The sequence below is a fragment of the Candidatus Nitrospira bockiana genome (assembly GCF_965152565.1).
In genome coordinates, this window is sequence record NZ_OZ224215.1 from 3608857 (window position 1) to 4058842 (window position 449986).

General features: G+C 63.5%; 459 protein-coding genes, 1 tRNA gene and 4 pseudogenes (2 of these 464 running past the window's edge). 154 read left to right on the top strand and 310 right to left on the bottom strand.

Features of this window, described 5'->3' with window-relative positions; genetic code table 11:
* The 6 genes from ACWHYV_RS17615 to ACWHYV_RS17640 all read right to left on the bottom strand — a co-directional run.
* Positions 1-86: the beginning of an aconitate hydratase gene (locus ACWHYV_RS17615; RefSeq protein ID WP_447977795.1), read on the bottom strand. 2161 nt of this gene lie to the left of the window's left edge; the window shows 86 of its 2247 coding nt (coding positions 1-86); it begins with the start codon at positions 84-86; its stop codon lies beyond the left edge, outside the window.
* 49 nt (positions 87-135) lie between these two features.
* Positions 136-1962 (bottom strand): citrate/2-methylcitrate synthase, encoded by a 1827-nt coding sequence (locus ACWHYV_RS17620; protein ID WP_447977796.1) that lies wholly within the window; start codon positions 1960-1962, stop codon positions 136-138.
* Between the two features lie 110 nt (positions 1963-2072).
* Positions 2073-3272, bottom strand: coding sequence for an ATP citrate lyase citrate-binding domain-containing protein (locus ACWHYV_RS17625; protein WP_447977797.1), 1200 nt, complete (start codon positions 3270-3272; stop codon positions 2073-2075).
* 237 nt (positions 3273-3509) lie between these two features.
* Positions 3510-4331, bottom strand: coding sequence for a bifunctional DNA-formamidopyrimidine glycosylase/DNA-(apurinic or apyrimidinic site) lyase (gene mutM, locus ACWHYV_RS17630; protein WP_447977798.1), 822 nt, complete (start codon positions 4329-4331; stop codon positions 3510-3512).
* Positions 4324-4818, bottom strand: coding sequence for a uracil-DNA glycosylase family protein (locus ACWHYV_RS17635; protein ID WP_447977799.1), 495 nt, complete (start codon positions 4816-4818; stop codon positions 4324-4326). The genes mutM and ACWHYV_RS17635 overlap by 8 nt, the downstream gene beginning before the upstream one ends.
* A gap of 163 nt (positions 4819-4981) precedes the next feature.
* The gene (locus ACWHYV_RS17640) at positions 4982-5428 is read right to left on the bottom strand and encodes a dual specificity protein phosphatase family protein (RefSeq protein ID WP_447977800.1); all 447 of its coding nucleotides are present in this window, start codon (positions 5426-5428) and stop codon (positions 4982-4984) included.
* 139 nt (positions 5429-5567) lie between these two features.
* On the opposite strand from ACWHYV_RS17640, the gene ACWHYV_RS17645 reads away from it, so the two are divergent.
* Positions 5568-5927 (top strand): hypothetical protein, encoded by a 360-nt coding sequence (locus ACWHYV_RS17645; RefSeq protein WP_447977801.1) that lies wholly within the window; start codon positions 5568-5570, stop codon positions 5925-5927.
* A gap of 33 nt (positions 5928-5960) precedes the next feature.
* Positions 5961-6137 (top strand): hypothetical protein, encoded by a 177-nt coding sequence (locus tag ACWHYV_RS17650; RefSeq protein ID WP_447977802.1) that lies wholly within the window; start codon positions 5961-5963, stop codon positions 6135-6137.
* On the opposite strand, the gene ACWHYV_RS17655 is transcribed toward ACWHYV_RS17650, so the two are convergent.
* Positions 6134-7324 carry a small ribosomal subunit Rsm22 family protein gene (locus ACWHYV_RS17655; RefSeq protein WP_447977803.1) on the bottom strand — a complete coding sequence of 397 codons (1191 nt, stop codon included), beginning with the start codon at positions 7322-7324 and terminating at the stop codon, positions 6134-6136. The genes ACWHYV_RS17650 and ACWHYV_RS17655 overlap by 4 nt on opposite strands.
* Before the next feature lie 52 nt (positions 7325-7376).
* On the opposite strand from ACWHYV_RS17655, the gene ACWHYV_RS17660 reads away from it, so the two are divergent.
* The gene (locus ACWHYV_RS17660; protein ID WP_447977804.1) at positions 7377-7625 is read left to right on the top strand and encodes a hypothetical protein; all 249 of its coding nucleotides are present in this window, start codon (positions 7377-7379) and stop codon (positions 7623-7625) included.
* An 87-nt stretch (positions 7626-7712) separates the two neighbouring features.
* Here ACWHYV_RS17660 and ACWHYV_RS17665 read toward each other — a convergent pair whose 3' ends face one another.
* The 5 genes from ACWHYV_RS17665 to ACWHYV_RS17685 all read right to left on the bottom strand — a co-directional run bounded on the left by ACWHYV_RS17665 (position 7713) and on the right by ACWHYV_RS17685 (position 11922).
* Positions 7713-9056, bottom strand: coding sequence for a transketolase C-terminal domain-containing protein (locus ACWHYV_RS17665; RefSeq protein ID WP_447977805.1), 1344 nt, complete (start codon positions 9054-9056; stop codon positions 7713-7715).
* Positions 9057-9084: 28 nt separating this feature from the next.
* The gene (locus ACWHYV_RS17670) at positions 9085-9849 is read right to left on the bottom strand and encodes a carbon monoxide dehydrogenase beta subunit family protein (protein WP_447977806.1); all 765 of its coding nucleotides are present in this window, start codon (positions 9847-9849) and stop codon (positions 9085-9087) included.
* A gap of 83 nt (positions 9850-9932) precedes the next feature.
* Entirely contained in the window at positions 9933-10256 is a 324-nt protein-coding gene (locus ACWHYV_RS17675) for a 4Fe-4S dicluster domain-containing protein (protein WP_447977807.1), read from the bottom strand.
* A 15-nt stretch (positions 10257-10271) separates the two neighbouring features.
* A complete protein-coding gene (locus tag ACWHYV_RS17680) occupies positions 10272-10979 on the bottom strand; it encodes a 2-oxoacid:acceptor oxidoreductase family protein (RefSeq protein ID WP_447977808.1) in 708 nt (235 codons plus the stop codon).
* 46 nt (positions 10980-11025) lie between these two features.
* The gene (locus tag ACWHYV_RS17685; RefSeq protein ID WP_447977809.1) at positions 11026-11922 is read right to left on the bottom strand and encodes a thiamine pyrophosphate-dependent enzyme; all 897 of its coding nucleotides are present in this window, start codon (positions 11920-11922) and stop codon (positions 11026-11028) included.
* A gap of 420 nt (positions 11923-12342) precedes the next feature.
* Here ACWHYV_RS17685 and ACWHYV_RS17690 point away from each other — a divergent pair, with 420 nt between their 5' ends.
* From ACWHYV_RS17690 to ACWHYV_RS17700, 3 genes are read left to right on the top strand one after another with little or no spacing between them, the layout of a single operon-like run.
* The gene (locus ACWHYV_RS17690; RefSeq protein ID WP_447977810.1) at positions 12343-12591 is read left to right on the top strand and encodes a methylenetetrahydrofolate reductase C-terminal domain-containing protein; all 249 of its coding nucleotides are present in this window, start codon (positions 12343-12345) and stop codon (positions 12589-12591) included.
* Entirely contained in the window at positions 12588-12989 is a 402-nt protein-coding gene (gene queF, locus ACWHYV_RS17695) for a preQ(1) synthase (protein ID WP_447977811.1), read from the top strand. Before ACWHYV_RS17690 ends, queF begins: the two co-directional genes overlap by 4 nt.
* Positions 12990-13029: 40 nt before the next feature.
* Complete coding sequence (locus ACWHYV_RS17700) at positions 13030-13848, top strand: symmetrical bis(5'-nucleosyl)-tetraphosphatase (protein WP_447977812.1); 819 nt, start codon at positions 13030-13032, stop codon at positions 13846-13848.
* A 128-nt stretch (positions 13849-13976) separates the two neighbouring features.
* Here the strand turns inward: ACWHYV_RS17700 and ACWHYV_RS17705 are convergent, their stop codons facing one another.
* The 5 genes from ACWHYV_RS17705 to folD all read right to left on the bottom strand — a co-directional run bounded on the left by ACWHYV_RS17705 (position 13977) and on the right by folD (position 17934).
* Positions 13977-14621, bottom strand: coding sequence for a DUF2238 domain-containing protein (locus ACWHYV_RS17705; RefSeq protein WP_447977813.1), 645 nt, complete (start codon positions 14619-14621; stop codon positions 13977-13979).
* Positions 14618-15277: a DUF2238 domain-containing protein gene (locus ACWHYV_RS17710; RefSeq protein WP_447977814.1), complete on the bottom strand. Its 660-nt coding sequence runs from the start codon at positions 15275-15277 to the stop codon at positions 14618-14620. Before ACWHYV_RS17710 ends, ACWHYV_RS17705 begins: the two co-directional genes overlap by 4 nt.
* A gap of 76 nt (positions 15278-15353) precedes the next feature.
* Positions 15354-16142 (bottom strand): 3-methyl-2-oxobutanoate hydroxymethyltransferase, encoded by a 789-nt coding sequence (panB, locus tag ACWHYV_RS17715; protein WP_447980746.1) that lies wholly within the window; start codon positions 16140-16142, stop codon positions 15354-15356.
* Positions 16143-16152: 10 nt separating this feature from the next.
* On the bottom strand, positions 16153-17043 hold the full coding sequence (locus ACWHYV_RS17720) for a methylenetetrahydrofolate reductase (protein WP_447977815.1): 891 nt from the start codon (positions 17041-17043) through the stop codon (positions 16153-16155).
* Between the two features lie 30 nt (positions 17044-17073).
* A complete protein-coding gene (gene folD, locus ACWHYV_RS17725; RefSeq protein WP_447977816.1) occupies positions 17074-17934 on the bottom strand; it encodes a bifunctional methylenetetrahydrofolate dehydrogenase/methenyltetrahydrofolate cyclohydrolase FolD in 861 nt (286 codons plus the stop codon).
* 392 nt (positions 17935-18326) lie between these two features.
* On the opposite strand from folD, the gene ACWHYV_RS17730 reads away from it, so the two are divergent.
* Positions 18327-19277, top strand: coding sequence for a hypothetical protein (locus ACWHYV_RS17730; protein WP_447977817.1), 951 nt, complete (start codon positions 18327-18329; stop codon positions 19275-19277).
* On the top strand, positions 19274-20002 hold the full coding sequence (locus ACWHYV_RS17735; RefSeq protein WP_447977818.1) for a hypothetical protein: 729 nt from the start codon (positions 19274-19276) through the stop codon (positions 20000-20002). The genes ACWHYV_RS17730 and ACWHYV_RS17735 overlap by 4 nt, the downstream gene beginning before the upstream one ends.
* A gap of 23 nt (positions 20003-20025) precedes the next feature.
* Here ACWHYV_RS17735 and ACWHYV_RS17740 read toward each other — a convergent pair whose 3' ends face one another.
* The 23 genes from ACWHYV_RS17740 to ACWHYV_RS17850 all read right to left on the bottom strand — a co-directional run bounded on the left by ACWHYV_RS17740 (position 20026) and on the right by ACWHYV_RS17850 (position 39496).
* On the bottom strand, positions 20026-20469 hold the full coding sequence (locus ACWHYV_RS17740) for a peptidylprolyl isomerase (RefSeq protein WP_447980747.1): 444 nt from the start codon (positions 20467-20469) through the stop codon (positions 20026-20028).
* 178 nt (positions 20470-20647) lie between these two features.
* On the bottom strand, positions 20648-21349 hold the full coding sequence (gene rnc, locus ACWHYV_RS17745; RefSeq protein ID WP_447977819.1) for a ribonuclease III: 702 nt from the start codon (positions 21347-21349) through the stop codon (positions 20648-20650).
* Between the two features lie 16 nt (positions 21350-21365).
* Positions 21366-22616, bottom strand: coding sequence for a beta-ketoacyl-ACP synthase II (gene fabF, locus ACWHYV_RS17750; protein ID WP_447977820.1), 1251 nt, complete (start codon positions 22614-22616; stop codon positions 21366-21368).
* Positions 22617-22628: 12 nt separating this feature from the next.
* Entirely contained in the window at positions 22629-22859 is a 231-nt protein-coding gene (acpP, locus tag ACWHYV_RS17755) for an acyl carrier protein (protein ID WP_447980748.1), read from the bottom strand.
* A 59-nt stretch (positions 22860-22918) separates the two neighbouring features.
* The gene (fabG, locus tag ACWHYV_RS17760; RefSeq protein WP_447977821.1) at positions 22919-23662 is read right to left on the bottom strand and encodes a 3-oxoacyl-[acyl-carrier-protein] reductase; all 744 of its coding nucleotides are present in this window, start codon (positions 23660-23662) and stop codon (positions 22919-22921) included.
* A gap of 66 nt (positions 23663-23728) precedes the next feature.
* The gene (fabD, locus tag ACWHYV_RS17765) at positions 23729-24667 is read right to left on the bottom strand and encodes an ACP S-malonyltransferase (protein ID WP_447977822.1); all 939 of its coding nucleotides are present in this window, start codon (positions 24665-24667) and stop codon (positions 23729-23731) included.
* A gap of 136 nt (positions 24668-24803) precedes the next feature.
* Positions 24804-25619, bottom strand: coding sequence for an enoyl-ACP reductase FabI (locus ACWHYV_RS17770; protein ID WP_447977823.1), 816 nt, complete (start codon positions 25617-25619; stop codon positions 24804-24806).
* 91 nt (positions 25620-25710) lie between these two features.
* Positions 25711-26685, bottom strand: a complete 975-nt coding sequence (locus tag ACWHYV_RS17775; RefSeq protein ID WP_447977824.1) for a beta-ketoacyl-ACP synthase III — start codon at positions 26683-26685, stop codon at positions 25711-25713.
* Positions 26682-27710: a phosphate acyltransferase PlsX gene (plsX, locus tag ACWHYV_RS17780; RefSeq protein ID WP_447977825.1), complete on the bottom strand. Its 1029-nt coding sequence runs from the start codon at positions 27708-27710 to the stop codon at positions 26682-26684. The genes ACWHYV_RS17775 and plsX overlap by 4 nt, the downstream gene beginning before the upstream one ends.
* A 36-nt stretch (positions 27711-27746) precedes the next feature.
* Positions 27747-27932 (bottom strand): 50S ribosomal protein L32, encoded by a 186-nt coding sequence (rpmF, locus tag ACWHYV_RS17785; RefSeq protein WP_447977826.1) that lies wholly within the window; start codon positions 27930-27932, stop codon positions 27747-27749.
* Positions 27933-27967: 35 nt separating this feature from the next.
* A complete protein-coding gene (locus tag ACWHYV_RS17790; RefSeq protein WP_447977827.1) occupies positions 27968-28552 on the bottom strand; it encodes a YceD family protein in 585 nt (194 codons plus the stop codon).
* 56 nt (positions 28553-28608) lie between these two features.
* Positions 28609-28851, bottom strand: coding sequence for a 30S ribosomal protein S18 (rpsR, locus tag ACWHYV_RS17795; protein ID WP_447977828.1), 243 nt, complete (start codon positions 28849-28851; stop codon positions 28609-28611).
* A 36-nt stretch (positions 28852-28887) separates the two neighbouring features.
* Positions 28888-29280 (bottom strand): single-stranded DNA-binding protein, encoded by a 393-nt coding sequence (locus ACWHYV_RS17800; protein WP_447977829.1) that lies wholly within the window; start codon positions 29278-29280, stop codon positions 28888-28890.
* Positions 29264-29596: a 30S ribosomal protein S6 gene (gene rpsF, locus ACWHYV_RS17805; protein ID WP_447977830.1), complete on the bottom strand. Its 333-nt coding sequence runs from the start codon at positions 29594-29596 to the stop codon at positions 29264-29266. The genes ACWHYV_RS17800 and rpsF overlap by 17 nt, the downstream gene beginning before the upstream one ends.
* 203 nt (positions 29597-29799) lie before the next feature.
* Entirely contained in the window at positions 29800-30891 is a 1092-nt protein-coding gene (gene ychF, locus ACWHYV_RS17810; protein ID WP_447977831.1) for a redox-regulated ATPase YchF, read from the bottom strand.
* Positions 30892-31473: an aminoacyl-tRNA hydrolase gene (pth, locus tag ACWHYV_RS17815; protein ID WP_447977832.1), complete on the bottom strand. Its 582-nt coding sequence runs from the start codon at positions 31471-31473 to the stop codon at positions 30892-30894. It lies immediately after the preceding gene.
* 2 nt (positions 31474-31475) lie between these two features.
* Positions 31476-32219 (bottom strand): 50S ribosomal protein L25, encoded by a 744-nt coding sequence (locus ACWHYV_RS17820; protein ID WP_447977833.1) that lies wholly within the window; start codon positions 32217-32219, stop codon positions 31476-31478.
* An 87-nt stretch (positions 32220-32306) separates the two neighbouring features.
* Positions 32307-33248, bottom strand: coding sequence for a ribose-phosphate diphosphokinase (locus ACWHYV_RS17825; RefSeq protein WP_447977834.1), 942 nt, complete (start codon positions 33246-33248; stop codon positions 32307-32309).
* Between the two features lie 114 nt (positions 33249-33362).
* Positions 33363-34286 (bottom strand): 4-(cytidine 5'-diphospho)-2-C-methyl-D-erythritol kinase, encoded by a 924-nt coding sequence (ispE, locus tag ACWHYV_RS17830; RefSeq protein ID WP_447977835.1) that lies wholly within the window; start codon positions 34284-34286, stop codon positions 33363-33365.
* Positions 34287-34311: 25 nt separating this feature from the next.
* Positions 34312-35706: a sigma-54-dependent transcriptional regulator gene (locus ACWHYV_RS17835; protein WP_447977836.1), complete on the bottom strand. Its 1395-nt coding sequence runs from the start codon at positions 35704-35706 to the stop codon at positions 34312-34314.
* Entirely contained in the window at positions 35691-37406 is a 1716-nt protein-coding gene (locus ACWHYV_RS17840) for a two-component system sensor histidine kinase NtrB (protein ID WP_447977837.1), read from the bottom strand. Before ACWHYV_RS17840 ends, ACWHYV_RS17835 begins: the two co-directional genes overlap by 16 nt.
* 111 nt (positions 37407-37517) lie before the next feature.
* On the bottom strand, positions 37518-38732 hold the full coding sequence (locus ACWHYV_RS17845) for a type II secretion system F family protein (protein WP_447977838.1): 1215 nt from the start codon (positions 38730-38732) through the stop codon (positions 37518-37520).
* Positions 38733-38959: 227 nt separating this feature from the next.
* Positions 38960-39496 carry a CDP-alcohol phosphatidyltransferase family protein gene (locus ACWHYV_RS17850; protein WP_447977839.1) on the bottom strand — a complete coding sequence of 179 codons (537 nt, stop codon included), beginning with the start codon at positions 39494-39496 and terminating at the stop codon, positions 38960-38962.
* A gap of 151 nt (positions 39497-39647) precedes the next feature.
* Between ACWHYV_RS17850 and ACWHYV_RS17855 the strand changes: the two genes are divergently transcribed.
* Entirely contained in the window at positions 39648-39962 is a 315-nt protein-coding gene (locus ACWHYV_RS17855; RefSeq protein WP_447977840.1) for a hypothetical protein, read from the top strand.
* Positions 39963-39986: 24 nt separating this feature from the next.
* On the opposite strand, the gene ACWHYV_RS17860 is transcribed toward ACWHYV_RS17855, so the two are convergent.
* From ACWHYV_RS17860 to asnS, 22 genes are all read right to left on the bottom strand, one after another.
* On the bottom strand, positions 39987-41105 hold the full coding sequence (locus ACWHYV_RS17860; RefSeq protein ID WP_447977841.1) for a serine hydrolase domain-containing protein: 1119 nt from the start codon (positions 41103-41105) through the stop codon (positions 39987-39989).
* Between the two features lie 49 nt (positions 41106-41154).
* Positions 41155-41664: a DivIVA domain-containing protein gene (locus tag ACWHYV_RS17865; protein ID WP_447977842.1), complete on the bottom strand. Its 510-nt coding sequence runs from the start codon at positions 41662-41664 to the stop codon at positions 41155-41157.
* Between the two features lie 13 nt (positions 41665-41677).
* Positions 41678-41974, bottom strand: a complete 297-nt coding sequence (locus ACWHYV_RS17870; RefSeq protein WP_447977843.1) for a YggT family protein — start codon at positions 41972-41974, stop codon at positions 41678-41680.
* Positions 41962-42789 carry a pyrroline-5-carboxylate reductase gene (gene proC, locus ACWHYV_RS17875; RefSeq protein ID WP_447977844.1) on the bottom strand — a complete coding sequence of 276 codons (828 nt, stop codon included), beginning with the start codon at positions 42787-42789 and terminating at the stop codon, positions 41962-41964. The genes ACWHYV_RS17870 and proC overlap by 13 nt, the downstream gene beginning before the upstream one ends.
* Positions 42786-43526 (bottom strand): YggS family pyridoxal phosphate-dependent enzyme, encoded by a 741-nt coding sequence (locus ACWHYV_RS17880; protein WP_447977845.1) that lies wholly within the window; start codon positions 43524-43526, stop codon positions 42786-42788. Before ACWHYV_RS17880 ends, proC begins: the two co-directional genes overlap by 4 nt.
* A gap of 36 nt (positions 43527-43562) precedes the next feature.
* Positions 43563-44342: a peptidoglycan editing factor PgeF gene (gene pgeF, locus ACWHYV_RS17885; RefSeq protein WP_447977846.1), complete on the bottom strand. Its 780-nt coding sequence runs from the start codon at positions 44340-44342 to the stop codon at positions 43563-43565.
* Between the two features lie 45 nt (positions 44343-44387).
* Positions 44388-45575, bottom strand: coding sequence for a cell division protein FtsZ (gene ftsZ / locus ACWHYV_RS17890; RefSeq protein WP_447977847.1), 1188 nt, complete (start codon positions 45573-45575; stop codon positions 44388-44390).
* A 40-nt stretch (positions 45576-45615) separates the two neighbouring features.
* Positions 45616-46857: a cell division protein FtsA gene (gene ftsA, locus ACWHYV_RS17895; RefSeq protein WP_447980749.1), complete on the bottom strand. Its 1242-nt coding sequence runs from the start codon at positions 46855-46857 to the stop codon at positions 45616-45618.
* Positions 46857-47621, bottom strand: coding sequence for a cell division protein FtsQ/DivIB (locus ACWHYV_RS17900; protein WP_447977848.1), 765 nt, complete (start codon positions 47619-47621; stop codon positions 46857-46859). The genes ftsA and ACWHYV_RS17900 overlap by 1 nt, the downstream gene beginning before the upstream one ends.
* Before the next feature lie 75 nt (positions 47622-47696).
* The gene (locus tag ACWHYV_RS17905; RefSeq protein ID WP_447977849.1) at positions 47697-48689 is read right to left on the bottom strand and encodes a D-alanine--D-alanine ligase; all 993 of its coding nucleotides are present in this window, start codon (positions 48687-48689) and stop codon (positions 47697-47699) included.
* Between the two features lies 1 nt (position 48690).
* Positions 48691-49626 carry a UDP-N-acetylmuramate dehydrogenase gene (gene murB / locus ACWHYV_RS17910; RefSeq protein ID WP_447977850.1) on the bottom strand — a complete coding sequence of 312 codons (936 nt, stop codon included), beginning with the start codon at positions 49624-49626 and terminating at the stop codon, positions 48691-48693.
* 14 nt (positions 49627-49640) lie between these two features.
* Entirely contained in the window at positions 49641-51020 is a 1380-nt protein-coding gene (murC, locus tag ACWHYV_RS17915) for a UDP-N-acetylmuramate--L-alanine ligase (protein ID WP_447977851.1), read from the bottom strand.
* A gap of 58 nt (positions 51021-51078) precedes the next feature.
* A complete protein-coding gene (gene murG / locus ACWHYV_RS17920) occupies positions 51079-52179 on the bottom strand; it encodes an undecaprenyldiphospho-muramoylpentapeptide beta-N-acetylglucosaminyltransferase (protein WP_447977852.1) in 1101 nt (366 codons plus the stop codon).
* Positions 52176-53375 (bottom strand): putative lipid II flippase FtsW, encoded by a 1200-nt coding sequence (gene ftsW / locus ACWHYV_RS17925; protein WP_447977853.1) that lies wholly within the window; start codon positions 53373-53375, stop codon positions 52176-52178. Before ftsW ends, murG begins: the two co-directional genes overlap by 4 nt.
* Before the next feature lie 121 nt (positions 53376-53496).
* Positions 53497-54864 carry a UDP-N-acetylmuramoyl-L-alanine--D-glutamate ligase gene (gene murD, locus ACWHYV_RS17930; protein ID WP_447977854.1) on the bottom strand — a complete coding sequence of 456 codons (1368 nt, stop codon included), beginning with the start codon at positions 54862-54864 and terminating at the stop codon, positions 53497-53499.
* Positions 54865-54869: 5 nt separating this feature from the next.
* Positions 54870-55946: a phospho-N-acetylmuramoyl-pentapeptide-transferase gene (mraY, locus tag ACWHYV_RS17935; protein ID WP_447977855.1), complete on the bottom strand. Its 1077-nt coding sequence runs from the start codon at positions 55944-55946 to the stop codon at positions 54870-54872.
* 1 nt (position 55947) lies between these two features.
* Complete coding sequence (locus tag ACWHYV_RS17940; RefSeq protein WP_447977856.1) at positions 55948-57399, bottom strand: UDP-N-acetylmuramoyl-tripeptide--D-alanyl-D-alanine ligase; 1452 nt, start codon at positions 57397-57399, stop codon at positions 55948-55950.
* A 50-nt stretch (positions 57400-57449) separates the two neighbouring features.
* Entirely contained in the window at positions 57450-58964 is a 1515-nt protein-coding gene (locus ACWHYV_RS17945; RefSeq protein ID WP_447977857.1) for a UDP-N-acetylmuramoyl-L-alanyl-D-glutamate--2,6-diaminopimelate ligase, read from the bottom strand.
* Positions 58949-60691, bottom strand: coding sequence for a peptidoglycan D,D-transpeptidase FtsI family protein (locus ACWHYV_RS17950; RefSeq protein ID WP_447977858.1), 1743 nt, complete (start codon positions 60689-60691; stop codon positions 58949-58951). The genes ACWHYV_RS17945 and ACWHYV_RS17950 overlap by 16 nt, the downstream gene beginning before the upstream one ends.
* Entirely contained in the window at positions 60688-61017 is a 330-nt protein-coding gene (ftsL, locus tag ACWHYV_RS17955; protein ID WP_447977859.1) for a cell division protein FtsL, read from the bottom strand. Before ftsL ends, ACWHYV_RS17950 begins: the two co-directional genes overlap by 4 nt.
* Positions 61014-61943: a 16S rRNA (cytosine(1402)-N(4))-methyltransferase RsmH gene (gene rsmH, locus ACWHYV_RS17960; RefSeq protein ID WP_447977860.1), complete on the bottom strand. Its 930-nt coding sequence runs from the start codon at positions 61941-61943 to the stop codon at positions 61014-61016. Before rsmH ends, ftsL begins: the two co-directional genes overlap by 4 nt.
* Positions 61944-62178: 235 nt before the next feature.
* Positions 62179-63474 carry an asparagine--tRNA ligase gene (asnS, locus tag ACWHYV_RS17965; RefSeq protein ID WP_447977861.1) on the bottom strand — a complete coding sequence of 432 codons (1296 nt, stop codon included), beginning with the start codon at positions 63472-63474 and terminating at the stop codon, positions 62179-62181.
* Positions 63475-63612: 138 nt separating this feature from the next.
* On the opposite strand from asnS, the gene ACWHYV_RS17970 reads away from it, so the two are divergent.
* A complete protein-coding gene (locus tag ACWHYV_RS17970) occupies positions 63613-64659 on the top strand; it encodes a hypothetical protein (protein ID WP_447977862.1) in 1047 nt (348 codons plus the stop codon).
* A 25-nt stretch (positions 64660-64684) separates the two neighbouring features.
* On the opposite strand, the gene ACWHYV_RS17975 is transcribed toward ACWHYV_RS17970, so the two are convergent.
* From ACWHYV_RS17975 to ACWHYV_RS18035, 13 genes are all read right to left on the bottom strand, one after another.
* Positions 64685-65707 (bottom strand): WD40/YVTN/BNR-like repeat-containing protein, encoded by a 1023-nt coding sequence (locus ACWHYV_RS17975; RefSeq protein WP_447977863.1) that lies wholly within the window; start codon positions 65705-65707, stop codon positions 64685-64687.
* 31 nt (positions 65708-65738) lie between these two features.
* Positions 65739-66194 (bottom strand): YajQ family cyclic di-GMP-binding protein, encoded by a 456-nt coding sequence (locus tag ACWHYV_RS17980; RefSeq protein WP_447980750.1) that lies wholly within the window; start codon positions 66192-66194, stop codon positions 65739-65741.
* Between the two features lie 54 nt (positions 66195-66248).
* Positions 66249-68240 carry a carbon starvation CstA family protein gene (locus tag ACWHYV_RS17985; RefSeq protein WP_447977864.1) on the bottom strand — a complete coding sequence of 664 codons (1992 nt, stop codon included), beginning with the start codon at positions 68238-68240 and terminating at the stop codon, positions 66249-66251.
* A 331-nt stretch (positions 68241-68571) separates the two neighbouring features.
* Positions 68572-68886 carry a TRL-like family protein gene (locus ACWHYV_RS17990; RefSeq protein ID WP_447977865.1) on the bottom strand — a complete coding sequence of 105 codons (315 nt, stop codon included), beginning with the start codon at positions 68884-68886 and terminating at the stop codon, positions 68572-68574.
* Positions 68887-69013: 127 nt separating this feature from the next.
* Positions 69014-70921: an Lnb N-terminal periplasmic domain-containing protein gene (locus tag ACWHYV_RS17995; protein WP_447977866.1), complete on the bottom strand. Its 1908-nt coding sequence runs from the start codon at positions 70919-70921 to the stop codon at positions 69014-69016.
* A gap of 45 nt (positions 70922-70966) precedes the next feature.
* Positions 70967-71482, bottom strand: coding sequence for a DUF3015 domain-containing protein (locus tag ACWHYV_RS18000; RefSeq protein WP_447977867.1), 516 nt, complete (start codon positions 71480-71482; stop codon positions 70967-70969).
* Positions 71483-71603: 121 nt separating this feature from the next.
* Positions 71604-72380, bottom strand: a complete 777-nt coding sequence (locus ACWHYV_RS18005) for an alpha/beta hydrolase (RefSeq protein WP_447977868.1) — start codon at positions 72378-72380, stop codon at positions 71604-71606.
* Positions 72377-73411: a flippase-like domain-containing protein gene (locus ACWHYV_RS18010; protein WP_447977869.1), complete on the bottom strand. Its 1035-nt coding sequence runs from the start codon at positions 73409-73411 to the stop codon at positions 72377-72379. Before ACWHYV_RS18010 ends, ACWHYV_RS18005 begins: the two co-directional genes overlap by 4 nt.
* Positions 73404-74756, bottom strand: a complete 1353-nt coding sequence (locus ACWHYV_RS18015) for a CDP-alcohol phosphatidyltransferase family protein (RefSeq protein ID WP_447977870.1) — start codon at positions 74754-74756, stop codon at positions 73404-73406. Before ACWHYV_RS18015 ends, ACWHYV_RS18010 begins: the two co-directional genes overlap by 8 nt.
* Positions 74757-74838: 82 nt before the next feature.
* Positions 74839-75477 (bottom strand): phosphocholine cytidylyltransferase family protein, encoded by a 639-nt coding sequence (locus ACWHYV_RS18020; RefSeq protein WP_447977871.1) that lies wholly within the window; start codon positions 75475-75477, stop codon positions 74839-74841.
* Positions 75474-76562 carry a pyridoxal-phosphate-dependent aminotransferase family protein gene (locus ACWHYV_RS18025; RefSeq protein WP_447977872.1) on the bottom strand — a complete coding sequence of 363 codons (1089 nt, stop codon included), beginning with the start codon at positions 76560-76562 and terminating at the stop codon, positions 75474-75476. The genes ACWHYV_RS18020 and ACWHYV_RS18025 overlap by 4 nt, the downstream gene beginning before the upstream one ends.
* An 84-nt stretch (positions 76563-76646) precedes the next feature.
* Positions 76647-77225, bottom strand: coding sequence for a thiamine pyrophosphate-dependent enzyme (locus ACWHYV_RS18030; protein WP_447977873.1), 579 nt, complete (start codon positions 77223-77225; stop codon positions 76647-76649).
* Positions 77222-77719 carry a thiamine pyrophosphate-binding protein gene (locus ACWHYV_RS18035; RefSeq protein ID WP_447977874.1) on the bottom strand — a complete coding sequence of 166 codons (498 nt, stop codon included), beginning with the start codon at positions 77717-77719 and terminating at the stop codon, positions 77222-77224. The genes ACWHYV_RS18030 and ACWHYV_RS18035 overlap by 4 nt, the downstream gene beginning before the upstream one ends.
* A 125-nt stretch (positions 77720-77844) precedes the next feature.
* Here ACWHYV_RS18035 and ACWHYV_RS18040 point away from each other — a divergent pair, with 125 nt between their 5' ends.
* From ACWHYV_RS18040 to ACWHYV_RS18055, 4 genes are all read left to right on the top strand, one after another.
* Positions 77845-78366: a hypothetical protein gene (locus ACWHYV_RS18040; protein WP_447977875.1), complete on the top strand. Its 522-nt coding sequence runs from the start codon at positions 77845-77847 to the stop codon at positions 78364-78366.
* A 22-nt stretch (positions 78367-78388) separates the two neighbouring features.
* Complete coding sequence (locus ACWHYV_RS18045) at positions 78389-78928, top strand: hypothetical protein (protein WP_447977876.1); 540 nt, start codon at positions 78389-78391, stop codon at positions 78926-78928.
* Positions 78929-78938: 10 nt separating this feature from the next.
* On the top strand, positions 78939-79433 hold the full coding sequence (locus ACWHYV_RS18050; RefSeq protein WP_447977877.1) for a hypothetical protein: 495 nt from the start codon (positions 78939-78941) through the stop codon (positions 79431-79433).
* Between the two features lie 95 nt (positions 79434-79528).
* Entirely contained in the window at positions 79529-81211 is a 1683-nt protein-coding gene (locus tag ACWHYV_RS18055) for an isocitrate lyase/phosphoenolpyruvate mutase family protein (protein ID WP_447977878.1), read from the top strand.
* A 1193-nt stretch (positions 81212-82404) separates the two neighbouring features.
* On the opposite strand, the gene ACWHYV_RS18060 is transcribed toward ACWHYV_RS18055, so the two are convergent.
* On the bottom strand, positions 82405-82644 hold the full coding sequence (locus ACWHYV_RS18060) for an addiction module protein (protein WP_447977879.1): 240 nt from the start codon (positions 82642-82644) through the stop codon (positions 82405-82407).
* 493 nt (positions 82645-83137) lie between these two features.
* On the opposite strand from ACWHYV_RS18060, the gene ACWHYV_RS18065 reads away from it, so the two are divergent.
* From ACWHYV_RS18065 to ACWHYV_RS18075, 3 genes are all read left to right on the top strand, one after another.
* Positions 83138-83785, top strand: coding sequence for a TetR/AcrR family transcriptional regulator (locus tag ACWHYV_RS18065; protein WP_447977880.1), 648 nt, complete (start codon positions 83138-83140; stop codon positions 83783-83785).
* Positions 83782-84960 (top strand): efflux RND transporter periplasmic adaptor subunit, encoded by a 1179-nt coding sequence (locus tag ACWHYV_RS18070; RefSeq protein WP_447977881.1) that lies wholly within the window; start codon positions 83782-83784, stop codon positions 84958-84960. Before ACWHYV_RS18065 ends, ACWHYV_RS18070 begins: the two co-directional genes overlap by 4 nt.
* 400 nt (positions 84961-85360) lie before the next feature.
* Positions 85361-88531 (top strand): efflux RND transporter permease subunit, encoded by a 3171-nt coding sequence (locus ACWHYV_RS18075; protein ID WP_447977882.1) that lies wholly within the window; start codon positions 85361-85363, stop codon positions 88529-88531.
* Position 88532: 1 nt separating this feature from the next.
* Here the strand turns inward: ACWHYV_RS18075 and ACWHYV_RS18080 are convergent, their stop codons facing one another.
* Together ACWHYV_RS18080 and speD are read right to left on the bottom strand one after the other, a co-directional pair.
* On the bottom strand, positions 88533-88865 hold the full coding sequence (locus tag ACWHYV_RS18080; RefSeq protein ID WP_447977883.1) for an SCP2 sterol-binding domain-containing protein: 333 nt from the start codon (positions 88863-88865) through the stop codon (positions 88533-88535).
* Between the two features lie 11 nt (positions 88866-88876).
* Positions 88877-89221 (bottom strand): annotated as a pseudogene (gene speD, locus ACWHYV_RS18085) (S-adenosylmethionine decarboxylase); the annotation flags it as partial.
* Between the two features lie 233 nt (positions 89222-89454).
* Between speD and ACWHYV_RS18090 the strand changes: the two are divergent.
* Both ACWHYV_RS18090 and ACWHYV_RS18095 read left to right on the top strand, forming a co-directional pair.
* Positions 89455-89634: a hypothetical protein gene (locus tag ACWHYV_RS18090; protein WP_447977884.1), complete on the top strand. Its 180-nt coding sequence runs from the start codon at positions 89455-89457 to the stop codon at positions 89632-89634.
* Positions 89635-89807: 173 nt separating this feature from the next.
* Positions 89808-90212, top strand: coding sequence for an IPT/TIG domain-containing protein (locus ACWHYV_RS18095; protein ID WP_447977885.1), 405 nt, complete (start codon positions 89808-89810; stop codon positions 90210-90212).
* 50 nt (positions 90213-90262) lie between these two features.
* Here ACWHYV_RS18095 and ACWHYV_RS18100 read toward each other — a convergent pair whose 3' ends face one another.
* The 10 genes from ACWHYV_RS18100 to ACWHYV_RS18145 all read right to left on the bottom strand — a co-directional run bounded on the left by ACWHYV_RS18100 (position 90263) and on the right by ACWHYV_RS18145 (position 95648).
* Positions 90263-91378, bottom strand: coding sequence for a DUF2914 domain-containing protein (locus tag ACWHYV_RS18100; RefSeq protein ID WP_447977886.1), 1116 nt, complete (start codon positions 91376-91378; stop codon positions 90263-90265).
* 66 nt (positions 91379-91444) lie between these two features.
* A complete protein-coding gene (locus ACWHYV_RS18105) occupies positions 91445-92500 on the bottom strand; it encodes a hypothetical protein (RefSeq protein ID WP_447977887.1) in 1056 nt (351 codons plus the stop codon).
* Positions 92501-92568: 68 nt separating this feature from the next.
* Positions 92569-93057 (bottom strand): hypothetical protein, encoded by a 489-nt coding sequence (locus ACWHYV_RS18110; protein WP_447977888.1) that lies wholly within the window; start codon positions 93055-93057, stop codon positions 92569-92571.
* Entirely contained in the window at positions 93054-93191 is a 138-nt protein-coding gene (locus tag ACWHYV_RS18115) for a hypothetical protein (RefSeq protein WP_447977889.1), read from the bottom strand. The genes ACWHYV_RS18110 and ACWHYV_RS18115 overlap by 4 nt, the downstream gene beginning before the upstream one ends.
* 40 nt (positions 93192-93231) lie before the next feature.
* Positions 93232-93606, bottom strand: coding sequence for a hypothetical protein (locus ACWHYV_RS18120; protein ID WP_447977890.1), 375 nt, complete (start codon positions 93604-93606; stop codon positions 93232-93234).
* 26 nt (positions 93607-93632) lie between these two features.
* On the bottom strand, positions 93633-94256 hold the full coding sequence (locus tag ACWHYV_RS18125; protein ID WP_447977891.1) for a hypothetical protein: 624 nt from the start codon (positions 94254-94256) through the stop codon (positions 93633-93635).
* A gap of 8 nt (positions 94257-94264) precedes the next feature.
* Positions 94265-94609: a PilZ domain-containing protein gene (locus tag ACWHYV_RS18130; protein WP_447977892.1), complete on the bottom strand. Its 345-nt coding sequence runs from the start codon at positions 94607-94609 to the stop codon at positions 94265-94267.
* A 43-nt stretch (positions 94610-94652) separates the two neighbouring features.
* Positions 94653-95012, bottom strand: coding sequence for a hypothetical protein (locus ACWHYV_RS18135; RefSeq protein ID WP_447977893.1), 360 nt, complete (start codon positions 95010-95012; stop codon positions 94653-94655).
* Between the two features lie 10 nt (positions 95013-95022).
* Positions 95023-95346: a hypothetical protein gene (locus ACWHYV_RS18140; protein ID WP_447977894.1), complete on the bottom strand. Its 324-nt coding sequence runs from the start codon at positions 95344-95346 to the stop codon at positions 95023-95025.
* 26 nt (positions 95347-95372) lie between these two features.
* Positions 95373-95648: a hypothetical protein gene (locus tag ACWHYV_RS18145; protein WP_447977895.1), complete on the bottom strand. Its 276-nt coding sequence runs from the start codon at positions 95646-95648 to the stop codon at positions 95373-95375.
* Positions 95649-95809: 161 nt separating this feature from the next.
* On the opposite strand from ACWHYV_RS18145, the gene ACWHYV_RS18150 reads away from it, so the two are divergent.
* The 9 genes from ACWHYV_RS18150 (at position 95810) to ACWHYV_RS18190 (ending at position 105034) form a co-directional block, all read left to right on the top strand.
* Positions 95810-96700 (top strand): polyprenyl synthetase family protein, encoded by an 891-nt coding sequence (locus ACWHYV_RS18150; RefSeq protein ID WP_447977896.1) that lies wholly within the window; start codon positions 95810-95812, stop codon positions 96698-96700.
* Positions 96701-96777: 77 nt separating this feature from the next.
* On the top strand, positions 96778-97764 hold the full coding sequence (hpnA, locus tag ACWHYV_RS18155; protein WP_447977897.1) for a hopanoid-associated sugar epimerase: 987 nt from the start codon (positions 96778-96780) through the stop codon (positions 97762-97764).
* Positions 97765-97831: 67 nt separating this feature from the next.
* Positions 97832-98659 carry a carotenoid biosynthesis protein gene (locus ACWHYV_RS18160; protein WP_447977898.1) on the top strand — a complete coding sequence of 276 codons (828 nt, stop codon included), beginning with the start codon at positions 97832-97834 and terminating at the stop codon, positions 98657-98659.
* Positions 98660-98797: 138 nt separating this feature from the next.
* The gene (locus ACWHYV_RS18165) at positions 98798-99913 is read left to right on the top strand and encodes a c-type cytochrome (protein WP_447977899.1); all 1116 of its coding nucleotides are present in this window, start codon (positions 98798-98800) and stop codon (positions 99911-99913) included.
* A 121-nt stretch (positions 99914-100034) separates the two neighbouring features.
* On the top strand, positions 100035-100430 hold the full coding sequence (locus tag ACWHYV_RS18170) for a phage holin family protein (RefSeq protein ID WP_447977900.1): 396 nt from the start codon (positions 100035-100037) through the stop codon (positions 100428-100430).
* A 43-nt stretch (positions 100431-100473) separates the two neighbouring features.
* A complete protein-coding gene (locus tag ACWHYV_RS18175) occupies positions 100474-102273 on the top strand; it encodes an ATP-binding protein (RefSeq protein WP_447977901.1) in 1800 nt (599 codons plus the stop codon).
* Between the two features lie 162 nt (positions 102274-102435).
* Positions 102436-102807: a hypothetical protein gene (locus tag ACWHYV_RS18180; protein WP_447977902.1), complete on the top strand. Its 372-nt coding sequence runs from the start codon at positions 102436-102438 to the stop codon at positions 102805-102807.
* Between the two features lie 179 nt (positions 102808-102986).
* Entirely contained in the window at positions 102987-104222 is a 1236-nt protein-coding gene (locus tag ACWHYV_RS18185) for an ornithine cyclodeaminase (protein WP_447977903.1), read from the top strand.
* Positions 104219-105034, top strand: a complete 816-nt coding sequence (locus ACWHYV_RS18190) for a dimethylarginine dimethylaminohydrolase family protein (RefSeq protein ID WP_447977904.1) — start codon at positions 104219-104221, stop codon at positions 105032-105034. Before ACWHYV_RS18185 ends, ACWHYV_RS18190 begins: the two co-directional genes overlap by 4 nt.
* 92 nt (positions 105035-105126) lie before the next feature.
* On the opposite strand, the gene ACWHYV_RS18195 is transcribed toward ACWHYV_RS18190, so the two are convergent.
* Together ACWHYV_RS18195 and ACWHYV_RS18200 are read right to left on the bottom strand one after the other, a co-directional pair.
* On the bottom strand, positions 105127-105486 hold the full coding sequence (locus ACWHYV_RS18195) for a zinc-ribbon domain-containing protein (RefSeq protein ID WP_447977905.1): 360 nt from the start codon (positions 105484-105486) through the stop codon (positions 105127-105129).
* A gap of 119 nt (positions 105487-105605) precedes the next feature.
* Positions 105606-106274 (bottom strand): outer membrane beta-barrel protein, encoded by a 669-nt coding sequence (locus ACWHYV_RS18200; protein WP_447977906.1) that lies wholly within the window; start codon positions 106272-106274, stop codon positions 105606-105608.
* A 182-nt stretch (positions 106275-106456) separates the two neighbouring features.
* Here ACWHYV_RS18200 and ACWHYV_RS18205 point away from each other — a divergent pair, with 182 nt between their 5' ends.
* Complete coding sequence (locus ACWHYV_RS18205; RefSeq protein WP_447977907.1) at positions 106457-107461, top strand: NAD(P)H-dependent glycerol-3-phosphate dehydrogenase; 1005 nt, start codon at positions 106457-106459, stop codon at positions 107459-107461.
* Between the two features lie 3 nt (positions 107462-107464).
* Positions 107465-108295, top strand: a complete 831-nt coding sequence (larB, locus tag ACWHYV_RS18210; protein WP_447977908.1) for a nickel pincer cofactor biosynthesis protein LarB — start codon at positions 107465-107467, stop codon at positions 108293-108295.
* 23 nt (positions 108296-108318) lie between these two features.
* Here the strand turns inward: larB and ACWHYV_RS18215 are convergent, their stop codons facing one another.
* Entirely contained in the window at positions 108319-108855 is a 537-nt protein-coding gene (locus ACWHYV_RS18215) for a hypothetical protein (RefSeq protein ID WP_447977909.1), read from the bottom strand.
* A gap of 228 nt (positions 108856-109083) precedes the next feature.
* Here ACWHYV_RS18215 and larC point away from each other — a divergent pair, with 228 nt between their 5' ends.
* From larC to ACWHYV_RS18255, 8 genes are all read left to right on the top strand, one after another.
* Complete coding sequence (gene larC / locus ACWHYV_RS18220) at positions 109084-110298, top strand: nickel pincer cofactor biosynthesis protein LarC (protein ID WP_447977910.1); 1215 nt, start codon at positions 109084-109086, stop codon at positions 110296-110298.
* Positions 110295-111293, top strand: a complete 999-nt coding sequence (locus tag ACWHYV_RS18225; protein WP_447977911.1) for a sodium:calcium antiporter — start codon at positions 110295-110297, stop codon at positions 111291-111293. The genes larC and ACWHYV_RS18225 overlap by 4 nt, the downstream gene beginning before the upstream one ends.
* Before the next feature lie 13 nt (positions 111294-111306).
* Entirely contained in the window at positions 111307-112389 is a 1083-nt protein-coding gene (gene pdxA / locus ACWHYV_RS18230; RefSeq protein WP_447977912.1) for a 4-hydroxythreonine-4-phosphate dehydrogenase PdxA, read from the top strand.
* 1 nt (position 112390) lies between these two features.
* Positions 112391-112690: a hypothetical protein gene (locus ACWHYV_RS18235; protein ID WP_447977913.1), complete on the top strand. Its 300-nt coding sequence runs from the start codon at positions 112391-112393 to the stop codon at positions 112688-112690.
* A gap of 3 nt (positions 112691-112693) precedes the next feature.
* Positions 112694-113500 (top strand): 16S rRNA (adenine(1518)-N(6)/adenine(1519)-N(6))-dimethyltransferase RsmA, encoded by an 807-nt coding sequence (gene rsmA / locus ACWHYV_RS18240; protein ID WP_447977914.1) that lies wholly within the window; start codon positions 112694-112696, stop codon positions 113498-113500.
* Between the two features lie 158 nt (positions 113501-113658).
* Positions 113659-116043 (top strand): DNA translocase FtsK, encoded by a 2385-nt coding sequence (locus ACWHYV_RS18245; protein WP_447977915.1) that lies wholly within the window; start codon positions 113659-113661, stop codon positions 116041-116043.
* A complete protein-coding gene (locus ACWHYV_RS18250; RefSeq protein WP_447977916.1) occupies positions 116040-116786 on the top strand; it encodes a LolA family protein in 747 nt (248 codons plus the stop codon). Before ACWHYV_RS18245 ends, ACWHYV_RS18250 begins: the two co-directional genes overlap by 4 nt.
* Positions 116787-116850: 64 nt before the next feature.
* Positions 116851-117597, top strand: a complete 747-nt coding sequence (locus ACWHYV_RS18255; protein ID WP_447977917.1) for a 2OG-Fe(II) oxygenase — start codon at positions 116851-116853, stop codon at positions 117595-117597.
* 239 nt (positions 117598-117836) lie between these two features.
* Here ACWHYV_RS18255 and ACWHYV_RS18260 read toward each other — a convergent pair whose 3' ends face one another.
* From ACWHYV_RS18260 to ACWHYV_RS18295, 8 genes are all read right to left on the bottom strand, one after another.
* Positions 117837-118274, bottom strand: coding sequence for a response regulator (locus ACWHYV_RS18260; RefSeq protein WP_447977918.1), 438 nt, complete (start codon positions 118272-118274; stop codon positions 117837-117839).
* Between the two features lie 14 nt (positions 118275-118288).
* The gene (locus tag ACWHYV_RS18265) at positions 118289-121024 is read right to left on the bottom strand and encodes a PAS domain S-box protein (RefSeq protein ID WP_447977919.1); all 2736 of its coding nucleotides are present in this window, start codon (positions 121022-121024) and stop codon (positions 118289-118291) included.
* Between the two features lie 252 nt (positions 121025-121276).
* The gene (locus ACWHYV_RS18270; protein WP_447977920.1) at positions 121277-123529 is read right to left on the bottom strand and encodes an ATP-binding protein; all 2253 of its coding nucleotides are present in this window, start codon (positions 123527-123529) and stop codon (positions 121277-121279) included.
* Positions 123529-124473 carry an ABC transporter substrate-binding protein gene (locus tag ACWHYV_RS18275; RefSeq protein WP_447977921.1) on the bottom strand — a complete coding sequence of 315 codons (945 nt, stop codon included), beginning with the start codon at positions 124471-124473 and terminating at the stop codon, positions 123529-123531. Before ACWHYV_RS18275 ends, ACWHYV_RS18270 begins: the two co-directional genes overlap by 1 nt.
* Positions 124474-124532: 59 nt before the next feature.
* A complete protein-coding gene (locus ACWHYV_RS18280; protein ID WP_447977922.1) occupies positions 124533-126632 on the bottom strand; it encodes a PAS domain S-box protein in 2100 nt (699 codons plus the stop codon).
* Positions 126633-127000: 368 nt separating this feature from the next.
* Positions 127001-127291, bottom strand: a complete 291-nt coding sequence (locus ACWHYV_RS18285; protein WP_447977923.1) for a hypothetical protein — start codon at positions 127289-127291, stop codon at positions 127001-127003.
* Between the two features lie 205 nt (positions 127292-127496).
* On the bottom strand, positions 127497-127676 hold the full coding sequence (locus ACWHYV_RS18290; protein ID WP_447977924.1) for a hypothetical protein: 180 nt from the start codon (positions 127674-127676) through the stop codon (positions 127497-127499).
* Positions 127677-127941: 265 nt separating this feature from the next.
* Positions 127942-128871 (bottom strand): nuclear transport factor 2 family protein, encoded by a 930-nt coding sequence (locus ACWHYV_RS18295; RefSeq protein ID WP_447977925.1) that lies wholly within the window; start codon positions 128869-128871, stop codon positions 127942-127944.
* A 330-nt stretch (positions 128872-129201) separates the two neighbouring features.
* Between ACWHYV_RS18295 and ACWHYV_RS18300 the strand changes: the two genes are divergently transcribed.
* Positions 129202-131085 (top strand): TonB-dependent receptor plug domain-containing protein, encoded by a 1884-nt coding sequence (locus ACWHYV_RS18300; protein WP_447977926.1) that lies wholly within the window; start codon positions 129202-129204, stop codon positions 131083-131085.
* 260 nt (positions 131086-131345) lie between these two features.
* On the opposite strand, the gene ACWHYV_RS18305 is transcribed toward ACWHYV_RS18300, so the two are convergent.
* A complete protein-coding gene (locus ACWHYV_RS18305) occupies positions 131346-131846 on the bottom strand; it encodes a hypothetical protein (RefSeq protein ID WP_447977927.1) in 501 nt (166 codons plus the stop codon).
* A 58-nt stretch (positions 131847-131904) separates the two neighbouring features.
* Here ACWHYV_RS18305 and ACWHYV_RS18310 point away from each other — a divergent pair.
* Positions 131905-133871 (top strand): annotated as a pseudogene (locus ACWHYV_RS18310) (S8 family serine peptidase).
* A 486-nt stretch (positions 133872-134357) separates the two neighbouring features.
* Here the strand turns inward: ACWHYV_RS18310 and ACWHYV_RS18315 are convergent.
* The 3 genes from ACWHYV_RS18315 to ACWHYV_RS18325 all read right to left on the bottom strand — a co-directional run bounded on the left by ACWHYV_RS18315 (position 134358) and on the right by ACWHYV_RS18325 (position 135467).
* Complete coding sequence (locus ACWHYV_RS18315; RefSeq protein WP_447977928.1) at positions 134358-134651, bottom strand: BrnA antitoxin family protein; 294 nt, start codon at positions 134649-134651, stop codon at positions 134358-134360.
* On the bottom strand, positions 134620-134913 hold the full coding sequence (locus tag ACWHYV_RS18320; RefSeq protein ID WP_447980751.1) for a BrnT family toxin: 294 nt from the start codon (positions 134911-134913) through the stop codon (positions 134620-134622). The genes ACWHYV_RS18315 and ACWHYV_RS18320 overlap by 32 nt, the downstream gene beginning before the upstream one ends.
* Before the next feature lie 107 nt (positions 134914-135020).
* Complete coding sequence (locus ACWHYV_RS18325; RefSeq protein ID WP_447977929.1) at positions 135021-135467, bottom strand: type II toxin-antitoxin system VapC family toxin; 447 nt, start codon at positions 135465-135467, stop codon at positions 135021-135023.
* A gap of 448 nt (positions 135468-135915) precedes the next feature.
* Here ACWHYV_RS18325 and ACWHYV_RS18330 point away from each other — a divergent pair, with 448 nt between their 5' ends.
* Complete coding sequence (locus tag ACWHYV_RS18330; protein ID WP_447977930.1) at positions 135916-137265, top strand: gamma-glutamyltransferase family protein; 1350 nt, start codon at positions 135916-135918, stop codon at positions 137263-137265.
* Positions 137266-137308: 43 nt separating this feature from the next.
* Here ACWHYV_RS18330 and ACWHYV_RS18335 read toward each other — a convergent pair whose 3' ends face one another.
* The 4 genes from ACWHYV_RS18335 to ACWHYV_RS18350 all read right to left on the bottom strand — a co-directional run bounded on the left by ACWHYV_RS18335 (position 137309) and on the right by ACWHYV_RS18350 (position 140651).
* The gene (locus tag ACWHYV_RS18335) at positions 137309-138331 is read right to left on the bottom strand and encodes a hypothetical protein (RefSeq protein WP_447977931.1); all 1023 of its coding nucleotides are present in this window, start codon (positions 138329-138331) and stop codon (positions 137309-137311) included.
* A gap of 22 nt (positions 138332-138353) precedes the next feature.
* A complete protein-coding gene (locus tag ACWHYV_RS18340) occupies positions 138354-139028 on the bottom strand; it encodes a hypothetical protein (protein ID WP_447977932.1) in 675 nt (224 codons plus the stop codon).
* A gap of 343 nt (positions 139029-139371) precedes the next feature.
* Complete coding sequence (locus tag ACWHYV_RS18345) at positions 139372-139983, bottom strand: hypothetical protein (protein WP_447977933.1); 612 nt, start codon at positions 139981-139983, stop codon at positions 139372-139374.
* 50 nt (positions 139984-140033) lie between these two features.
* A complete protein-coding gene (locus ACWHYV_RS18350) occupies positions 140034-140651 on the bottom strand; it encodes a TonB-dependent receptor domain-containing protein (RefSeq protein ID WP_447980752.1) in 618 nt (205 codons plus the stop codon).
* A gap of 103 nt (positions 140652-140754) precedes the next feature.
* Between ACWHYV_RS18350 and ACWHYV_RS18355 the strand changes: the two genes are divergently transcribed.
* Entirely contained in the window at positions 140755-142044 is a 1290-nt protein-coding gene (locus ACWHYV_RS18355) for an IS256 family transposase (protein ID WP_447976757.1), read from the top strand.
* Between the two features lie 5 nt (positions 142045-142049).
* On the opposite strand, the gene ACWHYV_RS18360 is transcribed toward ACWHYV_RS18355, so the two are convergent.
* A complete protein-coding gene (locus ACWHYV_RS18360) occupies positions 142050-143480 on the bottom strand; it encodes a TonB-dependent receptor plug domain-containing protein (RefSeq protein ID WP_447977934.1) in 1431 nt (476 codons plus the stop codon).
* 582 nt (positions 143481-144062) lie between these two features.
* Here ACWHYV_RS18360 and ACWHYV_RS18365 point away from each other — a divergent pair.
* Complete coding sequence (locus ACWHYV_RS18365) at positions 144063-144350, top strand: type II toxin-antitoxin system Phd/YefM family antitoxin (protein WP_447977935.1); 288 nt, start codon at positions 144063-144065, stop codon at positions 144348-144350.
* Positions 144351-144405: 55 nt separating this feature from the next.
* Here ACWHYV_RS18365 and ACWHYV_RS18370 read toward each other — a convergent pair whose 3' ends face one another.
* The 3 genes from ACWHYV_RS18370 to ACWHYV_RS18380 form a co-directional block, all read right to left on the bottom strand.
* A complete protein-coding gene (locus ACWHYV_RS18370; protein WP_447977936.1) occupies positions 144406-144585 on the bottom strand; it encodes a type II toxin-antitoxin system HicA family toxin in 180 nt (59 codons plus the stop codon).
* On the bottom strand, positions 144582-144785 hold the full coding sequence (locus ACWHYV_RS18375) for a hypothetical protein (RefSeq protein WP_447977937.1): 204 nt from the start codon (positions 144783-144785) through the stop codon (positions 144582-144584). Before ACWHYV_RS18375 ends, ACWHYV_RS18370 begins: the two co-directional genes overlap by 4 nt.
* Positions 144786-144904: 119 nt before the next feature.
* Complete coding sequence (locus tag ACWHYV_RS18380) at positions 144905-145024, bottom strand: ribbon-helix-helix protein, CopG family (RefSeq protein ID WP_447977938.1); 120 nt, start codon at positions 145022-145024, stop codon at positions 144905-144907.
* A gap of 176 nt (positions 145025-145200) precedes the next feature.
* Between ACWHYV_RS18380 and ACWHYV_RS18385 the strand changes: the two genes are divergently transcribed.
* Complete coding sequence (locus ACWHYV_RS18385) at positions 145201-145449, top strand: hypothetical protein (protein WP_447977939.1); 249 nt, start codon at positions 145201-145203, stop codon at positions 145447-145449.
* A 24-nt stretch (positions 145450-145473) separates the two neighbouring features.
* Here ACWHYV_RS18385 and ACWHYV_RS18390 read toward each other — a convergent pair whose 3' ends face one another.
* Complete coding sequence (locus ACWHYV_RS18390) at positions 145474-145623, bottom strand: hypothetical protein (RefSeq protein WP_447977940.1); 150 nt, start codon at positions 145621-145623, stop codon at positions 145474-145476.
* A 319-nt stretch (positions 145624-145942) separates the two neighbouring features.
* Here ACWHYV_RS18390 and ACWHYV_RS18395 point away from each other — a divergent pair, with 319 nt between their 5' ends.
* Together ACWHYV_RS18395 and ACWHYV_RS18400 are read left to right on the top strand one after the other, a co-directional pair.
* Complete coding sequence (locus tag ACWHYV_RS18395) at positions 145943-147001, top strand: hypothetical protein (RefSeq protein ID WP_447977941.1); 1059 nt, start codon at positions 145943-145945, stop codon at positions 146999-147001.
* A complete protein-coding gene (locus ACWHYV_RS18400; protein WP_447977942.1) occupies positions 146998-148071 on the top strand; it encodes a hypothetical protein in 1074 nt (357 codons plus the stop codon). The genes ACWHYV_RS18395 and ACWHYV_RS18400 overlap by 4 nt, the downstream gene beginning before the upstream one ends.
* A gap of 118 nt (positions 148072-148189) precedes the next feature.
* Here the strand turns inward: ACWHYV_RS18400 and ACWHYV_RS18405 are convergent, their stop codons facing one another.
* The 6 genes from ACWHYV_RS18405 to ubiE form a co-directional block, all read right to left on the bottom strand.
* A complete protein-coding gene (locus ACWHYV_RS18405; RefSeq protein WP_447977943.1) occupies positions 148190-148675 on the bottom strand; it encodes a hypothetical protein in 486 nt (161 codons plus the stop codon).
* 172 nt (positions 148676-148847) lie between these two features.
* A complete protein-coding gene (locus tag ACWHYV_RS18410; RefSeq protein WP_447977944.1) occupies positions 148848-150233 on the bottom strand; it encodes a radical SAM protein in 1386 nt (461 codons plus the stop codon).
* 114 nt (positions 150234-150347) lie between these two features.
* The gene (locus tag ACWHYV_RS18415; protein ID WP_447977945.1) at positions 150348-152435 is read right to left on the bottom strand and encodes a universal stress protein; all 2088 of its coding nucleotides are present in this window, start codon (positions 152433-152435) and stop codon (positions 150348-150350) included.
* A gap of 176 nt (positions 152436-152611) precedes the next feature.
* Positions 152612-154228 (bottom strand): B12-binding domain-containing radical SAM protein, encoded by a 1617-nt coding sequence (locus tag ACWHYV_RS18420; RefSeq protein WP_447977946.1) that lies wholly within the window; start codon positions 154226-154228, stop codon positions 152612-152614.
* Positions 154228-154695, bottom strand: a complete 468-nt coding sequence (locus ACWHYV_RS18425) for a four helix bundle protein (protein ID WP_447977947.1) — start codon at positions 154693-154695, stop codon at positions 154228-154230. Before ACWHYV_RS18425 ends, ACWHYV_RS18420 begins: the two co-directional genes overlap by 1 nt.
* A gap of 32 nt (positions 154696-154727) precedes the next feature.
* The gene (ubiE, locus tag ACWHYV_RS18430; protein ID WP_447977948.1) at positions 154728-155504 is read right to left on the bottom strand and encodes a bifunctional demethylmenaquinone methyltransferase/2-methoxy-6-polyprenyl-1,4-benzoquinol methylase UbiE; all 777 of its coding nucleotides are present in this window, start codon (positions 155502-155504) and stop codon (positions 154728-154730) included.
* A 138-nt stretch (positions 155505-155642) separates the two neighbouring features.
* Here ubiE and ACWHYV_RS18435 point away from each other — a divergent pair, with 138 nt between their 5' ends.
* From ACWHYV_RS18435 to ACWHYV_RS18460, 6 genes are all read left to right on the top strand, one after another.
* A complete protein-coding gene (locus ACWHYV_RS18435; protein ID WP_447977949.1) occupies positions 155643-155969 on the top strand; it encodes a carboxypeptidase-like regulatory domain-containing protein in 327 nt (108 codons plus the stop codon).
* 1 nt (position 155970) lies between these two features.
* Positions 155971-156870, top strand: coding sequence for a hypothetical protein (locus ACWHYV_RS18440; protein WP_447977950.1), 900 nt, complete (start codon positions 155971-155973; stop codon positions 156868-156870).
* Positions 156871-156988: 118 nt separating this feature from the next.
* Positions 156989-159499: an excinuclease ABC subunit UvrA gene (gene uvrA / locus ACWHYV_RS18445; RefSeq protein ID WP_447977951.1), complete on the top strand. Its 2511-nt coding sequence runs from the start codon at positions 156989-156991 to the stop codon at positions 159497-159499.
* A gap of 115 nt (positions 159500-159614) precedes the next feature.
* Positions 159615-159944 carry a DMT family protein gene (locus ACWHYV_RS18450; RefSeq protein WP_447977952.1) on the top strand — a complete coding sequence of 110 codons (330 nt, stop codon included), beginning with the start codon at positions 159615-159617 and terminating at the stop codon, positions 159942-159944.
* 407 nt (positions 159945-160351) lie between these two features.
* Positions 160352-160768 carry a DUF3015 family protein gene (locus tag ACWHYV_RS18455; protein ID WP_447977953.1) on the top strand — a complete coding sequence of 139 codons (417 nt, stop codon included), beginning with the start codon at positions 160352-160354 and terminating at the stop codon, positions 160766-160768.
* A gap of 171 nt (positions 160769-160939) precedes the next feature.
* Positions 160940-163396, top strand: a complete 2457-nt coding sequence (locus ACWHYV_RS18460) for an ATP-binding protein (RefSeq protein ID WP_447980753.1) — start codon at positions 160940-160942, stop codon at positions 163394-163396.
* 72 nt (positions 163397-163468) lie between these two features.
* On the opposite strand, the gene ACWHYV_RS18465 is transcribed toward ACWHYV_RS18460, so the two are convergent.
* Positions 163469-164539, bottom strand: a complete 1071-nt coding sequence (locus ACWHYV_RS18465; protein WP_447977954.1) for a cytochrome-c peroxidase — start codon at positions 164537-164539, stop codon at positions 163469-163471.
* Between the two features lie 573 nt (positions 164540-165112).
* Here ACWHYV_RS18465 and ACWHYV_RS18470 point away from each other — a divergent pair.
* From ACWHYV_RS18470 to ACWHYV_RS18490, 5 genes are read left to right on the top strand one after another with little or no spacing between them, the layout of a single operon-like run.
* Complete coding sequence (locus tag ACWHYV_RS18470; protein ID WP_447977955.1) at positions 165113-166333, top strand: hypothetical protein; 1221 nt, start codon at positions 165113-165115, stop codon at positions 166331-166333.
* Between the two features lie 58 nt (positions 166334-166391).
* Entirely contained in the window at positions 166392-167141 is a 750-nt protein-coding gene (locus tag ACWHYV_RS18475) for a hypothetical protein (RefSeq protein WP_447977956.1), read from the top strand.
* A gap of 44 nt (positions 167142-167185) precedes the next feature.
* Positions 167186-169969, top strand: coding sequence for a response regulator (locus tag ACWHYV_RS18480; RefSeq protein WP_447977957.1), 2784 nt, complete (start codon positions 167186-167188; stop codon positions 169967-169969).
* A complete protein-coding gene (locus tag ACWHYV_RS18485) occupies positions 169954-170334 on the top strand; it encodes a response regulator (protein WP_447977958.1) in 381 nt (126 codons plus the stop codon). Before ACWHYV_RS18480 ends, ACWHYV_RS18485 begins: the two co-directional genes overlap by 16 nt.
* Before the next feature lie 36 nt (positions 170335-170370).
* The gene (locus ACWHYV_RS18490; RefSeq protein ID WP_447977959.1) at positions 170371-171486 is read left to right on the top strand and encodes a response regulator; all 1116 of its coding nucleotides are present in this window, start codon (positions 170371-170373) and stop codon (positions 171484-171486) included.
* A gap of 31 nt (positions 171487-171517) precedes the next feature.
* Here ACWHYV_RS18490 and ACWHYV_RS18495 read toward each other — a convergent pair whose 3' ends face one another.
* The 15 genes from ACWHYV_RS18495 to nuoK form a co-directional block, all read right to left on the bottom strand.
* Positions 171518-172036, bottom strand: a complete 519-nt coding sequence (locus tag ACWHYV_RS18495; protein ID WP_447980754.1) for a TIGR00645 family protein — start codon at positions 172034-172036, stop codon at positions 171518-171520.
* Between the two features lie 165 nt (positions 172037-172201).
* A complete protein-coding gene (locus ACWHYV_RS18500) occupies positions 172202-172873 on the bottom strand; it encodes a TPM domain-containing protein (RefSeq protein ID WP_447977960.1) in 672 nt (223 codons plus the stop codon).
* Positions 172874-172961: 88 nt separating this feature from the next.
* Positions 172962-173849 carry a TPM domain-containing protein gene (locus tag ACWHYV_RS18505; protein WP_447977961.1) on the bottom strand — a complete coding sequence of 296 codons (888 nt, stop codon included), beginning with the start codon at positions 173847-173849 and terminating at the stop codon, positions 172962-172964.
* A gap of 39 nt (positions 173850-173888) precedes the next feature.
* Complete coding sequence (locus ACWHYV_RS18510) at positions 173889-174491, bottom strand: LemA family protein (protein WP_447977962.1); 603 nt, start codon at positions 174489-174491, stop codon at positions 173889-173891.
* 202 nt (positions 174492-174693) lie between these two features.
* Positions 174694-175077, bottom strand: a complete 384-nt coding sequence (locus ACWHYV_RS18515) for a response regulator (RefSeq protein WP_447977963.1) — start codon at positions 175075-175077, stop codon at positions 174694-174696.
* Positions 175078-175182: 105 nt separating this feature from the next.
* Positions 175183-176991, bottom strand: coding sequence for an excinuclease ABC subunit UvrC (gene uvrC, locus ACWHYV_RS18520; protein WP_447977964.1), 1809 nt, complete (start codon positions 176989-176991; stop codon positions 175183-175185).
* Between the two features lie 383 nt (positions 176992-177374).
* The gene (locus tag ACWHYV_RS18525) at positions 177375-177773 is read right to left on the bottom strand and encodes a VOC family protein (protein WP_447977965.1); all 399 of its coding nucleotides are present in this window, start codon (positions 177771-177773) and stop codon (positions 177375-177377) included.
* A 164-nt stretch (positions 177774-177937) separates the two neighbouring features.
* Positions 177938-178417: an N-acetyltransferase family protein gene (locus ACWHYV_RS18530; RefSeq protein WP_447977966.1), complete on the bottom strand. Its 480-nt coding sequence runs from the start codon at positions 178415-178417 to the stop codon at positions 177938-177940.
* Positions 178392-179120 carry a polysaccharide deacetylase family protein gene (locus ACWHYV_RS18535; protein ID WP_447977967.1) on the bottom strand — a complete coding sequence of 243 codons (729 nt, stop codon included), beginning with the start codon at positions 179118-179120 and terminating at the stop codon, positions 178392-178394. Before ACWHYV_RS18535 ends, ACWHYV_RS18530 begins: the two co-directional genes overlap by 26 nt.
* The gene (locus ACWHYV_RS18540; RefSeq protein ID WP_447977968.1) at positions 179121-180461 is read right to left on the bottom strand and encodes a hypothetical protein; all 1341 of its coding nucleotides are present in this window, start codon (positions 180459-180461) and stop codon (positions 179121-179123) included.
* Positions 180462-180599: 138 nt separating this feature from the next.
* Complete coding sequence (locus ACWHYV_RS18545) at positions 180600-181427, bottom strand: YihY/virulence factor BrkB family protein (protein ID WP_447977969.1); 828 nt, start codon at positions 181425-181427, stop codon at positions 180600-180602.
* A gap of 383 nt (positions 181428-181810) precedes the next feature.
* The gene (locus ACWHYV_RS18550) at positions 181811-183292 is read right to left on the bottom strand and encodes an NADH-quinone oxidoreductase subunit N (RefSeq protein WP_447977970.1); all 1482 of its coding nucleotides are present in this window, start codon (positions 183290-183292) and stop codon (positions 181811-181813) included.
* A complete protein-coding gene (locus ACWHYV_RS18555) occupies positions 183289-184830 on the bottom strand; it encodes an NADH-quinone oxidoreductase subunit M (RefSeq protein WP_447977971.1) in 1542 nt (513 codons plus the stop codon). Before ACWHYV_RS18555 ends, ACWHYV_RS18550 begins: the two co-directional genes overlap by 4 nt.
* A gap of 118 nt (positions 184831-184948) precedes the next feature.
* Complete coding sequence (gene nuoL, locus ACWHYV_RS18560; protein ID WP_447977972.1) at positions 184949-186832, bottom strand: NADH-quinone oxidoreductase subunit L; 1884 nt, start codon at positions 186830-186832, stop codon at positions 184949-184951.
* 112 nt (positions 186833-186944) lie between these two features.
* Complete coding sequence (gene nuoK, locus ACWHYV_RS18565; RefSeq protein WP_447977973.1) at positions 186945-187247, bottom strand: NADH-quinone oxidoreductase subunit NuoK; 303 nt, start codon at positions 187245-187247, stop codon at positions 186945-186947.
* Between the two features lie 84 nt (positions 187248-187331).
* Between nuoK and ACWHYV_RS18570 the strand changes: the two genes are divergently transcribed.
* On the top strand, positions 187332-188144 hold the full coding sequence (locus ACWHYV_RS18570; RefSeq protein WP_447976980.1) for an IS1595 family transposase: 813 nt from the start codon (positions 187332-187334) through the stop codon (positions 188142-188144).
* A gap of 124 nt (positions 188145-188268) precedes the next feature.
* Here the strand turns inward: ACWHYV_RS18570 and ACWHYV_RS18575 are convergent, their stop codons facing one another.
* The 11 genes from ACWHYV_RS18575 to hrpB all read right to left on the bottom strand — a co-directional run bounded on the left by ACWHYV_RS18575 (position 188269) and on the right by hrpB (position 202300).
* Positions 188269-188796 carry an NADH-quinone oxidoreductase subunit J gene (locus tag ACWHYV_RS18575; protein WP_447977974.1) on the bottom strand — a complete coding sequence of 176 codons (528 nt, stop codon included), beginning with the start codon at positions 188794-188796 and terminating at the stop codon, positions 188269-188271.
* A 102-nt stretch (positions 188797-188898) separates the two neighbouring features.
* Positions 188899-189441: an NADH-quinone oxidoreductase subunit NuoI gene (gene nuoI, locus ACWHYV_RS18580; RefSeq protein WP_447977975.1), complete on the bottom strand. Its 543-nt coding sequence runs from the start codon at positions 189439-189441 to the stop codon at positions 188899-188901.
* A 106-nt stretch (positions 189442-189547) separates the two neighbouring features.
* On the bottom strand, positions 189548-190606 hold the full coding sequence (gene nuoH / locus ACWHYV_RS18585) for an NADH-quinone oxidoreductase subunit NuoH (RefSeq protein WP_447977976.1): 1059 nt from the start codon (positions 190604-190606) through the stop codon (positions 189548-189550).
* A 68-nt stretch (positions 190607-190674) separates the two neighbouring features.
* Entirely contained in the window at positions 190675-193347 is a 2673-nt protein-coding gene (nuoG, locus tag ACWHYV_RS18590) for an NADH-quinone oxidoreductase subunit NuoG (protein WP_447977977.1), read from the bottom strand.
* A gap of 55 nt (positions 193348-193402) precedes the next feature.
* Complete coding sequence (gene nuoF, locus ACWHYV_RS18595; protein WP_447980755.1) at positions 193403-194704, bottom strand: NADH-quinone oxidoreductase subunit NuoF; 1302 nt, start codon at positions 194702-194704, stop codon at positions 193403-193405.
* 71 nt (positions 194705-194775) lie between these two features.
* Positions 194776-195303 carry an NADH-quinone oxidoreductase subunit NuoE family protein gene (locus ACWHYV_RS18600; RefSeq protein WP_447977978.1) on the bottom strand — a complete coding sequence of 176 codons (528 nt, stop codon included), beginning with the start codon at positions 195301-195303 and terminating at the stop codon, positions 194776-194778.
* 46 nt (positions 195304-195349) lie between these two features.
* Complete coding sequence (nuoD, locus tag ACWHYV_RS18605; RefSeq protein ID WP_447977979.1) at positions 195350-197110, bottom strand: NADH dehydrogenase (quinone) subunit D; 1761 nt, start codon at positions 197108-197110, stop codon at positions 195350-195352.
* A gap of 85 nt (positions 197111-197195) precedes the next feature.
* Complete coding sequence (locus ACWHYV_RS18610; protein WP_447977980.1) at positions 197196-197675, bottom strand: NADH-quinone oxidoreductase subunit B; 480 nt, start codon at positions 197673-197675, stop codon at positions 197196-197198.
* A 146-nt stretch (positions 197676-197821) separates the two neighbouring features.
* On the bottom strand, positions 197822-198193 hold the full coding sequence (locus tag ACWHYV_RS18615; RefSeq protein WP_447977981.1) for an NADH-quinone oxidoreductase subunit A: 372 nt from the start codon (positions 198191-198193) through the stop codon (positions 197822-197824).
* A gap of 104 nt (positions 198194-198297) precedes the next feature.
* Positions 198298-199587, bottom strand: a complete 1290-nt coding sequence (locus tag ACWHYV_RS18620) for a class I SAM-dependent methyltransferase (RefSeq protein ID WP_447977982.1) — start codon at positions 199585-199587, stop codon at positions 198298-198300.
* 175 nt (positions 199588-199762) lie between these two features.
* Entirely contained in the window at positions 199763-202300 is a 2538-nt protein-coding gene (gene hrpB, locus ACWHYV_RS18625) for an ATP-dependent helicase HrpB (protein WP_447977983.1), read from the bottom strand.
* 137 nt (positions 202301-202437) lie between these two features.
* Here hrpB and ACWHYV_RS18630 point away from each other — a divergent pair, with 137 nt between their 5' ends.
* The gene (locus tag ACWHYV_RS18630; protein WP_447977984.1) at positions 202438-203010 is read left to right on the top strand and encodes a hypothetical protein; all 573 of its coding nucleotides are present in this window, start codon (positions 202438-202440) and stop codon (positions 203008-203010) included.
* Positions 203011-203509: 499 nt separating this feature from the next.
* Here the strand turns inward: ACWHYV_RS18630 and ACWHYV_RS18635 are convergent, their stop codons facing one another.
* Positions 203510-204202: a tetratricopeptide repeat protein gene (locus tag ACWHYV_RS18635; RefSeq protein WP_447977985.1), complete on the bottom strand. Its 693-nt coding sequence runs from the start codon at positions 204200-204202 to the stop codon at positions 203510-203512.
* Positions 204203-204721: 519 nt separating this feature from the next.
* Between ACWHYV_RS18635 and ACWHYV_RS18640 the strand changes: the two genes are divergently transcribed.
* The 5 genes from ACWHYV_RS18640 to ACWHYV_RS18660 all read left to right on the top strand — a co-directional run bounded on the left by ACWHYV_RS18640 (position 204722) and on the right by ACWHYV_RS18660 (position 206530).
* A complete protein-coding gene (locus ACWHYV_RS18640) occupies positions 204722-204883 on the top strand; it encodes a BrnA antitoxin family protein (RefSeq protein ID WP_447977986.1) in 162 nt (53 codons plus the stop codon).
* Positions 204884-204997: 114 nt separating this feature from the next.
* Entirely contained in the window at positions 204998-205297 is a 300-nt protein-coding gene (locus ACWHYV_RS18645; protein WP_447977987.1) for a DUF433 domain-containing protein, read from the top strand.
* A 391-nt stretch (positions 205298-205688) separates the two neighbouring features.
* On the top strand, positions 205689-205967 hold the full coding sequence (locus ACWHYV_RS18650) for a DUF433 domain-containing protein (RefSeq protein WP_447977988.1): 279 nt from the start codon (positions 205689-205691) through the stop codon (positions 205965-205967).
* A gap of 20 nt (positions 205968-205987) precedes the next feature.
* Positions 205988-206317: a DUF5615 family PIN-like protein gene (locus tag ACWHYV_RS18655; protein WP_447977989.1), complete on the top strand. Its 330-nt coding sequence runs from the start codon at positions 205988-205990 to the stop codon at positions 206315-206317.
* Between the two features lie 39 nt (positions 206318-206356).
* Positions 206357-206530 (top strand): hypothetical protein, encoded by a 174-nt coding sequence (locus tag ACWHYV_RS18660; RefSeq protein ID WP_447977990.1) that lies wholly within the window; start codon positions 206357-206359, stop codon positions 206528-206530.
* A gap of 307 nt (positions 206531-206837) precedes the next feature.
* On the opposite strand, the gene ACWHYV_RS18665 is transcribed toward ACWHYV_RS18660, so the two are convergent.
* The 3 genes from ACWHYV_RS18665 to ACWHYV_RS18675 all read right to left on the bottom strand — a co-directional run bounded on the left by ACWHYV_RS18665 (position 206838) and on the right by ACWHYV_RS18675 (position 208058).
* Complete coding sequence (locus tag ACWHYV_RS18665; RefSeq protein WP_447980756.1) at positions 206838-206936, bottom strand: sunset domain-containing protein; 99 nt, start codon at positions 206934-206936, stop codon at positions 206838-206840.
* Between the two features lie 213 nt (positions 206937-207149).
* Complete coding sequence (locus tag ACWHYV_RS18670; protein ID WP_447977991.1) at positions 207150-207485, bottom strand: PilZ domain-containing protein; 336 nt, start codon at positions 207483-207485, stop codon at positions 207150-207152.
* 111 nt (positions 207486-207596) lie between these two features.
* Positions 207597-208058, bottom strand: a complete 462-nt coding sequence (locus ACWHYV_RS18675) for a hypothetical protein (protein ID WP_447977992.1) — start codon at positions 208056-208058, stop codon at positions 207597-207599.
* 465 nt (positions 208059-208523) lie between these two features.
* On the opposite strand from ACWHYV_RS18675, the gene ACWHYV_RS18680 reads away from it, so the two are divergent.
* Positions 208524-209804: a tetratricopeptide repeat protein gene (locus tag ACWHYV_RS18680; protein WP_447977993.1), complete on the top strand. Its 1281-nt coding sequence runs from the start codon at positions 208524-208526 to the stop codon at positions 209802-209804.
* 109 nt (positions 209805-209913) lie between these two features.
* On the opposite strand, the gene ACWHYV_RS18685 is transcribed toward ACWHYV_RS18680, so the two are convergent.
* Entirely contained in the window at positions 209914-210336 is a 423-nt protein-coding gene (locus ACWHYV_RS18685) for a CBS domain-containing protein (protein ID WP_447977994.1), read from the bottom strand.
* A gap of 134 nt (positions 210337-210470) precedes the next feature.
* Positions 210471-210806 carry a DUF2173 family protein gene (locus tag ACWHYV_RS18690; protein WP_447977995.1) on the bottom strand — a complete coding sequence of 112 codons (336 nt, stop codon included), beginning with the start codon at positions 210804-210806 and terminating at the stop codon, positions 210471-210473.
* Between the two features lie 227 nt (positions 210807-211033).
* On the opposite strand from ACWHYV_RS18690, the gene ACWHYV_RS18695 reads away from it, so the two are divergent.
* Positions 211034-214120 carry an aminotransferase class III-fold pyridoxal phosphate-dependent enzyme gene (locus ACWHYV_RS18695; RefSeq protein WP_447977996.1) on the top strand — a complete coding sequence of 1029 codons (3087 nt, stop codon included), beginning with the start codon at positions 211034-211036 and terminating at the stop codon, positions 214118-214120.
* Positions 214121-214156: 36 nt separating this feature from the next.
* Here the strand turns inward: ACWHYV_RS18695 and ACWHYV_RS18700 are convergent, their stop codons facing one another.
* Complete coding sequence (locus ACWHYV_RS18700; RefSeq protein WP_447977997.1) at positions 214157-214453, bottom strand: GYD domain-containing protein; 297 nt, start codon at positions 214451-214453, stop codon at positions 214157-214159.
* Positions 214454-214664: 211 nt separating this feature from the next.
* The gene (gene secA, locus ACWHYV_RS18705; RefSeq protein ID WP_447977998.1) at positions 214665-217373 is read right to left on the bottom strand and encodes a preprotein translocase subunit SecA; all 2709 of its coding nucleotides are present in this window, start codon (positions 217371-217373) and stop codon (positions 214665-214667) included.
* A gap of 158 nt (positions 217374-217531) precedes the next feature.
* On the opposite strand from secA, the gene ACWHYV_RS18710 reads away from it, so the two are divergent.
* From ACWHYV_RS18710 to ACWHYV_RS18735, 6 genes are all read left to right on the top strand, one after another.
* Positions 217532-217837: a hypothetical protein gene (locus ACWHYV_RS18710; protein ID WP_447977999.1), complete on the top strand. Its 306-nt coding sequence runs from the start codon at positions 217532-217534 to the stop codon at positions 217835-217837.
* A 156-nt stretch (positions 217838-217993) separates the two neighbouring features.
* Complete coding sequence (locus ACWHYV_RS18715; RefSeq protein ID WP_447978000.1) at positions 217994-218455, top strand: peroxiredoxin family protein; 462 nt, start codon at positions 217994-217996, stop codon at positions 218453-218455.
* 6 nt (positions 218456-218461) lie between these two features.
* Entirely contained in the window at positions 218462-218758 is a 297-nt protein-coding gene (locus tag ACWHYV_RS18720; protein ID WP_447978001.1) for a hypothetical protein, read from the top strand.
* 98 nt (positions 218759-218856) lie between these two features.
* Positions 218857-219900, top strand: a complete 1044-nt coding sequence (locus ACWHYV_RS18725; RefSeq protein WP_447978002.1) for a hypothetical protein — start codon at positions 218857-218859, stop codon at positions 219898-219900.
* Positions 219901-220132: 232 nt separating this feature from the next.
* A complete protein-coding gene (locus ACWHYV_RS18730; protein WP_447978003.1) occupies positions 220133-221221 on the top strand; it encodes a tetratricopeptide repeat protein in 1089 nt (362 codons plus the stop codon).
* Between the two features lie 212 nt (positions 221222-221433).
* The gene (locus tag ACWHYV_RS18735) at positions 221434-221802 is read left to right on the top strand and encodes a four helix bundle protein (RefSeq protein WP_447978004.1); all 369 of its coding nucleotides are present in this window, start codon (positions 221434-221436) and stop codon (positions 221800-221802) included.
* Positions 221803-222067: 265 nt separating this feature from the next.
* Here ACWHYV_RS18735 and ACWHYV_RS18740 read toward each other — a convergent pair whose 3' ends face one another.
* Positions 222068-222640 (bottom strand): Slp family lipoprotein, encoded by a 573-nt coding sequence (locus ACWHYV_RS18740; RefSeq protein WP_447978005.1) that lies wholly within the window; start codon positions 222638-222640, stop codon positions 222068-222070.
* Positions 222641-222698: 58 nt separating this feature from the next.
* Between ACWHYV_RS18740 and ACWHYV_RS18745 the strand changes: the two genes are divergently transcribed.
* The 22 genes and pseudogenes from ACWHYV_RS18745 to ACWHYV_RS18850 all read left to right on the top strand — a co-directional run bounded on the left by ACWHYV_RS18745 (position 222699) and on the right by ACWHYV_RS18850 (position 255000).
* Positions 222699-223358 carry a DsbA family protein gene (locus ACWHYV_RS18745; protein WP_447978006.1) on the top strand — a complete coding sequence of 220 codons (660 nt, stop codon included), beginning with the start codon at positions 222699-222701 and terminating at the stop codon, positions 223356-223358.
* A gap of 59 nt (positions 223359-223417) precedes the next feature.
* Complete coding sequence (locus ACWHYV_RS18750; protein WP_447978007.1) at positions 223418-223783, top strand: hypothetical protein; 366 nt, start codon at positions 223418-223420, stop codon at positions 223781-223783.
* 141 nt (positions 223784-223924) lie between these two features.
* The gene (locus ACWHYV_RS18755) at positions 223925-225187 is read left to right on the top strand and encodes a TolC family protein (RefSeq protein WP_447978008.1); all 1263 of its coding nucleotides are present in this window, start codon (positions 223925-223927) and stop codon (positions 225185-225187) included.
* Between the two features lie 24 nt (positions 225188-225211).
* Positions 225212-226858 (top strand): FixH family protein, encoded by a 1647-nt coding sequence (locus tag ACWHYV_RS18760; protein ID WP_447978009.1) that lies wholly within the window; start codon positions 225212-225214, stop codon positions 226856-226858.
* Positions 226859-226942: 84 nt separating this feature from the next.
* Positions 226943-230116 carry an efflux RND transporter permease subunit gene (locus ACWHYV_RS18765; RefSeq protein WP_447978010.1) on the top strand — a complete coding sequence of 1058 codons (3174 nt, stop codon included), beginning with the start codon at positions 226943-226945 and terminating at the stop codon, positions 230114-230116.
* A 123-nt stretch (positions 230117-230239) separates the two neighbouring features.
* Positions 230240-231628 carry a vitamin K epoxide reductase family protein gene (locus tag ACWHYV_RS18770; RefSeq protein WP_447978011.1) on the top strand — a complete coding sequence of 463 codons (1389 nt, stop codon included), beginning with the start codon at positions 230240-230242 and terminating at the stop codon, positions 231626-231628.
* Between the two features lie 1107 nt (positions 231629-232735).
* Positions 232736-233989 carry a TolC family protein gene (locus ACWHYV_RS18775; protein WP_447978012.1) on the top strand — a complete coding sequence of 418 codons (1254 nt, stop codon included), beginning with the start codon at positions 232736-232738 and terminating at the stop codon, positions 233987-233989.
* Entirely contained in the window at positions 233986-235170 is a 1185-nt protein-coding gene (locus ACWHYV_RS18780; RefSeq protein WP_447978013.1) for an efflux RND transporter periplasmic adaptor subunit, read from the top strand. The genes ACWHYV_RS18775 and ACWHYV_RS18780 overlap by 4 nt, the downstream gene beginning before the upstream one ends.
* A gap of 1 nt (position 235171) precedes the next feature.
* The gene (locus tag ACWHYV_RS18785; RefSeq protein ID WP_447978014.1) at positions 235172-238300 is read left to right on the top strand and encodes an efflux RND transporter permease subunit; all 3129 of its coding nucleotides are present in this window, start codon (positions 235172-235174) and stop codon (positions 238298-238300) included.
* A gap of 12 nt (positions 238301-238312) precedes the next feature.
* Positions 238313-238638: pseudogene (locus ACWHYV_RS18790) on the top strand (YnfA family protein).
* Between the two features lie 83 nt (positions 238639-238721).
* A complete protein-coding gene (locus ACWHYV_RS18795) occupies positions 238722-239324 on the top strand; it encodes a cation transporter (RefSeq protein ID WP_447978015.1) in 603 nt (200 codons plus the stop codon).
* On the top strand, positions 239321-239497 hold the full coding sequence (locus tag ACWHYV_RS18800; protein ID WP_447978016.1) for a hypothetical protein: 177 nt from the start codon (positions 239321-239323) through the stop codon (positions 239495-239497). The genes ACWHYV_RS18795 and ACWHYV_RS18800 overlap by 4 nt, the downstream gene beginning before the upstream one ends.
* A gap of 662 nt (positions 239498-240159) precedes the next feature.
* Entirely contained in the window at positions 240160-241449 is a 1290-nt protein-coding gene (locus tag ACWHYV_RS18805) for a TolC family protein (protein WP_447978017.1), read from the top strand.
* Positions 241446-242651 carry an efflux RND transporter periplasmic adaptor subunit gene (locus tag ACWHYV_RS18810; protein WP_447978018.1) on the top strand — a complete coding sequence of 402 codons (1206 nt, stop codon included), beginning with the start codon at positions 241446-241448 and terminating at the stop codon, positions 242649-242651. The genes ACWHYV_RS18805 and ACWHYV_RS18810 overlap by 4 nt, the downstream gene beginning before the upstream one ends.
* An 88-nt stretch (positions 242652-242739) precedes the next feature.
* Entirely contained in the window at positions 242740-245940 is a 3201-nt protein-coding gene (locus ACWHYV_RS18815) for an efflux RND transporter permease subunit (RefSeq protein ID WP_447978019.1), read from the top strand.
* A 102-nt stretch (positions 245941-246042) separates the two neighbouring features.
* Positions 246043-248793, top strand: a complete 2751-nt coding sequence (locus ACWHYV_RS18820; protein WP_447978020.1) for a cation-translocating P-type ATPase — start codon at positions 246043-246045, stop codon at positions 248791-248793.
* 101 nt (positions 248794-248894) lie between these two features.
* On the top strand, positions 248895-249350 hold the full coding sequence (locus ACWHYV_RS18825) for a hypothetical protein (RefSeq protein WP_447978021.1): 456 nt from the start codon (positions 248895-248897) through the stop codon (positions 249348-249350).
* A 210-nt stretch (positions 249351-249560) separates the two neighbouring features.
* On the top strand, positions 249561-249860 hold the full coding sequence (locus ACWHYV_RS18830) for a hypothetical protein (protein ID WP_447978022.1): 300 nt from the start codon (positions 249561-249563) through the stop codon (positions 249858-249860).
* A 22-nt stretch (positions 249861-249882) separates the two neighbouring features.
* On the top strand, positions 249883-251289 hold the full coding sequence (locus ACWHYV_RS18835) for a glycosyltransferase (RefSeq protein WP_447978023.1): 1407 nt from the start codon (positions 249883-249885) through the stop codon (positions 251287-251289).
* Between the two features lie 844 nt (positions 251290-252133).
* Positions 252134-252478, top strand: a complete 345-nt coding sequence (locus ACWHYV_RS18840; RefSeq protein ID WP_447978024.1) for a hypothetical protein — start codon at positions 252134-252136, stop codon at positions 252476-252478.
* A 409-nt stretch (positions 252479-252887) separates the two neighbouring features.
* On the top strand, positions 252888-253832 hold the full coding sequence (locus tag ACWHYV_RS18845; RefSeq protein ID WP_447976880.1) for an IS110 family transposase: 945 nt from the start codon (positions 252888-252890) through the stop codon (positions 253830-253832).
* Between the two features lie 223 nt (positions 253833-254055).
* Positions 254056-255000, top strand: coding sequence for an IS110 family transposase (locus tag ACWHYV_RS18850; protein ID WP_447976880.1), 945 nt, complete (start codon positions 254056-254058; stop codon positions 254998-255000).
* 22 nt (positions 255001-255022) lie between these two features.
* On the opposite strand, the gene ACWHYV_RS18855 is transcribed toward ACWHYV_RS18850, so the two are convergent.
* Positions 255023-255556, bottom strand: a complete 534-nt coding sequence (locus ACWHYV_RS18855) for a DUF2231 domain-containing protein (RefSeq protein WP_447978025.1) — start codon at positions 255554-255556, stop codon at positions 255023-255025.
* Positions 255557-255843: 287 nt separating this feature from the next.
* On the opposite strand from ACWHYV_RS18855, the gene ACWHYV_RS18860 reads away from it, so the two are divergent.
* Positions 255844-256752, top strand: a complete 909-nt coding sequence (locus tag ACWHYV_RS18860) for a DUF362 domain-containing protein (RefSeq protein ID WP_447978026.1) — start codon at positions 255844-255846, stop codon at positions 256750-256752.
* Here the strand turns inward: ACWHYV_RS18860 and ACWHYV_RS18865 are convergent.
* The 8 genes from ACWHYV_RS18865 to rfaE2 all read right to left on the bottom strand — a co-directional run bounded on the left by ACWHYV_RS18865 (position 256706) and on the right by rfaE2 (position 265421).
* The gene (locus tag ACWHYV_RS18865) at positions 256706-257305 is read right to left on the bottom strand and encodes a ChaB family protein (protein WP_447978027.1); all 600 of its coding nucleotides are present in this window, start codon (positions 257303-257305) and stop codon (positions 256706-256708) included. The genes ACWHYV_RS18860 and ACWHYV_RS18865 overlap by 47 nt on opposite strands.
* 65 nt (positions 257306-257370) lie before the next feature.
* Positions 257371-258483 (bottom strand): SRPBCC family protein, encoded by a 1113-nt coding sequence (locus ACWHYV_RS18870; protein ID WP_447978028.1) that lies wholly within the window; start codon positions 258481-258483, stop codon positions 257371-257373.
* 195 nt (positions 258484-258678) lie between these two features.
* A complete protein-coding gene (locus tag ACWHYV_RS18875; protein WP_447978029.1) occupies positions 258679-259791 on the bottom strand; it encodes a glycosyltransferase family 9 protein in 1113 nt (370 codons plus the stop codon).
* Positions 259788-260939 carry a glycosyltransferase family 9 protein gene (locus ACWHYV_RS18880; RefSeq protein ID WP_447978030.1) on the bottom strand — a complete coding sequence of 384 codons (1152 nt, stop codon included), beginning with the start codon at positions 260937-260939 and terminating at the stop codon, positions 259788-259790. Before ACWHYV_RS18880 ends, ACWHYV_RS18875 begins: the two co-directional genes overlap by 4 nt.
* 107 nt (positions 260940-261046) lie before the next feature.
* Complete coding sequence (locus ACWHYV_RS18885; RefSeq protein WP_447978031.1) at positions 261047-261940, bottom strand: glycosyltransferase family 2 protein; 894 nt, start codon at positions 261938-261940, stop codon at positions 261047-261049.
* A 98-nt stretch (positions 261941-262038) separates the two neighbouring features.
* Positions 262039-263046: a radical SAM protein gene (locus ACWHYV_RS18890; RefSeq protein ID WP_447978032.1), complete on the bottom strand. Its 1008-nt coding sequence runs from the start codon at positions 263044-263046 to the stop codon at positions 262039-262041.
* Positions 263046-263876 (bottom strand): glycosyltransferase family 2 protein, encoded by an 831-nt coding sequence (locus ACWHYV_RS18895; RefSeq protein ID WP_447978033.1) that lies wholly within the window; start codon positions 263874-263876, stop codon positions 263046-263048. Before ACWHYV_RS18895 ends, ACWHYV_RS18890 begins: the two co-directional genes overlap by 1 nt.
* Before the next feature lie 15 nt (positions 263877-263891).
* Complete coding sequence (gene rfaE2 / locus ACWHYV_RS18900; protein ID WP_447978034.1) at positions 263892-265421, bottom strand: D-glycero-beta-D-manno-heptose 1-phosphate adenylyltransferase; 1530 nt, start codon at positions 265419-265421, stop codon at positions 263892-263894.
* A 216-nt stretch (positions 265422-265637) separates the two neighbouring features.
* On the opposite strand from rfaE2, the gene ACWHYV_RS18905 reads away from it, so the two are divergent.
* The 4 genes from ACWHYV_RS18905 (at position 265638) to ACWHYV_RS18920 (ending at position 270225) form a co-directional block, all read left to right on the top strand.
* Positions 265638-267047 carry a Do family serine endopeptidase gene (locus tag ACWHYV_RS18905; protein WP_447978035.1) on the top strand — a complete coding sequence of 470 codons (1410 nt, stop codon included), beginning with the start codon at positions 265638-265640 and terminating at the stop codon, positions 267045-267047.
* A 117-nt stretch (positions 267048-267164) separates the two neighbouring features.
* Positions 267165-267581: a nickel-responsive transcriptional regulator NikR gene (gene nikR, locus ACWHYV_RS18910; protein WP_447978036.1), complete on the top strand. Its 417-nt coding sequence runs from the start codon at positions 267165-267167 to the stop codon at positions 267579-267581.
* Positions 267582-267587: 6 nt separating this feature from the next.
* Complete coding sequence (locus ACWHYV_RS18915; protein WP_447978037.1) at positions 267588-269615, top strand: TonB-dependent receptor; 2028 nt, start codon at positions 267588-267590, stop codon at positions 269613-269615.
* A gap of 7 nt (positions 269616-269622) precedes the next feature.
* Positions 269623-270225: a DNA-3-methyladenine glycosylase gene (locus ACWHYV_RS18920; protein ID WP_447978038.1), complete on the top strand. Its 603-nt coding sequence runs from the start codon at positions 269623-269625 to the stop codon at positions 270223-270225.
* 51 nt (positions 270226-270276) lie between these two features.
* On the opposite strand, the gene truD is transcribed toward ACWHYV_RS18920, so the two are convergent.
* Positions 270277-271341 carry a tRNA pseudouridine(13) synthase TruD gene (gene truD / locus ACWHYV_RS18925; RefSeq protein WP_447978039.1) on the bottom strand — a complete coding sequence of 355 codons (1065 nt, stop codon included), beginning with the start codon at positions 271339-271341 and terminating at the stop codon, positions 270277-270279.
* Between the two features lie 32 nt (positions 271342-271373).
* Between truD and ACWHYV_RS18930 the strand changes: the two genes are divergently transcribed.
* Positions 271374-271997 (top strand): hypothetical protein, encoded by a 624-nt coding sequence (locus ACWHYV_RS18930; RefSeq protein ID WP_447978040.1) that lies wholly within the window; start codon positions 271374-271376, stop codon positions 271995-271997.
* Positions 271994-272824, top strand: a complete 831-nt coding sequence (locus ACWHYV_RS18935; RefSeq protein ID WP_447978041.1) for a metallophosphoesterase — start codon at positions 271994-271996, stop codon at positions 272822-272824. Before ACWHYV_RS18930 ends, ACWHYV_RS18935 begins: the two co-directional genes overlap by 4 nt.
* A 7-nt stretch (positions 272825-272831) precedes the next feature.
* On the opposite strand, the gene ACWHYV_RS18940 is transcribed toward ACWHYV_RS18935, so the two are convergent.
* Positions 272832-273464, bottom strand: a complete 633-nt coding sequence (locus ACWHYV_RS18940) for a HEAT repeat domain-containing protein (RefSeq protein WP_447978042.1) — start codon at positions 273462-273464, stop codon at positions 272832-272834.
* An 83-nt stretch (positions 273465-273547) separates the two neighbouring features.
* On the opposite strand from ACWHYV_RS18940, the gene ACWHYV_RS18945 reads away from it, so the two are divergent.
* The gene (locus ACWHYV_RS18945; RefSeq protein ID WP_447978043.1) at positions 273548-274003 is read left to right on the top strand and encodes a MarR family winged helix-turn-helix transcriptional regulator; all 456 of its coding nucleotides are present in this window, start codon (positions 273548-273550) and stop codon (positions 274001-274003) included.
* 14 nt (positions 274004-274017) lie between these two features.
* Positions 274018-274797: an MBL fold metallo-hydrolase gene (locus ACWHYV_RS18950; protein WP_447978044.1), complete on the top strand. Its 780-nt coding sequence runs from the start codon at positions 274018-274020 to the stop codon at positions 274795-274797.
* A gap of 9 nt (positions 274798-274806) precedes the next feature.
* Here ACWHYV_RS18950 and ACWHYV_RS18955 read toward each other — a convergent pair whose 3' ends face one another.
* The 4 genes from ACWHYV_RS18955 to ACWHYV_RS18970 are packed head-to-tail and all read right to left on the bottom strand — an operon-like array spanning position 274807 to position 278118.
* Positions 274807-275661: a SirB1 family protein gene (locus tag ACWHYV_RS18955; RefSeq protein ID WP_447978045.1), complete on the bottom strand. Its 855-nt coding sequence runs from the start codon at positions 275659-275661 to the stop codon at positions 274807-274809.
* A gap of 32 nt (positions 275662-275693) precedes the next feature.
* Positions 275694-276473 carry an ABC transporter permease gene (locus tag ACWHYV_RS18960; protein WP_447978046.1) on the bottom strand — a complete coding sequence of 260 codons (780 nt, stop codon included), beginning with the start codon at positions 276471-276473 and terminating at the stop codon, positions 275694-275696.
* The gene (locus tag ACWHYV_RS18965) at positions 276470-277453 is read right to left on the bottom strand and encodes an ATP-binding cassette domain-containing protein (protein ID WP_447978047.1); all 984 of its coding nucleotides are present in this window, start codon (positions 277451-277453) and stop codon (positions 276470-276472) included. The genes ACWHYV_RS18960 and ACWHYV_RS18965 overlap by 4 nt, the downstream gene beginning before the upstream one ends.
* On the bottom strand, positions 277450-278118 hold the full coding sequence (locus ACWHYV_RS18970; protein WP_447978048.1) for an LON peptidase substrate-binding domain-containing protein: 669 nt from the start codon (positions 278116-278118) through the stop codon (positions 277450-277452). The genes ACWHYV_RS18965 and ACWHYV_RS18970 overlap by 4 nt, the downstream gene beginning before the upstream one ends.
* Positions 278119-278249: 131 nt before the next feature.
* Between ACWHYV_RS18970 and ACWHYV_RS18975 the strand changes: the two genes are divergently transcribed.
* The 3 genes from ACWHYV_RS18975 to ACWHYV_RS18985 all read left to right on the top strand — a co-directional run bounded on the left by ACWHYV_RS18975 (position 278250) and on the right by ACWHYV_RS18985 (position 281210).
* Complete coding sequence (locus tag ACWHYV_RS18975; protein ID WP_447978049.1) at positions 278250-279422, top strand: lipocalin-like domain-containing protein; 1173 nt, start codon at positions 278250-278252, stop codon at positions 279420-279422.
* Positions 279423-279484: 62 nt separating this feature from the next.
* Complete coding sequence (locus ACWHYV_RS18980; RefSeq protein WP_447978050.1) at positions 279485-280471, top strand: WD40/YVTN/BNR-like repeat-containing protein; 987 nt, start codon at positions 279485-279487, stop codon at positions 280469-280471.
* Positions 280472-280700: 229 nt separating this feature from the next.
* A complete protein-coding gene (locus tag ACWHYV_RS18985) occupies positions 280701-281210 on the top strand; it encodes an HTH domain-containing protein (protein WP_447978051.1) in 510 nt (169 codons plus the stop codon).
* Between the two features lie 421 nt (positions 281211-281631).
* Here ACWHYV_RS18985 and lpxC read toward each other — a convergent pair whose 3' ends face one another.
* On the bottom strand, positions 281632-282552 hold the full coding sequence (gene lpxC, locus ACWHYV_RS18990) for a UDP-3-O-acyl-N-acetylglucosamine deacetylase (protein WP_447978052.1): 921 nt from the start codon (positions 282550-282552) through the stop codon (positions 281632-281634).
* A gap of 304 nt (positions 282553-282856) precedes the next feature.
* Between lpxC and ACWHYV_RS18995 the strand changes: the two genes are divergently transcribed.
* From ACWHYV_RS18995 to ACWHYV_RS19005, 3 genes are all read left to right on the top strand, one after another.
* Positions 282857-283612, top strand: a complete 756-nt coding sequence (locus ACWHYV_RS18995; protein WP_447978053.1) for a glycosyltransferase family 2 protein — start codon at positions 282857-282859, stop codon at positions 283610-283612.
* Between the two features lie 86 nt (positions 283613-283698).
* Positions 283699-283956 carry a lipid-A-disaccharide synthase N-terminal domain-containing protein gene (locus ACWHYV_RS19000; RefSeq protein ID WP_447978054.1) on the top strand — a complete coding sequence of 86 codons (258 nt, stop codon included), beginning with the start codon at positions 283699-283701 and terminating at the stop codon, positions 283954-283956.
* The gene (locus tag ACWHYV_RS19005; RefSeq protein WP_447978055.1) at positions 283953-285644 is read left to right on the top strand and encodes an ArnT family glycosyltransferase; all 1692 of its coding nucleotides are present in this window, start codon (positions 283953-283955) and stop codon (positions 285642-285644) included. The genes ACWHYV_RS19000 and ACWHYV_RS19005 overlap by 4 nt, the downstream gene beginning before the upstream one ends.
* A gap of 136 nt (positions 285645-285780) precedes the next feature.
* On the opposite strand, the gene ACWHYV_RS19010 is transcribed toward ACWHYV_RS19005, so the two are convergent.
* The 68 genes from ACWHYV_RS19010 to ACWHYV_RS19345 all read right to left on the bottom strand — a co-directional run bounded on the left by ACWHYV_RS19010 (position 285781) and on the right by ACWHYV_RS19345 (position 337669).
* Complete coding sequence (locus ACWHYV_RS19010; protein WP_447978056.1) at positions 285781-286872, bottom strand: phosphatase PAP2 family protein; 1092 nt, start codon at positions 286870-286872, stop codon at positions 285781-285783.
* Positions 286872-287972, bottom strand: coding sequence for a TolB family protein (locus ACWHYV_RS19015; protein ID WP_447978057.1), 1101 nt, complete (start codon positions 287970-287972; stop codon positions 286872-286874). The genes ACWHYV_RS19010 and ACWHYV_RS19015 overlap by 1 nt, the downstream gene beginning before the upstream one ends.
* Positions 287969-290098 (bottom strand): M1 family metallopeptidase, encoded by a 2130-nt coding sequence (locus ACWHYV_RS19020; protein WP_447978058.1) that lies wholly within the window; start codon positions 290096-290098, stop codon positions 287969-287971. The genes ACWHYV_RS19015 and ACWHYV_RS19020 overlap by 4 nt, the downstream gene beginning before the upstream one ends.
* A gap of 36 nt (positions 290099-290134) precedes the next feature.
* The gene (ftsY, locus tag ACWHYV_RS19025) at positions 290135-291046 is read right to left on the bottom strand and encodes a signal recognition particle-docking protein FtsY (RefSeq protein WP_447978059.1); all 912 of its coding nucleotides are present in this window, start codon (positions 291044-291046) and stop codon (positions 290135-290137) included.
* Positions 291033-291548, bottom strand: coding sequence for an rRNA maturation RNase YbeY (gene ybeY, locus ACWHYV_RS19030; RefSeq protein ID WP_447978060.1), 516 nt, complete (start codon positions 291546-291548; stop codon positions 291033-291035). The genes ftsY and ybeY overlap by 14 nt, the downstream gene beginning before the upstream one ends.
* Positions 291548-292591 carry a PhoH family protein gene (locus ACWHYV_RS19035; protein ID WP_447978061.1) on the bottom strand — a complete coding sequence of 348 codons (1044 nt, stop codon included), beginning with the start codon at positions 292589-292591 and terminating at the stop codon, positions 291548-291550. The genes ybeY and ACWHYV_RS19035 overlap by 1 nt, the downstream gene beginning before the upstream one ends.
* A gap of 30 nt (positions 292592-292621) precedes the next feature.
* Positions 292622-293455 carry an Ig domain-containing protein gene (locus ACWHYV_RS19040; protein WP_447978062.1) on the bottom strand — a complete coding sequence of 278 codons (834 nt, stop codon included), beginning with the start codon at positions 293453-293455 and terminating at the stop codon, positions 292622-292624.
* A 268-nt stretch (positions 293456-293723) separates the two neighbouring features.
* Entirely contained in the window at positions 293724-297863 is a 4140-nt protein-coding gene (locus ACWHYV_RS19045) for a pilus assembly protein (RefSeq protein WP_447978063.1), read from the bottom strand.
* Between the two features lie 56 nt (positions 297864-297919).
* Positions 297920-298282 carry a hypothetical protein gene (locus tag ACWHYV_RS19050; protein ID WP_447978064.1) on the bottom strand — a complete coding sequence of 121 codons (363 nt, stop codon included), beginning with the start codon at positions 298280-298282 and terminating at the stop codon, positions 297920-297922.
* A gap of 21 nt (positions 298283-298303) precedes the next feature.
* On the bottom strand, positions 298304-298876 hold the full coding sequence (locus ACWHYV_RS19055; RefSeq protein WP_447978065.1) for a pilus assembly PilX family protein: 573 nt from the start codon (positions 298874-298876) through the stop codon (positions 298304-298306).
* Between the two features lie 11 nt (positions 298877-298887).
* Positions 298888-299961, bottom strand: coding sequence for a PilW family protein (locus ACWHYV_RS19060; protein WP_447978066.1), 1074 nt, complete (start codon positions 299959-299961; stop codon positions 298888-298890).
* Positions 299962-299979: 18 nt separating this feature from the next.
* A complete protein-coding gene (locus ACWHYV_RS19065; protein WP_447978067.1) occupies positions 299980-300486 on the bottom strand; it encodes a type IV pilus modification PilV family protein in 507 nt (168 codons plus the stop codon).
* A gap of 9 nt (positions 300487-300495) precedes the next feature.
* On the bottom strand, positions 300496-301014 hold the full coding sequence (locus ACWHYV_RS19070) for a GspH/FimT family pseudopilin (RefSeq protein ID WP_447978068.1): 519 nt from the start codon (positions 301012-301014) through the stop codon (positions 300496-300498).
* Between the two features lie 562 nt (positions 301015-301576).
* Positions 301577-301903, bottom strand: coding sequence for a hypothetical protein (locus ACWHYV_RS19075; RefSeq protein ID WP_447978069.1), 327 nt, complete (start codon positions 301901-301903; stop codon positions 301577-301579).
* Positions 301896-303044, bottom strand: a complete 1149-nt coding sequence (locus ACWHYV_RS19080) for a hypothetical protein (RefSeq protein ID WP_447978070.1) — start codon at positions 303042-303044, stop codon at positions 301896-301898. Before ACWHYV_RS19080 ends, ACWHYV_RS19075 begins: the two co-directional genes overlap by 8 nt.
* A gap of 8 nt (positions 303045-303052) precedes the next feature.
* Entirely contained in the window at positions 303053-303877 is an 825-nt protein-coding gene (locus ACWHYV_RS19085; protein WP_447978071.1) for a hypothetical protein, read from the bottom strand.
* Positions 303870-306047: a hypothetical protein gene (locus tag ACWHYV_RS19090; protein ID WP_447978072.1), complete on the bottom strand. Its 2178-nt coding sequence runs from the start codon at positions 306045-306047 to the stop codon at positions 303870-303872. Before ACWHYV_RS19090 ends, ACWHYV_RS19085 begins: the two co-directional genes overlap by 8 nt.
* Positions 306048-306060: 13 nt before the next feature.
* Positions 306061-306684, bottom strand: a complete 624-nt coding sequence (locus ACWHYV_RS19095; protein WP_447978073.1) for a hypothetical protein — start codon at positions 306682-306684, stop codon at positions 306061-306063.
* Positions 306681-308522, bottom strand: coding sequence for a hypothetical protein (locus ACWHYV_RS19100; protein ID WP_447978074.1), 1842 nt, complete (start codon positions 308520-308522; stop codon positions 306681-306683). The genes ACWHYV_RS19095 and ACWHYV_RS19100 overlap by 4 nt, the downstream gene beginning before the upstream one ends.
* A 5-nt stretch (positions 308523-308527) precedes the next feature.
* The gene (locus tag ACWHYV_RS19105; RefSeq protein ID WP_447978075.1) at positions 308528-308887 is read right to left on the bottom strand and encodes a hypothetical protein; all 360 of its coding nucleotides are present in this window, start codon (positions 308885-308887) and stop codon (positions 308528-308530) included.
* A 7-nt stretch (positions 308888-308894) separates the two neighbouring features.
* On the bottom strand, positions 308895-309275 hold the full coding sequence (locus tag ACWHYV_RS19110) for a hypothetical protein (RefSeq protein WP_447978076.1): 381 nt from the start codon (positions 309273-309275) through the stop codon (positions 308895-308897).
* 34 nt (positions 309276-309309) lie between these two features.
* Positions 309310-312126, bottom strand: coding sequence for a hypothetical protein (locus ACWHYV_RS19115; RefSeq protein WP_447978077.1), 2817 nt, complete (start codon positions 312124-312126; stop codon positions 309310-309312).
* Between the two features lie 8 nt (positions 312127-312134).
* Entirely contained in the window at positions 312135-312263 is a 129-nt protein-coding gene (locus tag ACWHYV_RS19120) for a hypothetical protein (protein ID WP_447978078.1), read from the bottom strand.
* 119 nt (positions 312264-312382) lie between these two features.
* The gene (locus ACWHYV_RS19125; protein ID WP_447978079.1) at positions 312383-312787 is read right to left on the bottom strand and encodes a hypothetical protein; all 405 of its coding nucleotides are present in this window, start codon (positions 312785-312787) and stop codon (positions 312383-312385) included.
* Positions 312788-312829: 42 nt separating this feature from the next.
* Positions 312830-313192: a hypothetical protein gene (locus ACWHYV_RS19130; protein WP_447978080.1), complete on the bottom strand. Its 363-nt coding sequence runs from the start codon at positions 313190-313192 to the stop codon at positions 312830-312832.
* Between the two features lie 61 nt (positions 313193-313253).
* Positions 313254-313679, bottom strand: coding sequence for a phage tail tube protein (locus ACWHYV_RS19135; RefSeq protein WP_447978081.1), 426 nt, complete (start codon positions 313677-313679; stop codon positions 313254-313256).
* 15 nt (positions 313680-313694) lie between these two features.
* Positions 313695-314183: a hypothetical protein gene (locus ACWHYV_RS19140; RefSeq protein ID WP_447978082.1), complete on the bottom strand. Its 489-nt coding sequence runs from the start codon at positions 314181-314183 to the stop codon at positions 313695-313697.
* A 2-nt stretch (positions 314184-314185) separates the two neighbouring features.
* Complete coding sequence (locus tag ACWHYV_RS19145; RefSeq protein WP_447978083.1) at positions 314186-314701, bottom strand: hypothetical protein; 516 nt, start codon at positions 314699-314701, stop codon at positions 314186-314188.
* Positions 314698-315387: a hypothetical protein gene (locus ACWHYV_RS19150; protein ID WP_447978084.1), complete on the bottom strand. Its 690-nt coding sequence runs from the start codon at positions 315385-315387 to the stop codon at positions 314698-314700. The genes ACWHYV_RS19145 and ACWHYV_RS19150 overlap by 4 nt, the downstream gene beginning before the upstream one ends.
* Before the next feature lie 70 nt (positions 315388-315457).
* Positions 315458-315910 carry a hypothetical protein gene (locus ACWHYV_RS19155; RefSeq protein WP_447978085.1) on the bottom strand — a complete coding sequence of 151 codons (453 nt, stop codon included), beginning with the start codon at positions 315908-315910 and terminating at the stop codon, positions 315458-315460.
* A gap of 98 nt (positions 315911-316008) precedes the next feature.
* On the bottom strand, positions 316009-318417 hold the full coding sequence (locus tag ACWHYV_RS19160) for a phage major capsid protein (RefSeq protein ID WP_447978086.1): 2409 nt from the start codon (positions 318415-318417) through the stop codon (positions 316009-316011).
* Positions 318418-318454: 37 nt separating this feature from the next.
* Entirely contained in the window at positions 318455-318760 is a 306-nt protein-coding gene (locus ACWHYV_RS19165; protein ID WP_447978087.1) for a hypothetical protein, read from the bottom strand.
* Positions 318761-318779: 19 nt separating this feature from the next.
* Positions 318780-319673 carry a hypothetical protein gene (locus ACWHYV_RS19170; protein ID WP_447978088.1) on the bottom strand — a complete coding sequence of 298 codons (894 nt, stop codon included), beginning with the start codon at positions 319671-319673 and terminating at the stop codon, positions 318780-318782.
* Positions 319670-320137, bottom strand: a complete 468-nt coding sequence (locus ACWHYV_RS19175) for a hypothetical protein (RefSeq protein WP_447978089.1) — start codon at positions 320135-320137, stop codon at positions 319670-319672. The genes ACWHYV_RS19170 and ACWHYV_RS19175 overlap by 4 nt, the downstream gene beginning before the upstream one ends.
* Complete coding sequence (locus ACWHYV_RS19180; RefSeq protein ID WP_447978090.1) at positions 320134-320574, bottom strand: hypothetical protein; 441 nt, start codon at positions 320572-320574, stop codon at positions 320134-320136. The genes ACWHYV_RS19175 and ACWHYV_RS19180 overlap by 4 nt, the downstream gene beginning before the upstream one ends.
* Position 320575: 1 nt before the next feature.
* On the bottom strand, positions 320576-322360 hold the full coding sequence (locus ACWHYV_RS19185; RefSeq protein WP_447978091.1) for a hypothetical protein: 1785 nt from the start codon (positions 322358-322360) through the stop codon (positions 320576-320578).
* The gene (locus ACWHYV_RS19190) at positions 322357-322881 is read right to left on the bottom strand and encodes a hypothetical protein (protein WP_447978092.1); all 525 of its coding nucleotides are present in this window, start codon (positions 322879-322881) and stop codon (positions 322357-322359) included. Before ACWHYV_RS19190 ends, ACWHYV_RS19185 begins: the two co-directional genes overlap by 4 nt.
* 2 nt (positions 322882-322883) lie before the next feature.
* Positions 322884-324434: a terminase large subunit domain-containing protein gene (locus ACWHYV_RS19195; RefSeq protein WP_447978093.1), complete on the bottom strand. Its 1551-nt coding sequence runs from the start codon at positions 324432-324434 to the stop codon at positions 322884-322886.
* 2 nt (positions 324435-324436) lie between these two features.
* Complete coding sequence (locus ACWHYV_RS19200; protein WP_447978094.1) at positions 324437-324988, bottom strand: phage protein Gp27 family protein; 552 nt, start codon at positions 324986-324988, stop codon at positions 324437-324439.
* Positions 324989-325032: 44 nt separating this feature from the next.
* Complete coding sequence (locus ACWHYV_RS19205) at positions 325033-325296, bottom strand: hypothetical protein (protein ID WP_447978095.1); 264 nt, start codon at positions 325294-325296, stop codon at positions 325033-325035.
* Complete coding sequence (locus ACWHYV_RS19210; RefSeq protein WP_447978096.1) at positions 325286-325681, bottom strand: hypothetical protein; 396 nt, start codon at positions 325679-325681, stop codon at positions 325286-325288. The genes ACWHYV_RS19205 and ACWHYV_RS19210 overlap by 11 nt, the downstream gene beginning before the upstream one ends.
* Complete coding sequence (locus ACWHYV_RS19215) at positions 325681-325812, bottom strand: hypothetical protein (protein ID WP_447978097.1); 132 nt, start codon at positions 325810-325812, stop codon at positions 325681-325683. Before ACWHYV_RS19215 ends, ACWHYV_RS19210 begins: the two co-directional genes overlap by 1 nt.
* The gene (locus tag ACWHYV_RS19220; protein WP_447978098.1) at positions 325796-326086 is read right to left on the bottom strand and encodes a hypothetical protein; all 291 of its coding nucleotides are present in this window, start codon (positions 326084-326086) and stop codon (positions 325796-325798) included. Before ACWHYV_RS19220 ends, ACWHYV_RS19215 begins: the two co-directional genes overlap by 17 nt.
* Positions 326086-326250 carry a hypothetical protein gene (locus ACWHYV_RS19225; RefSeq protein WP_447978099.1) on the bottom strand — a complete coding sequence of 55 codons (165 nt, stop codon included), beginning with the start codon at positions 326248-326250 and terminating at the stop codon, positions 326086-326088. The genes ACWHYV_RS19220 and ACWHYV_RS19225 overlap by 1 nt, the downstream gene beginning before the upstream one ends.
* On the bottom strand, positions 326247-326606 hold the full coding sequence (locus ACWHYV_RS19230) for a hypothetical protein (RefSeq protein WP_447978100.1): 360 nt from the start codon (positions 326604-326606) through the stop codon (positions 326247-326249). Before ACWHYV_RS19230 ends, ACWHYV_RS19225 begins: the two co-directional genes overlap by 4 nt.
* Entirely contained in the window at positions 326603-327133 is a 531-nt protein-coding gene (locus tag ACWHYV_RS19235; protein WP_447978101.1) for a hypothetical protein, read from the bottom strand. The genes ACWHYV_RS19230 and ACWHYV_RS19235 overlap by 4 nt, the downstream gene beginning before the upstream one ends.
* A 109-nt stretch (positions 327134-327242) precedes the next feature.
* Complete coding sequence (locus ACWHYV_RS19240) at positions 327243-327407, bottom strand: hypothetical protein (protein WP_447978102.1); 165 nt, start codon at positions 327405-327407, stop codon at positions 327243-327245.
* A 28-nt stretch (positions 327408-327435) separates the two neighbouring features.
* A complete protein-coding gene (locus tag ACWHYV_RS19245; protein WP_447978103.1) occupies positions 327436-327666 on the bottom strand; it encodes a hypothetical protein in 231 nt (76 codons plus the stop codon).
* A gap of 64 nt (positions 327667-327730) precedes the next feature.
* The gene (locus ACWHYV_RS19250; protein WP_447978104.1) at positions 327731-328288 is read right to left on the bottom strand and encodes a phage protein GemA/Gp16 family protein; all 558 of its coding nucleotides are present in this window, start codon (positions 328286-328288) and stop codon (positions 327731-327733) included.
* A 2-nt stretch (positions 328289-328290) separates the two neighbouring features.
* Positions 328291-328707: a hypothetical protein gene (locus ACWHYV_RS19255; protein WP_447978105.1), complete on the bottom strand. Its 417-nt coding sequence runs from the start codon at positions 328705-328707 to the stop codon at positions 328291-328293.
* Between the two features lie 16 nt (positions 328708-328723).
* Positions 328724-328912, bottom strand: coding sequence for a hypothetical protein (locus ACWHYV_RS19260; protein WP_447978106.1), 189 nt, complete (start codon positions 328910-328912; stop codon positions 328724-328726).
* Entirely contained in the window at positions 328909-330030 is a 1122-nt protein-coding gene (locus ACWHYV_RS19265) for a hypothetical protein (RefSeq protein ID WP_447978107.1), read from the bottom strand. Before ACWHYV_RS19265 ends, ACWHYV_RS19260 begins: the two co-directional genes overlap by 4 nt.
* Before the next feature lie 73 nt (positions 330031-330103).
* Positions 330104-330523: a homing endonuclease associated repeat-containing protein gene (locus ACWHYV_RS19270; protein WP_447978108.1), complete on the bottom strand. Its 420-nt coding sequence runs from the start codon at positions 330521-330523 to the stop codon at positions 330104-330106.
* Positions 330520-330744 carry a hypothetical protein gene (locus ACWHYV_RS19275; protein WP_447978109.1) on the bottom strand — a complete coding sequence of 75 codons (225 nt, stop codon included), beginning with the start codon at positions 330742-330744 and terminating at the stop codon, positions 330520-330522. Before ACWHYV_RS19275 ends, ACWHYV_RS19270 begins: the two co-directional genes overlap by 4 nt.
* A complete protein-coding gene (locus tag ACWHYV_RS19280) occupies positions 330741-331073 on the bottom strand; it encodes a hypothetical protein (protein WP_447978110.1) in 333 nt (110 codons plus the stop codon). The genes ACWHYV_RS19275 and ACWHYV_RS19280 overlap by 4 nt, the downstream gene beginning before the upstream one ends.
* Positions 331070-331435: a hypothetical protein gene (locus tag ACWHYV_RS19285; RefSeq protein ID WP_447978111.1), complete on the bottom strand. Its 366-nt coding sequence runs from the start codon at positions 331433-331435 to the stop codon at positions 331070-331072. Before ACWHYV_RS19285 ends, ACWHYV_RS19280 begins: the two co-directional genes overlap by 4 nt.
* Positions 331432-331566 carry a hypothetical protein gene (locus ACWHYV_RS19290; RefSeq protein WP_447978112.1) on the bottom strand — a complete coding sequence of 45 codons (135 nt, stop codon included), beginning with the start codon at positions 331564-331566 and terminating at the stop codon, positions 331432-331434. The genes ACWHYV_RS19285 and ACWHYV_RS19290 overlap by 4 nt, the downstream gene beginning before the upstream one ends.
* A gap of 86 nt (positions 331567-331652) precedes the next feature.
* A complete protein-coding gene (locus ACWHYV_RS19295) occupies positions 331653-332138 on the bottom strand; it encodes an ASCH domain-containing protein (RefSeq protein ID WP_447978113.1) in 486 nt (161 codons plus the stop codon).
* Positions 332135-332662, bottom strand: a complete 528-nt coding sequence (locus ACWHYV_RS19300) for a host-nuclease inhibitor Gam family protein (RefSeq protein ID WP_447978114.1) — start codon at positions 332660-332662, stop codon at positions 332135-332137. The genes ACWHYV_RS19295 and ACWHYV_RS19300 overlap by 4 nt, the downstream gene beginning before the upstream one ends.
* Entirely contained in the window at positions 332659-332922 is a 264-nt protein-coding gene (locus ACWHYV_RS19305) for a hypothetical protein (RefSeq protein WP_447978115.1), read from the bottom strand. The genes ACWHYV_RS19300 and ACWHYV_RS19305 overlap by 4 nt, the downstream gene beginning before the upstream one ends.
* Positions 332919-333128, bottom strand: coding sequence for a hypothetical protein (locus ACWHYV_RS19310; RefSeq protein WP_447978116.1), 210 nt, complete (start codon positions 333126-333128; stop codon positions 332919-332921). The genes ACWHYV_RS19305 and ACWHYV_RS19310 overlap by 4 nt, the downstream gene beginning before the upstream one ends.
* Entirely contained in the window at positions 333116-333238 is a 123-nt protein-coding gene (locus tag ACWHYV_RS19315) for a hypothetical protein (RefSeq protein WP_447978117.1), read from the bottom strand. The genes ACWHYV_RS19310 and ACWHYV_RS19315 overlap by 13 nt, the downstream gene beginning before the upstream one ends.
* A complete protein-coding gene (locus ACWHYV_RS19320; protein ID WP_447978118.1) occupies positions 333235-333408 on the bottom strand; it encodes a hypothetical protein in 174 nt (57 codons plus the stop codon). Before ACWHYV_RS19320 ends, ACWHYV_RS19315 begins: the two co-directional genes overlap by 4 nt.
* Positions 333405-333869 carry a hypothetical protein gene (locus tag ACWHYV_RS19325; RefSeq protein ID WP_447978119.1) on the bottom strand — a complete coding sequence of 155 codons (465 nt, stop codon included), beginning with the start codon at positions 333867-333869 and terminating at the stop codon, positions 333405-333407. Before ACWHYV_RS19325 ends, ACWHYV_RS19320 begins: the two co-directional genes overlap by 4 nt.
* Positions 333870-334799 (bottom strand): AAA family ATPase, encoded by a 930-nt coding sequence (locus ACWHYV_RS19330; RefSeq protein ID WP_447978120.1) that lies wholly within the window; start codon positions 334797-334799, stop codon positions 333870-333872. It lies immediately after the preceding gene.
* 7 nt (positions 334800-334806) lie between these two features.
* Positions 334807-336759 carry a Mu transposase C-terminal domain-containing protein gene (locus ACWHYV_RS19335; protein ID WP_447978121.1) on the bottom strand — a complete coding sequence of 651 codons (1953 nt, stop codon included), beginning with the start codon at positions 336757-336759 and terminating at the stop codon, positions 334807-334809.
* Between the two features lie 4 nt (positions 336760-336763).
* Positions 336764-337321, bottom strand: coding sequence for a phage regulatory CII family protein (locus ACWHYV_RS19340; protein WP_447978122.1), 558 nt, complete (start codon positions 337319-337321; stop codon positions 336764-336766).
* A gap of 174 nt (positions 337322-337495) precedes the next feature.
* Positions 337496-337669, bottom strand: a complete 174-nt coding sequence (locus ACWHYV_RS19345) for a hypothetical protein (protein ID WP_447978123.1) — start codon at positions 337667-337669, stop codon at positions 337496-337498.
* A 170-nt stretch (positions 337670-337839) separates the two neighbouring features.
* Here ACWHYV_RS19345 and ACWHYV_RS19350 point away from each other — a divergent pair, with 170 nt between their 5' ends.
* The 6 genes from ACWHYV_RS19350 (at position 337840) to ACWHYV_RS19375 (ending at position 340632) form a co-directional block, all read left to right on the top strand.
* The gene (locus ACWHYV_RS19350; protein ID WP_447978124.1) at positions 337840-338304 is read left to right on the top strand and encodes a helix-turn-helix domain-containing protein; all 465 of its coding nucleotides are present in this window, start codon (positions 337840-337842) and stop codon (positions 338302-338304) included.
* Between the two features lie 225 nt (positions 338305-338529).
* Entirely contained in the window at positions 338530-338982 is a 453-nt protein-coding gene (locus ACWHYV_RS19355; RefSeq protein ID WP_447978125.1) for a hypothetical protein, read from the top strand.
* Positions 338983-338995: 13 nt separating this feature from the next.
* Complete coding sequence (locus tag ACWHYV_RS19360; RefSeq protein ID WP_447978126.1) at positions 338996-339247, top strand: hypothetical protein; 252 nt, start codon at positions 338996-338998, stop codon at positions 339245-339247.
* Positions 339248-339268: 21 nt separating this feature from the next.
* A complete protein-coding gene (locus tag ACWHYV_RS19365) occupies positions 339269-339700 on the top strand; it encodes a thermonuclease family protein (RefSeq protein WP_447978127.1) in 432 nt (143 codons plus the stop codon).
* A gap of 50 nt (positions 339701-339750) precedes the next feature.
* Positions 339751-340134, top strand: coding sequence for a hypothetical protein (locus tag ACWHYV_RS19370; RefSeq protein ID WP_447978128.1), 384 nt, complete (start codon positions 339751-339753; stop codon positions 340132-340134).
* Between the two features lie 39 nt (positions 340135-340173).
* Positions 340174-340632, top strand: coding sequence for a hypothetical protein (locus ACWHYV_RS19375; protein WP_447978129.1), 459 nt, complete (start codon positions 340174-340176; stop codon positions 340630-340632).
* On the opposite strand, the gene ACWHYV_RS19380 is transcribed toward ACWHYV_RS19375, so the two are convergent.
* The gene (locus ACWHYV_RS19380) at positions 340607-340951 is read right to left on the bottom strand and encodes a hypothetical protein (RefSeq protein WP_447978130.1); all 345 of its coding nucleotides are present in this window, start codon (positions 340949-340951) and stop codon (positions 340607-340609) included. The genes ACWHYV_RS19375 and ACWHYV_RS19380 overlap by 26 nt on opposite strands.
* Positions 340952-341586: 635 nt before the next feature.
* Here ACWHYV_RS19380 and ACWHYV_RS19385 point away from each other — a divergent pair.
* The 7 genes from ACWHYV_RS19385 to ACWHYV_RS19415 all read left to right on the top strand — a co-directional run bounded on the left by ACWHYV_RS19385 (position 341587) and on the right by ACWHYV_RS19415 (position 344192).
* Positions 341587-341763: a hypothetical protein gene (locus tag ACWHYV_RS19385; protein ID WP_447978131.1), complete on the top strand. Its 177-nt coding sequence runs from the start codon at positions 341587-341589 to the stop codon at positions 341761-341763.
* 55 nt (positions 341764-341818) lie between these two features.
* The gene (locus tag ACWHYV_RS19390) at positions 341819-341968 is read left to right on the top strand and encodes a hypothetical protein (protein WP_447978132.1); all 150 of its coding nucleotides are present in this window, start codon (positions 341819-341821) and stop codon (positions 341966-341968) included.
* Positions 341969-342035: 67 nt separating this feature from the next.
* Positions 342036-342428, top strand: a complete 393-nt coding sequence (locus ACWHYV_RS19395; protein WP_447978133.1) for a hypothetical protein — start codon at positions 342036-342038, stop codon at positions 342426-342428.
* 247 nt (positions 342429-342675) lie between these two features.
* Positions 342676-343083: a hypothetical protein gene (locus ACWHYV_RS19400; RefSeq protein ID WP_447978134.1), complete on the top strand. Its 408-nt coding sequence runs from the start codon at positions 342676-342678 to the stop codon at positions 343081-343083.
* The gene (locus tag ACWHYV_RS19405; protein ID WP_447978135.1) at positions 343083-343274 is read left to right on the top strand and encodes a hypothetical protein; all 192 of its coding nucleotides are present in this window, start codon (positions 343083-343085) and stop codon (positions 343272-343274) included. Before ACWHYV_RS19400 ends, ACWHYV_RS19405 begins: the two co-directional genes overlap by 1 nt.
* Positions 343243-343983, top strand: coding sequence for a hypothetical protein (locus ACWHYV_RS19410; protein ID WP_447978136.1), 741 nt, complete (start codon positions 343243-343245; stop codon positions 343981-343983). The genes ACWHYV_RS19405 and ACWHYV_RS19410 overlap by 32 nt, the downstream gene beginning before the upstream one ends.
* A complete protein-coding gene (locus tag ACWHYV_RS19415) occupies positions 343980-344192 on the top strand; it encodes a helix-turn-helix domain-containing protein (protein ID WP_447978137.1) in 213 nt (70 codons plus the stop codon). Before ACWHYV_RS19410 ends, ACWHYV_RS19415 begins: the two co-directional genes overlap by 4 nt.
* 315 nt (positions 344193-344507) lie before the next feature.
* Here the strand turns inward: ACWHYV_RS19415 and ACWHYV_RS19420 are convergent, their stop codons facing one another.
* From ACWHYV_RS19420 to ACWHYV_RS19440, 5 genes are all read right to left on the bottom strand, one after another.
* Positions 344508-345992, bottom strand: coding sequence for a hypothetical protein (locus tag ACWHYV_RS19420; RefSeq protein WP_447978138.1), 1485 nt, complete (start codon positions 345990-345992; stop codon positions 344508-344510).
* On the bottom strand, positions 345982-346719 hold the full coding sequence (locus tag ACWHYV_RS19425) for a PilW family protein (RefSeq protein WP_447978139.1): 738 nt from the start codon (positions 346717-346719) through the stop codon (positions 345982-345984). The genes ACWHYV_RS19420 and ACWHYV_RS19425 overlap by 11 nt, the downstream gene beginning before the upstream one ends.
* The gene (locus ACWHYV_RS19430; protein WP_447978140.1) at positions 346716-347159 is read right to left on the bottom strand and encodes a type IV pilus modification PilV family protein; all 444 of its coding nucleotides are present in this window, start codon (positions 347157-347159) and stop codon (positions 346716-346718) included. Before ACWHYV_RS19430 ends, ACWHYV_RS19425 begins: the two co-directional genes overlap by 4 nt.
* Before the next feature lie 72 nt (positions 347160-347231).
* The gene (locus ACWHYV_RS19435; RefSeq protein WP_447978141.1) at positions 347232-347663 is read right to left on the bottom strand and encodes a GspH/FimT family pseudopilin; all 432 of its coding nucleotides are present in this window, start codon (positions 347661-347663) and stop codon (positions 347232-347234) included.
* A gap of 243 nt (positions 347664-347906) precedes the next feature.
* On the bottom strand, positions 347907-348674 hold the full coding sequence (locus tag ACWHYV_RS19440; protein WP_447978142.1) for a prepilin peptidase: 768 nt from the start codon (positions 348672-348674) through the stop codon (positions 347907-347909).
* A gap of 168 nt (positions 348675-348842) precedes the next feature.
* Here ACWHYV_RS19440 and ACWHYV_RS19445 point away from each other — a divergent pair, with 168 nt between their 5' ends.
* Positions 348843-349097: a response regulator transcription factor gene (locus ACWHYV_RS19445; RefSeq protein ID WP_447978143.1), complete on the top strand. Its 255-nt coding sequence runs from the start codon at positions 348843-348845 to the stop codon at positions 349095-349097.
* Here ACWHYV_RS19445 and rlmB read toward each other — a convergent pair.
* From rlmB to alaC, 12 genes are all read right to left on the bottom strand, one after another.
* Complete coding sequence (rlmB, locus tag ACWHYV_RS19450) at positions 349094-349861, bottom strand: 23S rRNA (guanosine(2251)-2'-O)-methyltransferase RlmB (protein WP_447978144.1); 768 nt, start codon at positions 349859-349861, stop codon at positions 349094-349096. The two genes, ACWHYV_RS19445 and rlmB, sit on opposite strands and share 4 nt — an antisense overlap.
* Positions 349836-351308 (bottom strand): cysteine--tRNA ligase, encoded by a 1473-nt coding sequence (cysS, locus tag ACWHYV_RS19455; RefSeq protein WP_447978145.1) that lies wholly within the window; start codon positions 351306-351308, stop codon positions 349836-349838. Before cysS ends, rlmB begins: the two co-directional genes overlap by 26 nt.
* A gap of 13 nt (positions 351309-351321) precedes the next feature.
* Entirely contained in the window at positions 351322-352188 is an 867-nt protein-coding gene (gene surE, locus ACWHYV_RS19460; protein ID WP_447978146.1) for a 5'/3'-nucleotidase SurE, read from the bottom strand.
* A 106-nt stretch (positions 352189-352294) separates the two neighbouring features.
* Positions 352295-352371: transfer RNA gene (locus ACWHYV_RS19465), tRNA-Pro, on the bottom strand.
* A gap of 36 nt (positions 352372-352407) precedes the next feature.
* A complete protein-coding gene (locus tag ACWHYV_RS19470; RefSeq protein ID WP_447978147.1) occupies positions 352408-352758 on the bottom strand; it encodes a MerR family transcriptional regulator in 351 nt (116 codons plus the stop codon).
* A 40-nt stretch (positions 352759-352798) separates the two neighbouring features.
* A complete protein-coding gene (locus ACWHYV_RS19475) occupies positions 352799-353074 on the bottom strand; it encodes an integration host factor subunit alpha (protein ID WP_447978148.1) in 276 nt (91 codons plus the stop codon).
* A 96-nt stretch (positions 353075-353170) separates the two neighbouring features.
* Positions 353171-354847 (bottom strand): citramalate synthase, encoded by a 1677-nt coding sequence (gene cimA / locus ACWHYV_RS19480; protein WP_447978149.1) that lies wholly within the window; start codon positions 354845-354847, stop codon positions 353171-353173.
* A 4-nt stretch (positions 354848-354851) separates the two neighbouring features.
* Positions 354852-356084: an aspartate kinase gene (locus tag ACWHYV_RS19485; protein WP_447978150.1), complete on the bottom strand. Its 1233-nt coding sequence runs from the start codon at positions 356082-356084 to the stop codon at positions 354852-354854.
* 4 nt (positions 356085-356088) lie between these two features.
* Positions 356089-357321, bottom strand: coding sequence for a cofactor-independent phosphoglycerate mutase (locus ACWHYV_RS19490; RefSeq protein WP_447978151.1), 1233 nt, complete (start codon positions 357319-357321; stop codon positions 356089-356091).
* A gap of 10 nt (positions 357322-357331) precedes the next feature.
* Positions 357332-358390, bottom strand: a complete 1059-nt coding sequence (gene thrC / locus ACWHYV_RS19495) for a threonine synthase (protein WP_447978152.1) — start codon at positions 358388-358390, stop codon at positions 357332-357334.
* Positions 358391-358441: 51 nt separating this feature from the next.
* On the bottom strand, positions 358442-359755 hold the full coding sequence (locus ACWHYV_RS19500) for a homoserine dehydrogenase (RefSeq protein ID WP_447978153.1): 1314 nt from the start codon (positions 359753-359755) through the stop codon (positions 358442-358444).
* Entirely contained in the window at positions 359752-360939 is a 1188-nt protein-coding gene (alaC, locus tag ACWHYV_RS19505) for an alanine transaminase (RefSeq protein ID WP_447978154.1), read from the bottom strand. The genes ACWHYV_RS19500 and alaC overlap by 4 nt, the downstream gene beginning before the upstream one ends.
* A gap of 14 nt (positions 360940-360953) precedes the next feature.
* Here alaC and ACWHYV_RS19510 point away from each other — a divergent pair, with 14 nt between their 5' ends.
* The 8 genes from ACWHYV_RS19510 to mutS are packed head-to-tail and all read left to right on the top strand — an operon-like array spanning position 360954 to position 368019.
* The gene (locus ACWHYV_RS19510) at positions 360954-361184 is read left to right on the top strand and encodes a hypothetical protein (RefSeq protein ID WP_447978155.1); all 231 of its coding nucleotides are present in this window, start codon (positions 360954-360956) and stop codon (positions 361182-361184) included.
* Between the two features lie 7 nt (positions 361185-361191).
* Positions 361192-361905: a pyridoxine 5'-phosphate synthase gene (locus ACWHYV_RS19515; protein WP_447978156.1), complete on the top strand. Its 714-nt coding sequence runs from the start codon at positions 361192-361194 to the stop codon at positions 361903-361905.
* 4 nt (positions 361906-361909) lie between these two features.
* On the top strand, positions 361910-362293 hold the full coding sequence (gene acpS, locus ACWHYV_RS19520; protein ID WP_447978157.1) for a holo-ACP synthase: 384 nt from the start codon (positions 361910-361912) through the stop codon (positions 362291-362293).
* A 44-nt stretch (positions 362294-362337) separates the two neighbouring features.
* Positions 362338-363897, top strand: a complete 1560-nt coding sequence (locus ACWHYV_RS19525; protein ID WP_447978158.1) for an NAD(P)H-hydrate dehydratase — start codon at positions 362338-362340, stop codon at positions 363895-363897.
* Complete coding sequence (tsaE, locus tag ACWHYV_RS19530; RefSeq protein WP_447978159.1) at positions 363875-364468, top strand: tRNA (adenosine(37)-N6)-threonylcarbamoyltransferase complex ATPase subunit type 1 TsaE; 594 nt, start codon at positions 363875-363877, stop codon at positions 364466-364468. Before ACWHYV_RS19525 ends, tsaE begins: the two co-directional genes overlap by 23 nt.
* The gene (locus ACWHYV_RS19535) at positions 364465-365079 is read left to right on the top strand and encodes an HIT family protein (RefSeq protein WP_447978160.1); all 615 of its coding nucleotides are present in this window, start codon (positions 364465-364467) and stop codon (positions 365077-365079) included. Before tsaE ends, ACWHYV_RS19535 begins: the two co-directional genes overlap by 4 nt.
* Positions 365076-365402 carry a LapA family protein gene (locus tag ACWHYV_RS19540; protein WP_447978161.1) on the top strand — a complete coding sequence of 109 codons (327 nt, stop codon included), beginning with the start codon at positions 365076-365078 and terminating at the stop codon, positions 365400-365402. The genes ACWHYV_RS19535 and ACWHYV_RS19540 overlap by 4 nt, the downstream gene beginning before the upstream one ends.
* Positions 365395-368019 carry a DNA mismatch repair protein MutS gene (mutS, locus tag ACWHYV_RS19545; RefSeq protein ID WP_447978162.1) on the top strand — a complete coding sequence of 875 codons (2625 nt, stop codon included), beginning with the start codon at positions 365395-365397 and terminating at the stop codon, positions 368017-368019. The genes ACWHYV_RS19540 and mutS overlap by 8 nt, the downstream gene beginning before the upstream one ends.
* Positions 368020-368184: 165 nt before the next feature.
* Here mutS and ACWHYV_RS19550 read toward each other — a convergent pair whose 3' ends face one another.
* The 15 genes from ACWHYV_RS19550 to ACWHYV_RS19620 form a co-directional block, all read right to left on the bottom strand.
* Positions 368185-368799: a hypothetical protein gene (locus ACWHYV_RS19550; protein ID WP_447978163.1), complete on the bottom strand. Its 615-nt coding sequence runs from the start codon at positions 368797-368799 to the stop codon at positions 368185-368187.
* A gap of 104 nt (positions 368800-368903) precedes the next feature.
* Entirely contained in the window at positions 368904-369413 is a 510-nt protein-coding gene (locus ACWHYV_RS19555) for a hypothetical protein (RefSeq protein ID WP_447978164.1), read from the bottom strand.
* A 270-nt stretch (positions 369414-369683) separates the two neighbouring features.
* A complete protein-coding gene (locus ACWHYV_RS19560) occupies positions 369684-370937 on the bottom strand; it encodes a M16 family metallopeptidase (protein ID WP_447978165.1) in 1254 nt (417 codons plus the stop codon).
* Between the two features lies 1 nt (position 370938).
* Positions 370939-373038, bottom strand: a complete 2100-nt coding sequence (gene pnp, locus ACWHYV_RS19565; protein WP_447978166.1) for a polyribonucleotide nucleotidyltransferase — start codon at positions 373036-373038, stop codon at positions 370939-370941.
* Between the two features lie 196 nt (positions 373039-373234).
* Positions 373235-373504, bottom strand: a complete 270-nt coding sequence (gene rpsO, locus ACWHYV_RS19570) for a 30S ribosomal protein S15 (RefSeq protein WP_447978167.1) — start codon at positions 373502-373504, stop codon at positions 373235-373237.
* A 20-nt stretch (positions 373505-373524) separates the two neighbouring features.
* A complete protein-coding gene (gene truB, locus ACWHYV_RS19575; RefSeq protein ID WP_447978168.1) occupies positions 373525-374511 on the bottom strand; it encodes a tRNA pseudouridine(55) synthase TruB in 987 nt (328 codons plus the stop codon).
* A gap of 2 nt (positions 374512-374513) precedes the next feature.
* Positions 374514-374921: a 30S ribosome-binding factor RbfA gene (rbfA, locus tag ACWHYV_RS19580; protein ID WP_447978169.1), complete on the bottom strand. Its 408-nt coding sequence runs from the start codon at positions 374919-374921 to the stop codon at positions 374514-374516.
* Between the two features lie 6 nt (positions 374922-374927).
* Positions 374928-375197, bottom strand: coding sequence for a DUF503 domain-containing protein (locus tag ACWHYV_RS19585; protein ID WP_447978170.1), 270 nt, complete (start codon positions 375195-375197; stop codon positions 374928-374930).
* A gap of 44 nt (positions 375198-375241) precedes the next feature.
* Positions 375242-377818, bottom strand: a complete 2577-nt coding sequence (gene infB, locus ACWHYV_RS19590; protein WP_447978171.1) for a translation initiation factor IF-2 — start codon at positions 377816-377818, stop codon at positions 375242-375244.
* Positions 377819-377878: 60 nt separating this feature from the next.
* Complete coding sequence (nusA, locus tag ACWHYV_RS19595) at positions 377879-379048, bottom strand: transcription termination factor NusA (RefSeq protein ID WP_447978172.1); 1170 nt, start codon at positions 379046-379048, stop codon at positions 377879-377881.
* A 33-nt stretch (positions 379049-379081) separates the two neighbouring features.
* A complete protein-coding gene (locus ACWHYV_RS19600; RefSeq protein WP_447978173.1) occupies positions 379082-379501 on the bottom strand; it encodes a ribosome maturation factor RimP in 420 nt (139 codons plus the stop codon).
* A gap of 133 nt (positions 379502-379634) precedes the next feature.
* Positions 379635-380495 carry a D-amino-acid transaminase gene (gene dat, locus ACWHYV_RS19605; RefSeq protein ID WP_447978174.1) on the bottom strand — a complete coding sequence of 287 codons (861 nt, stop codon included), beginning with the start codon at positions 380493-380495 and terminating at the stop codon, positions 379635-379637.
* Complete coding sequence (locus ACWHYV_RS19610) at positions 380488-380826, bottom strand: protease inhibitor I42 family protein (protein WP_447978175.1); 339 nt, start codon at positions 380824-380826, stop codon at positions 380488-380490. The genes dat and ACWHYV_RS19610 overlap by 8 nt, the downstream gene beginning before the upstream one ends.
* 35 nt (positions 380827-380861) lie before the next feature.
* A complete protein-coding gene (locus ACWHYV_RS19615; RefSeq protein ID WP_447978176.1) occupies positions 380862-381179 on the bottom strand; it encodes a Rieske (2Fe-2S) protein in 318 nt (105 codons plus the stop codon).
* 42 nt (positions 381180-381221) lie between these two features.
* Positions 381222-381698 carry a DUF192 domain-containing protein gene (locus tag ACWHYV_RS19620; RefSeq protein WP_447978177.1) on the bottom strand — a complete coding sequence of 159 codons (477 nt, stop codon included), beginning with the start codon at positions 381696-381698 and terminating at the stop codon, positions 381222-381224.
* Between the two features lie 211 nt (positions 381699-381909).
* On the opposite strand from ACWHYV_RS19620, the gene ACWHYV_RS19625 reads away from it, so the two are divergent.
* Positions 381910-382257, top strand: a complete 348-nt coding sequence (locus tag ACWHYV_RS19625) for a 4Fe-4S dicluster domain-containing protein (protein WP_447978178.1) — start codon at positions 381910-381912, stop codon at positions 382255-382257.
* A gap of 139 nt (positions 382258-382396) precedes the next feature.
* On the top strand, positions 382397-382732 hold the full coding sequence (locus ACWHYV_RS19630; protein WP_447978179.1) for a hypothetical protein: 336 nt from the start codon (positions 382397-382399) through the stop codon (positions 382730-382732).
* A 76-nt stretch (positions 382733-382808) separates the two neighbouring features.
* On the opposite strand, the gene ACWHYV_RS19635 is transcribed toward ACWHYV_RS19630, so the two are convergent.
* The 3 genes from ACWHYV_RS19635 to ACWHYV_RS19645 form a co-directional block, all read right to left on the bottom strand.
* A complete protein-coding gene (locus ACWHYV_RS19635; protein WP_447978180.1) occupies positions 382809-383288 on the bottom strand; it encodes a hypothetical protein in 480 nt (159 codons plus the stop codon).
* 199 nt (positions 383289-383487) lie between these two features.
* Positions 383488-385023 (bottom strand): fused MFS/spermidine synthase, encoded by a 1536-nt coding sequence (locus tag ACWHYV_RS19640; RefSeq protein WP_447978181.1) that lies wholly within the window; start codon positions 385021-385023, stop codon positions 383488-383490.
* A 264-nt stretch (positions 385024-385287) separates the two neighbouring features.
* Positions 385288-385698, bottom strand: a complete 411-nt coding sequence (locus tag ACWHYV_RS19645; protein WP_447978182.1) for a CBS domain-containing protein — start codon at positions 385696-385698, stop codon at positions 385288-385290.
* 156 nt (positions 385699-385854) lie between these two features.
* On the opposite strand from ACWHYV_RS19645, the gene ACWHYV_RS19650 reads away from it, so the two are divergent.
* Complete coding sequence (locus ACWHYV_RS19650; protein WP_447978183.1) at positions 385855-387174, top strand: UDP-glucose dehydrogenase family protein; 1320 nt, start codon at positions 385855-385857, stop codon at positions 387172-387174.
* 8 nt (positions 387175-387182) lie between these two features.
* On the opposite strand, the gene ACWHYV_RS19655 is transcribed toward ACWHYV_RS19650, so the two are convergent.
* From ACWHYV_RS19655 to ACWHYV_RS19670, 4 genes are read right to left on the bottom strand one after another with little or no spacing between them, the layout of a single operon-like run.
* Positions 387183-387899 carry a HEAT repeat domain-containing protein gene (locus tag ACWHYV_RS19655; protein ID WP_447978184.1) on the bottom strand — a complete coding sequence of 239 codons (717 nt, stop codon included), beginning with the start codon at positions 387897-387899 and terminating at the stop codon, positions 387183-387185.
* Between the two features lie 15 nt (positions 387900-387914).
* Positions 387915-388682, bottom strand: a complete 768-nt coding sequence (locus ACWHYV_RS19660; protein ID WP_447978185.1) for a HEAT repeat domain-containing protein — start codon at positions 388680-388682, stop codon at positions 387915-387917.
* On the bottom strand, positions 388675-389778 hold the full coding sequence (locus ACWHYV_RS19665; RefSeq protein ID WP_447978186.1) for a HEAT repeat domain-containing protein: 1104 nt from the start codon (positions 389776-389778) through the stop codon (positions 388675-388677). The genes ACWHYV_RS19660 and ACWHYV_RS19665 overlap by 8 nt, the downstream gene beginning before the upstream one ends.
* Before the next feature lies 1 nt (position 389779).
* Complete coding sequence (locus tag ACWHYV_RS19670; protein ID WP_447978187.1) at positions 389780-390862, bottom strand: HEAT repeat domain-containing protein; 1083 nt, start codon at positions 390860-390862, stop codon at positions 389780-389782.
* A 314-nt stretch (positions 390863-391176) separates the two neighbouring features.
* Here ACWHYV_RS19670 and ACWHYV_RS19675 point away from each other — a divergent pair, with 314 nt between their 5' ends.
* On the top strand, positions 391177-392370 hold the full coding sequence (locus ACWHYV_RS19675) for a hypothetical protein (RefSeq protein ID WP_447978188.1): 1194 nt from the start codon (positions 391177-391179) through the stop codon (positions 392368-392370).
* Between the two features lie 62 nt (positions 392371-392432).
* On the opposite strand, the gene ACWHYV_RS19680 is transcribed toward ACWHYV_RS19675, so the two are convergent.
* Genes ACWHYV_RS19680 through ACWHYV_RS19690 form a run of 3 tightly spaced genes read right to left on the bottom strand, consistent with a single transcriptional unit; the run spans position 392433 to position 395292 of the window.
* Entirely contained in the window at positions 392433-393797 is a 1365-nt protein-coding gene (locus ACWHYV_RS19680; RefSeq protein ID WP_447978189.1) for a HEAT repeat domain-containing protein, read from the bottom strand.
* 22 nt (positions 393798-393819) lie between these two features.
* Complete coding sequence (locus ACWHYV_RS19685) at positions 393820-394257, bottom strand: hypothetical protein (RefSeq protein WP_447978190.1); 438 nt, start codon at positions 394255-394257, stop codon at positions 393820-393822.
* Between the two features lie 9 nt (positions 394258-394266).
* Complete coding sequence (locus ACWHYV_RS19690; protein WP_447978191.1) at positions 394267-395292, bottom strand: alkaline phosphatase family protein; 1026 nt, start codon at positions 395290-395292, stop codon at positions 394267-394269.
* 240 nt (positions 395293-395532) lie between these two features.
* Here ACWHYV_RS19690 and ACWHYV_RS19695 point away from each other — a divergent pair, with 240 nt between their 5' ends.
* Positions 395533-396792: a hypothetical protein gene (locus ACWHYV_RS19695; RefSeq protein ID WP_447978192.1), complete on the top strand. Its 1260-nt coding sequence runs from the start codon at positions 395533-395535 to the stop codon at positions 396790-396792.
* A 14-nt stretch (positions 396793-396806) separates the two neighbouring features.
* Here ACWHYV_RS19695 and polA read toward each other — a convergent pair whose 3' ends face one another.
* Complete coding sequence (gene polA, locus ACWHYV_RS19700; protein WP_447978193.1) at positions 396807-399476, bottom strand: DNA polymerase I; 2670 nt, start codon at positions 399474-399476, stop codon at positions 396807-396809.
* Positions 399477-399492: 16 nt separating this feature from the next.
* The gene (locus tag ACWHYV_RS19705; RefSeq protein WP_447978194.1) at positions 399493-399903 is read right to left on the bottom strand and encodes a PGPGW domain-containing protein; all 411 of its coding nucleotides are present in this window, start codon (positions 399901-399903) and stop codon (positions 399493-399495) included.
* Between the two features lie 48 nt (positions 399904-399951).
* Between ACWHYV_RS19705 and hutH the strand changes: the two genes are divergently transcribed.
* The 4 genes from hutH (at position 399952) to ACWHYV_RS19725 (ending at position 404010) form a co-directional block, all read left to right on the top strand.
* On the top strand, positions 399952-401517 hold the full coding sequence (gene hutH, locus ACWHYV_RS19710) for a histidine ammonia-lyase (RefSeq protein ID WP_447978195.1): 1566 nt from the start codon (positions 399952-399954) through the stop codon (positions 401515-401517).
* Complete coding sequence (locus ACWHYV_RS19715) at positions 401514-401873, top strand: hypothetical protein (RefSeq protein WP_447978196.1); 360 nt, start codon at positions 401514-401516, stop codon at positions 401871-401873. The genes hutH and ACWHYV_RS19715 overlap by 4 nt, the downstream gene beginning before the upstream one ends.
* Before the next feature lies 1 nt (position 401874).
* The gene (gene hutU, locus ACWHYV_RS19720) at positions 401875-403518 is read left to right on the top strand and encodes a urocanate hydratase (RefSeq protein WP_447978197.1); all 1644 of its coding nucleotides are present in this window, start codon (positions 401875-401877) and stop codon (positions 403516-403518) included.
* A gap of 72 nt (positions 403519-403590) precedes the next feature.
* The gene (locus ACWHYV_RS19725; protein ID WP_447978198.1) at positions 403591-404010 is read left to right on the top strand and encodes a hypothetical protein; all 420 of its coding nucleotides are present in this window, start codon (positions 403591-403593) and stop codon (positions 404008-404010) included.
* Positions 404011-404105: 95 nt separating this feature from the next.
* Here the strand turns inward: ACWHYV_RS19725 and ACWHYV_RS19730 are convergent, their stop codons facing one another.
* From ACWHYV_RS19730 to ACWHYV_RS19765, 8 genes are all read right to left on the bottom strand, one after another.
* Positions 404106-404762 (bottom strand): endonuclease III domain-containing protein, encoded by a 657-nt coding sequence (locus ACWHYV_RS19730; RefSeq protein WP_447978199.1) that lies wholly within the window; start codon positions 404760-404762, stop codon positions 404106-404108.
* Positions 404763-404813: 51 nt separating this feature from the next.
* Entirely contained in the window at positions 404814-405008 is a 195-nt protein-coding gene (gene rpsU, locus ACWHYV_RS19735) for a 30S ribosomal protein S21 (RefSeq protein ID WP_447978200.1), read from the bottom strand.
* A 49-nt stretch (positions 405009-405057) separates the two neighbouring features.
* The gene (gene ftcD, locus ACWHYV_RS19740) at positions 405058-406581 is read right to left on the bottom strand and encodes a glutamate formimidoyltransferase (RefSeq protein ID WP_447978201.1); all 1524 of its coding nucleotides are present in this window, start codon (positions 406579-406581) and stop codon (positions 405058-405060) included.
* Positions 406581-407765, bottom strand: a complete 1185-nt coding sequence (gene hutI, locus ACWHYV_RS19745; RefSeq protein WP_447978202.1) for an imidazolonepropionase — start codon at positions 407763-407765, stop codon at positions 406581-406583. The genes ftcD and hutI overlap by 1 nt, the downstream gene beginning before the upstream one ends.
* A 234-nt stretch (positions 407766-407999) precedes the next feature.
* Positions 408000-408338 (bottom strand): hypothetical protein, encoded by a 339-nt coding sequence (locus ACWHYV_RS19750; protein WP_447978203.1) that lies wholly within the window; start codon positions 408336-408338, stop codon positions 408000-408002.
* Positions 408339-408396: 58 nt separating this feature from the next.
* The gene (locus ACWHYV_RS19755) at positions 408397-408750 is read right to left on the bottom strand and encodes a hypothetical protein (protein ID WP_447978204.1); all 354 of its coding nucleotides are present in this window, start codon (positions 408748-408750) and stop codon (positions 408397-408399) included.
* 406 nt (positions 408751-409156) lie between these two features.
* The gene (locus ACWHYV_RS19760; RefSeq protein ID WP_447978205.1) at positions 409157-409396 is read right to left on the bottom strand and encodes a sulfurtransferase TusA family protein; all 240 of its coding nucleotides are present in this window, start codon (positions 409394-409396) and stop codon (positions 409157-409159) included.
* Between the two features lie 47 nt (positions 409397-409443).
* Positions 409444-409986 (bottom strand): DsrE/DsrF/DrsH-like family protein, encoded by a 543-nt coding sequence (locus ACWHYV_RS19765; RefSeq protein ID WP_447978206.1) that lies wholly within the window; start codon positions 409984-409986, stop codon positions 409444-409446.
* Positions 409987-410130: 144 nt separating this feature from the next.
* Between ACWHYV_RS19765 and ACWHYV_RS19770 the strand changes: the two genes are divergently transcribed.
* The gene (locus ACWHYV_RS19770; RefSeq protein ID WP_447978207.1) at positions 410131-410790 is read left to right on the top strand and encodes a S16 family serine protease; all 660 of its coding nucleotides are present in this window, start codon (positions 410131-410133) and stop codon (positions 410788-410790) included.
* Here the strand turns inward: ACWHYV_RS19770 and ACWHYV_RS19775 are convergent.
* On the bottom strand, positions 410787-412799 hold the full coding sequence (locus ACWHYV_RS19775; protein WP_447978208.1) for a cation:proton antiporter domain-containing protein: 2013 nt from the start codon (positions 412797-412799) through the stop codon (positions 410787-410789). The two genes, ACWHYV_RS19770 and ACWHYV_RS19775, sit on opposite strands and share 4 nt — an antisense overlap.
* A gap of 115 nt (positions 412800-412914) precedes the next feature.
* Here ACWHYV_RS19775 and ACWHYV_RS19780 point away from each other — a divergent pair, with 115 nt between their 5' ends.
* On the top strand, positions 412915-413679 hold the full coding sequence (locus ACWHYV_RS19780) for an HAD family hydrolase (protein WP_447978209.1): 765 nt from the start codon (positions 412915-412917) through the stop codon (positions 413677-413679).
* On the opposite strand, the gene ACWHYV_RS19785 is transcribed toward ACWHYV_RS19780, so the two are convergent.
* Both ACWHYV_RS19785 and ACWHYV_RS19790 read right to left on the bottom strand, forming a co-directional pair.
* The gene (locus ACWHYV_RS19785; protein WP_447978210.1) at positions 413618-415237 is read right to left on the bottom strand and encodes an MBL fold metallo-hydrolase; all 1620 of its coding nucleotides are present in this window, start codon (positions 415235-415237) and stop codon (positions 413618-413620) included. The two genes, ACWHYV_RS19780 and ACWHYV_RS19785, sit on opposite strands and share 62 nt — an antisense overlap.
* Positions 415238-415651: a VOC family protein gene (locus ACWHYV_RS19790; protein WP_447978211.1), complete on the bottom strand. Its 414-nt coding sequence runs from the start codon at positions 415649-415651 to the stop codon at positions 415238-415240. It lies immediately after the preceding gene.
* A gap of 312 nt (positions 415652-415963) precedes the next feature.
* On the opposite strand from ACWHYV_RS19790, the gene ACWHYV_RS19795 reads away from it, so the two are divergent.
* The 6 genes from ACWHYV_RS19795 (at position 415964) to ACWHYV_RS19820 (ending at position 420394) form a co-directional block, all read left to right on the top strand.
* Positions 415964-416719 (top strand): hypothetical protein, encoded by a 756-nt coding sequence (locus ACWHYV_RS19795; RefSeq protein WP_447978212.1) that lies wholly within the window; start codon positions 415964-415966, stop codon positions 416717-416719.
* Between the two features lie 43 nt (positions 416720-416762).
* Positions 416763-417275 carry a hypothetical protein gene (locus ACWHYV_RS19800; protein ID WP_447978213.1) on the top strand — a complete coding sequence of 171 codons (513 nt, stop codon included), beginning with the start codon at positions 416763-416765 and terminating at the stop codon, positions 417273-417275.
* Between the two features lie 224 nt (positions 417276-417499).
* Entirely contained in the window at positions 417500-418336 is an 837-nt protein-coding gene (locus tag ACWHYV_RS19805) for a formylglycine-generating enzyme family protein (RefSeq protein ID WP_447978214.1), read from the top strand.
* Between the two features lie 146 nt (positions 418337-418482).
* A complete protein-coding gene (locus ACWHYV_RS19810) occupies positions 418483-419352 on the top strand; it encodes a uroporphyrinogen-III synthase (protein ID WP_447978215.1) in 870 nt (289 codons plus the stop codon).
* 134 nt (positions 419353-419486) lie between these two features.
* Entirely contained in the window at positions 419487-419885 is a 399-nt protein-coding gene (locus tag ACWHYV_RS19815; protein ID WP_447978216.1) for a TraR/DksA family transcriptional regulator, read from the top strand.
* 20 nt (positions 419886-419905) lie between these two features.
* On the top strand, positions 419906-420394 hold the full coding sequence (locus ACWHYV_RS19820) for a PA2169 family four-helix-bundle protein (protein ID WP_447978217.1): 489 nt from the start codon (positions 419906-419908) through the stop codon (positions 420392-420394).
* A gap of 7 nt (positions 420395-420401) precedes the next feature.
* Here ACWHYV_RS19820 and ACWHYV_RS19825 read toward each other — a convergent pair whose 3' ends face one another.
* Genes ACWHYV_RS19825 through ACWHYV_RS19835 form a run of 3 tightly spaced genes read right to left on the bottom strand, consistent with a single transcriptional unit; the run spans position 420402 to position 422481 of the window.
* Complete coding sequence (locus ACWHYV_RS19825) at positions 420402-421355, bottom strand: formylglycine-generating enzyme family protein (protein ID WP_447978218.1); 954 nt, start codon at positions 421353-421355, stop codon at positions 420402-420404.
* A gap of 16 nt (positions 421356-421371) precedes the next feature.
* Complete coding sequence (locus tag ACWHYV_RS19830; protein WP_447978219.1) at positions 421372-421959, bottom strand: hypothetical protein; 588 nt, start codon at positions 421957-421959, stop codon at positions 421372-421374.
* A 51-nt stretch (positions 421960-422010) separates the two neighbouring features.
* On the bottom strand, positions 422011-422481 hold the full coding sequence (locus ACWHYV_RS19835) for a DUF4149 domain-containing protein (protein WP_447978220.1): 471 nt from the start codon (positions 422479-422481) through the stop codon (positions 422011-422013).
* Between the two features lie 231 nt (positions 422482-422712).
* On the opposite strand from ACWHYV_RS19835, the gene ACWHYV_RS19840 reads away from it, so the two are divergent.
* Both ACWHYV_RS19840 and ACWHYV_RS19845 read left to right on the top strand, forming a co-directional pair.
* Positions 422713-423714 carry a zinc-dependent alcohol dehydrogenase family protein gene (locus ACWHYV_RS19840; RefSeq protein WP_447978221.1) on the top strand — a complete coding sequence of 334 codons (1002 nt, stop codon included), beginning with the start codon at positions 422713-422715 and terminating at the stop codon, positions 423712-423714.
* Between the two features lie 1393 nt (positions 423715-425107).
* Positions 425108-428299, top strand: a complete 3192-nt coding sequence (locus ACWHYV_RS19845; RefSeq protein WP_447978222.1) for a hypothetical protein — start codon at positions 425108-425110, stop codon at positions 428297-428299.
* Positions 428300-428793: 494 nt separating this feature from the next.
* On the opposite strand, the gene ACWHYV_RS19850 is transcribed toward ACWHYV_RS19845, so the two are convergent.
* The 5 genes and pseudogenes from ACWHYV_RS19850 to ACWHYV_RS19870 all read right to left on the bottom strand — a co-directional run bounded on the left by ACWHYV_RS19850 (position 428794) and on the right by ACWHYV_RS19870 (position 433138).
* On the bottom strand, positions 428794-429570 hold the full coding sequence (locus ACWHYV_RS19850) for a hypothetical protein (RefSeq protein WP_447978223.1): 777 nt from the start codon (positions 429568-429570) through the stop codon (positions 428794-428796).
* 194 nt (positions 429571-429764) lie between these two features.
* Positions 429765-430049 (bottom strand): annotated as a pseudogene (locus ACWHYV_RS19855) (integrase core domain-containing protein); the annotation flags it as partial.
* Between the two features lie 259 nt (positions 430050-430308).
* The gene (locus ACWHYV_RS19860) at positions 430309-431208 is read right to left on the bottom strand and encodes a HEPN domain-containing protein (protein ID WP_447978224.1); all 900 of its coding nucleotides are present in this window, start codon (positions 431206-431208) and stop codon (positions 430309-430311) included.
* Positions 431209-431629: 421 nt separating this feature from the next.
* Positions 431630-432295: a CPBP family glutamic-type intramembrane protease gene (locus ACWHYV_RS19865; RefSeq protein WP_447978225.1), complete on the bottom strand. Its 666-nt coding sequence runs from the start codon at positions 432293-432295 to the stop codon at positions 431630-431632.
* Between the two features lie 564 nt (positions 432296-432859).
* Positions 432860-433138, bottom strand: a complete 279-nt coding sequence (locus tag ACWHYV_RS19870; RefSeq protein ID WP_447978226.1) for a hypothetical protein — start codon at positions 433136-433138, stop codon at positions 432860-432862.
* Positions 433139-433656: 518 nt separating this feature from the next.
* Here ACWHYV_RS19870 and ACWHYV_RS19875 point away from each other — a divergent pair.
* Positions 433657-433926: a type II toxin-antitoxin system HicB family antitoxin gene (locus ACWHYV_RS19875; RefSeq protein WP_447978227.1), complete on the top strand. Its 270-nt coding sequence runs from the start codon at positions 433657-433659 to the stop codon at positions 433924-433926.
* A 190-nt stretch (positions 433927-434116) separates the two neighbouring features.
* Positions 434117-435364, top strand: coding sequence for an NnrS family protein (locus ACWHYV_RS19880; protein WP_447978228.1), 1248 nt, complete (start codon positions 434117-434119; stop codon positions 435362-435364).
* A gap of 22 nt (positions 435365-435386) precedes the next feature.
* Here the strand turns inward: ACWHYV_RS19880 and ACWHYV_RS19885 are convergent, their stop codons facing one another.
* On the bottom strand, positions 435387-435992 hold the full coding sequence (locus ACWHYV_RS19885) for a YceI family protein (RefSeq protein WP_447978229.1): 606 nt from the start codon (positions 435990-435992) through the stop codon (positions 435387-435389).
* 96 nt (positions 435993-436088) lie between these two features.
* Complete coding sequence (locus ACWHYV_RS19890) at positions 436089-437273, bottom strand: IS256 family transposase (RefSeq protein ID WP_447977236.1); 1185 nt, start codon at positions 437271-437273, stop codon at positions 436089-436091.
* A 146-nt stretch (positions 437274-437419) separates the two neighbouring features.
* On the opposite strand from ACWHYV_RS19890, the gene tdh reads away from it, so the two are divergent.
* Entirely contained in the window at positions 437420-438454 is a 1035-nt protein-coding gene (gene tdh / locus ACWHYV_RS19895) for an L-threonine 3-dehydrogenase (RefSeq protein WP_447978230.1), read from the top strand.
* A 248-nt stretch (positions 438455-438702) separates the two neighbouring features.
* Here tdh and ACWHYV_RS19900 read toward each other — a convergent pair whose 3' ends face one another.
* The 4 genes from ACWHYV_RS19900 to ACWHYV_RS19915 form a co-directional block, all read right to left on the bottom strand.
* Positions 438703-440115, bottom strand: coding sequence for an efflux transporter outer membrane subunit (locus ACWHYV_RS19900; RefSeq protein WP_447978231.1), 1413 nt, complete (start codon positions 440113-440115; stop codon positions 438703-438705).
* Entirely contained in the window at positions 440112-443294 is a 3183-nt protein-coding gene (locus tag ACWHYV_RS19905) for a multidrug efflux RND transporter permease subunit (protein WP_447978232.1), read from the bottom strand. Before ACWHYV_RS19905 ends, ACWHYV_RS19900 begins: the two co-directional genes overlap by 4 nt.
* Positions 443291-444490, bottom strand: a complete 1200-nt coding sequence (locus ACWHYV_RS19910; protein WP_447978233.1) for an efflux RND transporter periplasmic adaptor subunit — start codon at positions 444488-444490, stop codon at positions 443291-443293. Before ACWHYV_RS19910 ends, ACWHYV_RS19905 begins: the two co-directional genes overlap by 4 nt.
* Before the next feature lie 124 nt (positions 444491-444614).
* Complete coding sequence (locus ACWHYV_RS19915) at positions 444615-444983, bottom strand: hypothetical protein (protein ID WP_447978234.1); 369 nt, start codon at positions 444981-444983, stop codon at positions 444615-444617.
* A gap of 327 nt (positions 444984-445310) precedes the next feature.
* Here ACWHYV_RS19915 and ACWHYV_RS19920 point away from each other — a divergent pair, with 327 nt between their 5' ends.
* Positions 445311-446501, top strand: a complete 1191-nt coding sequence (locus ACWHYV_RS19920) for a glycine C-acetyltransferase (RefSeq protein ID WP_447978235.1) — start codon at positions 445311-445313, stop codon at positions 446499-446501.
* A gap of 112 nt (positions 446502-446613) precedes the next feature.
* Here the strand turns inward: ACWHYV_RS19920 and ACWHYV_RS19925 are convergent, their stop codons facing one another.
* Positions 446614-447459, bottom strand: coding sequence for a response regulator (locus ACWHYV_RS19925; RefSeq protein WP_447978236.1), 846 nt, complete (start codon positions 447457-447459; stop codon positions 446614-446616).
* 42 nt (positions 447460-447501) lie between these two features.
* On the bottom strand, positions 447502-449986 hold the 3' portion of the coding sequence (locus tag ACWHYV_RS19930) for a PAS domain S-box protein (protein ID WP_447978237.1). 212 nt of this gene lie beyond the right edge of the window; only the last 2485 of its 2697 coding nucleotides appear in the window; the start codon falls outside the window, past its right edge — the gene reads right to left on this strand; the stop codon is at positions 447502-447504.

The following is a 449986-nucleotide window of genomic DNA, read 5'->3' on the forward strand; positions in this document are numbered from 1 at the left end:
GTCAATCCACGGCCGAACTTCTTGCGGGCCTTGGCCAACTTTTCCGGCATCGACGCATACAGCTTCTTGATCAATTCGAGAGACATCAGCACACCCTATGTGAGTATGGACAATGGTGAATGGTCAATGATCGGCTCATCTGAGCGGCGGCACTTCACGGCGCTTCGGCGCCGCATAGTTGACCAGGTAATCGAACAATCGAATCAGGCGGCTGTCCTGGCGCTTCTGGTCCACCCAGTGTCCGATGAGGCCGATGGTGCGCGACAGGATGAAAAACCCGTTGAGGCTGTCCACGGGGAACCCGAGATCGACGAGCACCACGGCCATCGTCCCGTCCACGTTCAAGATCAGGTTGTCTTTCTTGGCGGACGTCACCTTCTCGACCTCGAGCGCAAAGTCCAAGTGCGGCGTCTTGATTCCGAGGCTCTTGACATATCCCACCAGCTCTTTCACGCGCTTGTCCGGATTTCGTACGCTCTTGACGCGATGGCCGATCCCCGGCACCGGGCCGACGTTCTTCTTCATGTAGGCCAGAAATTCGTCCACCGACATCTTGTTGCCAACGGCGTACTTGAACCAACGCCCGGCATCGGTAACCGCCCCTCCGAAGCGCGGTCCAATCATGATGAGGCCGGCCGCTACGGCCTGCGACATGCCGATACCCGCACAGGCCGCGATGATCGTGGTCAGAGCCCCGCTGACACAGGGGCCATGATCGGCCGAGAGCATCATGATGCGCTTGATAATCTCGGCTTCCTGCTTGGAGATCAGACGCTTGTCCCACAATAGGCCGATGACATGGGGGATATCGTACCCTTTGTTGATCAATTCGGACGCGGGATAGCCGTCGTAGAGCGGCTCATCGCCGCGATCGTCGCTGATCGTCGTCTTGATCAGCGGGACGACCGTCACCTCGCCGGCCCGCATCGCTTCATCGACGCTCTTCGGTAACTTTGGCACGTCCGCCGGGCTGAGTTCGGGAACGGGGACGACGAGCCCGGTCTTGACGAACTCTTCGTACGTGGCCTTGATCGCCGGGCCGAGCGCGCCAAACGTATCCGGGACGATCGCCCCGGCTTTCTTGAGCGCGTCCGATTTGGATCGTGCCGACCCCTCCCCTTTCAGGCCCTCTTTTGCGCCGGCATGACCGAATTTCATCCCCTTGGGGAGACTCTCTTGGCAAAAACCCGACACGACGGCGAGCAGCTTGATGCGGCGCTTCTTGGCTCCGTACCATTCAGCAGCCCGTTCCTCGAGGTCTCCACCCATCTCTCCGACGATGACCACCGCCTTGGTCTGCGGATCTTGCTCAAATTTCTCCAAATACGTCACATAGTCGGTGCCCGGGTAGGCGTCGCCGCCGATGCCGATCGCGGTCGTAATGCCGTCGGCAAACTGCGAGCAAATCCAGACGATTTCGTTCGAGAGTCCGCCGGATTTGGTGATGACTCCGAACGAGCCTTCGCGGTAGAGCTTGCACGCGACGAGATTGTCGAATGCGCCTCCGATCACGCCCAACCGGCAGGAGCCCGCGGAAATAATGCCGATCGACGACGGGCCGTTGAAAATCTTCCCCAGCTTGATCGCCTGCCGGCCGAGCAACTTCGCATCCTTCTCGGGCACGCCTTCCGTAATCATGGACACGAGCTGGATCTTCGGATCGTTCAAGGCCTCCAGCCCGGCGGCCAATGCACGGTCAGCCCCGATGTAGACGAGACTCGTGTTGATTTGCGGATGGTTGGCCGTCGCCTCGGCCACGCTCTTGTAGACCGGGATCGTCAAGAGCCCGCTTCCATACGGCACTTCATTCGTCTTCCCGGCGTCTGGCGGGTAGACGAAGGCATCGACGTTCAGCGGGCGCTTGATCATATAGCAGAACTCGGCCATGCGCCGGGCTGCATTCAAGCCGGCCGCACCACCCTGGATCACGACGTGGGTGTCTTTGTTGGCTAGGATGCTCATCGGGATCTCCCCTTCTTTACCGTAGTGCTGAATGCAGAGTGATGAGTGCAGAATACCGGAACCTTATCTCCAAAAGTCCTCGCTCATCATTCATCGCTCGTCACTCATCACTATTTTTGCTGGAGCGCCATGTCGACGATGTCGGTCAGCGGCGTGTGACGATCATACACGTGGATGTCGAAGCCCTCATCACGCAGGGCGCGCATGGCATCCAAGCCTTCCTTTTCGCGCGGACCGCCACGACGGACCCAGATTTTGACACCGTTCAGCTTGCCTTCGCTCTTCGCTTTGCGGAACCCATTGATGATTCCGCCGAACGTCTTCTTGACGTCCGTGAAGTTCGCAATGGCTCCGCCCACGATGATGTTCTTGATACCCGGGAGCGAGCAGACCTTTTCCGTCAGGACCTCAACTGCCCAATCCGGCGGATCGCCCGAGTATTCGGCGTAATTGGCGAGCTTCCCCCCACGCGCAACCACGGCATCGGAATAGTAGACGCTGGCGCCGCCGCCGGCCGGCAACATGGCGGTATCGCCTCCCGGGATCTCGATGAACTTCACGGATCCCTTGATCTTGGCGTCGACCGCCATCACCTCCAACTCATTTTTGGTATAAGCCCGGCCGAATTCGGCCGCGAAGGGAAAGTTCCAATCGGGATGACGGAATTTGGCGTCGGCGTCGAGAAGCGTGACGGCGTCCAAGGCGACCAGCTCACCGTCGCCCTCTCGAGCGACAACCGGATTGACCTCGAGATACTGAGCATCTTCATTGTCAAAGCACGCGAACATCTTTCCAGCGAACTCCGCCACCTTCTTGGCCAGCTCCCCGGAAAACCCGGCTTCCTTGACCAGCTTTTCAAGGGCCTCTGGAGCCGGTTTGGACCCGATTTCGACCGGCAGTTTCTTGACGCGATCCCAATTCGACTCCACCTCGATGCCGCCGCAGTTCGCTACCAAGACCTCGGCCCCCTCGCGCGTCGATTTGACCGCGACATAGTACTCGTCCTTGTGCGGAATCATCTCGGAGACGATGACCTGCGAGACCGTGATGCTGCCGACTTGGCGGCCGAGCATTTCTTTCGCCGCGGTCACAGCCCCGTTCAAGTCGAGCCCGACCTTGACCAGCCCGAGCTTAAAACGGGACCCGAGCGCCTCGTGCGCTTTCACGACCAGCTTGGCCTTCTTCAGCCAGTCGTTCACCTCGCCGAGCTTCTGCAACTCATCGGCAGACGTGATCACGACGTAATTGGGGACGGCAATTCCCCATTTCTTCATGAGCCCCATCCCGGGGCCCTCAAGCACTTTCGCCATGTGGACTGCTCCTTACGGTGAGTGTCGTGGCCGGAAAAGAGCTGCTAACCTAGCGGATTTTCAAATGCGACTCAATGCTCCAAAGGGACTAACAGTAAGCAGCCCAGAAGTCCTACTCGGGTGGACAACAGTGGCCCGACACAGAGCGCGCTTTGGGCGGTACTTTGAAGTGTAAGAAAACTTGAGTCGGGCAGTCAATTGAAAAACAAGGGGAAGTTTCGGTGCTCGAAAGGTGGATCAACGCTGACAGAAAGGGCAATAGAACGAGCTCCGCTCGCTCACCACGCGACGGATGGTCTTGCCGCAGGCGTTTGGACACGGCTGTCCTTCCTTGTCGTACACCAAATGTTGCCTGGCATACCGGCCCTCGGTCCCGTCCGGGGCTCTGAAATCCCGCACGCTCGAGCCTCCATCCTGGATCGCAGAAGTCAGGACTTCCTGCATGACGCGATACAGCCGCTCGATGCGATCGCGCCGTAAGCCGCGGGCAAGCCGGTGCGGGTGCAGCGAGGCCCTGAACAGAATTTCGTTCGCATAGATGTTCCCGATGCCGGCGAGACGCTGTTGATGCATGAGCAAGGCCTTGAGCCGCCCCCTCCTTCCTTTGACGAGGGCATGAAACTGCTCGAAAGACAGGCGGAGGGGGTCGTATCCGAAGCGGCGGGCGAGAAACGCCTCGAGTCCCTCCTGGTCCAGCAGATGGATCCGACCGAACCGCCGTGGATTCCAGTAGCGTAACGCGTCCTCGCGCCCTCCTTCGAGCGTAAGGATGACGTGGGTGTGTCTTTGGAGACGTGCCGGCGGCGCAAAGAGTAATAAGCCCGTCATCCCGAGCTCGGCGACGAGAAAACGCGGTTCATCTCCTCGTGAGCAACTCAGCACCACACTCTTACCGTGCCGTTCGATCGCGGTGATCCGAGCCCCGCGGTAGCATTCGACCGTCTGGAGTCCCTGCCGGACGATATCGGGCCGGCCGATCCAACAATCCTTGATGCTGGCACCGAGAATCCGCTGCCGGAGTTGGCGAACCACGACTTCCGCTTCAGGTAACTCAGGCATGGGCGTCTCGCGCCTCGCGGAGAAGGATCAGCCGACGAAAAATCCTGGCGACGGCCGTCTCGAACGCTCGCAGGGATGGATAGCTCCGGCGGATAGTCACAAGGTTTCGTGGCGAGGGGTGAGGCAAGGGGATGACGGTGGGAAGCTGTTCCTCTTGTCCGTAGGTCACCTCGATTGCCTGGGACACCTGCTTTGCAGCCGTCTTGCCAATCGTGACGATCACGGAAGGACGGAGCACCTCGAGCTCACGCACCAAGTGCCCGAAGCACGCGGTGATCTCACATGGCCGAGGAGATCGGTTCGTCGTGGAAGCGGGCACCGAGGGATGACATTTCACCGCGTCGGTCATATAGAACACATCTTCGAGGTCCCGATAGCGTGGATGCTCGAGTCGATCGAGCGCGCGTCGCAGGAGCAGGCCGGCAGGGCCGGTCCATCGCCGTCCGTTCGCCCAACTTCGATACCCGGGTGCTTCCCCAACGAGCATCAGCCCTGTGTGATGAGCCCCCGAGACCCGATGCGAGAATTGGCGCCATGGGTCCAACGACGGACACGTACGGCAGGAATGAATATCGTTCTGTACCAGATGGAGGAGCCTTGGCGCACGAGACGAGCGGGGCCCGGGAGAGCACGCGTCGCGCACCGGGGGGTCAAGACGAGGGGTGAGCCTCGGACTGCGGCCCGCGAGGACCGGACGCTCGGAGGAGTTTGACGGTCTCAACGGACCATTCCAGATTGGGGAGTGGGCAGGCGCCGGGCCGCCGGGCCGTTACCAGTTGAACCGCCCTAGTATACGGCATTCGCTCGACGCAGCATAGGTACGCAATGACCGCCGAGACGGAGCGCCCCATCCCCGCTCGACAGCAAACGAGGACGGGACCGTGTTCGGACTGTCTCTCGAGCCAGTCCACGGCTTGCCTCAGCAAGCGGGGCTCGGCTTCGCTGAATTCCTTCAATGGGATCTTGGCGTAGGGGATGGCGGGGGGCGGCGTGACCGTTTGCTCATCAGCCACGAGCAGCAGTGCGCGCACGAACGGAGGCAGGTTCTTGGCGTCGTAGATATTGCCGACCATGAGCGTCTCGGTGATGGGATGCATCGGATAAGTATAACACCCTGAATCGATCGAGCGAGCGCGAAGCGCGCCTACGCCCCGGCGCCTGCACGGCGAGGCGTGAGGAACGTTGAAGACGCGCGCGCCCGAGCGTTATACTGACGGCGGACGAAAGGGAGTGTCAATGGAACGCATGACGGTCGAGCAGGTGGAATCACGATTGCGCGATGTCCGTTGCGCCGTCTGTAAGGCCAATCAGTTCGGCATCGATCGGCGCACCATGCAGCCGGACGGCGAATGGAAGGGCGTCTGTCTCAAATGCCGCTACTCATTCCCCGTTCACACCGACATGGAGTTCTACCAGCGAACTCAACCGGATATTCCCTACCTGCTGAACACGATTCCCTGTCCGAAATGTCACGCCCAAGGGGTTTCGCTCGACTTTCGGATCGTCTTGTCCGTCCGGGACGCCTTCTATTTCGTGGCCTGCCGGAGCTGCGGGCATCCTTTTACCGAAAAATCATCCTTGGAATCGTTCGAATAGCGCTCGACCCAAGAAAGGATGTATACTGGACTCATGGAGCCATCCGCCGAGAACCGCGGCCAACAAGGCGGTCCGGAGAAGAACCGCAAAGAACTTCCGCTCGTCTCCGTCCCCGACGACCGAGAGCTGCTGGCGCAGGAGATGGCCGAACTCTTCGAGGAAGACAAGGTCACCCACCAGCACGGGAGCTCCGAGCCCGAAGCCGATTAGTCCACCGGCCGGACGATCCCGACGGCCGTTGTGCTGCCGATGCGGCCCGCACGCTGAGTGTCCCCCGTCGCTTTCCATTCGACCTCCCCAAGACGCACGATCGCGCCCCGATGCCAGGCATCCATGACGTGATTTTCCGGGGATCGCGCACGATTGAGCCGTCCCACATCCGATCGCCCCTGTTCATTGCACAGCCAAGCGCGTTGGTCGCCCTTCAACACCCGAAGCTCGCTTACGACCCGGTACAGGTCTGGAGCGCGAGGGACAACGGTGAGACCGTCTTTGCGCAACGCCAGATATGAAAACTTGAGCGCATCTTTGATGAACCCGACTTCTCGATCGATGGCCGCAATCCAGGGAGGAGGGAGCCATGGACGTTCCTCATGGCACCAGTCCTCCTCACGGGTCAGCGCAGGACAGGGACGCTCATGGAGACAAGGACTGTAGACGTTCACTCTCGCAACGGCCAAGACGGCGTTCCTGAGGCCATGAAGGTGCCGGGCCGCGTCACGCAGCGCCGGCTCGACGATCAGGAGAGTTCCTCGATCATCCAAGTGCAGGAGCAGGCGTTGAAGCAAGGCGAGCTGACTTGCCACGGGATCATGCGCCAGGCTCGCACATTCGTTGAGCGTGTTGGCCAGTACGATCAAGTCGAAGCGCTCGCTTGCGATTGCCGGTATCCACGCTGGTTTCCTCACGTCGGCCTGCAAGCTGGTCAACCGAGCATCGGGAAGCGGAACCAAGCGGCGGTATTCGTCCCATAACCTTTCTGCTTCGTCCAGTGCTCGAAGACTTCGGTCGACCGCCTGCACATGAACGCCGGTTCCCCCACCGCCGGGCGCACTCTGGAGCCAATCAAGGACGGCCAATGGGGTCGTGCCAGGCCCGCTCCCCAGATCGAGGACCTTCAATGGCCTCTCCGGGTCACGGCGGGGCAACTCCGACAGCAGCACCTGTATTTTGGCGGCGTTGACTGGAAGAAAGTAGGCGACGTAGGCGGTACGGAGACGCGTCTCTGCAAGGTAATCCTCGATCAGGCCTGCCCGGCCCTTCGTGAAGAGCACGGACAGCTCCGACACCCCTCGGCATAGGGCGGCGAACTCACGCCGGTCCTTCCGGCACCGCTCCCAACCGATTCGCTCGCGGATAACCCGTTGGAGTACGGGGGATAGCGTCATCACTGCCATGTTGACCAGCCCAAAGGCCGTGGTGTATTGTCGCCGCTAGAGGGGTTCATCGATGACCGATGCCATCTTGCAGGCGTATCTGGAAGTCGAGCGTGCCATGCAGAAGTACAACGAGGTGCTCGAGGCTCAAGTGAAGACCTTGCGCGCATCGGAAGGAGCGGATGCGTCCAAACTGGAACGGATGTCCCACGGCGCCCGGGCGATGAGGGACAGCAGCATGATCTATCTTTCCTACGCCAAATTCATCGCCTATGGAATGCCGGAAAGTGAAGAATTGGTCCAAGAGGACTTGCAAGGGTAGCAGGACCAGCGGCTGATTCATGCGCCGAAAAGCAAAGAGCCCGATCCCCCGGGGGATCGGGCTCTTGCCGTTCTAAGGGATGTTGTCTCAAATGCTGCGCATGAAATGCGCCACTTCTTCGGGGTTCACATCCGTCCCCATGATCTGCGACATGGCGACGTTGGTGGACTTCTTGCCGGTCAATCCGGACTCCACTTCGTCCACGATCAACTCCACCGGCATCGACTGCCCGCCATAGACGCGCGGCCCGCCGATGATCTTGGCCTTGGAGTAACCGTAAATCGCGGCGGCCACGTCCTTCGCCAACCAGCCCACATAATTGAACTCCGGAATGACGATCAACTTGGCTTTGGCGCAGAGCTGACGGAGTTCCTGCGTCGGGAACGGCCGGAGTGACCGGATCTTGATCAACCCGACCTTGATGCCTTTGTCGGCGCAAATGCGGATGGCTTCACGCGATTGCGCGACCGCGCTCCCGGAGGCCACGAGGATGGCATCGGCATCCTCGGTATTCTCCGCCGTGCACAGGCCGCCCATGTACTTGTTGATGTACTTTCGAGACCGCTCGACGGCCGCCCAGACTTCCTGTTGCCACACCGCGTGAATGTTGTAAGCCATGAAGTTCGACTTCTGGACCGGAGCGTCACGAGACAGGCGGGCCGGCGGGTTTTCGGCATCGAGGACCGGCACGGCCCCCCGCCAAGCTTCCCGGGGAGGCAGCTTCATCCCGCGGTCCTGCATATGGACATATCCGCGTGCGTGCGTGACGAAGAACCCATCACACGCCACCCCGACCGGCAAGGTCACGTCGTTCTTTTCGCTGATGATGAACCCCTTCATGATGAAGTCGAACATGTCCTGCTGGTTCTCGGCATGGAAGAGAATCAGGCCGCAGTTCAAGAGGTAGGAGATCTCGATGTTGTCAGGCTGAATCGCCAGCGGGGCATTGACCACCCGACAGGTGAACATGATGACGGCCGGAAGACGGTGTCCAGGCCAGGAGGCGATCGGTTCGATACCGCGCAGTGTTCCGGGGCCCGCCGTGGCGGTGAAGCACCGAACACCCGCACGGGACGCGCCAGCGATCGCGGACATCACGCCGTATTCCTCCTCGCCGCGGTAATACTCCTTCACATACCCTTCCCCGTAGAGCACGCCGATCAACTGCATCGTCTCGCTTTGCGGCGTAATAGGATACGCGACCGCAAAATCGACGTTCGAACGACGCACGGCTTCCTTGGCAGCCTCGCTGCCCGTGATGAACTCACGCGTCCGGGACGCCTCCAGAAACATGTATTCGGGAGAGACGACCCTCTGTTTCTTGGCCTCGGCGTGAGGGTCTTTCTTCGCTTCTGCCTTGGGGGCAGCGACGCTGGTGATGGGATCACCCTGCGGATTGGTTTTGACTTCAGTTTCGAGAGATTCGCTCATAGTTCCACCCCTCTGGCTCGAAGATGGGCTAGCCTTCGCTCTGCATGTGTTCGGCGCGGTGCCCGAAGGCTGCGGCGCTGGCGAGCCCGGATGACGTCGGCATGAAATCAAGCGGGTTGGTGTGGGTCTTCCCGCCGTGCACCCGCGATTGCGTCCCTGTGAAACGGACGTTCTCGCCGCTCTCCGGCAGCTTGATCCCCATTTCCTCACGCACGCGCTTGACCACTTGGGCGACCTTGCGCAGCTTCGCCGCATCGCAGTCACGGATCGTCAACATGGCGTCTTCGTGCCCCTGCTCGGCGCACAAGGCGCTCGTGCAACAATTCGTTCCCGCACGAATCATTTTGAGCGTGAGATTGGCGTAGTGGCAGTGGACGCCCACGAAGATACACGCTTCGATCTTGTTCCCCCAGATCGTCAAGTTCGGGTGGTTGGGATTGATCACTTCCTCGGGATCGATCTTCGGGTACTTGGGACGATAGTCGGGCATCGGAATGATCAACACATCGGGGATCTGCGCCGCAATCTCGAGGACCGCTTTGGCCTTGTCCACTGCATGTTCGTTCCAGGCCCATAAGACCAAGGGACCGGGGAAAATCGTCGCGTTGGGGTTGGTCAACATCACCCGCGCAACCTCTTCCATGACCTTTTCTTCGTTCGGCTCGAGCAGGCCATACGCCAACCCCTGGCCGGGCTCCGGCAAGGCCACGCCTAATTGAGCGGCCGACGGTGGATGGAACCCCGCGGGACCGGGGACAATGATGCGTTCTTTCGTCTGCTGCGTCGTCTGCACGCGTAACGTCCTTTCTTCTCAGCGTTCTCTTCTCAGCGCTTGAGAGCGAGCGATCGACCCTAGGTTTGGGAGCACATGGTCGCCTACCCGACGGTGGGGCTGGTCAGGAGCGCCGTCGTCGTCTTCTCCCCGTATCTCACATTGTCGGTCAGCGCGGCTTTGGGAAGTTGGTCGATCATGATCATCTTGATCGCATGGTGCTTGGCCATGTTGTCGCAGACCCACACACACTGCGCACAGCCCTTACACCGATCAACTGCCACGTAGGCTGCCCCGTACTTGTATCCCTTGTCCTTGCCCGCCTCATTGTTGTAGAGGATCGTGTTGGCTTCCGGACAGAACTGCGTACAGAGCTTACAACTGGTCTGCGCACAAATATCGACGTCAATATCGGCTACAAGGTACATTGACCCCTCTTGTGGTTAGGCCGTGGCCGCAGCAGCGGGCTTTGCCGCCTGATCCACGCCCCATCCGTTGGACGCGGCGTAGTCCCACCCGGCTTTGATGACCGCAACGTTCTTTTCGATCAGTTCCTGCTTCTTTTTGAACTTCCGCTCGACGACGCTGTCCAACGCTGCGGTGCCGCCGGAGACGACAAACCCTTTGCCCAGGAATCGATCCTTGACCGCCTGCGACAAGGCCTCCATGTTGGTAAGGCCCGTGATGCAGCCGATGGCGCCCATGAGCGCCATGTTGGTCGCGAGATCCATGCCCGAGATCTCAAGCGAGAGTTTCGTGGCTGGGAAGTAGTAAAGCTTGGCGCGCCGCTCGTCGAGCTCGCGCTGATTGTCCTTGTGGAGCTTCATTGGACCGTCGGAATTGATCAGCGCGATCCCGTCCTCCTTCAGGCCGAAGTAGAACGGCATCGTGTACGACTTCCCATGGGTGATGACCTGCGGGTGGAAGATGATGATGATATGTGGAAAGGTGATCTCGCCGATCTCATAGATCGGTTCGTCGGAGACCCGGACGTAGCTCTCCACCGGAGCCATCCGCTTCTCGGACCCATAGAACGGCACGATCGTGCTCTCACCGCCCGCGTTGATGACCGCGGTGCTCAGGATGTGCGAGGCCGTCACGACGCCCTGCCCGCCGACCCCCGCCATTCGAATATTGAACCGTTTTGCCATCGCCGACTCCTTACATGAGACTGTTCTTGGTTCCCTTGAGCGGCCCTCAGCGCTGAGGGATGGCGGCCGCGACGGCCGGCTTCGGCAGAAACTCCTTGTACCCGTACCGCTCGCTCAGATACTGCTTGGCCTCATCGGTGATGAACTCCGTGAACGCGTAGCGGTCGTTTTCTACGTTCTTTGCATCCTCCATGACCTTATCGGTCGGAATGGCATACTCGATGTTGCAGGAGGTGTAGGCTTGGATGTACGTGGGACCAACTTCTCGGGCGATGAGCACGGCCTTCTTGATCACGTTCTCGACCCGGCGGGGATTGTTCGGCACGACCGTGGCGACGTACGCGCAGCCTGCCACTTTCGCCATCTCGACCATGTTCATCTTCTCGAACTTCTTCCCAAGGGGGGCCATCTTGAGGACGGCACCACGGTTGGTCATGCCGCTTTCCTGACCGCCCGTGTTGCCATAGACCTCGTTGTCCAGCATGATCGTGGTAAAGCGCTCTTTCCGGAACCAGGAGTGCAGCACGCAGGAGAACCCGATATCCGCCAATCCTCCATCTCCGGCCATCACGACGACGTCTTTCGGCTTGTCTCCAAACCGCAGACGCAGGCCTCGAGAAAGGCCGCTCGCGACGCCGTTCGTGTCGCCGTAATTGCCATAGACGAAGGGTATCGCCGCCTGCGACAGAGCAAGGCGCCCGCACCCGGCCGTGCCTACCGTAATCGTATCTTCCGGATTGGGGAAGGAGATCATGGCGAGACGGATGAACAGGGTCATGGCACAACCCGCGCACATCGGGTGCTCTTCAAGGATTTCTTTGAAGCTGCCCATCTGCGAGACGGTCACTTTCTTTCCGAAAGGCCCGTGCTCGACCATGTCACGGTACTCTTTCGGCATGAACTTTTCGAATCCGTTCGAAAACTTGACGTAATCGAGACTCATCTCGCGCCCTCCCTTTCTCGCCCGGCTGCCCCCTTCATTCAGGGCTGAACCGGCCTCCAGAAAGAATCACAACTGGTTCAGATCCAAAGCGATTTTGAGTGATGGATCCTAGCAAAGCCCCAAAAACAATGTCAACGAAAAAGTCTTTGGCCGAGGGTGGTTTCGGCCATGGCAAATCCTATAACCAGCGTGATTCCAATGCAACTCAACAGAAGGCCCACGGGGGACGAAAGAAGGCCTACCACCACCCAGCCGGATAGGCCGATGGTCCTAACCCCGCTCTTTCCGTGAAAACGAGGCGACCAGACACCTTCGATCCCGACACTGTCCGGCTGCCCGCTCAATTGCTTGCTTGCCTTGCCTGCCGTTGGGCAAACGTCTCATTGCCGAGGCGAACAGCACTGGTATACAGTACGGCGCATGCCATTGAGGGTTCTGATCCCAGGAGAAGAAGCGGGGGACGAGTACTGCGGCGGGGTGCACAATCGCCCCCCGGCGCCGGATGGCTCTCCCAAGTCGGAATGCCCCAAGTTCATGAGCCATGGCCCGTGCGGCGGAGTCCGGAAAGGGGGCTTCTGCGAGGTCTACCCGGATATGAAATGCCCCTGGGTCACGCTCTACTTCGAGCTTGAGAAAATTGGACAACTGGACTGGATGAAGCAGGTATGAGCAGAAGACGAACGACCAAGCTCGGCTACAACGACGAGCACGCACGCAGCGGTCTCACAACAGGGCTACCGGAGATCGAAACCTGGCCGAATCAGTACAAAGGGTACGAGATCACGATCGAGATCCCGGAATATACCGCCATCTGCCCCAAGACCCAACTCCCCGACTTCGGGACCATTCGGATCCGCTACATGCCGGACCAGGCCTGTGTGGAACTCAAGTCCCTCAAGCTGTATATCCACGCCTATCGCAATGTGGGCATCTTCTATGAGAATGCGGTCAATCGCATCCTCCAGGATCTCGTGAAAGCCTGCCACCCGGTATGGGCCAGCGTCACGGGAGAGTTTACCGCCCGGGGCGGACTCCGGAGCGTCATCGAAGCGAAGTACCCCTCGTAACCGGCCTTCGAGCGAACTCCCTCCGGCGGATCCTTTTCTCATGGCCACCTATGCAATCGGCGACGTCCAGGGCTGCTGGACGGCCCTGGAACGGCTCATTGCGCATATTGGGTTCACTCCGGATCGAGATCGTCTCTGGTTCGTGGGCGATCTTGTCAACCGCGGCCCGCAATCGCACTCCGTGCTCCGTTTCGTCAAAGACTTGGGAGCTGCCGCGATCACCGTCCTCGGCAATCATGACCTGCACCTCCTCGCCGTCGCCTCCGGGGCTGTACCTCCACGAGGCAAGGACACGTTCACTGATATCTTGGAGGCTCCTGATCGGAACGAGCTGATCGCCTGGCTGGGACACCGGCCGCTGCTGCATCGTGAAATCCGCGACCGGCGGGACTGGTTGCTCGTGCATGCCGGGCTCGTCCCTCAGTGGACCGCTCGCCAAGTCGAAGGCTATGCGCGGGAAATCGAGCGGGCCCTGCGATCCGATGAGCAGTCGGCGCTGCTTCGACTCATCTATGACGATGGCGCGCCCACCGCATGGTCCGAGGATCTTAGTGGTCTCACGCGTCTTGCCTTTGTCGCCAGGGCGCTGACCCGCCTCCGCGTCTGCAGCCTGACAGGGGAGATGAACCTCAGCTTCAAGCGGACGCTTGACGACATTCCGCCCGGCTTCGTCCCTTGGTTTCAGGTTCCCGGGAGGAGAAGCGCCGACGCGACGATCGTCTTCGGCCACTGGGCGGCCTTGGGCCTCTATGTGCATGACGACGTCATCGGCCTCGATAGCGGATGCGTATGGGGACGCTCGCTGACGGCCCTCCGCCTCGAAGACCGTAAAGTCTTTCAGGTGTCCTGCGACAAGTAGCCGGAAGCTGATCTCGCCGATCATCTCCGATCACCTCGGCAGACCGCTCCATTTGGAAGTCTGGCCCAAAGTCTTCTGCTCGAGGGCCGGACCAGACTGCAGATGTGGGCGCCGCGGTTGGAAGTGGGTCAGGGTGTGCGGGTGATCCTGGGAATGGCGTAGGTCAACGCAATCGTGATCACCGCACCGATGATCGCCATGGTCATATCTTTCTGCGCATCCCATTCGTCGCCTTGAGTGCCCAGATAGGCGGTGCCCAGTTCAGGATTGACCACTTGGGCCACCCAGGCCTCCAGCACCTCGAACAACCCGCTCAGCGACGTCACGGCCAGGCCGGCGATCAAGAGAGCCCAGCCGGGTGTGACCTTGGCAAGGCGCACGAAGACTTCATAGACCGGGTAGGCCAAGAGAAGCCCGAAGGCGAAATGCACCAGGCGATCGAAGTGATTACGATCGAGATCGAAGACCTCTTTCAACCAGAAGCCGAAGGGGACCTTGGCATAGGTATAGTGGGCTCCAATGGCGTGCAAGATCATGAACACGGTGAGCAGGAGGTAGGAGAGATCGGAAAAGGCGAAGCGCCGATACGTCGCGACAAGCGTGACGACGAGGCCGATCGCGAGCAGGTTTTCGAGCAACCAGTCCTCACGGTCGACCGGGGAGATTGCAAGGGCCACCCACAGGACCGCATAGACCGCGAGCAACCCCTGGAGCAACCGGTCGCGGCGGAAAGTCCGGTGTGCGGCGGCGGTCCTCGCCGTGGTCAATGTCATGAGGACTGTTGCAGCGAGTCGACGCGCTCGGGTACGAGATCGGCTCTCACCGTCCGTTCCGCCACCTTTCGAGCGAGCACGATCACGGCGACGCACAGAATGGCGCCGTACATGGCCGCGGCCATGTCGCGCTGTGCATCCCAGATATCGCCCTGCGAGCCCAGGAAGGTCAGGCCGAGTTCGGGTTTCGAGGCCTGGGCAAACCAGCCTTCCAAGATCTCCCAGACGCCGCTCAACCCCAAGATCGTCATGACAGGGAGGTAGTAGACCAGCCATCCGCGGACACCGGCCACGAGACGGAAGAACTCCTCAAAGGGATAGGTCAGAAGGAACCCGAACGAGAAGTGCACCAGACGATCGAAATGGTTCCGGCTGAAGTGGAGCGCCTGCTGAAGCCAGCCGCCGAACGGCACTTGCGCGTAGGTGTAGTGAACGCCCACCGTGTGCAGGGTCAGAAACAGCGTGATCAAGATATAGGAAGCGTTCGACAACGGGAGAAGCCGGTGAGAGACGGTCAAGACCACGACGAAGACAACGGGCAACACGTTGGCGGCCACCCAAAATTGACGATCGGCGGGGGTGATCGCCATGGCGATCGAGAACACCACGTACCAGATGAGCAGCGAAGCGAGGAACAGCCTCCTGCGGGTCTTCACGCCTCCCTCCCTCGATTAGGTTGTTGAACAGGTCGTTCTGTGACCAACCGGACCGGTTCGGCGATCCCAACGGAACTTACTGGTAGCTTTCGGCGTCGGATGGAAACTTCCCGTGCTCGACTTCTTCATGATAGCGACGCAACGCCTGCAAGGCATCGGCTTTGAGGTGGGCGTACGGCTTGACGAACTTCGGCACGAATTCATCGAACAGGCCCAACAGATCGTACAGGACCAGCACCTGGCCGTCACAGTGAGGGCCGGCGCCGATCCCGATCGTAGGGATCGTCAGCGCCTGTGTGACCGTCCGGGCAAGCGATGCCGGAACGGCTTCGAGGACGAGGGCGAACGCGCCGGCCGCCTCGAGGCCCCTGGCCTCCTCGATCAGCAGCTCGGCTTTCTCACGCTCCTTCCCCTGAACCTTGTACCCGCCGAAGCGGTTCACCGATTGTGGGGTCATCCCCAGATGCCCCATCACGGGGATGCCGGCTCGTGTCATCGCTTCCACCCGGTCGAACGCGGCCGCCCCGCCTTCCAGCTTCACCGCTGCCGCTCCAGCCTGCACCAGGCGACCGGCATTGCGCACCGCCTCCTCCACGCTGACTTGATAGGAGAGGAACGGCATGTCGGCGATCACGAGCATCTTGCGTGCGGCGCCGACGACGAGCTTCGTATGGTAGAGCATGTCCTCCATCGTCACCGCCAGGGTATCTTTCTTTCCCTGCACGACGACGCCGAGGGAATCACCGACGAGGACCGTTTCGATCCCCGCCTCTTCGACGATACGGGTGAACAGGGCGTCATAGGCCGTCACGACGACGAGCTTCTTCCCCTTGCGCTTGCGCTGTAGAAACTCGGGGACCGTCATCATTGGCGCGCTACCCCAATTCGGCTCGAGTCAGAATCTCCGGGAGCCGATCGATGGCCTTGATCGCCATGATATGGACGCCGTCGCAATGCGGCCGCACGGCTCGAATCGTGCGGACGGCGATCTCGACGCCGACATCGAGCGCATGCCTCTCGCCGGCCCGGCGCAACTCCTCGATCATCTCGGCCGGGACGGAAACGCCGGGGATGTTGGCATTCATGAACTCCGCCATCTTCGCCGACCTCAACAACAGGACGCCGGCGAGGACCTTGACCTTGAAGGGCCGTACCGCAGACATGAACGAAGCGAACCGCTCGGGGTGATAGATGGCCTGGGTCTGAAAAAATTGTGCGCCGGCCTTCACCTTCGTCTCAAATTTCGCCAGCATCGGCCCCAGCGGATCGGCTTCGGGAGTCACGGCGGCACCGATCATAAAGTCCGTGGCGCCGTCGAGCTTGTTGCCGGCCAGGTCCCGTCCGTTGTTCAATCCCTGGACCATTTGCATCACCTCGACGGAATCCAGATCGTAGACCGGCTTGGCGTCCTTGTGATCGCCGACGGTGGGGTAATCGCCGGTCAAGCACAGGATGTTGCGAATCCCGAGGAGGTGGGCCCCGAGCAAGTCCGATTGCATGCCGAGGCGATTCCGGTCGCGACACGTGATCTGCATGACGGGGTCATGCCCCATCTCGTAGAGCAGACGGCACAAAGACAACGAGCTCGCGCGCATGACGGCGGCCGTGTTGTCCGTCACATTGACGCCGCTCACCCGTCCAACCAGTGTTTTGGCACTGTCGAGGATGCCCGAGACGTTCGTGCCCTTCGGCGGGTTGTACTCGATCGTCACGGCGAACTCGTTCCGATCCAGAACCTCTTTGAGGCGCCGCGCCCCCCTGCTCATTCGTGCCGTCCCTTCTCAGGCCACGCCGGCTCAGGCCACGCCGGCCGTGCGCTTCGCGGATTCAAGTGTGTTGTCGAGGAGCATCGCGATCGTCATCGGGCCGACGCCCCCGGGGACCGGGGAGATCCACCCCGCCCGTTCACTGACCGGGCCGAAATCGACGTCGCCGACGAAGGTCCCGTCGTCCAGACGGTTGACGCCCACGTCGATGACGACGGCGCCGGGCTTCACCATGTCGGCGGTGACGAATCGCGCTTTGCCGATCGCGACGACGAGGAGATCCGCTTCCCGGCAGACGGCGGGCAGATCCTTGGTTTTGGAATGGCACACGGTCACCGTCGCGTGCCGGTGCAGGAGCAGAAGGGCCGCCGGCTTGCCGACGATGTTGCTGCGCCCGACGACGACCGCCCGCTTTCCCTCGATGGACACGCCGGTCGATTCGATCATCTTGATCACGCCCTTCGGCGTGCAGGGCACGAACGTCGGGTTGCCCTCGACGAGACGCCCGATGTTGCAGGGATGAAAGCCGTCTGCATCTTTGGCAGGAGTCACTGCATCGAGAATCACCTTGCTGTCGATCTGTTTGGGCAACGGGAGCTGTACCAGGATGCCGTGCACCTTGGGGTCACGGTTGACCTTGTCGATCAGCGCGAGCAACTCCGCCTGGGTGGTCGTCGCCGGCAACTTGTGCTCGTCCACATAGATGCCGGCCGCATCGCAGGCCTTCTGTTTGTTCTTGACGTAGAGCTTGGAGGCCGGGTCGTCGCCCACGAGAATCGCGGCCAGCCCGGGACGCACGCCGGTCTTGGCCACCAACTCCGCGACCTCCTTCCCGATCCGTTCCCGGATCGTCTGCGCGAGTGCTTTGCCGTCAATCAGTCGTGCGGCCACGATTCCCTCCCTTTCGGTTTCCTGACCACGCCTTTTATCCGCTTATCCGCTTGCTCGACAGATGAACCTGCCGCCGAACCCTGGCGCTGCCGCACCTCGAATGACTCGTACGCAGCTCACCACAGATGCGGTTGTCGGCTCGGACGGGGTCTCATGGCGGAGGCATCATGAAGAAACTCGTGAACAATACCAGGCCGTCGAAAACGCCGTCAAGGCGAGCCGTTCCTTGACACCCTTGAAACCCGTCCAGTACGATGCGGCACGATTGCGACGCGAGCCACTCCTCCTCCGGCTCTCGCTCCGGCCGCTCGCTTCGTTTCCTATCCATGCACGCACTTCCTATGCATGTACTGAACCGGCCTCGCGCCGACAGCAGTCCTCTCCGAGCCTGGATGTTGGTCGGCCTCGCGTGGTTGGCCTCCGCGATGCCTTCGGTGGGATGGACCGCCCAGGTCCAAGGCCTCAAGACGCCACAAAGCTTCGTCGCGGACCCGTCCGGTCAGTTCTACTTCATCTCGAATCTCAACGGCGAGCCGGACGCCAAAGACAACAACGGCTTCATCACCCGCCTGGATCAGAGCGGCAAGGTCACGGACCTGCATTTCGTGCAGGGCGGGCAGGGCACCACCGTGCTGCATGCCCCCAAGGGCATGGCGATCGTCGATCGTCTGCTCTACGTCGTCGATCTCGACACGCTACGCGGGTTCGACAAGGAGACCGGAGCCGCGGTGATCACGGTCTCATTCGCCTCGGTCGCCGCACCCGGACGTCCCGTGGCTTTGTGGGACGTCGCCTATGACGGAAACGGCACCCTCTACGTGTCCGATACCGACGGCAACTGCATCTACCGGGTAGAGATCAACAAGCAACACGGCATCTCCCTGTTGACCAGGGATGCGGCCCTCGCCGGGCCGGCGGGCATCGCGTGGAACGCAAGAACCGGAAAACTCGTCGCGGTCAGTTGGCACAAGGGGAAGATCGTCGAGATCACACCGAGCGGCCACGTCTCCGATCTCGTCTCCAATTCATTTCTCACCGCTCGGTTCCACAACCTAAGCGGCGTGGACTTCGACGACTGGGGAAGCATGTATGTCTCGGACTTCACGGCCGGGAAGGTATGGCGGATTCGCCCGGACATGAAGTTCGAAGTCATCGCCGAATTTCTTCCCACCCCGGCGGATCTGGGCATCGACCGCAAGAACCATTTGATCCTCGTCCCGTATCACTATGCGGATGCCGCGGAGATCAACGGCCTGGAGCGGCCCTCGACCGGGGAGGCCAAGAAGAAACGCAGCTTCTCGGATTACGGTTTCAGCCCGCCAAAAAAAGGGCCAGGTCAGTGAGTACGTGCAGCTATTGTCATGAACGGAAGGGAAAACGTCCCTGCCCCGCCCTCGCCGGGCATATCTGCAGTTCCTGCTGTGGTGAGCATCGGCTGGCGCGCATCGCCTGTCCCTCCGACTGTGTATACCTGGACAGCAGCAGCACGTACCAGCAGAAACGGGCGGCGGAGCGATTTGCCGTCGAGCGGCGCGCCTTCTACAAGACGCTGTTCGACCTCGGCGGTGAAGCGGCGGCGATTCTCTTCAACCTGGTGGAGATCACCGCTTATCGCTATTTCCATGGGCGCAGGGACGCGACGGACGGTGAACTCCTCGCCGGGCTCCAATCGCTCCGCCGCATGCTGAGCCCGTTGCACATCCCGGCCGGCCCGCCGGGAGCCTTGGCCGATCATCTGAAAGCCGAGTACGATGCCTTTGCGGCCCAGCAGGCGCAGCAGCGTCAACAAGGGCGACCGGGGCTCGAGCAGCAGGAAGCGACCGAGGTGCTGGACAAAACCCTCGCATTCGTGATCCAGGTGTCCGGCGGCGGGCTCCAATCGAATCGTTTTCTGACGGGGCTGATCGGCTATATCAAGACGTACCATCCGGACTTGGCGGAGCAACTCACGAAGCAAGCTCAGGAGGGCGGCCGGATCGTGCTCCCGGGCGACGTCCCATCGGGCTTTTCCACCGCCCTTTCACCGCAGCCGCGCCAGCACGGCCCGCACTGTACCCACCACCATTGACCGGATTCCGGTTCTTCCCGGCGTCACTCGACGATCGTCACCGTCATCTCCGTGCGATCCACCGGATTATCCCTGGCGTCCCGCGGCTGGTTGACGATCTTGTCCGCCACTCCCATGCCTTTGACGACCTGACCAAAGGCCGTGTACTTCCCGTCGAGGAAATGCGAGTCCTCGACCACGATGAAGAATTGGGAGCCTGCACTGTCCGGATCACTCGATCGCGCCATCGACACGATGCCCCGCTTGTGCGGGATGTCGTTGAACTCGGCCTTGACGCTATGCCCGGGGCCGCCCATTCCGTACAGCTCCTTCTTGTTCGGGTCCTTGGTGTTCGGATCCCCGCCCTGGATCATGAATCCAGGAATCACTCGGTGAAAGATCGTCCCGTTGTAGAACCCTTCCTTCGCAAGCTTGATGAAATTTTCCACGTGCTTGGGGGCCTTGTCCGGGAAGAACTTGATCTCCATCTCTCCGAACTTTGTCTTGATGACGGCTCTCGGCCCCTTTTCGGCCGTCGGCCCCGACGGGGTTTTGTCGGCCGTGATCGCCGCCCCGGCCCCCGCAAGCATCGTGGCCAGCAGGACTCCCAACACCGTTTTGACAGTCTTGCGTTCCATCACCCCTCCTCTTCGGATCCGACCATGCTCAATTGGTCTGCGCCAAGGCCTGCCTGGCCGCCATCTGTTCTGCTTCCTTCTTGCTTCGGCCGACGCCGACGCCGAGCACGTCCCCGTTGACGACCAGGTGTACCTCGAACGTTTTCTGATGATCCGGCCCGACCTCTTTCACCAGCCGATAGTGCGGCAGCGTGTCGTACCGCTTCTGACACCATTCCTGGAATCGCGTCTTGTAATCCTGCAGCAGTGCAGGCCCCCCGTGCGATTGAAGCTCCTGGAACTCCTGCTCGAGGACACGGAGGATGAACCGGCGCGCGGCTTCGAGACCTCCATCGAGGTAGACGGCGGCGACGAGCGCTTCCAAGGCGTTGGCGAGCAACGAAGGCTTTTCACGTCCTTGCGTCAGCTCCTCGCCGCGCCCCAGGCGCAACAAGGCCCCGAGGTCCAGCCGGCGGGCGGCACCGGCCAGCAGGGGTTCGCTGACGAGCCGGGCCTTGAATTTGGACAGCTCCCCTTCCGTGGAGTCGGGAAACATTTCCACCAAGCGCTCGCTGACAACGAGCGTCAGGGCCGCATCGCCGAGGAATTCGAGCCGCTCGTTGTGTTTGCCCTGCTTCGGCTTCACCTCGTTGACGTGTGATTTGTGGGTCAGCGCTTCATCGAGCAGGGCGGGGTCGCGAAACACGTAGCCGACAACCTGCTGAGCGACTTCCGTCGAGGGGTGAGACATCCGACCGCCTGGCCTGTCAGGCGGCAAGTTTTCTGAACAGAAGGCAGGCATTGACGCCGCCGAAGCCGAAAGAGTTGGACAGGGCGACATCGATCGAGGCCTCCCGCGCGCGTGCCGGGACGTAGTCCAAGTCGCACTCGGGATCGGGATGATCCAAATTGATCGTCGGCGGCAGCACGCCCCGCTGGATCGCCAGGACACTGAAGGCCGCTTCGATGCCTCCGGCCGCACCCAAGAGGTGGCCGGTCATCGATTTCGTGGAACTCACCGGGATGCGAGAGGCGTGCTCGCCAAAGACGCGTTTGATCGCCTGGGTCTCGATCTTATCGGCGAACGTCGACGTCCCATGCGCATTGATGTACCCCACTTCACCCGTGGAGATGCCGGCGTCCTTGATCGCCAAACGCATGCAGCGGACGGCGCCCTCGCCGTCATCGGGGGGCGCGGTGATATGGTGCGCGTCCGCCGTCATGCCGTAGCCGATGATCTCCGCGTAGATCCGCGCACCCCGGCGCTTGGCGGTTTCGAGTTCTTCGAGAACCAGCACCCCGGCTCCCTCGCCGAGCACGAACCCATCCCGATCCCGGTCGAACGGCCGGCTTGCGCGGGTCGGCTCATCATTGCGTCTCGAGAGGGCGCGTGCCGCACCGAAGCCGGCGACACCCAGCGGCGTGATCGCCGCCTCCGCCCCTCCGGCCACCATGGCGTCGGCGTCGCCGCGTTGGATCAGACGAAAGGCATCCCCGATACAGTGGTTGCCGGTGGCACACGCCGTCACCGCGCAGGAGTTCGGGCCGCGCGCGCCGAGTCGTATGGCCACCTGACCGGAAGCCAGGTTGATGATCACCATCGGGATGAAGAATGGAGAAACCCGGTCCGGCCCCTTCTCTTGCAAGACCTTGTGGTAGTGCTCGATCGAGGACAGGCCGCCGATGCCTGATCCGATGTAGACGCCGACGCGCTCGGCGTTCTCCGGGCTGACCTTGAGCCCGGCATCATCCACCGCCAACTGGCTTGCGCCGACGGCATAGTGGATGAACAGGTCCATCTTCTTGATCTCTTTCTTCTCGATGAACGCCGCCGGATCGAAATCCTTCACTTCCCCCGCGATCTGCGTGGAATAGTCGGTGGGATCGAATCTCGTGATGCGAGTGATGCCCGATTCGCCCGCACAGAGCGCTTTCCAGGTCTTCTCGAGCCCCGTTCCCAGCGGGGTGACGAGGCCGATCCCCGTCACGACCACCCGTCTGTCTGCACGATCTCCCATGGCCGTCCGGCGCTACACTTTCTCTTTGATGTACTCCATCGCCTTCCCGACGGTCAGGATCTTTTCGGCATCCTCGTCGGGAATCTCGATGTCGAACTCCTCTTCGAACGCCATCACGAGCTCGACCGTGTCCAGCGAGTCGGCACCCAGATCATCGACGAACGACGCCTCGGGCACCACTTCCTCCTCATCGACGCCGAGTTGCTCGGCGATGATTTTCTTCACGCGATCTTCAATCGCCATCGGTTTCTTCACCTCCTCCATACATCCTCCTCCTGTCGGTGGTTCCGCGTGAGACGGGATCACGCCATCAACATGCCCCCATTCACATGGATGACTTGCCCGGTGATATAGCTCGCTTCGTCGGACACGAGAAAACGCACGGCCGCCGCCACGTCCGAAGCCTGCCCGAGGCGGCCCAATGGAATCTGCTTTTGCAGGGTTTCTTTGACGTCGGCCGGGAGCCCCTGCGTCATCGCCGTGTCGATGAATCCCGGCGCGACGGCGTTGACGGTCACCTGCCGGCTCGCATACTCACGGGCGACGGTTTTCGTGAAGCCGATCACGGCGGCCTTCGACGCGGCGTAATTCGCCTGGCCGGCGTTCCCCATGACGCCGACGATCGAGGCGATGTTGACGATGCGGCCGTAGCGCTGCTTCGTCATCGGTTGCATCACGGCCTTGGTGCAATGAAAGGTCCCGTTGAGATTGACCTGAAGCACGAGGTTCCAATCTTCTTCCTTCATGCGCACCAGAAGACCGTCCCGCGTGATCCCGGCGTTGTTCACCAGAATGTCGATCTTGCCCCAGGCCTTGAGAACCTTGTCGGTCATTTCTTTCACATCGGCCCATTCGGCGACGTTCACCTTGACGTTCATAGCCCGCCGGCCCAGGGCTTCGATGGCTTCGACGGCTTCCTGCGCACGGCCGGCGTCCATGTCCGCTACGACGACATCCGCCCCCGCCCGGGCCAACGTTTCCGCTATGCTCCGGCCGATTCCCTGCGCTGCTCCCGTGACGATCGCCACTCGGCCTTCCAACGACATGAGGACTCCTGGTCTTTTCCGTACCGGCAGCGCCGGCGGCTTCTGGCTGGAGCTGCTCCCGGCCCGTTAGGTCTCGAGGCTCTTAATCGTTGTCTCCAATGAAGCGGGATCCTGGACGTTGAGCGTGCGCGCGTCCGGAGCGATGCGCTTGATCAGTCCCGTCAGCACGGTCCCCGGTCCCACCTCGATAAAGGTTCGGATCCCCATGCCGCTCATGGTCAAAATCGACTCTTCCCACCGCACGGGAGACGGAAGTTGCCGAATCAGTGACGCTTTGACGTCGAAGGCTCGGGTGAGCGGGGTCGCATCGGCATTGTTGACGACCGGCACCGAGAGATCCGACCACTCGCACGCCTCGACATCCTGCGCCAATCGATCGGCGGCCACCTGCATCAGCGGAGTATGGACTGGAACGCTGACCGGCAACGGTACGGCCTTTCGACATCCCTTGGCCTTGGCGATTTCGATTGCGCGCTCGACCGCCGCCTTCTCCCCCGCGATGACGATCTGTCCGGGACAATTGAAGTTGGCCGCCGCCACGATCCCCACCGCTGATGCCGCCCGGCACGCTTCTCTGGCTTGCTCTGCGGAAAGCCCCAGCAATGCGGCCACGGACCCGCTGCCGGGTGGGACCGCTTCGGCCATGTACCGGCCTCGTTTCTGCACGAGCGACACGGCTGCGCGGAACGACAGCCCCTTTGCCGCCACCAACGCTGAATACTCCCCGAGGCTGTGCCCGGCAACGGCGCGCGGGCGAACACCCGCCGGGTCGAGGGCACGGAGCGCAGCAACACTGACAGTGAGCAGAGCGGGCTGGGTATATTCCGTCAGATTCAGACGTTCAGCCGGACCGGCGAAGCAGAGGCTGGCGACGTCGTAACCGAGAACCGCCGACGCCTCTTCATACACCTTCCTGACTTCGGGCACGGCGTCGTAAAAGGCCCGCCCCATCCCGACCGATTGGGAGCCTTGGCCGGGAAAGACCAATCCTATGTCCGACGTCATACCGCGCTAGATATGAGGGAAACAGCGTTTAATGTCAACGGGAAAAAGCTTCGGCATCACACTCACTCCGCGCCGCGAACGCTCCATTGCACTGCGGCGGCAAACAGCCGGTTCGTCGACATCCCGACGGCGCGAGTCAATCGACGACGAACTCGCCGCCGTCCACACACAAGACGTTGCCGGTGACCCACTGCGCTTTCGGGTGGCTCAACAGCCCGATCGCTTCCGCCACATCCTTGGGCGTCGTCAAGCGACCCGACGGGTTCTTCCGCTGAGCCAACTGGATCATCTCTTCCGAGCCCGGAATCTTGCGGAGCGCGGGCGTGTCGGTCACCCCGGCCATGATCGCGTTGGCCGTAATCCCGAGCGGCGCCAATTCGAGCGTGAGCTGTCGGACGTTGGATTCCAGCGCCGCCTTGGCGGCGGACACCGCTCCATAGGACGGCCAGACCCGCGCCCCTCCGGCGCTCGTCATCGCGAAAATGCGTCCGCCCCGTCCCATCAACTGCCGCGCCACCAGATCTTGCACCCAGTACACGAGACTGTTCGCCATGACGTCCAAGGTCATGTCCATATGGGCCTTGGTAATCGCGTCGGCAGGGGACTTGGCAATGAACGGTTTGAGCGTCCCGAACGCCAATGAATGGAGCAGCACGCGGACCATCGGCTTGGGATTGGCCTGGCGCAGGTGCGTTTCGATGTCGTTCAGGATCTCTTGCCGTTTCTCCGGATCGGCGGCGTTGGCGTTGAAGAACACCGCATCCCGCCCCTTGCTGCGGATCTCCCCGACGATCCGCTCGACGTTCGGGAGGGTCGCCTTGCGGTCGAGGTGCACGCCGAAGATGTCCATACCGAGCGAGGCCAATTCCAACGCGGTGGCCTCCCCGAACCCGCTCGAGGCGCCGAGGATCAGCGCCCAGTCGCCCGCCAGTGTCTTGAGCTCACTCGTCATAGCTCCCCCTACATGATCGCGCCGCGGTTCTCGGCACGGCGCCTCGTCATCCAGCCAAAGGACGCCTCAGGCACGGACCGCGCGGCACTCGTCACCAACGGACCAGGGCCGACGCCCAGGTCAACCCACCGCCGAACGCACCCATCATCACCAGGTTGCCGTCCTTGACGCGCCCAGTTCTGACCGCCTCGTCCAGAGCCAGCGGGATCGAGGCCGCCGAGGTGTTGCCGTACCGGTCGATGTTCATGAAGACCTTCTCAAGAGGAAGGCCGAGTCGTTCGGCGACGGCCCGAATGATCCGGACGTTCGCTTGGTGTGGAACGTACAGGTCCACCTCTTCGATGGAGACGCCGTTGGCGGTCAGGGTTTCGCGCGCGATGTCCTCGAGAGATTTGATCGCGACCTTGTACGTTTCGTTTCCTTTCATCTTCAGGTACTGCGCCCCCTCCGACAGCATTTTCTCGGACGGCGGCGTCCTGGAACCGCCCCCGGGTACGCAGATGAGATCGGCCAAACACCCGTCGGAGCGCAAGTGAGTGGACAGGACGCCGCGATCGGTATCCGATGGCGCGAGGACGACTGCCCCGGCGCCGTCGCCGAACAAGATGCAGGTGGCGCGATCGGACCAATCGGTGATGGCGGACATGACTTCAGCGCCTATGACGAGGGCGTGGCGGGTGCCGGTCCGCACGTAGGCATCGGCGATCGACAGGGCATAGACGAACCCGCAGCAGGCCGCCGACACGTCGCAGGCGGCGGCTTTGACGGCCCCCAGCTCGGCTTGGATCACACAGGCCGTCGCCGGCAGTGGTTGATCGCCGGTACACGTAGCGACGAGGATCAAATCCAGGTCGGCGGGGGCGATGCCGGCGGCTTTGAGCGCCTGTTCGGCGGCTCGCCTGCCGAGATCCGAGCATGGTTGACCGGGCGCCGCGATGCGCCGCTCCCGGATGCCGGTCCGCTCCATGATCCACGCGTCCGAAGTGGCGACCAGCCGCTCCAGATCGGCGTTTGTCAAGACCTTGTCGGGCACATAGGCCCCGGTACCGATGATTCGGCTTCTCATTCGGCGGATGGCACCTGGCTGCCGCGCTGCCGGGCCAGGCTCTCTTCGATGTCGCGCTGGATGGCTTCCTTGACCCGCCCTTCGGCCAATCCCTTGGCCCGGGCAATCGCGTTCTTGATCGCCTTGGCCGAGGAGCGGCCGTGACAGATCATGCAGATCCCGTTGACGCCCAAGAGCGGAGCGCCGCCGAATTCCGCGTAGTCGATGCGGCGGCGCAACCTGCTCAGCGGCCCCGCCAGGAACACGTACGCCAGCCGTCCCAGACGGGAGCCGGCGATCTCTTTCATCAAGAGCTTCTTGATGGTGTCGGCCACGCCTTCCGAAATCTTCAACGCCACGTTGCCGATAAAGCCATCGCAGACAATCACATCGGCCGCACCGCTGTAGACGTCCCGTCCCTCCACGTTGCCGACGAAATTGATAGGGCTGACCTTGAGCAGAGAGAAGGCCTGCTTGGTCACTTCGTTGCCCTTGCTGTCTTCCTCTCCGATGCTCAACAACCCGACGCGGGGGTTGGCCTTGCCGAAGAGGTGCTTCCCGTATTCGTTTCCCATCAGCGCGAATTGGAGCAAGTGCTCGGCTTGGCAATCGACATTGGCCCCGACGTCCAACATGATGGCCGTCCCCGTCACCGTTGGAAGCGTGGCGGCAATGGCCGGACGCTCGACGCCCTTCATGACCCCGAGCAGAAAAAAGGCCGCGACCATGCTGGCGCCCGTATTGCCGGCGCTGACCACGGCGTGGACCTCTCGGGCCTTCACCAATTCAGTGGCCACCCAAATCGACGAGTCCCGCTTCTTTCTGGCGATTTGGGCCGGCGACTCGTGCATCCCGACGACCTGCGGGGCGTGGCGGATATCGATGCCGTGCGTCGATCGGCCGGTTTTCTTGAGAAGGTCTCGAAGCTGGGGCTCGTCGCCGACCAGGACGACTTCGACGCCGAGCTCGGCAACGGCTTGGCAGGCTCCTTCGATATTCGGGGCGGGGCCGTGGTCCCCTCCCATGGCATCGACGGCAATTTTCATCGGAGGTAGAGACGCCCGGGGCTGGAACGAAAGCGATCAGGCTTCTTCGACCGCGATCACGTCCATGCCCTTGTAGGTGCCGCAATTCAGGCAGGTATAGTGTGGCAACTTGGGCTCGTGGCATTGTGGGCAGGTCGAGAAACTGGGCGGCGTGATCCGCATCTTCTGGGTCCGCCGCTTGTCGCGCCGGGCGCGTGAATGCTTGTGTTTCGGATTTGGCATGGCTTCCTCGCGTGCTCGCCGCCGTGCGGCGTGGTTCAATGAGAGCGTTGGGATCCCTTCCAGCGTTCCTGCAAGATTGAAAACGGACTGTTCTGACGCGCTTCGCTGCACCCGCATTCCCCTTCATTGCGATCCCGCCCGCAGACGGGGCACAGGCCCCGACACCCCTGCTGGCAAAGCGGCTGCATCGGCATGGCAAGGATGATGTGTTCGCGAAGCATCTCGGCGAGATCGAGCCGATCACCGCTCAGGGTGTACAACTCCTCGTCCTGCTCGGGCATTTCTTCCGTCCCCGGGAACGCCCGCTCCGGACCGGGTTTTCTCCCGAGGCGCCCCTTGACCGGCAACTCGGGCAGCAGATACTGGGCGGTGAAGGGCACATCGAAGTCTCGATCGTACTCCTTCAGGCACCGCACGCACTCCTCGATGAATGTGCCCGCGATGCGCCCTTGTACGTGGACATGCCGGCCGGACGGTTGGAGTGACCCGTTCAGCGCCACGGGGCCCCGAACACGTGCGTCCTCGGGAGTCAGATCCAGATCCTCGGGCGGGACCGCGGCTTCGAGAGTCAGACCTTCTTCCGGAATTTCGTTGAGCTGAAAGCTTGTTGTTGAGGACATCGTCTTCGTCGCCACTGTGCCGCCGAACGCCTCTTCCCAACCTCCGGACATTCGAATTACCGTTCTTCTGCAAAGGCAAGTAAGGCAATCGTCCGTGCCCGCTTGATCGCCGTCGTGAGTTCCCGTTGGTGGGGCATACAATTCCCGGAGATCCGGCGCGGCACGATCCGGCCCCGTTCCGTCAGGAAGTTCTTGAGCAATCCCACGTCCTTGAAGTCAATCGGCGTCTTGTCATAGCAGAACCGGCACACCCGCCTCCGCTGAAACAGCCGGCCGCCCCCTCCACCTGCACGATCCACGTTATCCCTCCCTCATTCGAACCATCATACCAAATCCTAGATCGGCTCTTCGTATTCGTAATGCGGTTCCTCGGCTGCGACGGGATCCCCCCCGCCATCCTGGCGCTTGGGCAGGAAGGTGACCGTCTGCGCCACCACCTCATGCTTGCTGCGCTTTTGGCCGTCCTCGGTTTCCCAGCGACGTTGCTGCAGTCGACCGTCCACGATCACCCCGTTACCCTTGCTCAAGTATTGACCGCAATGCTCGGCCTGCTTCCCAAAGACGACGACATCGATGTAGCAAACTTCTTCTTTCAGATCGTCCGCTTGCCGGAATCGGCGATTGACGGCGAGACCGAAACTGGTCACGGGCGTCCCGTTGGGCGTGTATCGGACCTCGGGATTCTTCGTCAAGTTGCCGATGAGAATGACCTTATTGAACCCGGTCATGGCCCGACCCTTCTGCGGACGGCATGGGGGCCGACGGCTTGAGCCGCACGGTCAGGAACTTGATGACCGAATCCTCGAGCCGATAGGAGCGCTCCAACTCCGCAATGACATCCCCTTTGGCTTCGAAGTTCAGGTACACGAAGGTGCCTTTCCGCTCGCGCTTCACTTCGTAGGCCAGCTTTTTTCTTCCCCAGTTCTCCACCTTGACGACCGAGCCGGACCTTTCCACGATCCCTTTCATTTTCTCGATGAGCTTCGCGGTGTCGTCGTCGGAAAGCGACGGGCGGACGATGAAGATCGACTCGTAGGGCTGCATGCAGGACCTCCTCGTGGACTAAGGCCCCAGAACAGGTCTGGAGCGAGGCATACGGGTCACGGACCGTACCATAGGCCCCTCGCGACTGTCAAACGAGAGCGACACCGGGCCGTCCCGGCACCAGCGGACGCGATGAGGCACGGCCACACCAGCCGGCGACCTCAAAGCCCACAGGGCCGCGCCCGTAGACCTTGTCGGTTCCGTTACACATTGAATCGAAAGTAAACGACGTCGCCGTCCTTGACGACGTACTCCTTGCCCTCCAAGCGATACAGTCCCTTCTCCCGGATTGCGGCGACGGTTCCGTACGTCATCAGATCGCTGTACGTGTAGACCTCGGCCCGGATGAACCCGCGCTCCATGTCGGAATGGATCTTGCCCGCCGCCGCGGGCGCCTTCGTCCCTTGCCGGACGGGCCATGCACGCGCTTCCTCCTCCCCGGCGGTGAAGAAGGTGATCAGGCCGAGCAGCTCATAGGCGGCCTTCGTAAGACGGACGAGCCCCGATTCCTGCATCCCGAGCTCATCGAGATACGCCTGGCGCTCCTCCGGCGGCAATGCAGAGAGCTCGGCTTCGAACTGCCCGCAGATGACGACGATCCGGGCCCCCTTCTTGTCCGCCAACTGCCGGACCGGCTCTACAAGCGGATCGTCCGGCCGCATACCTTCGGAAATATTTGCGACGAACAAAACCGGCTTGGCGCACAGCAGTTGAAGCTCTTGCAACAGCGCCTGCTCATCGGGGCTGAACGGCTGGCCTCTGAGCCATTCCCCTTTGTCCAGCAGCACGGCGAGCTTCTGCACGAAAGCCAGCTCTTTGCCGGCGGCCGCTTCACCGGCCCGCACCCGCTTGTCCAGTCGCTGCTTCCGCCGCTCGAGCGTTTCAAGATCGGCGAGCATGAGCTCGGTTTCGATGGTCTCGATGTCCTTGACCGGATCGACGCCGCCCCCGACATGGACGACGTCCGGATCTTGGAAGCACCGCACGACATGCAAGAGGGCATCAACCTCACGGATCTGGGCGAGGAATTGATTGCCGAGGCCTTCGCCCTGGCTGGCGCCCTCCACGAGCCCGGCTATGTCCCGCACCTCGAGCGTGCTGGGCGTCACTTTCTTCGAATGAAAGACCGCGGCCAACGTAGCCAGCCTGGGGTCGGGGACGGGAGCGATCCCGACATTGGTCTCGACCGTCGAAAACGGATAATTGGCAGCGACCGCTCCCGCCCCGACGAGGGCGTTGAAGACCGTCGTCTTTCCAACGTTGGGAAGCCCGATCATGCCGCAGCACAAGCCCATTTACGACCCCGCATCCTGACGTACCCGGACGTTAAAGCGATTCATGGCTGTCTCGATACCTTCCTGGACCGCACACGCCAATGCATCCACGGCCTGCTCGAGCGCCGCTTCGATCACCGACACTTCTTCGGCGCGGAACGGGGCCAGCACGTAGTCAGCGGTATCCTCGCCGGGAGCCGGCCGGCCGACCCCCACACGCAAACGGAAAAACTCGCCGGTGCCCAGCGCCTCGCACACCGAGCGGATGCCGTTATGGCCTCCGGATCCACCCGTGCGCTTGAACCGAAGACGGCCCACGGGCAGGTCGACATCGTCGTGGACCACGATGAGATCGCGGGGAGAGAGACCCAATTCCTCGAGGAGTCGGGAGACGACAGGACCGTTGAGGTTCATCCATGCGAGCGGGTGAGCCAGCACGACCGGTACAGATCCGAGGCTGCCGTCGCCCCGCCGCACGGCTCGCAGCACGCGCATCGGAATGCCCCACCGAGCCGCCGCATGTTCGACCGCCATCACCCCGATGTTGTGTCGGGTCGCGGCATAGGCCTCGCCGGGATTGCCGAGGCCGACAATCAGACGCAAGGCTACTTCTTCTTCTCCTCCTTCGCTTCCTTCTTTTCAGGTTTGGCCGCCGCGGCTTCTTTTTTCTCGGCCTTGGCTTCCCCGGCCGGCGCGGCCGCCGCGCCTTCCTCTTCCGCCTTGCCTTTGGCGATCACTTCGGGTTCCTTGCCCTCCTCGACGGCAGCGCCGCTGGTGAGGAGCGCTTCCAGCTTCGCCTCGGACATCGGGGCCGCCACGCTCACGACCATCTGGTCGCCTTCGTCCAGGAACCGCAAGCCCTCGCGCGGCGCAAGCTCACGTACGTGAACTCCGTGGCCGATCCCCAATTGCGACGCGTCCACCTCGATTTGGTCCGGCAGGGCCGACGGCAAACATTCGATGTGCAATTCGCGCAGATTGTGATGCAACACTCCTCCCTCTTTGACACCGACCGGGACGCCGCCGACCAGCGCAACGGGTACTTTGACGCGGATGGGTTTGGTCATCGAGACCTCGAACAGATCCGCATGAAGCAGGTCGCCCGTGACCGGATCGACTTGATATTCCCGGAGCAGCGCCGTACGCACCGCGTTGCGCGCCGTCCCGGTGATCGTCAACGACACCAAGGCGGTCCCGGCATGGGATCGAAGGATCTTGCGGATCGCATCGGGGTCCAAGGTGAGGAGGAGGCATTCTTCTTGGCCATACAGGACGCCCGGGATCTTTCCCTTTCGCCGTAACTGCCGGGCCGCCCCCTTGCCGGCCTGCTCTCTCACTTCCGCTGTCATCTCAAACTTCATAACATTCCCCTCTCGACGCTAGAGCCTCAGTTGATCCACTTTGTTTCAGGTCCGGGCGGTGAGCCGCCGGGCGACTCAGGCAAAGAGCGAACTGACGGATTCTTCCTCATGGATCCGGGTAATGGCTTCCCCGAGAAGCGGGGCGACCGACAGGACGCGTAATTTCGGGCACCGCTGCTCCTTCCCGTTCAGCGGAATCGTATTCGTCACGACCACTTCATCCAGGCAAGACGACTGCAGGCGATCCAGGGCGGGCCCGCTCAAAACCGGGTGGGTGCATCCCGCCCAGACCCGCCGTGCGCCCTTGTTGGCGCACGCCTGCGCCCCCTGCACGATGGTCCCGGCGGTATCGATCATGTCATCGAGAAGCAGGGCGCTTTTGCCCTCCACATCGCCGATGATGTTCATGATCTGTGCCTGGTTCGGTCCCTCGCGCCGCTTGTCGATGATGGCCAAGCTCGCCTGCAGCCGCTTGGCAAACGCTCGCGCCCGCTCCACGCCGCCGGCATCGGGGGACACGACCACCAAGTCCTCGGTGCCCACCTTGCTGATGTAATCGAGCAGCACCGGCGTCGCATAAAGGTGATCGACGGGGATATTGAAGAACCCTTGGATCTGCCCCGCATGCAGATCCATGGTGAGGACCCGATCCGCGCCGGCGGTCGTGATCAGATCAGCCACCAGTTTTGCGGAGATCGGCACGCGGGGCTGATCCTTTCGGTCCTGCCGGGCATACCCGAAATACGGGAGCACGGCGGTAATGCGATACGCGGACGACCGTTTCAGCGCGTCGATCATGATCAGCAGTTCCATGATCGAATCGTTCACCGGCGGGCAGCAGGATTGAACGACGAACACGTCCGCGCCCCGGACGTTTTCCTCGATCTTGATGCGCGCCTCGCCGTCGCTGAACGACGAGACCGTCGCCTGCCCCAGATTGATCCCGAGGTAGGCGCAGATTTCCTTCGCCAACGCGGGGTTTGCGTTGCCTGAAAACAGCCGAAGTGCCTTTTCCATGGGATCCCTCCGACAACACGCCTGATTGCCGGACTCCTGAGACCGAATGCGGATCTTGGAGGTCGGACGCCCTGCACGAAAGCAGGATACGGTATCGAAAACGAAAGGAGGTTGTCAACCGACTTGGAGGGGTCCGGACGGGACGACACCGCGACAGGCAAGTGCTGTCGTGCCGGCTGGACCGGCCGCGGCCCACCAGCCATACGCCCGATGAATCCGCTCCCTGGCATCGACCGCATCCGCCTCTGCACCAAAGATCCCGAAGACGCTCGCCCCGCTCCCGGACAGGAGCGCGGCCTGCGCGCCATGACCGAGAAGGACCTGCTTCATGCGCTCAAGGACACGGTGTGTCGGCGAGAGCGCCTGCTCGAAATCATTCTCCATGAGAGGAATCACTTCGTCCCAAGAGGTCTCCGCTTTGTTCATGAGGCTCATGACGCCCTTGGCGATCGGGGGCACGAAACTCCGGCTGCTCGCGAGGCGGTCGTACGCCCAGCGGGTCTCGATGGGAAAGCCCGGGTTCAAGAGGACGATCCAGCGGGTCCCGGTGATCCGCATGGAGCGCACTTCCTCCCCGCGGCCACGTACCTGTGCGGTCGGGGCAAAGAAGAAAAACGGCACGTCGCTCCCCAGGACCTGCCCGATTTCGGCCATCTCCGCGGCGGACCATTTCAGGTCCAGGAGTCGATTCAGTGCGAAAATCGTCGCCGCGGCATCGCTGCTGCCTCCACCGAGACCGGCGGAGACCGGAATGCGCTTGACGACACGGATATGCAGCCCGGTTCGGAGTTGGGCCCGCTCGAGGACGAGTCCCGCGGCCCGTACGATCAGATTGCGCCCGTCCGTCGGAAGACCCGGGACATCGCACTCGAGTACGACGCCCGTACGTTCCGGGTGGAGTTCGATGTACAACTCATCCTCCACTCCGACCGTCTGCAGGAGCGACCACAGATTGTGATAGCCGTCGGCGCGGCGATCGAGGACCCTCAGGATGAGGTTGACTTTGGCGGGAGCGTCGATGCGCAGGGCTTTGACCATGGTTCTCGTGTCCGAATCAGGTCCATCAGTCGTCCGTTCCCCCTTTGATCTCGTACTTCTCCAGGCGATAGCGGAAGGAACGGGTGTTGAGTTGGAGGAGGCGGGCCGCTTTCTTCTTGACCCACCGGCTTCGCTCCAGGGCTTTGAGGAGGAGGTCTTTTTCAATGGTATTGATCAACTTCTCCAAATCGAGCCCCTCGGGGGGGAGTTCCGTCGGGTAGCCTTGCACGGTGGATGCTGCGGGTGAGGCGGGGCGATGCAACCACCCCTGGATGTCGGCCTCATCGATCGTGGGCGTCGTCGAGAATGCCACCACCCGTTCGATGAGGTTCTCCAACTCTCGCACGTTGCCTTTCCACTCGTGCGCGACCAAGACTCGCATGGCTTCGGGGGACAAGGTGGGCACCGGCTTACCGTTGGCTTTCGCAAACTGGTCGAGAAAGTGTTTCGCGAGGAGCGGGATGTCTCCCGGGCGCATGCGGAGGGGCGGCAGCGTAATCGGAATGACGTCGAGACGGTAGTAGAGATCTTCGCGGAAACTGCCGTCCGCCACGGCGCGCGCGAGGTCGCGGTTCGTGGCGGCGATGACGCGGACATCCACCTTCACGTCCCGCGTGCCTCCCACCCGTCGGAACTCCCGCTCCTGCAGCACACGGAGCAGCTTGACCTGCATCGTCGGCGTCATCTCACCGATCTCGTCGAGAAAGATGCTCCCACCGTCCGCCACTTCGAACAACCCCGCCTTGTTCGCGATCGCCCCCGTGAAGGCTCCTTTCATGTGTCCGAACAGCTCGCTTTCGAGCAGAGGCTCCGGCAGAGCGCTACAGTTCACCGTGACGAATGGAAAGCGACTGCGCGCGCTGTTGTAATGGATCGCGCGGGCGACCAACTCCTTGCCGGTTCCGCTTTCGCCGCAGATCAACACGTTGCTCTTGCTGTCCGCGACCTTTTGAATGACTTCCAACACCTTCTGCATGGGTTCGCTCTGCCCGATGATGCTGGAGAGCGAGGACTGGCTCGCGATTTCCCGTTTGAGCAGCGTGTTTTCGGTCGAGAGTCGCCGCTTCTCCAAGGCGTTCCGGACGATCAATTGCACCTCGTCCACTTGGAACGGCTTGCTCAAGTAGTCATAGGCGCCCAGCTTCATCGCCTCGACCGCCGAATCGGTCGACGCAAATGCCGTGATCAACAAGACGACGGTGTCGGGCGACACTTCTTTCACGCTCTTGAGTACTTCCAACCCGCCGATCTTCGGCATCTTCAAGTCGGTAATGACGAGATCGAAAATCTCCTTGCCGACCTGAACGATGGCCTCGCTGCCGTCCGAGGCCACGGTCACGTCATAGCCCGCCCGCTTGAGCATGATGCTCAAGACGTCCCGCATACTGCGCTCATCGTCGACGATCAGGATCTTTTCCACGGTTCCCTGCCCTCATGCCATAAGCGCAAGCCGGAATCCGCCGACACCGGCAAGCAGACGATGAATTGAGACCCCTTGCCTTCTTGGCTCTCAACCCGAATCCAGCCGCCGTGGAGATCGACGATGCGATGCACCGCGGCAAGCCCCAACCCCGATCCCCGTTTCTTGGTGGTGAAGAAGGGAAGAAAGATCTTGTCGAGGCGCTCTTTCTTGATTCCTTCCCCCGTATCCTGAAATGAAATTTCGATCACCTCGCCGCTGCGTCCCGCGGAGCCGACCCGCCGGCGGCGGGTCGAAATGGTCAGTTGCCCCCCGGCCGGCATGGCCTCGAACGCATTGGTCGCCAGGTTCCAGAACACCTGCTTGATCTGATCAGGATCGATCTGCGCCGTCATCGAACCGGGTCCGGGATACGTGACGATGACGATGTTCATATGAGATTGAGCCTCGTGACGGATGAGGTCCAGCGTGTCGGCGAGGACGCCGTTGACGTCGCATTCTTTTAAGTTCAACGCCGGCGGACGGGCATACAGCAGGAACTCGGTGATAATCGAGTCCAACCGGGCCGTCTCGCGGATCGCGATGTCCATCAAATGGCGGTTGGCTTCGTCCAGGCTGAGATCCTTTTGGAGCATCTGCATCGAGCCCGCCAAGGCCGCCAGCGGATTTCGAATCTCATGGGCCATACCGGCCGACATCTCGCCCAGCGTCGCGAGCCATTCCCGCCGCCGCATCTGCTCTTCGAGGTCGCGGATTTGAGTCAGGTCCTGAAAGACCCCGACCAGCCCCGTTCGGATGCCGTTCTCGGTCAGCGGCGCGAGGGTCATTCCAATGATCATGCGCGTGTTGTCGGCTCGGCGCCCTTCGCCTTCGAAGCGAAACGGCGCGACGACCGTGGACGTATCGGCATCGAAGAGGTTCGCCTGCTCCCAATTGAACACTTCCCACCACGGCTTGCCCAGTACGGTCTCGGCCGAGTACTGCGTGATATCCCGCGCCGCCCGATTGAAGGACGTGATTCGACCCGTCTCATCGGTCGTAAACAGACCGCTGCTCAGGCTCTCGACGACGTTCTCATGGAAGGCTTGGAGTCGGCTGAGCCCCTGCTCCTTCTCGACGAGCGACTGGCCGGCCCGCTTCAACTGATCGGCCAGCGCGCCGCTCAGGAGGCCGACCACGATGACGGCCAGACTGTGGACGCCGAAGGTATAGATGGTCGCGGGCGGCGACAGCCGCGTGGCCGGCACCATATCATATCCGCCCGACAATTGGAGGTTCGTGACGACTCCGAAGAGAATCACCGAGACCCCGGCCGCCATGAGACCGCCCTGGCGCCTGAGAATCAGGTTGGCCAGCGTGACCGTGATGATGTAGAAGACCGAAAAGGGGCTTTCGATGCCTCCCGTCTTCGCGACCAAGTACGTTTCGAGCAGCAGATCGACGACGACCTGCAGATAGGCGAACTGAGGAAGGAGCGCCGGGCGGAGCAGGTAGCGCAGCGCCAGGGCGTACGCGACCGTGAGGGCGTACGTGATCGCGATGAGCGGAAAGAAGGTCAGCACCGGCTGGCTCTTTCCGATCTGGAACATCGTGGAGAGCCCGAGCAGCAGCGTCACGACGACGACGCGGAAGCCCATCAGCCAGTAGAGGCGGATGCGAAGGTCCTCCATCGCCTGACCGTTGGGCGTCACGTCCGTCATCAGGCCCTCCGGTCTCCGTTGGAATCGAGGCGAAGGCCCCAGAAACGACAAAGAGGCTTGAAACAAGCCTCTTTGGGGAAGCAAGACGCGCGGACGGTATGTGGGCGGGTCTTACCCAATGACCGAAGCCATCTTGAAGATCGGCAAGTACATCGCGATGACGATGAACCCGATGACCGTCCCCAGGAAGACCATCATCATCGGTTCGAGCAAGGACGTCAGCGACGCGACCGCCTGATCGACCTCGTCGTCATAGAAATCGGCGATCTTCCCGAGCATGGCGTCCAGCGCCCCGGTCGACTCACCGACGGAAATCATGTGGGTGACCATCTTGGGAAATACATCGTTCTTCGAAAGTGGGTCGGCCAGCGTCCGTCCGGCACTGATGCTCTGACGCGCATCGAGAATCGCCGCCTCGACGATCTTGTTGCCCGCCGTCTTCGCCGTGATCATGAGGCCGTCCATGATCGGCACCCCGCTGGTGATCAACGTGCCCAACGTCCGGGTGAACTTCGCCACGGAAGCCTTCCGGATGAGGTCGCCGAACACGGGCAGCCTCAGCAACAGACGGTCGATGACGAGCCGTCCGTTCGGGGTGCGGTAATAACGCTTGACGGCGAAAATGATCCCGATCAACCCGGCGATCATATAAATGATGTACGCCTGCATGAATTCGCTCAAGTTGATGACGAATTGGGTCGGCCCCGGCAAGCCGACTTTTCCGCCCGACATGTCTTCGAACATCTTCGCGAAGATCGGAATGACCCAAATCATCAGCACGGTGATGACGATGACCGCGACCCCGATGATCGCCGCCGGGTAGACCATCGCCGATTTGATGGCCCCCTTGAGTTTCATCGCCTTCTCGATGTGCTTGGCCAGCCGGAGCAAGATCGCGTCCAACAACCCGCCGACCTCGCCGGCGTGCACCATGTTCACATAGAGATCGTCGAACACCTTCGGGTGCTTCTTGAGGGCATCGGCGAGCGTCGAGCCCCCTTCCACGTCGATCTTGATCTCCCCGACGCTCTTCCCAAGAGTCTTGTTTTCCGACTGGGTCGACAGGATGTCCAGGCATTGGATCAACGGTAACCCGGCATTGATCATGGTCGAGAACTGGCGGGTGAAGACGACGAGATCCTTGTCCTTGATGCCGCCCGAGCCGAACTTTCCCAGGCCGCCGAAAGCGCCTTTCTCTTGTAGGCTGGTGACGGCCAGGTTCACCTTGCGGAGTTGCTCGATCGCTTCATCGCGCGTCTTGGCGATGACCTCGCCTTTCTTGACCACTCCCTGCCGGGTCTTGCCGACGTATGCGAAAGTCGCCATGCCAGTTCCCTTCGAGGTTAGAGTCGCGGCATCCTTACTTCATTCTGAAAACTCTCACACGGTCGGGGCTATGCAGACACGAGCAGGGGTTCAATGGCATCCTTGCCAAGCAAAGGCGAAGCCGCGATATTTCAACAATCTTCTCAGGGGTTACAGCAGGAGTGACGTTTGGAAGTCTACTGGAGGATGCGTAAGTTGTCAACCGACCGGTCCGTCGCGTCCTGAGATCACGCTTCCCGAGCGTTGAGATGGCTGACGCCGCGGTACAGGTAGTGAAACCCCGAGAGCAGGGTGAACGCGACCATCACGTAGAGGAGCGGCTGTATCCAGTGCAGATCCACCTGCCGCGGGGTCAGCGCGATGACGAGGATCAAATAGAGCAACTGGAACACCGTCGTGCCCTTGCCGAGCATCGTCGGAGACATGTCCAGCGGCAGCTCGGTCACCCGACTGAGGAGGGCTCCGGTCAGGAGAATGACGTCCCGGCTCACGACCAGGATGACGACCCACAAGGGCACCAAATGAAGGACGGAAAGGGTGACGAACCCCGAGGTCAACAGCAGCTTGTCGGCCAGCGGATCGAGGTAGGCGCCGAGCTTGGTTCGCTGATTGGCGACACGTGCGATCGTGCCATCCAAGCCATCGGTGATGCCGGCCACTAACAAGACGCCCAAGGCGGCGTCATACCGCTCGTAAATCAGGAATTCGATGAAAACCGGAATGAGAAGGATGCGGAGGATCGTGAGACTATTTGGAACATTCATGGGGGCGGGGCGGGGTCCGGTACACCATTCGAGGCCCTCACCGGCAGGTCCAGTCAGATTATAGGAAGCCCGATGAGCTTGTCAACAGCGGTTGCAGCGACGCTCGCGGCCTTCTATAATACGTCCTTTGCAGTGTCTTGATGGAGGATACGTGAGCACACTCCCCTTGTCGTTGAAGCAGAAGGACGGGATCGTCGAACGGCACCAACTCGAAGGCAATGACCCGAGCGACCGCTATTTCAACCGTGCGATCTTAGTCAGCCGCGTGCCGCAAGGCTATCTCGGCAAAGTCACGTACGAGGCGTTGACCGTTGAAGGCGCGACGCAACCGACGATTGCCGGCGCCGTCGCGAGCGTCGTCGACAAGCTTCGATCACTCGGGTTCCGGCGCATGCGGACGCGCCCGAACTTCAAAGGCAAACGGTACCTCGCGGAAAAAGAAAGCTGGATCGAATACGCGGATTGACCCGAGCCCGTCGCCCTCCCTGCTTCACATCCCTCCCCCAATCACCGTCTCATAGATCAAATCGTGGATCAGCGGGCGAAACTGCTGGATCTTCGCGTTGGCCCGCGTCGGATGGACCCGGTTCGAAAGCAGGACGACTTCCAACCTTGGGAGCGGATCGATCCACAGTGACGTCCCCGTGAACCCAAGGTGACCGAAAGAGTGCGCCGAGAAGTATCGGCCGGACGACGACGGCGGCGTGGGGGTATCCCATCCGAGCGCCCAACTGGATCCCGGGACATCGGCCCGGCGGGTGACGAAGTGGCGAGCCCACGTCGGCGACAGAAAGCCAGCCTCCCCGTGATAGGCCGACAGCCAGGCCCCGGCGACCGTGAGAACAGCCCGAGCCCCGCCGAACAGGCCCGCATGTCCTGCGACGCCGCCCAGCGCGTACGCGTTGTCGTCGTGCACCGTCCCTTGGAGCATCCCTCCTCTCCACGCGCTGTCCTCGGTCGGCGCGATGGCCCTGAGCTTCGTCGATCCGTCTTGTGCCGGCGGTCCGAATCCCAACGGAGCGGCGCCCAGCGGCCCGAAGATTCGATCCCGGCAAAACTCTGAAAGCCTGCAGCCGGAGACGCGCTCGACGACGGCGCCCAGCAGAATGAACCCGAGATCACTGTAGACGCTCTGCGTCCCGGGTGGATACGCCAAAGGGGCCGAAGCGATCGCGTCGACCATGAACCGCCGAGCCGCCTCGCTCCCCAAGAACCCCGGTTCGGCTCGGTCCCGCGCGGCGATCGCCTCGTACAACGGTTGCCATCCCGGTAAGCCTGCGCTGTGACTCAAGAGGCGAGTCAGGGAAACCGCGCCGACGGGCCTTTCGATGAGCTCCGGCAGATAACGGTGGAGCGGGTCGTCCAATGAGGCGCTTCCGTCCTGGACCAGGCGCAGGACGGCGGTGGCGGTGGCCAGCGGTTTGGTGAGCGAGGCGAGATCGTAGACGGTCTCGAGCGTGACCGGTTCGTGAGTCCGTGAGCTCGTCACCCCGACCGCCCGGGCGACGACCAGACGCCCCCGACATCGCGCAAGGAGAACCGCGCCTGGAAACACGCCGTCCGCCACCGCCCCTTCCAAGGCTTGAGCGATCGGACCGATCTGAGCCATGTCCATGAACCGACGGCGAGAGGATCCGGCGAAGGGACGGGGCGGTCCGTCAGCGATCGCCGCCCGTGGCCAGGTTGTCGGCGGCACGCGAGATCGAGTTCTCCTGTTCGACCTCCTCCTCTTCCACCTCCAACATCCGTTCGAAGGTCCGCAGGGTCGAGCGGAGGCGCTCGATGCCCAGCAGCCGCTGCTTGCGCAAGTCGGCGATGTCGCGTTGAAGGCTCGCCAATTCCTGCCGGGCCTCGCGCAACAACTCTCCGGCCTTGAGCTCGGCCTCCTTCACCAGGAGCGCCGCATCCCGTTGGGCGATCTGCTTCATGTCGTCCGCCATGGCTTGCGTGGACACGAGCGTGTGCGTGAGGGTCGTCTCGGCCTTCTTCAGCGCGGTGACCTGCTCCTCCGCCGCCGACAGCTTTTCACGCAGCGCGGCATTCTCGTGGTTCAAGGACTCGACCGTGGCCGCCAAATCTTCGAGGAACAGCTTGACTTCCTGACGGTCGTAACCGCGCAGGCGAACCCGGAACGTCATCTGTTGAATGTCGAGGGGGGTCAGTCTCATGGTCACCTCGTGGTCAATGCATGCGAAAGGCGAGATCCTTGAGCGATTGTACCAGCGCCAGCTGCAGAAAAATAATGATGAGCAACGCGATGATCGGCGACAGGTCGATGCCCATGGCAAACCCCAACCGGCGCCGGATCGGATAGAGGACCGGTTCCGTGACCCGTTGCAGAAACTGTACGATCGGATTCCAAGGATCGGGATTGACCCAGGAGATCAAGGCCCGCGCGATGATGATCCACATGTAGAACCAAAGGAGATAGTCGAGCACGACGGCGATCGCCTGCAACACGTTGCCTATGACAAACATGACCGTCCCATCTCTTGTGAGCGTTGTGTCGCGGCGGCGACCGCGCCGATGAGGGTCGCCCGCAATCCGCCTTGTTCGAGCACGTGCAGCCCCGCGATCGTCGTTCCTCCCGGCGACGCAACCCGGTCTTTGAGCCGGCCCGGGTGCTCCCCCGTCTCCAAGACCATCCGCGCGGCGCCATACGCCGTTTGCGCCGCCAGGACCTCGGCGGTGGCCCGCGGTAATCCTGCTTTGACTCCTCCGTCCGCCAAGGCTTCGAGCGCCAGAAAGACGTAGGCGGGTCCGCTTCCGCTCAGCCCCGTCACGGCGTCCATCTGCGATTCGTCTACTCGCGTGACGCGCCCCACGGCGCGCAGCAACGCGGTCACACGATCCTCGTCGACCTGGGTCACCCGCTCGCCGCAGGCCATCGCCGACATGCCTTCGCGCACCAACACCGCGGCGTTCGGCATCACGCGAACGAGACGAACATCGGCCGGTAAGCGGGCCGCCAATCGTCGAATCGGAACGCCGGCGGCGAGCGAGACGATCAGCTTTCCCGCGACGACGGGGCTGAGCTCATCGAGGACGTCATCCAAGACCTGGGGCTTGACGGCGAGCAAGACCAGATCCGCCCATGCGGCCGCCTCCCGGTTCACCTCGGTCACCCGGATGCCGAACCGCTGGTCCAGATGGGCGCGTCGCGCCGCGCTCGGATCGGTGGCCCAAAAGAACTCGGCGGTCGCCGCTCCGGCAGCCAAGAGGCCGCCGATCAGCGCCTCGGCCATCTGCCCGCCTCCGATCACGGCGGTCCGTTGGCTCACTGGGCTCGTCATTCCCCGAGCCGTCCCGGCCGGGCTCCAAAGATCGCCGTCCCGATCCGTACCATCGTCGCGCCCTCCTCGATCGCTATCTCGAAATCGTGGCTCATCCCCATCGACAGCTCATCCATCTGGATACCGGGAAACGCCCTCCCGCGGGCCGCCTCGGCCAGAACCCGCAGCGTTCGAAAGTACGGCCGCGCCTCCTCGGCGGTGCTCGTCGCCGGCGGGATTGCCATCAACCCTTTGACCACCAGATGCGGCAGTCGGCTGAGGTCCGCCAACACCTCCATCACCCGCTCGGGTGCGACGCCGCCCTTGCTCGCCTCCCCCGCAAGGTTCACCTCGAGGAGGACGGCCTGGGACACACCCGCCTCACCCGCCCGGCGACTGATGGCCTCTGCCACATCGACTGCTTCGACCGATTGGATCACCGCGAACCGGCCGACCACCCCTTTGATCTTGCGGCGCTGGAGCCGGCCGATGAAGTGCCAGGTCACGCCCCGATGGGCGAGCGCATCGAGCTTCGGGATCGCCTCTTGGAGCCGGTTCTCGCCGAGATCGGTGATCCCCGCCTCCAGTGCGGCGACGATGCTCTCGATCGGGACTGTTTTCGTGGCGGCGATGAGTCGCACCGCCTCCGGTGACCGGCCCGACCGCACCGCCGCTTCCCGAATCCGCTCACGAACTTCACGGACTCGCTGTCCGATCCCTTCTCGATCAGTGGCCTGCACGCGGACGACGGTCCCCACCTCAGGCCGGCATTGTACAAGAAGCGCCGCGCGGTGTCAGTGGTCCCGCAATCGAGTGCCTGCACACACCCTGGCTCTTGCGCGTACGGGGCGCCGGGCCGTCCCGCGCGGCAGCATGATCCCACTGACCATCGTCTCTTTGACGACCCCTTCCCGGCGGTAGGAATAGAACAACGACGGGCGACAGATGGTACACAGACCGACCATCCAAACGTGGGCGTCCTCCACGCCCTCCCCCTGGACCTGGCGCCGGATCAACTCCTTCAGGTTCAGCAGACCGCGTCCTGGTCCGGTCTCCGAGATCAGCAGCCGCCAGTAGGGATAGGCTCGGGACAGCGGCCCGAGAACAGCCTTATCGACCTCATAGCAGCAGGGGCCGGCGGAGGGGCCGATGGCGATACGCAAGGAGTGGCATTCGGAGCCGAACCGACTGCGCATCGTCTGGATCGTCTTGGAGACGATGCCCGCGAGCGTCCCACGCCAACCCGCGTGGACGGCGGCCACAACGCCCCGGCCCGGGTCATGGATGAGCACGGGGACGCAATCCGCGGTTCGCACCGTCAGCAAGACACCAGGTTGGTTCGTCACCAGCGCATCCCCGGTCCCGGGGAGCACCCCGGCGGAATTGATCGGTCGCTCGACGAGCAAGACGTCGGTGCCGTGGACCTGCTTCGCGGCGACGACCGCGACGGGGTCCAGTTCGCTCCCCTGGCTCACCGCACCGGCAACCGGCAGGCGCTGGTGGCGCGTCCCGAAGAAGTGGCCCACCCGATACGGCCCTCGGAAGGCCGGAATCGTGATCAATCCGGTCGCCATGGCGCCCCGTGCGCGGGGCCGGCCTGGCGGCCGGCCCCATCTCCATCAATCGGCATGTTTCCGCAGGAACGTCGGAACGTCCCATTCATCTTCCAAGGCCAGTCCCAGCCGTTCTTGCGCCTCGTGCTGCCCGTTCACCCGCCGGAGAAACGCCGGCCGCTCGAGATTTTGGGCCGACGGTTCGGTCCCGAGTCGCGCGGCCGCCAGCGCCGGCTGCGGCGCGCGGACGTGCTTGGGCCGTTCAGCGGCCGGCGCAGCCGGCGCCGAGACCGGCTCGTCGCGCTCGAATCCCGTCGCGACCACGGTGATGATCAGCTCGTCCTCGAGCTCGGGATTGATCACCTGTCCGACGATGATGTTGGCCTCCGCATCCGCCGCCTCCTTGATGATCGAGGAGGCTTCGTCGACCTCGTGCAGTGAAAGCGTGTTGCCGCCGGTAATGTTCAGGAGCACGCCGCGCGCCCCCTGCACGGTCCCCTCTTCGAGCAAAGGGCTCGAGATGGCCTTCTGGGCCGCCTCCAACGCACGATTCGGACCCCGCGCGACCCCCATCCCCATGACCGCCCGGCCGGTGTACGTCATCACGGTCCTGACGTCGGCGAAATCCACGTTCACGTGCCCCGTCGTGGTGATGATGTCCGCGATGCCCTGGATCGCCTGGCGCAGGACGTCGTCGGCGACCTTAAAGGCCTCCAGCAGCGGTGTCGCCTTGTCGACCAGCCCGAGGAGGCGCTGGTTCGGAATCACGAGGAGCGTGTCGACGTTCTTGCGCAGCTCCTGCAAGCCGTCTTCCGCGTGCATCAACCGCCGCTTCCCTTCGTACTGAAACGGCTTGGTCACGACCCCCACCGTCAAGGCGCCGAGATCCCGGGCGATGCTCGCGACGATCGGCGCGGCGCCGGTTCCCGTGCCACCGCCCATGCCGGCCGTGACGAAGACCATTTCGGCGCCTTCGAGGGAATCGCGCAGCCGGTCCTTGCTCTCGATCGCCGCCTCCCTGCCGACCTCGGGCTTGGCGCCCGCGCCGAGACCCCGCGTCCGCTCCGGACCGAGCTGGACCTTGAAGGAAGCCAGCGAGCGGCCCAAGGCCTGCACGTCGGTGTTCGCCGCGATGAACTCGACTCGGCTCAGCCCGGAGCCGATCATCGTATTGACGGCGTTACAGCCGGCGCCGCCGACCCCGATGACCTTGATCCGGACCGGCATGATCTCGTCATCCTGAAATGAAAACATCGCGTCCCTCCCTTCCTCAACGCTGGGCGTGCCCAGCCGATTAAAAGAACTCGAGCATCCAGCCCCGCATACGATCGAAGACGCGGCCGAACCGCTTCCCGCTGCGCGCGCCCACGGTCTCCAGCTCGTCGGTATGCCGGCAGGCGTGGAGAATGAGCCCGACGCCGGTGGCATACATGGGATTGCTGACGATGTCGCGGAGGCCGCCGACTCCCGACGGGACGCCCCGCCGGACCGGCAAGTCGAGCACGCGCTCGGCGGCATCCGGCATCCCTTCGAGCATCGAGGTCCCGCCCGTGATCACGACGCCGGCCGCCAGCATCCCTTCGTAGCCCGCGCGCACGATCTCCCGCCGCACGAGATCGAACATCTCCTCGACGCGCGGCTGTACGATTTCCGCGATCATCTTTCTCGGCATCTCACGGGGCGGCCGGTCCCCGACGCTCGGCACCTCGACCTGTTCGTCCTCCTTGAGGAGGTCGACGAGGGCCAGCCCGTGCTTGATCTTGACCTTTTCGGCCTCGGCCTGCGGGGTCCGCAGGCCGATCGCGAGATCCGTGCTCAAATGCTGCCCGCCGATCGGCAGGACCGCCGTGTGGCGGATGCTGCCTTCGGAGAAGATCGCGAGGTCCGTCGTGCCGCCCCCCAGATCCACCATCGCGACGCCGAGCTCGCGCTCCTCGGGGCTCAGGACCGCCTCGCTCGAGGCCAGCGGCTGGAGGACGATGTCGACGACATCCAGTCCGGCGCGATTGACGCTCTTGATGATGTTCTGTGCCGACGTCACCGCGCCCGTGATGATGTGAACGTCCACTTCGAGTCGGGTCCCGCTCATGCCCAGCGGCTCTCGGATGCCGTCCTGGTCGTCGACCATGAACTCCCGCGGCAGGACGTGAAGAATCCGGCGGTCGTGCGGCAGGACGGCCACCGTCCGGGCCGTTTCGATCGCCCGCTCGATGTCCGCGCGGGTCACCTCCTGCTTCTTCAGCGCCACGACTCCGCGGGCGTTCTCCCCGCTGATGTGGCTGCCGGCGATGCCGGTGTAGACCGAATTGATCTGCACGGCGGCCATCAGTTCGGCTTCCTCCACGGCCTTCTTGATCGACTCGACCGTGCTCTCGATATTGACGACGACGCCTTTGCGCAATCCTCGCGAGGGGCTCGATCCGACCCCGATGATGTTGATCGCCCGCTCCTCCGTCATCTCCGCCACGATCGCGCAAATCTTGGTGGTCCCGATGTCCAATCCCACGACGATGTGATCTCGCTTGGCCACCGCGATTACCCCCTTTCTCGCACGATCACTTTGCCCGGATAGCGGAGATCGATCTCGCTCTGGCCGTCCGACCGCCCATGGCCCGCGGCGCCGGCCACATGGGGCTCGAGCTTGCGGTAGAGGTTCCACTTCTCCTCGAACTCGGCGGTCCCGAACTGCAGCCGCAAGCCCTGCACGTACGCCACGACGTTGTCCGGGTTGCTCACGTCCACCTCGGGGCGCCCGTCGAACGTCCGGCTCAAGAGCGCAGCCAGCTCAATGCCTTTTCGAGCCGCCGTGAGCCACTCGGCGTCGCCGTTCGTCACGCGCTTGGGGTTGATGCCGAAGAGGACCGGAAGCGCCGGTTCGTTCGACTCGGACAGCAGGGTCAGCGGCCGGCCTTCTTCGTCCAACAGCACGCTGCCCGACGGCGAGCGGAGGACGGCGGCCGGGCGCCGCTCGACGACCTGGACGGCGAGCGTATGGGGCAAGACGCGGCTCACGGTCGCCTCCTTGACCCACGGATGAGCCGCGAGCCGCGCCGCCAACCGCGTCGTATCGACCGAGACGAGCGAGGCGCCCGGTTCCAGCTTCAATCGATCGATGAGCTCCGTTCGCGTCACCTGGTCGTTGCCCGTCACCGACACCGTCTTGATCTCCACCATGCGGGCGAGGGCAGGACCGGCGTGACGAGAGGCGAGATGGCCGCCCCACACGACCCCGCCGATCGCGACCGCGCCGGCGAGGAGCGTGCTCGCGGTCTTGATCCGCCCCCACCACCGGCGCCGCACCCGCGCGCGCGCCCTTGACCGGTACGTTCGCCCGCGGGCCCGCGGGGCGACGCCGCGCTGTGCGACGCCACCGCATCATCGTTCCAACGCCTTCATGCGCTCCGCCCGCGAAAGCGCGGACGCCAGGATCCGTTCCGTGAGCGTGTCGTAGTCCATGCCGGCGCGCGCCGCGGCCATCGGCAACAGACTCGTCTCAGTCATCCCCGGCGTCGTATTGATCTCCAAGACATACGGTTTTCCCCGCGGCGTAATCCGAAAGTCCACGCGCGCCGCGCCCTCGCATCCGATCAGCTCGTAGCTCCGGCGCGCCCAGTCGGCCAGGCGTCTGACGAGCGGGCTGGCCAGCGGGGCGGGGCAGCGATACTCAGTCTGCCCTTTTTGATATTTCGCGGAAAAGTCGTAGAAGCCGCCGGGGGCCAGGATTTCCACGGCCGGGAGCACGGTTCCCGACAGGACCGAGACCGTCACCTCACGGCCCGGGATATAGGTTTCGACGATCGCGTCGGTGTCGTGCTCGAGCGCGCGCTCCAATGCCTCCATCCACTGCGACGGTTTCCTCACGATCGTCACCCCGATCGTCGATCCCTGCGACGCCGGCTTGACGACGAGCGGCAAGGCCAGGTGCGCGGGAACCCGCTTGGGCAGGGGACGGTCCCGCACGACGACGAGCCCTCCGGGAACCGGGATATGGGCCCATTGCAGCAGCGTCTTGGTCACGCCCTTGTGCATCGCGATGGCGCTCGCCCGGATCCCGGAGCCCGTATAAGGAATCCCGAGCGTCTCCAGAAGCCCCTGGATCGCCCCGTCTTCGCCGCCGGGACCGTGCAGGGCGAGAAAGACGAGCTCGACTTTGTGCTCATGGAGCTGCTCGACCACCCGTTCGTCGGCGTCGAGCGCGACTGCGTCGTACCCCTTCCGGAGCAGGGCCTGGTGAACCGCGCGTCCCGTCCGGAGCGAGATGTCGCGCTCCGCCGAGCGCCCCCCCATCAGTACACCAATGCGCGCGTGCGTCAGCGGCCCGCTCGCCGAGGCGGGTTCCGCCCCTCGCCCTGTGGTCCTCACCCGCATGCTAGTCTTCCCCCACGACCTTAAGCTCGAGCTCGAGCCCGATCCCCGTCTTCTCTCGAACTCTCCGGGTGACCGTCTCGATCAACGTCAGGACGTCCGCCGCCCGCGCCTGGCCGAGGTTGACGATGAAGTTGCCGTGCTTCGGCGAGACCTGCGCGTCCCCGACCCGCAGCCCTTTCAAGCCGGCCGCCTCGATCAGGCGGCCGGCCGGTTCCGGCCCGGGATTCTTGAAGGCGCACCCGGCATTGGGCACCGTGAGCGGCTGGGTCTCCTTCCGATAGCGGAGGTAGTCTTTGACGACCGTCCTGATCGTCTCTTTCACGCCCGGAGCCAGTTGCAGCGACACGCCGACGATGACGCCGTGCGGCAACCGCGCGCGCCGGTATCCGAAGGGAATCGACTCCGCAGGAATGTCTCGAAGGCCGCCTTTCTCATCCACCAGGCGCACGGCCTTCACCACGTCCTTCATCTCCCCCAAGCGGGTCCCGGCGTTCATCACGACGCACCCGGCCACGGTGCCCGGAATGCCGGCCGACCATTCGAGCCCGGTGAGTGAGCGGCTCATCGCATGCTGGAGCAGGGCCGGCATCGTCACCCCGCCTTCGGCATAGAGAACGGATCCCGGCTCGTCCCGAATGGCCTTGAGCCGTGCCAGGCTGACCACGACGCCTCGGATGCCGCCATCACGGATCAGCAGATTGGTGCCGCCCAGCACGAACACCGCCACCTCGGCCGCGCCGGCCTGCCGCATCAATCGCACGACGTCGTGGACCCCGTCGGGAACCACCAACACGTCCGCCGGCCCCCCGATCCGGAACGACGTGTACTCCTTGAGCGGAGCGTGAAAACGGACCTCGCCGGCGAGACCCGCCACGGCCGCCCGCAGGGCCGCATCGCGCTCGGCCTTCCCGCCGACCGTCCGTGGTACTCGCGGCATCGCCAGCGCCTCCATTACAACCGCTCCAACAACTCCGGACCGACCTTCCAGATGTCTCCGGCCCCCAGCGTCAACACCATATCGCCCGGCTGCAGCATCGGACGTACGCGCTCGGCCACCTGATCTTTCCGCTCGATATAGGTCACCGACGGATGACCCGTCGCCCGGATCCGGTCGGCCAGCTTCTCGGCCGACACGCCCGGGATCTCCCGTTCACCCGCGGGATAGATGTCGGTCACGACCAGCAGGTCGGCGTCCCGAAAGGCGCCGGCGAACTCATCGAGCAGATCGCGCGTCCGTGTATAGCGGTGCGGCTGGAAGAGGACGACGAGCCGTCGCTGCCACCCTTGCTTCGCGGCCGCCAACGTCGCCTTGATCTCCGTCGGGTGATGGCCGTAGTCGTCCACGACCATCACGCCGCCTCGTTCACCCCGGCGTTGGAAGCGGCGCTCCACGCCCGTGAATCCCGCGAGCCCCTTGCGAATGAGATCCACGGGGACGTCCAGCTCGAGCCCGATGGCCATCGCCGCCAACGCGTTCGAGACGTTGTGGACGCCGGGCACCTGCAACCGAAAGGGGCCGAGATGGCGGTCCCGGAAGAACGCCCGGAACTCGGACTCCCCCGGCTTCATGACGATGTCCACCGCGCGAAAGTCCGGCCCACCGCCCCCGGCCTGCTCGCGGAGCCCGAAGGTCTGATAGCGCTTGACCACCTTCGGGAGCAAGGCGCGAAGCCGATCGTCATCGAGACAGAGGACGGCCAGGCCGTAAAAGGGGACGCGATTGATGAATTCCAAGAAGGCGTCCTCCAGCCGCTCCATCGTGCCGTAATGATCCAAATGCTCCCGATCGATGTTCGTCACGGCGACGATCGACGGCGACAGCTTGAGAAACGAGCCGTCGCTCTCGTCCGCCTCGGCCACGAGCAGGTCGCCGCGGCCCAATCGGGCGTGGCTCCCGAGGGCGTTGACTTTCCCGCCGATGACGATGGTCGGGTCCAAGCCCCCCTGGGCGAGAATGGTCGCGACCATCGACGTGGTCGTCGTCTTCCCATGCGCGCCCGCAATCGCCACCCCGTACTTGAGCCGCATCAGTTCCGCGAGCATCTCGGCCCGGGGGATCACGGGGATGGGCTTGGCGCGCGCAGCCACGACCTCCGGGTTGCTCGGGGCGACGGCTGATGAGATCACCACGACCTGCGCTTCCCCGACATGCGACTCGTGATGGCCGATGAAGATCTTCCCGCCGAGCTCCTCCAGCCGGCGGGTCGTCTCCGAGGCGTGGAGATCGGACCCGGTCACCTTATAGCCCAACGTCAGCAGGACCTCGGCGATCCCGCTCATTCCCGACCCCCCGATTCCTACGAGATGGATGTGTTGGATTTTTCGAAACATAATGACGGCGGGTGCTAGAGGCCCAAGGGAACGCCGTTCCCTTGCCTCCTGTCGGCCCCTAGCCCCGCCCCTCCCTTAGCATGGTCAAACATTCTTCGACGATCGCTTCCGCCGCATCGACTTTCGCCAAGCTCCGGCTGCGTTCGCCCATCATCGCAAGCCGTCCGGGCTCGTCGATGAGCGCGGCGATCACCCGGGCCAACCGGGCGCCGGTCAACTCCGACTGTGGAATCACCACGGCCGCACCGGCTCGCTCCAGCACCTCGGCGTTGCGCGCTTGGTGCTGATAGATGGCATGGGGCAACGGGACCAGGATCGACGGCTTCCCGCAGGCCGTCAGCTCGGCGAGCGTCATCGCCCCCGAGCGGGCGACGACCAGATCGGCCGCCCGCAGCGCCGTCGGCATATCGAACAGGAACGGGACCACGGTCGCGTCGACCCCGGACGCGTCGTACGCCGCCTTGATCGGCTCGTGGTCCGCCTCGCCCGTCTGGTGCGTAATCCGAAGCCGGCGCATCGCCGCCTGCTCCTGGCTCATGACCCGGACCGCATCCAGCATGGCCAGATTGATCGCGTGCGCCCCGCGGCTGCCTCCGAAAACCAAGAGTCGGCGCCGCGCCGGGTCCTCCGCATGGGGTTCCGCAACGGCGTCGAGAAAGGCTCGGCGGATCGGCGTCCCGACGGCCCTGACTTTCGAGGGGGCAAAGTGGCCGGCCGCGGTCTCGAATGCCAGAAAGACCCGTTGGGCGAGGGGTCCGAGCAGCTTGTTCGCCATGCCCGGGTAGGCGTTCGGCTCGAGGATGACGCGCGGAATCCTCAAGAGCGCGGCCGCCAGCAGGACGGGCGGGCTCGTATAGCCGCCGATGCCGATGACGAGGTCCGCCCGGACCGCGCGCAGCAGGCGCCATGACTGGGCCAGCCCCTTGGGAAGCGCGAGCAGCGCGGCCCCCGCCTGGCGGAGCCCCAACCCCATGACCGGGCGGGCATCGATCAGATCCAGCGGCAACCCTTCGTGGGACAGAACCTTGGCTTCGATGCCCCGGCTCGTCCCTACGAACCGGACCACCGCACGCGGGTCGCGGCGCAGAAACTCGCGTGCAAGGGCGACGCCCGGGTAGAGGTGCCCTCCCGTGCCCCCGGCCGCGATGACGATCGTCATGCCGCTTTGGTCCCGCCATAACGCATCAAGGAGCGACCGGGCTGGCGGTCGCGTGAAATGCTCAAGAGGATGCCGACGGCCAGTAGGTTCATCACGAGCGACGAGCCGCCGTAGCTGACGAGCGGGAGCGTGAGTCCCTTGGTCGGCAGCAGGCCGGTCGCAACACCCGCGTTGATGAGCGCCTGCACGCCCATGAGCAGGGTGATCCCGAGCGCCAAGTGCCGCCCGAACGGCTCGCGCGCGCGGCCCGCAATCTGGAATCCCTTGAGGACGAGGACGGTGAACAGCAGCATGATCGCCGAGGTGCCGATCAAGCCGAGCTCTTCCCCCACCAACGCCAGTACGAAATCCGTGTGCGCTTCCGGCAGAAAAAACAGCTTCTGCCTCCCTTCACCGAGCCCCACCCCAAACGGGCCGCCGCTGCCGAACGCCAGGAAGGACTGGTTCACCTGGAAGCCCGACCCCGTGGGATCCTTCATCGGATCGAGGAAGGTCATCAGCCGTTGCCATCGATAGGGCGATTTCCAAATGAGCACGGCCGTCGCGGCGATCAGCACCGGCACGACCGCGAACAGATGCGCCAGCCGTGCGCCGCCGAGGAAGAGCAGGCCGAGCGTCACGATACCGACCACGACGACGGTGCCGAGATCGGGTTGGAGCAACACGAGCGCGCTCAGCACCCCGACCACGACCAACGGCGGGAGATAGCCGCGCGCCAACTCCTTGATCCGTTCGCCCTTCTTGCTGAGATAGGCGGCCAGGTACAGAACCACCACGAGCTTGACCATCTCGGCGGGCTGAATCGACACCGCGCCCAGGCGAAGCCATCGGCGGGCGCCCTTCGCCGCGGTGCCGATGCCGGGGATCAGCACGAGGACCAAGAGCAGGGCCGTGACACCCAGAATGGGCAAGGCGGCGCGCCGCCAGATCGTATAATCGAGCCGGCTCGCCATCTGCAGCAGCAGCAAGCCCACCATCAGCCAGGCGAGTTGCCGCTTCAGGAAGAAGATCGGGTCCTGGAACCGGCTGCCCGCCACGACGCCGCTGGCGCTGAAGACCATCACGAGACCGATCAGCGCCAGAACCAAGGCGACGATCAGCACGGTGCCGTCGGCGCTGGGTCGCTTGATCGAGCGTTCCCCGCCGAACGACCACGGAAGGACCAAGCTGCCGGCTTCGTTCCCTTTTCGCGCCATGCGGTCGATCCACGGCATCGGGGAGGAGGTGCAGGGGGACGGCCACGTCGCAAGCATTGTGTATCCGATTCCCTCTACACCCGCGTCCCGGTACCCGTTCCGCCTCTCCTTGTCGCCGCCCTCACGGAAGGGCCTGCACCAACGCCTTGTACTGCCGGCCGCGATCCTGGTAATCGGCGAACATGTCGAAGCTCGCGCAGGCGGGCGAGAGCAGGACGATGTCCCCGGGCCCCGCCTCGGCCGCCGCGCACGTGACGGCCTCCTTCAACGATCCCGCCAGGCTGATCGGCTCGAACCCGTCGAGCGCCGCACGGATCCGAGGCGCCGCTTCCCCGATCAGGATGAGCCGCTTCACCCGTCGCCTGATCGGCTCGCGCAGCCGGGTGAATTCCGCCCCCTTGTCCTTCCCGCCCGCGATCAGCACGATCGGCTTGGCCAGACTCTCGAGCGCCTTCAGGGTGGCATCGACGTTCGTGCCCTTCGAATCGTTGATGAACTCGACCCCGTGCCGCTCCCGCACGAACTCCAAGGCGTGCTCGAGCCCGGGGAAGGTCGCCAACACCCGCCGCATGACGGCGGGAGGACACCCGCAGAGGGCCGCGGCCACCGTGGCCGCCATGGCATTTTCCACGTTGTGCGATCCCGGGATCCGAATCTCGTCCACACGACAGACCGCCTCGCGGGCGCCGTGGAGCGCGAGCATCAGCCGATCGCCCTCGACATAGCCGCCGGCCTCGACCGGCTGGGTGCGGCTGAAGCGCAGCACCCGCCCACGAGCCCGCTGGGCAAAAGCCGCCACCCGGTCGTCGTCCGCGTTGAGCACGGCGTAATCGTCCGGCGTCTGGTTCTCCAGGATCCTCGCCTTGGCCGCGACATAGGGCTCGAGCGCCGGGTACCGGTCCAGATGGTCGGGCGTGATGTTCAAGACCGCGGCGACCGTCGGGCGAAACCGCTCGATCGTCTCGAGCTGAAAACTCGACACCTCGGCGACGACGTACTCGTACGCGGACGGATCTTGCCACGTCGCGAGCGCGGCTTCGCTCAACGGCGTGCCCAGGTTCCCGCCGACGAACGCCCGTTTCCCGCTCTCCTTCAGCAGCAGCCCGATCAACGTCACGGTCGTGCTCTTTCCGTTCGTCCCGGTCACGGCAAGGACCGGGGCCTTGAGACAACGGAACGCCAATTCCAATTCGCCGATCACCCGGATGCCGCGGGCCCGTACGCGATTCAACGCCTCCCACTCGGTCGGCACCCCGGGACTGATGACGACGAGGTCGGCGGTCTCCAGGGCCGACTCGTAGCCCGGGCCGACCGTGATGCGGACGGACGCGCGGTCCAATCGGGACAACGCCCCGGAAAGGGCCTGCTCATCCTTCCCGTCTGCGACCGTGACACGGGCGCCGAGCGCCTGGAGCAGGTGCGCGGCGGCGACGCCGCTTCGCGCCAACCCGACGACCGTCACCCGCTTGCCTCTGACCTCCGCGTCCATGCCGCTCATCGCAGTTTCAGGGTGCTCAAGCTCAGCAGCGCCAGCAGGATCGCGATGATCCAGAGCCGGACGACGACCTTCGGCTCCTCCCAGCCTTTCATCTCGAAATGGTGGTGGATCGGCGCCATCAAAAAAATCCGTTTCCCACGCGACTTGAAGGAGACGACCTGGAAGATCACCGAGATCGCTTCGATCACGAAGACGCCGCCGACGAGCAGCAACAGCAGTTCGTGCTTGCTGATGACGGCGACCGTGCCGAGGGCGGCCCCCAGCGGGAGCGAGCCGACGTCGCCCATGAAGACCGACGCCGGGTAGCTGTTGAACCACAAGAAGCCGAGGCTCGCGCCGAAGATGGCGGCGGTGAATACCGCCAACTCTCCGGCGCCTTCGATGTGCGGGATCAGCAGGTACTCGGACGTGATGCGGTTCCCGACGACGTAGGCCACGATCGTATAGGCCAGCGAGGCGATCATGACCGGTCCGACCGCCAGGCCGTCGAGCCCGTCGGTCAGGTTGACGGCGTTCGACGCCCCCACGATCACCAAGACCGCGAACGGGATATAGAGCCAGCCGAGGTCGGGGGTGAAGTTCTTGAAGAACGGGACGCTCAGCTTCGTGGAGTAGCCCGGCAGGAAGTAGAAGAAGAGACCGATGGCCAGTGCGACGAGGCCCTGTGCGAGGATCTTCTGGGACGGGCTCAACCCCTTGGAGCGCCGGCCGATGAATTTCAGGTAGTCGTCGGCGAACCCGACGAGCCCGAAGCCGACCGTCGCCAGCACCGCCAGCCAGACGTACCGGTTCGTGACGTCGGCCCAGAGCAGCGTCGCCAGCACGACCGCGAAGAGGATCAGCAGCCCGCCCATCGTCGGGGTCCCGCTTTTCGCCTGGTGGCGGCTCGGCCCGTCGTCCCGCACATTTTGTCCGAGCTTGATTTCCTGCAACTTCCGGATCAGGGGCGGCGCGAGGACAAAGGCCAGAAGGAAGGCCGTCACCGCCGCGTAGATGATGCGGAAGCTCAGATAGCGAAAGACGTTCAGAAACGAGAACTCGGTATGGAGCGGATAGAGAAAGAGATAGAGCATCTCAGGTCTTCGCCGTCGTTTGTTTCCCGCCCTGGTCGACGGCGGTCAGGCCTGCGCGCAGGTCGTCGATCACGTGCTCCATTCGCATCCCGCGTGAGCCTTTCACGAGCACGACGTCTCCCGGCTGCACGATGGCGCGCAGCATCCTCGCACCCGTCCGCGCGTCGTCCGCCTCCCGCACCCGGGACTCGGGCATGCCCGCCCGACGCGCCCCTTCCGCGATACCCCGCCCCAGTGCTCCGCAGGCCAGCAGGAAATCGATGTGCTTGCCGGCGGTATACGCGCCCACCTCCTCGTGGAAGGCGGGGGACCGCGCCCCCAATTCCAACATGTCGCCGAGCACCGCCACGCGTCGCCCCGTCCCGGGTATCGCGGCGAGCAGATCGAGCGCCGCCATCATCGACGCGGGATTCGCGTTGTAACAATCGTTGATCACCGTCATGCCGTTTACCGACTCCACCTGCGACCGCATGCTCGCCGGCTTGAACCGGGCCAAGCCCCGCGCGATCGCCCCCCCGCTGAGACCGCAGAGCGTGCCGACCGCAGCGGCGGCCAGCGCATTGGAGATGTTGTGCGCACCGTACACCGACAGCGCGACGCGGGCCGGCGGGAGCTGGCCCGGCACCTGGAGCCGAAAGGAGGTTCCGGCCGCGTCGGAACGGATCTCGTCCGCCCGAACCTCCGCCTGCGGGACGGTCCCGAAGGACAGGAGGCGGCAGCGGGCCCGGGACGCCAAATAGTCGTGGTAGCGGTCGTCCGCATTGAGCACGGCGGCATCCTCCGGGCCCAACCACTCCAGCAGCTCCGCTTTCGCCTCGGCCGAGACGTCCATCGTGCCGAAGAATTCCAAGTGATCGGGACCGACGTTCGTGACGAGGCCGATGGTCGGCCGCGCGATCTGTGCGAGCCGGGTCGTTTGCCCCTTCTGATCCACTCCCATTTCGATGACGGCCGCCTCATGCGACGCGGTCAACCGCAGGACCGTGTGAGGCACGCCGATCCGATTGTTCAGGTTGCCCTCGGTGACCAAGACCGCCCAACGCTCTTCCAGCACCCGGGCGACCATCTCTTTCGTCGTGGTCTTCCCGTTGCTGCCCGTCACGGCGACGACCGGGATGTCGAAACGCCTTCGGTGGAAGGTCGCGAGTCGTTGGTAGGCCAGAACCGTGTCGGGCACCGACAGGACGAGGGCGTCCCGACGGTCCCGGAGCCCCGCCGATGGCTGATAGGCGGTGTCGACCAGGGCCGCAACGGCGCCCGCCCGGACCGCCGGTTCGACGAACTGGTGGCCGTCGAATCGCTCACCGCGGAAGGCCACGAACAGGTCGCCCGGCCGGATGTCGCGGGAGTCGGTCGAGACCCGGTGGACCTCGCCGCGCCGGGCCCGGAGTTCGCCGATCAGCGGGCGCGCGCCGGTGATGTCGAGGATCTCGGCGAGGCTGAACAGCGCCACATCAGGCTCCACTCTCGTTCGTCCGGCGGCCCCTGTCCGAAGCGGCGGGATCATCGGCCTCGTTGCTCGATGGCCTCCCGGGCGACCTCCCGATCGTCGAAATGGTACTTGGTCGTGCCGATGATCTGATAGTCCTCATGCCCCTTCCCTGCAATGATCACCATATCGCCGGGTTTCGCTTCCTGGATGGCGGCCCGGATCGCCTGGCGGCGGTCGGGAATCATCTCGTACTGCACGCGCCCGGGCTGAAGCGCTTGATGGACGCCCACCTCCACTTCCTTCAGGATCGCCAGGGGATCTTCGGTTCTCGGGTTGTCGCTCGTCAGAATGACGACGTCGCTGCGCTCCGTCGCCGCACGCCCCATCTTGGGGCGCTTGCCGCGGTCCCGGTCCCCGCCGCATCCGAACACGGTGATGATGCGCCCGCGTTTCAACGCCTGCGCGGCGGACAGCAGCCGGATCAACGCATCCTCGGTATGGGCGTAATCGACGACGACGGTGAAATCCTGCCCTGCCTCGACCCGCTCGAAGCGGCCGGGAACGTTGCCCACGCGCTCGATGCCCACGGAGACCTGCTCGGGCGAGAGCCCTTCGTTCAACCCCACCCCGATCGCCGCCAATACGTTGTAGACGTTGTGCTCGCCGACCAACCGGCTGTGCACCTCGAATCGTCCCATCGGGGTCGCCACGGTCAACGCCGTGCCGTCGACCGAGAGGTGCACTCGCTCGGCCCGGATGTCCGACTCCGCCTTGATCGAGTAGGTCCACACGGGCACGCGGCACGCGGCACGGATCCGTGGCGCCCACGGATCATCGGCGTTGAGCACGGCGCGCTTCCCTCTCTTTCGGCCCGCTTCGTCGAGTCCCGTGAACAGCGCCAGCTTCGCCTGGAAGTACGCCTCCATCGTCCGGTGAAAGTCGAGATGGTCCTGCGTCAGATTGGTAAAGATCGCCACATCGTACTCGCAGCCCTTCGTCCGGTCGAGGGCCAGCGCATGGGACGAGACTTCCATGACGGCGGCATCGAGGCGGGCCTCCGCCATCCTCGCAAGGAGCTCTTGAAGCTCGACGGCCCCCGGCGTCGTGTGCGAGGCGGACAAGCGTTCCACGCCGATTTCGTAGGCGACGGTCCCGATGAGGCCGACCCGCCGCCCGGCGGATTCGAGCACCGCCTTCGCCAGGTACGTGGTCGTCGTCTTTCCATTCGTCCCCGTCACCCCGACCATCCGCAGCCGGGTGGAAGGATCACCCAGGCACCGCGCGGCCAGCGGTCCCAGAGCCGCCCGGGGCTCGAGCACGGCGACGCCCGGGACGCCCAGCCGTCCCAGGAATGACGGATCCTGCACCACGACGGCGGCCGCACCCGACTCGAGCGCCTGGCCGAGGAAGCTGTGCCCGTCCATCCGTTCGCCTTTGACCGCAACGAACAGGGTGCCTCGCTTCACCTTCCTCGAATCGTCCGTGACGGAGGTCGGCACGACGGAGAGATCCCCGTGGCGCGCGGTCACCGCGCCCTGCCGCTCCAACGGCTCGAGAAGGTCGGCCAACGTCAACGCGTGGCCCATGGTGCCTCCGCCTCTGCCGGGGTCCAAGCGACCTTCACCGGCTCCTGCGGCGAGACCCCGAGATAGGGGAGCGCCTGCTCGGCAATCCGTCGAAAGACCGGCGCGGAGACGACCCCGCCCCACGCCTCGGTTTTCGGCTCGTCGATCACGACCACGATCGCCAGCCGAGGCTCATCGGCGGGGACGAAGCCGACGAACGACCCGACGAAGGAGGTCGATGAATAGGCCCCCGTCCGCGGGTCGATCTTTTGCGCCGTCCCCGTCTTGCCGGCGACCCGATACCCGGGCACCGCCGCCTTGCTCCCCGTCCCATGGGTGACCACCCCTTCGAGGATGCCGGTCAATACGCGGGCCGTTCGTTCGGAGATGACGCGCCGGCGCACGGTCGGCTGGGTCTCGGCGACGAGATGCCCCTTCGGATCCCGGATCTCGGCGACGACGTAGGGTTTCATCAGCGAGCCGCCGTTCGCGACCGCGGAGACGGCCGTGACGAGCTGAAGCGGCGTCACGCCGATTTCCTGCCCCATCGCAATCGACGCGAGAGAGCGCCGTCCCCACTCCCGGGGTTCCTTCACGAGCCCGCTCACCTCGCCCGGCAGGTCCACCTGGGTGCGCTCGCCGAATCCGAAGGCCCTGACATAGCGATACAGGCGATCGGGGTCAAGCGCCATGGCGATCTTCGCGGCCCCGATGTTGCTCGACCGCTGGATCACTTCCGCAAAGGTCATCCAGGCCGATTTTTCATGGTCATGGATGATCGTGCGTGCGACCTCGAACCGCCCGTTCTCGCCGTAGAGCAGCGTCTCGGGCGTCATGACGCGCTCTTGGAGCGCGGCCGCCGCCACGATCACCTTCATCGTCGAGCCCGGTTCGTAGGCATCGGTGATGATACGGTTGCGCCAGCGGTCCGCCGTCGCGGCGGCGACGGCGTTCGGGTCGAATTTCGGGCTCAACGCCATGGCGAGCACGGCGCCCGTGGCCGGCTCCATGACGACGGCCATGCCGGCCTTGGCCCGCGTCAGCGTGACCGCCTCATCGAGCTCCTTCTCAGCCACGTATTGGATGAACTCGTCGATCGTGAGGACCAGGTTGTGCCCGGGCGCCGGCGTCCGCTCGTGGATGCCCTTCGGAAAGACCGTCCGGCCGAAGGCGTCGCGCTCGAGCACGATCAAGTGCTTTTCGCCCGAGAGGTGCGCGTCGTACTTTCGCTCCAAGCCCTCCAGCCCCTGCCCGTCCATGCCGGCAAATCCCAGCACGTGCGCGAGCAGCGAGCCGTTCGGGTAGAACCGCCGCCCTTCGAGGACGACGCCGATGCCGCCCAATGAGAGGGCTTCCAGCTTCCGGCCCTGTTCGGGGTCGAGCTTCCGTGCGATCCAGACGAAGCTCCGGTCCTGGCGTAACTTCCGCTCGATCTCCTCCGCCTTGACGTGCAGCACGGTCGCAAGATCACGAGCCACGCCGACCGGATTGTCGAGCGAGGTGGGGATGCCGAACACCGAGGGGACGTCCATGTTGACCGCGAGCACCTTTCCGCGGCGGTCGTAAATCGTCCCGCGCGCCCCTTCCACCGTCACCGTCTTTTCATGTTGCCGATCGGCCTTCACCGTCAGCTCGGCGGCGTCCAAGACTTGAAGGTAGAAGAGGCGCAGGAGGATCGCCGCGAATCCGACCAGCAACACGAAGGCGACGACGACGCGCCGGCCGCGATAGCCTTCTGAGTCGCTCACCGCACCGCCCGCGTCGAGTCGTTCTTCGCGATCCGGATTTCCACGGGCGGCTGGCCCTTGAGGGGAACGTCCGGCTCCAACCGAACCAAACGGATCTGCCCTTGCTGTGGCGGCACCATGCCGAGCTTTTCGGTCGCCGCCTTGGCGATGCGATCGGGAGCGGTCAGGGTGGAGAGCTTGACGCGCAGCTCATCGCGCTCCCGCTCCAGCGCCGACTTTTTCACCTTCAGCTGCTCGATCCGATACCCCAGCTGGACGATTTCCACACGCTCCCATACGTACAGGAGCAGCAAAGACAGCACCGCGAGCGCGGCGACCACTCTCATGCGCACCTCCCCAGAGGCAATCGCTCGGCAATCCTCAACTTGGCGCTGCGCGAGCGCGGGTTGGCCGCCCGCTCGGACGCCGATGCGACGATCGGTTTTTTCGTCACGAGTCGCACCCGGGCCTCATCGCCCTGCGACCACGCGCGAAGACACTGCTTTGCCACACGGTCTTCCAGGGAATGAAAGGAGATGATGCACAGGCGTCCACCCGGAACCAGCGACTCGATCGCGTCCCGGAAGGCGTGCTGCAAGATCTCGATCTCGCGATTCACCGCGATGCGAAGCGCCTGGAACGTCCTGGTCGCAAAGTGAATGCGGCCGCGCCGGTATACCGGCGGCACGGCCTCCCGGATGGCATCGACCAAGTCGAACGTCCTGGTTAACGGACGGTGGGCGCGGGTACGGACGATGGAACGGGCGATGCGACGAGCGTACCGCTCTTCGCCGTAACGATAGATGAGATCGGCGAGCTCGGTTTCGGACAGGGTGTTGAGCAGATCCGCCGCGGTCCCCGGCTGGCGCCGATCCATCCGCATGTCGAGCGGTCCATCGACCATGAAACTGAAGCCCCTCACCGGGTCGTTCAACTGCGCGGACGACACGCCGAGATCGAAGACGACCCCGTCGACACGAGCGACGCCCGCAGCCTGCAGATGCCGCTTCAGGTCGGCGAAGCTTCCCTGGATCAGTCTCACTTGTCTTGCAAACTCCTCGAGACGAACCTTCGCCGCAGCGAGCGCCTCCTCATCGCGGTCGAGCCCGATGGCGAAGCCGTCGGGGCCGACCGCATGCAGGATCTGCAGCAAGAGACCGCCCTGCCCGACCGTGCAATCAAGGTACGTCCCACTTGGTCGGCACTTGAGCCCAGCGAGCACCTCCTCGACGAGAACAGGGATGTGCTCGTATTCATTATCTTTTTCGTGCATTCCACTGCCACCCACTTTCCCCCACTTTCTGGCAGAAGTATACAGGCTTGAATCACGTTGTCAACTAAAAACTTTGTTTTTTAAGGAGATAAAACAACCAATTCCGGAGGTGGTCGTACACGGGGGTCGGACGACGCAAGAACGGCCGGAGAGCCCGGTGACCACATGCCGGATTTGCTTGGCTACGTAAGGAGAACAGGGGTGTCCGCCGACTTCAACCGGCATCCACCGGGGGTCAGGGATAGAGCCGATAGAGCATTCTGGGGAAAGGGATCGTTTCTCGTACGTGGTCCAACCCGCAGATCCAGGCGACGGCTCGCTCGATCCCCATTCCAAACCCGGCGTGGGGGACCGAGCCGTATCGCCGAAGGTCCAGATACCATCGGAACGCGGACTCCGGGAGCTTGTGCTCATGGATGCGCGCGAGGAGCTTGTCGTACTCGTGAATGCGTTGCCCGCCGCCGATGATCTCGCCGTAGCCTTCAGGGGCGAGAACGTCCATGCAGAGGGCCAAGTCCGGACGAACCGGATCGTTCTGCATGTAGAACGCCTTCATGGCCGCGGGATACCGGTGAACGATGACCGGGCGGTCGAACTCCTGCGAGAGCAGGGTTTCTTCGTCGCCGCCGAAGTCCTCACCCAGTTGAATCGGATTGCCCTTCTGTTGCAGACGCGCGACCGCTTCTTCGTAGGTGATACGTGGGAACGGCTTCTGAATCCGCTCCAGCTTCGAGAGATCGCGTTCCAGCAGCATCAACTCCGCGCGCCGCACGGCCAACACCCGCTGGACGATGGACGACAAAAATTCTTCGGCAAGCTCCATGATGTCCGGCAGCTCGGCGAAGGCCACCTCGGGCTCCACCATCCAGAACTCCATCAGGTGGCGGCGCGTCTTGGACTTCTCGGCCCGAAATGTCGGCCCGAAGCAATAGACTTTCCCGAGCGCCGCGGCGGTGGCCTCGCTGTAGAGCTGGCCGCTCTGCGTCAAGTACGCCTTCTCATCGAAGTAGTCGGTCTGGAACAACGTCGTCGTCCCTTCACAGGCATTCGGCGTGAAGATCGGGGCATCGACGAGCACGAAGCCCCGGTCATCGAAGAAGCTTCGGCACGCGCGAATGATCTCGTGCCGGATACGGAGGATGGCCGTCTGCCGGCTGGACCGAAGCCAGAGATGCCGGTGTTCCATCAAGAACCCGGTGGTGTGCTCCTTGGGCTGGATGGGAAACGGATCGGCGATCTGCAGCGGCTCGATCGAGGTCACGTCGAGCTCGAAGCCGCCGTGCGCGCGGGCGTCTTGCCGAACGGTGCCGGAGACGATCAGCGAAGATTCTTGCGTGAGCGCGCTGGACCGTGCAAACTGCTCCTCTCCGACCGTCGCTTTGTTGACGACCGCCTGGATATCGCCGGTGCCGTCCCGCACGATCAAAAATTGCAGCTTGCCGCTCGACCGCTTGTTTCGGAGCCAACCGCGAATCGTCACGCCTTGGCCGACGTGGCGATGAATGTCTTCGATGTATACGGGTCCGCTCATGTCCTCCTCGAGGAACCGCCTGATTTTCGCAGGCTTTTGAACCTATCCGATTCACGACACCGTTTCAAGAGGAAGGCGGGCTTCTTTGACAATTGGCGGATCGGCGATCACACTGTTTCTATCAACCCGGGAGTGCCTATGAGCCGGTATGGATTCGTCGTGCTCGTCCTCGGTGGCCTCGCCAGCCTCGGCATGCCGTCCCTTCCGAGCGACGCCAAGGAATTCGACCCAAACAACCCCTTGAATCCGCCGCCCCCGGTCTATTGGTGCGCGGAGCGCATGCCCGATCGCCAGATCACCACCTCGCCGGAACCCGGCTGTCGGCCGCTCGTGGAGGAAGAGCCGCCGAAAGCGAACGCTAAGAAAAGGGAGCCGCGGGACCCGATCAAGATCCAGGAGATCCAGAACGAAGCCTCACGATTTGCCGCCAAGTACCGGGCATTCCTGGAGTGCTGCGCCGCCCGCATCGACGCCTACGACGACCTCGAGGAATTGGAAGACGAGGCCGTCCATATTTTGAAATCGGTCCAGCAGAAAGGCATCTTCAACAGCGCCGGATTCGGCATCGGATCAGGAGCCGACGGCCTCGGCGGCGGAGCGGGCCAAAGCCCGAAGCTCGGCACCTTTGCCCGGCAATGGACGCTCAGCGAGATCGTCGGGACGGTGGCGCGCGCACGAGACGACTTGCGCCGCTTGAAGAAGCGTCTGGAGGAATTGGCCGAGGCCAAGGACCGCCTCGAGACGCTCGATTACGAGACGGCTGCGCGCGAGCGGCGGAGGATTCAGGAGGATGAAGAGGCCATCGCGCGCGAATTCAAGGCCAAACAGCCGCCCCCGTCCGCGCGGACGGGGATGGAGATTCAAAACACCACGTTGCCGACGCGAATCGGCGGCGACATCGAAAGCACGACGCTCGGCAGCTCGTTCGGGGCGGATATCAACCGCACCGTCTCACCCTATAGCGACGTGCGCGAAGACCTGCGCCCCAGACGAGGGGAGCAGATCCAAGATACGAACCTTCCCACCCGGTTCGGTCCGGCACTCGGCGGCGGCAACACTCCCGAAAGCAACCTTCCGGCTTCGACCGGCTTCGAAATCGGAACCGAGAAAGGGCCGACGGGGCCCTCGAGCAACCCGGTGCGCGTTGGCCCGCACATCGGTGATTCCACGCTGAACAATCCATAAGATCCCACGGCCGGTCCCGCCCGGTTCAGTGAAGCGGCGGCAAGCGGACCCACTGTTCGCCGCCGTTCGGGCTCCGATAGAGTCCGCTGCCGTTCGTGCCGACGTACCACAGCCCCGAGTCGAGCGGACTCTGCGCGAGCGAGCGAACGTTGAGCGTCGCCAACCCCTGGTTCATGGCCTTCCAACTATCGCCCCCGTCATCACTCCGATGGACGCCTTCCCGGCTGGCCACATAGAGGCGATTGGGGACGGCCCGGTCCAGGACCATGGCGCTGAGCATCTGATCGGGCAGTGAGGGGCCGATGCGATGCCAGGCTTCACCGGCATCGGTGGACTTGTAGATGCCGCTCAGCGTCGCCGCATAGATGGTATCGGGCGCGTGGGGATCGACGTGGATCACGGTGACGCCGAGCGCGCGGCTCGACTGCAGCACCTCGGGCGAGACCAGGCCGGTGTTCACCTTTTTCCAATGCTGGGCGCCATCGACGGACTTGTAGACCCCGCCGCTCGTCCCCGCATACATGACGTTGGGCCGGCTGGGATCGAGCGCGAGCGTGACCACCATCAGGACCTCCTTCATCCCCTCCATCCGCTTCTGCCACTGCTCCCCGCCGTTTCGCGACTCGAACACGCCCATGGTCGTCGCCACGAACAGGTGATTGTTGTCCGCGGGATCGAAGACGAACTGGTTGACGACCGACGTGATCGTCACGTCGTCGAGCCCCGCGCGCAACGACACCCACCGCTGCCCCCCGTCGTAGCTCTTGTAGACGGCGTCGCCCTTCGTCCCGGCATAGACGGTCGCGGGATACATCGGATCAATGGCCAGCGCGATGACGCGGGAATGACTCATGCCCTTCGACAGATTCTCCCACGTGGCGCCGCCGTCGCGGGTCTTGTAGATGTAGTCGTTCGTCGCGACGTAGATGATGTCGGGGTTTTTGGGGTGCAGCGCGATGACGACGATCGGGTCGCTCCCGCCGCACCCTCCGATGACGAGGGCGGACAGCAGAAGAAGGAGAGCCGGACCGGCTGTGAGGGAATTCATGGACGCCTGCGTCCGGAGCCGACGCCGTGCATCAGCGGTAATTGATGAACTGGAGATCGAGGCCGAAGTCCTTCTGCTTCAGCACGGCGATGGCCGCTTGCAGGTCGTCCTTGCTGCGGCTGGAGACCCGGACCTGATCGCCTTGAATCTGCGTCTGGACCTTCAGCTTCGCGTCCCGGACCTCTTTGGTGATCGCCTTGGCCTTGTCGTCCGGGATGCCGCTCTGGATCGTGAGGACCTGCCGCACCGTGCCGCCCAAGGCTTCTTCGACCTTCCCGAAGACGAGGGCCTTCACCGAGACGCCCCGCTTGACGCACTTGGCCTTGAGGATCTCGAGGACGGCGTTCAACTTGTACTCGTCGTCCGAGACGACCACGAGCTGGGCTTCCTTTTCCTTCAGCGTCAACTCGGTCTTCGACCCCTTGAAGTCGAACCGTTGGCGGATCTCTTTCAGCGTGTGCTCGACCGCGTTCTTCACTTCCTGCATGTCGACGCGCGAGACGACGTCGAATGAATATTGCTCAGGCACGAGCCCACCTCCTCAACAGCAGCCCCCCGTCGGGAGCTGGAAATCATCGCGCACGGTCAGGCGTCCCTTCACCGCCGACCCTCCGCCCGTCATCACGACCTCGCTGCTCGTAAACGGCTGCTTCAGCACGACGTAGCCATACCACCGGCTCATACTGTCCACGAGCACGATGACCGCGAGCACGGCGACCACGGCGACGAGCGCGGCATCGAGGTAGAGGGCGACGGCTTGCGGACCGGTCGCCGTGCCCCCGGCTTTCGAGAGGAACATCCAGAACATTTCATACGAGCCGACCAGTGTGATGGCGCCGACGAACGTCATCGGAAGAGCCGTCAGCCAGGCGTACTTGATCTTCCAGGCCTTGATCAGCACGGTGGTCGCAATACAGAGCGCCAGCGTGCCGAGCAATTGGTTCGCCGCACCGAACATCGGCCACACCGTGGAGATGCTCCCGGTTCCGATGAGGTACCCCCACGCCCCGACGACCAGGGCGGTGCTGGCGATGACCCCCGGCCACCAGGTGATGATGCGCAACGGGGCGTACAAATGGCCGCCCATTTCTTGGATCAAGTATCGGGCGACCCGGGTTCCCGTGTCGATCGTGGTCAGGATGAACAAGGCTTCGAAGACCAAGGCAAACTGATACCAGTAGGCCATCAGCCCGCCCATCCCAGGCAGCCCGGAAAAGATCGAGGCCATGCCCACCGCCAAAGAGACGGCTCCGCCCGGGCGCCCGGCCACGTCCACTTCGACCAGCCGGGAGAGATCTTCGATCTTCGACACCGGAAACCCCATTTCGGCGAGCGCCCGGGGAGGCAGCATCGTATTGATGGATAAATAATCGCCGGGCGCCAGCACGCATGCCGCGATCAAGGCCATCACGCCTACAAAGCTTTCGAGCAGCATCGCCATGTAGCCTATGGGTGCTTGGCTTTCGCGCTCGATCATTTTCGGCGTCGTGCCGGAGGAGACCAGCGAATGGAAACCGGAAATCGCGCCGCAGGCGATCGTGATGAACAAGAAGGGAAAGAGCGTGCCGGGAATGATGGGACCCGACCCGGAAACGAAGCTCGTCACCCGCGGCATCTCCAACGTCGGCGCCAGCGCGATCACGCCGAGCCCGAGGAAGACCACCACCCCGAGCTTCATGAACGTCGAGAGGTACCCGCGAGGGACCAGCAGCATCCACCCCGGCAAGACCGAGGCGAGAAAACCATAACCGCCGAGCGCCCACACCAGCGTCATCCGTTCGTATTCGAACCACGGAGCCCAAGCAGATTGTGAAACGACGCGGCCCAGAACAACCGCCGCTAGCAGCAAGAGCACGCCGAGGATCGAGACTTCACCGACGCGGCCGGGACGGAACCACTGGAGATACCCCCCCATCAGAAAGCCAATGGGAATCGTCATCGCAATCGTGAAGGTCCCCCAGGCATTGCGGTAGAGCGCATTCACGACCGCGAATCCCAAACCGGCCAAGGCTACGACCACGATGAACAGGACGGCCACGGCCGTCGCGGTCCCGGTCACGACCCCCAGCTCGTCACGGGCGATCTCCGGGAGCGAGCGGCCGTTGCGGCGCATCGAAGCCACCAGGATGATGAAATCCTGCACGGCACCCGCCAAGACCGCGCCGATGACCAACCACAAGAATCCCGGGAGATACCCGAACTGCGCCGCCAATACCGGGCCGAGCAAGGGACCGGCGCCCGCGATCGCTGCAAAATGATGGCCGAACAGCACATACTTGTTGACCGGGTAGAAATTCATCCCATCATGAAGCCGATGGGCCGGCGTGGTACGCTCATCATTGAGCTCAAGGACGCGTCTGGCGAGAAACCGGCCGTAGAAGCGCAGCCCCAGGGCGTAGAAACAAGCGGCCGCGACCACAAGCCAGAGCCCGTTGACCTTTTCGTGGGGATTGACAATACCCGCCACAAACCCGAACGCGACGGCGCACAGGATCGCGACAGACGCCCAGGCGAGCTTCATGAAGAGCGACATGAGCCGGTATCGTAACAAGGCAAGGCAGGGATGTAAACGGAGCAGCCGGCGGCGGCACAAGCAACGACGCGGGACTCATTCAGTCCCGGCGTTTCCTCGCTGCCAAAAGATCAACACGGCGGAGATTCCGGATAGAAGGAGCCGCGGTTCAGCATGATTTGAGCTTCTCAATTGAGACCAGGTTGCGATCCGGCGCATAAGGACGGCGATACGTCCCATTCCTATGCGCACGTTCGTCTTGGCCGCCAAATGAGATCCAAGGGACGAAAGGGGAAGCAGGGAAGGACTCAGAGGAAAGGGCCTCCGAGCGGAGGCCCTTCTCGTCAAGAGATTACTTACCTTTGACGATCGTGCACCAGTCGCCGATGATTCCCAGTATGCTTTTCGCCGAGTGGTCGATGGAGGCCACCTCCGTAATTCCGCCGTTCGCCTTGGCCGCCGCCACACTCGCATCGCCGGTCGCAACGAGGCCGAGAATGGTCTGCGCGCATGCTTTGCCTTCCTTCGTTGCATCGACGTTTCTCGTCGCGAAATCGCCATATTTCGTCTCATTGTAGAACACCCCCAGCAACGGCGAAGCGACGGGCTGACACGCGGTCAGCGTCAGCAGTCCAACGGATGCCACTGCGAGTGACAGTCGTTTCATAGGTCGTCTCCTCTTTGATGATAGAAGGGGTTAAAAGCTAAGGACATCGACGGACTATAAAGACGGCGCCCCCACCTGTCAATCCAATACGCGCTTACATAATCTTTCTGTGCATTATTCAGAGGTGTCAGAAATAAGCATGGACGAGGAACAGGACTTCGTTGTCGTGGTGGTCGCGATGATTGAATTCAGCACGAAGCGCGAAGTTTCGCTGAATGGTATAGCGCTGTCCGAATGACACCCGCCAGTCGTCGGTCCGTTCCCCGAGCGGGAATTTCAGATAGGTCGTTGACAGCAACAGCTTCCAACGCTCGGTGAGGGCGGCGGTCACGCCGAGCGTTCCGCCTCCGCCCACACGATAGTGTTCGTTGTATGCGCCGCTATACGCCGATTCGATTTCCACAAAGGCAAAAAACACTTCCCGGCCGATCAGATGGGCTTCGACGGCCGCACCGATGCCTCCATTGGCGATACCCGCGCTGCAATAGCGGCAGTCGTTATGATGAATGCTCTGCATGCCCACATTGATCTTCCACGACGGGGATTTGAAGAGTGTGTCCATCGGCGACAACGACAGAATGTTCGCCGCGGTAAACCGCTCCAACCGCACCTGTCCGCTGCGTTCGTAATGCCGAAGCGCCGCGCCCAGCAACTCGATCTGGGCGTCGCGCTGGTAGCCTCGCTCGGGGTCGAGGAGATCGTGATACCCGGCCCGCAGGTTGAGCTCCTCGAACAACTCGTCGTTTCGCCACCCGAACCCGACCCCTGCTCGCGAGGTCCGATGGCCCTGCTCCGGAGGGTCCGTGAACGGCAGGATCTTGAAGTCCTCCGAGCGCACCCGGCGCTCGCTTCTCGCCGCCAGGATCGCCCGATTCTTCTCTTTGTATTCGGACGCCCGGCCCTCGTCGCTGACGCTCCGGTACCGCATGTAATCCGAGGCCAAGTCGAGCACGAAGGCTTGCCGTTCGATGGGCAGCCCCTGAAACGCGCTCGACTTCACCGCCTCCACGTCCGACGTGATCGCCAACAGGCGCTCCCGCTCTTCATCGGACAGCCGCTCGCGCTTCCGTTTGATCTGCGTGCTCCGGGAGGGACGATAGACGATGTCGCCCACGAGGCCGGGCTGCTGCGTCAGCAGCCGAACGGTGTCGGCGGGGACCGTCCAGAAGAGGAAGTGGTCCGTCAGGTGCCAGTCCGGATTGGCCACTTCGATCAAGGACAGCAGATGGTAGGAGCAGTTCTCCTTGAAGAAGAAGTAGTCGAAATAGGCGTTCCCCAGCTCCCATGCGTGCATGAGCAGCCGCCGGATCTGCTCCTCGCTCAGGTTCAGCCGGTATTCCCAGATGTCGCGGTTTTCGATGTCCCGATACTCTTGCACCTTCAGATAGTAGGGGATCGTGGAAAAGTAGCCCTTGTAGCCCCCGAACACGCCTTTGATCGCAAACGACACCCCCTCGTTCTCGGGAACGTCCGCGGCATAGTTGATCGTGTAGGCCAGGATGCGCGTCTGCTCCGTCTGCCCTTTCTGATCCACGCGGATGAGCGTGTGCCCGAACATCGAGGACGGGTTGTTCATGTATGCGGAGGGGAAAATGAGCGTGATGGATTGCGGGTTCAGCTCGGCGTACCAGTTGTGAAAGCGCTCGCACGGGATCGGCGGCAGGCGGCGCTCGTCCCAGCCCAACTGCTCCTTGAGCCAGGTGTATCGCGCGATGAACGCGCACTGCGCCGGTTGTTTGGAGCGGCCGACGGGATCGGCCGAAAAGAACTTCGCCAACGTCGCGTTGAGCTCCGCCTGAGGGTTGGTCTTCCCCTCGGGCGCGAGGAAGAAGCCCGGGTCGTCCGCCTCGCTCGTGTATCCGCCCCAGAGGTTCTTGCGATAGTGAAGCAGCAGGTGCCAATAGCGTTGGTCGGCCAACCGCGCGTCCGCGGCGCGGCGGATCAGGTCGGCGAGGTAGGCGGGATCCGGCTGGTCTGCGGCGATCGAGGCTGCGGGCCACGCGAGCAGGAAGGCAACGGCGAAGGCAAGAAGCAAGGGGAAGAGAAACCAGGCCCCCGGCCGGGCCGGGGGCCTGTCGAATCAGCGATTCAACGAGACCTTCGCGAGAACCGGGTGCGCGGCCACCGCATCGTGCAGCGCCTTCAACATCGCCACCGGAGTCGCCTCTCCGGACTGCACCAACGAGATGTAACGCTCCTGCGCCATCCCGAAGAATTCCGCCTGGTGCTCCGCAGGGATCCCCATCAGCGTCGCCAGCGACGCGAGGTGCTCGCCCTGGCCCTGTGCCATTTCCTGGGACAGGTTCTCGAAGTTCAAGGCCGCGAAGACGTTCTGCTTCTCGCTGGCCATGATCGTGCCGTCATTCGTGCAGCCAGAGGTCCCCGTGCTGATGCCGAACGTCTGGCTCCCGAACGTGCCGTTCGTCGTGGCCATCATGACCTGAGGTGCGATCTGCTTCTGCCCCTTGTAATCAGACCACGCCAACTTGCCCAGACCGCAACCCGGTCCGGTATCCGGATTTGCCGCCAAGGCGAGCCCGGCTTGCAGGCAGCCGAACGCTGCTGCGATCGACAGCACGATCACTTTTCTCGTCATCTCTTCCCTCCTGTTAGGTGAAATGCACTGCACTGTCAGCCATCGGTCTGGCTGAGTGGCCGCAGTATAGCACAGCTCATGCATGACACATAGGGTAGATACTGGCCTGTAAGCCTCCGGCTCACAGGTTCGTCACCGCCCAGATGAAGCGCTTCAGCCGGCTGAAATAGGCCGCGCCGCCCACCAGGTACGTATTGTTGTGGTCCGCGCCCTCGACGACATAGAACGACTTCGGCGGATGGGCCGCATCGAACACCTGTTGGCCGAGACGAAGCGGGATGATGTCGTCGCGATCACCGTGCACCATCAGCAGCGGAACACGGACATGCTTGAGCCGGTCGATGAGCGGAAACCGCGACTGGAGCAACCAGTGCGCCGGAAGGCCCATGAGCTGATTGCGGGCGACGGCGGCGACCGATGGGAACGCCGATTCCAGGATGAGGCCGGCCGCAGGTCGTTCGGCCACCAGCGCGCCGGCGACCGCGGCTCCGAGCGAGCGCCCGAAGACCACGAGGCGGGCGGGATCCACGGACCGTCGATCCGTCACATGAGCGTAGGCGGCGCGCGCGTCCTGGTAAAACCCGGTCTCGGACGGCGTCCCGCGACTCCGCCCGTAGCCGCGATAGTCGAACAGCAAGACGGTGAGCCCGAGCTCGTGCAGCCGTGCCAGGTTGTCGAGCCGATTGATCATGTTCCCGGCATTGCCGTGGCACCAGAGCAGCGCAGGCGCCCGCTCCCCCGCCGCCACGTACCAACCATGGATCTGGGTGCCGTCCTCCGAGGTCAGCCAGACGTCCTCCAGCGGCAACCCCGAGATCCGAGCCCAGTCCCGCTCGATCCACGGGCTCGGATGGTAGATGAACATTTGATCGAACACGTTCGCCGCCGAGCGTCTCATCGAGGCGCCTGCTCCATGGGTGGCTCATCCGACACGGACCGGCGGAAGCCGCCGAGCGCGGCGAGGCAGCCGAGCCCGCCCGCGATCCACACCAACTCTCGGATCCGCCGCAGGATCGCGAACGTGATGCCCGCCACGTCGGAATAGCCGTAGGCCATGAGCACCAGCAGGTTCCCGCCCTCTTGGGCCCCGAGGCTTCCCGGAATGAAAAAGGCGCCGCCCTTGACGACCACCGCCAGGGCCCCGATCGAGACGGAGGTGAGAAAGTCCGCCGGCCGCTCCCCCAACGCGTTCAGGATCACGTAGACCTCGAGCGCCTCGGTGAGCCACCCCAGAAAAAACAGTCCCACCGACACACGGAAGCTCCGCTGGTCCCGCTGGTAGAATCCGCTGATCGCGCGATCCAACACACGCAGCTTGTCTTCACGGGACTCGAGAAACGAGATGCGCAGACGGAGGCGCCGCAGGACGCCCAGCAGGCCGGTGAAAAAGCCTCGTCGCTGCACGACCACGAGCAGCACGGCGCCGAGCACGAGCATGACGACGGTGAACGCGATCGGACCGGCCTGATGGTATCCGCCGGCCGAGTCGCCGGCCTCGGTGCGGCCCATCGTCCAGAAGGCCAGGCCCAGGCCGGTCACGATGAACAGCACCTCGGCGACCGTCATCGTCGTCTTCGCCGTAATCACCGACGCCATCCCCTCGACGACCGGAACGCCATGGCGCGTGAGCAGGTAAGCCTTCAACGGCTCGCCCCCCAGATATGCGGTCGGCGTCGTCATGTTGACGACTTCCCCGGCCGTGCGAATGGCGAAGAGCCGAAGGAAAGACAGCCGTGCGGCATAGCCGCCGAGCGTCACACGCCAGCCGGCCGCTTCCAACAGATACATCAGCAGGGACGGGAGGAGGACGAGGACGAGCGCGAGCGGACCCAAGCCCCTGACGACGTCGAGGATCCGGATGGGGCCGATATGCCAAACGAGACCGATGAAGGTCAGGAAGCCGAGGGCGAGGAGGACGACCCTAAGCACGGAGCGTCGGAGCTCGCTGGACCCAGGCCGTCATCATCCAGAAGGCATTGGACCCGATCGCCGCGAGCCACAAGAAGAGCGGCAGTTGATCGATGAGGGCGAACACCAGCACGACCACCGAAAAATCCCGGCTGGCCATGTTCTTCAGAATGAACTCGCCGCGGGCCGCCTGGACCGGTGACGCCCACCCCTGGCGGTCCCGGCGGGCCTTGATCCGGATGACGAACCAAAGCGACAGGCCATTCCCCAGGATCGCGGCGAGGCCAAGGAGGGGCCACAACCATCCTCCGCCGCCGGCATAGCCGGCCCAAGCCAGGCCGGCAAAAATCGCCATGTGGACAAGGTTGTCCCCAACGAGGTCCAACTGCTCCCCGAACTTCGATTCGCTGAACGTGAGCCGGGCGACATCCCCGTCGCAACAATCGATCACGGCCGAGAGCTGGAAGCAGACGGCGCCGATGAGCCCCGCGGTATAGCCGCCGAGAGCGAAGCAGCCGGCCGCGAGCCCGCCGACCGCGAGCGAGAGCAGTGTGACGGCGTTCGGGGACCAGCCGCCCTTCACGAAGAGCCCCGTGAGAAGGTTGGCGGCCCTTCGGTTGAAATAGGTGTCGACCAGGCCTTCAGACGAGCCTTTCGGCGACCGGAGCAAGAGGCGCTCCACCCGGGCGACGTCGGAGCGGGACCGGACGGGGGTGTACCAGGCCGAGGACCCGGGCGCTGCGGCGACCGTCGCCAGCCGTCCTTCGGCACGGGCGTGCTCGGCCATCGCGCGAATCGGCGCGTCCGGGTGAGTCGCCACCGCGGCCTGCCACACCGGCGAGCCGATGAACCGAGCGGGGACGGCAAGCAGATCTGCGGCGACCGGCGGGCGTGTCGGGATCTCATCGGGATGGGCGACGACAAGGAGCTGGCCGGCCTCCGCGCCACGCTTGAGCTGCTCGATCAGCCCCGTGCTGAACACCCCCTGCACGCCGGCGATCAGACACGGCCCTTCGATCTCGTGCGCCAGCGTTTCCCACGTCTTGGGGTCATGGAGCGGAAATTCCCGCACGGGCATCCAGCGGACGAGAGCCGTGATGCGGCGATCGCCGAAAATGACGTCCTTGAGCGCGGCCTCCTGGGCGCCGGCCAGTATCAGCACGTCGGACACCCCCGCTCGCTGAAGGGTCAGAATCGCTCGCTGGATCAACGTCAGCCCGCTCACCACGGTGAGTGGGCCGGCCGCGTCCGATGAGGCGGGTTCGTCCGCAAAGAACCGGCCGGTCGGGAGGATGACGGCGGTTCGGAGCGTCCGCACACCAAGGGCGGGCGGGGCTGCGTGCGGGTCGGAAGCAAACGGGGTCATTCGTCCAGCCGGGGCAAGACGTCGCGCTCCGCGCGGCGCACGTCTTCTTCAAAGTCGATCTCGGTCCACGGAAGGCCTCCGATCAGCTCGTACCCGACCTGAACGGCTTCAAAAAACTCGCGGAGGGCGTCTTCGTACTCCATCTCCAAGCTCCCACGATCGACGTGCCGTTTGAGAGAGGCGACGAGCGACGGACAGTCCGCCCCCGCACTTTCAGGAACCCCACCCCTTCCCCGGCGAGATCGTACCGGTCCGGCATGCGCTTCGACAACCCGACCACCCGGCCGCCTTGGACCACCGCCATGCACTCTTCGCCCTGCTGCTTGACCGTCTCGTCGATCAGCAGCGCCGTCGGGGCCGATGAGCCGACCAGCCGGCGAAGAATTTCGCGGTGGAACAGGACGTCGGCGTCCATGATCAGGACGTCGTCCGCCAGCTCTGCACGGGCCTGCCACAGGGACGTGAGGCTGCCCCGCTGATACTGCTCGTTCATCAGGTAACGCACCCGCGTCCCATGGAGCCCGCTGCCCGCGGCCGCCCGGATCATCTCGTGCTTGTACCCCACGACGACGACCGCCTCTCGGATGCCGACGCCCGCCAGCGACTCGAGATACCGGTTCAGGAGCGTGCGCCCCCCGAGCTCGATGAGGCACTTGGGATGATGCTGGGTGATCGGCCACAGGCGCTTGCCGACGCCCGCCGCGAGGATGATCGCTTTCATGGCCGCACGGCGTGGAGCACGTCGGCGAAGGCCGAGAGAAATCCTTCGAAGTCCTGTTGCGACAGGGCCCCCATGTTCGCGATCCGGAAGATTTTGGCCTCCAGTTGGCCTTGGCCTGCATAAATGACGTACCCCCGGGCCTTGAGGCCGTCGTGCAGCGCCGCATAGCCGACGCCGTCCGGGAGATAATAGGCGGTGATCGTGTTCGACTGAACGGCCGGAGGCAGCACCGGCTTGAGGCCCAACGCCTGCAGGCGTTGCCGAATCAGCGCGGCCGCCTTGCGGTACCGGGCGATCCGATTGGCGACGCCCTCTTCGAGCAATTCGTTCAGAGCCTCGTCGAGGGCGTAGTAGAGCTGCACCGCCGGCGTAAACGGAATCGTCCCTCGCTCTTGCTCGTCATAGTAATGGGGCAGGTGCAGGTACCAGGAGCGTTTCGGGTAGGCGCGCATGCGTTCCATGAAGCCCCTCCGAATGAGGAGGAAGGAGACCCCCGGAAAGCCTTGAAGACATTTTCCGGCCGTGGCCGCGACCATGTAGATCTTCGATCCCGCGATATCCAGGGCTTCACCGCCCAGCGCACTCACCGCATCCAGCACGAACACGCGGTTCTGGCTGTCCACGACCTCCGCGATTTCCTTGACCGGGTTGATCAACCCCGTGGTCGTCTCATGGTGCACCATCCCGACGACGTGCACTTCCTGATGCTGCCGCAGTGCCAGCCGCAAGGTTTCAGGGTCGGGCCGGGTGAGCCAGTCCATCTTCAACTCGGGAATGGCCAGGCGATGCAAACTCAGCATCGCGGACATCCGCTCCCCGTAGACCCCGTTGTTCAAGATCAACCCGCGCTTCGCGTGCGGAACCGACGACACGAGCGCCGACTCGACCGCGGCGGTGCCGGAGCCCGTGAGCACGATCGCGGTGTACTCGGCTTCGGCGCCCGGCACGAAGGCTTTCAAGAGCTTGTCCCGGATGCCGCCCAGGAGCTCGGAGAATTCCGACTCCCGGTGACAGATGTCGGGACGCAAGAGCGCCTTCCGCACGCGCTCGGACACATTGACGGGACCGGGATTGAGGAGAATCATTGCCACTCCGTCGAGCCGTCAGCTTTCAGCTATCAGCCGTCAGCACAGCTCGTTTCTCGGAACCTGATCGCTGACCGCTGACAGCTATTCAATGGCTTTCACGAACCGGCGGGTGATCTCCGGCGGGTCCAACGGGACGCGGTCCACATCCTCGACCTGCTCGGTCACCTTCACCAGCAGAAAACTGGGACCGTCCTTCTTCAGCATGTCCTTGAACTCATAGACCAGGTCCTCGCGCTCGATGACCCGCTCGACGTGCACGTAGCCGGCCGCCTTCGCGACCTGATCCAGACGCACCACCCGCGAGATCGTGGGCTGGTTCCCCGTGCTGCCGTACACCTCGTTGTCGAACACGACGTGGATCAGGTTCTTCGGTTTCATGGCGCCGATGGAGGCCAGCGTCCCCATGCCCATCAACACGTTCCCGTCTCCATCGAAGACGATGATCCGTTTGTCCGGCTTCGCGAGCGCCACGCCCAACCCGATCGCCGCGGCCACCCCCATCGACCCGATCATGTAGAAGGTCATCGGCCGGTCGGCGAGCTTGAACGCCTCGCGGGATGGGAAGCCGTTGCAGACGATGAGCGGCTGGTCCGTCAGCAACTCGAGCAGCGCGCTCATCGCGCGCGCCCGGCTTTGAATCGTCCCCTCCTCCGGTCTCATGGCTGGATACCCTTGACGATCCCCTTCTTCAACAGCAAGGCGACGGGGACGCGTTGCTTCATGAAGGTCTGCGCCGTCCACTTCAGATCGTCCACGATCGAGGATTCGGACAGCGTCCGGTACGGCAGACGGATGGCCTCGAGCAACTGCGGCATGCTCTCGCCCATCACCAGATGCTCCGGCGCATCCTTGCCTTGGAAGCCCCGCCACGAGATCAACAGCAGGCAGGGCTGCTGGTAGATCATGTTCAGCGAAATGAGCGTGTTCAGTGACGTCCCGAGGCCGGAGTTCTGCATGAGCACCGCGGGAATCTTCCCCGCCATGAAGGCACCGGCCGCCATCGCGAGCGCCTCGTCCTCGCGCACGGCCGGGGTGTACAGCCGCCGTTCCATCAGGCTGGCGATGATGCCGCCGAGGATGGAATCGGGAACACCGGTGAAGAAATTGAACCCGATGTCTTGAAGCGCCTGAACGAAATCGTCGCTGTCGATCATGATGAGAATGCGGCCGCCAAGCCCGGCGAAAACGGTGCGGCATTATAGCGGCTGAAACCGGCAGGCACAAGACGCGCCGTTGCCGCGAGCGCGTAATCATGCTAGGCTCAGAGCCTCCGGACACTATGCGTTCCCGAGCCGTCCCCCGCCGACTCGCCGCGCTCTTCGCCGTGATGAGCAGCGTGCTGCTCGTTGGCCTTCCCGCGCTCGGCGTCGAGCTCCTCAACGACCCCGGCGGTTTCAACGGGCTGCCGTGGGAGGCGCCCCTGGCCGGCCGGCCGGACCTCCGGCTCGTCGGCACCGCCGATCACATCGAGACCTACGCGCCGACACAGGAACAGATCACGATCGGAGAGGTCCCGATGGACCAGGTCCGATTGCTCGCGGTGGATGGAAAGTTCGCGCGGGTGACCGCGCGGTACCATGGGCGCGAGACCCACGCGCGCCTGCTCGCCTACCTGCAGCGTCGCTACGGGCCGCTGGACCAGATCCCCGGGCAGATGCTCCGCGGACTCAACCAACAGTACAATTGGCGCGGCGGCGAGACGGAGATCAATCTGACCTATCAGGCTTCCACCGAACGAGGCTACCTGTTCATCGACAGCCGGGCTCTCGCGCCGCGCTTTCAGGACAACCCGATGGAATAGGAGCCGGGATATGGAGGGTGGCATGACGGTTTCTTCCGGAGCTCGGATTCCCGCTCGTCTCACGCGGCTGCTCGCATATCTCCTGTTCGCCCTGCTCCCCGCTCTCGCCATGGCGTCGACCCCGATGGTCAACGACCCGAACGGCTTTGCCGGCATCACGTGGGGAAGCGCGCTTCGGGAGGCGGACGGCTTCAGTCTGGTCGATTCCGGTGAACGGGTGAAGGGGTACACGCGTACACAGGAGCCGCCGGCGCTGGGCGAGATCAAGGTGGAGTCCCTGCAGTTTTACACCGTGGACGGCAAATTCGCCCGCGTCACCGTGCGCTACCACGGCAAGGCGGTCCATGATCAGATCCTGGCCTATCTGCAGTCTCGCTACGGCCCGATCGACCGGACGCCGGGCCAAATGGCGCGCGGGCTCAATCAACAGTACAACTGGCGGGGCGCGGATACCGAGATCAACGTGACCTACCAGGCGCAGGGCGACCGCGGGTTCGTCTTTTTCGAGAGCCGGACCTTCGCGCCGCTCTTCAACGACATGCTCCCCGAGCACGGGTATTGAGGGCCGCGCCGTGGGAATCGGACTCCGTCTGCTGATCGGGCTCGTGCTGGCGCTCGTTCCGCGTGGTGCGGTCTGGGCGGTCCCGATGACTCACGACCCCGGGGGCTTCGAGGGGATCCCCTGGGGAGCGAGCTTTTCCGAGACCCCCGAGTTCGTATTGGTGGAGTCCTCGCCTCGCATCAAGGGCTACGAGCTGCGACAGGGCCCGCCCCCGCTCGGCACCGCCCGCGTGACGTCCATGCGGTTCCTCACCGTCGACGGCAAGTTCGCTCGGGTCGTCATCCGCTATCAAGGGCAGGACGCGCACGACCGCATCGTCGCCTACTTCGAGCGCACGTTCGGCCCACTCGACCGGACGCCCGGCCAGCTCGCCGACGTGCACGTGCATCAACTCAACTGGCGAGGTCCGCACACCGAGATCAACCTGACCTATGAGCAGCGGACCGAGCGCGGCACGATCTTTTTCGAGCAGTACGCGCTGGCGGACGCCTTTCAAGAAGGCTGAGCCACAAAGTCCTTGCCTCCGCTCCTCAGGCGCCCGAGCCCGCCCGCGATCTTCGTCGTTGACATTGAACGGCGTCTTGCGCATCATGGCGCCCCATGCGTCACCCAGCGACCACACTTCGAGCCCTGCTCGAGCGCCCCGGGATCATCAAAGCCGTCGGCGCGCATGATGCCCTGAGCGCAAAGCTGATCCAGCAGGCCGGCTTCGACGCCATCTGGGCCAGCGGGTTCGCCATTTCCGCCTCGCTCAAATGCATCCCAGACGCAAGCTTCATCACCTCGACCGAGCAGCTCGAAATCGAGCGCAACATGGCCGAGGCCGTGTCGATCCCGATCATCGCCGACTGCGATACCGGCTACGGCAACGCGCTCAACGTCATGCGGACGGTGAACGACCGCGAGCGCGCCGGCGTGGCGGCGATCTGCATCGAGGACAACGTGTACCCCAAGCGATGCAGCTTCTATGCGGGTGTGCGGCGGGAGCTGATTCCGATCGAGGAGCACTGCGGAAAGATCCGGGCCGCCAAGGCCGCGCAAACGATTCCCGAGTTCGTCGTCATCGCCCGCACGGAGGCCCTCATCGCCGGCTGGGGACAGGACGAGGCCTTACAGCGGGCGGAAGCCTACGCCGAGGCGGGGGCCGATGCGGTCCTCATCCACTCCAAGTCATCGACGTTCGATGAGCTCAAGGCGGTGGCCAAGGCCTGGTCGGGCCGCGCGCCGCTCGTCGTCGTCCCGACCATCTTCGACGGCGTGACGGCCGCGGAGCTGGAGGAGGCGGGCTTCAAGATCGTCATCTATGCCAACCAGTTGGTCCGCGCGAGCATCCGGGCCATGAAGGACGCGCTGACCGTCATCAAACAGGACACCCGGCCCGGCTCGGTGAACGATCGCATCGTGAAGCTCAAGGAAGTCTACGAGATCGTCGGCGTCCCGCAGATGGAGGAGGACGAGCGGCGGTTCCTCCCCATGGGAGGCGAAAAGATCACCGCGCTCATCGCCGCGGCCGGATTCGAAAAACACCTCCTGCCGTTGATCGAGGACAAACCCAAGTGCCTCCTGGACATCAAGGGCAAGACGATCCTCGAGCGCCAGGTCGCCGCGCTGAACGACTGCAACATCAAGGACATCGCCCTCGTGCGCGGCTACAAGAAAGACGCGATCACGCTTCCGAACATCCGCTACTACGACAACGACCGGTATGAAGAGACCGGGGAAGTGTTCTCGCTCTTTTGCGCCGAGAACGAGCTGAACGGACGGACGCTGATCCTCTACGGCGACATCGTGTTCGAGACGGCCGTGCTCGAAAAGCTGCTCAAGAGCCCCGCCGACATCACCCTCGTGGTGGACCTGGCCTGGTCGGAGTACCAGCAGCACGGCAGCCCGGTGCCTCACATCAAGCCCGACCTCGTCACGCTCAAGGACCCGCCGGGCAAGAGCCATGTCCTGCGATACGTGACGCCCGACGAGCAGAACGCGGTGCTGAAAATCGGGCAGCACGTCCCACACGAGCAGGCGCACGGGGAATTCATCGGCCTGGCCATGCTCTCGGAGCGGGGGACGGAGATCTTCAAGCAGGTCTATCGCGCCGCGCTCGAGACATACCAATCGAAAGGCTTCCACGAAGCCGGCAGCCTCACGAAAGCCTCCCTGACCGACCTCCTCCAAGAGATCATCGACACCGGCCACGCCGTCCACTGCATCCCCATCTACAAGGGTTGGATGGAAGTCGACTCGTTCGAGGAATACCAGCAGGCCTGGGCGAAGATCAGGCAGTAATTTTTCTCTACTCTCACCGAAAGAATCACCGTCACATCAAAGATTCTATGGGAACGTCTGCGCCGTGTGTGAAGACAGATTCTTAACAGATTTCAGTCCTCACGGGGTAACTGCGTAGTCTTTTCAAGGGCCCCGAATTCGTCAGCGATGAGCTATGCGAATTCATAACATACACATATGGGAATTAGGAGGATTACTGGCTCGCGGATCGCATGGTTCATCAGAATACGGGAGGATATTTCAACCTCTGACCAACCCGAAAGAAACCCTTGAGCTCGAATCTTCTCTTGGTAGATTCCCAACTTAACTCGTTCAGACCGTCCAGGGTCGCAGAACCTGTGCTGCACCCGCAAAGACTCGGCCACCCGCATTGGAACTGAACCCACACATTGGCTTTCTGCCAAGGCGTCGGCACTCATTTCTTCGGCCACAGCGCGAATTTCGTAGTTCGGCACAGATTCGCTAAGAAACCCTTCAACTCCTCACTAGCCGCATGATTAACGCCCTCGGTTCCCATCTGAATCGAATGGCTTGTCCCAACAACGATAACCAAGGCTCCATGGTTCTCGGGCATCTAACGTTTCGGCTCAGCGGCGCGGGGAATAACCGGTCGGAAATAAGGCGACTTCTCATCCGCGCACTCGCTACAGCAGATAAGTTACGCGAGTGCTTCTACAAGAGTACTCTGCTCTTTCTAGTATTTTAGTGTAGGAAGTCTACCTGGCGGGGCACTCCTTCAATGCCTAGTACTGGTAACCCCGCACTCCTAGGCTTGTAGTTCACCCGCTCTCAGTCGAATGGACGATCTTGGTTTATACAACGCTCAAATCCTCCGCGGGCGGGGTGGGGTCGGCTCGGAGCGTGATCAGAGCCGCGGCGGCATGAGATGGTTGCTGCCCGGAGCGGGCGCCGCGGCGGCGCTGGCGGATCCTGTCTGAAGCTGCCTTTGTGCGCCAGCACGAAAGGCAGCGAGTTGATCCGCCAAGCGGAGGTCCGGCCGCCGCCGGGACCCTGGGGCTGCCAGCGGAGAGCCGGCCGCACCCTGCCGCCTCGGTGTGGCTCGGTAGCTCTCTTTGATCTTCACCACCTGATGGCCTAGGGCCGTCTCGGTACGTGATCAGTGCGCTGGTGGCTGAAGATGATGGATCCTGGAGCGGGCGCCGTTTCGGCGCTGAAGGATACTGTACGTCAGATCAACGATCTCGCAACTTGCGTTCGATGTCCGTGCGGACGTCGGGCCAGGGCCGACCAGAGGAGAGATTCGCGTGGTACGCCTCCAGGCGCTCACGGATGATCCGGCGGTGCCATTCAGGCACGGGAACACGCTCAGGAGTGGCGGCGATTCGGTCCCAGAGGGACTGCACGAAATCGATTTGCTCGTCAACCGAAAGATCGTCGAATCCTGGCGGGGGGGTGGAGACTCTCTTAGACATCACAGGCTCCTAACGTCATGTAGGATAACGTAACACAGAGTTCAAAAGAAGGAGCATCCGGACTCACGATCGACCTGCACACTATCCAACCTGGGCCTCTCTCCTTAATAGGGTCAGCCTTGGCTCCGTCTACATCGGTTATCTTCAATCACGTGGGCGGGGTTCGGCCGGCCTCGGAACGTGGTCAGGGCCTCGGTGGCCTGAGAGGGTTGGTGCCCGGAGCGGGCGCCGTTTCGGCGCTGGCGGATCCTGTCTGAAGCTGCCTTTGGGCGCCAGCACGAAAGGCAGCGAGTTGATCCGCCAAGCGGACGTCCGGCCGCCGCCGGGGCTCTCCTGGCTGCCAGCGGAGAGCCGGCCCCACCCCGCCGCCTCCTTTCTCTCTTCATCAGCCAACGTTCACAACCCAGCTCAGAGGCCATCACCAGGGCGCTTTGTGCCCGGTGCCTGCTTGTGGTACAGTCACGTGAGTAATCACTCACTTACTTCGGTCGACATGAACAAGGTCCGACAGAACGGCGGGCGGCTCGCCAGGCAGGAGCGGGAGGCCCATATCATTTCCGCGGCAGCGGCGCTATTCGCCGCGAACGGGTTCAAGGGGACGACCACCCGGGAGATCGCCAGGACCGCCCACATCAGCGAAGCCCTCCTGTTCAAGTATTTCCCGACCAAGCGAGCGCTCTACGCCGCGATCCTCGCCGAGAAGGCCCCGATCTCGGAGCTCTTGGAAGTGGTGGACGAGGCGGCCAAGAAGCGGGACGACATCCGCGTTTTCACGCTCATTGCGAACTACCGGATCCATCGGGGCTCCGATCCGACTCTCATGCGCTTGCTCCTGTTCAGCGCCTTGGAAGGTCACGAGCTGTCGGACATGTTCTTTCGAAGTCAGCATCGCATGTTCTACGATTACCTCTCGAACTATATCGGGCAACGGATCAAAGAACGGGCCTTCCGCCCGGTGGACCCTCTGCTGGTCGCCCGCGCCTTCATGGGAATGGTCGCCCACCACCGCCTGCTCCATGAAATCTTCCGAGTTCAAGCACACTGCTCCCCTGAAGAATCGGTCGAGACCTACGTCACCCTGTTCCTCGACGGCATTCGCAGGCGCTCACGAGGCGCCAAGTCGAAGGAGCGCACTCAGTGAGCCGCTTCAAGCAATACCTGGCCCTCACGACCGTGGTGGTCCTCGTGCTCGTCGTGGTGGGCCTCGTCGTCTTTCGCCTGACGAGCAGCGGTGCCAGGACGGACGCGCGCAAGCCGCGCGTCATCACCGTCGGGACCGTCCAACCCGTCCGCGCCGACCTGGACATTTCCTTGTCCTACACGGCCGATATCCAGCCGTTCCAGCAAGTGACCATCTTTTCGCGCGTCGACGGGTACATCGCCAAGATCCATGTCGACAAAGGCGACTTCGTGAAGACCAACCAGCTGCTCGTCGAGATCGATCACACGGACTATGTCCACGCGGTCAACCGTGCAAGAGCCAACCTCGCCGAGGTGCGCGCCGATGTGCTGCGGCAGGAGGCGAACATCCGCAGCGCCAAGCTGCAGCTCGACCGGATGCGGGCGCTCATCAAGGATCAGTTCATCTCGCAGCAGGACCTGGACAACGCCGAGATCGCCTACGACATGGCGGTCGCGCAGTTGGAATCCCTGCGGGCTCAGGTGAAGCAGATGGAGGTGGCCCTCCAACAGGCCGAGACCAATCTGTCCTATTCTTATATCCGTGCCCCGTTCAACGGGTACGTGGCGGAGCGGAACCTGGACCCCGGGGCCTTCGTCAACGGCTCCACCGGCAGCACGTCCACGTTCTCACGCGGCATTCTCAATCTCCATGAGATCGATACGGTGCGGACGCTCATCGAAGTCGTCGAGAAGGACGTGCCGCTGGTGAAGATCGGGCAGAAGGCGGAGATCCGGGCGGAAGCGTACCCCGATCGCGTGTTCGAAGGCGAGGTCACGCGGGTCGTGCAGGCGCTGAACCGGGCGACCCGGACCATGACCGTGGAAGTCGACCTGCCGAACAAGGATCACGCGCTGAAGGGCGGCATGTTCGCGCGGGTCGATCTGAAGGTGGGCAGGCACGAGCAGGCCGTCCACATCCCGGTCGATGCCCTGACCCAGCTCGACGAGCTGCAGTACATCTATATCGTGAAGGACGGCAAGGCGGTTCAGGTCCCGGTCGAAGTCGGCATCCGCGTCGGCAACCAAATCGAGATCACCAGGGGACTGCACGGCGACGAGCAGGTGATCGTGTCCGGAAAAGACCTCGTGACGACCGGGACGCCGGTGGAAGTAAGGCCGCTCCCGCAGTCCTAGGGCAGTGCTGAGTGCTGAGTGCTGAGTGCTGAGTGCTGAGTGCTGAGTGCTGAGTGCTGAGTGAACAATTAAAGACATGGCATGTCAAGTACAGGGTGCGGAGAGTGAGAAGACAACCGACTAAACCATACCGGCCGGCGATCGGCACAAATGCTCCGCCTCGATTGTCCGTTCACCTTGCCCGCTCACCACTGAGCACTGGTCACCGGGCACTTTTCTCAGCGCCCTACTCAGCACTCAGCACTCAGCACTCAGCACTTTTCGCACTCAGCACTCCGCGGGCATTACAGGCGCGACCGTCCGATCTTGTTCTTCACTCAGGACTCAGCACTCGGCACCCTGCACTTATTCAATTATGTGGCTGACGCTTCTCGCGCTCCGAAACAGGATCGGCATCCTGATGCTCTCGCTGGCGATGGTGGTGCTCGGTCTGACTTCGCTCCAGCGACTTCCGGTCGATCTGTTTCCGAATATCCAGGTCCCGGTCGCCTTCGTCGGCGTGGTGTACAAGGGTGCCCCGCCCATCGACATCGAGCAGAGCGTCATCTATCCCATTGAGAAGGCGGTGAGCTCGGCGTCGAACGTCGAGCACGTCGAGTCGTTCTCGAAACTGGGCATCGGGGCCGTCCAGATCTGGTTCAATTGGGGCGCCGACATCAACGTCGGCCAGATGGAGGTGATGCAGCGCGTCACCCAGATCCTCAATCAGCTCCCGCCGGGCATCCTGCAGCCGTTCATCGTCAAGTTCGACGTCTCGAATATCCCCGTGGCGGTCGTCACCGTCTCGGGCGGCAACCTGGATGAGCGGGCCTTGTACGACCTCGCCTTCAACACGATCGCGCCGCAAATCGAGCAGTTGCCGAATGTCGCGGCGGCGACGGTGGAGGGCGGCAAGATCCGGCAGATCAACATCAACCTCGACCCCGGGCTGCTCAATGCCCGCGGCCTGTCAATCCTGGACGTCGTCAGCGCGGTGAAGGCCTCGAACCTGATCCTCCCGTCCGGGGACCTGAAAGCCGGCAACCTCGACTACAACGTCTTCACCAACAACCAGTTCAAGACGGTGGACCCGATCAAGGACGTCGTGGTCAAGGTGGACCAGGCGGGCAACCCCGTCCGTGTCCGGGACCTCGGCTACGTCGCCGACTCCTCGGACATCCAGACCAATATCGTCCGGACCGACGGGCAGCGGTCGGTGTACCTGCGGGTCAACAAGCAGCCGACGGCCAATACCGTCCAGGTCGTGGACGCGCTCAAGGCCGCGCTGCCGAAGATGATCGGCATCCCGGCCGGCGTCAAGCTCGGCGTCTCCTTCGATCAGTCCATCTATATCCGGCAGTCGATCGGCAATTTGATGGAACAGGCCCTGCACGGCTCGCTGCTCGCCGCGGCGATCATCCTCGTCTTCCTTCGCAACCTGACCAGCACGCTGATCATCTCGGTGGCCATCCCGCTGTCGATCGTCGTCACGTTCATCATGCTCTACTTCACGGGACAGACCCTGAACGTGTTCACGCTCGGCGGTCTGGCCTTGGGAGTCGGCCGGCTGGTGGACGATTCGATCGTCGAATTGGAGAACATCCAGCGCCATTTGAATACCGGTCAGCCGCGCTGGCAGGCGGTGCTCGAGGCGGCGCGGGAGGTGGCCATGCCGATCTTCGCCTCGACGGTCACGACGGTCGTCGTCTTTCTGCCGATCTTTTTCGTCGTGGGCATCGCCAAGCTGCTCTTCATTCCCCTGGTGCTGACGATCGCGATTGCGCTCTTCACCTCGTTCTTCGTCTCCCGCACCGTGACCCCCGCGCTCTGCTACAAATTTCTGCGCCCGGAGCACGACCGGACCCGCCGGATGCCGGAATGGTACCGCCGCCTCATGGAATGGAGCCGAGCGCGCTACGAGGGGCTGGACGCGGCTTACCAAGACGCGCTCTCGTGGGTGTTGACCCACCGACGGGTGTTGATCGTCTCCATCGTCGTCTTCTTCCTGGCCTCGCTCGCCCTCCTGCCGCTGATCGGCACCGAATTCATCCCGGTCAGCGACGAGAGTCAATTCCGCATCGTGGTGCGCGCCCCGGTCGGCCAGCGGCTGGAGAAGACCGAGCAGCAGGTGGCGGAGATCGAGCGCGTGCTGCGGGCCACGATCCCGCCCGACGAGCTCGAGACGATCGTCTCGAGCACGGGGGTGCTGCAACAAGGCCGCTCGTCCTTGTTCAACCCGAACACCGGACCGCACACCTCGTTGGTCCAGGTCTACCTCAAGCCGCCCAACCAGCGGCGGCGCAATCAGATCGAGATCATGAACGAGGTCCGGCCCAAGGTGCTCAAGCTGTTCCCCGGCGTCGCCATGTTCTTCGACCCCGGCGGGCTCGTGAAGCGCGTCACGAGCTTCGGCTCCCAGAAGGCGGTGGACGTCGAGATTTACGGCTACGACCTGGAAAAGGCCCGCGGCGTCATCCGCCAGGTCGAAACCATCATGCATCAGGTGCCGGGGCTGGCAGACATCGAAGTCAGTCGGGAAGAAAACTATCCCGAGCTGGACATCGACGTGGATCGTGAGAAGGCGGCGCTCCTCGGCGTGAGTGAGCAGGACGTGGCCAACGCCGTCCTCTATTCCTTGAACGGCAACGGGCAGACCGATCCCATCATCTTCACCGATCCGACCAACGGGAACGAGTACTACATCAGCGCCTGGCTGGACGAGCGGCACCGGAAGGATCTGGCGGACCTGGAGAACATCCTGCTGCGCACGAAGAACGGCGAGCCGGTCTTGCTCAAGAACATCGCCTCGATCCGGTTCAACGCCGGACCGGTCCGGATCGAGCGGAAGTACTTCCAGCGCGTCGTCCACATCACCGCGAATCCGATCGGGCGCGACCTGGGCGCCATTGCAGGCGACCTGGAAGCCCGGTTTGCCGACCTGCAGCTCCCCCAGGGGTTCAGCATCCGACTGGCCGGACAGATCCAACAGCAGCGCGAGACGTTCGAAGGGCTCTTGTTCGCCAGCATCCTCGCCGTCGTGCTCGTGTACATGGTGATGGCGGCTCAGTTCAAGTCGCTCATCGATCCGTTCATCATCATGTTCTCGGTCCCGCTCGGCTTCCCGGGAGTGATCCTGATGCTCTTCATCACCAACACCACGCTGTCGACCACCTCGTTCATGGGCGTGATCATGATGCTCGGCATCGTCGTCTCGAACGGCGTCTTGTTGGTCGATTACACGAACGTGCTGCGGCGACGGGGCACGGCGCTGAGGGAGGCGGTCGTCCTGGCCGCGCGGACGCGCTTGCGGCCGATCCTGATGACCTCGTTGGCCACGGTCTTCGGTCTGCTGCCGATGGCGATCGGATTCGGCACCGGCGGAGAAACGAACGCTCCATTGGCCCGCGCCGTGATCGGCGGCTTGAGCGTCTCGACCCTCCTGACGCTTTTCCTGATCCCGACGCTCTACTTGATGTTGGAGGAACGCTTCCCGCGCCCGCCGGACCCCGATGCTCGGCGGCTCGAAGAGGCTGAAGAGAACGGGAAGGCCCGGATCGTCCCGAAGCCGGTCGGTGAGCCGGTCCGGGCGTGAATCAATGGACCGTGGGGAACAAGGACTTGAGCTGCATGGCGAGCCCCAGGTCGCCGGAAACCCGAACCCGCCCGGAGAGGAACACCGAATAGCCGTCCAGCCGCCCGCTCAGAATTCCTAGACAATCTTCCGCCGACATGGAAAACGTGACGTTGGGATTCGGGTGGGCGCCCGGCTCCACCGAACACGCGGCCCCCTCGATCAGGACGTGATACTGTCCGCCTTGGGGGCCGCTGAGGTCGAACTGGTAGACGGCGCTGAGCCCTTCCGCGGCTTCCGCGTCGAACTTCTCGGGCAAGCGGCGGAAGAATTCTTGGACCGATGCTGGTTTCATCCGAACGAAAGTCAGTAGCGGAGGCCGACCGACCGGATGCTGCGGCGGGCGCCGAAGAACTCCTTGGAGAACGCCTCGACGATCGCCGGGTCGTAGCCCTTGCAACTGAAGATGTCGAGATAGGCCCGATTGGTGTCGTTTGCGAAATGGCCGCTGATCAACGACGTCTCGATGAGCTGGATCATCGAGTAGCCTGCAACCCGCCCCTCGCCGAAGTGCACGATCTGGCACTCGCCGTACCGCTTCATGCCGATGAGCTGACACAGCGCAATGACGTACGCTTCGATCTGATTCCGGTCACGGATGGTCTCGGGATGGCAATCTTGAAGGTCGACCGATGTGGAGAGGCCCCAGGCTTTTCCCTCTCCGACCAAATCCTCCGCCGCGTCGGTCGGAGAAGGCGTCGGGGCTAACGATGGTAAGATGCTGCTCTCGGCGCTTGCGGGTACGCTCATGCTTCGCGTTCCTCCAGGTTAGGGGTTGGGGTGCCGACAATTGGGTGCGCACTATATAGCAGTACCTATCGACTGTCTAGAGACTTTGTGAGGGTTTCTTGACTTCTTTCGGAAGCCTCGGAGACAATCCTGCCATGACGACCCCGACGGCACCGGATCCTGCCTCCTCCGCGATCGATCTCCCCGATCGGCTGTGCACGTGGTGCAAGATTCCGATGGCGAAGCGCCTCGTCGCCGGCGGACAGTTCATCCATTATACCTGCCCGAAGTGCACCTTCCAGCACACGACGAAGAACCCCGCTCACACTTCCTAGCCGCGAGTCCGCATCCCTCTACAAGCCTCCTCGGCGCCCGCGAGGCCGGAAATTTGCGCCCGGGTTCCAAAAATGTACAGGCCGTGCGCGTGATGCGCCGCGGGACCCGCAATTCGGGACATCCTCTATACTTGATGCGTCGGGGCGCACCCGACCCAGAAAGGAGGTCTTCCATGGACCAGAGGATCGATCAGCGGAGCGGGCTGCGTGCCGGTGCCGTGGCGGGAGTGATGCTCTTGGTATTCGCGGCGATGGCCGCGGAGGCGGCCTCGAAGTCGGCGCCGCCCGCCAGCGTCGCCAATGCCCCCACTTGTGACCCCTCGGCGCACCCGAAGATCACGAAAGTGACCCCGGACACCGTGAAACCCGGCGAGAAGGTGACGATCAAGGGCCGGAACTTCGGCACCAAGCAGTGCTTCAATCACGTGTCGTTCGGCTCCTCGAACGCGACGTTCACCTACGTCAACGACACGACCTTGGAGGCCACCGTGCCGGCGATGAAGTCGGGGCTCACCCCGGTCAACGTCATGACGCAGGGAGGGACCTCCCAGTTCGTCGTGCTCATCCAGGGCAAATAGCGGTCGCGGCTCGGCTGCCCGGCGGCAGCCGAGCCACCGTCCGAGCGGCGTCAGTAGACGATCGTTCGGCTTGCTCCCTCCGCACCCGTCCCCTCCTCGACTCGGAACCCGATTCGCCCGATGATCCGTCCGTCCTCCGTTTCGACGTCGACTCGCCAGTCCCCCGGCTGCACGCGCTGCTTCACCGTATACCCCCGGTAGCCTGCCTCCCGGCCGCCGGAGATCTGGATGGCGATGCGATCGGTCGTCGCAAAGACCGCGGTCCCCTTTCCCGCCGGGCGCTCCGGCCGATACTGCCATCGGTGGTACACGGTCGTCTTCAAGTCGACAGGAGCGAAGACCGCGGTAAAGCAGTAGGCCGGGCCTTCACCGTAAAAAGGGTTCTCAGACCGCTTCAGCGGCTCGTACCATCGACCGGCTTGGAACGTCAGCCGATAGCCCGCCTCATCCTTGGTGACCTCGCGGTAAATGCCGCCGAACTTCATCGACAGCGGCACCGGGGGGATCCAATTCAGGACGTAAAAGCCGATCAGCAGGGCCACCACCGCTCCCGCCGGCGCCGCCGCCCGCGCCGTGTCCCACCGCGAGTATCCGGGGATGCCGTGGTAGACCAGTCCGGCCACCCGCCAGGTCCACAGCGCCGCCAGCCCCGTGCCGACGAGAAAGACGAACGCATTCATCAGGCCCGTGACGACCGGCAGGAAGAACGTGAAGAAACTGACGCTGACGACCGCGTAGAGGGCCAGGAGCAGGGTGAGGTTCGAGAGGCGATCACGGAGAAACTCATTGGCCACGAGGAGCACGACCAGCAGGCCGAAGAAGACGGCCGTCGCGGTGAAGGAGGCGCTCCGGGAATAAAAAATCGTATAGGCGCTGAAGAGGCCTCCCAGCAGGAATTGGATGGCCATGGGATAGAAGGATTCGGTCCGGCCGACGACCTGCGCCAGCGCCGGACGACCGGCCAGGGAGGCCGACAGCGGCTGCCCCAGATCCGCCCGGCCCTTCACCACGATCAACAGACCGAGGAGGGCCAGATAGAGCAACAAGATCAGATTGTCGAGCAGCCGGTCGATGCGGGTGAGGGTGAGCGTGTCATAGGTGACGCCGGCAAAGAAGAAGACGACGGGCAGGAAGGGCTTGGCCAGCGCAGTTCGCCAGCGTGCCACGACCGGCATCATCGGCACGGAACGACGATCAGGCCGCGGCCGGCGCGAGTCCGGCGCAGCATCGGGTCATGGGAAAGGTGGGAGCGGTGCATACACCATGGGAAGTCCCAAGAGGCTCTCGAGCCACCCGTCCATCTCCTCGTCGGGAAGCGGCGCCCGGTTCAGCCTGGCCTCGATCTGGAATGTCCCGTCGGCTCCGACGATGCCGATGATCGCCGATGCGTCCTCGGCTGCGGGCAAGAACGTCTGCGTCGGGAACTCGCACAGCGTGGCATAGAGGCGCCCCGTCGGCGCGATCGCAGCCAAGACGTCCGGGAGCTCGTCCAGCGGGCAATGGGCCGAACAGCGATAGGCGCTCCTGAATTCCGGGTCGATCGCCTGAAACTCCATGAGCGCCTCTTCGGTGAAGCCGGTCAGATAGGCGCGGACGGTCGTCGGCTCCGGATGCGTCGCCGCCAACCGGCTCGCAGGAACGAGAAACTCGAAGGCGTCGGACGAATTGTACTCGAACTGGCACGGCCCGAAGGCATCCGGCCACGAGCACAAGAGCGCCACGCCCGGCTCCGCCTCGACGAGGACTTGCCGGCGGTCCTCTCTCACCGTGAGCGGGAGGTCGAGGAGGTCGATCGCCTCACGAAACGCCAGTTCCCGATCCGCCACCCATCGAGCCCGCTCCCCGTCGCGCCGCGTTTCGCCGGGCGTCACTACTTCCGTCGTATGGAGTCGGACCCGGACGAAGGCATGGGTATGCCGAAAGCCGAGCCACAGCATCGCGCGAGGGAGGATCGTGGCGAGCGGCGTGCGGATGCTCCAGGGGTGACTGACGGAGCAATAGGTCGCGGCTGATCGATGGCGCCGATACAACGTGTGGAAGGCGCCGGCGAGGAGAAAGAAATCCCCCTGCCAGCCGTCTCGGATCTGGACGAGCGTGACGTCCTCGATCGGCCACGGGTCGAGCTCATCGATCTGGTCCGGCGCCTCGACGAACCACTCCTCGATATAACAGATGATGTCCTTGGCGGGCGCCGCGGGGCTGAGCCCCAGCTCCGCAAGATGCTCCCCGACGGCCAACACTTGATGAAAATCGAGCGCCTGCCGTGATTCCCATCGCCGCTCGCGCATTCACGACGCCTCCCCGGGCGGCCGATCGATGGAGCGTGCCCGCGTCACGTCCGGGTCCCTCCGCCGGGTCACCGCACCCGCCAGGTGCGGTGCTCGACCTTGGTATCCGCCATCAGTCGATCGAGGCTTTCCTTCATCATGGTATTGAGGGCGGCTTGGACGTCTCGGTCATTGAACACCACCACCTTCTCCCTCCGCGCGCCCTGGAGCGTCATCCGCTCCGGGTCGCCGTTCGGATGGGCCACCTTCAGCGAGACGAGCATCTTGGTCTCGATGATGGTGGACCCGGGACGACTGACGGCGTCGGCGGCGAACTCCTGAACCCGCCCGCGAATCGTCACATCAGCCGGCGGCTCCTGGCCGGACTGCTCCACGGTCCGAACGTCCACGTCCCAACCTTTTTGTTTCAGGTAGTCGGCCATGAACTCGGCGACCACCTGGCCGGGATTGTCGCCCCAGACCTTGTACAGGGTCTCTCCTCCACCCGCATGGACCCGTTTCCCGATCGTGCCCTTCTTTGCGCGCCCGTCTTCGAATGGGACGATGACGGCCTTCAATCGATCCGTTGGGGCCGCCGCGTCGCCCGGAGACAACCGGACCGCCCGGGGTACAGCATGACGGTGTCCCCCGTCCCGCACACCCCCAGCAGCAGGGCAAGCCCCACGGCAATCCAGACCCGTCGATCGCGCACGATTCCTCCTTGGCAAGGGATCACGAACTCGGTCGGCCTCCTACGTGCGGACCTCGACCGGTTTATCGGCCGGCCACCACCGTACCCGGGACTGGCATTGGGAGACGGCGGCCAGCAGCACCGCCACGACGAGGATCAACAAGACGGCCCTCGTGCTGCCGGGGAGCGCCGAGTCGGACAGGGGCGGTACGTCCCGCCGGCAGAAGCGACAGACGACGGCCGATGGCTGAATCGGTTCCGCGCAATACGGACACCGCCGCCGCCTCGCCGGAAGCACGAACAGCAAGAGCCCTGCGAGCGGCGTGAGCAGCAGCGCCAGGAAGAACCAGGCGATCGCCGAGCGTCCGAACTCCCGCCGGGCCAGGACGCCCACGGCCACGGCGAGCAGAGTGTATAAGCCGAACCCGATCTCCATGTCCTCCGCCGCTCATTCCTCACGGCTCACGCCCGGACGACGGGCAACAGGGCGCGAAAGGCCTGCACGCCGGCGTCCACCACCCGCCCCTCGGCGACGAGCGGATCGTCATGCGCTACGAACCGTCCCAGCTTGAAGAACGAGCGCCCCGAAAGCACGGCCGAGACCTGCGACTTCCGGTCGTGGGTCAAGGGCAGCGTGTAGCCTTCTCCCGTGTTCCATTCCCAGGGACTCGGCCCGAGTGAAAGCGTCAGGTCCTGGCCAGCCACCGCATGATACCGATTGATCAGATTCTGCTTGTACTCGAGGAGCCGGTCGCCTTCCAGGATCCATGCGAAGGTGAAATGGTGCCCCCACCAGAAGAGTGTCCGAAAAGTGAACTTCTGACCGCCGTCGAAGTGCTTGGGGAAATCCAGATACTGGTAGGGGAAGTCCTCGAGGTGCTCGCCTTTGACGAACTGGTGTTTGGCCGGGTCGAATCCCGGCGGCGCGAGAAGATCCACGCCGCTGAGCTCGGCTTGCAGACGTCGATGGAGCTGCTCCAGGAGGCCCCGGACTTTTTTCATGATCCGCGCCTTGGCCGGAAAGAACTGCTCGTCGCGGATGAGGCGGAGCTCCTCGGGCGTGAACATGGTCGCGGCGTCCGACATCCGACTGCTCACGTCGTGCCGGGCGGTGGCCCGGACGGGCGGCTCTCCAGCTTTTTGACCACGGCACACAACCGTTTCCACTCGGCATCGGCCATGTCCAGGAACTCCACCCCGAACTCCGCTCGTTGCGCCCACCGGATCGCGGCCCGTGCGATGCGAAGTGGGCCGCCGGGCTCGTCGCAGCGGACATCGAGTTGGACTTCCGCGCCGACCTGAACCGCCGCGTCGCTGCGCACGCGGCAGCCCCGCACCGACAGATCCACCACTTCCCCCTCCCCCTGGAGACGATTGACCGAGGAGAATGAGCTGGAGAAGCGGACCGGGAAACGTGGATCTCTGCGTTGTTCTTTCACCCCGTCACCCGCCCGGCGCCGCCCGCCGCGCTCAGTCGCATCCTCACCGCTGATGCGTCTCGAACACGGCGACGCGCATCGTGAAGAGGCGCCGGCACTCGGCGCACCGGAATTCCGCCGTGTCCTGCATGACGTCCAGAGCCGATACCCCGAGCGCGGCCCGGTGCGCGTCGGCGCATGCGCTCAACCGCGAGACCGCCGCCTCCCCGGTTTCTTCCACCGGCTCGTTCTGGCCCGGCAGCCGGGTCGCGAGCGACCGAAGGGTCAGGCGGTGCGACAGTTGGCAGGAGCTACAGGATAGCAGCAGGTGCTCGGGAGGCGCCAGCTTCTTGACGCTCAAGCACAGTGGATGGATGGAAAAACACTGCTGGACGAACGCGCCGCTGTTGAAGATCGGCGACATGCCGAGAGCGTCACGCGGCGAGACGGGCGAGCGCAACCAACGCCAAGCCGCCGATGGCGTAGGGAACCACGCACGAATAGGTCAGCGTCCTGAGCCGGTCCTGGAGGGAACCGTCGGGCTCACGCGCCGCCTGCTCTTTGTAGATGAATTCATAGCCCAGGACGACGAGCGTCAGCGTGAGCGCCATGACGCGGCTCGTCCTCGGCCAGGTGTAGATCCCGCTGAGCAGGAAATCCACGGTGAAGAAGCCGCTGACGAACAGGAGAGTCGGCGCGATGACGAACCGGACGAGACCGAAGAGCCGGCCGTGCCAGACAAGCGACGCCTTGTCCACCGGCCGCTCCGACATCCCCTGATGGATCACGGCGCCACCGCAGCCCGGACGTCCCCCGACGCGACGCCCGACGTCTGTCCTTCACAGACCTTGCACACGCGTGGTCGTTTCTTGAGGAAGGACACGGAGCCGCTCGCGAGGCAGCTATAGTGCACGAATTCATTGCACACCGTGCACCGAGCCCACCCGCCGCGGAACAGCGTCACGTTTCGGTAGAGGCCCTTCTTACACACCTTGCACGTCCGGGGCTCGATCCCCAACAGCATCGGCTCCCATTCGCCGCCAGCCTTCCGAATGCTCATAGGGCGCGAGTATACTGAAGCGACCGCCCAAATAACAAGCACGGCCCCGCTCACACCATGTACGGCGCCGACTCGCTCCGTGGTTTGACACTTCGTCGACCCCTTTGTTACTCTCCTGCGCCGTTACGGACCTCTTGGCACCCGGGTGGAGCAGCGCGAGCGTGGACATCAGCGGATACCTCGAAGAGCAGCGCGAGCGGGTCGATCGTTTCCTCGAACGGATCATTCCGGACAAGACCGTCGAGCCGGCCGCCCTGCATGACGCCATGCGGTACAGCCTCTTTGCCGGCGGCAAGCGGGTGCGCCCAATCCTTGCCATTGCCGCCGCCGAATCGATCGGACGACCGCCCGCGGCCCTGCTTCCCGTCGCCTCCTCGCTGGAATTGATCCACACCTATTCGCTGATCCACGACGACCTTCCCGCCATGGACGACGACGACTATCGCCGGGGCAAGCTGACGAATCACAAGGTGTACGGCGAAGCCATGGCGATTCTCGCGGGAGACGCCCTGCTGACGCTGGCGTTCGAGATCTGCAGCCGCGCGGATCTGATGGACGGCCTCGATGCCTCCCGCCAGGTCCGGGTCATCCATGAGTTGGCCGTCGGCTCCGGGCACCTCGGAATGGTCGGAGGTCAGGTCCTCGACATCCAGGCGGAGAACAAGGACATCGATCTGGCCTCTCTCCAAACCATCCATGCCCGCAAGACCGGCATGTTGATCCGGGCGGCCGTCCGAATGGGGGCGATCGTCGGTTCGGCGACGGCCGACCAGTTGGACCGGTTGACGGGCTTTGCCGAAGACATCGGCCTGGCGTTCCAGATCGCCGACGACGTGCTGAACGTAACCGGCACGCGCGAGCAACTTGGCAAGAACGCCATGACCGACGCGCAACGAGGGAAGAAGACGTACCCCACCTTCTATGGCGTGGACGGCGCCCGCAAGCTCGCCGACGAATGCGTGTCCCGCGCGATCGCCCGATTGGGTCCGTTCGATGCCAAGGCCGACCCCCTGCGGGAGCTCGCACGGTACATCACGTCCAGGAAGAATTAATGATGAGTGCAGAGTGATGAATGATGAATGGAGGAAGTTCTCCCTCACTCATCACGCTGCACTCATCACTCTCTTCTATGAAGGTCCTCGTCACAGGAGCCACGGGGTTCGTCGGCGCCGCGGTGGCCCGGGCGCTCGTGAAATCGGGCGTGGACGTGCGGGTGCTGGCCAGACCGCAGAGCGATCTCACCAACCTCGAGGGCCTGCCCGTCGAGCGCGTATCCGGCGACCTGCGTGACGCCGAGTCGCTGCGCCGGGCGCTGTCCGGCTGCCGGCAGCTCTACCATGTCGCCGCTCATTACGCGCTGTGGGCGCAAGATCCCGCCGTCTTTTACGACATCAACGTGACCGGCACCCGAACGCTCCTGACGGTGGCCCGAGACCATGGGGTCGAACGGATCGTCTATACAAGCACGATCGGGGCGATCGGCTTACCGGCCTCAGGCGGCGTCGGGACCGAGGACACGCCGGTCTCGCTGTCGCAGATGGCCGGGCATTACAAGCGCTCGAAGTACCTGGCCGAGCAGGAGGTGCTGAAGCTCGCGCGCGAAGGGCTGCCCGTGGTGATCGTGAACCCGTCGGCGCCGGTCGGGGAAGGCGACGTCAAACCGACGCCGACCGGTCAAATGATCGTCGATTTCATGAAGGGCCGGATGTGGGCCTACATCGATACCGGCATGAACCTCATCGACGTGGACGACGTGGCGGCCGGCCATCTGCTCGCCATGGAACGCGGGCGCCTCGGCGAACGGTACATTTTGGGCCATGAGAACCTCTCGCTCCAGGAGATCTTCCAGATCCTCAGCCGGCTCACCGGGATCGCCGCGCCTCGGGTGAAGCTTCCCCGTCAGGTGGTCCTGCCGCTGGCCTACGCCAACCAATGGATCGCCGATCGGCTGACACATCGGCCTCCCCGTATTCCGTTGGAAGGCGTCCGGATGGCCAAGTACCGCATGCATTACGACTGCAGCAAGGCGGCCCGTGAGCTCGGTCTTCTCCGGACCCCCGCGGCGACCGCGCTGGAAAAGGCGGTACGCTGGTTCCGGGACCATGGCTATGCCTGACCGTCGCAATGCGATGCGGATGAGCTGAGGCTGGAGACGTCACCGGATCCCGCTGCGCCCTCTGTCTATGGATCTGCCCGTCTTGCTCGTCAAAACCATCGTCCTTCGCCCGTACGTGTTCGTGTTTCTCGCCGTCTTCCTCGTCCTGTCCGGACAGTTGCTCGGCCGGCCGCGGACGTTGATCTTCTTTGCAATCGGCTGGGTCACGGCCTTCGCGTGCGAATTCTCCTCCACGCGAACCGGCTTCCCGTTCGGCTGGTATTACTACACCGGCTCGACGGTCGGGGAAGAGCTGTACATTTCCAACGTCCCGTTCATGGACTCCCTGTCGTTCACCTTTCTGCTGTATGCGAGCTACTGCCTCGCCTTGCTCTTTCTGCTGCCCGCCGCTCCACCGCAGCCCGGGAAGCGGGTGCTCCGGCTGCGTTTCGACCGCGACGCCCGCACGTCCACGCCGGTCCTCCTCGTCACCGCCCTGTTCTATGTCTTCATCGACGTCGTGATCGATCCCGTGGCGCTGCGGGGCGACCGTTGGTTCCTCGGGCAGATCTACGGCTATCCCTCTCCGGGCGTCTACTTCGGGGTGCCGCTCGCGAACTTTCTCGGCTGGGCCGTCGTCGGCCTGATCGCGCTCTCGGGATATTTCGTGGCGGACCGGCTCCTTCCCGCCCTCCCCTGGGAGACACGGCATCTGACGCAGACGACCGGGAAGGTCCTCTGGGGATGCGGCTTGTATTATGGGGTGCTGCTCTTCAATTTGGCCGTCACCTTCAGCATCGGCGAGCCCTTGCTGGGGACGGCCGGCATCTTCATCTATCTTCCGATCACGGCGTTCGTGCTGCTGCGGCTCGCGGATCGGTTTCCGCCCTCGCCGACGCCCGGAATCTCGCAGTAGAGCCGGCACGCGATGCGGAGACCGTCGCGCCCGCCGAGCGATACCTGAACGGACCCGGCCGCCTTGTGCGCGTTCGTCATTGGCGCCCCGTACGTGAGAACGGTATACTGACTCAGTCGTTCACCTGCGGAGGACCGTATGGCCGAACAGCCGAGCGTCAGGAAGAACGTGCTCAAGAAAGGCATTGCTGGTCTCGTCATCGGGGGGGCGCTCGTCGGCGCGGCGGCGGCCCTGTCGTTCCCGCCGGTGTTCCAGGCCATGTTCTTCATCTATGCCATGCTGGGCGCCGTCGTGTTCATCCTGCTCGATTTACCTTCGATGCATCCCATGAGCGGGGTGAAGGCGATCGTCGGGTTGATCGTCTTTTACGTGATCGTCTCCACCCTGTATATCGGCGGAGCCTCATTGCTGCCGCAGTTCGATCCGGAGGATGAGAAGGGCAAGATCGAGAAACTCCTGCGCCCCAAGCGGGAGAAGGCGTTGCATGAGCAACAGGCGATCGACGAATCGCTCCGCCAGGCGAAAGCCCTCGAGGCCAAGATCCAAACGTTGACCGCCCGGCTCAACCAACTCGCCCCCGAGCCGGCCGCCTCCCGCGCCGGATCGGTCGTGCCGGCGGCGAGTCCCGCCTCGGGCTCCGATCTGATCACGCGCGGCCGCGAGGTCTACGAGCTGCACGAGTGCTACAACTGCCACAAGATCGGCGGGCAGGGCAGCGTGAAGAAACGCGGGCCCGTCCTGGACAACATCGGCAACCTGCTCACGATCGAAGACATCAAGAAAAAGATCTTCGACACCGCCTACCTGTACGCCGAAGGGTTCGAGAAAGAGCACAAGAAAGGTTTGATGCCGGACAAGTACAAGGAGTTGATGACCGAAGAGGAGCTGAATGCGCTCGCCGCCTACCTGAGCACGCTGAAGGACCCGTCCGTGGAAACGCCGAAACCGATCTTCGTGAAGACCAAGGTCGAGCACGGCTTCACCGTCTATGGGTATGTCCGCGACGGCAACGGAAAACCGGTGGGGGGCGTCGAGGTCCAGGCCAAGCCCCTGAAAGAGCACGGGCACGGGGGCAGTACCAAGACGAACGCCGAAGGCTACTACGAGATCTTCCTCCATCTGCACAACGAAGACGCGGGAACGAAGATCCAGGTCTCGGCCAAGGACGCGTCGAAGGAGATCGTGGCCAATTATGATCCGAACGACAAGGTGACCAAGCGGCAAGCGTCGGTGGATCTCTCGGTGGCATCGTGAGGGAAGTCAGAGTAATTGAGCAAGTGGTAATTGAGTAACTGAGGGATGATCCGAGGTGCCAAGGACTTTTCTCAACAATTACTGACTTACTCACTTCCCAATTACTTCTTGGTACTCCCCCATGCGCGGCCTTCTCATACGCTTCAGCGTCACCGGCCTGGCGGTCTTTCTGGCCAGCCAGATCGTCTCGGGCATCCAGGTGGACACGCTCAGTGCAGGACTCGCCGCCGTTCTGCTCCTCGCCCTCCTGAACGCCGTGGTCCGTCCCCTGCTCTACCTCTTGTCCCTCCCCTTCATCGTGCTCACGCTGGGGCTCTTCATGGTCGTCATCAACGCGCTCTTGCTCAAGCTGGTGGCCTGGCTGGTCGACGGTTTCCACGTCGCCGGGTTCTGGCCTGCCTTTTGGGGCGCGCTGCTGATCAGCGTCGTGAGCAGCGTGTTGAACCTGTGGGTGTCCGAACAGGGACGATGGGAAATCGTCGCCGAGCCGCGCCGGCCGCCCCGGGTCATCAATTGATCTGGTGCCCGTCGATTGCTAGAATGCCGCCCGAGGAGGCCCTATGCCGACGACAGCCGATGCGCTCGCCATCAAACAGACCACGCTTCAGCGGACCCTGACGTCGGCGTTGAACGAGCTGGGGCTCGATCCGGCCCTCGTTGCCATTCAGACGGCCGATAAGGGCGCCTTCGCCGTGCAGGTGATGCGCGGATTCACCCCGCGCGACGCGCAGGCGGTCCTGCGGGCATTGTCGTCCGAGGACTTGACCGCGTTGCTGCAGGAGACGCCCCCGCGGAGCGCCGAAAACGGCGACGTCAAGGCGCTGCGCTTGAAGATCATCACCCCGTCGGCCAAATCGCTGCTGGCGGTGCCGCTCCGATATCGGCAGCGCACGTACGGCATCGTCGTGATGGCCAGGAAAGAGTCGGCCGCCTTTTCCAAGAAAGAGAAGGCGCTGTTGGATGCGACGGCGACCGACATCACGAAGGCGCTCGAGCGCGCCTCGCTGTTCGATCAGAGCGTCATCTGGAGCCGGCCCCTCGTCTCCCATGAGCCCGTTCCCGCTCAGACGCTGGACGCGTTTGTTCCCACGTCCTACGCGACGCCTGAGATGCAGGAGCGCATCGCGGGGCTGCTCAACGAGAGCGCCGCGACGATCCCCTTCGACCGCGCCTGGGTCACCCAGTACGACCCGATTGCCGGCGTGGTGGAAGTCCTGGGGATTTCCAGCGACGGTAAAGGCGACAAGAAGGATTTAAAGCCCGGGCAGCGCCTTGCGCTGGAATCCTCCGCGTCGGGCTGGGCCGTGCGCCATCGGAAGCCGCGCGTCGACCACGATCTGGCCTCGACCCAAGGCCGATTTCAGGATCACAAGCACCTCTACAAGGATGGGTTCTTGTCGGCGATGGTCATTCCGTTCTTCGTGCGCGGTCAAGTGGGCGGGACCCTCACGCTCGCCTCGAAGTCGCCCATGCAGTACAGCCTGCAGGACGTGCGGACGTTGGAGCCGGTGGTCGGGAAGATCGTCGAGCTGATCCAGTCCGTCTCGTCCGCCGCACTGCACGCCGCTTCCGAGGGAGCGTCCGGCGACCCGCAGCACCCGGTGTCGGCTCCCGTGCCGTCCGAGCCGATGATTCGAAAACAGGAGCGGCAAGCGGCCCTCGGGGAGTTCAGCGCTTTCTTGGCGACCGAGGTGCGGGAGCCGCTCGCGTCGATCCATGCCCAACTCGAGGAAGTCACCTCGCCGGGGATTCTCGATTTCGACTCCCAAACCCGGGTGGAGAACGCGCTGCGCGATCTGATCCGGGTGGAGGCGATTCTTCACGAGATCCTCGATTTCGCCAAACCGCTGGAGCTGAACCGGCGGCTGCACCGCATCACCGAGATCATCGAAACCGCCTTGAACGTGGTCGCCACGGACTTGGAAGTCAATCGCATCGTCGTCACCAAAGAGTATGCGGGCTATCTGAACCCGGTGCGGTGCGACGAGGCGAAGCTGCAGCAGGTCTTCTTGAGCATCTTCAAGAACGCCTTGGAAGCCATGAGCCCCGGAGGGCATCTGGAAATCGAGGTGACCCAACCGAAGGGGAGCCGTCAGGTCCAGATCACGATCAAGAACGACGGCGTCCCGATCCCGACGGAACACGTGGGGAAGGTGTTCGAGCCGTTTTTCACCACCAAACGGGCCGGCACCGGCCTCGGGTTGGCGACGGTCAAGAAGATCGTCGAGGAGCACCAGGGCCATATCTCGATCGCGAGCGGCCCGGGCCAAGGCACCGCCGTCATCATCAGGCTCCCCGCCCAGCAACGACCGCCTTATCGCGGCCGAGCCCGCGGTCGTCGCCCGCCGCGAAGGCGTTGATTTACCGAGCGGGACAGGTTGATCTGCCGACCAAGCCTCCCGTGGCGAGACGCCCGTATGACTCTTGACAGAGATGGGGAAGGCCGTTAAGATGCCGCCTTGTTCGACCTTATCCGAGGCCTTGTCATTCGTATTCACCCTCTTCTTCAAAGGAGCGGATCTATGAAGACACTCTTGAGTATGGCGGCTGGCGTCGGTGTCGTCTTCTCACTGTCGTTGGTCTTTGCCAACCCGGCGTTGCTTCCGAAGCATCCCGGGTATCCGGGAGCCAACGCGCAGAGCCCGGTCAATGGACAGTCGACGTCCAATGATCCGGGGCAGACCAACCTGGGCGGAGAGAAGGCGCTTGTGGAAGCGGCTGAGAAGTCCGGCCGTCACACGGTGCAGAGCCTGAAGCCGGAAACCGGCCGGGATGCGATCGTGAACGAGAACGGCGCCGGTCGCGTGCCGAAACACCCCGGCTACTACGACTACAAGATCGAGCCGCCGGTGAACTCGGCGACCAAAATCACGGGCGAACGCAAGATCAACTAGCTCGATCCGCTCTCGATCAAGGGGAGACTGCACGGCAGTCTCCCCTTTTTTTATTTTCCCACTGTGTGTTCCCGCCACACGCCGCGATCCTCTCTCCTCTTCGAGCAACAGAGTCGACCGGGTGGTATCATGAGGAGGGCTTGCGGCATTCTTATCGAAGCAGCTCATTCGAGGACGCCATGCATCCCGCACAAGAAACCGTCATCCTCCAAGGTCACATCATCGATTCGCTGATCCTCGCCAAGGTCCTGGACACGATCCTGATGATGGGCGGCGCGTTCGACCTGAGCGACGTCCAGATCGGGACTACGCGGGAGCAGCCGTCGCGGGCCACGATCACGGTACGCGCGGGTTCTCCCGGGCTGCTCGACGAGATCCTCCACGCCATCCAGTCGCACGGCGCGGTCGTCGCCCGCGAGACCAACTGCACGCTCGAGCCGGCCCCGGCGGACGGCATCCTGCCCGATGCGTTTTATCCGACTACGCACCTGCCCACACAGGTCCGCCTCCGCGACCGCTGGATCGACGTGCAGTCCATTGAAATGGATCTCGCGATTCGCGTGGATCCGGATCGACTGACGGCAGCCGCGATCCCGATGGCCGACGTGCGCCGCGGAGACCGGATCGTCACGGGCCGCGAGGGGGTGCGCGTGCTTCCGCTCGCACGACCGCAGGAGCGGGACGTCTTCGGGTTCATGGAGGCCCAAGTCTCCTCGGAGCGCCCCCACACACCGATCATTCAGGACGTCGCACGCCGCATGCGCGCCATCCAAGAGGCCGGCGGGAGCGCCGGGAAGGTGCTGTTGGCGGGTGGTCCGGCCATCGTCCACTCGGGCGGCCGGGACGCTTTGACCTGGCTCATCGAGTCCGGGTTCATCCACGTCTTGTTCTGCGGGAACGCGCTCGCGGCGCACGACATGGAAGCGCACCTGTTCGGCACGTCCCTGGGTTACGGCCTGGCGGCAGGCCGAGCCGTCCCGCACGGTCACGAGCACCATTTGAAGACGATCAATCGGATTCGGGCCATCGGCAGCATCGAACGGGCCGTCGAAACCGGCGTCATCACCCAAGGGATCATGGCGGCCTGTGTGCGGCGGGGGGTTCGGACGGTGCTGGCGGGGACGATTCGCGACGACGGCCCGCTCCCGGGCGTCATCACGGACAGCGTGCAGGCGCAAGCGGCGATGCGTGCCGCGTTGCCCGACGTCAAACTGGCCTTGCTCGTCGCCTCGACGCTTCATGCCGTGGCGACCGGCAACCTGCTTCCGGCCACCGTGCCGACGGTCTGCGTCGACGTGAACCCCGCCGTCCCGACGAAGCTGGCGGACCGCGGCAGTTTTCAGGCGGTCGGACTCGTCATGGACGCCGCGTCGTTCTTACGCGAGCTCGCACGCGAGCTGGGGTGGAAGGCATGAAGCGATTCCTCGTCTGCCCTCCGGATTACTTCAGCATCGAGTACGAGATCAACCCGTGGATGCACCGGTCGATCGCCGCGAATCGGGAACGGGCCCGCGAGCAATGGACCGGCTTGGTTCACGAGCTGGAGGCCGTCATTGGGGCACGGCTGGAACGGATGGAGCCGGTTCCCGGCCTGCCCGATATGGTGTTCACCGCCAACGCCGGCGTCGTTCACGGGGAAGTCGCCGTGCCAAGCCGCTTCAGGCACCGGGAGCGGCAAGGCGAGGAACCGCATTTCGAGCGCTGGTTCCGTGAGCACGGCTACGAAGTCGTCCCGTTGGAAGCCGGCCTGTATTTCGAAGGGGCCGGAGATTTGCTGGGGTTTCCCGATGTATGGTTCGGCGGCTATCGCCAGCGAAGCGACGTTCGGGCCTACCTGGCGCTGAGCGAGGTCTTCAGTCGAGAGATCATTCCCGTGGAGTTGGTTGATTCGCGCTTCTATCACCTCGATACCTGCTTCTGTCCGTTGTCGGGCGGCGAGCTCCTCTACTATCCACCGGCCTTCGACCCTTACGCACAAACGGTCATCGCCGATCGCATCGGCAAAGACCGCCGGATCGCCGTGGCCGAAGCCGATGCGCTCACGTTCGCGTGTAACGCCGTGTGTGTGGGCCGCCACGTCATCCTGCCCGAAGGCTGCCGCGACACCATGCAGCGCTTGATCGAGCGCGAGTACATCCCCCATCCGCTCCCCTTGGACGAATTCAAAAAAGCCGGTGGATCCGCCAAGTGCCTGACGCTGGCGCTCGACAGCTCCCCCGAAGCGTAGCCCCCGGCTCATTGCCTCTCTTCTCCATTTCCTATCCCGTACGACGATCCAATCCCCCTACCACCTACCCCCATACCCCTTATCCCATATCCCTACTCCTTACCGCTCCTGAATAACCATGAGAGATACAGACCGGTGACGGCGATCGTGAACAGCTCGACGGTCAAGAGCAGCCGGCTGACCACTCCAACATCGCCGCTCGACGTCACCGGCGGATTCAGGATGAAGTGAAACCCCAAGAACTCGGGAGGCTGGTGGGGAGGCGTCTCCCACGGGGGGACGATCAACCCGAGCACGAGCAGCGCCGCCATGCCGTAGAGAATCGGCAGGTTCAGCTCCTCGCGTGCCGTGGACGGGCGGAGCGTGCTCTCGGGATGAACCGGCAGGCCGCAGCGGGTGCAAAAACGGCTGCTCTCGGGCAATGGCTGTCCGCAGGATCGGCAGGCAGACATGGGATCCGCTAGCGCGACAGGTCAAGGGCGATCGTAACGCAGGGAGAGGGAAAGCGGAAGCCCCAGGGAGGAACGGGACGTTGGGGAGGAGCCGGACGGCTTCCTAGCCGGCAGTTCTTTTAGAAGTGATAGCCGATGCCGACCGCGACATGGATCGGATTGTACGTGTTCGTGGATCCATTCAACCCTGCGCTCGGATCGAACTTGATTTGGACCCGCTGATACTTGGCCTCTCCGAAGACCGCGATGTTTTCGGTCACCATCCAGCGCAGCCCCGCCAGCGCATTGAGACCAAAATCGGTCCCGCTGACGCTCCGGTCGAGTGTGCCGCTTCGAACATGCGATCGCGAGAAGAACGATCCCACGCCGACCCCGACATAAGGCTGGAGGATTTCACCCGGGTAGCGGGCGACGAGGTTGGCCGCGACGGTGAGGACGCTGATCCGCGGAGGACCTGAATTCGTCCCCGTGGTCGTCGTCCCGTCCGGCTTGGTGGTCGTCACCGTTTGCTGCTTGACGTTCGGCGTCGTATTGAACACCTCGGCCTCGACCCCCAACCAGGGGAGCGTCTCGAAGTAGTGCCCGAGCTTCAATCCATACATGAATGAGTTCTGAAGCTTTAGATCCGACAGCTTATCGCCGTTGGAGACCTCGACGTCCCTGAAGCTCCCCGGAAAGGTCACCCCCGCCTGGCCGGCGATGTAGGTCTCGGCCCCGGCGCGTCCGGCAGCCGCGCCCGCTGCAACCAAGACCCCTAGTGTCAGTGCAACGAGTCGTGTGTGCCTCAAGGTCGCCTCCAGGTTGGGAGTGTTGCCTGATCGAGTGCTCTTCAGTGTAGCGGACGCGCAGCCATTGTCCAGTGCCGAGCGGACCCCGGACGGCGTGCCGTGCGCTTTGACAGCCCGGAGAGGGGCCCCTATAATCCGACCGCTTTCGAACGGCGCACAGGATGCAAGATCGGCGGGGTGGAATGCAAGTACTTTCCGTTATCGGCGCAGGCGCATGGGGCACGACGTTGGCCCGCCACCTGGCGGAGCCATCTCATCCCGTCCGCCTCTGGGCGTACGAGCCGGAGGTCGCCAGGGCCATCAATGACACACGTGAGAATACGTTGTTCCTGCCCGGGGTTCGGCTCCCGACCTCGCTCACGGCGACCCACGCGCTCGAAGAGGCGGTGGCGGGCAGCGACGTCGTCGTGTTCGCCGTTCCGTCGCACGCGGCCCGGTCGGTGCTCATCGGGCTCGCCCCGCTCCTGTCGAAGACGGTCCCGATCGTCAGCGCGACGAAAGGGATCGAAGAGGGAAGCCTGAAGCTCATGACCCAGGTGATGGAAGAAGTGCTCCCGTCCCGTGTCCATCGGGCGCTCACCGTGCTGTCCGGGCCGAGCTTCGCGGCCGAGGTGTGCCGGGGCAAACCGACCGCCACGGTCTTGGCCGGCGAGGACGACGGGCTGGTACGGCGACTCCAGAACGTCTTTATGACGCCGGCCTTTCGCGTCTACTCGGGCCGCGATGTGCTGGGCGTCCAACTCGGCGGCGCGCTCAAGAACGTCATGGCTCTGGCCGCCGGCGTCGTCGACGGCCTGGAGCTCGGCCACAATGCGCGTGCCGCGCTGATCACCCGGGGGCTTGCGGAGATGATCCGTCTGGGAACGGCGATGGGCGCCGACCCGCGGACGTTCTACGGGTTGTCGGGGGTCGGCGATCTCGTCCTCACCTGCACCGGTCCCCTCAGCCGCAACTACACCGTCGGCGTGAAGCTGGGACGCGGGGAGTCGCTCACGGATATCTTGAAGGGCACGCAGACGGTGGCCGAGGGGATCCACACGTCGAGGGCGGCCGCGGGGCTGGCGGATCGGCACGGCGTCGAGATGCCGATCGTCCACGAGGTGCACGCCGTGTTGTTCGAGGGCAAATCGCCGCACCACGCCGTGGGGCATCTGATGGAGCGCGCCGCCAAGGAAGAAGGCGGTTGAGAGATGAACCGGGCGCGCCTCAGGAAATTGCTCGACGACGTCAAGCACGGGGCCCTCAGCACCGAGGACGCGCTGGAGCGGCTCCGCTCCCTCCCCTACGAAGACCTCGGGTTCGCGTCCGTCGATCATCACCGCACGATTCGGCAAGGGTTCCCCGAAGTGATCTTTTGTGAAGGAAAGACCCGAGACCAAGTGACGGCCATCGCCCGCCGCCTGCTGACCAGCGGCGCCCCGTTACTGGCGACCCGGGTCGATCCGAATGCCGCACGGGCGCTGCTCCGACTGGACCGCCGCGCCGTGTACCATGAATCCGCGCGCATCGTCACGATCGAGCGGGGAACACGGCCGCGGGTCGGCGACATCCTCGTCGTGACGGCCGGGACCTCGGACATTCCGGTGGCGGAGGAAGCGCGCATCACCGCCGAGGTCATGGGCAGCCGGGTCGAGACGCTGTACGACGTCGGGGTGGCGGGGATTCACCGCGTGGTCAGCCGACACGAACGGCTGTTGCGCGCCCGCGTCGTGGTCGTCGTCGCCGGCATGGAGGGGGCCCTCCCCAGCGTGATCGGAGGCCTGGTGGACAGCCCCGTGATCGCCGTGCCGACCAGCCGGGGGTATGGCGCGAGCTTCGGCGGGTTGGCGGCCTTGCTCACGATGCTGAACTCGTGCGCCGCGGGCGTGGGGGTCATGAACATCGATAACGGCTTCGGGGCCGGCTGTCTCGCGCACCGGATCAACGTGATGGGAGAGGCGCCCGCCCGCCCGAAGGACGTCGGGACGCTGGGGCGAAGGCGGAAGGGGCAGCGGAAGGACGGCAAGGATGCCGGTGGATGAGGGGACCGACTCCTAAGCGGCCGCTATTTGATCACGACCGTTCCACGCTTGGGCCAAGAAACCATGTGCGTCCGAGGGCCCGCTTCGCTCATCGCCAGCAGCTTGGCTCTGATCTCGTAGGTGTACGCGCCGCTCGCCGCCGGTTGTCTCGCCTGATCGAGCCCATCCCACGTCAAGGTGACCTCGACCCGCGGCTTGGCCTCGTCCTGTCCGCGGGGGGCGGTGGACACCCCCTCGGTATCCGGCTCGATGGGTTGCCGGCTCGAGAGGAAGCGCATCGACCGCTTGGAGGGCGAGCTGATCAACGACGAGACTTCCAAGAGGACCTCGGGTCCGAGATCACGAGGCAGCTCGATCTCGATGGTAAAGTCGAGCGTTCCGTCGCCCGCGGTGTAGGAGGCCGGCGAGAGTGAGACGGAGACGATGCGAAGCTCGGGCGGGACGGCCGGCGCGGCCCGGCGCTTGGCGGCAAGAGGGGCGGCCTCGAAAACGGGAACGACGACGAGCGCGAGACCAAGAAGAAGGAGGGCCAGGCGAATCAGCGCGCGCGGTCGAAACATACACCGCCCTGCGGGAAGACCCGCGACTCCCGCAAGTCCCCGGCAGACGGCCGCTCGACGACACGGGCTGGGTAGAGAGCCATGACGAGATTGTGCATCGAGGCTGAACAAACGGCCTGGTGGATATCACAGCGCCCCGGCACTGTCAATTGAGATCGTGCTCACACCCGAGCCTTTTGGTCGGCCTGATGGTTTTGTTAAGATGACCGGCCGGTTTTCAGGCACGCTATGGCACATCTTCACTTCGATTGTTTTTCCGGCATCAGCGGCGATATGACGCTGGGGGCGCTGGTGGACGCGGGCCTGCCGCTCAAGTCGCTCGCGCACGCGCTCAAGGATCTCCGGCTCGACGGCTACCGGCTGCGGGCGAAGTCCGTGACCCGGGGAGGTCTCGAGGCCACGAAGGTCGATGTCCAGATCGACCGTGGATTGGCACGCCCCCTGTCACTCTCCCGAATCGAACGACTGATTCGCGAGAGCGGCCTCCCGCAGAGGGTCAAAGACCAGGGTCACCGCGTGTTTCGCCGGCTGGCCGAGGCGGAAGGGCTGGCGCACCGCGTCCGGCCGGCCGACGTCGTCTTCCATGAAGTCGGCGTCATCGATTCCCTCGTCGACGTCATCGGGTCGCTGCTGGGATGCCACCTGCTCGGCGTCACGCGGGTCACCGCTTCCCCGGTGAATTTGGGAAGCGGATTGATCGACTCGTCTCATGGCACGCTGCCGGCGCCCGGCCCCGCCGTGGCCGCCTTGTCCCGCGGCCTCCCGGTGTACAGCGCCGGCCCGGCTCGCGAGCTGACCACGCCGACCGGCCTGGCCCTGCTGGCCACCTTGACCGCCGAGTTCGGCCCCCTGCCGCTGATGCGGCCCCAGGCGATCGGCTACGGCGCCGGCTCCGCGGATCCCGCCGGTTGGCCGAATGTGCTCCGCGTGTTTCTCGCCGCGGACCCGCCCGTTGAAAGCGGCGAGCGGGACACGATCGTCAGGATCGAGACGAACATCGACGATCTCACCCCTCAGGTCTATGAGACCGTCATGGAGCGGCTCTTCGCGGTGGGCGCCGTCGACGTGACGCTGACCGCCGTGATCATGAAGCACGGTCGTCCCGGGATCGTCTTGACTGCGCTGGCGCCGCCGCCCAAATCCGGCGCCGTCGTGGAGGCCCTGCTCCGCGAGACGAGCACGATCGGGGTGCGGGTGCAGGAGATCGCGCGGTGGGTGCTCCCGCGACGCAGTGAGACCGTGCGGACGCCCTCGGGGCCGGTGAGGATGAAAGTCGTGGAGCTGGGTCAGGGGCGCACGAAAGCCTCCCCCGAATACGTGGATTGCAGGCGCATCGCAGAGCAGACCGGACGACCGGTGCGTGAGATCCTCGAAGAGGCGGCGCTGGCGTGGGCGCGGCTCGGGCGCGACGGGAAACGAAGCGGGAGCAAGCCCCGAGCATGACGGTCCTCCTCTATGTGCTGATGTTCGGCGCCTCCGTCGTGATCACGCTCGGCGGCTGTGCGCTTTTCACGAACGGGATCGAATGGCTGGGCAAACGACTCAAGGTCCCGGAAGGCGCGGTCGGCAGCATCTTCGCCGCGGTCGGGACGACGCTGCCGGAAACCTCGATCCCCATCATCGCGATCTTCTTCGGCACCGGCCGAGAGCGGACCGAGGTCGGCCTCGGCGCCATTCTCGGGGCGCCGTTCATGTTGAGCACGCTGGTCTTGCCGATCTTGGCCGGCCTACTCCTGCTCTACGGGCGCATGGGGAAACGCGCGCCGACGTTCAAGCTGAACTACCGCGAGGTGCGGGTCGATCTGGCGTTCTTTCTGGTCGCCTACGGGCTGGCGATGGCGTGCGTCTTCGTGCCCGTCACCGTCTTCCGATACGCGGTCGCCGTCGTGCTCGTGCTGATGTACCTCATCTACATGAAGACCAAGTTCTCGGCCGAGCATGGTGACGCCCTGGACCTCGAGCCGCTGTACCTGGCCCGCCGATCGGCGCGTCCATCGTATACCCTGATCGCCCTGCAAGGCGTGCTCGGCCTGCTCGGTCTCGTCGGCGGCGCTCATCTCTTCGTGACCGCCGCGAAATCGATGGCGGGCGAGCTCAATGTGTCCCCGCTGCTGCTGGCGCTGCTGATCGCCCCGCTCGCGACCGAGCTGCCGGAGATGTCCAACAGCTTTCTCTGGCTGTACCAGAAAAAGGACACGCTCGCGGTCGGGAATGTCACCGGAGCCATGGTGTTTCAGGGCACGTTTCCCGTCTCGGTCGGGCTGGTTGGAACCAACTGGGACTTGACGCCGTCAGCCCTCGCCGCCATGAGCCTGGCGTTGCTCGCGGTCGGATTGAGCTTCGTTCAGTTGCTCGGCAGCGGCCATTGGCGGCCGTGGCTCTTGGGCGGCACCTCCGTCCTTTATCTGGCGTTTACCCTCTATCTCTATGGCTCGTGAGCCGGGGGCCATCATGTCGAAAGACCGTCCAGCGCATCGACGGGCAGCCGGTTCACACGGCGGTCCGTCGCGCAACCGCGGGCAGAAGCCCATCCTCGCCTTCACGATGGGTGACCCCGCGGGGATCGGCCCTGAGGTGACGGCGAAGGCGTTCGCGTTGCCCGTACTTCGCCGCCTATGCCGGCCGCTCGTGATCGGCTCCCTCCCGGTCATACGACAGACCATCGCCGGCCTTCGCCTTCCGCTCACGGCCGTCCCTGTCTCGGGGCACGAGTCGCCGCTCGGACGACCAGGGATCATGCCGGTGCTCGATCCGCTCGAGCGTCCGCTCGGGTCATTTCGGATGGGTGCCGTGTCGGCCAAGACCGGTGCGGCGGCCGTGGCCTTCATTCGGAAGGCGGTCGAGCTGGCGGAGACCGGATGCGTGGACGCCGTCGTCACCGGTCCGATCAACAAGGAAGCGATCAATCGGGCCGGGTACTCGTACCCCGGCCATACGGAGCTGTTGGCGGACCTGACGAAGAGCCGGGACGTGGGGATGATGATCGTCGGCGGACCGCTCAAGATCCTGTTCGTCACGACCCATGTGGCGCTTCGCGCGCTGCCGGACGCGCTCGACGCCGACCGCATCACCCGCTCGATCCGGCTCGCCGACCGGGCCATGCGCGAATTCTATGGTCTCGCGGCCCCTCGGATCGGCGTGGCGGCCTTGAATCCGCACGCCGGTGAAGGCGGGCTGTTCGGCGAGGAGGAGCGCCGTCATATCGGGCCCGCCGTCGCGCGGGCGCGGCGTGCGGGCATCGACGCCTGCGGCCCGTTGCCCGCCGATACCCTGTTCGGCAAGGCGGCGCGCGGCGGGTACGATGCCGTCGTCGCCATGTACCATGACCAAGGGTTGATCCCGTTGAAGATGGTCGCCTTCGGGAGCTGTGTCAACGTCACCGTCGGCCTTCCGCTCATTCGCACCTCGGTCGATCATGGAACCGGCTTCGACATCGTCGGCAAGGGGATCGCCGATTGCAGCAGCTTGATCGAAGCCGCGACGCTCGCGGCGCGGTTGGCTAAGACGCGGGGGGCGGGCGGGAGGAAGGAGTAAGATGCCGGAGCCGGTGAGCGCCGCGGAGATCATCCGCCGGCAAGTCGAGGAAGTGGACAAGATCTATCGGCAGGCCACCGAAGACCTGAACACGGTCCGCGCCGGGGAACACGTGAAAAGCTGGAAGCAGCGCACGGCCGTCCTGCTCGCGCAGCACGTCGGGCAGCCCGAGGCCCGGCAGTTTTCCGCCCTCTCTCCCGGCCGGTCCTTCACCAACGACCTGCTGGAAGAGCTGTCCGACGAGATCGAGGTGTACCGGAGCTTTCTACAGGCCCTCCTCAAACGGCACGCGGGCAGTTGAGCGATGCCCTCCTCCGCACCTTTGCCCCACAAACGCCTGGGGCAGCACTTCCTGATCGATCACAACATCGTACGAAAAATCCTGGCGACGGCGGCGATCGGGCCCGAGGAGACGGTGCTGGAGATCGGCCCGGGCCGCGGGATCTTGACCGAGTCGCTTTGCCGGGAGGCGAAACGCGTGATCGCGGTCGAGGTCGATGCGCGCTTGGTCGTCTATCTTCGGGAGACGTTGACCCATTGTCCCAACCTGGAGTTGCGGGAAGCCGATGCCTTGACGTTCCCCTACGACACCCTGCCGCCACGCACCGTGATCGTCGCCAACCTGCCCTACAACATCTCGAGCCCGCTCTTGTTCGCGTTCTTCGAGGCTCGGGATCGCCTGGACCGCATGGTCCTGATGCTCCAAGTCGAGGTCGCGCGTCGGCTGGTCGCCTCACCGGGATCCGAGGAGTACGGGATCCTCTCCGTGCTGGCCCGCTACTGGACGGAGCCCTCGATCGTCTTTTCCGTCTCCCCGCATTGCTTCAGACCGAAACCCGAGGTCGGCTCCGCCGTCGTCCGCTTGATCGTGCGACGTACGCCGCCTCTGGCCGTCAGCGATGAGGCGCTCTTCATCCGGGTCGTTCGGGCCGCGTTCGCGCACCGCCGAAAAACCCTCGTCAATTCCCTGCGCGACGAAGGCTTCGATCCGCATCAGGTGACGCAGGCGCTGGAGCGCGCGCACATCACCTCCTCTCGCCGCGCCGAAACCCTTTCCTTGGAGGACTTCGGCGGCCTCGCCAACGCGCTCGCGCAGACCGCCGGCCGGTAGCCATCGATCTGCAAGCCAGCGGGCTCCCCGGCGTCCGTGCCCGCTCGACGCCGCGCGTTGCGCGGGCGGCATGCGCGGTCCGCACACGAGGGACGGGGGCGTCGCTTCCTCGCCGCGTCTTTTGAATTCGAGGTCTCCCTGTGCTACCATCGCGCCCCATGGGTGTGTCCACCACGGCGAAGCGTGACGCTCGCGGTGTGTCCCGGCAGTCTTCGCATGTGCCGCACGAGGTCCTGGGCGTCGTCCTCATCACACTGAGTCTGTTGATCCTCCTCAGCCTGCTGTCCTTCGCGCCCACCGACGCCTTCTTGTTTTCCGGCGCCTCGGCCGGTCCCTCGTCGCCGCCGCCGACACGCAATCTGATCGGCAGCGCCGGCGCCTCCTTGGCCTGGGGGTTGTTCTCGCTGATCGGCACCGCCGCCTATCTCCTTCCGGTTCTGCTGGCCGCCATCGGGCTCCGGTCGTTCACGCACCATGCCGTCGCCATGACGGTTCGGACGGGCCTCGCAGCGACGGCGGCGCTGGTGTTCTTCAGCGGGTTGCTCGACCTGGAGACCACCGGGGTGCCGACGATCGCGAGCGGCCTGGTCCAGAAAGGCATGGCCGGCGGGCTCGTGGGCGAGCTCCTCGCCGATGTCTTGAAGACCTACTTCGCCAGCACCGGGGCGCATATCCTCGTCTTGTCCGGCCTGGTCGTGTCGTTGCTTTTCACGGTTCCCGTCTCCCTGGCCGTCGTCGCCCGCCGCCTGCCCGAGTGGTGGGCATCGGCGACCGAATCCGTCGCCGCGCTCCTGCCGGCGCGTGTCGAGCGGGCCGAGAAGCCCAAGCGCGTGAAGCCCAAACCGGTCAAGATCAATCGACCGGCCGAGCTCGACGACGAGGTCGAGGATCTCTCGACCGCGTCGGCGATCATCGATCCCGCCTCCTCGAAGCCCGCGGAGCGCACGGAACCGGCGGCCGATTCCCCGCACATCGTTCCACCGGAGCCTTCTTCGTCCGGCTATGTCCTGCCGGACCCACGGCTGCTGCTGAGCGACCTGCCCGATTCGGCGGAACGGATGACCGATGAGGCGCTCAAGGCACAGGCCGAGGTCCTCACCCGGGCGCTCTTGAGCTTCGGGATCGACGGCAAGGTCACGGAGATCCACCCCGGCCCGGTCGTCACCATGTACGAGTTCGAGCCCGCCCCCGGCGTCAAGGTCGCCCGCATCGTCAACCTCAGCGACGACCTGGCGCTGGCGCTCAAGGCCACCAGCCTGCGGATCGTCGCCCCGCTTCCCGGCAAATCGGTCGTGGGCGTCGAGGTGCCGAACCGCGAGCGGGAGACGGTGTCGCTCAAAGAAGTCCTCTTGAGCGACGCCTACACCCATGCGCGATCGAAGCTCACGCTGGCCCTGGGAAAAGACATCTTCGGAACGCCCGTCGTCGCCGATCTCAAGACCATGCCGCACCTCCTCGTCGCCGGGGCGACCGGGGCGGGGAAGAGCGTCGGGCTCAATACCATGCTTTTGAGCCTCCTCTTCAAGGCGAAGCCGGACGAGGTCAAGCTGCTCCTGATCGATCCCAAGATGCTCGAGTTGCAGACCTATGACGGCATCCCTCACCTGCTTCGCCCCGTGATCACCGACCCGAAATCGGCCAACCGCGGCCTGGGGTGGGTGGTGCAAGAAATGGAACGACGGTACAAGCTGCTGGCCGAGGCCGGTGTCCGGAACATCGACGGCTACAATCGACGCGTGGCCGACGCACAAGGCGTGGGACGCGGCGCCCGGCAGGAGTCGGTGCAGACCGAGCTCCCCATCGAGTTTCTCAGCGAAGAGGCCCGTCTGTCGGCGGGAGAAACGACGGCGGAGCAGGCTGAGGCCGTGTCCACGCCGCCCTCTCCGCTGCCGTACATCGTCGTCATGATCGATGAGCTGGCGGATCTCATGATGGTGGCGCCGAAGGAGGTGGAGGACAAGATCGCCCGACTGGCCCAGATGGCGCGCGCGGCCGGCATCCACCTGGTCCTCGCGACGCAGCGGCCTTCCGTCGATGTCCTCACCGGCTTGATCAAAGCGAACTTTCCCGCGCGGATCTCGTTTCAAGTGTCGTCGAAAACCGATTCCCGGACGATCCTCGATGCCAACGGAGCCGAGGCGCTCTTGGGCCGAGGCGATATGTTGTACCTGGCCTCCGGAACCGGCCGCCTCACTCGCCTCCATGGCTCGTTCGTCCCGGACGACGACGTCAGGACGGTGGTCGAGTACGTCAAGAAGCAGGCGACCCCGCAGTACAACGAGGCGCTCCAATCGTTGCGCCAGGACGAGGCGGCGGCCGAGGAGCAGGCCCGGGACGAAGTCTACGAGCAGGCGAAGGACCTGGTGCTGTCGACCGGCCAAGCGTCGGCCTCGCTCATCCAGCGCCGGCTGAGGGTCGGCTATCCGCGGGCCGCCCGCCTGATCGAACGGATGGAAGAAGACGGGATCGTGAGCGCTCCCGCACGCGACGGCAGGCGCGAGGTCATCGGACGGCGAGGACCGGTGGGAGCGGAAGAAGCATGACCATCCGCTCGTCGGGCCACGTCCGCGCGGTGTGGCCGTTGCTCCCCCTCTTCTTCGTGCTCATGGCTTCCTGGATGGCTCCCGTCGGGCTCGCGGCTGAGGAGGGGAAGGAGGAGAAGGCCGGCCGGGAGGTGCGGGACGTCATCAAAAAGCTGCAGGCCCGCTACGAGCAGACGAAGGACCTGCAGGCGGACTTCGAGCAGACGACGCGCATCGAGGGGTTTGCGACGCCGCTGAAGTCGAGCGGGCGGATGTTCATCAAGAAACCCGGCTTGCTCCGGTGGGATTACCGGGACCCCAACGTGGAAGAGATCTACGTCAACCGGAACGACGTGATGATGTACGTGCCGGAGCACAAGCAGGTGCTGGTCGGGAAGTTGACGCAGATGGCGGCCTCGCAGGCGCCCCTCCAGCTTCTTCAAGGGGTGGCGAAAATCGACGAAGAGTTCGAGATCGAGACGCCGCGCAGCGGCGAACGTGGGGAGGGCGGCTTACCGTTGGTGGTGCTCGCTCCGAAAGCTCACGACGCCGACGCGACCCGGACGGTCATGCGGATCGTGCTGGAGGTGCAGCCGAAGACCTACTTCATCAAGAGCGTGACGATCCATGAGGTCAGCGGCAATATTTCGACCTTCCGGTTCTCGAATCTCAAGCCGAACACGGGACTCAAGACCGCCCTGTTCGAATTCACCCCGCCGCCCGGTGTGGAGGTCGTCAAGGCGCCCTCCCTGAGCCCGCCGTGAAGCCGTGCAACGGTAACCGTTAATCGTTAATCGTTAACCGGGAATCCTAACGAGGGACGAAGAGATGATTGTAGCTGGCACTGAGGAGCTGACGGACGCCATTCAGCAGTCCATTGCCCGCCTCGATTTTGAGCAGGTCCGGGGCGACTACTGGGAACAGAACGAGTTCGTGTGCGTGCCTCGGTTCCTTCCGCCGTCCGTCGTGCTCGAGCACTTCGTGCCGAGTGTGGAGGCCCTGAAGCCGCAACTGAACCGGAATTACATCCCGGGGCACAAGAAAGGCGGCTCGGTCAGCTATTTCACCCTCCGCAAGGAGCATGCGCCCTTCCTCGCTCTGTATCGCTCGCCGGCCTTCATGGACTTCGTCAGCCGCCTCGTCGGCGCCCCTCTCATGCCGTGCCCGGACACCGACCCGCATGCCTGTGCGCTGTACTACTATACCGAGCCGGGGGACCACATCGGCTTCCACTACGACACGTCCTACTACAAAGGGGCGCGCTACACCATCCTTCTTGGGCTCGTCGATCGTTCCCCCTCGTGCAAGCTCGTCTGCCAGCTCTACAAGGACGATCCCTCGCGGCCGACGCGGCAGCTCGAACTGGCGACCAAGCCGGGGACCATGGTGATCTTCAATGGGGACAAGCTCTGGCACGCGGTGACCCCGCTCGGTGACGGGGAGGAACGGGTCGTCCTGACCCTCGAATACGTCACGAACCAGGAGATGGGCGCGTTCAAGCGGCTGTACTCGAACCTGAAGGACGCGTTCGGCTATTTCGGGCTGAAAACCCTCTTGAGTAGGGATAGGGGATAGGTGGTAAGGGGGTAGGTGATTCAATAGGGATAAGTGATAATGGGTAAGGGTTAGGTACGCGAGCAGGGACCAGTGACAAGGGGTAAAGGGGGTAAGTAAAGGCCAGCCGCCCCTTACCCATGCTTTAGTGTCCCATGCCCCTCCTTATACCTTACCCCTACCCCATATCCCTCTATCCCTACTACCCCTACTACCCCATACCCCTACTACCCCATACCCCTACTACCCCATATCCCTACTCACGTGGTGAATTGGTCTTTCATCAGCACGTGCTGATCCACTGATTTCCTGATCACGGACAGCAACTCGTCTTTGGACACCGGCTTCACGAGATAGTCCCGCACGCCTTGCCGCATGAGCGAAACGGCCAACTCGACGTCCGGATAGCCGGTCATGACCACCACCGGCACGCTGGGATACTCGCTTCGGAAGTACATGATGGCTTCTTTGCCGCCGATCTTCGGCATGCGAATATCGCACAGAATCGTGTCGACCATGAGCGGGTTGTCGCCCGAGTTCAACGCTTGGATGGCCTCCTCGCCGTTTTCGGCTTCGACCACCTCAAACCCTTCTTTGACCAAGATGATCGAGATCGGCTTGCGGACCAGCGCTTCATCATCGACGACCAGGACGCGGCCCAGTCTCACGCCGGCAGCCGGATGCGTCTGTACCGTCATGGGCCATTCCTCCTTTATGTCGATTCAATCGGGAACTGAACGGTAAACGTGCTTCCTCGACCTTCCTCGCTCTCCACCGTGATGCGTCCACTGTACTTCGCAATGATCTTGTAGACGATACTGAGCCCCAACCCGGTGCCCTTGCCCGGTTCTTTCGTCGTCACGAACGGATCGAAGATCTTGCCGATCATCGCCTTGGGGATGCCGCATCCGGTATCCGAGATCGCGACGGTGACGACGCCGTCGCTCACGCCCGTGCTGAGCGTCAGGCGCCCCGACCCCGTCATCGCTTCCACCGCATTGCTGATGAGATTGACGAAGACCTGATCGATTTCGGTTCGCCGGGCGCGGAACTTGGGAATCGGCTCGAACGCCGTGCACACCTCCACGTGGCCGAACTGCGGACACCGCTGGACGAGCCGGACCGCTTCCATCAGCCGCTCACCCACGTCGATTTCCATTTCACCGTCGCGCGACGCCGGTCGCGCATAGCAGGCAAAGTTCCGCACGACCATGCCGACGTGCTCCGAATACCGAACGATGTCCCGCGCGTATTCGCGGACCTTTTCAGGATCCTCTTCGTTGAGGATGATTTCCGCCATCCCGAGGATTCCCTGTACCGGATTGTTGATTTCGTGCGCCATCCCGGAGACGAGCGTGCCGAGGCTGGCGAGCTTTTCAGCCTGGATGAGCTGGTCCTGCAGCAGCTTCTGCTCGGTCACGTCCCACATCACGACACCCGCCTGTTGGCGATTGTTGCCGCGCAGCGTCACCGGGAACAGCCGGTATCGATACGCACGGCGGCGCACCGCCATCTCGCGTTCGGCCACCGCCTTGCCGGCCGTGATCATGCCGTCCAGGTCGGCCAGCAGGCGCAGCCATTGCGCGTCCGACAGGTGCCACAAGTCCTGGAGACGGCTCCCGATCAGGGTGCCGTCTTCGGGCGGAAAATGCTGTCCGGCCAGAGGATTGGCATAGAGTACACGCTGCTGGTGATCGACGATGAGGATCAGGCAGGGGAGCGACACCATGATCGCATCCAACTTGTCATACGCCGCGTGGAGCGCCTGCTCGGCTTCACGGCGCTCGACGAATTGCCCGATCTGGCTTCCCACCGACGCCAGGATCCGCAGCAAGGTCTCGTCCGGCTGGCGAACGTCCCGCACGAAGCACTCCAACACCCCGAGCACCTTCCCGTGCAGACTGATCGGAAAGGCCAGCGCTCCGTGGAGGCCGGCGGGCGCGGCAAACGGCGCCCGCGGGAAATTCGGATCCGCGGCGACGTCCGCGATCCACGCGGGCTGGCCGCGGTGCCAGACGCGCCCAGGAAGCCCGACACCCATCGCGAAGATGGTCTCCCGCGTGGCCGCTTCGAACGCCTGCGCGTTCACGCCGGGCGCGCGCCAGATCTCCAGGCATCGCAGCCCACGGCCGCTTTCGTCCACGGTCCAGAGCACGCCCAGATCCCAGCCCAACCCTTCGCCGATGGCCTGGAGGATCTTGGGCGCCGCCTCCGCGAGGCTTCCCGCCTCGGCGAGCACCCGCGTGACCGCGTACTGGGCGGCCTGCTGCTGGTCCGCGATCTTGTCGGCCGTAATGCATTCCGCAATGCCGGCGATGCGGGTCAACGTGCCGCTCTCGTCCCGGATCGGAAAGGCGCGGTCGCGGACCCACCGGACCGTGCCGTCCGGGCGCACGATGCGGTACTCCTCCTGGTACTCGCCCGACGCCTGCCTGGGAATGGCCTGCTCGACCCGCCGCCGGTCGTCCGGATGAATCGCGTCGAGCCAGGAATTCGGACGGGCATAGAGACTTTCGCACGACTGTCCCCAGATCTCCTCATACGCCGGGCTGATATAGATCATTTCGGTGTGCTGCGCATCGGTCAGCCAAAAGACCTCCTTGATGTTTTCGGCCAATTGGCGAAACCGCTCTTCACTTCGCCGCAAGGCGGCTTCCGCCCGCTTTCGATCAGTGATATCCCTGATGATGCCGCCGAAAAACGTCTGTGAGGAGGTTTTCCACATGGCGAGCGACAGCTCGAGCGGGAATTCGGTCCCGTCCTTGCGGAGGCCGTACAATTCAAGGGTGTGCCCGAGCATCGAGGACGCGGGGTTCGATTGCACCCTCCTCATGCCGGCCTCGTGCGCCTCCCGATACCGGGCCGGCATGATGGTCGTCAGCGGACGGCCGAGGATCTCCTCTTCGGTGTACAGGAACATCCGTTCCGCGCTCTTGTTCCAGGAGACGATCTGCCCGTCGCCGCGCGAGATGATGACGGCGTCGGACGTGGATTGCACGACCGATCGGAATCGCTCCTCGCTTTCACTCAGCTCGTGCTCGACCCGGTGCGCTTTGACCGACAAGGCCCGCACCTCACAGGCTCGGCGAACGACGGCCTTCAGCGCGAGCGGGTTGTACGGCTTCAGCACGGAGGCGAAGGCCCCTTTGGTCAGGGGCCCGATGGTGTTCTGTTCACTCACGTGACCGGTCAGGATGATCACCGGGAGCTCCGGATCGGCGTCCCGGATCGCCTTGAGCACCGAATGTCCGTCCAGATCCGGTAATCCGATGTCGAGCAGGACGGCTCCGTAATGTTGCTGTCCCGCCTGATGGACGCCGGCTGTCCCGGTCGCGACCGCGTCCACGCGATACCCGTCGTGCTCCAGCATGTCTGTGAGCGCATCACGAATGTCCTGATCGTCGTCGACGATCAGGATGTTCCGCACCGCCGCGACCGTCTGAGCCATACGCCTCTCCACGCTGCTGCCACGGCCTGGTGATTCCACCCGGTCGACCCCGGGATCACCCTGCCGACTCACTAGGCCGAAAGTCGCAACGCTCGTGCCATCAGCACTGGGACCAGCAGGGGATGTCTACTCCGCAACCCATTGATTCTGCTTCATCAAAAAAACCCCTAAGACCATCAAGTGCGAAACGCCGAGCCACGGAGAATGAACCCGTATCGGATTGCATACGAACAATTATCCGCTCGGATACATTCAGGACTCGCCGAGAACGTCGCGCTCGGTGGCGATCGGAATCGTAAAGAAGAACTTCGAGCCTTGGCCGGGTGTGCTTTCCACCCAGATCTTTCCGCCCTGGAGCTCGACCAGGCTCTTGGTAATCGCGAGGCCGAGGCCCGCGCCACGCTGCTCGACGAGCACGTGTTCTCCACGATAGAACCGCTCGAAGATCTTCGGCTGCTCATGGAGAGGGATGCCGCACCCGGTGTCGGCGACACAGAACAGGACGAATCCATTCTCGGCCCGTGTCTCGAGCGTGATCTCCCCTCCCTGCGGTGTAAACTTGACGGCGTTCTGAATGAGATTCGTCAGGATCTGGTGCAGCTTGTCCCGGTCACCGAGCATGACCACCGGCGGTCCGGAGTGGCGGGTCTCTAGGATCACGGCCTTCGCCTGCGCGACCGGGTGCAGGGACTCGCTGATGTCGACCACGAGGTCGGCCACGGGGATCCGAGTGAGCGACAGCTCCACCCGGCCGGCTTCGATCCGGGACAGATCCAAGAGATCGTTGATCATGCGCGTGAGCCGCTCCACGTTGAACTTGACCCGGCCCAGATAGTAGGCCTGCCGGTCGGTGAGCGCCCCCGTGAGCCCATCGAGCATGTTCTCTACGTAGCCTTTGATCGACGTCATCGGGGTCCGTAATTCATGAGAGACGATCGAGACAAAGGCCGACTTCAGCCGGTCCAGCTCTTGGAGCTGCTCGTTGGCCGCCTGCAACTCCCGAGTCCGGTCCTGCACGCGCTGCTCGAGCGTCTGGGTGAGGTTCTCGAGATCCTGGTAGGCCTGGGCATTGTCGATGGCGACCGCGATCTGACTGGCGATCGTCACGAGCAGGTCGAGGTCCTCCGGCCGGCACGGCTCCTCTCCGCGGTCGGCTCCGATGAACCCCAGAATGCGCTGGCTGCTCTTCAGCGGGGCCGCGACGAAGCACCGCACGCCCTCCTGTCTCGCCAGCTCCAGGATCGGAGGATGGATCCGCGGGGCGGCGGCTTCAAGGTCCTCGATGAACAGCGCGCGCCCTTGCAGGAGCAATTGCGCGTGCAGGCTGCCGTCGTCCACCACCGGGATCTCGACGCGCGCCATCGTCTCGTTGGCCTTGGACGACGCCCCGGCCACCCGGGCGCCGAACGCGACGCCGCGGTGCGGGTCGTACAGCATCAACAGCATTCTCCGGTACCCGAGGTTCTCCACGAGGAGCCGCAACACCGTCTCGATCAGCTTGTCGGTGTCGAGGGTGGAAATGATCGCGGCTCCGGCCCGGTTCAGCGTCTGCAACTGCATCAACTGGCTCGTAATCGCTCGATCGCGCTCCTTCAGGACCTGGGTCATCTGGTTGAACAGGACCGTCAGCTCGCCGACCTCGTCGCGCGTCCTCGGCTGCTCCGAGGCGTCGAGGTCCCCCTCCGCCACCCGTTTGGCGACGGCCGCCAGCCGCTTGAGCGGGGTGATGATCCGATCGGCGAGCACGACGGTGCCCGCGATCCCGATCAGAATGATGAGGCTGGTGATCAGCATCACGTTGCGAACGACGCGGTCGAGGGTCTGCTGCATCCGGGCTCCGGTCAGGCCGATCTGGGCGACGCTCAGGACCTTCGGCGGCCCCGACTCTTTCAGCTCTCCACGGGGGGTTCGCTCCAATTGCTCGAGGGAGAACGGCAGCGGCATCGCCGGGGCCGTCTGCGCGGTCCGCCGGAGGATGGGCACCGCAAAGTCGTAGACGGTCTCCGTCCGCTCGCCGCCGACGGCGACGAAGGGCGTGATGATCGGCTCGGCCGATCCGGCCTTGAAGGCGGCCTCCGCGAGCGCCGGGGCAGGGTACAGCGCCGTCTCGTTCGCCCGCACCAGCGGCCGATCGTCGGCCACGACGCCTCGGGTGGCCCGGGCCAGCACCTGTCCGTCCGCCCCCGTAATCACGGCGTACACCACCTCCTCATCGGCCATGACGCCGTCGATGTACTGCTCGAGATCGACGCGGTCCTCGGTGATCACCGCGTAGCGACTGTTGTGCGCGAGATTCCTGACCAAGATCGAGCCCGTCTCGATGAGGGCCGTCCGCATCATCTCCTCCTGTTGCCGGATGAAATACCAGCTCAGCCCGGAACAGACGAAGACGACGATCAGGCTGATGAAGAGCACGAGCTTCGTGCGGAGACTGATGAATCCCGCGCTGCGGGGCCCCGCCCTCCATCCGAACACCGTCTTGTTCGAGACGTCCTTGCGCAGCATCAGTACACCTCATCGGCACGGGCGACCAGCTCTTGCGGCACGGTCAACCCGAGATACTTCGCCGTCTTGAGATTCACGGCCAGCCGGATCCGGTCCGGCGGCACGGTGTTCGCGGCGGCGAACGCATTGTGTGAGGCGGAGAGGAACTTTTTCGCCATGACCGCCGCCTGCCGGCCGATGTCTTCGGGACTGATCGACAGCCCGGCCAAGGCGCCGTTCCGGACGAATTCCGACGAAAAGCCCACCACGGGCACGTTGCGGTCCAAGGTCGTGTTGAGGACGAACCGGAGCGACTCCTCCGTCAAGACCGTGCTGTCGGGCACGAGCCAGAGGACGTCGACCTTGGCGAGCAGCCCGCGAAGTGCGGAGGGGAGGTCCTTTTCGGACCGGATCTGGCGTTCGACCAGCTCGAAGCCCAAGCGGCCCGCGGTCTTTCTGGCTTCCTCGACGACCGTCCCCGTCTTGTCGGGGTCATAGAGGACGCCGACGCGCTTGAGCTTCGGCAACAACTGATGCATGGCGGTGAACTGGCGCTCGACGGGCACCTGCAGGCTGATGCCGGTGAGGTTCGGCGCCCGCAGGTCGTACTTCTCGGGGTCCAGCACCATGCAGTAGATGACCGGCACATCGACGATCTCCAGCTTCGCCGCCAGCGCGGCCTTCAGGCCGACCGCGACGACCAGCGCGGCATCCGACGCGCGGACTTTTCGCGCGAGCTTCCGCCCGCGAGCGACGTCGCCTTGCAGGTCGTATTCGGTAAAGACCGCGTCGCCGAGTTCGGCTTTGAGGCTGGACACGGCCAGGTTGTAGGCCGCGATATCGGAGGATTTGAGGATGGCGATCTCGGCGGCCGTCGCCGAGGCGGGGGGAAACAGGGCTAGGAACACGACGGCCAGGAGCCACCCGAACAGGGCAGCCGCTCGCTGAAGCACCGCGCCGGACATGCGTGCTGCGGGAGGCTCCTGCACCACTCCGGCCTCACTGCCAAGTCGTCATATCGAGGTCAGCCGCGCATAGAGACGTGGCCCATCGGTTTCAATTCGGTGATGTCTTGGGCGATGCCGGCGATGCGATAGACCGCTCCCGATGGATCCCGGATCGGGAACGCCCGATCGCGGATCCAGCGGACCGTCCCATCGGGTCGGACGATCCGGTATTCCTCCACGTACTGTCCGGCGATCTGCTTGGTCACCGCCGCCTCCCGCACCCGCTCGCGATCATCCGGATGGATCGCCTCCAACCAGGACAGAGGCGAGGCGTACAGGCTGGCGCAGGATCGGCCCCACAGATCTTCATAGCCCGGGCTGACGTACAACATCCTCCTCTTGTCGGTATCGCTCATCCAGAACACGTCCCGGATGTGCTCGGTGACTTGCCGGAAGCGCTCCTCGCTTTCGCGAAGCGCCGCTTCGGTCCGCTTGCGCTCCGTAATGTCCTTGAAGACGACTACGGCGCCGACCAGGTCGCCGTGCTCGCGCATCGGCGTGCTCACGTACTCGACCGGGAAGGACGTGCCGTCCTTCCTCCAGAAGACTTCGGAATCGACCGCACGGATGCTGCCGTCCCGCAGCGCGGCATAGATCGGACACTCCTCGGCAGGGTACGACGTGCCGTCGGCGCGGGAATGGTGGACCACCCCGTGCATCGACCGGCCCATGAGCTCGGCCGGCGTCCACTGGAGCATCTGCGCCGCGGCCTGGTTGATGAACGTCGTCTGACCGCGCCGATCGAGGCCATAGATGCCTTCTCCGGCCGAGTCGAGGATCAGCTCATTATAGCGGCTCAACCGTCGGAACGACTCCTGGGTCTGGAGCCGGTCGATGCCGAGCGCCATGGCGTCGGCGGCGGAGGCCAGGCTGGTCAGCGCCATCTCCGTCAGCTGCCGGCGAGCGAACAGGGCGACGACGCCCATGAGGCGGTTCTCGACGACGAGGGGGTAGCCGGCGAAGGCGATGATCCCCTCCCGACGCGCCCACTCCGGATCGCTCACCGAGGGATCATCGGCGAAATCGTTGGTCAAGTACGGGCGCCGGCCCAGCGCAATCCGGCCGATCTTGAGGGCTCCCAAGGGAATACGACCGTGTGGTCCATCCAGGTGGGTAGAGAGCCCGGCGCTCGCCCGGAGCTCCAGCACACGCTCGCTCTCGTTGAAGAGCCAGATCCGGGCGAGGGCGGCCTCCAGATGGCGCACGATCGCCTCGGTACACCCTCGCAGCATGTCGTCGAGCGTCCCGCTCTTGCTCACCACACTGCTGACCTCGGCCACGAAGGTCGCCAGCCGCAGGTGCTCGGCCTGGATCGTTTCGGCCTGCTTTCGCTCCGTGATGTCCCGGATGATGCCGCAATAGAACTGTTCCCGGTCGGCCTGCCATGCGGCCAGCGACAGCTCGATCGGCACTTCCGTGCCGTCTTTCCGCAACCCCGTCAGTTCGACCGTCTTTCCCAAGATCCTTGCGCGGCCCGTCGTCCGCAGCCGCTCGATCCCGCGCTCGTGCTCTTCGCGATAGCGCGCCGGCATGATCGTCGTCAGCGGCTGCCCCAACACCTCCTGCTCGCGATACTGGAACAAGCGCTCCGCCGCGGGGTTCCAAAACACGATGTGCCCCGTGTGATCCGCCAACACGATCGCGTCGCTGGCGGACTGGACCACCGAACGAAAACGGTGCTCGCTGGCCGAGAGCGCACTTTCGATCGTCTCGACCTTGGCGGTCAAGGCCTTGACCCCGATCGCCCGCCCCAACGTCCCTTTCAGTTGCTCGCGATTGTACGGTTTCGTCAGCAGAGCGAACGCGCCGTGGCTCAAGACGCCGGCGGTACGTTCCGAGGCGGTGAACGCCGTCAAGATGATGACGGGAAGTTTCGCATCGTGCTCTTGCAGCTTCTTCAACACCAGCAGGCCGTCCATATCGGGCAAGCCGAGATCGAGGATCACCGCTCCGTACTGTTGCCGCTTGCACCGTTCGACCGCGTCGTTCCCTGTCCCCGCCAGGTCGACGTGATAGCCCTCGTGCTCGAGAAAGTCCCGCAACGCCTGAGAGATGTCGGGATCGTCGTCCACGACGAGGATGTCCGTGCTCGTCTCGATGGCTTCTCTCCTCTTCATCGCGGCCTCCTGTGTCCGGACCGCCGGGATCGCCCGCTCCCCTCCCGTCTCGGCTTGCCTCCGTCATCCGGTCCAGCCATGAGGACGACGAGAGCCCCGGGTAGGCCGTCTCCTGATCTCTCCCTCCAGGTCGCCCAGGCGGCAGTCCGCCTCGGTCCCTCGGCAGGGCCACAAAAGAAGACCCTCCGCCACGCGTGACCGGTCAGCCGACCGGTTAGCCTGCGAGGGTCTTCGGGTGGCGGGGCGTCGGGGTGAGAACCGAAATCCGCTGGCCCTCCCATCGCCTTCTTCTTATGAGATAGTACGTATGGTCGGGCTGGCGAGAGCGCGGCGTCCGACGAGGGGCTCAGGACGTCGCGCCCTTCGACCTAGCGGTTGACATCCGCCCGCTCCCGTCCTTCGACGGCATTGAGAGGCGGACGGGCCAGCGTGTTCAGGTCCGCGCCGGTCTCCCGTGTGCGTTTGGGCCTGCCGCCCTTCAATTCCGCCAATCGTCGCGGGAATGGGCCGGCGTTGCTCGCTTCGCGACGTTCAAGCGAGTCCCGCAACGCGGCCTCGATCAGACCCGCCAACGTCAGCCCTTCGGTCCAGTACACCGCGTTGCGAGATCGCTCCAAGAGATCCACCGGGAGGTAGATCGTGAGACGTTTCCGAGCCACGCCTCTTCGTCTTGCCGGGATCGCCGGCTCGACCTCGGACAGGCTCGTACCCGATCCTTGAGGTTGCCCCTGCCAGCCGCTCTGATGAGGGGCGTGTCCATAGCCACCGGCGGGTGCCGGACGCGGGGCCTGCCTTCTCGATTCATGAATAGGAGATGGGATGTGGGTGTTCAAGACGCTCCCTCCTGTGCTGGTCGATCGGCCTTCAGGCAGCCGATCGCTGCTGACACCGTTCGGGGTTCTCCGCCTGTGCTCCGGTTCCGTCCTCGGTCTCGTCGGCCGATTCATGGTCTTTTTCGGCGTCCTGAATGACCGCCATGGCTACGACCCACAGCATGCCCACCATGCCGATCAACACGCCCCACGTGACAAGTGCCCAATCCATCAACCCCTCCTTTGTCGTGATGGCCCGACTGGATGCACAACGGAGCAAGGGAAATGCCGCCCGCGTTTTAGAGGCGGTCTCGAGACAAGGCGTTGATTGTTTGGGAGAAAGCCAGACTGTGATCCGGAGGCCCAGAGAAGCGGTCGCCTCGTGCCGACTTTCCCGTATCGGTTTGAATACTCCTGCTTATCTTGTCCGATACAGTGAGGAAACTCGACAGAGGCGCCGCCGGCGGGAAGACGCCGAAGGGAGGCCGGGAGCGCGGTCAGCGGGCATGGTTCGATGCCGGCGGCGACAGCCGCTTGAGGCGATACTCACCCCCCCATCGGCGAGGCGGAATGTTCCGTCGCCGGCCGACCCGCGTGTACCACCACGTACCCTGGGCGGTCTGACCATCGGGAGAGAACACCACTTCGAAGCCGCCCTCGCGATCGTTCCCTGCTTGATGCCAGGTGCCTTCCCAGACCCCGTCGTCGAGTCGACGGGTGGTGATCCTGCCCTCTTGCCAGGTATAGGTCCCATGGCCTGATGCATCCAACGCCGCACGATACGACTTGTCTTCTTCGTGGATCTCCCATTCTCCGCTGAGATCCACGGGGACCAGCGAACGAACGCCCCCATCCGATGGTCCGAGTGCCGGATCGACGAGGCGGACCGTCTGCGGCGGAGCCTCGAGGGATTCATGAATGTGGAGGAGAACCCAGCGTCCGTGCCGGCGTTCAAGGATGCCCGATTCACGGAGCGGCAGCACGGTTTTCACCTGATCCGGGCCCGTGCCCTCGTAGCGGACGTACTCGAGCTCGACCGTGTACCAGGCGAGATCTCGGCGCTCCCAGGTCTCGAGGCGCTTGATCAAAATCTCGATCCGCGTCGTCGCTTCGAATTCCTGTTGCATCTCCTGCGCAAGCTCCGGCCATCCGGTGTATTTCCTGCCGCCGATGGAATAGGCGACCAGCCCCGGATCGACCGATCCCTCGAGGGCGGCCATGTTTCGGTCGGCGTTCGCTTGCAGCATCATCCGGACGGCGCGCTCCGGTGAATCGGCATTCAACGCATGGGTGGCCGGCCCGAATGCACAGCCCGGCATCCCGATGGTGAGGAACGCCGCCGCCATCAGTCGCGTGGCGCCGGCCAACTCTCTGATTCTGCTCGTTCTGGTCCTGCTGCTCTTTCTGGTCTTGCTCTCCTTGGCCATCGTCCTTCCTTCTTCTCTCTTTCGCCTTTGGCCCGGACCACGAGTCGTCTCTCACGGTCGCGGCGCCCCACCGTATCACAAACCCGACCGGAACGCATCGCAGGCGAGACGACCCGGCCCGCCGCACGCGACTACTACCTTGGTCCGATTGACGCTTCGCCCGACGCTTTGCGATTCTCACGCCCTCCTAACCATCCGCTTAGCGTCCCTATGCAGTCAGCGAGAACGAAACGTCGCTCCCCCCTTCGGTGCGTGCTCTGCCTCGTCCTCTGCCTGGCGGGCGCCGCGGCAGGGGCGGTTCCTTCAGCAGCCACCGAGGTCTCCGCAGGCATGGCCGAAGAGCTCCGCTTCTTGGCGGAAGAGACCGTCGTATCCGCCATTCGGCACGAACAGCCGATCTCGCAGGCCCCGTCCAACGTCTACGTCATCACGGATGAGGACATCCGCAACTCGGGCGCCACCGACATTCCGACGATCCTGCGGCGCATCCCGGGGATGGAGGTGATGCAGATGACGGGAGCGGACTTCAACGTCGGCATCCGCGGCGACAATCAATTGCTGGCGAACAAGCTCCTGGTCCTCGTGGACGGCCGCTCCGTGTACATCGACGCCCAGTCGTTCGTCTTTTGGAAGGGCCTGCCGGTGACGTTGCCGGAAATCAAACGCATCGAGGTCGTCAAGGGCCCGGCGGCGGCCATCTACGGGTTCAATGCCTTCGACGGCGTCGTCAACATCATCACGAAACCACCCGAGGAAATGAACGGCAGCACGGTCCAAGTCGGGGGTGGAGAGCTGGGCACCCTGACGACCGCCGGCATTCAGGCCGGAAGGACGGGCAGGCTGGGGTACCGGCTGTCCATCGGGGAAGATCAAAACCAGCAGTGGCGACATCGCGACGCGCTCGCCTTTCGCGCGTATCGGGTGAACGGCCACACGGAGTACGACCTGAGCGGGGACGCGCGGGTGGTGGTCTCGGCCGGCCTCGTGGACATGAACCGGTTCGACGGCCCGATCCAGCGCGCGATCAGTCTCTCATCCGACGTCAGGCTGCCCTATGCCAACATCGCCTATGAGCGCCCGAACGCGTTCGTGCGCGCCTGGTGGAATCAATTCGACGCCTCCAGTTTGACGGTGACCGACCCTCGACTGGCCGGCCTCCTCACGACCACCGACCCCACCGGCGATCGCATCCTGACCTTTCTCGGCAACACCTACAACCTCGAAGGCCAGCAGACCCTCGCGATCACCGCGTCGCACCGGGTGATCTATGGGGCGAACTATCGCCGCAACACCTTCAGCGGCGACGCCGTGACGGGATCACAGGGCGAAAATCGGTTGGGGCTGTACGTGCAGGATGAATGGCGGGCCACCGAGACGGTGACCGTCGTCGCGGGCGTCCGGTGGGATCTCGACACGTTCATTCACCAGACGTTCAGCCCGCGGGGCACCCTCCTCTACACGCCGGTGCCGGGCCACACCTTTCGCCTGAGCGTCTCCGTGGCCTATCGACCGCCGACCCTCTTCGAGACCTATGAACGCCTCCGCACGACGGTGCCGCCTCTGGGCGCCACCATCGCGATTCAGGGCTCACGCAACCTCGAGCCCGAGGAAATCGTCTCGTATCAAGCCGGCTATCAGGGCTGGTTCCTGAAGCATCGACTGCGGCTCCGGGCCGATCTCTTCTTCAATCACATTTCCCAATTGATCGACCTGCATCCGGTCGCGCCGTCGCTCCTCAAGAACGTGAACGGCGGGAGCGCCGATATCTACGGTGGCGAAGCTGGAGTGGAAGTCCTGATCACCGACTGGCTCAGAGGCTTTGCCAATTATGCCTATCAGGAGCTCGGGCAGACGCTGACAGGGCTGGCACGGCGAGGCGCGCCCACGCACAAGCTCAATGCCGGGCTCCACGGAGAGTGGGACAACGGGCTGAGCGCGCAGGCGCTCGTGCACTATTATGGGGTCGCCACCTATCCCTTGATCGACTTCTTTCCCCAATTCGCCGCCGCCGGCCTGATCCCGACGAGCTCGGTGCCCGACCCGCGCGTCGGCAGCTACACGCTCCTCAACCTCCGTGCCGGCTATTGGCTCTGGCGCGACAAGGCCGAGCTGGCCGTCTCCGTCTTCAACGCGCTCAACGACCGGCATCGCGAACACCCGCTCGGGGACGTGATCGGCAGCCGCGTGATGGGGTGGTTGACGATCAAATTGTGACGCGGGAATTTCCTCATTCCCAAACGGCTCTGGCTGGACGTCAAGGCGTTGAAACGGCGGTCGCGCTTGGAGTTCGATCTGACCTTGTCGTGAAATATTGAAGGCTACTGGTATCAAGATAGATAAAGGGAGTGTTGTTTTGGATACACTCTCTACCCGCCCTTAGCCCTGCCGCATCAATATCTCTCCAAAGATCAGTGGATTTCATTTGAGAAGATCTAGGGCATTAGAATTGCTGCCTTTGGTAAACGCCGTTGGCCTTACCGTATCTTGCGCTCCGAAAGCATTTGCGGTTCAACGCTGACGATGTCGGGCAAGACTTCGAGCGCCGGTATTCGCGTCAATGAGGCGGCGATTCCCTGCTCGATCGCGCGGACCCAGGCGGCCTGAGGCGCATACGGAAGGATTTCCGTCACCTCATATCCGGCACGAGTTAAGGCCCGACGGCGCTGCTGGACGTCCACGTTCTCTCGAAACCGGACGAAAACAAGCCCCGTGGGTACGGACGGAGGCCCATGTGGCTCGATCGCGTAGACCGGCGTCATGTCGGCCGCAGCAGTGGCGACGGAGGGATCAAGATGTCCTCGGCACACATGGATCTTGCCGTCATCCAGAGAAAACACGACTGATGGCCTCAAGCTAGGATCAAGCGTCCCATGAACCGCGAACCAGCCGGGCATCCTGACGTACCAGAGGTCGGGTTTTTCGGTGCCGGCTCGAAGGCGAGTGGGGAATGCTGAAAGCGGATCGGCCTTGGCCATGTCGAATTCTAGGCCCAACCAAGCAATCATGCCAAGTCGCAGGACAGGAGGACAGCCTATGGTCACGTACCAATACGGGGGCAAGACAGGAAGGCGCTATACGCTCGGTGTCAACGAGAACCTCCTCGTGGTCCGAACGCGAAGCCGGCGATCGGTCGGTGCGGCATTGATCTCATCGAAAGCTCGCCGCATATTCGATGGGCTCGAGCAAGTCGCGCGGTTTCATCATGCAGGGGTCGAAATCTTTCGCTACCGCGACCCGGTAAACACTTCTGAGGCTCGACGCACGCGTGCCACACTGACGACCGAACCTGACACGGAATTTGCCGGCCGCGTGCTGGCTGATCCGAAATCCGGAACACCCGTTCTGTACACCGAGAACTTTTTTGTCAAATTCGAGGATGATCTGGCCACGAGCGCATGCAAGAAACTGCTCAAGACCTATGGCCTCAAGGTCAAACAGGAGCTGGAGTACGCGAGGAACGCGTACTTCATCGGCGCGCCTGAGGGCACCGGACAGAAGGTGTTCGCGATTGCCGAGCGCCTGCTTCGTGAGAAAGAGGTGGAGCTGTGCCATCCGGAGCTCGTGCGGCAAGTCCAGTGGCGAGGAGCCTTCCCTCCCCAGTGGCATCTCATGAAAACGACCGTTGCCGGCCAGGTTATCGACGCGCACGTCGATGTGGCGGCGGCGTGGACCTTGAGCCAAGGGGAGGGCGTCACGATCGCGATCATCGATGATGGTGTGGATGTCGACCATGAGGAGTTCGCCAGCAGCGGGAAAGTCATCGCGCCCCGCGACGTCACCCGCGGGGTTGACGATGCACGACCGGGGAGCGGCGACAATCACGGGACGGCCTGTGCCGGCGTCGCCTGTGCCAACGGATTTCATGGCGGCTCCGGGGTGGCGCCGAAAGCCAAGCTCATGCCCATCCGGTTGGCTTCTTCGTTGGGATCCCAACGAGAAGCCGAGGCCTTTGTCTGGGCAGCCCGGCATGGGGCCGATGTGATCTCCTGTAGTTGGGGCCCACGAGACGGCGACTGGTGGAATCCCAATGATCCCGTTCACGATGAAGTCGTCCCCCTGCCCGATTCGACGAGGTTGGCCATCGACTGGGCCATCACCAACGGCCGTAACGGCAAGGGCTGCGTGATCACCTGGGCGGCCGGCAACGGCAACGAGAGTGTGGACAATGATGGCTATGCAAGCTACGGCAAAGTCATCGCCGTCGCCGCATGCAATGCCAAAAGCAAGAAAAGCGTGTACAGCGATTTCGGGAAGGCCGTCTGGTGTGCCTTTCCCAGTAACGATTTCGTGACGCCGCCGGTGCCAGGGATCTGGACGACGGACCGGTCAGGGGTGGCGGGGTACAATCCCGGCCAGGGGACCAGGGGGATGCCGCGGGGAACTACGTCAACGATTTCGGCGGCACCTCGAGCGCCTGCCCGGGAGCAGCCGGAGTGGCGGCGCTGATCGTCGCAAGGAATCCGGCGCTGCGATGGGATGAGGTCAAGGACCTCATGAAACGCGCCTGCGACAAGATCGATAAAACCGGCGGCAACTATGACGCCGATGGTCACAGCAAGCTCTACGGGTATGGGCGAATCAATGCGAAGACCGCCGTCACCCTCGCCGCCCCGACCGTCGTCGCGCCTGCAGTGATCCACACCTCCGTGAAGCTGGTTCCGATTCGGGACCTCAAAACATCCCGGATCTCAGTGGCAGTGCCGGAGAAGGAGCTCGTGAAGTCGATCAAGATCAGCGTCGACATCGAGCATACCTATATCGGCGATCTCGTGGTCCGAGTCAAGCCGCCGGCAACGACGGGAGTCACAACGGTCGTCCTTCATAATCGGGCCGGCGGCGGCAAGAACAATTTGCGGCAGACCTACGACATGATCAACACGCCCGAGCTGAAAGCGCTGGCCGGCAAGAACTCACAGGGCAGATGGACGCTCATCGTGCAAGATAAGGAGAAGCTGGACACGGGGCGGATTCTGAAGTTTTCGGTCGAGCTCAGTTTCTGAGTGCTGTGAGCTTCGTTACAGGGCGAGGGATTGAGCGGCTGCTACAGGTGGGCCTAGTTCAAGTGCAGGCACCGACTCCGGCGGATAACTCTCAGGATCAGATGGTCATAGCGGTACGGATCGTACTGACCCGAGCCCATCAACGATCGTGATCGGCGTTAAGGTTTGAGATCGAAACGAGCGCAGTGCCTGGGCTGCACGACTGAGAAATCCCGGCGATCTGTGGATTCCTTTAACCCTAACGCGTGGTCTCCATACTTGGCCCATGACCTGTCCGGTACGGCGAAGATCTTCTTTCTTGAGAAATACCACCTTCAGCTCCTCACGATGGATCGACTGGAGGAATTAAATCTCCGTCTCAGAACCCAATGAGCGCGATGAGACAACAGACTCCGGCAGGACGGTAATCGGTACCAGCTAAGGTGCGATTGTCCCAGATGCCTCATTCGTACCTCCTTTACAAAACTCAGCAGGCACCGCCCCTTGTCATCGCCCCCCCTTCACGATCATCTCCCGAAACTCCTCTTCCACCCTGTCGGCCAGAAAGGACTTGAGTAACGTTTGATACGGTACGTCCCGTTTGTTTGCCAGCATCTTCAAATGCTCGAGCAGCGACTTCGGTAGTCGCAATGAAATGGTTTCCGTAGAAGGTTTCAAGTTCGGGAACAGTCTTCGCCTGGCTTGTGAATAGTCGATGTACTCGGTCGAATCATGGCGGGACCAAAACTGCGCTTCTTCTGCTTCATCCTTAAACGTCGGCATCTTTTTCAGTTTCTTCATGATAGATTCTCCGTTCTTTCCTACTCATGTCCCTCGCCGAGATCACACGAATCCGATCGTTCCGGATGGTAAATACAAGAAACAGCAACCGGCCAGCATCAGTGTGAGCTAAGACATAATATCTTGCTTCCTCGGCCGAATGGGCGGCATCGTCAGCAACGACAAGAGGACGATTGAAGAAGACCTGCTCGCATTCCCCCGCCCTGACCTGATGGCTATCCCAATTCTTGGCCGCCCTACACCCTGCCCGTCGCCTCTGGATCGGCCCCCATCGGGGGACTCAGCAACAAGGCGATTGACAAGAAATCGGAAAAGGCACCTCCCATGAAGAGGGAGAGGAAGACCAGAGACGGTGCATCGTCATCGGCGTTACGGCTTGAGCTCGAACCGAGCGCAGTGCTTCGGCCGCACGATCGAGAAATCCCGTCGATCCGTGGTCAAGACTGTCCTGATCTTCAGCCGTTCGGCGACGGCGACGATGGTCGCGTCCACAAAGCCCAATGCGCTATCCGCGTACTTGGTCATGACTTCCATGGTACGGCGAAGATCTTCTTTCTTGAGAAATTCCACCTGCAGTTCCTCGCGGCGGATGGATTCAAGGAATGGGATTTCCGCCTCAGCACCCAAATGAGTCGAGATGAGATAGCAGACCTCCGGCAGGACGGTAATCGGCACAACCAGTGTGGACCGGGTGGTGTTCAGGAAAGCGAGGACGCGATTATGCCACCCGTCATCTCGGTCCATCATCGCATAGAGTGGACCCGTGTCCACCAGGAGGGCCGTCACGCCTTGCGCCTTCGACGTGGCCCGGTCCACAGCAGCTCTTCAGCCCGTTCCGCAACGTCTTTTCTTCCACTCCGACCGAGGCCTACAAATGAAGGCAAAGCAGCCCGCTTGTGCCGACGCCCGACAAATTCTTCAAGCGCCCGGCGAGTGACAGCAGCCAGAGTAGAGCGTTCGCTATGAGCGATCTCCTGTAAGGCCTTGAGCAATGATTCATCGGCAAAGATCGTGGTCCGCTTCATGGCATACCCCCATGTATGCGAAGTATGCTATCGACGTATGCTGAGCTTGTCAATGGAAGGCGGGCTGCCCTAATCTCCTTCAGGCCCAGGAGATCACAGCACACCCCCCGGCTGAGAGTTTGTCCATGGCCCTATTCTATCCACTAAGAGCCTCGAGTATTCTAGGGGCTCCCGTGTGATGACTCGGTTCCTCTGGAAGGCAAGCGCGCAGACGGAAGTGAAGATGGAGATCTCCACCCATGAAGGGATCACCGCATCAAGACGCCCGATCTCAGGGCCGATCCATGGTCATCTCGCAATACGGAATCGTGGCGGCCGATTCTCCATTGGCGGGACAAGCCGGCGTCAGGATGTTGGAGCAAGGCGGAACGGCGGTCGATGCCGCCGTCGCGGCCAACGCGGTGATGGGCGTGGTGGCCCCCATGCTCAACGGGATCGGCGGCGATCTCTGCTGCCTCGTCTATGACGCCGTGACGGAGACTATTCACGGTCTCAATGCGACCGGACCAACACCGGCAGGACTGACGATCGCGCATCTGCAACGGAACGGATTCTCACGGATGCCCGAAGCCGGCATCCATACCGTGACGGTGCCGGGTGCCGTAGAGGGATGGGACCAGTTGCTCCGCCGATTCGGGACCAAACCGCTGGCTGCGGTCCTGTCGCCGGCTATTCGTGTCGCCGAGGAGGGATCCCCGGTCACCGAGGTCATTGCCGCACTGTGGCAACTCGCCGGCGGGTCGCTCCAGGACCATCATGCCCGGGAGGCGTTGCTCGTTCATGGATATACTCCCCGTGTGGGAGAGGTCTTCTCCAACCCGGACCTCGCCTGGTCGTATCGACAGCTCGCCGAATATGGCCGAAATGCCTTCTACCAGGGAACGCTCGCCCAACGGATCCTAGACCTTGTCCGCCGCTGTGATGGCGTGATGAACGAGGAGGACCTTGCCTCCTATCACGGTGAGTGGACCCAGCCGCTGGCCACCATGTACCGGGGCTGGACGGTTCACGAGATGCCGCCCAATACCCAAGGCATCGCCGCGCTCGAAATGCTCAACATTATGGAAGCGTCCCCATTGAGCGAGTACGGCCCTCAGTCCCCGGAGACGTTGCACGTGATGATCGAAGCCAAGAAGTTGGCCTATGCCGATTTGATCGCCTCTATCGGCGATTCAGATCAGAGCCGCATGAAGGTCGGAGAGCTGCTTTCGAAGGAGTACGCGCGCGAGCGCGCCGCGACGATCGACCTGACCCGCGCCAGAGCCGAAGGATCCGGTGAAGCCATCGCGCCGGGAGGCACCACCTATGTCGCAGCGGTGGATCGAACAGGCAATTTGGTCTCGCTCATCCAAAGCAATTACTATAGCCACACGTTCGGCTCCGGACTCGTGCCACGCGGCACGGGATTCGCCTTGCACAACCGGGGAGCGCTCTTCAGCCTAGATCCAGCTTCGCCGAATGGGTTGGCCGGACGCAAACGCCCGCTCCATCCTAGGGTCGCGCGCACGGAGAGGTCGAGACGGCGCATACCATGTCCCTTGACTCTGGCGAGTTTAACGGCTTCAAATGCTTGTGCTTCTCATTGTTGACATAGCGAACAGATCGACTAATGCGTGCAGCTCTCATAGCCATTTAATGACGACGATCAGCATGAATTTCTGCTGAAATATCAGAACTAAGTGAACAATCCTCCCGAGCAAGAAACAACAGGAAGTTCGCCATGCCATACCGAGCCTGGGTGTCCTGAAGTGGCGTGTGATACACCATCGTAACCTCATATTGATCCTCGGTGTTAACAGGAAATCCTTTCACGCTTGAATAAATTTGACTGGGAGGGAAGCCGATGAGTCGTCCGTCTGCTTGAGCAAGAGGCATTGTCCGTATAAGTGTCTGCCGGGCACTTTTGTTTTCGAGAGTCATCAGCACGACATCATCATGCGCGTGTGGATAGGCATACTTGACACATCCACTTGCCTCAAACTTTAAAGGAGCGGATCGTATGAAGAGTCCCGTCTTGAGCGTAATCCCATCTATTGTTTCATCCTTCGGTCTAAGGTGAAATTTTGTATAACAGCCAAAGTTGACACCCACGTGATAGGCCAGCAAGGGCCGAAGGGCTGTAGCGTCCCGAGCTAAATCCATTGTAAACGCTACTATGACATCTCTGATAGCTGGCGCATCATGGTAGAAATCCACAATCGCTAGTACCTTTTGCCCCTTTTCCAATTTTACTCCGTACCCTTCGGGAAATCGCGCTTCCGTCATTTCAAAGCCGGTACCTGCAAAAAAGTTTAGCTCTCCCGGGCAAGCCAAACTAGGATCATCGAGTTTACTCATCAAGATATGATGAACGTACGGACCTGAAAGCACAACCCCGTCCTTCCCAATCACACGAGCTTTATAACCCGTTATGAACATGTCGCGTGGCACCTCAAACACGCGCTTTGGTATCTCCTTTGCCAAGTCTTCGTGGTGCCTTGTCGGCAAATCAACTGGTCCAAACGTAATAGTTAGTGAAGCACTATCAACTTTAATGCTGCTTGGCACCATTGACGCCAGCTCCGGCGGCGGCTCTGTTGGAACGTTGTTAGCTCTCGCCGAACCCAGCTGAGCGAGCACTAATACTGGCAATATCAGTCCGAGACTCTTCATCATAGTCAACTCCTGGTGCACTAGCTCATTTGCATGGCCCTTGAGTCATATAGAGCACGTATATTGCCATACCATATCGGTCACCGATGTCCTGCAAGGGTCGGTGGTACAGCATCATCATCTCATACTGGTCCTTAACGTTCACAGGGAAGCCTCGGGCGTCGGAATAGACTTGAGCGGGCTTGAAGCCGAGGATACTTCCGGTCTGCGTGGCGTCCGGCATCGTCCGCAATTCGGTTCGCTTCGCCGAGGTGTTCTCTAATGCCATGAGCACCAAGTAATCGTGTCCATGAGGATAGGCAAACCTCACGCAGCCATCCATTTCAAAACGGATTGGCACCGACCGTACTTGAAGACCCGGGTGAATAGCGATACCCTCATCAGTATCATCACCATGTCTACTCGAAGCCCCAAGATAGCAACCTTCGTTCACACTAATTTGGTATGCCTCTAGCGGTACCAGCGGCTCGTTCTCTGCTGCCAACTCGAGAGTGAAGCTTGCCATCACACCATTTGCTTGCGAAGCCGAGTGATAAAAGGCAGCAATTGCGAGGATCCGCGTGCCGGCTTTTAGCTTTAGCCCATACCCTTTTGGAAATCTCGCCTCGACCATTTCGAGCCCGCCGCCCGCAATTAAATCTGGCGCGTCAGGACACGCAATCTTTTTCTTACTCAGGTTCAATAACGCAATATGGTGCAAATAGTGCCTCGGTAGTGGCCTACCCTCGGTATCGTATACAAATGAGCTGAAGGCAACGACGGACATGTCCTCTGGGATCACAAAGACCCGAGACGCGGAGTTCTCAATACTATGGGTCTGCTCGCCATTCGACACAGTAATAGGGCCGAAAGCGACTGTAAACTGATTACCAGACCTCGTGACACTCACCTTCTGGTCCTTCCCTAAAGGGGGAGGAGATATGCCGCTTACATATATTGGACACACCACTATAATAGACAGCGACAAGACGATATGTACGATGGCTGGTTTCCAGTTCACGGTCTCAGCTTCTCGCATTCCACGCACATTCGTATTAGCGGTACTATTTCTTTTTTGCTTTCTCTCCTCCTATAACATCGGTCCGTATGAAGCTCCCATTAGCGATCTTGCATATACCCGTCTCACAATTAAAGAATACCGATGCTCGAATTTCTGCAACATCCCGTCTTGGCTTCGGTGGAAGCTTTTCGGTATATTGAAAATAATAATCGGCGAGGAGTGCTGCTGTTCGTCCGTCTGAACTTACGGTGATATGGCGGAAACATGGCGATACTGCGTTCTTTATCACTCGGTAGTCCTCGAAAAGCACCTTCCATTCAAGCTCGTTGTTGTAATCCTTCATGCCGATGAACACACCGTTGCGAACGTTTGGATGCCTGTCGGGATCTTTTACATATCCCTCGAATCTATAAAGAATCGCATCGCCTTGAGCATGATCATATATGAACTGAGCGTTCTGGTTATTGTAGGCGTCCACAAGTTGCATAAAGAGGTCTGCTAATCCAAGTTCAGGCCCCGCTGTCGGCTTTTTACACTCGCCCTGTTGCAGGGTAACAGGTGGTCTCGTAAGGTCTTGCTCTTGAGCCGACGCCGAACTATTCGCACTTACCATACACGCCCAAGCAAGCATAAGTAACAATAGCTTTCTTGACATGGCTGTTCTCCTTTATGGTTTACAGTACCTTCCTTCCATCGTCGCAGCAGTTACAATCTCAACGTAAGCCATCCCATTACACGGCTTCCAATAGTGTCTCCAAGTGGATGCTCCTTGTGCCTATCATTAAGTGCGTTAAAGGCAGAGAATGCTACTTCGGCTTTGTCATTCCAAAAGAGGTAACCTATCCTGAGATTCAACAATGTATAACTTCCAACGCGGCTAGCAGGGACTACGACATTGAATGGTGGACCGGAGAAATCACTGAATGCTGAGGTGATAGGGTAGGTTGCCGCGCCATAGTGATGGATCCATGCCTCTCCGTTCAACCCATTGGGCAAGTCCGCCCGGAGACCTGCATTGGCCTTGTACTGTGGCGCTCCCCGTCGTGCGTCGTCGGTAAAGGTCTGGCTAATCTCTTGATAGGAATAATTTGCAAAGCCGGTCAACCAGGAAGTTATTAGGACTTCAACGCTCGCCTCTCCTCCATAGATCTCTGCAAACCCCGGGTCATTGCTGAATCGGGCCCCCGCGGACTTGATCAACTCTTCGATATGGTTGAAGAAGAGGTCTGCTCTAAGCCGCAATCGATGCCGCAAGTACCAACCTTGGTATCCTAGCTCGTAGGATACGATCTTCTCGGGCTCAAGAAGATTATTGCCCCTAATGAGCTATAGTCGGAAGTTGTGGAACGGGGTGAGAGAGGTGGCGTACCTTTCCGGGTGAACACGAACCCACACACCGGCTGGCAGGCCGGGGAAAGGCACGCCGATGATGACGATAGTCCGAACGACCACGGGAGCACAAGAGCAGGAGCCGGAGGTGGCCACGGCGCTGGATGCCTTGGCCCGCGAGGGCGCCCGCCGCATGATCCTGGCGGCGTTGGAAGTCGAAGTGGAGGAATACCGGCGGCAGCACCACGAGGCGCGCGACAGCCGCGGCCATGCGTTGGTGGTCCGCAATGGGCAGGCCCAGCCTCGGCGCGTGACGGTGGGCGCGGGGACGGTCACGATTCGAGCGCCGCGGGTGAATGATCAACGCGTGCTGCATGGGACCCGACAAAAGTTCACCAGTGCGATTCTCCCGCCGTACCTGCGTCGCTCGCCGCAGGTCAGCGCGGTCCTGCCGCTGCTCTATCTCCATGGGCTCTCCACCGGGGATTTCCGGGAGGCGCTTCCGGTGCTGCTCGGCGCCGATGCGGCGGGGCTCTCGCCCAGCGCGATCACACGCCTGACGGCGACCTGGCGGACCGACTATGACCAGTGGCGTGAGCGCCCCCTGGCGGATCGCGACTTCATCTATATCTGGGTAGACGGGGTGCATTTCACCATTCGGCTGGAAGATGATCGCTTGGCGGCCTTAGTCGTGGTGGGCGTCCGCCCCGATGGGACGAAAGAGGTGATCGCGATCGAGGACGGCTATCGCGAGAGCACCGAGAGTTGGCTCACCGTGCTGCGAGACCTCAAACGCCGGGGGATGCGGGCCCCCGCGTTGGCCATCGGGGACGGGGCACTGGGGTTCTGGGCCGCCGTGCGCGAGGTCTGGCCCGAGACACGGGAGCAGCGGTGCTGGGTCCATCGCATCGCCAATGTGTTGGACAAGCTCCCCACCCGGCTGCAGCCCCAGGCCAAGCGCGCCTTGCACGACATGATGTATGCGGACACCCGGGCCGCCTGCGAGCAGGCGATCGACCGGTTCGCCCAGGATTATGCGGCGAAGTATCCGAAAGCCGTGAACTCCCTGACCACCGATGTCGCTCGGCTCCTGACCCATTTCGAGTTCCCGGCGGCCCACTGGAAACATATTCGGACGACCAACCCGATTGAATCGACGTTCGCTACGGTGAAGCTCCGGACGCGTGTCACCAAGGGGGCTGGCTCGCGGACCGCGGGCCTGACAATGGCGTTCAAGCTGCTGGAGGCGGCGCAGCAATCGTGGCGCCGGCTCGATGCCCATGAGCTGCTGCCGTTGGTCCGGGCGGGGCGTGTGTTCAAGGATGGGCAGCAAGTCGAGCGAGAGGAAGAACAGTCAGAGAAGAACACAGGAAAGGTCGCCGCCTAATCACCTCAATCCACAACATTTGACAATATCTCGCCCCTAATCGGGATAGGGCACTGACCCGGTATACCGGGCGGACACGGTGTACCGAATATTGTCGGGGTCGATCGTATGTCGAAATGCGTCTCGTTTAGTGTCGGGGGGCGGTAGGCCACGGATACAGCTGCACGAAACGTGTGATTTTCGAGAGGCGTATACAGAATGGCAGCGCGGGGACTAAAGGTTGGATTAATAAAGGTGTCTAGATCATATCGTGCGCCCAATACTACTGTAAGAGGGGTGACCGGGCGCCATTCATTTTGGACGTACAAACCGAGTCTGTCCTCTCGGCTAAACCGATCAGTGAAGTTGTCGGAAAGCGTGTTGTGCCGGTAGTTAGCACCGTAGGACAGCCTATCCGAGGCTCCTAGCTGGACGGTATGTTGGGCCTCGATGTCATATGTATTCCCAATGGCAGAACGGATCGAACTGCCCGCTCGATCGTGAATACGGATGTTGCTCGTTCCACCTGGCCCAAAGCTAGCCAGCAGGGGATTGGTAATATTATCGGAGTTGAATCTGAGCTCACGCCAGAAGGCCCGGATAAAGAAGTTCGAACGTGCGTACTCTGCTCGGGCGTACTTGTCGGTGAACGGAGTACTAGCTGTCGTCGTTTCGATAACAGGCCCATCGAATCGATTTACATCGACGATGCCGCCCGAGATTGTAATCTTTGAGTCTGAAAGATAGTATTCTGTTTGCGCGTTAAACTTGTGGTCCCGGAAAGCAAGCGCATCCCGATTTCGCCACTGCTGATTCTGATCTCTTCCAACTGACAAACGATAGCCCACATTACCATGCTTGCCTGCCTGGATGGCGGCACTCGTAATTGTGCCAAACTCCCCGCCACCAAACTGGAGAGTTGTTCCTCTCATCTCTTCTGGAGATTTAGTGATAATGTTTACGACACCATCAAATGCGTTGAATCCATAGAGGGCCGAGGCTGGTCCCTTGAGGACTTCAATCCGTTTAATCTCAGGGAGGGTAATCGGAATTGCCTTCCAAAAATACCCGCCTTGTAGGTCAAAGTAGACGGAACGACCGTCAATCAGAACAAGGAGTTTATTGGCATTTTGTTGATTGTCTCCTCGGACGCTGACGTTGTATTCCGCACCCGTCATCTGCATGACTTCCATTCCCGGTATGCGACGGAGGACCGTGGGAATATCTGTTGCGCCGGAATGGCGTATGTCCTCGTCGGTAATGACGTATACATTCGACGGTGCCTGAGAAATGGGTTGCTCGTTGCGAGCCGCGATGCTGACGTTTTCCTCTCTTAGAAATTTCAGCTCTTCCGCAACGGACGGAGCCGCCGACGGTGTCTGGGCAAAAGCGTTTGAAGACACGCTTAGCATGAGACCAAGCAAAATATTAGACAGGACCTGAATGCTTGCTTTCATGCCCGGCTTACTTCGTTTGGGAGGTACCGCCGCCATGCACATGCGGGCACGTCCGGCCAGCCATATTACGACTGAGCGGAAATAAATCGCTGACGGTGGGGACAGGAAGGCAAAGGATGTACCATTTCGTTGTGGCGCAAGGAGGGAATAGGGCTTGTACCAAGGATTGTACGATTGGATGGCCCTCTTCTCTGACTTAGAGAGCCTTGGTTCTTTTGGCTCTATGTCGCGCCCGTATTTCCCTACGACCGCGATATTTCGTACTAATACCAGGTTTCATTGGTTTGCTTTGCCTCTGCAATCTTGAACGCTCTCCTTCCTTCATCATCTTCGATTTGTTCTCCATTCACCAGCATCCTTCCTGTTAGAAACTTCGCCTCGCCGTATCCAATTCGTTAAACAATTGGATACAGGGTGTATCTTCCTCGATAACGCGCTCCTTCACCGTACTGGTGGTGCGCCTGCCGATGTATTTTCTTTTCGCTGCTCTTGTTCACTTCCAACGACTAACCATAAGGAACACGTTTTGCTTCGCATGCAATTCCTCGTGTACGGATTCTTGTACATGGGGCAAGGCTGCTGATGAGGAAGACGATACCGGTCTCGGAAGCACGCCAGACGCTCCCCCAGCTCGTCACGAGCATCGGGAAGCTCATGGACCGGGTCATCATCACGCGGAAAGGGAAACCGGCCGCGGTGCTGATGGGCGTGGAAGAATATGAGAGCTGGGTGGAGACGTTGGATCTCGTCGCGGAGAAGGAAGCGTTAGCGGGCATTCGCGAAGGGCTGGCGAACCTGAAAGAGGGCCGCAGCCGATCGTTCGAGCAGGTCTTTGGAGAACCCCTGCGTGGCTCGCGTAAGAAAGGTTAGGTGTACTGTGGGCGTACTGTGAGTAAAGATGTGCTTTGCCGAAATCCCAAACTCCTCAACTGTGCTTCTGAGCCTGGCGTATGATGCTTTTGGCAAGTCCTTCATTAATGATTCCATGTCGCGGCACGCGGATGCGAAACCCTCTCCGGGTTACAAACACATCATGCGATCTGCCGTGTTCCAGAAATACGCACGCTATTGCCTTCAACTTACGCTCCAATTCGCTTCGCTTCATCCAGCCTTACGCATCTTTCGCTTGCCTTTCAACTCTTCACGTATCCCGGCTGCAATGTTTTCTTGGAGCCGCCTCAGCGTCCGCTCTTGACCAAAGATCGCCACGCCTTCGAGGCCCTTCAGTTCACCACAATACCAGTCACCTTCTTTCCACCAGACAAGGGTCAATCCGGGGAGTAGGTGTTTTTTATATTTCGTCACGGCGTCACCTTTTTCTGGCCTTCAAGCGCCAAGTGCTTTTCTCATCTGAGATAGAGAGAGTAGCTCATCCGCTGGGTCAACTCGACGCCGGAAGGCAATCTGATAATCGTCGTACTCTTCTAAGTAGAGCTCCAGGGCTCTTTCTTAATGAAGTAACTCTTGGAGCGCTCGGCTTCTTTGGACAATCGCCGGAGCTTCTCGTGCAATCGTTGATCCAGACGGACCGTTAAGACTGCCATGGCTCACCCCCAGCGCCTTCTCGCATACGGTATGCAATACAGGAGTATGCAGTCAAGCATACCCAATGCGATTGAGGAGAAGATAAAGGAAGCGCGAACGGCCATTCGCGAAGGGCTGGCGAACCTGAAAGAGGGCCGCAGCCGATCGTTCGAGCAGGTCTTTGGAGAACCCCTACGTGGCTCGCGTACGAGACGTTAGGCTATCCGCACGAGCCGTCGGAGCGGTCGAGGAAGCCGACGAGCGAGCCCGCTATCACCTGAAGGAAGCGATTCGTCACCTGGCCGCCTCGCCCTTGCTGGGCAAGGCACTGAAGATTCCGCCGCCCGGGCTACGGTGCTACGAGGTGGGCCGGTATTGCCTGCTACATCGCGTCATCGGTCAGGTCTTGTATATCATCTCGATCTATCAGCGCTACAAGCACTAGCCTTGCTGCCATCCAGTCGTCCTTCTACGCGGCTTTCTTCATCTCGCGGTCAGTGGACGTCTGTGTCCGAGCACTCGAGCGAGCGATTGATCCGCTCTCCATCGTGACGCTGCCGATTGCCAACGCCAACATGCCGAACAGCGTGAACGCCGTCATGATGATTCCCCAGGCCATGGTGTCCTCCTTGTGGTTCGTCCGCCGGCATCCTTGCCGGCCGTCTGCCTCATGCAATGAGCAACGGCCGTACCATAGATGAGAGCGCTGGCTCGCGGTCGAAAACGTTTGAGGCTATCACTGGTTGCGCCGAGAGATTCCACGTGACCCGGCACTTACTCTTTTCTCCGGTGATTGCGTCCATATCAAAACAGATACAGGCCGTATCCTTTTCCAAGCCGTCCTTCTGCGGCACTCAGCCACGCCTTCTTCGGCATTGGGCTTGCGGCGGTTCCGCGTAAGTGGTAATCGTGTCGCGGCCATTTCAGGAGACGCGATCATGCCCAAACACATCCTCTTCCTCATTCACGGGATCGGGCTTCATGAGCCGGTGTGGGGAGAAGAGCTGGACGGCCCGATTAAGACGTTGGAGGCGATCAGCGCGGAGTATGGGTACTTCAAGAAGCCCGGGCAGGCGCTCCATGACAAGGTCGAGTTCGTCACGGTCCATTACGACGAGGTGTTCCAGGAGATCATTGCGAAATGGCGCCAGGACGCCTCGGCGATCGCGCAGTTCGACCAGGACAGGGTGCTGCAAGGCTCGTTGGACTGGCTCGTGAACGCCTCGGACGAAACCTTCTGGTGGTCGCATGTCGCCGATCTTGCGATGTACCGCTTCTTTCCCCTCTATCGCCAACGGGTCCGATCGCACGTCATCCTCCAGCTCGCGCAGCGCATCGAGCAGGAAATGAACCACGAAGGATCGGCCACCTGCTCCGTGCTCGCGCACAGCATGGGGACCGCCGTGGCGCATGACTGCCTGCATCTCCTCGGGACGGTGCGGTGGGGCAAGAAGGCGAATCCGCTGAACCCCGCCCACTGGCGCTTTCAACACCTGTTCATGATGGCGAACACGAGCCGGCTGCTCCAGACGGAGGACGCCGAGATGAAAAAGGCGTACGAGTCGATCGTGCGGCCGGGTCCGGTGGAAGACGCCTCGTCCTACCTGGCGACGTACTGGAACATCCGGCATGAAGCGGACCCCGTCCCGTTCCCGAAAATGTTCGACCCCGTCGGCTGGAAGGACTACACCTCGATCCTCATCCAGCACTTCTACGAGGTGAACGTTCACAACCTCAGCCACTACCTCCGCCACCCCCGCGTCCATATCCCGCTCTTCAACAAGGTGGTCAGCCGCAAAGTGGTCTCCAAGGAGGAAGAGATCCATGCCGTCGATCAGTTTCCCCAGTTCGGGGGCGAGCTTGCGGTCGTGCAAAAGGCCAAGGACTTGGCCTCGAAGCTGTCCGCCCTCAAGTCGTCGTTGGGTGAGGACCCCGGGCCAAAGGAATGGCTCGGCACCTTGATGGAGTTCTATCGGGCGATGGAGGCGGCGCGATGAGGCGGGTCTCGAGCGGCGCCGTCCGGCTCACGCTGGTTCTGCTCCTGTGGGTGGCTCCGGCCTTTGCCCTGGACCCTGAGAACTGGAGCGCAATTCGGCGTGCCGACGACCCGCGGGCGTACGAGCAGGTCCGGCAGCGATTCCAGCAGCCGCTGGCGAACCAGGAATATCCCACCGTCTTTGCGCACCTGCAGCGAGAGCTCGAAGAGGCTTCGGTGTGGTCGCCCCAGGAAGTCGCCTTTCGTCACCTGCTCCAGGCCTTCACGACCCTGAACGAGCGATTCGCCACGTTCGATACGGATCTCGCGACGGTCGACCTGGACAAGGCGGTCGATGAGTTTCTCCGCCGGGTGCCCACCGGCCTGTTTCAATTCCCATGTCCGGACAGCCGCTGTTTCAAAGGTCTCGCAATCGAGGTCACCTACGATCAACTCGAAGCCCTGCCCGACGAGAAAGCCGCGGACTTCCTCTATCGCCTCGAAACCGTCAATCGCCTGTTGGCGGACTTCAAAGCGCCCGCGCTCAAGTCCACGCTCAAGGCCATCCGCGACGCCGCCAAGCGATGGGAGCTGTTCCTTCGCGAGGGTCGCTCCCAATACCCCTGGGAAGCGGCGGTCAACGGCTGGGCGATCGGCGCGGAGGACATTCAATTTCCGCCGTCCCGGCAATGGATCCTGCTCCATCCCGAGCTCGGCGTCGAGATCAGCACCCACGCGGTCAAAGACCTGCAGGCGAAACAATCCCTCCTGATCGATATCGTCGGCCACACCTGGTACCGCTGGCGGGACAGCAGCGACCCGAGCAAGGGCCTGGACTACTGGGGGCTGGCCGCGGTGGCCTCGCTCCGCGACGACATGCGGCCCGGGATCGGCGTCACCGCGCACTACGGCCGCTTCATCCACGTCGGCGTGGTGTGGCGGGACGAAAACCGGGACGGGCGCCTGTTCAACCAGTCGCCGTTCTTCGTCATGGGCATCGATCTGTTCCGGTTCGCGGAATACAAGGTGCCGCAATACAAGAAGCGTCTGGAAGAGCTCAAGGAGCGGGGGCGGCGGGTGCTGTCCCCATGACCGAGGGCCGCTGTGCCGCTCTTCGCCTAGAAGACCGATGGACGCAATCGGCGCTGCAATACATGGGACGGCTGAGCGCGCTGGCTTGGGTGAGGATCGAGAGACGAGTCTGAGGAGGCTAGAAGTGCAGGTACTTGAGGGCCGCCGCGCACAGCACGATGAGGATCCCCATCCAGAAGGCGACGCGCTGAAAGGGGACGGCCTCGATCTCCTCCTCGGGCGTCTCCTCGCCCGTCGCTTCGTTCTTGAAGATGAAGGTGTAGAGGAAGAGCGTGATGATGCCGAGCACGAGCGTGAGCTTGATGAACAGGATCGTCAGATACTTGGGGTTCTGCCCGATGCCGTTCCCCGTCTGCGACAGCATGATCTGGCCGATGTAGTGCAGGTTGATGCCGCCGGTGATCAGGATCACGATCATCAGGATGCCGACGATCTTGCGGTAGCGAACGGAGAAGGCTTCGATGATCGGCTTGAGCTGCTCTCGCGGGACGACCTGCTGGAGCGCGGGCGTGACCGCCATGACGAAGAAGGCCAACCCGCCGATCCAGATCACGGCGGACATGAGATGGAACCAATGGTTGATGATGGGGAAGAGTTGAGCCATCGGGTGAAGCCGTTAATCGTTACCCTAGCGGCAGGAGCTTCTGAAGTAATTCAGTAAGTTAGGAACTAAGTAATTTTCCAAGCACGTCAATGACTCACTTACCTACTTACTCATTCCCTTCTGAAGGCGAGTAACGAATAACGAACAACGAATAACAATTAACGATTCACTATCACCGCTCGAACTTGAAGACCGGCGCCTCGTTGCCGAACCGCTTCTTTCTCAGCTCTTCCATCAGCTCGACGGTGATGATCTCGATCCCGTGCTCGCGGGCGTGGCGCTCCACGCCTTTCTTGACCATTGCACGGAGAAAATACGGAATGCGGCTGAGCCGCAGTTGCGCGGCCTCGTCCCAGACGGCCTCGGTCTCCTCCGGCGTATTGAAGGCCACTTTCACCTTCTCGCCGCCCTTCGGGGTGTAGAGGCACCACTGGTCCTCGTCCAACCAGTCCCCGTGATCGACGTAGGGGCGGGCGCGGCACCCGCCGCAAATCTCGCTGTACTCGCACTCCCCGCACTTGCCCTTTAGATGCGGGTACCGGAACGAGTCGAAGATATCCGAGCGCTCCCAGAGATCGACGAAGCTCTTTTCGCGGATATTGCCGGCCGAGAGCGGCATGTACGGGCACGGGGTCAGCTCACCGTTCGGCGTCACCCGGGCATAATTGGTGCCGGCCAGGCAGCCGCCTCCCATGTACCCCTGCGCCTTGGTGATCGGCGAGTTCGGATCCTTTTCATAGGCGAGTCGCTTGAAGTGGGGGGCGCACCGGGCCCGGACGAGCATGTCCTTGTACTTGTCCTGGCAGGCCACGAGATAGCCGAGCACCTCTTCGTACTGGGCCGGCGTGATGTCCGTCAGCTCCTCGCCCCGCCCGGTGCACACCATGAAGAAGACGTTGAGGACCCGGGCTCCGAGACCATGCGCCCAGTCGATCACGGCGGGGAGCTCTTGGTAATTCATCGGCTGCGCACTGAAGTGGACTTGGAACTGAAGACCGTTCCGCTTGCAGGCCTCGATGCCCTGCACCGCCCCCTCCCAGGCGCCGGGCAACCCGCGGAACGCGTCGTGCTTGTGAGGGTCCAGCGAATCGACGCTGATCCCGACTCCCATGACGCCGATCTCGACCAGCTCCTTGGCCATCCGGTCGTCGATGAGCATCCCGTTCGTGCCGAACACGACCATAAAGCCGAGTTGCACCGCGTGGCGGGCGATGTCGAGGATGTCGGGGCGGGTCAACGGCTCGCCGCCGGTGATGACGAGCAGGCAGCCTTTGTTGACCACGGCGATCTGGTCGATCAGGCGGGTGCACTCCTCGGTCGTCAATTCGTCCGAGCCGCCGCCGGCCTTCGTCGTCGCGTCCAGATAGCAATGCGCGCACTTGAGGTTGCATCGCTTGGTGAGGTTCAACGCGATCAGGTAGGGCTTGAAGTCGTCGACGGTCCGGCCATCCCCCGGCGCCGCGCCGCCGGGCGAGACGAACTGCGTCACCTGCCGGCCCAGCGAGTGAAGCGCGTTCCCGAATTGGGAGAAATCGAAGACAGGCAGGGAGCGACCCATTACAAGACCAAGCGCTGAGTGCTGAGTGCTGAGTGCTGAGTGGCGTGAGCGATCATGAACCAGTGACCTATTCCTTGTCCCGTATCACACTACCCCTTTATCACACTATCCCTACTATTTCCCTGTCAGCGAGGCGATCATCTGCTTCAGGTTCCCGGTCTTCATCGCCTCTTCCATGTAGCCCTTGGCCTGCTCGATGCCCTCGTTGGCGACGTCCAGGGTGATCACCGTGGTCCCGATCTTTTCCGCGTGCTTTTGGATCAACGCCTTGGTGCAGTCCCGCATGAAGCCGGCCGGCGCCCGCTCCAACCGCTGAATGGCTTCCGACGTCCACGTGAACGGAGAGGTCTCGGCGGTTGATTGCGCCGTGGCCTCGGGCTCGTGCCCGTGGCCGTTGCCGTTCCCGCCTTTCGTCGCGCCCTCGAGCTTGGCCTCGGCCTCGGCGCTGGTCCCCGCCCCTTTGTTGGCGAAGATCGGCGTGTAGTCCTCGGCTGCGGCTTCCTTGATCATGGGGGCGGCATACTCGAGCGTGATGGTCGTCATGCCGAGCTTGCGGGCCGATTTCTCGATCTTGGCTTTGGCGCGGCGCCGTTGGAAGCCGGCCGGGACGGCCCTGATCGCTTCCTTGGCGTCCTTCGTCCACTGCATCGGCACATCATCGTAGGCGACGTCCGTCTCGAGCCCGCCTTCCGCCTTCGCCGCCGCCTCGAAGATGGTCTTGTCGACCTGCTTGAACCGGTTGCCCTCGGCGCCGCACACCGGGCACTTCACGGGCGTGTCGCCCTTCCCGATGTACCCGCAGCCGTCGCAGACGAAATAGTTCTGCGTCATCCGATCCAGGTACGCTTGCGTCCCCTGGCTCACCTTCGGCTTCTCCTCGACGATCTCGGTCATCATGCCGCTGAGCGTCGAGCCCATCAGATCCTTGGCCACCGCGTCGTCGGCCTGCATCTTGTCGCGGTCGATACCCGCCGCCTCCAGGCTCCCGCCGAGCGCGCGCATCGCATCCATCGCGCCCTTGGGGAGGATGTGGCCGACCGCTGAATCCACAACCGAGTTGCTGATGATGGTGTGGCCCTTCTCGATGGCATACCGGTGAATGGCCGTCTTCGCCACGCCCCGGGCAAACACGGGGATTTTCTCCATCCGCCGGAGCGCTTCCTCGGTCCAGGCGATCGTGTACTCGGCCTGGGTATCGATCGGCGGCACGTATTTCCGATTGGAGATGAGGACGTTACAGGGAGCGCTGCGGAGCAGGTTCTCGGTGTTGCTGCCGATGTCCATATCCTCGTCGCTATGGACGCCGATCCGGCCGACGATCAGAAGCCACGGATTTTCCTTCCGCACGTACTGAATGATCTTCTCGAAGGCCTTGCCGTCGAGCAGCGTGGTCTTGATGTCCGTATGTTCGGCCTGCGCGATCTCCCGGGAGATGTCGAGGTGGGACTGGTAGATTTTCGCGAGCCCGCTGTCGATGATCTCTTCGTGCAGCTTCTCCTGCTCCTTGAAACGAAAGACTTTTCCGGCCTCTTCGTTCAAGACCCCGGAAATACTGTGGAAGGCGGCATAGTGAAAGTAGGGATCGAAGGCGGAAATCGCTTCGACCGGTTTGTTCAAGGCCTTCCCGAGCGTCAGGCCGGTCATCAAGCCCCCGAACGAGTACGGGCTGCCATCCACGGCCACGACGATCTTCCCCTCGCCCATCGGTTTCGTGTCCTTGACGATGAACATGTCGGACGACCGGACGCGCCGCACGACCCGCTCGGTGTTGCTGCCGATGACGCTGTCCTTCACGGCCCCCACCCCCAGGGCCCCCATGATGACGAGGTCGTAGGCGTTCGTATTGATGTCTTCGGTCAGGACCTTCCAGTTGCGGCCTTCCAGCGAGCGGCGCTCCAGGGGCAAGTTCGCTTCCGTGCACTTCTTGTCGACGTAGTCCAGATAGGAATCCGTGATGATCTGAAGCCCGCGGGTGATCAACGAGTCATGGATTTGCCGCTGGCGATCCAACTCCTTCTCGTCGTGATATTCCTCGGGAAGGCCGGCCTCCATCTGCTTGAACCGCTTATCGTGCATCTTGGCCGCGTACACGTGGCTCCCGACGATCTTGGAGCCGAATGTCTTCGCCAAGCCGACTCCCAGCTCCACGGCCATGTTGGAATGGTCCGAGTTATCGACTGGGATATAAATCGTCCTATACATCAGACGCCTCCTTCACGACGGACACCCGCGTCGGGGATCCATAAGGGTCCCGTGAGCCACGGGCTTCGAAGATCGGGCATATTATCCCACCACTTGGACAAATGCAAGTAATATGAATGTGATCGAAGCGTTTGAGGGGATGAAAAGCCGGGCCCGCGGGCTTGCCGGTCCGCGTTCTACGGCGGGGTCCCGAGGGCGTTCGCGTTTCGAGCACTCGTCGACGGCGTGCGGCCCTGCCGACTCCGGAGAATCTCCTCGAGCGTCAAGAGCGCGGTTCTTCCCGAGTTCCCTTGCAGGCCACGCGCGAGGTTTTGATCCGCATACTTCCCCGTTTGAGACAGGGACCCCGACCATGGGCGTGGATCCTGGCTCCCGTGCCTCCCATGCCAGGCGGCCAGGCAGGCCTTCGCAATGAGCTTGTTGAGCGGCGCCGGGTTGTACAGGAGCTTGCGGATGCTGGTCGGCGTCAACATCAAGGGATTGTAGCCGGCGGTCAAATACCCTTCCTCCAGCAACCGGTGCTCGAGATCGGTGTTCGGCTGGATCCCCAGGAAGAACATGAGCGGGAAGACCCGCTCCTCTCCCAGGATCGAGGCCACGATCTTGTAGGACTCCACGCTCTGCAACAGGGTCTCCTCGGTCTCATGGGGCGAGTTCAGCGAGTAGTTGAGGATCACCTTGCCGCGGAACCCCGCCTCCGCCAGATAGCGGCAGCCGTCATACAGCCGTTCGAGCTTGAAGCCCATATGGAGGTCGTTCAGGACCGCCTGAGACCCGGAGGTGATCGCCACCTCCAAGTCCCCCACCCCGGACCGGACCATGAGCTTGGCGAGCTCGGGCGTGATCAGCGAGGTGCGGATATAACCGGACCATTCGATCTCGAGGCCGTCCTTGATGATCCGTTCGAGGATCTCCGTGCACTGCGGGTAGGCCTCCTTCCCGGTGATGAACTGCGCATCGGTGAACCAGAAGCGACGGGCGCCCCACTGGCGGTAATGCTGGGCGATGTCCTGGACGACCATCGCGGGAGGCCGGTACCGCACCCGCTTCCCCTCGATGTAGGGGTATAGGCAGAAGGCGCAGTCGTACGGACAGCCGCGCTTGCTCTGCACCCCGATGCACTCCCCGACGTACTCGGTGTACTGAGGAAAGATCCCGGTCAGGTAGGGAAGATCGACCGTGAGTGAATCGAGCAGCGCCGGGGTGTACTTGTCCCCCTTGGAGACCACGCCCTGCTCGCGCACGATGTACCGCTCGTCGTCCAGCGGCTTCCCCTCGACCACCTTCAGGATCGCGTCCTCCCCCTCCCCCAGGATGCCGATCGTCCCCTCCGGCAGTTTTTCGATCAACTGGTCGGCAAAAGCCGTGAATGCGCCGCCCCCGATCATGAGCTGGGCCCGCGGGCACTCCTTCCGGATGAGCCAGGGATAGGAGAGATTGGCGCGAATGTCCCGGTAGTACCGATAGAGATGCGAAAGCCCCTGGAACGAGGCCACGACGCGCTTCAGGGGGTTGCTCGCAAAGTAGAAGTTGAAGGCGTGCTCCAACGAGGCGTCGCCTTCGTGCGGTGAAAAAATCTGGATGTCGCGCCAGGAGAAGCAGACGAGATCGGGGCGAAACGCCGACGCCGTCTCCTGCAGCACCCGACTGCGCTGCGCCTGAGGATAGAGCGAGAGATCGAGGATCCGCTGCCGCACATCCGGCCGGCGCCGGTGAACGAAATCGGCCAGATAGGTCACCCCGATCGGGTAGACCTTCTTACACGGCAAGAACACGTAGAGGATGGACGTCATCAGTGCTGAGTCCTGAGTGCTGAGTGCTGAGTTGTAAATGCTGGGGCGTGAGCAGAAGAAACAGCGTCCTGCGAGTTGGAAGAAGATGAAGATACTGGTTTCGTTCGACTTTTAAGAGATGCTCGCAAGCCTATGATCCGCCCTACTTCTTCAGCCTGGGCAAGTAACTCAGCGAACTTCTTCTGATTCAAATGTCCTGCATCAAGAGCAACGTACAGATGCGAGCGGACCTCGGCACATGATCCCTTGGCAACAGAAAGAAATTGATGAAATTCTGCGGGGCGGCTTCGCTCGAAGCCTTCCGCAACATTGGACATGATCGAAACGGCCGCGCGTTGAATTTGTGCTGAAAGCGAAAAATCCTTTATAAACGTGCCGTGCGTTGTCACCTCATAGACTGATCTCGCTAGGCTTCTGGCTTTCTGCCACGCGACCAAATCTTCGAAGCGCTCAATTCTTTTCATCATATTACTCAGCACTCAGAACTCAGCACTCAGCACTATTTTGTAGCGACGTGGATCGCGACGATGCCGCCGCTCAGGTTCCGGTACTCCACCTGGCGGAAGCCGGCGTCACGCAGCAACTGGCACAAGCGCTCCTGATCGGGGAACGTGCGGATCGACGCCGGCAGGTATTCATAGACCCCGGTGCTGTCGTGCGCCACCTTCGTGCCGATCCAGGGCAAGAGCCGAAAGGAGTACCAGTCGTACAGGGCCCGGAGCCATCGGGAGACCGGACGCGAGAACTCGAGGCAGACGAACCGGCCGCCCGGCTTGAGGACCCGGTGAATCTCCGCCAAGGCCGCAGGCAGATTTCCGACGTTTCGCATGCAGAATCCCGCCGTGGCGGCATCGAAGCTGCCCTCGCGGAAGGACAACCACTCGCCGTTCCCCCGCAGGCACGTGACCGCGCCTCCCCGCCCCCGGGCCTGCACCTTCCGGCGCCCTTCGCGCAGCATCGCCGCATTGAGATCGACCGCCACCACATGCCCCTGCTCCCCGAGGCGCGGCGCAAGCAAGAGCGCCAGATCAGCCGTGCCGGCCCCGATATCCACCGCTCGGCCCGCCACGGTCGGCGGCACATGGGCGACGGCGAGGCGCTTCCAGCGGTGATGGAGCCCGAAGCTCAGGAGCGTGTTGTTCAGGTCGTAGCGCCGGGCGATCGCCGTGAACATCCGCTGCACGGCCTGCTCGCGGGCGCGTCCCGACCATTGGGAGACGACACGCGCCGAGGCCGGCGGCGAAGAGAGATCCGGAACCGTATTCCGCTTCAACATTCGATGGACCTAGCATCCGCTTCGCGGCTTTGTCAAGGTAAAGAGCGGGCCGCGGCGGCGGCCGACTCGGCCTGGAACGCGCTTGTCTTCTCAGATCGTCCTCCCTACAATGCGCTGCCCTGTGGAAGGAGGTCCGTCATGACACGTGGGGCATTCGCGTTCCTGGTCTGGCTCCTCCCCGCCCTGGCCGTCGCCGGAGAAATCCGAGGGACGATCACCGACGGCGGGAAACCGATCGGGGCCGGCGTCGGCATCGACGTGCAGTGCGGGGAGCAGCGCTACTCGACCACGACCGACAAATACGGCGCCTATCGCCTGTTCGTCCCCGAGAAGGGCAAGTGCCAACTCAGCGTGGCCTATCAGAACCAAACGCCGTCACGCGAGATCGTCTCCTTCGACGATTCCGCCCGGTACGACATGGTGCTGGACAAGGACGGCGGGCAGTACGTGCTGCGGAGGAAATAGCGTGGCCGAGAAGGGACGGGACGCCTGGGACAAAGCCGCGATCATCCTCCAGTCGTTGGGCGGCTTCGTCACCGCGGCCGTCGTCGCCACCTTGGGCATCGTCGGCTCGCACTATCTCAACGAAAAGCAGGCGATCGACACGAACGTGCGGCTGTACACCGAGCTGATGAGCAAGCGGGAGGAGTCCGAGAGCGCGCTCCGCAAGGACATGTTCGCCTCGATCATCGACACCTTCCTCAAGCCGCAGGCGCAGTCGCTCGACACGCGGGTCCTCAATCTGGAGCTGCTCGCCTACAATTTTCACGAATCGCTGAACTTGAAACCGCTGTTCGTGAACATCGATCACCACGTCCGGGCCTCGCACGAGAAGGCGACCCCCGACTACCTGGCCCGGCTGAACCGCGTCGCCCGCGAGATCACCCGCAAGCAGATGGTCGTCTTGGAGGGGGCCGGACAGAAATTCGACCGCAAGTTCACGCTGGCCAACGTCCCGACGTCGAGGAGCGGACTCCCCGTGGAGCTCGAGGAGTCCACCCTCACCGTCGAAGGCATCGAGCGCGAGTTCCGCGTCTTCGTCATGGAGGTGAATCCCGAGACGCAGGAATTGCGGTTGCGGCTCGACGTCATCACCCCCGATCAGCCCCTGGCGACCTTCACGCTCAACAGCGTGGAGTTCTGGGTCGGCTTCTACGATTTCCCGATGATCGATCATACCCGCTTGTCGCACGACCAACGCGTGGCCGTCACGCTCGACCATTTCGAATCGGGGTTCGCGAACCTCACCGTCGTCTACTTCCCGGGGTCGTACGCCAGCCTCAAAGAAAAGCCGTACTATCAAGAAGTGGTGAAAGAGCTCCTGAAGGCGACCGGGGAGAACCTCAGGGCGCGGACCGCCCGCTGACCGCAGGTGCCGGTCTCCTCTCCGTGCATGCTATAATCTCGCACCCGTTGCCGGACGGCGGAGCGACGAGCGGCGCTGGACCGGCCATCATTACGATCCCCACGGTCTCCTACAGGCTATGAGTCACCAGATCGTCATTCGGGGCGCACGCGAGCACAACCTCAAGAACCTCGATGTGACGATTCCCCGCGACAAGCTGGTCGTCATCACGGGCCTGAGCGGGTCCGGGAAGTCGTCTCTGGCCTTCGACACGATCTATGCCGAGGGGCAGCGGCGCTACGTCGAATCGCTGAGCGCGTACGCCCGGCAGTTTCTGGAGCAGATGGGGAAACCGGACGTCGATTCGATCGAGGGCCTCTCCCCGGCGATCTCCATCGAGCAGAAGAGCACGAGCCACAACCCGCGCTCGACCGTCGGCACCGTCACCGAGATTTACGACTACCTGCGCCTGCTGTTCGCACGCGTGGGCCATCCGTTCTGCTTCACCTGCGGCGATGAAATCGCGGCCCAAACCGTGCAGCAGATGGTCGATGCGATCCAGACGCTGCCGGAGAACACGAAGTTCCAGATCCTCGCGCCGATCGTGCGCGGCCGAAAGGGCGAATACAAGAAAGAGCTCCTCGACATGCGCCGGGCGGGGTACGTGCGCGCGCGGATCGACGGCCGCGTGGTCGATCTGAGCGACGACATCGTCCTGGACAAGCAGAAGAAGCACACGATCGAGGTGGTCGTCGATCGCCTCGTCATGAAGCCGGGGGAGACGCTCAGCCGGCGGCTGGCGGACTCGGTCGAGACCGCGCTGAAGCTGACCGACGGGTTGGTGGGCGTGCTGACGGAGAGCGACCAGGTCCGCCTCTACAGCGAGAAGCTGGCCTGCATCCGCTGCGGCGTGAGCTACCCGGAAATCACGCCGCGCATCTTCTCGTTCAACAGTCCGCACGGGGCGTGCCCCGCGTGCGACGGCATCGGGTACGCCGTCCGACCGGGCTGCCCGGAAGAGGACGATTTCACGCTGTTGGAACGCTGCGCCGTCTGCAAGGGGGCGCGCCTCAAGCCCGAGAGCCTGTCGGTGAGGATCGCCCGCCATTCGATCGCCGACGTCACCCAGCTCTCGGTCCGGGCCGCCGCCGACTTTTTCGAGTCGTTGAAATTCACCGAGCGGGAGGCCTTCATCGCGCAACGGATCTTGAAGGAGATCCGCGAGCGCTTGGGCTTCCTGGTCAACGTGGGCCTGGACTATCTGACCCTGGACCGGCCGGCCGCCACCTTGTCGGGCGGCGAAGGTCAGCGGATCCGCCTGGCCACCCAGATCGGCTCCGGCCTGGTCGGCGTGCTCTACATCCTCGACGAGCCGTCCATCGGCCTCCATCAGCGGGACAACCGGCGGCTGCTTCAGACGCTGCTTCGCTTGCGGGACATGGGCAATACCGTGGTCGTCGTCGAGCACGATGCCGAGACGATGCTCGCGGCGGACCACATCCTCGACATGGGACCGGGCGCCGGCGCGCACGGCGGCGCCATCATCGCCCAAGGCACGCCGGCCGAGGTCATGGCGGATCCGGCCTCGCTGACCGGACGCTACTTGCGAGGCGCGGCGGCGGTGAGGCTCCCGGCCCGCCACCGGCCGCCCAAAGGCTTTCTCACGGTCGTCGGCGCCCGGAAGCACAATCTGAAGAACGTGACGGCCAAGATCCCGCTCGGGCTGTTCACCTGCGTGACCGGCGTGTCGGGATCCGGCAAGAGCACGCTCGTGCTGGAAGTCCTGTTTCACTCGTTGTCGCAGCTCCTCTACGAGAAGAAGCCCAAGATCGACGGTTGCAAGGCGTTGGCCGGAGTCGAGGCGCTCGACAAGGTCATCGACATCGATCAGTCTCCGATCGGGCGCACGCCGCGCTCGAACCCTGCGACCTACACGGGTCTGTTCACCTTCATCCGCGACCTGTTCACCAACCTGCCCGAGTCCCGCGTGCGGGGCTACAAGGCCGGACGCTACAGCTTCAACGTCAAGGGCGGGCGCTGTGAAGCCTGCGAAGGCGACGGCCTCATCAAGATCGAGATGCACTTCCTGCCCGACATCTACGTGACCTGCGAGGTCTGCAAGGGGCAGCGGTACAACCGCGAGACGCTCGACATCCGGTACAAGGACAAGAACATCGCCGACATCCTGAACATGACGGTCGACGAGGCGATGGAGTTCTTCGAGCACATCCCCTTCATCCGGCGAAAGCTCGAAACCCTGCACGACGTCGGATTGCACTACATCAAGTTGGGCCAGTCCGCCACCACGCTCTCCGGCGGCGAGGCCCAACGCGTCAAGCTCTCCCGCGAATTGTCCAAGCGCCCGACCGGCCGCACCTTCTACATCCTGGACGAGCCGACGACCGGGCTCCACTTCGCCGACATCCAACGCTTGCTCGACGTGCTGAATCGCTTGGTGGAAGCCGGCAACACGGTCCTGGTGATCGAGCACAACCTCGACGTGATCAAGAACGCCGACTGGATCATCGACCTCGGGCCGGAAGGCGGCGACCGCGGCGGCCAGATCGTGGCCGAAGGCGCGCCGGCCGACGTGGCGCGGGTGGCGCGGTCGTATACGGGACAGGTGCTCCGGGAAGCCGGCGTTCGTTAGGTCCGTTGCGTCCGTTAGGTCTGTTTTGTCCGTTAGGTCCGTTTTCGATGAACGGACTCAACGGACCTAACCGACTCAACCGACCCAACGCTCTTCTCTTCACTCAGGAGGACGCATGGCGACGATTGCCTTGCTCACGATCTCGAACATCTTCATGACGATCGCGTGGTACGGCCATTTGAAGTTCAAGGGCTCGCCGCTCTGGAAGGTCATCGTCGTGAGCTGGGCGATCGCCTTCGTCGAATATTGCTTCCAGGTCCCGGCCAACCGGATCGGGCACTATCAATTCACGGCGGCCCAGCTCAAGACCATGCAGGAAGTGATCACCCTCGTCGTCTTCAGCGTCTTCTCCGTCGTCTACCTCCAGGAAGACCTGAAATGGAACTATCTCGTGGGATTCGGCCTCATGGTCCTCGCCGTGTTCGTGATCTTTTCCGATTGGTGACCCGCGCCTGACGGCTTGGGCGTCGGACGCACGCCGACATGGCCGGCCTGTTGCTACTGATCGTATTCACCCCATTTCTCTCCCACAATAAAGCTCGAGAAGTTCCAACCAATCGTTCAATGGTGCTCCATGTCCAAGAAGTGTGCGCATCCATCCTGTACCTGTCAGGCCGAGCCCGGAAAAGAGTTCTGCAGCGATACCTGCCGGAATGAGACGGCTCTCGCCGGGCGCTGCCGTTGCGAGCACCCCGGCTGCAAGGGCCGCTGACGGCGGGCTTGGGAGGCCTGCGGCACGGCGCGCGCTCGTGGTCCGAGGCGACCCGTCTGCCGTTGGACGACATGACGAGGAGGACGACGACTGATGGTCGTGAGGCTGGGGACCAGCCGATGACAAGGAGGAGATCTCACATGCAGACATCACGAAGGCTCGCGTGGAGCCGCATCCTCATCCTGGCAGGGGTGGCATTGACCGCGTCGGCCTGTAATACGACGAAGGCCACCGTGGATACGATGGTCCGATTTTTCTCGAGCACGACCCCGCAGTCCGTGTTGACCGTCGACGGCCTGGTGGACGAGCGCTACAAGGTCGCCATGTTCGCGGGCCTGGAATACGACAACCTCCAGGCGGATGCCGCGCGAGGCGGCGGCGAATACCTCGATTCCTTCGGCACGCTGCTTCGCGTCCCGTCCGGCTCGTTGGAGGAGTTCGGCGACCTGGCGCAGCACCAGTATGCGAGCTGGTTCACGGCGCCGGACGACGCCCCTCGAGCGCGGGCCGAACGGCTGATGACGGCGGCGGAGCCCTGGATCGCACGCCAGCGATGACCGAGCGCAGCCGGGATCCCCGGCTGCGTGTCACCTTCACCCTGGACCACGCGTTGTCCCGCCTTCAGGACGTGGCGCTCCTTTCCTGACGCCCCCCGCCTTGCAGTCCACTCGCGTGCACCCTAGAATGCGCGTGGCCGGTGCCCGCCCCGGTCGACGATCATGAAGGGCATGGACGACTTCGAAAAGCTCGGCGTCTTCTACCTGGGACGGCCGTACGATCTCGCGAAGAAGAAGGCGAAGGCCGGCTGGCTGCTGTACGATTCGAAAGACCTCGTCACGCACGCCGTGTGCGTCGGCATGACGGGGAGCGGCAAGACCGGCCTGTGCGTGGGGCTCCTCGAGGAAGCGGCGATCGACGGGATCCCGGCCATCATCATCGATCCCAAGGGAGACCTCGGCAATCTGCTGCTCACGTTCCCCGAGCTCCGGCCGGACGACTTTCTCCCGTGGATCAACGAGGACGAAGCCCGGAAGAAAGGGCTGCCGCCGCCCGAGTACGCCGCCCAACAAGCCGATCTGTGGAAGAAGGGCTTGGCGGCCTGGGGCCAGAGCGGGGAACGAATCACGCGGCTCCGAGAGTCGGCCGAGTTCGTGATCTACACGCCGGGAAGCCAGGCGGGGATCCCCGTCTCGATCCTCAAGTCCTTTGCCGCGCCGTCACCCGAGCTGCTCGCCGACGCCGAGTTGTTGCGCGAGCGTGTCAGCACGACCGTCACGAGCCTGCTCGGTCTCCTCGGCCGCGAGGCCGACCCGATCAAGAGCCGGGAGCACATCCTGCTGTCCACGATCGTGGCGCACGCCTGGGAGCACGGGCGGGACCTCGATCTCCCGGCGCTCATTCAGCACATCCAGCAGCCGCCGGTGACCCGCGTGGGGGTGCTGGACCTCGAGTCCTTCTTTCCGTCGAACGACCGCTTTGCCTTGGCCCTCGAGCTGAACAATCTGCTCGCGGCTCCGGGCTTCGGGGCCTGGATGGAGGGCGAGGCGTTGGACATCGGCCGGCTGCTCTACACCGCCCAGGGGAAGCCCCGCATGGCGATCTTCTCGATCGCCCATTTGAGCGACAGCGAGCGGATGTTCTTCGTCGCGCTCCTGCTCAATCAGATGCTCGGCTGGGTCCGCACCCAGTCCGGCACCACGTCGCTGCGCGCGATCCTGTACATGGACGAAATCTTCGGCTACTTCCCGCCCGTCGCCAACCCTCCGTCCAAAGGCCCGCTGTTGACCTTGCTCAAGCAGGCGCGCGCCTTCGGCGTCGGGGTGGTCCTGGCGACGCAGAATCCGGTCGATCTCGACTACAAAGGACTCGCGAACACGGGGACCTGGTTCATCGGCCGGCTGCAAACCGAGCGGGACAAGGCGCGGGTGTTGGACGGCTTGGAGGGCGCGGCCGCGGGAGGCGGCACGACGTTCGACCGGCAGCGGATGGAGCGGATCTTGGCGGGGCTGGGTCGCCGCGTCTTCCTGTTGCACAACATCCATGAGGACGCCCCGGAGATCTTCGAGACCCGGTGGACGCTCTCCTATCTCCGGGGGCCGCTCACACGATCGCAGATCAAGGATCTCATGCGGGGAGCTCCTCGCCCGACACCTGCCGGAGCGGACACGGCGGCGGGCGATCGAGCCGGACCTGTGCAGGTCGGCGCCGAGCTGGAATCCGCCGCTCCGGCCGGCTCGCGCCCCGTCCTGCCCCCCGACGTGCCCCAACATTTCATCCCGCTTCGCGGAACTCGCCCCGGGGGCGCGCGACTCGTCTACCGGCCGGCCGTCCTCGGCCTCGCGCATGTCCGGTTCACTGATCCGAAGAAGGGTGTCGACGTGAGCGAGGAGGAGGCCTACCTCACGCCGATCCAAGCCTCCCCGGCCCCGGTTGCATGGGAATCCGCCGAGCCGATAGACCTCACGCTTTCCGAGCTGGAAACGGCCCCCACTGCGGGCGCGGCGTTCGCCGAGCTGCCGCCGGAGGCAGCCAAGGGCAAAGCCTATGACACGTGGACCAAGGAGCTCGCGGGATGGCTGTACCGCACGCGGACGATGGCGCTCTGGAAGAGTACGGCGCTCGGCCTCGTGTCGAGGCCCGGCGAATCGGAACGGGACTTCCGTATCCGCTTGCAGCAGGCGGCTCACGAGCAGCGCGACGAAGCCGCCGAGCGGTTGCGACGGAAGTACGCGCCGAAGATCGCCTCGCTCCAGGATCGTCTCCGTCGCGCGGAGCAGGCGGTCGTCCGGGAGACGGAGCAGCAGCGGCAAAGTCAACTGCAGGCGGCCCTGTCCGTCGGAGCGACCCTGCTCGGAGCGTTCCTCGGCCGAAAGACGATCAGCTCGACCACGATCGGGAAGGCGCAGACGGCGATCCGCGGGGCGGGCCGGGTCATGAAGGATGCAAAGGACGTGGACCTCGCGCGGGAGAACGTGGAGGCGCTCCAGCGGCAACTCGCCGAGTTGGAGGCTCAATTCAAGGCCGAGATGGACACGTTGACGGCCGGTCTCGACCCGCTGACCGAGCCACTGGAGACGGTCGCCGTCCGGCCGACCAAGAGCCAGATCACCGTTCGCCTCGTCACGCTCGCCTGGACGCCCTATTGGCTCGACGAACACGGCCGGGCGAGCCCGGCCTGGCGCTGAGCGCGCCCGACACCCCGCGCACCGCCCGCCGAGACCGGATCGCCGAAGGCCCCAGGTGAGCGAAGGCCTCCTTCAAGGGAGCACCGGCATCTCGATCTTCAGCGGTTCCCCGGTCAACGCCTCCAGGAACGCGACGAGCTCCGCCTTTTCCTCAGCGGTCAGACCAAGCGGCTGCATCAAGGGACTGAGATGGGGATTCGGGCCTCCTCCTTGGTCCAGGAAGTCGACCACTTCCTCCAAGGTGAGAAACACGCCGTCGTGCATGTAGGGCGCGGTCTCGAGCACGCTTCGTAAGGTCGGCGTCTTGAAGGCTCCCTTGTCCCGCTCCTCGCCCGTCACATAGTACCGGCCCAGATCCTCTTGTTGGCGCCCCACCTGAGGCACACCGAGATTGTGGAACTGGTTATCGGTAAAGTTCGGACCATTGTGGCACAAGATACAGCGTGCCTTGCCCTTGAACAGCTCGAGCCCTCGGATGGCCGCCTCATCCATGGCCTTGGCATCACCTGCCAGATAGCGATCGAAAGCAGAATTCTTCGAGATGAGGGTACGTTCGAAGGCGGCGATTGCTTCGGCAATCCTGGGCAAGCTTACCTCCGCCCCGAACACCTCCTGGAACTGCCGTTGATACCCGGTGATCCGCTGGAGCTTGGCCGACAGGTGCTCGGCGGTTTCGGCCATTTCGATCGGATTCTGGATGGGGCCGAGCGCCTGCTCCTCCAACGAGCGGGCACGGCCATCCCAGAACTGCCAGGGATTGAAAGCGGCGTTCAGGATCGTCGGCGCTTGACGGCCTCCCACGAGATCATCCACGCCGGCCGATGTGGGATGTGGATCCGCAAACCCGGAACCGGGGATGTGGCAATAGGCGCAGGAGACCCGATCGTTCCTGGAGAGGCGGCCGTCGAAATACAGTTGCTTCCCCAACGCGATCTTGGCGCTCGACCGTTCGTCGTTGACAGCGCCGGGCACCGACGACGGTAAGGGCCCGATGTCAGGGACTGCGATCCCATCGAGGATGACGAGCGGGCTCCCCGCCGACGACGAGATTCGAGTCGGAGGACGGCCTGAGCCGTACAGCCCATCCCCCACGGTCACGGCTATCCCGGCGAAGAGCGCAAGAAGGAACACGGAGGGCCGCATGACTCGACCCTGATTCACAGCCTAGCCCTCACGGAGTCAGTGGATGACTCCGTTTGCGCGACGCAGCAAGAGTAAAGCCAGATGCCACTTGACGTCCCCTCGGGCCCCTTTGGGGATCACCTCGACAGCGCCATGCTCCCCAAGGCTTGAAGAATCTTCCCGTTCCGGGCATCCCTCCGGCGTACTGGTTCCTTTCGCCTTCCCGCCTCTCGGGAGTGGCTCACTGTCCCGGATACCCATCCAGGTCTCCGGATATGTATCGGATGCAGTACAAGGAGTTATCGCTTTTGATACAGGGAACGGTCTCCGTTCAGACTCTCAGGTGCTCTCCATCGACCTCCTGCCAAAGAGTGAAGGCGATGTCGCGGACTTATACATGCATTCTCGAGAACGAGCGTGGTGAAGGGGATGGCACAGTTGATGCCTCGAACGTCCCTCGAAACGGGTGCTCACCCCAGCCCCACTGGGCAGAGAGCATGGAGCGAGACCGTGGTCCTGAACCCGGTCGGCGTTGCGTCACGACGTCCGGCACACTGGGGGCCATCCAAGACAAGGGGCGCTGCGTGCCTCGCCTTGGCAGTCCTGGTCCTCGCGGTCGCCCTGCTCACCGCGGCCAGGGAATCACAAGCTATTCCAGCCTTTGCGCGCAAATACAACGCGGATTGCGCCATGTGCCACTACCCGGTAGTTCCCAGGCTGAACAACTTCGGGCAGCAGTTCCGGCGTGCAGGCTACCGAACCCCGGCCGAGTTCAACAAGGGGCAGGATCTGACGAATGTCGGTCACTTCCTTTCCGCCCGGGTGCGCGCCCAATTGGGCTACGAGAACAACAAGGGCTCAGTCGAGCGCAGCGAATTCAGGTTTCCCGACGTCTCGTTGTTCTATGCGGGGGCCCTTTCACGGAACTTCTCGGCGTGGATCCACGTGTTTGCCAGTAACAGCACGAGCGTCGACGTTCATGGTCACGTTCAGGGCATTTACGGGACCGCCGAGCAATTCGTGAGCGCGCGAATCGGACAAATGCACATGCTTCAACAGGAAGGCGTGGGAGGGTTCGACCGGTCCACCGGCATCACGTTGCCTCCCACGCAGACGCTCGCGCTCACGCGCACGAGCGCGCTGACGAACGGGCAAGCGGTCGCGTTCAACTTCGATCAGAGGCAGAAGGGAGTCGAGCTCGCGTACGTGCGTGGAGCAGGCAGGCTTCTGGTCCAGATTTCCAACGGCCTCAATCAAACCGGGAGCGGCACCGCCAACGTCGGGGACATCGACCCGCAAAAAGACTACATGTTGGCGTACGATCACCTGCTCGACGAGATCGCCTCGGGGTTCACCGTGTTCTATTACCACGGCACCACCCATGGCGGCGTGACTCCCCTTGGAACGACGGGCGCGCCCGCCTCCATCGGTCAGCAGTTCAATTTTTCACGCTACGGGATGAATCTGAGCAAGTGGTTCCCGGTGGGCGGTTATGGGTTTGTTGAGCTCCAGGGCGGCTATATCAGGAGCCACGACAACAATCCCGGCCTGGTGGCGCCGGATGTCCAAGGCAACGCCTTCTACATCGAGTCCCAGCAGTACGTGATGGGGCCGGAGGTCACCTTGTACGAGCGCTATTCCTGGATCGACCTCGATGCGGCGCGGAAGAACAGCGCACGGAAGGATTACACCGTCGGCGCGGTCACGCCGGTTCAGACCTGGCTGCGGGTCACCGTCGAATACACCTACACGGACAACCGATTCACCGGACTGACGGGGCATCTCGCCCTCCTCGAATTCCAAGGAAACTGGTGAGTCCGGAGGGCTGGGAAGGCGCCCGCGGAACGGGAACCATTCCACCTATGAGGGATTCATGCAAAGGGGAACACCACGAGCCATGATGATCGTGCTGATGGTGATCGGTGGATTACTTGGCCCCCTCGGTCCCGCCGATGCCTATGACGAAGATGCGGCCGTCGCCGGCGCGGCGGTGAACGGGGTGGTGACGTTTTCCGGAGCCATCCCGAAACCCGAGCTTCTGCCGGTCCATCGGGACAGCAAGTTTTGCGGCGACACGGTCGCCGTCGAGACGCTGCACATCGACCGTCTCTCGCGAGGCCTCGCGGGCGTCGTGGTCAGCCTGGAGGGGATCCAGCGGGGCAAACCGCTCGTTCCGGAAAACGTCGTGATCGTCTTTGAAAACCACACCTGCCGCTTCGTTCCGCGGGTCAGTGCGGCGGTGATCGGAAGCCAAATGGAGATCAGGAACATCGATCCCATCCTGCACAATACGCATATCCGCCAGGGGGACCGATTCGGGCCGACCGTGATCAACGTGGCGCAGCCCGCCGGATCCAAGGTGATCCGGAAGCCTCTCCGGGTCGCGGGGCTCCTCGATATCCGCTGTGACGCCCATACCTTCATGAGGGCGTCGATGCATGTGTTCGAACACCCCTACTTCGCGGTGACCGACGGCATGGGACGGTTCGAAATGACCCACGTGCCGCCCGGAACGTACCGGCTCCGTCTGTGGCACGACACGGTGGGGACCCGAATGAAAACGGTCACCGTGCCGTCGAGCGGGCTGCTCACCGTGGATGCCGACTTGAATTCCGACGAGTGACGCAGCAGAGCCGTCCCCTGAAACCCGTTGGCCGAGGAGACGCCGTGGCCTTCGCCGATCGACCGTTCCTGGCGCCGCTGCTGGAGAGATGGCGTGCGAGCGTTCGCCTTCGTCATACCGTGAGCGTCTCCGTCATCGTCCTCTTGATCATGGGACTAGGCTCCGCGGTCATGCTGCATCAGCACGGCGCGACCATCCGAAAGGCCGCCGAGGCCCGCGGCCTGGCCTTCAGCCGCACCTTCGCGCTGATGGGTGCGGCGGCGGTCATCGACAATCTGTTCCGGATCCAGGAAGCGATGGGGCGCTATCTCCAGGATCCCGATCTCCTGCAGATCGACGTCATCGATCCCGACAACATGATCATCGCCGCGAAATCCCCCGACCGGATCGGCACGGTCCTCACCCCTGCGGACTGGCTCGTGCCGATGCAAAGCCGGGCCGAGCTCGTTCATTACACCGTCGATGCCGCCGGCCAGCCGATCCTGATCATCGTGGAGCCCCTGTTGGACAATGATCGGATCGCGGCGTGGGTCCGTATTATCTTTTCCCTGTCTCAGGTCCGTCATGAAGAAGTGCAGGCCTTTCGGCGGATGACGGTCGTGACGTTGGCCTTGATCGCCGCCGGGATACTGGGAATCGGGGTGGCGCAACGCCAAGCGTCGCGGGTGTTTCGCGGGATGATCGCTCAACTGCAAGCCACGCTGGCCACGCTCACGGTGTCCGAGGGGAAGGAGCGCGCGGACGCGAAGGCGGCCGGACTGCCCAAGCCCTCGCGTGCCTATCAAGGCGAATTCGAATATTTGACGGAGGTGGTGTCGCACATCACCGGATTGCTCAAGACCCAATCGGAAGCCCTGCGCGAATCCGAGCTGAAGTTCCGTTCCGTGGCGCAATCAGCCAATGATGCCATCGTGTCAGGCGACACGAATGGATGCATCATCGCATGGAACCATGGCGCCGAAATCATGTTCGGGTATCGCGAGGAGGACGTGGTGGGCAAGCCGCTGACGCTCTTGATGCCGGAACGTTATCGGGAGCGGCACGCACAGGGACTGAAGCGGCTCGCCGCCACCGGGGAGTCGCGGATCATCGGGAAGACGCTTGAGCTCGCGGGTCTCAGATGCGACGGCTCGGAGTTTCCCTTGGAGCTGTCCCTGGCCACCTGGAAGACCGGCCAAGGGACGTTCTATACGGGCATCATCAGGGACATCACCGACCGCAAGCGTGCAGAGGAGGCGTTGCGGGCCTTGACGGCGTCGCTCGAGCAGAAGGTCGCAGAGCGAACCGCGGAGTTGGAGCGAGCGCGGGATCAGGCCCTCATCGCGACGCGCCACAAGTCCGAGTTCCTCGCCAACATGTCCCACGAGCTGCGCACGCCGCTGAACGCCGTCATCGGATTTTCCGAGGTCCTCATCGAGAGAATGTTCGGGGATGTGAACGAGAAGCAGGAGGAATATCTGCAAGACATCCTCTCGTCGGGGCGACACTTGCTCGCCTTGATCAACGACATCCTCGACCTCGCAAAAGTCGAGTCCGGCCGCCTCGAGCTGGAGATCAGCACCTTTCGCCTGCCGGCAACGCTGGAGAACACCGTCACGCTCGTCCGTGAACGAGCGCGGCGCCATGGCATTCACGTCACACTCGAGATCGACGAGCGGTTGGACGACTTCACGGCCGATGAACGAAAGGTCAAACAGGTGATCCTCAACCTCCTGTCGAATGCCATCAAGTTCACCCCCGATGGAGGAGCCATTGCCCTCAAGGCGAGCTCCCGAGACGAGCGGCTGGAAATATCGGTGACCGATACCGGCATCGGCATCGCCCCCGAAGAGCACGAGCGGATTTTTGGCGAGTTTCACCAAGCCGGCGGCGCCCAGGCACGAGCGCGTGAAGGGACGGGGCTGGGACTCGCACTGGCGAAGAAATTCGTGGAGCTGCACGGCGGGAGGATCTGGGTGGACAGCGAGGTGGGGCGGGGCAGCACGTTTACCTTCACGCTGCCGTTTCGGTCGCCGCGTGAACCAAGAGCCGCGGACTCCGTCGGCACGCTCGCTGCCGATCATGATCGTCCGCTCGTGTTGGTCGTCGAAGACGAACGGGCTGCAGCCAAACTCCTCTCGATCTACTTGGTCGAGGCGGGCTTCACCGTCGAGGTGGCCGAAGACGGAGACGTCGCGTTCCAGAAAGCCGAGGCGCTTCGCCCCGCCATCATCACCCTCGACATCTTGATCCCCAAGGTGGAAGGCTGGGACCTACTGGTGCGTTTGAAGGCGAACCCGCAGACGGCCGCGATCCCGGTCGTGATCGTCTCGATCGTCGATGAGCGGGGCAAGGGGTTCGCCTTGGGTGCGGCCGATTATCTCGCCAAGCCGGTGACCCGCGACGAGTTGATCGGCGCCATCCGTCGCGTGACGCAGCGGCTGCAACCGGCTCCGCACCGGATCGCCGTCCTGGCCATAGACGACGACCCGATGCTGCTCGAGCTGACGGAAGCCGTCCTGCAGCCAGAGGGCTTTGCGGTGCTCAAGGCGACAACCGGCCCGGAAGGCGTGGCACTGGCCCGCACCGCACGTCCGGATCTCGTTGTGCTGGATCTCTTGATGCCGGGCATGGATGGATTCCAAGTGGTCGACGAATTGAAGGCCGACCCTCGGACGACCGACATCCCGATTCTGGTCTTGACGAACAAGTCCTTGTCTCCGGAGGACAAGAACCGCCTGAACGGCCGGATCAGCGACCTGCGACACAAGAGCGAGTTCAGGCGGGCGGATTTCGTGGCTCACCTTCGTTCACTCTTGCAGTCAAGGTCCGTATGTCCCAAGAGCTGATCCTCATCATCGAGGATAACGAAAAGAATCTGAAGTTGGTGCGGGACATCCTCCAGTTCATGGGGTACCGGACCGTTGAGGCCGCGACGGCGGAGGAGGGGCTCACGATCGCCCGAGCCCGCCGCCCCGCGCTCATCCTCATGGACGTCCAGCTTCCTGGGATGGACGGCATTACGGCTCTCCGGCATCTGCGGTCCGACCCGACGACGGAAGGCATTCCCGTGATGGCGGTGACGGCGTCCGCGACGAGCTTGGATCGGGAGCACATCTTGGAAGCAGGATTCGACGGGTACGAGACCAAACCGATCAGGCTGAAGGAATTCACCGAAGGGGTTAGGAAGATTCTCGATTCCCGTCCAGTCTGACCCGCTGAAGCCCCTGCCAGCAAGCAACGAGGACGCATGAATGCAAAGAAAACCATCTTGGTGGTCGACGACACGCCGGCGAACGTCAAGTTATTGGTGGACGTGCTTGGATTCCATGACTACGGCGTCCTGACGGCGAGCTCCGGTGGAGAGGCCTTAGCGCAGGTGGCCAAGGAGTCGCCGGATCTGATCCTGCTGGATGTCGTCATGCCCGGGATGAGCGGGTACGACGTCTGCCGGAAGATCCGCGAGAACCCGCGGACGGCGATGCTTCCCGTCATTATGGTCACGGCCTTGGATCCGAGCCAGGAACGGATCAATGGAATTGAAGCGGGGGCCGACGATTTCCTCACGAAGCCGATCAACAAGGCCGAGCTGCTCGCACGGGTCCGTTCTCTTTTGAGGATCAAGGAACTGCACGATACGGTCGAATCGCAGGCGGCTCAGCTCGCCGAGTGGAACAGGACGTTGGAGCGACGGGTACAGGAGCAAGTGGCGCAGCTCGACAGGCTGGGACGACTCAAGCGCTTCTTTTCACCCCAGCTCGCCGAGCTGATCGTGACGGGGGGCGCTCAGGATCCTCTGCACAGCCACCGGCGGGAAGTCACGGTCGTCTTCCTTGACCTCAGGGGCTTTACCTCGTTTGCCGAAACCGCCGAGCCCGAGGAGGTGATGTCGGTCCTCCGGGAATACCACGCCGAAATGGGACGTCTGATCGTCGAGCATGAGGGGACGCTGGAGCGGTTTGCCGGCGACGGCATGATGATCTTTTTCAATGATCCGGTCGAGGTGGACAACCCCGAAGAGCGGGCGGTCCGGATGGCCATCGCGATGCGCGATGCAGTCAGACGATTACGGGAGCGGTGGAAGAAGCGCGGGTATGAGCTCGATGCCGGAGCGGGCATCGCAACGGGATACGCGACCATCGGGGCGATCGGCTTCGAAGGACGGTGGGATTATGGCGTGATCGGCACGGTGACGAATCTTGCCGCCCGCCTCTGCGGCGAGGCTCAACACTGTCAGATTCTCGTCTCACAGCGGTTCCTCAATAAAGTGGAGGACTTGATCCACGCCGAACAGCTCGGGGAGCTCATGCTGAAAGGGTTCGTCCGTCCCATCACGACCTATAACGTGCTGAGCCTGAAGACCTGACCGATGGCACCATACGGTTTTTTCAACGTGGCTAGTGGCGCCCGTGGCGATCTTTCTGCATGATCTTGTCGGTCCAGGCGAGCAGGATCGCGGAGCCCAGGAAGGTCATGTGGATAAAGATTTGCCACTTGATCTGCTCGGGAGAGACGTTCGCGACGTTGACGAAGGCCTTCAGCAGATGGATGCTCGAGATGCCGATCAACGAGGCGGCGAGCTTGACCTTGATCGTGCCGGGATCGACGTGACTGAGCCAGTCCGGTCGGTCTCGATGGCCGTCCAGGTCGAGCTTGCTCACGAACGTCGCATAGCCGCCGATGACCACCATCGTCAAGAGATTCGCGACCATCGTGATGTCGATCAACGAGAGGACGCCCAGCATGAAGATGGTTTCGCTCAGCTCGCGGATGCTGTGGACCATCTCCCAGAGCTCGACGAGGAACTTGTAGGCGTAGAGGCATTCGGCGACGATCAGCCCTCCGTAGAGGGGCGCTTGGATCCATCGGCTCGCGAAGACGATGACCTCGAAGCCCTGCTCGATCCGGGTCCCCATCCCGTTGACCGAGCGCGTAGACACCAGCCCCATCCTGGGCGATTCCGTCAGATCCGACATACACCCTCCTCCCTACTCCTTCATGGAACATCGCCCGCGCGACCGGCGGCCGAATCAAGCGCGCTATCCTAGGGGACCACCGGGGCGCTGTCAAATGGAGATCGTCTATCGACCCTGGATGAGGTCATTGGGGAGCTCGTTGGGGTTGTCGCCGGCGCGGGGGGGAAAATGCGTGGCGAGCAGGTCGCCGCATCGGGTCACGGCGGCGCAGAGAGCCTCGCCGGGACGACCGGCCCGGATGCGGGCGATCATGTCCGTGACGATCTCGTTCCACGTCCCCGGCGGCACGCGTTGATCGATGGCCCGATCGGGCAGGATGTGGACGCGCCGCTCGAGCAGGGACACGAGGATCAAGACCCCCGTCGCCTCACGGGTCTTGTGCAGGCCGTGCTCGTGAAAAGCCCGCTCGGCCCGCAGTCGAACCTTGGTGGCCATCCGCTCCTCAGAGGTCAGCAGTCGAATGGCGATGGGAAACCGCCCGCACCAGTGCCCGAGCACGTAGGCGGCCATGACGCCGAGGACGATGCCGCCCGGATGCCGCTCGAGCCAGGCGGCCCACGGCACCAGGAACGGCAGCGCGAGCAACAGCGTCAGGACGACCAAGGCCAGCACGAGCCCTCCCAGGTGCTGGGCCTCACGATAGCGCGCGGAGGCGGAAACGACCATGGGCACGATTTCGCCCCGTGTCCGACGCTCCGCCGCCTCGACCGCCGCCTTGATCGCCGCCAGGTCCTGGTCGGAGAACAGGGCGCCGGCGGGGCCGGACTGCCTACGCATTCACTCCCTCCTCCACCGCGAAATGACGGTGCCGCTTCGCCGCCCCGATCTGCCCCTCGTTTGCCCGATCGTACGCCCCTCGCTCGTGTCACCAGCGGCCGGACGCACCGCCGCCGCCGAAATCTCCGCCGCCCCCGCTGAAGGAATCGGATGGGGTGTAGCCGCCGCCGAACCCGCCGCCCCAGCCATACGGGTCCAGATCGCCGGGACGCCATCGTCGCCCCGGACGCGACGGAGGCCCGCCGCCGGCCATCAGCATCGCGAAGACGATCGCCCCGATCACACCCAGGACCGACGCGAGGACGGCGACCGCGAGCCCCGCCGGCAGCGCGAGGAAAAAGGAGATGACCGAGCTGAGGAGCGCCCCGAGGCCCTTCAGGTGACCGTGAAGGATCGGGCCGCCGATGAAGGCGCCGATGAAGACTGCCATGAGCAGGATGGGCCACACGTCGTCCGTGGCGGCCGGGTGGGGCCGGCCCGACTCCTCGGGCGTCGCCCCTCGCTCCAGGACATCGAGGATGGCCCGCACTCCGGCCGTCACCCCTCCGCTGAGGTCCTTGGCTTGGAAATGCGGGACGATCGCATGCCGGATGATTCGGCTGCTGACGGCGTCCGTCAAGACGCCCTCCAGGCCGTACCCCACCTCGATCCGCAATCGCCGGTCGCCGGTCACGATCAGCAAGAGGACCCCGTTGTCCTTGCCTTGCTGCCCGAGCCGCCAGCTCGTCGCGACCCGATGGGAATACTCTTCGAGCGACTCACCCTCCAGGGAGGGCACGATCAAGACGGCGATTTGATTGCCTGTCTTTCGCTCGTGCTCGGCCAACTCCTCGCTGAGGCGCTGCACGGTCTCGGCCGAGAGCACCCGGGCGTGGTCGACCACCCGGCCGGTCAAGGGCGGCACGTCGAGCCCGGAAGCAGGGACCGAGGTCAGGACCAGGCAGGCACACACCCAGCCGGCCATGACGAGAGCCAAGCTACGTTCCGTCTTCGGGCTGGTCAATGCCGTCCAGGCCTAGAATTTCACCGCCGGCGGGGTCGCCACCGCCTTTTCGTCCGGCACCGTGAAATTGGGCTTGACCTCGGCGTGCAGCAGAAATTTCGCCGTCAGGTTGGTGGGAAAGAAGCGGACCAGCTTGTTGTACTCGGCGACCTTGTCGATGTAGCGCTTGCGAGCGACGGCGATGCGGTTCTCGGTTCCTTCGAGCTGGCTCTGCAAGTCCCGAAAGCTCTCGCTGGCCTTCAGGTCCGGGTAGTTTTCGGCCACGGCGAGCAGGCGCGCCAACGACGAGGACAATTGCGCCTGGGCCTCTTGAAATTTTCGAAAGGCCTCCGGATCGTTGATCAGCTCGGGGGTCGCCTTGATGCCCGCAACCTGGCTGCGTGCCTGCGTGACGGCCTCCAGCGTCTCGCGCTCGTGCGCGGCATAGCCCTTGACCGTCTCGACCAGATTCGGGATCAAATCGGCCCGCCGCTGGTACTGGTTCAGCACCTCGCTCCACGCCGCGTTCGATTCTTCGTCGAGCGCTTGGATGTCGTTGTACCCGCAGCCTGTCAGCATCAAGAGCGTAGTCATGAGCACCAGCCCCGATCGCCATGGTCGTCGACGTCGCCTCATCGCACCTCCCCGCATCCGTTTCCAATCTTGGAGACCGCCGGCGGTGTCGGTCCTGTCCGCCGTGCCTGCCAGTCCATGACCATGAGATACGCCATCGGGCGGGTACTTGCAAGCGGAGGCAGGAGGCCGGTCGTCGTCGGTGCGCCGTCCAGGTTCCGCCGGATCGATTGGGAAGAGCCGAACGAAGGAGCCTCCGGTGAGGCTATGGCGACGGAGGAGCCACCGGCTGCGGCTTGCTGAGTCGATCCAACGCCGCCGTGAGCAGGGTCAACGAGGTGCCCTTGTAGAAAACGTCGGTCACGCCGATGGCCCGGGCCTCGGCTTCCAGATCCTTCAACCCGGCGCCGGTCAGGATCAGCACGATGGCGGTCGGATCAGCCGCTCGGATCCGCTTCAGCACCTCGATGCCGTTGACCCCCGGCATGCCGAGATCGAGCACCGTCAGCTTCGGCCGGCACTCGAGGAACTTTTCGATTCCCCGCTCGCCGTCGGTCGCGACGACGACCTCGTGCCCGCGGCCGCGCAGCACCTCGCGCAGCAGCGTGCAGATCAGACGATCATCGTCGATGACGAGAACGGTCGCCATGGTCTCCCGGATTCCGCTTCAGCCTGTGCTCGGAGCCGGCATGAGTACGTGGACCTACTCAAAAAATATCACCGAGGGTGGGACGGGTCAAATACGACGGGTAGGTCAACCGGGCAAGGCTTTTCGCAGTTCTCCCACCGTCTTCGCATCGAGTCCCGCCGCCCGGAGATCCTCGTCGGTCGCCCCGGCGATGTTCTCGAGGCTGCCGAACGTCTTCAGCAATCGATTCCGCCGGATCTCGCCGATCCCGATGACGGCGTCCAAGGCGGAGCTCACCACGGCCTTCCCGCGGAGCTTCCGATGATAGATGATGGCGAAGCGATGCGCCTCGTCGCGGATCCGCTGGAGCAAGAGCGTCGCCGGCAAGGAGGGGCGAAGGACAATGGGATTCTTGCGACCCGGGAGGAAAATCCGCTCGTCCTTTTCTCCCCGCGCCTTGGCCAAACCGATCACCGGCAGTTCGCTCCGGCCGACCTGCCGCAACCCCTCCACCGCCGCCGCCAATTGGCCCAAGCCGCCGTCGATCACGATGAGGTCCGGGAGCGGGAGGTCCGGCGCGTCGCCGTAGCGGCGACGCACCACCTCCTGCATGCTCGCGAAGTCGTTCGCGCCGGCGACGGTCTTGATCCGGAATTTCCGATAGTCGGCCTTCTTGGCCTGCCCGTCCTCCCACACCACCATCGACGCGACCGATTGGTCGCCCATCGTATTGGAAATGTCGAACGCTTCCAGGCGGCGAGGCGGGCGCTCCAGTCGCAGGAGTCGTTTCAGCTCCTCGGCCGCCTGCCGGTCGACCTCCTGGTCGCGGAGGTGGTCGGCCGCGGCCGCGGCGGCGTTTTCTTCCGCGAGCCGAAGCAACTGATGCTTGGCCCCGCGCTCGGGCGCGATGAGCTTCACCGGCTCGCCCTTCTTCTCCGAGAGCCACCGCTCGATCAGCCCGCCGTCTTCCAATTCCACCGGCACGAGCAGCTCCTTCGGCGGTTGGACCTCCTTGTTGTAAAACTGCTCGATGGCCGAACGGACCAGCTCCTCATCGGCCGTATCCGCCGCCTCCGGCCAGAAGAAGTCCTTGCGCCCGATGAGCAGCCCGCCCCGCACGAACAACATCTGCAGGTCCACGGCCTTGCCTTGCCTCGCCAGCCCGACGACGTCTTGATCCACGAAACTGGTCTGCGCGACCCGCTGTCGCTCCAGGGTCCGCTCGATCTTGAAGAGACGGTCCCGCAGGCGCGCCGCCTCCTCGAAATCCTCCCGCTCGGCGGCCGCCAGCATCTCGGCCCGGAGCCCCTCGAGCAGCTCGGTGTCCCGCCCTTCGAGGAACAGGCGGACCTGTTTGACGATCCGGTGATACTCCTCCTTGGTCTGATTGCCGATGCACGGGGCCATGCAGCGCTTGATCTCCAACTCGATGCAGGCCCGCTCCGCCTTGCCGTCGATCTCGATCTCACACGTGGCGAGCGGGAACACCTTGCGGATCACCTTCAACGTCTCGCGCATGGCGCCGGTGGGGACGTACGGCCCGTAGTAGAGCGCGCCGTCTTTCTGCACCCGGCGGACGATCGAGAGTCTGGGAAAATCCTCTTTGATCGGCAGGCGCAGGTAGGGGTACTGCTTGTCATCGCGCAGGACGACGTTGAACCGCGGCCGGTGGCGCTTGATCAAGTTGCTCTCGAGGATGAGCGCCTCGAGGTCCGATCTCGTGACGATCGTCTCGATGTCGGTCACCTGCCCCACCATGACGTTGGTCTTCGGCGTCTGCTCGCCGCCCTTTTGGAAGTACGACCGGACGCGGTCGGCCAGGACGCGGGCCTTCCCAATGTAAATGACGTCACCCCGTGCATTCTTCATCAGATACACGCCGGGCTGCTCGGGGAGATGGTCGAGCTTGGACTGGAGCTCGGCAGACATGGGCATGGGCATCAACGATCGGCGATCGGCTTCAGCCGTCGGCTTGTCAGAACTCCCGTGAACCGAGGAGAGTGAATTGTACGGTGTCAGAACGGAGCGCGGCAAGCGGCTGGACAGGGAGCGCCTTGACTCTCCACGCTCGGGCTCTTCCCGGTCGCGGAGGGCGATCGCGGGGCTTCTAGCCCGCATCATTCATGAGGGTTCGTCACGAAACCGTTGAGCCGCTAGGCGAGACGGGCAAGCACAGCCACGAAGGAGGAAGGCGTACTTGAAACAGTATGTTGACCGCCTGAGTGGCGAGCACGCCCGCCTGCACGCGGCAAGGTCGCGCAGGCTTGTCGCAGCGGCGTATCGACGGTTGCAGTAGAAGCCCTCATGAATGATGCGGGCTAGACCCACGCGGCCCCCGGCGGCCGTTCGATCAGCTCGATCTCATAGCCGTCGGGCGCGTCGATGAAGATGAAGCGGCTGCCCGAGGAGGTCTGAGTGGGACCATCGGTGATCTTCACGCCTCGAGCGGTGAGATCACGGATCGCCGCGTCGAGATTCTCGACCTGAAAGGCGAGATGGACGAGGTCCTCCTGCACCTTCACCGGACCGCTGGGAGGAAAGCTGGCCAGCTCGATCAGCTCTTCGCTGTTCGGAACCTTGAGGAAGGCAAGCTGAGAGCCCCGCGGCGAGGTCTTTCGCTCCGCCACCTCGAGGCCGAGGACGTCCGTATAGAACCGGATCGTCTCATCCATGTCACTCACCCGCATCCGGGTGTGAAGGAGTTTGGTCACGCGCATGGTTCGGTCGACTCCAGATGATGAGCTTTCAGCGAACAGCAGTCAGGATTTGTGTCCTATCATCGGTTGAATCCACATTGCCGATTCACAGACGTCGGATAAGCTGACTCAACCAAGACACACGAGCGCTGATCGCTGAACGCTGACGGCTGAGAGCTATCTTATCACCCCGATCGGGCGGAACCGATCGTCTTTCGCAGAAGAATTTCCGACGAGCCGGGCATCAGGAGGTCGGGCATGGGACCGATCTCCCGATAGCCGTGGCGTTGATAGAAGCGGCGGGCGCCGGTGTTGAAGTCGGACACGCAGGCGAAGAGGTTCTTCGCGCGGGTGAACACGATCTGCTCGACGTGGCCGAGCAGCCGGTTGCCCAGGCCTTGGCCTTGCCTCCCGGGCGCGATCGCCAGCAGCTCCAGATAGTCGCCGAAAAGGAACTGCCGGCGAACGAGCGCCAGGCCCGCCACCCGCCCGTCGACTTCGATGACGTAGCCGTCGCGCCCGACCGGGAACGGCTCGAACAGGCGCTCCCAGTGGGCGGCGGTGTACCCCAGCCGCTTCCAAGGATCCGAGTCGGCGAGCAGGTCCACCACCGGCTTATAGTCGGCCGGGCGATACGGTCTAACGTGGGGGGTGGCCGGCATCATGGGCTGGATCGGCGGGGCACTGATCGAGCAACGTCGTCACGGTGACCGGTCGATACCCTTGCCGCTGGATGAGGTCTTCGTACAGGTCGTCCACGACGTCCCGGGTATACCGCCCCTTGCCGTTCGCGTGCATGACAATGATGCTCCCGTTTCGCACGCGCGACTCGACGCGCTGGACGATCTGGACGCGGGACAGATGCGGATCGGGGTCGCCCGACACAATGTTCCAGAGAATGAACCGGAGGCCGAGCGCCTCGGCGACGGCTTCGGTGACCCCGTTGAACTCCCCGTACGGCGGCCTAAACAGCACCGCCGCATGGCCGTACCGGGCGCGGAGCACGGTCACGGCGTCTTTGATTTCCTGCTCCTGCCGCGCCTGATCCAGCTCCGGGAGGTGGGCATGGACCTGACCGTGCGTGCCGACCTCGAAAAACGGCACACGGAGGAGCGCGCGGACCTCTTCATCATGCTTGGCGATCCACCGGCCGGAGAGGAAGAACGTCGCCGGAATGTGTCGCTCGACGAGCGTCTCGATCAGTTGCCGATCGTAGCCCGTTCCTTCGCGCACCGGGCACAGATCGAAGGTCAAGGCGATGGCCTTGCACGCCTTCGGCCCTTCACGGACGACCCCGCCCGCAGAGGCGAAGGCGGGGCACGACAGCATCAAGCCCAACAGGAGCGCCGAGCGCCAGGCCGCGGTCATCTACTTCTCGAGCCTCGCCATCGAGAGGTTTTGGGAAATCGCCACCCGCACGAGATAGATCGCGAGCAGGAAGCCATAGACGACGCAGAAGAAATTAAACGCCGCCTGATAAAAATCTGCAAGCACGGCCGGGAGAGACAGCGCAAACAGGAGGCTCGCGATCAGGGTGGCCACGGTCAGGCGCTGGCCGAAATCATGGGCCGGCTCCCGTCGGGCCGACCGCAGCGTCTGCGCATAGCGTTCCGCACGAGCCAGGCACGCACGACGCGCCTCCTCGTCCGAAGGACCCCACCGGTGGAGGAGAACGAGGCCGCCGAGAATGACGACCCATGGCGCCGACCAGAGCGGCCAATAGTCGAGGCCCGCATGCGTGTCCGCGAGGAGCAAGCCCAGAAAGGCCGGGGCATACAGCGCTCCCAACAGGAGCGGCGCGGCCGCCGTGTCCCGGAGTCGCTGCTTGCCTTGGCCGTGTAGGAGCTCGCGCTCGAACAAGGGAAAGCCGTATTTGATCACCGTCAGCGCGATCGCCACGCTGATCGTCTTGTCAGGGACGTACCGGAGCGAGGTCTGGATCCAATTCAGCACGCCCCACCCGACCGTGTCACCCCACGCCGTACCGACGATCGCGCTCAGCCGCTCCTGAAATCCCGCCTGCCACGCCATGATCATCGTTTCGAGGGCTCGGGCCACGCCCGGGTCGAGCGCAAACACCGCGGGTGCGGCCAAGGCGGCTTGAATGCACACACCGGGGACCGCCATGACGAGGGCCCCCAGCAGCCCGAACGTGAGCAGATACCCCGCATGGGCGAGCGCCGACGAACGCGGCGTCTTGAGGTATTTCCGAAAGGCCGTCCGGCGGGCCATGACGCCCCAAAACAACCCGCCCGCCATGTTGACCAGCACCCAGGGGTAAATGAGGACATCGGCGCCGGACGCGGGAAACAACAGCCAGTTGACGGCTGAGCTCGACAGCAACGCCACCAAGGCGCCCCACCAGGGCCCGAGCAACAATGCCGAGAACGCGGTTCCGATCATATCGAGGTACAGGATGCTCTGCAATCGCAGGCTCAGCAGCAGCCCGAGATAATTGAGCAGGACCCCCGTCGCGATGATCACGCTGAGCTCGTGCAACAGCAGGTACGAGGACAGGTTGAGGAGCTTCCAGGCCGGCTGAGGGCGCCGGGGAAGCGGCTCAGGCGATGGGTCGCGGCGCGCGGCTCCCTGATCTTCGTCGTTCTGACGCAGTCGATCCCTGAGATTCAGCACCCGCTCGGTAATCGTGAGGAGCGCCGCCACGAACCCTGCCACCGTGCCCGCGAGGAGAATCGCATCCTTGTCCATGGGGTCCCTCGTTGCCGTTCTATGAATGATGACTGAAGATGATGAGGCCGGATCAAGTTTAGCGTGGATTCGCCAACCCCGCCACCAACCGGCCTCCCGGCCCGCCCCGATCCCCTTGAAACGGCGGCATGGCCGGAGCTAGCCCGCGCGTCGATCCCGGCTGGACAGACGTTGAACGATCGCCGCCCCGAAGAGGAACAGCATCGCCGAATAATAGATCCACAGGAGGAACAGCACCACGAACAACAATGAGCCGTACATCCGCGTATAGATGGGGAGCGTCGTGACGTAATGACTGAAGAGATGCTTGGCCAGCTCCCAGAGGACCGCGAGGACGGCCGCACCCGTCGCCGCATGGCGCCACGCCGGCCGTTTGTGCGGCAGGAAGCGATACAGTCCGGTCACGGCGAGCAGGACGAGCCCGAACGGTAACACATAGGATAAGAGGAACCGATAGGCGACCACCGCCGCGAGATCCACCCGGGCGACGGCCGGAGCGTAGAGCACGATCAGCCCCAGGACCTGCGTGACCAGGTACGAGACGGCGAGCAGCACTCCGACCAGCCCCAACAGCATCGCCGACACCACGGTGGACAGGAGCGGGTGGCGCTTGCGCGGGGATCCAAAGACGACATGGATGGCATAGTCGACCTGGTAGAACACCTGCAGCCCGAACCATAAGGCGCTCAGCATCATGAGCCACCGTGCCGTGTCGAGCGCCGCGACCCGCTTGATCTCCTCGGCAAGGTCCGGGCCCAGGGCCGGGAGAAAGCCGCGCAGGAAGCTCACCACCGCCTCATACCCGGCCTCGTGACGGAGCACGAGGCCGACGACGGAAAGCAGCACGAGGATCATCGGCAGGAAGGACAGGAGCGAGAAGAAGGCGATGGAAGCGGCCAGCGTGGAGCAGCCCAGGCGGCGGAAGTCCGCCGCCGCCCCCGTGAGCACTCTGAAGAAGCCGATCACCGGGAGACGGTCACGCCGCGGTGCATAACTAGCACATTTTAAGAAGCTATTTGACGACCCGGAGAGCCGGAATTTCGGCAGAGAGGGTCGGGGGCAGAATGGCGCGCAGGATGTTCAAAAGGCCATCCATAGCACCCACCCGCCCCAGGCGCGCCAAGACGCGCCCCTTCCCGGCCGCGGCCGCAGCGAGGTGCACGTCGTCACGAATAAGTGACGACACGTTTGTGCACGCCGGCGAGATGGTGAGCCGGCAGTGTCTTGGCCGAGGCGTCTCCTTTTCACCCGCCCACCCCGAGCTGCCAGGACAGCTCGTTTCCCGGGGGCGGTACGTTGAGGTCCTGAGCGACGCGAGAACAAAGCTGGGGGCCTTTTTCAACATCCTCCTAACGGATGGGAAGAACGGACTGGGTGGCCATGGATACCAAGGCGTTCGGGAACAGCCCCAACAGCACCACGCCGGTCAGCGCGCAGGCGAGGACCACCGTCAACGCCGGGGACGCCGCGAACCGCGGCAGGATCGGCTCTTCCCCGGCCGGCTCGCGCATGTACATGACCATGACGACCCGGAGATAGAAGTAGGCCGAAACGGCGCTCAGGACCACGGCCACGACCGCAAGCCAGGCGAGCCCTGCCTTGACGGCGGCGAGGAACAGATAGAACTTGCCGATGAAGCCCGCCGTCGGCGGGATGCCGGCCAGGGACACCATGAACACCAGCATCAGCAGCGCCGCAACCGGTTGGCGTTTGGCCAACCCGGCGAAGTCCTCGATCTGATCCCCTTCGACCCCGCCCTTGCGCAGCATGGCGACGACCGCAAAGGCCCCCAGCGTCATGAAGGCGTACACGGCCAGGTACAACATGACGCTCGAGAGACCCAGCGACCGGACGGCGCTCTCCGCATCGAGCTGTCCGGCGACGACGACCCCGATCAAGGCGTAGCCGGCATGCGCGATGCTGGAATAGGCCAGCATGCGCTTGATGTTGGTCTGGACGATCGCGACCAGGTTGCCGAGAATCAGCGTGGCGATGCAGAGGACCAGGAAGAGGACCTGCCAGTTCGCCTTCACCCCGCTGAGCCCGTCCAGGAACACCCGCAGGAAGGCGCCGAAGCTCGCCGCCTTCGACGCCACGGCCATGAACGCCGTCACCGACGTGGGTGAGCCTTCGTAGACGTCGGGCGTCCACATGTGGAACGGCACGACCGCAATTTTGAACCCGAACCCGACGACCAGCAGGATCATGGCCAACAGCAACATCGGGTCGTCGATCCCGACCGTGTTCACGGCCAAGGCGATGTCCGAGAGGCGCGTGCTGCCGGCGAGGCCGAAGAGCAAGGAAATGCCGTACAGCAAGACGCCGGAGGAGAAGGCCCCCAGGACGAAGTATTTGGCGGAGGCCTCGAGCGACCGGGCTTCGAAGCGCTTGAAGCCGGCGAGCACGTACAACGACAGGGACATCAGCTCGGTGCCAAGGTAGATCGTCAGCAGGTCGGCTGCGGAGACCATGATCATCATGCCGGAGAGGGACAACAGCATGAACCCGTAGTACTCCGCCAAGTGGATCCGCTCCGCCTTCAAGTATGAGAGCGACAGCAGGATCGTGAGCCCGGTGACCACGTACAAGAGAAGCTTCCAAAAGGCGGCGTAGGGATCGAGGATCACCAGCCCGCTGAACGCGGTCGTGGTCGTGTCCATGTGCGAGGCCGTGAAGCCCAGGCAGACGGCGAGCGCCGACAGGCTGAGCCAGGCGAGCGCCCCCTTCTGCTCGCGGGGCAGGATCGGATCGAGCGCGAGGACGAGGCATGCCGCGCCGACCACGACCAGCTCGGGCAACAGGGCGACGAGATCGGCCAGTGGAATCGTCATCGGATGCCCCTGGGCTGCGCATGCGCGGTCGCCTGCGAGGCCGTCGAACGTGGCGAGAGGGTGCTCTGAGCGCCTCCCTCGAACGCCGGTTGTTCGCTCTCCACACGGCCGACGAGCTGGGCGACGGTCCGATGCATCGGCTCGAGCACCGGGGCGGGATAGAACCCGATCCAGAAGACGAGCGCGACCAGCGGGGCCAACGTCGCCATTTCCCGCAAGTTGAGATCGACCAAATGTCCGGCGGCTGCCTTCGCCGGCACGCCGAAGACTACCCGCTGCACCATCCAGAGCAGGTACGCGGCGGCCAGGATGATGCCGAGTGAGGCGATCACGGCCGCGAACCGGCTCCAGACGAAGGTGCCGATGAGGACGAGGAATTCACCGACGAAGCTGTTGGTGCCCGGCAATCCCAGCGAGGACAGCGCAAAAATCACCAGGCAGGTGGCATAGCGGGGCATCGGGGCGGCCAAGCCGGTGTTGTCGGCGATCAGCCGGCTATGGGTTCGTTCGTAGATCGCCCCCACGCAGAGGAAGAGCGCTCCCGTCGTGATCCCGTGGTTGACCATCTGCAGGATCGCGCCTTCGACCGCCTGTTCGTTGAGCACGAAGATCCCCAGCGTGACGAAACCCATGTGGCTCACGCTCGAATAGGCGATGAGCTTCTTGAGGTCGGATTGCGCCAAGGCCATGTAGGCGCCGTAGATGATCGCGACCAGCGACAACACGATCATCACGGGCGTGAACTCCAGCGTGGCATCCGGCAGCATGGGGAGGGTGAATCTGAGGAACGCATAGGTGCCCATCTTCAGCAGGACGCTCGCGAGGATCACGCTGCCCGCGGTCGGCGCCTCGACGTGCGCGTCCGGCAGCCACGTGTGGAACGGAAACATGGGGACCTTGACCGCGAAGGCGACGAAGAACGCCCAGAACACCCACTGCTGCACCGTTTGGGAGTATTCCACCCGGCTGAGCAGGAGAATGTCGAACGTTTGCCCGCCTTGGAAGTACAGCACGATGATCGCGACCAAGAGCAGCAGGCTTCCGGCAAGCGTATAGAGGAAGAACTTGATCGCGGCGTAGAGGCGATTCGGGCCTCCCCACACCCCGATCAAGAGATACATGGGGATCAGCATCGCCTCCCAGAAGATGTAGAAGAGGACGAAATCGAGCGCGGCGAACACGCCCACCATGGCGGTCTCCATGATGAGCAGACTGACGAAGAACTCCCGGATGCGGGTGGTGATCGCGCTCCAAGACGCCAGCACGCAGAACGGCAGCAGGAACGTGGTCATGAGGACGAGCGGCAAGCTGATCCCGTCCAGGCCGACGCTATAGGTGATAGGCGGGAAGCGGATCCATTCGACCCGTTGCGTGAACTGCATGTCGGCGGAAGACGGGTCGAATTGCAGCCACAGGGGCAACGACACGAGGAACGTCAGGACCGTCGTCGTCAGTGCGGTGGCCCGCACCGCCCCCTCACGGACGAGGAACAGGGCGACCACCCCGACGAGCGGCAGAAAGATCACAAGGCTCAGCATGGCTATTTGAATGGAAAGTAATTCAATACCTTAGTCGAAGTAATTCAGTAACTTGAGTAACTGAGTAATTAGATGCCGTCCTCAAATTACCAATTCCTTCCTTACTCAATTCCTGTTCCTAGAAGAGGAGGTACGCCGTCAACATCAGGACCGCGCCGAGCGTCATGCCGAGCGCGTAATGCTGCGTCTGCCCGCTCTGGAGCAGGCGCATGAACCATCCCCACCATGCAAAGCCGCGGGCGAGCCCGTTCACCGCGCCGTCGATCACCGCCACGTCCACCCGTCGCCACAGGCCGTCGGCCGCGCGGACGGTCGGCTGCACCACGGTCCGGTCGTACGCCTCGTCCACGTACCATTTGTTGAGCGAGAGGCGATAGGCCGACTGCCAGCGTTGCGACCAGCGGGCGGCCAGGCCCGGCGATCGCACATAGACGAGATACGCAAGCCCGATTCCGGCCAGCCCGGCGGCCGTGGCCGCGATCATGATGATCCCCGCCCCGTCGTGATGCCCCGTGCCGCCGAACACCGGTGCCAGGAACCCGGGGATCCCCAGATACCCGGTCACGATGCTCAGGACCGCGAGCACCAGGAGCGGTACGGTGATGGTCTTGGACGGCTCGTGGACGTGCGGCGCATGATGCGGGTCTACGTGCGAGCGCCCCCAGAAGGCGACGAAGATGAGGCGGAAGCTGTAAAAGGCCGTCAGGAAGGCGGTGACCAACCCGAGCACCGCGAGCGCCTGCCCGAGGGGCCCGGATGACCACGCGGACGCCAAGATGTCGTCCTTGCTGAAAAATCCGCTCGTGAGCGGAAAGCCGGAGAGCGCGAGGCAGCCGATCAGGAAGGTCCAGTACGTGACCGGCAACCGGTCCTTGAGTCCCCCCATGCGCCGGATATCCTGCTCGTGGTGCAGGGCGATGATCACGGACCCGGCGGCCAGGAACAGGAGCGCCTTGAACGCCCCGTGGGTCAGCAGATGATACATCCCCGCCGCGTACGCGCCGAGCCCGCAGGCCATCACCATGTAGCCGAGCTGACTCACCGTGGAGTAAGCGACGATGCGCTTGATGTCGGTCTGGGTGAGGGCGATCGTCGCCCCCAGCACCATCGTCACGGCCCCGACGACGGCCACGACGTCCATGGCAACGGGCGACAAGTTGTAGAGCGGCGAGAGTCGCGCGACCAGGAAGACGCCGGCCGTCACCATCGTGGCCGCATGGATGAGGGCCGAGATCGGGGTCGGGCCCTCCATCGCATCCGGCAACCACACGTGCAAGGGCACCTGGGCGGACTTGCCGACCGCCCCCATGAACAGCAACAGACCGATCACGGTCAGCGTCGAGACCTCCCACGTCCCGCCCAAGGGGGCGAGCAGGTTGAGCGTGGCGTGCGCGAAGTCCCCGGCCTGCGCAAAGATCAGGCGGTAGTCCAGCGAGCCGAACGTCAGCCAGACGAGCAACACGCCCAGCAGAAAGCCGAAGTCGCCGACGCGATTGACGAGGAACGCCTTGGTCGCCGCCTGTGCCGCCGAGGGGCGGTCGTACCAGTGACCGATCAGCAAGTAGGAGCAGAGTCCCACGGCCTCCCAGAAGACGAACAACTGGAGAAGGTTGTCCGCCATCACCAGCATCAGCATCGAGAAGGTGAACAAAGCGATGTAGGCGAAGAACCGCGCATACCCCCGTTCACCGTGCATATAGCCGATGGTGTAGATGTGCACGAGGGAGCTCACGATGGTGACGAGCAACAACATCGCGGCGGTCAGCCGATCGATGCTGAGCCCCAGGCTGATCTTCAAATCTCCCGACGACAACCAGGTATAGAGGGGCACGGCGATCCGGTCGCCCTCGGCCACCTGCAGGAAGGCCACGCCCGACAGCGCGAGCGAGCCGAGGACCGCGGGCACGGCGATCAGGTGCGCGCGATCCTTGATCCAATGCCCGAAGAGGCCCGCGACCAGGAAGGCGGCAAAGGGGAGCAGCGGGATGAGCAGGTACATCATAAAATGAGCGAGTGCTGATTGATGAACGCAGAGTGATGAATTACTCTCTGGTGCGTCCTCGTTTCATTCCTCCATTCATCACTCATCACTCATCATTCATCACTGGGTTGTGTCACCATTTGAGGAGCTGGAACTCGTCGACGTTGATGCTGGCGCGGCTGCGGTACAGGGCGATGATGATGGCCAGGCCCACCGCCACCTCGGCCGCCGCCACCGTCAAAGCAAAGAACACGAAGACCTGGCCGGCCACGTTGTCGAGATAGTGCGAGAAGGCGACGAAGTTGATGTTGGTCGCATTGAGCATCAGCTCGACCGACAGCAGGATGATGATGATGTTCCGCCGGATCAGGACGCCGACCACCCCGGTGAGGAACACGATCGCGCTCAGGATCACGTAATAGCTGAGGGGAACCATCGTTCGTTATGTGTTAATCGTTCTTCGTTAATCGTTAGGTGATTACTAATTTCTGGGCCAGGCCTAAAATGGAGGCCTTGGCCCATGACACAGACGGCGCTGTCGGTTCGGCTCGTCGACGAACGATTGAGACGACATCAGTGTGTGCGGTGCGGGACACCGCATCGGCAGTATCGTCCGGGGGCGCGCACCCGCTGCCTCGCTTGCCGGTGGCGGTATCGACCCGATCGGGTCGCCCGTGAGCTGCAGATCTTGCAGCTCTTCTGCTTGGAGATCTCGGCGCTGCGGACGGCGCGAGAACTGCGCATGAGTCCCTTGCCGATCTGGCAGCGCTTTATGGCCTACCGCCGCTGGATGGCCACGATGGCCGAGACGGAAGCCCGGCCGCTGACCGGGGAACTGGAATGCGATGAGAGCTATTTCGGCGGCCGTCGCCGCGGAGGGCGGCGGGGGCGCGCCCGTGGCCCAAAAGTCATTGTCTTCGGCATCTTGGAACGGCAGGGCCGGGTCAGCACCGTCGTCGTCCCCCAGGCCGATGCAGCGACGCTGATGCGGGAAATCGAACGTCGAGCGCTCAAAGGTGCCGTCTTCTACACGGATCGCTTTAGCAGCTATAAATCCCTGCGGCGCTACGGCAAACACCTGCCGGTCGACCATGGGCAGACCTATGTGCAGCGGGGGCGTCATTACCTTCGCCACATCAACGGCATTGAAGGGTTCTGGAGCTACGCCAAGGAACGCTTGCGCAAGTATCATGGCGTCAGCCGCTTGCACTTCCCGCTCTATCTGAAGGAAATGGAATTTCGGTTCAATCATCGCCGGGATGATCTGTTCGAGTTGCTTGGGACTCACTTGTTGAAGGTCTTGTTCGAGTATCCGATTGGCTATTCCACCTAAGGAAAAAGAGGCCTTGGCCCAAGATTTAGCAATCACCAATGGTTGATCGTCATTCGCAAGAAGGAAAAGGAATTAGGTCACCTTCTCTCGTCTCTGCTGTCCTTCATCGTTTAACAAATAACGATCAACGCTGCACGTCCCCAAAGAGATCCCGCTTCGCCAGCAGGATCGCGCCGATCATGGCGACCAGGAGGATCAACGACGCGACTTCGAACGGGAAGACGTAGGTGGTGTAGAGGACGTCACCGATCTGCTCCGTATTGCCCAGCGGTTGATCGCTCCGGGAAGCCGCGGCAATGGCCGTCTCCGGCGCACCGGAGGCCACATGCCCCTGGATCATCAGCAGGACGACCTCGGTGAGGATCGTCACGCCGAGCAGCGCCGCAATGGGCAATTGGGCATGGTACCGCTCTTCCTGTTTGACGTTCAGCAGCATGACGACGAACAGATAGAGCACGAGAATCGCGCCGGCGTAGACGATGATCTGCACCGCCGCCACGAACTCGGCGTGGAGCGTCACGTACAGCCCCGCCACGTGGAAAAACATAATGAGAAGTGAGAGCGCGCTGTAGACGGGATTGCGCAGCACGACCACGAGCATGGAGGTCAGCACGATGATGCCCGAGAAGTAGAAGAAGAAGGCGGTCGCCACGGCTAGCTCGAGACCTTCATGGAGACCGTGTCGACGTGCGAGCGGCGGTGCGGGAGACCGAGACGGCGGGACAGCCACGTGACCGGGAATCGACCCATCGAGCTAGCTCGCCTTCTGCGGGAGGTGCTTGTAGGCCACATTGAAGAACGCGACGTTCGGGTGCTGCAGCTCGAGCCGCTTTTCCCGGACCGGAAATGCGCGGTCCCCGATCGCGAGCAACTGCTGCTTGTTGAGGTGGAGCTGGCGTTTGTCGTAGACGGCCCACTCGTACTCGCGCGTCATCCCGAGCGCATCCACGGGGCAGGCTTGGACGCAGAGTCCGCAGAACAGGCAGCGCGTCATGTCCATGTAATACTCTTTGGCGTACCGTTTGGTCGGCTCGCCGGGAACCTCGGCGCTGACGACCCGGATGACCCGGGACGGACAGGCCGCTTCACACAAATCGCACCCGACGCACTTCTCGGTCCCGTCGTCATAGCGCAGTAAGGCCAGCATCCCGCGATAGCTGTCCGGGAGCGTCCGCTTCTCGTGCGGATACTGCAGGGTGATCGGCTTGTAGCGCAGCAGGTGCATGAGGGTGGCCTTCATCCCCACCAGGATTTCATAAAAGATGATGGTCTTGAGCCAGGCTTTGAGCTTCGTCATGTGTGATTCCGTTAGGTCCGTTGAGTCTGTTCAGTCCGTTCGGTCCGTGAGGCTTGGAATTCAACGGACGAAACTGACATAACGGACCGAACCGACTCAACGCCCTTCATCTCGGAAACAGATACGCGGCGATCGAGGTGAACAGGATGTTCCCGAGCGCGATCGGCAGCATGACCTTCCAGCCGAACCGCATCAACTGGTCGTACCGGAGACGCGGCAGAGTCGCGCGCAACCAGAAAAACAGGAACAGGAAGAAATACACCTTGAGCGTGAACCAGACGATGCCCTCGATCCACGCCAGGTTCTCGGGGAGCAGCGTCCCGGGATACGGCGCGTTCCATCCGCCGAGGAACAGGATCGCCGCGATGCACGACACGAGGATCATGTTGGCGTATTCGGCGATGAAGAAGAACGCGAAGCGCATGCCGCTGTATTCGGTGAAGAAGCCGGCCACCAACTCGCTCTCGGCCTCCGGAAGGTCGAACGGCAACCGGTTCGTTTCGGCGACCGAGGAGATGACGTAGACGACGAACGCGATCAACTGCGGGGCCGGAAAGGCGAAGGCGAACCAGTGCCAGAACCCGCCGGCCTGGGCCTCGGTGATCTTGACGAGGCTCAGTGAGCCGGCCAGCAGCAGCACACCGACGATCGCCAAACCCACGTTCAGCTCGTAACTGATGACCTGCGCCGCCGAGCGCAGCCCCCCCAGCAGCGAGTATTTGCTGTTCGAAGCCCACCCGCCGAGGATGATGCCGTAGGCCCCGATCGAGGTGAACGCGAGGATATACAGGATGCCGATATTGATATCGCTGATGACGAAAGGCTTGAACTCCACCCCGAACAGCTCCACCGTCCGATTCGGGCCGAAGGGGATGACGGCGAACCCGATCAGCGCGGGGACAAGGGCGAGGATCGGGGCGAGGCTGAACAGGAACTTGTTGGCGCCGGCCGGGACGATGTCCTCCTTGAAGAAGAGCTTCAGCCCATCGGCGATCGGCTGGAGCACCCCATACGGTCCGACCTCCATCGGCCCCATCCGGTCCTGCATCCACCCCAGCACCTTGCGCTCGGCCAGGGTCAGGATCATTACGGTCAACATCACGATCCCCATCACGACGCCGATCTGCGCCAGCGACAGGGCCGCCTTCACTCCCAGTTCCGCCATACGTGCCTCGTTTCCTGCCTCATGCCGAGAGGCGATGCGCCTTCAGAACGAACGCTCCGACGTCGTCGCTATGCACGCTCCAACCTGACCTCGGTGAATCGGGCATAGGGGACGCCCGTCTTCGGATCGACGCTCACCCGCATGAGTCGTCGGGCTTCTTCATCAAAGTGCTCGGGGAACGTCACCAGCCCCCGGGGGAGGCGGTCCGATAGTGTAGCCGTTGTCACCATCTCTCCACAATCGCTGATCACCCGCACCCGGTCCCCATCGCCCACCTGGAGTTGAGCGGCATCCGACGGATGTATCGACAGGCGGCCGGTCTCCTGGACCCGGAGCAAGCCCTTGGCGCGGGTGGACAGCTTTCCGGAATGGAACAGGCTCTGCTGGACGAGCAACGCGAACCGTCTCTCCGCCGGCCTTGCCGGGAGCCGGTACCGTTCGGTCACGTCGTCCAGGTAACCGCTCGCAAGGTAGCGCTCGACCGAGTCCGCGGCCGGCCTTGGCGGGGTGGGGACGGGACCCAAGAGAGCATAGCCGGGGATCACCGACCGGATCTCCTTGAAGATCTCCCTCGCATCGCCGTACTCGAGCGGATAGCCGATCAGCACGGAGAGCGCGGAGAGGATCTCCCAGTCCGGCCGGCTCTCTCCGACCGGATCGATCGCCTTCCGAACCTGCTGCACCAGCCCTTCGGTGTTTGTGAACGTGCCGTCCTTCTCGGCATAGGAGCACGCGGGCAGCACGACGTGCGCCTTGGCCGCGGTCTCCGTCAGGAACAACTCCTGGCACACGAGCAAGTCCAATTGGGCGAGCGCCTCGCTCACCCCCAGCGACGGCGGCAAGGACGCCACCGGATTGTCGCCGGCGACGAACAGCACCTTGACCGCACCGGTCCGGGCTTCTTCCAGGATCTCGAGCAAGGTCTTGCCGGGGCCTGACGGCAACTCTTCCTTCCACACCGCGGCCAGCCGTTCGCGGGCCTGGCGATCATGGAGCTCGACGGGGCCCGGCAGGAACTCGGCGACGGCTCCCATCTCCACCGCCCCCTGATCGTTGTTCTCCTCCGCCAACGGCCCAAGCCCGCAACCCGGACGGCCGTGTTGCCCCGTGAGCAACAGCAGATCCAGGAGATTCGCCACCACCCCGCCGGCGCCCGGCACACGCAAGGCCCCCTGCCCGACCAGGATGACGAGACGCTTCGCCTGCGCCAAGGCTCGAGCGGCGGGCGTGAACGCGTCGCGAGCGGTCCCCGTACTGGATTCAACGGCCTCCCAGGAGAGCGCCTGGACGGCCTCCCCGACCGCCTTCGCGTAACCCGGCGCCCGCTTGTGGAGGTCGGCGTCCACCAGCCCCTGCTCGATCGTCGCCTTGAGGAGACCCAGGACGACCGCGGGGAACCGATCGGGATGCACGCCGAAATGGTGAGTCGAGAGGTTGACGATGTTGCTGATCTTGCCGACGGCCGGCACGAGCGACTCCACCGTCACCAAGGTCGCCCCGCGCTTCTTGACCGCCTCCTTCACCTTCAGGCCGGTGATCGGGTTCGTCTCGGTGAGATTCGTGCCGACGAGCAGCACGGCCTCCGCCGCCAGCACGTCTTCGAAGGTCACCGTCCAACGGTGCGTCCCCTGGATCCGGCGCAACGCCTGCACGCCGTTGATCTGGCCGTAGCGGGCGCTGCTGTCGATCTTGTTCGTCCCGATCGCCAGCCGGAGGAACTTCTGGAACACGTAGAGGTCTTCGTTGGTGCAGCGTGAGCCGATCAGGCCCGCAAACGCCTGGGCGCCGTGCGTGAGCTTGAGCGTCATGCACCGGTCCGCCACGTACTCGAGCGCCTCCTCCCACGTCGCCTCGACGAGGCGTCCCTCGCGGCGAACCAGCGGCCGCGTCAGCCGATCGGGATGCGTGCTGACGTGGTAGCCGAAGAAGCCGCGCGGGCAGAGGTCCCCGTTGTTTCGTCCCGCCCCTTGCGAGGAGTTGACTTCGATGAGCTCGTTGCCCTTCGTTTGGATGGTGATCCGGCACCCGTCCCCGCAGTAGGTGCAGATCGTGTCCGCCCGCTTCAACATCCACGGTCGAAACTCGTACATCGAGAGCCGGCTGGTGATCGCCCCGACCGGACAGATCTGCACGCACCCGCCGCAGAACTCGCACTCCAACTCGTGCGCGCCGAAGTGCTTGATCTCGGTCATCGTCCCCCGGCCGACCGGCGCGAGCGCTTTCACGTCCATCACCTCGTCGCAGTAGCGGACACAGCGCAGGCACTGGACGCACCGGTTCATCTCCTTCTCGATCAGCGGGCTGAAATACTCTTTCTGAAAGACGCGCTTGATCTCGATGAACCGGCTCGTGGTGGGGGTGTACTGATGCGAGAAGTCCTGCAGGTCGCAACGCCCGCCCTGATCGCACACCGGGCAGTCGAGCGGGTGGTTCGCCAGAATGAACTCCAGCACCGACTTGTGAGCTTGATTCACGATCGGCGTCGCGGTCCGCACGACCATGCCGTCGGCCACGGGCGTGCTGCAGGACGTCTGGAGCTTCGGGATCTTCTCGATCTCGACCAGACACATCCGGCAGTTGGCATCCGACTTGAGCTTGGGGTGATAGCAGAAATGCGGGATCATCACCCCCGCCTGGCGGGCCGCCTCGATCACGAGCGTCCCTTTCGGCACGGCGATCACGTGGCCGTCGATCGTGACCTTGACGGTGTCGCTGTCGCCCTTCATATCAGTTGATGCCATGAATCGTAAGTAATTCAGTAAATAAGTAATGAAGTAATTACTTCACAGCTCCTCGTTACTGAATCACGGTCAACGTCCGCAGCTCTCCCGCCCCGGCCGCCTGGGCCTGATCGATCAGCGCCTCGTATTCGTGCCGCCAGTACTTGAGCGTGCTCATGATCGGCGCCACCTCGGCGTCGCCGAACGCACAGACCGTCCGGCCGGCAATGTTCTGACACAGGTCCACCAGGGTTTCAAGGTCGGCCTTCCGACCGCCCCCCGCGACGATCCGCCGCATCGTCTGCACCAGCCACGAGCTCCCTTCGCGGCACGGGCTGCACTTGCCGCAGGACTCATGATAGAAAAACTCCATGAGGCGGAGGGCCGCCCACGGCATGCTCGTGCCCTCTTCCATCACCGTGACGCCCCCGGAGCCGAGCATCGACCCGGCCTGCGCGACCGATTCGAAGTCCAGCTTCACGTCCAAGTGCTCGGCGGTGAAGAAGGCCGCGGAGGCGCCTCCGGGGATGATGGCCTTGAGCGGCTTGTCCGACCGCATCCCACCGGCATGCTCGTAGATGAGCGTTCGAAACGTGATGCCCATGGGGACTTCGTAGTTGCCCGGTCGTTTCACGTGGCCGCTCACGCAGAAGATGCGGGTGCCGGTGCTCTTCGGCGGCGATCCGATCGCCGCGAACCATTCGGCGCCCCGATTGATGATGTGCGGCAGATTCGCCAGCGTCTCGACGTTGTTGATGACGGTCGGCTTCTGATACAGCCCGTGCGTGGCCGGGAACGGCGGCTTGACCCTGGGGAGCCCGCGCTTGCCCTCCAAGGATTCGAGCAGGGCCGTCTCCTCTCCACAGATGTAGGCTCCCGCCCCGCGGTGAACCCACACGTTGACCGTGAGCCCGGAGCCGAGAATGTTGTCGCCCACGTAGCCCGCCGCCCGGGCCTCGGCGATCGCCCGCTCGAGAATCCGCGCGCCCAGGACGAACTCGCCTCGTATATAGATGTAGGCGGTGTGCGCCCCGATTGCATAGCAGGCGATGACGATGCCTTCCAGGATTTGATGCGGGTCGCGTTCGATCAACTGCCGATCCTTGAACGTCCCCGGCTCGCTCTCGTCGGCGTTGCAACACAGATACTTGGGCCCCGGATGATCTTTGGGGATGAAGCTCCATTTCACCCCCGTTGGGAACCCGGCCCCGCCGCGACCGCGGAGGCCCGACTTCTTGACCGTCTCGATCACTTCCGCCGGCGCCACCTGTCCGACCACCTTCTTGAGCGCGGTGTACCCCCCGGTCCGCTCGTAGTCGGCGAGCGAGCCGGTGTACCCCGGCTGGAGCATGTTCTTGGTCAGGATTTTCATAAAGATGTTATTCGTTGTTCGTTAGACGTTCTTCGCGACTTCTCCTCGTCATCTCTGTCACGTTTAACGAATAACAATTATCGCCCAACCTCTTCGACCGGCAACATGAACGGGCCGCTCTTGAGGGGGGAGGTGCCGTCCCGCTTCAAGTCAGCCAGGATCCGATCGAGCCGGGCCTCGGTGATCCGCTCGTAATAGTCGTCGTTGATCTGCATCATCGGCCCGGTCCCGCAGGAAGCCAAACATTCTACGGTGCTGAGGGTGAAGAGTGAGTCAGGCGTCGTCTGGCCCGGGCCGATGCCGAGACGGACCTTCAACCAGCCCAGCAGCTCATCCGACCCGACCAAGGCGCACATGAGCGACTTGCACACCTGAATGTGGAACTTCCCCGGCGGCTTGAGCTGGAGCATCGTATAGAACGTGACGACTTCGTACACCTGCGGGGGCGTGAGCCCGAGGATCCCCGCAATCTCTTTCATCGCCGCCTCGCTCACGTATCCCTCCTCCTGTTGCGCGAGATAGAGCAGCGGCAACAAGGCGGACCGCTTCACGGGATAGCGGTTGAGGATTTGCTCGATTTCGTCTTTGTATTTCTCTTTCAGCATTTGGCTGCTGCCGGTTTCGTTAAACGTTAACCGTTAAACGGCGTCCTCACCGATCACATTCCCCCATGACGATGTCATAGGTTCCGAAGATCGTGATGATGTCCGAGATCAAGTAGCCCCGCGCCATATGGTCGAAGGCGCCCATGTGGACGAACGACGGGGCGCGGATCTTCAGTCGATAGGGTCGTGGGCTGCCGTCGCTGATGATGAAGAATCCCAGCTCCCCCTTCGGCGCCTCGGTCGCACAGTACGTCTCGCCCTTCGGCGGCTTGAACCCTTGGGTGAAGATGATGAAATGGTGGATCAAGCTCTCCATGTCCCGCATGACCTTGGCCTTCGGCGGAGGGATCACCTGCGGGACATCGGCCACGATCGGTCCGCCTGGCATCTGGTCGAGGCACTGCTTGATGATGCGCGCGCTCTGGCGCATCTCCTCCATGCGGACCCAATAGCGATCGTACGTGTCGCCGTTCTTCCCGACCGGCACCTCCCAATCGACCTTGTCGTAGGCGCCGTACGGCTCCAGCTTCCGAACGTCGTAGTCCACGCCCGACCCGCGGAGCACCGGTCCGGTCAGTCCGAAGTTGATGGCGTCCTCGGCCGAGATCACCGCCACGTCTTTCGTCCGTGCCAGCCAGATGCGGTTGGTCAGAAGCAGCTCGTTGTACTCGTCGATGCGAGCCGGGAAGGCGTCGAGGAAGGGCTTGAGCTGGGCCACCAGGTCCGGCGTGAAATCGGCGTCCACGCCGCCGATCCGGTAGTAATTCAAAGTGAGCCGGGCGCCGCACAATTTCTCGAACATGTCGAGCAGCACCTCCCGCTCACGGAAGGTCCAGAAGAAGACCGTCATCGCGCCGATGTCGAGCGCCTGCGTCCCCAGCCAGAACAGGTGGCCGATGATCCGCTGCATCTCCGCCACGATCGTCCGGATGTACTCCGCCCGCTCGGGCACGGCGACGTTCAACAGCTTCTCGACCGCACGCACGTAGGCGTAGTTGTTCGTCATGGAACAGACGTAGTCGAGCCGATCGGTGTGCGGAATGATCTGCATGTAGTTCAGGCCCTCGGCCAGCTTCTCGACCCCGCGATGCAGGTAGCCGAGATCCGGCGTGGCCTTGGAGATGCGCTCGCCGTCCAGATCGAGCACGACGCGAAGCACCCCATGGGTGCTGGGGTGTTGCGGTCCCATGTTCAGCAGCAGCTCTTCCTTGCGATGTCCCGCCGGCTGCGATGACGCGCCATTCTCGGAGAGGAAGGGCTTGCGCTTGTCCGCCGGGACCTCCCCCTCGGTCTGCTCCGTCGGGAGCTCGGTCAGATCGGGGATGAAATCGAAGCGGCTCCGCCAGCCCCGGCCCTCGGCCGGGAAGTCCTTCCGCAGCGGGTAGCCTTCGTCGTAATCCTCGGGCAGCAGGATCCGCCGCAGATCGGGGTGCCCGGAGAAACGGATGCCCATGAGGTCGTAGACCTCGCGTTCCATGAAGTTCGCACCCTTCCAGATCCCGGTCAGGGACGGTACCGTGGGGGCGTCTTCCGTCACGCGCGTCTTGATGCGAATGCGCCGGCGATGGGGCAAGGACAACACGTGGTAGATGACCTCGAACCGTTCCGGATCGTCGGGGTAGTCCGCCGAACAGACGTCGGTGATGTGGTCGAACGCCATGCCCGGGTCGTCGTGCAGGAACGTGGCGATCTCGACGAGCCGCTCCGGGAGCACGCGGATCGACACTTCCCTCCGCACGTGATCGTGGTGCACGCCCGGGATCGCGTCCGGGAAACGGCTCTTGAGCGTGTCGAGCAACTGGTCCATGTCGGATGTTGGCTCCGTGACGTCCGTTTGGTCGGTTGTGTCCGTGACGGACCGAATCGACCACATCGACACGACGGACTAACCGTTACTTTACAAAGACCTTTTCACGCTGGATGCGTTCCTGGAGCTTGAGCAGACCGTCGAGCAGGGCCTCGGGGCGCGGCGGGCAGCCGGGGATGTAGACATCCACGGGGACGATCTGATCGACCCCTTGCACCACACTGTAACTGTTGTAGTGGTTGCCCGAGGTCGCACACGAGCCCATCGAGATGACGTAGCGCGGCTCGGGCATCTGGTCGTAGATGCGCCGGATCACCTCGGCCATCTTCCGCGTCACCGTGCCGGCGACGATCATCAAATCCGCCTGCCTGGGGGACGCTCGGAACACCCCGGCGCCGAATCGGTCGATGTCGTATCGCGACGACACGGTGGCGATCATTTCGATCGCACAGCACGCCAGCCCGAAGGTCATCGGCCACAACGCCGACTTCCGGGCCCAATTCACCAGCGCGTCCAGGTTCGTCGTGACAATGTTGGCTTCAAGCTGGCGTTCGAACATACCCATGTGAAGACCGTTATTGGTTACTCGTTATTCGTTACTCGTTAACCGAAAGAGAACTGGGGAGCTCGTGAATCGTGAATCGCCAGAGTCCCATTTCTTCTTCACGATGAACAAATAACAAATAACAATTAACGATTAACGAAACGAACTCAGTCCCACTCCAACGCCCCTTTCTTCCAGGCATACCAAAAGCCGACCAGCAGGATCGCAATGAACACGACCATCTCGACCAGCCCGACCAAGCCCAAGGACTGAAAGCGGACCGCCCACGGGAACAGGAAGACGAATTCGATGTCGAAGATCACGAACAGCATCGCGATGATGTAATACCGCATCGGAAACTGGACCCGCGCATCCGAGAAGAGCGGGCTTCCGCTCTCGTACGGGGCGAGCTTCGCCCGATACGGCCGGCTGGGTCGGACCACCCACCCGGCCAGGAGCGACACGGCGCCGAACCCGATCGCGATGACGATGAAGAGCAGGATCGGAATGTAGTTCAGCGGAGCGGCTTCAGTGGACATGTTACTCGTTGCGTCGCGATGTCTGTGGGATCTGGGATGTCCGTTTAGTCAGTTGAGTCCGTTTTCGTCAGTTGAGTCGGGGTTGGGAGATGCCCAGGATCCTATCACCGGCTTACGGACTCTACAGACCGAACGGACTCGGCGGAACCTGTCGGTCTGAGCGCGCTCTCGAAAAACGGCTTGTACCGAAGCCCGTCGAGGTTCGGCGCGTCGACGCCCTTGCGTTGAATCAAGATCTTGAACGTCTTGCCCATCCGGTCCGGCCGGAATAATTGCACCACCGACTGGAACGCCGCCGTTCCCGGCTCCAAGCGCTCGACGACCTGTTCGATCCCCAGCCCCATCAGAAAGCTCATCTGATTCGTGAAGCCGGTCACGGACAGGCCCGCCGCTTCGCCCACCTCCGCCAGCGCGGAGAAATCGACGTGCGCCGTCATGTCTTGCAGGCCGACCCGTCGATAGGGGTCATCGGACGCCATCTGATGGTAATAGCAGATGAGGGTGCCTTGGCCTCGTTCCCGGCTGTAGAGGTCGGCGGCGGAGTGCCCATAGTCCACGGTGATCACGAAGCCGCGGCGCAGGACTCGCGCCACCGCCTCGATCCAGTCGACCGCGTGGAGATTGATCTCCGCACAGGCGCCTTCACCAAGCACGATCCCCTGAGAGGTCAACCGAGCCAGGTATCGCTCGAGCCGGGGCGTCGACAGCGGCTGGAGCCGCTCGCGGAACGCGCCGTCGGCATAGTCGACGTAGGCTTCCTTCGGCTCGCCGCTCACGATTCGGACTCGGTGGACCGGCAGGGCATCGACCAACTCGTTTGAAAACAGCACACCGACCACGCTGTCGCTGCCGAGCTCGCCGAGGCTCCCTAGCCAGGTCACACGGCCGGCCTCCCCATGCCAGGGTGCCAACAGTCGGTGCTGGGACCGTTGCATCGCCGGGCTACGCTCGACGATCACATAGCGCAGCCGCTCGAACAGCCCGCGTTGCGAGGTCTGGCACGCCGCCAGGAAGTCTCGGGCGAAGGAGCCCTTCCCGGCCCCCATTTCCACCAGCGTGAACGGAGCAGGCCTGGCCAACAGCTCATCGATCTGCGCCACCTGCGTAAGCAGACATTGCGCCCAGACCGGCGAGACGTCGCTGCTGGTGTAGTAGTCGCCCCCCCACCCGATCCGGTCCTCCCCGAACGACAGATCGGCACCCTCTTCGGCATCGCCCTTGGGCTCGAGGCGCATGTAATAACCGAGCGTCGGATGATAGAGCGCGAGCTCCATGAAACGAGCGAACGGGATGGGGCCGTGGCTTTGGATCTCGGCGGCGATCTCCGCGACGAGCCGGGGCTCGCCAAGACTCTCCGGCACCCGTTCGTTCGCCACCGACCCGCGATTGACCACGTTTTTCCTACTCCAGACACAAAAGAAACCTACATTAGCGTTCCGGACGAGACCAAGTCAAGACAGCGGGTTGGCGAAAGACGAGGAAAAAGCGAGACTTAGAGGAGAGTACCGAACGCCGAGGCCGACCGCTGGACCGGGAGGACGGACGATCGGAGGACCGCTCCGGTATTGATCATGAGCGTCGGCTCTTGGCCTTCCTCGTCGGGTTCGCCTCCAGGGGATCCTCGGGCCAATGGTGCTTGGGGTAGCGGCCGCGCAGGTCCTTGCGAACGTCATGGTAAGCCTTGGCCCAGAAGCTCGTGAGGTCTTGAGTGACTTGTACCGGGCGGCCCGCGGGGGAGAGCAAATGGATCATCACCGGGACCTTCCCGTTGGCGACCCTCGGCGTGTCGGTGCAGCCGAACATCTCCTGGAGACGAACCGACAGAACCGGCTGCTCCTGCCCCTCGTACTCCAGGCGGCGGCGTGACCCGCTCGGGACGGTCACATGGCTCGGCGCCAGGCGATCGAGCGCCTGTTGTTGCTCCCATGTGAGCAACGCGTGGAGGGGCGCCGACAGGTCGAGTCGCTGGACTTGATCGAGACGCGTCACCCCTGTGAGGAACGGCGCCAGCCATTGATCCAGACCACTGAGCAGGGTCGCATCAGAGACATCCGGCCACGTCGTTCCGGGCCCTTCCATGCGCCGGAGGAATTCGACGCGCGCCTGCCATTGACGCAATTCTCTCGTCCACGGCAGGCTCGCGATCCCTGCTTGGCGGATGCCGTCCAGCAGCGCGGCCGTCACCTCCGCCGGATCCGGCCGGGCAAGCGGCTGGTCCCGCAGGATGAGCGCCCCCAATCGCTCCTGCCTTCTGGTCAGGACCATCTTGGTCTCGCGATCCCACGCGACGAATTCTTCGGTCCGGATGTGATCCGCAAAGAACTCTTCGAGGTCTTGCTGATCGACCGGCGCGGCGAGATCGATCCGCGCCCATTCCGGGCTGTCCTCGAGCTCTGCGACGACCAAGAACGGCTCATCGGAAAGCGCGTGATGCCCCTGCAATCGCGCGCCCCTCCCGTTCGCCAGCCGATAGCGCCCATCGCCGCCCGGCTGCCGTTGCGCGATCCGGTCGGGGTAGGCAAAGGCCAGCACGAGGCCGAGCCGATCGAGACCGATCGGCCGGTGCTCGGATTGCGTCGCTCGACCTTGGATCGGCGCGACGCGCTCGACCAGCCTCCGCACGTGCCGGGCCGCTTGCTCCGCTCGTCGGAGTGCCACCCGGTCGAGGGTCAGCTCCGCCTCGGCGCTCGCCTTGCGCCGTAGGGTCTCCATCCTGAGACGAAAATCTGGGTTGGGCCGACCGGTCTCGCTCCGCAGCACATCACGCTCTTCCAGTAAGGCGGCGACCTCGCAGGCCGTCTCTCCTGCTCCCAGTTCCACTGCACGGAGAACCATGTGGGCGAGGCGGGGGTGTAAGGGGAGCTCGGCCATCTGCTCGCCGTGCCGCGTGACCTTGCCTTGCCGATCGACGGCGCCGAGGCGGGTGAGCAGGTCCATGGCCTGGGCGACCGCGCCGGGTGGTGGGGTGTCCAGCCACCGCAACTCCCCCGGATCCCGCACTCCCCAAACGGCGAGATCGAGCATGAGGGGCGCCAGGTCCGCCTCGAGGATCTCCGGCGTCCTGCGTCGCAGCAGGGTCTTCTGCTCCCCGGCGCTCCAGAGCCGATAACAGACCCCGGGCTCCACCCTCCCCGCCCGACCGCATCGCTGCTCGGCCGAGTCCTGAGTCACCCTCATGGTCTCCAGCCGGGTCAAGCCCGATCGTGGATCGAATCGCGGCACGCGTCGCAATCCGGAGTCGATGACGATGCGCACGCCTTCGATGGTCAGGCTGGTCTCCGCGATGGAACTGGCCAGGACGACTTTTCGTTGCCCCGTTGGTGCCGGCATGATCGCGCGGTCCTGCGCCTGCTGCGGCAGATCGCCATGGAGCACCGCCACCACGACATCCGCGGGTAGTCTTGACTCGCGCAACCGCCGTTCCACGCGTCGTATCTCCCCCATACCGGGGAGAAAGACGAGCACGCTGCCGCTCTCTTGAGCGAGCACACGCCGGACCATCTCGGCGACTGCCTGGTCAACGGGAATGGTGAGGGGTTGCTTCAAATAGTGCGTCTCGATCGGAAACTGGCGGCCCTCGCTGGCCACCACGGGTGCGCCGCCGAGCAGATCGGAAGCCGGCCCGACGTCCAAGGTCGCGGACATGACGAGGATCCGGAGATCGGGCCGGAACACCCGCTGCGAGTCGAGCGCCAGCGCGAGAGCCAGATCGGCGTGCAAGGAGCGTTCGTGAAACTCGTCGAAGATGACCAGACCGTAACTCCCGAGCGAGGGATCGTGCTGCAACAGCCGGGTGAGGATGCCTTCGGTGACGACTTCGACCCGGGTGTTCACACCAACCTTGGTGTCGAACCGAGTCCGATAACCGACCGTCTCCCCGACCGTCTCGCCCAAGACCGAGGCCATCCACGACGCCGCCGCGCGTGCCGCCAACCGTCTCGGCTGGAGCATGACGATCCGCCGCCGATCCAGCCAGGGCTCCTCGAGAAGCACGAGCGGCACGACGGTCGTCTTCCCGGCGCCCGGCGGAGCGGTCAGGACCGCGTTTGTCCGATGCAAGACCGCACGGAGCTCGCGAAGGACTGCGTGAATGGAAAGCGCGGGCATGCCGCAGTGTACACAGAGGCCGGCTTCCTGGGATAGGGCCTGGAGCGCCGATCAGCCTCAGCGGAGGCATTGCACCTCGTCGCCGGTGCCGCTAGGCTGTTCTCTCGGCTCCTGCTCCGATGACTTCGGAGGGCTCGATGGCCGTGTCGCCCATATTGATGATCCCGGCGCTGCTGCTCGTGTTGCCGGGAGCGCTCCTTGGCGTGCCGAACGCTCCGACGGCTGCTGAAGGGGCGGGGAACGCGCCGCCCGCGCTGGTTCAGATCATCCGGGCTGCCGACTGGAAGGGAGCGGTCCAGGTCGGAGATGAAGGGTGTAACGCGTCCATGGGAGAGTACAGCTTGTGGGTCTATGCGAGGGCGACGCAGTGCGGCGTCGCGCCCGACCAAGCCGACCGAGTGGTGGTCATCCGTCAGCCGTTGCCGGGCGTCGCACCCATCCGGGCCGCCTTGACCTTGCCCGGCGGCCGCTACGTCGTCTGGGTCTACGGCGCCGGACAACCCGGTCATCCTTGGTTGCGGCTCTGCGCGAAGATCTGCGTATTGGGTGAGCTGCCTGCGACGCCCGGCTGGGTCTCCCTCGGCCCCATCGAGACCCGCGACAACCAACTGCTCCTCCTCCGGTCCTGGCAACAGCCCGAAGGCCATCGGCTGGAAGTGCAAGCGGTCGTGCTTTCGGCCGACGATGCAAAGCCGGACTGGATTCCGTAACAGGATGTTGAAAAAAGCCTCCAGCTTTGTTCTCGCGTCGCTCAGGGCCTCAACGTACCGCCCCCGGGAAGAGAGCTGTCTCGGCAGCTCGGGGTGGGGGTGAGCTCGGGGAAAGAGCTGTCTTGGCAGCTCGGGGGTGGGCGGGTGAACTCGGGGAAAGAGCTGTCTTGGCAGCTCGGGGTGGGCGGGTGAAAAGGAGACGCCTCGGCCAAGACACCGCCGGCTCACCATCCGGGCCGGCGTGACAAACGTGTCGTCACTTATTCGTGACGCCGTGCACTCTGCCAGGCCGCGCCGAAGGGGCGCGTCCGCGTCTTGGCGCGCCTGGGGCGGGTGGGTGCTGCGGCGTGGTCTTTTGAACATCCTGCCGACCATTCTTGGTCTCACACCTGCTCCCCATGTTCCGGATTTCTGGTCCTCAAAATAGTTTTTTAACCGGCTAAGCGTCCGTCAGTCGTGGCGAAGCCGACCCGCGAGACGCCGACGATTTCCGCGCCCGCTATTCCCGGCCAAACAGGGTATCCAGGATCCGTCTGGCGGCCTGAGCCACCTGCTCGGGGCGGCCTCGGAGGGACAAGACGGTCTCCAAGAGATGGTGGGCATCGGCGTTGTCGGGCTTGAGATCGATCGCGTGACGCAACGCCTCGGCAGCGCCGTCCGGATCGCCTTGCGCCATGTGGACCAAGGCAAGATCCGCATACGCCTCGGCGTCGTCGGTCTTCAACGCCGTTGCGCGATGCAAAACCGCGGCGGCCCCCGCCCAGTCTCCGGTCGCCATCAGCGCCCGACCCAACCAATAGGACGTCTGCGCGTCCTCGCCCTGCAGCCGGATGGCCGTGCGGAGCGCTTCGACGGCCTGCGTCCAGTCATGGTGGTCCATGAAGACCACGCCGAGCCCTCGGTAGGCCTCCGCCAGCTCCGGCTTCAGCTGGATGGCGCGCTGATACTCCTCCATCGCGCCGGTCAGGTCCCCCCGGCGGGCTAATTCCTCGCCGAGCCGGAGGTGAGATTCGGCGTCATCACCGCTGAACTCGGGAGAAGCGCGCAGCGTGGCACGTATCCGAGCGAGCTCGGCTTCGAGGCCGGCCTCCGTCGGTCCTTCGCGGGATCGATCTCCAGCAAGCCGCTGCTCGGCAAACCCAACGGGCGTGAGCATAAAGACCGCGAGGAGAAAGCCAGCGATCACTGCCATGCGTGCAGAAATTCGGCTGTTCACGTCCCACGATGCTACGCCGCAGCCGGCAGGCGGGCAAGAGAGAAGGGGTGAAGTCATGAAAGTGGCCCGCTACCTGTGCCTTCCAGAAAGCATGGACCACAGGAAGAGAGCCGATGAGGCAGATCCAGCGATCAAGACCGTATGCCAGCCTGAGATCGGAAGCTCTTTCTTCGCTGGTTAAGCTTGAGGTTGCGGACCATTCAGTATAGACATAACTGTGTTCGAATGGGACGAACGGAAGGCTGCTCTGAATGAAGCGAAGCACGGCATCTCATTTGAAGCCAGTACCGCATTTCTTGGATCCACATGGATTGGACGGCGAAGATATCATGCACTCGTCCCACGAACCCCATCGCTTGAGGTGAGCGAAAGCGGCATCGGGGCGAATTCTTGTCATTGCCTACACAGTAAAGAGGCATGCCAATGAGGAAATCACGAGGCTTATCAGTGCTAGACCGGCGAGCCGGAAAGAAAAGAGGAAATACGAAGCGAAAGATGCGAAGGGTCGGCAGACCGCGCCTGGGAGATCGACCAAGAAAATTGATCGCAATCCGACTCGATCAGCAGGTGCTGGACTGGCTGAAGGCCACTGCCGCCAAACGTCAGCAGCCGTACCAGTCGCTCATTAACGAGATTCTGATGAAGAAGGTCGTATAAGCATGATTCCTTTGTGCCATAGTGAAACAGTGATAGATTTCTACGAAGGAAAGAGATGTCCTGATGGCATACGATGGCATATAATGCTTTCACTTACTTCCGCGAAGGGTCACCATGGAGAGCATGACAACACCGCATATCGCAATGTCCCCAGAAGTCGCAGGCGGTAAACCTCGGATTGCCGGGCACCGCATTACCGTGCAAAACATTGTCATTTGGCATGAGCGGATAGGTCTGAGCGCTGATGAAATCGCCTCCAATTATGGTTTGTCCTTGGCAGACGTGTATGCCGCCCTGGCCTACTACTACGATCACCGGCAGGAAATTGATGACGCCATCCTTGCCGACGAATCCTATGTCGCCCAACTTCGGGACCGTATCCCGTCTAAGCTGAGCAGAAAGATCGGTGGCTGACCGGCTACCGGATGGAGAGACGGCACACAACGCTTTTTTTGACAGGTCAGTCATACCATGAAGATCAAGTACTTTCAGGACACAGACACGCTCTAGAATTTCTCTGATCTCACGCCTAGCCTTTCCCTCCCTGCCAAGCGCATATGCCGAGCAAACCGTATGACAGGGAGCAGTCGCCAGACGTTCTGAAGGAGTGTCGAGCCAAGCGGCGTGGGAGAAAGCCGGTCCCGTAGTTTCCCTCCTACGGGACTGACTCTTTAGTTGTCACTTCGCCCTTGTCTGCTTCTGCCCACCATGGTGTTGGATGGCAAGACTGATACTATTCTTCTATGCTTCCAGCAAAGACAGTGACCAGATTGCCCCGATGAGAGAAATCCGATAGACTGGTCGCATGTCGGCGACCACTCACCCTTATATCGTCAGTGATCAGGAAGTCTGTGGAGGCAGCCCGCGCCTTGCGGGCACGCGCATCACTGTGCGAACGGTGGTGATTGCGACCTTGCTTCACGGGCTGACACCCGAGGAACTTCTGCAGCACTACCCCCATCTGCCCCTCGCGGCGATCTACGATGCGCTCTCGTATTATTACGATCATCGGGAGGCGATCGACCGTGAGATCGCCGAGCACGAGGCGCTCGACCCCGGCTTCCACGCCAAGACAGCACGGTGAGGCTTTACCTCGACGAATCCGTGTCAGTCGCTCTGGCGACCGTTCTGTGCCAACACGGCTTGGATTGTCTCACCGCTTGCCAAGCGGGAAACTTGGGAGCGACGGACGAATTCCAGCTCTCCTTTGCCGTCCGTGAACGCCGCGCCGTATTCACGCATGACACCCGGGACTTCTTGCGACTGGCTGACGCCTGGAATGCAGCCCGTCGGACTCACGCCGGCATCCTGCTGGCGCACCAACTCCCGCTGCGAGAACTGATTCTCCGCTTCCGCGCCTTTCTGCTCCGCTACCCTACGACCGACTTCTCGAATCAGGTGCTGTGGTTGCCACCACCGCTTGAGAACAAGTAGCGCCTCCCAGCTTGCTGGAGTGGGGATTCACTCACAAGAATGCTCGCTTGGAAGAGCGGTGGCCTCTACTACTCCCACACCCGGCAATTTCGCCACCTCATTCGTCAAGCCATGTTGGCCGGATCGTATGACGGCGAGCAGTTGCTCGACGCTCTGGAGGAGTGTCCAGGCAAGCAGCGCGGGATGAAGCGGGTGACGGAGCTCGTGGGCTAGGAGTTTATCCGAGTAATCGCCATCCTGCCGCGTGCTGCAACAAACGATCCCGGTCACCTCCACCGCTCTGAGCCTGAAAATCCTCACCGTATTCATCCTCCGTCCTGAGATGCTTTGGTCCCATCCTTGGATTCAACAAACAAAAACGTAACGGCGCGGTGGACGACTTGTAATTTGGCAAATGGTTAGCAAGATGGGGCCTGGCATGACTATCGACTTTCACCTGCACGCGAGTCACAAGCCCCTTGTGAACAAGAAAAGGTTCCGGGAATCTTTCCCCAGCCTCCCCCGGAGGGGAAATGCAATCTCACACCTTTGACCTCCTGCATCCATCCCGGATAGCATCTTGTTCCGTCGCATAGCAGCGTTCCGCCCTTGTCTTGCCGTAGTAGCGTTGGCCGGGCATGTGGTAGATGCAGTGCTCCCCGCTATACGTCGTGAAGTTGCCTTTGATCGGATGAGACGGCGGGCAGGTTCCCTTACCTGGCGAACTGACACCCGGACGGTCGGTTTCCCTCGGCTGAGAGAAGGCCAGCGTGAAATCTCCTAGCTGGACGATCCCCACAGTCAGAAGCAAAGGCACGGCCTTGCGGGAGCGTCGCAGCACAGGTCCAGCCGATCACGACGCTTTTCGGGCGCGGTTCTCAGCCGCACGGTCGAGCGCGCCGATGAAGTGCCGCAGTCGCTCCTTGTCCTTGAGCGGCAGGCGTAGGAATTCGCACCCGAACGTCATGCCGTTCGTCCACCGGACCGACGCGTCAGCTTTGAGCGGCGCCTCCTGGTCGGGGAGCTGAATGTGGAGGACCAGGGCGGCGCCGCCTTGAACTCGGTCCTCGCTGGTCACGCTGCAGCCGCCTTGGGAGAGCTCGGACACAAGCCCCGAACCGATTGTCTGATTGCCTGAAAAGCTGATGGGAAGCTGAATGGCGAAACGTGGGGACCGCCGCTGTTCCATGGAAGGCCTCCCCTTTTCAAGGAGCGGTAAGAACAGAATACAGGATCACACTCGCGGTCAAGGGAGCATCCGGGACGCCGGGGTGGATATCATCTGCCGGTCGCCTGCGCCTCATGCCGCCTGCCGAGCGGCGGCGGTGACGTCGGGCAGCGGCTCCTGGTAGAGCCAAGCGCCTACTTCGGTGGCGATGAGGATTTCAACCAACCCGATCAGCGTGGCGATCGTCACCAATCGCGTGGGGAACAAGCCCATCGGCATCCACGTAAGCGCCGGCAAGCAGTAGCCGAGCAACCACACCGCGACACCGGCATAGAGCGCGGTCAGGGGTCCAGCCCCATACCGGGGACGAATGGACGCATACGTCCACATGGCCAGGACCCCGTAGCCGAGTCCGAGGACGATGTAAAAGATGCTGCCGGCCGGCGTCTCTTGAACGGGCTTACCGAGCGCTTGCATGGCCTGGCGCCAATCCGACCCGAGCATCACCCCGTTCACCAGCCACTGGACCACATCGATGATCAGTCCCGCGACGAGACCGCCGAGGAGCAGGCGATTCCACTCGATCTGTTTCATGGCGACCCCCTTGGTGAGATTGCAGAGCTGCCATCGCACGGTCTACCGATCGAACGTCAAGGTACGGTCCTAGACTCCGGATACAGCATCGTAGCTCCGTTCGGAGCCTTGATCAAATCGAAAATCGCTTCCGCGCGCGGCGTTGACGGCCGCCGGTCCAGGCAGCGTGATACCTGGTATTTCCTTCCCCGACGGTCCACGAACCGGCGATTCCCTCTTGGATTTCCCGCCGCTAGTCAGTACAATCAGACTGCTCTTTGTTCGTAACAAGGGAGGACGTTCATGGTCGCTCCCTGTGGGTTCTCCTCCCCTACGTTTTTCACCCGCTTCTTGCGGTTGCGCGTTCCCCTGAGCCGCCCTCCTGAGCCTCGAGAGTGCTCCGCACTGGCAGACCCACGACCGCGGCTGCGGCAGCGGCCCTTTTACTGTCCGGCGACCGCCCTTATCGCAGGATCGATCGCCTTGATGGCCTGGACTCCGACGCCGACCGGGGCCGCCAGTTTCTTCCCGAATCTCTCGGACGTGCACCTCGAGGCCGGGAAGGGCTTGCTGAATCGCGGAGAGGTGGTCGAAGCCATCGGGGAGTTCCGGGCTGCGATTCGGCTCTTTCCGGACAACGCCGAAGCCCATTACAACCTGGGGTATGCCCTCGGCCGGCTGGGCGACGTGGACGGGGCGATCGCCGCCTATCTGGGGGCGGTTCATTTGAAGCCCAACGATCCCGCCTACGCGGACGTCTATACCAACCTGGCCTATGCGCTCTCCCAGAAGGGAGACATGGAGGGCGCGATCGCGGCGTGGAAAGAAGTGATCCGGCTGCACCCGGAGGATTCCGAGGCCGGCATCAACCTGGAGCTTGCACTGAAGAGGCGCGGCGATCTGGACCGGCTCGTCGCTGCCTGGCGCGAGGCCATCCGCCTCCAGCCCGGCGACCCGCTTGCCTACGCCGGCCTGGCCAGCACACTGGCCCAGAAGAGAGACCTCGACGGAGAGATTGCTGCGTGGCGCGAAGCCATTCGGCTCCAACCCGATGATCCTCGTGCTCACCTGAGCTTGGGCGTCGCCCTTGGCCAAAAGGGAGACCTCGACGGCGAAATCGCCGAATACCGGGAGGCCCTTCGCCTGAAGCCCGACGATCCGGATTTGGTGGATGCGTCGTTCAATCTCGCGTATGCGCTGGCGCAGAAGGGCGAGATGGAGGACGCGATTGCGATGTGGCGGAAGGCGATCCGTCTCAACCCAGCGGCCGGTTCCGAACACAAACGACTGGGACTGGCCCGGATTGAGCAAGGAACCGTGGAACGAACGATCAGGACCTGGCGGAACAAAGTGCGCCAGAACCCGGACGATGCCACGGCCTACTTCAGATTAGGGATTGCACTCGGTCAAAACGGTGACGTGGCCGAAGAAATGGCGGCCTACCGGGAGGCGATCGCCCGTCGGCCGAACGATCCGAGTTTTGTCGGCCCCTACTATCAGCTCGGGCAGATCTTGACCCAGCAAGGGGACTTTCAAGGCGCGATCGACGTCTATCGAACGCTCGCGCGACTCAAGCCCGATGACCCGCACGTCAAGCGCCGGTTGGGGGATGCGCATCGGCTTCTGGGCTTGATGCTCCTGGAGAGAGGCGACCGCCACCGCGCGATCGAGCAATTGGGCATGACCTTGCGACTGGATCCGACCAACGAAGAAGCCAAGCGCGCCTTGTCCGCGGCACTCCTGATCGAGCAGGTGCAGCGGCGATAGCCCCACGACCCGCCTCGCGTCCGGCCCAGCGCTCCCACCGTCACACGCTTTTCGAACACACTCGGTGCTTGCCGTTACGCCCGGGCAGCTCGGAGCTCTTCCGACGCCCTTACGAAGCGATGTAGCGTTCGAGGTGTCCGATCAACTCCTCCTTCTCGTCGAGCAACAGGGCGACCATGTCGCGGAGCGAGACGATCCCGAAGAACTCCGCTCCGTCGAAGACCAACAGATGACGGCAGCGATGCTCTTTCATCAGGTTCAAGCAGTGTCCCGGGGAATCCTGCGGCCTGACCCTGACGGGGTCTGTCGTCATGACGTCTTTGATCGGGGTCTTCGCGGGGTCTTTCCCTTTTCCGACCACCCGCATCATCAACTCCCGCTCGGTAAAGATCCCGGTGACCCGGGCGGCGCTCGTCACGACCACCGACCCGATGAATTCGTCGGTCATCAAGACGGCGGCCTCCAGCACGGAGCGGTTCTCGTCGATGGTCACCACCCTGCGGACGAGCTTCTCACCGATGGTCCGACTCATGCTCCCTCCGTCTGGCCCTCGCGCTGCGTTTCAGTGGGCGGACCCATCGAGCGGTGCGCAGGCGCATGGGGCCAATCAGCGCGTCTGCCCTGATGATCCGGTCCGCTCGGGAGCGCATCACGGCCGGCCGTCGTTCACGCCTCGGCCAGCACTTTGAACAGTTGGTTGAAATCCGCCTTGCTGATCTCCACGAAGACGCCCTTGGTGCCTCCCACGCAGACCGCCATCTCACCACCGCCATACGCCCAAAACTTCGGGGGCAGCCAGCTCATGTTCGTGTACATGTGGGAATACGCCTTGGCCAGCGTATTGAACATAATGCTGACGGTGCCGCAAAACTGCGCCGTCATTCCCGCCTGGTCCTTCGGCATTCCCACTGACGATCGGTAGTCCACCAGGTCTCCGGACGCCGTAAACTCTCCCGCCGCCACCACTCCTCGGATTTTCATCAATTCGTCGAGGGTCACCATGGCCGCCTCCTTTCCTGATCCTTCGGTTGGACCTCGGTTCCATTGGACCCATCGCTCCACGCTGGAGACCCGCCTATCTTACTCTCGTCGACGGCGGCCTTTCATCTCAGACGACCTCGGGCGGTCGCTCCTGCTGGCCCTCCGACTCATACTGCTCTTGCCGCGTCTTGGATTCGCGGCTGAAATCGGTGTAGAGTCTCACGACGTTCCTCATCCCGGGCCCGACCATGACGCGTTCTGCCGACCCCCTGATCCCATCAGTTCCCGTCTTCTCGGTAGACGACGCGCACACGTTCGCTCGCGATCTGTTTGGCGTGAGCGCCGTCGCCCGGCCGTTACCCAGCGAGCGCGATCAGAACTTCCTGCTCGAAACCAAGGCCGGGCCGGAATTCGTGCTCAAGATCGCGAATGGAGCCGAGTTGCGCGAGGTCCTGGAGGCGCAGAACGCAGCGCTCGCGCACCTCGCCGTGACCGCGCCGGCACTCGCCTGCCCGCGACCGTGTCCCAGCCTGTCCGGGCAGACGATCCTGAGCGTTCGAGGAGCACACGGGGCGACACACTTCGTTCGATTGCTGAGCTATGTCCCCGGACACCTGCTGGTGGAGACGGCGCCGCATCCTCCGGAGCTGCTTCAGAGCCTCGGGAGCTTCTTCGGCCGGCTCGATCAGGCCCTGAGCTCCTTTGCTCATCCCGCTCTCAGGCGCGACCTCCTGTGGGACCTGGCACGCGCCGCGGCGACGGTGGCCGAGCATCTCGCGTCGATTCCGGATCCCTCCCGGCGCACACTGATCCAACGGTTCTTGGACCGGTTCCGGGAGCAGGTCGTGCCGGCGCTCCCGACATTGCGCACCAGCGTGATTCACAATGACGGCAACGACTACAACGTGCTCGTGACCGGGATCGAAGGCGGCGGCCGCGTCACGGGCGTGGTGGACTTCGGGGATTTGATCGAATCGTGCACCGTGTTCGAGCCGGCGATCTGCGCCGCCTACGCGATCCTCGGCAAGACGGACCCGGTGTTCTCGGCCGCGCAAGTGATCGCGGGGTATCATGCCGCCTCTCCGCTCCTCGAAGACGAGCTGGCGTGGCTCTACGATCTGATCGCCCTGCGGCTCTGCACCAGCGTCACGCTGTCGGCGTTCCGCAAGGACCGCGTTCCGGACAACCGCTACCTCACGGTGTCCGAAGCACCGGCGTGGGCCGCGCTGGACCGACTCGCCGGAGTCAGCCCCCGGTTCTTCCATTACGCCATGCGCGATGCCTGTGGGTGGCCGGCCTGTCCGCAAACCGCCGCCGTCATTCAGTGGCTCGAGGCGAATGCCGAACAGGTCGAGCCGGTCATCGGCCCGGATCTCCGCAAAGGCGACCATACGGTCATCGACTTGAGCGCGGGCGGCGCCGATTTCGCCGAGATCGGCGATCTCACCGACATTCGCCGGTGGACCGACGCCATCTTCGAGCGGATGCACGCGGCAGGGACGCAGGTCGGCGTGGGCCGCTACGGTGAGGCCCGGCGAAGCTACACGGCGGCCGCCTACCGGCCGGCGGGGACCGAGGTGGACGGGTGGCGGACGGTGCATCTGGGCATCGATCTTTTCCTGGCCCCGGGCGCGCCGGTGTATGCGCCGCTCGAGGGCACCGTTCACAGCCTCGCCGACAATGCCGAGCCCCAAGACTACGGTCCGACGGTCATCTTGCGGCATGATCTATCGGGGGCCGGCGAGTGCTTTACGCTCTACGGTCACCTGAGCCCAGAGTCCCTCGAGCGTCTGTCTCCGGGTCAGTCGATCGCGAAGGGTGCCAAGATCGGCACGATCGGTCACCCGCCGGGGAACGGCGACTGGCCGCCGCACGTCCACTTTCAACTGATTACCGATCTGCTGGATCAGACGGGCAATTTCCCGGGGGTCTGCGCGCCGCGTGACCGGCGATTGTGGCAAAGCCTGTGCCCCGATCCCAATCTCATCCTGCACATCCCGGGGCTCCCTTCACCCCACGGGGGCCGGAGCCCTGAAGCGATCGTCAGCGCGCGGCGCCGGCACCTCGGCGCCAACGTGAGCGTGAGCTACGCGCGCCCGCTCAAGATCGTGCGGGGATGGAAACAGTATCTCTACGATCACCTCGGCCGTGAATACCTCGATGGGACGAACAACGTGGCGCACGTCGGCCACGGCCACCCTGCGGTGGTGCGGGCGGCCGCACGCCAGATGGCGCTGCTGAACACGAACACGCGTTACCTGCACGACCTGCTCGTCGACTATGCCGAGCGACTCTCCGCCACGCTGCCGGACCCGTTGCGCGTCTGCTACTTCGTCTGCTCCGGGAGCGAGGCCAACGAGCTGGCCTTGCGGTTGGCTCGTGCGCACACGCGGGCGACCGATGTGCTCGTGGTGGAAGGCGCCTACCACGGCCAGACGACCTCGTTGATCGAGATCAGCCCGTACAAGTTCGCCGGTCCCGGCGGGGCCGGGGCCCCGGCCCATGTGCACACGGTGCCGATGCCGGACGTCTATCGAGGGCCGTACAAGGGGCCGGAGGCCGGCCGGCGGTACGCGGCGCATGTGCGGGCCGCGGTCGAGCGGGTCAAGCGAGGGAACCGCCGCGTGGCCGCCTTCTTTTGTGAATCCTTGCTGAGCTGTGCGGGCCAGATCGTGCTCCCGCCCGGTTATCTCGAGGAAGCCTATCAGCACGTCCGGAAGGCCGGAGGCGTCTGCGTCGCCGATGAGATCCAGGTCGGCTTCGGACGAGTCGGCTCGCGGTTCTGGGGCTTCGAGCTCCAAGGGGTGGTGCCGGACATCGTGACGATGGGAAAACCGATGGGCAACGGTCATCCCCTCGGCGCGGTCGTGACGACCCCGGAGATCGCCGCCTCGTTCGCGAACGGCATGGAATACTTCAATACGTTCGGCGGTAATCCGGTGTCCTGTGCGGTCGGACTCGCCGTCTTGGATGTACTTGAGAACGAAGGGTTACAGGAGCAGGCTCGAACGGTCGGGCGGTACCTGAAGGACGAGCTCACGGGGTTGATGGCGAAGCACGCCCTGATCGGCGACGTCCGCGGCGAAGGGCTCTTCCTGGGTCTCGAATTCGTCCGCCACCGAGACACGCAGGAGCCGGCCGGTCTCGAAGCGGCCTACATCGCCGAGCGGCTCAGGGATCTCGGTGTGCTGACCGGGATCGATGGCCCGCTCCGTAACGTCCTCAAGATCAAACCGCCCCTGGTCTTCACGACCGCCGACGCCGACCGGCTGGTCTCCTGCCTGGATCGCGTGCTCGGCGAACCGCGCCTCATGCGGCTCCGCACGCCGTCTTAGCCCCGCGTCTCAAGGGTACGGGGCCCTGCCCCGCCGTCACACTTCTTTCGCCAACTGCACGTACCGCTGGTACGGCAGGAGCGTCCACGTTTCCGCGGAGAGCGCGCCGAGCGAGAGGCTGATCATCGCCACCTTGGCCGCCTCTTCCTCGTTCGCCGCCTCGTAGAGATCCAGGAAATCGTGCGGCCCCAGCACCACGTAATGGGACAGCCACTTCACGTCGGGACATTTCACCTTGACCCTGTGCATCCACTGCTTCCCGTGCTCTTCCCGAAATTTCGGATCACGCGCCTCGTCGGGGGCCAGTTTGGTGAGCAACGCAAAGGTCGGCATGGCGTCCTCCTCCCACTTTTGAGCCGGCATCGAACCGGAAGGTCCTCCAGGGCTGACCCTGATGCTACGCCACCCCTCAGCCAATGCCAAGGAGCGATGCTGAACGACGGCTGTGAAGGCAAGGAGAGGTGCGTGCAGAACGAGGGGAGCGTGGAGTCGGCGAGGTCAACGAACCGGCCGGGTGATCAGGCCGCCTCCGACCCGACGGCGCTTACTTTCCGTGGCACTTCTTGTATTTCTTGCCGCTGCCGCAGGGGCAGGGATCGTTGCGGCCGACCTTGTCCTGCTCGCGGTGCACCGGTTTGGCGCTCACCGGCTCGTCCCCGCGGTTGAGCGTGAGGCGGGGAACGGGGGCCACCGGTTCGGGGGCCGGAGGCGGCGCGTCGCCGCGGACGGCCTGGACGTGGAACAAGCGGTCCAGCGCGTCGCCCTTGATGCGGCCCATCATGGCGGCGAACATGTCGAAGCCTTCGCGCTTGTATTCGATCAGCGGGTCTTTCTGGCCGTAGCCGCGCAGCCCGATCCCGTCGCGGAGGTGATCCATGGCGAGCAAGTGCTCTTTCCAGTGATGGTCGATCACCTGGAGCAGGACGATCTTCTCCAGATACCGCAGCAACTCGGTGCCGAGCTCCTGTTCCTTGCGCCGGTAGGCGTTGAGGGTCTGCTCGCGAAGCTCCTCTTTCAGCGCTTCCCGGCCCAACTCCTTGAGATGCGCGGGCCCCATCCCGTCGACGTGGACGAGGTTGACGCCGAACTGCCCGTTGATCGCCTCAGCCAAGCCCTCCACGTCCCATTCTTCCGGATACTGATTCTCCGGACAGTAGACGTCGACCATCGACTCGGTCACCTCGGTGATCATGTCGTGCACCTCCTCGCTGAGATCGTCGCCCGCGAGGATCGCGCGCCGGTGCTGATAGATCACCTCGCGCTGCTTGTTCATGACGTCGTCGTATTCGAGGAGCTGCTTGCGGATGTCGAAGTTGTGCGCCTCGACCTTCTTTTGGGCGTTCTCGATGGCGCGCGTCACCATCCCGTGCTCGATCGGGACGCCTTCTTCCATCCCCAGCTTCAGCATCAGGTTGGAAATGCGCTCCGACGCGAAGATGCGCAGCAGATCGTCTTCCAGCGACAGATAGAAGCGCGAGGACCCCGGATCGCCCTGCCGGCCCGCGCGGCCGCGCAACTGGTTGTCGATGCGGCGGCTCTCGTGCCGTTCGGTGCCGATGATGTGCAGGCCGCCCAAGGCGAGGACCTCCTGCTTGTCGGCGTCGCAGTCGGCCTTGATGTCGTCGAAGATCTTTTTCTTCTGCTCGTCGCTCAGGTTCTCGTCGCGATAGAGCACCTGCTTGAACAGGAAATCGGGGTTGCCGCCGAGCAGGATGTCGGTGCCGCGGCCCGCCATGTTCGTGGCGATCGTGACCGCCCCCTTGCGCCCCGCTTGCGCGATGACCTCAGCTTCCTTCTCGTGGTACTTGGCGTTCAAGACGTTGTGCTTGATGCCGTGCCGCTTCAGGTGGGTGGAGAGCCGCTCCGACTTCTCGATCGAGATGGTGCCGACCAGCACCGGCTGACCGCGTTCGTAGCAGGCCGCGATCTCCTCGCCGATCGCGTTGAACTTTTCCTTCTCCGTCCGGTACACGACGTCCGGGTAGTCCTTCCGGATCATCGGGCGGTTCGGCGGGATGACGTTGACGTCGAGGTTGTAGATCTTCGCGAACTCGCCCGCTTCCGTATCGGCGGTGCCCGTCATGCCGGCGAGCTTCTTGTACATGCGGAAGTAGTTCTGGAACGTGATGGACGCGAGCGTCTGGTTCTCGTTCGCGATCTTCACCCCTTCCTTCGCCTCAACCGCCTGGTGCAGCCCGTCGCTCCACCGCCGTCCGGGCATCAACCGCCCGGTGAACTCATCGACGATGATGACCTCGCCGTCCTTCACGACGTAGTCCACGTCCCGCTTGTAGATGGCGTGCGCTTGGAGCGCCTTGACCACGTGGTGGACCAGGTCGATGTGCTGGAGGTCGTAGAGATTGTCCACCCCGAGGAGCTTTTCGACGCGGGCGTTGCCTTCTTCGGTCAACGCGACGGTCTTCGTCTTCTCCTCGATCGTGAAATCACGCTCCACCTTCAGTTGCGGGATGATCGCGTTGATCCGGTAATAGAGGTCGGTGGACTGCTCGGTCGGCCCGGAGATGATCAGCGGCGTCCGCGCTTCGTCGATGAGGATGCTGTCCACCTCATCCACGATCGCGTAGTTCAGCTCGCGCTGGACGCACTGGCTCAGGCTCGTGACGATCAGGTTGTCGCGGAGGTAATCGAACCCGAACTCGTTGTTGGTTCCGTAGGTGATGTCGGCGCGATAGGCCTCCTGGCGGGTGCAGGGGCGCAGGTGCTGGAGACGCTTGTCGGAGGCTTCGTAATAGGGGTCGTACAGGAACGAGGCGTCGTGCTGGATGATCCCGACCGACATGCCCAACGCGTGATAGAGGGGGCCCATCCACTGGGCGTCGCGCTTGGCCAAATAGTCGTTGACGGTGACGAGGTGCGCGCCCTTGCCCGAGAGCGCGTTCAGGTACATGGGCAGCGTCGCGACCAGCGTCTTCCCTTCACCGGTCTTCATCTCGGCGATCCGGCCCTTGTGCAGGATCATCCCGCCCATCAACTGCACGTCGAAGTGCCGCATGTTGAGGACGCGCTTGGAGACCTCGCGGCAGATCGCAAAGGCTTCGGGGAGGAGGTCGTCGAGCGTCTCGCCGCCTTCATGGCGCTTGCGCAACTCGGCGGACTTCCCCGTCAGCGCCGCATCGGAGAGCGACGCCACGGACGGCTCGAGCGCGTTGACCTGCGCCACGACCGGACGTAACTTGCTGATCTCTCGATCGTTTTTACTGCCGAAGATGAGGTTGAGGAGTTTGCCGATCATGAACAGACTGTCGGAGGCCCGCTCGCGGAACCGGCCGGCCCCCGGGAACCAGGGTCAGTATACCGTAATTCCTATCTGAATCCCATAGAGGAGAGAGCACGATCCCCTCAGGCCCGCCGGCTTGACTTGGGGAATCGCCCCTGACTAGTATCGCGTCCATGCGTCGGTGGACGTTTCAGGGCATCGCCGCGATGCTGGCCATGTGCCTGCTCGTGCTCAGCGGCATCCTCTATCCGCAGACCGTGGCGCATGCGGCGCACCACGCGCACCACCAGACCGCGACGCACGGCACGGTCCTGTGCACCTGGATGTGCGCGGCCGGCCAGAGCGTGGAAACCGCCGACCTCGTGCTTCCCGCACAGCTCACGGTGGTGACCGTGGCCCCGCCGCGCCCTCGACACAGTCCCGACGAATCGTCCCCTGCCACGCCGACGACACGCGGCCCGCCCGGCTCCTCGCTCTGACCCCAGCGCCCCGTGCACGCCGAGGGCATGACGCCGCGGTCGTGCCGCTTCTCGAGCAACCGTCCACGAGCGAGGGAATCGACCATGGTACGCCGAGCCATCTTCTCCACTGCCGTCCTTGTGACTCTTTTGTTGTCATCCGCCTCCGTCTGGAGCATGGGCCAGCGAGTGCCCGTCGTCGGGACGCCGGCCGCCGACTTTCAGCTCCCCGACCTCACCGGGCGACTGCGCAGCCTGAGCGAATTCAAAGGGAAGGTCGTGCTGTTGAACTTCTGGGCGACCTGGTGCAAGCCATGCACGACCGAGATGCCGGCCATGCAGGCGGGCTACGATCAGCTCCAGGACAAGCTTGTGGTGCTCGCGATCAACGAGCTGGAAGACGTCGAAAAGGTTCGCGAGCACATCCGCACGTACGGCCATACCTTTCCAGTCCTGCTCGATCGGGACAATCGCGTGGCGAACCAGTACGGGGTGTTCGGGCTGCCGGTCAGCGTCTTCATCGATCAGCACGGCGTCGTGCAGGAGTACATCAAAGGCGGCCTCTTGACGGAAGAGAAGATCCACCAGGTCGTCAAACGGCTCGACGACCCGTCCTCACGCTCTGCCGCGCTCCGCTGACGGGCCATGTACGCCGTTCGCCGCGTCCTGGCGCCGGCCCTCGCCGCGTGCCTGCTGCTGGTCGGTGCCCTGGTGTATCCGCTGGCGGTGCCCCATGCCGCGCACCATGCACACCACCACGCGGCGACTCACTCGACCGCCCTGTGCGCCTGGCTCTGCGCCGCGGGACAGGCCCTCCATGCCGCCGAGCCGATCCTCTCCGGGCTTCCGGCCCTCGCGCCGCCGCGCGCCGCGGCCGGCGATCGCTCGACTCCGCTCCTCCCTCCCTTCCTGCTTCCGTCCCGAGCCCCTCCGGTCGTGTGACCCGCACCCGGCCCCACGAAGAGAGACGCGGCGGCGGAGCGTACGCTCCGATGTCCGCCGCAAGCGCTTGGCACGACCGACTCAGGAGGAGTGTGCACATGATCGGAGTCCACCGACGGCTTCATCCGTTCTTCTTGGTGCTTCTGTGCTCTGTCGTTCTGTTGATCGGACGGGGTCTGCGCCCGCCGGCCGCTCACGCGGCCTGCGGCGCCGTGACCTGCTTTCTCGTCATCCCCTCCCAGCAAGTGGTCGCCCCGCAGGGGCTCCTCACCATCAACGGCATTTACGCCTACACCCCCATGGTCCGTCAGGACGGGACCTCGGCGATCATCCCGGAAGTCGATGTCTCAAACCGCCGCATCCTCCGCAATCACCACCGGGAGCTCAACACGGTGACGCAAACCTTCACCCTCGACCTCAACTACGGCCTGACCGATCGGTTGGGGCTGCAGTTGACGATTCCCTACCACATCCGCCGGCACGATCACTTCCACGTCCACGGCGGCCGCGATGCGGAGCTGCTCCAATTCCGGGACCGCGGCATCGGCGACATCCGGGTGACCGCGAAGTACAACTGGATGACCAGTCTGCGCAGCATGATCGTCAGCGGCGTGGCCGTGGAGCTGCCGACCGGCGACACGAACGAGGTGGAGAGCAGCGGCGAGATCACCGAGCCGCCGATCCAGCTCGGCCGCGGCCAAGCCGGCCTGATCGGCCACGTGTACCAAACGTACGAGCTGATCCCGCATCGGCTGAATCAATTCGCCTTTGCGAGCTACCGCCATACGTTCCGGAACAACTTCGGCTATCAGTACGGGGACGAATACCTGCTGAACGTCGGGCTCAATCTCGTGACGGTGCCTTGGCTGATCCTCACGAATCAGCTCAATTACCGGTACATGACCCACGACAACTTCAGCGGGCGCTTTTCGGCGACCGACCCCATCACGAACCTCGACGTCCCCAACACGGGCCATACCTTCCTGGCCTATACACCGGGCTTCCTCGTCAGCTTGGGGGAGACGTGGCAGATGTATTTCTACTCACAGATCCCCATCGCGCGTGATGGGAACGGGAACCTCGTCCAAGGCGTGAGCTACACGTTCGGCATCACGAAGTTCATGTCGTTCGGAAGGTCCTGAGATCCGATACGCCCGCGCGGCATGCCCCTCCCGGGGCATGCCGCGCACCTTCGCCACCGGGCCTCGGCTGAGCGCGAGGCGCTCCGGCGGTTTCCCCGTCGGACCGGTGACCCGGGACGACGACGTACCGGCAGACGAGCCAACGGAGTGGCCGGCCGCGCTCCGTTGCTTTCGCCGCCCGCTGGCTTTATAGTCCGGGAGCGTTCTCGTTCAGATTCAAACGGGTCCAGCTATGTGCGATCGTCGGCCGGCGTTCGAGCGCTTCGTCCACATCCTCGCCATCACACTCGTCTTCTCGCCCTTTTTGATCGCGATCGCCCCCGCGCACGACGCCGGGGCCGCTCCTTCGTCCGATGCCGCGTCGCGGGCCTATCAGCAGGGCGCCTCGTCCTTCCGTGACGGCGAGTACGAGAAGGCGCTGGAGTCGCTGAAAAAGGCCATCGCCCTCGATCCGCAATCGGCAGAGGCGCATCACCTGCTCGGCCTCGTCTATTTCGAGGGCCGCAAGCAGGCGGCCGAGGCGGTCGACCTGCTCAAGAAAGCCATTCGCCTGAAACCGACCCATGCCCGGGCCTACTACGATCTCGGCCGCATCTATGACAGTCAGGATAAATCGGCCGACGCGGAGGAGGCCTTCGAGAAGGCGTTGGCGCTGGCGCCCGACCTGAGCGAGGCACAGCTCGCGCTGGCGAAGCTCTACGATCACGACAATCGCGGCGCGAAAGCGGCCGAGGCCTACCTGGCCTTCCTCAAGCTCAAGCCGGGCCATCCGGACGCCCTCTACTCCTTGAGCCGGCTGTACGAGCGCCAGGGCGACGCGCGGCTCGCCCGCCATACCCTGCTGCAGCTCACCCAGCTTCACCCCGACCATGCGGATGCGTGGTATCTGCTCGGGCAACTCGATGAGCGGGAGAATCATGTCTCCCAAGCGATTGCCGCCTACATCGAAGCCATCACCGTGAAACCGGATCTGGTCGACGCCCACTTCAACCTGGGCTTCCTCTATCGGAGCATCGGAAAGCCCGAGGACGCCGCGCGCCAGTTCCGGGAAGTGATCCGCTACAAACCCGAGTACGCGGAGGCCCACATGAATCTCGGCATGGTCTACACCGGCTTGGGCCGGTTCGACGAGGCCGAGAGCGCCTATGAGCAAGCCCTCGCGCTCAAACCAAAGCTCGCCGAAGCCCATTACAACCTCGGCGTCTTCTACGAGCTCCACCGCAAAGACACGATCAAGGCCCTCGTGCACTACCGCAAGTACCTGGAGCTGGGCGGGAAAGACGAGCGAGTCGAGCGGATCGTGAACCAAGGACGAAGGTGAAGAGAATGATGAGTGCTGAATGATGAATGATGAATGGAGGACCAAGACGAGGAGAGAGTGCTGAGTGCTGAATGATGAAGAGCTGAGGTTCCTCGTCTCTCTTCCTCTCTTCATGATCCACAATTCATCACTCATCATTCATCACTCAGCACTCTAGGAAGGAATGAATCGAGGGGCATAAGCAGGACTGGTGGCGGAATAATGGATCGCGAATGAAGAGTCGGGCGACTCTAGCCGACAATGGATTGCAGAGACGGACAAAGGCCTTCGCCTTGCAAATCATCCGGCTCTTCTCGGTCCTGCCGAAGTCGCCCGAAGCTCAGGTACTTGGGAAGCAGATCCTTCGTAGCGGCACATCGGTCGGGGCTTACTATCGAGAGGCGATGAGGGCGCGATCGCGGCTTGAATTCATCAGTAAAATTCAAGGAGGGCTACAAGAGCTTGAAGAGACAATGTATTGGCTGGAACTTTTAGCCGAAGCTGCTCCTTGTTCTGCCCCACATCTACCTGCTCTTCAGCAGGAAGCCGACCAACTCATGGCGATGCTGGTCGCATCCGCCAAAACGGCAAAGCAACACTGACACTCATCGCTTCTTTTCCCCGTATAGGCCCTCTTCGATTGAACCTTCATCGCTCATCACTCTCCTCGCTTGTTCCGCCCTCCCGGATCACTCATCACTCTTCACTCATCCCTATCTTCTTGAGCCTTCATTCATTGCTCGCCAATTCATCATTCATCCCTCTCTCCTCTTCGTCATTCCCCCATTCATCACTCAGCACTCATCATTCATCACGCTCTTCCTGCCCTCCATTCATCGCTCATCATTCATCACTCATCACTTTCAGCTACCACCAATAGGGGTAATACGGGTACGGCCCCCAGGGGCCCCAGCGGCGCCAGCCCCAGTACGGGCCCCAATACGGGCTGTAATAGGGGCCGTAGTAGGGATACGGCCTGGCCAGCCGGCGGTCTTCGTCCCATACGGTGAGGCTCTTCAGGTCGAGCGTGGGGTAGGTGTACTCGGTTTCGTCCAGCGGCTGGACGGTGGAGCCGGTGATTTCACCCGTGATCGTCACCCGCGTGCCGCCCGGCAGTTTGGCCGGATCCAGGAATTCGCGTTGAAAGGCGAGGAAGCGCCCTTCGGACTGCGTGCGGTCCAGGACGGGAGCCTGACGATCGTCAAGCGGAAGCTGGAGGACCTCGACCCGGGTCCCGCTCTTCAAGCGCTTGGCGGACAGCACCTCACCGCCGAGCACGACGGTCCGCCCGAGATATTGCTCCGGGTCCTCTTTGATCTGCGCGAACGTGAGCTGTCGATCGATCTGCCGCTCGAGCTCAGGTGGAACGACCTGACGGGCCGCGCAGGCCGTCGTCACGCCGCACAGCGCGAACAATATCGCTATTCCCGTCCGCGACATAGTATGATTATACCGTTTTGACGCGTACGAAATCCGACAGAACCAAGAGGAGTGAGAGATGAACGTTCGCTCGAGTCGTCGCCTTCCCACCCTCCGCGTCGCCGCCGGTCTCATGGTGCTCCTCGTCGGCGCCCTGTCGTCCATGCCGGCGGTCGCCGCCACCGCTCCCCCGCAGCTCCAAGGCAAGTATACGGTGCTCTCGGAGCCCTCGACCCACACTCCCGGCAAGGTCAAGCTGATCGAGTTTGCCGACTTCTACTGCCCGCACTGTCATAAGTTCGACGAGCAGGCGATCCCGATCATCGAGAAAGAATTCGGGGACCGGGTCGAGGTGACGCTGGTCGGGTTCCCGGTGATCCCCGGGAAATTGCCGACGGCGTTCGACATGTACGAGCAGGCCAAAATAATGGGCAAGGGCCGGGAAATGAAGCGGGTGCTGTTCCGGACGATCCACAAGGACGGCCTCCATATCCTGGACAAGGTGATCCGGGAGTCGCTCATCAAGGAAGTGGGGCTCGACCCGGTCGCCTTCGAAGCCGGCATGGCCAGCGGAAAGCCGGCCCGGGCCGTCGAGGACGGTCGGAAATGGGGGCTTCGGGTGAAGGTGGATCACACGCCGACAGTCATCCTGGACGGGAACATCAAGCTCGAGTCCATCGACCCGGACAACGTCAAAACGGTGATCCGCAGCATCCTCGAGGCGGACGCCAAACGGTAAGCGGTGCTCCGCGGCGGAAATTGACAGGCCGCGAAGCGAGGAGTACGGTAGCAGCCGGTATGATGCCCCTGTCCACACGCCTCCGGACGATCTTGATCGGTACCTGGCTCGTGCTGTTCATCGCCCTCACCTTCAACGCGTACGCCTGCCTCGTTCCGATCTTCTTTCCGATGGCACCGGGGTCGAACTGTGCGGATACTCAGCAAGAGATGCAATGGCAGTTCTGCGACACCTTCAAAACGCTCGGCTTCAATGGTGTATCCACCGACACGCCACGCGCTGACGTGACCCACCTGCAAGCCGCCGAACCCGTCGTGGTCGCGGCTCCGGCATCCCTTGGGGCCCACGTAAGAGTCAACTCTTTTCGAGCGGCTTCCCCTCCCGTCGAAGATCAGCTTCTCAAGACCGCCGTCCTCCGCATCTGATCCTGTCCCGGCACTCGTCACCATACTGACCGATTCCCGACGGGGACCTGCCGTTTCTCGGCGGCGGGCCGCCTCTCTGTTCCGTTGATGCCCGTCGACCCGCCGGCGCGACAGCAGGGACAGAGATCGAAGGAGGCCGATATGCAGCATGTCACACTGTGGAGCATTTCTCTCATGTGTGCGGCACTGACCTTTGTCGCCACGCTTGCGAACGCTGAACCTGGGCCCGCGCCCCCACTCGCCCTTGCGGAGTTGATCGGGGAAGCGGTGGCGAGGAACCCGGAATTGCAAGCGTTGCGCCAACAATGGGAGGCGGCGACGAGCCGGGTCCCGCAGGCGCAGACGTTGCCGGACCCCACCTTCTGGATCCAGCTTTGGAATGTCCCGCAGCCGTTCGAGATCACACGGACCCAGAACACCATCTTCACGCTGGCTCAGAGGTTTCCATTCCCCGGCAAGCTGGCCTTGAAGGGCGAAGTGGCCGCACGCGGGGCCGGCATGGCCGAGCAAGCCTGGCACGCCAAGGAACGGGAGGTGATTGCGCGCGTCAAACAGGCATACTTCGACCTCTTTCTTGCCGACAAGGACATCCAACTTCATCACGAGCAGATCGACCTGCTCCGGCAGTTGTTCGAAAGCGCCAACGCCAAGTTCCGGACGGGGAAAGGGACGCAAGTCGACGTCCTGAAGGCCCAGGTCGAGTTGTCCAACCTCCATCAACGGCTCCCGGTGCTCGAGCAGCGACGGGAAACGGTCGGAGCCAGGCTCAACACACTCTTGGACCGTGATCCTCAATCCCCGTTCGGGAGCCCGCAAGAGCCGAGGCGGAAGGAGCTCGAGCAGTCGCTGGAAGAGCTGGAGCGGATGGCGATGGCGGCACGGCCCGAGCTGAAGTCGGCTGAGCTCGCCGTTCAACGGAATCAGCACGCCCGTGCGTTCGCCAAGCGCCAGTACTATCCGGACTTCGAGCTGGCCTTCCAGCGTTTTCAGAATTTTCAGGCAACCGACGGATTCGGGGCCATCGCGCAAGTGAGCATCCCGTTCTCGTTCTGGACCAAGCGGAAATACGACGCCGGCGTGCAGGAGGCGACGGCGGCGGTGGAGGCCGCTCGCGCCGAGTACCGCACCTGGCAAAACGTCACACGCTTTCAGATCAAGGACCTGGTGGCACAAGTCCGGGCGCAGCAACGGGTGGCCGAGCTGTACCGGACGACGATTCTGCCGCAGGCCGAGCAGAATTTGGAGGCGGCGCGCGCGGGGTATCGCACCGGACGAAACGATTTTCTCCATGTGATCGAGGCGGAACGCGCTCTCCTGGAGTTCCGGCTGGCCTACTACCGGGCCCTCGTCGACCGGGAGCACCAGGTCGCAGCGCTCGAGCAGGTCGTCGGAGCGCCATTGTGACGGGAGGAAGGAGGGATGGCGACGATGCTCACTCGAACACGTACGCGATGGCTCGCAACGGGAGTCGCGGCGCTTCTTCTGCTGACCGGAGCCTGGTTGCTGGTCACACGCGAGAGCCCCGAGCGACCCGCGCCGGATACGGCGACCGAACGCGGCCTCTCTGACCAAGGCACACCAGGGACCGGCACACAGGAACACGGCACGATGGGGTCGGCGGCGTCGCACGCGTATGCGACCCTGACACCGGCCAAACAGCAGTTGATCGGTGTGACGACGGCCGCAGTCGAAGAGCGGCCGTTGGAGACGACCGTGCGCGCGGTCGGTCGCGTCGAGTACGACGAGCAGCGGATCACGCACGTCAACCTTCGGATTTCGGGATGGATCGATGAGCTCCTGGTCGACTACACGGGGCAATGGGTACGCAAAGGCCAGCCCCTCTTCACCTTGTACAGCCCGGATCTGGTCGCCACGCAGGACGAGTTTCTGCTGGCGCTGCGAAGCCGCGAGAAGGTCAGGGCCAGTCCCATCCCCGAGGTGCGTGAACAGGCGGAGGCGCTGCTCGACGCCACGCGCGACCGCCTCCGGCTGTGGACGTTGACGGATCAGCAAATCGAGGCGATTGTCCGGCGGGGCAAGGCCAAGACCACTCTCACCATTTCCTCGCCCGTCACCGGCTATGTGATCGACAAGCAAGTCTTCAAGGGGATGTTCGTTCAGCCGGAGACGCGGTTGTACTCCATCGCCGACCTCGATCGGGTGTGGATGAACGCCGAAGTTTATGAATTCGAAGTGCCGTTCGTGAGGGTGGGCCAAACGGCGTCCGCGACGTTTGCGGCGTATCCGGGCGAAGTCTTTCAGGGCCGAATCTCGTACGTCTATCCCTACCTCAACCAAGAGGCCCGGACCGTCAAGGTGCGGCTCGACATGCCCAATCCAACGCTGCGGCTGAAACCCGAGATGTACGGCACCGTCCAGATCAAGGTGGACCGCGGGGTGCGTTTGGCTTTGCCCGAAAGCGCCCTCATGGATTCGGGGACTCGTCAGCTCGTGTTCATCGTTCGCGGAGAAGGCCTCTTCGAACCCCGGGAGGTCGCGGTCGGGCCGAAAATCGGCGCCTACTACGAAGTCCAGGAGGGGCTGGCGCCCGGCGACCGGGTCGTCACCTCCGGCACTTTCCTGATCGACTCGGAAAGCAGGCTCATGGCCGCCAGCAGCATGATGGGATCACTCGGCATGGCCGGGATCAAGATGGAGCAGGCGCAGATGGGCAAGATGCCCATGGGCGACATGCCCATGGGGGGAGCGCGACCCCAGGCAGGCACGCCCGTGGCCGAGACACCGCAAGAAAAGCAAGCGGGCGGGGTCACGATCGCTCTTGCGACGGAGCCCGCTCCGCCGCGTCTCGGCGAGAACCTCGTTCGTGTGACCGTCAAAGGCGAAGGCGATGCCCCGCTGTCCGATGCCACGGTTCGGCTCACGTATACGATGCCGATGCCGGGCATGATGCCGGCCACCGTCCCGATGAAAGCCGGGCAGGACGGCCGTTACGAGACGCAGATCAATCTCGGCATGGCCGGCCAATGGGATCTCACGGTCATCGTGCAGCGTCCCGGTCAGGCCGCCGTGAAAGGGACCTTTTCCGTGACAGCCGGAGGGCCGAAGGCCAAGTAACTGAGTAATTGAGTCATGAAATACTTGGCGAGCTGAATTACTCACTTACTAAGTTACTCAGTTACTTCATGCTCTAAGGAACCCATGATCGAACGGATCATCGCATGGAGCGCCAAGAACGGCTTTCTCGTCATCCTGGTCCTCGTGTTCGTAACCGGCTGGGGCCTCTGGGCCGTCTACCACACGCCCCTGGACGCGATTCCGGATCTCTCCGATGTCCAGGTCATTGTCTTCACCGAGTGGCAGGGGCGGAGCCCGGACCTCGTGGAAGACCAGATCACGTATCCCATCATCACCTCGCTGCTGGGCGCTCCGCGCGTCAAGTCGGTCCGTGGGCAATCCTTTCTTGGCCTCTCGTTCGTCTACGTCGTGTTCGAAGACGGCACGGACATGTACTGGGCCCGCAGCCGGGTCCTCGAGTACCTGCAGTCCGCTTTGGGGAAGCTGCCGGAAGGCATCACGCCGACGATCGGGCCGGATGCGACCGGGGTGGGCTGGGTGTACCAGTACGCCGTGGTCGATCGGTCGGGACGTTACGACCTCGCCGCCTTGCGCAGCTTTCAGGACTGGTATCTGCGGTACTGGCTCTGGAGCGTGCCCGGGGTGGCGGAGGTGGCGTCGGTCGGAGGCTTCGTCAAGCAATACCAGGTCAACGTCGATCCGACCAAGCTCCTCGGGTACCACATTCCCTTGAAGACGGTCATCGAGGCCATTCGGCGCAGCAACAACGACGTCGGGGGCCGCGTCGTCGAGATGAGCGAGCGGGAGTACATGGTTCGCGGATTGGGCTACATCCGCACGCTGGATGACATCCGGCAGGTCGCCATTGGCGCCGACCGGGAAGGGACCCCCATCCTGGTACAGGACATCGCGCATGTAACCTTGGGCCCCGATATCCGGCGCGGCGCGGCCGAGCTGGACGGCCAAGGGGAGGTGGTCGGGGGCATCGTCGTCATGCGCTACGGCGAACACGCGCTCGCCGTGATCGACCGTGTCAAACAGAAGCTCGAGGAGCTCAAAGGCTCGATCCCGCAGGGCATGGAAATCCTGCCCGTCTACGACCGCTCAGATCTGATCCTACGCGCGGTTGCGACGCTCAAGGAGAAGCTGATCGAGGTGAGCCTGGTCGTCGGCCTGGTCAGCCTGGTCTTTCTGTTCCACCTCCGGTCGGCATTGGTCGCGATCCTCACCTTGCCGGTCGCGATCCTGCTCTCGTTTCTCGCGATGTACTACCTCGGGATCACCTCGAATATCATGTCACTGGCCGGTATCGCGATCGCCATCGGTGCGATGGTCGATGCGGCGATCGTCATGATCGAGAACGCGCACAAACGGCTGGAGCTATGGCAGGAGCATCAGAGGACGGGAACGGGCCAACGGGAGTCTCGGACGGCCGTGATCATCCGAGCTGCGCAGGAGGTGGGCAAGCCGCTGTTCTTCTCGCTCCTCATCATCACCGTCTCCTTCCTGCCCGTCTTCAGCCTCGAGGCCCAAGAAGGCCGGCTGTTCAAGCCGCTGGCCTGGACCAAGACGGCCTCGATGTTCTTCGCGGCAGCGGTCTCGATCACGGTGGTCCCGCTGCTGATGGTCTGGCTGCTCCGTGGGAACATCCGACCCGAGACGGGCAATCCCCTCAATCGCTGGCTCATCCGCCTGTATCGGCCGGTCGTGTCCGGCGCCATACGGGCGCGCTGGCTGGTCATCCTCCTGGCCGGGCTCGCGGTGGCCGGGGCGGTCCCTCTCTATCAGAAGCTCGGATCGGAATTCATGCCGCCGCTCAACGAAGGCAGCATCCTGTATATGCCCACCGCGCTCCCGGGCATCTCGATCACGCAAGCCACACAGATCCTCCAGCGGCAGGATCAGCTCATCAAGCAGTTCCCCGAGGTGGATCACGTCTTTGGGAAGATCGGCCGAGCCCGAACGCCGACCGACCCGGCCCATCTCAGCATGGCGGAGACCGTCGTGACGCTGAAGCCCGAAGAGCAATGGCGGCCGGGCGTCACCTGGGATTCGCTGATCGCGGAGCTGGATGAGACCCTGAAATTTCCCGGCATGCCGAACATCTGGTGGATGCCGATCCAGACGCGGACCGAAATGCTGGCGACCGGGATCCGCAGCAATCTCGGGATCAAAATTCTCGGGCCCGACCTGGGCGAGATCGAGCGAATCGGCTTAGAGATCGAGCGTCTCCTGTCCGGGCTGCCGGGCACCCGCAGCGCCTACGCGGAGCGGGTCACCGGCGGCTACTATCTGGACGTGCGGGTGAACCGCGAGCAGGTCGCGCGGTATGGGCTGACGGTGGAAGATGTCGAGGACATCGTGGAGACCGCGATCGGCGGAAAGAACATCACCCAGACCGTCGAGGGTCGGGAACGCTACCCGATCAACGTGCGATACGCGCGGGAGCTCCGGGACGACGTCGAATCGTTACGGCGGGTCTTGGTGGCGACACCGCGCGGGGCCCAGATCCCGCTGGTACAGTTGGCCGAGATCTCCATGAAGACCGGCCCTCCGATGATCCGCGACGAGCAAGGCTCGCTGGCGGCGATCGTCTTCGTGGATGTCGCAGGGCGCGACCTGGGCGGCTATGTCGCGGAGGCCAAACGACTGGTCGCCGAACGGGTCACGGTCAAGCCGGGCTATCGCGTGGTCTGGGGCGGGCAGTACCGGTACATGGAACGGGCCGAGGGTCGCCTCATGATCGCCGTCCCCGTCACCGTCTTCCTGATCTTCGTCCTGCTCTATCTCACCTTCCGTTCGGTGGCCCGCACCCTCATCGTGCTCCTCTCGGTGCCCTTTGCCGTGGTCGGCGCGATCGTCTTCCTCTCTCTCCTCGACTACCATCTCAGCGTCGCCGTCTGGGTCGGGATCATCGCGCTCGCGGGGGTGGCGGCCGAGACCGGCGTGGTCATGATCGTCTTTCTCGATGAGGCCTATGACCGTCGGCGGCGCGAGGGCCGCCTGCGATCGATGGCCGATCTCCGCAACGCGGTCATCGAAGGCGCGGCGCAGCGCGTCCGCCCCAAGATGATGACGACGGCCGCGATCCTCCTTGGGCTCTTGCCGATCATGTGGGGCCACGGCGCCGGAGGGGATGTCATGCGGCGGATCGCCGCCCCGATGATCGGCGGCATGATCTCGTCCGCCATCCTGACCTTGCTGGTCATCCCCTCCATTTATTTTGTCTGGCGCAGCCGAACCCTCCTTCATGCGGCCGACAACACCACGGGCGAGCACCCCACCGAGCGACCTTGACCAGAAGCAGGACGACACCGGACCGCAATCCCCACCGATACTGCGCTCCACCCCCAACGCAAGACACTGAGCAGAAGCCGAGCCTCTGACATCGGAAGAGCCTTCAGTGAGGAGCGCATCGCGATGCCACACTCTCACCCGCAGGCAGCACACCGGACGATGGAAGAAGCCCACGAAGGCATGTCGGCTTCCGAGCATGACCGGATGCTCCTGGAGAATCACAAGCGATTCCTGTGGGCCTATTACACGAATCTTGTGTTGGGCGTCTGGCTGCTCACCAGTCCGGCAACCTTCGGCTATCAGTCGGGAGGTCTGACCTGGAGCGATCTCGTCAGTGGAGCCCTGGTGCTCGTCTTCGGCACCTTCGCATTGTTCCGTCGAGCCTGGGCAGGATGGGCGGTCTGCTTCACCGGGATCTGGCTCTTGTTTGCACCGCTCATCTTCTGGGCCCCATCAGCCGCCGCCTATCTCAACGAGACCGTAGTCGGCAGTCTCCTGATCGCCCTGTCCGTACTGATTCCCGGGATGCCGGGGATGGGATGGATGGAGATGCCCGGACCTGAGACGCCGCCCGGCTGGACCTACAATCCCTCCTCTTGGCTTCAGCGAGGGCCGATCATCGCCCTGGCGCTCGTGGGGTTCTTCATCGCCCGGTATTTGGCGGCCTACCAGTTGGGCCACATCCCGACCGCCTGGGACCCCTTCTTTGGCGACAGCACCCAGAAGGTGCTGACCTCGAAAGTTTCGAAAGCCTGGCCGATCTCCGATGCGGGCCTGGGAGCCCTCTCCTACCTGTTGGAAGCGCTCTCCGGCTTCATGGGCGATGGCCGTCGCTGGCGGACGATGCCTTGGATGGTCTTGATGTTTGCGCTGCTCGTCGTGCCGCTCGGCGCCACCAGCATCGTACTGGTCATTCTGCAACCCGTCTCGATCGGCATGTGGTGCACGCTGTGTCTGCTCGCGGCAGCCGCCATGCTCATCATGGTGCCGCTGGCCGTCGACGAAGTGATTGCGATGGGACAGTTCATGGTGCAGAGCCGACGAGCAGGCAAGCCGCTTTGGCGGACCTTCTGGATGGGCGGCAGCCTCGACGGTGGAGGACCCGACACCCGGTCGCCGGATTTTGGCGCACCGGCATGCGCAGTCGTGCCCGCGATGCTGTGGGGTGTGACGCTGCCCTGGACGTTACTGCTGACCACCGCGCTGGGCGTCTGGCTCATGATGGCACCCTCCGTCTTGGGAACCGGTGCCGCGCTCGCGGACTCCGACCATCTCGTTGGCGCTCTGGTCGTGACCTTCGGCGTGATCGCGTGGGCGGAAGTCACTCGATCGGCTCGATGGCTCAATGCCTTGCTCGGCCTCTGGCTTCTCACCGCGCCCTGGCTCTTGGGCGGAGGGACCTCTCTCGCCACGCTCAATGATCTCCTCGTCGGCCTCCTGCTCGTGCTCACCAGCCTGCCCCGCGGCACCGTGCGAGAGCGGTATGCCGGCTGGACTCGGTATATTGTGTAAAAGGAGGAGGAGCTCTGGTCCCAACTGATGCGTGCATCCGTCGACCAGAAGTGTGACTCGAAGGATTGGATTAACGAGGTTGAAAATGAACTTCCCCAGGTTATGGGGGCCGCCACGAACGTGATCTATCTCCTGTTGCTGTGGGCCACCGCGGGGACGACGTCAATAATGCGCTCATGGATCTGTCGATGTCCTAATTGCTGCGGCAGGTGTGAGACTCTCGGGCTCGGCATGGCCGGACATTCTCAGTGGTCTCGCCTTGGCACTGGCTTCTGTCGATCAGCCCTATTCGTCTTCTGGGATGCCTTCGGAGAGTTGCAGGCGGTCAAGTAACGTACGATTTGGGCGCGTCCCTTTCCCTTCAAGGAAGGCAACCAACGACCGGCCGGTAACAAGTTGACCTGTTTGAGACGGCATGTCTTGCTCGGGAACCCATCCACAGTCTGTGCATAATGGTTTTATGTGCCTCCTGGCCTGTGCTAGGGTTATGGTTGTGACGTCTGTCATACGTTCCAAGAGTTCGCAGCGGACGGCGTTAGTGCTGTGGGTGTCTTTGTGGATGCTCATGGTGCCGTGGGTCCACGTGCATCCCGAGGTGGAGCACTCTCACGGCGAACCGGGTCACGAGCATCACGCCGTCATGCATACTGTGTTCTCGGGAACTCTGGAGTGTGAGTCTCGCACTCATCCGCAGGCGAATACTTCTCCGAATAGCACTCACCCCCATGCTCCAGCTATTGGTGACCGGGTACAACCGCATACCCACGCCGAACTTGATTACATCCTGGCCGCCTCCTCGACTACCCCCCAGCTCGGCAAAGCCATCCTCAGTCTCTTTGCCCTTATTGAAGGAGGATTCTTCCCGATTCCGATCGTCATTCCGGACCATGCCTCGGAGGTGGTCCGCAGGCCGGCGATGCGCTTTCTTTCGACGGCCATACCCCTTCGGGCTCCACCCCTCGCACTTTCCTGATTTCCAGATCGACTGATGTTTGTTCTGTGAAGTAGGCCCATGATCGCCGGCTGCGTCCGGTTCTCAATGGCCGCAGCCCACAGTTGAATCCGCTGGGCTGTGGTCCTGCTTCACAAGAAGGAAGGAGGAATCCCATGGCTATTCTGTCAATGGTCGTCGTGTGTGTCACGATGCCGGCCTTGGTTCTGCTCTCGACCGATGCGCTGGCAGCAGAGTTGTCAGCAGTCTCCTATGATCTCCAGGCCGTCATTGCACTGGCTCTTGAGCGCAGTCCCATTATCAGCGCAGCGCAGGCGTCCATCGAACAAAGCCGCGGACATCACGTGGCGGCGGGAGCCTATCTCAATCCCACCATTACGGGCTCGGCAGGCCGCGGCGCGATTCGAGATCCGAGCACGGGAATATCGATCGTCGAGCGAACCATTACCGTCGAGCAGCCGCTCGAATGGCCGGCCAAGCGGGCCGCGCGCCAACGGGTCGCGGAAGCGGGGGTCGCCGGTGCGAGCGCGGGGCTCGAGGAGGCCAGACTGAATCTGAGGGCCGACGTCAAGGTGGCCTTCTATCAACTGTTATTGGCGCAGCGCGATGCCGAGATGGCGCTGAAGAACCTAGCGGCGGTCGAGGAGCTGTTCGGCATTGTGAAAGCCAGGATCGCCGCCGGCGAGGCGACGCGCTTTGAGGCGCTCAAAGCTCAGGTTGAAGTACAAAAGGCCTGGAAAGAAGTGTCGCGCACCCAGAACACGCTACTCACGGCCCGCGTGCGCCTGAATCGTTTGACAGCGGACGGACTCCCGAGGCAATTCACCATTCAGGGGGATTTCGAGCTGCTTACCGAGGACCTGGATCTGGACCGGCTCACGGCACTCGCGCTCGAGCGGCATCCGTCCCTCCGCCGGTTGGCCAAGCTCGTGGAGCAGGCGGAGCAGGCTATCGTACTCGAACGGGAATCACGCATTCCCACCGTCGCCGTATCGGGCACCTACCACCGTGAAGCGGGAGACGAGGCGGTGATTGCGGGACTCAGTGTGCCGATCCCGCTTTGGTACCGGCGCCAAGGAGAGATCCAGGCAGCGTCGGCGGCGAAACACCGAGCCGACGCCGAGCGCGCGCGCGTCGAGAACGAATTGGTGACCGCCGTGACCGAGTACGCACAGGAAGCTCGAACAGCCAGGGAGCAAATCGACGTATTTGAGAAGGGCTTGCTGAGACAGGCTGAAGAGGCGCTGGAAATTGCGCGTGTCAGCTTCAAACACGGAGCCGCCAGCCTCTTAGAGCTGTTGGATGCGCAGCGGGTGTATCGGCAAACGCTGTTGGAATACGCGCAAGCCCGATCGGCGCATTCGATTGCTTTGGCGCGCCTCGACCGGTGGACGGGAGGGATCCGATGACGGCCGGAAGAGCCCGGCCTGCCTGCATAGTTGCCTGGCTGCTGTTGGTACTTGGAGCGGCGGGATGCGGGGAACGAAGCACCGAACCGCCGTCAAAGCGTACGGCCGACGAGAAAGCAAACACGGAGAGCCGGCAGACGATCCAGCCGCCTCCGGTTGTCCAAAGCCGGCTGCGTGTTGAGCCGGTGACGGTGAAAGTCATCCCCGACACGGTCACGGCGCCCGGCGAGGTCGCGCTCGATCTCAAGCAGGTGGCCAAGATCACCTCACGGATCGAGGGGCAGGTCGAGCAGATCCATGTCCAACTGGGAGACCGGGTGAAGAAAGGCGACCCGCTGGCGGCGATCGTCAGCCTGCAGCTCGATCAACTCATCGAAGAGTACCTGGTCGGCAAGGTGCAGGCCGACGTGGCTGAGAACGCGTTCCGTCGAACGGAAAAACTCCGGGCGGACGACATCGTGCCGGAGCGGAAGCTGATCGAAGACAAAGGCCGGTACCTGGAAGCGAAGGCGCGGTACCAGCATATCCGGGAGAAGCTTGTGAACATGGGGCTGTCGGTCACGGAATTGAGCGAGCTCGAACGGAGCCGTCATGATGAGAGCCACCGATATACGTTGCGATCTCCGATCGCCGGAACGGTGGTGTCCCAGAATGCCGTGCGCGGACAGGGGGTGGCGCCTGGGAACGAACTCTTTGAAGTCGTGGACACCAGCCGGGTGTGGGTCTTCGCCAACCTTCCGATTGAACTCGCCCGCAAATTCAAAGAGGGAGATCAGGGCCGGATCATGCCCAAAGGCGGGGAGCCGGTCACTGCAGCACTGACGTATATTGCGCCAGTCGCCGAGGAGAAAACGCGCACGGTGAAGGTCCGGTTTGATGTCCCGAACGCTGCCGTCCGTCTCAAACCCAACGAATTCGTAGAAGTCACGCTGTCGGTCGATGGTCCTCAGGCCCTGGCTGTGCCGGCTTCGGCTGTCACCATGGTGGAGAAGACACGCGGCGTATTCGTGCAGCGTCCGGACGGCTTTGTGTTCACCCCTATTGAAACCGGCCGAGAAGCGGGCGAGTGGATCGAGGTCATCAAAGGACTTCAGGCGGGTGAGCAGGTCGTCACCGACGGCGTCCTCGATCTGAAGAACGTCCTGCTGAAGGAACACATCGAATCGGGAGCGGGGAGCTGAGATGGCGACATTGCTGACCCTCTCGCTGCGATATCGATTCTTTACCCTGGTGGCGATCGTCTTGGTCATCGCCGGGGGGCTGTGGTCGCTCAAGAGGCTGCCAATTGATGCGGTACCGGACCTGACCCCAATCCAAGTCCAGGTCCTCACACGCGCACCGGCGTTGGGCCCCGTTGAAGTCGAGCAGTTGGTCACCTTTCCGATTGAAGCGGCCCTGACTGGTCTGCCCGGCTTGCGCGAGCTGCGGTCGGTCTCGCGGTACGGCTTGTCCGCCGTGACGGCCATTTTCGAAGACCGCGTCGACATTTACCGCGCAAGGCAATTGGTCAGTGAACGGCTGAGCCGGGCAATCGAACGGATTCCCCACGAATACGGCCGCCCGATGCTCGGCCCGCTGGCGACGGGCCTGGGAGAAGTGTACATGTTCACGTTGAAGAGCGAGCGGCTCAGTGCGATGGAGCTACGGACCATGCTCGAATGGGACATCGGCATGCGCCTCCGATCAGTGCCGGGTGTGGTCGAAGTCAATATCTGGGGTGGTGAAGCGCAGCAGTATCAGGTGATCGTCGATCCTGCCAAGCTCCTCGCCTATCGGCTCTCCCTTGCACAGGTCTTCGAGGCGCTTGCGCGCAACAACGCGCTCGCCGGAGGCGGCTACATCGAGCACCAGCGCGAGCAGCTCCTCATTCGGGGAGAAGCGCTGGCCACGACTCCCCACAGCATCGCCAAAATCATCGTCGAACACGGGCCGGGAGGGGTCCCGATTCTGATCGGTGATCTGGCGGAGGTCAAGGCAGCGCCGGCCCTGCGTATCGGAGCAGCGACAGCAGAGGGAACGGGCGAGACCGTGATCGGGCTGGTCCAAATGCTGGCGGGGGAGAACGCCCACCAGGTGGTCGAGCGCGTCAAAGCGCGCGTGCAGGAGATTCAAACCAGTCTCCCGGCCGGCGTGAGAATCGAGCCGTACTATGACCGGACCGTATTCGTCTCGAAGGTCATCAGGACCGTCAGGAACAATCTCATGGAGGGCGGGTTGCTCGTCGTGGCCGTCCTGTTTTTGTTCTTGGGGAACCTCCGTGCGGGCTTGATCGTGGCCTCGGCGATCCCGCTCTCGATGCTCATCGCGTTCATCGGCATGGCACAGGCCGGGCTTTCCGGCAATCTCATGAGCCTCGGCGCCATTGACTTCGGGCTCCTGGTCGACGGGTCTGTCGTCGTGATCGACAACATTCTGCGGCGGTTCTCGACGGTGTCGCCTCGGACATCGGAAGAACGCCTCGCCGAAATTCGGGCGGCGGCTGGCGAAGTGCTGCGCCCGGTCAGCTTCGCCGTTGGCATCATCATCTTGGTGTACCTGCCGATCCTGGTGCTGACCGGCATTGAAGGGAAGCTGTTCCGCCCCATGGCACTGACCGTCATTCTGGCGCTCACCGGCTCTCTCCTGATTGCCGTCACCGTCGCCCCGGTTCTCGCTTCGTGGTTCCTGTACCCGAACTCGGAGAAGAAAGAAACCCGCCTGGCCGGCTTCTTAAGACGCGTCTATGCTACCGCTCTTCGCTGGACAATCAAGCGTCCGAGGTGGGTCGTCGTTCCGGCTCTGGTGCTGTTTGGGCTGAGCCTCGGGATCGGCTGGAGCCTCGGGCTGGAATTCGTCCCCAGACTGGACGAGGGTGATCTTGCGATTCAGGTCTGGCGCCTGCCCAGTGTCTCGTTGAGCGAATCGGTCGCGACTTCGCTAGAGATCGAGAAAGTCCTGAGGACGTTTCCTGAAGTCATCACGGTCGTCACGCGAACCGGCAGTCCCGAAATCGCCACCGACGTGATGGGCATCGAGCTTTCGGACGTCTTCGTGATGCTCAGACCCAAGAAGGAATGGTCGAGCGCGAGGACACGAGAAGCCTTGATCGAGAAGATGAAAGCGGCCATTGAAGCCTCGGTACCCGGCGTAGGCCTTGGGTTCACCCAGCCAATTGAGATGCGCTTCAACGAATTGATCGCCGGGTCGCGTTCCGATCTAGCCGTCAAGATTTTCGGCGAGGATCTGGATCTGCTCAAGCAAACGGCGGAAGCCACGGGGCGGGCGATCGAGAAGGTCCCCGGCGCCGCCGATGTCAAGGTCGAGCAGATTGCCGGGCTGCCGATACTCCGGGTGATCGTCGATCGAGACCAAATCGCCCGCTACGGTTTGACGGCCGACGATGTGCTGGCCGTCGTCGAGACGGCGCGCGCCGGACGCGTGGTTGGGACGGTGATCCAAGGCGTGCGGCGCTTCGAGTTGGTCGTCCGCCTACAAGCTGGAATCACGATCGATCCTCGCACGTTGGGAGCTGTGCTCCTTCCGACTCCTGAGGGGGAACTCGTGCCCCTGTCCCGGATTGCCGGTATTACCCTAGACAGCGGACCGGCTCAAGTCAGCCGGCAGGACGTGCAGCGGCGGATCATGGTGGAATGCAATATCCGGGGGCGGGATCTCGGGAGCTTCGTTGCGGAGGCCCAGCGCATGGTCGCTGAGCAGGTCGCACTGCCGTCTGGCTACTATGTGGTCTGGGGCGGTCAGTTCGAGCATTTGCAGGAGGCCGTGCGCCGATTGGCCGTCGTGGTACCGATCACCCTGCTGCTGATTGTGAGCCTCTTGTCGGTCATCTTCGGCGCCACACGCCCAGCCCTGCTGATTTTTTTGAACGTGCCACTCGCCTTATCCGGTGGCATGCTTGCGCTCTGGGTTCGAGGCCTCCCGCTCAGCATTTCAGCCGCCATCGGATTTATCGCACTGTTCGGCATCGCCGTCCTGAACGGCGTGGTGTTAGTGAGTCATATCCGGCAGCTTCAGGCGAGCGGCATGCCGACCGATCAGGCCGTGATGCAGGGCGCGATGGATCGACTACGGCCGGTCGTTATGACCGCGTTGGTGGCTAGCCTGGGGTTTGTGCCGATGGCCCTCGCCACGACGATGGGCGCAGAGGTGCAACGGCCGCTCGCGACGGTGGTGATCGGTGGGCTCATCACATCCACGGCGTTGACCCTGCTGATCATCCCAGCCCTCTATTCCAGAAGTCATCGTCGCGGCCAAACCGTCTCTGTAACCACGGAATGCCCGAGACCGGAACGGCAAGCGGTCTGGCAGGATTAGAAAGAGGTATTCATGTCAATATCTGTTTCTCTCGGACTGTTTGTCCTTTCCGGCCTATGTGAAATCAGCGGCGGCTATCTCGTGTGGCTGTCGCTGCGAGAAGGCCGGCACTGGAGCTATGCCTTGCTAGGAGCCGCAATTCTGATCCTGTACGGAATCATTCCCACCCTTCAGCCCGCGCACTTCGGACGCGTCTACGCAGCCTACGGCGGGATGTTCATCGTGCTTTCGCTGCTTTGGGGGTGGGCGTGGATGGGATCAGGCCGGACCGTCTCGATGTTGTTGGAGCCATGATCAGTCTCATCGGCATGGCGGTCATCATGTACAGTCCTCGGTGACTATCTGAGGCCCGAACTGAGCCGATGAAAAAGTGGGAAATTATGGAGTTCTAGGAAGAGACAATGAACAACCGGGGCTTGGCATGATGGGGACGGTGGGGCACGCGATCGCGACCGTCGCGGTTCTGAACCTCAGCTACTTCGGAATAGAGTTCGCCATCGCTATGGCGATCGGATCGGTCTCCTTGTTTGCCGACAGCATCGATTTCCTCGAAGACACAGCGATCAACTTCTTGATCCTACTGGCGTTCCGATGGACTGCGCGAAACAAGGCACGTGTCGGAATGGCTTTGGCGGCCATTCTGCTCGTCCCCGGCCTAGCCACGCTGTGGACCGCATGGGAGAAATTGAACATCCCGTTGCCGCCGGAACCGCTGCCACTCTCATTGGCGGGCGCAGGGGCGCTCACGGTAAACCTGTCCTGTGCATGGATGCTGACGCCCTACCGCCACCACAGTGGCAGCCTAACCCGGGCGGCGTTCCTCTCGGCCCGGAACGATGCCCTAGCTAATCTGGCGATTATCGCAGCGGGGCTCCTTACGGCCTACACGCTCTCGGCATGGCCCGACCTGATTGTGGGGCTGGGGATTGCCGCCATGAACGCCGACGCGGCGAGGGAAGTTTATATGACGGCGCGGAATGAGAGCATGCTGGCAGATCAGAAGCTTCAAACTGATTCAACATGATGAGCGAATTTTTACGAGTGCTCGCCTTGGCCGCGTTGCCGGCGCTCGGCAATTTCGCTGGTGGTCTCCTCGCCGAGCGGTACGCCATCTCAGAGCGGGCACTCAGCTTGGCCTTGCATGGCGCCGCGGGCGTCGTGATGGCTGTCGTCGCAGTCGAGCTGATGCCCGGCTGAATGCTTGGTTGGGCTGGTGGTGGGCGGATCCGCTCGCCGCCCTCATTATGGTTCCGATTATCGCCAATGAAGGCCAAGAAACCTTGCGAGGCAAGACCTGCTGCGAAGATCACTGATCTGCAAACCGGAAAGCCGTCTTGGACCCACATGATTCGGCAGTCGCCACCACACGTTGGCTTCGCTTGCCATTGTCTTCGAATGGCGGTATCCTGCGTCAGGATGTCTCGCCTTTCGGTCCAACGATTCTCGCTCACGCTCATCGTGGCGCTCTTCCTGTGCCAGGTCCTCGGTGCCTTCTGCCCCATGGTGGTTCCCGCGACGTTCGCGGGGGACACCGCTCTTCACCAACTGCATACGGGCCACCCCCATGCCACCCACGGCATGCTTCGAGAAGGCACGTGCCCTGATTCATTGATCACCCCCCTCAAGGCTTCCGACATGCCCCTCGACGCGTCTGTTTCAGCCGACGTCGACACCTCGGAAGAGATCCCGTTCACCTCAGAGCGCGCACGTCATCACGCGCGCCATCCTCATGAGTCATCCCCCCTTCCTCTCTATACGCTCCTCTCGACCTTTCGCATCTGATACCCTACCCGCGCTTCGTTCCGTTCTCGACCGGTCCCGACCCGTTCCCACAGAGCCCTTCTTGAAGAGAGGTTGGTATGCGTGGCTACCGACTATTCCAGACCGCCCTCGTGCTTGGTGTTGGTCTCTCGTGTCTCCATGGGCCGGCGTCCCAACGGGCGTTGGCCGACGAGCCGAGATTATCGTTGCAGGGCCTGATCGAGGAGGTCACCCAGCGGAACCCGGACATCAAAGCCGCGCGTCAACGTTGGGAGGCGGCGAAAGCGGTCGTGCCCCAAGTCCGCGCCCTGCCGGACCCGCAACTCCTCGCCGGTTACCAGCGGATGCCGATGACCGATCCGCTGCAGGGACCGATGTACGGCGTCGGGCAGGAGATCCCATTTCCGGGGAAGCTGCGGCTGCGGGGGGAAATCGCGCAGCGCCAGGCCGAGCAGCTCGAGCAGGCCTATCTCGCCACCCGGCTCGGGGTCATCGCCCGGCTGAAGCAGACCTACTACGACCTGCATTTCGTCCACAAGAGCACCGAGGTCGTGGAGCGCAATAAGGTCCTGCTGCAACAGTTCGAGAAGACGGCCAAGGCGCGGTACAGCGTCGGGCAGGCGGCGCAGCAGGACGTGTTCCGGGCGCAGGTGGAGATTTCGCGAGTCCTCGACCGGCTGGCGGTGTTGGACCAACAGATGGAGAGTCTCCATGCCGAGATCAACCGCCTGCTCAATCGGCCGCCGGCCGACCCGCTCGGAACCCCCGAGGAGGTCCAGATGACCCTGCTGACGCTTCCATTGCCCGAGCTGAACCGGCGAGCCGAGGACCTCTCCCCGGCCCTCGCCGCCGCCGGGAAAGGCGTCGAACGAGGGGAACAGGCGGTCTCGCTCGCACGGCAGCAGTACTTCCCCGACTTCGACGTAACCGCGCTCGGCCTCCGCAACGATCGCATCAACGACAACGGGTATCAGCTCATGCTCGGGATCCGTATTCCGCTGTACTACCAGAGCAAGCAGCGGCAGGGCGTGAGGGAGGCGGCATCCGGCTTGGCCAGCGCACGCGAAGAGTTCTCGGCCGCTCGACAGGAGACGCTGTTCCGGGTCAAGGACGCGTTCGTGCAGGCGCAGCGCGCCGAGCGGCTCGTCACGATCCTGCGGGACGCCATCATCCCCCAAGCGACGCTCGCCCTGCGCTCGGCGCAGGCGGGGTATGCGGTCGGCAAGGTGGACTTCCTCACGTTGCTGAACAGCTTGCTGACCTTGCAGGACAGCGAGCTGGAGCTGCACGGGGAGATGGTGGCGCATGAGAAAGCGCTCGCGCGGTTGGAGGAGGTGACCGGAGGCCCCCTGCTCGGAGCCGAGGCGAGGAGGACCGAGACTCGATGAGCCGTGCCTGGCTGGCCTCACTGATCCTGCTCGGGCTCGTCGTGGCGGCCGTCGCCGTGTGGACGACCGCCCGCCCACCGCTCGTGCCGCCCGCCGATTCCGGTCAGGAGGCGGTGCACAGGACGCCGGACACCGCGGGGCACGAGACCCACGACGTGAAGCCGGCATCCGAGCCGGATGCCAACACCGTGACGATCCCCGCGGACCGCCTGCAAGCGATCGGGGTCACGTTCCAGAAGGCCGAGGTGCGCACGATGGAGCGGCTCATCCGCACGGTAGGGCGGGTGGAGGTCGACGAGCGGCGCCTGGCGCGGGTCAATCTGAAGTTCGAGGGATGGATCGAGGACCTGCGCGTGAGCGCCGTGGGCGATCACGTCAAGAAGGACGCGATCCTCTTCACGATCTACAGTCCCGACCTCGTCGCCACGCAGGAGGAGTACTTACTGGCCCTGCAGAGCGTGCGGCAGTTCGGGGCGAGCGAGTTTCCCGAAGTGGCGCGCGGCGCAAAGGATTTGCTCGAGGCGACGCGACGCCGGTTCGAGCTGTGGGACGTGCCCGACTACCATATTCGTGAGCTGGAGCACACCGGGAAGGTCCTGCGCACCCTTCCCGTCCATGCGCCGCTGACCGGCACCGTCATCCGGATGCAGGCCCGCGCCGGGACGTACGTCACGCCCGGGACCGAGCTGTATCTGATTGCCGACCTGTCCCGTTTGTGGATCCTGGCGGATATCTATGAATACGAGTTGCCGTACATCAAGGTCGGGCAGGGCGCGACCGTCACCTTGTCCTACGATCCGACGTTCAGGCAGCATGCGCACGTCGGATTCATCTATCCCACGCTCGATCCAAAAACCCGCACCGCCAAGGTGCGGTTCGAGTTGGAGAACCTCGGCGAACGGCTCAAGCCCGACATGTATGCCAATGTGGAGCTGGCGGTGCCGCTGGGCAGGCGGCTGGCCGTTCCCAGGGACGCGGTCCTGGAAACGGGCCAGCGACGCCTCATCTTCATCCATCACGGCAGCGGCACGCTCGAGTGGCGCAACGTCACGCTCGGCGTCCAGGCCGATGACTGGGTCGAGGTCTTGCAAGGGGTCCGAGAAGGAGAACACATCGTCACCTCGGCCAATTTCTTGATCGACAGCGAGAGCCGATTGAAGTCCGCCGTCGAAGGCATGGCCGGCATGCCGGGGATGAAGTGAAGATGTTAGGTCGGTTGAGTCGGTTCGGTCCGTTAGTCCTTGCAACGGACAAAACGGACCCAACTGACTGAACGGACAAACGCCCACCATGGTCAACGCCATCATCGAGTTCAGCGCCCGCAACCGATTCCTCGTGCTCCTGCTCGTGTTCGGCGCGGCCTCCGTCGGGCTGTGGACCCTGCGACAGACGCCGGTCGACGCCCTGCCCGATATTTCCGATACGCAGGTCATCGTCTACACCCCGTGGCCCGGTCGATCGCCGGATCTAGTCGAAGACCAAATCACGTACCCCGTCGTCACCGCCCTGTTGTCCGCCCCCAAGGTGACGGTCGTCCGCGGCTTCTCCGACTTCGGCTACTCCTACGTCTACGTCCTCTTCGAGGACGGCACGGACATCTACTGGGCGCGCTCGCGGGTCCTCGAATACCTCAGTCAGCTTGCCGGACGGCTGCCGGATGGGGTGGCGCCGCAGCTCGGGCCTGATGCCACCGGCGTCGGCTGGGTCTTCCAGTACGCCCTGATCGATGAGTCCGGCCGCCACGACCTGGCGTCGCTTCGGACCTTCCAGGACTGGTACCTGCGGTACTGGTTGCGAAGCGTCGAAGGGGTGGCGGAGGTCGCGAGCGTCGGCGGCTTCGTCCGGCAGTATCAGGTGAACCTCGATCCCACCAAAGTCCTGGCCTACCGCCTGTCGATTCCCGCGATCGTCGAGAAGATCCGCCAGAGCAACAACGACGTGGGCGGCCGCGTGGTGGAGTTCTCCGGCATCGAGTACATGGTGCGGGGGCGCGGGTACATCAAGCGAGCGGACGACATCGAGAAGGTGGCCGTGGGCGTGAACGAGAACGGCACGCCGATCTTGCTGCGCGACGTCGCCACCGTCCGGCTCGGGCCGGATATGCGGCGCGGGTTGGCGGAGTTGGACGGGCGGGGGGAGGTGGTCGGCGGCATCGTGATCATGCGCTTCGGCGAAAACGCCCTCACGGTCATCGAGCGGGTGAAGGCCAAGCTGAAGGCGCTGGAGCCGTCGCTGCCGCCGGGGGTAAAAGTCCTCTCGACCTATGATCGCAGCGACCTCATCCGCGAGTCCATTGCGACGGCCAATGAAAATCTTGCCGAGGAGCTGATCGTGACGGCCGTCCTCATCGTGGCCTTCCTCCTCCATGTCCGGTCAGCCGTCTTGCCGATCCTGACCCTCCCGCTCGCGATCCTCATCGCCTTCATCGCGATCTACGTGATGGACATCGGGCTCAACATCATGTCGTTGGGCGGCATCATCGTCGCAATCGGCGACATGGTGGACGCCGCGATCGTCATGGTGGACAACGCCCACAAGCGGCTGGAGGAATGGGAGCAGCACGGCCGGGCGGGCGATCGCACCCAGGTCCTGATCGATTCGGCGAAGGAAGTCGGCCCCGCCATGTTCAGCTCGCTGCTCGTGATTGCGGTGTCCTTTCTCCCGATCTTCGTGCTCGAGGCGCAGGAAGGCCGGATGTTCAAACCGCTCGCCTTCACCAACTTCCTCGGGATCGTCGCCTGCGCGGTGCTCGCGATCACATTGATCCCGGCCCTGCTGCCGACCTTCATGCGGGGCCGGATTTTTCCGGAGCAACGACATCCCGTGACGCGCGTCCTGCAGCGGCTCTACGCGCCGGTGCTGGCGCTCACGCTCCGCCACCGGATAGCCGCCGTGCTGCTGGCCCTGGCCCTGATGCTCAGCACCATCCCGATCTATCTCAAGATGGGCTCCGAGTTCATGCCGCCGCTCTACGAAGGCACGATCCTCTACATGCCGACCACGCTGCCCGGTCTGTCGGTGACCGAGGCGAGCCGGCTGTTGCAGGTCATGGACCGGAAGCTCCGGGCCTTTCCGGAGGTCGAGCGGGTCTTCGGGAAAGCCGGGCGCGCCGATACCTCCACCGATTCGGCTCCGTTCAGCATGATGGAGGTCGTGGTGGAATTGAAGCCGCGGGAGCAATGGCGGCCCGGCCTGAGCTATGAGGCGCTGGTGGACGACATGGACCGCGAGCTCAAGTTCCCCGGAGTTACGAATGCGTGGACCATGCCCATCAAAGCGCGTATCGATATGCTGACGACGGGCATCCGGACTCCCGTCGGCATCAAGATCTTTGGGCCGGACCTCACCCAGATCGAGTCGATCGGCAAGCACATCGAAATGGTGGCGATGCAGGTGACCGGTACGAGGACCGCCTATGCCGAACGGGTCTCGGGGGGCTATTTCCTGGATTTCGAGATCAACCGGGAGCAGATCGCCCGTTATGGCTTGCAAGTGATGGACGTGGGTCGGGTCATCGAATCGGCGATCGGCGGCGAGAACATCGCGACGACGATTGAAGGCCGGGAGCGGTATCCGATCAACGTCCGTTACCTGCGGGAGCTGAGGGACGAGCCGGAGAAATTGGCGCGCGTCCTCGTCGATACACCGACCGGGGCGCAGGTGCCGCTGGCCCAGCTTGCGACGCTGCGGTTCGTCAACGGCCCGCCCATGATCCGCGATGAAGACGGCATGCTGTCCGGCTACGTCTACATCGATATGGCGGGACGCGACGTCGGAAGCTACGTCAACGACCTGAAGCAAGCCGTCCAGCAACAGGTCACGCTCCCGCCCGGCTACACGATCGCGTGGTCCGGACAGTACGAATTCATGCAGCGGGCCTGGGAGCGGCTCAAGCTCGTCGTCCCGGTGACCCTCCTCATTATTTTCATCCTCTTCTACTTTACCTTCCGATCGGTGGCCGAAACCGGCATGGTGATGCTGGGATTACCGCTCTCGCTGATCGGGGCCCTGTGGTATCTGTCAATCCTCGAATACAACATGAGCATCGCCGTGTGGGTCGGCGTCATCACGGTCATCGGCACGGCCGCCGAGACGTCCGCCGTCATGCTCGCCTATCTCGATGAGGCCTGTGCGCGACGCAAGCGAGCCGGGGGACTCCAGAGGCTCGACGACCTGATTGCCACGGTGCATCGAGGGGCGGTGGAGCGCATCCGGCCGATGGCCATGATCGGGTTCGTGGACGTGATCGGCCTGCTCCCCGTCATGTGGGCGACGGGAACCGGAGCCGACGTGATGAAGCGGATCGCCGCCCCGCAGGTCGGCGGGGTCTTTTCGGTCATGATCCTGACGTTGCTCGTGATGCCCCCTATTTACACCATGTGGCGCTGGCGAGTGGAGAGGAAGGCTCTCAACGATGCCCAAGCCGGCCGAGACGGCGCCCCACGCGAACAGAAACCGGCCGTGGAAGCGGAACCGGCGATACCGAAATGAATCGATCGAGGCACGGGAGATCGTGAGTCTGTCTGTCCACCAATGCGCGAAATCCTCGGCACGTGCAAGAGGCGCCTGCCGGGCGGTCACGAAGGCCACACGTTGAATCAAGCACCTGATCCAACAGAACCGGAGAGGGCGCGACTTCCATGGCATGCCCAGCCAGGGGAGACGCTCGCCCGCGAGCTGGGCGCCGATGTCGAGACCGGATTGAGCGAAGAGGAGGCCCGCCGCCGGCTGATCGAGCACGGCCCCAACGAGCTGCCGGCCGCGCCGCCCGCATCGCCGCTCGCCCTGTTCCTCGAGCAGTTTTCCAGCGTCATCATCTGGGTGCTGATCGGGGCCGCCGCGGTCTCGGGGCTGCTGGGCGAATGGATCGATGCGGGCGCGATCTTGGCCATCGTGGTCCTCAACGCCGTCTTGGGCTTCGTGCAGGAGTTCCGGGCGGAGCGGTCGCTCGAGGCGCTGAAGAAGATGGCCGTCGTGATGGCGCACGTCGTGCGCGCCGGCGAGCTCCGGGCCGTGCCGGCGCGGGAACTGGTCCCGGGCGATCTCATCCAAATCGAGGCCGGGGACCGGATTGCGGCTGATGCACGGGTGATCTACGCCACGGCGTTTCAGACGCAAGAAGCGGCCCTGACCGGCGAATCGACGCCGGTGTCCAAGTCGATCGAGCCCATCCTCCAACCGGACATCCCTCTTGGGGATCGCCGCAACATGGTCTATTCGGGGACCATCGCCGTGTCCGGCCGGGCCCGGGCCATTGTCATCGGCACCGGGCTGCACACCGAGCTCGGCAAGATCGCCGCGCTGATTCAGACGGCGGCGCAGCGTGCGCGGATGGACACACCGCTCCAGCGCCGACTGGAGCAGCTCGGACACACGCTGCTCTGGCTCTCGTTGGGCATCGTGACCGTGGTCTTCCTCCTCGGCGCATTTCGGGGGGTCCCGCTCGGGAGCATGTTCCTGACCGCGGTCAGTCTCGCCGTCGCCGCGATTCCCGAAGGGCTGCCGGCCGTCGTCACGATCACGCTGGCGCTGGGTGTGACCCGCATGGTCCATCGCCACGCGCTCATTCGTCGGCTCCCGGCCGTGGAGACCCTGGGGTCGACGACCGTGATCTGCTCGGACAAGACCGGCACGCTGACCAAGAACGAGATGACCGTCACGGCGTTGTACCAGGACGGGGAGGTGGTCGAGGTGTCCGGCGAAGGCTATGCGCCCGTGGGAGAGTTTTCGTCGGGTGGACGTCGTCTCGCGCCCGACGAGCGACCGGGGCTGACGGCCCTCCTGCACGCCGCGGTCCTGTGTAACGGAGCCGCACTCCGGCAGGAGGGCGAGAAGTGGTCGGTGGTGGGAGATCCCACGGAGGGCGCGCTGCTGGTCGCCGCCCAGAAGGCGGGGGTTGTGAAGACCGCGCTGGAACGGGAAGCGCCTCTCCTCGGCGAAGCGCCGTTCGATCCGGAGCGGAAGAAAATGACCATCGTCCGGCGGACTACCGCCGGCCCGGTGGCGTTCGTCAAAGGGGCGCCCGATGTGCTGCTGCGCAATTGCGCAACGGAGATGACGCGGGATGGCACCGTGAGGCCGCTCACGAAAGGGCAACGGGAAGCCATCCTGGCCGCGAACGGGCGCTTCGCGGCCCAAGCCCTCCGCGTGCTCGGCGTGGCGATGCGGAGGCTGGAGCATGAGCCGGCCCGCTACGGCGCCGAGGAGCTCGAGCGCGACCTGACCTTTCTTGGCCTGATGGCCATGAAAGACCCCATCCGGCCCGAAGCGAAGGCCGCCGTGGAGGCCTGTCGGACGGCCGGCATCCGAACCATCATGATCACCGGCGACCACAAGGACACCGCCGTCGCCATCGCGCGCGAGCTCGGTCTGCTGGACGATGGGGCGGAAGGGATCTCTGGAGCCGAGCTGAATGCGCTCTCGGATGAGGAGCTGGTCAAGCGCGTCCCGCGCATCGGGGTCTATGCGCGGGTCTCAGCCGAGCACAAGCTCCGGGTCGTGCGGGCCTGGAAGCGCCACGGGGCGGTCGTGGCGATGACCGGGGACGGAGTCAACGATGCGCCGGCCGTCAAGGAGGCCGACATCGGCGTAGCCATGGGCATCACCGGGACCGATGTGACCAAAGAGGCCTCCGACATGGTGGTAACCGACGATAATTTCGCCTCGATCTCGGCGGCCGTCGAAGAGGGCCGCGCGATCTTTCAGAACATCCGCAAGGCGGTGCATTACCTGCTTTCCTGTAACATCAGCGAGATCCTGGTGATGCTGTTCGCGACGCTGATGGCCCTGCCGCTGCCGTTGCTGCCGGTCCAGATCCTCTGGATCAATCTGGTGACGGACAGCCTGCCGGCTCTGGCGTTGGCCATGGATCCCAAGGCGCCGGACCTGATGCGGCATCCCCCACGTCCGGTCAACAGCCGCCTGCTCGACCGTGACCGGATCTTCCTGATGTTCGTGCAGGGCCTGTTTCTCGCCGTCGTCACGATCCTCGGTTTCGTCTACTGCCTCTACAGCATGGACAATGACCTCGGCCGGGCGCGGACAGCGGCGTTCACCGTGCTCGTCATCGCGCAGTTGGCCCACGCGTTCAATATCCGGAGCGACCGGGAGTCTTTGTTCACGATCGGACCGTTCACCAACCGCTACCTGGTCGGCGCGACCGCGCTCGCCGCCGGTCTGCAGGTGGCGATCATTCTGTTCCCGCCGGCCCATGAAATCTTCAAGGTCGCGCCCTTCGATTTTGAACACTGGCTGCTGTTCTTCGGCTTGGCCGCCGTGCTGCCGGTGGTGGCAATGGAGCTATGGAAGGCCGCGCGGCGAGCGGCGAGCAACGAAGCCGGCTAACGGTCGGTTCAAGCGTCGTGTTTGACGTCCTTGCGCGCTTCATTGAGGTGCTTGAATGCGGTTCAGCGTATCCGTATGGTGGACCGGAGAGGACGCCAGTGATGCCTTCGACACCGACGGGGCCGACGGCCAGCCCAGCGCCCATCGCCTTCCTGTTCGACGTGGACAATACGCTGCTGGACAATGACCGGGTCACCGCTGATCCCCAGCGGCATCTGGCCCACAGCGTCGGACCCGAACGGCAGCAACGGTACTGGGTTCTGTTCGAGGAGCTGCGGCGTGAGCTGGGAGATGCCGACTACCTCGGCGCACTCCAGCGGTACCGTCTCGAGAATCCTCGAGATCCCGACCTGTTGGAAGTGTCGCACTTCTTCGTGAACTATCCCTTCGCCAATCGCCTGTTCCCGAGCTCGCTCGACGCCATCGAGCATTGCAGTCAGTGGGGACCGACCGCCCTCTTCTCGGACGGCGACGTCGTCTTCCAGCCGCTCTGTCATGGCCGCCTGGGGTGCGCGAGTCACGACCATTTTTCCGCGTCAGGGGCACTACGCGCATGATCAGGCGCTCCTGGCACGATATCAGGTCCCGGACATGACGCTCGACCGAATCGGAGATCTGCTCCGGTACGATCGCGAGGCGTTCGGCCGGGGCTCGCCGACGGGTAGACAATCGCACTCAAGCCCACCGAAGAGACACCTTACACCGAGCGGCTGAAGCGAGGCGTTCGAGGTGTTGAGGGAAGCCAGACCAGGGACAAGGGAAGAAGCATGACGAACGACGAGAAAGCAAAGCTCATCAGGCCGTGGATCGATCCAGAGGAACGCGTGACCGTCCAGTTCCGCAACGAATCGAGTCTCAACGCCGAAGTGACCGGCGTCACGGACCAGGTGGTGGATCTCCTCCTCGATACCCGAATGGTCCATATGCGGCAGTCAGTGGCCGTCCCGTTGAGCCGGGTACGGGTCTCAGAGGATCTCAGTCACTACACCCGCGACCCGGACCGTCCCTTGAAGCGTCGTCGCTTGATGCTCGTGATCGACGAGGATCGCCCGCCCATCACCTATTAGCCGACGGCAGAGAGACGCCAGCATGCTTCAGACAGTCGACGTGGGGGAGCGGTCCATCGAGGCCTACCGGGGAGTGGCCCCGGACGTCACGCTGGATGACCTCGTTCGGGTGGCGGAGCCTCTCCGAGGCGTTCGGATTCTCCACCTGAACGCGACGCCGTACGGCGGCGGGGTCTCGGAGCTGTTGCGGTCGGCGATTCCGCTCTTGAACGATTTGGGTCTGGTGGCGGACTGGAAGATTATTCAGGGCGATGAGCGTTTCTTCGTGGTCACCAAGGCCCTGCACAATGGCTTGCAGGGCGCCCACGTCCGGCTGACCAGCGAGCAGCAGGCGATTTACCTCGCCCAGAGCGAGCAGAACGCGCGGATGCTCGAGGAGGAGTATGACGTCATCGTGGTCAACGATCCTCAGCCGGCGGCCATCTTGCCGCTGCACGGCCAGGGCAATGCACGTTGGCTCTGGCGGTGTCACATCGACACGTCGAGGCCAAATCCCGAGGTGTGGCAGTTTCTTCGACCCTATCTCACGGACTATGACGCGGCGGTCTTCACCATGGCGGAGTTTGTGCCGCCCGACTTTCCGGTCCCCCGCGTCGAGATCATCCCGCCCGCCATCGATCCCTTGAGCCCCAAGAACCTGCGTCTGGCCGACGAGACGGCTCGGCAAATCCTCGATTGGATCGGCATTCGGCTCAGTCGTCCGCTCATCACTCAGGTGGCCCGGTTCGACCCCTGGAAGGACCCACTCGGCGTCATCGAGGCCTATAAGCTCGCCCGGCGAGAAGTTGCGGGGCTTCAGCTCGCGCTGGTCGGCTCGATGGCGCTGGACGACCCGGAAGGGTGGGAAGTGTACCGCCGGCTCGAAGCCGAAGCGCAAGCTGATCCCCTAGTCCACGTCTTCACGAACCTCACCGGGGTGGGCAACATCGAGGTGAATGCCTTTCAACGACTCTCGAGCGTCGTGGTCCAGAAATCGATCCGCGAAGGCTTTGGCTTGGTCGTCTCCGAAGCCCTCTGGAAAGGAACCCCTGTGGTCGCTGGACAGGCCGGCGGGATCCCCCTCCAGATGGCCGACGGGGTGGGAGGCATCCTCGTGGACACCGTGGAGGGCTGCGCCGCCGGCATCATCCGCCTCCTACAACAGCCGGCTGAGGCTCGGGAGTTGGGCGAACGGGGACGCGAACGGGTTCGCGGGCATTTCCTGCTACCCCGCCTCCTGCTCAACGAACTGACGTTGATCCATCAGCTCATCGGAACACGACCCGCCGCGCAAGTCCGGCCGCCAGACCGGGACCCCGTTTGTGGCATGGCGCTCAAGCCGGAGGCCGAGGCTGTGACGGCGATCTACCGCGGTCATCCCTATCGGTTTTGCTCCGACGCTTGCCGAGCGCGCTTCTTCGAGAACCCGGACCGCTATCTCTCTCGCTGAGTCCATGCGATGTCAGTCATCAGACAGGACCCGACGACCAAGGAATGGGTGATCGTCGCCGGCTAGCGGGCGCACCGGCCTCATGGCGTGCCGGCGACGGCCGAGCCGCGGGCAAAGGACCGTTACGATCCCACCTGCCCGTTCTGCCCCGGAAATGAGCATCGGACACCTGCCGAAGCGCTCAGGATCGTGGGGTCCTGAGGGCTGGGCCGTCCGCGTCTTCCCCAACAAGTACGCGGCCCTGAACAATGACGGGAGCACCGAGCGCCGCGAGCTGGGGCCACTGTTCCGAGAAATGGACGGTGTCGCTGCTTGCCGTGGGCAAATGAATTCCCGAGCTGATGAGGTACGCCTCTCGATGGCGTTGAAAGAAGTCGATGTTATAGCTGAACAGCGTGGTGTGGCGTTGGCCGCGGAGATGCGTGACCTCCGTCCGCTGTTCGATCATGGGCGGGGGGAAGATGCTGCTCGAGTGGGGATCGACGGAACAGGCCGACACAACAAGGGGGGCGATGAGGGGCCACAGCCGACGCGATGACATGAGTCATGGCCGGAGACTACCACGGGCGTCGCGACCCGTCAGTCGGGTGGCCCTCAAGCATACGATCAGGAACGGCCTCGAAACATTGTACGTATGATCAGCGCCCGCGTGTCCCTTTTTGGAACCCTCCTCGATCTGCCCTTTGCCCCCTTCTGGTACTCAACAGGGTGTCGTCCGGCTCGGCTCTGCAAAAAGTCAAATGACCTGTCCTGCCTTGCTGTGGCACTGACTTTGCTGACCCCAGGCACATCGGCTTTCTACTGATGTCCCGATCGGTCGGGTCGGTCCAAGGCGAGGAAGATCATGCTCATCACACGCTCATCTCTCGTGCTCATGACCATCATCCTAGCGCTGGCCCTCCAAGGCTGTACGGCGACTTCACCTCAGCGCATGCTCGATCAGCAGGACCATGCGGGGCTTGCGAACTATTACTCCCAGCAGGCCCAAGACTTCAGGGAGAAGGCCGAACGCTGGGACTTCATGGCTGAGTTTTACGAGACACACCCTCCGCCGCATGGGAAAGTGGACGTGCCTCAGCATGCACGCCACTGCCGGGAAATCGCTCAAAGCTACCGAAAGGCCGCGGACGAGGCAGAAGCCTTGGCAATGGAACACCGGCGCCTCCGACCCCATGGCGTCGTCAACTGAACCACGACGTCAAGCCCTGCTCCAGACCGCTCCAGGCCTCTAGAGCGCCTCGTTCCCTCATCCTTAAACTTCCAAGGGAGGCTCGCCCTCTTCACCTTAGCCTCAACCTCCTCCCTCCCCCGTCCGCCTTCTCTCCCTCAACCTTAGCCTCAACCTCAACCTTCCCCTTTTCCCCAGGGGCTCGTCTTCTTCATCCTCAACCTTAACCTTGTATCTTTCACCTGATCTTTTACTATGACGCGAGCATGAACCCCGGACGTGATAGGCCGATGAACCTTCGGTCCCGTAGACCGTGGTTGAGCGTGGTCGTCACGTCCTTGCCTCCCCAAGCTCGTACAGTTGCCTGGGCCGTGAGCCCGCATCGTGGCAAGGCCGAGCGAGTCGGAGGCCTTCACGAGGAGGAGCACCCATGACTGACACGCCTCGCTTTGTTGGCATTGACGTCTCCAAGGAGCAGCTTGACTGCGCCGAGCGGCCGTCGGGGGCGCGGCAGGTGGTGCCGTACACCGAGGCCGGTCTCAAGGCGTTGGTGGAGCAGTTCCAAGCCGCGCGTCCGGTCGCCATCGTGGTCGAGGCGACGGGGCGCCTCGAACTGCCGCTGGTGAGCGCCCTGGCGGCTGCGGGGCTGCCGGTCTGCGTCGTCAATCCGCGGCAGGTGCGCGATTTTGCCAAAGCCACCGGGCGGTTGGCCAAGACCGATGCGCTGGACGCCGCCGTCCTGGCGCAGTTTGCCGAAGCGGTCCGGCCGGCGCCCCGGCCGATCGCCGATCAGGCCACCCAGGAGCTGCGGGCGCTGCTGACCCGCCGGCGGCAGCTCCTGGACATGCGGACCGCCGAGCAGAACCGCCTGGGGACGGCGCCCCGGCGTGTGCAGCGCCAACTCGAGGCCCATCTCGCCTGGCTGGACCGCCACCTTGCCCAGGTCGATGAGGAGCTCTCGCAGTTGATCCAGTCGCTGCCGCTGTGGCGCGCAAAGGAGGATCTGCTGCGCAGCGTGCCGGGCGTTGGCCCGGTGATGAGCCGCACGCTCCTGGCGGAACTCCCGGAACTCGGCACCCTGAGCCACAAACACCTGGCGGCCTTGGTCGGGGTGGCGCCGCTCAACCGCGACAGCGGCACGCTGCGCGGCCGGCGCACCTGCTGGGGCGGCCGTGCCCCCGTGCGGCAGGTCCTCTATATGGCGACGCTGGTCGCGGTGAAGTGGAATCCGGTGATCAAGGCGTTCTATGGCCGACTCCGGGCCGTCGGCAAGGCGCCCAAGGTCGCCCTGGTCGCCTGCATGCACAAGCTCCTGACCATTCTCAACGCGATGGTCAAACATCAATCACCGTGGCGAGTCAGCTCGCCCGCTTGACAATCAAGACAGTTGCTCAACCTTGTATCTTTCACCTGATCTTTTACTATGACGCGAGCATGAACCCCGGACGTGATAGGCCGATGAACCTTCGGTCCCGTAGACCGTGGTTGAGCGTGGTCGTCACGTCCTTGCCTCCCCAAGCTCGTACAGTTGCCTGGGCCGTGAGCCCGCATCGTGGCAAGGCCGAGCGAGTCGGAGGCCTTCACGAGGAGGAGCACCCATGACTGACACGCCTCGCTTTGTTGGCATTGACGTCTCCAAGGAGCAGCTTGACTGCGCCGAGCGGCCGTCGGGGGCGCGGCAGGTGGTGCCGTACACCGAGGCCGGTCTCAAGGCGTTGGTGGAGCAGTTCCAAGCCGCGCGTCCGGTCGCCATCGTGGTCGAGGCGACGGGGCGCCTCGAACTGCCGCTGGTGAGCGCCCTGGCGGCTGCGGGGCTGCCGGTCTGCGTCGTCAATCCGCGGCAGGTGCGCGATTTTGCCAAAGCCACCGGGCGGTTGGCCAAGACCGATGCGCTGGACGCCGCCGTCCTGGCGCAGTTTGCCGAAGCGGTCCGGCCGGCGCCCCGGCCGATCGCCGATCAGGCCACCCAGGAGCTGCGGGCGCTGCTGACCCGCCGGCGGCAGCTCCTGGACATGCGGACCGCCGAGCAGAACCGCCTGGGGACGGCGCCCCGGCGTGTGCAGCGCCAACTCGAGGCCCATCTCGCCTGGCTGGACCGCCACCTTGCCCAGGTCGATGAGGAGCTCTCGCAGTTGATCCAGTCGCTGCCGCTGTGGCGCGCAAAGGAGGATCTGCTGCGCAGCGTGCCGGGCGTTGGCCCGGTGATGAGCCGCACGCTCCTGGCGGAACTCCCGGAACTCGGCACCCTGAGCCACAAACACCTGGCGGCCTTGGTCGGGGTGGCGCCGCTCAACCGCGACAGCGGCACGCTGCGCGGCCGGCGCACCTGCTGGGGCGGCCGTGCCCCCGTGCGGCAGGTCCTCTATATGGCGACGCTGGTCGCGGTGAAGTGGAATCCGGTGATCAAGGCGTTCTATGGCCGACTCCGGGCCGTCGGCAAGGCGCCCAAGGTCGCCCTGGTCGCCTGCATGCACAAGCTCCTGACCATTCTCAACGCGATGGTCAAACATCAATCACCGTGGCGAGTCAGCTCGCCCGCTTGACAATCAAGACAGTTGCTCAACCTCAATCTTCTCCTTTCCTCTGTCCCGCCTTCTCCAGTCCCAAGAGCATCTGCTCGAGCTTTTCATCGCCGGGCGGCTTGATCTCCGGGACATCGGTGGGGCCGCCGGCCGCTTTGACGCGCATGCCGTGTTCGTAGACCAAGTGCCCGCCGTACCATGCGGACACGAACAGGCCCGCGTTGCCGACCAGCGACAGAACGATCGGGAGCCCGCCGGGCGCCCGGCGGTTCCGACGCAGGAGCAGGTTGACGGCGGTCAGGCTGAGCAAGGCGACGTTGAGGATTCCGTGCAACCGACCGATCTTCTTCGTCTCGCTGTCTTCGGGAATGGTCATGAAGTCGGCTGCTCCCGCCGCCCCGGCGGCAAGGCCTCCCACCAAACCTCCCATCATCGCGTAGTAGGCGGCATCCGCGTACGAACGGTCGCGCGTCGCCAGGTGCATGACGTCCATGAGCAGACTGAACGGCAAGAGCCCGGCCGGCATGACGATCATCTGGGGATGCAACGGATGTCCCGTGAATGTGATCCGCGGCATACGAACCTCCTCGGTTTCTCGAAAGCCTGGCCCGTATCGTAGCGTGCGGGGTGGCGGCGGCCCTATCGGCGGGAGCCTCGCCGCCCCGTAGACCACTGAGCGTCAGGGAAAGCGCGTATGGCTTCCGACTTCCTCCCTGACGGACAGGCTCATGATCGGCAGGCTGGTATCGCTCCACGCCCGACTGCGGTACAGATTGGATGAGGCCGAGGGAGTAACCCAGCAGTTCCAGAGAGCAAGAGACGGCATGCGGCTGGGCCGTGGGACCTGTACCCGAGGATGACGAGATGGCTCGCGTCGCGATTGCGCGGCATGACGACATCACCAGGGCCATCCGGGAGGCGCTCGGCCACCTGGACCTCGAGCCCCTGCTGCGGGGAAAGCTGGTCGCGGTCAAGCCGAACGAAACGTGGGCATCGCCGAGCGATGCCACGGGAGTCACCCAACCCGACACGCTGCGCGCGGTCCTGCAAGCCGTGCGGCGACATGGCCCGCGCGCCGTCGTCGTGACCGGAGGCGCAGGCGCGGCGGAGACCGCCGAGGTCTTCCGGTCTGCCGGCTTGATGGAGGTCGTCGAGCAGGAGGGCGCCGAGTTCTTCGACCACAACCGTCCCCCGTTCGTGCCGGTCGAGTTGGACTACGGGCGAGATCGGGAAGTGCGGGGCCCGCAAGAGACCGTGATGGTCAACCCGCGGGTGCTCGAGTACGAGGCGCTCGTCGCGGTCAACCAGCTCAAGCTCCATGAAACCGCAACCGTGACGCTCGCGCTCAAGAACATCGCGATGTCCTTCCCGGCCGCGGATTACTACGGCCACCCGCGCAGCCGGCAGCGCCACCAGCACCATTTCTTCGACGACATGCATTCCTTCATCGCGGCGATGGCGAAACGTTTTCCGATTCACCTGGCCGTAACGGTGGGACATCCGGCGATGATCGGGACCGGACCGCTCGGCGGCCATGTCGTAGAAACGGGGTTAGTGATCGCGAGCTGCGATGCGCTGGCGGCGGATGTGGTGGGCGCCCGACTCTTGGGGTTCACGTCGCAGGCGGTCCGGCACTTGTGGGAAGCGGCCCGGCTGAGGATCGGAGACGCGGACCTCGATCGCATGGAATTTCCAGGACTGAGCCTCCGGCAAGCGATCGAGGCCTTTACCGCGGCCGCCTATGGCGAGCGCTTGACGTTCGAGCACGAGTAGCCCGCGCCGCTTCCTTCCGAGCTTCTTTGGCTTTCACACGCGCTTCGGCTTCCGTTTTTGCGATCTTGCCGCGTGCCGTCGGCGCCGGCTTCGCCGTCGACGACGGCCGTGTGGTGGGCCCGCGGGCCGCCTGCGGGTCCGACGGACCCCGCTCGGCCTTCTTGACCCAGTGGTCTCCTTCCTTCTTGTAGGAGTGCTTAAGGGAGGCGTACGCCACCCGGTGCGCCCGGGCCCCCTCGCCATACGTCTCGACGGCGCTGTCGTGGGTCTTCGTCCAAATCTCTTGGGCGTGTTTGTCCGATCGCCGGATCGTCTCCGGGATCTCGGTCCGTTCTCGTTTGCCGCGCGGCATCAACACCTCGCTGGTCGCGGTGAGGGTCTCAACGAAGAGCGGCTCGCGGGCCGCGGCGCGTTCCACACCCGCCGTCCCCCCGGCGCCGGCGTTCACGGCGCGGGGCCTGACCCACCGCCGCGGCTCCTCAACGCCCCCGGGCCGGCCGTTTGCCACGGGCGACACCGGGCTCTCGCGGCTCTTGGCGGTCGGAATGCTCATCCTCCCCGGGCCTCGTCGCCGGATCGCTCGCCGGCTCCGGCTCTTCCGGGGTCCCAATGGGCTTGTCAGAGTCTTGCCGCGGGTGCGACATTCCGCTCTCGTTCCAGGCTGTAGCCTTGCGTCTCGATCAGGTCCTTGAATCGGCGGAGGTCTTCTTCGAGCAACCGTTCGGGGTCCTGCCCCATGATCGAGGCGATCATCGAGCCCAATCGCCCGCCGGGCGGGGCATACTGCATGGTCACCGTCACGTCGGTGCTGCGACCATCACCCGCCGGCTCAAACCGTACCGACCCCGCGTTGTCGACATCGGATCCCCGCAACGACCGCCAGCCGATCAACTCATGCTCGATCTCATTGATGATCTCCGCATCCCATTCCAGCTTCGGCCCGCCGATCGGCAAGGCCTTGATGACCCAGTGGGACAGCCGGTCGTTGAGCACCTGAACCGAGTCGAGGTGGCTCATGATGCGGGGCAGGTTTTCCAGGTTGCGCCAAAACCGGTAGAGCTCCTCACGGGGGCGGTCGATCCGGATCCGCTTTTGAACCTTGACCGACTGGCCCGTCCGCACCTTGCGCCGGCCGAGCGCGTTCGTATCGGCGCCGATCGCATCGTACAGCATGCAGTACCCGCTGACGCCGCGATGCAACAGCGCAGCCCCGACGACGGCCAGGAGGCCGCCGGCCCACGAGCGGCGGAACACCCCGGCGGTGAGAAGCCCGGCGCCGAGGACACCCGACACGACCCGCTCGGTCTCACCCACGTTCTGGTCGGCCTGCTCTTCGCTCCATCCGAGGTCCTGTTTGTTCGTTCGATACCGTTCCCTGCCTGTCATGGATTCCATATGGCCCTCCGCGTTCATCGACTCGACTCCACCGCGCGAGCCGGCGCCTTTCCCTGCCGACGGTCCAGGCTCACGCCGGGACGCCTCCGACTCCGGAGGGAGCTCAAGGGCTTCCGACTCTCCATGGTCCTCGTAGCCGGCGGCCCCGCGAATACCTTGGCCCCACTCGGCTTGGCCCCTGACCACCGCGTCGCCGGGTGGAGGCGGGCCCGACGCCGGGTAGACTCCCGAGCCGCCGACGTCATCGGGACGCGGTCTCCCTTGCCCAGACGGCGCGCCTTGCGGCGAGCGGGTCCCCCGTTCGGTCCTGAGCTCGTCATCTCGTCGATTCGGCATCACGCTCCTCCTGGTTCCTGCTACTCTACGCACCCCGCGCCCACCTCGGCATCAGTCGGAGCTTCCAGGCGTTGTCGCTCAGACGCCCGGGGGCAGCGAGGGCGGGCGGCCTACGCAACCCCTTCCCGGCCGTCTGCTTGCCGTTGCTCCCCGGCGGCATCGGACACGGCCTCGCTCCGGCAGTACCCCGGATCGTCACGCCGCGCTGAACGTCAGACCGTCGATGGACGCGCTCGTGGGATCGCGCTCGGGTGATGCTTCCCGGGCCGTCTGTTCGAACAGCTTCCGAGCCGCTTCCGCCACCTCGTCGGTCGGCACATCGGCCACGAAGGATTCCCGGTGCGGGCACCGGCCCTCCATGCAATTCGTGCCGCAGACGGGACAGCACAGACACCACGACACGGCGGGCCGATGGCGCCGGCGAGTCAAGGGTCCGCCGTTGATGAGGTTCCCGCACCAAAAGATTCCGACCGTCGCCGCACCGAGTGCGGCGGCCAGATGCAGCGGGCCCGAGTCGTTGCCGACGAAGACGCGACAGCGTGCCAAGGCACCGATGAGCCCGTGCAGGGTTAGACGGCCGCCGAGGTCCAGGGCGGGAGAAGTCATGGAGGCGAGGACCTGCTCGATGACCGGCTTTTCTTGCTCGAGTCCAATGATCGCCACCGCGGCACCCGCCGCCGCCAACACGTCCCCCACCCTCGCAAACTTCTCCGCCGGCCACCGCCGGCGCCCGTCCGTGGCCCCCGGGTGGAGCACCGCCAGCGGCGTTCGGCGCGGAAGGACCCGGTCCGCTTCCCGATCATCGGTCTCGGTCACCGCGACGCGAGGCTCGAGCCTGACCGGCCGCACGCCGAGCAAGGACACCACTTCGAGGTAGCGCAGCACTTCCGGTTGGAAATACACGTACGGAATCCAGCGATCGAGCGGCACGGCATCGGGAGTCTTCATGCCGACCGTGAGCCGAGCCCTCAGCCGGCGAATGAAGGGATTGGAATGGCGGCCGCCCCCATGGAGCTGGAGCGCGACGTCGATCTGCTCATCGGCCATCGCGGCAAAGAACGCCCGCACGGCGCGCCGGTCTGTCTCGGGCTCGTCACGAACGCCGCGGAACGGCGGCACCACGACGACGCGATCGACGGGGGACGGCCGGCCGGAGAACAAGGCGGCGTGCAACGGCGCTCCCAGCCAGATGATCTCGGCCGCCGGGAAGGCGACACGGAGCGACTCGACGGCGGGCAGGGAGAAGATCAGGTCGCCCAGCCCGTTTGCACGAAGGATCGCAATTTTCTTCACGTCGGAGCCGGTCATAGGCCCTGAGTGTGTGTGGTCGTGTGTGCGGAACGCCTGCTTGGTCCCGATGGCCGGCCCCGCCCGCCATCCGGGTGACCAGTCCCGTCGCTGGCTCGCATCACCGCTTCGGCCTCAGCGACGACCTCGTCTGCCGACACGGCGAGGAGGCACACGTTCCCGATCGGGCAGCGCGCGTCTGGGACGAGGTGAGCGAGGGTGCGGTGCGGGCCGCCATTGAGCGGGCCCCAGTCCACCGGGTCCGTCGAACCGAAGATCGTCACCGACGGCGTCCCGAGCGCATAGGCGATGTGGGCAGGACCGGAATCATTGGTCAGCAGCACATGCAGGCGGGCGATGACCCCGCCGAGCACGCCAAGCGATGTCCGCCCGATCAGGTTCCGGCACGCTCCCCGGACGCTCTGATTGAGACGTTCCCCGACCGCTCGTTCCCGTTCGCCGCCGAGCAGCACGATCGTCCCGCCGTGACGTCGCTGAAGCTCGCTCCCCGCTTCGGCAAATCGCTCGGCGGGCCAGCGCTTCGCGTCGTCCCAGGTCCCGGCGTGCAGTCCGATGAACGGCGGATCGGCGTCGGTGAGAAGCCGATCGGCCGCCAGAGCCTCGTCGAGGCCGAGGGGAAAGTCGAGCGTCAGGTCTTGCGACGGGGCCCCGAGGAACGCCATGAAGGCCAGAAGCCGTCGGGCCTGATGGACGCCCGACGGCATCGGAAAGGCCGCATCCAACCGGCCGGGCGGATCGCCGGGGCGAATCAGCCCGGCGGTCATTCGTGCGCCGAGCATCAAGGTCACGGGATTGGCATAGACGCCGGTGCCGTGCATCTGAATCGCCAGGTCGAAGCGCCGGTCCTGCATTCGCGCAAAAAACGCGAGTGCGTCCGCGGCCCGGAACCACTGCTCCGCGATCCCCGGATAGCCCGGGAAGGATTCGACTCGATCCATGAGAGCAGAACGCCGGGCGAGCTCCGCCACCCATGGGAGCGCAATCACCGTGATCTCCGCCGCCGGGAGCGCCGCCCGCAGCGCGCGAAGCGCGGGCGTGGCGCAGAGATAGTCGCCGAGGCGGGAGGCGCGGAAGACCGCGACCCGGGTCGCCGCGACTGGGAGCCGGTTGAGCAATCCGGGCTCCGATGCGTGCACACGCGTGGCCATGCTGGCTTCCTCAGTCACGCCACCCTAAAACACCGGACCCGAGTGCGGAAATCAGAGGCCGCCGACCGGAGGTGTAGTGCCGGCATCCACCACCGGGGAGGAGCGGCTTACGAAACTGCTTGGTCCGTGGACCGCGGATGGTGATCGGTCGGTGAGAAGAGGGGGGCTTCGCGGCCTCCGGCATAGCGGGCAATCATCTCCGGCAGCAGGTCGAGCGCGTGGCCATCGACAGTTCCCCGCTCGTTCAAGACGGTCGACGGCACTTCCGTGTGGTAGGTGCCCGAAGGCATGATCGCGCACCCACCCCACCGGCGCAGGAGGAGGTTCTGCACGAGGACCTCTTCACCCGAGTGATAGCGGGGCAAGCGGGGCCAGAACGCAAACCCGCCGACCTCGAGGAGCTTACGGCGATCGTAGAGCACGCAGGACGCCACCCACGCGACCTTGTAGAGGCGGCGCTCGCCCGGCTTCAACCGCCGCCCGGCATGGAACTGATTGGCGGCGCGGTGGAGGTGCCGGCGCTCCCATCGATCCGAGCCGGGGTCGACCTCTTCGGGCGTGACCGGACCGTCCCAGAATTCGACGTGCTGCTGATGCGGCCGGACATCCTCCCGGTAGGACAGCCCGGCCGGGAAGGCGCCGACGAACCCGCACCCCTCGGACCCGAGCGTCGCCAAAAGATGATCCACCACCCACGGCTCCATGAAGACATCATTGTCCAGGTACAGGACGGCGTCCGCCGACGCCTGCTCGAGCAGGAAGGCCCGCTGCTCGGCGATCCCTCGCGACGGCACCCGGTAATGCCATTCCACGCGGCCACCGCGCGACTCGATCACGCGCCCGAGCGTTTGGACGACCGGTTCCTCCCAGACGGGCCGTGCGCTTTGATCCGAGACCACGACGCGAAGATCGGCCCGCGACTGCCCGGCGAGCCCGGACAGGGTCATGATCAGCGAGGAGAGGCGATTGTAGGTGGGAAGCAGGACATCGACGGTGGCCATGTTGGGAAGTGCTGAGTGCTGAGTGCTGAGTGCTGAGACTTCGGATCGGAAACGGCAGAGGCTCCGTTCACTCAGCACTCAGCACTCAGCACTGAGGACTAAAAAGTTCCTTTATAGACCGAGCAGGACCGGCAGACCTCAGGAGGATCATCCGAGTCCAGGCGGCGGCGGAAGTCCTCGTAGGCCTCACCGGTCCAGACCGGCTCGATGCCCCGTTCGGCGACGTCGCCCAACTGGATCCGATCCGGGGTCGAGACCATGCAGCACGGCAACGCGAGGCCTTGATAGCTCACGTACAGCCCGCGCCAGGGCCAGTCGCAGCGCCGAGGGCCGGGGGTCCCGGGCGGATGCAAGCGCGCTCTCGTCCGGGGCAGGCGCAGCCGGACCCCGAGCCGGGCGGCCACCTCCGACGCCTCGTTGAAATACCGTTCGATCCGTCCTTCGTCTTCGTCGAGGAGCGTTTCGCGCTGCACGAGCTCGCGCATCCCCGCATAGCGAGCAGGCAGGGTGGATTCTCCGAAATCGTGGCAGAGGTGCTGAACGAAGAGCTCGTCGACCGACCACTCCCAGGCAAGCCGGACGAGCGCGGGGAGCTCCTGGAGGTTCCGGCGCATCACCACCATCACGAGGCCGATCGCGGGACTGGAGGCCTCCAGCCGGCCGCGGGCCTCCACCAGGGCGGTGAGGTTCCTGACGACGCGGCGGAAGCTCGCACCCACCCGGATGCCTTCATACGTCTCGGCGGTGGCCCCGTCGATCGAGACCCGGATGGAGGCGAGCCCGCTCGTCACGCACCGCTCCGCCCATCCCGGGCGCAGCAGCGTCAGGTTGGTGTTGGTCGTCACCCGGATGCCCTTCGCGGCCGCATAGGCCACGAGATCAAAAAAGCGGGGGTGCATCAAGGGCTCGCCCAATCCCTGGAGATGAAGCTCCTGGAGCCCGGTGCACTGATCCATCAGCCGGGTGAACCGCTCATACGGCATGACGGCGGGACTGCCGTCGGGCGGACCGTCCTCGCGGAACTGCACGGAGCACATCCGGCACCGGAGGTTGCACTGGCCGACCGGCTCGATCTGAATGAATCGGGGAGCGTCGACGGTAGGCATCACCTGACCACAGGCTCGTGGATCAGGTGGCGCAGGACCTTCGGCGCGTCCACCCGGCGATCCACGATCGTCGTCGGCAACTGCTGATGATAGACTCCGGAAGGGATCAGTCCGCACCCCCCGTACTTGGCCATGACCCTGAGCTGCGCCAAGACGTCCTCGCCACAGTGCTCCTCCGGGAGGTCCCGCCAAAACGAGAACCCGCCGGCCTCGCGAAGCTTCGCGGTCTCGTAGAGCACGCAGCCCCCCACCCATGCGACGCGGTACGTCCGCTGTGTCTCGGGCGTCAGCCTCAACCGCTGCTGGAGGTGGAAGAGGTTCGCCGCGTTGTGCAAGACGTGCCGATTCCATTCCCGGCTGCCCGGGGTCACGGATTCCGGACGGACGGGGCCGTCCCAGAATTCGATCCCCTGCTCGTGCGGGCGAACGTCGTGCAGCAGGCTCAGGCCGATCACCGCCGCACCGACGAAGCCGCACTGCTCCTGCTGCACGGCCCGCCACAGACGTCCGAGCACATCGGGCTCCACGATGACGTCGTCGTCGAGAAACAAGGCATACGGTGCGGTCGCACAGTCGAGCAGGAACTGGCGCTGCTCGGCCATCCCGCGGCGCGGCAGATGGCTGTGCAGCTCGATGTCGTGTCCATGGACCCCGAGAGCACGGAGCACCGCCTGGAGCTCACCAGTCATCGTGATCGACGTCTGGTCGCTTTGGTCCGAGATGACGACGCGGAAGTCGCGGAAGGTTTGACCGAACAGGCTGGTGAGGGTGACGGCCAGCGCGTGAGGACGCCGGTACGTGGGGATCAGGACATCGATCGCAGCCGCCATGCTCTCCCTATCAGCTCAGCCCACGGGCGGGGGGCCGGCGACCTGTGTCTTCATCACGCCCCTGGTCCGGGCCGGGATGCGACCGTCCGCCGCCGCCCGTATCCGTTCGATGATCCCGGTCGTCGATTGGTCCTCGACGTAGGGCAGGAACCGAATGGACCCGCCGAGCGCCTCGACGACGGGAGCTTCGGGCAGCGTCTCCCTCGTGTAGTCGCCCCCTTTCACGTAGACGTCGGGGCGCAAGGCCTCGAGCAGGCTCGTCGGCGTATCGTCGTCGAAGGCGATCAAGTGATCGATGGAGCTGAGCGCCGCCAACACCTGCAGGCGGTCTTCCAACGGGTTGATCGGACGGCGCGGGCCCTTGAGGCGCTGCACGCTCCCGTCGGAATTGACGCCGACGATGAGGACGTCGCCCAGGGCTTTGGCATGGTTGAGATAGGTGATATGACCGCTGTGAAGAAGGTCGAAGCAGCCGTTCGTAAAGACGATTCGCCGCCCCTGCTCCCGGTACCACAGTACCCGCGCCGTCAGCCGGCGCAGATCCGACACCTTCCCCTCGGGCGCGATGTAGTCACGCACCTCGTCCGCGGCGCAGACGGCCGTGCCGTCCTTCGCGACGACGACCGCCGCGGCCGCCGACGCCAACTCCGCGGCCGCCGGTGTGTGCGCGCCGATCGCCAGCGCCATCGTCAAGGCGGCGACGAAGGTATCGCCGGCGCCGGCGGCACGGGCGTGGCGGGCCGGTCGGGCATAGGTCCGGTACACGGGGCGATCCCGCTCGAAGAGCAGCGCCCCGTCGGTATCGAGCGTCACCGCCGCGATCTGGGCGCCGGTCAGCTCCAGGATGCGCGGCCCGGCCTCGTGCAGGACGTCGGCGCGCGCGCCCGTCGGCGGCTTGCTTCGGCCCAGCAAGTCGAGGGCTTCCGCATAATTCGGCTTGACCGCGGTCGCCCCGACTTTGCGAAAGCGGCGCAGTTGGCTTCGGGAATCGACCACGAGGACCCGCGGAAGACTGCGCTGGAGATCCGCGAGCGCGCTGATCATCAACGGCGACCAGACGCCAGCCCCATAGTCGGAGACGATGATCGCGTCGTGCTCGGCGAACAGATCCACCAGCCGGCCGACCAGCCATTGTTCCGCCCGATGATCGAGCGGCCCTTCGGTGCCCTCGTCGAAGCGGACGAGAATCTGGGAGTCGGCGACCACGCGCTGCTTGGTGACGGTCCGGCGGGCGGCGTGCTTGAGCAGGCCGGTGACCGCCACGCGGTGACCCCGCAAGACATCGCACAGCACGTCGCCCTCCCGATCATCCCCCACGACCGACAGGATCGTCGCCTGGGCGCCCAAGCTCGCCACGTTCGCCGCCGTATTGGCGGCCCCGCCCGGGGCATATCTTCGGTGCGCGATGGAGACGATCGGAACCGGCGCTTCTCGGCAGAGTCGCCCCGTGCCGCCTTCCAGATACCCGTCCAGGATCGCATCCCCCACGACGAGGACCCGGACGCTGAGAAAGGCATCGATCAGTTGCGCCAGATGTGTATTCACGCCCTAGCCCGTTTCTGTTCCTTGTAGACCCGCCCAGGCAGTTTCCCCTATCGGGGCCGGGCTTATTCGGCTGTAAAGAAGCAACGCCCGGACTATCAGCGCCGTCCGTACACCGAACCCCGGGGGGCCGGACGACCACGAGCCAGATTTCGATTTACTCCGACCGGGGCCCCTTGTAGTATCACGGCCCGTACAGTCGCGTAGTCCGGAGGGCGGATGCAGGAGATATGTCGGCGGGGGCTGCTGGCCTTGCTGTTCGTCTGCGCCCCGACTCTGACCGGGGCGGTCGAGCCTCCCGCGCCGCCCGCCTCCCCGCCTGCACACGTTGATCTCCAGGCGCAGATCAAGGCGACGGCGGCGAAGGTCATCCCCGCGGTGGTGAACATCGCGTCCACCGTCCTGATTCGCGACCAAACCCCGTTCGACGAGGGCCCGCTGTTCGGGACCTTGCCTCAGCCGCCCCCGCTCCGGCAGTACGGGCAGGGATCGGGCGTCATCGTCTCGCCGGACGGCTACATCGTCACCAACAACCACGTCGTGGCGGAGGCGGCCGAGGTCGACGTCCTCCTGGCGGACCGCCGGCAGTTCAAGGGACGGGTGATCGCCACCGACCCCAAGACCGATGTGGCGATCGTCAAGATCGATGCGACCGGCCTCCCGACGATCCCCTGGGGCGACTCGAGCAAATTGGGAGTCGGCGACTTCGTGCTCGCGATCGGCAATCCCTTGGGGTTGAACCAAACGGTGACGTTCGGGATCGTGAGCGCCGTGGGGCGGGCGGACGTCGGCATCGCCGACTATGAGGACTTCATCCAGACGGACGCGCCGATCAACCCCGGGAACTCCGGCGGCGCGCTCGTGAACATCAAGGGTGAATTGATCGGGATCAACACGGCCATCGCGAGCCCGACCGGGTCCAGCATCGGCGTCGGCTTTGCCATCCCGAGCGTGATGGCCCGGACGGCGATGCAAAGCCTGCTGAAGACGGGTCGGGTGGTCCGCGGGTTTCTCGGCGCTTCCACGCAGGACGTGACCCCGCTGCTCGCCAAACTGTTCAAGCTTCCCGACGTCAAAGGCGCGATCATCACGGAACTGATGCCGAAGGGGTCCGCGGAGAAGGCCGGGCTCAAACGCGGCGACGTCGTCGTGCGCTTCGACGGCAAGGAGATCGTCGACCCCGGTCGATTGCAGAATCTCATCGGGAGCGCGCCCATCGGGAGCAAGCACCGGCTGGACGTCGTCCGTGACGGCAAACTCGAGCAGGTGGAGCTGACGATCCAAGAAGCGCCGCGAGAACGGATCCGCCGGGCGCCGCCCGCCCCGCGCGTGGAGTCGGCCGCCAACCCGCTGAGCGGCGTGCTGGTCGATGAGATGCGGCCGATGGTGGCCCGCCAGCTCGGCTTGGTCGGCGTCAACGGGGTGATCGTCACGGCGGTCGAGGAGAACAGCGCGGCGGAAGCCGCCGGGCTCCTGCAAGGGGACGTGATCGTCGAGGTGAACCGCCAGCCGACGCCGAGCCTGCTCGCCTATCAGCGCCTGGTCGAGCCGCTCCGGTCCAAAGACCCGACCCTGCTCCTGATCAACCGTCAGGGCACGTTTTTCTACGTGCCGATCGAAGCCGAATAGCGCGCAGACAGAAGGCCCCACTCCGCCCGCGCGGCGCCCCACGCGGCTGAAATCCGTTGACGCCCGGCCTTGGCGGTGTTACTGTTTTTCACTTCGTGTTACCGTCACGTGGCGTCGATGAAGAAGCTCGTCCGCTTCGGGGTCTCGCTCGACCATCACCTGCTGGATGATTTCGATCGGCATATCGCGCGCAAGAAGTATTCGACCCGATCGGAAGCCCTGCGCGACCTCATCCGCGACACGCTCGTCGGCAAGGAGTGGGACGAGGACAAGGAAACCGTCGGGACGATCACGATCGTCTACGATCACCACGTGCGCGCGCTGACCGACACGCTGACCGCCATCCAGCACCGCCATCACAAGCACATCCTGTCCGGGATGCACGTCCATCTGGACCACGCCCATTGCCTGGAAGTCCTGGTCGTGCGGGGCAAGGGGTCCGACATCCGGAAGCTCGCGGACATCTTGATCGGCACGAAGGGCGTCAAGCACGGCAGGCTGGCGATGACGACGACTGGCAAACGCCTGAGTTGATCCCTCGTGACCGGCCGCCTGCTCGTGTACGCCCTGCTCGCGCTCTCCGCCCCTCGCCTTCTGTCGGCCCACGAACCCGATGAGGAGCTCACCCTGCCGCAGGTGGAGGTGAGCATCGGCCGGCCGGGTTCCGCCTCCTCCCAGCAGTTCATCCCGGACCGGGAGATCCTCCTGCAGCCGCAAGGCCGGCCGGCCTACCTGTTGCGGCTCATTCCCGGCTTCGTGAGCGTGGAGCATTCGGGCGGGGCCGGCAAGGCCGACCAGTATTTCCTGCGGGGCTTCGACGCGGACCATGGGACGGACATCGCGTTCTTCGTGGACGGCATGCCGATCAATCTTCGGAGCCACGCGCACGGGCAGGGCTACACGGATTTGAACTTCATCATTCCCGAGACGATCCAAGGGGTGGACGTGCACAAGGGCACGTACGACCCGCGGTTCGGCGACTTCGCCACCGCCGGCGCCGTGACCTTCATCACCCGCGACCGGCTCGCGGAGGGGATCCTGCAGTCGGCGGGCGGGCAATTCGACACGCAGCGCCATCTCTTGATGCTGTCCCCGACGCGCGACCGCCTGCGGACCTTCTTCGCGGCGGAGGGCTATTACACGAACGGGCCCTTCGAGCACGACAACCGGTACGCACGGTTCAATGGCCTCGCCAAGGCGACGATGAATCCGACGCCCCGCTCCGAGTTGAGTCTCACCGGCACGTTTCACACCGCCCGGTGGAACGCCTCGGGGGAAATTCCGCTCCGTGCGGTCACCGGAGGCCTCATCGATCGGTTCGGCGCGATCGATCCCTCGGAAGGCGGCAGGACCACCCGAGCCACCGGCCGTCTCAACTATCACTACGACACGCCGTCGGGCGGCACGGCGTTCGCCAACCTCTATGCGCAATCGTATCGGTTCGATCTGTTCACCAACTTCACGTTCTTCCTCGACGACCCGGTGCACGGCGACGGGATCCAGCAGTCGGATCGGCGGCTCCTGTACGGCGGCGACCTGGGGTGGCGGCAGGCCGGTGAGCTCTGGGGAATGGCCGGGGCGGCGACGCTCGCCCTTGAGACGCGGGTGGATGACATCCACGCCCGGCTCGGGACACAGGTCAGGCGCTCGCCGCTCGGCACGATCACCGATACGGACATCCTCGAGGCTTCTTACGCGCCCTATGTGAAAGCCGAGATCCAGCCCCTGGAGTGGCTGCGGCTTGCCGGCGGGCTTCGGGCGGCGTTCTTTACGTTCGATGTCCGCAACCGGTGCCCATCCTGTCCGCTGACGCCCGCGGGCCGGACGGACAGCGCGATCCTCACGCCGAAGCTCAATGTGATCCTCGGCCCCTGGCGCCGGACGGAGCTCTTCTTCAATTACGGCGAGGGCTATCACAGCAACGATGCGCGGGCTGCGGTTTCGGGGGGTGCGGCCCTCGCACGCGGGCGCGGCTATGAGCTGGGCCTGCGGACACGACCCTGGGCGCAGGCGGAGCTGACCGCGACGCTGTGGGCGCTCGACTTGAGCTCGGAACTGGTGTTCGTGGGCGATGCCGGAACGACCGCGGCGAGGGGAGCGACCCGGCGCTATGGAGTGGAGGTCGGAACCCGTGCGCAGGTCTTCGGGCCGCTGTTCTTCACCGGGAGCGTCACCTGGACCCACGCGGAGTTCCGTACCGGCGAGGCGATTCCACTAGCGCCGGAGGTCACCGCCTACGGCTCCGTGTTGCTGCGGTGGCCGGAAGGGCTCTCGTCCCAACTTCAGATCCTCTACCTCGGCGTCCGCCCGCTCACGGAGGACCGGAGCGTGCGTGCCCCTTCCTGGGTCGACATCGATCTCATCCAGCGGTACGTCCTGCCCGTCAAGCTGTCCCGCGGCCGCTTGGAAGCGTTCCTGAGCATCGTGAACCTGCTCGACACCAAGTGGGAGCAGGCGACGTTCTTTTTCCAATCCCGGTTGCGGCAGGAAGCGGCGCCGGTCGAGGATATCCACTTCGTGCCCGGCACGCCCCGCATGGTGATGGGCGGCGTGGCATGGTATTTTTAGCGACGAGATGGCGCGCCGCACCCCGGCAAGGATCCTGGACCGTGCCTACTTCGATCGGCCGACGCTCGAGGTCGCCAGAGGCCTGCTCGGGCACTATCTCATCCGCGACACGAAAGAAGGGACACGGGTGGGGCGGATCTACGAGGTGGAAGCCTACGTGGGTCCGGACGACAAGGCCTGTCACGCCTCCAAGGGCCGCACCGCACGGACCGATGTGCTGTTCGGACCGCCTGGGCTCGCCTATGTCTACCTCATCTACGGCATGTACCATTGTCTCAACGTCGTCACCGAGCGGGAGGGCTTTCCGGCGGCGGTGCTGATCCGCGCGGTTGAGCAGCGCCTTTCCCCGCCCGTCCTCATCGACGGACCCGGCCGCCTGTGCCGCGCTTTCCAGATCGACCGCACGCTGAATCGCTGGGATCTGACCCTGGGCCGGGCGCTCTGGATCGAGGACCGGGGTGAGCGGGTCCACGACACCGACATCCTGGCCGCCCCACGGATCGGCGTGGACTACGCCGGCGAATGGGCGGCGAAGCCATGGCGGTTTCGTCTGAAGTCGGCCGCGATCCCGGCCGAGCGGGCTCATCCGGGCAGAAGGACCCGAAGGTAACAGGCCCTTGTGCCGGAGGAAGGAAGGGCGAGCCCGGTCCGGCTCGGCCGCTTACCGGCGCTTGCCGTCGATTTCTTCGGTCTTCATCAATTCCCGCAACACGTTAGTCGCATACCCGCCCGGCGGCAGCGTAAAGCTCACGCGCAGCACTCGTGCTTCGAGCGACCAGTGCAGATCGTCCGCCTTGAGGCGCAGCGCTCGGCGCTCGCCCCGGAAGCCGCAGCGTGCCGCCGCCTCGCGCAGCGATTCGGGCGTCTCGCCGCAGGCTTGGACCACGGCTCGTTCGATGTCGCCGGGCTCCCCGGACGCCCACGGTGCGCGGGAGCCGAACAAAAGGGCCGTCGGGCTGATTTCGAACGCGTCCGCCCGCGGCTGCTCCTTGTCGCCGTCCTCGACGTGAAAACAGGCGCCGTTGGCGTGCTTGATCGCCCAATCGCCGGTCAGCATGCGATCCAACCGGGTGAGCCGCGCCGCCAGCATCTGATTGAAGAGGAACGATTGGTACGCGTGGAGGAACCAGAGCCGCTCCCGCCGCGGCATCCGGTTCCGCCGCGTGGGATCCCGCAGGAGGGCGGCCCCCGTTTCGTAGTTCACGCCGTGCCGGCCTTGCCGCTGCGGCCCGAAGTAATTCGGCACACCGCGGCGGCCGAGCTCGGCCAGAATGAGCGGGGTCACGGAGGCCGCATCCCGGCTGACTTCATGGAGCGTCAGACGGAAACGGTTGCCCGCATGGTGACCGGTCCGCAGCCGATTCCGGTGGCGTCCCAGGACCTCGACGGCGAGGATGCGCGGATCACGGGTCGCCCGCGCAACGATGTCTGGCTCGATCCCCTGCACCGACACCATTTGGGTGGTCACCGCCCGGGCATCCTTCAGCCCGGCCACCCCGATGCACCGGGCCTTCACCCCGAACACCGAGGCCAGATGGGCGACCATCTGCGGCGTGCCCAGGCCCCGCTTTTTCACTCGCAAATACAGGTGCTCGCCTTGACCGCACGGAAGATACAGCGGCTGCTCTTCGACCTCGAAATCCTCCGGCTCGGCTCTCGCCGTCCCCCCGATACCCGGAATCTCATCGGTCAAATATGGAAGGCGGCTCTCCCCGCGCTCCGTCATCTCGCGCCTCCCGATCGTGTTATACTGACGGCGTGCGTGCCCATCGGCCCTTCTCCATCGTCTTCGGCATCGGTCTCGTCCTCGGTCTGCTGCCGTCCGTCACCCAGGCGGACGTGGACGTGTTCGGGGCATTCACGACCCATATCCAACGGCAGATCCGCCTCGACAAGCAAGCCTTCGTGACCGCGCAAGTCTGCACCCAATGGTTTTACAAAGAGCTGTACCGGAAACCGGAGCGGCCTCAGGCCGGGACGGTCGCACTCGTGCCTCGGAAGGCCGCGGGCGTCCTCAAGGATGTCTCCGAATGCCGGACGCGCTACCCGGAAGGCCTCGACAGCGCACGGCAGGACTCCACCAAGACCCAATCGACCCTCTCGCTCAGCCTGACGTTCTACGAGCTGGCGCTCGTCGGCGATCGGGACGACGACGGCCGCTACAACGACGTCGAGCTGCGGGATGTCTTCGAGTCGTTCGGCCTGCCCTTCAACGAGGTCCTTCCGCCCTCGGCGCACGTCGCGATGTTGACCCGCCAGTTCGACGGGATCCAGGAGCACGGCGGCTTGGAAGCGGTCATGACGGGCATGGGGCTGTTGTACGATCGCGGCTATCGGCTGAGCCAATCGGACCGGGCCGCCATCGCGAACGTCACAGAATGATTCGGCACCTTCGCCCCCGGCTCCTCAAGACCCGTTTCAGGGTCGCCCACCGATCGTCGCTCCTCGTCCACCATCTGTTCACCCGTTTCCCGCGGTTGGAGCTCGGGCATTCCGAGGTGGAGGTGACGCGCATCGAATGCCGGCATCGGCCGCTGGCGGGGCGGCGCGCCGTCCAGATCACCGACCTCCACCTCGACCGATATCAGCCGCGGCACGATGTGCTGCTGGCCGCGATCGCCAACCTCGCGCCGGACTGGGTGTTCGTCACCGGCGACCTCTTGACGGTGGCGTCCGGCGTCCCGCACCTCTTCCGGTTTCTCACGGCGCTCCGCCGGATCGCCCCGGTCTATCTCACGCTCGGGAACCACGACCATTACAGCGGCGTGTCCCTGCACCGTTACCGCGACCTCGCCAAACGGCACGATCTCCACCTCCTCGTCAATGATAGGATCCATGTCCCGTGCGGGAGCGGCGAGTTGGCGATCGTCGGTCTCGACGATCCGTCGCTGCATCGGGCCGACCTCGCCTGCTTGCCGCCGGCTCGCGCCGGCCGGTTCACCTTGCTGTTGGCCCATGCACCGAGCGTGCTCGACCTGTTGGACCATTCCCACGTCGTGGATCTGATCCTGTGCGGCCACAGCCACGGAGGACAGTGGCGCCTCCCCTCCCGGCGCTCGGTCTATCTTCCGTACGGCTGTAAGGGACGGGCCAGCGGCTACTACTACCAAAACGGGCATTGCCTCTACGTGAACCGGGGGATCGGCTGGTCGGTCCTGCCCATGCGCTGGAACTGCCCGCCGGAAATCGTCCTGGTGGAGTGGCGCTGACCCCGCATCATGTGATCCGTTCCAGTGCTTCCCGGGCCCGGCTCCGCACCGTCTGATCCCAATCCTCTTTCACCATGAAGGCCAGCTTCTCTTTGGCTTCCACGGCCTGAAGCCGGCCCAAGCCGAGCGCCGCACAGGATCGGACATAGGCATGATCATCGTCGAGGGCCTTGAGGAGGAGCGGGATCACCCGTTTGTCCTGGAGCACGCCCAAATAACTCGCCGCCATCGCTCGGATCCGATGCTGTTTGTCCCCAACCGCCGTCTTCAAGGTCGCCGTCAAGACCTCCACGAGCGCGGGCGCCACCGGCTCCAGTCCTTCGAGGCGGTAGCGGTTCACTTCGATCAAGGCAAACGCCAAGTCGCGCCGCTTCTCGGCGTGGGTTTCCTGTAGGAATCGCGCCATCAGCCTGGCTCGTCGCCGACGCCGTTCACGCCGGGCTCGGATCTTTCGGACGACCACGGAGACGACCGTCGCGGCCGCGAGCCCCGCGGCGGCGAGCGGCACGGCCTGCTCGATGATGAGGTCTTGGGTCTCCGGCGCCAGCCGCTTCCAGATCCACACGGCCGCAACGACGGCGCCGATGAGCGTGAGCACGGCGGTGAGGCTGGCTTGTCCTCTTTCGCGCGCGGGCGTCATGATCGTGCATCTTAGCCCGCTCACCCCGTCGATTCCTACTCTCGCCGATTGACTCCCCATTCTAATTAGGACATATACACGTCATGGTCGACATTCCGGATTTCAAGGACGATCCCTACTTGAAGGTGCTCCGGCCGCTGGTGGAAGCTTACTTGGCCTTCGCCCGCGCGGATAACCGGCACATCCGGGCCATGCACCTGACCCCCTCCCAGTTCGACGTCATTGCGACGCTCGGCGATACCGACGGCATGACCTGCTCGGAGCTCTCCGAGGCGACCTTGGTGACGAAGGGCACGCTGACCGGGGTGTTGGATCGCTTGGAGGGCAAGGGCCTGATCCAACGGGACGCGGTGGCCGAGGATCGGCGCCGGACGAAGATTCGGCTGACCGAGAGAGGCCGGGCGGTGTTCGAAAAGACGTTCTCGGCGCACGCCGCCTTCCTGCGCCCGTTCTTCGAACGCGCGCTGACCCAGAAAGAAGCCGATTTGGCGCGAACGTTCCTCCTCCGGCTTCGGGACAGCTTCCAGCGCATGCCGTGACCGAGCGCACGCCCATGGAGAAGCGCGCTCCGCGCTCGCTGATGCGTCTCACGGTTCTCGGCTCCGGCACCAACCTGCATCCGTCCCGAGCCGGCGCGGGGTACCTGGTCGAGACCGATCATGCCTTCCTGTTGGACCTCGGCCCACGGTCGCTGACCAACCTGATCGCCACCCCGGTCGATCGCCATGCCGTGCAGTATCTTTTGTTCTCGCACTTCCATGCCGACCACTTCTCCGACTTCATTACCTACTTCTTCGACGAGGTCTACTACTCGCGGCACGTCGGCCGGCGGCCGGACGTGACGATCATCGGCCCTCGCGGCACCCGCGCGCTCTTCCGGACGATCCTTTCGACGTTCCCGAGTTTCAACCGGGCGGCCTTTCGGGTCCGGATGCGGGAGGTGGCCGACCGGCCCTTTCGGATCGGAGAGACGACCATCACCCCTCGCACCGTCACCCACAGCGCCTCGCTGCATTGCGTCGGCTATCGGCTGGAATATCGAGGCCGCGTGCTCGCCTACTCGGGCGACGCGCAGTACTGCCGGAATCTCGTCGCGCTCTGCGACGGCGCGAACGCGGCCGTCGTCGACTGTTCGTATCCGGTTCAAGCGGCGGGGCCAGGGCACCTGCATGCGGAAGACTGCGGACGCATCGCGCACGAGGCCGGCGTCGGGCGACTCGTCCTCTCGCATTTCTATCCGGTGGCCGAACGCTACGACGTGAAAGCTCAGGCAGGTGAACGCTTTTCAGGCAGGATTACCAAAGCACGGGACTTGCTGCGGATCACGCTCTGACTCTCGCGGCTACTCGCATTCCCCTTTCTTCCCTCCCAGGATTTCCATGAATCGGTTGAGCCGCCCGACCTTGACCGGGTCGTCCAGCTTGCTGTAGATCGCCACGAGGTTCTTGAGCATGCGGATGAGAATCGCCCGATTCGAGCTCTTGCAGAGATATTTGTCTTCGAAGCCGTAGCCGGCCTGGATGAGGAACCGGGCACAGTCACGCTCGGCCAGCAGCGCACCGCCGTTGAAACAGTCGATGAAGATCTTGTATCGCTCGGACTCGAACTTGACGAGGAAATGGCCCGGCATCCCGACGCCGTGCAAGGGCAGCCCCAACCGCCGCCCGATGAGCAGGTACACGGTCGAGAGGCTGATCGGAATCCCCGTCCGCCGATCGATGACGCGGTTCAGATAGCTGTTCTCGACCTCATAGTAGTTCTTGGTGTTGCCTTTGAAGCCCTGTTCGGCGAACAGGTAGCGGTTGAGCGTCTTCACCGCCTCCTCACCCGACACGCGACGGCCCAATCGATCGCGCACCTCGGTCGCCATGTCCTCGAGCTTGGCCGTATACTCGGGCACGTCGAGGTTCGGAAACGCATAGCGCGCGATCAGAAACGCCCCCTTCTCCAGATCGATGTACTCGTCCGGCAGCGCGCTCACCTGGCGAAACTCCTCTTCGAGCCGCCCCCCGCGAATTTCGTCCAGGATGCCTTCGATCCGGCGGGACATTTCCGGCTGTTCGATCTCGGCTTCCATCAGCAAGGGGATGGCGCCGTCGCCGATCTCCACGAGTTTCCCGCTGATCGTCCGCGCGATGCGGTCGTCTTGATCGGAGAGGAGACGGATCAAGGCTCTAATCTGACTTTCATTGACCATCAGATCCTCTTACGCGGCGCCCCGGCGGGCGCTCAGCCGAGCGCCCGGCGAAACGCCCGGGTGCTGCCGTACAGGCACAGCGCGTCGAACACGAGCATGATGATCACGACCATCCCGACCTTGGGGAGCGCGTCGGCCCAGCCCGACAGAATCAACGGACGCACCGCGTCGATGGCCCAGGTCATCGGATTGAACAAGGCGAGGAGTTGCATCCACCCGGGCATCGCCGACAAGGGGACCAAGGCCGAGCTCAAAAAGATCATGGGCAGCGAGAGAAATCCGAGCATCGAGAAAAAATCTCCGTGGCTCTTCACGGAGAAGGCCATCGCCATGGAGATCGCGGTGAGGCCGACACCGAAGAGGATCCCGATGAGGAGGATCACGGCGATGCCGCCGAGGCCGGTCGCCGGATGCACGCCGAAGAGGGAGGCGACGCCGAGGATGACGAGGACCTGGAGCGACGTGACGGCCATCACGAAGATGAACCGGCTCAAGATGACCGAGGACCGCCGGATCGGGGTCGACATCAAGCGCTCGAGGAAGCCGTTTTCCTTGTCGAAGAGGAGGTCGACGCCGCCCGCCAATCCATTGTTCAGGACGGTCATCACGACGACCCCCGCCGCGAGGAAGCTGATGTAGTTCGGCGCCTGCATGACCTGCGTGTCGGCCGCCCGCTGAAACAGGTTGCCGAAGAAGATGAGCCAGAAGAGCATGGGCTGCAGGAGTGTAAACAGGAGGCTGAACCGCTCCCGGCTCAACCGCCGCACCCAGCGCATCGTCAGCGCGGTGATTTCTTGAACGGATTCCCTCACGAGACACCGTCTTCCTGGGGCGGCTCTTCTCTGAACGGCCGGCCGGTGTAGGCCATGAAGACGTCGTCGAGGCGGGGCCGATGGTACTCGATCGCTTCCAGTCGACATCCGACGCGATTGGCGACTTCCAGCACGGCCGGGAGGGCCTTCTCGGAGGATTCGACGCGCACTTCGACTCTGGGAGGCTTGACGGTGACCGCACGCACGGACGGTAACGCGGTGAGCGACTCGGCCAAGGGCGCCAGACGCTCCTCATGTCCCGACCCAACGGTCAAGGACACGCTGTCCCCGCCGAGCCCCGCCTTCAATTCGGCCGGCGACCCGAGCGCTTTGATGCGCCCGCCGTCGATGAGGGCGATCCGGTCGCACAATTGATCGGCCTCATCCAGATAGTTGGTCGTCATCACGATCGTCATGCCCTCGGACTTCAAACGGCGGATATAGTCCCAGATACGCAAGCGACTCTGGACGTCCAACCCCAGGGTCGGCTCGTCCAAGAACATGACCCGAGGGTTCGGCAGCAGGCCGCACGCGATGTCCAGCTTGCGCTTCATGCCGCCGGAATAGTTTTTCGCCGGCTGATCGGCTCGATCTTCCAGATCCACCAGCTTCAGCAGCGCATCGATCCGGCGCTGCGCCTCCTCCTTGGGAAGATGATACAAATCCGCCAGCAACAGCAGGTGCTCGCGTCCCGTCAAAAAACGATCCAGCGCCCGTTCTTGGGGCACATAGCCGATCACCCTGCGGACTCGGTCCGGGTCGGCGATGATGTCGATCCCCATCACCCGCGCCGTCCCGGCGGTCGGCCGGAGCAACGTGATCAGCATGCGCAAGGTCGTGCTCTTCCCCGCCCCGTTCGGGCCCAGAAGACCGAACACCTCCCCACCGTAGACCTGGAAAGACAGGTTGTCCACCGCGCGGCGATCACCGAACGTCTTGGTCAGTCCCGACACATCGATGGCGACGGCGCGGTCGTTCATCCCCATCCCCGGTGGTCATCGCGTTCATACAGCTTGAACTGCAGCAGATCGCCGAGCCGCCGTGCCCGCTGAGGCACGCTGTCGGCTTCCAGCAGGAGTTGCTTTTCGAGGGGAGTGAGGTCGAGAAACGTGCAGAGGCTGTTGACGAGGAGGTCGTCCTGCGCGGCGGCATCCAGGAACCTGCGCCACACGTGTTCCGTCTGACGGCGAGCCGCGTACTCCCGAAGGGTGCTCATCAACCCTACCCGCAGGTGCGGCTCCAGTCGTTCGGCCGGCTCGGGCAGTAGCGTGATCCGAGCCTGGCGGTAGCTCTTGTGCGCGACCTCTTCGCAGATCCGATACCGATGCAGCCCCTGCAAGACGATATTGGAGCGCCCATCGGGTAAGGGTTGCACGCTCGCCAATCTCCCCACGCACCCGATCTCGTACACGGGCGGGTTCCCCTCGTAATCCGGCTCCCATCCTTCCTTGAGCAGGACCATCCCGATGCACCGTCCTTCATGACTCGCATCCGCGACCATCTCTCGATAGCGCGGCTCGAAGACATGGAGTGGAAGAAAGGTCTTGGGGAAGAAGACGACATTGGGCAGGGGGAACAGCGGGATGGAGTCCGGAACCTGCAGGAGTGAGGACTCATCGGCGGACCGGCTCGGCTCCAAAGACATGCCTCACGATAGCCGATGCATGACGATCCTGTCAACGGCGACGCCGCTCGCCCGAGGGACACGAAAACGGAGAAACGCCTTGTCAATATTGGCGATTGCGCATTGCGCCTCTGCGTGTTATAAGCCACGCCATGAGGAGACTCTTGGACGGCGTTCGCAGGCGCGTCGATGCTCCTGTCCGGGCCTCTCTTCTCCCCGCCTGCTGGGCGATCCTCGCCTGTCTCTGCACGGCACCCGTGTGGGCGGACGATCGGGCCGCGGTGGTGTTTCGCCAAGCCGAGTCAGGCTACCGGTTCGAATTCCCCCGCGATCACGGCTCACACGACGAGTTCCGGACCGAATGGTGGTATTACACGGGTCATCTCACGACCGAGGACGGCCGGCGCCTCGGCTACGAGCTCACGTTTTTTCGACAGGGTCTCGAGGACGCCCGCGCGCACGCCAACCCGTCTCGGTGGGCCGTGCGCCATCTCTACCTCGCCCATGCGGCCGTCAGCGATCTGGCGCGGACTCGGTTTCACTATGCCGAGAAAGTGAGCCGAGCCGGACTCGGCAAGGCCGGCGCGGAAAGCGGCGCGCTTCATGTTTGGATCGACGATTGGAGTCTCGCAGCCGTGCGCCCGGATCACCGCGAACACCATCTGAAGGCGATCGCCGAGACCTTCGCCTTTGATCTCGTGCTCACCGCCCAGAAGGACCCGGTGGTGCACGGGGAATCAGGGATCAGCCGTAAAGGGCGACAGCCCGGGCAAGCCTCCCATTACTATTCCTTCACCAGGCTGGCCACGTCGGGGACTCTTTCCCTCGAGGGCCGCACCTTCCGGGTGCACGGGACCAGTTGGATGGACCATGAATTCGGATCGGGGAAATTGGGCGACGATCAGGTGGGATGGGACTGGTTCAGCATGCAATTCGAGAACGGCTCAGAGCTCATGCTGTATCGCCTGCGCCGCAGCGACGGCGCCGCCGACCCGGCTTCATCCGGCACGTTCGTGCGGTCCGACGGCACCACGCACGCGCTCTCGCTGTCCGACGTGCTGATCACGGTCATCGACTACTGGACGAGTCCGGTGAGCGGCGCCCGCTACCCGAGCGGCTGGCGAATCTCGATTCCATCCTTGGCGCTCTCGGTGTCCGTCACGCCGAAGATGTCGGCGCAAGAGCTGAGGACGACGCGCAGCACTCGCGTGACCTACTGGGAAGGCGCCGTGTCGATCCGCGGACAGCTCCACGGGCAGCCGCTGACCGGTGAGGGGTACGTGGAGCTCACCGGCTACGCAGAGGTTTTCGCGCCGCCATCGTGACGCCCCAACGAGGACCAGACGGCTTTTCATGGACCCGAAGAGCGATCCCGGGCGTCCTTTTGGTGTGCCTTCTTCCCCTGTCCGGGTGCGGCGGACAAAGCGAGGCCATCGTCTCGATCGCCGCTCACCCCACGAACCCGCGCATCCTCTACGTCGCCACGAATGACTCGGTCTACAAGACACGGGACGGCGGAGACACGTGGGAGCGCATGGCTACCGACTTGAGCACCTATCGGGTGCTCTCGCTGGCCCTCGACCCGCAGCATCCCGCGACCGTCTATGCCGGCACGATGTTCGACGCCGTCTACAAGAGCCCGGACGGCGGCCAACGGTGGATCGCTCATAACGCCGGATTGAAAGAGCACGTCTCGGTCGTGAATCAATTCGTGTTCGACCCGCGCGACCCGGAGACCATCTACGCGGCGACGACGGTCGGGGTCTTCCGCAGCACCGACGGCGGGCGGCTCTGGGAAGAGCGCATGGCAGGGATGAAAGAGGTCCACATCGTCGTGACGATCGCCATCGATCCCATGCGCCCTTCGATTCTCTACGCGGGAACGACGGGGGGCGCCTACCGGAGCACCGACGCCGGAGCCAGTTGGAAAAAGATCAATACCGGTCTGATCCCTCCGGAGATTCTCGATGCCTCCCTGTCGCTTGGAGTCAACATGCTCACCATCGACCCCGAGCACCCGGATACCGTGTACGCGGGGACGACTAAAGGGCTGTTCAAGACGACCGATATGGGCAATTCGTGGAGTCGAATCGGCGAGATGCTCCCGGATCAGTACATCAGCACAGTGGTGATCGATCCCCGGGCTCCGCAGACACTCTATGTCGCCGGCCGGGCCGGGGTCTTCAAGAGCTCCGATGGCGGGCGGAACTGGCAGGCGGTCAACCGGGGGCTGACGACGACAAACATCCGCACCCTTATTATTAGTCCCTTGGATTCGCACGTGCTTTATGCCGGGACCAACGGCAGCGGCCTCTATCGAAGCACGGATGGGGGGGAGCAGTGGACACCGCTCCCTCTGGTCGCCAAGACCTGACTGCTCCTTCCGCTCCCACACACGCTTGCTTGACCTGCTTCCCGCTCGTGCTTTTACGAGTTCCTCAATGCCTACAGTCTGTTCGCTTAGCTTTCACGATCTCATGCAAGCGACTGCACTTTTGGGCGAAAAGCATGTGCATGAACCGGACGATTATTTTTATATTTTTTGATTGACACAGTTTCAAAGCCATGCTACAAAGCAAGCATGTTCACAAGAGGTCTTGCTTGTGGAAGAGCTAAGAGACATTCTTGTCGGTCTTGAACAACGCATCAGCGCGTACAGGACTCGCTTGCAGGAACTTGAGAAGAAACGTAGTCGCCTCGAAGAAGAAATCGCCACCATCAAGAAATACCTCGAATTGGCCGAAACGCTCTACCGCGTGGAGGCCGACAAGGCGAAGCTCGCCAGCCTTTCCAGCCAAATCATCACCGACGACAAAGGGGTCCGCCCGCTTCCTGTCATGGACGTGACCGATCAGTCTCGAGAAATTTTGCTCGGGCGCAGCAAATATGTGGGAATGAGCGTCCCGGAAGCTGCCTATCAAATCCTGCGGGAGGCCAAGCACTCCATGCATGCCAAGGAGCTGTTCCAACGCTTGGTCGAAGGCGGTATCCAGATCAAGGGGAAAACTCCGCTCACCTCTGTCGCGACGAGCTTGAAACGGGACAAGCGATTCAGGAAGGTGGGTCCCAATACGTTTGAAGCGCTCGAAGAACCCCTGACAGAAGCGGTGTAGCGTGCAACGTCATTCGCTTTTCTAGCCCGGGAAAGGAGGTGAGTTCACTTGGCGACGAAGAAGGCAGCAAAGAAGAAAAAGAAGTAAGCCCGCCTATAGGACGCCGGGGGTAAGGCCACTTACCCCCGGCGTTTTTCTCTCCGGCAGAACTTTCAGATCTCTTTCCCAGATTCCTCTAGCTCAATCCCTCGCACGAGGGTGCGGAGGGTTGGTTCGTCCGCCAATGGACCATAAGCCTCCACATCGGCGTGCATGTCATACGATGCGCGGCGTCTCAGCTCGGCCGAATACGGGACTCACCGAATCCAAGCCCCAGCGGGCGACGAGCAGCGACATGAGAAATCGTCAGGGCGGAGACGGGAGAGGTTCTTGCGACCGAGAGCCTTCGAAAGACTGTAGCGAAATCGATCGACTGGGGCAATCAGCAGTAGGAAGCCGGCTGTGCAGTATAAAGGGCGCGCGCCGCCTTTGGAGGGGCAGCCGGCTCTGGGCTGTTCATCAGCACCCACTTGTCCCGTTGCGCAAGGATCGCTGCGACGAGCTTGGTATGGAGCGCGTGCCCAGCCCGGTCGGCAATGACGTGCCCCACGACCGGCAGGCCGAGGAACGCGAGGTCGCCGATCAAGTCCAGCACCTTGTGACGCACGAATTCGTCGTGGAACCGTAGCCCTGATTCGTTCAACACCCCGTTCTCGGACAGCACCACCGTGTTGTCCAGCGAGCCACCCTTCCCCAGTCCACGCGCCCAGAGCTGCTTCACTTCTTTCATGAAGCCGAAGGTACGCGCCCCGGCCACGGCATCCTGAAACCGTGCAGGGGAGGAGTCGTACACATATGTCTGCCGTTGGATGAGCGGGTGGTCGTATTCGATCGAGTAGGTGATGCGGCAGGTCGGGGACGGCTCGACGACAATGCGCTTGTGCCCTTCGATCACTTGAATCGGCTGGGTGATCTTGATGAAGGCCTGCGGGACCCCCTGCGGCACAACGCCCGCCGCCTGGATGAGGTTCACGAAGGGCTGTGCGCTGCCATCCATCACCGGGACCTCCCCGGCGTCCAACTCGATGACCACGTTATCCACGCCCAGCCCGGCAAGGGCGGCCAAGATGTGCTCGACGGTTTTCACGACGACGCCCTCGGAGCTGATCGTGGTGCAGAGCTCCGCGGGCACGAGGTTGGCGACATTGGCGCGAAGCGCCACCTGCTTCTTGCCGGTGCTCGCAATGAAAATGATCCCGGTGTTCGGCGCGGCAGGTACCAGTTTGAGGGAAACGGGAACACCGGTGTGAAGCCCGACGCCTGAACAGGTGAGCGACCTTGCTATCGTGTGTTGTTGCCGCATAAGAGGTCGGACGTTAGGAAAGCAACCGCCATGCCATGATGGTGGCAAGACGACATTAATGTAAGCCATTGACATACGTGAAATATTTTTGATGTCTTCCCTATGCACGCTTCAGCGACCATGTTGTAAAAACAAAACACTGTTGTGTTTTGAGTTCCCTCGGAATGCTGATGCCTTCGCATTTTTCCCGCATCTCGTGTGGGTGCGTACGGCTCGACTCGGATAAGCACGAACGGCCGACGTTTGACCGTGTCAGAGTGTTTCAGTAGAATGGGCAAACGCCTCGAGGAGTTGTGCCTCTGTCATGACAGTATCACCCCGTCCGTGGGTTTCGGTCGTCATCCCCGTCAAAGACGAACGAGACAACCTCCCGACGCTCACCGAACAACTCTTGAAGGTTCTCGGCAGCGTGCCCACTTCTCGGAGCGGTTCGTTCGAAATCCTCTACATCGACGACGGCAGCACGGACGGCAGCGGCGAGGTTCTGGATAATCTCGCGTCACAGCACCGAGAAGTCAAGGTGATTCACTTCGATCGAAACTACGGCCAAACGTCCGCGTTCGACGCGGGATTTCGAGCCGCCTCGGGTGATCTCATCGTCACCATGGACGGTGACCTCCAATTCGATCCGGTCGACATTTTGACGCTGCTCCCGCTTGCGACCCAATACGATTTGGTGTGCGGCTGGCGCAAGGATCGCCATGACAATATCATCCGGAAGATTTCGTCGCGCATTGCAAATTGGGTCCGGAGTCGGATCACCGGCGACCGTGTCCACGACACCGGATGCTCGCTCAAGGTGTTTCGCCGTCCGGTGATCCAGCGGATGACGCTGTTCGAGGGAATGCACCGCTTCTTCCCCGCGCTGGCCTTGATGCACGGGTTCACCGTCACCGAGGTTCCCGTCCGCCATTATCCCCGGGCGCATGGTCTCTCGAAATACGGCGTCGGCAACCGTTTGTTCAAGGGCTTGTACGACCTGGTGGCGGTACGATGGATGCAGGCTCGCTGTCTTCGCTATCGCTGCCGGGACATCGGCTCCGATCCTCCTCGCGCCTGAGATCGCGCCCGCAACCGATGGCCTCGCTCTCGTCAACCGAAACTCTGTGGATCGCGATCGGCTTTCTCGGCCAGGGCGTTTTCTTCATGCGCTGGGTCGTTCAGTGGCTCGCGTCCGAACGAAGCGCGGAAAGCCGGGTGCCGATCGGATTTTGGTACATGAGCCTGATCGGCGGGCTCATCACCCTCGCCTACGCGCTGTATCGTCGCGACCCGGTGTTCATCGCGGGTCAAAGCGTCGGGACCTTTGTCTATCTTCGCAACCTCATGCTCATCCATCGACGCGCTTCCGCCCCCACCGCCGTCGAGCCCCCGTCCCCTGAAGCGGCCGCAGGTGATCGTTGAGAAGGTGGGGCCCGCCGCTCGCCCTGCTGGCGCTGGCCGCCTGCTTGTTGTTCCTGGATCTGGGGACACTCGGACTGACCGACCGGGACGAAGGAAGCAATGCCGAGGCCGCCCGTGAGATGGTCGAAACCGGCAACTGGCTCTATCCCACGCTCAACGGCGTCCCTCGCTTCGCCAAACCCATTTTCATTTACTGGCTGACGGGCGGCGCGTACGTTCTCTTCGGCGTCAGCGAATTCACCGCTCGGCTTCCCTCGGCCGTATTCGCCGTCGGCCTCATCTTGCTGCAATACGGGTTCCTCACTCGCCTGTGTGGCGCGCTCGTCGGGCTCTTCGGCGCGCTGATGCTGCTGCTCAACATCGAAATGATCGCCATCGGCCGCATGGCCTTGACCGACAGCGTCCTGATCTTTTTTACGACGCTGTCGCTGTACGGATTGTGGTTGGGGATCCATGGGGAGGGACGTGCGCGGCACTTCGTCTGGCTGTTCTACCTCGGCATGGCGCTCGGAACCCTCACGAAAGGTCCGGTCGGCGTGCTCGTCCCGCTGCTGGGAGCCGTTCCCTACCTCTTCATCGCCGGGCGATGGCGCCAGTTCTGGCAGAACGGGTACCCGCTCGCCGGGCTCGCGCTCTTCGTGCTGCTGACCGTCCCCTGGTACGCGATGATGTTGGTCATCCACGGCACCCGCTATATCGACTCGGCGCAGGCGGATACGGTCGGCCGCTTCTTCAACATCATTGGAGGCCATGGGGGAACGTTATTCTTCTATGTCCCGGTCTTGCTGTTCGGGTTCTTTCCCTGGAGCGGCTTCCTTCCGGCCGCGATCTGGCAAGCCGTCAAAAGCTGGCGGACAGGGCTCCGCGAACGCGAGCTGGAATGGTTTGCCGCTTGCTGGCTGATCGCGGTCTTCGTGTTTTTCTCGCTGTCGGCCACGCGGCTCCCTCACTATATCGGCCCCCTCTTTCCAGCAGCCGCTCTGCTCACCGCCATCTATTGGAACCGCAGCCTGGCCGAACCTCGGACGCCCGGCCTACGCCTGTCATTCCGCCTGTTGATGCTGCTCGGTTATCTCTTGGGATTCACGCTGATCTCCGCGTCCTTCCTGTACTCCACGTTTCTTGACAAGATCACCCGGGAGTTCCCGGCCGCCGCCCAGGCCGATCCCGGGGCGGGGCCGATGGTAGCCGGGTTGCTCCTCATCATCGGCGTCGGCGTGGTCGCGTACTTCGGATTGTCCGAAGACCGACGTGCGGGGGCGTTTTGGGCTGCCGGGGCGACGCTGTTTCTCGTCATACTGATCGCGCTTGAAGTCACGCTGCCCCGCTTCAGCAGGTATTTCATCGATCCTCCGCACGAGCTCGCCTACATCGCCGGGTTGAACCTACAGCCGGAGGAGCAATTGATCGTCTATGGTCCTCCCAAACCTTCGGTCCTCTTCTATGCCCGACGCCGTGCGATCATGGTCAAGCCCGGTGAAGAGGAACAGATGAAGCCGCACCTGGCCGGCCCACACCGCACGATGATTCTCTTACCCTCCCGGCTCAAATCGCGGCTCCCGCCCGAGGCATCCGGCTTCTCTACGATCTTGGATCGCTTCGGCTATAGTCTGCTGTCAAGCGAACCAATGCTGAGGTTGCCCGAACAGCCGAAGCCCGCGATTCCTCCAAACCCGCACGGCTTCTGATCCGCGGGCTTGGCGGATCGTTCCCCTCATTCACATACCGCCACACACCGCGCAGGTAGTCCGCCGCCACTGCGGTAAGGGACAAACGAGGCCGGAGCCCCGCGTGGGACCAAAGAAGGCGCTGATGATGTCGGGCTTACGGAAGCGACAGGATCGGCAGCGCGCCCTTGAGACCGTAGATGGCCAGCAGCGCCAAGACCAGGCCCACCGTCAGCGGCAGCTCGTGCAGCAAGGCTCGGTAACGAGCCGCTCGATCGTCGTCGGTTGCGCTTTTTGCGCCGTCGAGACTGACGGATACCCCTCGCTCCAGCCACTTCGCGACCGACAGGATGCCGGTGAGCGCCACCACGAGCCAGGACCCGCTGGCGACCGCAAGGCCGAGGATGATGAGCAGGTTGGAGAAAAGAACCCGGTGTGCCGGGTATCCACAAGCCGACCCGGCCAGGCGAGCCTGGATCCGGATGCCCAGCCCGACGGCAGCCGTCCCGACACCGACGACGAGCATCAGGCGGATGACCGCCTTCTCGGCCGGAAAAGAGGCAGCCAGCCACACCGCACCGAATACCAAGACGAGCGGAGGCGCCAGACCAACCAGCGCGCGCCCGATGGACCGGCGCCAGTCACGGAGCGGCTCGGCTACGGTCCACCCGATGACCGTGCCCAGGCAGACGCCGGCCACGACGTCCGTGGGGAAATGCGAGCCGCGGACCACACGGCTGAGCGCGACGAAGCCGGCCATGAGGTAAGCCGGCCATGAGAGCTCGGGATAGCGTCGTGCGATCACGGCGGCCACGGCGAACGAGGCGGTCGTATGGCCGGACGGGAACGAATCCAAGCCGGCCTCGAGAGAGGGGGCCCACGGGAATCCGTTATCGGCGTGCAGGAGCCGCGGCCGCGGGCGGCCGATGCCGTGCTTCAACAGCTGTGTGAGCAACGCGGCCGCTCCATGCGCGAGGAGCGTTTGCATCCCAAGGGCCTGAAGCGCTCGTCGCTTGGTGACGCCGCCGGCGGCGAGCATCAAGACGCTGAAGGCGACCAGAACCGCTCCGCTTCCCAGTCGAGTACCCAGGTCGCCGAGGCGTTCGAGCCAGTCGAGGTGGATCGATCGCACGAATCGTGCAGAGGGGAGATCGAGCTGAAAGAAGCCCCACAAGACAATGCCGATGGCAAGGAACGACAGGAGCGCCGGGAAGATCAGGCGTCGAGACCGGCACTCGCCGGACGGCATTACGGCACCCAATCAGCAAGAAACACGTTGAACTCTCCGGGAGCCTTGGCGTTCCGGTCGGAGATCCACACCAATTGCTTCCCGTCGGGTGAGAACATGGGAAAGCTGTTGAAATGCCCCTCGGTGGTCACCCGCTCACCGCCGCTCCCGTCGTCCCGAACGAGATAGAGATGGAAGCTCGGACGCCCCCCCGGCGTGCGATCGTGCTCATTGGACGAGTAGATGATGCGCCGGCCGTCGGGATGAAAAAACGGGGCGAAGTTGGACGCACCGTTCCGCGTCACTTGGCGCTTGCCACTGCCGTCCGCATTCATCACGAAGATTTCCAGTTGGCTCGGCTCCACCAAATTTTGCTTCAGGAGCGACTGATAGGCTTCGAGGTCGTCGTTGTTGGTGGGGTGCGAGGCCCGATACACGATCCGACGGCTGTCAGCGGAGAAGAAAGGGCCCCCATCATACCCGGGTTCGTCCGTGAGCCGGCGGACGTGCGTGCCGTCGAGATTCATCGCGTAGATATCGAGATCTCCGTCGCGGACCGAGGTGAAGACAATGGTCTTGCCGTCGGGTGAGATCGTGGCCTCGGCATCGTACCCCGGCGTCGCCGTCAGCCGCTGTATTTCCTGCCCGTCGAGCCGGACTGAAAAAATATCGTAGTCGTCCAGGGCCCAGCGATAGCGACCGTCCCGCTTCGCCTTCGGGGGACAGTTCGGTCCTTTCAGATGCGTCGAGGAGAACAAGACTCGCCGGTCCCCCGGAAAAAAGTAGCCGCATGTCGTGGCACCGGTTCCGGTACTGACCAGGCGGATCGTGCTGGTCTCCAGATCCATCACGTACATTTGATAGCAATCGAAGGCGGGAACCGGACCCGTTTGACTTTCCGCGAAGCTGCCGCTCGTCCAGTTGTTGGTCGATTGAAAGATCAACTTCGTCCCGCTGAAAGAAAAATAGGCTTCGGCATTCTGACGACCGAACGTGAGCTGCCGGATATTGGTCAGGTGCGGTTCCGAAGAGGCCCCCGGCTTCTGGGACGATGAAAGTCCCAAGAACGGGAGACCGAGAGCGAGCGTCGTCAGGAGCATGAGGACACGCATGAGCATCATTCGATCATCCTTGTGAGTGGATCAGCGGGTGGAAAATCGCCGCGTGCCACGACCCGACCGTCGTCGAAAATCACGTAGCTCTGCCACCCATAAAAAAACAAGAGCCGGGCGACCTTGGCGGTGGCGTCCGGTGAGGCGCCATAAAACACGCTCACGACCTGGTCCGGGCTCTCGGGCCGCCGGCAGGACACCAGCGCGGCCATCTTCGGACTCCGGTACGTCTGCCCGGCGATACGCACCCCCTCGTCGCGAAATTCCACCTGCTCCCCGCACCAGTGATCCGCGGTCGCCACGAACGAGTTGGTCCCTGGACCGCCGAGGACGAGGACCGACGCCTTTCCAAGCGCCTCCCCCCCATACGTGGCGGTCCGGTGCGGAGCCTCGGACATCACTCTCTCCGCCAGCTCGAGATAGGGAGCCCGCGCCGCGCCCTCGCCCCCATCGGGCAGCACGAGCACTCGGCGAGCATCCGTCACGAACAAATTCAGCATCGGGACAAGATGGCGACGCTCGATACGGCGGAAGGTGTCAAAGTCGGGATCGAGACTGACGGCGATCGGTCGAGCCGGTACAGAGACGATCATGTCGTGTTCGGTGGAGTCGAGGCGAAGCCAGGTGGTCCATGCCTCTCCTCCGCTCAGATCGACGCGCAATTTCATGGAGACCGTATAGGGAGGCATAGCCTGTGAGATCCTGAGACGCACCGCAGGCCCCTTTGAATCGAGGGGCTCGGCGTGGGTCAGCTCCACCCGGGGCGCGCCCGCTCGCTCGACCCACTGCGAGAAAAACCAGCGCAGATCTTTACCGGCCGCAGTCGAAAAGGCCGCTTCGAGATCGCGCCATTGGGCATATCGGCCTCCATAGTCGCCGACGAACCCTCGTAGGGCAGGCCAGAACACCTCGTCGCCTAGTTCGGTTCTCAGCATATGAAAGACCATGGCGGCCTTCTGATACCCGATCGCATTGTCCTTTTGATCCGTCTTGTGGGTGAACCGAGCGACCGGATAGTCCTGATCGGGATCCACGTAGACGGCATACCCGACCACCATCAAGCGTCGCTGTTCACGGCTCTGCTCGGATGTTCCCGTTAATTCTTCATAATAGTAATTCGCCAGATAGGTGGTCAGGCCTTCGACCCAGTTTCCGTCCTCGGTCCTGTTGAACACCCAATTCCCGATCCAAGAATGGACGATCTCATGCCCCAAGGCATACGCCTGTACATAGTGGCGCTTGATGACCCCGCTGCCCAGGAGCGTGAACGAGGGCATCCCCAACCCGCTTGCGAAAAAATTCTCGACGACGGCGAACTTGGGATAGGGGTAGGGTCCGAGGAGTTTCGTGTACGTCGCCAGATATCGAATGGAGGCATCCAGATACTCGGACGCGAGCGCGGCATCTTCGGGAAACAGGTACGCGGCGACGCCGATCCCGTTCCATTGTCGCTGGGCGACGACGAAGCGATTCGCGACCAGCGTCAACGCCTCCGTCTTCTCGGCGACCTCCCACTCGGTCGGCGCGATGCCCGCCTGGCCCTTCGTCTCCACACGCCGGCCGTGTGTCACGGAGTGCCATCCATCGGGGAGCGTCACACGAACCCAAAAGGTCGAAAGGGACCCGCTCAGCTCAGGGTACCAGTGCGTTTCTCCGCTCAGGTACACGCCCTCCGGGCCGATGTGTCCCGCGGTTTCACTCGGGGTCACAAAACGTAACTGCCGAGCCTCACGCGGCGGGTCATTGATCTCCCCTTCGTACTCGACGGCGACCCGGACGACCTCTCCCGCCGTGAGGTGCGGTTGGAAACCAAGGAGAACGGCCTGGGCGTCCCCATTCGGATCCTGCTCTCGTATGACATGGACCGTCCCCGCCTGCTTCCTTGATTCGAGCACCGCGCGGCGAACGCGAAGGGCTTCATTGAGCCGAAGCGAGATGCGCGGAAGATCGCCCCCACTCACTTTCAGAGTCAAAGAATCTCGTGCTTGCAGCACATGGCGATCAGGAACCAGTGTGACGGTCAGGTCATGATGGAGCAGCTCGACCGACGGCGCATGTGGGGACGGGACCGCCCCATGCACGGGAAGAGCCGCGACCAACTGAAGGAGGAGGACAAGGGCGGGAAAGAGGATCATCGTCGACTGAAACCGGCAGGCCGACCGACCGCAAGGTTACCGCTGCTCGAAGAGCGCATCGACAAACTCCTTGGCCTTGAAATCCTGCAGATCGTCCACGCCCTCTCCCACGCCGATCAGCCGCACGGGAATCTTCAGCTCCTCGGCAATGGCCACGACGATCCCCCCGCGCGCGGTCCCGTCGAGCTTCGTGAGGGCAATCCCGGTTACACCCACGGCCTCATGGAACTGTTTGGCTTGCGCGAGTGCATTTTGCCCCACCGTGGCGTCCAACGTCAGGAGGACCTCGTGCGGAGCGCCTGGCAGTTCTCGGGACAAGACGCGTTTGATCTTCCGCAGCTCATCCATCAAATTCGATTTGGTATGCAGCCGTCCCGCCGTGTCGATGAGCACGACGTCGACGCCGCGCGCTCTCGCAGCGGCCAGACCATCGTAGACGACGGCCGCGGGATCCGCCCCGTGACGATGGCGAATCACATCGACGCCGACTCGTCCGGCCCATGTTTCCAACTGCTCTATCGCGGCGGCTCGAAAGGTGTCGCCTGCCACGAGGAGCGGTGTCCGCCCGGCCGCTTTTTCCCGTTGAGCGAGCTTCGCCAGCGTGGTCGTCTTCCCGACTCCATTGACCCCGACGGCGAGCAACACGAACGGCCGCGGTCCCCGTTCGATCAGCCGGCTCAGGGGTTCCCCCTCGGCGGCCTGCAGCCTCTCCAGAATCGTGCTCTTCACCAGCGAGAGCACATCGTTCTGGTCGACGCCGCGGCCCTGTTTGAGACGTTCGATCAATCGCTCGACGGTCCGGATACCGAGATCCGCCGAAACGAGCGAGGCTTCGAGCTCCTCGAGGACCTGCGGATCGGCTCCGCGGCCGATCAGTCGATTCATCGAGTCACGAACCGCGTCCCGGGTCTTGGCGAGGCCGGCGCTTAAGCGGTCAAACCATCCCATGGAAGCCCTCCGATTTCCGCCGGCCGGCATCGATGTTCCGGCGTGCCTGGGCAAGGTGAAGCAGGGCTGGAACCGGTTGGAGGCGCGCGAGGATCGCCGCCTCCTTGGTGTGCATCCGCCTGGCTTCCGCCGCACTTCGCTCGTGATCGTATCCAAGGAGGTGCAAGAGACCGTGCACGAGCAGGGCGGCCACTTCCTGACTCGGACTATGGGCCTGCTGATACGCCTGTCTGATCGCCTGAGGAATCGAAATGACGACGTCGCCCAGAAGCGAAGTGGAAGGCCCGGGCGCCTCCCGAAGGGCAAACGCCAGGACATCGGTCGTCGCGTCGATCCGCCGATACTGAGAATTCAGGGCCCGCATCCGCCGATCGCCGATGCACTCAATGCTCACGGTCGCAGCCGGATGACCTGTCAGGCGAAGAATCCGTTGGGTCAAGCGCTCGAGGGATGGCATGAGGATGCGCGTGCGGCGCAGCCGGCTCCGTACCAACACGGGCATCAGTGCGGCTGGCCTTCGTCAGACCATGAGGGCTGGGGCGGTTTGCGCAGCAGACGGCGCTTCGAACGGTCCGGCATGGCCTTCAACTCGGCTGTGCGGGATGCTCCATGCCGATCATAGGCTTTGATGATTTCCTGGACGAGTCGGTGCCGCACGACGTCCTTTTCATCGAAGTACACGAACTTGATGCCCGGGATTTCCTGGAGAATCTCCTTGATCTCCACGAGCCCGGACACTCGATCGGCGGGAAGATCGACTTGAGTAATGTCCCCGGTGACGACCGCCTTCGAGTTGAAGCCCAGTCGGGTCAAGAACATCTTCATTTGCTCGGCGGTCGCGTTCTGGGCTTCGTCCAGAATGACGAATGAGTCGTTGAGCGTTCGCCCCCGCATGAAGGCCAGAGGGGCAATTTCAATTTCGCCTCGTTCGATGAGTCGATTCGCCCGTTCCACTTCCATCATGTCGTACAGCGCGTCGTAGAGCGGCCGGAGATAGGGGTTGACCTTCGCGTACATATCGCCGGGGAGGAAGCCGAGCTTTTCTCCGGCTTCGACCGCGGGGCGTGCGAGGATGATCCGGCTCACCTGCTTTCTCGTGAGCGCCGCCACCGCCATCGCCATCGCCAAGTACGTTTTCCCGGTACCGGCGGGGCCGATCCCGATGACAATATCGTATTTGTCGATCGCCTCGATGTAGGTTTTCTGAGCGGCCGACTTGGGCGCAACGAGACGCTTCTTGGTGCTGATCGGAACGCTGCTGAGGAGAAGATCTTTGAGGGGAGTGCGACTATTGGCGCGAGAGGCCTTCAGGGCCAGCGTGACGTCCTCAGCCCTGAGCTCATAACCTTCGGACGTGAGCCCCGCCAGCTCATGGAGGACCCCCTCGGCACTTCGAACAGCTTCGGACGATCCTTCCAGCGCCACTTCGTCGCCGCGGGCCGAGATGCGCACTCCCAGTTCGTCCTCGATCAGCTTCAAGTGCAGATCTTGGCGGCCGAACAGGCTTGCAGTGTTGGTGCCTTCTCGGAGCTTCAGCTTGCGCACGCCCGGTAGAGTATGCCTCCTGGTTGAGGCTCATTCTAACAGAGCAGGAACGCGACTGACAAGGCGAGCGCGGAGTTGGAGCGTCCTGAAGGATCCCATGCGAGAAGAGACGAGGGGTGCGGTCAGGGAGAGGTCGAACTCTTGAAAGCCCCGTCCACCGATTGGATCTTTGGCCGCGACTCGGACCCGGTACACGCCGGCCGACCTTCCACCCAGCGGCCATTCGATGCGCCCGGTTGCCTCATCGATCTTCATTCCTGGCGGGGAGGCTTCAAGAGCATAGCTGACCGGATCGCCGTCGGCATCCTCGGCTTTCACCTCATAGATGAATCGGGCCAGCTCGACCTTGCTCGGGGGTGCAGACATGATTCGGGGTGGGCTGTTCTGAATCAGCAGCGGCTCCGAAAAACGCGATCGTCCCCTGCCCCACTCATCGTATGGCGTCACCTCCACCACGAATACATCACCGCGCATGGCTCCGTCGACTGGAAGAACCTCCTCCTCCCGGTCCGGCAACTCGCTGTTGTTCTTGAACCATCGGTAGCGATAGCGCACAGGGTCACCATCGAGATCCACGGCCGTCGCTTCGAGGCTCAGACGATCCCCGACCCTCGGTTCGGATGGCTTGACGACAAGCTCGGCCACCTCGGGCGGCGTGTTGCCGATGATGGTCTCGGCCGACGCCGCTGAGCCTTCAGCATGGCCGTCATACGGGACGACCGCAACCGAGACCCGGTCGCCTTTGTGCAACAGGTGAGGATCGAACGTCGATCGCGATTCGCCGTGGACGATCCGCCCGTTGACTCGCCACTGATACCGAACGGTCACCACATCGCCCTCGGGATCATCGGTCACCGTTTTCACGGATGCGACTCGATTCAGGACGAGGGGAGCAGGAATGATCTGTATGGATCGTATGGAAGGAGGGCGGTTGGTGGAGGAAGCGGCCGGTGCCGTCTGCTGGCTGTCGACGGACTCACGGGAACAGCCGACCAGGAGGAAGGTTGGGAACAACACGGCGCACGCCAGCAGCACCCGCTCGGATCGACACCCTATGGATGTCGATACACGATCTGGGGCATGAGAAGGCGCACGGAACAATCCTCTCATGCCCGACGATCGCTTCATGCGCTCACAGTCGGTGGTCGTTCCAAGAAATATAACGGCTCCACACCGCCTGGGTTCTTACGCAGTTCTTCGTGATCATCCCCGTGCTCGACTGTCCGACGATGGAGACGCTGCCTTGGCATCCCTCTCCACCGCTCGTTCCGGAGGCATCGGATCCTTGGGCTCCGATATGCACGCCCAATTGTCCCGTCTGCCCGTCGCCAAGCGAGATATTGGACTTCACCTGATCTTTCAACCCGGCCGAGCTCGTGCCGATCACATCTTGGTTGTATGCGGTGCCCGTGAGATAGAAGAGCGCATACAAGTATCCCTTTCCAAGGGAGAGACAGAGATCGTCATCGGGGACGAACGACGGGAAGAAGACGATGCCCCCGACGACGGTCGGCTTTGCCAACACTCGCTCGCGAGGCGGTACGGCAGGGCTCTGGATCGGATAGAGCAGCTTCGTGACCCAGCCCCGCTTGCTCGCCACGATGCTTTGGACGGATGTGTTGCTGGTACCGGTCAATTCAGTGGCCGTGATGCCGCCGCTGGTCAGCCCCGTCACGCTGTTGTCCGTGAAGACCTGAGCGGTCGTCACGTCGACGAGATCATTGTCCAGGCAACTGGTCGCCGTTGATTGCACGCACCCGGTCTGCACCGAGTCCTTGATGCCATAGAAATACTGCTGTTCACTGAGGCTCTTGTCCGAGGAATCATAGAACCGACCGGTGCCGAAGAAGACCCACACGTTATTGCTGTCGTCCTTCGTCACCGTCGGTGCCCCGGTAATCGGCCCGACCTCGGTTCCGCTTCCAAAGGTGCTGATGAGCTTGGTCGGCGTGCGGTTTCCACCGGCGATGCCCCAGGTATTCCCCGAACACGGGCTACCGGGACACGGCGTCGTCAAGCGATACATCTCGCCCCTCCACGGCGTCGATCCGTCATTGATCAAACTTCCGCCATACGCGACGTCGACGCGATAGTCGAGGTTGGTATCGACCGTGATCCAATCTCCCAGCATTGCCTGAAACGTCGGATCCAGCTGCGTCGAGACGTCGAAGACCTTTTTCGTTGGAGCGGGTGTCGTGAGCAGATCGTAAGCGAAGAGCCGAGACCCTTGTTTGATGGTATCGACTTTATAGTTCGTCGGGCCGGACCCGAAGAGGATAAACCACTTCGCATCAGTCGTGTCGACTTTGCAGTTCGGTGTATTGCACGGGGGCTTGAGGCGGGCGACCGACGGGTAACTCGTGCTGAAACCGAGATTGGCGTCCGTAAAGCTCCACAACAGTTTCGGCCCACCCGTCGCCTCGGGATCGGTGATATCCAAGACGAAGTACGCGCTGTAAAACTCGCGGGTATCGGTGGCGTCGATGTTGTCGCCGTCGTAGTTGAAGTCTCCCGTCACCTTCATCGCCTTGACGGCGTTGTTCGCATTCTTACAGTCCGCCGCCCCGCAACTGCCGCCGAATCGGAAGCCGGCGATCAGGATCGTTCCCCACCCGTCTGGATGCGACACACCGTTCTGACCCGTGATACAGGGAGACGGGGCACTGCCGCCGCCCGAATCACAGAAGATCCGAACGTCGGTGACCTTGGGCTTCAGATCCACGTAGTAGACGTGACTGTAAGTTTCGCTTGCCAACCAACGGAGGTGCGGCAGGAGCTCCATGGGAATGAACGCCCACAGTTCGTCTCCAAGCGGCGGGGTGTTCGACACGGGATTGGTCGAGCGCTGCGTACTGAAGAAGCCATGCTCTTTCTTGCCGCCCGTCGTCGTGTCGTCCCCTCGGGTATAGAACCCTCCATTGAAGGCGTGCAGCATGCCGTCATTCGCCCCGACATAGACGACCTGTCGTCGATCGCGGTACATCTGGTAGAACTTTTGGTAGCTGGGGTCCCCATAGATCACGTCGTACCGCTCCCGGGGCGCGGCGACCGCCGTAGGGCTGGAGTGAACAGGGTCCCCGAATTTCCAGACCTTCTTCGACGCCGTGCCGGGGACCGTCAGCGTACGGTCCCGCAGCACCAGGTTGCCCGCCCCGTCCTTGACGTCTTCCCCGCGAATCCAGGTGATGAGATTGGTCGCATTGAAAATATCGGTGGACGTGGAGACGGTCGCTGAGGCCAGGTACGGCTGCAGCAGATTGGCGTTCGCGGTCGTAAACGGAATCTCTTCGTTCGCGTCAACAATCCCGTCCGCATCCCTGTCGATCCACGTATAGATGTTCCGGGTGGACGCGTCCTTCAGGGCCAACTGCTTTCCGGCCTCCCAAAGGGGTGTGATCGAATTCAGATCGATGTTCGGCGTCATCGCTTGCGGTTTGTCCGGCTTGCCGTCACCGTCGCTGTCGATCGTGAGGTCGGCTTTCCCGTCGCCGTCCGTATCGCGGTAGCGCTCGACGTTGACGATCCCCGTCGCGCTGTCATAGACCATCTTGATGATCAGATCGTCTTCGTAGATCAGCTTCTGGTCGAGCACCGTGTCTTCGCGAAGATTGCCGAATTTGTCGATCCAGAGCCCCTGCAGATACCCGGGCCACAGAATCGTGTTCAACCCTTCCGTGATCTGTGGGAAGAAATACGCCTGGTACAGGGCACCTTCACCGGTGGAGGAGCTCGCGAGCACCGAGGCCGATGTACCGGACGCGCTGCGCTGGAGGATGCTGTTGATCGTCGCCAATAACTTGTCTTTCAAGTCGTCGGCGCTCGAAGATTCAAAGTAGGTATCAGGAATGCCATCCGGGCCTTTGGCTCCCGTGTAGTTGTTGACCTTGTCGTATTCCTGTTCCAGATCCGGAATGCTGTTGCCGTTGACGTCCTCGAACCCCCCGGCTTTGGCCGCATCCTTGAGGATATTCGAACCGGTTCCGAAGGCATAAAAGGTATACACGGTGAGATTCTGGATTTGGGTATCCGTCGGGGGGCCCGGAATAGGAACACCCGAGATGTTCAAGATCGGCAGGTTGCCGCTAGCCGGACGCAGGTCGGTCGTATGTGCATAGTAGGCGACATCGTCGAGATAGTGGGTCCCGTTATCCTGGCAAGGATCGCTGTTGACACCGCCATGGTACGCAGAGCAGACATCATCATGACCGCTGACGTGCGGAAGCTTCGAATGGGCAAGGTCTTGCAAGCCGGCGGGAATATTCTGGTCCTTGGTCGGCTGCCCGTCTGTAAAGATAATGACGAAGCTCTTACAGCAGGGCACATACTTGCCTGGGTTGCTGGCCCACGGCGATTTGAAATAGTACGGATCGTTGTTCTGATTAGGTGTATAGTCCGTGCCTCCATAGGCGGGACTGACCTGCGCAAAGTAGCGTGTCGCCTCGTACAAGGACTCCGCGAGCGGCGTCCAGGTATTTGCGCTTGTATTCTCGATGGCATTCACCATCGCGGTCATGTTGTCCCCAACATAGGCCAGCACTTTGCCGCCATCAGGGAAGTTTGGACCGGACTTGAATTCCATTAGCCCGAAGCGGGCCTTTCCTCCAATAGCCTGAATGATGCCCGTGGGCTCATATGACACGTCAACTGTTAGGGTGTAAGAACTGCTCCCGGAGCATCCGCTGTCCTTTACGACTAATTTGTCCCCGCTGCGATCGAAACATTTAGTGCCCGTCAAAGGAGACACACTATTGGCCGACATCGTGATCGAGCCGACGAATTCACTATTCTCCAGTGAAAGCTTCCCTCCCGGGTAGCAGTTCCCGTTGATACTGCGGGGCGCGCACTTGCCTCCCATCATCACCGCTTTCGCTATCTCGAGACGTGTCATGGTGATGTAGTTGAGAAAGCTGCCGTCCCATTGGCCATTACTCCCACAGCTCCCGCCGGTCGTCGGGCGATCGATCCCGACAGTAAATCTGCTGGATCCGTACGTATAGCACTTGGTTGGATCGAAGTAGCCGCCATACCCGCCTGGCTTGCCAGCATCGTAGGCTTCCCCATTCGCATGATAAGCCGACGTCTCCATGCTCCCCGAATTATCCATGACGAGAAGAATGTTCGGCGGGACGACAGCGGGAAGGAAGGCCGGCATCGCGGTGTAATCGCCGTTGCTGGGCGGCGTAACGACGGCGTCGGCTGATACCGTGTAGATCAGAATCCCGCCGGAGAGCAACAGGACCAGAGCCATCCTGACTGTCTGCTGGCGTCTCATGGTTCGTTCCTCCTCATCCATTCCGCGAATCGCGAAGGGACCACGCCTGGGCGCTCCTACTTGGGCAGAATCAAAACGAGTTGATCGATTCGCCCCATCCTCAAGTGATACAGGACCTCGGAGCCTGGCTCGATTTCTTTCAGGGCACGTGGCCGCGCGCGGTCATCCTGAATCGCGACGTCCTCTCGCAATTCATATTTCTTATGGTTGACGGCAATGAAATCCTTGCCCACGGCCGTCACCTCGCCTTTCACAAAACCCGCTAGTTGAGCCGGATTGAGTGCCTCTGCCTGTGCGACCAGCGCAAAAAACGGGCAGGTAGCCGCGATGAGCCCTGTGAGGAGCGTCGCGACAAGGGTCCATTTCATTGCAGCCACTGCCTTCAGCACACGACGCCTTGGCACAGACTGACTTCTCATGTTCGCACTCCTTTACGGCTCTCAGATCTTCCGCTGACAACTTTCACCGGTCGCGGCACAGGCATAGACGGCCGTGACCCGGCTCGTGGTGGTGCCCGCATTGGCCGAGCAGTCAATGCGGTAGATGATGTCGACGCCGCCTCCTCCGGGTCCGGCATCATAGCCGGAAGCGAATTCGAGGGCTCCGCCCGAACGCGCCTGGGCATAGAGCCGATCGATATCTCCGGTCACCTGAAAGGAGCCGATCGCCATCGAGAGATTGGGGTTCGGATCGCCGGCCGTATCCGCGTTGTTATCGGATTGCCCCATGATCTCCTGTTCGGTCTGGAGCTGGGCGGCGTCCGGGACCGGCCCGCCTTGGCTCACACGGAACGTATCGGGCACCCGGGCCTGGTCGATCGTTTGTTGAATCACATTCGCCGCCGTGCCGATACAGGACTCGGCCGCGGTCGCCGCCGCCTCACCGGTGCGCTGAAATCCCGCCATCCGGTTTTCCAAGCCCGTGACGCTCAAGGCCGCGATGCCGATCACCGCCATGATCACCATGATCAGCATGACCGTGACGAGCGCGACGCCGGCTTCTGACCTCCCCATCCGCTTCTCCTTCAGAGCCCGATGTTTCGGACCTCGACGGTCCTCGTCACGAGTCGGCGTCGGAACTGTTGATACGTGGCGGCGTCATACCCTGCATCCGCCGAGGGATCGTGGTCGTCGACCACCAGGGCCGCCGTGCTGTTGGTCGCCGAGCGGTTACCTTCCCCAAATCCCTGTTCGAGCTGAGCCTCCCGAGCCACGACATTCACGCGCACCAAACGGATCGTGCTCGCCACCATAGGGGCCGCGGTCCAGGTATTGTTGAAGACGAAATCGTTGGCATCGAAGATGCCGTTGATCCCTCCCTGATCATCCACGATGCTGTCAGGCACGCCCGCATTCACGGCGATATTGCAGCCATCGCAGGCATACGCAAACTGTAGATCTTCGACCCCCTCGGCAATCGAGACGCAGGCGCTGCCCGGCCCGTTGCAGTCCAGTCTTCCGCCGACGAGCTGAGCGACGCCACGAACCAAGCAGGGGGTATTCCCACCGCAGACGGCGGCGTTGGCGTCCCCTGCCCGGATCACCTGATAGGTGACGCATTGCAGCCGATGGACCGGCGTATCGACCGGAAACGTCACCGGTGCTCCCAAGGTCGTCCCTAGGTTGACCACGTTGCCGGCCATGCCGGTGATCGTGGTCGACGTCACGCCGCCGATCGAGATGACGTCGTTGAACGCGAGTCCCGTCGACGACTTGACCGTGATGGCGGCGAACGGACCGATCGCGGGATCTTGCAACTCCCAGGAACCGGCCGAAGCCGTGGGCACCACCATGGAGATCCAATCGGGTCCGGTATCGTTTGCGGCCGGATTGTTCTCTCCGGGTACGATGGCGGTGGCACAGTTCCCCACGGCTCCGGTCATTCCGTAACCGGCCATCTTGATGTCATGCGCGAGAAGCTCCATCGCCACCCGCGCGCTCTGCTGCGTCTGTACGGTGAGGTCGTTCGCGCGCGTAGCTTTCAGGCTGCCCGTGAGAGCGGTGAAGGCCGCCGCGACGACCAGGGTGCCGACGATCAGCCCGATCAGGAGCTCGACGAGCGTGAAGCCGTCTTGTCTGCCGACTCTCGCGAGGATCATGGAGGCGGTTCTCTCGTGCTATTCGCGGGCGACCACCGCGGTCAGTGTCACGTTGCGCTGACGTAGGATCGAGGAGCTCGCTTGTGAGCTCTGCCAGCTGACCTGGACAACCACTTGATTCTGATTCAGCGGGGGGTTCGTCGGGCCAATGGGAGTGACCTGGACCCGGCCTTGAGGATTGCTGAGTCGGGCGCCCTGCAGACGCGCGAGCCACTGATCGAAGTCTCCCCCGGCCATCCCGTCAGCCGGCCTCGTGCCGGCCACCAGCGTGTCAATATTGTTGTAGAGCGAGGCGTTGCGGCGGTTGAACTGGATGCGCTCCATCATGTCCGCCGAGAGGTTGGTGGCCAAGGTGAGCTCATTGGCGTCCACGTTCCGGCCCAACGAGATGCCCTGCATGCCGGCCAGGGCGAGCAGACCGATCGCCAGCACGACGGCGGCAAACATTCCTTCGAGAAGGGTGAAACCCTCGTCGCCGGTGTGAGAACGATTCGCGTGGCGTCTCGGCTGATACGACGTGTCCACCGACTCTCCTTATCCGCACGTGCTCGCGGCGCACCACCGGACCTTGCCGCCGGGCGTCACGGCGATCGAATAGGTGATGCCGTCCGTATTCGTCAACGTGATGACCTGCGTGCCCGCCGGCCCGCCGGATCGAAGGCCCAGTGAATTGAATTGGACCGTGGTGCCGGGAGGATTGAACGCCACCGTGATGCCGTTTCGAAAGGGACGCGGCGGAATGACGGTTGCAAAGCTTGCCCCATTCTCGCCGCACGAGGTCGTCTCCGGAGGACAGGGGATAGGACCGACGGTCATGGTCACCAGGGCATTGCGATTCATCGCCGCCATTCGGAGCATATTCAGGTCGGCCGCCAGATCCGTGGTCGCCGCACGTAGCTGATAGAAGCGGTTCCATTGCACATAACTCGGGATCCCAAGGGCGACGACAATGGAGAGGATCGACACGGCGACCATGATTTCCAGCAACGACATGCCCGACTCACGAGCCAGCCGGACGGTCGGTCGCAGTTGTCGAAACCAATACAGATACATAGCGCCTGGAAGTGTAGCACGCGGTATGCCGCCACCCTCCGCACCGCGGCAGACCCCGATAAGGTCTTGTTATTAGGCCTGAGGCAGGTCAGCGGTCGAATAGGCAGGATGAGCCGGTCCGGTCAAACAAGGGGTATGGGGGACAATTTTCGTCAGCTCGAGTCGAATGCCTCAATATTCCTCCCTCCAGGTACCCGGGGCGAGATTGTAGCGCGTCAAATAACTTCCGAAAAACTGTCAGATGATTTCCGAAAAATCCACAGGCTTGGCGTGCTTGCAAGCATCCAGAAACACGAAGAGGGTGGAAAGCTAAGCTGCTTTCCGCCCTCGGTTGGGGCGCCGGCCTGAAGCACTGCCAGCCGGTCTGTGTCGCCCCGCTCGGCTCCCCCACGCCGTTGTGGGGTTCTCTCAACGAACGCTCGCCTGGAACCGCCCGGTCAACCGCAGATCGTGGATCAGCGGACGATGCACGCCTTTGTGCATCGTTTTACGAGCTGTTCAACGGCGAGTCTGTAGGCCGTTCACAAGCCCTTCAAAGCCATATGATCGGGTACTAGGATCTTCACCTCATCGCCCTTGACCATGTAGAGGCCTCATTGGCTCTGGTCGTCACATCATTCAGCGAGGCGACGCAATAGCAAAGCGTGCCGTCCTCGAGCGCCGTGAGGTCGTGGCGTTTCATCTTGGCAATCGTGACCACGTGCGGCGCCCGAAACTCATAGGCCTCACCCTCGACCGTCACCCGCACCGAGCCGTGGGCCACAAGGGTCTTATGGTCGTGGGAGTGCAAGTGCCCGGCATGGACATCGCCCGCGCGGAGAAAGTGGAGTTGGCGAATCCAGAGACCGGCGCTCTCATCGCAATGGAGCTGGATCACAGGTTCAGCCATTATTTTCTCCGAGTCTCGTCGACGGTAAGCCTCCTTGCACCGTCAGCGCCGCCTTTTCCGCCAGCGCCGCCTTTTCGGCCGGCGTCAGCAGGTCCAAAGTTCTTGACTGCATGTTGATCTTGCAGTTTCGGCGTACCCAGGTCGCGGGCGCGGGGTCGTCCGCGTAGAGTTGCAGCGCCCGATACGGTCGGTGCGCAGGCTTGAGCCCCTTCGCATCGATGATGGCGTCCGCGGCGGCCAAGGCGGACTGCTCGTTCACAAAGCCATCGAGATCCTGCGCCTTGAGTTTCAGGCTCACGCACCCGATCACCTGAACGCCTGGGATGTCCCCGGGGGTCGGGTCATCGGAGGTCCAGGCGGCCTGGATCATGCCGTCCTGGTCGTGCGCCACCCAGATTGTTGGATCGTCGGACGCCGTGATGTACCGCCAGCGCGTGATCGACTCAAAGGAGCCGCCTCCGTTGCCCCACGGCTCGAGGTAAATGCGTCCAACCGTATTGCCAGGGTCTGGCGTGCCCGGCATCGGGCGCAGAATGCCCTTTTCGCCTCCACCGTAAATCCCGCTGTGCTGACCGGTGAACGACGGGAAGAAGGTGTGATCATTCAACGTGAGCGAGATCGGCGAGACATAGCTCGTCGCGCCCGTCGCCGTCTTCAGCTCTGGATACCCGACACTGGGCTTGATGATCATCGCCTGGTTGATAAAGGCGAAGGTGCGGACGTCGGTCGTGCTGGTGACCGCGGTCCCGGAGCAGACGGCCGTGAAGAGCTTCACGGAATCGGCCGGCGCCGCGCCGGTCGTGTTGTGTTCGAACTTGGCGCCGGTGACGTTGCCGTTCCCATCCTTCACGAGCTTGAGCCAGACATGATTGGTCGCCGAGGCGGTGAGCGTGAGGGCGGTCGCCGCCGGCACGCTGACCCAATAGCCCAGGGCGCCAACCTTGATCAGCGCCTTCCCGGCGGCCACCGAGAGGGTCAGATCCGGGTCGCTCCCGGGCACGGTGAAGCCCTCGAGCACGAAGCTCTGCGCCACCAGGGCGCCCAACCAGGCGGTGAGCAGCGCCTCCGTAGCCGTGCGCCCACCGCCGACGTCGAGCGACGTCGGAAACACCACTTCTCCTGCAATGTCCACTTCAGCCATGAAGTTCCTCAGCTCGCCGTGAAGCTCACGGTCTCCACATAGGTAATGGTGTTCGTGTTCGCCTTGGCCTTCGCACTGTGCACGACCCGCGAGAAGAGCACCCCGCCGCCGGCCGCGGTCATCGCGCCCGCCTCCGTCAGAGTGCTCCCGTTCGCGGTCACGCTCGGGAGATAGGCCGTGAGCGTCAGCACCCCGCCCACCCGGGTCATCGTCACGATCGCGACGCGCGCGACTTCCGCGTGCAGCGCCGTCTGGCTCGCCTGCACGGCCAGCGTGCCCGTGCCGACAGCCACGTGGGACAGCCGGGCCGTCGAATCGCCCTTCAGGAGATCGCAGAGGTGATTGAGCCCCGCGGTGAGCAGCTGCGGCGAGCTGAAGTGGACGGTCCAAACGAAGGTGATCGTGAGCGACGAGGTCTTGGCAATCCCGGCGAAGGTCACGCGCGAGAAGAGCGCGCCGCTCCCCGCGGCCGCAAACACCCCCGCCTCGCTCAAGGTCTGACTGTTCGCGGCCGTCGAGGGCAGGAAATAGGTGATCGTGAGCGTCCCGCCCGCCCGCGTCATCTTCGTGATCGCCGCCCGGAAGACTTCGGACTGCAGCCCGGTGTCCGTCGGCTGCACCGCGTTCGTGCCGATGCCCACTGCAAAGTCGGTGAGCTTGGCCGTCGTGTCGCCCTTCAAGAGATCGCAGAGGTGATTGAGGCCGCCGGTCGGCACGCGGTTCTTCGCCCGCCGGCGGAGCACCAGCCGCCGCGTCGTCGCGTCACAGACGAGGATCGACACGTTTTGCCAGACCTTCACGCGGCGTTGAACGGGGAAGAGAGCGCTACGCACCGCACACCTCGGCAAAGCCCACTTGCGCCGCCCCGACTTGGAAGCAGACGAACGTGTTCTGGGTCACCGTCCAAGCGTCAATACACGTGACCGTCTCCGGGAAAGTCCGCAGCAGCCGCACCACCTCGTTCTCGCGCGGCGTCTCGATCTTCCCTCGATCGGCCAGCTTCTTGAAAAACTCCACCCAGCCGCCCAGATCCTCGCCGTCCACCGCCGTCACGCTGTAGCGGATGCGCTGGCCGGAGAGATCCGTCGCGCTCACCTCCGTGATCAGCCAGTCGCCGCTCACGTTGTATTCCGGCAGCGTGATCGTTTGGATCTGCCCGGCCGCAAGCCCGCTGCTGTCCGTCTCATACGTGACCGTGCTCGGGATCACGCCGTACTTGCGCAAGAGCGCCTGCACCTTGTCCAACGCCGCCTGCCCGTCGAGTTTCTGATCGTCCTCGATCGATTCATACAGGCCCGTCCCACCCTCCACGCCGGCCCTCGCCGCGACCTCGTCGTCGTTCTGCCCGGTGACGATCACCGGGAACAGGCCCTTGAACTCCACGCGCAACGTGTCGCCCGCCGTCAGCACCGGCCCGCTCGTATCCTGCGAGACATCTTCCGAGCCCTCTTGCCAGTACCAATCCTTGGCCGTGTCCACGCTCCGGATGCCGACCGTCTTCACCACGCCGTTGACCTTGATGGTCGGCACTTCGGCGATCGGGAGCGACACCCCGAAGGTCCGTGTCTTCCCGTCGCCGGCGAACTCTTCGGTGAGCGTGTCCGAGATGTCTTCCCCCCCGCGTACCCATTGCACGTTGCGATACTGCTCGCGGGTCGTTTCCTCAGAGAGCGAGCCGGCCAGGAACGACCCGTTGTCGCTCGCGAGATCGAACGCCGCCCGGTTGGTCTCCCGCGGAAAGAAGTGCACGCGCTTTTCCCCGTCGATGTACCAGCTATAGCCGACGAGCTCGGCCAGCTCCTGGAAGATCTCGGAGGCGGTGAGGTACGGGGCAAGGTACTTGGGGATCGTCGGGGCCGACTCCACGAACGCGGCCGCTTTGACGCCCTCGGCCGCCAGCAGTTGCTGGACGACGTCCTTGACGATCGCATCGGCCGACTGCTCGACGTACTCTTTCGCGAGCAGCCGCCGATCGGCGAGCTGGTGCCAGTCCACCGCTTCGCAGCGGTAGTAGACGATCGCCCCGCCGGCCGGTCGTTCCTTGGTCACTCGATCAAGGGTCCCGGCGAACAGCACGATCTGCGGCTCTGTCCCGAATTGCACTTCCCGGATCGTGCCGCCCGGTGCGGCGGCATCCGTCTTGGACAGTCGCCAATAGCGGTGTGCGCCGACGGCCGGCCAGTTGATGGACGAGAGCTCGGCATCGATGCCGCTGTTCCACCCGCTGACGGCGGTGGTCCATACGGAGTCATCGTCGGAGTACTGCACGCTCCAGGTGGCCGTATAGCTCCCGGTGGCCCAGATCCGGCAGGCGCGAAACGCCCGCGTGACGCCGGCGCCCAGGTCCAGCTTGAGATAGGCGCCCACGCCGGCGGTCTCCAGCGAGAAGGCGAGCCCGCCCACGTTCCCGTTGTTCACCTCCGCCGCGCTGAACCCGCTCAAGCCCAGGTGCGACCAGAGCGCCGGATCGCTCCAGATCTCGACGCCATGGAGGATCTCGACCACCTGCCCCGGCTGGGGATTCAGCGCGCCCATCTGGTCCTGCAGCGTGAACTCGCAGGTGTTGCGTTGGTTGAGCAGATCGCGGACCGAGAGCGTGTTGACCTTGAGGTAGGGGTAGCGATCGACGTGCTGAATGCGGAGGATCAGCCGCGTGCCGCTGATAACCGCGGGCGGCGGGGGCGCCTGCGAGACCGGCTTGGCCGGGATCCCGCGCCAGATCGTCTCGAACCAGTGCCCCCAGTAGCGGGTGTGATGGTGCGAAACGAGGACGGTGCCGCCACCCGGCCCGCTCGGGCCCGTCGTCACCGGCGCCACCGCCTGGCCGCGCCAGATCGTCTCGAACCCGTGGCCGAAGTAGCGCGTGTGGTGATGCGAGACCAGGATCGTCCCGCCGGCCGGCCCGCTCGGCCCGGTGGTCACCGTCGCCGGTGGCGCGCCGCGCGCGACGCGGCCGTACTCGGCCTCAAAGATCCGCGCGCGGGAATGCCAGGTGAGGATCATTGCTCAGCTCTGCTCACGGGCTCGTTTTGATCGTGATCAAGGTCGGATCGGCCCCGGTCGCGGTGAAGCGGAACGTCACGACATCGCCGTTCAAGTCCGCGGCCGAGAGATTGATCTTGTACGTGCCGTTTCCCACCTCGGCCACGGCATTGGTGCACGCGGCAAAGGCCGCGCCGTCGATCGAACGCTGCGCGGTCACGACGAGACCCGTCTTCGGGGTCACGTGGTCGGTGGCGTCGTACATGACGAACTCGAAGTTGTTCAGCCCCGTGTTCTTCTTCACGCCCTGCGCGATGTTGTTGGGGTTCACCGTCCAGAACGCGGCCGCGTCGCCAGCTGTCACCAGGCGGAGCTGAAGATCCTCCCACTCCTTGGGGTTCGTCTGGTCGACGAACCGCACGACGACGACCTTCGCCTGCGTCTCCGCGGCCGAGAGCTGAAGGCGCACGCTCGGGCCGCCGGCCGGCGTCACCGTCGGGAGGGTCGTGATGTTCGCCGCCGCCCCGCCGTCCTTCTCCACCTTCACGTCGCCCGCGGCAAGCGTGGGGTTGCTCTGATAATCCACCGCGCCGCGGGCGATCAGCGTGAGCCCGTCGATCGTCACGGCCTGGCCATACGGAATGATCCCGTCAATCATCGTCGCCTCCTGGATAATCTCAAACTGTTGACCATAGGAACGCCTTGAGCCGCCCCGATCCAGCTCCCCTGTCCAGCATCCGACGCAGTCCGGAGCTTGCTATTTCGCGGCACGAACCCTGCCTTCACATAGTTCACCAGCCCCGCGACCGAATAGGCGGGGTTGTAGCCGGAACGGTTATTCCGCTTCTTCAGCTCGGCCATCGCATTGGCAGCTGTTCCAGGACCGCCGAGCGACGCATCCCACTTCGCAATATCGCGGCTGTCGTCAACAAATTGGGGATTCACAGCCAACCCACCGACTGAATTGGGGAGGGAAGCCGAGGAAAAGACGAAATTGTGATGGCCGGTGACCGTTTGGTTTGACCCGTTCAACGTGCAAGTCCCGGTCTGCAGATTAAATAGGTTGTTATGGTGAATATTGCCGCTCTGGACAACGTCCGTTGTCCGGACGCCGACGTGCCCCGTTTCCACATAGGTCAACATCTGGTTGCCGTTGGTATGAACCCCCTGGACCGCCCGCGCCCAATACGTGTTGTCCCGCCATTCAGGGCACATATCGAGGTGCCCGGCATAATTTTCACCAAAGGTGGTTCCAAGGCGGCTGGAATGCACGGTGTTGTGGTAAGCCCGAACCGTGAGTCCTGAGCCGCCGAGATTCGCGAAGAGTTGACCGCTGGACTTATCGCCCGAGGCATCGGCGTTGGGGAGGACGAGATTGTTCAGCGCCGTAAACGACCCGCCGGCGCCACCAGTCAGCAGCATTTCCCCATTGTCATCGGTGCCAAGATATTCAAAGATGCCACCGTCCGAAATCACCGCGGCGTTGTTCGCTTGCGACAGCCCATGCGGACTGGCGGGAATTCCAGCGCCGGCCAGCATGTAGTAATCCTTGGCCGTGCCGTTGGGGAAGTTCCCGATGATTGAAGAGGTATCGACGTTCTGGTAGGCCAGGATCCGTTCGAACTGAGTGATGGTTCCCCCGCCCAGGCTGCCGGTCCACTTCGCCCAGAACTGGCAGTCATAAAAGGTCCAGCCGTTCGGCTCGTGATGCTGAACCTCCTTGTCGAAAACGCACCCAGTGCACGAGCGTGTGCCGGTCGGCGTGCCCGTCTGAATCCAGCGATAGACAAAGGTGTCGCGAGAATTGAGCCACGTCGAGTCACGGAATTCGACGTTCCCGGCGGTGGAGCTAAACGTCCCGACATAGAACGAGCCGCACCCGTTGAAGATACAGTTAATGAAGCGCAACTCAGGTGGCCCGGTATTCGTGCGGATATCGAGATTGTTTTGAATCATCCGGTTGCCGGAGGGGTTGTAGACGTCCGTCAAATCGGTATAGGTCAGGGTCAGTTTGCCGCCCTCAATAAAGCCACCGGCATCGAAGTAGCCGGGCGCACCGCCAGCCTCATACGTGATCGTGCAGATGTTCCCCACCGTCCCATTGGCGACGACCTTCGAGCTGTTTTGGTTGTGCGCGGTGCCGATCTTGATTCGATAATTCGTGGTGCCAGGTGAGCCGGCCGCCGTACTGTCGAACCGATAGCCGGCTCCGGCGTTGAGCGTCAGCACAGCATTCGCGAGTGCAAGGTCTCCACGGACCTTGAGGATGATGCCGGCGGCAATCGTGAGCGAGCCCGCCGTCCCATTGACGGTCACCACATCGGTCCCCGCGACCGGCGACGTGCCCACCGTCTGATTCGCAGTGACCGTCACCGCGTGGTTGATCGTCGCCGTATCCCCCGGCCCGGGATAGTCCACCCCCTGAACATTGCCGGCGTTGCCCCAGGTCGCGCCCTGGTTCCAATTCCCATTTGCCGCTGTCGTAAAGGCAGCCATGCGTGCTACTCCTCGATCCGGATCCCGACCTGAATTTCAAGCACGCGCCCGCGGAAGAGGCGTCGAATCGTCGGCCCCTCGAGGCGCTCCACGGGCGGCGCCTGCACGGCCCCTCGGACCGCCGGAGCCTGCCGGTAGTAGCAGCCTCGACAGAGCCCGCCCCGATACGCGCGCGAGTGTTTCCCGCATCCGGCACACACGGCGATGACGGCCGGGACCTGCGCCGCCTCCAGGGTCCCCGCCTTCGCCTGCCATTTCAGCTTCTCAGGCAGCGAGCGCCAGCAGTACTGGCAGAAGCCATGCAGGTAGGGCTTGCACTTCTGACAGCGCCGGCAGCGGTCGTTCGTGCTGGGCACCTGGTTCATCCTGCGCTCACTGCCCAAACTTAAAGGGGGCGGTCGGTGTCTGAATCGTCACCGTCGATTCTGGGATACCGCTGACCCTGACATTCGACAGGGCGTTGGCGGCCTTGAAGCACGGCGAGAACTTGAGATCCATCTGCTCCGTCGTCGTGACGCCCGTCGCGCGCGCCGCCCACGTCCGCTGATACGTGCACTCGTCTTTGCTGCCGAACGCGCCCCAGAGGTTTTGCTTGTCGGGCCCGGCGCTATAAAAGAACCACTCGCCCCCGTCGGGGACCACGGTCGGATAGGCGGATGGGAGCGTGAGCCCTGCGCTGCTGGTTTGCGCCAGCAGCGACACGGGGACCAGGGCCACCAGCACCAGCAGACACGCGCACAGATAGGTCTTCATCGTCTTTCCTCCTTGTCTAGGTGTCTGAACCATGTCATGCGAGTTTCAGTTGCAGCCGCGTCACCTTGGGCAGCTCCTCGATCACGGCGCGGGCGAGCTCGCGCCGATCGGCCTGGAAGATGATCGTCGTCGGGCCGCGGCTTCCACGGCCCACGATCCCGTCTAGGCGATCGAGCGGGATCATGGCTTCAGGCCCAGCCTCGGCCACCATGCCGAGCAGGGGCTTCATCGCGACGCCACCGTCGGCGAAGAATGCGAAGTCGGGGAGGAAGCTCGCATTGAGCCCGGGGATCGTCCACATATCGGGCGCCCCCATCGCCGCCCCGCTCCCGAAGATCGGGCCGATGGCCGAGGAGTACTGGGTGGGATCGGCAAAGGCCGTCCCGAATCCCGAGCCGCCGAACGAGCTGAGAAAATTCGTCAAGCCACCACCGGCCCCGAAGAAGTTGCTCCCGCCCAGCAGCCCGCCGAGCGAGAACAGCGACGAGCCGGCGCCCAGCACAGACCCAAGCCCGCTCCCACTCCCACCACTCGCCCCGCCGCCGAGCGTGATTGCGGAGGTCTTCTCGGCGACGCCGGCCAGCCCTGCCTCCGCGGCCGTCATCGCGGCAGAGGTCTTGAGCGTGAATTGTGCCGAGGCGGCGAGGATCTTCGCGCCCACGCCCTGGCCGCCGGGGATCGCCATCGCCGCCGCGCCGGCCGCGGAGAGGAACGCCGTCACCGCGCCGCTCAGAATCCCCAGCATGGAGAGCATCGCTTGCCCGATGCCCTGCATGCCGACCATCGTCGTGTTCATCTCCGTGAGCTGGAACTGCGTCTCGGCCGCGACCATCCCGCTCCGCGCCGTCTCCTCGGCTACCGTCGCGGACGTCTTGGCTGTCTCCATCGCTTGATGGCCGCTGAGCAGCGTGGCGCTGTTCGTCTCCTCGCTCAGGAGATGCGCGGCGGAGCGCACGCCCATCTGGATGAACGTGTTGATCGCCGCCTGGAGCAGGCTCGCGAGCGCGCCCTGCCAGACCGTCTCGAACGATTTGCCGTAGACGGCCCACTGGGCCACCGAGGAGGAGAACTGCGTGGTGATGTTGCCCCACACGAACACGGCCGAGTCCTGAATGGCCTTGAGCTGCTGATCCCAGAACGTGGGGAACTCGCGATGAATCGCGATCCGCTTGGCCGCGAACTCGCGCTCGATGATGAGCTGCTCCGTGAACTTGTCCTGGCCCGACAGCCCCATCCGCTCGATCGCCGCCAGGCGCTGCTTCTCTTCGAGATCGATGAGCCGCAGCGACTCCTGCACCACGCTCTCGTTGCTCTTGAAGATCGAGTCGTTCGACTGGAAGACCGCCTTCTCGTATTCGACTTGTGCCCGCTGTAACCGCACGAGGTACTCCTCATGCGTCTTGTCTTCTCGCTCGCTGAAGGTCCGCTCGGTAATCGCGTTCTGGGATTGAGCCCGGCCGAGCTGCGTCGGCAGAAAATTCTCGTCGGTGATCCGGAAGGGCTCGCGATAGCCGCTCTCGCGGAGTTCCTCCATCGCGACCAGCACCTCGAGCTGGCTGTCGTAGATGCCATGGAGCTCCTGCTGGTCGGCGATCTGCTCCTTGTTCGCGAGCAGGCGATCGGCCCACAGCGCGTTCTCCTGCTGCTGAGTCTCGAAGCGGCGCTTGGTGATGCCCTCGTCCAGAAGCGACATCGACTCTCGCATCTTTTCTTCAGCGGAGACCTGATGCAGCGTATCGGCGACGATCTTGAACCCCTTCTGCCCCTCCGCATTCGAAAAGAGCTTCAGTTCGAGCTCGCGCTCGCGGAACGCGACGAGATCCTTGATGAGCTGCGCCTGCCCCTTCTCGACCTCCGCCTCCTCAGGCGTCCGAAAGAGCTTGTCCGCCTCGAGCTGCTCCAAGGTCTCCGCCGGAATCTCTTCTGGCTTCGGCACGCTGACGCCGGGGAGCTTCACTTCCGGGAACCCGCCCGGCGTGAGTTTCAGCACCGTCGTGACGAACGACTCCCAGGCCTTTTCGTCACCGGTCAGCGCGCGGGCGAAGTGGTTGGCGGAGGCGACCGCCTCGGTAAAGAAATTCGTCACGCTCGTGACCGCGGGCGCGAGCAGCGCGCCGACCTGGTGCACGAAGCCGTCGGAGGCTTCCTTCAGCCGGTCGAACGCATCGTCGGCTTCTTTCAGGCTCGTCACCGCCCGCTGGCTCAGGATGGTCCCGAGCCGCTCCGACTCCTCGCGCGCCCGGTCCAACGCAGCCGCCCCGTCGTTGAACACGGGGATGAGCTGGCTCCCCGCGCGGCCCAACAACTGCGTCATCAACGCCGTTTTCTCGAAGCCATCGGGGAGGACCGCCACCCGATCGGCGATCATCCGCAGGACGTCGTCCGTCGACTCGGTCCCGGTGATGGCGAGGCCCAACTCCTCGAACGCCTGCGCGGCCTCGCTGGTCGGGTTCCGGGCCTGCTGCATGTTGTCGCCGAGCGTTTTGATCCCGAGGGCAAACGTCTCGGTGCTGACGTTGTGCTGCGCGAGGACGGCGCCATACTGCTGGAACGTGTCGATCGAGATGCCGGTCCGCTGCGAGAGCTGGTCCAACCGCTCGGCAAACTCTGCCGATTCTTTCACCGCGCTGATCGCCCCGGCGACGAAGGCGGTGCTGAAGACGCCGCTCACGAGGGTGATCATGCCCTTGAGCGTGGTGGCGGCCCCGATCACGCTCTCCAACTTCGCGGTGATCCCCTCACTCGCCGCGCCCGCATCCTTCGGGAGCTGCTTGAACTCCACCCCGAGCTGGGCCAGCTTCTGCTTGATGTCGGCGATGTCGCCGGTGATTTTGATCTGCGCTTCAGACATGGGTCCCGTTACGGCGACGGCGGAATCCGCGCCGCCATGGCCTCGACGATCGCGAGCTGCTCTTGCCAGGTCTGCCTGGGCTGTTCACCGGCGTCCGGCATGAAGTCCTGCTCCGTGAGATCCTTGGCTCCATTCACAGCCGCCACCGTCCAGCAGAGTCGCGCGGTGCGCGCGTCCTCGCGCCGTGTCGCCTGCCGCCAGCGCTCCAGCAGGGCGTACAGCTCGACCGGCGTGAGGCTCCAGAAGTCGTCATCATTCAGCCCGAGGTCGTAGCGTCCGACGGCCCAGAGGGCGACCCAGTCGATGCCGTCGGACTCGTCGCCAAAGGGTCGGCCTGGGCGCCCTCCTGCGTGCGCGCGCCCATGTGCGCCTCGAACGCCTGGCGAATCGCGTCGAGGGCGACCTGCAGGCCGGTCTGATTGAGGAGGTCCGTCACCTGCTCGAGGGTGAGCTTCGCCTCATCGTGCAACAGGCCGGCCCAGGTGATCATGACGATCTCGGCGACGCCAATCTCCCGCGACTGAAACAGCTGCACGAGCGAGACGCGCTTGAGCCCCCAGAAGCGCGCGAGCTCGCGCTCCGCCGTCATGATCGCCTTCAGGTCGAGGAGAAACTTTCGGGGCTTGCCGAGGTGGATCTCAATAGGGTGCACCGGTCGCATGGGTCTCCTTCACCGCCGGCAGGGGCCGGCCAACTGACTCAGTTACGGGATGCGCAGCACCTTGCACTTGAGCCCGGCGCCGCCGGCGTCGAGATAGATCGAGCCGGCCGCATCCTGCGCCCAGCCGATGATGCTGCCGAACCAGAAGAACGCGAACAGCCCCGCGCCCAGGCTGTAGTTGGTGATGTCCGACTTCCGGTTCTGCGGGTCGTTCGAGCTGGTGAGCGTGAACGTGATCGCGCCCGCCGTCGGGTTCTGGATCAGCAAGAGATCGCGGCCGTTCCCGACGAACACGTTGCCGTTCGCGTTGTCCACGTTCTCCAATGCAATGTTCAGGTCCCCGGCGTTCACCGTGCCGGGATACGGGCCCTTCGGGGTGGCGGGCGTCAAAGCCGTGCGTGGCATCGTCTAGTCCTCCTCTCGTTACCGTCGACTCGTGTGATTGACTCGACTCTGCGACTGGCGCTTAGGTGATCGTGACCGGTCCGGTCACCTTGATCGTCAGCTCCCGACTGATCACGCCCTTCACCGGCGCCTTGAACGGGAACTTCGTCACGTAGCCGGCGAAGCTCGCCGTCTTGGCGGGAGTCGTCGGGAACACCATCTGCCAGTTCCGCTTGACCCGGTTGGTCTGATCGGTCTGAATGCCTTGATGCGAGACATCGGCCGGGTCCCAGAGCACGTCCGCCTTCACTTCGCCGCCGTCCATCAGGAGCGGCAGCCACTCCTTGAAGATGCCGGCGGCCGCCGAGCTGTGCGTCGTGACGTCTTCGAGGTCCATGCTCATGTCCGGGCCCTGGATGTCCTTCACGTTGCCGACCGTCGTGAAGGTTTCCGGCCCGCCGCCGTCCCCGCGTTTGAGTAGTGTGCCGAATGCTGCTGTCCCTCCCATCGTCGCCTCCCTTGGTTAAGTACACGGATACGGAGTCACCTCATGGATGCCGAGGCGGAGCTCCGCGTAGTGGCACAGCACGCCGCCCAGCGTGAGGAGCTCCATCTTCTCGACCTGGAGCCCCGCGGCCCCGGCGATCGGGCCCTCCTGCGGCGACGTCGAGATCCGGTCGGTGTTCAGGAGCGGATGCTCGCGCACCGCCTGCCGCACGGCCTCAACGATCGTCCACGCCTGTTTCTCCGTCGCCTCGCTGTCGACGAGCGAGTAGACGAAGCGCAGGAGAAACTCATAGACCGTGAGCAGCGCGTCCTGCGTATAGTGGAACTCGCGCAGCGAGACGGGCTTGAAGATCCACGCGCGCAGGTGCGTCTCGCCGCCGGGCTTGAACAGCGCGTTCAGGCTGGCCGGGTCATTCGTCCAGCGTTCATAGTCATGGACCAGCGAGCCGGGATCGGCCTGCTGGAGCACGGTCTTGAGCTGCTCGCGTATCGTCGCCAGAGGCATCGTTACTCCGTCGTGATCAGCCGGGTGCTGGCGCGCCCGAGCCGGTCCTTGAAGATCCGTTCAATGAGCGGGAACGCCGCCTTCGCGCCCTCCTCAAACATCCGGGCGCCCGGCGGCGAGCGCCGCCACAGGCGCGTGCCGCGCAGCGCGATGGACTGGGCGATCGCAAACGCCACCCCGGTGGCCGTCTCGCCCTGTTTGAGCGTGACGAAGCGCGCCACCCACGGGAGCAGGGCCTGCACGGGCGGCATCGCCCCCGGCCGCCGGCCGAACTCCACGGGCGCCGCATAGGGCAGCGACGAAGCGGTGATCGATTCGAACAGCGAGGGGGACTCCTTCAGCTCCGAGAAGAGTGAGCCGCGCAGGCCGCTCCCGGTGCCGCCCAGGCCTTGCGGCGTCCGCTCGCGCACGGCCTTCTCGATGAGCGGGCCGGCCTCGGCCAGGGCCGCGCGAACGCCGTCCCGGATCACGTCGGGGTTCAGCCGCGGCGGCTTCGTGAACTGGAGCTCGATCTTCATCGGTACCGGTTCGGGTGGGTCAATTTGTCGCGGCCCAGGCTGTCCGTCTGATCGACGTCGATGAAGTGGCTCGCCGCCTTGGCGTCGGACTCGCGATCGAGCCCCAGGTGGTCCCGCCAGCGCGCCTCCAGCTCGTCGGCCCGCTTGCTGTACTCGGCCGCCTTGCTCTTGTAGTCGACCGTGTCCGCGGCGAGGGTGGCATCGACCGTGCCGGAATAGATCGCCGCGAGCGCGCGCAGGCCGATCGCCGCGGCGAGATCCGCCACCGCCTCCTCGTCGTGCGCCGGGATCGTCGAACCATTCGCATCGACCACGTGCAGCTTCGTGAACGTGACGCGGAGCGTCTTGCCCGTCGCCGGCGTGGTGTCGAGCAACCGGAGCTTCGTGCCGGCCGTCGTCTGATAGAACTGCCACTCGTCGTCCTCGAGGAGCGACGGCTTCCGCTGATCGGCGGGATACTCCAGCGCCCGGATCGTGGAGAACTCCGCCACCCAGCCGGACGGGAGCGCAAAGTCATAGGTGGCACCGTCGCCGGCGTAATCCTGCACGGCGAGCACCGGGCGGATCGTCGCGTAGCGCTTCACCGCCTGGAAGATCGCATCGTCCTTCTGCGCGACCGTGAAGCGGGCGGCGGCGTCCCGCACCCGGTTGTCGAACAGCGTCTCAAACGTGGCCAGCGTGCTCATGCAGCTCCTTTCAAGCGTTCAGCCAACAGCACTCGGCGAGTCGGCCGAGTGCTGAAAGCTGAAGGCTCGATCACTGGCGCTTACAGCCGACCAGGACCGTGATGTCATTCCAGGTGGGCGACGTCCCGCCGATCGTCAAATCCACGGTGATCGTCGCCTCGTCCGCCACGCTGGTATTCGCGAGCGTCCCTTCGGTGACGGTCCCCGCGGTCACGGCCATCGTCGACACGGTGTTCGCGCCGTTCTTGAGCACGACGGACAGGGTCGGGGACGTGCCGCCCGAGGCGCGTGCCGTGGCTTGCGCATGGTTGATCTCGCACGGGTACGGCATGGTCCATTTCGCCACCGCGGTGGTCGAGGCGGTGTACTGCCCCGAGAGGTGCAAGGGCAGCAGGTAGTACCCGGCGCTGGCGCTCGAGGGATTGACGGTCGCGGCGGGGGCCAGCGCGGGCATCAGCGCCAGCGCGAGGACGAGGGTCACGGTGATCAGAGAGAGCCGGGTCCAGGACTTCATCGGGTTCATGGGGCCTCCTTTCAACGTCATGCTATGTGTCGTCTGCTGCTGAGCGAGGTGTGCGCGCCCGCGTGAATCCGGATCCGGATTCACGCGGGTCAGCGCGTCTACGCCACGACGGCCTTGCGCCCGCCGCGGAAGTCCAGAATGTCGGCGCCGAACTCGAAGCGGATCTTGTATTGCACCTTGTCGGCGAGGAACATCTGGCCGACGGTCGGCTGATCGGCGAGAAACACCTCCGGCGTCTCCTGGCCGTTCAGGAACGCGGCCTCGATGAGGTCGACCTCCTGCGGGTCGCGCGTCAGGTACCAGTCGTTCGCATCGGTGAAGAGCGGGTTCACAAGGATCCGCTCCGGCTTCTCCGGATCGCCGAACATCCCATAGGCCGGGTTGTCGCCCTCGTTCGCCGCGCCCGGAATGCCGGGGCTCTGGTTGATCTGCTTCGCGGTCCCCGCGAGCGTCGTCGGCACCGACAGCAGGAGCCGCGCGTCCCAGTACGCGCCGCCCAGCTTCTCGCCGGAGCCCGGCTCGGTCATGTCCATGAGCTGCTGCGCCGCCGCCATCAGCTCGGTGATGCCCGCCGCATTGGCGGTCAACGCCGTGGACCCGAGGTTCCCGTGCGACGCGTGGAAGATCGCGAGACTGTCCACATCGTAGGTGGCGTTGCTGATGAGCAGGTTCCAGATGAAGCGCGCGAACGTGCGCCGCGCAGCCCGGCCTTCCCGCTGCGGCAACCGGATCACCGCGCCGAGATCATCGTTGATGATCGTCTTGCGCGTGACGGTCATGAGCCGCCCGCGGGTGCTCACCGCGTAGCTCACCTGCTCTTCGCCGAGGGTGGCGGCCTCGGGATAGTCGGCCGTCTCCGGATCGACGACCGGCAGATCCGCGGCGTACTTCAACCGCTGCGCTTCGAGCGTGCGGAAGTCCGTCGCCCGGCGCCGCAGCGAGATGATCCGATCCTCGCCGTAGTTCACTGCGGCGTAATCCTTCATCAGCCGGCGGTAGAGCGAGTTGCCCAGGATCGTGGGCCACGCGGCCGCGTTCTGGGACTGCGCGATCCGGACGAAGCCCGGCTGCTCGTAGCCCGGCTCGCCAATGCCGTTGCGCCAGTACGACTGCACGGCCTGGCTCATGCGCTCGGCGTACTGCTCGCGCCCGGCTGGCGGCCGCCCGGCGAGATCGACATCGCCGGTGATCTTCACGTAGGCCTGCCGGAGCGAGCGGAAGGCCGGGGCATCCGACTTCGAGTCGGCGCCCAACAGCTTGTCCATGCTCGCCTGCAGGCGCTCCGCTTCGCCCTCGACGAGCGTGTCGTGGGCGTAGCCCAAGCCCTGCACGCGCCCGCTCTGGCTCAGCGCGGCGAGGATATCGCGCTCCTCGGCGATCGCCTGCTTCACGTGCGCGAGGTCCCCCGGCACGTCCATGAAGCGCTTCCGCAGGCTCGCCTGCATCACCTCGGGGAGCTTGCTCTCGGCCAAGAGCTCGCGCACCTGCCCGTTCCACATCGTCACCTGCGCCTGGCGGATGACGGCGCGGTCCGCCTCGCTCAGGGCAGCCGCCTGCTGCGTCTGCGCCGGCGTCCCGCCGCTCGCCGGCGCCGGCACCGCCTCATCGAGGAGTGTCAGGAGCTGCTCCTCGGTCACCGCGGCCGGGTCAGTCTTCGCATACAGGTCCGGCCGCTTGGCCTGTAGGATGGCGAGCAACTTCTCTTTCATGCGCTCCTCCTCTGATGTGGCGCCCGCCTGCACGGCGTTGAGCGCCCGTTGAAAGCCGCCTGGCGTGCCGGGATTCCACACCACGTCCACGGTCACGGGCGGCAGGATTTTGGTGAACCACTGGACCGGCAGGGATTGCCCGGCCTGCTGAATCGTCTTCGTGATCGCCTGCCCCGGCGCATCGACGGAGAGGCCGTAGAGATCCGGCCGCTCGGCGTGCGAGTCGAGCAGGTTGTGGCGCAACCAGTCGGCGGTCTGGAGCAGATGCAGCCGGCCGACCACGCCGCGCCCCTCGACATAGCGCGCCTGATCGATCCACCCGACGATCTGCTTCGCCGACTTGTCCCGGGTCCGCGAATGCTGGCTGTCGTCGAGACAGAAGACCCGCGCGCCCTCGAACAGCGGCGCCGCTTGCTGGAGCGTGTCGGCGGGGAAGTACTGGCCGTTCGCGCCGAGGCCGGGCTTGATGATCAGTACCTCCCACTCCCAGCCGTCCTTATCCTTGGCTTGCAGCAGGCGGATGTCCCCGGTTCCAGTAGCCTGACGCGCCGGCACGTACTCCACCATGACGGCCGTCGGCTCCCCGAGCGTGACCGCGTGCTCGGCCAGCGTGTACGGGTACTGCCAGAGCTTCCCCTCCTGGTCGCGCACGATCACGCGATCGGCAAAGAGCTGCTCGATGAGCAAACCCGGGTAGCCGCTCTCCGGGAACTTGGCCTTGAGCGCTTCGCACACCTTGGCGCGCAGCTCCTCCAGCGGCATCGTGTTCGGGATCTCGGCTTGCGTGGTCTTCGGCATCCGCCTCCTCCTTCCCTCGTCGTCAACAATCGTGCGATCAGGCCGCCGGCGGCACGGGCGGTGCGGACGGGTTCGCCGGCGACGTCGGGGACTTCATCGTCGACTCGCCGCCACGGCCCGAGACCCGATGCTTCATCCCGTCTTTGCTGACGATGATCAGCGCGTCGCCGTCGCGGCGGACCTTCAGCACGTCCTCTTCGGTCATCTCCCGGAGCACGGGCACATAGCGGACGCTCTCCTTGCCCTGCTCGTCCTCGCCCCGCTGCTCTTGGTTGGTCCGGAACTTCAACCCCTTGATCGCGGCCCTGACCTGTTCCAGTTTCACGTTCGTCCCGAGTTCCATCGCATCCTCCTTGGTTGGGTTATGCCGCCTGCTGCTCCACTGCCTCGCGGCCCGTCGCCGGGCCGATGAACTCCCGCACGTCGCCGTACAACGGGCGCCACAGCACCACATCACACGTGCAGCCGGCGGTCTCGCTGATGTCGGCGTTCGGATCGCGGGGATAGTCCAGCTCCTCGCCCGTGATCGGATTGAGGAACGCCTCGTCCTGGTCGCGCACCTGTCCGTGCATCGCGACGTGGTCGGGCCTCGGCTTAATGGGGTGCCCGTCGTGCTTCCAGACCTTCTTGAGCTCCGGGGCATACTTGGCCGCCTGTTGCCGCCGGAGCTCCTGGGCCGTCGCGTAGGCCATGCCCACTTCCTGCTGATAGATGAACGTCGCGCGCGCGCCGATCGAGCCGAAGAGCCCCTGCGGCTTCCCCGATCCCGCGCCGAACGTGAGATGCCGCCCGATCTGCTCGATCACCTCGTGGCGAGGCCGGCCGGACAAGAGCCCGGTCGCGATCGTGCGGTCGATGCGGTCCTTCGCGCTCTGCGTCAGGCCCCCAATCCGCTGGGACGTCTTCGCGGTCAGCGTCTGGAGCAGCGACGTCGGCAGCTCGGGGAAGCGTGCGCCGACGCCCATGACGGCCATCGTCGCGTTCGTGGCCGCCGCGCCCAGCTCCCAGAACGTCGCCTGAGCGCTCGTGAGATCGCGCAGCGCGAGATCGCGCCACTGGTCGAGATGCCGATCGATCGCCGCCGTCATGCGTGGCAGGTAGAACCGGTCCCAGTCGGTATCGGCGATCTCCGCGACCACCTCGCGGCGGGCCGCCTCGAGCAGCGCCAGCATCCGCCGCACGCCCTTGTCCACCTCGCCGCGCCGCAGCTTGCGCTGCAGCTCCTGGATCTTCCTGGCGTCGTCGCGTTCGCTCACCGGTCCACCAGCTCCTGGTCCTCGATCAGCCGCACGAGCGTCAGCAGCTCGTCGGCATCGTCGGCCAAGGAGACCGCCGGCGCGTCGGCTTGCTCGGCCGCGAGTACGCGCACCAGCTCGGCCTCGAGGACGATCCGCTGCGCCAGCCGCACGTCCTGCCATGCCGGCATCGGAGCGGCGTCGACCGGGGTCTCCACGCGTTGAAGAACCGGCGCGGCGGGCTCCACCGTGGACTCGGCGATCGCCGTGAGGCGTGCGAGTCCCGCGCGGATGGACAGCCGCCCGGCGGCCACCCTGACGACTGCGGGGCTCGTGAGCCGGGTGCGCCGGAGCCGCCGACGACTTCGCCCGCCGCCCTGCGCCGGCTGGGCCTCAGCGGCCGCGACCGCACGGCCGCCCCAGCGCGCGAAGATCGCCGTCCCATCGAGCCAGGCGGCACGCAGCGAGGACAGGATCCAGATCATGCCGCCACTCCTTCCAGCACGAGCACCCCGCCGGCCTCGGCCTCGGCCCACTCCAACCGGACACCCCCGGATTGATCGACGAGCGGGTAGAACGCGACGAGCGGGTTGAGCGCATCGACCCCCACGTCCTGATAGAGCACGGCCCCGGCGATCGGCTCGCCCGCGCCGAGTCGCCACTCGACCGGATCGGCGAGCAAGACGAGCCGACCGACGCGATCACGGACCAAGGACACATTCGACAGCGGCTGCCGCTGATAGCCAGGTCGCTGGAGCTCGTGCGCCGCCGGCGCCGCATCGGTCGCATCGTCCACCACGGCGTGGGTCGCCTCGGGCCGGTAGGTGTCGCGGACGAGCAGCAGACGCCAGTCGAAGCGCGTCGGCTGGGCGAAGAGCTGCACGAGCACATCGAGCCGGGCGGAATAGATGAGGGTCTGCATCTCAGCCCGCCTCCTGCACGGTGGTGGCTTCGATCGCGGTGGCCCGGCCTTGTGCGTCGCGGATGATCGCGTAGTGCCGGCGCGTGGCCGGCGCCGGCTCCCGCTTGGTCTCGACATTGACTTGAATGGGCAGCGGCGCCGGCGCCGGTGGAGTCGGCGCGGCCGCCGTGGCCGGCGCGGCCTGCCTCGCCTCGACGGACACGAGCCGGCGCTCGACGCTCCGCAGGATCGCGTGCACTTCCTCGAGGAGCGCCGCCTGCTCGGCCGGCGTCTCCTCCGGCGGCTCGCGCCGCTCGGGGTCGGGTGGCGCCTCGCGCCCGCTCGGGCGGTCGAGATAATCCTGTGCGGCGTCCCGGAAGGTTTCGTCCTGCGCCAGCACGGCCAACTCCTTGTCGCTCATCTCCTTGAGCTCCACGCCCAGCGCCTTCACCACGACAGTGAGGATCGTGCGGGCCTCGGCCTTTGTGATCAGGGTGTCGCGCAGCATGACCGACACCGCCGCGGCCGCCTGCTGCACGATGCTGCCGACCTTGCTCAAGTCCGCGCGGACCATCTCGGGGAAGATCACCGCGACGGTCTCGTTCGCGGCCTGGGCGAGCGCCCCCATCTGCTTCGCCATGCGGATCTGGTAGCGCACGGTCTGGAGCACCATCGCCTTCACGAACTTCTGGCGACTCTGAAAGCGCTTGAAGGTGGGCTCGTCCATCTCGCCTGCGGTCGCGCGGTTCACATCGCCGCCGCCGCCGTACCAGTGCTCGGGATAGCCCGCGAGCGCCTGATGCTTGAACAGCCGCGCGTCCACCGACGCGTCGGACGCTTTGAGATCGGGCGCCTTCGGCTCCAACGTCACCTTCTCGTTGTGTGCGTGGACGCCGCCCGGCTTCGGGAGCTGGAAGCCTTTCATGAACGCGGTGATCTGCTCCTGCGTGAAGCCTTGGAGCGTGAGATCGAAGACGATGCGGTTGGCGAGGTCGGCGCGTTCCAGGCGCTGGAAGAGGAACTGCTCGTAGCCGTCGAGCCAGTCGGCCTTCGCCATGAGATCGGAGATCCCGCGCGAGCCGTTGCTGACCTTGTTGATCGCGAAGTAGAAGCACTCGCCGTCCGTGAACTGGGCGCGCAGCCGCTGGGCGGCCGGCATCAGCTCCTCTTCGGTCAGGTCGAGGATCACCCGGTAGCGGCGCTCCGGGATGTTGAACAGCCCCTCTTGCTTCCGCGTGATGACCCCAATGGCCTGCTCCGCGTTGTCCGGATCGAGCACGACCGTGTCGATCAAGCAGGGATCGAGGTAGCCGAGGCGCACGCGCCCGGTCCCTGGCGCGACGAACGCGGGCCAGCACTGCTCCCCATAGATCGCAAGCTCCCGGACCTTGTTCTCCAGCTTGAGGTCCCACTGGTTCACCGGATCGCTCCAGAACGCCTCCACGACGGCCTGCGTCGCCTCGTCCTCCGCCTTGAGCGTCACGCCTTCCCCGAGGAGGTAGTCCTTCATCATCTCGATGGACCACTGCGCCATCGGGTTCGTGAGGTAGAGGAAGTACGCCACCTGCTGCATGCGCTCCTGCGTCATCACCGGCAGGTCGCGCGGATTGTCCTGCCCGGCCCCCGTCAGTCGCCGGAAGCCGTAGAGCGACGGGTCCTGGAGGGCCGCGAAGGGCGAGAGGGTCTGCTCCGCGCGCGCGGGCTCTTCGCGGGTGAGAGCCGCCTGCACCGCCTGCTGCACCCGGGCGGCGAGCACGTCACCGAAGACGCGCGTGACGATCCGCTCTTTGAGCGAGCCCCAGGTCATGCGGCGGCCGTCCTCGCTTCGATCACGCCCAGCATGGCTTCGAGCTTCAACCGCCGTTCAGGGTCGGTTGTCTGCTCGATCATTACCCGGATCTCGTCCGGGGACTTGAACGGGGACGGCCGGCCTTGGGCAATCGTCTGGTCGCAGATCCGCCGGGCGGCCCGCGCGGCCTGGAGGACCGGGCTCTCGGTGAGCCCGAGCCGCTCGGCCGCCTGGGCGAGCAGGGCCGGGCGTTCGGCGGCGGGGATCAGATTCAGCGCGATGGTCTGAGAGACACGGCGGTCGAAGACGGGCGCGTTGGAGCGACGGGGCTTCGCGCCCTTCGCCTTCTTCTTTAATAAGGCCGCGCCCTGAAGACGTTGACCGTTCTTCCACGCGGTCCGGCACGCGTCCTTGCAGAACCTCGCCTTGACGCCGTTTCGGTTCTTCGGTTGAAACTCGGTCCGGCACTGCTCGCAAATGAACCGGGTACCCGGTTCTAGCTGCCTCTCAGAGCGTCGATGACCCGTCGCCTTGACCATTCCTACCCCCTCCCCGTTGGAGTCCAAATCCTGGACCGTTCCTGCCGCCACCGATTCATGCCCCCGCCGACCAGCACCCGACCCCGGTCCTCGCGCACGTCCCGGACCGTCGGCTCCTGGGTCGCCACAGCCGCCGGCGGGCCGGACGCGGAGGCGGCATGGAGCGCCAGGGCCAGCGCCCAGAACTTGTCCGCATGCCCGGTCTTATCCGTCCGCTCGGCGTCGAACCGAAAGTGCCCCGTGCCCGTCCCGTACTTCCGGACGCTGTGCAGGGAATTCCGGATTGCCACCTCGGCCGGAATCCGCACGAGCGTGTCTTCCATCTTCTGCTTGCAGCCGGTCGCGAGTAGTTCCTTGTTCGCGGTCGTGAAGTCGATGCCCTCGACCTTGGTCGCGCCGAACCGCTCGATCGCTTCTTCGGTCAGTTGGAGTCCGAGGCCGCTCTGATCCAGACACGCGCGCCGGAGCATCGGATGGGCGAGGAGGGAGAAGAGCACCGCGCGTTGGATGAAGAACGGCGTGCGCTTCATCGTGATCACCACCACCGTCTCCTGGGTGCCGTCCTTGTCCCGGTTCAGCCAGATCTCGGAGAGGTCCCGTTTGCGGCCGATGTCCATCCCCAGGTAGAGCGCCTCGGCATTAATGACGGTGGGATCGAGCAGCTCCACGGCGGGAGGCATCAGCTTCGTCGCGAGGTAGAGCTGATACAGCTCGATCGCCTTCTCGAAGAGCACCGGCGCCCACAGGCACTCGCCGCTCATCTCGGGGGTCCCGCCGGTCTTGAACGCGAGGCCGGCCGTCGCCGCGAGCTCGGGATCTTCACAGCTCGCGATCAGCTCGTAGGAGAGAAAGGCCGTCGCTTCGTCGATGTAGAGGACGAGGTATTCCTGATCGAACGCGTCGTCGTCGCCCATCGCCGCCCGGAGATCCTCGGGCGTCGTGAGCCGGCCCTCTTCGTCGCGCAGCTCCAGGCCGCCGGCCACCGCGTCGAAGATGTCGAGCTTGGAGGTGTGGTAGCGCGGGTCGTCCTTGGCCTTCTTCGACCAATCGGTATCGAGGTCGTAGAACTTGTTCTGCTTGCCTTGCGGGGTGGACGTGATCCGGAGCTGGTAGCCGCGCGTGATGATCGGGAAGAGCGCGGTCCAGATCTTCCGGCTGTCCTTGTGGAAGGCGAACTCGTCCAGGTAGACGTTCGCGGAGAAGCCGCGGGCCGTGTCCGGGTTGGCCGGCAGGCCCATGATCCAGGAGCCATTCGGCAGATCGATCCGCAGGGATTTGTACTTCCCGTGCTCACCCTCCCAGGTATCCTCCAGCGGCGTCGCGGCGGCGCCGTAGGCTTTGCAGTGGAGGGCGGTCTGCTCGATGTTGGCCTTGGATTGCCGCTCGCCGCGGGAGAGAATCACCCAGCCCGTCCGACGGCCATGGGCATCATCCGCGATCTCGCGGGTCTCCTCGAACGTCTTCCCGCTCTGGCGGCACCACCGCTTGAGCCGAAAGCGGGCTTTCACCCGCGCCGACGCCTGCTGGTATTTCGTAAGCTGAATGATCGCCATGGCTATGCCGCGGGCGCGAGGCCGTAGATCTCCTCGCGGATCTTCCTCAACGTCTCTTCGTCCAGATTCTTGGCCCGCCCCAGGGCCTCGACCTTCTCGGCCGTGGTCGTGATCTTCTGCTTGAGCAGGTCCAGGCGCTCGCGCTGGAGCTGCAAGGCGTCCGTGTTCTGGTTCAGCCGCACGGCCTTCACGAGCAGATGGCCCAGCTCCACCATGTCGGCCCGGTCGAACGTCGCATCCGCTTCCGCCATCCGCCGGAGCAGCTTCGACCAGAAGAGCCCCATAGCCGCGTCCTTGAAATTCGCGTCGGGTTTCGCGCCGAGGACGCCCATGATGGCCTCGACCTCGTGTTGCACCTGCTGGAGGCGCGCGCGTGCGTCCGACCACCGCTGACGATACCGAGAGAGCGCGGAGTCGGAGATGCGCTGGCCGGTCTGCTCTTCGATCGCCTTGCTGATCTGCTCATACGTCGCATTGGCTTCGAAGAGCTGATCGACCAGGTCCTGGACGCCCAGGTCCTCGACGCGGCTGCGCGTTTTTCGTGTGGCTCCCATCACACCCACCCAACCCCAGGCGCGCCGAGACGCGCCCTTTCCCGTTAGTGCTCGTACCTCGGCAGCCCGAGATCCTCGCGGAGCGCGGCAATCTCACTCAGCAGCTGTTCGTACCTGGCGTTTGCCGTGCCCAGATCCTCGAGGGCGACGCGCAACGCCGTGACGTTGAGGTCCTCGATCCGGCGGTGCGGGTCAGTCTCACGCCGGATTTCGTCTTTCAGCCGGTGGATCTTGATGGCCAGCAGGCGGGCTTGCTGTTCCTTTTCCTGCAACCGGCCGAGGTTGAGGAGTCGCTCTTCACTTGCCATGGGTCCGCTCCATCGCTTCGAGCTTCTCGACGAGCCGCGTCTGCACCTGAATGTTCAGGATCATCGTGTCCTTCGTGTCCGTTGCGAGCTGCCGGTAGGCCTCGTTGATGGCCCTGAACGCCTCCAGATGCGCCCGCTGCGTGTCGTCGTAGCGCTTGATCAAGTCCTCCAAGGCCGTCTGCCGCTTGAACCCGTGGAACCAGATCACGAAGACGATGCCGCCGAGGCCGAGATTGCTGATCAACGTCATGAGCTGCGCGAACGTCAGCCCGAAGATCGACGGCTCACCGTTGATCGGGGCCGGCGGCGGGAGCTCCTGCGCCAGCCCGTTGATGAAGCTGCCGAGCGTCAGCGCGGCACACAGCAGCATCGCCATCCAGGTCATCAGTGTCCCTCCTCGCACCGCTCCACCCGCAGCCGCAGGGTGCGCTCCAACTCGTACCGCTCCTTGAGCCAGCTCGCCGTCACGCGGTACCCGCCATCCGCCAGCGCCGTGATCTCACGATCCGCGGTCAACACCGGCCTCCGTGTCTCGCAGCCGCTCGCGAGCGTTACCACCGCGAGGATCAAGCCCACGGTCGCGAACGCCCAGCCGACGTTCGGTGTCGAACAGCTCCGTGAGCACCTCGGCGTCGCCGGTGCTGATCGCCGTCTCGGCTCGGGCCAGATCTCGGTCATACGCGCTCTCCTGCTGCGCGCGGCGTCGGGCCGGGCGCGTCCCGTTCCAGGTCTCGATGAGGGCGGCCAGCAGCGGCACGAGCGCGCCGAGGACCGCGAGAATTTCCACCATCAGCTCTGGCCGAGCTTCTCCAGCTTGTGGCCGATGCCGACGAGGCCCAAGCCGGTGGTGACAAACCCCATGGCGACGTCGGCATCATGGACACCACCGAGCAGCCCGCCCACGCCCCACGCGATTGCGCCCACTGCCGCCACCCAGGTTTTCCATCCCTTCATCGGTTGCTCCTTTCACAGCGCTCTTCACACACGAAGAGCGGAGAGATGTGGACCGCATAGACAAACGTTCCGTCGTCCTCTTCGACGAGAAAGAGCCACACGTGATCGCGTCCCGCCAGCTCATCGAGCGCGCCGTCCGAGAGCGCGGAGCGGGACGACCAGGCGACCACGTGCAGCTCCGTCCCATCCGCCACGCCGTCGCCGTCCCGATCGAGCCCGAGCTCGCAGAGACCGTTCTCCAGGACGTCCCAGGAGACGAGTGCTGAGGGCTGCGTGCTGAGCGCTGAGTCGAAGCCCAGCACGGGCCCGACAGACGCGATGACGAGCGCGAGGCTGAGCACGGCCAATCGGATCATGCCGCCTCCTGGGTTGTGGGCTTCGGCCACCGGGTGCGATGGAGCTCCAGGTGGGCCAGGTCGCGCATCTTCCACGCGCCGCCCCAGACGAGCCCGATCCGGGATTGGGCGATCCCGCCGACGATCTCCCACGGGGCCTCGGGATAGAGGACCCGCGGGCCGCGTTTGATCACGAAGTGGACGGCGACACCGAGGCAGTGGGGGCCGGAGTACGGGAGCGCATGCGTGATGATGCGACCCGGCGCCCGCATCTCCGGGAGCGCATTCAGGCCGAAGATCTCGGCGATCGCGCGGAACATCATCTCCCGTGTCCGCTGGTCGGCGTCCACCGCGTCCAGCTCGGCCGCGATTTCGGAGGGCGTGCGGCCCTGGCAGAAGTAGCGAGCCTGCGTCAGATCATCGCGGCGACCCTCGGTAATGACCACCGAGAGCCCGGCCTTGCCGAGCTGCGAGTGTTCCGCGCAGCAGTGCAGCAGCCGCGTCACCTTGTCCTTCAGCTCGGGATGGAGGCCGTCGTGCCAGTTCATGTCGTGCGCAATAAAAAAGCCCGGTCAAAGAGGCCATCAACGCCTCTTCAACCGGGCTTCGGTGGTCCGATCACCCGTGAAGATATGCTCGATCAGGACGCGCGGCGCGTTACTTGTCGCTCGCGCGGGCCGCCTTCCGCTTGCGGATCAGCAGCTCAACGTCGCTCACTCTATGATCGGTCACTTTGACTGTCAACGTACCGTGACCGTGCTTCTTGATGCGATCCAGCTCGGCCAAGACTTCCTCGTCGGACCAGTCCTCGACCTTGGTCAAGCGCGCCCCTCGAAGAAACCCGTCGCGTTCATTCCTGCTCCTGCGCCTGAGTATCCGGCAACTGGAGCGTCACGCCCGCCTGCGCGAGACACTCAATCGCGACACCGGGAATCTCGAGGACCACGACGGTGAGCTCCGGTGCGCCTCCGACAGTTGCCCGGAAGGCCACGCTCCGCACGTAGTTAGACAGGTCGATGTCGTCCACGAAGAGCTTGCCCTGACCGATCTCATTGACCTGGATCGTCACCTTGTGCGTCATTCCTGCTCCTAGGCCTTGTTCGCGTCGTTATAGGTGACGGCGAGGCCGGAGGGGAATCTCACGATCAACATTTAACCCTTCCTGGCTGAGTCATGAATTCACCACACCGTCTGATGCTGCCCATCAGGTCCTCTGCCTCCTCGCGTGCATCGCATGCGGCGACAGGACCCGCGTTCCTCGCCTTCCAGCCCCGCTCTCTCATCGCCTTCAGTGCCTCGATGACCTTGTTCGCCTCCTCGCGGGTCTGCGGCCACGACTGCCCGCAGGTGCGGCGGCTGAGATTCATGCGCGCCGTGCCGACTTCCGGGATTCCCAGATCGTCGAACAGATGTTGGATCATGCGGCCCTGCTCGACGCTTGCCACCTCGTCCGGTCGGCGCTCGTCGCGGCCGCGGCGCGTCGGTTTCCGCCGCGGCAGGCCCTGCTGCATCACCGAGAGCGAGCCATAGACTTTTCTCAACTGCGTGAGGCTCATGTCCTTACAGCTCTCGACGCCGACCAGGTTCTGCTGCATGACCTTCCGGGTGTCGGTATCGACGCCGAGCTCGCGGGCGGCCGCGTGAATGGCCTTGATCAGGCCGGGGCGATCCGTCGGGCTGTTGTGACGCAGCGCACGCAGCATGCTTAGGGCACCGTGATCGTGGTCGTGGTGGTGGTCGTGATCGCGATCCGTGCGCCGACGCCGCTCGGCACCGCCGGTCCGGTGAGATCCTGGATGAAGACCACCGCCTTCGAGCGATCACTCTCGTTCCCCGCCTGGTCATACGCGGTGAGCTCCGCCTTCCAAGCGCCCTCCTGGGCGATGCCCGCCTGCCCGCACGGAATGCTCGTCGCCGGCGCCGTGATCTCAACGGTCGGTCGCGGCTGGCTGTCCACGCTCAGATACAACCGATAGCCGGCGAGATCCGGCTCGGTGTTCGCGGTCCAGAAGAGGATGCATGCCTTTCCCACGACCAGGGTCGGCTCGGCGGCGAAGACAAACCCGACACAGAGGCCGGCGATCATGAGGGTAAGGAGAACCGAGCGTGCTGCAATGTTCATGGTGCCACTCCTCTGGTCATCGGACCGGGTGCCACTGATACGGACAGTCTTTGCCGTGGACCGCGAAGTAGGTCCGCTCCCACGGGGGCCGGCCGTCGTCGGGCGCGAGATGTCCCTCACACGCGCGGCAGACCTCGCGGCGCCGGGCGATCTCGCGGCTACAGCACGGGCAGTAGTTCCGCTCGCGGACTCGGCGTCGCCTCACCGTTTCCCCTCGCGCCACTTGAGATAGTCGAACGTCCACCGGTAGCTCTGGTTGAACTGCTTGGCCCCCGCGAGCCAGGCCCCGGTGGCGGAGCCGGCAAAGATCTGATCGGCGCGATCCCGCCACACCGTCTCCCCGGTCTGCGCGTAGACCCACGCGTAGGCAGGCGCGATCAAGCCATCGAGGTCCGGCTTGGGATCGGTGCCCCCGTGGTTGAGCTGCCGATCGGTGTAGCGGAAGGCCCGCGCGTCCGGCACCCACAGCTTCTCCCACATCAACTCCAAGAGCGGCTTGAGCGCGGCGAGGGCTCTGCCGTCCTTGCTGCGCCGGTCGGCTTCGATCAAGGCCTCGGCGGTCAGCCCGACCATGAAGGGCCGGACATACTGCTTCTCCGTCGGCTGCGCGATCGTACCGTCGAGGATCTGCGTCCACTCGCGCACATGGCCCAGTGCCTGCTCGGTCAACTCCGGAATGCGCGCCGGCGTGCCGCCGAGATCTCGTGCGTACAACTTGGCCATCAGGTTGTAGGCGACTTCTCGGCTGCGATCGATCCCGGCGGTCCAGGACAGCGGGTATTCGTTCGCATACGCCGCGGCCGTCGCCATCCCGATGAGCGCCTCCTTGGACGCGGCATCCTGGGTGCGGCGATGGTGCTCGACCAAGCCATGGGGAAAGATCATCCAGCCGGCGGCCTTGTACTGATTCGGCTTCAAGTAGCCGTCACGGTAGACGAGCACGGCCGCCTCCGCGCACGCGCGCCACTCGGCCGGGTCCTGCCCCTTCGCTTGGAGATAGTCGGCAATCTGGTAGGCTATGCGGGCGGCGTCGTAGTAGACGGCTTCGAAGCGCGCGTTGAATTCCTTGCTGGTATCTCTCAGCGTCTTACAGTGCTGCTGCCCATACTGCGCCATCAAGCTTTCCCAGCGAGACAGCTCCGGGACGGCCGCCGTGGTCGTCACTCGCTGGACCTCGTACCGCATCGTCACGATGTCCTCTCCCGGGATCCGCAGCACGGATCCGTCTTGCTTCTCGATCGTCAGCAGGGCCCCGCTCGCCGTGCCGGCCAGGACGAGCGTGAGGGCCATCGCCAGGCCTGTGGTCCATCGTCGCATGCTCATGGTGCCGTCTCCTTCTGCGAATGTGACTCGATGAACACTATTGTGGCGAGCCGCCGCACGAGTCCGCTGTCAGTCATTGGCACGCTTCTCGCCAGCGCCGGCGGGACCCGATGGCGCCGCCCGTCTGATCGCCACGCCGCCATTCGGGCGAGAGCTGGCAGCGCTCGCAAATCCGGTTGTGCGGGCCGGCGGAGAAAAAGGTCTCGTCGCACTTCAGGCAGACGCGTCGCTTGCGGCGGGCCGCCTGCGCGCGCTTGAACTCGGCGTCCTCAGCGAACGCCGAGTGATTCTCCTTCATCAGTCCCGCGAGGCGTTTCGCGTTCGACCAACTCCCGAACCGGCGGATCAGGAACTCGGGCGAGACCCGGCCGTGTGGCCGGTAATCGGAGATGCGGAGGGGCCCGCCGACGCGCTCAGCCACGCGGCGGAGATCCGCCAGCACGTCCTCATCAGTCAGGCGCGCGAGCGCCAGCATGCTGGCCCCCGCTCTCATGCGCGGCCCTCACGGATAAGCGCCGGCGTCAGACAGTCCGGGCAATACCAGCGCTCGGCATCGCGGCTGATCAGCCCGCGCTTGGTACAGCCGTCGCCCGCGCATCTGGGGATCGGCAGATCGGCCAGGAGCGGCGCCGCAGGCTTGGTCTGCGGCTGCGGCGCGCGATCCCGTGGACGGATAGGCCGATCGAGGATGGCGATGCCGTGGCGGTTCTTCATGACTGCACCTTCGCCGATTCGGGCGCGTAAACGGCTTTCCACCGCCGCCACTCCTGGCCCGCGTCGGCCATCATGGAGCCGAGATCCCGCTTGAGATTCGCCTCATGCATCCCGAGGTCCGGCCACGTGGCGATCACTCGCCGCGTCACCACCGTGAGCCAGCGGTCACGCGTCTCGCTCGGCAGCCCGTCGACGCAGAGCAGCGCGGCGCGGAGCCAGGCCTGCACCTCCGGTTGGCTCAGCCGGGTGAGCGGCACTTCGAGCAGCTCGATCAGCATCTGCGCGAGGACGTCCAGGCCGCGGTCGTCGATATCGGGGCGATCATTCATGATGACTGAGTTAGCTCCATGGTCAGTTGGCCCAAGACGTCCGCCGGAGTGTTCTTCCTCAACGCCGCTAAGCGCTGCGCGGTCTTGATGATGCGGTGCTCGAGCTGCCGCTCGGCGCGTGTTTGTTCGTCTGTGGTGCGGATCACGTAGTACCCATGAGGCTCCCCGGTGGCGCTCCCGATCGGGCAATGATGATGCTCGATGAGATGCTTAACGATCCGTTGCACGATGCGCGGCGCAATCGCTGTCACAGCGGCGAGATGCTCAAGGGACAGGGCGCTGGCTCGCCCTTCGTGTCGCTGGATCTCGCGCCAGACGGCACGCTCCTCGGCGGACATCTCGATCGCCACGGTGGCCGTCATCGCGCCTCCTCGAAGAGCACGGTGAAGCACCCGAACTCCCCGCAGCGTCCCATCTCCATCCGCATCGCCTCCGTGATCCGACCCAGCTCCTCGATCGGACAGAGCGTCACCAGCACCCGCAGGTTCTGCATGCGCAGCTCGTGCTCCGCGCGGGCCAAGGTGGTTGCGGGGGCTGGACTCGAACCAGCGACCTTTTGGTTATGAGCCAAACGAGCGGTCATCTCACCCACCCCTCCCCAGGCGCGCCAAGACGCGCCCCTTCCCGTCCTTCTCCACCCCGCAACGCGTGTTCGATCTCTGGCGGGACATCCCAGAGCCCCTGACGGCCACGACACGGCAATGGTCTCATGAGCCTCGCAACATGACCCAACTGCCAAGCGAACCGACCGGGTGCATAATTTCCGAAAGCCCTTTCCTGGTCGCTCAATCCGCAAAGCAACTCGGTCCTCACCACGTCCTGGACTTCGACGACGCAGAGAATCACGCCCAGAGGGAGATCACTCGGGTGTTCGATGCCATGACGGATCAGCACGCGGACAAAGTCGAGGCGCCAGCACATCGAGCGTTCCTTCAAGGGCCACCGACGACTCGCGTGTATGGCGAGCGGCCCACGGTACCGAGTGCCCCACGATCTCGTCTCGTACTGCTTCTCACCCCAAGCGATGAGGCTCGCCCACGGCTGATGCAGCGTGACTGCTTTCATGCTGCGGCCTCATCGAGTGCATCTTTCAACAGCGCGTTCACGAGCTTTTCCACGGCCCCGTCGACGGGCTTCACCTGCACCTGATCGCCCGCGTCCTCCACGGTGACCCCCAGACGTCGCAGCTCAGCGGCGTCGAGCTCTTCGAGGCCGGCCTTGCTCGGCTTCTTCTTGACGATGATGAGCTGCTCAATGAGCTCCGGTTGATCCGCAAAGCGCTTCTCGATCCGGGCGACCAGGACGTCGTCATCCTCCCACTCGAGCTTGCCCTTGCCCTTGCGATAGCCGACCTTGATGTTGTGGAAGATCTGCGTCTTGGGCTTCTCGAACAGCTCCGGGTGTTGCTCGACGGCGGAGACGAGCTGCGCGTGTGCGACGACGGCCCTCGCGAGCGCGCCCTTGATGCCGGGGAGCGCTTGCCGCTTCACCGCTTCCATCTCGGCCTGGCAGTCCTGGACGCGCTCGCTCAACAGCCCACGCGCGTCGGCGTACTTCTTCGCGAGCTGCTCGATGTCCTGCAGGGTCATGCGCGTGACTCCAACAACCGTAAGCCGTGCGTGCCGTCGGTGAGGGGCGCGAGATGGTCCCGGATGATTTGGTTCCGCCGATCGCGGCACCGCCGACAGAGGGCCAGGCCGCCGAGCTGCCCCTGGCGTCGGGCGAGCACGAGAAAGAGCGGTTCCTCGGGTGTCGCGCAGTGGCTGCCCATGCAGCGCGCGCGGATCGGCTGGCCGAGCACGCGCGCGTCGCTGACTGCTGATGGCTGAGGGCTCAGCAGGAGCCTCATCGCCGCACCATCACCTTTCGCACCCCGGTGAGCTGCTGGAGCTCGTGGATCAGGGTATTGCTGAGCTTGTTCACGGTCGGCGTCTGGCTCGTGTCGATCGCAGTCGCGCCGACGAGGACGGCGATCTCATCGATCAGGTCGCTTGCCTGTTCGGCCGTGAACGTGATCTCGATCGTCGCCGGCGCCGGCGTCGTTACTTGAGACATGCCGTGCTCTCCCACATAGCCTGAAGCTGCGCCCACCACAGCAGGCCGATGCCAACCGCCACGACGCCGAGGATCGACCAGAAGGCCACGGCTTCCGCGTCCGGCTTCATGCGGGCAGCCCTTGCAACAGGCGAACGGCGCCGGCGAAGGAGGCGCAGGCGTCCTCGCCCTGGTCGTGCATCTTCATCAGCCCGCCCTCGCCGTCCATCAGCACGATCACGAACCCCGGCGCCTCATCGGCCCTCCGCTCGGTTCGGACGTGAATCGAAAAGCCTCTCATGCCGTCCTCCGTGCCTCACGACTCACCACCACGCGCCCGCCCTTAAAGCCGATCCGTCGGAGCTCGGCGGCCCAGGCCTGCGCCATATTGGAGGCCTTCAGGCGCTCCTCTGCCGCAACCAACCGTCGCCGATACTTACGGCCAATCTCGTCGACACCCGGCAGCGCGCGCACGGGGCGCCCCTCGGCCACTGCGAGGGCGACGGTCGCCCAGAGCTTGAGGGGCACCCACGAGTGTTCGAGCGGCGTGCCAACCAAGTCGCTGAAGCGATACTCACACGCCCGGCAGAAGTACTTCCGGCAGGCGGGATAGACCTGGCTCAATGACTTCCGATCGATCTTCAGGTGCTCCCCGTCATAGCAGCGGGGACACACCGGATCCCCGCCCGTCATCGGCCAATGCGCGCGGCGCAGCGCGGCTGCGAGTCGACGCTCCAGATGATCGATGCCGTGATTGTCCATTTACGCCACCAGCTTGAGCGCGCTCTTGATGTGCGTGAGGGTGACTCTGTCCAGCCCCCCGGCGATCTTGGCGGAGACCTTCAACACATTCGCCACGCGCGCCGGCGAGGACTTCGGCCGTGGATCGAAGACGGTGAGTACTTCGCGCGCGTCGAGATGTGGCAGGGTCGCGGCGATCTGCTGCGCCGCATCCTCGTCGGTGAACTCCGGAAGCCGTCGCCTGAAAATAACCCGGCGGGCGAGCTGCTCCGCCTCCGGCGTGGTGCCGACCAGCTTCGCCTCCAACATCGTGGTTCCCGCCAGGACCATCCCGGTCCCGGTGCGATCGTGGATCGTCCGCAGGATGTCCAAGGCCGCGTAGCCCAGCGTGTTCGCCTCGTCCACGATCAGGAGCCGTGGCGTGGTCTTGAGGCGATAGACGATCCGCTTCAAGAGCGCGATCTGCCGGCCGCGGTCGTGCTCGCCGAGCGCGAGACAGATCTCCTGCATCACGGCGGAGGGCCCGTGAATCCGGCTCGCCTCGACGAGCACCGAGGCCGGATCGGTGGCGAGGAACCGCCGAATGGCCATCGTCTTCCCGCGTCCCGAATCGCCAATCAACGCGACGATCTCCTGATGCACGGCCGCATACTGCAACGTCTCGGTCGCGATCTGCGCCTGACGGATCTCGACATAGGGCAGCGTGAGGTCCCCGGCCTTGGCCTTTTCGTCCTGTCGGTCGAGGAACGCCGTGAGCCGAAGACAGAGATCCTGCACATCGCCGCGCGCGTCGTCGTTCACGAACGCGGAGATCAGCGCGGCCGACTTGCCAATCGCACGGGCCACGTCGTTTTGTGACCAGGGCCGCTGGCTCTCCCGGGCGCTGCGGAGAAACCGCACCAGGCGTTCCCGGACGAGCGCGGGCTCGTGTAACGGTCTGGGCGTTGTCATACGGACCTCATCGTGTCGCGTCGTTCAGTTGCTTTAAGATTTCGGACTTTTCGTCCTCGAGCTCCATCGTGCTCGGCCGTCGTGGCGCCCGCTCGAGTAGCGAGGCCGGCAAGGCGTCCTCGGCATGCGCATGTGTGCGCACACGCGGCGCCGGCCGCTCGAACCCGGTCACGGTCGGCACCACACCGCCGCTTGGCTCAGGCGCGGGCTCGGCCCGGCGCAGCGTGACGATCTTCGCTTGGCGGCGGTCGTTCGCCACCTGCTTGAGCGCGACGTCGGGATCCCACGCGATGGCCTGCGCCTCGCGGTACCGCTCCAGTACCTGCTTGGCCGCCCGCCGGCGGCGCACCGCTTCTTTCGCGCCGCGCTCGTCCATCGGCTGGTCATGATCCCAGCGGGCCTCGCAGAGGAAGACCGGAGTGGCGGACGCGGACGGCCGCGTCATCACGACCAGCGCACTCACGTCCGCCGCGTCGTACCGAATCTCCACCGTCTGCCCGATGTGCGGAATGAGGGCGTCGTGCCAATAGCGACGTCCGAAGAGCCGCAGGCCGTCCTGGAAAACCTTGGCCGGCTTGTGCTTCATCAGGATCAGATCGAGCGCGCGGGCGTCCGGGATGCGCATCTCGACGCCGGCCCAGAGCGACCGCGGCGTGGCAGCGAGCTCGCTGTGCTCCCGGTCGTGGTACTGCTCGATCCGTGCGGCGAGCGCCTGCTGACACTCGGCGAGCGTGAGCAGCCGCCCGGCCTTCACCTCCGCGGTGAGCTTCTCCGGCTTCTCCTTGTTGTCGCGGCCGCACCAGCCCGGGAGCGTGCGCTCCCAGCTCGGCAGTGTATGCCCGAACCACGCTTCAATCGCCTTCGCCCACGGACTGAACGGCTGGGCGTTCGTCGCCTCGATGCGGAGCTGTGCCAGGACCGCCCGCGCGTTCACGTCGAAATCCACCGAGGGGAATTGCACGCGCCTCCCGCCCCAGTACTCGGCAGTGAAGTCTTTGCCGTTGTCACGGTAGAGGCGCGTCGGAAGGCCACAGGTGAGAATGCCCGCCCGCAGCGCGAGCGCGATCGTGTGACTGTCGGGGACGAGATCGAGATGCCAGCCAGTGATCCTCCGGGACCGCAGATCCATCCACGCCGTGAGCCACGGCCGGAAGATCTTCGCCCCCGGTTCGTCGCTCGCGCGCACGAACAGATCGAGCACGCGGTGATCGCCGACCCACATCTCGCCGACGTCGAGATCCAGGTAGTCGCGCCGAATCTTGGGCTCGCCCTGCGCACGGTACGCCGCCTCGCCATAGCGCGCCGCGAGCACCGCCGGCTTGGGCAAGGTGGCGAGGAACCGGTTGAGCGTGGAGATCGACGGACAGGGAATGCGGGCCGCGTCACAGAACTGCGCGATCGCGCGATGCACGTCGGTGACGCTCGGCCGCTCCGGCCGGAGATACTCGTCTTTGATGATCCCTTGAAGGGCCTCTGAAATGGCCGTGAACCGTCCCTTCTTCCCGCCCCATTTCGGCAGGAGCCCCCCAAAGCCGTGCTCTTCGTAGGCCCGGAGCCAGGCATAGACGGTGTCGAGGCTCAAGCGATGGGCGGCGGCGAGCTCCCGGAGCCGCGCCGTGATCTCACCTCGCGCCTGGACGATCTCCTGTGCCGCGAGCACAACCGGCAAGCGACGCAGCGCCTCCTCGCGGGCCGAGGCCGGCACCTCCGCGAGATTGACCGCCGCGGCCTCGGCGGCCGCTCCGGCCGGCGCAAGCTGCTGCTGCCAGTACCGGAGCTGCGCGTCGGCCGACAGGTCCCCGAGACGGACGAGGCTCTGCGGACGTCCGTTGGCGCTGGCTTCTTCGGACGGCTTCACCGCAAGCAGGCCAGCCGCGATCCGCTCAAAAATCGTGCGGCGCGCCAACCCCGTGAGGCGCTCAGCTTCGTCGATCGTGAGATACGGATCCCGGTCGATCATGCGTCTAGGCAGCTTGGTTCAGCTTGTCGTGCACGGCGATCGCGGCACTGATGAGGTCGCGCAGTTCCTTCCGGCACCGACCCGCTTCCGATGGGGTCAGGGTCCCGTCCCGAAGACTCTTCTCCAACGTCTCCGCCGCCTCGCCCAGTTCCGTCACCACACGCAGCATGCCTTGGCGAAGGTCCGCAACGCTCCACTGTGTCGACCGCTCGACGCTGACGAGCGTGCAGCCCGTCGCCTCCGCCAGGATCTCGAGCAAGCCTCGCGAGCCGGTCACGACGCAGAGGGCGGGGACCAGTTCGGCCGGCAACCGATGGGCCTCGGCGCTCTCGGCACAGTACTTGTCGAGCATGTCCTTGCTGAGATCGCGCGCCATGAGTTCGGAGACGGCCGCGGCGATGTGGTAGCGGGAGAGCGCGCAGCCTTTGATCGCGGTTGCCAGGGCCGCGCGGAGGGACGGCGACACGTGCGCCAGTTGACCCTCTGTGATAGGCTGGGGCCGCTCCAGCAGGGAGAGTTGCGATGGAGTGCCGTTTGTCCGCACTTTTTTGTCGTTTGACATTGCGCTCCCTACAGGAATTGACCTAGACTGCGGTCAAAAAAAGAGGGGCCGGCGCGTTGGACCGGGAAAGCCTTCCGCGCCTGACCCCTCCCCACGCACGAGCGAACAGGAGGACTGCCGCCCGTGGTGTCTCTGCATGCCCTGACTCTTCCACTTGCGGATGCATCGCTGCTCCTAAGCTGCACTCGCGGCTTCCGGCCAGAGCTTCTCCACCGGCTGCCCCAGTTGCTGAGCAATGAACCGCTGAATATCCGGCCGATACGAGCCACGGACGGCGCGAGCCAGCTCGTCGTAGCTGAAGGCCATCCCCTGCGCGACCGCAGCCCGGTGCAGCAAAGCGATGGTCATGCCACGCCGACGCAGCGCTTGTGCCGCTCGCGTTTGGCACGGCCGCCAGGGCCGCTTCAAACGTTGGCTCGAACGATTGCTTGAATGTTTGCGCAAATGTTTCATGGTGTCGGGATGAGTATTACGTAAAGACGTAACTGTGTCAAGCATTATTTTCACATTTACGCATCATGCCACAAGCCGCTGATATTGTTGCCCGTTTAATGGAAGCGCTTCGTGTCCAGACGAAGATGGCGCTGGCGGAGGCGCTCGAAGTCCCGCCGTCGAGCATTACCGATGCGATCCGCCGGCGGGCGATCCCAGAAGCATGGCTGTATAAGGTGGCCTACCGGACGCGATGTCGGGTGGAGTGGCTGCGGACGGGCGAACCGCCGAAGCACCTCGAGGAGGGCGGTGCGGAAGGGAGCCACGAGTATGGACGTTCGCTCGTCGAGCGACGGGTCATCGAGGCGTTAGAGCACTTGGATACGGAGGAGCAGACGACGGTGCTCCGCCTGCTCGACGCGCTCGTCCGAGGCGACCAGCAGATCCGTGATCACCTGATCAACCAGTTGCAAATCATCGAGGAGGCGGTCGCTTCACGGCGCCGGAAGCAGGCCCGCGATACAGCCGCCCGCCGCCCGCGTCAGGCCTAGCGCCGGAGGCTACTCGGAGTCCTACGTACTGGTTGCAGGGCTCTTGTCCCAGGTCCATTTGCCGTCTGTACAAACGCCGCCTGTCTAGTGGAGAATGCGTACCCGGGTTCCGGGTCGCCAGGCACTGCACGGCCTTCGATGTCGCGCTGCTCGATGGCGCCCTCTGCAGCGGCTGTCCCGTGAGACTCGCGTCGAGGTCAGAGGCACTACATGATGAGGAGGACTATGAGGCGGGTAGTTCTGGCTTTCTTGCTCTACTCGGTGGTTGTCGGCGGATTGGCTGAAGCGGGCTCGAAAGGGCAGCTGGCAGGATTGGTCGAGGACTATCAAGATGCGAAGGGGAAAGTCTCAGCCGCCTTAGCCCGGCTGCGCGCGACGGACAAAACCCGTGCGTCAAATGAAGTGAAAGAGTTCCTCTCCGCCCAGAAGGAAGTATCGGCCACTTGCCGCGAGCTTCACAAGCTCTGGGGAACGATGCGCACGCAGCAAGACCCGCTCGCTGAGAAGAGCTATCTGGCCTTCGTCGCCTGCAATACGCTTCAGAATCTGGTTGAGTTTGCCGGCCTGCAGTACCTCCAACAATCCGGACAGGCGCAGCTCCCCGAGATCGAAGGCCACTACGAAGCAGCATGGCAGCTCGCCGATAGTGCTGCATTTCCCGCTCCGGCTCAGCGTTGAGAAGGAGGGCTACATGGATTGGAAGTACGAGGTCCATAACCACACGATTAAGACAGACCCAGGCTCGATGGAGGAGCTTCCTGGTTTGCTGCAGCACATGGTCAACGAGGGACGAAACAGCAGCGGCCTCGAATTGGTTACCCTGACCGCAATCCCTCGTGATGACGGCGACACTGAATTGTTGATGGTCTTTAAGGCTCCTCGTGTGCCAGATCCCACCATCCGAGTGTCAGCGGAGTTGCTGGAGAAGGCTGTGGACTTATAAACCTGAACCGAAGTCATCGACTTGAAGGTCCTTCGATTCGCGATCCTTGCTCTTCTCCCGTTATGCTCGGTCGCCCATGCTCAAACTTTCTTTGATTTCGAGACCGCCATCTACCACACCTGCTACGACGGCGACACCTGCATGTTCAGTCTCCCGGGTGTTCACCCCTTGTTCGGTGATCACATTCCGGTTCGCCTGGCCGGCATCGACACCCCGGAGATGAAAGGCAAGTGTGAACGCGAACGCGAGCTGGCAAGGCAAGCAAGAGATTTCCTCCGGAACGTCCTCGGCAGAGCCAAGGAGATCCGCCTGCTCCACGCGGAGCGCGGCAAGTACTTCCGGGTGGTCGCACGTGTGATAGCCGACGGCCAGGACGTCAGTCAGCTCCTGCTGACCCGTGGCCTGGCCGTGCACTACGACGGCGGAACAAAAACTGCCCCATGGTGTACCTGACGCCTGGCTTCGGGAGATTCAGGGCCTGGCGTCCGCAATGGAGTCATATAATGCCGCGAGTCACTGTCCGCGTTGAGATTGAAGGGTGCGAGCAGCACGCCCAGTTGGCGAGCGAGGCTGAGGATTTCTTAGAGGCGACGATCGAGACCATCATTACGGTGAACGAGACTCAGATGGGAAGGTTCCCATGCAGGGCAAAGCTCACTGTAGGGGAACGATATCCTGAGGGAACCGTCGAAGTCACACGCCCAGAAGGGTACACGGGCCCTTACGATCACGAGGCGTTCTCGAGAGGGATCAGTGATTACTACCGCCGTCTTGTCGCGAGCCTCATCTGGCCGGGCGGCCCTCGTCCAGTGCTGATGCAGAACAACTATTTTCGAATTTTTGACGCGTTTGAATTTGAAGCCGAAGGCGGAGCGGCCGGGTGGTAAGAACTCGCTGACAATTCACTGAAGGCAGGAGATAGGCCCATGCAAGAAGATTCGATACGCACGTTCGAGTACGGCCCGTACATCAATGCAGCGCTGATTTGCGAGAATATCATCGAGGACAAGCATGGAGTGCTCTCCGCTATTCGAATCATTGATCGGATCGTTCGTACTGCACAGGGGCCGAACGCACCCAAGGAAATGGAGCCTTTCGAATACGAGTTTTATATTCTGGTAGTGCTAAAAACTGGGGAAGCGGGCGGGACCTACACGGTAACGATTCAGCCAAAGAAGCCCATTGAAGACGTCATGCCTCCTTTCAGACAGACCGTGCATTTAGAGCCGACAGCAGAACGTGGCGCCAACATCGTAGCAAAGACGAGGTTTCGGTTCGATGTCCCAGGACTCTGGTGGTTCGACGTGCTGCTGAACGAGGTCAGGATCACACGGATGTATCTGCGGATTATCTACTTACCTACGCAGACTGGTATTCAAAGTTGATTGTCGAGGGGCTTGAGGATGAAGGGGAGAACTCACGCTCGAGCGTTGCATTGCTCGAATCGGTGTTAAGTAGTCGAAGCAGAGAAAACGACGGATCAAGCGTCTTATAGATTTCGCGAGCGACATCGTCGCTGGTCAATTCTCCAATGCTCCTCTTTACGAAGAGGACCTGTAGCTGATCGGCAAGTACTTGTGCCCGCTGGTCCCCGCTATCGAGGATGTCTTGAAGATGCTCGGCCAGATATTCTTCTACTTCATCCCATGACGCGGCGCCGCTCAGCCCCTGCTCCAGAATACTCTTGATCGCTTCATACATCATGGGAATCTCACCTCACAGGCGGGCGGTAAAACGAGTACCAGCTGGCACTATAAGGGCAGCCTTCAATCATAGTCAATATCCCGATCTCATTAAGAGCGGCATACTACAGGCTGTGGTCTTGGAAGACCGCGTAATACAAAATCATGATGAGCTAGGTGAGCCAAAGGGAACCCGCAGTCAAATCATTCGATACATCGATCCAAGAGACAATCAATGGCTCGTCGTGGTGCATCAGTATCTTCGGCCAGACGGGACATTGGGCGCCAGCAAAAAGCCGGATCCAAAATGGCTTCGAATTGGTCAACAGATCCTAGTCGCGCTGCCTGATTAATCGTAGCCGAACCTGGCCGGTTGTCCACCTTTTCTGAATAACCTTAATAAACAACGGCATAGCCGTGAGAACTGCCACGCCGATTTCGCTTGACTCTCACTGATCACATTGTTATCATCCAGCCATGATGCTTGAGACTCACTGAATGTGCCACGCGCGCCGGGACGCTTCTCCCGGCCGGCGCCTTCCCCCGGCGTGGAAGGATGAAAGGCTCGGACACCATGTTGACCTACGATCCCTCCCGCGACTCGATTCTCTCTCTCGCACAGGCCCAGGGCAGCACGGCGCAGACGAAGGCTGGCGCGTGGCGCTACCTGCTCTCGAAGATGTCGGTGAACAAGGCGTTCGCCGCACCCGGTGCGATGCCCTCCTGGCACGGCGGACCGACAGCTATGCCGTGCGCGCGGTCAACGCCGCGATCGCGCGGTATCTCCGCGAGCATGGCGAGCACGTGCCGGCCGCGCGGCGGCTGGCGTCCTAAGCGTCCCTTGCTTCTGCCCGCGACCCGCGTCGCGGGCAGGCTGGAAGGGAGGACGATGGAAGAGGTCGATTGGCGGCGCACGACGTTTAATGGCGCGCGGCGCGAGCAACTGCGCCGCTGGGCGCAATTGCCGCTCGAAGACATCCTCCGCGTCCTTGAGGAAATGCAGGAGCTGATTCGGCTGCTGGAGAATGACGCGCGCTGAGTGCGCGCCGCAAGCCCGGCGCGGAGTCCGGGCATTAACATCCTGTTGCCCCACGAAAGGAGGCACCATGACGAAGTATATCCTCAATAGCGCGGTGCTCGCCGCTGGCGCGTATGGCACATACCGGTACGAGCCGTGCTCGCGCGAGCAACTGCGAATCATGTTGCATCGTGATTGCACCTTCTGCATCGGGACAGGGTGGTGCGACGGCGGCATGTGCCAAGCCCCGTCTCGCGTCGAGTCGGTGGTCTCACGGATCGGGTATCGAGAGACCGCGGACGTGATTGAGGCGTGGACGGGGTGGGCACCGCCGATCTCGCGCGAGCCGTCCGTGCTCGCGGTCGGCGATGTGGCATATGTGGTGCGCTTGCGGTATCGCGTCGATCCGTCCCGCAAGGGGCAGCCGGTCGCGCCGTCGGAAGCGGACTGGGAAATCGCGATTTTGGAACGGCTCACCTGAGCCCGCGGGCCCGGCGCGGAGTCCGGGCAAGAGTGAGGGAAAAGATGAAATGCAAATCATGCGGCATATCTCTTAGTTCAGAATACATGCGTCGAAGACTCAAGCAAAACGACGGGGCATGTGTTTGGTGTGGAGAGCCGTCTCCTGCCGTCCCTGGCCGTGGCCGCGTCACGGGCGAATTGAAGCGCGCGCTGTCTACGTGGTATCGGACACATGATCTCGCACTCGCGAGTGCGAAGGAGGGCTCATGACCAGCTACAAATTGCCCCGCACCGGCCAAGCCCCGCTGGCGTTCGAGGGCGAGGAGCTCGCTCGCAGCGACGGCCGCTGGGCGAACGGCGTCGAGCAGAATCGCTGGCACACGCTCGCAGTCTACCGGACCGATGGCGGGAACTACGTGCTCGCGATTCACTACCGCACCCAATGGCAGGGCGAACAACATGACGATCGCGCGATCGTGCTCGGGCAGGACGCTCACCGCCTCGCTGAGGAATTGGAGCGGTACGATCCGACCACCGTCGTGCAGGGGTTCCCCCCGGGATCCCAGTACGCGGAGAAACAGCGGCGGCTCCTCGAGTCGATCGAGCGCCGGTACCGGCAGCAGGTGTCCGAGCTGCTGAGCAAGGTGCCGGGCGCGGAAGAACGGATCGACTGATGCGACCGCGACGGCCCACGGCTCGCCGGCAGAAGCGCCGCAAAGTCGTCTGCATCGACATCGACGAGGACCTGGCAGCCCAAGCGCGCGCGGAGGGCTTGTCGATCGGCGATGTTGTGCGTCGCGCCATCGACGAGATGATCGAGGAGGACGAGAAGCATGATGCAGATCCTGGATCGACAGACGCTTGAAGAGGTGTTGACGCCGGCGGATCTCACCGGCGTCCGCCGAACGATCGAAGAGGGCTTGTGGGGTGGCGTGCCGGTCCCGGGCGACGAGGGCTGGGACTGGACGCCCCGCGAGGGGATGCCGTGCGAGCGGCTCATCTCGCTCGGACTGCACTATTTCACCACGCGCCACCCCGGCGCCGATCACATCCTCTATGCGATCGCGGCCCAGATCCTCCATACCGGCGCCACCGGCTGGAGCTCCGGCTACCCGGTCGAAGAGGATCCCCGGTACGACCGGGCGAGCGCGTGGCTGTTCGCGATTGCGGGCGGGCAGCCGGCCTTGCCCGGCGCGCTCGGGTGCCTGGCCATCTCGCCGCCGATGAATCGCGAGACGGGAACCTGCGAGGTCCCTGGCGGCGCCGTGGCCTTCACACGCTTTTCGGTCGAGTTCTTGGATCGCGTGCTGTTCGGCTCCGAGGACGCGGGACGAATGCTCGCAGACGAGTATCTCTCACTGCATCACCCCGATCCGCTCGCACAGCGCGCCACCGTCATTTTTTCACAGGTGCAGCGCTGGCAGTATCCAGGCCTCTCCCCGATCCGGTGCTTCGATTGCGGCGCGACGGGGCTTGAGCACTGGTACACGAGCAAACAGGGCGGCTACTCCCTCTGCGCCCCGTGCTTCGAGACCCGGCAGGCGCGAGGATTGGCCAAGGAGGGCGAGGCATGACCCCCGATGAGCTCAAAGCCCTCCGCGCGCAGCTCGGCCTCACCCAGGCCGAGCTCGCGGCCCGGATCGGGGTGACGCGCAACGCCGTCAATCTCTGGGAGATGGGCCAGCGCCGGATCTCCGGGCCGGTCGCCCTGGCCCTGAGATCCCTGCGCAAGCCGGCGGCATCCACCCGGCGTCCACTCAAGACCACCCCTCACGGCCGATAAAAATTTCCGCACTTGGATTTTTTCTTTTGCAGCCCTTTTTCACGTTTCGGAAATCGCGTGACGAGCCGCTTCTGGAGCGGCGACTACCGACGTCCCTACCCCTTGGTTTTCATCTCCGCACTCGGGCCGCACTCGGATTCGAGGTTTCCGCTGTCGGTTTGATGCTCTGTTGGCCATTTTCTCTTGGATTCAACAACAGTTGAACGCTCTTTGAGCCATCGGTTGGTTTTCTGAAACCATCTGACAAAACCGCCCGAATTCCCACCTCTTTTCGGAAATCATTTGAACGCCGCGCGCACAGAGGAATACTGTAACTCAGTGTTCTTTCAGACGTTCCCGGCAATTCCCGCCCACTCCCGTTTTTCCGAAATCATCTGACTGGTGACAGAGATAGACGACGGGGACGCCTCGGAAGAGACCTCGGCTGAAATCGTGGTTGTACCAAAGTTCGAGCGGCGTGGACGGGCTGGAGGCAGAGATTGCTCCCTCCACCATCAGCGCCCCAAACAGTCGTGGCCGGCCTTCATAGACCAAATCCCCGCTGATCGAGACAAAGCCGTTGAGATGGATGCCCGACAAGGTGACGGGAATGCGCGAAGCAGCTGACGACGAGCCTTCCTCGGGGGGACTCAAGGACGGAACGGACCTTCCCGGCCCGCTGACCTTCCAATGGACATGCGCATGAATGATGAAGAGACCTTCGGCATACTCGGTGTCGAACCGAATCGTGCCGAGATTGTCCGCCCGAGGCGGGAGACCATCCAACGTATCCACGAAGACAAGGCCTCGGTTGTCGCCGACACTAGCCGACCGCATGACCTCTTCGAGCTGCACACCCTGGCCCGATGACACGATCCCATTCGGATAGACGAGGCCGTCCTCCCCGAGCGCATAGTAGCGTCCATAGCGCATCGCATACTGTTTGAGGGTCTCGTACGGCAGGCTTTGATATCGAAGACCCGGGACAGGATCTTGGTGCGGGTAAACATTGGACGGTAGCGCGGCCGTGCCCGTCGAGTCGGGCGTCCATACGACGTCCCCGCCCGCCCGCAGGTCAAACCATCGATCTTCAGGATGACTCATCTCGGCATACGAGTGCCCAGTGACCGACGCCGTGGATGTCTTGACCGGAAGTTCCTCTCGCTTGCCCAGGAACACGGGCCCCTTCACAGCCACATCGCCCCAATGCACCCAGAGCGCCAGGGGGAGCAAAGGAGGCATTGGCGGGCGGCCGACCTGTACCCCGGCACGAACAGACGGCAGGGTAAGGGCACCGAGCTGGACTGATTGCGTTCTGCGGACTGCTTTCGCCTTTGCGGTGACTTCGACAGTGCACAACAGCCCCGGTCGCGAAGGAGCATAGACCTTGATTGTTTCCAAACGCCCGAGGTGGTTGAGGCCTTGAAGGAATCCGCTGGCGGGGTGGTTGAGCCACGCATCCTCCGTGGACAAGGAGGCGTTCAAGACCAGGTCAGGGTTTGACGCCGAGCCCGTGAACTGGGAGGCCCCGGAGCCATCGAAGTACGAGGGTGTACCGTCCGGTAGCTCGAAGCGCTTCGTGAGCAATGGGACTGCGGGCATCGGGCTCGAATCAGGTTGATGAAACCATCGTATGACCGCCTCGCTCCCCGCGTCCGCGAGAAACCGGGCAGCGGCTGCATCGGCCCGGGCGGAAACCTGCTGGATCTCTTGGGTCGCAAGGTTGATCGAGACCGTTCCGAGGAGTGTCAAGATCAAGACGACGAAGACCGCACTAAGGAGAACGCCGCCCCCTTCCGTCCCGAGGCCTTCAGTATCCACGTAACGCCACCTCCGTTATGAGCGCTCGGCGATCGTCGCCGACGCGCAGGGTAATGCCGACTCTTGCGATCCGCGCCGGATCGGTTGTCGGCTGTCCATCCTTGCCCAGGTAGACGAGACGGAACTCCGCCACCTCGCCGACGATCGTGTTCGCGCCCCCATCAACCATGCGCATCACGCTCGTCCTCCCGGACCGCCCCTTCCCAAGGTAATAGCGGACACGATTCGAGACGTAGACCTCGCTGCCGGCGGGAAAAGACTGCCCCAAAGGGGCAGTCATGCGGAGAAGGCCACGCGTTCCATCAGTCAGCAGCCCTTGCTCGACGCACCGCGGCCCCTCACACACGATGATCCGCTTGCCCTGCCTCCAGCCCTGCGCGTTGGCGACCGGCAGATCGACGGCAAGCCCCGTGACGGGGCCGCTGAGTCTGGTCACGAGGCCGTCAAGGTTCGCGAGGAACTCCACGGCCTGCGGCTCGGCGGTCAGGACGGCGTCCGCACCGGCCGGTGCCCCACTGCCTGCAAGACGGAGCTCCTCTTCGAGCACATGTACCCCGAGCCGCTGATCTTGATGGCGGCTCATCACGTGCTGCTGTGACGAGAAGCGGCGCTCAAAGTGCTCCGCCGCCTGGAGACTCGCCGAAAGGACGACGAATCCGGCTGTGGCCGCAATCATGACCTCGAGCAAGCAGATACCGCGATCGTCGCCAAAGAGGCTCATCATCATCGTCCGACTCCTGAACCGATGTAATTCGGGTTCGTTCTGACCGTTCCCACCGTGACGGCGCGCGGGCGCCCGCCGATCTGATAGGTGGCACGCGCGGTAATGATGACCACAGCCGCTGCCGGCAGCGGCCCAGTCGGGATCGGCTGTACGGTCCATTCGAGATGAACCGCGTCACGATCCACCGAGGCACTGTAGATACCGTCGCCCGCGACGTCCCCGTTTTGACCGTCATCGCGCATCTCGATATCCCAAGCCCCATCGAGATCCAAATCGTCGTGCAGCACCGATTCCCAGGCCACGCTTCGCTTGGCCTCCACGCGGGCCTCTGCCATCGCTATGGCACGGCCACCGTGGCCGCCATCTTGGAGGCCGCGGTCAGCCCACTGAAACATGCCGGTCACTCCGAGGATCGAGAAGGCAACCAGAACCATCGCGACCATCACCTCCACGAGACTGAACCCGTTTTCGGAGATCACTCCACGCCGTGTCCACATGCTTGCCAGCCACATCGCTCAAAGCGCCGCCACACGGCCGGTAATGCTGACGGTGACCTGCCACTGCTGACCCGTGCGAGAGGTGAGCGTGACGGTCGTCGGGGAGGCGGACCGCCCACTCGGGTAGAAGTGGACGACAGGACCATTCGAAGGTTGCTCGACCACCACCCCCGTCGTGTGGAAATCATATTGACGAAGCACCTCGCTGTTGCCGTCCGCCCGTTCTGTCCTGATTGCAGTGCGCGTCGCATCCAGGACGACACGGACCTTGACCCGGTGCGTCATCGCCAGATGTCGCGCCATGCGCAGCTCAGCCGCCAGGTCGCTCTGCACGGCCTTCCCTTGATAGCGGGTCGCTGCGGAGACCCATGGCTCACCAAGGCAGAGAAGAATCGCTACGGCCGCCATCGCGATGGTCACCTCGATAAGGGATGCTCCTTTGTCCGTCATGCGCCCTCCTCTCAATGTCGACTGGAGGACTATCAAAAGCCATGCCTTTACCGCGGCAAGGAAACCTGTAAGGACTACGAAGAGTGTTGGAGGGACCGGGAGACGGAACTGGCGACTTTCTACGCAGTTAGGACGAGGCACCCGGTCGAGCGCCAGCCCCAGATGGTGGGATGGATTCAGACTTACCGTTCCATTTGGATACAGTGATGACGGGTTGGATACGAACCGGCGATAAGAATGGCACTAAGAGAGGAGACCGAAGTACCAGTGGAAGAGCTCTTGATGAAAGAAGAGGGAAATGACGGCGCCTAAAGCCAGGAACGGGCCAAACGGAAGATATTGGTCACGGCGCATGATCTTGCAGGCGATCAAGGAGATACCGACGACCGCGCCGATGACCGCACCAATCAGAATCGTCAGCACGACAGGCTTCCACCCCAGGAACGCCCCGATCATCGCGAGCAGTTTGATGTCTCCGCCGCCCATTCCTTCCTTTCCAAAGAGATACGGGCTCACCACCGCGAGCGCCCAGAGAACGCCGCCCCCGAGGAGCATACCCGCCAGCGCCCCGATGAAACCAACGGGAAGAATCGTCGCTCCGGCGAGCAGCCCCAGAGCGATCCCTGGCAAGGTGATGCGATCAGGGATGATCTGGTGGTCCAGATCAATGAACGTCACGGTCAGAAGAGCGGACACAAGTATGGCATAGGCGGCGGCCGGCCAACCGAGGCCGAAGTGCCAGACGATCACGGCATAGCCGCTGCCGTTAAGGGTCTCGACGAGGGGGTATCTCCACGAGATTCTGGCGCTGCACCTTCGGCAGCGCCCCCTGAGGACCAGGTAGCTGATGACCGGGATGTTGTCGAGCGGCCCGATGCGGGAGCGACAGGCGGGACACCGGGACGGCGGCCAGGCGACCGACTCCCTTCGCGGCAGCCGATGAATGCAAACGTTGAGAAAACTTCCGACCAGAAGGCCAAGGACACCGGCGATCAACACCAGAGGCTCCATGTCTCTCCCCTGCAAGAAGAATAGCAGGGTTTCCTTAAGATCTTGTCGCCTACAACGCGACGGACACGCCGCCGTTACAAGGACGCTCTAGGGATTTGTCTGAATTTACATGCCGTTGGCTCCCTGAGATAATGGCTACGTAGTTCATCGTCTCGTCCGGGGCGTATTATGCAGAGAGCGGCGAAGGAGCGTAAGGAATCGACCCCCAAGCGCAAGCGGCCGGAAGCATTGACCAACCGCGAACAAGAAATTCTGCAACTTATTTGGTCGGGATTAAAGAACCGCGAGATTGCTCAGCGCTTGAAAATCAGCGTCAAAACCGTGGAGGCCCATCGGGCCACCATGATGAAGAAGGTCCGGGTCTCGAACACCGCCCAGCTGTTGAAAGCCGCCATTCAAGACGGCATGATTCAGATCCGCTAGCTCCGGCCCCGGCTTCGCTGCCTCACTGCTTCGAACAGGACAATCGCGGTCGCGGCCGAGACATTCAATGAGCCGACACGGCCGCGCATCGGGATGCTGACGCGAGCATCGCATTTCTCCAGCACGCCGCGACGGATTCCAGCGCCTTCCCCTCCCAACACCAAGGCCACCGGCCCACGCAAGTCAAGGGCGACATAGGACGCCCGGCTTTCGGGATCGAGGCCATAAATCCACAGCCCCCCGGCTTTCAGACGCTCGATGACCCTGGAGAGGTTGGGCACGCACGCAAGGTTGAGGTACTCCAACGCGCCCGCGGACGCCTTCGCCACGGCCGCCGTGGCCCCGACCGCGCGGCGATCGGGAAGAACCACGCCGTGGACGCCGGCCGCCTCCGCGCTTCGAAGAATGGCACCGAGGTTTTGCGGGTCCTGGACACCATCCAAAATGACGACGAACGGCGCTTCGCCTCGATCCTTGGCCGTCTGGAGAATCTCCTCGAGATCGACATACCGCTTCGCGCCGACGATGGCCAGAACCCCTTGGTGCCGGCCGTGCGGCACCATTCGGTCGAGCGCGCCCCGCGGTTCGAGGTGCACGGGAACGCCCGCGATCTTGGCCAGATGCGTGATCTCGGACGAGGCGTGATCGTGACGCGCGAGGAGGATGCGCAGGAGCGGGCGCGCGCGGGACCGAAGCGCTTCACGCACGGCTTGAAGCCCATAGAGGAGGTCCTTCCCTTCACCGCTTCCATCGACTGGTGCCATCCGGCCGATCCTCGATCGTGATACCGTGCTCGCTCAGAAGCTCGCGGATCTCATCCGCGGTGGAAAAATCTTTTCGGCGGCGCGCCTCCTGCCGCTCGCGCAGCTTGGCCTCGATCTGGGCCTCGGAGAGATGACCGGCGCCTCGGGCCTCCTTACGCTCATCATGCGTTTCCGGATTGAACTGCCACTCGGCCACCGGGAGTTGGAAGAGACCCAGGACGGCGCCGTGCTTCCGAAACGCGTCGCCCATTACCCGCCTGCCCTCTGATGACAGCCCTTGGGCGAGCAGCCGATTGGTCTCCGCCCGAAGGCGTTGGAAAGCGGCGAGCGCGGCCGGGGTATTGAAATCATCATCCATCGATTCTTCGAATGCGTGTCTCAGCGCCGCAATCTCTCGATCGACCGACCCTGGCGCCGTGCCGGTGGTTCCCTGCGGCTCTTCCAAGCGCTGGAACAGGCCATAGAAGCCGTCGACGGCTCGCTTTGCCTCTTCGAGCGCGAGATCGGAAAAATCGAGCGGGCTTCGATAGTGCGTCGAGAGCAAGAAGTAACGCAGCATCTCGGCAGTCACCGACTCCGCCCACCGGCTTTTCGCGAAGATTTCCCGGATCGTGAAGAAGTTGCCGAGCGACTTCGACATCTTTTCCTGATTGACGCGCACGAAACCGTTGTGGATCCAGTACCGAGCAAACGGCTTACCGGTCGAGGCGCTGGATTGGGCGATTTCATTCTCATGGTGGGGAAAGATCAAATCCTCTCCCCCGCCGTGAATATCGAACGTCTCGCCGAGATGCTTCATCGACATGGCGGAGCATTCGATGTGCCAGCCGGGGCGTCCAGGACCCCATGGGCTCTCCCATGCCGGTTCACCACTCTTCGCCGCCTTCCACAAAGCGAAATCCATGGGATGCCGCTTGCGCTCATCCACCTCAACGCGGGCGCCCGCTTGCAGCTCTTCAAGCTTGCGCTTCGACAGGGCGCCGTAAGCTGTGAACCGGTTCACGTCGAAGTACACATCGCCGTCGATCCGATACGCCACCCCCTTGTCCAGCAGCGACTGGACCAGCCGGATGATGTCGGGGATATGGTCGGTCGCTTTCGGCTCGATGGTCGCCGCGCGTACGCCGAGACGCGCCATGTCCTCATGGTAGGCCTCGATGTAGCGGGCGGTGACGGACTGCCACGGTACGCCCTGTTCCCGTGCACGATTGATGATCTTGTCATCGATGTCGGTGAAATTCTTGACGAACGTCACGGTGAAGCCGCGATGCTCCAGGTAACGACGCACGATGTCGAACACCAGCGCGCTCCGGGCATGGCCGAGATGGCAGTAGTCATAGACCGTGACCCCGCACACGTACATCCGAACGGTGCCCGGGACCAGCGGCTCGAAGATCTCTTTGCGGCCGCTGATCGTGTTGTGGATCTTGATGACAGCATCGCCCATCGATATCCTCGATTCACTGCTCGGCTGTTCCGCCTGTCCGTGGCCGCGTACCCACACTGCCTCCCGTCCGTGCCTGAGAGGCCGTCCTGGGCTTGCGCTTGGCGACGGTCTTCACATGACCGTTTCTACCTGCCATGAGCATTCCTTCCCAGGATTTCAGCCGATCGAGCGTCGCATAGTCCGTCATATCCATGTGGAGCGGAGTCACCGAGACGAACCCATGCCGTAGCGCCTCATGATCGGAATCTTTTCGACGTTCCCAGGAGACCCGTGTGCCGGCAATCCAGTAATACTTGCGGCCTCTGGGATCGACCTTTTCCACCACGGGGTTCAGAAAACGACGGCGGCTCAAGCAGGTCATTTTGATCCCCATGATGGCCGCTCTCGTTCGATCGGGCACATTGACATTCAAGAGCGTCTCCTCCGGCAAGCCGTTGCGCAGCACCGCCTCCGCGATCCGCTTGGCATAGAAGGCGGCGACTTGGAAGCGGTAACGGACGCCCCCGTCCTGCGAAATGGCGATCGAGGGAATTCCCAACAGCGTGCCCTCGAGGGCGGCCGACACCGTGCCGGAATAGGTCACGTCATCCCCGAGATTGACACCGCGATTGATGCCGGAGACGATGAGCGCGGGCGGACCCTTGAGCAGTTGGGTCACGGCGAGCACGACACAATCCGACGGCGTACCGTTGACCGCGTACACGCCTTTCCTGACCGCGGTGATGCGAAGCGGTTTGTGCAACGTGACCGAGTGTCCCACAGCCCCGCGCTCCCGTTCTGGCGCGATGACCACGACCTTCGCCAGCGCACGCATCGCGTCCGCCAATGCATGAAGCCCGGGGGAGGCGACGCCATCATCGTTGGTGACGACGATTACCATGAGGACCAGACAATAAAAAAAGCTGCCGCGGCAGCTTTTTTCAGCGCCGGATCGCGGTGAACCCGGCTTTTTGCGCTCGTGTTCGTAAGAGGACTGGACCGACGACTGGTCGGGGCGAGCCGATTTGAACGGCCGACCTCTCGCACCCCAAGCGAGTGCGCTACCAGGCTGCGCTACGCCCCGACACGTCGGTTCGCCATTTCTTGCCCGCAATGCGGCTCAACTGTCATAGGAGTCCATGATTTTCAAGATGGCGTGCAGCTCTCCCCGGATCCGGTTCGCGAGCTCCCGCGGGTTCGTACGCCGGCCAGCATGTCGATAGCGGCGCGCCATTGTCCGCTTCACCCCCGCGATCGTCAGGCCTTCGTCGTACAGCATCCGCTTGATTTCCAGGACTTGCTCGATATCGCGACGCACATAGAGACGCTGGTTCCCTCGGCTTTTCCGGGGCTTCAGAAAGCTGAACTCGGACTCCCAAAAACGCAGCACATACGCGGGAAGCTTCGTGATCTGACTGACTTCCCCGATTTTGTAGAAGACCTTACTGCCGAGCGGGGGGTTCGCCGCCATCACCGACCTCGTAAGGCTGTTCGGTGAAAACGCTCCCTCGCTACTGATTCACGTACTTCTTGAAGACTTGGCTGGGACGGAAGGTCACGACCCGGCGGGGGGTGATGCCGATCTCTTGGCCGGTCCGCGGATTTCGACCCTTTCGGGCGCCCTTGCTGCGGACCATGAAGTTTCCGAATCCAGCAATCTTGACTGATTCTCCCTTTTGCAGCACCGACTTCAGCAGATTGAGGATGAGCTCCACGATATCCGCAGCCTCCTTTTTGGAGACGCCGACCTTCTCAAAGATCTCATTCGCAATGTCAGCCTTTCTCATACCTCCTCCTGCTGGACGGGCGAGCCGTCGAAGGCGGCCCGATGTCGGCCTTCGATCCCAGATTTTCCAATAACTTAGGCGAGGCCACGGACCGTGTCAAGGAATTTTTTGCCCAGACGTCTCATCGTCGATCGGCATGAGCTTGTATTCGATGCTGTCCGCAAGGGCCTGCCAACTCGCTTCCATGATATTTTCCGAGACGCCGACGGTTCCCCATTTCTCTTTATGGTCGCCCGATTCGAGCAGGACCCGCACCTTCGATTTCGTTCCGCGATTCGCCGTGAGCACACGCACCTTGTAGTCCAGCAAGCTGACTTCCCGGAGTTGAGGATAAAACTTCTCGAGCGCTTTTCGCAACGCGTGGTCCAAGGCGTTGACGGGCCCGACTCCCACGGCCGCGGTGTGCTCGATCACTTCGCCGACTTTCACCATCACGGTCGCTTCTGAGATCGGCGCTTCATTCGCGTGCCGCTTCTCAACGATGACGCGAAATCCGAGCAATTCGAAGGACGGTTTGTGCCGGCCGACGGCCTTCCGCATCAGCAATTCGAGCGAGCCTTCCGCCCCTTCGAATTGGTATCCCTGGCTTTCCAGATCCTTCAATGTATCCAACAATTCTTTGAGCTTCGGATTCTGCTTCGAGAGCGGGATCCCGAACTCCTCCACTTTGGCCAGCAGACCGCTTCGGCCGGTGTACTCGGAGACGAGCATGCGCTGCCGATTGCCCACCAATTCGGGAATGATGTGCTCGTAGGTCGCCGGGTTCTTCTGCACGGCATGGATGTGGACGCCGCCCTTGTGGGCGAAGGCGGCATCGCCGACGTACGGCTGATGCTTGTCGGGGATGAGGTTGGCGATCTCGCAGACGAAATTCGACACCTCACGGAGTCGCGACAGTCGCCGGTCGCCCAAGACGGGCCGCTTCATCTTGAGCTCGAGGTTCGGAACGATGGAGCAGAGATTGGCGTTCCCGCAGCGCTCGCCGATGCCGTTGATAGTGCCTTGAACTTGCACGATGCCGGCTTCGATCGCGACCAATGAATTGGCGACCGCCATCTCGCTGTCGTTGTGGGCGTGAATGCCCAGTGGAACGGCGCATTCGCGCTTGACGGCCGCGCAGATCTCCTTGATCTCCCACGGCATCGTCCCGCCGTTGGTGTCGCACAGGATGATGCGCTCCGCGCCTTCTCGCACCGCCCGCAAGATCGTCTGCATCGCGTACTCGGGATCGGCCTTGTACCCATCGAAGAAGTGCTCGGCATCGTAGAAGACACGGCGATGCTTCGATCGAAGATAGGCGATCGACTCGCCGATCATGTCCAGATTTCGTTCGAGGGAGATGCCGAGCGCATCGGTGACATGCAGGGTCCAGCTCTTGCCGAACAGGGTGATGACGCTCGTATCGGCCAGCAGCAGCGCCTGCAGATTGTCGTCCTTCTGAACGGGATTGTCGGCCTTTCGCGTCGCCCCGAAGGCGACCACGGTCGCATGGTGCAGCGGCGTGGTCTTGATCGCACGGAAGAACTCGATATCTTTGGGGTTGGCGCCCGGCCAGCCGCCCTCGATGAACTGCACGCCCAGCTCATCGAGTTTTTGCGCCACCCGCACCTTATCTTCGGCTGAGAAACTGACGTCCTCGGACTGGGCCCCGTCGCGCAAGGTGGTGTCGTAGATTTCCAGTCCGGACGCTGCGCCGGGGGGAAGCGCGGACAGCGGCTGCGGGATGTGGATCCGAGGGCGCCGCGCCGAGGGCTGAGGTGGACGCTTTGGCATGATCTTAGACTCCCTGGGGCGGCGACTCGCTCAACCCGAACGCCTCGTGCAACGATCGGATCGCCAACTCCAGGTACTTTTCATCAATCACGCACGAGATCTTGATCTCCGACGTGCTGATCATCTGAATGTTGATGCCTTCGCGCGAGAGGACGTCGAACATCTTCGCCGCCACCCCCGAGTGCGTGCGCATTCCCACGCCCACCAACGATACCTTCACGATCGACTCGGTGACGGTCATCGACTTCGCCCCGATCTCCTTGACGATCCGCTGCACCAGATCGACCGCCTTAGGGAGATCGGCGCGCGGCACGGTGAAGGAGATATCCGTCAGCGCACCTTGTCCCACATTCTGGATGATCATGTCCACGATGATGTGCGCGTCCGCGATGGGACCGAAGATTCGCGCGGCGATCCCCGGCCGATCGGGCACGCCGACGATGGTGATCTTCGCTTGGTTGCGGTCGCCGGTAATACCCGAGACGCTCACCCGTTCCATGTCCGCATCTTCTTTTGCCACCAACGTTCCCTGCCCTTCTATAAAGCTCGATTGAACTTCGACCGGCACGCCGTACCGGGCGGCGAATTCGACCGAGCGGCTTTGTAAGACCTTGGCTCCCAGACTGGCCAACTCCAGCATCTCCTCATACGACACCTTGCTCAGCCGCCGTGCCGTCGGAACGATGTTCGGATCCGCGGTGTACACCCCATCCACGTCGGTATAGATGATGCATCGGTCGGCCTTGAGCGCGGCGGCGAGCGCGACGGCGGTCAAATCCGACCCGCCTCGCCCCAACGTCGTCACATCGGAGCGCTCGTTGATCCCCTGGAACCCCGCCACGATCGGAATGATCCCTTCCGCAAGCGCGCTCTTGATCCGCTCGGCCGTAATCCGGGCGATCCGCGCTTTCGTATGGGTGCTGTCGGTAATGATCCCCACTTGGCGACCGGTGAACGACTGGGCATTGACCCCACGCCCCCGGAGCTCCATCGCCAGCAGCGCGATCGTCACCCGTTCTCCGGTACTGAGCAGCATGTCCATTTCCCGCTCATCCGGATGGGGCGTCATCTCATGCGCGAGCTTGACGAGGCGATCCGTTTCTCCGCTCATGGCCGACAGGACGACCACGAGCTGATGCCCTTCCTTCTGGAATTTCACCACGCGATCCGCTACGCGGTGAATCCGTTCGACGCTGCCGACCGATGTCCCACCGTATTTTTGAACGATCAACGCCATGGCATCAGGACCGCGGGATCAGATGTGCGATGAGCTTGGTGGCATCCCGAGCACCCACCTGCCCGGCCTCCGCTTCCGCTTCGCAGAAATGCCGGCCGGGGCCGGGGCCGGAGACCGGTCCCTCATACAGCGCGTAGGGCCAGGTCAGACGTGCCGGGGCGTGCGCACCGCCGGCACAGCCATCGCACAGAACGAGAATGCGATGGCGGCCGAGCCTTGCCGCACCTGAGAGGAGGGGACCGACGACATGCGTATCGAACTCTTCGAGGCGTCTGACCTTCGCCTTGGCATCGTCAGCCTCGATGATTTCCGGTGGCATCCCGACGTGGAGGTACACGAGATCCTTTTTCGTCAACTCACGCAAGGCCGCTTCCCCGTGGCGCCGGAGATCGACCTCCCCTGGCGCCGAGGAATCGATGTCCGCCGCTTCGAGCCCTGCGCACACGGCTACGCCTCGATGGCCTTCACTTCCCGACACGACCACGCCGGTCAGGTGACGCGTCTCGGTCAGGGGCTCCAGATGCGGAGCGCGCCCTTGCCCCCACAACCACACACCGTTCGCCGGCTTGAGCCCGGCTTCGGCCCGCTGGTCGTTGACGGGGTGCGTACTGAGAATCACCAGCGCGGCGTCCATGAGCTTCCGCAAGATGTCCGACCCGTCCCCGGAGGGCAGATGGTCCGAAACCGACTTGCCGACGAGATCGTTGGGGTCGACGCAGGTCGCGCGGGCCTTTCCGCCGACCCACACCATAAAATGGCGCGACCCGACCCCGGGATAAAACTGAATCGTCTCGGAGCCCAACTGCTCGTTGATTGCCTCGATGAGCTCGCGTGCTTCCTCGTCCTCGAGCCCTTCGGCGGAGGCCGCCTCCAAGACGATCGTCGGGCCGAGCTTCTTGATCTCGGGGCGCGCCCCCTTCCCCGCGCCTGCACGAAAGGTCACCATATTGCACCGGTACACGACGTCCTGCTCACCGACCGCGATGCCCAGGCCTATGGCCTCGAATGGGGCGGGGCCCGGATAGGCCTTGCGGGGATCGTACCCGAGCAGGGACAAGGCGGTCAGGTCGCTGGTGGCCACCGGACTGTCCGGCGGCAACGTCGCGAGGCCCATTTCGCCAGCCGATGCGAGGCGATCCAGATTCGGCGTTACCGCGGCCTGCAAGGGAGTCTTCCCCCCCAATGCCGGGCTTGGCACATCGGCGAACCCCTCACCATGCAAGATCAGGTACTTCATGACCTCCCACTCACACGTTCAGCACACGCATCACGTCGTCCCGGGTCGCCTTCACGGTTTGCGGCCGTCGCGAGACGGAGATCGCGGTATCAGGATCTTTCAGGCCATGCCCGGTCAGGGTGCAGACCACGCTGTCCCCATCGCGAAGCAGGCCGGCCTGTTGGAGCTTCACCACCCCGGCGATCGATGCGGCGGACGCGGGCTCGCAGAACACCCCCTCCTCGGCCGCCACGAGCCCGTAGGCCGCGAGGATTTCCTCATCCGTCACCAGGTCGATGTGTCCGGACGATTCGTGTACTGCCTGAAGCGCCCCCTGCCAACTGGCGGGGTTCCCGATACGGATAGCCGTGGCAACTGTTTGGGGATCCTCGACGATCCGGCCCAGCACAATGGGGGCCGCGCCGGCGGCCTGATAGCCGATCATCCGTGGACGGCGCGAAATCTGCCCCGCCCTCTGATATTCGGTGTATCCCTTCCAGTACGCGGTGATGTTGCCGGCGTTTCCGACCGGCAGGACATGCAGCGTCGGGGCGGACCCGAGCTGATCGCACACTTCCATCGCCGCCGTCTTCTGCCCCTCGAGACGAAAGGGATTGATCGAGTTCACCAGCTCGATCTGCTGAGTCGCCGCGATCTCCTTGACGATGCGCAAGGCCTCATCGAAGTTCCCTTCGATCTGAATGACGAGAGCTCGGTGCATCATCGCCTGTGACAGTTTTCCAAGGGCGATCTTCCCGGCCGGGATCAAGACGTAGACGTCGAGCCCGGCATGGGCGCCATACGCCGCGGCCGAGGCCGAGGTGTTGCCGGTCGAGGCGCACATGACCGCCCGCGCGCCCGACTCGACAGCTTTCGAGATCGCCATCGTCATCCCGCGATCCTTGAACGATCCGGTGGGATTCGCCCCCTCGAACTTGAGGTAGAGATCGATGCCGGGGGCGATCTTCTTCGCGAGGCGCCGGGCGTGGATCAACGGCGTGCTCCCCTCCCCGAGCGTCACCACCGGCGTCTTCTCGGTCACCGGGAGAAACTTCCGGTACTCTTCGATGACGCCGCGCCAACGGATCATGGCCAACACCGATGAGGGATGAGACGATCGGATGGACGGGGGCGCATGGGATTACTCGTCGTGCCCCTCGACGCGGATCAACGTGGTGGGCTCGGAAATGAAGGGCATACGATCGATGTCACGCAAGGCCGATCGTACGTCTCGTTCACGGGCCATGTGGGTCATGATGACGACGGGGACTGTTTGGCCTTCCTTACGACCCTTCTGAAGGACGGATGAAATGCTGATGCCATACCCGCCCAGCACACCGGAGATTTGCGACAAGACGCCCGGGCGATCGACGACCATGAATCGAAGATAATACAGCGAAGCGATCTCTTCCATCGGGAGAATGCGCAACGGTCGCCGCTGGTCTTGCTGGAACGACGCGGGCGGCACACGTCCGGCTCCGCCCGTCAAGAGGTTGCGGGCGATGTCGATGACGTCGCTCACGACGGCGCTGCCCGTCGGAAGCGATCCTGCACCGCGCCCATAGAGAACAATGTCTTCCACCGCATCCCCGACCAACTGGATCGCATTGTAGACCCCTTCGACCTGCGCCACCGGGGAGGTGAGAGGAATCATCGTCGGGTGCACGCGCGCCTCGACTTGGTCCCCTTGCAGCTTGGCGATGCCCAACAGCTTGATCGTATACCCGAATTCTCGGGCATACGCGATGTCGAGCGGCGTCAAGTGGGTGATCCCTTCCGTGTGCACCTCTTTGAAATTGACCGGTGTCCCATAGGCGAGCGTGACCATGATGGACAGCTTGTGCGCGGAATCGATACCCGCCACATCGAACGCCGGATCGGCCTCCGCATACCCGGCCCGCTGGGCCTCCGCAAGGACATCCTCAAAGCCGTGTCCCTCACGAGTCATTCGACTCAGGATATAGTTGGACGTCCCGTTGATGATGCCGTACATCGAGACGATGCGGTTGCCCGCCAACCCTTGCGTCAGCGCCCGAATGACGGGAATCCCCCCGCCGACGCTCGCTTCGAACCCGAGATCCACATGATGGCGAGCGGCCGCTTCAAAAATCTCTTCCCCGTGCATGGCCAGCAAGGCCTTGTTGGCCGTCACCACCTGCTTGCCCTTGGCGATCGCCTCCAAGATGACCCGTTTGGCGGTGTCGTACCCTCCGATCAATTCCAAGACGATGTCGATGGACGGGTCGTCGAGCACCTGACGGAGGTCCGCGGTCAGGACACCGTCCGGCAGGCGAACGCCGCGATCCCGGATGGTATCCACATCGCAGACCCGGCTGAGCTCGACGGGGACCCCGACACGGCGGCGAATGAGCTGCGCATTGTCGAGCAGAATCTTCGCCACACCCGTCCCCACGGTCCCGAAGCCAACCAGGCCAACCGAAATGGAGGACTTCATACTTCGCCTCCATCGAGCTTCAAGGCCTTCTTGATCCCGCGCACGGCCTGACGGGTGCGATGCTCGTTCTCCACCAATGCGAACCGGACGTACTCATCCCCGCCTTCGCCGAACCCGATGCCGGGGGAGACGGCGACCTTCGCTTCATGCAAGAGCAGCTTGGAAAATTCCAGCGAGCCCAAGCCTCGATACGCCGCAGGAATCTTGGCCCACACGAACATGGTCGCCCGTGGCTTTGCTACGCCCCACCCGATCCGATTCAAGCCGCCGACGAGCACGTCCCGGCGGCGTTGATAGCGTGCCACGGTCTCCCTCACGCAATCCTGGGGCCCGTTCAGCGCGATGATGCTCGCAATTTGAATCGGCTGAAAGATGCCGTAGTCCAGATAACTCTTGATCTTCGACAACGCGCCCACGACCTCTCGGTTGCCGACGCAGAAACCCACGCGCCAACCCGGCATGTTGTAGCTCTTCGACAGGGTATAAAACTCCACGCCGACGTCCTTCGCTTCCGGCACTTGGAGGAGACTTGGAGCCCGGTACCCGTCGAACACGATGTCGGCGTAGGCCAGATCATGGATGACGATGACCTCGTGCTCCTTGGCAAACGCCACGACCTTCTTGAAGAACTCCAGATCCACGACCGCCGTCGTCGGGTTGTGTGGGAAATTGATGACCAGGATCTTGGGGCGCGGCAAGGTCTGACGATAGACCCGTTGAAGGTCATCGAAGAAATCGCTGTCTTGCCGCAACTCGATGCCCCTGACCTCCCCGCCCGCGATGATGACGCTGTACATGTGAATCGGGTACGTGGGCGTCGGGGTCAGGACGACGTCACCGGGGCCGATCATCGCCAACGCAAGATGGGCAATCCCTTCCTTCGACCCGATCGTGACGATCGCCTCCGTCTCCGGGTCGAGCTCCACGTCGTAATTGCGCTTGTACCAGTCGCAGATCGCATGTCGCAGTCGGGTGATGCCGCGCGACGCCGAGTAGCGGTGGTTCTTGGCGTTCCGGGCCGCCTGGATCATCTTCTCGACGATATGCTCCGGCGTCGGTTGATCAGGGTTGCCCATCCCGAAATCGATGATGTCCTCTCCGCGATGGCGAGCATCGAGCTTGAGCGCCTGGACCTGGGCAAAGACATACGGTGGGAGCCGACTTATGCGGTAAAAAGCCTGCACACTGCCTCGTGTGGATGGTTGAGATTCGGGTTCAACGACTTGGCACCGAAGAAGTGGCCACAATTGTAATGCAGCGCGGTAAATTCAGTCAATTTATTCTGAAGTTCAGCGCGCTTGCTCTTCGCGACGACGAGCGCCATGAGCAGCATGACCCTCGACGGCTCGATCGCCGTCCGTTCGCCTGCTTGTCAGGCCTGGCCGTTTTTGCCATAATGCCGCAAAACTTCGGCAAAACAATGAATTAAGGCCACTATGCCACGATTGGGCGTCAACATCGATCACGTCGCGACCTTGCGCCAAGCCCGCGGAGGAACGGAGCCGGATCCCATCGCCGCGGCGGTGCTCGTGGAACTGGCCGGGGCCGATGGTCTCGTCGTCCATCTTCGCGAAGACCGCCGCCATATTCAGGACCGCGACCTGACCCTGCTCAGGCAGATCATTCAGACCAAATTGGATTTGGAGATCGCCGCGGACGAGGCGATCGTCAAGACCGCCCTGACGATCAAACCCCATCTCGTCACACTGGTGCCGGAGCGCCGTCAAGAGCTCACCACAGAGGGGGGGCTCGAAGTAGCCGGACAGCGCGAGCGGATCAAAGCGGTCGTCGATCTGCTCCACGATGCCGGGATCCCTGTGAGCCTCTTTGTCGAACCGGACCTCGATCAGATCCGAGCCGCGCACAAGGTCGCGGCCGACTATGTGGAGCTGCACACCGGCCGCTATGCCAATGCCCGCCTTCTCAAGGAAGAGCAGGCCGCCCTGGAGAGCATCGCGCAGGCAGCCAAGCTCGCCTATAAGCTTGGGATGGGGGTCAGCGCAGGACACGGCCTCACCTATCGCAACGTCAAGCGACTCACCCAAATTCCCGAGATCGTGGAGTACAACATCGGCCATAGTATCATCGCGCGCGCCGTGTTCGTCGGACTCGACCAGGCCGTGCGTGAGATGAAACAGTTGTTGAGTTGACGCCATGGCGGTCGTCGGTATCGGTCTCGACCTCGTCAAGATCGCCCGGATCCAAGCGATCTTGGAACGCTGGGAGGAACGCTTTCTCGCACGGGTCTATACGGATGCCGAGCGCCGGCTCATCGAACGACGCCCGGCACCGGCGGTGTCGTTCGCCGGGCGATTCGCCGCCAAAGAAGCGGTCCTCAAAGCGCTGGGAACCGGCTGGGCCTCCGGCGTCAGCTGGCTGGACGTCCAGATCCTCAATGACGCACACGGCCGCCCCGTCGCCACCCTTCACGGCCGTGCCGGCCTTTTAATGGCACGGGCGGGCGTGACACAGGTCCACGTGAGCGTTTCCCATGACGAGGACTATGCGGTGGCCCAGGCTGTGCTGACGACCGATTAGGCGCAGGCTTGTCACGGCTTCCAACGAGCGGCGTCTTTCCGGCCATGAAAATCGTAACCGGCAAACAGATGCAAGCCCTGGATCGACGCACCATCCAGGAAGCCGGCATACCGGGAGCCACGTTGATGCTCCGGGCCGGCGCCGGGGCGGCTGAGCTCATCGAGCGCCGCTATGCTCCCGTGAGCCGGAAGGTGGTGACGATCTGTTGCGGCAAAGGCAACAACGGCGGCGATGGCTTCGTCGTGGGCCGGTTACTCCACCGGAAGGGCGCACGGGTGACGGTCTGTCTCTTTGCGAAGGCCGCTGACGTGCGAGGGGACGCTCGAACGATGTACCGGCGGTTCGTCGCGACGGCCGGACGCCGGGCCGTCCTCACCTGTCCTACCAGAGTCGCGCTTCGTTCCCGGTTGCGATCGTCGGATGTCATCGTCGATGCCCTCCTCGGCACCGGCCTCTCTGCCCCAGTGACAGGGCCGTTGGCCGAAGCGATCGAGGCGATCAATGAGGCCAAGGTCCACGCGGGTGCCCCCGTCGTAGCCATCGACATACCATCAGGCATCGACGCCGACAGTGGTGCGGTGCTCGGCACAGCGGTATCCGCGGATACCACCGCCACCTTCGGGCTCCCCAAATTGGGGCTCTATATCGGACCGGGGCTCGACCACGCGGGCCGGGTGGAGGTCGTCGACATCGGCATCCCCCACGAATATGTGGACGCCCTGGAAAGCACGGTGACCTTGATCACCCGCGAGTCGGTACGCCATGTGATCCCATCGCGGCCTCCGTCGGCGCACAAGGGCACCTACGGCCATGCCGCGATCATGGCGGGCTCCGTCGGCAAAACCGGCGCGGCGGCGATGGCGGCCATGGGTGCGCTCCGCGTGGGAACCGGGCTCGTGTCAGTGGCGACGCCGGCGAGCTGCAACGACGTGCTGGAAGCGAAATTACTGGAGGCCATGACGGCTCCGATGCCCGAGACAGACGCCAAAAGCCTGGCTTCTTCGGCGCTCGAACCGTTGCTGGCTTTCGTGCAGGCGCGGACAGCGGCGGCGATCGGTCCAGGATTGACCGTTCATCCCGATACCAGTGCGCTGGTTCGACGACTCCTGGAACGAGTCGACAAGCCGATGGTCGTGGATGCCGACGGGCTCAATGCGCTGACGGGACACCTCGGCGTCTTGGCTGCCTGCAAGCACCCACCGGTGCTCACTCCGCACCCTGGAGAAATGGCACGATTGGAAGATCAGGCCACGGCCCACACGATCAATGCAGACCGGCTGGGAACCGCCACCCGATTCGCTCGGCAGCATCGCGTCATCCTGGTTTTGAAAGGCGCCCGAACCATTGTGGCGGATACGAGCGGCGCCGCGGCGATCTGCCCGACCGGGAACCCGGGCATGGCGACGGCGGGGACCGGCGATGTCCTCACCGGAATGATCGCCGGCCTGTTGGCCCAGCGACTCCCGCCCTGGGAGGCGGCCTGCGCCGCGACCTATCTTCATGGCCTGGCCGGCGATTTGGCGGCCGCGCGACTCGGCCAGGCGGGGATGACCGCGCGAGATGTCCTCGACCAGATTCCCTATGCCCTCAGCCAAACGGTCTGAACGCTCCGCCGCTCGGGTGCCTCCCCCGCACGCGCATCCGACCGGTCAGGGATGGTCGGTTCGGTCGACGTCGCCGAATCAGACGGCTCGACTCGGTCAGGCGATCGGGCAACGGCTGGAAGGTGGCGAAGTCTTCGCCTTGTGTGGGGACCTCGGATCGGGGAAGACGGTGTTCGTACGCGGGTTGGCCGCAGGGCTCGGAGTCGCCGAGCGTGCGGTCAGCAGCCCGACATTCGTCCTGGTCCATGAGTATCGGGGTCGCTTACGCCTGGCCCATGCCGACCTCTACCGGCTCGACGCCCCCCCGGCTCTTGCGGGTCTCGGCCTCGACGAGTACTTCGACGGCAACACGGTCGTAGCCGTCGAATGGGCCGATCGAGCGGAGGATCGCCTTCCAAGCGATCGGCTGACTCTGAGCTTCGAACACATCGGACCCAAGACGCGCCGGATACGAATCGGTGCGACCGGCGCCCACTCCCAGAAGGTTCTCGAACGGCTTTTTCCGCGACCGAGGACGGAGAGGAGACCCGATCACCGGCGAACGGCTACTTCGGGTGGAGGCTCCCGATGAAAGTGCTCTGGGCTCCATGGCGCATGGCGTATATCCAATCCTCTCGCAAGCCGGTTGCCTGCATCTTTTGCACAAAGGTGCGTGAGCGGCGCGATTCGGCAAACCTCATCCTGTACCGTAGCCGGCATGCGTTCGTCGTGATGAACCTCTTCCCGTACAACACGGGGCACTTGCTCATCACGCCCTACGCTCACGTGGCCGATTTGGATGCGCTCATCCCGGAGGCGGCCCTCGACCTCTTTGCGCTCACGAACTTGAGCGTGAAAGCGCTGCGCCTGGCGCTGCATCCCGAGGGTTTCAACATCGGGATCAATCTCGGCCGGGTCAGCGGCGCAGGCATCGATTCACATCTCCATCTCCACATCGTCCCGCGGTGGAACGGGGACACCAATTTCATGCCGCTGTTTTCCGAAGTCCGTGTGATGCCCGAACACCTCGGTGCGACCTATCGAAAGCTGCGACAGGTGTTCCGTCGCCTGGGACAAGACGCCGTGGTCGAAGGCGGCACCAGCAATGGGACGGCAACGGCAACGAGGCGCCGACTGCCGGGACCGGACGGAGGACGCAGAACCCATACGGGGCTGAGACGTCCGCCGGCGAAACGCTCATGATCCGGTTGGTCTTGGTCGGCATCCTCCTGCTGCTGTCACTCTCGTTCTTCCTGGAAAACCAGGAGCAGGAAGTCACGCTCCATTACTTCTTCGGCTTGCGCTCCGCCTCCACCCCCATCTACAAGCCGATCCTGAGCGCCTTTGCGATTGGCATTATCGTGGCCTCCATTCTGCTCTTCCCGGCATGGATCAATGGACGGATCGAACTGCGCAGGAAAACCAAAGCCCTGCAGGAGGCGGAGGCCGACCTGGAAGAGCTGCGGAAGGCGTTGGGGAGAATGTCCACCCCGACCTCGTCAGAGGAGGAACTCTCGGATGACTGAGAGCGAGACGACCCCCTTGATGCGTCAGTACCGTGAGATCAAGCAGGCGCACCGGGACGCGATCCTTTTTTTCCGGGTCGGCGACTTCTACGAGATGTTTTACGAGGATGCCGAAACTGCGGCCGGCATCTTGAACATCGCGTTGACGTCGCGGGACAAGCACAAGGCGGACCCCGTCCCCCTCTGCGGAGTCCCGCATCACGCGGCGATGAACTACATTGCCAAGCTGTTGAAAGCGGGCCGCACCGTTGCGCTGTGCGATCAAGTCGAAGACCCGAAATTAGCCAAGGGCCTTGTCCGTCGAGAAGTCGTCCGTGTCTATACGCCCGGCACCTTGATCGATCCGGAGCTGCTCTCGCCCATCGAGGCGGTGTACCTGGCCGCGGTGGCGGTCCAAGGATCAGGTGACGGTCCTATCGGGCTGTCCATGCTCGATTCGTCGACCGGGGAATTTTGGCTGGCGGAATTCAACGGGCCGGCGGCCGTATCGGATCTCGAAGACGAACTCTTCCGGCTCGAGCCGCGGGAATTATTGTTTCCGCCGTCGCTTCCCGAAGCGGTCCACCGGGTGGTGACTGGATTGAAGCGGACCCGCGTGAGTCAGCAGGAGGCGGCTACGTTCGATCTCGATCGGGCGCAGCGGATCCTGCATGACCACTTTGGCGTCGCCTCGCTCGAAGGGTTCGGATGCCGGGGGCTCAAGGCCGGCATCCAAGCGGCCGGCGCTGTCCTGCACTACCTGCGAGTGACCCAGCCGACGGCGAGATTGTCTCATCTCTCCACGTTGCGCGTCCGCCGATTCGGGCGCTCGATGCACTTGGACAGCGCGACGATCCGGAACCTGGAACTCGTCAGGCCGTTGGCAGACGACCGCGCCGATGCGACACTGATGTCCGTACTGGACCGGACGGTCTCCGCCATGGGGGGCCGTCTCCTGCGCGATTGGATTCTTCATCCGCTGCTCGATCCCGGCGCGATCAACGCCCGTCTCGACGCGGTCGACGCGCTCGTCGGAGACCTAGAGAGGCGGACACGGATTCGAGCCGAACTCCGCCGCGTCCAAGATCTTGCACGGTTGAGCAGCCGTCTGACGATGGGAGCCGCGACACCGCGTGAGCTGGTTGCGCTCAAGAGCTCGGCAGAGGCCTTGCCGGGGTTGCGCAGCCTGCTTTCTTCTTTCCATGCGCCGCTCATCACGGATTTACTCAGTCGTTGGGATGATCTGTCGGACGTGCGCCATCTGATCGAGCAGACGATCGTCCCCGATGCCCCGGCGACTACCCGTGAAGGCGGCATCATCAAGGACGGATACCACGCCGATCTAGACGAGCTGCGGCGGACCTGCCGGGAGGGGAAGAGCTGGATCGCCCGATTGGAAGCCGAGGAGCGAGCCCGCACGGGGATCGACTCCTTGAAGATCCGATTCAACCAAGTCTTCGGCTATTACCTGGAGGTGACGAAGGCCAATACGGAGCGTGTCCCCGACCGTTACATCCGGAAACAGACCCTGGCGAACGCCGAACGGTTCACGACCCAGGAGCTGAAAGAATTGGAGGATCGGGTCACCGGAGCCGACCTCAAGATGATGGTGTTGGAACAGGAGCTGTTCGAGAGGGTCCGGGGGACACTGAGCGGACACTGTCGCCGCCTGCAGGCCATGGGCGAGGTCCTGGCCACGCTCGACGTCCTGTCGGCCTTGGCTGAAGCGGCAACCAGCAACCGATACGTCCGTCCGTCCATTGCAGACGACGGCATCCTCGACATCGCGGACGGCCGTCACCCCGTGGTCGAACAACTCACCACTCCCGACGGGTTCATCCCGAACGATGTGGCCCTCGACCTCGACCGCCGACGTCTGATCGTCTTGACCGGACCGAACATGGCTGGAAAGAGCACGTACCTGCGCCAAATTGCGCTCATCGTGCTCATGGCCCAAATGGGCGGGTTCGTGCCGGCTCGGCGCGCGCACATCGGCATCGTAGATCGTATCTTCACGCGTGTGGGGGCGAGCGACAACTTAGCCGGCGGACAGAGCACGTTCATGGTCGAGATGACTGAAACGGCACAAATCCTTCACAACGCCACGCGACGGAGCTTGATCCTTCTCGATGAGATCGGCCGGGGGACGAGCACGTACGATGGCCTCAGCATCGCCTGGGCCGTCGCCGAATACTTGCTGGATCCCGCAACGATCGGAGCCAGAACCCTCTTTGCCACTCACTACCACGAGATGACGGAATTCGCCGAGCAACGCGAGGGAGCACGGAACTGCACGGTGCTGGTCAAGGAGCGAGATGAGGAAGTGATTTTTCTGCGAAAGATCGTCGACGGGGGTGCGGACCGGAGCTATGGGATCCATGTCGCCCGGCTGGCCGGCCTTCCGTTACCGGTGATCCGGCGCGCCAAGGAGGTTCTCGCCCGCCTGGAATCGGCAGGCGCTTCCTCTTCCACATTCGAGAGACCGGAAGACCAAGAGGACCCACCGCCACCCAACCTCCCGACGCCGCATCCACTCATTGAAGAAGTGCGTCAGATGGAACTCTTCTCCATGACGCCGCTCGAGGCGCTCAACAGGCTGGCCGACTTGCAACGGCGCCTGGCCGACCCACCGCGCTGACCTTCGCGATCTGAGAAAACAGGCTCACCTGGCATTGACGGCCAGATCGTCGGCCTAACTTCGCGGACGAAATCGGAACTCAATGACGGATGCACCGGACCGTCAAAGCAAAACGGCGGTGTCCCTTGCGAGACACCGCCGTCTGTTGACTCGAAACGCCCGAACTCAGTGAGCCGAACTCTTCCCTTCGTTGTACGGTGCCGTCCAGGGAATCAATCCCGCAACAGGCTTTCCGCCCGGAATCAAGACGTCGTACTGCATGGGAACAGCACTCTCACCCTTCGGAGAGGTATTCAACTCCTGCTTGGCCTTGTAGCAGTTACTGTCCAACTCATCCTTGCCCTCGCAAGCCTTGACGCGAAGAGCCGAAATGCTGCGGGTCTTGCCCGGCTCGCCGGCAACTTCCGGCAACTTCTTGACCGAGGAGATCACCCGGCGATTCTGCTCGACTTCCTGGGCGGTAAATTCGACCAGCGTGGCTTGAGAGGCGGGGGGAACTTCCTTCGCAGCGGCCGGACCGGCATGCGGGCGGGCCATCGACTTCAACTGCTCCCACACTTCCTTGTTCGCCGCATAGAACTTCAGGTTCTTGCCCGGGTGGATCTTCTGCCAAAAATACCCGCTTTCGGCATTCCCACCGAAGACGGCGATGTTGATCCAGACCGCCTCGTCATAGGGGTCGAGAATGATCACCCGCCCCTGCAGGGTGGTCGGCTTGCTCATATCACCCCATTCAAAACGCTCCTGGAATGCTTCGATGGCCATCGCGGCCGAGGCCATGCTGACCACAAGAGCCACGGCGGCGACCAGGGCCCATCCCTTCCTCTGTGTCATGATGACATCCTCCTTGCAGTATCAAGAAATAATGAATGCCGTCGCAATTGCTAGTCCTTCAGGACCTTGAATCCGGTGATGGTCCGGCCGTCAAGCGATACTTCGAGTGCCACGAGATCCTGCGACGCCTTGATCAGTTGATCCATCAATGCCTTGTCCTTTACCTGAAGGCGAACCGTGGTCTGGGCGTGGTACCACCCGGCGTATGGATTGTTCTTTTCGGTTCCACCCGTGAATCCCCAGGCGCAGCAGGTAAAGAGAGGGTCCGGCGGCTTGACGTCCAAGTCGCTCGAGGTGCGCCCGAACGGGGTGCCGGAAGCGGGGTCCCCCGTGTTCCAGTATTGAATCCCGAAGAGGATCTCTTTATCGGGGTTGTCCGCCCACTGAGACCAGACGCGCCCCTTCAACGTTTTGACGGTCTCGCCCTTGAGAGCTTGACCACCGACGATTTTGCTGGTCGGCCCCCCGCCGGCCGGCGCGTCCGCGGCGGCGGCGAAGCCAGCCGTCAGCAAGCCGAGCCCAAACAATGCTGTTGCGGCTATGACGACTCCCCTCATCATACGTATCCCTCCTTCATAAAACATGAAAGCCCCCATGAGAACCAAACGAGATGTGCTGTGCAAAGAAAAGACCGAAAGAAAGAGAAAGATGTTCAGCGGCCAGAGGTGCGCACCTCCTTTCTCTTTGGTTCGTTTTCATGCGGTAGGCGGAAAAAGTCATAAGCAGGGGCTGATCCTAGCTAATCAAGGCACCCTTGTCAAGGAATTATTTGGCGCCTCCGAAGGACCGTGCACGGACGGAAGCGCTGAATCTTCCGATGAATTCTCAGCTCAAGGAATCGCCGAAGCAAGGGCGCGACCGGACACGGGACCGAGCGCCGTAATCGACATGGAGGAGGTGTCGAGGAGGGTCCGCGCCAAGTGATGAACGTGGTGACCGGTAAGCTGATCGATCTTCGCCGTGACTTCCGCGAGCGAAAGCGGACGGCCGTGGTACAACTCGTCCTTCGCCAACTTACTCATCCGGCTCTGAGTACTTTCCAGGCTCAACATGAGGCTGCCCTTCATCTGGTCTTTGGTCTTCTGCAGCTCTTTGCGGTCCAGGCCGTCGCGCGCGATGCGGCGAATCTCACGGCAAATCAATTCCACCACGCGCGTCGCTTCACGGGGCCGCGTGGCCGCATAGACCGTCAAGACGCCGCTGTCCGAAAAGGAAGCCGCATACGAATAAATCGAGTAGGCCAGCCCCCGCCGCTCCCGGATCTCTTGGAACAATCGCGAGCTGACGCTTCCGCCCATCACGGCGTTCAACGCGTGAAGCGCATACCGATTCTTGTCGTCCAACGGAAGCCCTCTGAATCCGAGGCACAGGTGAGCTTGTTGAAGCGGTTTTCGCCGAACGAGGAGGCCGCCGAACACGTCCGATGGCCAGCGGCTGAGCCGCGGGTGATGCCACCGCACGAACCCGCCAAAAAGGCGGTCCAACGTGCGTCGCAGGCCGGCCGGCTCGAAGTTCCCGGCGACCGAAATCAAGGTCTGGGAGGGATGATAGTGAGCCTCGATAAAGCGGAGAAGATCCTCACGGCGAAGACGCTGAATCGTTTCAGGCCGCCCCAAAATGGGCCGCCCCAGCGGATGACCTTTGAGCATCTGCTCCGTGTGAAGATCCTGCACGAGGTCTTCCGGATCGTCCTCCACCATGCGGACCTCTTCGAGCACCACCTGCTTCTCTTTCTCGACCTCTTTGGGATGAAACTGCGAGTGGTGGAACAGATCGGCGAGGAGCGCCAGTGCATGATCGAGATGTTGATCGAGCACCTTCACATAGAACGTGGTCGTTTCACGCCCGGTGAAGGCGTTCATCTCGCCGCCCAGCGCATCGATCTCGAGTGAGATCTGGGCGGCCGAGCGCGTCCGAGTCCCTTTGAAGAACATGTGCTCGATGAAGTGGGAATAGCCCTCCTCCCCCGTCTCTTCATCCCGCGACCCCACGTTCACCCAAATGCCCACGGTGACGGACTTCACTGAGGGCATCCGTTCCGTGACGACGCGGACCCCATTGTCGAGGGTGAATTTCCGGTACATGTCAGCCGGCCGCTGGAGCGCTTGGAGCGGGCAACGTTTCCTTTCGACTCAAGCGGATCTTGCCTTGCTTGTCGATCTCGAGGACCTTGACCAGGATCTGCTCGCCCTCGGTCACTTCATCGGACACCGACTTCACGCGATGATGCGCCAATTGCGAGATGTGGACGAGGCCATCGGTGCCGGGGAGGATTTCGACGAACGCCCCGAAGTCCATGATCTTTCGCACCGTCCCCAGATAGACCTTGCCCACCTCGACCTCCTCGGTCAGCCGGTTGATCATGTCCTTGGCTTTTTGCGCCGAGGCTTCGTCCGTGGCCGCAATCGAGATGTCGCCGGAATCGTCGACGTTGATCTTCACGCCGCACTCGGCGATGATTCCCCTGATCGTCTTTCCGCCCGGCCCGATCACGTCCCTGATCTTGTCTTGCTTGATCTTCATCGTGAAGATCCTCGGGGCGAACGGGGAAAGCTTCTGCCTGGGGGCCCCCAAGGTTTCCGCCATGCGAGCCAGGATGTACAATCGGCCGTCCCGCGCCTGATTCAGGGCTTGCCGCATCAAATCGGGCGTGATCCCGCCGATTTTGATATCCATCTGCAGGGCCGTGACGCCATTGCGCGTTCCGGTCACCTTGAAATCCATGTCGCCGAGATGGTCTTCGAGGCCGAGGATATCGGAAAGCACCATGACCCGATCGCCTTCCTTGATGAGGCCCATCGCGATGCCGGCCACGGGCTCCTTGATCGGCACCCCGGCATCCATGAGGGCCAGCGTACCGCCGCATACCGTCGCCATCGAGGAGGACCCGTTCGATTCGAGGATATCGGACACGATCCGCAGCGTGTACGGAAACTTGTCCTTGCCCGGGATGACGGGCCTCAGCGCCCGCTCGGCCAGCGCGCCGTGCCCGACTTCGCGACGACCCGGCGAACGCAACGGCCGCGCTTCCCCCACACTGAAGGGGGGGAAGTTGTAGTGCAACATGAACGTGCGGTAATACTCGCCCTCGAGGGCATCGATGCGCTGTTCATCCTCGGTGGTCCCCAAGGTGACCACGGCCAGACTTTGCGTTTCGCCGCGCGTAAAAAGCGCCGACCCGTGCGTACGGGGGAGCACACCGACTTCGCAGGTAATGGCTCGGATCTCGCTGGGTCCTCGGCCATCGGCCCGGACCCCCCTCTCGAGGATCATGTTCCGGACTTCGCTGTACTCGAGCGAATGAAAGATGAGCTTGATGTGGCGTTCCCGATTGGGATCCTCGCCCCTGAGCTTTTCCACGGCCTCATCACGAATCTGATCGAGGCGCTCTTGGCGCGCCGTTTTGTTCGGGATCAAAATGGCCTCCCGGATCGGCCCGGCTACCAATCGCCGCACCTCTTCGGCCAAGGCCGGGTCGATTTCCTCGGCTTTGATCGTTCGCTTGCTCTTGCCGGCCATCGCCTTGAGATCCAAGATCTTCGCCACGATCTTTTTGATCTCGACATGGGCGATCTCGATCGCTTCGATCATCGTGGCTTCCGGCAATTCATTGGCGCCGCCTTCGACCATCATGACAGCATCAGCGGTCCCAGCGACGACCAAATGCAACTCACAGCTCTCGAGGCTCGTCATGTCGGGGTTGACGACGAACTGGCCGTTCACCCGGCCGATCTTGACGGCCGCGACCGGCCCGTTAAAAGGAATATCCGATACTTCCAGCGCCGCGGACGACGCGATCATGGCCACCACGTCCGACGAGCCCGTCTGATCAGCCGAGAGAACGGAGGCAATGACCTGCGTCTCATAGTAAAACCCTTCGGGAAACAGGGGCCGGATGGGACGATCGATCAGGCGGCTCGTCAGCACTTCCTTCTCTGAGGGACGCCCCTCCCGCTTGAAATAGCCGCCGGGGATCTTCCCGGCCGCATAGGCCTTTTCCTGATAATCGACGGTCAACGGGAGAAAATCGGTACCCGGCTTCACGGTTTGCGACGCAACGGCGGTTGCCAGGACGACCGTGTCCCCGTACGATGCCAAGACCGAGCCGTCGGCCTGTTTGGCCACGCGACCCGTCTCGAGCCGGAGCGTCCGGCCCGCTACTTCCATCTCGACGCTGTGCACCATTCTGTGGTCTCCTTTCTGTGGTCTCTGCTCTGTCCCACAGATGCCCACAGAGATAGGCTCAGGTGAAGTACCGGGCCGAAGCACGCGCCCGATGCGAGCCCCCCACTCTCTCGCAACACTCCGATGAGCCTATGTCCGTGTTCACCTGTGAGGACAGCCCTTCAGACGCCGGCGTTGGGCCGGCGTCGGGATGTGATTACTTGCGGATGCCCAAACGATCCAGCACCGCCCGATATCGCGCCTCGTCATGCCGCCGCAGATAGTCCAGCAGCCGACGGCGCTGCCCCACCAACTGCAGTAACCCGCGCCGCGAGTGATGATCCTTGCGATGCAACTTGAAGTGCTCGGTCAAGTAACTGATCCGGTTCGTCAGAATGGCAATCTGCACCTCCGGCGATCCGGTATCCGTCTCATGCTGCCGAAACTGCCCGATCAACTCCCCTTTGGCTTCCCGTGTCAGCGCCATTATTCTCCTCCTTCTGCTGCCTAGGTCTCGACCACCGCACCCGGCGTCGTTGTCTGCACCAAAATTTTCTCGATCTTGACGGAGTCGATTCGATCACGCTGCCCTGATGCGGTCCCAAGGCCGATGAGCAGCCCGTCCGGGCCCTTCAGTCGAACACGGAAAGGCTCAGCGGCCTTCAGATTGGGTTCCTCAGTGAACTCACCGGCCCAGCGAACGGCGTGCGCCGGAATCGGAACGCCGTAGCGTGCCCGCTCGGCCGCCGGCTCGCTGACGACCAGCGCCGGGAGATGCGCAAGGGCAGCGTCCAGCGAGAGCATCGCCAGACGACCGTGCCGATAGTCGTCGATGGTCTCTTCGATCGTCCGCGCGGCCTCGATCGCCAACGGTCCCACCCGTGTCCGCTCGAGAGCGAGCAAATGCCCTCCGACTCCGAGCCCCTCTCCGATATCCGCACACAGGGTCCGAACATAGGTTCCCTTCGAACAGCGAACACGGAAGGCGACGTCGGGGAGAGCAATCGACAACACGTCGAGGTCATACACCGTCACCGGCCTCGGCTCACGCTCGACGGTCCGCCCCGCCCGTGCCGCTTTGTAGAGCGGTTGACCGGCCACTTTGACCGCGGAATACATCGGGGGAACTTGCGTGATCGATCCTCGGAATCGGTCGATCGCCTCACGGATCTGCTCCAGGGAGAGATGCGCCACGGGTCGTCGGGCCACGATCGCTCCCGTTGCATCCTGCGTCTCGGTGGTCACACCCAGACGCAGGACGGCACGGTACTCTTTGTCCCAGTCGAGCAGATATTCGGCGATCCGGGTCGCGCGGCCGACCAGGACCGGCAAGACGCCGGTCGCGGTGGGATCCAAGGTGCCGCCGTGTCCGATGCGAAAGCCCGGGAACAAGGGGCGCAGCTTGGCAACGACGTCGTGCGAGGTCCAGCCGGGCGCCTTGTTCACGTTGAGGACTCCGTCTCGGCTGCCCACCGATCCCGCTTCCTTCGCCATGATCACGCCCGGCCCTTGCCCTGGTCGATGGATGAATCTCGGCCGCCCGGCCGGTGCGACGGCTCTGCAAGCTGGTCGAGAAGCGACAGGATCCGATCTCCTCTCGCCCCGGCCGTATCCTTGTGAAAGAAGAGCTCCGGGGTATATCGCAAGTTCAGGCGACGTCCCAATTCACTCCGGATGAATCCAGCGGCCTTGGCCAGGCCCGTCATTGCCTCAGCCTCCTGCTGGGCGTCCGGACCGGCGGTGACGAAGATCCGGGCGAGCCGAAGATCGCTGGTCAACTCGACATCGGTCACGGTCACGACGCCGACGCGGGGATCCTTGGTCTTGCGCATGAGGATGTCGGCCACTTCCGCGCGGATTTGATCCGCGACGCGAGTGGCCCGAGAATAGGCTGTCTTCGCCATCGTCTTCTACAAATATTCGATCTGGAACTTCACGAGGTCGACCATCGGAACCGAACGGATCAAGTTCATCGCCTGATCGAGCACCTGGTTCACGTGCTTCTGCTCGTTCGCGACGCACGCGATGCCCAGGATGGCCTTTTGCCACAGCTCCTGGTCGCCGACTTCGGCCACCGAGACGTTGAAACGGTCCCGCACGCGATCTTTCAGACTCAGGAGAACCTGACGCTTCGCCTTCAAGGACTGGCTGTCCGGCAGGTACAACTCAACGGTGCACAATCCGACAATCATGCGCGGCGAAGGGAGAAGGCCCGGAAGGCGCGCTAGAGCTTGGTGGCCACTTTGTCGACGGTATAGGCTTCGAGGATATCACCGGGCTTGACATCGCTGAAATTCTCCACCGCGATGCCGCACTCGTAGCCCTGCTGCACTTCGCGCACGTCGTCTTTGAACCGCCGCAACGACCCGATCTTCCCCTCGTAAATGACGACGTGATCCCGAATGACTCGCACACCGGCGCTCGCCCTCGTGATCGTCCCGTCGATGACATAACAGCCCGCGATCGTCCCGGCCTTGGGAATGTTGAATACCTGGCGGACCTCGGCTCGGCCTAGCACGCGCTCCTTGAGCGTCGGTTCCAAGAGGCCTTCCATGGCCGCTTTGATGTCCCCAATGGCGTCGTAGATGATGGTGTAGAGCCGCACGTCCACACCCTCCCGTTCAGCCAGCGCCGAAGCCTTGGGTTCAGGGCGGACATTGAACCCGATGATGATCGCGCGCGACGCTGAGGCGAGCAGGACATCGGTCTCAGTGATGCCGCCCACGCCGCTGTGGATCACACGCAACTTCACCGCTGGAGTGGAGAGCTTCTGCACCGCATCGGACAGCGCCTCGGCCGACCCTTGAACGTCCGCCTTGATGACGAGGGCCAATTCTTTGACGTCGCCTTCCTTGATGCGCGTGTAGAGATCGTCGAGGGTGACGCGGCCGCCGCCGGCCGCCAACTCCGCGGCCCGCTGCTTCTGCAGCCGGTCCTCGGCCACCTGGCGGGCGACTCGCTCATCCGCCACGGCGACGAACTGATCGCCCGCCGACGGGACGCCCGGTAATCCGATCACTTCGACCGGCACCGACGGGCCGGCCTCGGTCAACTTGCCCCCGGTATCCGAGATCAGCGCACGGACGCGCCCGCTGAACGTCCCGACGACGAAGGCGTCGCCGACCCGCAGGGTGCCGCTCTGGACCAGCACGGTCGCCACCGGTCCTCGCCCACGCTCCAGCTTCGCCTCGATGACCGTTCCCTTTGCCAATCGCTTGGGATTGGCTTTCAGCTCGAGGACTTCAGCTTGCAGCAAGATCATCTCGAGAAGGGTGTCGAGCCCGGTTTTCTGCTTCGCGGATACTTCAACGAAGATCGTTTGCCCGCCCCACTGCTCCGGGATCAGGTTGTGCTCGGCCAGGGCATGCTTGACGCGGTCCGGATTCGCGCCGGGCTTGTCGATCTTGTTGATCGCCACGATGATCGGGACGTTCGCCGCTGTCGCGTGTGCAATCGCTTCGACGGTCTGGGGCATTACACCGTCATCGGCGGCCACCACCAGGATGACGATATCCGTGACCTTGGCGCCGCGCGCCCGCATCGCGGTGAAGGCTTCGTGGCCCGGGGTGTCGAGGAAGGTGATGCGCTTGCCGTTGGTCTGGACGACGTAGGCGCCGATGTGCTGCGTGATCCCGCCCGCCTCCTGTTCGGTGACGTGCGTCTGCCGGATCGCATCCAGTAAGGAGGTCTTGCCGTGGTCCACATGCCCCATGATCGTGACCACCGGGGGCCGAAGCTCCAAGTCCTCCTGCTCGGCCGATTCGACCACGTCTTGCAACAGATCTTCCCCCTGCTTCTCGACCGCCACCTCGGCCTTCATCCCGAGACCCTCGGCGATCAACACCGCCGCATCGGGATTGATCGGCTGGTTCAGCGTCAGCATCTGTCCCATTTCCATCAATTTCCGGATCACATCGCCGGGCCGCTGCCCCACCATTTCGGCGAAGTCCTTGACGGTCAGGCCAGCGGACAGCCGGATAATCTTTTTCCGAGGCTTCGTGATTTCGGCAACCGGTGAAGGCTGGACGTGCCGCGAGCGATCGTCCCGCCGATGCACCGGAATCGCACGCAAGTCCTGCCACCGGGTGACGTCTTCCCGGAACTTATAGTCTTCTTCTTCACGGACCCGGCCCGGCTTCTTCTGCTTCTTTAGCTTGTCCTTCAGGCTCGCCTCGTCCGCAGGGGCCGCGACTTCGGGAGGCCGCTTGGCTGCAGGGGCAGCACCTGGCGCCGGAGTCCCTACCGGGGCCGCGGGAGCGGTCGCCACGGCCGGCTGCCCTTCGGGCATAGCGGGCCTGTGAGCCTCCTCCCGTCCTTTTGCACCGGCTTCCCAAGCAAGAGGCGGAATGGCAGGATGCAGCACGGGTTCGGCGCCGGCGGGAGCCGATGTCGGCTGAGCGGACGGCGGTGGGACGACCGGCGGTACGTTCGGAAGCTCCGTGCTGATCTGGGCGGCTGCCGGCTCGGCAGGTCCTGGGGGAGCGGCAATGGCCGCTTCGGCTTCGAGTTCTTCCTCGGTCTTCTTGCGCTTGATGAGAATTCGCTTCTTGTCGACTTTCGGCGCCTCTTCGGCCACGGCCGTCCTTGCGCCCGACAGGCCATCGTCGCGTAGCGTTTTCCCATCGCGTCCGGCGCTGCTCACCCGAGCGGTACGTTCCGCCGCCCCGGTTTTCTGTCCGGATCCTGACCTCGAGAAGTGCTCCATCACCCGTTGAACCGTGGCGTCATCGAGCGCACTGCTATGCGAGGCCACGGCGATCCCGAGTCGCTTCAACTCCGGGATCAAGGTGCGATTTTCCATCCCGAGCTTCTTGGCTAATTCGTATACCCTCATTGCGTTGGGTCCTGCCTCTTCCTCGAATCAACTGGGAACCGACGGAGCCCCGGAGGCCTGAGCCGCCGCTTCCTGCTGGGCACGCGCCTCTTCCTGCTCGCGCTGAGCCTCGGCCTCCTCGGCCAGGGCCGCCTTGATCTCTCGGTCTCGTTCGACCTTCTCTTTCTCGTATTCCGTCGCGCTGATGATGTCGATCTTCCATCCGGTCAGTTTCGCGGCCAGCCTGACGTTCTGGCCGTTTTTCCCGATCGCCAACGAGAGCTGGGAGTCGGCGACGACCACGAGGGCGGATTTCTTCTCCTCATCGATGCCGACCTTTTCGATGGTCGCCGGATTGAGCGCCTCGGCGATAAAGACACGCGGATCGGACGTCCATGCGATGATGTCGATCTTTTCACCGCGCAACTCGCGGACGACCGCCTGTACGCGCGATCCCTTGATCCCGACGCACGCTCCCACCGGGTCCACGGCCTTATCGCGTGACGAGACCGCGATCTTCGTGCGATCGCCCGGCTCGCGGACCACGCCCTTGATCTCGACGATTTTTTCCGCGATCTCGGGCACCTCGAGCTCGAAGAGCTTGGCCACGAATTGCGGATGCGTCCGCGAGAGGATCACTTGGACGTCCTTGGGCGTCTTGCGGACCTCGAGCAAATACGCCTTGATACGGTCCCCACGCCGGTAGGTTTCTCGCGGGATCTGCTCGGACGCCGGAAGGACCGCCTCCGTCTTTCCGAGATCCACGAGATAGTTCCGGCGTTCCTGCCCCATGATGATGCCGTTGATGAGGTCGCCTTGGCGGGTCGAATACTCCTTGAGCACGGCCTCCCATTCGGCCTCGCGCACCTTTTGACAGATTACCTGCTTGGCGGTCTGCGCAGCGATGCGACCCAACTCGTCCATCTCGATCAGCGACCCGATCTCGTCGCCGATCTCAGCCTCACTGTCGATGCGGCGCGCCTCACTCAACGACACCTCGGACTTCGGGTTGGTGACGGTGTCCACGATCGTCTTGAGCGAGATGACCGAAATTTCCCCGGTCTTCGGATCGATCTGGACTTGGATGTTCTCTCCCTGCCCGAACCGCTTCTTCGCGGCGGTCTGCAGGGCCGACTCGACGGCGCTGATGATCTTCGCCTTGTCAATGCCCTTTTCCCTCCCGATCTGATCAATGACCGAAATCAATTCTCGATTCATATCCGATGGCCTCGCTGGTGACCGTCCGTCCGGTCAGAACTCTACTTCAAGGCGGCCGTCCGCAACGGCCCCCCATTCGACCCGCCGTTCCGTTCCCGTGAGGGACAGCGTGATGCCCTGCTCATCCACGCCCTGCAGGCGTCCGAGCAGCCGCCACTGCCCTTCCAAAGGCTGGCGCAATTTCACGCTGACCAGTTTTCCAACCGACCGCGCCCAGTCTTCCCGGCGTTTGAGAGGACGATCGAGTCCCGGGGACGACACCTCGAGCGTATAGGCGTGAGGAATCGGGTCCTGCACGTCCAAGGCGTGCCCCAACGAGACATGAACCTGCTCGCAATCCTCAAGAGTCACACCGGCCGGCTTGTCGATGAATACCCGCACCAGTGTTCGGGCACCCTGACCGCTGCACTCGACGTCCACGAGGTCGAGGGCCAACGCACGGACAATCGGCATCGCGATTTCACGCACCGACCGGGCTATGTGTTCGCTATCCGGCACGGCGACAGGTCGGGCGGCCGCTTTCGGCTCAAACAAAAAAGTGGGCCGCGGCCCACCTCAAAATGCGTCACAAGCTATCATGTCCGAATTACTGATGCAAGAGGGTCGCCACGCCCGCCTCGCGTTGGAACGCGGCGAGCAACCGAAGGGAGACGGGGCCCGGCCGGCCGTGACCGATGGGCACCCCGTCCAACCGAACCACGGGGAGCACTTCGACCGTCGTGCCGGTCAAACAGATCTCATCGGCGGCACGGAACTCGTCCAGCGCCATCTCACACTCTTCAACGGTGATGCCCTCCGCCCGGGCCAGATCGAGCACAATTTGGCGGGTGACACCCGACAGGATCATGGGCCCTTCGGGCGGAGTCCTGATCCGGCCCCCTTTCACCATCAAGACATTGCTGACCGATCCTTCCGTCACGATGCCCTGACGCACGAAGATGGCTTCAAAGACTCCCGCCTCCCTGGCTCGTTGACGGGCCAAGACGTTCGCCAGGAGATTGACACTTTTGATGTCGCATCGCCCCCAGCGCAGGTCTTCGGTCGTCATGGCGGCGACGCCGGCCGCTTGCAAATCTGCGACCAGGGGGCGGAGCTCGCGAATCGTCATCACGGCAGTCGGCTGGACCGCCACCGGGAAACCGTGATCGCGTGGGGCGACCCCGCGCGTCACCTGCAGGTAGACCTTGCTCTCTGCATACCCGGCTCGCGCCATGCCCTCCTGGATATAGTCACGCCACTGTGCCGTCGAATACGGCAACGCCAAGTCCAGGGCCTTTGCGCTCCGTTCGAATCGCTGAAGATGCAAGTCCAGGTGAAAGGGCCGGCCGCGATAGGTGCGCACCACCTCGTAGACCCCGTCCCCGAACTGGAAGCCCCGATCCTCCACGGAAACACGGGCCTCTTCAAGCGGCATGAACACGCCGTTGAGAAAACCGATGTCACCCATGACCGTCCCGCTCGGCGTTGGTCGAGACATCGAATACGTCGATCACGAAGACGCGCCGATCCTCGGCGGTGAACTTCCAGCCCATACGCTTCTCGAACAGAACCCGGTGGCTTCCGGCACGCAGTGGGCGGAATTCGAAGGTCCGCGTCCCCGCATCGACGGCGTTGTTGCTCGTCGTTCGTAGGAAATTCTCATCCACGAGCGCGAGCGCCGTCGCGTCATAGGAGGGAACCCACAACTCTCCGCGTGTCCGATCCTCCCACAACTTGAGCTGGATCGTCCCGGCGAGAGACGCCGAGATCCTCTTGACCTCTCGCTCGGCCTCTAACATGCTCGGCTCTGAATCATTGAAAAGGCATGCCTCTCTCACACTCTTCGCCGCCCGCCGACGAACACCTCGCCTTCTTCCACCTGTACGTCATAACTTCCCACGCAGTAGCCGCCGCCATCGGTGGCTTGGCCGTTCCTGAGATCGAATGCGAGATCGTGCCAGGGACAGTAGACCACGCATCCCTTGCGCCGCCCTTCGGCTAATGGTCCTCCTTCGTGGGGGCAAATGTTATAAATGGCATAGAACCGTCCGTTGATGTTGAACACGGCGATTTGCTTCTGGTCGATGAGCACGACCTTGACCTCTCCCGGTGGAATCTCATCCACTCGGGCGACGCGTGTAAATCCTTCCATGGTGGAGCAGTGACTTTCCGAAGTGACGGGTGCTTGTGAACGCTACATCCGGAGGGTGAACTTCAACTCCATTCCGGGCTCGATCTGTTCCTGAGCGACGAATCCTGCGGCCGTTTCAATGACATACCGGGCATGGTCGGGGGGCGGCCCATAGCTGGGACACGGATCCTGCCCGCACGGCTGCGCCCCCTGTACCGTATACACCACGTGGCGACTCTCGTCCGCCCAAATGATGTCGACGGGAGCCTTGAATCCCTTCGTTCGAACTCGGTGCGGCCCTGAGGTGTCGAAGATATACAGCATCCCGGCGTCCGGCGGCAACGGCTCGCGGAAGGCCAACCCGAAGAGAATCTTTTCCGGGGTGTCCGCCACCTCGGTTTCGAGTTGCGTCCCGCTCGGAAACGTGACGACGATCGTTTCGGTTCCCTTCTGATTGGTCAGGAACCAGCTCCCCGTGAGAAGAAGCAGCGCCAGGGCGATCAAGACGTAGACGCGACCGCGCTTCGGAGTACGGTCCATTTCAGCCCTCGGTTCCAATCAGATCCTCGGCCTCCCTACCACGGCCTTCTAGGCCCAATGACTCATATACATCAACGACATAGGGCTTCTGATCATGATAATGTGTGTTGACTTGCAAGAAAATCGCGGTCTAGAATGAGACTTCTTTTTGGACGGAATATGAGCAGGTGGAAACGGCATTGTCAATACTGACTGTAAGGAGGCTCGGCTCATGGCTCTCTTAATTACCGACGAATGCATCTCATGCGGCGCCTGCTTGCCGGAATGCCCGAACGAAGCGATCTTCGAGACGCGAAGCGACGCGGAGGGTAAAGGTTACCACGTAGGAGAAGGGCAGGGAGTAGGCGACAATATCTACGTCATCACGCATGAGCGCTGCACGGAATGCGTGGGGCACTTCGATGAACCGCAATGCGCGGCCGTTTGCCCCGTCGATAACTGCTGCATTCCTGATCCGGCCTACCCGGAGACCACCGAGACCCTCTTGGAGAAAGCTCGGAAGCTCAACCCGGACAAGGAAATCGACGCCAACAAAGTGTGGAGCGGCGTCCGGAACTAACCCCCCTCTGGTCGGCGTTTCGAGAAGCCCCGCCTTCGACGAAGGCGGGGCTTTTTTGTTTCTTTCCGGTTCCCTTCGTCATGGGCCGTGTTTTCACAGAATGTTATAATGTTTTCATCACTCTCACATGGAGGCCACCATGCGGTTCACTCTGGCTTTCCTTTTGGGCCTCGGCATGTTGTTTGTCTCCTCGATCCCCCTGCCGGCAAGCACCGGAGATCTGACGACGGTGATCGAAAGCTTCGTGGCAAAGCAATTTCCAACCGCCAAGAGCTATTTCTGGGTCGTGAACGATGCGCAGTGGCAAACCGAGAATGAACTCGTGGTGGACCTCAATACCATTGTACAGACGAAGACAGGAGAAGCGCCGACGGCGAATCGATACCTGCTGCTGATCGTCGGGGATCATCTGGCCGCCTCGCAAAACATCCCACTAGACAGCGAAGTCGACTGCCAGCCTGAACAGCAAACCTGAGCGCGAGATCGGCTGAAACACAAAGGCCCCGTCACTCACATGAGTGACGGGGCCTTTGTCCGTCCGGATAGCCGGGCTACTTGATCATGAGTAACTTGCCGCCGACATGGGCCGGATGCAAGTGACAACGATAGGTCAACGTGTTTCCCTGCGTGCCATAGAAGAGATCACTCGTCGGGATGCCGATGTATTTCGTCTCACCGGGCTTCAGGACCAACTCCGCCTTCAACACGGACGGCGCCATGGCGTTCGTCGCATCGGTCATCTGAAACCCGTGCTCGGCCGAGGAATTGTTCGTGACTTTGATCACGACGGGCCGGCCGGGACGGACCTTGAAGTCGATGACGGTTATCGGGGGGTACCAGGTTTTCATGTTTCCGATTTCGATTGAGAACAACTGAGCATCCACTTCCAGTTCCTTGAACGGCTGCCCTACGACAGAACCCGTTTCAAGATCCCCGACCTCCACTCCACCCGCTTGCAGTGCAAACGAGGGAACGGTTCCCGCAGCTATGATGACAAGGCCGAAGAAACCCGCTACCAACATCCTACGCATAGCCTTACCTCCTTAGGAAAACGGAATGTGATGAGTTAAGTAATGAGGAATACCGGCTAACAGTGAAACGGGTCCTAACTCAGGTACTCAAGCTCTAATAGCGCCGCTCCTTATAGCACACGCCCAAGGTGGAAGCAAGCAGCTTTCTTCCCCCCGCACCAGCCCCATTCCTGACAAATTATGCCGTTGTTTCAATTCCTTACCTCTCACTTCGATTCGACGATTGGTCCACGCCCACTCGGCCGACCAGGAGATCATACGGGGCATAATCATCGGTCAGGACGACGCCGCGCGGCCAGTCGCCCCGTCGTACGGTGAGAAGGTCGGGAACTTGAAAGGGGAGACGTTGGTGGGAGACCAGCGTTCGGATTGTGTCGAGAAACTCAGGAGCGGCAAATCGCGACACGGATGGGCCCGCGAAGAAAATCAAGTTCTCGGCATTCGGCGTCGTGCTTTTCCATGGTCCCTTGACGCCGAACGCTTCCACGATGGGAAAGACGGATTTCAGCGTTTCAACGACGGCGGCCGCGCGCTGAAGATCAGGCCCCTCGCCGGACGAGGCCAGGTTCGCCGCGAGCACGCCGTCGGCATCGAGATGCGAACGGAGCTCTTGGAAGAACTCCTGCGTCGTCAAATGAAAGGGGATGAGATGTCGTGCAAACACGTCCAGCCAAATGATGTCGTATCGACGGTCGCTCCCGCGTAAGAAGGCCCGCGCATCCTTGACGTAGACCTGATGCGTTGGAGGAGGACGATACGCGAAATAGCGCTCCGCGGCCCACGCAACGGATGGATCCACCTCCACGGTATCAACCTCGAGCTCGGGCCATCGATGCGCCAGCCACTTGGCGAGGGAGCCGCCGCCGTGCCCAAGAATCAGCGCCCGCTTGGGCTCGGGGTGGATCGCCAACGCCGCCATCATGAGCTGGCTGTATGGCAGGTAGAGCTCCACAGGATCCGCCTTCCACATCACCGCATGGAAGGTGCGATCGAGGATCAGGTAACGAAAGAGGTCATCCTCCCGGATCCGGAGTTGCTGATACGGGCTGTCCTCTTGATACAACGGGGCGGACAGTACGTGGACGGGATGCAGAGCCAGCCAGCCCAGTGCCGCGCCGATGGCGAGGACCAGGGCAGTCCCACTCACCTTCGCCATGACACGAGACTGGAGCGCCATGGTCCGCCACCACCAGCCGAGCGCGAGCACCAGTTGGACGGTGCCGAGCAGCGTGATCAGCATCAGGTTCCCCAGCCAGGTGAGCAGGTAGAACGCAGTCCCCCATGTCCCGAGGAGACTGCCGATCGTCGAAACCGCAATCATGCGGCCGGTGTGACGACCCAGGTGACCGAGGTCGACGATCGACAGCCGGAGCAACGCCGGTAGCACCCCGCTCAGGCAAAAGGCGGGCGGAGCAAGGAGCACGGTCGCGGCCAGGCATGGCCCCCAACGCGGATCCTGGACCCATGACGAGACCGTGAACATCACCGGTTGACCGACCCCGGCCAACAACAACGTCCAGCCGCCGGAAACCACCAGCAGCCAAGCCAATACGGCGCCCGACTGATAGCGATCGGCCAGCCAGCCGCCCATCGCGTAACCAGTGCTCATGGCGGCGAGAATGACACCAATAAGGGCGCCCCAGACGAACAACGAGTTCCCAAAGACGGGCGCCAGCAGGCGACTCCCCAGAATCTCCAACGCCATGACCACGGCACCCGTCGCGAAGGCGGTCACCGGCAGCCACATGCCAAACCGAACTGGCGATAGGCCGGCCGCAGGTGTCATGATCGCGTGATGGAGACGTGCCGGAGGGAAGGACGAATCATCCTCGAGCGCCCGGTGAGCGGACTGAGGGGACCATGCATGGGCGGACGTGAGCGCCTCAGGAACTCGGGCTGAAAGCAGGTTCCCCGGGATCTACGGAACCGGCACACGTGCCGCCTCCACGCTCTGCCGCCCGCCTGTCGTGGCTTCAACCCCGCTGGCGTCCGCATCCTGCTACAGCGCCCCCCAATTCTTGAAGTAGCGAAGCAGATCCCGGACGGAAATGATCCCGACGATCTCGCCATCTTGGGTGACAGGCAGGTGACGGATCCCGTGTTCAGCCATCAGATCGCTGGCGTCGTGCGCGGAGCGATCCACTTCGATCGTTATCAGCGGGCTGCTCATGACTGACCGGACTTGTGCTTCCGCTGGATTGACGCCGACCGCCATGGCCTTCCGGACGAGGTCGGCTTCGCTGATCACCCCGATGTAGTTGCGTTCGGAGCCGACCAGCAGAGCGCCCACCTGCGCATCGCGCATCAACGCGGCCGCTTCCACGAGCGTGGCCTCGGGCCGCACCGTGCGGATCTTTCGGTTCATCATGACGGCCAACGGCCGCAGGATGACTCCGCTGGGTGTCGTCATGGAGGGCTCCGCGATGCTTGGGAAACCGCGATTGTACTGAACGGGTCTCGGCGTGTCAACGAATGGGCGCGCCGAGATGAAGGGTCGCTGTTGCACGTTTGCTTCTCTTCGTATACCCTCTCGCGCAACGTTCGAGGGTTGTCGCTAGAGGAGATCATGCACATCAGCGTCATCGGAACTGGATACGTGGGACTGGTCACGGGCGCCTGCTTCGCGGAATTCGGCCTCAACGTCACCTGCATGGACATCGACGACCGCCGGGTCGCCCGGCTCGAGAAGGGGGATGTTCCTTTTTATGAGCCCGGGGTGACCGAACTGGTCGGCAAGGGCCTCAAGGAAAATCGACTCGCGTTCACGACCGACATCGCCAAGGCGGTCGAGCACGCGCTGGTCATCTTCATTGCGGTCGGCACGCCGACCCGGAACGACGGCTCCGCCGATCTCTCCTACGTCGAAGAAGTGGGCCGCGGCATCGGGCAGGCGATGCGGGGCTACAAGGTCATCGTGACGAAATCAACCGTGCCCGTTGGAACCGGTGGGCGGCTGCGCGAAGTGATCCGAGCGAATCAACCGGAACCCTACCGCTTCGATATCGTCTCGAACCCCGAGTTCCTACGGGAGGGGTCGGCCATCGAAGATTTCCTGCGCCCGAATCGCGTCGTCATCGGCGCCGACAGCCCCGAAGCCGTTGCGATCATGAAAGACCTCTATCGCCCGCTCTATCTGATCGAAACCCCGTTCGTCGTCACCGACGTCCCGACGGCCGAGATGATCAAGTATGCCTCGAACGCCTTTCTCGCGACCAAGGTCTCCTTCATCAACGAAATGGCGAACCTCTGCGAGCGCGTGGGCGCCGACATCCAGGTCGTGGCCAAGGCCATGGGCCTGGATCAACGCATCGGCTCGAAGTTCCTGCACGCCGGCCCGGGCTTCGGGGGGTCGTGTTTTCCCAAAGACGTCTCGGCGCTGATTCAGACCGCTGAAGAAGCCGGTTGCCACATGGAGATCGCGCGCGCAACCGCCCGGGCGAACGAGCGGCAGCGCGAGCTCATGATCGACAAGATTCAGGGAGCGCTGGGTGGCGTCGCGGGGAAGACCGTGGGGCTATTGGGGCTGTCCTTCAAGCCGAACACGAACGACCTGCGGGAATCACCGGCGTTGACGATCGCGGCCCGGCTCATCGCCGAGGGATGTGCCGTCCGAGCGTATGACCCTGCCGCACTCGAAGAAGCGACCCGCCTCGTGCCGGGCCTCATTCCGTGCGCCGATCCCTATGAGGTCGCCCGGGGGGCCGATGCACTCGTCCTGGTCACGGAATGGAACCAGTTCCGGAACCTGGAGTTGCCTCGCATCAAAGAGAGTCTCAAGCAGCCGATCTTTGTCGATCTGAGAAACGTCTATGAGCCGGCGCGCATGGCGGCGAGCGGCTTTCACTACTTCTCGGTGGGCCGGCCGCCTCGCCGACCCCAACCGTGAGTCCGCCGTCAGGCCGTCGCTTGTCCGATCTGCCGGACCTCGCCTTTCTCTTCCTTGACCTTCGGCTTATACCCCATCCGGTCCAGCACCTTCAGGATGCGGGTCTTCAGCCGGTCGTCCGCGTCGGCCAGCGCGGTCGCCAACGGCTCTACGGCCGGCTTGCCGATCTTCCTGATGATTTCCGTCGCGGATTGGCGTAACTCGTCTTCTTCGGATACCAGCAACGGGATGAGCGAGGGGACGGACGGGCCGCCGATCTTGATCAAAGAGTCGTAGGCACGCTGGCGAACGTCCCCGACCTCATCCATGAGCGCCTCCACGAGCGGACCGACGGCCCGGACCTCTTTGAGCTCCCCCAGCGTCTCCGCGGCATACTTACGGTTCAGCCAATGCGTGTCTTTGAGATCGACGAGCATGGCTTCGGCGCGGGCGCTGTTCGGGTCCTTCGACCGAATTCGAAAATGCTTCGCGACCCGCTTCCCGCCTTCCTCGACCACGCGGATGGTGGCGCCGTCACCCGGCTTGATCTTGTTCAGATCCTCGAGCGCCTCGTCGGCCACGTCGAGCAGGACGGTCTTCCCGTCATAAGCCAGGAGCTCGACCTCGAGCTGCTTGGCAGCGACATTCACCGCAACGACCTTTTCCGTGACGAGATTGAAGCCGTCTTTCTTCTCCCCGCCTTTAGGGCCGATTTGAATGAGTTTCACCGGAGCTTGATCCGCCATGGTGCATCCTTTTCGTTACGGGTTAGTCGGTTTCCAGCCCAAGCTGGCCAGCGCCCCTTCGGCCGTCTCCTGGACCATTTCGTTTTCATCTTCGAGCAGCGGCAGCAGGGGAGCGATCGCCCGCGGATCGCCCAAGCGGGCCAGCGATTCGGCCGCATTGCGCCGGACCAGCCAATCTTCGTCCTTCAACGCTTCGATGAGCGGCGGCACGCACCGGCCGTCTCCGATCTTGCCCAAGGCCTCGGCCGCATGCCTCCGGACCATCCAATTGTTGCCCAGGAGACCGTCGATCAGCGCCTCGACGGCCCGTGCGTCGCCGATCTTCTTCAAGACTCGGGCCGCATCCTCGCGCACGGTGCCATCGGTCAGGGCTTCGACGAGGCCCGGAACGGCGCGCGAGTCCCCGATGCGCTCGAGCGCCCAAACGGCGGCGTTCCGAACGCCGCCGTCTTTGTCCTTGAGCGCCTTCACCAGCGGCTCGACGCCGCGCGGGTCTTTCAGTTTACCCAGCGCCGAGGCCGCCTGCTCGCGAACGGCCCACTCGTCGTCCTCGAGCGCCTCGATCATCGGCTCCACTGCAGCCGGTCCCATCCGGACGATCGCGCTGGTGGCCGCCTCCCGAATCACCGCGTCTTCGTCGGCCAACAGACCGATCAGCTGCGGCAACGCGTCCAGGCCCACCTGGCCGAGACTCGCCGCGGCATGTTCTCTCAGGGCTTCATTCTCATCCGTCAACGCCGACAGCAACTGGCTGATTCGATCCGCGCGTTCCGAGTCATTCATGCTCATCCTCATGCCCCTGACCGGCAGCCTCCGTCTGGGCTGCTATGGCTTGCAACTTGTTGACGATCACTTGCGAGTTGTACGAGACCAGGCCGTCACGATCGGTTTTCAGCCGCTCAAAGAGGTCGGCGTAAGGCCGCAGCCGGTCCACGTCCTTGACCTTGGCCAGCGCTTCGATCGCGAACACGCGAAGCGGCCGTACGGGGATCAGCTCCACGAGCAGGTCGACCGGCCGGGCGTCTCCGATCAACCCCAACGCCTTCACCGCCAACTCCTTCACGCCCGTATCTTTGTCCGCACGAAGCCGCTCCATCAACGGCTCCACGGCGCGCACGTCGCCGATCTTCCCCAAGAGATCGGCCGCCGCCTCACGCACCACCCAATCGTCGTCGTTGAGATACTCGATGAGGATTTCCACGCTCGGCCGGCCGATCCTGAGCAGGTCGATGACGGTGGCCATCCGCATCTCCTCGCGCTCCACCGACTCCTCCACGTTGCGGAGGGCGTCGAACGCCTGGTCGATGCGGTCTCTGATGGCCTGGAGCTTTTTCAACGTCCGAACGGCCGTGGCCTGCAGGATCGGATCCGCCATCGCATCGACCAAGGCATCCGCGGATCGTGGATCGAGCAAATGCTCCAGGATCTCCCCCGCCAGCAGCCGAGCCTGCTCGTCAGGGTGTTTCAGCATCGACGACAGCGGGTGGATGGCGGTGGGGATGACGCCGAGCAGGTGAACGATGATCCGCCGCTGCCCCTCATCGGAAGAGTGCTGAAGTGCGGTCACCAGCGCCCCGGCTGCGTCGGCGTCCAGCACACCGGCCATCTGTTCCAGCGCGACCGCGGCGACCTTTCGGACGCCCGGGTCTTCATCGGAAAGAAGCCGGACCAAGGCAGGTCCTCCGCGTGGATCTTTCAGACGAGCCAACATGCCGGCTGCTTCGACCCTGAGCGCCGAATCGCCGGTCGCCAGGACCCGGATGAGGCCCTCGACCGCCTTTGGACCGCCGGCCAGACAGGCCGCCGTCGCCCGCATGCGGCGCCACTGCTCTTCGTGGGCCAGTTCGCCGATCAGTATGTCCAACGATTCTTTCGGCATGTCAAATCCGATTCGGTCGCCACCCGACTTCGGTCAGCGTCTCACGCACGTAGAACAGCACGTTCTCGTCCTGCTCGCGCTTCAGCATCTCGAGTAAGGACGGGACCACCCGGTCACCGAAACGAGCCAGCGCGGCGGCCGCATCCGACCGGGTCACGGTCAGCCGGAGCGCGCCGATCAACGCCGGGATCGCGGCGGGGTCCCCGATCTGCCCCAGGGCGCGCACCGCGAGACCCATGACGATGATTTCTTGGTCCCACTGGTCTCCGCACCCATTGACCGGCCGGCGCGTATCGGGGCGGGCCGCTCCGGTCACGATCGCGACGAGCGCTGGAACCGCCCGCCGATCGCCGATCCGGCCCAGCGCTTCGACCGCGACCGGTCGAAGGTCCAGATCCTTCAAGAGCGCCAAGAGAAACTCCGCCGCCTCAGGCCGTCCGATCTCTCCCAACGCTCGGACGGCATCGGTTCTCACCGCGGTATCCGGATCGTTGAAGACGACGGACAGAAGCGGCTGCACCGCCGCCGCCGATTTGATTTTGCCGAGCGCTTCGATCGCGTGCAACTTCACCAGCCATTCCTTGTGCGACAGGGCCTCGAGTAACTCCGGGACGGCCGCATCGCCGATCGCGGCCAACGCGTTGGCCGCATCCACCCGGACGGCTTTCACCGTGTCCTGGAGCAGCGGCATGAGCGCTGTCACGGCTCGCCGGTCGCGGATCCGGCCCAGCGCCTTGGCCGCATGCATGCGCACGATCCAATCCGGACTGGGCAGCGCACCGAGCAAGGGCTCGAGGACCCGGCCGTCGCCGATCGCGGCCAGGATCGAGGCCGCACACTCTTGCACCGTCAAGACCGGATCAGACAGGCAGGAGCCCAGAGCCGGAACACAAGGCTCGCCGATGGCGGTCAGCGCGGAGACCGCCGCCTCCCGGACCGCCCGATCCTCGTCACGCAGGGCTTTGACCAGCGCGCCGACGGCTCGAGGATCGCGCAGGGTTCCGAGCATGGCCGCCGCTTCTTCACGAATGGCCCAGTCCTCGTCACTCAGCGCGGCGATCTGCTCCGCAACCGTGTCGGCCATCGCTCGTCACCTTCAAGGCAAGAGGTCGCAACATGAGGCGTTTGAAAGGATTTCGACCTTAACACACGCTTTTTTGGGGGGTCAATAGCAGGCCGTTGCGATCCGAGCCCCTTTCCCCCATTGCTTTCCCCCCATTGATTGACAGCCCTCTTTGGTGATGCTTACTATGGGTGTCCTGTTCGCTAACTCATCGCCTTCGCTGCACTGCGCTGTTCTCGATCGGCTGGAGGAGGAACCCTACGATGCGGACGTCAACCCTGTGTTCCCGCAGGCTGGTGCTAACCTCATTCGCATGGCTTCTCGGAGTCGCCTTGATGGGAGCTTCCATCACCCTCGCGCCGCCGGCCCACTCCTACGAAGTCTGGATCACCGACCAGTCGGACACGGCCAAGGAGAGCGGCGGGTACCTCTACATTTACGACGGCCCCAAACTGGCCGCCGATCCCGTGAAGACCAAACCCGCGACCACGATCGACCTGGGCGGCGAGGTCAACAAATTCTGCGAAGAGGCGACGAAGAAACCCGTGCGTCGTCCGCACATGCTGTTCTTCTCAAAGGACCAGTCGCACGCCATCCTCTCGTTCTTGAGCGGCCAGGTCCTGTTCATGGATGCCGCGACGAAGAAGCCCGAAGCGTGCCTTTCGATGGGGAAAAACGTGCATGCGGCATGGCCGACCCCGGATCAGAAGATGGTGATTGCGGCCAACATCGCGGAGAAAAAGTTCATCCGAATCTGGACGGACTACAAAGCCCACCGGTTCTCCTTCGACCCCGTGAAAGATGTCCTCGATCTGGGAGCCATGCAGTCGGGGGAACGGCCGGACACCGCCCCCATCTGTCCGATTACCGATAGCGCGAGCAAGTACGCGTATATCACGCTCCGAGGCGGCGGTCTCTTCATCGTCGACGTAACGGACACGCCGATGACGGTGACGGCCACATTGAGCAATGCCCAGATCCATCCGGCCGGGTGCGGCGGGGTCGAGATCGATGGCACGATGTACATCAACTCGGGCGGCGGCTGGCCGGTCGCGCCGCTCTCTTACGACATCTATGCCATCAATACGGAAAACTTGCCGAAATCGGTCTCCGCGAAGTTGATCAGCTCCCGGGACGAGCGGTTCGCGGATTCCCACGGTCTCATCGGCGTCGGGCGATACCTCTGGAGCGCCGACCGAGCCGGGAACAACATCGAGATCATCGACACGCTGACCAATTTGAGCATCAACGCCATCCCGTTGGTCGGCCCCCACAGCGACGACCCCGCCCCCGACCTCCTCGACGTCGCCCCGGACGGCGGCCATGTGTTCGTCGGTCTGCGGGGCCCCAATCCGCTGAGCGGAAACGACAAGAATGTCGACAATGCCAAGGGATCGACACCGGGAGTCGGCGTCATCAAAGTGACGGACGGAGGACGAGGGGGCGAGTTCATCGGGGTGGCGCGGATCAGCAACATGAAGGACGGCAAGGAAACCGCCGACACCCACGCGACGGCGGTCAGAAAATGAGCTGAACCCACGCGCTTAGTGAGCAGAGGCTGAGGAGCTGGGACCGGCCGGCTCCGTATCCCCTACATCGCCCCCTTCGCCAGGTCGCCGGATGGACCGAAACGGCCGGTGTCCCCGAGAGGACGATCGACACGGAGATTGTCGGCGCGGCTCGAATCGACTTCCTCGTCGGGCGGCGGCTCCCACCCCAACTTCTTCAATGTTTCGAGCACAATCTGTTTGAGGGCGTCCGCAGCCGTCAATCGGCTGGTTGCAAAGGACATCACGCGCTCGCCTTCGGACTCGACTTCCGATGCCTTGGGGTCGTGCAGGAAGGCCACGAGCGGCTCGATGGCCGTATCCCCGATCAGGACCAGCGAGGCCGAGGCCCGGTCCCGCAAATTCACGTCCTTCAGAAGCATGATCAGCTCGGGGATCACCCGGGGATCGCGGAAGTGCCCCAGGGCCGTGGCCGCCGCTTCCTTGATGAAGGCCTCTTCGCTCACGATGCAGCCCGGCGTCGGCGTCCCGTCCTGGCGAATCCCCTTTCCCTTGAGCGCGGCGAGCACAGGGGGGAGCGCCCGCGCATCGCCGATCATCCCCAGGGACATGATGGCGTGGCGCTTGACCGCCCCATCCTTCATCGCCTCGATGAGCCCGTCGATTGCCCGAGGGTCTCCGATCATGCCCAACGCGATCGTCGCGTCCTCGCGAACCGCGCGGTCCGGATCCTTCAACATCGTCACGAGCTTGTCCACGACCTTCGGCTCGCGCACCCAGGAGCGACCGATCTGATAATCCGTCGTCATCCCGCCCAGGGCGCGCACCGCGTGGCAGCGAACGACGAAATCCTTGTCATCGAGCGTATCGAGCAGCGGACCGACCGATGGTTGACCGATCGTCACGAGCGCCGTGCCGGCCGTTTCGCGCACGGTTTTGGAGCTGTCGCGGAACAGCTTGATCAGCGACGGCACCGCCTTGGGGTCTCCGATCTTTCCCAATGCCTCGGCCGCCGCCGCTTTCACCGCCCCATCGCGATCGCGACACGCCGCCATGAGCGCGTCGACCGCACGGGGATCCCTGATCTCGCCGCAGGTCTTGGCGGCATGTTCACGCACGCGCCATCGCTCGTCCTTCAACGCTTGGACCAGGCGATCCACCGCCGGCTTTTCGAGTGACGCCGCGGCCGCGACTGCCTCGTTCCGCACCTCCATGATCGGGTCGTTGAAGAGCCCAATGAGCGCTTCGATCGCCTTGGGTCCGCCGATCTTGGCCACCCCCCACCCGGCATGCGCGCGCACCGACCAGAATTCGTCCTGACAAGCCTGAATCAGGGCATCGAGCGTGCTGGCGTCGCCCAGCTCTGCAAGGTGCTTGGCCGCCTCCTCGCGGGTGGCATCGTCAACGTCTTCCAATGCTTCCAAGAGATCGTCGATTGCGTGGGCCATAGCCAACCTCTCCCTCGTCGAGCTAGTTCGGCCTCTCGGCCTGCCAATAATCCGGCTGCCCGCTGTAGGGTTGCGTCCGGCTGCACTTGACCACCAGTCGTCGGGTCCCGCGCCCCGAGACGCATTGATCGAGCGAGGGGGCGTAATCCAACACCCCGTCCAGCGTCACCTCGAACGGAAAATCGAAGGTAAACGTGCCAAAGCGATAGCTGCCCGGCTTCAGCACCAGGTCCTTCGCGGTCGTCGTCTTGAACGCCTCGGTGCTCTCTGGGTCCAAGCTCCAGATCATCGGCGTGACACCCGGGACGTACCACCGGGTCGGCGGCGCGAGCGGGGTGGGATCGATTGTAATCACGTGCTCCTTACTGTAGGCGGGCGGTGGAGCGGCATGACCCGCCGCAAGACTGAGGCCGAGCACCAGAGCCGCGGAGCTGATGACAACGACGGACAGACGACCCATGGCAGTACGTTACTGAACCGGGGATGAGTGTGCGGAATCGGCCGCAGCGGTTCGCGGACTCCGAAAGATTTCCTCGACCGGTCGGCTCTCCCATTCGGTATGGGTGTCCAGCCCGAGGGTCCGCAGGACCGTTGCGCCGGTATCGAGAATCGACACCGGCTGATTGATGACATGCCCGGCCTTCACGCCGGCCCCCGACGCCAACCAGAGGACCCGCGGAGCCTCGCCACGGGCTTGATGGTCCTCGCTCCCCTGGCCTTCACCGGCCCCGCTCAAGGAGGTGACCATGACCGTCGTTCGGTCGATCAGATCCAGCTCCTTGTAGATGTCGAGCACCGCGCCCATCGCGGAGTCGACCGTCTTCAACGCGTCCCGATACGCCTTGGAATTCCAGCCGTTCGCCTCCGCCGCCCGGACCGGCTCCGGAAGATGGACGACGAGGAAATGGGGGAGCGCGAGAATCGCATGCCCATAACCGTGCCCGCTCGTCGCCTTCTTGAAATACTGTTTGATGTAGTTCACGACCGTCCCGGGGCTGCACTCCGGTTTCAAGGGGCCGCACATTTGGTAGTCGGTGTAGGGTTCGGGCTTCGCGAGCTGATACAGGGATTCATCCATGAAAAAGATGGCGCTGTCCTTCCCGCCGCTCAGATCCAGGTAATCGAACACCGTCGGGGGGCGCGGATACCCGCGGAGGAAGTCGAAGGAGTTCCACGTGACTCCGTGTTTTTCAACCGGCAGGCCGGTCAAGAGCGAGGCCATGCTCGGAAGGCGCAACGGCGGGTTGACCCCGGTGGCAGACCAGGTGACCGACCCCTCTCTGACGAGTCGGCTCAAGACCGGCATGGCACCGCTCTTGACCGACTCCTTCCCCACTCCTTCCAGCACGAACAAGATGACGTGTTCAGGCTGAACCTGGGAGTCCGTCTTGGGAGCCGGATGGGTCTTTGCGGCGCCCCCGTCTTCGGGCATGCCGAACACGACGAGACCCGCCACCAGGAGCAAAGACCACAGCATCACCTTCAACGCGTTCATACACCTAACCCTATCCTTGATCCTTATCCTTGCACCATCCTGTCAGCCATCCTGTCAGGAGGAGTGCCGAAAAAGCATCGTACCTTATCACGCCAATTTTCAACGGGTCAACCTGCCGAAACAGTCGGCCGCGAATAGTAGACCCGACGGACCGGCCGCCCGGTGCCGTTTGAAGGCGCTGGAGCGTCGGCATGGGAAGAGCCGTTGCGCGGCGCGAGCGTTTTCGGTAAAGATTCGGCCATGCCGGTTGCGAACAACTTTCAACACGCCGTCTATGCTCGCTCGGACCCCGGCGACCGGGTGGCGTACCGCGAGCTGATCGTCGGCGCAGCCCCGGACTCCCTCGCGTGGCAAGATGCGATGGCCGGATTCGGCGCCCGGCTACACCGGGCCGGCGTCCGCCTCGTCTTGTTCCTGCACGGCACCTTCTTGAGCACCGACCTCTTCGGCATGCAACGGCTCGACGAGGCCGGGGGGCTCAAGCGGGGGTACTCCCGAGGGATCGCGGGCCTGGACGCGCTGCTGAGCTTGATGCGCGAGGGCGACAATGGGCTCCCGGCCTTCTCGGGCGGACGACGGCCCCCATTTCAGGACGACGACGCCACCAAGAGAGTCATCGACGAGCTCGCCGGCGAAGCGGCCAACTTCACGCAACGGTATGTCGAGCGGTTCTCGGCGGCGATCAATCGCGACGCGCCTTCGCCCATCGCGTGCCGGCGGGTGCTCTGGGCGAGCGAGCACCATCATCTCGGGCGTGCTCTGGCCGCCGTCCGCCTTCTGGACCGTCTCCGGACGCTTACGGCTGAACACAGGCTTGAGGCGGGCAATCGAATCCTCATCCAGGCACACGGGCACGCCGGCCTGGTCATGGCGCTGCTCTCGAACCTGCTCGCCCCCCATGCGTCCTCAGGCCGCACCTACCTGTTTCAGGCGCTCAAGGACTCGGCGAAGCAGACCACCGGGTCGGCGGATGAAATCGTCCGGATCGAGGAGGCCCTCGCGGCGGGCCACATCCTCAGCGGTCTCGTCCTCGACGTCGTCACGTTCGGGACGCCGGTTCGCTACGGCTGGGATCCCTCGGGTCTCGGCCGACTCCTCCATATCGTCAATCACCGGCCGATGCGGATCGACGGCAAGCGCTGGCTGGCCAAGATGGAGTTGCCCCAGATCACCATGGAAATGCCGATTGCATGGGGCGGGGACTATGTGCAGCAGCTCGCGGTCGCCGGGAGCGACGCCGTACCGGCCACCCCGGAGGCCAAAGCCGCCAACAAGGCGTTGTGGGAACTGCTCGAGCCGTACGAGGGCTTCGAACGCTGGCTGGAATGCGCTCGGAAAGCCGTGCGCTGCCACAACGACGGGCAGTGCCTGCTCGTCGACTACAAGGATTCAAGCGCCGCGAGCACCGCCAAGGACCATATTTACGGTCACGCGGCCTACACGCGGACGAATGCCCTGCTGTTCAATACCGGCGAGATCATCGGCGGGCTCTACGGCTAGAGCAGGCGTTGGAGTCACGGGTGGGCGTCCCGCCAGTTGCGTCCGACGCCCAGATCGACCTTGAGCGGCACGGTGATGCCGAGCTGCCGGCCGGTTTGCTCCATCTCGGATTTGACGAGCTGCTTCGCCTGATCCACGTCACGCTCGGGTGTCTCGAAGATCAGCTCGTCGTGGACCTGGAGGATCATCCTGGCGACGGGGAGATCCGTTTTGAGGCGCCGGCTGACGTTGATCATCGCGACCTTGATCAGGTCGGCAGCCGAGCCTTGAATGGGATTGTTGATGGCCATGCGCTCGCCGAAGCTCCGTTGCGTCGCATCCGGGCTGCTCAGCTCGGGAATCGGCCGGCGCCGCCCGAGAATCGTCGTCACATAGCCGTTTCGTTTCGCCTCGTCCAAGGTCCGGTCCAAGAACGCCTTCACTCCCGAGTACCTGGCGAAGTACGCCTCAATGTACTCCTTGGCCTTCTGTTGACTGATGTTGAGGGTCTGTGAGAGCCCGAAGGGACTGATACCATAGAGGATCCCGAACACCACCGTCTTGGCCACGCGTCGCATCTCGCGGGTGATCTGCTCCGGCACGAGATTGAAGATGTCCACGGCGGTCGCGGTGTGGATGTCTTCGCCGGCCGCGAAGACCCTGATGAGGCGTTCGTCTTGCGAAAGGTGCGCGAGAATCCGCGGTTCGATTTGGCTGTAATCCGCCGCGAGCAGCACAGAGCCCTGAGGCGCGACGAACGCCTCCCGGATGCGCAGCCCGTACTCCCCCTTGACCGGAATATTCTGAAGATTCGGCTCGGTGGACGAAAGGCGTCCGGTCGCGGCGACCGTCTGGTTCAATGAGGTGTGGATGCGGCCTGTTTCGGGATTGACCAGCATCGGCAACGCCTCCACGTAGGTCGTCTTCAGCTTGGTCAGGGTTCGGCACGCCAGGATCTGCGCGGGAAGCTCATGCTGGGCGGCCAACTGTGTCAGTGTGTCCTCATCGGTCGAATAGCCGGTCTTCGTTTTTCGAATCGGTTTCAGACCGAGCTTCTCGAACAAGATCGTGGCAAGCTGCTTGGGCGAGTTGAAATTGAAGGGTTCCCCGGCCAGCCGCGTGATCGTCTCCGCCATCCGGTCCAATTCGCGATCCAACTCCTTGCCCAGCGCCTGGAGCGCCCCGACGTCGAGCAGGAATCCGTTTCGTTCGATCTCGGCCAGCACGGCCACGAGCGGCATCTCCACCTCTTCGAAGAGCTGTAAGCTGCCCTGTTCGGCAAGCCGGGCCTTGAGCCGCGGCGCGAGTTGCGCAATCGCCGCCGCCGCTTCAGCGGCTTCGGGTTGGGCCGGATGCCGTTGATCGAACAAGTCCCCGGGCTCCACCGGCGCCGATTCGGCCCGCCCGCCTCCCAGGTGATACCCCAGGACATCCAGCGCCACGGCTTCCAGCGTGTGGGTCCGACGGTTGGGGTTGAGCAGGTACGCGGCGACCATGGTGTCGAACCACGGCGGCTCGAACGGCACGCCGGCGCGGCCGGTCGCCAGGAGCACCCCTTTCACGTCGTGGCCGGCTTTGACGCGGGCGGAGGCGAGCAGGGTCCGAAGCGGTTTCGGAAGAGCGCCGTCGCGGACAGGCGCATAGATCGTGTCCCCTTCGGAAAGGCTGAAGGCCATGCCGTCCAGCTCCGCCCGGACCCCCGCCGGCCCGCGCAACGCCGCATGGACCGCCACGGGCTCATCGCCGGATCGCCGCTCCACGCTCGCCACGAAACCCTGGGCGGACGGCTCGTCCTGGACCGTCACGGCGTCGGCGCCCAAGACTTCCGCACCGGCCGAAGGCTGGACGGTCTTCAGCAACGTGGAGAACTCCAACTCCCGCAGCAGGGCGACGAGCGGCTCCGGCGGCGGTGTCGCCAAACGAAAGGCCTCGCAGTCGAACTCAATGGGACAATCGACGTGGATCGTCGCGAGTTGCCGGCTGAGCCTGGCGCTCTCGGCCTGCTCCTTCAGCAAGGCCCTCGTCTTCGGCGGCGTCACCTCTTCGATGCGCTCGAGCAGGGCGTCGATCGTACCGAACTGGGCGATGAGCTTGGCGGCCGTCTTCTCTCCGATGCCCTTGACGCCCGGAATGTTGTCGATGCTGTCGCCCATCAGCCCCATGACCTCGACGACACGGGCCGGCTCCACCCCAAAGCGCGCCCGGCACTCCGCTTCGCCGAACCACTTGTCCTTGACCGGGTCATAGATCCGGACGGCCGGCGTCAGCAGTTGGAACATGTCCTTGTCGCTCGTCACGATGACCACGTCCATGCCGGCGGCCTCGGCCTTGCGGGCGAGGGTGCCGATGAGGTCATCCGCCTCGATGCCCATCTGCCGGACGACCGGGACGGCGAGCGCGTCGACCACCCGGTGGATGAGGGGGAGCTGCCCGACCATCCCGTGCGGCATCTCCGGGCGTTGGGCTTTGTATTCCTTGAACGCCTCGTGTCGCGCCGTCTTCCCGCCCTCGTCGAAGACGATCGCCAGACAATCGGGCCGGTGCTCACGGAGGATCTTCAGCAGCATCGTCGTGAACCCATAGACGGCATTGGTCTGCTGGCCCTTGGAGTTGGAGAGCGGGGGCAGCGCAAAGTAGGCGCGGTAGATATAGGCGCTCCCGTCGACGAGATAGAGCGTACGGCGTGTCTTGGCGGTGTCAGACATGACCAGAACGGCGAAGTCAGGCTTCGTGGGCCACGGTAAGCGGCGGCCGGCCGAACTTCTCACGCAGCTTGTTGATGGTGTGCAGGACGGTCGGCTGTCCGATCAGCCTCCGTTCGAGTTGGCGTTTACCGGGAAAATCCAGGAGCGAGATCCCGACCAGCATGGTCAACACCCCCTGCCCGGGCAGGAAGAGCATGGCGAGGCCGGCCAGCAACAGGACGGCGCCGATGACGTTCTTCGCGATGTGCCCCGTGAGCCTCAGGATCGGATGGTGATTCTCCATCCACCGGCGAGGATGGCGCTCGTCGAAGTAGTGCGGCGGCAATCTGACGAGAATGATCGGGATGGCGACGAGGCTGCCGATGAAGCCGACGGCGGACAAGAGGAACAAGCCCAGCAACACCTCGTTCGTCAGCCACCCCTCCATCGCGCGCATCCTAGCATGGAAAACCGGCAAAGGGCTATAATCCGCCCCATGGTCGCTCCCTCCTCCGATGCTCTCCTGCTCACCGGGGAAGATCTCAGCGCGCCGCAGTTCTATGACGTGGTGCTCGGGCGCCGGCCGGTTCGTCTCGCGACTCAGGCACTCAAGCGGATCACGGCCGCGTACCGAGTGGTTCAACGGGCCGCGGCGCATCCCGACCCGGTCTACGGCGTGACGACCGGATTCGGGAAGTTGGCGGACCAGCGCATTTCGCCGGCCGATATCGAGCGGCTGCAAGTCAACCTCGTTCGCAGCCACGCCGCGGGGGTCGGCGACCCCTTGAGCGCCGAAGAGACCCGCGGCCTCCTGCTCCTTCGGGCGAACGTCCTGGCCCGCGGTCACAGCGGCGTGCGCCCACTCGTCGTCGAGTCCCTCTTGACGCTGTTGAACCGCGACGTTCTCCCGATCGTCCCGTGCCGGGGCTCGGTCGGTGCCAGCGGAGACCTGGCCCCCCTGGCGCATCTCGCGCTCGTGTTGATCGGGGAGGGCGAGGCGATCGCGGACGGCCGGCGGATGTCCGGGCGGAAGGCGCTGGCACGCGCCGGCCTCAAGCCGCTCACGCTCCAAGCCAAAGAGGGGCTCTCGCTCCTCAACGGCACGCAGGCGATGCTCTCGCTGGGCTTGCTCGCGATCCGGCGAGGCGAGATTCTCTTGAATACCGCCGATGTGGCCGGCGCCCTGTCCGTCGAAGCGCTCAAGGGCACCCCGGTGGCGTTCGAAGCACGCATCCAGCAATTGCGGCCGTATCCCGGGCAGCAGGCGGTGGCCCGCCATCTGTCCGCGATGATGGCCGGCAGTGCCATCCGCGCCTCGCACGTGTCCTGTCCGCGGGTCCAGGACGCCTACAGCCTCCGCTGTATGCCGCAGGTGCACGGCGCCGTCCGCGATGCCGTCGACTACGTGAGGCGGACGCTCGAGATCGAGATCAACAGTGTGACCGATAATCCCCTCGTCTTCCCCGACCGCGATGAGGTCGTCTCCGGCGGCAACTTCCACGGGCAGCCGCTGGGCCTGGTCCTCGATCACTTGGCCATCGCGATGACCGAGCTGGCGAGCATCTCGGAACGGCGCATCGAACGGCTGATCAATCCCGAGTACGGCGACCTGCCCCCGTTCCTGAGCCCGCACCCCGGCCTCCACTCCGGCTTCATGCTCGCGCAAGTCACGGCAGCCGCGCTAGCTTCTGAGAACAAGGTCCTCTCCCATCCGGCTTCGGTCGATTCGATCCCCACGTCCGGGAATCAAGAAGACCACGTCAGCATGGGAATGGGATCGGCGCTCAAGCTGCGGCAGATCCTGACGAACGCCGAGCACATCCTCGCGATCGAGCTGTTGTGCGCCGCCCAGGGCATCGATTTTCACCGTCCGCTCCAACCCGGGGTGGGAAGCCGCGAGGCGCTCAAGGAAATCCGCCGTGCCGTGTCTCGATTGAGCGACGATCGGGTTCTGGCGGCCGACATCGAGAAGATCCGAGCCCTCGTGGCCCAGGGACGCTTTGGGGCGATCTTGACGAAGACCCTGCAGGATGCGGAGTCCCGAAGGAGGAGTGTCGTATGAAACGAACCGCCCGTTTCAGCCTTGCTCTCGCGACGGCCGTGCTTGTGACCCTCGGGGCCGACGCCGTCTCCGCAGCGGAAGAGCCGGCGGGGACAGCCGGAGAGCTCGAAATCGAGATCACGAAGAAGGGCCTCGGGAAGGAAGTGACGCTGCGGCGCGGGGCCAAGGAATGGTTCATGCTCGTGGAAGTCACGCCCGACAATACGGTCGTGATTCGCCAAGAGAAGGACCACGACTCGTACCTGGTGGACGAGAGCGAGACGCACGATCGCCCGCTGGCACCGGGCGAGGTGGATGCGGTGATCGAAGACTTCATCAACAGCGTCAAGACGCAGACGAAAGCCCAACGGAAGTAGCATGTCGATACGCGCCCCGCGCGGCACCGACCGGTCCTGCAAAGGCTGGCCGCAAGAAGCCGCTCTCCGGATGCTCATGAACAACCTCGACGACGAGGTCGCAGAGAATCCGCGGGAGCTGGTCGTCTACGGCGGCGCCGGCAAGGCCGCCCGGAACTGGGACTGCTACGCCGCGATCGTGCGCGCGCTCCGGGGGCTGGAGGGCGACGAGACGCTGTTGATCCAGTCGGGGAAGCCCGTCGGGGTCCTGCGGACGCACGAATGGGCGCCCCGGGTGCTCCTCGCCAACTCGAACCTCGTGGGCCATTGGGCCACCTGGGAGGAATTCCGGCGCCTCGAAGCTTTGGGCCTCATCATGTTCGGCCAGATGACCGCCGGCTCCTGGATGTATATCGGCACGCAAGGCATCGTCCAGGGCACCTACGAGACGTTTGCCGCCGCTGCGGCCAAGCATTTCGGCGGCAATCTTGCCGGCCGCTTCGTGTTGACCGGCGGCATGGGTGGGATGGGCGGCGCCCAGCCGTTGGCGGCGACGATGAACGGGGCCGCGATGCTCTGCGTCGAAGTCAACCCGGCCAAGATCGAGCGTCGCGTGAACACGGGCTATTGCGACCGCGTGACGGCCTCGCTCGAGGAAGCCCTGGCGTGGGTGCACGAGGCCGTGAAGGACCGCTCGCCGGTGTCCGTCGGGCTCGTGGGCAATTGCGCCGACGTCCTCCCGGAGTTGCTGCGCCGCGGGGTGGTCCCGGACCTGGTCACCGACCAAACGGCCGCCCACGATCCGTTAAACGGCTACGTCCCCTCCGGGCTGTCCCTCGAGGCCGCCGATCGCCTGCGCCGAGAGCGTCCGTCCGAGTATCTCGACCGCGCGTTCGATTCGATTGCCGTGCACGTCCGGGCGATGCTGGCCTTCCAGAAGGCGGGCTCCATCGTCTTCGATTACGGCAACAACATTCGCACGATGGCGTCCCAGCGCGGCGTCACGGACGCCTACAGCTTTCCGGGCTTCGTCCCCGCCTATATCCGCCCGCTCTTCTGCGAAGGCCGCGGCCCCTTCCGCTGGATCGCCCTCTCCGGTGACCCGGCCGACATCGCGGCGACCGACGCGGCCGCTCGGGAATTGTTCCCGGCCGACGGGGCGTTACAGCGGTGGCTCCAACTCGCGGGGCGGCGCGTGCCCTTTCAAGGCTTGCCCGCCCGAATTTGCTGGCTGGGCTACGGGGAGCGGGCTGCGATGGGGATGAAGCTCAACGAGATGGTCAAGGAGGGCCTGCTCAAGGCCCCGGTGGTGATCGGGCGCGATCACCTCGACGGCGGGTCGGTCGCGTCGCCGTACCGAGAGACGGAGGCGATGCGGGACGGGAGCGATGCCGTCGCCGATTGGCCCATCCTCAACGCGCTTCTCAACACCGCCTCCGGCGCCGCGTGGGTCGCCTTTCACCATGGCGGCGGCGTGGGCATGGGCTATTCGTTACATGCGGGGCAGGCGACCGTGGCGGATGGCACCAGCCTGGCCGCCGAGAAGCTCGAACGGGTGCTGACGAACGATCCGGGACTCGCCGTCCTGCGCCACGCTGATGCCGGGTACCCCGAAGCAACCGCGGCGGCCGAGCGGCACGGGCTTCGGATCCCGGGCAAGCCGTGACACAAGACAGTCCGCGTCGGCCGCTTGTCTGCCTGGACGTGTGACGATATAATCCGCACGCCTGGAGACACCGTGAAACCCAAACCGCGCTTCGTCATTTTCGCCCACAACGCCACCTACGACAAGCTGCACCAGGTCGCCACCCTTGGGCTGACGGCCGCCGCCTTGGGGAAGGACGTCATCGTCGTGCTGCTGTTTTGGACCATCAAGAAGGTGGCGGAAGGCCGCCTCGATGCCTTTGATTTCCCGCCTGAATACCAGTCGAATGCGCAGGAAGTCGCCAGGCTTCTCCAAGAAAAGAAGGTCCCGAAGATCTCGGAGATGTTTCAGGAAGCCAAACAGGTGGGCCAGTTTCGGCTGATCGCCTGCAGCGCCGGCCTGGAGTACATGGGCGTCGATGCGGCGGCGGTCGCAAAGAACGTCGACGAGATCCTCGGGCTCCCGGCGATCCTTTCCCTCACCGCGTCCGCGGAAACCACGCTGTTCATTTAAAGACGTCGAGCGTTACTTGGAAATCGCTGATCGGGGGATGGTGCGCCCTCGCGTGGGCGGTTCACGGGTCGCTCTTGAACGATTGGCGAGTCCCTTCACCGCGACCGCGTCACCCCGACGCGATCACAATACTTCGTCAGCTTGCAGCGGCTGCAATAGGGCGACACCGGCTGGCAGATGTTCTGTCCGAAAGGGACGAGCAGATCATTATAGGTGATCCAGTACTTGGCGGGCAGTTTCCGACAGAGCGCTTGCTCGGTCTGCTCGGGCGTCTTCGTCTTGACATAGCCCCATCGGTTGCTGATGCGATGGACGTGGATGTCGACGCAGATGCCCGGCTTCTGATAACCGACCGTGACCACCAGATTGGCGGTCTTGCGGCCCACTCCCGGCAGCGTGAGGAGCTCGTCGATGGAGTCAGGGACGCGGCCGTCGTAGTCGCGGATCAGGCGTGCGCAGATTTCGTGGATCTGCTTGGCCTTCGTCCGGTAGAAACCGACGGGATAGATCGCCTGTTGAATGTCGGGCAGCGGGAGCTTCCCCATCGAGGAGGGATCGGCTGCACGCGCGAAGAGGCGCCGGCTGGCCTCGGCGGTCGTGCGGTCCTTGGTTCGCAGGCTGAGCAGACAGGCGATCAGAACCCGGAAAGGGTCGCGCGACTCTTTGGCCACGACGCCGACGACCGGCTCCTGCCACTGCCGGACTTCGCGCCTGAGAATCCGCAGTGCGGCATGAATCTCCTCATTCCGCATGGGCTCGAGACCGGGGAGGAAATGAAACGAGAGGGGAAAAGGAAGGGGGAGCTAGTCGATCTTCCGCTTGGCCAGCCATTTCTGCCGCCGACGCTGCGCTTCCCGCTGCTTGGCTTTGCGGCGTACGCTGGGCTTCTCATAAAACCGCCGCCGTTTCAGCTCGCGAAACAGACCTTCGCCCGCCAGCTTCTTCTTCGCAACCTTCAACGCTTTTTCGACATTGTTGTTGAAAACTTTGATTTCCATCTGCGGTCGTGCGTCCTTCCTCTGCGCTCTGTGATTGAGGAAAGGGAGTCTAGCATAGCCTCTGGAGATCCACAAGGCTTTGTTCGATTCGTTCGGTCCTGGCCAACATCTCCAGTACAACAGGTTGATTTTCAATTCCTTTCACGTTTTCACGCACGTTCAGCACCCCCCCTTCAATAGCCGCACGCGCCATCAGTACCCCGACGCTGAGATCCGAGGAAGCCGAAGGCTTGGCCCATTGCCGAACACGGAGCAGCGCCTGCGCCGTCTCAGACGCCAGCTCCGCGGTTTCGAGCGGCACCCGGGCTGCGGCGATCAACTTCTCGGCGATCGCGTCCGATCGCCGGGGATCGGTCTTCGGCAACCGGTAGGCCTCCATCACGCCGCCGTACGCGTCTGCGTCCTCTTGGATCAGCGCCTGCAGGCGTGCGGTCAGTCGAGTCAGTCGCTCTTCCGCGTCCGCGAGGTGCCGGCGGCGGACTTCTCCTTCTTCGGATGACGCCGACTTCGGCGGTCCGAGACGGCAGACCATGAGGCCCAGGGAGCCGGCGAGCGCGCCGGCGAGCGCCGCAACGCTGCCGCCGCCCGGCGTCGGGGTGCCCGCCGCGAGCGCGGAAAGGAAGGAAGACACCGAGCGGCCGAGATCCTCGCGCTGCTCGCCGGTCTCGCGGGCAAGTGCCGTTTCCAATCGCGTCTCGAGAATCTGCATCGGATCGAATCGGGTCAATTTGAGCGCGGCTTGCGCGGTCTGGACGAGCGCCTGTTGCGGCACCAGCCCAACGATCTCGCTTTCGATGACCTCGACCCGATGTCGTTCGGCTTCACGGCGAACGGCGTCGTACGCGACATGGATCGGCGTCGCCTGGAAGTTCGTCAGGTTCATCGACACCTGGACCAGGCGGCGGCTTTCGAGCGGCACGCCGATGGCCTTCACGAACGGCAGGCCTCCGCTGGAGAACCGGACGGTCTTGGCGATGGCTTTCGCCACGGCCAGATCCTCCGTCCCGAGGTTGACGTTGTAGGCAATGAGGGGCGGCCTGGCGCCGACGATCGTCGCGCCCGCGGTGGGATGCAGATACGGCGGGCCGAAATCCGGCGCCCAAGCAGGATCTTGCATCCGCTGCGCCAACCCGTCCGGACCGCCCCGCCGGATCGCCTCGAGCTGCGTCCGTTCTTCGCGGGTCGCCGCGCGTTCGTAGAGAAAGACCGGGATGCCCAGTTCCTGGCCGATCCGCTGCCCGACCCGCCGGGCCAATGCGACGCACGCCTCCATCGCCACGCCCCGAATCGGCACGAACGGGATCACGTCCGTGGCACCGACCCGCGGATGGCCTCCCTGGTGTCCCCGAAGGTCGATGCTCCGCATCGCCGTCTCGGCGCACCGAAACGCCGCCTCCGCGACTGCGTCCGGCGGCCCGACGAAGGTCAGGACCGAACGATGGTGATCGGCGTCCATCTCTTGATCCAACAGGATCACGCCCGGGACGCTCCGAGCCGCCGCCGTTAGTGCCTGCACTTTTGCGGGATCCCGGCCCTCGCTGAAATTCGGCACACACTCGACGAGCGGCTCCATCAGATGACCCCCTCCCGTGAACAGACGACCCGCCCTCTCTTGATCACCACCGCACAATGGTTCATGCCGAAAAAGTAAGGAATCTCACGGTAGTCGGAAACCTCCATGACGACCAGATCTCCTTGCTTCCCGATCTCGATCGAGCCCACCTGTCGCCCCCGGTTGATCGCGTGCGCCCCGTTGATGGTGGCCGCGGTCACGGCCTCGGCCGGGCTCATGCGCATCTGCGAACAGGCCAGCGCCATCGTCATCTGCAGGTTGAGGCTGGGCGCGCTTCCCGGATTGAAGTTGGTGGCCACCGCCACCGGAATCCCGGCGTCGATGATCCGCCGTGCGGGCGGATAGCGCGTCTCGCCGAGGTGGAAGACCGAGCCGGGCAACAAGGTCGCGATCGTTCCGTGCCGTTTCATGGCGGTGAGATCCGCCTGCTGGATGTGCTCCAGATGATCGGCGGAGACGGTCTTGAGCCGCGCGGCGAGCCGGGCGGCGCCTGAATGGGAGAGTTGCTCCGCGTGGATTTTCAGCTTCAATCCGGCTCGCGCCGCGGCCGAGAGAATCGCCCGCGCTTCGGCGAGTGAGAAGTAGCCTCGGTCGCAGAAGACGTCGCAGAATTCAGCCAACCGACGGGTGGAGACGGTTGGGATCAAGCGCCGGGTCACGGCCACGAGGTACGCGGCCCGTGCGGTTTTGAATCGCGCCGGGACATCATGCAGCAGGAGGGTTGGGACGAGCTCCGCATGGCACCGCGCAGACGCACGCCGAACTGCCTCCAGCAGTTTCAGCTCCTGGGCCACGTCGAGCCCGTAGCCGCTCTTCACTTCGAGCGTCGTCGTTCCGTATTCCAGGAAGCGACGGACCACTCCGGACAATTGCTCAACCAGCTCCGGCATCGTCGCGGACCGTGTCCGAGCCGCGCTCGCTTGAATCCCGCCGCCGGCTCGGGCGATCTCCTCGTACGTCGCGCCGGCGATCCGCGCGACGTACTCGTCCACGCGGGAGCCCGCGAACAGCGCGTGAGTGTGAGAATCGACGAAGCCGGGCAGCACCACGCGGCCGCCGGCATCGATTCGCCGGGCCCGTCTCGCCGCTCCAGTTTTTGTGAGCGAAGCGGCGGAACCGACGGCCTCAATGATCCCGTTTCGAATGAGGACCGCCCCGCGCCGGATCAGCCCCACCTCGTCCATCTCCACGCCGCGACGCGGTCGACTCGGCCCACGGAGCGTCAATAATTGCCCGCAGTTGTCGAGAAGCAGGAGGCTGTCGGGAGAGGATAGAGAGCGTGACGTCACCGGAGCCTGACCAGCAGACGACGCTACCGTACTGGCCGCAGCCGGTGAAGTCAAGCCGCTGAAGGTGCGGGGGAGGGACGCACTCGAACAATCCGGCTTCCTTGCCGATTACTGCCGATCACTTGCCGATCACTTGGCGGTCGCCAGCGCGCAGGCGGCGCACCCGTCGACCGTACATTTCCACTCGGTCGCGCGCGTGCCGGCCGGCGGCTCGCTGTTGTCGGTCGGCCGATATCGGTGAAGCCAGGCGTGCTCGAGCTCATAGGCCTGCTCGGCGGAAGACGTGTAGGCAAACCAAAAATAGCGGTAGGGAAAGGGCTGGGCCGCCCGACGAACTGCTTCGGCAAGGTCGTCTCCGCTGGAGCCGACCCAATCCGCGGACTTCCCATTGCGAGAAAGGATGAAGGCGCCGGGGGCCTTCTCTCGGAGAAAGAGATGGAGGTATCGGAGCGTAAAGGGTCCGGACATGGTTCCCTCCCTTCGCGGTTTTCAGCCTCGCTCGATGGCGTCTCCGAGGAACTTCCCGTTACGACAGGACCACGTCGTGGATCAGGTGGTCATGGGTCACCTCCCGGATCAGCGCGATCCGCGAAAGCGTCGCCAGCAACAGCACGGCGCTCGAGATGGCCAGCCCGGCCGGAATAAAAAGCAAGGCACGGCGCGCCTGCGCTCGGAGTAACGCTTTCCTGAGCGCCGTCACGTCCGCGAGCCCGAGCTCCTTGCTCCAGACGAACAGGGCCACCCGTTCCAACGGCAGCTCGAGAAGAATCCCGCGTATCCCTTGGCCGGCGTCCAGAGGAGACACGATGGCGCGGTCTGCGTCGGCGCAAGCATCGATCCCCTCGAGCTGGCTTTCCTCGGATGCCACGAGCGTTCTCATTGCGCACCTCCTTAGGAGGATCACGGCTGAAGCGGGCGGTGAAGACCGTAGATCGGCCTTCCCGCTCACAGGGTGAGGGACGATCCGTGAAGACTGGGATGGAACCCGGACCGACGGGCACAAGCGCTGTCTCGACTGACGGTCCATTCGGGGCCTCCACCCTTCCACGCTCGGACGGGGCCGGTGGGTGTGCGCCGGGCCGGAGAAATCGCGGCTGCTATAACAGGGGCACTACCGGCTGTCAAGAGAAAAATACAAGATGCAGTGGATAAGGCTGAAATACGACCAATATGTTGTGGACAACTCCGAGGATAAGATGTGGGCATCCGTCTAACAAGATGTGCAGACGGTGGGCACAAAAAAGCCGGACCGAGGTCCGGCTCAGGGACCGCCGCATGCGGGGAGGTCAGCGGGTTTTCTTGACGTACGCCTTGTAGACTCGCGGAGCAGCCCCCTCCTCCTCGAGCCCGAGCATCTCATGCCCGGTCGTTTGGCACCAAGCCGGCATGTCCTTCTTGATCCCTTCATCGTCTGAAATCACTTCCAGCACTTGGCCCGGAACCAATTCCTTGATCTTCTTCGAGGTCATGATGATCGGCATCGGGCAGAAGTAGCCGAGTGTGTCCAGTTTCACGTCCGAATGCATTGACTCCTCCTTCAGCGGGGGTTCCCGCCCACGCTCGCCTCGGTGACTCAGATGAACAGGTTGACGCTCCCTTGCTTCGCTTCGGCAAGATACGTCGTCACTCCGGCCAACTGATCGACCCCCTCGATGAGCGTGTCTTTGGTAATCCCCATCAACCCCATCGTGGTGGTGCAGGCGATGAAGCGCACTCCGAGGTCCTGCGCCGTCTGAATCAACTCAGGGATCCCCGGCATCCGATGCTCCCGCATCACGCGTTTCATCATGCCCGTCCCGAGACCGAGGAAGTGAAACTTCGAGAGCGGCAGGTTCTCGGCTCCGCCCTTGTTCAATACGCCGAACATGCGGCGCAGCCAGTCTTTCGCGGCGCTGCTCGAGCCCTTTCGGCGAATGGCATTCAGACCCCAGAACGTGAAGAACATCGTCACCTGCATCCCCATCGCGGCGGCCCCCGTCGCGATGATGAAGGCGGCCATGGCGCGATCCATGTCACCGCTCAACAAGACGATGGTCACACGGTCGTGCTTGCTCTCCTGCAGCTCGGCCAGCGCGGTCGCGGCATCCAGCTTCTCTCCGGCTATCGTGTTTGCCATGTGTCACCCATGGTGCAATCGGCTTCAGTTCATTGAAAAATCGAGCACTTGACTATAGTATGCGGGTCTTTTTCTTGTCAAGGCGACGGGCCGCGATGACGGTCGATGACAGGGCTCGCCGCCTCTGCTATAAGTAGGACCACCATGATTCGCATTCCTTATCGGGTGGGGCTCGCGCTCGTTGTCGCGGCGACCATCACGCCGGGGGGCAGCGGGGCCGATCCTCACCGCTTTGCAACCGTTCCCGCCTTGGCCGTCACCGCCGGCGACAGCCGGGAAAGCGGGACGGTCCATTATATCGTCATCCAGCTCGACGAAGATCGGCAGGCCGGTGGGCCGACGCTGTATTTCAGCGAGGCGGTTCGCGGCTCGGCGGTCAGCGAGGAGTGGAAGGACGGGGTCCGTTTTGCGATTGCAGCAGCCGCCGGGCTCCTGCAGGAGGATGCGCGGCGCTGGACGGTGACGATCAAGAACCGGTCCACGGGATCCTTGACCGAAGGCACCAGCGCAAGTGCGGCAATCGCAGTCGGCTTGATGGCGGCGTGGCGAGGCGAAGCCCTGCAGCCCGGCGTCGTGTTGACCGGGAGGATCGGCCCCGACGGGCGGATCGGCGAGGTGGGTGGCTTGCCGTTGAAGATTGAAGGCGCCTCACAGTCGAAGATGCACACGGTGCTCGTGCCCCGCGGTCAGGCACGGACCGCCGAGTGGGATCTCTATGAGCACGCGCAGATGCACCGGATCACGGTCGTCGAAGTCGGCACCCTTCGCGAAGCATATGAGTGGATGACCGGGAAAGCCCGCTAGTCACCCCCTTCTTTCGAGTCGCTCAACAGCGCAATGGCCCGCTGGATCTGCGCACGGGTCCCCAGCAGGACGACGACGTCCCCCGCCTCGAGCCGCAGCTTTTCCGACGGGTTCGATTGGGTCACGCCCCCCCGCGTGACGGAAATCACCGAGGCGCCGGTCCGCGGGCGGATGGAGAGCTTCCCGAGCGTCTTTCCCGCCGCGGGAGAATCCGGCTCGATCCGCCACGTCTCCACCTCCGCGTCGCTGAGCGTCCCGCCCCGGAGGTGATGCGCGAGGTCGGGCAACGCGCTGCGCCGAAGCAGAGCGTACCCTTCCCGGCGCACCTGCTCGGCCTTCTGGACGATGAAATCCTGCGGCATCTTGAACGTCCGGAGAACGAGCGCAAAGATCTCGATCGACGTTTCGAACTCTTCGGGCACCACGTCGTCGGCGCCCAGCTCGTGCAGCTCCTGGAGCTCCCGGAGGTAGCGCGTCCGCACGACGATGTGCAGATGCGGATTGAGCCCGCGTGCGATCTGGACGGCCCGGCGGGCCGAGAACGGGTCGGAGATCGCCACCACGAGGACGCGGGCTTCATCGATGCGGACGTGGCGGAGCACGCTCGGGCTCGTCCCGTCTCCATACGTGATCGGCACGCCGTTCTTCGCCTCCCGCCGGACCTTTTCCACGTCGAGGTCCAGCACGACGTACGGAATCTCGGTCTCTGCGAGCACGCGGGCGAGGTTCCGTCCGTTCAGCCCGTAGCCGATGATGATGACGTGATCCTTGATCTTGAGGTGCTGGGCCTCGGATTGAGCCAGATGCGCCGCCGTCTTGCCGGGCAACCAATGGTGCAGGCGCTGGAGGGCCTCCGCACGCCGCGCCAACTTCGGCGAGGCCTGGATCATGAACGGCGTCAGCACCATCGTCAGGACGGACACGACGAGGAACAGTTGGTAGGCCTCGGCGGCGAGCAAACCCGCTCGCTGTCCTTCTTGCGCCAGGATGAACGCGAACTCCCCGACCTGCGCGATGGCGATGCCGCCGAGGATGGCCACCCGGGGCGGGTTCCCCGCGGCCAGCACCGACCCCGCACCCGTGGCGAACTTGCCGAGGACCACGGCCGCGATCAGCCCGAGGACGAGCCAGGGGTGCGCCAGGACGACGCGGACGTCCATCAACATCCCGACGGAAACGAAGAACAGGCTGTTGAAGCTGTCCCGCAGGGGGAGCACCTCCGCCATCGCCTGATGGCTGTATTCGGATTCGGAAATGACGAGGCCGGCGATGAAGGCGCCGAGGGCAAGGGACAAGCCGCTCAAGGACGTCAGCCAGGCGATGCCCAGACACAAGACGATGACGGTCAAGAGGAACAGCTCCCGGCTGCGGCTGCGGACGATGTGATCGAGAAACTTCGGGACGACGAACCAGGCCGTCGCCACGATGAGCCCCACCAGGACGGTGGCCTTCGCGAGCACGATCAGGAGGTCGGCGATCGCCCCCTCCGTCGGCCGGGCCAGCAACGGAACCGCGAGCATCATCGGGACGACGGCCAGATCCTGAAAGATCAGGATCCCCACGATGATGCGCCCGTGCGGCGAGTCCGTCTCTCCGCGATCCGCCAGCGCCTTCAGCACGATCGCGGTACTGCTCAAGGAGAGCAAGCAGCCCCAGAAGAAGGCCTGGCCCCACGGCAGACCCAACAGGGCCGCGATCACCGACGTCAGCAGAATCACGCTCCCCACCTGGAGTGGACCGCCGATGAGCAACAACCCCCGGGCCGCGGTGAAATGCGCCAGCGAAAACTCGATCCCGATCGTAAACAGCAGCAAGACCACGCCGATCTCCGCCATGGTCTGGACCTGCTGGAGATCGGGGACGAGATTGAGCCCATACGGACCCAGCAAGGCGCCGGCCGCCAGGAAGCCGGCGATCGACGGCAGACGGAACTGCTGGAAGAGGAAGACGACGGCAATCGAGACCGAGAAGATGAGCAGCAGGTCGGTCAGGACATGGACGTCAGTCACGCAACGCGATCCTCGGTGGACACGTAGAATACAGCACGGTCAGGAGGTGGGCAAGGTGCCTTGCCGCTTCGGCGGCCGCGGTGCTAGAGTCGCGGCCGCGATCCCGAGAGCTCTTATGGGTGCGTGGCCCCGCGCCATCATCTTCGACTTCAACGGCGTGATCGCCGACGATGAAACCCCTCATCTCCTCGCCTTTCAACAGGCGCTCCGCGAGCATGGGATCGAGCTCACGCAGGAGGACTACTATGGCACGTACCTGGGGATGGACGAGCGCACCTGCCTCACGCTGCTGCTGAGGGCGCGGCGGGGACGAGCCGACGAGGACCTGGAGACGCGCATCCACCGCCGGAAGGCCGAGCTGTTCCGCGCGCAGATGGCGGCCGGGCGTCCGCCGCTCTTCCCCGGCGTCGTCGACTTCGTGCAGGCGGCGGGCCGGCGCGCGCGGTTGGCGATCGCCTCCGGCGGCCGGCGCGAGCAGATCGTGCTCGCGCTCGCCGGCACGCCGATCGAACGGGCCTTCACCACGATCGTTGCGGCCGAGGACGCCCCGGTGGGAAAGCCCGATCCCGCGATTTATCGCCTCGCGCTCGCGCGGCTGAACGCGCCTCACGCGCCCGCGCCTCCGCTGCGAGCCCGGGACTGCCTCGTGATCGAAGATTCGGTCGCCGGCATCCAGGCCGCCCGCGCGGCCGGCATGACGGTCGTCGCGGTCGCCACGACCTACCCCCCGGACCGTTTGTACCAGGCGGACCTCGTGGTGCCGCACCCAGGAGCGCTGCAGGTCGATCGGTTGGAAGCGTTGCGCCCGGCCGAAGCCGTCAACGACCCCGCGACGGGGCGAGAAATGGAGGATCGCCGTGGTCCAGACGGTGGAGGGTGAGCGGATCGAGCAGGTCCGCGAGCGACAGGACCTGCGTCTCCGCCTCCGAGGCGGCCCGGAAGCAGTCGAACGCGCGGCTGTAGTGATAGCCGCAGCGGCGGGGCGCGAGCAGCTCACGAAGCTGCTCCGGCGGCTCCCAGTGCGCGGTCAAGAGCGCGGTTCGGGCCGGGTTGCGACGGCTGAACATGAAGGAGAGGTGGTCCGGGTACCAGTCGGCGCCCCCGGTCGCATAGGACACGAAGAGCTTCGCCTTCGCCGCCGCCGCCAATTCCGACAGGTAGCCGTTCGTGAGATAGCCGTTCTCCCCGGTCTCGAGCCACCGGCCGGGATGCGACAGGCTCGCATGCGCGGCATACGTACGCACTTCGAGCAGTTGCTGTTGGGACGCGAAGAGAACCGCCATCGGCCCGTAGCGCCGGACCAGCTCATCGATCACGCCCTCCTTGACGGCCGATTTCCCGGCATTCGTCGGGCCGCTGTCCACGTGCACCAAGACATTGCGGCCGCGGTCGGTGATCAGATAGCAGTTGCGCGGCATCTCGATGTCGCACGGATCTTCTCCAAAGAAGGGGACGGACACCACCGCGCCCCCCTCGAACACCCATTTCTCTCCATGCGCGAGCTCGACGATCTGGGTGAAGCCGAGCTCCCGAAGCAACGAGAGGTAGTCGTAATACAGGGCTCGGCGATTGCGGCGGCTCGGCACGACGATCGGAATGTCTTTGGGCATGTGCAGGAGCGTCCGGGGATCGACATGATCGTCGTGATCGTGGCTCAAGAAGATGGCGGCGGGCTTCGGCAGCAGGCCGCCCCAGAGCGACGGCACCGGCGCTTCGGCGAACCACGGCATGAGCCAGGGATCGAAGAACAGGAACTGGTCCCGCTGCCGATAGGCCAGCGAGGCATGGCCGAGATGCACGACGTCACGATCCGCGGTCGAGGCCAACCAATGATCATGAACCGTCGACCGGGAGGATACGGCGAGGCAGTCGTGCCGCTTCAGCGTCTCCAAGAGCTGCGCGATCGGCCGGGTGACCTCACGCCCGAGCGTGGCGCCGACCGTCTTGATCTCGGAGACTGTGTGCCTTCCGTCGAGGTAACCGAGGACTTTGCCGACGGCCGTGCTTGCGGGCCGGTCGAACGGGATCGGGATGGCCTGCCGTTTGACGGAGTGAAAGATTCGCAGGCCCGTATACGTCATCGTCGAGGATTTGGTCGGGTCCTTGGGATACTCCCACACGAACCGGCCGTCCGGCTCGCGGCGGGCGGTGATGTGGCGGCTGAGATGGGGACGCGAGGCGACCAGCTCGGCGTAGGCGTCCTCCAACAGGCGCTGGCGCCGGGCGTCATCCAGCGGGGCGCGATGCGAGAAGACGTCGCTGATGGCCGTCTCCACGCTACTCAACAAGAGGCTATGCGCCTCGTGCAGGCTTGCGACCACCTCGGGCGCGACACCGGCCACGAAAGGGAACGGACCCGGGGCTTCTTGGCTCTCGAGCTGCACCCAGGTCCACGGCGCCAAGGCGATGTAATCCTGGCTGCGGAGGTCGTCCAGCATTCAGCGCTCGCTCCGGCCGCAAATCAGCGGCTCATACAAGACCTGCACCACGTTTCCGTCAGGATCGGCGACGTAGAACGAGTAGCTTCCGTCACGATGCCGTCTGAGAGGTTTGATGATCGGGGCGCCATAGCGCTGGGCGCTCTCGAACAGCCGGTCGACCGCATCGGTGGATTCCATGACGAAGCCGAGGTGGTCGAGCGATTGGGGCCGCGAGCCGGCGCCTGCAGGCGGGCCGGCCGGCGCCGCCTGATGGAGTGCCAGGTTGTCCTGACCGCTGCTCAGGTACACGTTCATCGGATCCGGCTGCCAGACGACGCGCATACCGAAGAGGCGCTCATAGAACGCCCGTGCCTGTTGCACATCGGTCACGTTCAGGGCGATGTGCCAGAGCCCCTTTAACCCGCTCACCATTGGAAGAGGGGGGTCACCGCGGCGTTGCGGCGCCCGATACCGAGGCAGATCCTTGTGCCATCGAGTCTCCTATTAGAGAGCAGGAAGTGGCGGCGCCCAGTCTGGTCATCCGGTGGCTCGGAGCCGCTAGTCTAGGGAGCCATGTCGACCCCGTCAACCCCCCGTATTGAGTCATCTCAAATGTTACCCAGCGACAGCTCGTTGAGTCATGTAGACACGTTACCCTCCAAGGTTCAGGGCATCGGGCCTCAAGGAGGGGACGGATGGAGGCAACGGGCATGGCGCGACAGTCGCCGGTACGAGTATCTCCGCGTGATGTGGCAACGGTATCAAGGCGCGAGAGGGCGGGAGCGGTCGACGATCCTAGACGAGGTGGCGCAGGTGTGTGGCTATCACCGCAAGCATGTGATTCGGGTGCTGAGCCGTCGAAGCCCACCCCGGCCGCCGGTGCGCCGGGTCAGTCGACGGCGCCCGACCTATTCGGCGGAAGCGCTTGACCGGCTCGCGCAAGTCTGGGAGGCCTCGGGCTATCTCTGTGGCGTGCGTCTCAAGGCGGCGTTGCCCATGTGGCTGCCGTGGCTGCGACGCCAGGCGCCGCTGACGCCGGCGTTGGAGGCCCAGTTGCGGCGGATCAGTCCCCGGCAGATGGATCGGCGCTTGCGGGACCGCAAGCAGCACGTAAGGCGCCGGCTGTATGGGACGACGCGGCCGGGGGCCCTGCTGAAACACCTCATTCCCATGAAGACCGAACACTGGGACGTCGCGCAGGCGGGGTATCTGGAGCTGGATCTCGTGTCGCATTCCGGCGCCTCGGCAGCGGGCGAGTTCCTCCACACGCTGGATGGTGTGGATATTCACACGACGTGGGTCGAGCGTCGCGCGATCATGGGGAAGAGTCGGCACGAGGTCGTCGGGGCCATGCGGCGCATCGAAGCCGATCTGCCGTTTGGCTTGCTGGGGGTGGATTCGGACAATGGCAGCGAGTTTCATCAACGAGCCCCTATGGGCCTTCTGTCCGGAGCGGCCCGCCGGCCAGCGCGTGCAGTTCACCCGTTCCCGGCCCTATAAGAAAGATGACAACGCCCATGTAGAGCAGAAGAACTGGACACACGTGCGCAAGCTCGTGGGCTGGGATCGCTATGACAGCGTCGCGGCGCTGGAGGCGCTCAACGCGTTGTATGCGGACTTGCGGCTCTTCCAGAACCTGTTTCAGCCCTCGATGAAGCTGGTGCGTAAGGTCCGGATCGGCTCCCGCCTCCGTCGCCAGTACGACCGGCCGCAGACGCCGTTCGAGCGGGTGCAGGCCTGCGGGCAGGCGGATCCGACCCGGCTGGCCGCGTTGCAGCGGGTGCGGCGGACGACGGATCCGTTTGCCCTCTCGCGGCGGATTGATCAGCAGCTCGAGCGGCTGTGGGCGCTGGCCAATCGCGTGACCCGCACCCCACGCGAGCAGGTGCCCCGGTCGCCCCACGCCCGTACGCCGTGGCGAGGCTGGACCTTTAGCCCCCGGCTCCACGAGCAGAAGCGACAGATCGCGGGCTCGACCCGCGTGTCAGGCAAGGGCGCAAACGGGGTGTCGAGCCCGGCGGCGAAGAGCCCGGCGGTGAGGACTCGGCGCGGGTAACATTGACCAATGACTGAACGATGCCGATCGGTAACATTGACAAATGGCTCAACAGGCCCCCGACCCGACTCGGCGCGATACTCTGTCGCTCGCCTCGATCGGTATGATACGATCCGCCATCGTTCATCTTCATGAGCAGGTCGGGTCCGGCACTCGTCACCGATTCCGGCTGTGACCAACGTCCCGGCCATCGTCATCTCGACTTGGTTCTCAAAGGGGTACTCATGCGACGGTATGCGTTGGCAGTGATCGGGTCGTTCATCCTGGGCGTGGGCATCGCGGCTGCCGGCGGCGGTCCGCCCCTCCCCGGTGAGATCGTCGGCAAAGACGGAGCTCCGATGATTTTGGTGCCGGCCGGCCCGTTTCCGATGGGCGTCCCTCCCGGGGATCGTGACGGCGGCCGCGACGAGTACCCACGGCACGAGGTCTTCCTCGACGACTTCTACATCGACAAGTACGAAGTGACGCACGCCCGGTATGCCGAGTTCGTGGCGGCGACCGGGCACCGGCTCCCGGAGCACCCCAAGACCCCGGCACGCACGCTGTGGCATGGCGGGCCCGTCCCGGAATCGCTCGCAGCCCGCCCGGTGATCAACGTCGATTGGTACGACGCAGACGCCTATTGCCGGTGGGCCGGCAAACGGCTCCCCACCGAAGCCGAGTGGGAAAAGGCCGCGCGGGGCACCGACGACCGCCGGTTCCCCTGGGGCAACGTCGAGCCGACCGGCAAGCACCTCAACTACAACCAGCAATGGATTGGCGAAAAGACGTTGATGCCGGTCGGGAGCTACGAAGCCGGCAAGAGCCCATACGGCGCGTACGATATGGCCGGGAACGTCTGGGAGTGGGTGGCCGACTGGTACGATCCTCTCTACTACGAAAAAAGCCCCGCTCAGAACCCCAAAGGCCCCGAGACCGGAACCCACAAGGTCCTGCGCAGCTCCGGCTGGTCGGTCGAAACGCCGCTCGTGCGCATCTTCACCCGGGTGAAAAGCGATCCAACCAACCGGAACGATTCCACCGGCTTTCGGTGTGCGATGACCGCGGCGGGAGCCAAGTGAGCGTGCGCAGGCTTCCGCCCGCGAGATCGTCCGAAGGCCGCAGACCCGTTTGGTAAGGGCCGGCCTACGGCGGTCCCTTCCTCCGCGCGTGGTCGAGTCGCTCGAGAGACCACCGTTCGGCGCGCCCTTGGCGAAGGCGGATATCGATGCCCCGCTCACCTGATCCCACGGTCACCCGATCCGGTTTCGACGGCTTGCACGTCGCCGCGTTCGAGAGCCGGATGGCCGCCGAAATGGAGCGTCTCATCACCCGCTACGGCGGTCAGCCGGTCGTGGTCCCCGCGCTCAAGGAGATTCCACTGGAAGCCAACGCGGACGCCTTGGCCTTCGGGGATCGGCTCGTCGCCGGTGAGGTGGACGTCGTGATCCTGTTGACCGGAGTCGGGACGCGCACCTTGCTCGATCTTCTTGGGACACGCCACCCCCGCGAGGTCTTGATCCGCGCACTGAGGGCGACGACGTTGGTCGCCCGCGGCCCGAAGCCGGTCGCCGCGCTCAAGGAGGCCGGCCTCTCGCCCCATCTCGTGGTGCCGGAACCCAATACCTGGCGGGAGCTTCTGCAGGTACTCGACGCCCGGCATCCGGTCGCGCACCAACGAGTCGCGGTCCAGGAGTACGGCGCGAGCAATCCCGAGTTGCTCGCGGCGCTGACCGAACGGGGCGCCGAGGTCATCCGGGTCCCCGTCTACCGGTGGGCGATGCCCGACGACCGCCGCCCGCTCGAAGACATCATCCAGGCCATCCTGGCCGGCCGCATCTCGGTCATCCTCATCACCAACGCCGCGCAAGTCGATCACCTCCTCGAGGTCGCCCGATCGAACGGTCAATTGGACGCGCTGCTGCAGGCGGCCGGGCGCCTCGTCGTCGCCTCCATCGGTCCCACCGCCAGCGAACGGCTGCGGCGGGCGCGTCTCCCCGTCGATCTGGAGCCTTCCCACCCGAAGATGGGTCTCCTCGTCAAGGAGACGGCGGAGCGCTGTCACGCGCTGCTCGCGTCCAAGGCCGCACGTCCCTAATCCGGCGCGCCTCGTGTCACACTTGATCGCAGGGTAAGCTCTCCCCTGACAGGGAAAACCGCCGTGCACCGATAGGCCCGTCGGAGCCCGTCTTTTATAAGTAGAAACGAATCGGTGAGGTAAAGGAGGAGGCCATGGGAGACGTGCTGACAGACCGAAGACCGGCGGCGCGGGCGGCGAATCCGAAGTACGACGAGATCCTGTATGACCTGCAGCGCCAGCGCGCCGAGGTCCTGCGCCTCGTGGCCAGCAAGCCGCTCTCGTCCGGGATCGAAGTGGAGGTCTTCCCGGACCTGAACGATCAGGCGACCGCGGAGATCGACCAGCATTTCATGCTGAGCCTCAAGGAGCGCGATCGGAACCTGCTGAAGCAGATCGATGAGGCGCTCGACCGAATGGCGAGAGACCGCTATGGGATTTGCGAAAGCTGCGGGGAGGACATTCCCTTGCGTCGCCTCAAGGCCCGGCCCATGACGACCCTGTGCGTGGAATGCAAAACCCTCCAGGAGGAAGAAGACCGGATACGGCACTGACCCGGGGAAAGAGAGCCCCCATGGCCACCACCAACGAACAGGTCATCGAGACATTGAACCGATTGCTCGCCGTGTGCAAAGCCAGCGAGCAGGGGTTCCGCGCGGCGGCCGAGGCCGTCAAAGAGAATGAGTTGCGGACCGTGTTCAAGCAGTACTCGCATCAGCGCGGCCGGCTGGCCTCGGAGCTGAGGATGGAAATTCGGCTGCTGGGCGGCGAACCCGAGATGCTCAACGGGATCGCGATGCCGACGGGGTTGGATCGCCTCGTGGCGGCCTCCGTTCGAGAGGACGAGCAGGCAGTCCTGGCCGAGTGCAGCCGGATGGAGGAGACCGTCATCCAGGCCTTCGAAAAGGCGATGGAAGACGGGAACATTCCGTTGGAGCTGGTGATCGCCCTGCGCCGGCAGTCGGCCCAAGTCCGGGAAGCCTTCGACCGGATCACCGGCTTGGCCAAAGCCGCCCAGACGGCGCCGGCGGTCGTCGGCGGGCCCTCGCTCAACGTGGCGTGACCCGCCGTCAGGAAGCCGGGCGCGCACGCTCCGTGTCCGCCTGGTCGGCCGGCTGGCTCACACTCCTCGCGCAACGAAACCCCAGCCAGTTCATCTTGGTATTCGGCTCGGCGCCGTTCCGCTGCGCCGCACGCACCTGGGGGGTGCTGTCGATCCAGCCTCCCCCACGAAAGGCCTTCTGCGTGCCCTGGCTCGGCCCTGGAGGGTTCTTGTCCGGCGCCACGGCGTAGTACTTCGGATCGTACCAGTCCGCCACCCATTCGGCGACGTTCCCGGACATCTGATAGACGCCGTACGGGCTCACCGCATTCTCGTACTTGTCCACGGAGATGATCGGCGGGTAGAGCATGAGTCGTTCCGGACGGTCGCGCACCGGCCCGGACAGGCCCGTTCGTCCGAAATTCGAGCGGGTGAGGCCGGCGATCTGATTGCCCCAGGGATAGATGCGCCCGTCCTCGCCTCTGGCCGCCTTCTCCCACTCTGCTTCGGTCGGCAACCGCTTGCCGGCCCACTGACAGTACGCGTCCGCGTCGTACCAGGTCACGTGCATGACCGGGTGGTTGATCATGCTCTCCTGAAAGTTGCCGCCGTCGTACCGCCAATCGATGAGCGGGGGCCGATCGGTCGCCAACACGAACCGCAGGAACTGTAGCGTCGTTACCTCGTACTTGTCGATGTCGTAGCTGTCCAGATACACCCGGCGCTGCGGCAGCTCCGGCGGATAGGCGTTTCGGTCCGCCTGCTTGCTGCTGCCCATCAAGAACCACCCGGCGGGGATCCGCACCATCTCATCCTTCACCGGCAACTTGGCGCGTTCCATCGCCAGCTTCTTCCCTTCCGGCGTCCATTCCGGCGTCATGTCCGCCACGTCCAGTCCCCACCCCACCTGCCCCCACAGCAGCGTACCCGACACGGCCAAGACCGCCATCCCGATGCTCCACCTGTTCCCCACCGCGCTCACGCTCCCTCCTCCATCGTTACATCGGCCGATTGCGCCCGTCGGACTTGGGCGCGTCATCGAATTCCTCCAACGGCTGGAAATTCACGGGCAACTGAAAGAGAAAATCCGAGACCGGCCGTAGTTTGACGTTGCGGTACTCCACCAACCAACTGCCGTCCTTCCGCGCGAGCTTGAGCGGAAAGCGAATGTCGTTCGCGAGCCACTGGTAATAGACCTCCGTCCGGTCGCCCTTGCGCACCGTGACCTGGTAGAGGGTCGTCGGATGGCCATCCAAGACTTCCGTCCCGATCTCTTCCCGTTCCACCTCGCCTTCCAACGTCTCACTGACCTTCGGGGCCTGTTCGGGATCATAGGGAACGGTCTTGAAGTGACGCATCCGGGACAAGAGCAACCACATCACCTGCTTGTCCTTGCGGACGATCGTCACATTGACGGGATTGAGATCATGATGCTCGAGGCGCCAGCGATCGTCGCGATAGTAGATGTTCGCTCTCCGGCTGTGCCCGTCGATGCGGGTGATCTGATCCGCCGTGAACTCGAGCGCCCAGGAGCCGCTCACCGGGAGTGAGAGCACGGCGGCCAGGGCCAGGATCCAAGCTCGCATGGTGGTCGCAGTCTACCATAGCGGGACGCCGCCGTGCTCGGCCGCGGCCGGTCACATGCGGGCCAGGGTCACGGCGAAGAAGAGGATCGCGAGCGCCAACAGCAGCCCGAGGCGCGCGATGACGACGGACATCCGGATCAAGAACTGATCCGCCGGGCTCGTCTCGGAGCCTTCACGCCGGAGGCGGCCGACCAACGGTCCCAGCCAGAAGTCGTGCAGCGCGGTCACGATCACCAGCCCCGCCACGAGCCCCAGCTTGATCCGCAGCACCGAGCCCCAGGCGTCGGCCTGATCGAGCGACCCCGACCGCGCGGCGATCAAGAACGGACCGGTCAGGACGAGGGCCGCGATCGAGATCCAGACGACGACGCGAAAGCGGCGAGCCAGCGTCTGGAACAGGATCCGGCGATCGGCGCCGAACGTCCCGCGGCGAAACACGGGGACGAGGATAAGCGACAAGAAGACCATGCCGCCGATCCAGACGACCGCGGAGACGACGTGGAGCCACGCCAGCAAGATCATGCCACGGGTTCCTCGCAGAGCCGCGGGATCATACCACAGACCGAGGCGTTTCGTGCTTGCTAGTACGAGGCGGAGGATAGAAAAACCGATCAGTGGATCGGCCGTTTTGGCACCTGGCGAAACGCCATGGTGCCGGGGCAAGACCGGGAGAAAGACCTTCGCGCCCATTGCAAGCCACCCGTCGTCCGTTTCATCATGCGGGAGACGCCTGCTTCATGGACGGTATCCGCTATGCGTGCCATGGTCCTCGAACAGCCGGCCGGCGTGGACACGAGCCCGCTGACCGTATCGGACGTCCCCGTTCCGGAGCCCGGCCCCGGCGAGGTGCGGGTGAAGATTTCGGTCTGCGGGGTCTGCCGGACGGACATTCATATCGTGGAAGGGGAACTGCCGCCGGCGAAACGTCCCGTCGTGCCCGGCCATGAGAGCGTCGGCCTCGTCGATCGGGTGGGGTCCGCGGTGCGGACGGTGAAAGAAGGCGACCGGGTGGGCATCGCGTGGCTTCAGCGGACGTGCGGGCGCTGCGAGTTTTGTCGGACCGGACGGGAAAACCTCTGCCTCGCCCCGACGTTCTCGGGGTACGATGTCGACGGCGGCTATGCGGAGTACGCGGTCGTCTCCGAGCGGTTCACCTACCCGATCCCGCCGTTGTTCAGCGACGGCGAAGCGGCCCCGCTCCTGTGCGCCGGCATCATCGGGTATCGCGCCCTGCGGCTCAGCGGCATCCAGCCCGGCCAGCGGCTGGGCCTGTACGGCTTCGGCGCCTCGGCGCACATTGTGATCCAGATCGCGCGTCACTGGGGCTGCTCGGTGTTCGTCTGCTCCCTCCGCCCCGAGCATCAGGCGTTGGCGCGCGAGCTCGGGGCCGTCTGGGTGGGCGGCGCCACCGACATGCCGCCCGAACAACTGCATGCCGCGATTATCTTCGCGCCGGCCGGCGAGATCGTCATCCCCGCCTTACGGGCGATCCAACGCGGGGGCACCGTCGCCTGCGCCGGGATCCACATGAGCCCGATTCCCTCGATCGACTACGACCGGGAGCTGTTCGGGGAACGGGTCCTCCGCAGCGTGACGGCGAACACCCGGCAGGACGGCATCGATCTCCTGCGGGAGGCCGCAACGATTCCGATCCGCACGCACACCGTCCCCTTCCGCCTCGAAGACGCCAATGCCGCATTGCAGGCCCTCAAGGCCGGGACGATCAAGGGGGCGGGGGTGCTGCAGATCGGGTGACGCCGGGAGACCATATCGAGTGACGAGGCTGAGAGGTTGAAAAGGAGATGGCCAGCTTTCCGCCAACGACGATGTACGCAAGCTGCCTGACGGCAGTATGGAGGCTAGTTCCAAGCGGCTCCAAATCGAAGAAGCAATCAGGTGCACGCTCTGGCTCGAAGGTGCCTGAGCCTCCGCCTTTTTCCTCGACCGATCCGTGCTGCATGGTTTGGCCGGCACTGCAATGCTCAGAGCCTGGAAGATGCCTACCCATCCTCCACAGGCAGCATCTCGGACTCTACGCACGAATGCCTTTGAACCAGGCGTCATTGATCGTCCTTACGCGGCTGTTGGTCCCATTGATTAAGTATTTCGAAGAAGGCGGCAGTGTTGTTTGCAATTGTGCGAGCTTCCTCATCAGTGATGGGAGCAGGGTAGTGCGGCTGCCACACTTCCTTTGTGGCACACAGGAATTCCTCCGTCCGCCGTTGTGCACCGTCGGCTCTCATTCAGTTTGGTCTCCAACACCGATCGTGCAGCGGCATTTGCATCATCTAGATGTTCCGTTATCCGTAGACACCCAAACCAATGAGCAAAAAAAGTGCCCTGCCCCTTGCCGCGTACGCGGAAGGAACAGGGCCGTGGGGTTACTAGGTAAGGCTTCTTAATTTTTTAAACGGTGATTGGCGGCCCGGCGGGCGTCACCACGGCCTTTATCGTACGGCACGGATCATTATGATGTGTCAACGCAATGTATAGCGCCCGGCGGGGCACTCCAAAGGCGGCCCTCACACTGTTGGGAGGAAGCGATCCTTACCGGCCGGCGTCACGACGTCAATCCTGCACGCGTGCCCAGCTGACCGCGCTCACCCCAAACCGTTCCCGAATGCGGTCCAAGGCGGTGGATAGCCGCGCCCCTTTCATGACACGGCGCTCCTCCGGGCTGTCCGTAGGAAACAACGTCAGCTGCTATCGAATGATGTCAAGAGGTGTTGATTGACGCCAGGGTTTTTGCTACGGTGCCGCCCCATGCCGAAGGGGAAAGAGCGCGAGGACGCTGGCGTCTGAAACTTCAGGGACGTGCCAAGAGACACGATCGTGAAAGCCAAGATCGAGGCTGCGCTCCAGAACAAGTCGGTCAAAGCCCTGTTGATCCAGCTGGTGGAGCAGCACTGGCAGGAACTCGAGCGGAAGGGACTGCTACCAAAGGGAAAGTAACATGTCTTGCTCTGAACGCGGCAGATTCCCGGGTAGCGATTGAGGATCGAAGAGCGAGAGACGCTTCTGAACTGTCATGCCAGGCAAGATTCGTTTTAGCCCATCGGAGTTTATGCGGGCCCGACGGCCCGAGCTTTTCTCCGATTCAAGAACAAAGTCGGACATTTCTTTAACTCGTCCCGTCTTTGAGTACCACTTGGACACCCTAACGGCTCGTAAGCAGGAAACGGACTTTGAATATTTCTGCCGGCGCCTTGCGGAGAAGGAATTATGTCCCAACCTGCTTCCTCAGACGGGGCCAACTGGTGGGGGGGACAGTAAAGTCGATGCAGAAACGTATCCAGTAGCGGATGGAATCGCATCACGGTGGTATGAAGGAATAGGGCGAGACGCGAGCCAGGATCGTTGGGCCTTTGCCTTCAGTGCGAAAGAGGATTGGCGCGCTAAAGTCCAGTCCGACGTTGAGAAGATCATCGGCACGAAGAGGGACTACAAGCTTATCTACTTCATTACGAACCAGTTTGTTAAGGACAAAGCCCGCGCCGAGGTCGAGGACAGCCTTGCGCACCAGCACGGAGTTCCTGTTCGCATTCTCGATCGAACCTGGATCGTTGAGCGTGTCTTTGCAAATGATCGCCTTCAGCTCGCCGTCGAGGCCTTAAAGATCCCGGGATACGACAACATCGTTCAGAAGGTTTCCGGTCCCCTGGATACTGAACGCACGGCTGAACTCCAAGAGATTGAAGCACAGATCAACGATCCTGCCCGGTATGCCGGTATTGAATACCAATTGGTTGAGGACTGTCTCCGAGCGGCAATGATCGCACGCGGTCTTGAATTGCCTCGCGTTCAGGTCGATGGACGATTTCAACGGGCTGAACGGCTCGCGGAGCAGGTGAATCATCGACAACAACGACTACGAGTTCTGTACGCGCGGGCATGGACGGCGTTCTGGTGGTACGACGACTTCACTGAGCTGAACAGTCTATATGACCAAGTCGAGGGCCTAGCCAAGGGTGCTCTGCAGGCTCAGGATCTCGAGCTCCTGACAAATCTCTGGACGGTGCTCAACACGACGGTGGCGCACGGCCAACTCGATGCAGAGGCCGCGAAGGTCCGTCAGAGGGCCACAACGCTGCGCGATGAACTCGACCGCCTAGCTGCCGAACCTGGACGGCCGAACAACGCTTTGCAGGCTCGAACGAGCAGGGTACTGGTCGACATGCAGGAAGCCATGACGGGCGGTCAACCCTTAGACAAATTCTTGCTTGAGCTGAAAGACATCATAACTACCAGTGAAGGCCTCATCGCTTATCCTGTCACGCCACTTGCGGAAATAGTTAGCGAGATGGGACACGTTCTGACTGACAATGAGGCGTATGACGAATTGTTCGAGGCTCTGCTGCCCATTGTGGAGCGGAGAAGAAGCGAAGGAGACGCGGGCCGGGGTCTCCTGGAACGTGGGACGCAGAAGCTTCGGTCTGGCAAGCGATACGATGCCATTCGTTGCCTCGGACGCGCGCAGGTGAAGCTTGCGAAGTATGAGTACCGCAGAGACTTGATCCTAGCCCAAGCCGAGTGTGGCATGGCGTATGAAGAGGCAGGGTTACTTTGGGCGGCACGGTTGAACATGCTGGCGGCGGCAAACCATGCCTTGGCTGAGTTTTGGGAGCAGGGGAAGCTGGTACTGTCGGCGCTCCGTTGCTTAGAGCGACTGGTTTGGTTGGAACTGCAACTTGGACGGATATGGTGTGGTCTGGCATGGGTTCAGACAGCCGACGCTGTTGCCGCCTCGTTAACGTTGGAGCCTAAGCTCAAGGCGTCATTCCTGGAACAACGTGAAAGGCAGGACGTCTTCTTGGGAGCGTTATTGTTGAAATGTAGCCTATGGGATCTGAAGTCGCTTGCGTTCTTGCCTGAGGTTCTGGAGAGGCTTCAGCTTCCATACTCAAGAATGGCAGTTATGTATGCCCTAGGCTATGAGGACCAGCTTCGGGCCGAGAAGCTGATCGCAGAGACTGAAGAGGCCCAGGCCGTGTTGCAATTTTTCGTTGAATGGGCAGATCAGCTATCAGCTAATGATTTCTATTCAAGGCCAGAACTATTTCAGCTGCCAGTGGTGAGACTCGAATCGTTCGTACTCGGGTGCAAAATAACCATAGAGACGACGAACAACTTGGCATCGATTCAGCTTGGAGAGACGGTTCTTGCCGCACTGGAAGCGCTGTTGGCCACCGGTTTGGGTGATGGGCTCTTTCCGTATCGGACTGGCTTCACAATAAAGGTGCGTCCATCAGACTTTCTCACAAGGCCGGTGGAGTTTCAGGCAGACAGCATCGATGGCGAACCGGCAATGATCATCCGACATTCTGACTGGCGAAAGACAGCTGGTCCGGAGGAGCGCGGCAGGTTACGAGACTGCTTAGTTGAGATCGTAACAGCAACAATCCAGCAGACGATCATCATGGATGAAACCCGCTTAGAGCGGCTGGTCCATGATGAAGTTGCGTTTCAGAGGGCTCTGGATATCGCCAATGTCACGACGTGTGTCGGCAACATACTTGGGGAGCGACCGAAGTTTTGGGAAGCGGACTGGCAAAAGGAAGCCACGGGCGCCGGGTACAAGCTAAGACGTGTTCTTCCATGGGATAGTGACGTTCAAAAAGATTCGGAGAAGACTGGCGAGGCAAGCACGACGAGACCAGGGGATGGAAAGCCTCCGGCTGAGATTTGCAATGTCGATGACTTGAAGCATCGAGATCAAAGGATTGAATCTCTCATTGATATTCCATTGTGGGACCGTGCGAAATGGCACGCTACGGTGTATGCCTACAGCGGTAGCCCGAGCCAACTGCCTTTGCTGGCTCTGGGTTTCCGTGAAGAAACCACTGCGAAAGAGATCTTTCGGGGTTGGCGGACGATATTGGGTGATATGGATAGGGAGGCGCGACTGGGGGTATCCGTCATTACAGGCGTTGATAAAGCTCGACCGGCAAGCTATACCATCGTAATCGGTACAAATCCAAAGTTCACCTCCGGTGCCGAAAGCAACCAACGCTGGATCACAATATCACGCATCAAGCGAATGGAGCCTTCCGACTCTAGGAACCTTGATGGCTTTTTGGCACGGTTCAGGAGTGCTGGAGGTTACGTCTTAGTACCAGCGTACTTTGCGGATCCATCGGGACCACCTCAGCTCTTTCTAGAGCTTGGTATTGCAAAGCAGCACCTTCGCGTGTGCCCCGCGTGGCAACTTGGTGTGAACGATCCTGATATCTGTGCAGTCGGGACAGAGGACGATCCGATAATCCCAGAAGGAATCAAGGACCCTCCAATCCTTAAAGGCCGCAAGTGGATTGACAAGCGGCGAAGTACAGCGTCCCGTTAGTACAGCACTAAGCAGGATGTGTGCCCCCTCGTACTCCAAGCAGCAATTGGCTTACGGGCATACGGCGAGATAATGTCAACCTCCTGAAATTCACCAGTGCGATCACGTGAAATTCCCCCTCCGGTTGATGAATGTTGTGTTTGAGTCCGATCTCTGGGTTGGACCTCCTGCCGATCGCCGTTCCTAGGGCATTTTACGGTGCCGCTTTTTTCTCCGGCCCCGTCTCGCCCGAGGTCTGCGTGGGAGGGCCAGGTTTTGTAATTGGCAATTCGCGCTTTATGTCTTGCACTGATTGGCCAGCGACGGCTTGACCGCGATGGCGAACCGCCTGGGGGTCAGCTACAGTGCCGTCAACCGACGGCTGAGCGTCGTGATGCAGCGGCTCAGCAAAGATCAGTCCTTTCGTCAGCGCCTCGCAGGATCATCAGATGTCAAAGTCAAGACTTGATCCTCAGTCCACTCCGTACTTGCGGTAATGCTATGCCGCCCGATCATTACCATTGATGCATCTCCTCACGCCTGGCTGCTACGGCTCTTCGCCAGTTCTCAAGCTCATGTTGTGGCACCGGCTTGCCGCTTTCGATGATCGCCCCCATACGTAACTGTGCTTCGCCATACATGTCGTTGAGGCTGTCTTGATCACGTTCAAAAGCCGCTTGGTCCCACTCCGTTCGATGGATTAGAGTTCGCTTCAGTTGGATATAAAGATCTAGGAACTGTGAATAAAGCGTCCCGATTTCTGGGTCAGCATCGAAATAAGAAAGTATCGGGCCAGATAATGCCCGTATCGCTGCCTCTTTGTCCTGTAAAGCTAGCGCGGTTGCTTGCCAATCTGGATGGGCTGGTTCTCTTCTTATCGCCTGGGCTTTGAACAGTAAGAACTGAGCTTCCATTCCTCGTTCACCAAATCTGAAGTACAGATCCCCCTGCCCTGTAAGAGTCCGCGACAGCCGAAGCAACGCCTTTTGCAGACGGTACGAAAAGATTAGAAGAATCCCCCCAGACACTAATGCAGCTATCAGCGAAGGAAGGATCTCGTGTACCCATGATTTTTCTGGCACGGTGACATGAATTGAGGGCTGCGAAGCTGGGACATTGACGACTATCGGCATCTGAGAAGACTCCTGCGCCTTGGTCTTAGCCTGATGTGGTTCCGACTTGGATGTTTGATTGGCTGGGGATTGAAGGGGACTATTGGCATCGGCAGGGGAAAGGCCTGATACAAAAGCGATCCCAACGAGCAGGGACAGCATTATCGGTGGAATGCGCATTGGCAACTACGGTAATCCCCGAGGGCGTCATTTGTCTACCGCCTCTTAGGGCCACTATACCTAGAAGGGGGAGTCTGATGAGGGGTAAGGTTGAGATGGCCCCGGATTTGACAGACACCTTTGAATGGGGGACAGGATCTCGGCGCAGACAATAGGGGCAAGTTGAGGTGGCCCCGAAATAACAGACAGGTGGATTAAGGGTCACTGTCCTCCCGTTCGAACTCCTCGGGGCTGCGATAGCCCAACGCCTGGTGGAGCCGCTGTCTGTTGTAGGTGACGTGACGCGCTTCGGCACGATCCTGAAACTGCCGGTGCCGAACTAACTCATTCTTCAAAGTGCTGAAGAAGCTCTCGACCGGCGCGTTGTCGTAACAGTTGCCCCGCCGGCTCATGCTGAGGATGACGCCCCGGCGAACGAGCAAGGTCTGGTAGAGACTGGCGATGTACTGTTTGCCCTGATCACTATGGTGCAGCAGCCCCGCCGGGTAATAGATTGTGGGTCGGGTCCATACTGGTACACACTCTCGATACGTTTAGGCTTATCAATTTCAGTAAATATCTTCCTAAGGAGTTTCGCCCGAAGCGTCAGCCTACTCCCTGAGCTTTTAGGTGTCATAAGATAGTCATATGGTAAACATGAAATTTGTTCTTCCTTTTCACAACAATCGGCACCACATATCGAACCTGACTGCGCGATGCGTGAGTGTATGACTTGCCCTTGAATTTCTCGATAACTCTTTAGAAGTCTCCATACCGATCAAGCTGATGATTAATCTCTTTCACAAAGGATTCTATTTTTTCAATGAGGTCGAGAACGTCATTCTTTGTTATGGCGATAGTAGCTCCGTCCTTAGTCTTCCCATTGCGATGAACTAGATCGTGGCGCACTTTGATGGCGCGAAACAAGTCACCAGTATCGGGGAATTCAATTTCAAGTGTTGTTTTATACATCGGCTTGATTTTGGCAAGATTGTGGTAACGTAGACCGATTAAGTATTCTTTAACCTCGTCTTTAAGCTGGTCTGCTCTCTTAAAGACCTCGTTTAGCGTCAGCTTTCGTTCGCGGAAGTCAGGATTTGTCTCAACAAACTTCCTAAGGAGGTCTGGATTCGGAAGGACTGTGTTGATGAACGCATCGGACAAATATGACTCGAGAGCGGAGATTATATTCACAAACAGGAGTCGATGGAGAATCTCGTTTAAGTACGCCTCTAGGTCTTGGTTCAAGAGCATCTTGATATTTCTAATGCTCTCAAGAAAGGTGGCATAAAAGTTGAGATTCCCACCAATCGTTTCGAGAAGAGAGTCGTCATAGTCCTCTTCAGTAGGTATGCGCGCCCACTCAACGCATCCCTCTTCATCTTCAAGCTCCTGAGCACACTCTTCAATTATCTCGTCAGAGAGAAAACCGCCGAATTCGCTACCAAGCTCCTCTCTAGCATCAAAAGGGCCTCCCCAAATATAGATGTACCCACCTTCTGCTGATTCATATGGAGTACGTTCTGCAGGGTTCTCAAACTTCGACAAGAACCATTCCTTCATCACCTCTTTCTGGAACCCGGGCTCTTCGTCCTTGAGGTGATTCTGGGTGATGGGGTGACTATATCCGGGGTGCCAATATTCAGCCTTCTTTCCCATGACGCATGCTTAAATTTTGGTGAGCCCTCTAGCCGGACAGCAAAAATGGAGGACAGATTACTTATTAGGGAACATTAGCGTCAAGCCCATCCGTATAACTGGCTTGTGCGCTATGGAGTAAAGGTTTCCACTTTGGATTCTGGAGCGGTTGGTATGAGCGGTGTGGCAGTGGAGAGCTCTGGAATGCCTAACTGCTAGAAGGAAGAAAATGTACCGTGAGTCTTTTGAGGGCTCGACGCTTACAAGGTTAACAACATTTCTGTCGTCGTGGTCCTGGTTGAGGACGATGATTGTTTACAACAGGCCAAGAAAAACTTGTGTGTTTTTGCCGAAGGCGGCCGGAATGTCATCTTGCTCGTCCCCACTTCCCGTTCGCAGCCACTCAGAAAGCAACACTTTGGGTTGAGAAGATTGCCTGCGCCTATCTTTGACTCAATACCGTTGCGAAGAAAGCACTCCATTGGCTCGCCAAATCGGAGCCGTAGACCCAATAGTAAAATGTTGTACCCACTAGCGCATGGGACACAGCAAGTGGCCAGAGGCAGCGATAGCGGAGATACACCAGGCTCCAGAGCGTGCCGGCCAGCGCGGTCAGCACGGCAATCCTGATGTCGCCTAGATGGACCGCACCGAAGATCAGGCCGTTCAGTGCCGACTGCAAGAATGGGTGGAGGCAGGGAAAGAGCGTGCGGAGCCGACCAAGCAGATAAAACTGAAACAGCGTTTGCTGGACGAACGCCCAGGGCAAGTACAAGAGTATGGCGATCGGCAGCTTCGGATGGAAAATTCTGGCCGCCGCTCCGGGCCAGTCTGCTCCGCGGTATCCGATCGCGACCGCGACGAGCAGAAACAGGAGCACCGCCACGGCCGTCAGCGCCATTGTGACCAAGATTCCCCGTGGCGCCCGTCCTCGTTCGATTTCACGCGGCCACTGTCCCCAGATCTCCGTCCGGGTGTAGTTGAGATTGAGGAGAACGAGCCCCAGTCCGAACAGGGCCAATGCCATATCGACGAGTATCGGCCTTCGTGGAAACAGCAGCAGGAAGCCAATTGATAACGCCGCGAGGATGACAAGCTCATACGCCACCCTACGCCGATGATCATGCTCGAGGACGGTCCCTCCCCGGGATTGTGAGCCAGCAAGCGCGCGCGGCATTGACGGACAGGCCTTTGTCTCTTCCGTCCCAGGGAGGAGTTGAATCGAACGAGCCCTCGTCGGGTTCTACCAGGCTGGTGAAGAACTATTATGACAACCTGGAAATCGAGAACTTCAGGAAACAGGCATCGGATCTAGAGTCGCCTGCAGGATGTTCAAAAAGGCCATTTATGACACCCGCCCAGCCCCAAGCGCGCTATGACGCGCCCCTTCCCGGCCGCGGCCGCAGCGAGGCGCACGTCGTCACGAATAAGTGACGACACGTTTGTGCGCGCCGGCGAGATGGTGAGCCGGCCGTGTCTTGGCCGAGGCGTCTCCTCATCACCCGCCCACCCCGAGCTGCCAAGACAGCTCTCTTCCCGGGGGCGGTACGTTGAGGCCCTGAGCGATGCGAGGTGCGCGAGGCGACGAATAAGTCGCCTCAACGTTTGCGCACGGGCGCGAGATGGTGAGCGCCCAGTGTCTTCAAAGCTGGGGGCCTTTTTCAACATCCTTCTAGGCCACCCGCTTCCGAATCTCCCTCGGATACTCCGGGAAGTAGCGCTCGATCACGGGCAGCGCGAAGGTGCGCAGGATCGATTCTTTGGGCTCGCGCTCCAGGAGGAATTCGAAGGATGCCTGGATGAGGCGCTCGGGCGAGACCTCTCCACCGTACCGACGCAGGTCCGCGTTCGTCGCCGTCACATCGTGCACGGTTCGGCTGGCGCCTTCTTTGACCTCGACTCGAAAGGTCGCTTCCCCATTCCGGGTGACCGTGATATCCGCCATTGTCATGGCCTTAGTGCGGGGTGGCAACACTCCTGCGCGGCTCACGTCGAGTGCGACTTACCGGCGCCGCACATCGAGATTCGACCAGACAACGATAACCCTGCTGCTCATCGAGTGCAACGGGTGACGGCGTCCAAGCAGGAATGCAGGCAGCCTCACTCCCTAACCACACCGATCGTTCCCGTTTTAACTCGAACCTATCTCAAAATCACCATCTCCTTTCTCGCAGCCGGGACGGGGGCAGTGGCGGAGCGCCATCAGAGCCGGGTGGCAAACCGCTCAGCGTAAGCGCGGAGAGGAAGCCGCTTACTGTTCGACGCTGCGTTCAGTGAAGCTCGGACGCAGCGAGTTTAAGCGGCGCACCGCGCGGAGCGTCCGAGCGGTCCACCCCGCTCTGTCTTCAAGCGGAGCCGCTGCCCCCGTCCCGGCTGCTCTCTTGTAAACGATTTTGAGATAGGTTCTAGGCAACTGGGCCGGACATCTCGAGGATCGGCTATAATCACTCCCCGTTGTAGGGAAGCGTTATGAAATTCTATACGTTCGAGATCGTCGTTGAAAAAGAACAGGAAGATGGCGGCTATCTGGCTTACAGTCCGACGTTGCCCGGGTGTGCCAGTAGTGGGAATACAATCGAAGAAGCCAAGCGCAACATTCGTGAAGCGATCCAACAGCACATTCAGTCCGTCCTCGCTCATGGTCAGCCGATCCCGCAAAATGACAAGCTTGTCCATGTTGAGGAATTAACTGTTGCAGTCCCTTGGGGAAATGCCTCAGGTCACCCCCTCAGGACCTGATCCGATTCCTCGAACGAGCCTGTCCCAGTCGCGATATGATCCGCCACGTGCTCGGGCAACTTCGGGAAGAGGGGGCCATCATCCCGATCGGGAAAGGCCGCGATGCGAAATGGCGTAAGGCCGGACCGAAATGGGGTAAGTGACGGCCTGTCGTTGACAAGCCTTCGGCCTCTGACGAGAATCCTTCCGCATGTCAGGGAAACAGATCGAAGCACACGTCAGCCAGCCGGACCGCGCTGAAGCCGAGTCGGACGAAGAACCGACCTTTCCCCGCTACGAGGGGCCGGCGTTTTTCTCCCATGGCTTTCGGCCGTTTTTTCTCGTGGCGTCTCTGTTCGCGGGTCTGGCCGTGCCCCTGTGGGTCCTGCTGTACGCCGGGGGGAGCAGCCCCGGCTTCCTCTATCCTCCGCGCGAGTGGCATGTCCACGAGATGCTGTTCGGGTTCCTGCCCGCCGTGATCGCCGGCTTCCTGCTGACGGCCGTCCCCAACTGGACCGAGCGTCCCCCGCTCAGAGGGATCCCGCTGATGGCGCTGTTGGCGTTATGGCTGGCGGGCCGACTGGTCCTCGCCTGGCCTTGGCCTTCGACGCTCGTGGCTGCACTCGTGGACGGCTCGTTTCTCGTGGCGCTGGCGGCGTTCCTCTGGCGGGAGCTCGTTGCCGCGGGGAGCTGGGGGCGGGCGCCGATCGGCGTGCTCATCAGCCTCTATGCCGTCACGAATCTGCTGTTTCACGGGCTGGCCCTGCATGGCGCCCCGACGGATCTCCCCGAGCGCATGGCGCTCGCACTCATCATGCTGTTGCTGACGCTGATCGGGGGGCGACTCACCCCGACCTTCACCCGCGAGTTGCTGGTGAAGGCCCAGGTGGCCGCACTCCCTGAAGGCTTCTCCCGCGTCGATGGTCTGTCGATCGGACTCGTCGTAATCGCCGTCGTGGCCTGGATCATTCAGCCGGACGGCGGGGTAACCGGCGCGCTCCTGGTCGCGGCCGGGGCGTTGAATCTCGTCAGGCTGTACCGCTGGCGGGGGTGGCTGGCGTGGCGCGAGTCCTTGGTGCTCATCCTGCATGTAGGCTATGGGTGGCTGGCGCTGTCGCTGTTGGCGCTTGGAGGAGCGATCCTCGGGATGGGGGTGCCGCCGGCGAACGCCGTGCACGTGCTCACGACCGGAGCGGTCGGTACGATGACCTTGGCCGTGATGACGCGCGCGAGCTTGGGCCATACGGGACGACCGCGGCACGCCGATCCCAAGACGATCGCGATCTACGTGCTGATCACCGTGGGTGCGATGCTACGGGTCTTGGTGCCGGCGCCCGACGGTCCAACGACTCCGACGAACGTCCTGCTTGGCCTGTCGGCGGTCGGGTGGAGCGGCGCCTACCTCTTGTTCGCCCTGCTCTACGGCCCGTACCTCGTTCGCCCGAGCCTCGACGAGTAAGGGACGCCCTGGTCACGCCCCCTCACTTCGCCTTGATGCATTCGATGTCGAGCTTGATCAGGACCTCGTCCCCGACGATCAAGCCGCCGTTGTCGAGCGTCTTGTTCCAATTGATGCCGAAATCCTTGCGGTTGATCGTGCCTTCCGCGGTGAACCCGGCGCGGACGTTGCCCCAGGGGTCCTTGCTCACCCCGTTGAAGTCGCCCACCAGGGTGATTTCCTTCGTGACGCCGTGAAGGGTCAGGTCGCCGATCGCCGTGTAGCGGTCGCCGGTTTTTTGATAGCTCTTGAGCGTGTAGGTCATCGTCGGGTACTTCTCCACGTCGAAGAAGTCGGGGCTCTTGAGGTGTGTATCGCGTTTCTGATGGTTGGTGTTGATCGAGGCCGTCTTGATCGTCGCCTCGATCGTCTTGACGACCTTGGCGTCGGGGTCCATGTCGATGAAGCCGGTGTAGTCCAGGAATTGCCCCCGCGTCTTCGACACGACCATATGATCGATGCTGAACCCGAGCGTCGAGTGATCGGGGTCCACGACGTAGCGAGCGATCTCGGCCCGCACCGTTTCCCCGGTCGTGAGCGTCACCCAGGCAGCGAACAAGACCACGAAGATCCGAATCAGCGCCATCATCCCCTCCTCACGGCTCACGTTCGATCCAGCCCACCAGGCGGGGGAAGCTACTGATTTTCTCTGCTTCCGTCAAGGGACCGCCGGACCGGGGTGATGTCAAGCCGCTTGTGTAAATTCCTGAAGGGTGTGTTGACGCCACTGCAAATTAAACCGGTTGAAGATCGAGTAAATAATCCGCTCCACACTCTGGACATTGACAAAGCAGACCATCGGGCGCGTCCGCCGACGCACTTCCACGAAGCAGCGTTCGATGGCATTGGTGGTGCGCAGCTTGCGCCGCAGTCGCGGAGGACAACTGAAGAACGCCAACAACTCGGGCAGATCCGCCAGCACCCGCGCGACCACGGTCGGATACGCGGCCTGCCAGTGCCGAGCGAACGTGCGGGCGGCGGCCTCCGCCTCCCGCCGATTGGGGGCCTGATAGATCGCCTGCACGGCGGCCTTGACGGCCGCATGATCCCGGCGCCGGACACGCCCGAGTACGTTGCGCAGCTTATGCACCCAACACCGCTGATGCGGGACCCTGGGGTAGACGGTCTGCACGGCGGCCGCTAACCCCGGACAGCCATCCGTCACGACGAGTTGCAGGTGCCGGCCCTCCAGGCCGCGCCGGTAGAGATCCTGCAATAAGCCCTCCCACGCTGCTTGGCTCTCGCCCCGGCTCCGGGTAAACGCCAGCAACTGCCGGGTCCCATCGGCCCGGATGCCGTAGGCGACTAACAGCTGGACGCGCTTGCGGCCGCTGGGGCGTCGGACGCGCAGGCTCACCCCGTCCAGAAACAGATAGCGCCAGTCGTCGGTCAGGGGCGCCTGATGAAACTGGGCCACGGCGTGGTCCAACGCCCGACTGAGGCGCGAGACCGTTTGGGCACTGACCGGCTCCTCCGTGAGCAACGCGATGAGGCGCCCCGCGGGCCGCGTGCTGATCCCGCGTAAGAACGCTTCGCGGATGAGCAGGGTCACCTCCGGCGCACGCCGCTGCAGGCGCTGGAGCCCCCGCGGCAGGAACGCCTGTCGCCGCGTCCGGGCCACGCGGACGCGGAGCGTCCCGAACACCGTCACGACCTCTCGTTCATAGAAGCCGTTGCGATAATCCGGCCGGCTCGCGTCCCGCTCATACTCCCGCACCCCCAGATACCGATCCCGCGCCTCGACCGAGAGTCGCTCCAGGCTGCGTTGCCACACCTCCCGGGTGTGGCGATGCAGATCGCCCCAGAACTGCTCGCGGACGTCGCTCATGAAATGTTGAAACTGCTCGGTCCACGGTGCTAGCGTGCTCATGGGTGTAAGCCCTCCGTTGTTGGAGAATGGGTTTGCCTGGACAGCGACCCAGCTTACACCCTTCTTCTTTTACACACACAACGTTACATCACCCCGGACCGGCCGCCGGCTGAGTTTTTTCCACCGCCTTGTGCGATAATTTGCGTATGCGCGCCGTCGTCAAAGCCAGACCGGAACCCGGCCTGGTGCTCCAGCAGATGCCCGATCCCCGCCCGGGCGAGGGAGAGGTGCTGGTCCGCGTGAAGGCGACGTCGTTGTGCGGCACCGACGCGCACATCTACCGCTGGGACGAATGGGCGCAAGGGCGGATCCGGCCGCCGCGCATCCTCGGCCACGAGCTCTGCGGCGAGGTCGCCGAACTGGGCCCCGGCGTGACGACGGTGGCCGTGGGGGACTATGTGGCCGCCGAATCCCATCTGACGTGCGGGGTGTGCTTTCAGTGCCGGACGGGACAGGCGCACGTGTGTCGGAACTATCGCATCCTCGGCGTCGATCTCGACGGGTCGTATGCCGAGTACGTCGCGCTGCCGGAGCGGGTCCTCTGGAAAACGGCCCGGGAGATCCCTCCGGAGCTGGCGTGCCTGCAGGAGCCGCTCGGCAACGCGGTCTACGCCGCGCTCGCCGAGGACGTGGCCGGCCGGTCGGTCTTCATCAGCGGCTGCGGTCCCACCGGGCTGTTCGCTTCGGCCGTCGCTCGGACGGCGGGAGCCTCGGTGATCATCGCCTCGGACGTGAGCGAATACCGGCTGGGGCTCGCCAAGCAGATGCGGGCGGATCACGTGCTGAACGCCAAGACGGAGTCGCCCGAGTCGATCGCGGCGGCCATCCGTGAGATCACTGCGGGGGAAGGCGTCGATGCGGCGTTGGAGATGTCCGGCGATCCGACCGCGCTCCACGTCGCCTTTCGCGCGGTCAAGAACGGCGGCCGCGTGACCCTCTTCGGCATTCCGACCGGGCCGGTCTGCTTCGACCTCCCGAACGAAATCATCTTCAAGGGCATCCGTGTCTACGGCGTCACCGGCCGGCGGCTCTTCGACACGTGGTATCGCCTCTCCGGGCTCTTCAAGGCGGGGCTCGACATCCGCCCGGTCGTCACCCATACCTTCCCGCTGGCGGAGTTCAAGCACGGCTTCGACCTGATCACGAGCGGCCGGTGCGGGAAGGTGGTGCTCATACCGTAAATAATGATGAGTGATGAGTGATGAACGATGAATTAAGAAAGTGATTCTTCGCGAAGAAAGTGATTGTTCGGGGCTCGTCACTCCTCCATTCATCATTCATCACTCTGCATGCCTCACGCTCCTCCATTCATCACTCTGCACTCATCACTCTGCACTCCTCACCCTCCTCCATTCATCACTCTGCACTCATCACTCTGCACTCCTCACCCTCCTCCATTCATCACTCTGCACTCATCACTCTGCACTCCTCACGCGCCCTTCTCTCCCGACGCCCCCCAGCCGCCGCCGAGCGCTTTGTAGAGCTGCACGATCGAGACGAGATGGAGCCGGTGGGTGCCGGTCAGCGAGAGCTCGGCCTCGAATAAGTTGCGCTGCGCGATCAGGACGTCCAGGTAGTTCGCCAGCCCGCCCTTGTACCGGAGATTGGCGAGCCGCAAGGCCGATCGAAGGGCCTCGACCTGCTGCGCCTGCGCCTGGCGCTGACTGCGGGTGGTGCTCACCGCCACCAACGCATCTTCGACTTCCTTGAACGCGGTCAAGACCCGCTGCTCATACGCCGCAATCGCTTGTCTCGCCTGGGCCTCGACCGCCCGTTGCTGAAAGCCCAGGATCTGCGCATTGAACAAGGGGCCGGCGAGCTGTCCCCCGGCGACCCCGAAAATCCCATCCTCCCTCCCGCTCGCCTGGAGCAGCTTGGTCAACGAGGGATTCGCCACCCCGAGCAGGCCCGTGAGCGAGAGTCGCGGGAACCGATCGGCCTTGGCCATGCCGATCCGGGCGGTGGCGGCATGCAGGTCCTGCTCGGCCTGGACGATGTCCGGGCGTCGTTGGAGCAAGTCCGACGGCAGCCCGGCCGGCACGTCGGGCGGCAGCACCTGCTCGGTGAGCGACCGGCCCCTCGGGATGGAGCGCGGGGGACGGCCCAGCAGCACGCTCAGCTCGTTTTCCTTCTGAACCATCTGCCGCTCGAGCTCGGCCGCGCGGGCCGCGGCGTTCGCGCGCTCGGCCTCGAACTGATCGGCGTCGAGCTTCGAGATCACGCCCTGGCGCAGCCGGGCTTGGGCGATGCGGACGGATTCTTCCCAGGATTGCAGCGTTCGCTTGGCGATGTCCAACTGCATGTCGAACTGGAGCAGATCGAAGTAGGCCTGCGCGACCCCGCTGACGAGCTGGAGGACGACGGCCCGGCGGTTCCACTCCTGCCCGAAGAGATCGGCCCGGGCCGCTTCGTTCGCGCGCCGGATGCGCCCCCAGATGTCCAATTCCCACGACAGATTGCCTTGGACGTAGTAGTTGAACGGGTTGGGGAACCCCGGGAACAGGAAATTGGTCATCCGGCCGAACGCCGGCGCGTTCGCCTGAGCCGACATCTGCGGCGCAAAATCCATGCGCGTCACGAGCAGGCGCGCCTCGAACTCCTCGATCGTCGCGACCGCCCGCTTGAGGTCCTTGTTCTCCTCGAGCGAGATCCGAATCAGCTTTTGCAGCTCCTCGTCGCGGAGCAGCTCCCACCAGGGGAGGTTCGCGATCGACTCCACCTCCTGCCCGCCGGCCATGCGGAACGCGTCGGGCGTGTCGACGGACGGGGGCCGGTAATCGGGGCCCATCGCGCAGGCCGCAAGGAGCGACGAGACGAACGCCAGGACGATTGCATGCTTCATGGTCGGCCCTCCGACTGCAAGGGAACGGCCGGGACCGCCGGACGGGATACCGGGCGGCCGGCGAGCTGTTGCGTAAGCCTACGGATCAACACGAAGAAGAGCGGGACGAAAAAGATGGCCAGGAACGTGGCCGCCAGCATGCCGCCGAGCACCCCGGTGCCGATGGAATGGCGGCCGGCGGCGCCGGCCCCCGTCGCGACGACCAAGGGCGCGACCCCGAGAATGAACGCCATCGACGTCATCACGATCGGCCGGAAGCGAAGCCGCGCCGCCTCGATCGCCGCATCGGCGAACGGCAGCCCCTGCTCATAGCGGCGGCTCGCAAACTCCACGATCAGGATCGCGTTCTTGGCCGAGAGCCCGATCAGGGTGACCAACCCGATCTGGAAGTAGATGTCGTTGGTCATCCCGCGGAGCCACACGGCCGACAGCGCCCCGAAGACCCCGAAGGGCACCGCGAGGATCACGGCGAACGGCACCGTCCAGCTCTCGTATTGGGCGGCGAGCACGAGAAAGACCATCAGCAGGCCGAACCCGAACGCGATCACCGATTGGCCTCCGGCCTTGCGCTCCTGATAGGAAATCCCGCTCCAGTCGAGGTCGTACCCCTTGGGCCGCAGGACCTCCTGCCCCACCCGCTCCAGCGCCTCGAGCGCCTGCCCGGAGCTGTATCCTGGAGCCGCGGCGCCGAGGACGAGGGCGGTGTTGAAGCCGTTGAAGTGGGTGACCGGATCGGGACCGCTCGTGTACTCGAGGTCGACGACGGTGTCGAGCGGGATCATCGCCGGGCCCTGGCCGTTCGCCGAGAGGCTTTGCGCCCGGACGTAGATTTTCGAGAGGTCCTCCGGGCTCGACCGATACTGCGCCTCGGCCTCCGTCTGCACGCGATAGACCCGGCCGAACTTGACGAAGTCGTTCACATAGAAGTTGCCCCAGAAGGCTTGCAGCGTATCGAAGATCTCCGAGATCGGGACCCCGAGCGCCTTGGCCCGCTCGCGGTTCACGTGCGCGTAGAGCCGCGGGGAGCCGACCCGAAAGCTCGTGCCGATCGCCCCGATCGCCGGGTCTTGCCTGGCCCGCGACACATAGTCCTGCGCGACGGCCGCGAACGTCTTGAAGTCCCCGCCGGTGGGGTCCTGGAGCTGCAGTGAAAACCCGCCGGTGGCCCCGAGGCCCCGGATCGACGGCGCGTTGAACGCGAGGATCAAGGCCTCCGGAATCCGGGCGAACTGCTGGTACGCGGCGCCGATCAGCGCCTTCACGTGCTCCCCGGGACCGGTCCGTTGGTCCCAGAGGTGGAGCGGCGTGAACATCGTCGCGGTGTTCGAGCCGCGGGTGCTGAACACGAAGTTCTGCCCCACGAGCGCGTCCGTGCTGTGGATCGCCGGCACCGACAGATAGTACTGCTCCAGCTTGCTCACGACGGAGGCCGTCCGTTCCTTCGAGGCTCCGTCGGGCAGTTGCACGACCGTGATGAAGTAGCCTTGATCCTCCTCCGGCAGGAAGCTCCCGGGAAGGACCCGGAACAGGACGAGCGACAGGAGCACGACGACCCCGAACACGGCCAGCGACAGCGCCGCGTGACGGACGACGCGGCGGACCATGTTCGTATAGCGGCGCTGCGAGGAGTCGAAGATCCGGTTGAACAGACGGAACAGGCCGCCTCGGGAGTCGTGGCCGGGTTTCAGCAGCAGCGCGCAGAGGGCCGGGCTCAGGGTCAGCGCGACGACGCCCGAGATCGTCACCGAGATCGCGATCGTGATCGCGAACTGCTTGTACAGTTGGCCGGTGATCCCGGCGAGGAACCCGACGGGGACGAAGACGGCGCCCAAGACCAGCACGATGGCGATGACCGGGCCCGTCACCTCCTGCATCGCTCGCTTCGCGGCGTCCTTGGGCGAAAGTCCGTTCGCGATGTGGCGCTCGACGTTCTCCACCACAACGATCGCGTCGTCGACCACGATGCCGATCGCGAGCACCATGCCGAACAAGGTCAGCGTGTTGATGGAAAAGCCCAGCGCCTGCATCCCGGCAAAGGCGCCGATCAGCGAGACGGGCACGGCGACCGCCGGGATCACCGTGGCGCGCCAGCTCTGGAGGAAGAGGTACACGACCAGGATGACGAGCACGAGCGCTTCGGCCAGGGTCTTGACCACCTCCGTGATCGACACCTCGATGAACCGGGTCGTGTCGTAGGGCACGTCGTAGCGCATCCCCGGCGGAAAGCCGCGCGACAGGCGGTCCATCTCGGCCCGGATGCCCTTGACGGTCTCGAGCGCATTGCCGCCGGGGGCGAGGAAGGTCAGGAGGAAGGTGGTCGGCTTGCCTTTGAAGCGCCCTTCCAGATCATAGGACTGCGCCCCCAGCTCGACCCGCGCGACGTCGCGCAGCCGCACCATCGACCCGTTCGGGAGCGCGCGCACGATCAGCTCCTCGAATTCCTTGACCTCGGTCAGCCGGCCCCGCGTGATCACGGGGATCGTCAACTCGGTGCCTTTGGGCGCCGGCTCGCGCCCGACGATGCCGGCCGGGAAGTCCCGGTTCTGCTCGCGGATGACGTCGACGATGTCGGTCGGCGTCAGGCTCAATTGCGCCATCCGCACCGGATCGAGGATCACCCGCATGCTGTAGTTCTGCGCGCCGAACACGGTGGCGTCGCCCACGCCGGGCAGCCGCTTGATATTGTCCAGGATCCGCAGGATCGCGTAGTTCGAGATGAACAGGGCGTCGTAGCGCGGGTCGTCCGACTCGAGCGTCAGCACCGCCAGCAGGTCCGGCGAGACCTTCTTGATCGAGATGCCCCGGCGGATCACCTCGGGCGGCAGTTGAGGCTCCGCCAGCTTCTCCCGGTTCTGGGTCTGGACGGTCGCGATGTCGACGTCCGTGCCGATTTCGAACGTCAGGCGGATCGTCATGTGCCCGTCGTTCGTGCTCGTGCTGTCGTAGTACAGGAGGTTGTCGATGCCCGGCAGTTGCACTTCGATGGGCCGCGCGACCGATTCGGCCACGACCTCGGCGCTGGCGCCCGGATAGTCGGCATCGATCTGGACGACGGGAGGCGTGATTTCGGGAAACTGCGCGACGGGCAGCGCCTGCATCGCGGCGAGACCGACGACGACGATCACGATCGAGAGGACCGACGCGAAGATCGGCCGGTCGATGAAGAACAGCGGGCTCATCGTGCCGACTCCGCCCCTTGGGTCGCCCCCGTTCCCGGCTCCACGTTCGGCGCCATGGCGACGGGCACCGGCTTGACTTGCGTACCGGGCATCACCCGTTGGAAGCCGTCGATCATCACCTGTTCCCCGGCCTTCAAGCCCTCTTCGATCAACCACTGGTCGGCCTGCCAGTTCGTCGCCTTCACGTCCCGGACCTCGACCGTGTCCCCCTGGCCGACCACGTAGACCACCGGCCCGTTGGGTCCCTGCTGGACAGCCCGCTGCGGGACCAGGATGACGTTGGGCTTCGAGACGCCGTGGAACCGGACGGTCACGAACTGTCCCGGCAGGAGCACGCGATCGGGGTTGGGAAAGACCACGCGGGCCTGGCGGGACCCGGTTTCCGTCCGGAGGCCGACGTCGGCGAAATCGAGCACCCCTTCGTGGGGATAGGTCGTGCCGTCGACGAATCGGATCTTCCCGGTCAACTGGTAGAGGCCGGGGTGCTCGATGCGCTTGGCGATGATGTCCCGCCGGCGCTTCAGCAGAAAGCTCTCCGGGGCGCTCACGATCACGTACATGGGATCGACCTGGTGAATCACCGTGAGCAGGTCGGTTTGGGCCGTGACTAAGCGGCCCTCGTAATACCGGGTCCGCTCGATGAGGCCGTCGATCGGGGCCGTGATCAGCGTGTTGTCCAGGTCGAACTTGGCCTTCACCAATTCCCCCTTCGCCCCTTCGAGCCCCGCCTTGGCGGCCAGCTCTTCGGCCACCGCGTCATCGACGTCCTTTTGGCTCACCGCCTGCTCGGCCAAGAGCGGCTTCACGCGCGCGAGGTCCTGCTTGGCCTGCACCAGCCGCGCTTCCGCCTGCGACACCTTCGCCTTGGCGCTCAAGTACGCCGCCTTGAAGGGGACGGGATCGATCTGGTACAGCCGGTCGCCCTTCTTGACGTCGCCGCCTTCGCGGAAAAACCGCTGCTTGATGATGCCCGTCACTTGGGAGCGGATCTCGACGATCCGGGACGCCTCGGCCTGCCCGATGAACTCCGGCTCGTCAGGGACCGTCTGCGGGGCGACGGTCACGACTTGGACTTGAGGCGGCGGCGGGGCCCCCGTGGACGCCGCTTCGCGCTTGCATCCCATTGCGCCGGCCACGAGCAAGGAGGCAAGGAGCATCGCAAGGCCTCTCATGGCACCCGTGCTGAACGGCATCATGATCCTCTCGTCGGCTTCCGATCGACTGCTGTCTACAACCCTATGCCGATCCTGCCGTTGCTGCAAGACGAGAAATTCCGGCACAGTTCCAGTATGGCCAGGCCCGCGCATGGACGAGCCGGCCTCAGAAGGTCAAGCCCGGCTCCCGGCTGGTCTCACTCTGCTGGAGCAGAAGCGCGGCGCCCGACAACAAGGAGGCCGGCGCGGGCGCCGTCGTGCCTCGGCCGAGCGGCGTCACCTCGATCACCGCCTGGTCGGTCACCAGGACTTCCACTTCCTCGCCCACCCGGAGCCCGTCGAGCCCGGAGGAAAACGTCAATTCCCCCTGCGCCGTCTTCACGGATGCCAGACTCCCCTGCACCTTCCAGATCGTGCCGTAGACACGCACGGGGCCCGGTCGAGCGGCGTCTGCGCTCGCGTCCGCGGCACCGCCTCCCGCCGTCAACACCGCCATCAGCACCAGCAGCACGCTCCATCGTCCTTGTTGTTTCATTGCGCCTCCTTCCGGACCTTCGAGGAAGTCCGGGTCGCCGGTAGACAGGGCAAGGACCATTCCCGCGGGACCCAGCCGGAGAAAACGTCCGAAGTGACACGGCAGCAAGGGATTTCTTCCGGCCGGGTCCCGGCGTCCCGTCGGAGTGACGGCCTCGTGACGGCAGGCCATGCCGATTGGTCGTCACCTGCCGAGACGTTCGTCAGAAGCCGACGGCTCTCGGGAGCGTTGCATGCGCCACTCGCTTTTGACACAATTCCAGGACCTCGACCCGGCACGATGCCGCGGGTTCCTCCGAGGGGACCAACCACCAGCGAGACGGTCCGCATGGCCTATGAGTCACTGAAAGAAGCCGTAACCAGGCAGCTCGCCGAGATCCGCGAGGCGGGGCTCTACAAGACGGAACGGTTGCTCCTCGGTCCCCAGGGGGCGTCGGTCCGCGTCTCGCAAGGACCCGTCCTCAACCTCTGTGCGAACAACTATCTCGGCCTGGCGAACCACCCGGCTGTCGTCGAGGCCGCCATTGCGGGCCTCCGTGACCACGGCTACGGGATGGCTTCGGTCCGATTCATTTGCGGCACCCAGGACCTGCACAAGGAGTTGGAACGCGACATCTCGTCGTTCCTCGGCACCGAGGACACGATCCTCTACAGCTCGTGCTTCGATGCCAACACGGGCCTGTTCGAGACCTTGCTCGACGACCGCGACGCCGTCATCAGCGACGCGCTCAACCATGCGAGCGTGATCGACGGGATCCGTCTCTGCAAGGCGACACGCTATCGCTATGCCCACTCCGACATGGCGGACCTCGAGACCGCGCTCAAGAAGGCGCAGGGGGCGCGGCTACGGCTGATCGCCACCGACGGCGTCTTTTCCATGGACGGAGACCTGGCCAAGCTGGACCGCATGGCGGACCTGGCGGACCGGTACGATGCCGCGATCGTCGTGGACGACAGCCACGCGACCGGGGTGTTGGGTCGGGGCGGCCGCGGAACGCCCGACCACTACGGGGTGGCGGGCCGCATCGATCTCGTGACCAGCACGTTGGGGAAGACGCTGGGCGGGGCTTCGGGCGGGTTTACCTCGGGCCGGAAGGAGATCATCGAGCTGTTGCGGCAGCGCTCGCGCCCGTACCTGTTTTCGAACTCGCTTCCCCCGGTCATTGCCGCCGCGGCTCGGCGGGCGGTCGGGCTCGTCGCCGAGGGAGACGACCTGCGCGCGACCTTGCGCCGGAATGCGGAGTTCTTTCGCGCGGCGCTCACCGGCCTCGGCTTTACCCTCGTCCCCGGCGACCATCCGATCATTCCCGTTCTCTTGGGGGACGCCGCGCTCGCGACCCGCATGGCCGACCGGCTGTTACAGGAGGGCATCTACGTCGTAGGGTTCAGCTATCCGGTCGTCCCCAAAGGTCAGGCCCGCATTCGGACCCAGATGTCGGCCGCGCACACCCGCGACCAGTTGGAGCGGGCGGTGGAGGCCTTTGCACGGGTCGGGCGGGAGCTGGGAGTGATCGGCTGAGGGCTGAGTGATGAGTGATGAGTGATGAGTGATGAGTGATGAGTGATGAGTGATGGGAGTATACCTGCCATGACAAAGAAGTGAGCTCGGGCTTGCACTGCCCTCGTATCCGTCACTGCGTCACTTCGTGTGAGATTCCGCAGACGGCATAGACGGTCCCGTCCTTCTTGAGCAAGGGGAACTTGACGCTGAAATAGGTGCGGGCCGGCGCGGCGCCGACCGACTCCTCCACCCTGATGGCCGCTCTCGCCCTGACGGCCGCGCGATCGTTGGCCTCGACCATTCGCGCCGTTTCCGGCGGCAAGAGATCGGCGTCGGTTTTCCCGACCGGGCTACAGCCGGTCAACTGCCTCCAAATCGACTCCGCCTCCCGGTTCACGAACAGGTAGCGTCCGTCGAGCCCTTTGATATAGATCGCCATCGGGGCATGGTCGAGCACCGCGCGGAAGCGCTCCTCGCTCTCACGCAGCGCCGCCGTGTGCTCCTCGACCATCTGCTCGAGATCACGCGCATAGAGCTCCAGCGCCCGGTTCTTGAACTGGACCTCCTCGTTCAGCCGGCGCTCGCGGATGGCCCGTTTGAGCCAGGCGAGGAAATAGTCGCGGTCGATCGGCTTCACGATGAACGCATAGGCTCCGCCGGTCACGGCTTTCACGGCCAGGTCATGGTCCCCGTGCCCCGACATCAGGAGAACCGGGACCGCGGGATGCCTGGCTTTCACCCGCTCGAGCAGCTCGAAGCCGTCGATCTTCGGCATCTTGATGTCGGAGACGATCACGTCGACATCCGCCTCCTCGACGCGCTGCAAGGCCTCCATCGCCGACAGGCACGTCACCACGGCCGCCTCGGGCAGTTTCCAGGTCAGCATGTCGGCGAGCGGGGCGAGCAGAAGCGGATCGTCGTCGACGAGGAGGATGCGTGGGGACTGTGTCGGGTTGACGACCTGCTGTTCGTCCATGGGTCCAGCTCCCGACCCGCTCCGGAACCGCCGGTTGCCGGCTCACGGCGCGTGCCGTCGCTTGAGCCTCTCGATCTCCTGCTCCAGCTCCATCATGCGCAATTCCCGGCCGACCACGACATCGTGGAACTTTTCCAGGTCCTGCACTTTGTCGATCAGCTCCTGGTTCACGCGGGCCAGCTCCTTCGTGCGCTCCTCCACGCGCCGCTCCAGCTCATCATGGGCCTGCTTCAGCGCGGCCTCCGCCTGCTTCAGCTCGGTCACGTCCTGCCCCGTCCCGAACATACCGACGACCCGGCCTCCCTCCAGCAACACCTCGCCGTGCGCATGCAACACCCGCTCGGCGCCGTCCGGCCGCCGGATCCGGTGATAGAACTCGAAGGGCCGATGGTCGTCGAGCGCCGCCCGCACCCGGGCGTCGAAGGCGGCGCGATCCGCGGGATGCACGGCCTCCAGCACCCGCTCGTATGAGATGGCGGTGCCGGGCTCGATCCCGTAGATCCGGTACAGCTCCTCCGACCATTGGACCGTGTTCGTCTTGATGTCCCACGCCCAGCTCCCGAGATGCGCGAGTCCCTGGGCCTTGGACAGTTGCCGTTCGCTTTCCCGCAGACGCGCTTCCGCCTGACGCTGCTCGGTGACGTCGTAGCAGGACCCGACGTAGCCGGCGAAGGTCCCGTCCAGACCATAGAACGGGCTCCCGTGGTCGACGACCTCGCGATACTCCCCGTCATGGCGGCGCAGGCGATACACCATCCGGAACGACGTGCGGGCCTCGAAGGCCTCACGGTACGTCTTCGTACAACGCTCGACGTCCTCGGGATGCACCCCGTCCACCCAGCCGTCTCCCTGCTCTTCCTCCAAGGTGCGCCCGGTGAACACCAACCAGGCGCGGTTGAAGTAATTACATGTGCCATCCACCCCCGCACGCCAGACGAGGGCGGGGAACTCATCGAACAGCTTCAGGTAGAAGTCCCGCGACTCCTGAATCGCTCGCTCGGCTTCTTTGCGTTCCGTCACATCACGGGTGACCTTCACGAAGCCCTTGAGACGCCCCGCCCCGTCCCGGATGGCGGTGAGGACGGCGTCTGCCATAAACCGTGATCCGTCCTTTCGGACCCGCCAGCCCTCCTCCTCGTATCGTCCCTGCGAGGCCGCCATGGCGAGGTTCTGCTGCGGCCGGCCGGCGTCGCGATCGTCAGGCGTATAGAAGCAGGAGAAGTGCCGACCCACGATCTCGTCGGTCCGGTAGCCCTTGATCCGTTCGGCGCCGGCGTTCCACGTGGTGACGTAGCCCTCCGGATCCAACATGAAGATCGCGTAATCCCGGACGCTTTCGACCATGAGTCGAAAGCGCTCCTCGCTCTCCCGCAGGGCTTCCTCGGCGGCGCGTTGCTCGGACACATCCCTGAAGACGAGCACGACTCCGATGATCCCGCCCTGCTCGTTGCGGATCGGCGCGCCGCTGTCGTCGATTGGGTGCTCCGAGCCGTCGCGGGCGATCAGGACCGTATGATTCGCCAGCCCCACCACGATGCCTGCCCGCAACACCTTGTGGACCGGACTTTCCACCGGCAGCCGCGTCGCCTCGTTGACGATCCGAAACACCTCCTCCAACGGTCTTCCTTCGGCGTCGCGATCCTTCCATCCGGTCAGCGTCCCGGCGACCGGATTCATGAACGTGACGCGGCCGGCGGCGTCCGTGGTGATCACGGCATCCCCGATGCTGCTGAGCGTCGTGAACAGCCAGCGCTCGCTCTCGCGCGTCCTGTGCCACTCGGCCTTCAGGCGCCTCGTCGTCCACCACAGCAGACCGAAGAGCGGCACCGAGACCAACATACCGACCAGACCGACCTTGGCGAAGAAGACTGAGAACGGTACCAAGACCGCATCGCGGTCGACCCGCACGAGCACCGCCCACTGGGGATCGGGAAAGTCGGCATAGCCGTGCGTCCGGGCGTAACCGGTGATCACCGGCACCCCGTCGTGGCGGCGGCGCTCCTCGACGTACCCCGGCGCTTGGGTCTCCGTGACAACGCGAGCGGATGCCAGCCCCAACTCCTTCAGGTTGACCCGCCCTTCCTCCCGAAGGAACGAGTCGGCGATCAGCTCGCCCGTCCGGCTCAGGAACAGATACTCCAGCTTCGGCAGCCCACCCTGCTGCGCCTCACGCAGCGTCCTCGCAAAGACGTCTTCCAAGACCGGAAGCCAGACGCGGGAGGTCACCACGCCCTTGAGCCGCCCGGTAGGATCTCGAATCGGCGCGGCGAACGCCACCGCCATGATCCCGTCCGTTTCGTCATAGGGTCGGACGTCATAGATCACGACTTTGTGGCGCCCTTCCTGAAACCAGGCGGCGCCGCTCGCGTCCTGTCCCAGCCGTTCCGACTTGGTCGCGGCGACGATCCGGCCGTTCACATCCGCCACCGCGATCCACCGGTAATAGGGATAGGCCGTCATCATCCAATCCAGGTATTGCCTCATCCCCGGTAGGTCACGGGACTGAAACGCCAAGGCCATCATCTGG

Coding starts and splice junctions, on each gene's coding strand:
- ACWHYV_RS17620 (WP_447977796.1), bottom strand. CDS start 1,962: ATGAGCATCCTAGCCAACAAAGACACCCACGTCGTGATCCAGGGTGGT.
- ACWHYV_RS17625 (WP_447977797.1), bottom strand. CDS start 3,272: ATGGCGAAAGTGCTTGAGGGCCCCGGGATGGGGCTCATGAAGAAATGG.
- mutM (WP_447977798.1), bottom strand. CDS start 4,331: ATGCCTGAGTTACCTGAAGCGGAAGTCGTGGTTCGCCAACTCCGGCAG.
- ACWHYV_RS17635 (WP_447977799.1), bottom strand. CDS start 4,818: ATGCTCGTTGGGGAAGCACCCGGGTATCGAAGTTGGGCGAACGGACGG.
- ACWHYV_RS17640 (WP_447977800.1), bottom strand. CDS start 5,428: ATGCATCCCATCACCGAGACGCTCATGGTCGGCAATATCTACGACGCC.
- ACWHYV_RS17645 (WP_447977801.1), top strand. CDS start 5,568: ATGGAACGCATGACGGTCGAGCAGGTGGAATCACGATTGCGCGATGTC.
- ACWHYV_RS17650 (WP_447977802.1), top strand. CDS start 5,961: ATGGAGCCATCCGCCGAGAACCGCGGCCAACAAGGCGGTCCGGAGAAG.
- ACWHYV_RS17655 (WP_447977803.1), bottom strand. CDS start 7,324: ATGGCAGTGATGACGCTATCCCCCGTACTCCAACGGGTTATCCGCGAG.
- ACWHYV_RS17660 (WP_447977804.1), top strand. CDS start 7,377: ATGACCGATGCCATCTTGCAGGCGTATCTGGAAGTCGAGCGTGCCATG.
- ACWHYV_RS17665 (WP_447977805.1), bottom strand. CDS start 9,056: ATGAGCGAATCTCTCGAAACTGAAGTCAAAACCAATCCGCAGGGTGAT.
- ACWHYV_RS17675 (WP_447977807.1), bottom strand. CDS start 10,256: ATGTACCTTGTAGCCGATATTGACGTCGATATTTGTGCGCAGACCAGT.
- ACWHYV_RS17680 (WP_447977808.1), bottom strand. CDS start 10,979: ATGGCAAAACGGTTCAATATTCGAATGGCGGGGGTCGGCGGGCAGGGC.
- ACWHYV_RS17685 (WP_447977809.1), bottom strand. CDS start 11,922: ATGAGTCTCGATTACGTCAAGTTTTCGAACGGATTCGAAAAGTTCATG.
- ACWHYV_RS17690 (WP_447977810.1), top strand. CDS start 12,343: ATGCCATTGAGGGTTCTGATCCCAGGAGAAGAAGCGGGGGACGAGTAC.
- queF (WP_447977811.1), top strand. CDS start 12,588: ATGAGCAGAAGACGAACGACCAAGCTCGGCTACAACGACGAGCACGCA.
- ACWHYV_RS17700 (WP_447977812.1), top strand. CDS start 13,030: ATGGCCACCTATGCAATCGGCGACGTCCAGGGCTGCTGGACGGCCCTG.
- ACWHYV_RS17705 (WP_447977813.1), bottom strand. CDS start 14,621: ATGACATTGACCACGGCGAGGACCGCCGCCGCACACCGGACTTTCCGC.
- panB (WP_447980746.1), bottom strand. CDS start 16,142: ATGACGGTCCCCGAGTTTCTACAGCGCAAGCGCAAGGGGAAGAAGCTC.
- ACWHYV_RS17720 (WP_447977815.1), bottom strand. CDS start 17,043: ATGAGCAGGGGGGCGCGGCGCCTCAAAGAGGTTCTGGATCGGAACGAG.
- ACWHYV_RS17730 (WP_447977817.1), top strand. CDS start 18,327: ATGTTGGTCGGCCTCGCGTGGTTGGCCTCCGCGATGCCTTCGGTGGGA.
- ACWHYV_RS17740 (WP_447980747.1), bottom strand. CDS start 20,469: ATGGAGATCAAGTTCTTCCCGGACAAGGCCCCCAAGCACGTGGAAAAT.
- rnc (WP_447977819.1), bottom strand. CDS start 21,349: ATGTCTCACCCCTCGACGGAAGTCGCTCAGCAGGTTGTCGGCTACGTG.
- fabF (WP_447977820.1), bottom strand. CDS start 22,616: ATGGGAGATCGTGCAGACAGACGGGTGGTCGTGACGGGGATCGGCCTC.
- acpP (WP_447980748.1), bottom strand. CDS start 22,859: ATGGCGATTGAAGATCGCGTGAAGAAAATCATCGCCGAGCAACTCGGC.
- fabG (WP_447977821.1), bottom strand. CDS start 23,662: ATGTCGTTGGAAGGCCGAGTGGCGATCGTCACGGGAGCAGCGCAGGGA.
- fabD (WP_447977822.1), bottom strand. CDS start 24,667: ATGACGTCGGACATAGGATTGGTCTTTCCCGGCCAAGGCTCCCAATCG.
- ACWHYV_RS17770 (WP_447977823.1), bottom strand. CDS start 25,619: ATGACGAGTGAGCTCAAGACACTGGCGGGCGACTGGGCGCTGATCCTC.
- ACWHYV_RS17775 (WP_447977824.1), bottom strand. CDS start 26,685: ATGAGAAGCCGAATCATCGGTACCGGGGCCTATGTGCCCGACAAGGTC.
- plsX (WP_447977825.1), bottom strand. CDS start 27,710: ATGAAAATTGCCGTCGATGCCATGGGAGGGGACCACGGCCCCGCCCCG.
- rpmF (WP_447977826.1), bottom strand. CDS start 27,932: ATGCCAAATCCGAAACACAAGCATTCACGCGCCCGGCGCGACAAGCGG.
- ACWHYV_RS17790 (WP_447977827.1), bottom strand. CDS start 28,552: ATGTCCTCAACAACAAGCTTTCAGCTCAACGAAATTCCGGAAGAAGGT.
- ACWHYV_RS17800 (WP_447977829.1), bottom strand. CDS start 29,280: ATGACCGGGTTCAATAAGGTCATTCTCATCGGCAACTTGACGAAGAAT.
- rpsF (WP_447977830.1), bottom strand. CDS start 29,596: ATGCAGCCCTACGAGTCGATCTTCATCGTCCGCCCGTCGCTTTCCGAC.
- ychF (WP_447977831.1), bottom strand. CDS start 30,891: ATGGGCTTGTGCTGCGGCATGATCGGGCTTCCCAACGTTGGAAAGACG.
- ACWHYV_RS17820 (WP_447977833.1), bottom strand. CDS start 32,219: ATGACAGCGGAAGTGAGAGAGCAGGCCGGCAAGGGGGCGGCCCGGCAG.
- ACWHYV_RS17825 (WP_447977834.1), bottom strand. CDS start 33,248: ATGGAAAAGGCACTTCGGCTGTTTTCAGGCAACGCAAACCCCGCGTTG.
- ispE (WP_447977835.1), bottom strand. CDS start 34,286: ATGGTCAAAGCCCTGCGCATCGACGCTCCCGCCAAAGTCAACCTCATC.
- ACWHYV_RS17840 (WP_447977837.1), bottom strand. CDS start 37,406: ATGACGGACGTGACGCCCAACGGTCAGGCGATGGAGGACCTTCGCATC.
- ACWHYV_RS17845 (WP_447977838.1), bottom strand. CDS start 38,732: ATGGCGACTTTCGCATACGTCGGCAAGACCCGGCAGGGAGTGGTCAAG.
- ACWHYV_RS17850 (WP_447977839.1), bottom strand. CDS start 39,496: ATGAATGTTCCAAATAGTCTCACGATCCTCCGCATCCTTCTCATTCCG.
- ACWHYV_RS17860 (WP_447977841.1), bottom strand. CDS start 41,105: ATGGCTCAGATCGGTCCGATCGCTCAAGCCTTGGAAGGGGCGGTGGCG.
- ACWHYV_RS17865 (WP_447977842.1), bottom strand. CDS start 41,664: ATGAGACTGACCCCCCTCGACATTCAACAGATGACGTTCCGGGTTCGC.
- ACWHYV_RS17870 (WP_447977843.1), bottom strand. CDS start 41,974: ATGTTTGTCATAGGCAACGTGTTGCAGGCGATCGCCGTCGTGCTCGAC.
- proC (WP_447977844.1), bottom strand. CDS start 42,789: ATGACGAGCCCAGTGAGCCAACGGACCGCCGTGATCGGAGGCGGGCAG.
- pgeF (WP_447977846.1), bottom strand. CDS start 44,342: ATGGCGACCGGATTGATCACGATTCCGGCCTTCCGAGGGCCGTATCGG.
- ftsZ (WP_447977847.1), bottom strand. CDS start 45,575: ATGTTTTCATTTCAGGATGACGAGATCATGCCGGTCCGGATCAAGGTC.
- ACWHYV_RS17905 (WP_447977849.1), bottom strand. CDS start 48,689: ATGCGGGTGAGGACCACAGGGCGAGGGGCGGAACCCGCCTCGGCGAGC.
- murB (WP_447977850.1), bottom strand. CDS start 49,626: ATGCCGCGAGTACCACGGACGGTCGGCGGGAAGGCCGAGCGCGATGCG.
- murC (WP_447977851.1), bottom strand. CDS start 51,020: ATGTTTCGAAAAATCCAACACATCCATCTCGTAGGAATCGGGGGGTCG.
- murG (WP_447977852.1), bottom strand. CDS start 52,179: ATGACGATCGTCATCGCGGCCGGGGGCACGGGAGGGCACCTCTACCCG.
- ftsW (WP_447977853.1), bottom strand. CDS start 53,375: ATGGCGCGAAAAGGGAACGAAGCCGGCAGCTTGGTCCTTCCGTGGTCG.
- murD (WP_447977854.1), bottom strand. CDS start 54,864: ATGGACGCGGAGGTCAGAGGCAAGCGGGTGACGGTCGTCGGGTTGGCG.
- mraY (WP_447977855.1), bottom strand. CDS start 55,946: ATGCTCTATCTCTTTCTCTATCCGCTCCATACCGAGTTCTCGTTTCTG.
- ACWHYV_RS17945 (WP_447977857.1), bottom strand. CDS start 58,964: ATGGGCCACGCGTTGACGTTGGCCGACCTTCTCGAGCCGTTGGAGCGG.
- ftsL (WP_447977859.1), bottom strand. CDS start 61,017: ATGAGAGTGGTCGCCGCGCTCGCGGTGCTGTCTTTGCTGCTCCTGTAC.
- rsmH (WP_447977860.1), bottom strand. CDS start 61,943: ATGCACGAAAAAGATAATGAATACGAGCACATCCCTGTTCTCGTCGAG.
- asnS (WP_447977861.1), bottom strand. CDS start 63,474: ATGAGCGGACCCGTATACATCGAAGACATTCATCGCCACGTCGGCCAA.
- ACWHYV_RS17970 (WP_447977862.1), top strand. CDS start 63,613: ATGAGCCGGTATGGATTCGTCGTGCTCGTCCTCGGTGGCCTCGCCAGC.
- ACWHYV_RS17975 (WP_447977863.1), bottom strand. CDS start 65,707: ATGAATTCCCTCACAGCCGGTCCGGCTCTCCTTCTTCTGCTGTCCGCC.
- ACWHYV_RS17980 (WP_447980750.1), bottom strand. CDS start 66,194: ATGCAGGAAGTGAAGAACGCGGTCGAGCACACGCTGAAAGAGATCCGC.
- ACWHYV_RS17985 (WP_447977864.1), bottom strand. CDS start 68,240: ATGTCGCTCTTCATGAAGCTCGCCTGGGCGTCTGTCGCGATCCTGTGC.
- ACWHYV_RS17990 (WP_447977865.1), bottom strand. CDS start 68,886: ATGAAACGACTGTCACTCGCAGTGGCATCCGTTGGACTGCTGACGCTG.
- ACWHYV_RS18000 (WP_447977867.1), bottom strand. CDS start 71,482: ATGACGAGAAAAGTGATCGTGCTGTCGATCGCAGCAGCGTTCGGCTGC.
- ACWHYV_RS18005 (WP_447977868.1), bottom strand. CDS start 72,380: ATGAGACGCTCGGCGGCGAACGTGTTCGATCAAATGTTCATCTACCAT.
- ACWHYV_RS18015 (WP_447977870.1), bottom strand. CDS start 74,756: ATGACCCCGTTTGCTTCCGACCCGCACGCAGCCCCGCCCGCCCTTGGT.
- ACWHYV_RS18020 (WP_447977871.1), bottom strand. CDS start 75,477: ATGAAAGCGATCATCCTCGCGGCGGGCGTCGGCAAGCGCCTGTGGCCG.
- ACWHYV_RS18025 (WP_447977872.1), bottom strand. CDS start 76,562: ATGATTCTCCTCAATCCCGGTCCCGTCAATGTGTCCGAGCGCGTGCGG.
- ACWHYV_RS18030 (WP_447977873.1), bottom strand. CDS start 77,225: ATGAGACCGGAGGAGGGGACGATTCAAAGCCGGGCGCGCGCGATGAGC.
- ACWHYV_RS18035 (WP_447977874.1), bottom strand. CDS start 77,719: ATGATCGACAGCGACGATTTCGTTCAGGCGCTTCAAGACATCGGGTTC.
- ACWHYV_RS18040 (WP_447977875.1), top strand. CDS start 77,845: ATGCGTTCCCGAGCCGTCCCCCGCCGACTCGCCGCGCTCTTCGCCGTG.
- ACWHYV_RS18045 (WP_447977876.1), top strand. CDS start 78,389: ATGACGGTTTCTTCCGGAGCTCGGATTCCCGCTCGTCTCACGCGGCTG.
- ACWHYV_RS18055 (WP_447977878.1), top strand. CDS start 79,529: ATGCGTCACCCAGCGACCACACTTCGAGCCCTGCTCGAGCGCCCCGGG.
- ACWHYV_RS18060 (WP_447977879.1), bottom strand. CDS start 82,644: ATGTCTAAGAGAGTCTCCACCCCCCCGCCAGGATTCGACGATCTTTCG.
- ACWHYV_RS18065 (WP_447977880.1), top strand. CDS start 83,138: ATGAACAAGGTCCGACAGAACGGCGGGCGGCTCGCCAGGCAGGAGCGG.
- ACWHYV_RS18075 (WP_447977882.1), top strand. CDS start 85,361: ATGCTCTCGCTGGCGATGGTGGTGCTCGGTCTGACTTCGCTCCAGCGA.
- ACWHYV_RS18080 (WP_447977883.1), bottom strand. CDS start 88,865: ATGAAACCAGCATCGGTCCAAGAATTCTTCCGCCGCTTGCCCGAGAAG.
- ACWHYV_RS18090 (WP_447977884.1), top strand. CDS start 89,455: ATGACGACCCCGACGGCACCGGATCCTGCCTCCTCCGCGATCGATCTC.
- ACWHYV_RS18095 (WP_447977885.1), top strand. CDS start 89,808: ATGGACCAGAGGATCGATCAGCGGAGCGGGCTGCGTGCCGGTGCCGTG.
- ACWHYV_RS18105 (WP_447977887.1), bottom strand. CDS start 92,500: ATGCGCGAGCGGCGATGGGAATCACGGCAGGCGCTCGATTTTCATCAA.
- ACWHYV_RS18120 (WP_447977890.1), bottom strand. CDS start 93,606: ATGGAGATCGGGTTCGGCTTATACACTCTGCTCGCCGTGGCCGTGGGC.
- ACWHYV_RS18125 (WP_447977891.1), bottom strand. CDS start 94,256: ATGTCGGACGCCGCGACCATGTTCACGCCCGAGGAGCTCCGCCTCATC.
- ACWHYV_RS18135 (WP_447977893.1), bottom strand. CDS start 95,012: ATGTCGCCGATCTTCAACAGCGGCGCGTTCGTCCAGCAGTGTTTTTCC.
- ACWHYV_RS18145 (WP_447977895.1), bottom strand. CDS start 95,648: ATGAGCATTCGGAAGGCTGGCGGCGAATGGGAGCCGATGCTGTTGGGG.
- hpnA (WP_447977897.1), top strand. CDS start 96,778: ATGAAGGTCCTCGTCACAGGAGCCACGGGGTTCGTCGGCGCCGCGGTG.
- ACWHYV_RS18160 (WP_447977898.1), top strand. CDS start 97,832: ATGGATCTGCCCGTCTTGCTCGTCAAAACCATCGTCCTTCGCCCGTAC.
- ACWHYV_RS18165 (WP_447977899.1), top strand. CDS start 98,798: ATGGCCGAACAGCCGAGCGTCAGGAAGAACGTGCTCAAGAAAGGCATT.
- ACWHYV_RS18170 (WP_447977900.1), top strand. CDS start 100,035: ATGCGCGGCCTTCTCATACGCTTCAGCGTCACCGGCCTGGCGGTCTTT.
- ACWHYV_RS18175 (WP_447977901.1), top strand. CDS start 100,474: ATGCCGACGACAGCCGATGCGCTCGCCATCAAACAGACCACGCTTCAG.
- ACWHYV_RS18180 (WP_447977902.1), top strand. CDS start 102,436: ATGAAGACACTCTTGAGTATGGCGGCTGGCGTCGGTGTCGTCTTCTCA.
- ACWHYV_RS18185 (WP_447977903.1), top strand. CDS start 102,987: ATGCATCCCGCACAAGAAACCGTCATCCTCCAAGGTCACATCATCGAT.
- ACWHYV_RS18190 (WP_447977904.1), top strand. CDS start 104,219: ATGAAGCGATTCCTCGTCTGCCCTCCGGATTACTTCAGCATCGAGTAC.
- ACWHYV_RS18195 (WP_447977905.1), bottom strand. CDS start 105,486: ATGTCTGCCTGCCGATCCTGCGGACAGCCATTGCCCGAGAGCAGCCGT.
- ACWHYV_RS18205 (WP_447977907.1), top strand. CDS start 106,457: ATGCAAGTACTTTCCGTTATCGGCGCAGGCGCATGGGGCACGACGTTG.
- larB (WP_447977908.1), top strand. CDS start 107,465: ATGAACCGGGCGCGCCTCAGGAAATTGCTCGACGACGTCAAGCACGGG.
- ACWHYV_RS18215 (WP_447977909.1), bottom strand. CDS start 108,855: ATGTTTCGACCGCGCGCGCTGATTCGCCTGGCCCTCCTTCTTCTTGGT.
- larC (WP_447977910.1), top strand. CDS start 109,084: ATGGCACATCTTCACTTCGATTGTTTTTCCGGCATCAGCGGCGATATG.
- ACWHYV_RS18225 (WP_447977911.1), top strand. CDS start 110,295: ATGACGGTCCTCCTCTATGTGCTGATGTTCGGCGCCTCCGTCGTGATC.
- pdxA (WP_447977912.1), top strand. CDS start 111,307: ATGTCGAAAGACCGTCCAGCGCATCGACGGGCAGCCGGTTCACACGGC.
- ACWHYV_RS18235 (WP_447977913.1), top strand. CDS start 112,391: ATGCCGGAGCCGGTGAGCGCCGCGGAGATCATCCGCCGGCAAGTCGAG.
- rsmA (WP_447977914.1), top strand. CDS start 112,694: ATGCCCTCCTCCGCACCTTTGCCCCACAAACGCCTGGGGCAGCACTTC.
- ACWHYV_RS18245 (WP_447977915.1), top strand. CDS start 113,659: ATGGGTGTGTCCACCACGGCGAAGCGTGACGCTCGCGGTGTGTCCCGG.
- ACWHYV_RS18250 (WP_447977916.1), top strand. CDS start 116,040: ATGACCATCCGCTCGTCGGGCCACGTCCGCGCGGTGTGGCCGTTGCTC.
- ACWHYV_RS18255 (WP_447977917.1), top strand. CDS start 116,851: ATGATTGTAGCTGGCACTGAGGAGCTGACGGACGCCATTCAGCAGTCC.
- ACWHYV_RS18260 (WP_447977918.1), bottom strand. CDS start 118,274: ATGACGGTACAGACGCATCCGGCTGCCGGCGTGAGACTGGGCCGCGTC.
- ACWHYV_RS18265 (WP_447977919.1), bottom strand. CDS start 121,024: ATGGCTCAGACGGTCGCGGCGGTGCGGAACATCCTGATCGTCGACGAC.
- ACWHYV_RS18270 (WP_447977920.1), bottom strand. CDS start 123,529: ATGCTGCGCAAGGACGTCTCGAACAAGACGGTGTTCGGATGGAGGGCG.
- ACWHYV_RS18275 (WP_447977921.1), bottom strand. CDS start 124,473: ATGTCCGGCGCGGTGCTTCAGCGAGCGGCTGCCCTGTTCGGGTGGCTC.
- ACWHYV_RS18280 (WP_447977922.1), bottom strand. CDS start 126,632: ATGAAGAGGAGAGAAGCCATCGAGACGAGCACGGACATCCTCGTCGTG.
- ACWHYV_RS18290 (WP_447977924.1), bottom strand. CDS start 127,676: ATGGATTGGGCACTTGTCACGTGGGGCGTGTTGATCGGCATGGTGGGC.
- ACWHYV_RS18295 (WP_447977925.1), bottom strand. CDS start 128,871: ATGGCCAAGGAGAGCAAGACCAGAAAGAGCAGCAGGACCAGAACGAGC.
- ACWHYV_RS18300 (WP_447977926.1), top strand. CDS start 129,202: ATGGCCGAAGAGCTCCGCTTCTTGGCGGAAGAGACCGTCGTATCCGCC.
- ACWHYV_RS18305 (WP_447977927.1), bottom strand. CDS start 131,846: ATGGCCAAGGCCGATCCGCTTTCAGCATTCCCCACTCGCCTTCGAGCC.
- ACWHYV_RS18315 (WP_447977928.1), bottom strand. CDS start 134,651: ATGAAGAAACTGAAAAAGATGCCGACGTTTAAGGATGAAGCAGAAGAA.
- ACWHYV_RS18330 (WP_447977930.1), top strand. CDS start 135,916: ATGAAGGGATCACCGCATCAAGACGCCCGATCTCAGGGCCGATCCATG.
- ACWHYV_RS18335 (WP_447977931.1), bottom strand. CDS start 138,331: ATGATGAAGAGTCTCGGACTGATATTGCCAGTATTAGTGCTCGCTCAG.
- ACWHYV_RS18345 (WP_447977933.1), bottom strand. CDS start 139,983: ATGTCAAGAAAGCTATTGTTACTTATGCTTGCTTGGGCGTGTATGGTA.
- ACWHYV_RS18355 (WP_447976757.1), top strand. CDS start 140,755: ATGATGACGATAGTCCGAACGACCACGGGAGCACAAGAGCAGGAGCCG.
- ACWHYV_RS18360 (WP_447977934.1), bottom strand. CDS start 143,480: ATGAAAGCAAGCATTCAGGTCCTGTCTAATATTTTGCTTGGTCTCATG.
- ACWHYV_RS18365 (WP_447977935.1), top strand. CDS start 144,063: ATGAGGAAGACGATACCGGTCTCGGAAGCACGCCAGACGCTCCCCCAG.
- ACWHYV_RS18370 (WP_447977936.1), bottom strand. CDS start 144,585: ATGAAGCGAAGCGAATTGGAGCGTAAGTTGAAGGCAATAGCGTGCGTA.
- ACWHYV_RS18380 (WP_447977938.1), bottom strand. CDS start 145,024: ATGGCAGTCTTAACGGTCCGTCTGGATCAACGATTGCACGAGAAGCTC.
- ACWHYV_RS18390 (WP_447977940.1), bottom strand. CDS start 145,623: ATGGCCTGGGGAATCATCATGACGGCGTTCACGCTGTTCGGCATGTTG.
- ACWHYV_RS18395 (WP_447977941.1), top strand. CDS start 145,943: ATGCCCAAACACATCCTCTTCCTCATTCACGGGATCGGGCTTCATGAG.
- ACWHYV_RS18400 (WP_447977942.1), top strand. CDS start 146,998: ATGAGGCGGGTCTCGAGCGGCGCCGTCCGGCTCACGCTGGTTCTGCTC.
- ACWHYV_RS18405 (WP_447977943.1), bottom strand. CDS start 148,675: ATGGCTCAACTCTTCCCCATCATCAACCATTGGTTCCATCTCATGTCC.
- ACWHYV_RS18410 (WP_447977944.1), bottom strand. CDS start 150,233: ATGGGTCGCTCCCTGCCTGTCTTCGATTTCTCCCAATTCGGGAACGCG.
- ACWHYV_RS18415 (WP_447977945.1), bottom strand. CDS start 152,435: ATGTATAGGACGATTTATATCCCAGTCGATAACTCGGACCATTCCAAC.
- ACWHYV_RS18420 (WP_447977946.1), bottom strand. CDS start 154,228: ATGACGTCCATCCTCTACGTGTTCTTGCCGTGTAAGAAGGTCTACCCG.
- ACWHYV_RS18425 (WP_447977947.1), bottom strand. CDS start 154,695: ATGATGAAAAGAATTGAGCGCTTCGAAGATTTGGTCGCGTGGCAGAAA.
- ubiE (WP_447977948.1), bottom strand. CDS start 155,504: ATGTTGAAGCGGAATACGGTTCCGGATCTCTCTTCGCCGCCGGCCTCG.
- ACWHYV_RS18435 (WP_447977949.1), top strand. CDS start 155,643: ATGACACGTGGGGCATTCGCGTTCCTGGTCTGGCTCCTCCCCGCCCTG.
- uvrA (WP_447977951.1), top strand. CDS start 156,989: ATGAGTCACCAGATCGTCATTCGGGGCGCACGCGAGCACAACCTCAAG.
- ACWHYV_RS18450 (WP_447977952.1), top strand. CDS start 159,615: ATGGCGACGATTGCCTTGCTCACGATCTCGAACATCTTCATGACGATC.
- ACWHYV_RS18455 (WP_447977953.1), top strand. CDS start 160,352: ATGCAGACATCACGAAGGCTCGCGTGGAGCCGCATCCTCATCCTGGCA.
- ACWHYV_RS18460 (WP_447980753.1), top strand. CDS start 160,940: ATGGACGACTTCGAAAAGCTCGGCGTCTTCTACCTGGGACGGCCGTAC.
- ACWHYV_RS18465 (WP_447977954.1), bottom strand. CDS start 164,539: ATGCGGCCCTCCGTGTTCCTTCTTGCGCTCTTCGCCGGGATAGCCGTG.
- ACWHYV_RS18475 (WP_447977956.1), top strand. CDS start 166,392: ATGCAAAGGGGAACACCACGAGCCATGATGATCGTGCTGATGGTGATC.
- ACWHYV_RS18485 (WP_447977958.1), top strand. CDS start 169,954: ATGTCCCAAGAGCTGATCCTCATCATCGAGGATAACGAAAAGAATCTG.
- ACWHYV_RS18490 (WP_447977959.1), top strand. CDS start 170,371: ATGAATGCAAAGAAAACCATCTTGGTGGTCGACGACACGCCGGCGAAC.
- ACWHYV_RS18495 (WP_447980754.1), bottom strand. CDS start 172,036: ATGGGGACCCGGATCGAGCAGGGCTTCGAGGTCATCGTCTTCGCGAGC.
- ACWHYV_RS18500 (WP_447977960.1), bottom strand. CDS start 172,873: ATGCGTAGGCAGTCCGGCCCCGCCGGCGCCCTGTTCTCCGACCAGGAC.
- ACWHYV_RS18510 (WP_447977962.1), bottom strand. CDS start 174,491: ATGAGGCGACGTCGACGACCATGGCGATCGGGGCTGGTGCTCATGACT.
- ACWHYV_RS18515 (WP_447977963.1), bottom strand. CDS start 175,077: ATGGCGACCGTTCTCGTCATCGACGATGATCGTCTGATCTGCACGCTG.
- uvrC (WP_447977964.1), bottom strand. CDS start 176,991: ATGCCCATGTCTGCCGAGCTCCAGTCCAAGCTCGACCATCTCCCCGAG.
- ACWHYV_RS18525 (WP_447977965.1), bottom strand. CDS start 177,773: ATGCGCGTGACCAAACTCCTTCACACCCGGATGCGGGTGAGTGACATG.
- ACWHYV_RS18530 (WP_447977966.1), bottom strand. CDS start 178,417: ATGATGCCGGCCACCCCCCACGTTAGACCGTATCGCCCGGCCGACTAT.
- ACWHYV_RS18535 (WP_447977967.1), bottom strand. CDS start 179,120: ATGACCGCGGCCTGGCGCTCGGCGCTCCTGTTGGGCTTGATGCTGTCG.
- ACWHYV_RS18540 (WP_447977968.1), bottom strand. CDS start 180,461: ATGGACAAGGATGCGATTCTCCTCGCGGGCACGGTGGCAGGGTTCGTG.
- ACWHYV_RS18550 (WP_447977970.1), bottom strand. CDS start 183,292: ATGACGATTCCACTGGCCGATCTCGTCGCCCTGTTGCCCGAGCTGGTC.
- ACWHYV_RS18555 (WP_447977971.1), bottom strand. CDS start 184,830: ATGCTGAGCCTTGTGATCTTTCTGCCGCTCGTCGGGGTGGTCGCCCTG.
- nuoL (WP_447977972.1), bottom strand. CDS start 186,832: ATGATGTACCTGCTCATCCCGCTGCTCCCCTTTGCCGCCTTCCTGGTC.
- nuoK (WP_447977973.1), bottom strand. CDS start 187,247: ATGGTTCCCCTCAGCTATTACGTGATCCTGAGCGCGATCGTGTTCCTC.
- ACWHYV_RS18570 (WP_447976980.1), top strand. CDS start 187,332: ATGACACAGACGGCGCTGTCGGTTCGGCTCGTCGACGAACGATTGAGA.
- nuoI (WP_447977975.1), bottom strand. CDS start 189,441: ATGACGAAGCTCAAAGCCTGGCTCAAGACCATCATCTTTTATGAAATC.
- nuoH (WP_447977976.1), bottom strand. CDS start 190,606: ATGGCGGAACTGGGAGTGAAGGCGGCCCTGTCGCTGGCGCAGATCGGC.
- nuoG (WP_447977977.1), bottom strand. CDS start 193,347: ATGGCATCAACTGATATGAAGGGCGACAGCGACACCGTCAAGGTCACG.
- ACWHYV_RS18600 (WP_447977978.1), bottom strand. CDS start 195,303: ATGCTGAAAGAGAAATACAAAGACGAAATCGAGCAAATCCTCAACCGC.
- nuoD (WP_447977979.1), bottom strand. CDS start 197,110: ATGGACCAGTTGCTCGACACGCTCAAGAGCCGTTTCCCGGACGCGATC.
- ACWHYV_RS18610 (WP_447977980.1), bottom strand. CDS start 197,675: ATGGGTATGTTCGAACGCCAGCTTGAAGCCAACATTGTCACGACGAAC.
- ACWHYV_RS18615 (WP_447977981.1), bottom strand. CDS start 198,193: ATGTCCACTGAAGCCGCTCCGCTGAACTACATTCCGATCCTGCTCTTC.
- hrpB (WP_447977983.1), bottom strand. CDS start 202,300: ATGCCCGCGCTTTCCATTCACGCAGTCCTTCGCGAGCTCCGTGCGGTC.
- ACWHYV_RS18630 (WP_447977984.1), top strand. CDS start 202,438: ATGGCCGTGTCGCCCATATTGATGATCCCGGCGCTGCTGCTCGTGTTG.
- ACWHYV_RS18635 (WP_447977985.1), bottom strand. CDS start 204,202: ATGGCAGTGATCGCTGGCTTTCTCCTCGCGGTCTTTATGCTCACGCCC.
- ACWHYV_RS18640 (WP_447977986.1), top strand. CDS start 204,722: ATGCGAAGGGTCGGCAGACCGCGCCTGGGAGATCGACCAAGAAAATTG.
- ACWHYV_RS18645 (WP_447977987.1), top strand. CDS start 204,998: ATGGAGAGCATGACAACACCGCATATCGCAATGTCCCCAGAAGTCGCA.
- ACWHYV_RS18650 (WP_447977988.1), top strand. CDS start 205,689: ATGTCGGCGACCACTCACCCTTATATCGTCAGTGATCAGGAAGTCTGT.
- ACWHYV_RS18660 (WP_447977990.1), top strand. CDS start 206,357: ATGCTCGCTTGGAAGAGCGGTGGCCTCTACTACTCCCACACCCGGCAA.
- ACWHYV_RS18665 (WP_447980756.1), bottom strand. CDS start 206,936: ATGCCCGGCCAACGCTACTACGGCAAGACAAGGGCGGAACGCTGCTAT.
- ACWHYV_RS18670 (WP_447977991.1), bottom strand. CDS start 207,485: ATGGAACAGCGGCGGTCCCCACGTTTCGCCATTCAGCTTCCCATCAGC.
- ACWHYV_RS18675 (WP_447977992.1), bottom strand. CDS start 208,058: ATGAAACAGATCGAGTGGAATCGCCTGCTCCTCGGCGGTCTCGTCGCG.
- ACWHYV_RS18680 (WP_447977993.1), top strand. CDS start 208,524: ATGGCCTGGACTCCGACGCCGACCGGGGCCGCCAGTTTCTTCCCGAAT.
- ACWHYV_RS18685 (WP_447977994.1), bottom strand. CDS start 210,336: ATGAGTCGGACCATCGGTGAGAAGCTCGTCCGCAGGGTGGTGACCATC.
- ACWHYV_RS18690 (WP_447977995.1), bottom strand. CDS start 210,806: ATGGTGACCCTCGACGAATTGATGAAAATCCGAGGAGTGGTGGCGGCG.
- ACWHYV_RS18695 (WP_447977996.1), top strand. CDS start 211,034: ATGACGCGTTCTGCCGACCCCCTGATCCCATCAGTTCCCGTCTTCTCG.
- ACWHYV_RS18700 (WP_447977997.1), bottom strand. CDS start 214,453: ATGCCGACCTTTGCGTTGCTCACCAAACTGGCCCCCGACGAGGCGCGT.
- secA (WP_447977998.1), bottom strand. CDS start 217,373: ATGATCGGCAAACTCCTCAACCTCATCTTCGGCAGTAAAAACGATCGA.
- ACWHYV_RS18710 (WP_447977999.1), top strand. CDS start 217,532: ATGCGTCGGTGGACGTTTCAGGGCATCGCCGCGATGCTGGCCATGTGC.
- ACWHYV_RS18715 (WP_447978000.1), top strand. CDS start 217,994: ATGGGCCAGCGAGTGCCCGTCGTCGGGACGCCGGCCGCCGACTTTCAG.
- ACWHYV_RS18720 (WP_447978001.1), top strand. CDS start 218,462: ATGTACGCCGTTCGCCGCGTCCTGGCGCCGGCCCTCGCCGCGTGCCTG.
- ACWHYV_RS18725 (WP_447978002.1), top strand. CDS start 218,857: ATGATCGGAGTCCACCGACGGCTTCATCCGTTCTTCTTGGTGCTTCTG.
- ACWHYV_RS18730 (WP_447978003.1), top strand. CDS start 220,133: ATGTGCGATCGTCGGCCGGCGTTCGAGCGCTTCGTCCACATCCTCGCC.
- ACWHYV_RS18735 (WP_447978004.1), top strand. CDS start 221,434: ATGAAGAGTCGGGCGACTCTAGCCGACAATGGATTGCAGAGACGGACA.
- ACWHYV_RS18740 (WP_447978005.1), bottom strand. CDS start 222,640: ATGTCGCGGACGGGAATAGCGATATTGTTCGCGCTGTGCGGCGTGACG.
- ACWHYV_RS18745 (WP_447978006.1), top strand. CDS start 222,699: ATGAACGTTCGCTCGAGTCGTCGCCTTCCCACCCTCCGCGTCGCCGCC.
- ACWHYV_RS18750 (WP_447978007.1), top strand. CDS start 223,418: ATGATGCCCCTGTCCACACGCCTCCGGACGATCTTGATCGGTACCTGG.
- ACWHYV_RS18755 (WP_447978008.1), top strand. CDS start 223,925: ATGCAGCATGTCACACTGTGGAGCATTTCTCTCATGTGTGCGGCACTG.
- ACWHYV_RS18760 (WP_447978009.1), top strand. CDS start 225,212: ATGCTCACTCGAACACGTACGCGATGGCTCGCAACGGGAGTCGCGGCG.
- ACWHYV_RS18765 (WP_447978010.1), top strand. CDS start 226,943: ATGATCGAACGGATCATCGCATGGAGCGCCAAGAACGGCTTTCTCGTC.
- ACWHYV_RS18770 (WP_447978011.1), top strand. CDS start 230,240: ATGCCACACTCTCACCCGCAGGCAGCACACCGGACGATGGAAGAAGCC.
- ACWHYV_RS18775 (WP_447978012.1), top strand. CDS start 232,736: ATGGCTATTCTGTCAATGGTCGTCGTGTGTGTCACGATGCCGGCCTTG.
- ACWHYV_RS18780 (WP_447978013.1), top strand. CDS start 233,986: ATGACGGCCGGAAGAGCCCGGCCTGCCTGCATAGTTGCCTGGCTGCTG.
- ACWHYV_RS18785 (WP_447978014.1), top strand. CDS start 235,172: ATGGCGACATTGCTGACCCTCTCGCTGCGATATCGATTCTTTACCCTG.
- ACWHYV_RS18795 (WP_447978015.1), top strand. CDS start 238,722: ATGATGGGGACGGTGGGGCACGCGATCGCGACCGTCGCGGTTCTGAAC.
- ACWHYV_RS18800 (WP_447978016.1), top strand. CDS start 239,321: ATGATGAGCGAATTTTTACGAGTGCTCGCCTTGGCCGCGTTGCCGGCG.
- ACWHYV_RS18805 (WP_447978017.1), top strand. CDS start 240,160: ATGCGTGGCTACCGACTATTCCAGACCGCCCTCGTGCTTGGTGTTGGT.
- ACWHYV_RS18810 (WP_447978018.1), top strand. CDS start 241,446: ATGAGCCGTGCCTGGCTGGCCTCACTGATCCTGCTCGGGCTCGTCGTG.
- ACWHYV_RS18815 (WP_447978019.1), top strand. CDS start 242,740: ATGGTCAACGCCATCATCGAGTTCAGCGCCCGCAACCGATTCCTCGTG.
- ACWHYV_RS18825 (WP_447978021.1), top strand. CDS start 248,895: ATGCCTTCGACACCGACGGGGCCGACGGCCAGCCCAGCGCCCATCGCC.
- ACWHYV_RS18830 (WP_447978022.1), top strand. CDS start 249,561: ATGACGAACGACGAGAAAGCAAAGCTCATCAGGCCGTGGATCGATCCA.
- ACWHYV_RS18835 (WP_447978023.1), top strand. CDS start 249,883: ATGCTTCAGACAGTCGACGTGGGGGAGCGGTCCATCGAGGCCTACCGG.
- ACWHYV_RS18840 (WP_447978024.1), top strand. CDS start 252,134: ATGCTCATCACACGCTCATCTCTCGTGCTCATGACCATCATCCTAGCG.
- ACWHYV_RS18845 (WP_447976880.1), top strand. CDS start 252,888: ATGACTGACACGCCTCGCTTTGTTGGCATTGACGTCTCCAAGGAGCAG.
- ACWHYV_RS18850 (WP_447976880.1), top strand. CDS start 254,056: ATGACTGACACGCCTCGCTTTGTTGGCATTGACGTCTCCAAGGAGCAG.
- ACWHYV_RS18855 (WP_447978025.1), bottom strand. CDS start 255,556: ATGCCGCGGATCACATTCACGGGACATCCGTTGCATCCCCAGATGATC.
- ACWHYV_RS18860 (WP_447978026.1), top strand. CDS start 255,844: ATGGCTCGCGTCGCGATTGCGCGGCATGACGACATCACCAGGGCCATC.
- ACWHYV_RS18865 (WP_447978027.1), bottom strand. CDS start 257,305: ATGAGCATTCCGACCGCCAAGAGCCGCGAGAGCCCGGTGTCGCCCGTG.
- ACWHYV_RS18870 (WP_447978028.1), bottom strand. CDS start 258,483: ATGCCGAATCGACGAGATGACGAGCTCAGGACCGAACGGGGGACCCGC.
- ACWHYV_RS18875 (WP_447978029.1), bottom strand. CDS start 259,791: ATGACCGGCTCCGACGTGAAGAAAATTGCGATCCTTCGTGCAAACGGG.
- ACWHYV_RS18880 (WP_447978030.1), bottom strand. CDS start 260,939: ATGGCCACGCGTGTGCACGCATCGGAGCCCGGATTGCTCAACCGGCTC.
- ACWHYV_RS18885 (WP_447978031.1), bottom strand. CDS start 261,940: ATGGCCACCGTCGATGTCCTGCTTCCCACCTACAATCGCCTCTCCTCG.
- ACWHYV_RS18890 (WP_447978032.1), bottom strand. CDS start 263,046: ATGCCTACCGTCGACGCTCCCCGATTCATTCAGATCGAGCCGGTCGGC.
- ACWHYV_RS18895 (WP_447978033.1), bottom strand. CDS start 263,876: ATGGCGGCTGCGATCGATGTCCTGATCCCCACGTACCGGCGTCCTCAC.
- ACWHYV_RS18905 (WP_447978035.1), top strand. CDS start 265,638: ATGCAGGAGATATGTCGGCGGGGGCTGCTGGCCTTGCTGTTCGTCTGC.
- nikR (WP_447978036.1), top strand. CDS start 267,165: ATGAAGAAGCTCGTCCGCTTCGGGGTCTCGCTCGACCATCACCTGCTG.
- ACWHYV_RS18920 (WP_447978038.1), top strand. CDS start 269,623: ATGGCGCGCCGCACCCCGGCAAGGATCCTGGACCGTGCCTACTTCGAT.
- truD (WP_447978039.1), bottom strand. CDS start 271,341: ATGACGGAGCGCGGGGAGAGCCGCCTTCCATATTTGACCGATGAGATT.
- ACWHYV_RS18935 (WP_447978041.1), top strand. CDS start 271,994: ATGATTCGGCACCTTCGCCCCCGGCTCCTCAAGACCCGTTTCAGGGTC.
- ACWHYV_RS18940 (WP_447978042.1), bottom strand. CDS start 273,464: ATGACGCCCGCGCGCGAAAGAGGACAAGCCAGCCTCACCGCCGTGCTC.
- ACWHYV_RS18945 (WP_447978043.1), top strand. CDS start 273,548: ATGGTCGACATTCCGGATTTCAAGGACGATCCCTACTTGAAGGTGCTC.
- ACWHYV_RS18950 (WP_447978044.1), top strand. CDS start 274,018: ATGGAGAAGCGCGCTCCGCGCTCGCTGATGCGTCTCACGGTTCTCGGC.
- ACWHYV_RS18955 (WP_447978045.1), bottom strand. CDS start 275,661: ATGGTCAATGAAAGTCAGATTAGAGCCTTGATCCGTCTCCTCTCCGAT.
- ACWHYV_RS18965 (WP_447978047.1), bottom strand. CDS start 277,453: ATGAACGACCGCGCCGTCGCCATCGATGTGTCGGGACTGACCAAGACG.
- ACWHYV_RS18970 (WP_447978048.1), bottom strand. CDS start 278,118: ATGTCTTTGGAGCCGAGCCGGTCCGCCGATGAGTCCTCACTCCTGCAG.
- ACWHYV_RS18975 (WP_447978049.1), top strand. CDS start 278,250: ATGAGGAGACTCTTGGACGGCGTTCGCAGGCGCGTCGATGCTCCTGTC.
- lpxC (WP_447978052.1), bottom strand. CDS start 282,552: ATGCGGCAACAACACACGATAGCAAGGTCGCTCACCTGTTCAGGCGTC.
- ACWHYV_RS18995 (WP_447978053.1), top strand. CDS start 282,857: ATGACAGTATCACCCCGTCCGTGGGTTTCGGTCGTCATCCCCGTCAAA.
- ACWHYV_RS19000 (WP_447978054.1), top strand. CDS start 283,699: ATGCGCTGGGTCGTTCAGTGGCTCGCGTCCGAACGAAGCGCGGAAAGC.
- ACWHYV_RS19010 (WP_447978056.1), bottom strand. CDS start 286,872: ATGCCGTCCGGCGAGTGCCGGTCTCGACGCCTGATCTTCCCGGCGCTC.
- ACWHYV_RS19015 (WP_447978057.1), bottom strand. CDS start 287,972: ATGATGCTCATGCGTGTCCTCATGCTCCTGACGACGCTCGCTCTCGGT.
- ACWHYV_RS19020 (WP_447978058.1), bottom strand. CDS start 290,098: ATGATCCTCTTTCCCGCCCTTGTCCTCCTCCTTCAGTTGGTCGCGGCT.
- ftsY (WP_447978059.1), bottom strand. CDS start 291,046: ATGGGATGGTTTGACCGCTTAAGCGCCGGCCTCGCCAAGACCCGGGAC.
- ybeY (WP_447978060.1), bottom strand. CDS start 291,548: ATGCCCGTGTTGGTACGGAGCCGGCTGCGCCGCACGCGCATCCTCATG.
- ACWHYV_RS19045 (WP_447978063.1), bottom strand. CDS start 297,863: ATGAGACGCCAGCAGACAGTCAGGATGGCTCTGGTCCTGTTGCTCTCC.
- ACWHYV_RS19050 (WP_447978064.1), bottom strand. CDS start 298,282: ATGAGAAGTCAGTCTGTGCCAAGGCGTCGTGTGCTGAAGGCAGTGGCT.
- ACWHYV_RS19055 (WP_447978065.1), bottom strand. CDS start 298,876: ATGGGGAGGTCAGAAGCCGGCGTCGCGCTCGTCACGGTCATGCTGATC.
- ACWHYV_RS19060 (WP_447978066.1), bottom strand. CDS start 299,961: ATGATCCTCGCGAGAGTCGGCAGACAAGACGGCTTCACGCTCGTCGAG.
- ACWHYV_RS19070 (WP_447978068.1), bottom strand. CDS start 301,014: ATGTATCTGTATTGGTTTCGACAACTGCGACCGACCGTCCGGCTGGCT.
- ACWHYV_RS19075 (WP_447978069.1), bottom strand. CDS start 301,903: ATGGCTGAACCTGTGATCCAGCTCCATTGCGATGAGAGCGCCGGTCTC.
- ACWHYV_RS19080 (WP_447978070.1), bottom strand. CDS start 303,044: ATGGCTGAAGTGGACATTGCAGGAGAAGTGGTGTTTCCGACGTCGCTC.
- ACWHYV_RS19090 (WP_447978072.1), bottom strand. CDS start 306,047: ATGATCCTCACCTGGCATTCCCGCGCGCGGATCTTTGAGGCCGAGTAC.
- ACWHYV_RS19095 (WP_447978073.1), bottom strand. CDS start 306,684: ATGATTGACGGGATCATTCCGTATGGCCAGGCCGTGACGATCGACGGG.
- ACWHYV_RS19100 (WP_447978074.1), bottom strand. CDS start 308,522: ATGGCTGCCTTTACGACAGCGGCAAATGGGAATTGGAACCAGGGCGCG.
- ACWHYV_RS19105 (WP_447978075.1), bottom strand. CDS start 308,887: ATGAACCAGGTGCCCAGCACGAACGACCGCTGCCGGCGCTGTCAGAAG.
- ACWHYV_RS19110 (WP_447978076.1), bottom strand. CDS start 309,275: ATGAAGACCTATCTGTGCGCGTGTCTGCTGGTGCTGGTGGCCCTGGTC.
- ACWHYV_RS19115 (WP_447978077.1), bottom strand. CDS start 312,126: ATGTCTGAAGCGCAGATCAAAATCACCGGCGACATCGCCGACATCAAG.
- ACWHYV_RS19125 (WP_447978079.1), bottom strand. CDS start 312,787: ATGCGACCGGTGCACCCTATTGAGATCCACCTCGGCAAGCCCCGAAAG.
- ACWHYV_RS19130 (WP_447978080.1), bottom strand. CDS start 313,192: ATGCCACGCACGGCTTTGACGCCCGCCACCCCGAAGGGCCCGTATCCC.
- ACWHYV_RS19135 (WP_447978081.1), bottom strand. CDS start 313,679: ATGGGAGGGACAGCAGCATTCGGCACACTACTCAAACGCGGGGACGGC.
- ACWHYV_RS19140 (WP_447978082.1), bottom strand. CDS start 314,183: ATGCCTCTGGCGACGATACGCGAGCAGCTCAAGACCGTGCTCCAGCAG.
- ACWHYV_RS19145 (WP_447978083.1), bottom strand. CDS start 314,701: ATGAAGATCGAGCTCCAGTTCACGAAGCCGCCGCGGCTGAACCCCGAC.
- ACWHYV_RS19150 (WP_447978084.1), bottom strand. CDS start 315,387: ATGAGCACGCTGGCCACGTTTGAGACGCTGTTCGACAACCGGGTGCGG.
- ACWHYV_RS19155 (WP_447978085.1), bottom strand. CDS start 315,910: ATGAACCCGATGAAGTCCTGGACCCGGCTCTCTCTGATCACCGTGACC.
- ACWHYV_RS19160 (WP_447978086.1), bottom strand. CDS start 318,417: ATGCCGAAGACCACGCAAGCCGAGATCCCGAACACGATGCCGCTGGAG.
- ACWHYV_RS19165 (WP_447978087.1), bottom strand. CDS start 318,760: ATGGAACTCGGGACGAACGTGAAACTGGAACAGGTCAGGGCCGCGATC.
- ACWHYV_RS19175 (WP_447978089.1), bottom strand. CDS start 320,137: ATGATCTGGATCCTGTCCTCGCTGCGTGCCGCCTGGCTCGATGGGACG.
- ACWHYV_RS19180 (WP_447978090.1), bottom strand. CDS start 320,574: ATGCAGACCCTCATCTATTCCGCCCGGCTCGATGTGCTCGTGCAGCTC.
- ACWHYV_RS19185 (WP_447978091.1), bottom strand. CDS start 322,360: ATGACCTGGGGCTCGCTCAAAGAGCGGATCGTCACGCGCGTCTTCGGT.
- ACWHYV_RS19190 (WP_447978092.1), bottom strand. CDS start 322,881: ATGGTCAAGGCGACGGGTCATCGACGCTCTGAGAGGCAGCTAGAACCG.
- ACWHYV_RS19195 (WP_447978093.1), bottom strand. CDS start 324,434: ATGGCGATCATTCAGCTTACGAAATACCAGCAGGCGTCGGCGCGGGTG.
- ACWHYV_RS19200 (WP_447978094.1), bottom strand. CDS start 324,988: ATGGGAGCCACACGAAAAACGCGCAGCCGCGTCGAGGACCTGGGCGTC.
- ACWHYV_RS19205 (WP_447978095.1), bottom strand. CDS start 325,296: ATGGCAAGTGAAGAGCGACTCCTCAACCTCGGCCGGTTGCAGGAAAAG.
- ACWHYV_RS19210 (WP_447978096.1), bottom strand. CDS start 325,681: ATGACCTGGATGGCGATGCTGCTGTGTGCCGCGCTGACGCTCGGCAGC.
- ACWHYV_RS19220 (WP_447978098.1), bottom strand. CDS start 326,086: ATGGTGGAAATTCTCGCGGTCCTCGGCGCGCTCGTGCCGCTGCTGGCC.
- ACWHYV_RS19225 (WP_447978099.1), bottom strand. CDS start 326,250: ATGAAGGGATGGAAAACCTGGGTGGCGGCAGTGGGCGCAATCGCGTGG.
- ACWHYV_RS19230 (WP_447978100.1), bottom strand. CDS start 326,606: ATGATCCGATTGGCCGTGCTCAGCCTCGCGCTCGTCATCGCGTCTGTC.
- ACWHYV_RS19235 (WP_447978101.1), bottom strand. CDS start 327,133: ATGAACTGGCACGACGGCCTCCATCCCGAGCTGAAGGACAAGGTGACG.
- ACWHYV_RS19245 (WP_447978103.1), bottom strand. CDS start 327,666: ATGACGCACAAGGTGACGATCCAGGTCAATGAGATCGGTCAGGGCAAG.
- ACWHYV_RS19250 (WP_447978104.1), bottom strand. CDS start 328,288: ATGCTGCGTGCGCTGCGTCACAACAGCCCGACGGATCGCCCCGGCCTG.
- ACWHYV_RS19255 (WP_447978105.1), bottom strand. CDS start 328,707: ATGAACATTGCAGCACGCTCGGTTCTCCTTACCCTCATGATCGCCGGC.
- ACWHYV_RS19265 (WP_447978107.1), bottom strand. CDS start 330,030: ATGAGCATGCGACGATGGACCACAGGCCTGGCGATGGCCCTCACGCTC.
- ACWHYV_RS19270 (WP_447978108.1), bottom strand. CDS start 330,523: ATGAGAGCGGGGGCCAGCATGCTGGCGCTCGCGCGCCTGACTGATGAG.
- ACWHYV_RS19275 (WP_447978109.1), bottom strand. CDS start 330,744: ATGAAGAACCGCCACGGCATCGCCATCCTCGATCGGCCTATCCGTCCA.
- ACWHYV_RS19280 (WP_447978110.1), bottom strand. CDS start 331,073: ATGAATGATCGCCCCGATATCGACGACCGCGGCCTGGACGTCCTCGCG.
- ACWHYV_RS19285 (WP_447978111.1), bottom strand. CDS start 331,435: ATGACGGCCACCGTGGCGATCGAGATGTCCGCCGAGGAGCGTGCCGTC.
- ACWHYV_RS19290 (WP_447978112.1), bottom strand. CDS start 331,566: ATGCAGAACCTGCGGGTGCTGGTGACGCTCTGTCCGATCGAGGAGCTG.
- ACWHYV_RS19295 (WP_447978113.1), bottom strand. CDS start 332,138: ATGAAAGCAGTCACGCTGCATCAGCCGTGGGCGAGCCTCATCGCTTGG.
- ACWHYV_RS19300 (WP_447978114.1), bottom strand. CDS start 332,662: ATGACCCTGCAGGACATCGAGCAGCTCGCGAAGAAGTACGCCGACGCG.
- ACWHYV_RS19305 (WP_447978115.1), bottom strand. CDS start 332,922: ATGAGGCTCCTGCTGAGCCCTCAGCCATCAGCAGTCAGCGACGCGCGC.
- ACWHYV_RS19310 (WP_447978116.1), bottom strand. CDS start 333,128: ATGTCTCAAGTAACGACGCCGGCGCCGGCGACGATCGAGATCACGTTC.
- ACWHYV_RS19315 (WP_447978117.1), bottom strand. CDS start 333,238: ATGAAGCCGGACGCGGAAGCCGTGGCCTTCTGGTCGATCCTCGGCGTC.
- ACWHYV_RS19320 (WP_447978118.1), bottom strand. CDS start 333,408: ATGAGAGGCTTTTCGATTCACGTCCGAACCGAGCGGAGGGCCGATGAG.
- ACWHYV_RS19325 (WP_447978119.1), bottom strand. CDS start 333,869: ATGGACAATCACGGCATCGATCATCTGGAGCGTCGACTCGCAGCCGCG.
- ACWHYV_RS19330 (WP_447978120.1), bottom strand. CDS start 334,799: ATGACAACGCCCAGACCGTTACACGAGCCCGCGCTCGTCCGGGAACGC.
- ACWHYV_RS19335 (WP_447978121.1), bottom strand. CDS start 336,759: ATGATCGACCGGGATCCGTATCTCACGATCGACGAAGCTGAGCGCCTC.
- ACWHYV_RS19340 (WP_447978122.1), bottom strand. CDS start 337,321: ATGTCAAACGACAAAAAAGTGCGGACAAACGGCACTCCATCGCAACTC.
- ACWHYV_RS19345 (WP_447978123.1), bottom strand. CDS start 337,669: ATGACCATCGCTTTGCTGCACCGGGCTGCGGTCGCGCAGGGGATGGCC.
- ACWHYV_RS19350 (WP_447978124.1), top strand. CDS start 337,840: ATGCCACAAGCCGCTGATATTGTTGCCCGTTTAATGGAAGCGCTTCGT.
- ACWHYV_RS19355 (WP_447978125.1), top strand. CDS start 338,530: ATGAGGCGGGTAGTTCTGGCTTTCTTGCTCTACTCGGTGGTTGTCGGC.
- ACWHYV_RS19360 (WP_447978126.1), top strand. CDS start 338,996: ATGGATTGGAAGTACGAGGTCCATAACCACACGATTAAGACAGACCCA.
- ACWHYV_RS19370 (WP_447978128.1), top strand. CDS start 339,751: ATGCCGCGAGTCACTGTCCGCGTTGAGATTGAAGGGTGCGAGCAGCAC.
- ACWHYV_RS19375 (WP_447978129.1), top strand. CDS start 340,174: ATGCAAGAAGATTCGATACGCACGTTCGAGTACGGCCCGTACATCAAT.
- ACWHYV_RS19380 (WP_447978130.1), bottom strand. CDS start 340,951: ATGATGTATGAAGCGATCAAGAGTATTCTGGAGCAGGGGCTGAGCGGC.
- ACWHYV_RS19390 (WP_447978132.1), top strand. CDS start 341,819: ATGGAAGAGGTCGATTGGCGGCGCACGACGTTTAATGGCGCGCGGCGC.
- ACWHYV_RS19395 (WP_447978133.1), top strand. CDS start 342,036: ATGACGAAGTATATCCTCAATAGCGCGGTGCTCGCCGCTGGCGCGTAT.
- ACWHYV_RS19400 (WP_447978134.1), top strand. CDS start 342,676: ATGACCAGCTACAAATTGCCCCGCACCGGCCAAGCCCCGCTGGCGTTC.
- ACWHYV_RS19405 (WP_447978135.1), top strand. CDS start 343,083: ATGCGACCGCGACGGCCCACGGCTCGCCGGCAGAAGCGCCGCAAAGTC.
- ACWHYV_RS19410 (WP_447978136.1), top strand. CDS start 343,243: ATGATGCAGATCCTGGATCGACAGACGCTTGAAGAGGTGTTGACGCCG.
- ACWHYV_RS19415 (WP_447978137.1), top strand. CDS start 343,980: ATGACCCCCGATGAGCTCAAAGCCCTCCGCGCGCAGCTCGGCCTCACC.
- ACWHYV_RS19425 (WP_447978139.1), bottom strand. CDS start 346,719: ATGATGATGAGCCTCTTTGGCGACGATCGCGGTATCTGCTTGCTCGAG.
- ACWHYV_RS19430 (WP_447978140.1), bottom strand. CDS start 347,159: ATGGTCGCGATGGTTCTGGTTGCCTTCTCGATCCTCGGAGTGACCGGC.
- ACWHYV_RS19435 (WP_447978141.1), bottom strand. CDS start 347,663: ATGACGGACAAAGGAGCATCCCTTATCGAGGTGACCATCGCGATGGCG.
- ACWHYV_RS19440 (WP_447978142.1), bottom strand. CDS start 348,674: ATGGAGCCTCTGGTGTTGATCGCCGGTGTCCTTGGCCTTCTGGTCGGA.
- ACWHYV_RS19445 (WP_447978143.1), top strand. CDS start 348,843: ATGCAGAGAGCGGCGAAGGAGCGTAAGGAATCGACCCCCAAGCGCAAG.
- rlmB (WP_447978144.1), bottom strand. CDS start 349,861: ATGGCACCAGTCGATGGAAGCGGTGAAGGGAAGGACCTCCTCTATGGG.
- cysS (WP_447978145.1), bottom strand. CDS start 351,308: ATGGGCGATGCTGTCATCAAGATCCACAACACGATCAGCGGCCGCAAA.
- surE (WP_447978146.1), bottom strand. CDS start 352,188: ATGGTAATCGTCGTCACCAACGATGATGGCGTCGCCTCCCCCGGGCTT.
- ACWHYV_RS19470 (WP_447978147.1), bottom strand. CDS start 352,758: ATGGCGGCGAACCCCCCGCTCGGCAGTAAGGTCTTCTACAAAATCGGG.
- ACWHYV_RS19475 (WP_447978148.1), bottom strand. CDS start 353,074: ATGAGAAAGGCTGACATTGCGAATGAGATCTTTGAGAAGGTCGGCGTC.
- cimA (WP_447978149.1), bottom strand. CDS start 354,847: ATGCCAAAGCGTCCACCTCAGCCCTCGGCGCGGCGCCCTCGGATCCAC.
- ACWHYV_RS19485 (WP_447978150.1), bottom strand. CDS start 356,084: ATGGCGTTGATCGTTCAAAAATACGGTGGGACATCGGTCGGCAGCGTC.
- ACWHYV_RS19490 (WP_447978151.1), bottom strand. CDS start 357,321: ATGAAGTACCTGATCTTGCATGGTGAGGGGTTCGCCGATGTGCCAAGC.
- thrC (WP_447978152.1), bottom strand. CDS start 358,390: ATGATCCGTTGGCGCGGCGTCATCGAAGAGTACCGGAAGTTTCTCCCG.
- ACWHYV_RS19500 (WP_447978153.1), bottom strand. CDS start 359,755: ATGAAGTCCTCCATTTCGGTTGGCCTGGTTGGCTTCGGGACCGTGGGG.
- ACWHYV_RS19510 (WP_447978155.1), top strand. CDS start 360,954: ATGGTTGAGATTCGGGTTCAACGACTTGGCACCGAAGAAGTGGCCACA.
- ACWHYV_RS19515 (WP_447978156.1), top strand. CDS start 361,192: ATGCCACGATTGGGCGTCAACATCGATCACGTCGCGACCTTGCGCCAA.
- acpS (WP_447978157.1), top strand. CDS start 361,910: ATGGCGGTCGTCGGTATCGGTCTCGACCTCGTCAAGATCGCCCGGATC.
- ACWHYV_RS19525 (WP_447978158.1), top strand. CDS start 362,338: ATGAAAATCGTAACCGGCAAACAGATGCAAGCCCTGGATCGACGCACC.
- tsaE (WP_447978159.1), top strand. CDS start 363,875: ATGCCCTCAGCCAAACGGTCTGAACGCTCCGCCGCTCGGGTGCCTCCC.
- ACWHYV_RS19535 (WP_447978160.1), top strand. CDS start 364,465: ATGAAAGTGCTCTGGGCTCCATGGCGCATGGCGTATATCCAATCCTCT.
- ACWHYV_RS19540 (WP_447978161.1), top strand. CDS start 365,076: ATGATCCGGTTGGTCTTGGTCGGCATCCTCCTGCTGCTGTCACTCTCG.
- mutS (WP_447978162.1), top strand. CDS start 365,395: ATGACTGAGAGCGAGACGACCCCCTTGATGCGTCAGTACCGTGAGATC.
- ACWHYV_RS19550 (WP_447978163.1), bottom strand. CDS start 368,799: ATGGCCTCGGCCGCGATGGCCATCGAAGCATTCCAGGAGCGTTTTGAA.
- ACWHYV_RS19555 (WP_447978164.1), bottom strand. CDS start 369,413: ATGATGAGGGGAGTCGTCATAGCCGCAACAGCATTGTTTGGGCTCGGC.
- ACWHYV_RS19560 (WP_447978165.1), bottom strand. CDS start 370,937: ATGTACCGGAAATTCACCCTCGACAATGGGGTCCGCGTCGTCACGGAA.
- pnp (WP_447978166.1), bottom strand. CDS start 373,038: ATGGTGCACAGCGTCGAGATGGAAGTAGCGGGCCGGACGCTCCGGCTC.
- rpsO (WP_447978167.1), bottom strand. CDS start 373,504: ATGGCGCTGACACGGGAAGCCAAAGGGGAGTTGATCGGGCAGTTTCGG.
- truB (WP_447978168.1), bottom strand. CDS start 374,511: ATGGCGAAGGAAGCGGGATCGGTGGGCAGCCGAGACGGAGTCCTCAAC.
- rbfA (WP_447978169.1), bottom strand. CDS start 374,921: ATGGCGAAGACAGCCTATTCTCGGGCCACTCGCGTCGCGGATCAAATC.
- infB (WP_447978171.1), bottom strand. CDS start 377,818: ATGGAAAATCGCACCTTGATCCCGGAGTTGAAGCGACTCGGGATCGCC.
- nusA (WP_447978172.1), bottom strand. CDS start 379,048: ATGAATCGAGAATTGATTTCGGTCATTGATCAGATCGGGAGGGAAAAG.
- ACWHYV_RS19600 (WP_447978173.1), bottom strand. CDS start 379,501: ATGCCGATTGTCCGTGCGTTGGCCCTCGACCTCGTGGACGTCGAGTGC.
- dat (WP_447978174.1), bottom strand. CDS start 380,495: ATGGGTGACATCGGTTTTCTCAACGGCGTGTTCATGCCGCTTGAAGAG.
- ACWHYV_RS19610 (WP_447978175.1), bottom strand. CDS start 380,826: ATGTTAGAGGCCGAGCGAGAGGTCAAGAGGATCTCGGCGTCTCTCGCC.
- ACWHYV_RS19615 (WP_447978176.1), bottom strand. CDS start 381,179: ATGGAAGGATTTACACGCGTCGCCCGAGTGGATGAGATTCCACCGGGA.
- ACWHYV_RS19620 (WP_447978177.1), bottom strand. CDS start 381,698: ATGGACCGTACTCCGAAGCGCGGTCGCGTCTACGTCTTGATCGCCCTG.
- ACWHYV_RS19625 (WP_447978178.1), top strand. CDS start 381,910: ATGGCTCTCTTAATTACCGACGAATGCATCTCATGCGGCGCCTGCTTG.
- ACWHYV_RS19630 (WP_447978179.1), top strand. CDS start 382,397: ATGCGGTTCACTCTGGCTTTCCTTTTGGGCCTCGGCATGTTGTTTGTC.
- ACWHYV_RS19635 (WP_447978180.1), bottom strand. CDS start 383,288: ATGCGTAGGATGTTGGTAGCGGGTTTCTTCGGCCTTGTCATCATAGCT.
- ACWHYV_RS19645 (WP_447978182.1), bottom strand. CDS start 385,698: ATGACGACACCCAGCGGAGTCATCCTGCGGCCGTTGGCCGTCATGATG.
- ACWHYV_RS19650 (WP_447978183.1), top strand. CDS start 385,855: ATGCACATCAGCGTCATCGGAACTGGATACGTGGGACTGGTCACGGGC.
- ACWHYV_RS19655 (WP_447978184.1), bottom strand. CDS start 387,899: ATGGCGGATCAAGCTCCGGTGAAACTCATTCAAATCGGCCCTAAAGGC.
- ACWHYV_RS19660 (WP_447978185.1), bottom strand. CDS start 388,682: ATGAATGACTCGGAACGCGCGGATCGAATCAGCCAGTTGCTGTCGGCG.
- ACWHYV_RS19665 (WP_447978186.1), bottom strand. CDS start 389,778: ATGCCGAAAGAATCGTTGGACATACTGATCGGCGAACTGGCCCACGAA.
- ACWHYV_RS19670 (WP_447978187.1), bottom strand. CDS start 390,862: ATGGCCGACACGGTTGCGGAGCAGATCGCCGCGCTGAGTGACGAGGAC.
- ACWHYV_RS19675 (WP_447978188.1), top strand. CDS start 391,177: ATGGGAGCTTCCATCACCCTCGCGCCGCCGGCCCACTCCTACGAAGTC.
- ACWHYV_RS19680 (WP_447978189.1), bottom strand. CDS start 393,797: ATGGCCCACGCAATCGACGATCTCTTGGAAGCATTGGAAGACGTTGAC.
- ACWHYV_RS19685 (WP_447978190.1), bottom strand. CDS start 394,257: ATGGGTCGTCTGTCCGTCGTTGTCATCAGCTCCGCGGCTCTGGTGCTC.
- ACWHYV_RS19690 (WP_447978191.1), bottom strand. CDS start 395,292: ATGAACGCGTTGAAGGTGATGCTGTGGTCTTTGCTCCTGGTGGCGGGT.
- ACWHYV_RS19695 (WP_447978192.1), top strand. CDS start 395,533: ATGCCGGTTGCGAACAACTTTCAACACGCCGTCTATGCTCGCTCGGAC.
- polA (WP_447978193.1), bottom strand. CDS start 399,476: ATGTCTGACACCGCCAAGACACGCCGTACGCTCTATCTCGTCGACGGG.
- ACWHYV_RS19705 (WP_447978194.1), bottom strand. CDS start 399,903: ATGGAGGGGTGGCTGACGAACGAGGTGTTGCTGGGCTTGTTCCTCTTG.
- hutH (WP_447978195.1), top strand. CDS start 399,952: ATGGTCGCTCCCTCCTCCGATGCTCTCCTGCTCACCGGGGAAGATCTC.
- ACWHYV_RS19715 (WP_447978196.1), top strand. CDS start 401,514: ATGAAACGAACCGCCCGTTTCAGCCTTGCTCTCGCGACGGCCGTGCTT.
- hutU (WP_447978197.1), top strand. CDS start 401,875: ATGTCGATACGCGCCCCGCGCGGCACCGACCGGTCCTGCAAAGGCTGG.
- ACWHYV_RS19730 (WP_447978199.1), bottom strand. CDS start 404,762: ATGCGGAATGAGGAGATTCATGCCGCACTGCGGATTCTCAGGCGCGAA.
- rpsU (WP_447978200.1), bottom strand. CDS start 405,008: ATGGAAATCAAAGTTTTCAACAACAATGTCGAAAAAGCGTTGAAGGTT.
- ftcD (WP_447978201.1), bottom strand. CDS start 406,581: ATGGAGCCGCTCGTCGAGTGTGTGCCGAATTTCAGCGAGGGCCGGGAT.
- hutI (WP_447978202.1), bottom strand. CDS start 407,765: ATGGACGAGGTGGGGCTGATCCGGCGCGGGGCGGTCCTCATTCGAAAC.
- ACWHYV_RS19750 (WP_447978203.1), bottom strand. CDS start 408,338: ATGTCCGGACCCTTTACGCTCCGATACCTCCATCTCTTTCTCCGAGAG.
- ACWHYV_RS19755 (WP_447978204.1), bottom strand. CDS start 408,750: ATGAGAACGCTCGTGGCATCCGAGGAAAGCCAGCTCGAGGGGATCGAT.
- ACWHYV_RS19760 (WP_447978205.1), bottom strand. CDS start 409,396: ATGCATTCGGACGTGAAACTGGACACACTCGGCTACTTCTGCCCGATG.
- ACWHYV_RS19765 (WP_447978206.1), bottom strand. CDS start 409,986: ATGGCAAACACGATAGCCGGAGAGAAGCTGGATGCCGCGACCGCGCTG.
- ACWHYV_RS19770 (WP_447978207.1), top strand. CDS start 410,131: ATGATTCGCATTCCTTATCGGGTGGGGCTCGCGCTCGTTGTCGCGGCG.
- ACWHYV_RS19780 (WP_447978209.1), top strand. CDS start 412,915: ATGGGTGCGTGGCCCCGCGCCATCATCTTCGACTTCAACGGCGTGATC.
- ACWHYV_RS19785 (WP_447978210.1), bottom strand. CDS start 415,237: ATGCTGGACGACCTCCGCAGCCAGGATTACATCGCCTTGGCGCCGTGG.
- ACWHYV_RS19790 (WP_447978211.1), bottom strand. CDS start 415,651: ATGGTGAGCGGGTTAAAGGGGCTCTGGCACATCGCCCTGAACGTGACC.
- ACWHYV_RS19805 (WP_447978214.1), top strand. CDS start 417,500: ATGCGACGGTATGCGTTGGCAGTGATCGGGTCGTTCATCCTGGGCGTG.
- ACWHYV_RS19810 (WP_447978215.1), top strand. CDS start 418,483: ATGCCCCGCTCACCTGATCCCACGGTCACCCGATCCGGTTTCGACGGC.
- ACWHYV_RS19815 (WP_447978216.1), top strand. CDS start 419,487: ATGGGAGACGTGCTGACAGACCGAAGACCGGCGGCGCGGGCGGCGAAT.
- ACWHYV_RS19820 (WP_447978217.1), top strand. CDS start 419,906: ATGGCCACCACCAACGAACAGGTCATCGAGACATTGAACCGATTGCTC.
- ACWHYV_RS19830 (WP_447978219.1), bottom strand. CDS start 421,959: ATGCGAGCTTGGATCCTGGCCCTGGCCGCCGTGCTCTCACTCCCGGTG.
- ACWHYV_RS19835 (WP_447978220.1), bottom strand. CDS start 422,481: ATGATCTTGCTGGCGTGGCTCCACGTCGTCTCCGCGGTCGTCTGGATC.
- ACWHYV_RS19840 (WP_447978221.1), top strand. CDS start 422,713: ATGCGTGCCATGGTCCTCGAACAGCCGGCCGGCGTGGACACGAGCCCG.
- ACWHYV_RS19850 (WP_447978223.1), bottom strand. CDS start 429,570: ATGCGCATTCCACCGATAATGCTGTCCCTGCTCGTTGGGATCGCTTTT.
- ACWHYV_RS19860 (WP_447978224.1), bottom strand. CDS start 431,208: ATGGGAAAGAAGGCTGAATATTGGCACCCCGGATATAGTCACCCCATC.
- ACWHYV_RS19870 (WP_447978226.1), bottom strand. CDS start 433,138: ATGACAATGGCGGATATCACGGTCACCCGGAATGGGGAAGCGACCTTT.
- ACWHYV_RS19875 (WP_447978227.1), top strand. CDS start 433,657: ATGAAATTCTATACGTTCGAGATCGTCGTTGAAAAAGAACAGGAAGAT.
- ACWHYV_RS19880 (WP_447978228.1), top strand. CDS start 434,117: ATGTCAGGGAAACAGATCGAAGCACACGTCAGCCAGCCGGACCGCGCT.
- ACWHYV_RS19885 (WP_447978229.1), bottom strand. CDS start 435,992: ATGATGGCGCTGATTCGGATCTTCGTGGTCTTGTTCGCTGCCTGGGTG.
- ACWHYV_RS19890 (WP_447977236.1), bottom strand. CDS start 437,273: ATGAGCACGCTAGCACCGTGGACCGAGCAGTTTCAACATTTCATGAGC.
- tdh (WP_447978230.1), top strand. CDS start 437,420: ATGCGCGCCGTCGTCAAAGCCAGACCGGAACCCGGCCTGGTGCTCCAG.
- ACWHYV_RS19900 (WP_447978231.1), bottom strand. CDS start 440,115: ATGAAGCATGCAATCGTCCTGGCGTTCGTCTCGTCGCTCCTTGCGGCC.
- ACWHYV_RS19905 (WP_447978232.1), bottom strand. CDS start 443,294: ATGAGCCCGCTGTTCTTCATCGACCGGCCGATCTTCGCGTCGGTCCTC.
- ACWHYV_RS19910 (WP_447978233.1), bottom strand. CDS start 444,490: ATGATGCCGTTCAGCACGGGTGCCATGAGAGGCCTTGCGATGCTCCTT.
- ACWHYV_RS19915 (WP_447978234.1), bottom strand. CDS start 444,983: ATGAAACAACAAGGACGATGGAGCGTGCTGCTGGTGCTGATGGCGGTG.
- ACWHYV_RS19920 (WP_447978235.1), top strand. CDS start 445,311: ATGGCCTATGAGTCACTGAAAGAAGCCGTAACCAGGCAGCTCGCCGAG.
- ACWHYV_RS19925 (WP_447978236.1), bottom strand. CDS start 447,459: ATGGACGAACAGCAGGTCGTCAACCCGACACAGTCCCCACGCATCCTC.